Source organism: Burkholderia stagnalis (assembly GCF_039848545.1).
GTDB classification, from domain to species: domain Bacteria; phylum Pseudomonadota; class Gammaproteobacteria; order Burkholderiales; family Burkholderiaceae; genus Burkholderia; species Burkholderia stagnalis.
This window is the reverse complement of the sequence record NZ_CP156687.1, coordinates 1-461,373: the sequence shown is the minus strand read 5'-3', so window position 1 is coordinate 461,373 and position 461,373 is coordinate 1. Positions and strand designations below refer to the sequence as shown.

Annotated in this window: 374 protein-coding genes and 12 pseudogenes (1 of these 386 only partly in view); 145 read left to right on the top strand and 241 right to left on the bottom strand. The window is 68.3% G+C overall.

Going from position 1 to position 461,373, the window contains the following annotated elements; genetic code table 11:
* Both ABFO07_RS32805 and ABFO07_RS32800 read right to left on the bottom strand, forming a co-directional pair.
* Nucleotides 1-1,154: the 5' portion of a CaiB/BaiF CoA transferase family protein gene (locus ABFO07_RS32805; RefSeq protein ID WP_060014859.1), read on the bottom strand. 139 nt of this gene lie to the left of the window's left edge; the window shows 1,154 of its 1,293 coding nt (coding positions 1-1,154); the start codon lies at nt 1,152-1,154; the stop codon falls past the left edge of the window.
* Entirely contained in the window at nt 1,151-2,137 is a 987-nt protein-coding gene (locus ABFO07_RS32800) for a hydroxymethylglutaryl-CoA lyase (protein ID WP_060014856.1), read from the bottom strand. The genes ABFO07_RS32805 and ABFO07_RS32800 overlap by 4 nt, the downstream gene beginning before the upstream one ends.
* Before the next feature lie 172 nt (nt 2,138-2,309).
* Between ABFO07_RS32800 and ABFO07_RS32795 the strand changes: the two genes are divergently transcribed.
* Entirely contained in the window at nt 2,310-3,122 is an 813-nt protein-coding gene (locus tag ABFO07_RS32795; RefSeq protein ID WP_059880441.1) for an IclR family transcriptional regulator, read from the top strand.
* A 230-nt stretch (nt 3,123-3,352) separates the two neighbouring features.
* Here ABFO07_RS32795 and ABFO07_RS32790 read toward each other — a convergent pair whose 3' ends face one another.
* The 11 genes and pseudogenes from ABFO07_RS32790 to ABFO07_RS32740 form a co-directional block, all read right to left on the bottom strand.
* Entirely contained in the window at nt 3,353-3,715 is a 363-nt protein-coding gene (locus tag ABFO07_RS32790; protein WP_230951340.1) for a barstar family protein, read from the bottom strand.
* 2 nt (nt 3,716-3,717) lie between these two features.
* Nucleotides 3,718-4,116, bottom strand: coding sequence for a PIN domain-containing protein (locus ABFO07_RS32785; protein ID WP_059996956.1), 399 nt, complete (start codon nt 4,114-4,116; stop codon nt 3,718-3,720).
* Nucleotides 4,113-4,358, bottom strand: a complete 246-nt coding sequence (locus ABFO07_RS32780; protein ID WP_059996954.1) for an AbrB/MazE/SpoVT family DNA-binding domain-containing protein — start codon at nt 4,356-4,358, stop codon at nt 4,113-4,115. Before ABFO07_RS32780 ends, ABFO07_RS32785 begins: the two co-directional genes overlap by 4 nt.
* A 150-nt stretch (nt 4,359-4,508) precedes the next feature.
* Nucleotides 4,509-5,564 carry an AraC family transcriptional regulator gene (locus ABFO07_RS32775; protein ID WP_347469724.1) on the bottom strand — a complete coding sequence of 352 codons (1,056 nt, stop codon included), beginning with the start codon at nt 5,562-5,564 and terminating at the stop codon, nt 4,509-4,511.
* A gap of 122 nt (nt 5,565-5,686) precedes the next feature.
* Nucleotides 5,687-6,013, bottom strand: a complete 327-nt coding sequence (locus ABFO07_RS32770) for a hypothetical protein (protein ID WP_059880447.1) — start codon at nt 6,011-6,013, stop codon at nt 5,687-5,689.
* A gap of 50 nt (nt 6,014-6,063) precedes the next feature.
* A complete protein-coding gene (locus ABFO07_RS32765) occupies nt 6,064-7,560 on the bottom strand; it encodes a hypothetical protein (protein ID WP_347469723.1) in 1,497 nt (498 codons plus the stop codon).
* 238 nt (nt 7,561-7,798) lie between these two features.
* Nucleotides 7,799-9,577, bottom strand: a complete 1,779-nt coding sequence (locus tag ABFO07_RS32760; RefSeq protein WP_347469722.1) for an alkaline phosphatase D family protein — start codon at nt 9,575-9,577, stop codon at nt 7,799-7,801.
* Nucleotides 9,578-9,715: 138 nt separating this feature from the next.
* Nucleotides 9,716-10,315 carry a recombinase family protein gene (locus ABFO07_RS32755; RefSeq protein WP_059921809.1) on the bottom strand — a complete coding sequence of 200 codons (600 nt, stop codon included), beginning with the start codon at nt 10,313-10,315 and terminating at the stop codon, nt 9,716-9,718.
* Between the two features lie 47 nt (nt 10,316-10,362).
* Nucleotides 10,363-10,941, bottom strand: a complete 579-nt coding sequence (locus ABFO07_RS32750) for a hypothetical protein (protein WP_059880456.1) — start codon at nt 10,939-10,941, stop codon at nt 10,363-10,365.
* Nucleotides 10,942-11,091: 150 nt separating this feature from the next.
* Nucleotides 11,092-15,177: pseudogene (locus tag ABFO07_RS32745) on the bottom strand (CheR family methyltransferase).
* Between the two features lie 91 nt (nt 15,178-15,268).
* Nucleotides 15,269-16,258, bottom strand: coding sequence for a chemotaxis protein CheB (locus tag ABFO07_RS32740; protein WP_347469721.1), 990 nt, complete (start codon nt 16,256-16,258; stop codon nt 15,269-15,271).
* A 371-nt stretch (nt 16,259-16,629) separates the two neighbouring features.
* On the opposite strand from ABFO07_RS32740, the gene ABFO07_RS32735 reads away from it, so the two are divergent.
* The 4 genes from ABFO07_RS32735 to ABFO07_RS32720 all read left to right on the top strand — a co-directional run bounded on the left by ABFO07_RS32735 (nt 16,630) and on the right by ABFO07_RS32720 (nt 18,274).
* A complete protein-coding gene (locus tag ABFO07_RS32735; RefSeq protein WP_124490601.1) occupies nt 16,630-17,019 on the top strand; it encodes a hypothetical protein in 390 nt (129 codons plus the stop codon).
* Nucleotides 17,020-17,120: 101 nt separating this feature from the next.
* Entirely contained in the window at nt 17,121-17,318 is a 198-nt protein-coding gene (locus tag ABFO07_RS32730; RefSeq protein WP_059891720.1) for a hypothetical protein, read from the top strand.
* Nucleotides 17,319-17,400: 82 nt separating this feature from the next.
* Nucleotides 17,401-17,955: a TIGR01841 family phasin gene (phaP, locus tag ABFO07_RS32725; protein ID WP_059891721.1), complete on the top strand. Its 555-nt coding sequence runs from the start codon at nt 17,401-17,403 to the stop codon at nt 17,953-17,955.
* A gap of 70 nt (nt 17,956-18,025) precedes the next feature.
* Entirely contained in the window at nt 18,026-18,274 is a 249-nt protein-coding gene (locus tag ABFO07_RS32720) for a hypothetical protein (RefSeq protein WP_059891722.1), read from the top strand.
* A gap of 63 nt (nt 18,275-18,337) precedes the next feature.
* On the opposite strand, the gene ABFO07_RS32715 is transcribed toward ABFO07_RS32720, so the two are convergent.
* From ABFO07_RS32715 to ABFO07_RS34820, 5 genes are all read right to left on the bottom strand, one after another.
* Complete coding sequence (locus tag ABFO07_RS32715; RefSeq protein ID WP_124490603.1) at nt 18,338-18,727, bottom strand: hypothetical protein; 390 nt, start codon at nt 18,725-18,727, stop codon at nt 18,338-18,340.
* A 72-nt stretch (nt 18,728-18,799) separates the two neighbouring features.
* Complete coding sequence (locus ABFO07_RS32710) at nt 18,800-19,279, bottom strand: BON domain-containing protein (RefSeq protein ID WP_260427035.1); 480 nt, start codon at nt 19,277-19,279, stop codon at nt 18,800-18,802.
* 160 nt (nt 19,280-19,439) lie between these two features.
* Entirely contained in the window at nt 19,440-19,952 is a 513-nt protein-coding gene (locus ABFO07_RS32705; protein ID WP_430733087.1) for a low affinity iron permease family protein, read from the bottom strand.
* A 57-nt stretch (nt 19,953-20,009) separates the two neighbouring features.
* Complete coding sequence (gene copM / locus ABFO07_RS32700; RefSeq protein WP_124490606.1) at nt 20,010-20,408, bottom strand: CopM family metallochaperone; 399 nt, start codon at nt 20,406-20,408, stop codon at nt 20,010-20,012.
* Between the two features lie 194 nt (nt 20,409-20,602).
* Nucleotides 20,603-20,881: a hypothetical protein gene (locus ABFO07_RS34820; protein WP_430733085.1), complete on the bottom strand. Its 279-nt coding sequence runs from the start codon at nt 20,879-20,881 to the stop codon at nt 20,603-20,605.
* Nucleotides 20,882-20,982: 101 nt separating this feature from the next.
* Between ABFO07_RS34820 and ABFO07_RS32690 the strand changes: the two genes are divergently transcribed.
* Nucleotides 20,983-22,779, top strand: a complete 1,797-nt coding sequence (locus tag ABFO07_RS32690; RefSeq protein WP_060149221.1) for a thiamine pyrophosphate-requiring protein — start codon at nt 20,983-20,985, stop codon at nt 22,777-22,779.
* A 214-nt stretch (nt 22,780-22,993) separates the two neighbouring features.
* Here the strand turns inward: ABFO07_RS32690 and ABFO07_RS32685 are convergent, their stop codons facing one another.
* Nucleotides 22,994-23,140 (bottom strand): DUF3096 domain-containing protein, encoded by a 147-nt coding sequence (locus tag ABFO07_RS32685; protein WP_081063145.1) that lies wholly within the window; start codon nt 23,138-23,140, stop codon nt 22,994-22,996.
* 186 nt (nt 23,141-23,326) lie between these two features.
* On the opposite strand from ABFO07_RS32685, the gene ABFO07_RS32680 reads away from it, so the two are divergent.
* The 5 genes and pseudogenes from ABFO07_RS32680 to ABFO07_RS32660 all read left to right on the top strand — a co-directional run bounded on the left by ABFO07_RS32680 (nt 23,327) and on the right by ABFO07_RS32660 (nt 26,819).
* On the top strand, nt 23,327-24,061 hold the full coding sequence (locus ABFO07_RS32680; protein WP_347469720.1) for an MgtC/SapB family protein: 735 nt from the start codon (nt 23,327-23,329) through the stop codon (nt 24,059-24,061).
* Nucleotides 24,058-24,384 (top strand): hypothetical protein, encoded by a 327-nt coding sequence (locus ABFO07_RS32675; protein WP_059880488.1) that lies wholly within the window; start codon nt 24,058-24,060, stop codon nt 24,382-24,384. Before ABFO07_RS32680 ends, ABFO07_RS32675 begins: the two co-directional genes overlap by 4 nt.
* A gap of 129 nt (nt 24,385-24,513) precedes the next feature.
* Nucleotides 24,514-24,840 (top strand): annotated as a pseudogene (locus tag ABFO07_RS32670) (endonuclease/exonuclease/phosphatase family protein); the annotation flags it as partial.
* A 28-nt stretch (nt 24,841-24,868) separates the two neighbouring features.
* Nucleotides 24,869-25,354 (top strand): phage protein NinX family protein, encoded by a 486-nt coding sequence (locus tag ABFO07_RS32665; protein ID WP_347469956.1) that lies wholly within the window; start codon nt 24,869-24,871, stop codon nt 25,352-25,354.
* 208 nt (nt 25,355-25,562) lie between these two features.
* Complete coding sequence (locus ABFO07_RS32660) at nt 25,563-26,819, top strand: phosphatidylserine decarboxylase family protein (protein WP_059880491.1); 1,257 nt, start codon at nt 25,563-25,565, stop codon at nt 26,817-26,819.
* Nucleotides 26,820-26,944: 125 nt separating this feature from the next.
* Here the strand turns inward: ABFO07_RS32660 and ABFO07_RS32655 are convergent, their stop codons facing one another.
* Both ABFO07_RS32655 and ABFO07_RS32650 read right to left on the bottom strand, forming a co-directional pair.
* Nucleotides 26,945-27,307 carry a hypothetical protein gene (locus tag ABFO07_RS32655; protein WP_347469955.1) on the bottom strand — a complete coding sequence of 121 codons (363 nt, stop codon included), beginning with the start codon at nt 27,305-27,307 and terminating at the stop codon, nt 26,945-26,947.
* 67 nt (nt 27,308-27,374) lie between these two features.
* The gene (locus ABFO07_RS32650; protein WP_347469954.1) at nt 27,375-27,728 is read right to left on the bottom strand and encodes a hypothetical protein; all 354 of its coding nucleotides are present in this window, start codon (nt 27,726-27,728) and stop codon (nt 27,375-27,377) included.
* Between the two features lie 173 nt (nt 27,729-27,901).
* On the opposite strand from ABFO07_RS32650, the gene ABFO07_RS32645 reads away from it, so the two are divergent.
* Together ABFO07_RS32645 and ABFO07_RS32640 are read left to right on the top strand one after the other, a co-directional pair.
* Entirely contained in the window at nt 27,902-28,258 is a 357-nt protein-coding gene (locus tag ABFO07_RS32645) for a DUF3175 domain-containing protein (protein WP_347469953.1), read from the top strand.
* A gap of 9 nt (nt 28,259-28,267) precedes the next feature.
* Complete coding sequence (locus ABFO07_RS32640; RefSeq protein ID WP_347469952.1) at nt 28,268-29,587, top strand: cation:proton antiporter; 1,320 nt, start codon at nt 28,268-28,270, stop codon at nt 29,585-29,587.
* A gap of 12 nt (nt 29,588-29,599) precedes the next feature.
* On the opposite strand, the gene ligD is transcribed toward ABFO07_RS32640, so the two are convergent.
* Genes ligD through ABFO07_RS32610 form a run of 6 tightly spaced genes read right to left on the bottom strand, consistent with a single transcriptional unit; the run spans nt 29,600 to nt 34,917 of the window.
* Nucleotides 29,600-32,560, bottom strand: a complete 2,961-nt coding sequence (gene ligD, locus ABFO07_RS32635) for a DNA ligase D (RefSeq protein ID WP_347469950.1) — start codon at nt 32,558-32,560, stop codon at nt 29,600-29,602.
* A 22-nt stretch (nt 32,561-32,582) separates the two neighbouring features.
* Nucleotides 32,583-33,551, bottom strand: coding sequence for a Ku protein (locus ABFO07_RS32630; protein WP_347469949.1), 969 nt, complete (start codon nt 33,549-33,551; stop codon nt 32,583-32,585).
* A gap of 33 nt (nt 33,552-33,584) precedes the next feature.
* A complete protein-coding gene (locus ABFO07_RS32625; protein WP_059921837.1) occupies nt 33,585-34,076 on the bottom strand; it encodes a DUF421 domain-containing protein in 492 nt (163 codons plus the stop codon).
* A gap of 16 nt (nt 34,077-34,092) precedes the next feature.
* Nucleotides 34,093-34,464, bottom strand: coding sequence for a DUF3022 domain-containing protein (locus ABFO07_RS32620; RefSeq protein WP_059806621.1), 372 nt, complete (start codon nt 34,462-34,464; stop codon nt 34,093-34,095).
* Nucleotides 34,465-34,523: 59 nt separating this feature from the next.
* Complete coding sequence (locus ABFO07_RS32615) at nt 34,524-34,685, bottom strand: DUF1328 domain-containing protein (RefSeq protein ID WP_069236600.1); 162 nt, start codon at nt 34,683-34,685, stop codon at nt 34,524-34,526.
* A gap of 43 nt (nt 34,686-34,728) precedes the next feature.
* Nucleotides 34,729-34,917: a DUF3008 family protein gene (locus ABFO07_RS32610; RefSeq protein WP_059880512.1), complete on the bottom strand. Its 189-nt coding sequence runs from the start codon at nt 34,915-34,917 to the stop codon at nt 34,729-34,731.
* Between the two features lie 428 nt (nt 34,918-35,345).
* Between ABFO07_RS32610 and ABFO07_RS32605 the strand changes: the two genes are divergently transcribed.
* Nucleotides 35,346-36,107: a DUF4397 domain-containing protein gene (locus ABFO07_RS32605; RefSeq protein WP_347469947.1), complete on the top strand. Its 762-nt coding sequence runs from the start codon at nt 35,346-35,348 to the stop codon at nt 36,105-36,107.
* Between the two features lie 184 nt (nt 36,108-36,291).
* On the opposite strand, the gene ABFO07_RS32600 is transcribed toward ABFO07_RS32605, so the two are convergent.
* The 5 genes from ABFO07_RS32600 to ABFO07_RS32580 form a co-directional block, all read right to left on the bottom strand.
* The gene (locus ABFO07_RS32600; protein WP_059908242.1) at nt 36,292-36,849 is read right to left on the bottom strand and encodes a DUF3005 domain-containing protein; all 558 of its coding nucleotides are present in this window, start codon (nt 36,847-36,849) and stop codon (nt 36,292-36,294) included.
* Nucleotides 36,850-36,925: 76 nt separating this feature from the next.
* The gene (locus ABFO07_RS32595) at nt 36,926-37,174 is read right to left on the bottom strand and encodes a hypothetical protein (RefSeq protein WP_124595822.1); all 249 of its coding nucleotides are present in this window, start codon (nt 37,172-37,174) and stop codon (nt 36,926-36,928) included.
* Nucleotides 37,175-37,219: 45 nt separating this feature from the next.
* Entirely contained in the window at nt 37,220-37,531 is a 312-nt protein-coding gene (locus ABFO07_RS32590) for a hypothetical protein (protein WP_347469946.1), read from the bottom strand.
* Nucleotides 37,528-37,770, bottom strand: coding sequence for a hypothetical protein (locus ABFO07_RS32585; RefSeq protein WP_124490614.1), 243 nt, complete (start codon nt 37,768-37,770; stop codon nt 37,528-37,530). The genes ABFO07_RS32590 and ABFO07_RS32585 overlap by 4 nt, the downstream gene beginning before the upstream one ends.
* A 120-nt stretch (nt 37,771-37,890) precedes the next feature.
* Entirely contained in the window at nt 37,891-38,196 is a 306-nt protein-coding gene (locus ABFO07_RS32580) for a hypothetical protein (protein WP_059806108.1), read from the bottom strand.
* Between the two features lie 165 nt (nt 38,197-38,361).
* Between ABFO07_RS32580 and ABFO07_RS32575 the strand changes: the two genes are divergently transcribed.
* From ABFO07_RS32575 to ABFO07_RS32555, 5 genes and pseudogenes are all read left to right on the top strand, one after another.
* Complete coding sequence (locus tag ABFO07_RS32575) at nt 38,362-38,562, top strand: hypothetical protein (protein WP_059557402.1); 201 nt, start codon at nt 38,362-38,364, stop codon at nt 38,560-38,562.
* A gap of 58 nt (nt 38,563-38,620) precedes the next feature.
* Entirely contained in the window at nt 38,621-38,746 is a 126-nt protein-coding gene (locus ABFO07_RS32570) for a hypothetical protein (RefSeq protein WP_257785953.1), read from the top strand.
* 93 nt (nt 38,747-38,839) lie between these two features.
* Entirely contained in the window at nt 38,840-39,334 is a 495-nt protein-coding gene (locus ABFO07_RS32565) for a PRC-barrel domain-containing protein (protein ID WP_059557398.1), read from the top strand.
* 256 nt (nt 39,335-39,590) lie between these two features.
* On the top strand, nt 39,591-40,220 hold the full coding sequence (locus ABFO07_RS32560; protein WP_347469945.1) for a UdgX family uracil-DNA binding protein: 630 nt from the start codon (nt 39,591-39,593) through the stop codon (nt 40,218-40,220).
* A gap of 14 nt (nt 40,221-40,234) precedes the next feature.
* Nucleotides 40,235-40,556, top strand: a pseudogene (locus tag ABFO07_RS32555) (divalent metal cation transporter); the annotation flags it as partial.
* 170 nt (nt 40,557-40,726) lie between these two features.
* Here ABFO07_RS32555 and ABFO07_RS32550 read toward each other — a convergent pair.
* The 4 genes from ABFO07_RS32550 to ABFO07_RS32535 form a co-directional block, all read right to left on the bottom strand.
* Nucleotides 40,727-40,975 carry a hypothetical protein gene (locus ABFO07_RS32550; RefSeq protein ID WP_060293849.1) on the bottom strand — a complete coding sequence of 83 codons (249 nt, stop codon included), beginning with the start codon at nt 40,973-40,975 and terminating at the stop codon, nt 40,727-40,729.
* A gap of 127 nt (nt 40,976-41,102) precedes the next feature.
* Nucleotides 41,103-41,666, bottom strand: coding sequence for an Hsp20/alpha crystallin family protein (locus ABFO07_RS32545; protein WP_060014821.1), 564 nt, complete (start codon nt 41,664-41,666; stop codon nt 41,103-41,105).
* A gap of 173 nt (nt 41,667-41,839) precedes the next feature.
* Nucleotides 41,840-42,247, bottom strand: coding sequence for an Hsp20/alpha crystallin family protein (locus ABFO07_RS32540; protein WP_059806120.1), 408 nt, complete (start codon nt 42,245-42,247; stop codon nt 41,840-41,842).
* A 15-nt stretch (nt 42,248-42,262) separates the two neighbouring features.
* Nucleotides 42,263-42,703 carry an Hsp20/alpha crystallin family protein gene (locus ABFO07_RS32535; RefSeq protein WP_059806124.1) on the bottom strand — a complete coding sequence of 147 codons (441 nt, stop codon included), beginning with the start codon at nt 42,701-42,703 and terminating at the stop codon, nt 42,263-42,265.
* A 281-nt stretch (nt 42,704-42,984) separates the two neighbouring features.
* Between ABFO07_RS32535 and ABFO07_RS32530 the strand changes: the two genes are divergently transcribed.
* The gene (locus tag ABFO07_RS32530; protein ID WP_060014819.1) at nt 42,985-43,668 is read left to right on the top strand and encodes a ParB/Srx family N-terminal domain-containing protein; all 684 of its coding nucleotides are present in this window, start codon (nt 42,985-42,987) and stop codon (nt 43,666-43,668) included.
* 217 nt (nt 43,669-43,885) lie between these two features.
* Here the strand turns inward: ABFO07_RS32530 and ABFO07_RS32525 are convergent, their stop codons facing one another.
* The 8 genes from ABFO07_RS32525 to ABFO07_RS32490 are packed head-to-tail and all read right to left on the bottom strand — an operon-like array spanning nt 43,886 to nt 49,701.
* Nucleotides 43,886-45,058, bottom strand: a complete 1,173-nt coding sequence (locus ABFO07_RS32525) for an alcohol dehydrogenase catalytic domain-containing protein (protein WP_060014817.1) — start codon at nt 45,056-45,058, stop codon at nt 43,886-43,888.
* A gap of 59 nt (nt 45,059-45,117) precedes the next feature.
* Nucleotides 45,118-45,726 carry a ferritin-like domain-containing protein gene (locus ABFO07_RS32520; protein ID WP_059806134.1) on the bottom strand — a complete coding sequence of 203 codons (609 nt, stop codon included), beginning with the start codon at nt 45,724-45,726 and terminating at the stop codon, nt 45,118-45,120.
* Between the two features lie 56 nt (nt 45,727-45,782).
* Nucleotides 45,783-46,388: a DUF4142 domain-containing protein gene (locus ABFO07_RS32515; protein WP_060014815.1), complete on the bottom strand. Its 606-nt coding sequence runs from the start codon at nt 46,386-46,388 to the stop codon at nt 45,783-45,785.
* Nucleotides 46,389-46,417: 29 nt separating this feature from the next.
* Nucleotides 46,418-47,275 carry a glucose 1-dehydrogenase gene (locus ABFO07_RS32510; protein ID WP_060014813.1) on the bottom strand — a complete coding sequence of 286 codons (858 nt, stop codon included), beginning with the start codon at nt 47,273-47,275 and terminating at the stop codon, nt 46,418-46,420.
* Between the two features lie 37 nt (nt 47,276-47,312).
* Nucleotides 47,313-47,876 carry a hypothetical protein gene (locus ABFO07_RS32505; protein ID WP_059959326.1) on the bottom strand — a complete coding sequence of 188 codons (564 nt, stop codon included), beginning with the start codon at nt 47,874-47,876 and terminating at the stop codon, nt 47,313-47,315.
* A gap of 49 nt (nt 47,877-47,925) precedes the next feature.
* Nucleotides 47,926-48,225 carry a DUF2795 domain-containing protein gene (locus ABFO07_RS32500; protein WP_059959323.1) on the bottom strand — a complete coding sequence of 100 codons (300 nt, stop codon included), beginning with the start codon at nt 48,223-48,225 and terminating at the stop codon, nt 47,926-47,928.
* 30 nt (nt 48,226-48,255) lie between these two features.
* Entirely contained in the window at nt 48,256-49,284 is a 1,029-nt protein-coding gene (locus ABFO07_RS32495; protein WP_124490618.1) for an SDR family oxidoreductase, read from the bottom strand.
* A 27-nt stretch (nt 49,285-49,311) separates the two neighbouring features.
* On the bottom strand, nt 49,312-49,701 hold the full coding sequence (locus ABFO07_RS32490; protein WP_059806152.1) for a BON domain-containing protein: 390 nt from the start codon (nt 49,699-49,701) through the stop codon (nt 49,312-49,314).
* Nucleotides 49,702-49,955: 254 nt separating this feature from the next.
* Here ABFO07_RS32490 and ABFO07_RS32485 point away from each other — a divergent pair.
* Nucleotides 49,956-50,687: pseudogene (locus ABFO07_RS32485) on the top strand (glycosyltransferase); the annotation flags it as partial.
* A 381-nt stretch (nt 50,688-51,068) separates the two neighbouring features.
* Here ABFO07_RS32485 and ABFO07_RS32475 read toward each other — a convergent pair.
* Nucleotides 51,069-53,354, bottom strand: coding sequence for a hybrid sensor histidine kinase/response regulator (locus ABFO07_RS32475; RefSeq protein WP_347469942.1), 2,286 nt, complete (start codon nt 53,352-53,354; stop codon nt 51,069-51,071).
* 98 nt (nt 53,355-53,452) lie between these two features.
* Here ABFO07_RS32475 and ABFO07_RS32470 point away from each other — a divergent pair.
* Nucleotides 53,453-53,593: pseudogene (locus tag ABFO07_RS32470) on the top strand (PIG-L family deacetylase); the annotation flags it as partial.
* Between the two features lie 138 nt (nt 53,594-53,731).
* On the opposite strand, the gene ABFO07_RS32465 reads toward ABFO07_RS32470, so the two are convergent.
* Nucleotides 53,732-55,159, bottom strand: coding sequence for a sigma-54-dependent transcriptional regulator (locus tag ABFO07_RS32465; RefSeq protein ID WP_347469941.1), 1,428 nt, complete (start codon nt 55,157-55,159; stop codon nt 53,732-53,734).
* Between the two features lie 280 nt (nt 55,160-55,439).
* On the opposite strand from ABFO07_RS32465, the gene ABFO07_RS32460 reads away from it, so the two are divergent.
* Entirely contained in the window at nt 55,440-56,417 is a 978-nt protein-coding gene (locus tag ABFO07_RS32460; protein ID WP_060149234.1) for a sigma-54 interaction domain-containing protein, read from the top strand.
* A gap of 4 nt (nt 56,418-56,421) precedes the next feature.
* Here ABFO07_RS32460 and ABFO07_RS32455 read toward each other — a convergent pair whose 3' ends face one another.
* The 7 genes and pseudogenes from ABFO07_RS32455 to ABFO07_RS32425 all read right to left on the bottom strand — a co-directional run bounded on the left by ABFO07_RS32455 (nt 56,422) and on the right by ABFO07_RS32425 (nt 62,424).
* Nucleotides 56,422-57,372, bottom strand: coding sequence for a glycosyltransferase (locus ABFO07_RS32455; protein WP_059557355.1), 951 nt, complete (start codon nt 57,370-57,372; stop codon nt 56,422-56,424).
* A pseudogene (locus tag ABFO07_RS32450) lies at nt 57,362-58,467 on the bottom strand (glycosyltransferase family 9 protein). The gene ABFO07_RS32455 and the pseudogene ABFO07_RS32450 overlap by 11 nt, the downstream one beginning before the upstream one ends.
* Before the next feature lie 199 nt (nt 58,468-58,666).
* A pseudogene (locus ABFO07_RS32445) lies at nt 58,667-59,729 on the bottom strand (glycosyltransferase family 9 protein); the annotation flags it as partial.
* Nucleotides 59,730-59,866: 137 nt separating this feature from the next.
* Nucleotides 59,867-60,109 (bottom strand): annotated as a pseudogene (locus ABFO07_RS32440) (SDR family NAD(P)-dependent oxidoreductase); the annotation flags it as partial.
* 197 nt (nt 60,110-60,306) lie between these two features.
* Nucleotides 60,307-60,831: pseudogene (locus tag ABFO07_RS32435) on the bottom strand (hypothetical protein).
* Nucleotides 60,832-60,987: 156 nt separating this feature from the next.
* Nucleotides 60,988-61,887, bottom strand: a complete 900-nt coding sequence (locus tag ABFO07_RS32430) for a BON domain-containing protein (protein WP_059959315.1) — start codon at nt 61,885-61,887, stop codon at nt 60,988-60,990.
* 171 nt (nt 61,888-62,058) lie between these two features.
* Complete coding sequence (locus ABFO07_RS32425; protein WP_059959313.1) at nt 62,059-62,424, bottom strand: hypothetical protein; 366 nt, start codon at nt 62,422-62,424, stop codon at nt 62,059-62,061.
* Nucleotides 62,425-62,711: 287 nt separating this feature from the next.
* On the opposite strand from ABFO07_RS32425, the gene ABFO07_RS32420 reads away from it, so the two are divergent.
* Nucleotides 62,712-64,295 carry a PAS domain-containing hybrid sensor histidine kinase/response regulator gene (locus tag ABFO07_RS32420; protein ID WP_060014797.1) on the top strand — a complete coding sequence of 528 codons (1,584 nt, stop codon included), beginning with the start codon at nt 62,712-62,714 and terminating at the stop codon, nt 64,293-64,295.
* A 225-nt stretch (nt 64,296-64,520) separates the two neighbouring features.
* On the opposite strand, the gene ABFO07_RS32415 is transcribed toward ABFO07_RS32420, so the two are convergent.
* Complete coding sequence (locus ABFO07_RS32415) at nt 64,521-64,736, bottom strand: hypothetical protein (protein WP_376697928.1); 216 nt, start codon at nt 64,734-64,736, stop codon at nt 64,521-64,523.
* A gap of 282 nt (nt 64,737-65,018) precedes the next feature.
* Nucleotides 65,019-65,936, bottom strand: a complete 918-nt coding sequence (locus ABFO07_RS32410) for a hypothetical protein (protein WP_230961580.1) — start codon at nt 65,934-65,936, stop codon at nt 65,019-65,021.
* Nucleotides 65,937-65,958: 22 nt separating this feature from the next.
* On the opposite strand from ABFO07_RS32410, the gene ABFO07_RS32405 reads away from it, so the two are divergent.
* Nucleotides 65,959-68,469 carry an AsmA family protein gene (locus ABFO07_RS32405; RefSeq protein ID WP_347469940.1) on the top strand — a complete coding sequence of 837 codons (2,511 nt, stop codon included), beginning with the start codon at nt 65,959-65,961 and terminating at the stop codon, nt 68,467-68,469.
* Between the two features lie 28 nt (nt 68,470-68,497).
* On the opposite strand, the gene ABFO07_RS32400 is transcribed toward ABFO07_RS32405, so the two are convergent.
* The 16 genes from ABFO07_RS32400 to ABFO07_RS32325 form a co-directional block, all read right to left on the bottom strand.
* On the bottom strand, nt 68,498-69,130 hold the full coding sequence (locus ABFO07_RS32400; RefSeq protein WP_059566849.1) for a LysE family translocator: 633 nt from the start codon (nt 69,128-69,130) through the stop codon (nt 68,498-68,500).
* Nucleotides 69,131-69,253: 123 nt separating this feature from the next.
* Nucleotides 69,254-70,150 carry a LysR family transcriptional regulator gene (locus ABFO07_RS32395; protein ID WP_059959306.1) on the bottom strand — a complete coding sequence of 299 codons (897 nt, stop codon included), beginning with the start codon at nt 70,148-70,150 and terminating at the stop codon, nt 69,254-69,256.
* A gap of 158 nt (nt 70,151-70,308) precedes the next feature.
* Nucleotides 70,309-72,861 (bottom strand): EAL domain-containing protein, encoded by a 2,553-nt coding sequence (locus ABFO07_RS32390; protein WP_124490627.1) that lies wholly within the window; start codon nt 72,859-72,861, stop codon nt 70,309-70,311.
* Nucleotides 72,858-76,748 carry a response regulator gene (locus ABFO07_RS32385; protein WP_347469939.1) on the bottom strand — a complete coding sequence of 1,297 codons (3,891 nt, stop codon included), beginning with the start codon at nt 76,746-76,748 and terminating at the stop codon, nt 72,858-72,860. Before ABFO07_RS32385 ends, ABFO07_RS32390 begins: the two co-directional genes overlap by 4 nt.
* A 46-nt stretch (nt 76,749-76,794) precedes the next feature.
* A complete protein-coding gene (locus tag ABFO07_RS32380) occupies nt 76,795-77,871 on the bottom strand; it encodes an ABC transporter substrate-binding protein (RefSeq protein ID WP_260430380.1) in 1,077 nt (358 codons plus the stop codon).
* A 381-nt stretch (nt 77,872-78,252) separates the two neighbouring features.
* Nucleotides 78,253-79,266, bottom strand: a complete 1,014-nt coding sequence (locus ABFO07_RS32375; protein ID WP_347469938.1) for an MDR family oxidoreductase — start codon at nt 79,264-79,266, stop codon at nt 78,253-78,255.
* A 23-nt stretch (nt 79,267-79,289) separates the two neighbouring features.
* Entirely contained in the window at nt 79,290-80,165 is an 876-nt protein-coding gene (locus ABFO07_RS32370) for an SDR family oxidoreductase (protein WP_059566845.1), read from the bottom strand.
* Between the two features lie 32 nt (nt 80,166-80,197).
* Nucleotides 80,198-80,647, bottom strand: coding sequence for a HepT-like ribonuclease domain-containing protein (locus ABFO07_RS32365; RefSeq protein ID WP_059566844.1), 450 nt, complete (start codon nt 80,645-80,647; stop codon nt 80,198-80,200).
* Nucleotides 80,648-80,669: 22 nt separating this feature from the next.
* Nucleotides 80,670-81,437, bottom strand: a complete 768-nt coding sequence (locus ABFO07_RS32360) for a thioesterase II family protein (RefSeq protein WP_059566843.1) — start codon at nt 81,435-81,437, stop codon at nt 80,670-80,672.
* Between the two features lie 6 nt (nt 81,438-81,443).
* Nucleotides 81,444-87,770 (bottom strand): type I polyketide synthase, encoded by a 6,327-nt coding sequence (locus tag ABFO07_RS32355; RefSeq protein WP_347469937.1) that lies wholly within the window; start codon nt 87,768-87,770, stop codon nt 81,444-81,446.
* Nucleotides 87,767-88,129 carry an acyl carrier protein gene (locus ABFO07_RS32350; RefSeq protein WP_185640476.1) on the bottom strand — a complete coding sequence of 121 codons (363 nt, stop codon included), beginning with the start codon at nt 88,127-88,129 and terminating at the stop codon, nt 87,767-87,769. Before ABFO07_RS32350 ends, ABFO07_RS32355 begins: the two co-directional genes overlap by 4 nt.
* Nucleotides 88,123-88,863, bottom strand: coding sequence for an SDR family NAD(P)-dependent oxidoreductase (locus tag ABFO07_RS32345; RefSeq protein WP_059566840.1), 741 nt, complete (start codon nt 88,861-88,863; stop codon nt 88,123-88,125). The genes ABFO07_RS32350 and ABFO07_RS32345 overlap by 7 nt, the downstream gene beginning before the upstream one ends.
* Complete coding sequence (locus ABFO07_RS32340) at nt 88,860-90,224, bottom strand: ANL family adenylate-forming protein (protein ID WP_059908121.1); 1,365 nt, start codon at nt 90,222-90,224, stop codon at nt 88,860-88,862. The genes ABFO07_RS32345 and ABFO07_RS32340 overlap by 4 nt, the downstream gene beginning before the upstream one ends.
* Nucleotides 90,225-90,231: 7 nt before the next feature.
* A complete protein-coding gene (locus tag ABFO07_RS32335) occupies nt 90,232-90,513 on the bottom strand; it encodes a hypothetical protein (RefSeq protein WP_060149246.1) in 282 nt (93 codons plus the stop codon).
* 90 nt (nt 90,514-90,603) lie between these two features.
* A complete protein-coding gene (locus ABFO07_RS32330; RefSeq protein WP_347469934.1) occupies nt 90,604-91,104 on the bottom strand; it encodes a hypothetical protein in 501 nt (166 codons plus the stop codon).
* Between the two features lie 607 nt (nt 91,105-91,711).
* Nucleotides 91,712-91,945, bottom strand: coding sequence for a hypothetical protein (locus tag ABFO07_RS32325; protein WP_230953203.1), 234 nt, complete (start codon nt 91,943-91,945; stop codon nt 91,712-91,714).
* A gap of 188 nt (nt 91,946-92,133) precedes the next feature.
* Between ABFO07_RS32325 and ABFO07_RS32320 the strand changes: the two genes are divergently transcribed.
* On the top strand, nt 92,134-92,466 hold the full coding sequence (locus ABFO07_RS32320; RefSeq protein WP_347469933.1) for a hypothetical protein: 333 nt from the start codon (nt 92,134-92,136) through the stop codon (nt 92,464-92,466).
* A gap of 92 nt (nt 92,467-92,558) precedes the next feature.
* Here ABFO07_RS32320 and ABFO07_RS32315 read toward each other — a convergent pair whose 3' ends face one another.
* From ABFO07_RS32315 to ABFO07_RS32300, 4 genes are all read right to left on the bottom strand, one after another.
* Nucleotides 92,559-94,022: a mechanosensitive ion channel family protein gene (locus tag ABFO07_RS32315; RefSeq protein ID WP_059959289.1), complete on the bottom strand. Its 1,464-nt coding sequence runs from the start codon at nt 94,020-94,022 to the stop codon at nt 92,559-92,561.
* A gap of 196 nt (nt 94,023-94,218) precedes the next feature.
* Nucleotides 94,219-94,824, bottom strand: coding sequence for a response regulator transcription factor (locus tag ABFO07_RS32310; RefSeq protein ID WP_347469932.1), 606 nt, complete (start codon nt 94,822-94,824; stop codon nt 94,219-94,221).
* Nucleotides 94,825-94,955: 131 nt separating this feature from the next.
* On the bottom strand, nt 94,956-95,327 hold the full coding sequence (locus ABFO07_RS32305; protein ID WP_059880621.1) for a response regulator transcription factor: 372 nt from the start codon (nt 95,325-95,327) through the stop codon (nt 94,956-94,958).
* 103 nt (nt 95,328-95,430) lie between these two features.
* Nucleotides 95,431-96,906 (bottom strand): ATP-binding protein, encoded by a 1,476-nt coding sequence (locus tag ABFO07_RS32300; protein ID WP_347469931.1) that lies wholly within the window; start codon nt 96,904-96,906, stop codon nt 95,431-95,433.
* A 359-nt stretch (nt 96,907-97,265) separates the two neighbouring features.
* Here ABFO07_RS32300 and ABFO07_RS32295 point away from each other — a divergent pair, with 359 nt between their 5' ends.
* The 8 genes from ABFO07_RS32295 to ABFO07_RS32260 all read left to right on the top strand — a co-directional run bounded on the left by ABFO07_RS32295 (nt 97,266) and on the right by ABFO07_RS32260 (nt 111,130).
* Complete coding sequence (locus ABFO07_RS32295) at nt 97,266-102,350, top strand: trifunctional serine/threonine-protein kinase/ATP-binding protein/sensor histidine kinase (protein WP_347469929.1); 5,085 nt, start codon at nt 97,266-97,268, stop codon at nt 102,348-102,350.
* A 199-nt stretch (nt 102,351-102,549) separates the two neighbouring features.
* The gene (locus ABFO07_RS32290; RefSeq protein ID WP_124596297.1) at nt 102,550-103,830 is read left to right on the top strand and encodes a c-type cytochrome; all 1,281 of its coding nucleotides are present in this window, start codon (nt 102,550-102,552) and stop codon (nt 103,828-103,830) included.
* Entirely contained in the window at nt 103,827-104,327 is a 501-nt protein-coding gene (locus tag ABFO07_RS32285) for a (2Fe-2S)-binding protein (RefSeq protein WP_059880631.1), read from the top strand. Before ABFO07_RS32290 ends, ABFO07_RS32285 begins: the two co-directional genes overlap by 4 nt.
* Nucleotides 104,327-106,588 (top strand): xanthine dehydrogenase family protein molybdopterin-binding subunit, encoded by a 2,262-nt coding sequence (locus ABFO07_RS32280; RefSeq protein ID WP_347469926.1) that lies wholly within the window; start codon nt 104,327-104,329, stop codon nt 106,586-106,588. Before ABFO07_RS32285 ends, ABFO07_RS32280 begins: the two co-directional genes overlap by 1 nt.
* A 75-nt stretch (nt 106,589-106,663) precedes the next feature.
* Nucleotides 106,664-107,581 (top strand): LysR family transcriptional regulator, encoded by a 918-nt coding sequence (locus ABFO07_RS32275; protein ID WP_059566831.1) that lies wholly within the window; start codon nt 106,664-106,666, stop codon nt 107,579-107,581.
* 238 nt (nt 107,582-107,819) lie between these two features.
* Nucleotides 107,820-108,932 carry an alkene reductase gene (locus ABFO07_RS32270; protein WP_347469924.1) on the top strand — a complete coding sequence of 371 codons (1,113 nt, stop codon included), beginning with the start codon at nt 107,820-107,822 and terminating at the stop codon, nt 108,930-108,932.
* A gap of 129 nt (nt 108,933-109,061) precedes the next feature.
* Nucleotides 109,062-109,988 (top strand): LysR family transcriptional regulator, encoded by a 927-nt coding sequence (locus tag ABFO07_RS32265; protein WP_060149252.1) that lies wholly within the window; start codon nt 109,062-109,064, stop codon nt 109,986-109,988.
* Complete coding sequence (locus ABFO07_RS32260; protein ID WP_347469922.1) at nt 109,985-111,130, top strand: FAD binding domain-containing protein; 1,146 nt, start codon at nt 109,985-109,987, stop codon at nt 111,128-111,130. The genes ABFO07_RS32265 and ABFO07_RS32260 overlap by 4 nt, the downstream gene beginning before the upstream one ends.
* Before the next feature lie 84 nt (nt 111,131-111,214).
* Here ABFO07_RS32260 and ABFO07_RS32255 read toward each other — a convergent pair whose 3' ends face one another.
* Complete coding sequence (locus ABFO07_RS32255) at nt 111,215-112,903, bottom strand: SgrR family transcriptional regulator (protein ID WP_060149254.1); 1,689 nt, start codon at nt 112,901-112,903, stop codon at nt 111,215-111,217.
* 63 nt (nt 112,904-112,966) lie between these two features.
* Nucleotides 112,967-113,149 (bottom strand): hypothetical protein, encoded by a 183-nt coding sequence (locus ABFO07_RS32250; protein ID WP_059880650.1) that lies wholly within the window; start codon nt 113,147-113,149, stop codon nt 112,967-112,969.
* A 22-nt stretch (nt 113,150-113,171) separates the two neighbouring features.
* Here ABFO07_RS32250 and ABFO07_RS32245 point away from each other — a divergent pair, with 22 nt between their 5' ends.
* The 7 genes from ABFO07_RS32245 (at nt 113,172) to ABFO07_RS32215 (ending at nt 121,858) form a co-directional block, all read left to right on the top strand.
* Nucleotides 113,172-114,203 carry an MDR family NADP-dependent oxidoreductase gene (locus ABFO07_RS32245; RefSeq protein ID WP_347469921.1) on the top strand — a complete coding sequence of 344 codons (1,032 nt, stop codon included), beginning with the start codon at nt 113,172-113,174 and terminating at the stop codon, nt 114,201-114,203.
* Nucleotides 114,204-114,374: 171 nt separating this feature from the next.
* Complete coding sequence (hemA, locus tag ABFO07_RS32240) at nt 114,375-115,565, top strand: 5-aminolevulinate synthase (protein ID WP_185633528.1); 1,191 nt, start codon at nt 114,375-114,377, stop codon at nt 115,563-115,565.
* A 17-nt stretch (nt 115,566-115,582) separates the two neighbouring features.
* Nucleotides 115,583-116,416 (top strand): TauD/TfdA dioxygenase family protein, encoded by an 834-nt coding sequence (locus ABFO07_RS32235; RefSeq protein ID WP_059566824.1) that lies wholly within the window; start codon nt 115,583-115,585, stop codon nt 116,414-116,416.
* Nucleotides 116,413-117,381 (top strand): 3-oxoacyl-ACP synthase III family protein, encoded by a 969-nt coding sequence (locus tag ABFO07_RS32230; RefSeq protein WP_060149256.1) that lies wholly within the window; start codon nt 116,413-116,415, stop codon nt 117,379-117,381. Before ABFO07_RS32235 ends, ABFO07_RS32230 begins: the two co-directional genes overlap by 4 nt.
* Entirely contained in the window at nt 117,378-118,550 is a 1,173-nt protein-coding gene (locus tag ABFO07_RS32225) for an ATP-grasp domain-containing protein (protein ID WP_059566822.1), read from the top strand. Before ABFO07_RS32230 ends, ABFO07_RS32225 begins: the two co-directional genes overlap by 4 nt.
* A gap of 49 nt (nt 118,551-118,599) precedes the next feature.
* Nucleotides 118,600-120,588, top strand: coding sequence for a phenylacetate--CoA ligase family protein (locus ABFO07_RS32220; RefSeq protein ID WP_347469919.1), 1,989 nt, complete (start codon nt 118,600-118,602; stop codon nt 120,586-120,588).
* A 52-nt stretch (nt 120,589-120,640) separates the two neighbouring features.
* The gene (locus tag ABFO07_RS32215) at nt 120,641-121,858 is read left to right on the top strand and encodes an MFS transporter (protein ID WP_347469918.1); all 1,218 of its coding nucleotides are present in this window, start codon (nt 120,641-120,643) and stop codon (nt 121,856-121,858) included.
* Nucleotides 121,859-121,929: 71 nt separating this feature from the next.
* Here ABFO07_RS32215 and ABFO07_RS32210 read toward each other — a convergent pair.
* Nucleotides 121,930-122,082: pseudogene (locus tag ABFO07_RS32210) on the bottom strand (bleomycin resistance protein); the annotation flags it as partial.
* Between the two features lie 215 nt (nt 122,083-122,297).
* Between ABFO07_RS32210 and ABFO07_RS32205 the strand changes: the two are divergent.
* Nucleotides 122,298-123,206 (top strand): LysR family transcriptional regulator, encoded by a 909-nt coding sequence (locus ABFO07_RS32205; RefSeq protein WP_059806299.1) that lies wholly within the window; start codon nt 122,298-122,300, stop codon nt 123,204-123,206.
* 12 nt (nt 123,207-123,218) lie between these two features.
* Here the strand turns inward: ABFO07_RS32205 and ABFO07_RS32200 are convergent, their stop codons facing one another.
* Nucleotides 123,219-125,843 (bottom strand): ATP-binding protein, encoded by a 2,625-nt coding sequence (locus ABFO07_RS32200; RefSeq protein ID WP_347469917.1) that lies wholly within the window; start codon nt 125,841-125,843, stop codon nt 123,219-123,221.
* Here ABFO07_RS32200 and ABFO07_RS32195 point away from each other — a divergent pair.
* The 3 genes from ABFO07_RS32195 to ABFO07_RS32185 are packed head-to-tail and all read left to right on the top strand — an operon-like array spanning nt 125,820 to nt 127,109.
* The gene (locus ABFO07_RS32195; RefSeq protein ID WP_124518844.1) at nt 125,820-126,134 is read left to right on the top strand and encodes a hypothetical protein; all 315 of its coding nucleotides are present in this window, start codon (nt 125,820-125,822) and stop codon (nt 126,132-126,134) included. The genes ABFO07_RS32200 and ABFO07_RS32195 overlap by 24 nt on opposite strands.
* A 16-nt stretch (nt 126,135-126,150) precedes the next feature.
* Complete coding sequence (locus ABFO07_RS32190; RefSeq protein ID WP_124518845.1) at nt 126,151-126,456, top strand: hypothetical protein; 306 nt, start codon at nt 126,151-126,153, stop codon at nt 126,454-126,456.
* A gap of 11 nt (nt 126,457-126,467) precedes the next feature.
* Nucleotides 126,468-127,109, top strand: a complete 642-nt coding sequence (locus ABFO07_RS32185; protein ID WP_059566817.1) for a hypothetical protein — start codon at nt 126,468-126,470, stop codon at nt 127,107-127,109.
* A 35-nt stretch (nt 127,110-127,144) separates the two neighbouring features.
* On the opposite strand, the gene ABFO07_RS32180 is transcribed toward ABFO07_RS32185, so the two are convergent.
* The gene (locus ABFO07_RS32180) at nt 127,145-127,771 is read right to left on the bottom strand and encodes a DUF3331 domain-containing protein (RefSeq protein WP_311732939.1); all 627 of its coding nucleotides are present in this window, start codon (nt 127,769-127,771) and stop codon (nt 127,145-127,147) included.
* Between the two features lie 193 nt (nt 127,772-127,964).
* On the opposite strand from ABFO07_RS32180, the gene ABFO07_RS32175 reads away from it, so the two are divergent.
* Nucleotides 127,965-128,948 (top strand): alpha/beta fold hydrolase, encoded by a 984-nt coding sequence (locus ABFO07_RS32175; RefSeq protein ID WP_059566815.1) that lies wholly within the window; start codon nt 127,965-127,967, stop codon nt 128,946-128,948.
* 90 nt (nt 128,949-129,038) lie between these two features.
* Here ABFO07_RS32175 and ABFO07_RS32170 read toward each other — a convergent pair.
* Nucleotides 129,039-130,535: pseudogene (locus ABFO07_RS32170) on the bottom strand (ATP-binding protein); the annotation flags it as partial.
* Between the two features lie 270 nt (nt 130,536-130,805).
* On the opposite strand from ABFO07_RS32170, the gene ABFO07_RS32165 reads away from it, so the two are divergent.
* Nucleotides 130,806-131,714, top strand: coding sequence for a helix-turn-helix domain-containing protein (locus tag ABFO07_RS32165; protein WP_059806312.1), 909 nt, complete (start codon nt 130,806-130,808; stop codon nt 131,712-131,714).
* Nucleotides 131,715-131,899: 185 nt separating this feature from the next.
* Nucleotides 131,900-132,592 (top strand): YoaK family protein, encoded by a 693-nt coding sequence (locus ABFO07_RS32160; protein ID WP_059806317.1) that lies wholly within the window; start codon nt 131,900-131,902, stop codon nt 132,590-132,592.
* Nucleotides 132,593-132,714: 122 nt separating this feature from the next.
* On the opposite strand, the gene ABFO07_RS32155 is transcribed toward ABFO07_RS32160, so the two are convergent.
* Entirely contained in the window at nt 132,715-133,401 is a 687-nt protein-coding gene (locus ABFO07_RS32155) for a hydrolase (protein ID WP_059566811.1), read from the bottom strand.
* Nucleotides 133,402-133,695: 294 nt separating this feature from the next.
* Between ABFO07_RS32155 and ABFO07_RS32150 the strand changes: the two genes are divergently transcribed.
* From ABFO07_RS32150 to ABFO07_RS32130, 5 genes are read left to right on the top strand one after another with little or no spacing between them, the layout of a single operon-like run.
* Nucleotides 133,696-133,983, top strand: a complete 288-nt coding sequence (locus ABFO07_RS32150) for a XapX domain-containing protein (RefSeq protein ID WP_059806321.1) — start codon at nt 133,696-133,698, stop codon at nt 133,981-133,983.
* Nucleotides 133,980-135,869, top strand: coding sequence for an amidohydrolase (locus ABFO07_RS32145; protein ID WP_059880671.1), 1,890 nt, complete (start codon nt 133,980-133,982; stop codon nt 135,867-135,869). Before ABFO07_RS32150 ends, ABFO07_RS32145 begins: the two co-directional genes overlap by 4 nt.
* Nucleotides 135,869-136,336, top strand: coding sequence for a DoxX family protein (locus ABFO07_RS32140; RefSeq protein ID WP_230944751.1), 468 nt, complete (start codon nt 135,869-135,871; stop codon nt 136,334-136,336). The genes ABFO07_RS32145 and ABFO07_RS32140 overlap by 1 nt, the downstream gene beginning before the upstream one ends.
* Before the next feature lie 41 nt (nt 136,337-136,377).
* Entirely contained in the window at nt 136,378-137,304 is a 927-nt protein-coding gene (locus ABFO07_RS32135; RefSeq protein ID WP_059880673.1) for a VOC family protein, read from the top strand.
* Between the two features lie 56 nt (nt 137,305-137,360).
* On the top strand, nt 137,361-138,731 hold the full coding sequence (locus ABFO07_RS32130; protein WP_124490657.1) for an alginate export family protein: 1,371 nt from the start codon (nt 137,361-137,363) through the stop codon (nt 138,729-138,731).
* A 73-nt stretch (nt 138,732-138,804) separates the two neighbouring features.
* On the opposite strand, the gene ABFO07_RS32125 is transcribed toward ABFO07_RS32130, so the two are convergent.
* The 6 genes from ABFO07_RS32125 to ABFO07_RS32100 form a co-directional block, all read right to left on the bottom strand.
* A complete protein-coding gene (locus ABFO07_RS32125; protein WP_347469914.1) occupies nt 138,805-139,617 on the bottom strand; it encodes an EAL domain-containing protein in 813 nt (270 codons plus the stop codon).
* Nucleotides 139,618-139,681: 64 nt separating this feature from the next.
* Nucleotides 139,682-140,005 carry an H-NS family nucleoid-associated regulatory protein gene (locus tag ABFO07_RS32120; protein WP_059566807.1) on the bottom strand — a complete coding sequence of 108 codons (324 nt, stop codon included), beginning with the start codon at nt 140,003-140,005 and terminating at the stop codon, nt 139,682-139,684.
* Between the two features lie 71 nt (nt 140,006-140,076).
* Nucleotides 140,077-140,583 carry a hypothetical protein gene (locus tag ABFO07_RS32115; RefSeq protein WP_063899416.1) on the bottom strand — a complete coding sequence of 169 codons (507 nt, stop codon included), beginning with the start codon at nt 140,581-140,583 and terminating at the stop codon, nt 140,077-140,079.
* 238 nt (nt 140,584-140,821) lie between these two features.
* Nucleotides 140,822-141,514, bottom strand: a complete 693-nt coding sequence (locus ABFO07_RS32110; RefSeq protein ID WP_347469913.1) for an OmpA family protein — start codon at nt 141,512-141,514, stop codon at nt 140,822-140,824.
* A 90-nt stretch (nt 141,515-141,604) separates the two neighbouring features.
* Nucleotides 141,605-149,932, bottom strand: coding sequence for an ESPR-type extended signal peptide-containing protein (locus ABFO07_RS32105; protein WP_347469912.1), 8,328 nt, complete (start codon nt 149,930-149,932; stop codon nt 141,605-141,607).
* A gap of 292 nt (nt 149,933-150,224) precedes the next feature.
* Nucleotides 150,225-150,488, bottom strand: a complete 264-nt coding sequence (locus ABFO07_RS32100) for a hypothetical protein (RefSeq protein ID WP_347469910.1) — start codon at nt 150,486-150,488, stop codon at nt 150,225-150,227.
* Nucleotides 150,489-151,437: 949 nt separating this feature from the next.
* On the opposite strand from ABFO07_RS32100, the gene ABFO07_RS32095 reads away from it, so the two are divergent.
* Nucleotides 151,438-152,010 carry a recombinase family protein gene (locus tag ABFO07_RS32095; protein WP_059564965.1) on the top strand — a complete coding sequence of 191 codons (573 nt, stop codon included), beginning with the start codon at nt 151,438-151,440 and terminating at the stop codon, nt 152,008-152,010.
* Nucleotides 152,011-152,085: 75 nt separating this feature from the next.
* On the opposite strand, the gene ABFO07_RS32090 is transcribed toward ABFO07_RS32095, so the two are convergent.
* The 5 genes from ABFO07_RS32090 to ABFO07_RS32070 all read right to left on the bottom strand — a co-directional run bounded on the left by ABFO07_RS32090 (nt 152,086) and on the right by ABFO07_RS32070 (nt 156,579).
* The gene (locus ABFO07_RS32090; RefSeq protein WP_059564861.1) at nt 152,086-152,649 is read right to left on the bottom strand and encodes a recombinase family protein; all 564 of its coding nucleotides are present in this window, start codon (nt 152,647-152,649) and stop codon (nt 152,086-152,088) included.
* A gap of 77 nt (nt 152,650-152,726) precedes the next feature.
* On the bottom strand, nt 152,727-154,094 hold the full coding sequence (locus ABFO07_RS32085) for an MFS transporter (protein WP_347469909.1): 1,368 nt from the start codon (nt 154,092-154,094) through the stop codon (nt 152,727-152,729).
* Between the two features lie 234 nt (nt 154,095-154,328).
* A complete protein-coding gene (locus ABFO07_RS32080) occupies nt 154,329-154,598 on the bottom strand; it encodes a hypothetical protein (protein WP_155631245.1) in 270 nt (89 codons plus the stop codon).
* A 66-nt stretch (nt 154,599-154,664) separates the two neighbouring features.
* Nucleotides 154,665-155,789, bottom strand: a complete 1,125-nt coding sequence (locus tag ABFO07_RS32075) for a succinylglutamate desuccinylase/aspartoacylase family protein (protein WP_060014748.1) — start codon at nt 155,787-155,789, stop codon at nt 154,665-154,667.
* Nucleotides 155,790-155,835: 46 nt separating this feature from the next.
* Nucleotides 155,836-156,579 carry a transporter substrate-binding domain-containing protein gene (locus ABFO07_RS32070; protein ID WP_414136955.1) on the bottom strand — a complete coding sequence of 248 codons (744 nt, stop codon included), beginning with the start codon at nt 156,577-156,579 and terminating at the stop codon, nt 155,836-155,838.
* 150 nt (nt 156,580-156,729) lie between these two features.
* Here ABFO07_RS32070 and ABFO07_RS32065 point away from each other — a divergent pair, with 150 nt between their 5' ends.
* Complete coding sequence (locus tag ABFO07_RS32065) at nt 156,730-157,641, top strand: LysR family transcriptional regulator (RefSeq protein ID WP_059920042.1); 912 nt, start codon at nt 156,730-156,732, stop codon at nt 157,639-157,641.
* 69 nt (nt 157,642-157,710) lie between these two features.
* Here ABFO07_RS32065 and ABFO07_RS32060 read toward each other — a convergent pair whose 3' ends face one another.
* Entirely contained in the window at nt 157,711-158,316 is a 606-nt protein-coding gene (locus ABFO07_RS32060; protein WP_059564865.1) for a TetR/AcrR family transcriptional regulator, read from the bottom strand.
* A gap of 113 nt (nt 158,317-158,429) precedes the next feature.
* Between ABFO07_RS32060 and ABFO07_RS32055 the strand changes: the two genes are divergently transcribed.
* From ABFO07_RS32055 to ABFO07_RS32045, 3 genes are read left to right on the top strand one after another with little or no spacing between them, the layout of a single operon-like run.
* Nucleotides 158,430-159,485: a sugar phosphate isomerase/epimerase family protein gene (locus tag ABFO07_RS32055; RefSeq protein ID WP_060149302.1), complete on the top strand. Its 1,056-nt coding sequence runs from the start codon at nt 158,430-158,432 to the stop codon at nt 159,483-159,485.
* Nucleotides 159,486-159,513: 28 nt separating this feature from the next.
* On the top strand, nt 159,514-160,389 hold the full coding sequence (locus ABFO07_RS32050) for an alpha/beta fold hydrolase (protein WP_347469908.1): 876 nt from the start codon (nt 159,514-159,516) through the stop codon (nt 160,387-160,389).
* A 2-nt stretch (nt 160,390-160,391) separates the two neighbouring features.
* Entirely contained in the window at nt 160,392-161,330 is a 939-nt protein-coding gene (locus tag ABFO07_RS32045; protein WP_060149266.1) for an alpha/beta hydrolase, read from the top strand.
* A 30-nt stretch (nt 161,331-161,360) separates the two neighbouring features.
* Here the strand turns inward: ABFO07_RS32045 and ABFO07_RS32040 are convergent, their stop codons facing one another.
* Nucleotides 161,361-162,572, bottom strand: a complete 1,212-nt coding sequence (locus ABFO07_RS32040) for an aminotransferase class I/II-fold pyridoxal phosphate-dependent enzyme (protein WP_347469906.1) — start codon at nt 162,570-162,572, stop codon at nt 161,361-161,363.
* 121 nt (nt 162,573-162,693) lie between these two features.
* Nucleotides 162,694-164,244, bottom strand: a complete 1,551-nt coding sequence (locus tag ABFO07_RS32035; protein WP_059920032.1) for a phospholipase D family protein — start codon at nt 164,242-164,244, stop codon at nt 162,694-162,696.
* A gap of 435 nt (nt 164,245-164,679) precedes the next feature.
* On the opposite strand from ABFO07_RS32035, the gene ABFO07_RS32030 reads away from it, so the two are divergent.
* Nucleotides 164,680-164,862 (top strand): hypothetical protein, encoded by a 183-nt coding sequence (locus ABFO07_RS32030; protein ID WP_059806349.1) that lies wholly within the window; start codon nt 164,680-164,682, stop codon nt 164,860-164,862.
* Between the two features lie 230 nt (nt 164,863-165,092).
* Here the strand turns inward: ABFO07_RS32030 and ABFO07_RS32025 are convergent, their stop codons facing one another.
* The 10 genes from ABFO07_RS32025 to ABFO07_RS31980 all read right to left on the bottom strand — a co-directional run bounded on the left by ABFO07_RS32025 (nt 165,093) and on the right by ABFO07_RS31980 (nt 174,966).
* A complete protein-coding gene (locus ABFO07_RS32025) occupies nt 165,093-166,862 on the bottom strand; it encodes a histidine kinase (RefSeq protein ID WP_059920030.1) in 1,770 nt (589 codons plus the stop codon).
* Between the two features lie 82 nt (nt 166,863-166,944).
* Nucleotides 166,945-168,354 carry an HD domain-containing phosphohydrolase gene (locus tag ABFO07_RS32020; protein WP_060149269.1) on the bottom strand — a complete coding sequence of 470 codons (1,410 nt, stop codon included), beginning with the start codon at nt 168,352-168,354 and terminating at the stop codon, nt 166,945-166,947.
* A gap of 119 nt (nt 168,355-168,473) precedes the next feature.
* Nucleotides 168,474-168,983 (bottom strand): GNAT family N-acetyltransferase, encoded by a 510-nt coding sequence (locus tag ABFO07_RS32015; protein WP_347469904.1) that lies wholly within the window; start codon nt 168,981-168,983, stop codon nt 168,474-168,476.
* Nucleotides 168,984-169,087: 104 nt separating this feature from the next.
* Nucleotides 169,088-170,242, bottom strand: a complete 1,155-nt coding sequence (locus ABFO07_RS32010; RefSeq protein ID WP_059564872.1) for a branched-chain amino acid ABC transporter substrate-binding protein — start codon at nt 170,240-170,242, stop codon at nt 169,088-169,090.
* Between the two features lie 290 nt (nt 170,243-170,532).
* A complete protein-coding gene (locus ABFO07_RS32005) occupies nt 170,533-170,916 on the bottom strand; it encodes a cupin domain-containing protein (protein WP_059891357.1) in 384 nt (127 codons plus the stop codon).
* Between the two features lie 25 nt (nt 170,917-170,941).
* On the bottom strand, nt 170,942-171,493 hold the full coding sequence (locus ABFO07_RS32000; RefSeq protein WP_059960513.1) for a PaaI family thioesterase: 552 nt from the start codon (nt 171,491-171,493) through the stop codon (nt 170,942-170,944).
* Complete coding sequence (locus tag ABFO07_RS31995; RefSeq protein WP_059883295.1) at nt 171,490-172,656, bottom strand: radical SAM protein; 1,167 nt, start codon at nt 172,654-172,656, stop codon at nt 171,490-171,492. Before ABFO07_RS31995 ends, ABFO07_RS32000 begins: the two co-directional genes overlap by 4 nt.
* A complete protein-coding gene (locus ABFO07_RS31990; RefSeq protein ID WP_059883297.1) occupies nt 172,653-173,339 on the bottom strand; it encodes a Phenylacetic acid catabolic protein in 687 nt (228 codons plus the stop codon). The genes ABFO07_RS31995 and ABFO07_RS31990 overlap by 4 nt, the downstream gene beginning before the upstream one ends.
* Before the next feature lie 131 nt (nt 173,340-173,470).
* On the bottom strand, nt 173,471-174,307 hold the full coding sequence (locus ABFO07_RS31985) for a thioesterase II family protein (RefSeq protein ID WP_230942584.1): 837 nt from the start codon (nt 174,305-174,307) through the stop codon (nt 173,471-173,473).
* Nucleotides 174,308-174,339: 32 nt separating this feature from the next.
* A complete protein-coding gene (locus tag ABFO07_RS31980) occupies nt 174,340-174,966 on the bottom strand; it encodes a hypothetical protein (RefSeq protein WP_059564878.1) in 627 nt (208 codons plus the stop codon).
* A gap of 519 nt (nt 174,967-175,485) precedes the next feature.
* Between ABFO07_RS31980 and ABFO07_RS31975 the strand changes: the two genes are divergently transcribed.
* The 11 genes from ABFO07_RS31975 (at nt 175,486) to ABFO07_RS31925 (ending at nt 184,732) form a co-directional block, all read left to right on the top strand.
* Complete coding sequence (locus ABFO07_RS31975; RefSeq protein WP_059806373.1) at nt 175,486-175,911, top strand: DUF4902 domain-containing protein; 426 nt, start codon at nt 175,486-175,488, stop codon at nt 175,909-175,911.
* Between the two features lie 64 nt (nt 175,912-175,975).
* Nucleotides 175,976-176,581, top strand: a complete 606-nt coding sequence (locus ABFO07_RS31970; RefSeq protein WP_124479429.1) for an acyl-homoserine-lactone synthase — start codon at nt 175,976-175,978, stop codon at nt 176,579-176,581.
* 76 nt (nt 176,582-176,657) lie between these two features.
* Nucleotides 176,658-177,518, top strand: coding sequence for an alpha/beta fold hydrolase (locus ABFO07_RS31965; RefSeq protein WP_059806378.1), 861 nt, complete (start codon nt 176,658-176,660; stop codon nt 177,516-177,518).
* The gene (locus ABFO07_RS31960; RefSeq protein ID WP_322230555.1) at nt 177,515-179,038 is read left to right on the top strand and encodes an amino acid adenylation domain-containing protein; all 1,524 of its coding nucleotides are present in this window, start codon (nt 177,515-177,517) and stop codon (nt 179,036-179,038) included. Before ABFO07_RS31965 ends, ABFO07_RS31960 begins: the two co-directional genes overlap by 4 nt.
* Nucleotides 179,031-179,276 carry an acyl carrier protein gene (locus tag ABFO07_RS31955; protein ID WP_017335653.1) on the top strand — a complete coding sequence of 82 codons (246 nt, stop codon included), beginning with the start codon at nt 179,031-179,033 and terminating at the stop codon, nt 179,274-179,276. The genes ABFO07_RS31960 and ABFO07_RS31955 overlap by 8 nt, the downstream gene beginning before the upstream one ends.
* A 76-nt stretch (nt 179,277-179,352) precedes the next feature.
* Nucleotides 179,353-180,279: a chlorinating enzyme gene (locus ABFO07_RS31950; protein WP_059564883.1), complete on the top strand. Its 927-nt coding sequence runs from the start codon at nt 179,353-179,355 to the stop codon at nt 180,277-180,279.
* An 81-nt stretch (nt 180,280-180,360) separates the two neighbouring features.
* Nucleotides 180,361-180,627, top strand: coding sequence for a phosphopantetheine-binding protein (locus ABFO07_RS31945; protein ID WP_059883307.1), 267 nt, complete (start codon nt 180,361-180,363; stop codon nt 180,625-180,627).
* A gap of 49 nt (nt 180,628-180,676) precedes the next feature.
* Nucleotides 180,677-181,498 (top strand): hypothetical protein, encoded by an 822-nt coding sequence (locus tag ABFO07_RS31940; RefSeq protein ID WP_059806683.1) that lies wholly within the window; start codon nt 180,677-180,679, stop codon nt 181,496-181,498.
* Entirely contained in the window at nt 181,498-182,547 is a 1,050-nt protein-coding gene (locus tag ABFO07_RS31935; protein ID WP_060014727.1) for a succinylglutamate desuccinylase/aspartoacylase domain-containing protein, read from the top strand. Before ABFO07_RS31940 ends, ABFO07_RS31935 begins: the two co-directional genes overlap by 1 nt.
* 24 nt (nt 182,548-182,571) lie before the next feature.
* The gene (locus ABFO07_RS31930; protein WP_347469903.1) at nt 182,572-183,393 is read left to right on the top strand and encodes a hypothetical protein; all 822 of its coding nucleotides are present in this window, start codon (nt 182,572-182,574) and stop codon (nt 183,391-183,393) included.
* A 136-nt stretch (nt 183,394-183,529) separates the two neighbouring features.
* Nucleotides 183,530-184,732, top strand: a complete 1,203-nt coding sequence (locus ABFO07_RS31925) for a PLP-dependent aminotransferase family protein (RefSeq protein ID WP_059960502.1) — start codon at nt 183,530-183,532, stop codon at nt 184,730-184,732.
* A 36-nt stretch (nt 184,733-184,768) separates the two neighbouring features.
* On the opposite strand, the gene ABFO07_RS31920 is transcribed toward ABFO07_RS31925, so the two are convergent.
* Nucleotides 184,769-186,013 carry a cation:proton antiporter gene (locus tag ABFO07_RS31920; RefSeq protein WP_059920010.1) on the bottom strand — a complete coding sequence of 415 codons (1,245 nt, stop codon included), beginning with the start codon at nt 186,011-186,013 and terminating at the stop codon, nt 184,769-184,771.
* 180 nt (nt 186,014-186,193) lie between these two features.
* Nucleotides 186,194-187,099 (bottom strand): LysR family transcriptional regulator, encoded by a 906-nt coding sequence (locus ABFO07_RS31915; RefSeq protein ID WP_081067649.1) that lies wholly within the window; start codon nt 187,097-187,099, stop codon nt 186,194-186,196.
* A 156-nt stretch (nt 187,100-187,255) separates the two neighbouring features.
* Here ABFO07_RS31915 and ABFO07_RS31910 point away from each other — a divergent pair, with 156 nt between their 5' ends.
* From ABFO07_RS31910 to ABFO07_RS31880, 7 genes are all read left to right on the top strand, one after another.
* Complete coding sequence (locus ABFO07_RS31910; RefSeq protein WP_059806400.1) at nt 187,256-187,855, top strand: LysE family translocator; 600 nt, start codon at nt 187,256-187,258, stop codon at nt 187,853-187,855.
* A 660-nt stretch (nt 187,856-188,515) separates the two neighbouring features.
* Entirely contained in the window at nt 188,516-189,202 is a 687-nt protein-coding gene (locus ABFO07_RS31905; RefSeq protein WP_059806404.1) for an autoinducer binding domain-containing protein, read from the top strand.
* 444 nt (nt 189,203-189,646) lie between these two features.
* Nucleotides 189,647-190,120, top strand: coding sequence for a hypothetical protein (locus tag ABFO07_RS31900; RefSeq protein WP_059806408.1), 474 nt, complete (start codon nt 189,647-189,649; stop codon nt 190,118-190,120).
* Between the two features lie 52 nt (nt 190,121-190,172).
* The gene (locus ABFO07_RS31895) at nt 190,173-191,141 is read left to right on the top strand and encodes a hypothetical protein (RefSeq protein WP_059960500.1); all 969 of its coding nucleotides are present in this window, start codon (nt 190,173-190,175) and stop codon (nt 191,139-191,141) included.
* 89 nt (nt 191,142-191,230) lie between these two features.
* Nucleotides 191,231-196,054: an RHS repeat-associated core domain-containing protein gene (locus ABFO07_RS31890; protein WP_347469902.1), complete on the top strand. Its 4,824-nt coding sequence runs from the start codon at nt 191,231-191,233 to the stop codon at nt 196,052-196,054.
* Nucleotides 196,055-196,062: 8 nt separating this feature from the next.
* A complete protein-coding gene (locus ABFO07_RS31885) occupies nt 196,063-196,206 on the top strand; it encodes a hypothetical protein (RefSeq protein ID WP_347469901.1) in 144 nt (47 codons plus the stop codon).
* A gap of 285 nt (nt 196,207-196,491) precedes the next feature.
* Entirely contained in the window at nt 196,492-197,511 is a 1,020-nt protein-coding gene (locus ABFO07_RS31880; RefSeq protein WP_059920003.1) for an extracellular catalytic domain type 2 short-chain-length polyhydroxyalkanoate depolymerase, read from the top strand.
* Between the two features lie 73 nt (nt 197,512-197,584).
* Here the strand turns inward: ABFO07_RS31880 and ABFO07_RS31875 are convergent, their stop codons facing one another.
* Together ABFO07_RS31875 and ABFO07_RS31870 are read right to left on the bottom strand one after the other, a co-directional pair.
* A complete protein-coding gene (locus tag ABFO07_RS31875; protein WP_059996787.1) occupies nt 197,585-198,136 on the bottom strand; it encodes a glutathione peroxidase in 552 nt (183 codons plus the stop codon).
* A gap of 113 nt (nt 198,137-198,249) precedes the next feature.
* The gene (locus ABFO07_RS31870; RefSeq protein ID WP_059883324.1) at nt 198,250-199,227 is read right to left on the bottom strand and encodes a response regulator transcription factor; all 978 of its coding nucleotides are present in this window, start codon (nt 199,225-199,227) and stop codon (nt 198,250-198,252) included.
* A 262-nt stretch (nt 199,228-199,489) separates the two neighbouring features.
* On the opposite strand from ABFO07_RS31870, the gene ABFO07_RS31865 reads away from it, so the two are divergent.
* Complete coding sequence (locus ABFO07_RS31865) at nt 199,490-199,987, top strand: acyl-CoA thioesterase (protein WP_347469964.1); 498 nt, start codon at nt 199,490-199,492, stop codon at nt 199,985-199,987.
* 57 nt (nt 199,988-200,044) lie between these two features.
* Here the strand turns inward: ABFO07_RS31865 and ABFO07_RS31860 are convergent, their stop codons facing one another.
* Nucleotides 200,045-201,436, bottom strand: coding sequence for a sensor histidine kinase (locus tag ABFO07_RS31860; RefSeq protein ID WP_059564898.1), 1,392 nt, complete (start codon nt 201,434-201,436; stop codon nt 200,045-200,047).
* A 748-nt stretch (nt 201,437-202,184) separates the two neighbouring features.
* Between ABFO07_RS31860 and ABFO07_RS31855 the strand changes: the two genes are divergently transcribed.
* The 3 genes from ABFO07_RS31855 (at nt 202,185) to ABFO07_RS31845 (ending at nt 205,164) form a co-directional block, all read left to right on the top strand.
* On the top strand, nt 202,185-203,021 hold the full coding sequence (locus ABFO07_RS31855; RefSeq protein ID WP_059909355.1) for a c-type cytochrome: 837 nt from the start codon (nt 202,185-202,187) through the stop codon (nt 203,019-203,021).
* Nucleotides 203,022-203,519: 498 nt separating this feature from the next.
* Entirely contained in the window at nt 203,520-204,779 is a 1,260-nt protein-coding gene (locus ABFO07_RS31850; protein ID WP_347469900.1) for an IS256 family transposase, read from the top strand.
* 40 nt (nt 204,780-204,819) lie between these two features.
* Nucleotides 204,820-205,164, top strand: a complete 345-nt coding sequence (locus tag ABFO07_RS31845; RefSeq protein ID WP_347469899.1) for a hypothetical protein — start codon at nt 204,820-204,822, stop codon at nt 205,162-205,164.
* Nucleotides 205,165-205,276: 112 nt separating this feature from the next.
* Here ABFO07_RS31845 and ABFO07_RS31840 read toward each other — a convergent pair whose 3' ends face one another.
* On the bottom strand, nt 205,277-206,356 hold the full coding sequence (locus ABFO07_RS31840) for an SWIM zinc finger family protein (protein WP_347469898.1): 1,080 nt from the start codon (nt 206,354-206,356) through the stop codon (nt 205,277-205,279).
* Nucleotides 206,357-206,823: 467 nt separating this feature from the next.
* The gene (locus tag ABFO07_RS31835; protein ID WP_347469897.1) at nt 206,824-207,375 is read right to left on the bottom strand and encodes a GNAT family N-acetyltransferase; all 552 of its coding nucleotides are present in this window, start codon (nt 207,373-207,375) and stop codon (nt 206,824-206,826) included.
* Between the two features lie 394 nt (nt 207,376-207,769).
* Here ABFO07_RS31835 and ABFO07_RS31830 point away from each other — a divergent pair, with 394 nt between their 5' ends.
* Together ABFO07_RS31830 and ABFO07_RS31825 are read left to right on the top strand one after the other, a co-directional pair.
* Nucleotides 207,770-208,075 carry a DUF485 domain-containing protein gene (locus ABFO07_RS31830; protein WP_059564903.1) on the top strand — a complete coding sequence of 102 codons (306 nt, stop codon included), beginning with the start codon at nt 207,770-207,772 and terminating at the stop codon, nt 208,073-208,075.
* On the top strand, nt 208,072-209,733 hold the full coding sequence (locus ABFO07_RS31825; RefSeq protein WP_059564904.1) for a cation acetate symporter: 1,662 nt from the start codon (nt 208,072-208,074) through the stop codon (nt 209,731-209,733). Before ABFO07_RS31830 ends, ABFO07_RS31825 begins: the two co-directional genes overlap by 4 nt.
* Before the next feature lie 60 nt (nt 209,734-209,793).
* Here ABFO07_RS31825 and ABFO07_RS31820 read toward each other — a convergent pair whose 3' ends face one another.
* Together ABFO07_RS31820 and ABFO07_RS31815 are read right to left on the bottom strand one after the other, a co-directional pair.
* Nucleotides 209,794-210,012, bottom strand: a complete 219-nt coding sequence (locus ABFO07_RS31820; protein ID WP_059564905.1) for a hypothetical protein — start codon at nt 210,010-210,012, stop codon at nt 209,794-209,796.
* Between the two features lie 74 nt (nt 210,013-210,086).
* Complete coding sequence (locus ABFO07_RS31815; RefSeq protein WP_059891372.1) at nt 210,087-211,103, bottom strand: alpha/beta hydrolase family protein; 1,017 nt, start codon at nt 211,101-211,103, stop codon at nt 210,087-210,089.
* Nucleotides 211,104-211,250: 147 nt separating this feature from the next.
* On the opposite strand from ABFO07_RS31815, the gene ABFO07_RS31810 reads away from it, so the two are divergent.
* From ABFO07_RS31810 to ABFO07_RS31770, 9 genes are all read left to right on the top strand, one after another.
* Nucleotides 211,251-212,192 (top strand): LysR substrate-binding domain-containing protein, encoded by a 942-nt coding sequence (locus ABFO07_RS31810; RefSeq protein WP_059564907.1) that lies wholly within the window; start codon nt 211,251-211,253, stop codon nt 212,190-212,192.
* Nucleotides 212,193-212,345: 153 nt separating this feature from the next.
* Nucleotides 212,346-213,593 (top strand): ABC transporter substrate-binding protein, encoded by a 1,248-nt coding sequence (locus tag ABFO07_RS31805; protein ID WP_059883338.1) that lies wholly within the window; start codon nt 212,346-212,348, stop codon nt 213,591-213,593.
* Complete coding sequence (locus tag ABFO07_RS31800; protein ID WP_059806438.1) at nt 213,590-214,321, top strand: ABC transporter ATP-binding protein; 732 nt, start codon at nt 213,590-213,592, stop codon at nt 214,319-214,321. Before ABFO07_RS31805 ends, ABFO07_RS31800 begins: the two co-directional genes overlap by 4 nt.
* Before the next feature lies 1 nt (nt 214,322).
* The gene (locus tag ABFO07_RS31795) at nt 214,323-215,237 is read left to right on the top strand and encodes a branched-chain amino acid ABC transporter permease (RefSeq protein ID WP_347469896.1); all 915 of its coding nucleotides are present in this window, start codon (nt 214,323-214,325) and stop codon (nt 215,235-215,237) included.
* A complete protein-coding gene (locus tag ABFO07_RS31790; protein WP_347469895.1) occupies nt 215,234-216,208 on the top strand; it encodes a branched-chain amino acid ABC transporter permease in 975 nt (324 codons plus the stop codon). The genes ABFO07_RS31795 and ABFO07_RS31790 overlap by 4 nt, the downstream gene beginning before the upstream one ends.
* Nucleotides 216,205-216,621 (top strand): FixH family protein, encoded by a 417-nt coding sequence (locus tag ABFO07_RS31785; RefSeq protein ID WP_347469894.1) that lies wholly within the window; start codon nt 216,205-216,207, stop codon nt 216,619-216,621. Before ABFO07_RS31790 ends, ABFO07_RS31785 begins: the two co-directional genes overlap by 4 nt.
* Nucleotides 216,622-216,855: 234 nt before the next feature.
* Entirely contained in the window at nt 216,856-217,587 is a 732-nt protein-coding gene (locus ABFO07_RS31780; protein WP_347469893.1) for a DUF5677 domain-containing protein, read from the top strand.
* Between the two features lie 227 nt (nt 217,588-217,814).
* On the top strand, nt 217,815-218,912 hold the full coding sequence (locus ABFO07_RS31775) for a hypothetical protein (RefSeq protein ID WP_124479411.1): 1,098 nt from the start codon (nt 217,815-217,817) through the stop codon (nt 218,910-218,912).
* A gap of 292 nt (nt 218,913-219,204) precedes the next feature.
* The gene (locus ABFO07_RS31770) at nt 219,205-219,405 is read left to right on the top strand and encodes a hypothetical protein (protein ID WP_347469892.1); all 201 of its coding nucleotides are present in this window, start codon (nt 219,205-219,207) and stop codon (nt 219,403-219,405) included.
* 13 nt (nt 219,406-219,418) lie between these two features.
* On the opposite strand, the gene ABFO07_RS31765 is transcribed toward ABFO07_RS31770, so the two are convergent.
* The 3 genes from ABFO07_RS31765 to ABFO07_RS31755 all read right to left on the bottom strand — a co-directional run bounded on the left by ABFO07_RS31765 (nt 219,419) and on the right by ABFO07_RS31755 (nt 224,719).
* A protein-coding gene (locus tag ABFO07_RS31765; protein WP_347469891.1) for an IS3 family transposase occupies nt 219,419-220,545 on the bottom strand; the annotation gives its coding sequence in 2 pieces (ribosomal slippage) (nt 219,419-220,305 and nt 220,305-220,545; 1,128 coding nt in all).
* A gap of 223 nt (nt 220,546-220,768) precedes the next feature.
* A complete protein-coding gene (locus tag ABFO07_RS31760) occupies nt 220,769-221,494 on the bottom strand; it encodes a hypothetical protein (protein ID WP_124479407.1) in 726 nt (241 codons plus the stop codon).
* 6 nt (nt 221,495-221,500) lie between these two features.
* On the bottom strand, nt 221,501-224,719 hold the full coding sequence (locus ABFO07_RS31755; protein ID WP_124479405.1) for a hypothetical protein: 3,219 nt from the start codon (nt 224,717-224,719) through the stop codon (nt 221,501-221,503).
* Between the two features lie 680 nt (nt 224,720-225,399).
* Here ABFO07_RS31755 and ABFO07_RS31750 point away from each other — a divergent pair.
* The 3 genes from ABFO07_RS31750 to ABFO07_RS31740 are packed head-to-tail and all read left to right on the top strand — an operon-like array spanning nt 225,400 to nt 227,382.
* Nucleotides 225,400-226,566, top strand: coding sequence for an MFS transporter (locus tag ABFO07_RS31750; RefSeq protein ID WP_230941888.1), 1,167 nt, complete (start codon nt 225,400-225,402; stop codon nt 226,564-226,566).
* The gene (locus ABFO07_RS31745; RefSeq protein ID WP_059883348.1) at nt 226,563-226,757 is read left to right on the top strand and encodes a hypothetical protein; all 195 of its coding nucleotides are present in this window, start codon (nt 226,563-226,565) and stop codon (nt 226,755-226,757) included. Before ABFO07_RS31750 ends, ABFO07_RS31745 begins: the two co-directional genes overlap by 4 nt.
* A 4-nt stretch (nt 226,758-226,761) precedes the next feature.
* Complete coding sequence (locus ABFO07_RS31740; protein WP_347469890.1) at nt 226,762-227,382, top strand: GNAT family N-acetyltransferase; 621 nt, start codon at nt 226,762-226,764, stop codon at nt 227,380-227,382.
* A 48-nt stretch (nt 227,383-227,430) separates the two neighbouring features.
* Here ABFO07_RS31740 and ABFO07_RS31735 read toward each other — a convergent pair whose 3' ends face one another.
* The 32 genes from ABFO07_RS31735 to ABFO07_RS31580 form a co-directional block, all read right to left on the bottom strand.
* Entirely contained in the window at nt 227,431-228,207 is a 777-nt protein-coding gene (locus ABFO07_RS31735) for a ferredoxin--NADP reductase (RefSeq protein ID WP_059806472.1), read from the bottom strand.
* A 26-nt stretch (nt 228,208-228,233) separates the two neighbouring features.
* A complete protein-coding gene (gene purU / locus ABFO07_RS31730; protein WP_185642566.1) occupies nt 228,234-229,133 on the bottom strand; it encodes a formyltetrahydrofolate deformylase in 900 nt (299 codons plus the stop codon).
* An 89-nt stretch (nt 229,134-229,222) separates the two neighbouring features.
* Nucleotides 229,223-229,933, bottom strand: a complete 711-nt coding sequence (locus ABFO07_RS31725; RefSeq protein WP_059883351.1) for a hypothetical protein — start codon at nt 229,931-229,933, stop codon at nt 229,223-229,225.
* Entirely contained in the window at nt 229,930-230,223 is a 294-nt protein-coding gene (locus tag ABFO07_RS31720) for an acyl carrier protein (protein ID WP_059564917.1), read from the bottom strand. Before ABFO07_RS31720 ends, ABFO07_RS31725 begins: the two co-directional genes overlap by 4 nt.
* Before the next feature lie 44 nt (nt 230,224-230,267).
* Nucleotides 230,268-230,732 (bottom strand): 3-hydroxyacyl-ACP dehydratase FabZ family protein, encoded by a 465-nt coding sequence (locus tag ABFO07_RS31715; protein WP_059921112.1) that lies wholly within the window; start codon nt 230,730-230,732, stop codon nt 230,268-230,270.
* Nucleotides 230,729-231,166: an acyl-CoA thioesterase gene (locus tag ABFO07_RS31710; RefSeq protein ID WP_347469888.1), complete on the bottom strand. Its 438-nt coding sequence runs from the start codon at nt 231,164-231,166 to the stop codon at nt 230,729-230,731. The genes ABFO07_RS31715 and ABFO07_RS31710 overlap by 4 nt, the downstream gene beginning before the upstream one ends.
* A 48-nt stretch (nt 231,167-231,214) precedes the next feature.
* Complete coding sequence (locus ABFO07_RS31705; protein ID WP_347469887.1) at nt 231,215-231,955, bottom strand: SDR family NAD(P)-dependent oxidoreductase; 741 nt, start codon at nt 231,953-231,955, stop codon at nt 231,215-231,217.
* Nucleotides 231,952-233,121 (bottom strand): acyl-CoA dehydrogenase family protein, encoded by a 1,170-nt coding sequence (locus ABFO07_RS31700; protein ID WP_059564921.1) that lies wholly within the window; start codon nt 233,119-233,121, stop codon nt 231,952-231,954. The genes ABFO07_RS31705 and ABFO07_RS31700 overlap by 4 nt, the downstream gene beginning before the upstream one ends.
* Nucleotides 233,122-233,158: 37 nt before the next feature.
* On the bottom strand, nt 233,159-234,085 hold the full coding sequence (locus tag ABFO07_RS31695; RefSeq protein ID WP_059564922.1) for a diiron oxygenase: 927 nt from the start codon (nt 234,083-234,085) through the stop codon (nt 233,159-233,161).
* A 31-nt stretch (nt 234,086-234,116) separates the two neighbouring features.
* Nucleotides 234,117-234,926, bottom strand: coding sequence for an aldolase (locus ABFO07_RS31690; RefSeq protein ID WP_059564923.1), 810 nt, complete (start codon nt 234,924-234,926; stop codon nt 234,117-234,119).
* Nucleotides 234,927-234,938: 12 nt separating this feature from the next.
* Complete coding sequence (locus ABFO07_RS31685) at nt 234,939-235,655, bottom strand: TenA family transcriptional regulator (protein WP_347469886.1); 717 nt, start codon at nt 235,653-235,655, stop codon at nt 234,939-234,941.
* Between the two features lie 3 nt (nt 235,656-235,658).
* Nucleotides 235,659-236,657 (bottom strand): alpha/beta fold hydrolase, encoded by a 999-nt coding sequence (locus tag ABFO07_RS31680; RefSeq protein ID WP_347469885.1) that lies wholly within the window; start codon nt 236,655-236,657, stop codon nt 235,659-235,661.
* Between the two features lie 4 nt (nt 236,658-236,661).
* On the bottom strand, nt 236,662-237,591 hold the full coding sequence (locus ABFO07_RS31675; RefSeq protein WP_059960480.1) for a beta-ketoacyl synthase N-terminal-like domain-containing protein: 930 nt from the start codon (nt 237,589-237,591) through the stop codon (nt 236,662-236,664).
* Nucleotides 237,588-238,808 (bottom strand): beta-ketoacyl synthase N-terminal-like domain-containing protein, encoded by a 1,221-nt coding sequence (locus tag ABFO07_RS31670; RefSeq protein ID WP_059960478.1) that lies wholly within the window; start codon nt 238,806-238,808, stop codon nt 237,588-237,590. Before ABFO07_RS31670 ends, ABFO07_RS31675 begins: the two co-directional genes overlap by 4 nt.
* Entirely contained in the window at nt 238,805-239,113 is a 309-nt protein-coding gene (locus tag ABFO07_RS31665; RefSeq protein WP_196482100.1) for an acyl carrier protein, read from the bottom strand. Before ABFO07_RS31665 ends, ABFO07_RS31670 begins: the two co-directional genes overlap by 4 nt.
* A 44-nt stretch (nt 239,114-239,157) precedes the next feature.
* Complete coding sequence (locus ABFO07_RS31660) at nt 239,158-240,618, bottom strand: MFS transporter (RefSeq protein WP_059907250.1); 1,461 nt, start codon at nt 240,616-240,618, stop codon at nt 239,158-239,160.
* A 17-nt stretch (nt 240,619-240,635) separates the two neighbouring features.
* Nucleotides 240,636-240,971, bottom strand: coding sequence for a ferredoxin FdxA (fdxA, locus tag ABFO07_RS31655; RefSeq protein WP_017335602.1), 336 nt, complete (start codon nt 240,969-240,971; stop codon nt 240,636-240,638).
* Between the two features lie 46 nt (nt 240,972-241,017).
* Nucleotides 241,018-242,139 (bottom strand): C45 family autoproteolytic acyltransferase/hydolase, encoded by a 1,122-nt coding sequence (locus ABFO07_RS31650; RefSeq protein ID WP_124479392.1) that lies wholly within the window; start codon nt 242,137-242,139, stop codon nt 241,018-241,020.
* Nucleotides 242,114-242,701, bottom strand: a complete 588-nt coding sequence (locus ABFO07_RS31645; RefSeq protein WP_059564931.1) for a GNAT family N-acetyltransferase — start codon at nt 242,699-242,701, stop codon at nt 242,114-242,116. The genes ABFO07_RS31650 and ABFO07_RS31645 overlap by 26 nt, the downstream gene beginning before the upstream one ends.
* A gap of 9 nt (nt 242,702-242,710) precedes the next feature.
* Entirely contained in the window at nt 242,711-242,968 is a 258-nt protein-coding gene (locus tag ABFO07_RS31640; RefSeq protein WP_059564932.1) for a hypothetical protein, read from the bottom strand.
* Nucleotides 242,965-244,521 (bottom strand): AMP-binding protein, encoded by a 1,557-nt coding sequence (locus ABFO07_RS31635; protein WP_347469884.1) that lies wholly within the window; start codon nt 244,519-244,521, stop codon nt 242,965-242,967. The genes ABFO07_RS31640 and ABFO07_RS31635 overlap by 4 nt, the downstream gene beginning before the upstream one ends.
* Complete coding sequence (locus ABFO07_RS31630) at nt 244,518-246,389, bottom strand: hypothetical protein (protein WP_059891382.1); 1,872 nt, start codon at nt 246,387-246,389, stop codon at nt 244,518-244,520. Before ABFO07_RS31630 ends, ABFO07_RS31635 begins: the two co-directional genes overlap by 4 nt.
* Before the next feature lie 373 nt (nt 246,390-246,762).
* A complete protein-coding gene (locus ABFO07_RS31625) occupies nt 246,763-247,476 on the bottom strand; it encodes an autoinducer binding domain-containing protein (RefSeq protein ID WP_059564935.1) in 714 nt (237 codons plus the stop codon).
* A 925-nt stretch (nt 247,477-248,401) separates the two neighbouring features.
* Nucleotides 248,402-248,725: an AzlD domain-containing protein gene (locus ABFO07_RS31620; RefSeq protein WP_059564936.1), complete on the bottom strand. Its 324-nt coding sequence runs from the start codon at nt 248,723-248,725 to the stop codon at nt 248,402-248,404.
* A gap of 4 nt (nt 248,726-248,729) precedes the next feature.
* Nucleotides 248,730-249,458, bottom strand: a complete 729-nt coding sequence (locus ABFO07_RS31615) for an AzlC family ABC transporter permease (protein WP_059564937.1) — start codon at nt 249,456-249,458, stop codon at nt 248,730-248,732.
* Nucleotides 249,455-251,224, bottom strand: a complete 1,770-nt coding sequence (locus ABFO07_RS31610; RefSeq protein WP_059883373.1) for a B12-binding domain-containing radical SAM protein — start codon at nt 251,222-251,224, stop codon at nt 249,455-249,457. The genes ABFO07_RS31615 and ABFO07_RS31610 overlap by 4 nt, the downstream gene beginning before the upstream one ends.
* A 20-nt stretch (nt 251,225-251,244) precedes the next feature.
* Nucleotides 251,245-252,939: a B12-binding domain-containing radical SAM protein gene (locus ABFO07_RS31605; protein WP_347469883.1), complete on the bottom strand. Its 1,695-nt coding sequence runs from the start codon at nt 252,937-252,939 to the stop codon at nt 251,245-251,247.
* Nucleotides 252,940-253,043: 104 nt separating this feature from the next.
* Nucleotides 253,044-253,211, bottom strand: coding sequence for a hypothetical protein (locus ABFO07_RS31600; RefSeq protein WP_155628734.1), 168 nt, complete (start codon nt 253,209-253,211; stop codon nt 253,044-253,046).
* 80 nt (nt 253,212-253,291) lie between these two features.
* Complete coding sequence (locus tag ABFO07_RS31595) at nt 253,292-254,980, bottom strand: B12-binding domain-containing radical SAM protein (RefSeq protein WP_059806516.1); 1,689 nt, start codon at nt 254,978-254,980, stop codon at nt 253,292-253,294.
* A complete protein-coding gene (locus ABFO07_RS31590; RefSeq protein ID WP_060014682.1) occupies nt 254,973-256,247 on the bottom strand; it encodes a M16 family metallopeptidase in 1,275 nt (424 codons plus the stop codon). Before ABFO07_RS31590 ends, ABFO07_RS31595 begins: the two co-directional genes overlap by 8 nt.
* Nucleotides 256,248-256,973: 726 nt before the next feature.
* Entirely contained in the window at nt 256,974-258,335 is a 1,362-nt protein-coding gene (locus ABFO07_RS31585; RefSeq protein ID WP_430733099.1) for an MFS transporter, read from the bottom strand.
* Nucleotides 258,336-258,557: 222 nt separating this feature from the next.
* Nucleotides 258,558-259,886, bottom strand: a complete 1,329-nt coding sequence (locus ABFO07_RS31580) for a cytochrome P450 (protein ID WP_059806526.1) — start codon at nt 259,884-259,886, stop codon at nt 258,558-258,560.
* A 161-nt stretch (nt 259,887-260,047) separates the two neighbouring features.
* Here ABFO07_RS31580 and ABFO07_RS31575 point away from each other — a divergent pair, with 161 nt between their 5' ends.
* Both ABFO07_RS31575 and ABFO07_RS31570 read left to right on the top strand, forming a co-directional pair.
* Nucleotides 260,048-260,605: a sugar O-acetyltransferase gene (locus ABFO07_RS31575; RefSeq protein ID WP_059806530.1), complete on the top strand. Its 558-nt coding sequence runs from the start codon at nt 260,048-260,050 to the stop codon at nt 260,603-260,605.
* A gap of 113 nt (nt 260,606-260,718) precedes the next feature.
* The gene (locus tag ABFO07_RS31570) at nt 260,719-261,186 is read left to right on the top strand and encodes a YaiI/YqxD family protein (RefSeq protein ID WP_059806533.1); all 468 of its coding nucleotides are present in this window, start codon (nt 260,719-260,721) and stop codon (nt 261,184-261,186) included.
* 62 nt (nt 261,187-261,248) lie between these two features.
* Here the strand turns inward: ABFO07_RS31570 and ABFO07_RS31565 are convergent, their stop codons facing one another.
* The 14 genes from ABFO07_RS31565 to ABFO07_RS31500 form a co-directional block, all read right to left on the bottom strand.
* Entirely contained in the window at nt 261,249-262,616 is a 1,368-nt protein-coding gene (locus ABFO07_RS31565; protein ID WP_060149975.1) for a metallopeptidase TldD-related protein, read from the bottom strand.
* Nucleotides 262,616-264,049 carry a TldD/PmbA family protein gene (locus ABFO07_RS31560; RefSeq protein ID WP_059921133.1) on the bottom strand — a complete coding sequence of 478 codons (1,434 nt, stop codon included), beginning with the start codon at nt 264,047-264,049 and terminating at the stop codon, nt 262,616-262,618. Before ABFO07_RS31560 ends, ABFO07_RS31565 begins: the two co-directional genes overlap by 1 nt.
* Complete coding sequence (locus ABFO07_RS31555; RefSeq protein WP_124490736.1) at nt 264,042-265,676, bottom strand: ABC transporter ATP-binding protein; 1,635 nt, start codon at nt 265,674-265,676, stop codon at nt 264,042-264,044. The genes ABFO07_RS31560 and ABFO07_RS31555 overlap by 8 nt, the downstream gene beginning before the upstream one ends.
* Nucleotides 265,673-266,782, bottom strand: a complete 1,110-nt coding sequence (locus ABFO07_RS31550) for an ABC transporter permease (RefSeq protein WP_059960455.1) — start codon at nt 266,780-266,782, stop codon at nt 265,673-265,675. The genes ABFO07_RS31555 and ABFO07_RS31550 overlap by 4 nt, the downstream gene beginning before the upstream one ends.
* A complete protein-coding gene (locus tag ABFO07_RS31545; protein WP_059564950.1) occupies nt 266,736-267,788 on the bottom strand; it encodes a microcin C ABC transporter permease YejB in 1,053 nt (350 codons plus the stop codon). The genes ABFO07_RS31550 and ABFO07_RS31545 overlap by 47 nt, the downstream gene beginning before the upstream one ends.
* 19 nt (nt 267,789-267,807) lie before the next feature.
* Nucleotides 267,808-269,643: an extracellular solute-binding protein gene (locus tag ABFO07_RS31540; RefSeq protein ID WP_230951348.1), complete on the bottom strand. Its 1,836-nt coding sequence runs from the start codon at nt 269,641-269,643 to the stop codon at nt 267,808-267,810.
* 98 nt (nt 269,644-269,741) lie between these two features.
* Complete coding sequence (locus ABFO07_RS31535) at nt 269,742-272,492, bottom strand: TonB-dependent receptor (RefSeq protein WP_060015008.1); 2,751 nt, start codon at nt 272,490-272,492, stop codon at nt 269,742-269,744.
* Between the two features lie 204 nt (nt 272,493-272,696).
* Nucleotides 272,697-273,272: a helix-turn-helix domain-containing protein gene (locus tag ABFO07_RS31530; protein ID WP_347469882.1), complete on the bottom strand. Its 576-nt coding sequence runs from the start codon at nt 273,270-273,272 to the stop codon at nt 272,697-272,699.
* 237 nt (nt 273,273-273,509) lie between these two features.
* Nucleotides 273,510-273,935 carry an ExbD/TolR family protein gene (locus ABFO07_RS31525; RefSeq protein WP_059921142.1) on the bottom strand — a complete coding sequence of 142 codons (426 nt, stop codon included), beginning with the start codon at nt 273,933-273,935 and terminating at the stop codon, nt 273,510-273,512.
* Between the two features lie 9 nt (nt 273,936-273,944).
* Nucleotides 273,945-274,367, bottom strand: coding sequence for an ExbD/TolR family protein (locus ABFO07_RS31520; protein WP_059806556.1), 423 nt, complete (start codon nt 274,365-274,367; stop codon nt 273,945-273,947).
* Between the two features lie 17 nt (nt 274,368-274,384).
* Nucleotides 274,385-275,293: a MotA/TolQ/ExbB proton channel family protein gene (locus ABFO07_RS31515; RefSeq protein WP_059883394.1), complete on the bottom strand. Its 909-nt coding sequence runs from the start codon at nt 275,291-275,293 to the stop codon at nt 274,385-274,387.
* A 74-nt stretch (nt 275,294-275,367) separates the two neighbouring features.
* The gene (locus ABFO07_RS31510; protein WP_059564975.1) at nt 275,368-276,072 is read right to left on the bottom strand and encodes an energy transducer TonB; all 705 of its coding nucleotides are present in this window, start codon (nt 276,070-276,072) and stop codon (nt 275,368-275,370) included.
* A gap of 594 nt (nt 276,073-276,666) precedes the next feature.
* Nucleotides 276,667-277,239, bottom strand: a complete 573-nt coding sequence (locus ABFO07_RS31505; RefSeq protein ID WP_059806561.1) for a GNAT family N-acetyltransferase — start codon at nt 277,237-277,239, stop codon at nt 276,667-276,669.
* Between the two features lie 74 nt (nt 277,240-277,313).
* Nucleotides 277,314-278,219 (bottom strand): LysR substrate-binding domain-containing protein, encoded by a 906-nt coding sequence (locus ABFO07_RS31500; protein ID WP_059564957.1) that lies wholly within the window; start codon nt 278,217-278,219, stop codon nt 277,314-277,316.
* Nucleotides 278,220-278,323: 104 nt separating this feature from the next.
* Between ABFO07_RS31500 and ABFO07_RS31495 the strand changes: the two genes are divergently transcribed.
* From ABFO07_RS31495 to ABFO07_RS31485, 3 genes are all read left to right on the top strand, one after another.
* A complete protein-coding gene (locus tag ABFO07_RS31495) occupies nt 278,324-279,214 on the top strand; it encodes an alpha/beta fold hydrolase (protein WP_059995264.1) in 891 nt (296 codons plus the stop codon).
* 121 nt (nt 279,215-279,335) lie between these two features.
* Entirely contained in the window at nt 279,336-280,040 is a 705-nt protein-coding gene (locus tag ABFO07_RS31490; RefSeq protein ID WP_347469881.1) for a hypothetical protein, read from the top strand.
* Nucleotides 280,041-280,613: 573 nt separating this feature from the next.
* Nucleotides 280,614-281,774, top strand: a complete 1,161-nt coding sequence (locus ABFO07_RS31485; RefSeq protein WP_081081474.1) for a DUF3466 family protein — start codon at nt 280,614-280,616, stop codon at nt 281,772-281,774.
* 394 nt (nt 281,775-282,168) lie between these two features.
* Here the strand turns inward: ABFO07_RS31485 and ABFO07_RS31480 are convergent, their stop codons facing one another.
* From ABFO07_RS31480 to ABFO07_RS31460, 5 genes are all read right to left on the bottom strand, one after another.
* The gene (locus tag ABFO07_RS31480; RefSeq protein ID WP_059564959.1) at nt 282,169-282,495 is read right to left on the bottom strand and encodes a hypothetical protein; all 327 of its coding nucleotides are present in this window, start codon (nt 282,493-282,495) and stop codon (nt 282,169-282,171) included.
* A gap of 329 nt (nt 282,496-282,824) precedes the next feature.
* Nucleotides 282,825-283,157, bottom strand: coding sequence for an H-NS family nucleoid-associated regulatory protein (locus tag ABFO07_RS31475; RefSeq protein WP_059564960.1), 333 nt, complete (start codon nt 283,155-283,157; stop codon nt 282,825-282,827).
* Nucleotides 283,158-283,720: 563 nt separating this feature from the next.
* On the bottom strand, nt 283,721-284,911 hold the full coding sequence (locus ABFO07_RS31470) for an acetyl-CoA C-acyltransferase (RefSeq protein WP_124518763.1): 1,191 nt from the start codon (nt 284,909-284,911) through the stop codon (nt 283,721-283,723).
* Nucleotides 284,912-284,930: 19 nt separating this feature from the next.
* Nucleotides 284,931-285,698: a 3-hydroxyacyl-CoA dehydrogenase gene (locus ABFO07_RS31465; protein ID WP_059891398.1), complete on the bottom strand. Its 768-nt coding sequence runs from the start codon at nt 285,696-285,698 to the stop codon at nt 284,931-284,933.
* Between the two features lie 30 nt (nt 285,699-285,728).
* Nucleotides 285,729-287,396: an acyl-CoA synthetase gene (locus ABFO07_RS31460; RefSeq protein WP_347469880.1), complete on the bottom strand. Its 1,668-nt coding sequence runs from the start codon at nt 287,394-287,396 to the stop codon at nt 285,729-285,731.
* A gap of 149 nt (nt 287,397-287,545) precedes the next feature.
* Between ABFO07_RS31460 and ABFO07_RS31455 the strand changes: the two genes are divergently transcribed.
* Nucleotides 287,546-288,532 (top strand): AraC family transcriptional regulator, encoded by a 987-nt coding sequence (locus tag ABFO07_RS31455; protein WP_347469879.1) that lies wholly within the window; start codon nt 287,546-287,548, stop codon nt 288,530-288,532.
* Between the two features lie 111 nt (nt 288,533-288,643).
* On the opposite strand, the gene ABFO07_RS31450 is transcribed toward ABFO07_RS31455, so the two are convergent.
* Nucleotides 288,644-289,948 carry an MFS transporter gene (locus ABFO07_RS31450; RefSeq protein ID WP_059907232.1) on the bottom strand — a complete coding sequence of 435 codons (1,305 nt, stop codon included), beginning with the start codon at nt 289,946-289,948 and terminating at the stop codon, nt 288,644-288,646.
* 279 nt (nt 289,949-290,227) lie between these two features.
* On the opposite strand from ABFO07_RS31450, the gene ABFO07_RS31445 reads away from it, so the two are divergent.
* From ABFO07_RS31445 to ABFO07_RS31400, 10 genes are all read left to right on the top strand, one after another.
* A complete protein-coding gene (locus ABFO07_RS31445) occupies nt 290,228-297,178 on the top strand; it encodes an amino acid adenylation domain-containing protein (RefSeq protein ID WP_347469878.1) in 6,951 nt (2,316 codons plus the stop codon).
* A gap of 1 nt (nt 297,179) precedes the next feature.
* Nucleotides 297,180-304,928 (top strand): amino acid adenylation domain-containing protein, encoded by a 7,749-nt coding sequence (locus ABFO07_RS31440; protein ID WP_347469877.1) that lies wholly within the window; start codon nt 297,180-297,182, stop codon nt 304,926-304,928.
* Entirely contained in the window at nt 304,925-316,054 is an 11,130-nt protein-coding gene (locus ABFO07_RS31435) for an amino acid adenylation domain-containing protein (RefSeq protein WP_347469876.1), read from the top strand. Before ABFO07_RS31440 ends, ABFO07_RS31435 begins: the two co-directional genes overlap by 4 nt.
* Nucleotides 316,044-316,814, top strand: a complete 771-nt coding sequence (locus ABFO07_RS31430) for an SDR family NAD(P)-dependent oxidoreductase (protein WP_059911412.1) — start codon at nt 316,044-316,046, stop codon at nt 316,812-316,814. Before ABFO07_RS31435 ends, ABFO07_RS31430 begins: the two co-directional genes overlap by 11 nt.
* A gap of 59 nt (nt 316,815-316,873) precedes the next feature.
* The gene (locus ABFO07_RS31425; protein WP_059534389.1) at nt 316,874-317,092 is read left to right on the top strand and encodes an MbtH family protein; all 219 of its coding nucleotides are present in this window, start codon (nt 316,874-316,876) and stop codon (nt 317,090-317,092) included.
* Nucleotides 317,093-317,134: 42 nt separating this feature from the next.
* Nucleotides 317,135-326,245, top strand: a complete 9,111-nt coding sequence (locus tag ABFO07_RS31420; RefSeq protein WP_347469875.1) for a non-ribosomal peptide synthetase — start codon at nt 317,135-317,137, stop codon at nt 326,243-326,245.
* Nucleotides 326,242-327,474, top strand: a complete 1,233-nt coding sequence (locus tag ABFO07_RS31415; protein WP_347469874.1) for a nucleotide disphospho-sugar-binding domain-containing protein — start codon at nt 326,242-326,244, stop codon at nt 327,472-327,474. The genes ABFO07_RS31420 and ABFO07_RS31415 overlap by 4 nt, the downstream gene beginning before the upstream one ends.
* Nucleotides 327,475-327,522: 48 nt before the next feature.
* Nucleotides 327,523-328,047, top strand: coding sequence for an aspartyl/asparaginyl beta-hydroxylase domain-containing protein (locus ABFO07_RS31410; RefSeq protein ID WP_059563232.1), 525 nt, complete (start codon nt 327,523-327,525; stop codon nt 328,045-328,047).
* A 10-nt stretch (nt 328,048-328,057) separates the two neighbouring features.
* The gene (locus ABFO07_RS31405) at nt 328,058-329,137 is read left to right on the top strand and encodes an NAD-dependent epimerase/dehydratase family protein (protein ID WP_059810818.1); all 1,080 of its coding nucleotides are present in this window, start codon (nt 328,058-328,060) and stop codon (nt 329,135-329,137) included.
* A gap of 69 nt (nt 329,138-329,206) precedes the next feature.
* The gene (locus tag ABFO07_RS31400) at nt 329,207-330,220 is read left to right on the top strand and encodes a UDP-glucuronic acid decarboxylase family protein (RefSeq protein WP_059884198.1); all 1,014 of its coding nucleotides are present in this window, start codon (nt 329,207-329,209) and stop codon (nt 330,218-330,220) included.
* A gap of 231 nt (nt 330,221-330,451) precedes the next feature.
* Here the strand turns inward: ABFO07_RS31400 and ABFO07_RS31395 are convergent, their stop codons facing one another.
* From ABFO07_RS31395 to ABFO07_RS31375, 5 genes are all read right to left on the bottom strand, one after another.
* Nucleotides 330,452-331,186, bottom strand: a complete 735-nt coding sequence (locus ABFO07_RS31395; RefSeq protein WP_347469873.1) for a glycosyltransferase family 32 protein — start codon at nt 331,184-331,186, stop codon at nt 330,452-330,454.
* 238 nt (nt 331,187-331,424) lie between these two features.
* The gene (locus tag ABFO07_RS31390) at nt 331,425-334,631 is read right to left on the bottom strand and encodes an efflux RND transporter permease subunit (RefSeq protein ID WP_347469872.1); all 3,207 of its coding nucleotides are present in this window, start codon (nt 334,629-334,631) and stop codon (nt 331,425-331,427) included.
* On the bottom strand, nt 334,628-335,884 hold the full coding sequence (locus tag ABFO07_RS31385) for an efflux RND transporter periplasmic adaptor subunit (protein WP_347469871.1): 1,257 nt from the start codon (nt 335,882-335,884) through the stop codon (nt 334,628-334,630). Before ABFO07_RS31385 ends, ABFO07_RS31390 begins: the two co-directional genes overlap by 4 nt.
* The gene (locus ABFO07_RS31380) at nt 335,881-337,521 is read right to left on the bottom strand and encodes an efflux transporter outer membrane subunit (RefSeq protein WP_124491341.1); all 1,641 of its coding nucleotides are present in this window, start codon (nt 337,519-337,521) and stop codon (nt 335,881-335,883) included. Before ABFO07_RS31380 ends, ABFO07_RS31385 begins: the two co-directional genes overlap by 4 nt.
* A complete protein-coding gene (locus ABFO07_RS31375; RefSeq protein ID WP_347469870.1) occupies nt 337,515-339,404 on the bottom strand; it encodes an amino acid adenylation domain-containing protein in 1,890 nt (629 codons plus the stop codon). Before ABFO07_RS31375 ends, ABFO07_RS31380 begins: the two co-directional genes overlap by 7 nt.
* Before the next feature lie 262 nt (nt 339,405-339,666).
* On the opposite strand from ABFO07_RS31375, the gene ABFO07_RS31370 reads away from it, so the two are divergent.
* Nucleotides 339,667-340,569 (top strand): helix-turn-helix transcriptional regulator, encoded by a 903-nt coding sequence (locus ABFO07_RS31370; protein WP_060017927.1) that lies wholly within the window; start codon nt 339,667-339,669, stop codon nt 340,567-340,569.
* A 64-nt stretch (nt 340,570-340,633) separates the two neighbouring features.
* On the opposite strand, the gene ABFO07_RS31365 is transcribed toward ABFO07_RS31370, so the two are convergent.
* The 3 genes from ABFO07_RS31365 to ABFO07_RS31355 form a co-directional block, all read right to left on the bottom strand.
* The gene (locus ABFO07_RS31365; RefSeq protein WP_060017926.1) at nt 340,634-341,839 is read right to left on the bottom strand and encodes an alpha/beta fold hydrolase; all 1,206 of its coding nucleotides are present in this window, start codon (nt 341,837-341,839) and stop codon (nt 340,634-340,636) included.
* A gap of 213 nt (nt 341,840-342,052) precedes the next feature.
* Nucleotides 342,053-342,877, bottom strand: coding sequence for a helix-turn-helix transcriptional regulator (locus ABFO07_RS31360; protein ID WP_060350832.1), 825 nt, complete (start codon nt 342,875-342,877; stop codon nt 342,053-342,055).
* 182 nt (nt 342,878-343,059) lie between these two features.
* Nucleotides 343,060-344,706, bottom strand: a complete 1,647-nt coding sequence (locus ABFO07_RS31355; RefSeq protein ID WP_260427141.1) for a thioesterase domain-containing protein — start codon at nt 344,704-344,706, stop codon at nt 343,060-343,062.
* 1,084 nt (nt 344,707-345,790) lie between these two features.
* On the opposite strand from ABFO07_RS31355, the gene ABFO07_RS31350 reads away from it, so the two are divergent.
* Nucleotides 345,791-347,539: a cholesterol oxidase substrate-binding domain-containing protein gene (locus ABFO07_RS31350; protein ID WP_060017922.1), complete on the top strand. Its 1,749-nt coding sequence runs from the start codon at nt 345,791-345,793 to the stop codon at nt 347,537-347,539.
* Nucleotides 347,540-347,702: 163 nt separating this feature from the next.
* Here ABFO07_RS31350 and ABFO07_RS31345 read toward each other — a convergent pair whose 3' ends face one another.
* The 3 genes from ABFO07_RS31345 to ABFO07_RS31335 form a co-directional block, all read right to left on the bottom strand.
* Nucleotides 347,703-348,728: a methyltransferase gene (locus tag ABFO07_RS31345; protein WP_347469869.1), complete on the bottom strand. Its 1,026-nt coding sequence runs from the start codon at nt 348,726-348,728 to the stop codon at nt 347,703-347,705.
* A 171-nt stretch (nt 348,729-348,899) separates the two neighbouring features.
* On the bottom strand, nt 348,900-351,707 hold the full coding sequence (locus tag ABFO07_RS31340; RefSeq protein WP_347469868.1) for a non-ribosomal peptide synthetase: 2,808 nt from the start codon (nt 351,705-351,707) through the stop codon (nt 348,900-348,902).
* A gap of 684 nt (nt 351,708-352,391) precedes the next feature.
* Nucleotides 352,392-352,559 carry a hypothetical protein gene (locus ABFO07_RS31335; RefSeq protein ID WP_155631622.1) on the bottom strand — a complete coding sequence of 56 codons (168 nt, stop codon included), beginning with the start codon at nt 352,557-352,559 and terminating at the stop codon, nt 352,392-352,394.
* A 340-nt stretch (nt 352,560-352,899) separates the two neighbouring features.
* Here ABFO07_RS31335 and rbsK point away from each other — a divergent pair, with 340 nt between their 5' ends.
* Genes rbsK through ABFO07_RS31320 form a run of 3 tightly spaced genes read left to right on the top strand, consistent with a single transcriptional unit; the run spans nt 352,900 to nt 356,285 of the window.
* Nucleotides 352,900-353,826, top strand: a complete 927-nt coding sequence (rbsK, locus tag ABFO07_RS31330) for a ribokinase (protein ID WP_060017915.1) — start codon at nt 352,900-352,902, stop codon at nt 353,824-353,826.
* A gap of 45 nt (nt 353,827-353,871) precedes the next feature.
* Nucleotides 353,872-355,212 (top strand): L-fucose:H+ symporter permease, encoded by a 1,341-nt coding sequence (gene fucP / locus ABFO07_RS31325; RefSeq protein WP_060017913.1) that lies wholly within the window; start codon nt 353,872-353,874, stop codon nt 355,210-355,212.
* A gap of 2 nt (nt 355,213-355,214) precedes the next feature.
* Nucleotides 355,215-356,285 (top strand): aldose 1-epimerase family protein, encoded by a 1,071-nt coding sequence (locus tag ABFO07_RS31320; protein WP_347469867.1) that lies wholly within the window; start codon nt 355,215-355,217, stop codon nt 356,283-356,285.
* A 16-nt stretch (nt 356,286-356,301) separates the two neighbouring features.
* On the opposite strand, the gene deoR is transcribed toward ABFO07_RS31320, so the two are convergent.
* Nucleotides 356,302-357,072 carry a DNA-binding transcriptional repressor DeoR gene (gene deoR, locus ABFO07_RS31315; protein WP_059563215.1) on the bottom strand — a complete coding sequence of 257 codons (771 nt, stop codon included), beginning with the start codon at nt 357,070-357,072 and terminating at the stop codon, nt 356,302-356,304.
* A 141-nt stretch (nt 357,073-357,213) separates the two neighbouring features.
* Here deoR and deoC point away from each other — a divergent pair, with 141 nt between their 5' ends.
* Nucleotides 357,214-357,894: a deoxyribose-phosphate aldolase gene (gene deoC, locus ABFO07_RS31310; RefSeq protein ID WP_059810832.1), complete on the top strand. Its 681-nt coding sequence runs from the start codon at nt 357,214-357,216 to the stop codon at nt 357,892-357,894.
* Between the two features lie 30 nt (nt 357,895-357,924).
* Here deoC and ABFO07_RS31305 read toward each other — a convergent pair whose 3' ends face one another.
* Nucleotides 357,925-358,875 carry an ATP-binding protein gene (locus tag ABFO07_RS31305; protein WP_347469866.1) on the bottom strand — a complete coding sequence of 317 codons (951 nt, stop codon included), beginning with the start codon at nt 358,873-358,875 and terminating at the stop codon, nt 357,925-357,927.
* Between the two features lie 200 nt (nt 358,876-359,075).
* Here ABFO07_RS31305 and ABFO07_RS31300 point away from each other — a divergent pair, with 200 nt between their 5' ends.
* Nucleotides 359,076-359,876, top strand: a complete 801-nt coding sequence (locus tag ABFO07_RS31300) for an AraC family transcriptional regulator (protein WP_059563213.1) — start codon at nt 359,076-359,078, stop codon at nt 359,874-359,876.
* 30 nt (nt 359,877-359,906) lie between these two features.
* Here the strand turns inward: ABFO07_RS31300 and ABFO07_RS31295 are convergent, their stop codons facing one another.
* Both ABFO07_RS31295 and ABFO07_RS31290 read right to left on the bottom strand, forming a co-directional pair.
* Nucleotides 359,907-360,392, bottom strand: a complete 486-nt coding sequence (locus tag ABFO07_RS31295) for a DUF1772 domain-containing protein (RefSeq protein WP_060292398.1) — start codon at nt 360,390-360,392, stop codon at nt 359,907-359,909.
* Between the two features lie 3 nt (nt 360,393-360,395).
* Complete coding sequence (locus ABFO07_RS31290; RefSeq protein WP_059911461.1) at nt 360,396-360,608, bottom strand: hypothetical protein; 213 nt, start codon at nt 360,606-360,608, stop codon at nt 360,396-360,398.
* A gap of 92 nt (nt 360,609-360,700) precedes the next feature.
* Here ABFO07_RS31290 and ABFO07_RS31285 point away from each other — a divergent pair, with 92 nt between their 5' ends.
* The 8 genes from ABFO07_RS31285 to ABFO07_RS31250 all read left to right on the top strand — a co-directional run bounded on the left by ABFO07_RS31285 (nt 360,701) and on the right by ABFO07_RS31250 (nt 373,613).
* Entirely contained in the window at nt 360,701-361,372 is a 672-nt protein-coding gene (locus ABFO07_RS31285; RefSeq protein WP_059911464.1) for a TetR/AcrR family transcriptional regulator, read from the top strand.
* Nucleotides 361,373-362,029: 657 nt separating this feature from the next.
* On the top strand, nt 362,030-363,685 hold the full coding sequence (locus tag ABFO07_RS31280; RefSeq protein WP_060363340.1) for an AMP-binding protein: 1,656 nt from the start codon (nt 362,030-362,032) through the stop codon (nt 363,683-363,685).
* Nucleotides 363,682-364,566 carry a hypothetical protein gene (locus ABFO07_RS31275; protein ID WP_059810838.1) on the top strand — a complete coding sequence of 295 codons (885 nt, stop codon included), beginning with the start codon at nt 363,682-363,684 and terminating at the stop codon, nt 364,564-364,566. Before ABFO07_RS31280 ends, ABFO07_RS31275 begins: the two co-directional genes overlap by 4 nt.
* A complete protein-coding gene (locus ABFO07_RS31270) occupies nt 364,567-365,673 on the top strand; it encodes a 3-oxoacyl-ACP synthase III family protein (protein WP_063888802.1) in 1,107 nt (368 codons plus the stop codon).
* Nucleotides 365,670-366,668 (top strand): ketoacyl-ACP synthase III, encoded by a 999-nt coding sequence (locus ABFO07_RS31265; RefSeq protein WP_059563207.1) that lies wholly within the window; start codon nt 365,670-365,672, stop codon nt 366,666-366,668. Before ABFO07_RS31270 ends, ABFO07_RS31265 begins: the two co-directional genes overlap by 4 nt.
* 5 nt (nt 366,669-366,673) lie before the next feature.
* Nucleotides 366,674-367,570: an MBL fold metallo-hydrolase gene (locus tag ABFO07_RS31260; protein ID WP_059563239.1), complete on the top strand. Its 897-nt coding sequence runs from the start codon at nt 366,674-366,676 to the stop codon at nt 367,568-367,570.
* An 89-nt stretch (nt 367,571-367,659) separates the two neighbouring features.
* Nucleotides 367,660-371,460, top strand: coding sequence for an AMP-binding protein (locus ABFO07_RS31255; RefSeq protein WP_347469865.1), 3,801 nt, complete (start codon nt 367,660-367,662; stop codon nt 371,458-371,460).
* Between the two features lie 11 nt (nt 371,461-371,471).
* Entirely contained in the window at nt 371,472-373,613 is a 2,142-nt protein-coding gene (locus tag ABFO07_RS31250; RefSeq protein ID WP_059996685.1) for a hypothetical protein, read from the top strand.
* A gap of 88 nt (nt 373,614-373,701) precedes the next feature.
* Here ABFO07_RS31250 and ABFO07_RS31245 read toward each other — a convergent pair whose 3' ends face one another.
* From ABFO07_RS31245 to ABFO07_RS31225, 5 genes are all read right to left on the bottom strand, one after another.
* A complete protein-coding gene (locus ABFO07_RS31245; RefSeq protein ID WP_059810842.1) occupies nt 373,702-374,556 on the bottom strand; it encodes a 3-hydroxybutyryl-CoA dehydrogenase in 855 nt (284 codons plus the stop codon).
* Between the two features lie 37 nt (nt 374,557-374,593).
* Complete coding sequence (gene bktB / locus ABFO07_RS31240) at nt 374,594-375,787, bottom strand: beta-ketothiolase BktB (RefSeq protein WP_059563203.1); 1,194 nt, start codon at nt 375,785-375,787, stop codon at nt 374,594-374,596.
* Between the two features lie 42 nt (nt 375,788-375,829).
* Entirely contained in the window at nt 375,830-377,503 is a 1,674-nt protein-coding gene (locus ABFO07_RS31235; protein ID WP_060017901.1) for an electron transfer flavoprotein-ubiquinone oxidoreductase, read from the bottom strand.
* 38 nt (nt 377,504-377,541) lie between these two features.
* Entirely contained in the window at nt 377,542-379,332 is a 1,791-nt protein-coding gene (locus ABFO07_RS31230; RefSeq protein ID WP_060371622.1) for an acyl-CoA dehydrogenase, read from the bottom strand.
* A gap of 234 nt (nt 379,333-379,566) precedes the next feature.
* On the bottom strand, nt 379,567-380,397 hold the full coding sequence (locus ABFO07_RS31225) for an AraC family transcriptional regulator (RefSeq protein WP_060013401.1): 831 nt from the start codon (nt 380,395-380,397) through the stop codon (nt 379,567-379,569).
* A 112-nt stretch (nt 380,398-380,509) separates the two neighbouring features.
* On the opposite strand from ABFO07_RS31225, the gene ABFO07_RS31220 reads away from it, so the two are divergent.
* Nucleotides 380,510-381,694 carry an FAD-dependent oxidoreductase gene (locus ABFO07_RS31220; RefSeq protein ID WP_347469863.1) on the top strand — a complete coding sequence of 395 codons (1,185 nt, stop codon included), beginning with the start codon at nt 380,510-380,512 and terminating at the stop codon, nt 381,692-381,694.
* 73 nt (nt 381,695-381,767) lie between these two features.
* On the opposite strand, the gene ABFO07_RS31215 is transcribed toward ABFO07_RS31220, so the two are convergent.
* Together ABFO07_RS31215 and ABFO07_RS31210 are read right to left on the bottom strand one after the other, a co-directional pair.
* A complete protein-coding gene (locus tag ABFO07_RS31215; RefSeq protein ID WP_124518879.1) occupies nt 381,768-382,925 on the bottom strand; it encodes an AraC family transcriptional regulator in 1,158 nt (385 codons plus the stop codon).
* Nucleotides 382,925-384,559: an AMP-binding protein gene (locus ABFO07_RS31210; protein ID WP_059558929.1), complete on the bottom strand. Its 1,635-nt coding sequence runs from the start codon at nt 384,557-384,559 to the stop codon at nt 382,925-382,927. The genes ABFO07_RS31215 and ABFO07_RS31210 overlap by 1 nt, the downstream gene beginning before the upstream one ends.
* A gap of 470 nt (nt 384,560-385,029) precedes the next feature.
* Here ABFO07_RS31210 and ABFO07_RS31205 point away from each other — a divergent pair, with 470 nt between their 5' ends.
* Nucleotides 385,030-385,779, top strand: coding sequence for an SGNH/GDSL hydrolase family protein (locus tag ABFO07_RS31205; RefSeq protein WP_347469862.1), 750 nt, complete (start codon nt 385,030-385,032; stop codon nt 385,777-385,779).
* 158 nt (nt 385,780-385,937) lie between these two features.
* Nucleotides 385,938-387,044 (top strand): AraC family transcriptional regulator, encoded by a 1,107-nt coding sequence (locus ABFO07_RS31200; RefSeq protein WP_059802692.1) that lies wholly within the window; start codon nt 385,938-385,940, stop codon nt 387,042-387,044.
* Between the two features lie 19 nt (nt 387,045-387,063).
* On the opposite strand, the gene ABFO07_RS31195 is transcribed toward ABFO07_RS31200, so the two are convergent.
* The 16 genes from ABFO07_RS31195 to ABFO07_RS31115 form a co-directional block, all read right to left on the bottom strand.
* Nucleotides 387,064-388,578: a sensor histidine kinase gene (locus ABFO07_RS31195; protein ID WP_347469860.1), complete on the bottom strand. Its 1,515-nt coding sequence runs from the start codon at nt 388,576-388,578 to the stop codon at nt 387,064-387,066.
* Entirely contained in the window at nt 388,575-389,297 is a 723-nt protein-coding gene (locus tag ABFO07_RS31190) for a response regulator transcription factor (protein WP_059892221.1), read from the bottom strand. The genes ABFO07_RS31195 and ABFO07_RS31190 overlap by 4 nt, the downstream gene beginning before the upstream one ends.
* 386 nt (nt 389,298-389,683) lie before the next feature.
* A complete protein-coding gene (locus ABFO07_RS31185) occupies nt 389,684-390,070 on the bottom strand; it encodes a hypothetical protein (protein ID WP_322237710.1) in 387 nt (128 codons plus the stop codon).
* Between the two features lie 181 nt (nt 390,071-390,251).
* A complete protein-coding gene (locus tag ABFO07_RS31180) occupies nt 390,252-390,785 on the bottom strand; it encodes a nucleoside deaminase (protein WP_081063064.1) in 534 nt (177 codons plus the stop codon).
* A gap of 26 nt (nt 390,786-390,811) precedes the next feature.
* Nucleotides 390,812-391,603 carry a hypothetical protein gene (locus tag ABFO07_RS31175; RefSeq protein ID WP_059802684.1) on the bottom strand — a complete coding sequence of 264 codons (792 nt, stop codon included), beginning with the start codon at nt 391,601-391,603 and terminating at the stop codon, nt 390,812-390,814.
* Entirely contained in the window at nt 391,600-392,991 is a 1,392-nt protein-coding gene (locus ABFO07_RS31170) for an MFS transporter (protein WP_347469859.1), read from the bottom strand. The genes ABFO07_RS31175 and ABFO07_RS31170 overlap by 4 nt, the downstream gene beginning before the upstream one ends.
* Nucleotides 392,992-392,995: 4 nt before the next feature.
* Nucleotides 392,996-393,706 (bottom strand): HAD family hydrolase, encoded by a 711-nt coding sequence (locus tag ABFO07_RS31165; RefSeq protein WP_196486824.1) that lies wholly within the window; start codon nt 393,704-393,706, stop codon nt 392,996-392,998.
* Nucleotides 393,672-394,607, bottom strand: coding sequence for a pseudouridine-5'-phosphate glycosidase (locus tag ABFO07_RS31160; protein ID WP_059558740.1), 936 nt, complete (start codon nt 394,605-394,607; stop codon nt 393,672-393,674). The genes ABFO07_RS31165 and ABFO07_RS31160 overlap by 35 nt, the downstream gene beginning before the upstream one ends.
* Nucleotides 394,600-395,340 carry a transglutaminase-like domain-containing protein gene (locus ABFO07_RS31155; protein WP_059558743.1) on the bottom strand — a complete coding sequence of 247 codons (741 nt, stop codon included), beginning with the start codon at nt 395,338-395,340 and terminating at the stop codon, nt 394,600-394,602. The genes ABFO07_RS31160 and ABFO07_RS31155 overlap by 8 nt, the downstream gene beginning before the upstream one ends.
* Before the next feature lie 110 nt (nt 395,341-395,450).
* Nucleotides 395,451-396,599, bottom strand: a complete 1,149-nt coding sequence (locus ABFO07_RS31150) for an acyl-CoA dehydrogenase family protein (protein ID WP_059987842.1) — start codon at nt 396,597-396,599, stop codon at nt 395,451-395,453.
* A gap of 42 nt (nt 396,600-396,641) precedes the next feature.
* Complete coding sequence (locus tag ABFO07_RS31145) at nt 396,642-397,019, bottom strand: ectoine synthase (RefSeq protein ID WP_059558752.1); 378 nt, start codon at nt 397,017-397,019, stop codon at nt 396,642-396,644.
* 24 nt (nt 397,020-397,043) lie between these two features.
* Nucleotides 397,044-397,307 (bottom strand): acyl carrier protein, encoded by a 264-nt coding sequence (locus ABFO07_RS31140; protein ID WP_059558755.1) that lies wholly within the window; start codon nt 397,305-397,307, stop codon nt 397,044-397,046.
* Nucleotide 397,308: 1 nt separating this feature from the next.
* Nucleotides 397,309-398,805 carry an AMP-binding protein gene (locus ABFO07_RS31135; protein WP_347469856.1) on the bottom strand — a complete coding sequence of 499 codons (1,497 nt, stop codon included), beginning with the start codon at nt 398,803-398,805 and terminating at the stop codon, nt 397,309-397,311.
* A 66-nt stretch (nt 398,806-398,871) separates the two neighbouring features.
* Entirely contained in the window at nt 398,872-399,129 is a 258-nt protein-coding gene (locus ABFO07_RS31130) for a hypothetical protein (RefSeq protein ID WP_124491286.1), read from the bottom strand.
* Between the two features lie 871 nt (nt 399,130-400,000).
* Nucleotides 400,001-401,413, bottom strand: a complete 1,413-nt coding sequence (gene pntB / locus ABFO07_RS31120; protein WP_059802673.1) for a Re/Si-specific NAD(P)(+) transhydrogenase subunit beta — start codon at nt 401,411-401,413, stop codon at nt 400,001-400,003.
* Nucleotides 401,414-401,426: 13 nt separating this feature from the next.
* The gene (locus tag ABFO07_RS31115; RefSeq protein WP_124483785.1) at nt 401,427-403,028 is read right to left on the bottom strand and encodes a Re/Si-specific NAD(P)(+) transhydrogenase subunit alpha; all 1,602 of its coding nucleotides are present in this window, start codon (nt 403,026-403,028) and stop codon (nt 401,427-401,429) included.
* A gap of 545 nt (nt 403,029-403,573) precedes the next feature.
* On the opposite strand from ABFO07_RS31115, the gene ABFO07_RS31110 reads away from it, so the two are divergent.
* The 5 genes from ABFO07_RS31110 (at nt 403,574) to ABFO07_RS31090 (ending at nt 410,064) form a co-directional block, all read left to right on the top strand.
* Complete coding sequence (locus tag ABFO07_RS31110; protein ID WP_059880294.1) at nt 403,574-405,094, top strand: GGDEF domain-containing protein; 1,521 nt, start codon at nt 403,574-403,576, stop codon at nt 405,092-405,094.
* A gap of 288 nt (nt 405,095-405,382) precedes the next feature.
* Nucleotides 405,383-407,488 (top strand): TonB-dependent siderophore receptor, encoded by a 2,106-nt coding sequence (locus tag ABFO07_RS31105; protein WP_347469854.1) that lies wholly within the window; start codon nt 405,383-405,385, stop codon nt 407,486-407,488.
* A gap of 310 nt (nt 407,489-407,798) precedes the next feature.
* Nucleotides 407,799-408,062: a hypothetical protein gene (locus ABFO07_RS31100; protein ID WP_230942581.1), complete on the top strand. Its 264-nt coding sequence runs from the start codon at nt 407,799-407,801 to the stop codon at nt 408,060-408,062.
* 74 nt (nt 408,063-408,136) lie between these two features.
* Nucleotides 408,137-409,153: a MerR family transcriptional regulator gene (locus ABFO07_RS31095; protein ID WP_347469852.1), complete on the top strand. Its 1,017-nt coding sequence runs from the start codon at nt 408,137-408,139 to the stop codon at nt 409,151-409,153.
* A gap of 23 nt (nt 409,154-409,176) precedes the next feature.
* Nucleotides 409,177-410,064 carry an alpha/beta fold hydrolase gene (locus ABFO07_RS31090; protein WP_347469962.1) on the top strand — a complete coding sequence of 296 codons (888 nt, stop codon included), beginning with the start codon at nt 409,177-409,179 and terminating at the stop codon, nt 410,062-410,064.
* A gap of 312 nt (nt 410,065-410,376) precedes the next feature.
* Here the strand turns inward: ABFO07_RS31090 and ABFO07_RS31085 are convergent.
* The 12 genes and pseudogenes from ABFO07_RS31085 to xylA all read right to left on the bottom strand — a co-directional run.
* A pseudogene (locus tag ABFO07_RS31085) lies at nt 410,377-410,625 on the bottom strand (arsenic transporter); the annotation flags it as partial.
* Nucleotides 410,626-410,662: 37 nt separating this feature from the next.
* Complete coding sequence (locus ABFO07_RS31080) at nt 410,663-411,934, bottom strand: MFS transporter (RefSeq protein WP_347469851.1); 1,272 nt, start codon at nt 411,932-411,934, stop codon at nt 410,663-410,665.
* Nucleotides 411,931-412,476: a hypothetical protein gene (locus ABFO07_RS31075; protein WP_059885777.1), complete on the bottom strand. Its 546-nt coding sequence runs from the start codon at nt 412,474-412,476 to the stop codon at nt 411,931-411,933. Before ABFO07_RS31075 ends, ABFO07_RS31080 begins: the two co-directional genes overlap by 4 nt.
* Nucleotides 412,477-412,519: 43 nt before the next feature.
* Nucleotides 412,520-413,200 (bottom strand): hypothetical protein, encoded by a 681-nt coding sequence (locus ABFO07_RS31070; protein ID WP_230941846.1) that lies wholly within the window; start codon nt 413,198-413,200, stop codon nt 412,520-412,522.
* A 263-nt stretch (nt 413,201-413,463) separates the two neighbouring features.
* Nucleotides 413,464-414,843: a sigma-54-dependent transcriptional regulator gene (locus ABFO07_RS31065; RefSeq protein WP_059558795.1), complete on the bottom strand. Its 1,380-nt coding sequence runs from the start codon at nt 414,841-414,843 to the stop codon at nt 413,464-413,466.
* Complete coding sequence (locus tag ABFO07_RS31060; RefSeq protein ID WP_059802658.1) at nt 414,825-416,324, bottom strand: sensor histidine kinase; 1,500 nt, start codon at nt 416,322-416,324, stop codon at nt 414,825-414,827. Before ABFO07_RS31060 ends, ABFO07_RS31065 begins: the two co-directional genes overlap by 19 nt.
* 152 nt (nt 416,325-416,476) lie before the next feature.
* Nucleotides 416,477-416,806 carry a hypothetical protein gene (locus tag ABFO07_RS31055; protein ID WP_059962516.1) on the bottom strand — a complete coding sequence of 110 codons (330 nt, stop codon included), beginning with the start codon at nt 416,804-416,806 and terminating at the stop codon, nt 416,477-416,479.
* Nucleotides 416,807-416,841: 35 nt separating this feature from the next.
* Nucleotides 416,842-418,053 carry a sugar ABC transporter permease gene (locus ABFO07_RS31050; protein ID WP_347469850.1) on the bottom strand — a complete coding sequence of 404 codons (1,212 nt, stop codon included), beginning with the start codon at nt 418,051-418,053 and terminating at the stop codon, nt 416,842-416,844.
* Nucleotides 418,050-419,609: a D-xylose ABC transporter ATP-binding protein gene (gene xylG, locus ABFO07_RS31045; protein WP_347469849.1), complete on the bottom strand. Its 1,560-nt coding sequence runs from the start codon at nt 419,607-419,609 to the stop codon at nt 418,050-418,052. The genes ABFO07_RS31050 and xylG overlap by 4 nt, the downstream gene beginning before the upstream one ends.
* Nucleotides 419,610-419,668: 59 nt before the next feature.
* Nucleotides 419,669-420,697, bottom strand: coding sequence for a D-xylose ABC transporter substrate-binding protein (gene xylF / locus ABFO07_RS31040; protein WP_059885781.1), 1,029 nt, complete (start codon nt 420,695-420,697; stop codon nt 419,669-419,671).
* A gap of 56 nt (nt 420,698-420,753) precedes the next feature.
* Complete coding sequence (gene xylB / locus ABFO07_RS31035) at nt 420,754-422,232, bottom strand: xylulokinase (protein WP_347469848.1); 1,479 nt, start codon at nt 422,230-422,232, stop codon at nt 420,754-420,756.
* Between the two features lie 4 nt (nt 422,233-422,236).
* Nucleotides 422,237-423,559, bottom strand: a complete 1,323-nt coding sequence (gene xylA, locus ABFO07_RS31030; protein ID WP_124518915.1) for a xylose isomerase — start codon at nt 423,557-423,559, stop codon at nt 422,237-422,239.
* Between the two features lie 270 nt (nt 423,560-423,829).
* Here xylA and ABFO07_RS31025 point away from each other — a divergent pair, with 270 nt between their 5' ends.
* Entirely contained in the window at nt 423,830-425,023 is a 1,194-nt protein-coding gene (locus tag ABFO07_RS31025; RefSeq protein WP_059802644.1) for a XylR family transcriptional regulator, read from the top strand.
* Between the two features lie 27 nt (nt 425,024-425,050).
* A complete protein-coding gene (locus tag ABFO07_RS31020) occupies nt 425,051-426,139 on the top strand; it encodes an aldose epimerase family protein (protein ID WP_059908941.1) in 1,089 nt (362 codons plus the stop codon).
* Between the two features lie 83 nt (nt 426,140-426,222).
* On the opposite strand, the gene yjfF is transcribed toward ABFO07_RS31020, so the two are convergent.
* The 6 genes from yjfF to ABFO07_RS30990 all read right to left on the bottom strand — a co-directional run bounded on the left by yjfF (nt 426,223) and on the right by ABFO07_RS30990 (nt 433,027).
* The gene (gene yjfF / locus ABFO07_RS31015) at nt 426,223-427,311 is read right to left on the bottom strand and encodes a galactofuranose ABC transporter, permease protein YjfF (RefSeq protein WP_347469847.1); all 1,089 of its coding nucleotides are present in this window, start codon (nt 427,309-427,311) and stop codon (nt 426,223-426,225) included.
* Nucleotides 427,308-428,348 carry an ABC transporter permease gene (locus tag ABFO07_RS31010; protein WP_059802638.1) on the bottom strand — a complete coding sequence of 347 codons (1,041 nt, stop codon included), beginning with the start codon at nt 428,346-428,348 and terminating at the stop codon, nt 427,308-427,310. The genes yjfF and ABFO07_RS31010 overlap by 4 nt, the downstream gene beginning before the upstream one ends.
* Nucleotides 428,345-429,859, bottom strand: a complete 1,515-nt coding sequence (locus tag ABFO07_RS31005; protein WP_060351177.1) for a sugar ABC transporter ATP-binding protein — start codon at nt 429,857-429,859, stop codon at nt 428,345-428,347. The genes ABFO07_RS31010 and ABFO07_RS31005 overlap by 4 nt, the downstream gene beginning before the upstream one ends.
* A 61-nt stretch (nt 429,860-429,920) precedes the next feature.
* On the bottom strand, nt 429,921-430,883 hold the full coding sequence (locus ABFO07_RS31000) for an ABC transporter substrate-binding protein (protein ID WP_060290560.1): 963 nt from the start codon (nt 430,881-430,883) through the stop codon (nt 429,921-429,923).
* 280 nt (nt 430,884-431,163) lie between these two features.
* A complete protein-coding gene (locus ABFO07_RS30995; RefSeq protein ID WP_347469961.1) occupies nt 431,164-432,201 on the bottom strand; it encodes a LysR family transcriptional regulator in 1,038 nt (345 codons plus the stop codon).
* 82 nt (nt 432,202-432,283) lie between these two features.
* Nucleotides 432,284-433,027: an SDR family oxidoreductase gene (locus tag ABFO07_RS30990; protein WP_347469846.1), complete on the bottom strand. Its 744-nt coding sequence runs from the start codon at nt 433,025-433,027 to the stop codon at nt 432,284-432,286.
* Between the two features lie 396 nt (nt 433,028-433,423).
* On the opposite strand from ABFO07_RS30990, the gene ABFO07_RS30985 reads away from it, so the two are divergent.
* The 6 genes from ABFO07_RS30985 (at nt 433,424) to ABFO07_RS30960 (ending at nt 439,129) form a co-directional block, all read left to right on the top strand.
* Complete coding sequence (locus ABFO07_RS30985) at nt 433,424-433,903, top strand: carboxymuconolactone decarboxylase family protein (protein WP_059802631.1); 480 nt, start codon at nt 433,424-433,426, stop codon at nt 433,901-433,903.
* A 4-nt stretch (nt 433,904-433,907) separates the two neighbouring features.
* Nucleotides 433,908-434,312, top strand: coding sequence for a cupin domain-containing protein (locus tag ABFO07_RS30980; protein WP_059987066.1), 405 nt, complete (start codon nt 433,908-433,910; stop codon nt 434,310-434,312).
* 286 nt (nt 434,313-434,598) lie between these two features.
* Complete coding sequence (gene msrB / locus ABFO07_RS30975; protein ID WP_347469845.1) at nt 434,599-435,114, top strand: peptide-methionine (R)-S-oxide reductase MsrB; 516 nt, start codon at nt 434,599-434,601, stop codon at nt 435,112-435,114.
* Nucleotides 435,115-435,144: 30 nt separating this feature from the next.
* The gene (locus ABFO07_RS30970) at nt 435,145-436,992 is read left to right on the top strand and encodes a cytochrome c biogenesis protein DipZ (RefSeq protein WP_347469844.1); all 1,848 of its coding nucleotides are present in this window, start codon (nt 435,145-435,147) and stop codon (nt 436,990-436,992) included.
* A 63-nt stretch (nt 436,993-437,055) separates the two neighbouring features.
* On the top strand, nt 437,056-437,799 hold the full coding sequence (gene msrA / locus ABFO07_RS30965) for a peptide-methionine (S)-S-oxide reductase MsrA (protein WP_347469843.1): 744 nt from the start codon (nt 437,056-437,058) through the stop codon (nt 437,797-437,799).
* Between the two features lie 220 nt (nt 437,800-438,019).
* A complete protein-coding gene (locus ABFO07_RS30960; RefSeq protein ID WP_059558956.1) occupies nt 438,020-439,129 on the top strand; it encodes an aromatic ring-hydroxylating oxygenase subunit alpha in 1,110 nt (369 codons plus the stop codon).
* A gap of 70 nt (nt 439,130-439,199) precedes the next feature.
* Here ABFO07_RS30960 and ABFO07_RS30955 read toward each other — a convergent pair whose 3' ends face one another.
* The 5 genes from ABFO07_RS30955 to ABFO07_RS30935 form a co-directional block, all read right to left on the bottom strand.
* Nucleotides 439,200-439,589, bottom strand: a complete 390-nt coding sequence (locus ABFO07_RS30955; RefSeq protein WP_124519123.1) for a cytidine deaminase — start codon at nt 439,587-439,589, stop codon at nt 439,200-439,202.
* Between the two features lie 158 nt (nt 439,590-439,747).
* Entirely contained in the window at nt 439,748-440,893 is a 1,146-nt protein-coding gene (locus ABFO07_RS30950) for a homocitrate synthase/isopropylmalate synthase family protein (RefSeq protein ID WP_059908923.1), read from the bottom strand.
* Nucleotides 440,894-440,987: 94 nt separating this feature from the next.
* A complete protein-coding gene (locus ABFO07_RS30945) occupies nt 440,988-441,845 on the bottom strand; it encodes a DMT family transporter (protein WP_059962483.1) in 858 nt (285 codons plus the stop codon).
* A 63-nt stretch (nt 441,846-441,908) separates the two neighbouring features.
* The gene (locus tag ABFO07_RS30940; protein WP_059802615.1) at nt 441,909-442,808 is read right to left on the bottom strand and encodes a 3-keto-5-aminohexanoate cleavage protein; all 900 of its coding nucleotides are present in this window, start codon (nt 442,806-442,808) and stop codon (nt 441,909-441,911) included.
* A 52-nt stretch (nt 442,809-442,860) separates the two neighbouring features.
* Nucleotides 442,861-443,613, bottom strand: a complete 753-nt coding sequence (locus tag ABFO07_RS30935; RefSeq protein ID WP_059558875.1) for a hypothetical protein — start codon at nt 443,611-443,613, stop codon at nt 442,861-442,863.
* Between the two features lie 128 nt (nt 443,614-443,741).
* Here ABFO07_RS30935 and ABFO07_RS30930 point away from each other — a divergent pair, with 128 nt between their 5' ends.
* The gene (locus ABFO07_RS30930) at nt 443,742-444,170 is read left to right on the top strand and encodes a 6,7-dimethyl-8-ribityllumazine synthase (RefSeq protein WP_081068415.1); all 429 of its coding nucleotides are present in this window, start codon (nt 443,742-443,744) and stop codon (nt 444,168-444,170) included.
* On the opposite strand, the gene aepX is transcribed toward ABFO07_RS30930, so the two are convergent.
* From aepX to ABFO07_RS30880, 10 genes are all read right to left on the bottom strand, one after another.
* Complete coding sequence (aepX, locus tag ABFO07_RS30925) at nt 444,167-445,072, bottom strand: phosphoenolpyruvate mutase (RefSeq protein ID WP_059802613.1); 906 nt, start codon at nt 445,070-445,072, stop codon at nt 444,167-444,169. The genes ABFO07_RS30930 and aepX overlap by 4 nt on opposite strands.
* 417 nt (nt 445,073-445,489) lie before the next feature.
* The gene (gene deoA / locus ABFO07_RS30920) at nt 445,490-446,809 is read right to left on the bottom strand and encodes a thymidine phosphorylase (protein WP_060027260.1); all 1,320 of its coding nucleotides are present in this window, start codon (nt 446,807-446,809) and stop codon (nt 445,490-445,492) included.
* Nucleotides 446,810-446,831: 22 nt separating this feature from the next.
* Nucleotides 446,832-448,106, bottom strand: coding sequence for a NupC/NupG family nucleoside CNT transporter (locus ABFO07_RS30915; RefSeq protein ID WP_059558889.1), 1,275 nt, complete (start codon nt 448,104-448,106; stop codon nt 446,832-446,834).
* 97 nt (nt 448,107-448,203) lie between these two features.
* Nucleotides 448,204-449,250, bottom strand: coding sequence for a purine-nucleoside phosphorylase (locus tag ABFO07_RS30910; protein WP_059885813.1), 1,047 nt, complete (start codon nt 449,248-449,250; stop codon nt 448,204-448,206).
* Nucleotides 449,251-449,312: 62 nt separating this feature from the next.
* Nucleotides 449,313-450,203: a nucleoside-specific channel-forming protein Tsx gene (locus ABFO07_RS30905; protein WP_347469840.1), complete on the bottom strand. Its 891-nt coding sequence runs from the start codon at nt 450,201-450,203 to the stop codon at nt 449,313-449,315.
* Between the two features lie 416 nt (nt 450,204-450,619).
* Nucleotides 450,620-452,077 (bottom strand): dihydropyrimidinase, encoded by a 1,458-nt coding sequence (gene hydA, locus ABFO07_RS30900; RefSeq protein ID WP_059892196.1) that lies wholly within the window; start codon nt 452,075-452,077, stop codon nt 450,620-450,622.
* A 49-nt stretch (nt 452,078-452,126) separates the two neighbouring features.
* Nucleotides 452,127-453,635 (bottom strand): NCS1 family nucleobase:cation symporter-1, encoded by a 1,509-nt coding sequence (locus ABFO07_RS30895; RefSeq protein WP_059802604.1) that lies wholly within the window; start codon nt 453,633-453,635, stop codon nt 452,127-452,129.
* A 120-nt stretch (nt 453,636-453,755) separates the two neighbouring features.
* Nucleotides 453,756-455,063: an NAD-dependent dihydropyrimidine dehydrogenase subunit PreA gene (gene preA / locus ABFO07_RS30890; RefSeq protein WP_059802702.1), complete on the bottom strand. Its 1,308-nt coding sequence runs from the start codon at nt 455,061-455,063 to the stop codon at nt 453,756-453,758.
* Nucleotides 455,064-455,131: 68 nt separating this feature from the next.
* Nucleotides 455,132-456,469 carry an NAD(P)-dependent oxidoreductase gene (locus ABFO07_RS30885; RefSeq protein ID WP_347469838.1) on the bottom strand — a complete coding sequence of 446 codons (1,338 nt, stop codon included), beginning with the start codon at nt 456,467-456,469 and terminating at the stop codon, nt 455,132-455,134.
* A gap of 127 nt (nt 456,470-456,596) precedes the next feature.
* Nucleotides 456,597-457,877 (bottom strand): Zn-dependent hydrolase, encoded by a 1,281-nt coding sequence (locus tag ABFO07_RS30880; RefSeq protein ID WP_059558918.1) that lies wholly within the window; start codon nt 457,875-457,877, stop codon nt 456,597-456,599.
* Nucleotides 457,878-458,231: 354 nt separating this feature from the next.
* Here ABFO07_RS30880 and ABFO07_RS30875 point away from each other — a divergent pair, with 354 nt between their 5' ends.
* Together ABFO07_RS30875 and ABFO07_RS30870 are read left to right on the top strand one after the other, a co-directional pair.
* Nucleotides 458,232-458,924 (top strand): TetR/AcrR family transcriptional regulator, encoded by a 693-nt coding sequence (locus tag ABFO07_RS30875; RefSeq protein ID WP_059995111.1) that lies wholly within the window; start codon nt 458,232-458,234, stop codon nt 458,922-458,924.
* Between the two features lie 854 nt (nt 458,925-459,778).
* Nucleotides 459,779-461,179: a class I SAM-dependent methyltransferase gene (locus tag ABFO07_RS30870; RefSeq protein WP_430733097.1), complete on the top strand. Its 1,401-nt coding sequence runs from the start codon at nt 459,779-459,781 to the stop codon at nt 461,177-461,179.
* Nucleotides 461,180-461,373 lie beyond the last annotated feature (194 nt).

The window sequence follows — 461,373 nt, the reverse complement described above, 5'->3', positions numbered from 1 at the left end:
GCGAGCAGCGCGCGCGTGTCCTGGCCGAGCGCGGGCGGCGCCGACCGCAGCCGCGGGCGCTCGCCCGCGAGCGTCAGCGGCAGCAGCGCGGTGCGCGTGTCGACCGGCCGCCCGGCGCTGCTCGCATCGGCCGGCAGCGTCACGGCCGCGAGGCCGCCCGTGGCCAGCAGGTGCGGATCGTCGAACAGGTCCTGCGGCTTGGTGATCGGCGCGTACGGCAGGCCGATCGACTCGAAGATCGCGCCGATCTCCGCGGCCGATTGCGGCGCGAGCCGCGCGCGCAACTCGGGCAGCAGCCAGCCGCGCGCCTGCACGCGCAGGTTGTTGGTCGCGAGGCGCGGATCGTCCTTCAGCGCCGCAAAGCCGAACGCGTCGCAGAACAGCGCCCACTGCGTGTCGGACACCACGGCGAGAAAGATCTGCTCGCCGTCCTTCACGGCGAACACGTCGTAGACGGCCCACGCGGAAATCCGGTTCGGCATCGGCGCCGCGGCCTGCCCCGTCACCGCGAACTGCATCATGTGCTGCGCGACCAGGAACACGTTGTTCTCGAACAGCGAACTCTGCACCTGCTGGCCGCGGCCGGTATGCTCGCGCTGCGCGAGCGCGGCCATTGCGCCGATCGCGCCGAACATGCCGCCCATGATGTCGTTCACGCTCGCGCCCGCGCGCAGCGGCCGGCCGTCGGGGCCGGTCATGTACGCGAGGCCGCCCATCATCTGCACGACTTCGTCGAGCGCGGTGCGATGTTCGTACGGCCCCGGCAGGAAGCCCTTGTGCGACACGTACACGAGGCGCGGATTCAGCGAGTACAGCGCCGGATAGCCGAGGCCGAGCCGGTCCATCGTGCCGCTCTTGAAGTTCTCGCTGAAGACGTCCGCCGTCGCGACGAGCCGCAGCACGATCTCCAGCCCGCGCGGATCCTTCACGTCGACCGCGAGGCTCTTCTTGTTGCGGTTGAACATCCCGAAGAAACCCGCGCCCGAGCCGCGCAGCGTGCGCGTGCTGTCGCCCGCGATCGGCTCGATCTTGATCACTTCCGCGCCGAGATCGGCGAGCAGCATCCCGCAGGTCGGGCCCATCACCATGTGCGTCATCTCGATCACGCGCAGGCCGTCGTACGGCAGCGGCGCGGCAGGTTGCCGATCGTTCATGGCGCGACTCCCGCCAGGCAGCCTTCCGGCTGGGCCGCCACCGGCGCGCGGCCGTCCGCATAGCGGAACCCCTTCGGCAGCCCGGCGTCCGGCACGTGGCCGTACAGCGCCTCCGACGGCAGCGCCGCGTGCAGGATCGCGCGCGCGGCGAGCAGCGCGTCGACGTCGACGCCCGTGTCGCAGCCCATCGATTCGAGCAGGAACACGAGATCCTCGGTGACGATGTTGCCGGTCGCGCCCGGCGCATACGGGCAGCCGCCGAGGCCGGCCTGGCTCGCGTCGATCGTCGTCACGCCCGCGTCGAGCGCCGCGACGACGTTCGCGAGCCCCTGCCCGCGCGTGTTGTGGAAATGCGCGCCGCCGGCCTTGTCGCCGACTTCGCGCCGCAGGCGCGCGAACAGCCGGCGCACCTGCGCCGGGTTCGCGTAGCCGCTCGTGTCGGACAGCCCGATCTCGTCGACCCCGCATTCGGCCATCGCGACCGCCATCGCGATCGTCTCGTCGTCGCTGACGGCGCCTGCGAGCGTGCAGCCGAACGCAACCGACACGCCCGCCTCGATCTGCACCGACGGAAACCGCGCGTCGCGCAGCGCGACGATCGCGCGCACCTCGTCGATCATCTGCGCGGGCGTCTTGCGGATGTTCGCCAGCGAATGCGCTTCCGTCACCGATACCGGCAGCGTCAGCTTGTGCACGCCCGCATCGAATGCCCCCTCGGCGCCGCGCAGGTTCGGCGCGAGCGCGGCGACATGCAGCCCGGGAATCGCCAGCGCATGCGCGACGACTTCGCGCACATCGGCCATCTGCGGCAACAGCCTGGCCGGCACGAACGACCCCACCTCGATCTCGCGCAGGCCGGCCGCGGCCAGCGCGGTGATCCAGCGCAGCTTGCCGGCCGTCGGCATCACGGCCTTGATGCTCTGCAGGCCGTCGCGCGGCCCGACTTCGCTGACCAGCACCTTCGGATATTCGGAAACGCTCATTCGATACTCCATCGTTCTATCTAAAAGAACATCGTTCTGTTTGATAGAACTTTAGACGTGCGCCGAATGAGCGATAAGCGGGGTATACCCGTGAAATCGCGATTTTATGGAACTTGTGTTCTGTCAGGCAGAACGATATAGTCGGTCAACCATCATCCGAGGGAAACAGGCAGTGCCTACGACTCAAGCAGATCACGCCGGCGACGGGCCCGATGCGCCGGCCGACGAAGCCTCCAGCGGCGTCGCCGTTCTCGACCGCGCGTTCGCGATCCTCCGCGCCTTCGGGCCGACCGACGACCGGCTGTCGCTCGCCGAGCTGTCGCGCCGCACGGGGCTCTACAAGAGCACGATCCTGCGCCTGCTCGCCGCGCTCGAACATGGCGGCTTCATGCGCAAGCTCGACGACGGCCAGTATGCGATCGGGCACGAGCCGTTGCGGCTTGCCGCGCTGTATCAGCGCTCGTTCCGGGTCGGCCCGGTGGTCGAGCCGCTGCTCGAGACGCTGAGCCGCGAATTGGGGGAAACGGCGTCGTTCTACGTGCGCGAGGGCGACAAGCGCTCGGTGCTCTACCGCGTCGAGCCCGCACGCGCGGTGCGCGTGTCGATTCGCGTCGGCGAGGAGTTTCCGGTTCGCCAGGGGGCGTCCGGGAAGGTGCTGCTGGCCTTCACCGACACGCAGGACGCGCGCTGGAACGACGTGCGCGAGCAGCTATGGGCCGCGTCGTACGGCGAGCGCGACCCCGAGACGGCATCGGCGTCCGTGCCCGTGTTCGATGCGGCCGGTGCATGCGTCGGCGCGTTGACGGTGTCGGGGCCGAAATCGCGGCTCGCCGCCGCGCCGGTGATGGTGGCGGCCATCGCGATGCTGCTGCCGCTCGCGCAGAAGGCGACGGTGGCGCTTGGCGGGGCGGGAGCGCGGTATGACGCGGCCGCCGTGCGGGATAGCCTCGCGCGGCTGAGGTCGGCGGCGGATGATGCGGGTTGAGAGCGAGTAGTCGGCGCGGATTTCTTTGCACGTAGCGTGATGGGGTGAAAAACGTCGCGATTGCGGACGCAACCACGATGACATCTGACACGATTGACCGCAGGTTCTCTGCCGCTGAAGGTGACGCACGGTTCCCCAAATGGCAGAAGATCATTTGAACCCCAAGGGAAACGTAGCTTGGCTTGATCGAGGCATGCCTGCGGATCGACGTGTCGTTTTCCTATATCGATTCAGTCGTGATACGACAGTGCGACTAGAGGCACGCCATCCTCGCATGTACGACGCCCGTTCACGAATGCGCATGCATCTTGCAAAGCGCGAAACTGTTCTGGACAACGTTTCCCGAAGCTGTTGGCTGCCCAGAGCTGTATTGCTAGCGTCTCACCCGGCCTGACGTGAAAACGCGTCATCTCGGCAGTTGGGTCGTCGAGATAACCCAAACAGTCAATGAATGCGTTCATGTTGTCGCCATAAAATGCGGGGAAGCCAAAGACCTGTGCAAATACCCGATGGAACGAGGCCCAGTCCGCAATCTCAGCCGCGTCTATGCAAACGGTCGGCATCGCGTTTTCCGGTTTATCGGCGTGTGCCATGATTACTTGATCAAGTGCATTCCCGCGGCCTTCGCAGCCGTCACGTCGAAAGTGGCTGTGTACTCGCACTCGGCGACGTGCCCCGACCGCTCGATCAGGCAGTCCGCGAAATCCGCCTTTGCGGATGCCGCGAAAACGCGAAGTGCATTTCGCACCGTGTCCGCGCCTTCGACGACCAGTTCCTTGGTGGCGATCATCGAGTCGATGATGTCCTTCATTTGCTCACGCTCAACGCCATAGCAGCGCCCGAGTACCCACACCACCTCGACCAGTGCGACCTGCGAAACGTACCCCGGCCGCTCGGCCGACAGAGACTCCATCAGCGCCGTCGCTTTCTTCGACTGAGCGATGTCGTCTTGCGCGAAGTAGCGGACCAGCACGTTCGTATCCAATCCGATCATCGCGCGGATGCCCCCTTCTCGGCGATGGCACGATTCATGTCTTCGATCGACACCGGCTTGGCAGGCTTCTTCACGATGCCCTTGAGTGACGCGAGCGAGCGCGTGGCCGGATAGATCTCATACCGGCCGGTCGCCTCGTTGAAGCTGAATTCGATCCGATCTCCCGACTCCAGGCCAAGCTGATTGCGCACGTCCACGGGGATCGTGACCTGGCCCTTCGAAGTGATAGTTGCTGCCGCCATGTGATACCTCCAATTTTCCTTACTTTAAGGTAAGGAGTATCGAAGGGCAAGCGTGCAACGGGGCCTGAGAGTGCCCCGCAATTCCGCGACAAGAATATCTGCCGCGACAAGCTCGTCACGATCCTCTGCGGCACGCAAGGCGTGGCCCGCCTAGGTGTTCAGAACACCGAACGGCAGCGTCCACCCCGACAGCCGCCCGCCGTCCGCCCATCGTCCATCCGCGCTCGCGCCGCACGGAAGCAGCACGGGAGCCGCGGCACACTCCAGCGTCTCCTTCGGCGTATGCCCGAACTCGGCCTTGAAGACCCGATGGAAATATTTCTCGTCCGGGAAACCATGCGCCCATGCGATTTCCGCAATGCGCCGGTGCCTGCGCTGCGGGTCGCCCAGCACGCAGTACGCGTGGCGCAGCCGCTTGCGCGTGATTTGCCGCATCACGCCGCCCTCTTCCTTGAAAAGCTGATAGAGCCGCGCCCTCGACACGCCAATGTCCCGGCAGATCCGGTCGGGCGTGAGCCCGGGGTCCAGCAGATTCGCGTCGATGTAGCGCCGGACCCGGTCGAGCAATGCGTTGTCGATCGGGCCGCGCGCGTCGTGCAAGGCCTGCCCGGTCGGCGAAGCCGCGGCGGCCAGAAGCAGCAGCGTCGATTGCACCACGTTGGGTATCTCGTGCGCGCGCAGGCTGGCAAGATTTCGGAACAGCGACAGCATCTGGTCGCCGACGAGGCGGCCGATGCCGCTCGTCAGCGTCTGGCCGTGCAGCTGCGCCGCATGGTTCGGCAGCAGATATCGCGGAACGACGAGACTGATCACGTCGCCGCCCTCGACCCGGCATTCGTTGATCTGCGCGACGTCGTAGACGAACAGGTCGCCGGCGGACTTGATCATCTCCGGGCCGCCGGTGCGGCACGTGAGGCGCCCGCCGAGCAGCAGCGTGAACCGGATCGAATCCTGGCCGTCGAGCCGAATCCGCCGCACGGTCCGGTTGACGGTGTAAGTAGGCGCCCGCGAGCGCCAGCGCCGGCCCGACAGGATCAGCGGGCCGAGCGCCGCGCCGCTCGCTTCCGCATCGAATGCGCCATCGCCGCGATCGTCATCCAGCCGGCAGTCGCACAGATTGTCCTTGACCCAGACGTGAAACCGGTCCCGCTCGGGATAGTCGACCGTATGAAACTTGAAAATGGGGACAAAATCTGCTTGATCCATGGCAGTGTTTTATCGAGCCGATGCCGGAGGGTGAATCGGTGCATTGATTATCAGACGAAATCGCGCTCGGCAGATATTCCGGACGGGGGCCTGCCAAAGCACGCCGCCCGGACGTCGGAAAGTCACCGGCGCGGATGGCATTCCCAGCTGTTGTACGTCGGCTGGTCGATCGGCGTCAGTCCGGGAATCATGAACACCGTGCAGCTGAATCGCCTTCCCTTGCCCGTGGTGGCGTCGTAACTCACCTTCTGGCCGCCCAGCCCGTCCTTCTTCCCGTACTGCACATTGGCGACGGTGATCTCGTCCGACGACGCCAGCCCGAGCGTTTTCGCGGTCGACGTCTGCACGTCGGCCATGTTCATCTGCGTCGTACCGCATGCGGACAGGACGAGGCTGGCGACCGACGTGCCGATGGCGGTCCGTACGGCGGAGTGCAATGCTTTCTTCATGATTTCTCCTTGTGTCGATTGGCTGGTTGCCGCGTTGGCGCGCGAGACGGTCACGAGCCGGGCGTATAGAAGCTCGCCTGCAGCAGCGCGCCGACGTTCTGGACGGTCGACGCCCAGACGAGCGCCATCGCACCGGCTGCGTTGACGGCCAGCGCCGGCCAGTACGCACTCTGCGAATCCTGCCCCGACAGCGTCGACGCACTCCACGCGCCATTCCGATAGCTGGCGGCGACCACCGCCGGCGAGCTCGACGCACCCACGTCCTGCCACGCGGCCGTGACGTTGCCCGCCGCATCGATCACCAGCGGCGGGTACTGCCCTGCCGTCGAGTCGAGGTGCGCGGTCAGCTGATGCAGCGGCCCCCAGTTTCCGGTCGCGTCCGCCACGCTCGCCTGCAGCGCGCCGCCGAGCTGCGGCCACATGACGGCCGCCATGCCGGTTTCGTTGACGGTCAGCAGCGGCGTGCCGATGAAGCTCGAGGTTTCCGCGAGCGCCGGCGCCACGGCCTGGGCCGTCTGCCACCCGGTTCCGGAGACATAGCGCTGCGACATGGTGGTGGCGAGGAACTTCCCGCCGGTGACGTCGAGCTGCCCCCATACCAGCGTGATGTTGCCTTTCGCATCCATGCCGGCCGCCGGCGAGACGATCGTCGTGAACAGGCTCGTGTTCGACACGACCTGACCGACGTTGGTCCAGCCGTTGGCCGGGTCGTACGTGCCGGTCCAGAGCGCCGAGCGCGTATGGTTCGTCTGCCGCCACGCCAGCACCGCGTTGCCGGACGGCAGGACCGAAATCATCGGCCCCACGTTGTCGGTATCGCCGGTGATCGCGCCCGGCCCGGTCTGCACCGGCATCTGGATCAGCGCGGTCGGCGACCACGTGCCGCCCGGAGAATAGCGCGTCCACGCGATGCGGGAATTGAGCAGGTTGATCTCCTGCGGCCACGCGACGATCGCGTTGCCCTGCTTGTCGATCCCGGCCGAATACGTGGCGCTCGTGACGTTTGGCGCGACCTCGAACGGCACGCCCCAGCCGGTGCCCGGGCTGTACGGGCGCGCCCACAGCGCATAGGCGTTGGGGCCCGGCATCCATTCCGTCCAGAATGCGACCGCCTGCCCGCTCGCGTTGCCGACCAGTTGCGGCTGGATCGTGCCGGGCCCGCTCATCGGATGCGAACCGTCGCTCGTATCGAGGCGCGTCGCCGCGCTCCAGCCGGAACCCGGCACGTACCGCGCGCCCCACATCGCGTTGCCGTTCCCGGTGCCGCTCGTCATCCACGACACGAGCGCATTGCCGCTCGCGTCGATGGTCACGCTCGGTTCGAATTCCGGCGCTTTGCCGTCCATCGCCGCGGCTTTCGACCAGCCCGCCGTTGCCTGCGACCCGCCGCCGCCCGAGCCGCCTCCCGTGGGCGGCGATGGATTGGACGGCGTACCGGGCGTGGCGGGCGTCGACAGCGACGCGCCGCCGTTCGTGGCGACGTCGTCACCGCCGCATGCCGTCAATGCGAGACAGGCGGCCATGATCATCCATGCAATGGGCTTCATGAATTTCCTCTTGTTGTTCGTGCTTGTCCGTGATCCATGAAGCGATCACGTATTCAGCAATCCTATTATTGAAGCGTGGATGGCTCTCTCCTCCACGATCATCGGCCGACCGATCGCCGGGCCGCTCGATGCGACATCGAAGCGCCGGCTGAATCTTAATTCAGGACATCGGAATTCAAGGTGGCGTTGCGTCCACACTGAGTGGACATGCGTTTCACGCCTGAACGGACTATGGAGGCTAGAGCCGCTCGACCCGCACCTCGACCGTATCCCTCGGCACCGTCAGCCGCGTGCGGTCGAGCAACGCGTCCGCGGGCGCGCTGCCGTCGGGGTTCAACGGCTTCACCTTGTTGAACACCACGGAAAAGTGCTCGGGCGTGACGGTGGCCGACGCGTAGCCCTGCGCGTCGTGATCCGCGTGGTGCAGATCGGGGTTGTTGTCCATCAGGAAGGCGTCCAGCCTGGCCGGCGTGGCCGCCAGCGACGCAAACGGCGTGCCGCGCCATGCCGCTTTCACATACGCATGGAAGGACGTGCTGCTGATGCCCGCGCAGACGAAATCGACGATCACGGGCACGCCCGTCGCGGGATCGGGGTCATCGCGCACGACGCCGCACTGAAACGCGTGCAGATCCCCGCTGATCGCGACGACGTTGCGGATCCCCTGCTCCTTCAGGTAAGCGAGCAATTCGTGCTTGTGCGCCGGGTAGCCATCCCATGCGTCGCAGTCGACCACGAGGCGTGCCGCCGGGTTCTTGGGCGCGCCCGGCATCACGACCCACAGGCGATTCAGCATCACCTCGTTGCCCCACACCTTCCAGATCGCCGGCGAGTGCTTCAACGTGGCCTTCCACCACTGCGCCTGCTCCGGGCCGAGCATCGACGGCGCGCGGCCGAGCTGCGCGGTATCGCGCGCCTCGAAGCGCTGCAGCACGTCCTGCTTGACGAAGTAGCGCGAGCCGGCCGCGTCGTCGCCCTGCACCGGATCGTGCCCGCGCGTGCGGGCAATCGCCGCCTCGCTCACGACATGGTCGTCGCGATACAGCCGCTCGTCCGTCATCACGAGATGCATCAGCGTGCCGAAGCGGAACGCGCGGTAGAGGCGGATGTTGGCGTACGACGAATCGTCCGGCTCGAAGCGCACGTCGCTCCAGTCCACCGGCATGTATTCCGCCCAGGCACGGCTGGCGTCGCGGCGCCGCCGGGTCTCCTGCCGTTCCTCGTTGGTGTAGACCTGGTGATCCTGCCAGCAGTCGTCGGAAAACTCGTGGTCGTCCCATATCGCGATCATCGGCAGGCGCTGGTGCAGCGTCTGCAAGCGCGGGTCGGTGCGATAGGTTCGATAGAGCGCACGATAGTCGTCGAGCGTGTCGGCGTACATGCCGCCGTCGGCGAGCCGCTTGCCGTCCGGCAGCCGCAACGGCGGATGCGCGGCTTCGACCGCGCGGGGCTTCGCGGCCCCGATCGTTTCGTAGATGTAGTCGCCCACGTGCACGACGAAATCGAGATCGCGCTCGGCCGCGAGCAGGCTCATCGCCTGCCAGTGATTGACGCTCCAGTCCTGGCAGGTGAGCCACGCGAAGCGAACCTGGTCGTTGGCCTCGTCCGCGTCCGGGGCCGTGCGGGCCACGCCGGTCACGCTCGCGTCGTCGCCGGCGACGAACCGATAGTGGTACGAGGTTTTCGGCGAGAGCGCCGTGACCTTCGCCCGCACGGTGTAGTCGTAGGCGGCCAGCGCCCTCAGCGGAACGCTGGCGACGCGCGTCGAGAAATCCGCTTGCGTGGAGACGTCGAGCCGCAGCGAGACCGCGCGCGCACCGTCGCGCGCCGGCACGCACCGCGTCCAGAACACGATCGAGCGATCGTGCGGATCGCCGCTGGCGACACCTTGCGGGAACCGGTCGCGACCCTGGTGCGCCGCGGCGCCGGGCGCGGCGGATCGAGGGGCGTCAAGCGCGCCGGTGGCGGCCGCGATCGTGAAAAAAGCCGACGACCGGAGGAAATGGCGGCGATCCATCGATCCTCCCGGTCGGCTGACGGCTGGCCCCTGATGCGCACGCGTGGCGAGGACAACACTACAGCGGCGCTCCGGGCCTGCACAGCCGTGACAACCCCATTTCGGGTTCGGGCGCCTGCGGCCCCCCGTGGCGAGCGGTCAGCTTTCCGCGGCCTCGGCGGGCGCCGACGAGGCCCGTATGCGCATGATGGTCTGGCGGGACGTGCCGAACCTGCGCGCGATCTCGCTGACCGACAGGCCCTTGTCGAGCGAGCGCATCACGCGGTCTCGATCGTGCCGCGACAGCGAGGTTGGCCGGCCGATGCGTTTGCCGTTGTCCTGCGCGGATTGCAGGCTCGTCTTGCCGCGCTGGCTTCGCGCCGCGGTTTCCATCCGGCTCACCGCCCTGAGCGTCTTGATCGCTTGCGGTTCGGGGCGGCTGGCGAGGTCGACGTTGCCGATCTCGACACACAGCACGGACATCTTCTTGCCGCGGCATTGCATCAGCGTGGACAGCGCATCGCGCACGTTGCACCCGAGCGCGGACAGTTCCAGCACCACCAGCGAGTCGCCCGGCGCGGCGCGCCTCAGCAGGCCCGACAGTTCCGGCCGCTCGGCCGCGGCGACGAACGGCGGCACCCGATCGATGGCGACGCGGCTGAGGACGACGGTGTAGCCGGCTTTGTCGAAGGCAATCAGTTCCTGCTCGGGGAATGCGGCATCGACTGAGCTGTTGACGTAGAAAAAGGTTCGTATCAAGACCCTCTCCGAGACGTGCGAGGCTGCTGGCGAATAGGTCGCTTCCGTTACGCACCGGTATCACCCGCAATGGCGTGCAGGATCATGTCGATCGAGGCCGGCTTCACGAGAACGATGTCGAACCCGCGCCACGCGTACCCCCCCAGCGTGGGCGGAACCATTGCAACGATACGTGTATCCGGATACGTCTCGAGCATGTTGGCGGCGAGCCCGCAGGCCTCGTCGGGATCGCGTTCCACGTCGACGATGACTGCCTCGGCCGGCCCATGCGAAAACGATTCTTCGGCGCGATGTTTCGGCACCACGGACGTTCTGAATCCTCGCAGGCGCAACAGCAGCGCAATCGATTCCCCGACGTGCGCGCTGCCCCGCAGAATCACGATGCGCCGGCCCGCGTGCCGCGGCGGGGCGTCGACGATCGTCGCGCTGCGCAATACGGCTTCGGCACTCAGCGAGAGCAGGCGCGCCTCCTGATACGCTTCCAATGCCGCTTGCCGGGTGGCTTCATCCGCGAGCGGGTTCGCGAACAGCGCCCGGATGCGTGCCTCGGCCGCTTCGAGCCGCCGGTTCGCTTCGTCGAACAGTGCTTTCGCGCTTGCGCCGCGGTTACTGCTCCTTTCCATCATGTCTCGCCTGGCACTGACCGCTCGGCCCCGGATGAATGCCCGCTGCCGAGCCTGGGCGAAACAGGCCGCAATTCGCGTTCCCGCCTGCCGCCCGTTGGTCGTAGTACCGCCTGAAAAGCCAGGCCGGTTGCCGCGCCGATGGAACGCGCGTCAACTCCGCAAGCGCAGAAAGACCGACATCAGATCGTCGAGCGTCACGGGTTTTTTCAGGTGCGCATCGAAGCCGGCCTGTTGCGCCTGCTTCACGTCCGCTTCCTGGGCGTACCCGCTCAGTGCGATGCAGATCACCGATTTCAGTGCCGGCGCTTCGCGCAGCTTCCCGACGAAGGCGAGCCCATCCATGCCCGGCATGCCGATATCGGACAGCACGACGTCCGGCACATGGCCGTCGAGCGTCGACAGCGCTTCCTCGCCGCTCGTCGCCGTCCGGACGATCGCGCCCTCGCTTTCCAGCAGCAGCTTGAACGTTTCGACCGTGTCCGCATCGTCGTCGACCATCAGGACGTGCAGGCCCTGCAACGTGTCGGCCGAGCTTTTGGCGGAAGAATCCGCCGCGACGAGCGCGCGGTACGTCGGCAGCGTCACCGTGAACGTCGCGCCGAGGCCGATGCCGGTCGATTCCGCCCGCACGACGCCGCCATGCAGGTTCACGAGATCCCGGACCAGCGCGAGGCCGATGCCGAGGCCCGCGCGGCGCGCTGTGGAATCGCGGCTTTGCTGGAACATGTCGAACACGTAAGGCAGCAGCGACGGCTCGATGCCGCTGCCGGTATCGGCCACCTGCAGCACGGCGTCGGCATGCTCGTCGACCTGCAGCGACACGTCCACCGACCCGCGGCTCGTGAACTTCAACGCGTTGCTGACCAGGTTCCAGACGATCTGTTCGATGCGCGTGAGGTCGGCATGGACGATGACGGGCGAGTCCGTCATCGCGACATGGAGCGCCAGGCCGCGCTGGTTCGCTTCGTCCCGCACCGCATGGGTGACGCGCTGCACGATCTCCCGCATGTCGACCGGCGTGCGCACGACCGACAGCTTGCCGGTGCGTACGCGCGAGATATCGAGCAGATCGTCGATGATCTGCGCCTGACCGATGATGGTGCGCCGGATCGTATCGGCGGCGCGCGAAATATTCAGGTTTTGCCGCGATTCCGGCGCACGCGCGATCAGTTCCGCGCTCGCCGAGATGAGATTGAGCGGATTCTTGAGCTCGTGCGAGACCACGGCAAGAAATTCGTCGCGGCGGCGCAGCGCATCGTGTTCGCCGGCGTCGCGCAGCTGCTCGGCCGGCGCGTCGCGGCCGGCCTTGTCGGTCAGCGCGAACTCCCCGAGATCGCGCGCGATCTTCGCGAACCCGCTGATGCCGGGCTCGTCGAGGCGCGACAGCACGCCGCTCGCGAAGAAACGGGTGCCGTCCTTGCGCTGATGCCAGCGCTCCTCTTCGGTGCGCCCGTTCAGGCGCGCCTCCGCGAATTCGCGCTGGGCGACGTGATTGACCCGATCTTCGTCGGTCGACAGGAGGTCCGCGGACTGCCCGATCATTTCCGCTTCGGTATACCCGAAGATCCGCTCCGCGCCCGCGTTCCAGCTGGTGACGAGCCCGGCGTCGTCGAACGTGATGATCGCGTAATCCTTGGTGCCCTCGGCGACGATGCGCATCCGCCGTTCGCCTTCGCGCAGCCGGTCTTCCGCGCGCCGGCGGTCGGTGATGTCGATGAACGACAGCACCGCGCCGTCGATGCGGTCTTCCGTCGTGCGGTAGGGCACGAAGCGCGCAAGATACCAGCGGCCGTCGTTGCTGCGCAGCTCCCGCTCGATCAGGCGCAGCGAATCGAACGCCTCGGCCGCATCGTCGGGAAGCTTGTCGTATTCGAGCCGGTGCGTGATGTCCAGCAGCGAGCGGCCGATATCCGACGGAATGATGCTGAACACGTCCGTCGCCCGCGGCGTGTAGCGCTTGATGCAGATATTGCGGTCGACGAAGATCGTGCCGATGTCGTTCGCGGCGATCAGGTTCTGCAGGTCGTCGTTGATCTTGCCGGTTTCCTCGACCTTCGACTTCAGCTCGGCATTGACGGTGGTCAGCTCCTCGTTGATCGACTGCAGCTCTTCCTTGCTGGTTTCGAGTTCTTCCGTCGCAGAGCGCAATTCCTCGTTGATGGCCTGCAGCTCCTCGTTGGACGCCTTCAATTCCTCCGTCGAGGTTTCCGATTGCTCGATGGTCGACTGGAGCTGCTCCTTCGTGCGCTGCAGCTCGCGCTCGAGCTGGCTGATGATCGGATCCTTGTGCGTATCGACCGTCGACGTTTCCACGCTGCTCACGCTGTCCTCGACTTCGTCGAACAGCACCAGCACGAAATCCGCATTGGCTTCCGGGTCGTGCACGGGGCGCGCGGTCATGTTGACGAAATACGAACGCGCGTCGCGCTCGATCCGCACCCGCCGCGCCTCCACGCTGCGATTCGTGTGCAGCGCCTGATAGATCGCGGTGCGCAGCTCGAGCCGCAATTCGGGGCGCACCACGGCGATGATGTTGTGGGACGGTTCGCCCCCCGAATACTGCAGGAAGCGCCCGGCGCGATCGGACAGGTGGACGATCTCGGAATCGCGGCTGACGAGCACGCTCGGCGGCGCATGCTGCTCGACGAGGCGCTGGTGCAGGTCGCCGAACGAGAAGCGGCGGCGCCCCGGCGGCTGGATGGTCGTGACGACCGGCCGCGCGCTCATCGTGCCGGTAATCGCGACCGGAAGCGGCGTGTCGCCGCGCACCGCCATGTTCGCACGGTAGATGCGGTTGCGCTTGTCGACCACGGTGAACATCGAACTGACGCTGTCGGCCGATTCGGAACTGCCGAGAAACAGCACCCCGCCCGGCCGCAGCGCGAAATGAAACATCTTCAGGATCTCGATCTGGGCTTCGCGGTCCTGCTAGATCAGCAGGTTGCGGCAGCAGATCAGGTCGAGCCGCGAGAACGGCGGGTCGCTCAGCACGTTGTGATGCGCGAACAGCATGTGCTCGCGCAATTCCTTCTTGATCCGGTAGTGCGCGGCGTCCTTCGTGAAGAACTGGCGCACGCGGCCCGGCGCCACGTCGGCGAGAATCGACTCCGGATAGAGGCCGGCGCGGGCAAACGAGATCGCGCGCTCGTCGATGTCGGTCGCGAACACCTGGAACGAAATGCCCTCGGCCGATTTCAGCGAGCGCTCCTGCAGCAGCATCGCCACCGAATACGCCTCTTCCCCGGTCGCGCAGCCGACCGACCACACACGGATGCGATCCTGCTCGCCGCGGCCGTCGAAAAACCGGGGCAGCACTTCGCGGTCGAGCACGTCGAACGCTTCCTTGTCCCGGAAGAAGTTCGTGACGCTGATCAGCATGTCCTGCAGCAGCGCCTGGGTTTCTTCCGGATGCAGATGGAGGTAATCGCGGTACGCCTGCAGGTCGGTGATGCCGTTGACCTGCAGCCGGCGTTCGATCCGGCGCAGCACGGTCGCCCGTTTGTAATGCCGGAAATCGTGCGCGGTGCGCGTGCGCAGGATGATCATGATTTCGCGCAGCGCGCGCTCGGCCGCCTCGCTGACCAGGTCTTCCTGGCGCTCGTCGTTGTCGACGAGCGGCAGGTGAATCTCCTTCGCGGTCAGCCACAGGTCCATCAGCCGCTGCGGCATCTCCGCCGCGGTGGCCACGAAATCGACCATGCCGGTGGCGATGGCGTTGCGCGGCATGCTGTCGTATTCGGCCTCCGACGGATCCTGGGCGAGCGTCACGCCGCCCATTTCCTTGATCCTCGACAGCCCGACGGAACCATCCGAGCCCGCGCCGGACAGCACGATGCCGATCGCGCGTTCGCGGTGCGCTTCGGCCAGCGTGCGGAAAAACAGATCGATGGCGGCCCTGCGCCCGCTTTCCTCCGGCCGATGGGGGGCAACCCGCAGATAGTCGTCGACCATGGTCAGCTCGAGCGAGGGCGCGATCAGGTAGACGTGGTCGGGCTCGATCGGCGTGGCGCTCGTGACTTCCATCACGGGCATGCCGGTGGCCTTCTGCAGCAGGCCGGCCAGGTTGCTCGCGTGATCGGGGGCCAGATGCACGACCACGACGAACGCCATCGACGTGTGTGCCGGCAGGGCTTCGAAGAACTCCAGGAGCGCACTCAACCCGCCCGCCGATGCGCCGATACCGACGACCGGATATGAGGCCTGGCCGGGGAGTGTCTGCCCGCGTCTTTTCGACATCGCTGCTGGTCCTGTCAGAAAAAATAGTATCCGCGGCCAAGGTCGGGCAGGCGCCTTGGCCTGCTTGCGCCAAGATGCGCGTAGATCGCTATTATCCCTCCAGCAGGATCGACTGCAAGAATTTTGCCGCTTCGCCGGCGCGGTGCGCCGCCGCCTCCTGTCCCTCCTGCGCGGCGAGGTCGCCGCAGCGGCCGAAATGCTCGCCTAGCGTACGGCTCATCGTCTCGCTCTCGTGCAGTGCGCGCAGCGCGTCGCGCAGCGTGCGCTCGACGTCCTCGCTGCGGCCCTGCGCCAGGGACGCAGCGGAGTATGCGTGCCCCGTATGGCACCGGTAGCGCAGCAGGCGGGAATTCGTCAGACGCCAGAGCGTGCCGCCGCATTCCGGACAGGTCAGCGTGGACGGGCTCGCGATGCGGCTCAGCGCGTCGGGCGGCCCTTCGCTGGCGGTCCACGCGCGCTGCTCGCTGGCGACCTGCTCGCTGGCGCGGCGCCGGGCGGACTCGTCGGTCGTCGAGATGTCCAGCGGGTTGCCGGCCAGTTCGACCAGCCGGTTCGCGAGGCCGTCCAGCGGCAGCACGTAATCGGCGTAAGGCGACGCATGCCGCGGCATGTCGCCGGCGAACGCTTCGGCGGGATCCTGGACGATCGTGGCGCCGCCGCACGACTGGATCGCATCGAGACCGGCCGCGCCGTCGTCCAGCAGGCCCGTCAGGATCACGCCGATGGCGCGCGGGCCCATCTCGGCGGCCACACTGCGAAACAACGGATCGATCGCCGGCCGCGCGAAGTTTTCCTTTGCACCGTGCAGCAGCCGAAGATGCGTGCCTTCGACGATCAGGTGGTGATCGGGCGGCGCGACGTAAATTCTGCCGGGGAAATACGTTTCGCCGTCTTCGGCGTGGACGGCGCGCAGCGGGCCCGCTGCGCTCAGGAATGACGGCAGGAGGCTGTCGTGCGCACCGACATGCAACACGATCGCGATCGTAGCGGGCAAGTCGCGAGGAAGCCGGGAAACGAGGGTACGGAGGGCGTCGACGCCACCCGATGACGTACCGACTGCAATGAAGTCGCGGTGGGTCAAATTGCCTCCGATGTTGCCGATGATTCAAGTGTAGTCATTCGCCTCGCGAACACATTCTTCATTAGTGAAAACGTCGTCGACGGTTTTGCAAGGACAGAACCGGTAACGCGCTCGTGCATCGAGATTCATCGCGTCAACCCGTGCGGTTGAAATGGTTGGGCGCGCAAGTTCCGTGCTGCATGTTTCGCATGCCTTTTCGTTGACATGCGGGCGGGACAGCGCAGTGACAGACGGCCTCATCCATGGCCTGTGCTGCTGTCCGTAAAGCTGCGCATACGGACACGAAACCGCGATGTACTTTTTCATCGCCCCCGTCATATCCTTGGTACAGCCTTTTTTCAGGCGCGATCGTCATTTCACGGATCGCCGAAATGGTCGTCCAGAGACTCTCGTTTCAAGCCGCCACCGGCAAGCTTCAAGTCATCGCCGTATGGCGATGCCTCACGAGGAGCGGCGCACGAGTCTGTCGCTGGGGCATGCATGTCGACAGGAGCACGGGCAAGGAATCGATGACGGTCGATATCGTCGGATCGAGTTCGCTGAACACCGACGACATCGCCGAGATGCTCGGCGACACACGCCTGCAACTGACCGTCACGTTGTTTCATATGGCAGTGGTTTCGAATTCCGCAGTCGCGCAGGAACGCGGTAACACGCATTCACAAGAGGCAGCGAATTCGATCGCCATCGCTCGCCCGCATCCGAGGCTGACGCTCGTCAGGGATATCACCCGCCACGTCGTGCGCATCAAACGGGATTGACTGCATTCGGCGCGCATGACGCGTTCGCGCGTCGATGCTGTCCCGGTCTATTCAAAAAAGAAGCGGCAAGGATTGCTCGTTCCGAATCCCAGGAGACAAATATGCTGAGCCCTCACGAAATCGCGGCGCTCATGGTGGTCAAGGCATCGCCCGACCAGATCGACATGGACCGCGAAGCGCTCGATACGCTGCTCGAGCAGCAGCTCGTCGTGCTTGAACAACTCGCCTCCGGCGCGCATCGCCCTCGTGTGACGAATGAGGGCGAATCGCTGCTGCGCGTCGTGATGCGAACCCGCTGAGCGGCGTTCGCTCGTCGAGCGACGCATGCGCCAATGAGGGGATGACCCCCGCACCACTTTTTCAATCAGGAGATCGTAGATCATGAAAACCCAGGAGCTGGTTTCAAGCGCGCAACGCGCGAACCTCGACGTCGTATTCGGTCTGGCCGGCACGATGCTCGAGGGCGTCGGGAAACTGGCCGAACTCAATGCGCAATTCACCCGATCGACATTGAACGACGCTTGGGCGGTTGCACAGAACGCGGTTGAAAAACCGCAGGACTGGCTGGCCTTCCAGGGCTCGATCGCCGCGCCCATGGCCGAGAAACTCCAGTCCTACACCCGCGAGTTTCTCGGCATCGTGTCGTCCAGCCAGGCCGAAGTGCTCAAGGTTGCCCAGACAGGCGGCGATGCCTACGTGCACCGGATCCAGGCGTTCGTCGAAGATGCGGCGAGAAACGCGCCGTCCGGCCCCGAAGCCGCGGTAGCGGCGTGGAACTCCGCGATCGTCGCGGCCAATACGCTGTATCAGACCCTCGGCAACACGGGGCAGCAGGCGGTCGAGGTCGCGCGCAGCAACTTCGACGTGGCCGTCGCGGCGGCGTCGAAGAGCGCCAGACGCGGGCTCGAGCAGGAACAGCAGGCGGCAAAGCGATAGCCGCCGATACGGGCGCCGCGCCATCGCGGCGCCCTTCGGAACGACCGCGTGAGGTAATCCGATGAGAAGCATGAATTCCCGGGATTTCGTCGTGCAGGAGCTGGCGCACATCGACGCGATGGTCCTGCAGCTCGAACGGCTCAACGAAGCCGGGCCTTCCACCCGCAAGGCCACGGTCGTGTTGCTGCCCGACTACTGGCGCACGCGCATCGACGCGATCGCCGACATTCCGCCGAGCCTGCAGCCGCTGGTGTGCGGGCTGCGCGCGCGGCTCAACGCGATCGACATGGCGGCGGCGTCCCGAAACAGACGAAACTGATCACTGTCGCTCCCGGCGCCGCCATGCGCGTCGATGCGCGGGCGGGAGCGCTTCCCCGGAAAGTCACCGCGCCCGCGATGCGTGCGGCGCGATCGTTGCGGCGTTGTTGTCGGCGTCCATGCGGACGAGGTGCGGGTTGCGCATCGCGAGCCACCACGCCACGCCGATGGCGATCAACAGGAACAGCGCGATAGCCAGGACGATCCGCCATTTCTTTCGCGGCTGCCCGTGGTCGCCGCTCGAGCCGCCGCCGCGCTTGCGCGGCGGGCCGCGCCCATTGCCGCGATTCGACGTATTCGGCGTGCGCGGATCGGGGCTTCCAGGGTAATCACGCCCCGGGCGGGCAGCGCCGCCCGTGCTGCCGTCACCGGCACGGCCGACGGCGGGCGACACGCGGCGAGCGCGATCGCGCGGCGGGCATTCAAGGACTTCGGACATGGGCCTGCGCTCCATTCGGCGGCCCGCGGCCGCACGCGACGGCTTCGATACCCGTCGAGCGCACGCGGCGGGCCTGCCGGACGGCATTCATGGCGCGGATGCGGCGTCGCCGCCGTCGCGCACGGCGCTTTCCGTGCGCCCTGTCGTCGACAGGCAGTCGTCGACGACCGTCCGCACGCCGCGCACGTCGGTGACGCCCTTGACCGCCGCATCACGCTCGGCGTCCGGCACCTGCCCGGTGAGCCGGACGTGACCGCCGTCGACGCTCACCTCGACAGCGCGCGGCCGGCTGACGAGCCTGCCGAGCGCCGCACGGACCCGCTCGGCGAGGCGCACATCGTCCGTCTCGTCGTCCTTCAGGTACGCGCGCAGCCCGGCGACGACGCCGCGCGCCTGGCCGGCCGCATATCGCGTGCGGGCGTTCGCGTAGGCGACGGCGTCGCGCTTGGCCGCGACCGTCTTGTCGCGCACGTACGCGCGCCGGCGGCGGCCGGCCGAGGGATCGAGGAGGTACATCGCGGCCGCGCCGCAGGCAACGCCCAGCGCGAGCGTCAGCAAGGGTTTCATCGGAGTTCGGGGATTCATGGCAGCACCGTGGACGAATGCCCGGAAAGGCCGGGTGTCACCGCGACCTTCAGCACGGGGCGTGCCGCGCGGGGCGGCGGCCCGTGCGGCGCGGCGCGGCGGCCGAAATGACAATCGATTGAAAAAAGCGCCGGGCCGCGCGTCAGGCGGGGCGTTCGGGCGTGTCGGCATCGGTGTCGGCGTAGCCGCGCGCGGGCCGGCCGTCGGGATCGGCGCAGTTCGCGGCAGCCCGGTGCGCGAGGTCGAGATAGGCCTTCGCGAGCCTGCGCAATTCCTCTTCCGACGCATCCTCGATCCCGATGATCTGGTCGCTCGCCGAGCGCGTCGCCGCGACCAGCTCGTCGAGCTTCAGGTGAAGCGCGACGCTGTCGCGATTCTGGTTGCGCTGGAGCAGGAACACCATCAGGAACGTGATGATCGTCGTGCCGGTGTTGATCACGAGCTGCCACGCGTCCGAGTAGTGAAAGAGCGGCCCGGTGGCGAGCCATACGGCCGTGACGGCGACGGCCGAGCCGAACGCGACGGGCGAGCCGGCCCACTTGGTGACGCGCGCCGCGAACCGCTCGAACGCGCGCGTGACGGGATGCGAGTAACTGGGGGCCGGCATCGTGCCCGCAGGCGATGCGGTGCCGGCTGGATCGTTCGATTCGCGCATGGTGTCTCCTGTTCGAAATGCCGCCCTCGCCTTCGCCTTCATCTTCGCCCGCGGGCGCTACCGGCTACCCTGCTGCTTCTGCCAGCGCGCCATCTGCGCGATCTCGTCGCGCTGCATGGCGACGATCCGGTTCGCGAGCCGCCGCAGCGCCGGGTTCTTGCCGTATTTCAGCTCGACGTGCGCCATGTCGATCGCGCCCTGGTGATGCGGCGCCATGTGGGCGACGAAGTCGCGATCGACGTCGCCCGTGTAAGGCGCGGCGTCCATCGCGTCCATCATCCTGCGATCGGCGCGCCGGAACGCCTGGGCCGGCACGTCGGCCATGCTCGCGACGGCCGGCGCACTCGGGCGCAGCTGCGCCGCCGCGGGCAGCGCGAGCGTCGCCGCGAGCGCGGCCGTGATCGCGCACGCGCACGTGCAAACCACGCAGCGGGTGGAAAGTCGGATTGCGGGCATGTCGCGTCTCCTTCGTTGAATCGGCAAGCGGGCCGCACCGCGTTCATGTCGTGCACACCGCCCGCGTCGAGCGCGCGCGACATCTGCGCGAGCATCGCGCTGCGATTCAAGCGGCGCGCCGCGCCGGCCGGCAGCGCTTCGTCGCGGTCGGCCGCCCGGCTGCGTCGTCGCATCGTCCGTTCTCCTTCGATCGATCAGACGGCGCATCGCTCGGCGTCGGCGCACTTGAACGCCAGGCCGAACCCGGGCCGGGCCGCATCGATCCCGTGCGCGCCGTCGAACAGCATGCTGGCGATGCGCACGTGATCGCGGAACCACTCGACGTGGCGGATGCGCTGCACCGCGCGCGCGACAGGCGCCGGAAGCCGCCGGACGCATACGCATGCTCGCCCTCCGCAGCGCCGATGGCCGGTCCGATAGACCGTGGCATCGATGCCCTCCTGATCGGGTGCCGCAGCGTTCGCAACACCCATGCCCGCAGGCGGCACACGCCTTGCGGAACCGTGACGCATCCCGCCGGGCGCGCCCGTCAATCGGCGTGCGCGCGGCTCATCGCGAATCAGGGAGAACCAGCATGGCGACTGTGGCGGACTTCATCGTCGAACGGCTGTACGAATGGGGCGTGCGCCGCATCTACGGCTATCCGGGCGACGGCATCAACGGCATGTTCGGCGCCCTCGCCCGCGCGGCAGGCAAGATCGAATTCATCCAGGCCCGCCACGAGGAGATGGCGGCCTTCATGGCATCCGCGCATGCAAAATTTACAGGCGAGCTCGGCGTGTGCATCGCGACGTCCGGCCCCGGCGCGTCGCACCTCGTCACGGGCCTGTACGACGCGCGGCTCGACCATATGCCGGTGCTTGCGATCGTCGGCCAGCAGGCGCGCGCGGCGCTCGGCGGCCACTACCAGCAGGAGGTGGATCTGCCCGCGCTGTTCAAGGACGTCGCGGGCGCGTTCGTGCAGCTCGCGACCGTGCCGGGCCAGGTCCGGCACCTGGTCGACCGCGCGGTGCGCATCGCGCTCGCCGCGCGCACGGTCACCGCGCTGGTGTTGCCGAGCGACCTGCAGGAACTCGACTACCTGCCGCCGAAGCGCGCGCACGGCACCGTGCATTCGGGCGTCGGCTATGCGCGCCCGAAGGTGGTGCCCTACCCCGACGAGCTGCGGCGCGCGGCCGAGGTGCTCAACGCCGGCAAGAAAGTGGCGATGCTGATCGGCGCGGGCGCGCTCGGCGCGACCAACGAGGTGATCGAAGTGGCCGACCGGCTCGGCGCGGGCGCCGCGAAGGCGCTGCTCGGCAAGGCCGCGCTGCCCGACGACCTGCCGTGGGTGACGGGGCCGATCGGGCTGCTCGGCACCAAGCCGAGCTACGAGATGATGATGGCGTGCGACACGCTGCTCGTCGTCGGCTCCGGCTTTCCGTATTCGGAGTTCCTGCCGAAGGAAGGCCAGGCGCGCGGCGTGCAGATCGACCTGAAGGCCGACATGCTGAGCCTGCGCTATCCGATGGAGGTCAACCTGGTCGGCGACAGCGCCGAGACGCTGCGCCTGCTGCTGCCGCTGTTGAACGAGTATCCGGACGGCGGCTGGCGCGAGCGGATCGCGCGCTGGAACGACGACTGGCGCGACACGCTGGCCGCGCGCGCGGCCGCGAAGGCGAGCCCGGGGCGCGGCGTGAATCCGCAGCGCGCGTTCACCGAGCTGTCGTCGCGCCTGCCGGACGGCGTGATCCTCACGAGCGATTCGGGTTCGTGCGCGAACTGGTATGCGCGCGACCTGATGATGCGGCGCGGGATGATGGCGTCGCTGTCGGGCGGGCTCGCGTCGATGGGCGCGGCGGTGCCGTATGCGATCGCCGCGAAGTTCGCGTATCCCGCGCGCCCGGTGATCGCGATGGTCGGCGACGGCGCGATGCAGATGAGCAACATGGCCGAGCTGATCACGGTCGCGAAATACTGGAAACGCTGGCCCGACGTGCGCTGGATCTGCATGGTGCTGAACAACGAGGACCTGAACCAGGTCACGTGGGAGCAACGGGTGATGGAAGGCGACCCGAAGTTCGACGCGTCGCAGCAGGTGCCGAACGTGCCGTATCACCGCTTCGCGGAGCTGATCGGCCTGAAAGGCGTCTACGTCGACGAACCGGAGCAGCTCGGCGCGGCGTGGGACGACGTGCTGGCCGCGGACCGCCCGGTCGTGCTCGAGGTGAAGTGCGATCCGGAAGTGCCGCCGCTGCCGCCGCACATCACGCTGCAGCAGGCGAAGCACTTTGCGCAAGCGCTGATGAAGGGCGACGCGCGGGAGCGCAACGTGATCGTCGAGACGGCGCGGCAGGTGCTGTCGGCGGTGCTGCCGTCGAATGGCGATTAGGCGCGATCGGGCGGCGAACGAGCGCCGCCGGTGTCGGAACAGGCGGTGGCGCGGCGCGCTGCGGCGTACCGGCAACGGCGATTGAGCGGCATCGCGAAACGAAGGGCAAAGCGGGGAAGCGGCGCATGGCGGCCGCGCGCAGGGAATCCAGGCGAGGTGCGAAGGCCCGCGGAAGCCCGCGCGATCGTCGCCTGCCGGGACGGCGGCCGGGGCTTCAGCGGAGGTGCCCGCCGAACAGCCCGAGCAGCCCGATGACGATCAGGTAGATCGCCACGATGTAGTTCAACAGGCGGGGGACGATGAGAATCAGAATCCCCGCGATCAGCGAAACCAGCGGGCCCGCGCTAGTGAGCATGTTCATGCGCCCTCCGCGAATGACAAATGGACACCGGCCGCTGACGCAAGCACCGTTCCCGGCCCTGCGTTGCCTTTGCGCGCCGACGATTGCAAAAAATGCCCGCGCCCCTCGCGGGCCCGGGCCGCGCGGGCCGGGCACGGCGCTTGCGCGCCCGCGTCGGCAGAACACAACACACGGGAGGCACCCGCGATGATCAGCCATCTGGAACTCATGGGCCGCCTGCTGCTGGCGGCGCTGCTCGGCAGCGTGGTCGGCATCGAGCGGGAGCGGCTGAACTGGGCCGCGGGGCTGCGCACGCACATGCTCGTGTGCGTCGGCGTGTCGCTCGTCATGCTCGTCATGCTCGTGTGCGTCGGCGCGTCGCTCGTCATGCTCGTGTCGATCTTCGGCTTCGAGGACGTCGTGGGCCGCACCGGCATCGTGGTCGATCCGTCGCGGGTCGCCGCCCAGGTCGTGTCGGGCATCGGCTTTGTCGGCGCGGGCTCGATCCTGCTGCGCGGTGAGGTGGTGCGCGGGCTGACCACCGCGGCGAGCCTGTGGGCCGTCGCCGGCATCGGCCTGGCCGCGGGCGGCGGTATGTACCTGGCCGCCATCGGCGCGACCGCGATCGTGCTGGCGATCCTGGCCGGCATCAAACCGCTCGAGCGGCGCTTCATCGCGCAGCGGCAGCAGCGCCGGCTGCGGATCGTGGCCGATCGCGGCGGGCTGACGCTCGACACGCTGCACGACGCGCTCGGCGCGCGCCGCGTGCGGGGCAAGCAGTTCATCGTCCAGCAGTCCGACGACGACCCGGGCATCGACAACGTGTCGGTCGCGCTGTCGCGCACCAGCCATCCGGAATTCGTCGCGATCTGCCTGACGCTGCAGCAGCTCGACGGCGTGCGCGCGTGCCGGCCCGACACGTCGGCGGGGAGCCTCGCATGACCCGCGTCGACCTGCTCTGCTATCTCGTGACGAGCCAGCTCGCTGCCCGCGTGCGGACCGGCGAGTGGCTTGACCCCGACCATCTGGTGGCCGCCATGCACGTCTGGCAGGCGTGCCATCGGACCGAATTCGACTGGCTCGACCGGCTGCGGATCGGCGCGACGTCCATCACGCTCGCGCAGGGCATCTACGACATCGCGATCGAGCTGGCCGGCATCGCGGACGGCGAGCGCATCTGGGTCGACGCGAACGCGCCGGAGCTGCGGGCGCTGCGCATGCGCTGCGAGGCGCTGCTGCAACGCCTCGATGGCGACGCGCGATGAGCGTGCCGGCGCTAGCGGCGCGCACGCGCTCCGGCGGCAGCGACGCCGACCGCCACGGCCTGCTCGAACGCGGCCGCAGCTGCGACGCGATCCGCCACGCAAACCGCTTCTCGACGCTCATCGACGGCGCTGCCGGCTTCGCGACGCTGCGCGCAGGTGGAGAGCCTGCTCGCGTTGTTCGACACGGGGCGATGCCGGTCATCCTGTTCGGCGACATCAACGAATGGTTCACCCGCGCCGCGCGCTGGTGAGCCGCTGCCGGCGCGCGCCCGCGCCGCGCATTTTCCGACCCTGTCTCCGCTGTTCGCGCTCGACCGGATCTGGATCCATCCCGGCGAGCTGCTGCTCGACGTGGCCGTGCATCGCAGCGCGCATGCGCGGCCCACGTCGGATCATTACCTGCTCGTCGCGCGCATGCGGGTGACGGGCGGCGCGGGCATGAAGATTGCGAACTGACGTGCAGCCCGCTTGAACGGAGGCCAACATGCGCATCGACGTGCTCGACGGAGCCGGACTCGATTACTGGTGCGCCCGCGCATTGTGCGCGGACGGCGACGCGCTGCGCTTCACGGCCGTCGTGCCAGGCGTGGTCGTGACGGCCGCGAGCGACGGGCTGCGGCGGCTCGACGCGCATTTCGCGCCGACTGCGTCGTGGGCCGACGCGGGCAGCGTGCTCGAGCGCGTCGACGACGTGCGGATCGTGCGATACGACGCCGGGGCCGCCTGCGTCGCCCGCTTCACGGGCCTCTCCGGGACGTTTGCCGCCCACGGCGCGACGCCGCGCATCGCGCTGCTGCGCGCGTTCGTACGCGCGCGCTTCGGCGACGACGTCGACGCGCCGCCGGATTTCCCGCATGCGGTCGAGCGCGGCGCGATCGTCCGCTATGCGCCCGGCGCGCCGATTCACGAGAGCGGCGCCGTATCGGCGGCCGGCGACAGCACGGACATCCGTTCCGTGCCGCGCATGTAGCGGCACGGAACGCATTGCCGACTTCCATCGCTGATGTAAAAACGCCACGCGCAGGCCGCATGCTGCACCGCGCTGCGCCGCGCGCACCCCGACTGGTACGACGAACGCGCGAGCGACGACGCGTTGATCGACCCGCGCCGGCCCGGCGGGCAAGCATCTTGCTCGACCTGCGTTATCGCGTCGCACCGACGCCCGCCTGGAGACCGCCATGTCGACCGACCTTCGCACCGCGCCGCTCGCCATGCGCCACCGGATCGGCGACTGGCTGTCGGCCAGCGAGGCGCATCTCGCCGCGTTCCGCCAGCAGCTCGCGACCCAGGCCGCCGGCAACGCGGGCGACCGGCTGCGCACCCCTGCGGTTCAGGAGCTCGCGCAGCTGTTCGACGACAACCCGGTGCTGCGCATGGGGATGACGCGCGCGATCGACGAGGCCGCCGGCGACGGCTACGTGCTCGGCTACGCCGGCGTGGACGAGCTGATGGTCGTGATCGACCACCTGATGACCTACACGCCGCCGTTCAGCGAATCGAGCCTCATCGTCTGCCCGCTGAACGCGCTGCTCGACTGGCCGATGTGCATGCCGTCCGGCTATCCGGTGTTTCGCGATGCGGCGGTGAATGCGCACCTGAAGCGCGTGCTGGGCGTCTGGTGCGATTTCCTCGGCGGCCCGCATTCGCGCACGCACCTGTCCGAGGACGCGCCCGACGGCTGGTTCTGCGACGAAGCGCGGCAGCGCGTCGGGCTGTCCCAGTTCGTGTACCTGCAGGACGAGCCGCACCTGGGCTTTGCGTCGTGGAACGATTTCTTCACGCGCCGTTTCCGCGCGTATGCGCGGCCGGTGGTCGAACCCGACGATCCGCACGTCGTCGTCAGCGCGTGCGAGGCGGCCCCGTACCACGTCGCGCTGAACGTGCGCAAGCGCGACCTGTTCTGGATCAAGGCGCAGCCGTACTCGCTGCACGACATCTTCTCGCCGGCCCGCCCGGCGCTGGCCGAGCGCTTCGTCGGCGGCGACGTCTACCAGGCCTACCTGAGCGCGTACAACTATCACCGCTGGCATGCGCCGGTCAGCGGCACGATCACGCACGCGTACCGGGTCGACGGCACCTATTACTCGGCGGCCGACGCGCAAGGCAACGATCCGCGCGGCCTGAACGACTCGCAGGGCTACCTGACCGCCGTCGCCACGCGCGCGATCGTGGCGATCTCCTGCGACGATCCGGGCATCGGCACGGTCGCCTGCGTGTTCGTCGGGATGGCCGAGGTGTCGTCGTGCGTGATCGAGGTCGTGCCGGGCCAGCACGTCGACAAGGGCGACGAAATCGGCTTCTTCCAGTACGGCGGCTCCACGTTCTGCCTGCTGTTCGAGACCGGCGTGATCGAGCGCTTCGTGCACGAACCGCCGCTCGACGAGGCCGCCGCGCCCGTCGTGCGCGTCAATGCGCCGGTCGCGATCGCGCGCTGACGCCGCCCCGGCGGCCTGGCATCGTGCAGGGTGTCGGACCCGCCCGGGCGTCGCCCGGGGCGGGATCGCGTGCAAACTTTTCAATCGGGTGTAACGCGGCGCGCGTCGCTGCGGCCCGGCCGCCGTTACTGCAGGCGGATCGCCGCGTCGAGCATCGCGTCGGTGATTTCGACGGTCAGCGTGCAGGTTTGCGCCTCCCCTGCGGGGATCTGGTCGGCCATCTGCTGCACGGTCTCGTGCAGCATCGCATGGACGCGCCTGCGCACGACGGCGTCAAGCTCGGCGTAGCGTTCCATCGTCCGGCAGTCGATCGCGAGCTCGACCGCGTGCTGCGCCACGCCGCACGTCGGGTCGGCCCACGCCGCATGAAACACGACCTGACCCGTTTCGATCTCGAGATGGACGGTCGTGTTCAGATCGTCGTCGACGTCGGCTGCCACGGCATCGAGGTCGTCGTGCTCGAGCAGGTTGTCGGGATTCGAAGCCATGATGTTCTCCTTGTTCGAAGGGCCGGCACATCGTTTCGCCCGCTGCGGCGCCGGCCGTCGTGATCGTTCAGTTGCCGCTGGCGCCTGCGCGGCCCCCGACGCCGCCGCCTCCCGTGGCGCTGCCGGGCGAGCGTTCCTCGTCGCCGGCCGCGCCGCCCGGGCGCGGGTAGCCGCTCGCGCTGCTCTGGCCGGGCATCGCCTGGCTGCCCGCGCCGGGCTTCATCTGCCGCTGCATGGGCGGCTGCATGGGCGGCGGCGCGCTTCGATCGGGCGACGATGCCGCCGTCGGCGGCATCATGCCGGCGCCCGGGGCGGCCTGCGACTGGGCCCGGGCCGGCGCGGCGACGGCGATCGCCGCCATCGCGGCGCCGGCCAGCACGCCGCGTACGACGGCGCCCAGTGTTACGGTTGCGAATGTCATTGCCGATGCCTCCCTTGCTACGTTCGTGGAGCCCTCTCCTCGCAGGTTCCATGCCTCCTTTCGTCGTGCAGTCGTGCGCGCCACGGGGACGCACCCTGCGCCGGGCGGCATGCGCATTGCGGCATCGCACGATGCGCAGCACCGATTCCCCCCGTTCGACGGAGTACCCCGCCATGAGCCATTCCCCGGCCGCACCTGCCCACGGCAAACGCCTGACCCGACACCCCGGCCGGCGTCGCAGCGCCACGCCCGGCCATCCGCAGCGCTGGTCCGCCGAGGTCATGCGCACCAGCGACGCGCTCGACATCGAGCCGGACACCTTCAAATCCGACGATCCCGGCGCGATCGCCGCGTCGCTCAAGCGTTCGGCCGAGCGCAGCCGGCGCCGCAAGGCGTCGCCGTTCCAGTCGGCGATGTCGATGCTGAACTTCTATGTGAACCGGGCCGGCCGCAACCTGCCGAAGTCGCGCCGCACGACGCTGGAGCGCGCGAAACGGAAACTGCGCGAGGCATTCGGCCGCAAGCCGTGATGCGGGCGGATGCACGAAGCGCTGTTGTATCTGATCGTCGGCGCGGTGCTGCTGGCGATGGGCATCGCGACGTCGGCGCTGCGCAACCTGCCGTGCAGCACGGCGATGATCTACCTGTTGCTCGGATGGCTGCTCGGGCCGGCCGGCGCGGGCCTGCTGCATCTCGACATCGCCACCGATGCGGCGCTGCTGCGCCGCGTCGTCGAGGTCGCGCTGCTCGTGTCGCTGTTCGCGATCGGGTTGCGGCTGCGCGTGCCGCTGCCCGATCCGCTGTGGCGCGTGCCATGCCGGCTCGGCCTGCTGGCGATGCTCGTCACCGTGCCGGTGCTGGCCGCGTGCGCGGCGCTCGTGCTCGGGCTCGGCGCGGGCCCCGCGCTGCTGTTCGCGGCGATCCTCGCGCCCACCGACCCCGTGCTGGCGCACGACGTGCAGGTGCGCGACCCGGGCGACCGCGACCTCGTGCGCTTCGCGCTGTCGGGTGAAGGCGGCCTGAACGACGGCATCGCGTTGCCGTTCGCGCTCGCGGGGCTGGCGCTGTGCGGCAGCCCCGGCGGGATGCACGGAATGGCGCCGCTGTCCGCGGCGTTCGCGTTCGCCGCGCTGTGGGGTATCGCCGGCGCGGCCGCGATCGGCGGCGCGCTCGGCTGGGCGACCACGCATACGATCGGCTGGCTGCGCACGCGGCATGCGCAGGCGCTCGGCCTCGAAGGGTTCTTCGCGCTCGCGCTGATCGAACTGTCGTTCGGCGCGGCACAGCTCGCGCACACGTTCGGCTTCATCGCGACCTTCGCCGCGGGCGTCGCGATGCGCCGCGTCGAGCATCGCGCGAGCGGCGACCGCGCGCCGCGCGACGTGATCGGCAAGGTCGATTCGGCGAACGTCGTGGCCACCGAGCAGCATCCCGACAAGGCGCATGCGTACATGGCCGAATCGGTGCTGGGCTTCACGATCGAGCTCGAACGCATCGCGGAAGCCGTGGTGATGACGATGGTCGGCAGCGTGCTCGCGACGCTGCCCGGCGCGCTGTTCACGTGGCGCACGGCCTTGCTGGCCGTGCTGCTGTTCTTCGCGGTCCGGCCGGCCGCGGTCCTGCTGTCGCTCGCCGGCTCGCGCGCGACGCCCGCGCAGCGGCGCCTGATGGCGTGGTTCGGGATTCGCGGCATCGGCTCGTTCTACTACCTGCTGTTCGCGCTCGAGCTCGGGCCCGCCGACACCGTGCGCCCGCTCGTCGCGCCGGTGCTCGCGATCGTCGCCGCGTCGGTGATCGCGCACGGCGTGTCGGCCACGCCGTTGATGAGCTGGTATCACCGGCGCGCGCGGCGGCCCTGACCGCTCGCGCGCTCACGACGACGCGAGCCGCGCCCGCATCTGCGCGCTCACGCGCTGGCGCACGTCGCCGTAGCCGTCCCACGGGTCGCGCGCGAGGCGTTCGAGCCTGGCGTGCAGCGTGTCGATCGTCCACTGCGCACCGCCCGTCGTGTGCGGCACCTCGTCCCAGCCGATCGGCACGGATACGCCGATGCCCGGGCGCGCACGCGCCGAATACGCGGCGATCGTGCTCGCGCCGCGGCCGTTGCGCAGGTAGTCGACGAAGATCTTGCCGCGCCGGTTGCGCGGGCCCATCTTCGCGGTGAAGCGATCGGGCAGCGCCGCGGCGGCGTGCTGCGCGACGGCCTTCGCGAAATCCTTCACGTCGTCCCAGCCGGCGTGGCGCGTGATCGGCACGACCACGTGCAGCCCCTTGCCGCCGCTCGTCTTGCAGAACGACGCGAGGCCGAGCGCTTCGAGCAGCCCGTGCATCAGTTGCGCCGCTTCGATCATCGCGCGCCACGGCAGCGCCGGATCGGGGTCGAGATCGAACACGATGCGGTCGGGGTGCTCGATGTTCGACGCGTGCGCGTTCCACGTATGCAGTTCGAGCGCGCCCATCTGCGCGGCGCCGACCAGCGCGTCGACGCTGTCGATCGTCAGCAGCGGCCCGTGGCCCGGATCGAGGCCTGCGTGCCGCGTGACGAACGGGATCTCCCGCTGCTCGGCATGCCGCTGGAAAAACTGCTCGCCGCCGATTTCGCCCGGCACGCGCACGAGCGACACGGGGCGGCCCTTCAGGTCGGGCAGCAACCACGGCGCGACCCATTCCCAGTAGCGGACCAGGTCGATCTTGCGGGTGCCGCTGGCCGGATCGAGCACGCGGTCGGGATGCGTGATGCGTACGTGTGTGGTGGAGGCCAAGGCCGGGGCCGAAGTCGAAGCGGAAGCGGAAGCGGATGCATGGCCGGCGTCGCCGTTGGCTTTGCCCCTGCCCTTGCCGTTAGCCCTGCCTTTGCCGTTGGCCTTGCTCTTGTCGTTGGCCTTGCTCTTGTCGTTGGCCTTGCTCTTGGCGTTAACCTCGCCGTTAGCCTTAGTTTTAGTTTTAGCCTTGGCCTTGCCGTTGCCCTTGCGCGCACCGTCGCCGCGTGCATCCGCATGGCCGTTGCCGCGCCCGCCGTCGGGCTTCGTCGCCTCCTCGGCCGGCTGGGGCCGCTCCATGACCACCTGCCGCGCCGGTTTGTCTTCGCGCAGCGCGACGAACGCCGCCTGCCGGACGATGCCGTCGCCGGTCCACTCCGCGAATTCGCATTCGGCGACGAGCGTCGGCTGGACCCAGTGCACGCGCGTGCGGGTCCGCTCGCGCGGCGGCGTCGCGAACGGCATCGTCGCGCGTTCGCACGCGTGCAGCCGGGCCGACAGCCGGTCGAGCATCCGCGTATCGAAGCCCGTGCCGACGCGGCCGACGTAGCGCAGCGTCGCGCCGTTGCCCGGCACCGGCTCGTGCACGCCGAGCAGCAGCGCGCCGAAGCCGTGCCGGCTGCCGGCCGGCTCGGTGAAGCCGCCGATCACGAACTCCTGCCGCCGCCGGCATTTGAGCTTGATCCACGCGGCCGAGCGCCCCGCGCGATACGGCGCGTTCGCGCGCTTGGCGATCAGCCCTTCGAGCCCGACCTCGCACGCGCTCGCCAGCAGCACGGGGCCGCGCTCGCCGAGATCGGGCGAAAAGCGCAGCAGCGCCGGATCGCTGTCGGCCAGCAGCGGTTCGAGCAGGCCGCGCCGGGCCACCAGCGGCGCATCGCGCAGATCGTGGCCGTCGAGGAACGGCAGGTCGAACAGGAACAGCGTCACCGCATTGGCGTGGCCCGTGCCGAGCGCGTTCTGCAGGCGCTGGAAATCCGGCACGCCGTTCGGCCGCAGCACGACCGCCTCGCCGTCGAGCCATGCATCGGCGACGTCGAGTTGCGCCAGCGCGTCGCGCTGCGCGGGGAACTTCGCGGTCCAGTCGTGGCCTTCGCGCGTCGTCAGCTTCACGCGGCGGTGCGCCCCCGTGCCGTCGATGCGGGCCAGGATCCGGTAGCCGTCGAACTTCATCTCGTAGCGCCAGTCGCCGTGCTGCGGCGGCGCATCGACGAGCGTCGCGAGCTGCGGCGTCAGGCGCTCGGGCAGCGCGGCGCGCTTCGCGCCTTCGACGTCGGACACGCGGGGCACACTGGAAACGCCGGAAACGCCGGAAACGCCGGAAACGCCGGAAACGCCGGAAACGCCGGAAACGCCGGAAACGCCGGAAACGCTGGAAACGCTGGAAACGCCGGAAACGTCGGATGCGCCGGACGCCCGTCGCGCGCGCCGTGCGCCGTTCGATGCCGGCGGCGCGCGGCGGGTTGCCCGCGGCGTCGCCCGCGCATGCGCATGCAGCACGCTGCCGGGCTGCGCGGCCACGACGTCGTAGTCGTCCGCGCTGCGCGCGTCGTCGTCGCGTTCCTTCACGAGCAGCCACTGCTCCTGCCGCGCATCCTGCCGGCCGCTGCGTACGAGCGCCCAGCCGCCGTGCAGCTTCTCGCCGTCGAGCCGGAACGTCAGCTTGCCCGAGCGATAGCCCTTGCGCGCCTGCGCGACGCCGCCGTCCGGCTCCCACACGCCGGCATCCCAGACGGTCACGGAACCCGCCCCATAGTGGCCCTTCGGAATTTCGCCCTCGAATTCCGCGTAGTCGAGCGGGTGATCCTCCACGTGCACCGCGAGGCGCTTCACCGACGGATCGACGCTCGGCCCCTTCGGCACCGCCCACGATTTCAGCGTGCCGTCGAGTTCGAGCCGGAAGTCGTAATGCAGCCGGCGCGCATGATGTTCCTGGATCACGTAGCGCAGCGGCACGGCGCCGCGCCGGGTGCGCGCGCCGTCGGGCTTGGGCCTGGCCTTGCGCTTCGGGTTCGGCTCCGGCGTCGCGTCGAAGCGGCGCTTGCGTCGATAGGGATCGAGCTTGCTGGGCATGATGTCGTCCTCGCGGGCCGCGTCACGCCGCCCGCTTCTTGTGCGGTGCGGCCTTCTTCGCCGCGCCGCGCGTCGTGTGCGTGCCCGTGCCGGCCTTCGTCGGCGTGCGCTTCGCGGCGGCCTTCTTCGCCGGTGCGCGCGCGCGCGGCGCGGCGCCGTCGTCCGCCGCTTCGTCGCGGGCACCGCCCCCCTGGCGCAGGCTGCGTTTCAGCAGTTCGGTCAGGTCGACGACGTTCGCGGCCGCGCGCGCCGACGCGGACGGATGCGCGCCGAGATCCCCGACCTCCTCGATTTTGCCGGAGCGCACCTTGCGCTCGACCAGTTCGAGGATGTCGTCGCGGAACGTTTCGCGATACTGGTCCGGCGTCCAGTCGCCGGACATCTCGGCGATCAGCTTCTTCGCCATGTCGAATTCGCGCGCGCTCACGCCGGCGCGCCGCGCATCGGCGGCGGGCGCCGGCAGCTCGTCGAGCGGGCGCAGCTCCTCCTGCCAGCGCAGCGTGTCGAGCGCGAGCAGCGGCCCGACCGGAATCAGCGCGCCGAGATGCTGACGGTCGCGCATCACGACGTGCGCGATGCCGATCCGGCCGCTGTCCTTCAGCGCGTCGCGCAGCAGCGCATAGACCTTTTCGCCGTGGCGATCCGGCACGAGGTAGTACGGCGTGTCGAGATACAGGAACGACACGGCCTGCTCGTCGACGAAGGTCAGGATGTCGACCGTCTGCGTCGATTCGGGGTTTGCCGCGCGAATCTCGTCGTCGCTCAGGATCACGTAGCGTTCCTTTTCGTATTCGTAGCCGCGCACGATGTCGTCGCGCATGACTTCCTTGCCGGTGCGCTTGTTGATCTGCCGGTAGCCGACCGGGTCCATCGAGCGCTTGTCGAGCAGCCGGAACGACGGCTTGACCGTGCGCGTCGCCGGGTAGAGCTGCACCGGCACGTGCACGAGCCCGAAGCTGATCGCGCCTTTCCAGATCATCCGGGATGCCATGGTGTGCCCTCCTTCATCGCATGGGCGCGGGCGTCACGGCTTGCGCCGGATCACGCTCACATGCCCGTTGCGCTCGAGGATCGCGGCCGACACGCCGGCGAGGCTGCGCTCGCCGAGCGCCTGCCGCACGCTTTCGTGGACGTCGCTCTCCGTGATGAGCGCCGCGCGCATTTGCGCATCGTCGAAGCGGCCGTCGCGATACACCTCGCGCTCCGCGCCCACCACGAGCCGCTCGAGGCGCGCCCAGCGCACGCACATCCATGCGAGCGCGCGATGGATGAGCACGATCGCGAGCGACGCGACCACCGTCGCGACGAACGGCGACGCGCCGACCACCGCGCGGCTCAGCGTCGCGCCGAGCAGGATGCCGACGACGTAGTCGAACGGCGAGCGCTGCCCGAACGCGCGCCGTCCGGCGACCCGGATCAGCACGAGCGCGATGAAGAACACGACGATCGCGCGCAACGTCATCTGCATGGGATTGAGCAGCCGGCCCTCGCCGAACAGCGTGACGATGATGTCCATGGCGTGTCGTCGCGCGTCACGGGCCGCGCACGGCCTCGTCGATCATCGCGGCCGTGACGTCGAGCATCGCGCTGCATTCGATGCCGGCGTCCTCGACGCGCGGCGTGCGCGCGTCCACCGCCTGCCGTGCGATGTCGCACAGCCGCGCGTTGACGCGCAGGCGCGCGTCCGCGCCAAGCGACGCGTAGTGCGCGAGCACGACGGGCGCGAAGCCGAGATTCACCGTGCAGCGCCATTCGCGGCCGCTCGATTCGTCCGGCACCGGCAGGCGGACCCACGACACCTGGATCGTGAGCCCGCCCGACGCGTCGTCCGCATAGACGACCACGGTCGCCTGCGACGGAAAGCCGTTCGCCAGCGCGCGTTCGAGTTCGGCCACCCGCTCCATCACCTCGGGGGGCGGCGTCGTGCCGCCGCGCTCGCGCGCGGACGGCGGCTGCGGAGTCGTCATCGTCGGACCACGCCCAGCAGCAGCGTGACCAGGAAGATCACGACGAAGATCACGAACAGGACCTTCGCGATTTCCGCGGCGCCGGCGGCAATGCCGCCGAAGCCGAAGACCGCCGCGATGATCGCAACGATGAAGAAAATGAGCGCGTATCGAAGCATCTTGCCCTCCCTTGAATGGAGATCGTGGAAACCGTCGCATGCGCTAGGCGTCGCGCTTGTGCTTCGGCTTGCCGCGCGTCGGCGTCGCCGCCATGTCCTCGAGCTGCTTTTCGCTCATCGACTTGTACATCGACTTCGACGGCGGCTTGAGGTCCTTCGCTTTCGTCGTGCCGCGCTTGGCGGACAGGGCGGCCCCGGCTGCGCGCTGCTGGGCCTGGGATTTTGCTGGCATGGTGTGACTCCCTTTCAGGTTCGCGTGCGTCCGGCGCACGATGCCTGTGCGGTCGCAATCGTCATTCCGGTGCTCGCCGCCGCATGCCGGCGGGCGGCGTTCGTTGCATGCGCAGGTGGATGACGTGCAACTTCCATGCCGACAGCCTCCCGCGCGGGGCGCGGGCATCGGGCATCGATTCGCCCGTGCGGCATAGCGGCGGCGCCCTGCTTTTTTTACAAATTGCCAGCAAGTTTGGGGGCGCGCGCGGCAGGCGGCGCCGCCGCGCGTTCGCGCGAGCGGGCACGCGAAGTGCGTATTCCGGGCGCCGCCCCGGCGCGCTGCGCCGACGCGGCGCCCACCTTCCATCCACCAACCTGCGTGGCGATCCGGGCGGATGCTCGCGGCGATCGCGCAAGGCAAGCGGGTTCCCCATCCGAGAGGACGACATGGCTTCCCTTCGAACCGTTGTGGCTTTGTGCTCGATCGTCACCGCGCTGGCGGCATGCGGCGGCGGCAACGACGTCGGCACCGAGCTTGGCATCGCCCATCCGCAGGCCCGCTTCATCAACGCGGTGCCGGCCGGCCCGAACCTCGACTACTACCTGAACGCGAAGATCGACGCGGCGGGCATCCCGTACAAGGGGGTGACGCGCTATCACGACGTCGACTCCGGCACGCAGAACGCCAGCTATGACGTGTCGGGCACGACGACGACCGTCGCGGCGCAGACGTTCAGCGCGGCGAACGGGCATCACTACACGACGATCGCGCTGCCCAGCACGCAATCGCCGATCTCGGTGATCGACGATCCGTTCGACAAGGGCCTGCTGTCGGACAAGGCGCGCGTGCGCAGCTTCAACGCGTCGCCGAACGCGCGGGACGTCGACGTGTACGTCGTGGCGCCCGGCACCGACATCACGACGCAGAGCCCGACGCTGTCCGGCGCGGCCTACCAGAACGCATCGCCGGCTACCGGGCAGGATTCCATCTACCTGAGCGGCGGCACGTACCAGGTGATCGTCACGACGGCGGGCAGCAAGACCGCGATCCTGAAGACCGCGCCCGTCAACCTGGCCAACAGCGCGGACTGGCTGCTGGTGACGATTCCGGCCGGCGGTATCGCCGATGTCGTGCCGAACCACATTCACGTGCTGGTCGCGCAAGGCAACGAGGCGGATACGGCCGCGCTGGAACTCGGGCCGCAATGACGGCGCGATGACGGCTTCCAGGCCGGTGACGGGTGCGCGGATACGGCGCCCGTCGCCGCCTTGAGCATCAGCGGCATCAGCTGCATCAGCTGCATAAGCTGCATCAGCGGCGTCAGCGGAATCAGCGGCGTCAGCTGCATAAGCGGAATCAGCGGAATCAGCGGTATCAGCGGTATCAGCGGCGTCAGTCGATCCGCTCGAAGCGGATCACGTGCTCCGTGCGCGTGACGTCGCCATGCGCGATCTCGACCACGCCCACGTGGCGGACCTGCCAGCCGGGGCGCGTCGCGATCTGCGGCAGGCTGCCGCCCGGCCGGCTCTCGAAGCCGCCGAGCCCTTCGTCGGGCGTATCGACGCTGTCGTCGAGCGACGCGTTCGAGTAGATCACGTTGTCCTGCCATTCCGACGCGCCCTGGCGCGCCTCCATGCCCTTGCCGTCGACGTCGACCGTGTTGTCGGTCGCGGCCATGTTCGCGTTGTCGAGCGTGACGATCCGGCTCGCGGCGCGCCGCACGGGGTCGGCGCTGTCGCTCGCGTATGCATCGCGATCGATCGGCGGCAGGCCGGTCGGCGCCTTCGCCGCGACGGCTTCCGCGGACAGCGGCTTGGGCGGGTGCGCGAAGCCGGCCGCCTGGGTCTGCGCGTCCGGCATGTCGGTGCCGGCGGCCGGCGTCTTGACCGGGCTCTGCGCCGCGATCTCCTGCTGCTGCTTCGGTGTGGGGTTCGATTCGCTGTTCTGCATCATGGCTCCCGGCTGGTCAGCCGTGCGTGCCGCTCCGTCACCGACGGAACGGCACGCGCGGCGCGCGAGCGTCAAGTCAATAAACCGTCGCGGGCTGCGCGCCGGGGTTCCGGCTCTCGCCGCTCGACGGCGCGGTGCCGCCCATCGGCGCGTGCGTGTCGTAACGGCTGCTCGCGTCCGTGGTGGGAGCCGGCATCGCGCCGCTCTGCTGCTCGGTCGTGCCGGGGCGCGTGCCGCCATACGGGCCGTTCTGCGTGCATGCGGCCATCCCGCACGTGGCGGCGATCGCGCAGGCGATCGCGCACAAAGTTCGATTCGGTTTCATTGGCTTTCCTCCGGAAAGTGACAGCCGGGCATGCGCGTGTCGCGCTTAGAACCGGTTGATATGAAAATCCCCCGCATACGCGGAAGGGCTGCGCCGTGTCATCATTTCGGCGAATTTCGCGGCGATGCGCGCGAGCGCCCCACGCTTGCGCGGGGCGTCCCATCGGTCGAACGACGCGAATGCGTCGCGATCGAACGTGACGGCGACCACGGCCGGATGGCCGTCGATCCGGAAGCCGACACGCAGCGTATCGGCCGGCCGCTCCTCGATATGGAACGGCATGCCCCGGGCGTCGAAATACCCGCCGATCGTCTCGGCCAGCTCGCGCTTGATGCCGGGCGCCACGCGTATGCTCATCGCGCCCCTCCCGGCCGCATCGGGCAGCGGCAGGCGGACGGCGCCGCACGCACCGGCGGTTCGCGGCCGGGCGGTTCTCGTTCGGGCGGCCGGTGCTCCGGCGGGTCGCCCTCCGGGTGCCGATACGGCTCGGGCATGTCGGGCGGCAGGTCGTCGTTCTCGTCGGGCGGCACCGGGTCCGGTTCGACGTCGGGCAGCGGCGGTTCGGGCCGATGGGACGTCAGCGGGTCGGGTTCCATGCGTGTGTCCTCCTGACGGATATGCCGCAGTGCCGCAACCGGCGTGCCAGCCGGGCACGGGCCGCGGCGTCGCGCGCGGGCGGCGGTCATTGAAATAGCTACATCGGCCGGACAAATCTTTCATGCGTCGTACGCAGCCAGCACGAGCCACAGTTGGCGGCCGTCTTCGCGCGCAGGCGCGGCCAGCGCGAAATCGTCCTGCGGCCGGCAGGCGTCCTGCAGCGCGTGGCGCGCGGCTTCGGTGTCGTCGAAGCAGCGCGCGTCGAGCCGGCGCACCTCCGTCTTGCCCTCGAACATCAGCCGCCCGGGCCGCGCGATCAGCGGCTCGCGCTTCCATGCCTGGAAGCGCTCCTTGACCGTCTCGAATCTGCCGCCGCACACGTTGAGTTCGTAATGCACGCTCGGTGTCTGCTTTTGCGGTGCCATTCCCCCTCCCCTGTCGCCCAACGGGCCATGTGTTGCGGAGGCCGGTCGCCACGCCGACGTCGCGTCGTGACGGTGGCACCCTCCGTGCGGCAATGCGCATACCCATACCGTCATACGGGTACGGCCGTTGCGACAGCAAGCCCATCGTCAGCCAGGAGTCTCAACATGACCCACCCCAAACATTCCGGCCGCGACACGCCGGCCCGCGAGCAGGCCACGCCGCCGCTGAAGGAGCACGACCAGGCACGCACGCGCCATTCGGAACGGCATATCGACAAAGCGCTCGAGGACACGTTCCCCGCCAGCGATCCGCCGTCGACGGGCGGCGTCACGCGCATCGATCCGTCCAGGCAGAAGAAAAAGTGAGCGCCGCCGCGGCATGCCGCTTGCGGAGGTCGCTCCACACCGATACGAGGAGAGTGCCATGCACCGCGTCAACGCAATCCTGCCGCCGGAGTTTGCTTGGCCGACGGAGCGCGACGACGCCGGCGCATCGCGCGACGTGCTCGCGACCACGCCCGAATGCGTGTCGCAGCCGAAGCAGACGTGACGGCGCGCTCGCACGGCGCGCCCGATCGATCGTTCCAACCGCGCGACACATCGCCCGCTACGGGCTCGCTCGCGCCCAGCCAGGAGGACTACCATGCATACCCCCGACCAAGGCCGAACCACGATCATCCGCAAGGGGCGCGAAACGGCCGACGGCCCCGGCCCCGACGTGATGGCCGCCAGCACGCTGGAGGGCGACAAGGTCCTGACGACCGATGGCGACGACGTCGGCAAGATCAAGGAAATCATGCTCGACGTGAGTTCGGGCCGAGTCGCCTACGCGGTGCTGTCGAGCGGCGGCATCCTCGGCATCGGCGACAAGCTGCTCGCGATCCCGTGGAGCGCGCTGACGCTCGATACCGAGCGCAAGTGCTTCCTGCTGTCGGTGTCCTCGGAGCGCATCCGCAGCGCGCCGGGCTTCGACAAGGATCACTGGCCGGCGATGGCCGATCCGCAATGGGCCGGCCCGATCCACCAGTATTACGGCAGCGCGCCTTACTGGGACGTCGGCGACGATCTCGGCCTCGGCCTGCCGGAAGACGACGTGCCGCCCGACTATCGTCCGGATCGCGGCCCCGGCCATCGCTGATCCATCCTTTGCGATTGCATCATCGCGGGCGCCTTGCGGCGCCCTTTTTCATGTATCGCGCGCGCACCGCAGGCCGCTTTTTACAAGCCGCGTGTAATAGCCCGGGCGTCGCCGTGCGTCGTGCGCGCGCCGCGCCCGTCACGGCGACGGCATGCCGATTGCGCGATCGAGCGCATCACCGAAAGGGAGCCGCAGATGCACGACCAATCGTTCCATGCCGCGCGCGCCGCCGGCGATGCGCAAACCGGCGCCGATCATGCGTAAGCCGCCGAACGACCCGCACGACGCCCCCGCCACGCTCGGCGCGTGCCGGCGCTGCCCGCTGTGGGAGCACGCGACGCAGGCCGTCCCCGGCGTGGGCCCTCGCGATGCGCGCATCATGCTGATCGGCGAACAGCCGGGCGACCGCGAGGATCGCGCCGGCGAGCCGTTCGTCGGCGCCGCGGGCCACGTGCTCGACCGCGCGCTCGAGGATGCGGGGTTGTCGCGCGCGTCGGTCTACCTGACGAACGCGGTGAAGCACTTCAAATGGGAGCCGCGCGGCAAGCGCCGGCTGCACAAGACCCCCGCGCAGCGCGAGGTCGACGCATGCGGCTATTGGCTCGAACGCGAGATCGACGCCGTCCGGCCCGAGGTGATCGTCGCGCTCGGCGTGACCGCGCTGCGCGCGGTGCTGCACGACCACGACGCGACGCTGCGCGGCGCCACGGCCACGCTGCAGACCGCCGACGGCTACGCGGTGGTTGCCACCTACCACCCGTCCTACGTGCTGCGCACGCACGGCGCCGATGCGCGCGAGCACGCGTATCGCGTGCTCGTCGATGCGCTGCGGACGGCGGCCGGCCTCGCGCATGCCGACCGCCAGCGCGCCCATGCCGCCCGATGATGCGCCGATGACCGATGGGCGCGCGCATGCCCCGGCGCGACCGCGACGCGCGGCGTGCGGCGCGGCCGTGGTATCGGCGGCTCGGCCCGAGCCTGCTCGCCGGCGCATCGGACGACGACCCGAGCGGCATTGCCGTGTACGCGCAGGCCGGCAGCCGGTACGGCTTCCACCTGCTGTGGCTGCCGGTGGTCGTGCTGCCGATGATGGTCGAGGTTCAGCTCGCCGCCGCCTGTGTCGGGCGCGGCCGCTATCGCGAGGGCGTCGTCGCGGCGATCCGGCGGCACTACTCGGCGCGGCTCGCGAAGACGCTGATCGTGCCGGTCGTGATCGTCAACGGGGTCCGCGCGCTGTACTGGAGCGCGGTGCTCAACGGCGTGGCGGCGGTTCCTGCTGGATTTAAGCTTTGGCTGCGGCTGCGCTGCCCCGTAACGAGAGCGCGAGCGCTATCACACGCTGACGTTGAGCGCCGAGATTCCGGTCGCGTGAGGTTGACCTGCCCAAGGCGTCTATGTGCTTTCCCCACTGCCGCTGCCGGGCATCCTCGTGCTCCGGCGACGCGTGCCGCTCGGATGAAGCACGTCGAGGAACGTTCTGCCCTCGTCGGTCAGGTACGCGCGCCGTCCGCCTGCGGCGCACTGTTCCAGTGTCACCAGTTGGCGTTCGAGCAGCGCATCGAGCTCGGCGCGATTCATGTCGAGCTGGTCCGGCGCTTGGCGAACCAGCATCAGGGTCGCAAATTCGTGTGGACTGAGCATGTCCGTCTCCCGTGAAACTGGGCCCCGAATGCAGGGGAGCGATGCAGAAAAACGAGCCGCGTCGATGGAGCGCGCCGCCTGAAATCTGCCCGCCATCGTTGCACTTTGCGTGCTTGCCTTAGCTGTATTAGCCGATATCGATCGTCCGACTGGTGGGCCGCGCCGGCTCCGTCTTCGGCACGGTCAGCGTGAGTACGCCGTTGTCGAACTTTGCCAAGGTGTGATCGGGGTCGGCGTTTTCCGGCATCGGGATCGTGCGCATGAAGCTTCCATGAGCACGCTCCAGCCGGTAGCAGCCGTTTTCCTCGCTTTGCACATCCTGCTTTTTCTCTCCGCGCAGCACGATTGCCCCATCCTCGACGCTCACCTTCAGATCTTCGCGCTCCATTCCGGGCAGCTCGGCGGTCACGCGCAGCACCGGCCCTTCGTCGACGACGTCGATGCGCGGCTGGAAGCGCGATGAACTGAAGTCGCCGAACCATCGTTCGAGCGCGCCACGGCCGGCAAACGGGTCATGAAAATACTCCTCCACTGCACGCCACGGGTCGCGCGAGAACAGTCGCGGGATGTCCGCCCACGACGACCGCCACTGTTCGCTTGTCGGCGGGCTTTCCGGGCCTTCTGCGTCCGGCTTGCGGGCAGTTCCCCGCAGAAACTTGAAGGGATTCCACTTTCTCAAATCGGTATTCATGGCGTCCTCCGATTCAGCTTCGATCTGTTTCGTTTCGCGAGTGGCGGCCTGCCCATCCGGAGAGCGTGCGTGCGCCGAGCCTCAACGCGCGGCGCTTGTGCACGCTCGCCGAAACACGGCAGGTGCGCGATCGCCGCCACCCGTGCTCCCGACCACCGACCGTTGCCGACAGCTCACGTGGTCTTGACTTCAATGCGCCGTGGGCGCGCCTCGTCGCGACGCGGGATCGTCAGCTTCAGCACCCCGTCCTGCAGGCTCGCCTCGATCTTCGACGTATCGAAGTCCGGCGACAGCGTGAACGTCCGGGCGAAGTGCGGTTCGCGGACCTCGGCATGCTGCACGCGCAGGTTTGCCGGCGTCGGCACCACCGCCTCGGCCTCGATCGCGAGGCTGCTGTCGTGAACCTTCACGTCCAGCTTGTCCTTCGTCACGCCGGGCAGATCGGCCCACAGCGTGACGCCGTGGCTGTCCTCGTATATGTCGACGGCCGGGACGAGCGTGATCCGGCGCGCAGGCTCATCGGTATCGCGACGGGCTACGGTGGACGGGTCGCGTTCAGTAAGTTGGGTCATGTCGTTCATGATCGGCTCCTCGAGTTACTGGACAGTGATGGCGCGCGGCTTGGACGACTCGCGCTTGCCGACGCTGATCGACAGGCAGCCGTTTTCGTAACGCGCCTGGACCTTGTCGGGATCGGCGGTGTCGGGCAGCTCGATGACGCGCCGGAAGGCACCGACGAAGCGCTCCTGCGCATACGTACGCGTCTCGCCTCCAGTGTCGGGTCGCGTCGATTTGCGTTCGCCGCTGATGGTCAGCAAGCCCTTGTCGATCGATACGTCGAGTTCGGTGGCCTTGACGCCCGGGGCGAAGGCAACGATCTCGATCGACGCGTCGGTCGCGCCGATGTTGATCTGCGGAAACGCGCCGAGCCGGCCGGCGCGGATGCTGGACGGGAAACCGCCGAAGAGTTGCGCCATCTGCTGCTGCAGGCGGTCGAACTCGCTGAAGAGGTCGGTTCCGAAGTAAAGATCGCTCATGATCGTATCCTCCTCGATGGCAACCGGGAGGCGAACGGGCCTACGCGCTCCAGTTCGCCTGCCGGACGCCGGCAAACAAATCGAAACACGCAGCGCGCGGAATGGAACGGCCCGCGCGTCTGCCTGAGCGAACATCAGGATAGGATCTCTGCCGAAAATTTCAAGGGGGGTCGGTGGCGGACTTCCCGCGGAACACGTTTTGCGCGACAGAGAACCGGAACGATCCGCCGCCGGGCCGACAGGCGACCGCGCACACCGACAACCGCCATCGAGGCCATCACATGTATCGGGTACCGTTATCGGTCTTGAGGCCGACCCAAATTACGATCGGCATGGACTACGTGCATGCCAAGGCGCTCATCACCGCCCGCTACAGCGGCACCCGGCTCAAGCGGTTCATGCGCGATCACGCGCTCCACGTCGTCGTCGGTCCGCACAACGCGCTTTATGTCGTCGATCATCATCACTGGGCGCGCGCGTGGCTGGATCTGGGTTACTTCGATGCGCCGGTTACCGTCGTCGCCGACTGGCACCACCTCGGGCCTCGGCGCTTCTGGAAAAAAATGCAGGCGAGGCGCTGGGTGCATCCTTTTGACGAGCATGGCAGGCGACGCAGCATCGATCACCTGCCATCGACGATCACCGGTCTGGTCGATGACCCCTATCACAGCCTGGCGGCGTTTTCCCGGCGCGCAGGCGCGTACCGCAAGCCGACGCGCGCGTTCGTCAGCTTCGTATGGTCGGAGTTCTTGCGGCAGCATGTGGCTGCGCCCGACAAGGAAGCGGGGTCGTTCTCTTTGGCGTTGCTCAGGGCGATCAAGATTTCCCGCAGCAAAATGGCCGAAGCATGCCGGGCTATCTGGGCGACAAGCTGCCGTGATCGGTGTCGCGACCGGGCCGGGATCGACGAACGTGAGGGCTTCCCGGCCGGCTCGGCGCCGGCACGCGCAGGGTGTTGTGAGTGAGCATGGAGTCTCGTTCAAAAAGCCGCGTTCCGGATGGGCAGGAAACGCACCCATGGCAAGGACGCGGACGCACATCGGACGCCATTGCCGTGCACACAGCCGATATCGACATACGCGCATGGCCGCCCTGCCCCGCGTCGGCGTCGCGGGCGGCGTCCAGTGTCGAATTTTCAAAGGCTTGTCGCAACGCATCCCCCTGTCGCGCGCCGGCCGCGGCTCAGGCGACCCGCATCACCGGCTTCACGCAACCGTCCCCGCGCGTGCGGCAGCGCTCGTACAGCGCGGGGCCGTCCTCGAGCCGCCCGCGATCGGTGATGACGAATGCGGGATCGATCTGCCCGTTGCGGATGCGCGCGAGCAGGTCGTCCGTCCAGCGGTTCACGTGCGTCTGGCCGCCGCGCATCGTGAGGCCCTTGTTGACGAACGCGCCGAGCGGCACGTGGTCGACGAGCCCGCCGTACAGCCCCGCGATCGACACCACGCCGCCGGGGCGGCACGTGTAGATCATCTCGCGCAGCACGTGCGGCTGGTCGAGGCCCGGCACGATGGTTTCCTTGAAGCGATCGAGCGTCGCGTCGACCGCATCGGCCGCGTGCGCTTCGAGGCCGACGGCGTCGATGCATTTGTCGGGCCCGCGGCCGCCGGTGTGCTCGGTGAGCGTGTCCGACACGCTCAGGCGCGTGAAATCGACCGCCGTGGCGCCGAGCTCACGCGCGAGATCGAGGCGCGCCGGCACGCAGTCGATCACGATCACCTCCCCTGCGCCGAGCAGCCGCGCGGCGAGCGCCGCGTAGAGCCCGACCGGCCCGGCGCCCCAGATCGCGACCACGTCGTTCGGCTGGATCGCGCACTGCGCCGCGGCTTGCCAGCCGGTCGGCAGCGTGTCGCCGAGCGGCAGCGCGCGCTCGTCGTCGACGTCGTCCGGGATGCGCACCGGGCCGACGTCGGCGAACGGCACGCGCACGTATTCCGCCTGCCCGCCCGGATAGCTGCCGGCCAGGTGGCCGGAGCCGAACAGGCCGCCGGTCGCCTGGCCGTAGACCCGCTCGACGAACGCGCGATTCGGGTTCGACGTCTCGCAGCACGCGAAATTGCCGTGCCGGCACTGATGGCACCTGCCGCACGCGATCGTGAACGGCACCGACACGCGATCGCCGACCCGCAGGCGCCGGTTCTCATGACCGACCTCGACGACCTCGCCGAGAAATTCGCGGCCGAGGATCGTCCCGTCGTTCACGCCGGGCATGACCGCGTCGTACAGATGGAGATCGGCCCCGCCGATGCCGCAAAGCGTGACCTTCACGATCGCGTCGCGCGGATCCACGATCGTCGGATCGGCGACGCGCTCATGGCGCACCGCATGCTTGCCGTGCCAGCACAATGCCATCATGTCGTTCTCCTTGACTCAGCGGAGCCGCGGCGCCGCGCACGCGCACGCGCCGGCGGCGATCACGTCATCTTGCCGCGCGCCTGCTCGGCCCGCGCGGCTTCGGCCGCGGAGCCGACCTTGCGCACTTCCTCGGGCGGCGGCAGCACGGCCTTGAAGCCCATCGACGCGATCCACATCTCGCGCGCCCAGCCGCGCGTGTGATAGAGGTGATGATCCTCGTCGGGCTCGACCTCGTCGTGCGCGTCCTTCAGCAGCTTCGCGGCGTCGCCGGACAACTGCTCGGCCGCATAGCCGATCAGTTCCCAGTTCAGGTGATCCTTGGTCTCGGCCAGCACCACGCATTCGGCCGCGACGATCTGCGCGGCGGCCGGCTCGGCCTGCTGTTTCGCCGTCTCGACCGTCTTCACGAGCGCGTGCCCGATCGACGAGACGGCCTTGCGCCCGGGCGTCTGCTCGTCGGGATCGAGCCCGAGCGCGTCGAAGATCCCGCGCAGCACTTCCTGGTGCCGCAGCGTCTCCTTGCGATACTTCTGCCACTCTTTGCGCAAGTCTTCGTCCGTCGCGCACGCGAGCGCGGCGTCGTAGAGCTTCTCGCCGCCAAGCTCGGTTTCGAGCGCCTGGCAGAGCAGCTCGCGAATGTCCGCGTGTTTCGGTTGCCGGTGGGCCATGACTGTCTCCTGAAAAACGGGCCGCGTGCGCGGCCCTCGGGGTTGAACGGCGCGCGCTATTGCGCGCCGACCTTGCGGGCAAGCGCCTGCGCCATCGTCAGGTGATGCCTGAGCGTCGGCAGCGTCGCCTGCGCGAATGCGCGCAGGCCGGCGTCGTGGCCGCCGCGCGCCTCGTCCTCGAACAGCCGTACCGCGTTTTGATGCGCGTTGGGGCCGGCCGCGGCGACGTACGCGGCATCGAAGTCGCGGCCGCGCTTGTCGCGCAGCGCCTCGACGTCCGGATCGACGCGCCGCGCCGACGGCTCGGCAGCGCCGTCGCGCGCCGCGAGCTGCCGCAGGCGTTCGTTCGCCTTGCCGTGATCGTCGATCATGTGTTGCGCGAACGCGCGCACGTCGGGCGACGTCGATTTCTCGAGCGCGAGCCGGCTGGCTTCCACCTCGCTCTTGCCGGCGAGCTCGGCCTTGTCGACGAAGTCGGCGTCCATGCCCCGCGCGCGCGCGGCATCGCGCGTGTCGCCGGCGTCCGGCGCCGGCTTGACCAGCTCGGGCGGCGTGCGCGGATTCGTCGCCGCGGGCTCGCCCGGCGTTTGCGCGTGCACGGCGGCCGCGAGGCCCAGTGCACCGGCGGCCAGCGCCGCGATGATCCGGATGTTCGGTCCCATGTGTCCTCTCCTGATACGGTCGGCGGCCTTCAGCCGCCGACGATCGACCCGCCGTTAGGATGCAGCGTCTGGCCGGTCATGTAGCTCGCGCCGTCGGACGCGAGCAGCACGTAGCAGCCGATCAGCTCGTCCGGCTGCCCCGGCCGCTCGAGCGGCACGTTCTTGCCGAAGTGCGCGACCTGGTCGGCCGTGAACGTCGACGGAATCAGCGGCGTCCAGATCGGCCCCGGCGCGACCGCGTTGACGCGGATGTCCCGCCCGGCCAGCGACAGCGCGAGCGAGCGCGTGAACGACACGATCGCGCCCTTGGTCGCCGAGTAGTCGAGCAGCGTCGGGTTGCCGTGGTAGGCCGTGACCGACGCGGTGTTGACGATGTGGCCGCCCTGCGCCATATGCGGCAGCGCGGCCTGCACGCAGAACACCATGCCGAACACGTTGGTGCGGAAGGTGCGCACGAGCTGGTCCTCCGTGATCGCGTCGATGTCGGGCTGCGGATGCTGCTCGCCCGCGTTGTTCACCAGCACGTCGAGCCGGCCGAGCCGTTCGACGGTGCGCGCCACCGCGCCCCGCGCCTGCTCGCGCACGCCGATGTCGCACGCGATCGCCTCGCAGCGCCGCCCGGCCGCCTCGATCAGGCGCTTCGTATGCGCGGCGTCGTCCGATTCGTTCACGTAGACGATCGCAACGTCCGCGCCTTCCTTCGCGAAACCGATCGCCACCGCGCGGCCGATGCCGCTGTCGCCGCCCGTGACGAGCGCCACCTTGCCGGCGAGCTTGCCGCTGCCGACGTAGGCCTCGGCCTCGTCGCACGGTTTCGGCCGCATCTCGCGCTCGACGCCGGGCCGGCTCGATTGGGTCTGCGGTGGGACGGTGCGGGTTTCGGTCATGTCGTTTCTCCGGTTGAATGCAACGGCGCGGCCCCGCTCACGCGGGCCGCTTCGGCGCATCGCCGGAGCGGCGGACCGGATCGAAATCGCACCATCGTCCGTCCTGCCAGTCGCCGTCGACGCGCTCGATCGAGGTCGCGCCGCTCGCGCGCAGCACGGCTTCCGCCGTCTCCGCCGACGCTTCGGTGACGTGCGCGGCGAGCATCACGCCGCCGTCGCCGCTCTCGAGCGGCCCGGCGCCTTCCTCCGCGCGCTCGCGCATCCCGCCGAGCGCACCGCCCAGCACGCCGACGCAGGCGCCGGCGAGCGCGGCGATCGCGGGCACCAGGCCGTCGCGCCAGCCGAGCGCGTAGACGCCGAGCCCGACCATGCCGCCCGCCAGCAGCCCGCGCAACGCGCCGGCCATCGCGCCGCGGCCGCCCGGCCGCGCGGCGGCATCGGCATATTCGTCGCCGCCGATCGGAAAGCGCGCATGCTGGCCGCGGGGATTCAGGAAAAAGATCGATACGTCGTCCTGGCCGAACGCGCGGTCGTACAGGCAGCGTGCGCTGCCCTGCGCGTCGTCGAACGTCGTGAAACGGCCTGCCACGATCATCGCCATGCCCGCCTCCTCGTGACGGCCCGCCGCGGCAGCGCGGCGGGCGGCGGCCTCAACCGAGCCGGCCGACTTCCTTCGACACCGATGCCGGCGTGTCGTACTCGCGATCGGGAATGCGCTTGAGCATGTCGACCACGTGGCTGTCCGCGTGCGAGCGCTCGGCGCACTTGACGACGTCGGCCTTGCTCGCCGGATAGTCCATGCCCTTCAGCGCCTTCTGCACGTCGACGGGGCTCGGCGACTTGCCGTGGCCGGCCTGGTGGCCGCCCTTGTCGGGGTCCTGCTGCGAGCGGTCGCCTTCGTGCGCGCGCGTGCGGCTCGTTTCATGGCCTGTATGGTGACGGGATGTCATAGCCTGCCTCCTTCGATGGTGGATTGACGTTCAGGATGCCGCGCGCCGTGCGCGGGCAAATGCGGTGACGACGAGCGCCGCGGCGGTCAGCGCGATCGCGCCGGCGACCTTCGGCCGTTGCACGACGGTGTTGTACGCGCAGCCGCGCAGCACGACGCCGTCCATCCCCTCGCGCTCCTGCAGCGCGCGGCCCGGCTCGTACAGCGCGTTGTCGTCGCGGGGCCGCGCGGGGCGCACCGTGCGCTGGCCGCGCGAGAACAGCGTCGCCGCGACGCGATCGAACAGCCGCGGCGCGTGGTATGCGCTCGCGGACGCGAACTTCGCGGCGCCGCCGACGAACAGCGCGCGGCGCGGATGCGCGGCCGCGAACAGGATCGCGTCCGCCGCGATGTCCGGGTCGTAGATCGGCGGCGCCAGCTTTGCCTCGACGTTCATGTAGTTTTTCGCGTGCATCACGAGCATCGTGTCGATCGCGGCCGGCTTGATCAGCGTGACGGACACCGGCAGGTGGTCGGCCTCCAGCTCGAGCCGCAGCGAATCGGTGAACCCTTTCACCGCGTGCTTCGATGCGACGTACGCGCTTTGCAGCGGCACCGGCGCGTCGGACGCCTCGCTGCCGAGGTTGATGATCGCGCCGCCGTGGAAGTCGCTCTTGCGCCGGAAGTGATCGACCGCGACGAGCGAACCGTGCACCACGCCCCAGTAGTTGGTGTCGAACAGCTTGCGCTGATCCTCGAGCGGCACCGCGCTCGACGTTCCGAAGATCGACACGCCGGCGTTGTTGATCCAGGTGTCGAAGCCGCCGTAGGTTTCGACCGCCTGCGCCGCGACGCGCTGCACGTCCTCGTAGTTGCCGACGTCCGCGACCACCGGCACCGCGAGGCCGCCGTGCGCGCGGATTTCCTCGCACAGCATGTCCAGCGCCTCCCTGTTGCGCGCCGCGAGCACCAGCTTGGCGCCCTGCTTCGCGGCCTTGCGCGCGGTGACGAGGCCGATACCGCTGGACGCGCCGGTGATCACGATCGTCTGCTCGCCGACCGGTTTCAGCATGCGATTCATGGATGCCCTCCTGGTGCGGCGCCGCCGTTACTTCGCACGGAGCGTGAGCTGGTCGCGCACGGAATGCACGCCTTCGAGCTGCTTCACGGCGTCGACGGCCAGCGTGCGCTGCTGCTCGTCCGGCACGCTGCCGGTCAGCGTGACGACGCCGCCCCGGGTCTTCACGTGGATATCGCCGGACGACAGATCCTTCGTGCCGATGAGCGCCGCCTTCGCCTTGGTCGTGATCGTCGCGTCGTGGATCTTCGTGCCGGTCGACGTGTGCATCGTCGATCCGCTGTCGTCGCCGGCCGCCATCACCCCCGGCGCGGCGCCGGCGCAGAACGCGGCCGCGGCGATCGCGGCGGTCGCGCCGAGACGCTTGGCCGGATGGCGCTTCAGCCATTCTTTCCAGGCCTGCAATTGTCTTGCGTTCATCGTGACCTCCTTTCGTCAAGCCGGCATCGCGCCGGACACGCTGGCTGTCGCAAGGCGCGTACCGCGCGCCGGGCTTGCCGGGCGGCCTTGTCCGCGGCGCCGGCCACGGCCGCCGGGCGTGCTTTCATCCAACGCGTTGTAATTTTTGCGTCGCGTCGAAATGCGTTGCGCGCACGGTTCGACGGGTACATCGCTTGCGGTGTCGACGCGCACGGAGCCCACATCGCGCGGCTCCGATGGACTGAGCAACCATCGTGCAAAGAATCGCGTTGATCAGCGACCATGCGTCGCCCCTGGGCGTGATCGGTGGCGTGGATGCCGGCGGGCAGAACATCTGCGTGGCGCGCGTCGCCACGCAACTGGCGGAGCGCGGGCTCGACGTCGACGTCTGCACCCGCCGCGACAATCCGCACCTGCCCGACGTCGTGCCGATCGGCGCGCGGATCCGCGTGATCCATGTCCCCGCCGGGCCGCCCGCCGAGGTGCCGAGGGAACGGCTGCTGCCGTACATGGGCGCGTTCGCGGACGACGTGATCGCCCGGCTGCGGCGCGAAGCGGCAACGGTCGACCTGATGCACGCGAACTTCTTCATGTCGGGCGACGTCGCGCTGCGCGTGAAGCGGCGGCTCGGCATCCCGTTCGTCGTCACGTTCCATGCGCTCGGGCGCGTCAGGCGGCTGCGCCAGGGCGCGGCCGACGGCTTCCCCGACGCGCGCGTCGCGATCGAGGACACGCTCGCGCGACGGGCCGACCTGCTGATTGCCGAGTGCCCGCAGGACGCGGACGATCTGCGCACGCTGTATCGCGCGGACGCGAAGCGGCTCGCCATCGTCCCGTGCGGCTTCGATGCGGACGAATTCCGGCCGGTGCCGCGCGCCGCGGCGCGCGCACGGCTCGGCTGGCCGAACGACGCGTTCGTGGTGCTGCAACTCGGCCGCCTCGTGCCGCGCAAGGGCATCGACACCGTGATCGACGCGCTCGCGCGGCGCGGCACACGCCGGTCGCGCCGGTGGCCCGGGCACTCGCCGGCCGCAAGGAGAATGCGTGATGAAAGGCGACGATCGCAAACGGGTGCCCGTCACGGGCGGCGCGGGCTTCCTCGGCTCGCACCTGTGCGAGCGGCTGGCGCCAGCGGCGGCCCGATCTCGCGGCCGCCCGCCACCGGCTCGGCTGGCGCGCGACGACGTCGCTCGCCACCGGGCTTGCGCGCACCGCGCGCTACTTCGTCCAGCAGCAGGCGAACCGCCGCGCGCGCGGCGGCGAGCCGATGCGCGGCGCGCCCGTTGCGTCGCCCGTGCTCGCGCAGCTCGGCCTGCACAGCCCCGCCGCACCGGCCGAATGACGCGGCACCGGACGGCGCGCGCCCGTCAGCCCGCGCCGTCCGTCGTGTGCGCGATCGCTTCCGCCAGCTCCCGCACGTCGACCGGCTTGCGCAAGTAACCGTCGAAGCCCGCCTCGCGCACGCGGTGCTCGTCCGCCAGTCCCGCATGGGCCGTCACGGCGAGCACGCGCACGCCCGCGCCGCACGCGTCGTGGCGCAGCGCGTCGAGCAGCCAGAAGCCGTCGCCGTCGGGCATCGCGAGATCGGACAGCACGACGGTCGGCCGCACCTGCGCGACCATCTCCATCGCTTCGCGGCCCGACGATGCGACGTCGACCTGCGCGCCGAGCGTGGTCAGCGCGGCGGACAGGCTCGTGCGGGTGGTCGCGTCGTCGTCGACCAGCAGCACGTGCTGGCCGTCGAGCGCCATCGGCTCGTCGTCATCCGCCTGCTCGGCCAGCCACGCCATCACGCCGACCGGCTGCCAGCCGATCGGCAGCATCACGGTGAAGGTCGCGCCGTGGTTGCGCCCCTCGCTCTCGACCGTCACCGCGCCGCCATGCAGCTCGACGATGTGCCGCACGATCGACAAGCCGAGCCCGAGGCCGCGGCGCGGCGACGCCGGCGATTCGTCCGCGCGGCTGAATGCGTCGAACACCTTCGGGATGAACCCGCGCGCGATGCCCTGCCCGGTGTCCGCGACGGTCAGCACCGCTTCGCTGCCGGCCCGCGCGAGGCCGACCGTCACGCGGCCGCCGCGCGGCGTAAACTTCAGCGCATTCGACAGCAGGTTCGACAGCATCTGCCGCAGCCGTTCGCCGTCGCCCGACACGACGCACGCATCGACCGCGCAATCGGTGTCGAGCACGATGTCGTTCGCCGATGCCGCCTTGCGGAACACGTCGGTGACATCGGTGACGATGCGCACGAGGTCGACCGGCATCGCTTCCAGGCGCAGCTTGCCCGTTGCGAGCGACGACACGTCGAGAATGTCGCCGACCATCCGCGACAGCGAGCGCGCACTGCGGTCGATCGCGTCGACCGCCTGCCGGTGCAGGTTCGCGTCGGCGGAGCTGCGCAGCACCTCGACCCAGCCGTAGATCACGTTGAGCGGCGTGCGCAGCTCGTGCGAGACCACCGCGAGCAGTTCGTCCTTGAGCCGGTTCGACGTCACGGCCTGCCGGCGGGCGTCGCGCGCGCCGCGCAGCGAGCGCTGCGCACGCCGGTCGCGGCGGCGCTGGTCGGCGGCGCGCCGCACGCCGAGCGCCAGCGCGACGCGTTCGCGCATGCCGTCCTGCGGCGGGCAGGCGGCGACCGTCGCGCGGAACCGCTCGCCGTCGACGCCCACGCACAGCAGGTCGAGCGGGCCGACCGTATGGCGCATGTCGCGAAACGCGTCGTCGAGCGGATGCCGCCGCAGCCAGCGCGCCGCGACCAGCATTGCGACGTCGCGCCCGAGCACGTCGTCGGTGTCGTAGCCGAACATCCGCTGCGCGGCCGGGTTCCAGCTCACGATGCGGCGCGCCGCGTCGATGCCGATCAGCGCATCCGGCGACGCGTCGACGACCGCGCGCACCGTCCGGTTCGCGTCGGCGCGCGCCCGCTCCGCGCGCGCATCGCGCAGCAGCAGCACCGCGCCGTCGACGTTGCCGCTTTCGTCGAGAATCGGCGACGCGATCTCGACGATCGGCATCGGCTCGCCGTCGTGCATCAGCCAGTGCTGATCGGAGATCGCGGCATCGCCGCCGTCGAGCACGCGATCGAGCGGCGTCACCCGCACCCGCCGCCCCTTGCCGTCGTAGACGCGCAGCACGTCGTGCACGGGCCGGCCGATCGCGTCGTCCTGCGTGCAGCCGGCCAGCGCCTCCGCCCGCGCGTTGACGAACGTGACCCGGCCTTGCAGGTCGCTCGCCAGCACGCCCTGCGCGAGCGATTGCAGCATGGCCTCGTATTGCCGCCGCGCGACGGACTCGCGGCGCAAGCGCGCGCCGTGGACGAAGCGCGCGCGGCGCAGCATCGTCGCGATCGCACAGACGAGCACGCCGGCCAGCACGAAGGTGCCGAGCCGGACGAGCCGTTCGGGCAGCGGCTGCGTATAGGCGGACGGATCGGTCAGGAACAGCGTCCACGCGAGCGCGCCGCTGGCGGCCGTCGCGGCGAGCCCCAGCGGAAACGACGTCGCCCACGCCACGCACGCGAGGATCGGGTAGTACAGCAGCAGCGGCAGGTTCACGCCGCCGAAGCGGACCGCGAGCGCCTGCAGCACCGTCGCGATCGCGACCAGCGTGATCGCGATCGCGACGCCCCGCAGAAATCTTGCACCGTGTGTCATCGCGTTGCCTCCCATCGCCGCGCATCGGCGCGCCGGTACGCGACTTGCGCGCACGCATGACGCCGCCCACCTGCGCGGCGCCTCATGGAGATCCGTTCATGCCCTTCCCGACGCGCTGGCTCGTCGTCTCGCCGCACCTCGACGACGCCGTATTCCGTTGCGGGCAACTGCTCGCCCGATCGCCGGGCTCGGTGGTCGCCACCGTGTTCGCCGGCATTCCGCCGCGCGGCACGCTGGCGCGCCGGATGGCACGCGCTGGCCGGGCTCGGCTGGACGCTTCGGGAGCGCCGCCCGCTCGGTGCGCGCGTCGAACGGATGCGGCGGCGGGTCGCGGCGGGCGAGCCGGAGGGCGACAGCTAGCCGCGTGCGCCTGTTCATCACGTGCCCGGTTTGTCCGGCGGCTTGCCGGACGACGCATCGGGCGTTGCGCCGGGCGTTGCGTCAGGCGTTGCATCGGGCGTCTCTTCGAGTTGCGCGAGCCGGTTGTAGATCGTCTTCAGGCTCACGTCGAGCAGCTCGGCCGCCTGCGCCTTCACGCCGCCGCACTGCGCGATCGTGCCCTGGATCAGTTGCCGGTCGACTTCGTCGAGCGACGTGCCGAACGGCACGACCACCCGATCGTCATGCGGATCGACCATCGCCGACAGTTCCTCGAGGATCGGCGGCGGCAGCGTGTCGATCACGTCGCCGTCGCAGAAAATAGCCGCGCGCTGCACGAAGTTGCGCAATTCGCGCACGTTGCCGGGCCACCCATACGATTTCAGCGCCTCGCGCGCGGCCGGTGCGAAGCGCAGGTTGCGGCCGCTCTCGGCGCAGAACTGCTGCAGGAATGCGTCGGCGAGCATCGGGATGTCGTCCTCGCGTTCCCTGAGCGGCGGCAGTGCGATCGGAAACACGTTGATCCGGTGATACAGGTCGGGCCGCAGCTTGCCGTTCGCGAGCGCGTCTTCCGGATCGCGATTCGTCGCGGCGACGATCCGCACGTCGACGTCGACTTCGCGCGTGGAGCCGAGCCGAGTCAGCTGGCCCGTCTCCAGCACGCGCAGCAGCTTGACCTGCGATTCGATCGGCATCTCGGTGATCTCGTCGAGAAACAGCGTGCCGCCGTCAGCGCGCTCGAAGAAGCCCTTGTGCTGACGGTCCGCGCCGGTGAAGCTGCCGCGATCGTGGCCGAACATCTCGCTCTCGACCAGGTTCGCCGCGATCGCGCCGCAGTTGATCGCGAGGAACGGGCCGCGCCGCCGCAGGCTCAGGTCGTGGATGGTCTGCGCCGCCAGCTCCTTGCCCGTGCCCGATTCGCCCGTGAGCAGCACCGACGCCTCGGTGCGCGCGACGCGGCCGATCGCGTCGTAGGTCGCCTGCATCGCGCTCGAGCTGCCGATCATCCGCCCGAAGCGCCCGAGGCTCTGCAGTTCGGAACGCAGCGCCGCGATTTCCTCGTGCAGCGCGCCGGTGCGCGGCACCCGCGCGAAGATGCTGTTCAGGCGCTGCATGTTGATCGGCTTCACGAGGTAGTCGGTCGCGCCGCGCCGCAGCGCGTCGATCGCGGTTTCGAGGCTCGCGTGGCCGGTGGTCAACACCATTTCGCAGTGCGCATGTTTCGGCAATGCATCGAACAGCATCATGCCGTTGCCGTCCGGCAGCACGAGGTCGCACAGCACGAGATCGGGTGCGCGCGTCGCCAGCAGCGCGCGCGCCTGTTCGACCGTGGCGGCGGTGTCGCACGCCAGCTGCTGCGATTGCGCGAGCGCCGCGAGCATCGCGCGCGTATCGGCATCGTCTTCGACGATCAGGACATAGGGCATCGAGCCTCCCGGGGAATGCGCGCCGCCGGCTTCGCACGCGCGCATTACGACAGATGAATCATGTGCACGGCACACCGTTCATCGAGTATAGAAGACGTGTGTCGCGCGTTCGGCGCACATCGATTAAATCTATCCGGCCGCGCGCCACGCATTGCGAGATTCAATAATCGGCGTGCATGAAAATCGGTATCCTTTCCGCATGAAAACCGCGAGACGGGCGGCAAAATTTTCGTCCGGCTGCGAGACGTCCGGTCAATTTCTCCCTATCTGACACCACATCATGTCGAGACCCGGCGATGACGGAAAGCGGCTGTTCGGCACCTCGCGGCTGATCCAGGCGTTGTTGCGAAAAATCGCGAAAGTCGCGTCCACGCGCGCGAGCATCCTGATCGTCGGCGAGAGCGGCGTCGGCAAGGACATCGTCGCGCGGCTCGTGCACGACATGAGCGCGCGGCGCAACGGCCCGTTCGTGCCGGTGAATTGCGGCGCGATCCCGCCCGACATCGCCGAATCCCAGTTGTTCGGTCACGAAAAAGGCAGCTTCACGGGCGCCGTGTCGCAACACGTCGGTTTTTTCGAAGCGGCGCGCGGCGGTACGCTGTTTCTCGACGAAATCGCGGAAATGCCGGCCGATTTGCAGGTCAAGCTGCTGCGCACGCTCGAATCGAACACGATCACGCGGGTGGGCGGCCACGAAACGATTCCGCTCGACGTGCGCATCATCTCGGCCACGCATCACGACCCGGTCGCGGCGGTGCGCGAGGGGCGCTTCCGCGAGGACCTGTTCTACCGGATCGCGGGAATCGCGCTGCACGTGCCGTCGCTGCGCCAGCGCGAGCACGACGTCGACGACATCGCGCAGGCGTTCATCGACCGGCTGAACGTGCGCCATTGCACGCGCAAGCGGCTGTCGTGCCAGGCGATGAAGGCGCTGCGCGCGTATTCGTGGCCCGGCAACGTGCGCGAGCTTCGCAATGCGCTCGAACGCGCGTTCATCCTCGCGGACGAGCAGATCGACCTGCATCTGCCGCGCCGCCCGGCGCCGCGCGACGAGATCCTGAAGAACGCGATGACGCTGCACTTCGGCACGAAGCTCGCACATTCGCAGCAGCGCTTCATCCTCGCGTCGCTGCGGCATTTCAACGGCGACAAGCCGCGCACCGCGAAGGCGCTCGGCATCAGCCTCAAGACGCTGTACAACCGCCTCGCGCTGGTATCCGAGCGCGAGCGCGACGCGCCGGCCCGGCGCCGCGCGTGACGCGTCAGCCCACGGCATCGCGCAGCGCCGCATCCCAGTCCCGCACGAAGCGCTCGATGCCGAAGCGCGCGAGCGCGTCGCGGCGCGCGGCGGCGCCCCACTCCTGCGCGAGCGCCGGCTCGCGGATCAGCGCGCGCATCGCGTCGACCAGCACGGCGGGCCGCGTATCGGCGACGCCGTTGTGGCCGGAGCGCACCAGCTGCGCCATTTCGGTCGTCGCGACCGCGATGATCGGCAGCCCGATCGTCATCGCCTCGATCACCGCGAGCCCGAGGCTCGTGTAGCGAATCGGATTGAAGAAGAACCGGTAGTGCGACAGGAAATGCGGCAGCGCCGGGTTCGGCACCTCGCCGATGCCGCCGAGCTCGGCCGAGCCCATCCCGACGAGATCGAGCGGCACGCTCCGGCGCACGGCCTCGAACACGTCCGCGCCGAGCCGCCGGCCGCGCCGCGCGAGATGGTTGACGACCGTGACGCCCTTCGGCAGCGTGCCGCGATAGGCGACGTCGTCCGGGATCAGCACGCCGTGCTCGATCACGCGGGTCGGCGTGACGCCGTTGTCCCACATCAGCGCGTTGAACGGCGTCACGTGCACCAGCAGCATGTTCGGATCCTGCACGGGATGCAGCGCGTCGGTCGGGTGTTCGCGCGGCGGGTCGTGTTCGACGAACAGCGCCGGCAGCTCGCGCTGCGCGTCGCTCAGCACCTGCACGCGGTCGTGCCGATAGTGATCGTGATGCTGGTAGAGCACGCAGTCGAACGCCGTGTCGCGCACGCATTCGATCGGCACTTCCTGCACGTTGTCGCCCCACGGCAGATGGCCGACGCGGCCGGCGTAGCCGGGCGGATGCCGCGCCTTCGTCACGACCAGGAAATCGTGCGGCGCCTGCGACAGGTAGTACAGGTAGTTGCCGTGCACCTGCCAGGTCAGCACGCGCAGACGTCTATCCGACATGACGCACCTCCCTGCCGAGCAGTTCGTCCACGCGGCCGATCACGTCGTCGACGCCGAGCGCGGTCGCGCAGACGTGCTCGTACGGACAGGTGTCGTACATGCATGGCCGGCAGGCCGGATAGATCGCGAGCACGCGATGTCGTTCGCGATCGAGCGGCGCCCAGCGCGCCGCGTCGCTGCCGCACGCGACGACGATGCTCGGCGTGCCGACCGCCGCGGCGACGTGCGATACGCCCGTGTCGTTGCACAACAGCAGCCGCGCGCGGGCGATCAGCACGGCGAGCGTGCCGAGCGGCGTGCCGCCGCACAGGTCGATGCAGGGCCGCTCGAGGCGGGTCTCGAATGCGTCGGCCAGATCCGCTTCCGCGTGCGTGCCGGTCAGCACGATCCGCAAGCCGTGGTCGGCCAGCCAGCGCGCGACCGCGGCGAAGCGCTCGACCGGCCAGCGCCGCGACGGCATGCGCGCGCCGGGATGCACGACCGCATAGCGGCCCGCCTTCAGGCCATGCTCGTCGGACAGCACCTGCCACGTCGCATAGTCGAGGCCGCCGAGCGGGAATTCGAGGTAGTCGCCCCAATCGTCGTAGCCGAGGCTGCGCATCAGCTGCAGATAGCGCTCGATCTCGGGCTTGTCGTCGGGCCACGGAATCGCGTGGTCGAGCGGCGTGGCGCGGCCGTCCGGCGGGACGAAGCCCGCCGTGCGCGCCGCGCCGAACGACGCGACCACCGCGTTCGCGTATTCGCCGCTGCCGTGCAGCTGGATCGCGAGATCGAACGCGCGCGACCGGCACGTCGCGCGGAACGCGTCGGCGTGCGCGGCGTCGGGCTCGGGTTGCTCGACGAGGCCCGGCGCGCCGGGAAATGCAATGAAGTCGTCGATGTATTCGGAGAATCGCGATGCGAATGCGCGCGCCCACGGCAGGCCGACCAGCGTGATCCGCGCGTTCGGTTCGCCGCGCCGCAAGGCGCGCAGCGCCGCAAGGCGCGCAGCGCCGGCACCGCGCACAGCATGTCGCCGAGCTGCAGCGCCCTGAACACCGCGATGCGCGGGCAGGCGGGCATGTTCGGCAAGGAGGGGGAAGGATCGTGTTTCATAGGAAGATCGCTCTGAAATGCAGTGCGCCGCGCACGCGCCAGAACCGGGCCGGGTCGTGCGTCAACGCCTCGTGGTCGCGGAAGCGAACGGAATCACGTTCGGGCCGTCCGCCGCCGCTTCGTCGTCCGTGCACCGGCCGGCCTGCGCCGCGGCAGGTTCGATCGCACGCCGCGCGCCCCCGCGCAGCAGGCTGTGCGCGGCGCGCACCACGTCGTCCACGCCCACGCCGAGCAGGCACGGATGGCCCGGCTGGTCGCACGCGCTGCGATAGCAATTGCGGCACGGCACGTCGACGTTCAGCACGCGGTGCGGCACCTGCCACGGCGTGTGCTGCGGGTTCTTCAGCGCGTACAGGTCCACCACCGGCGTGCCGAGCGCAGCCGCCACATGCACGGGGCCGCTGCTGTTCGAGATCAGCAGGTCGGCCACCTCGACCAGCGCGCCGAGCTCGCCGATCGACAGCGCGCCGGCGAAGCCGACCGCGCGCGGGCCGGCGCGCGCGCACACGGCCGCGACCAGCTCGCGTTCCGCGCTGCTGCCGGTCACCGCGATGCCGTCGAAGCGCGGCGCGAGCTGCGCCGCCACGTCGCCGAAGCGCTCGGCGGGCCAGCGCCGCGACGCCGCGCTCGCGCCTGGATGGACGACCAGCCAGCGGCCGAGCCCGTCGATCGGCCGGGCCGCGCCGTCGAGCCGCGGCAGCGCCGCGCGCAGCCGCGCATGGGCGGCGCGGCGCGCCGCGTAGCCGGGGTCGAACGTCATCCGCCAGTCGGCGCTCGTCGCGCCGACCGTGCGCACCAGCGCCATCTGGCGCGCCACCTCATGCCGCATGCGGCGGTGCGGCTCGGTCTCGGCGACGTAGTCGGTCAGCAGCTGGTACGGGTTCTCGCGGCAACGCGCGAGCTCCCGCGAGCCAGCACATCATCGCGGCCGGCAGCGCGCTCTGGCTGTAGACGGTGAAGATCGCCGCGGCGTCGAAGCGGGCCGTCAGCAGGCGCGCGATCATGTCGAGATCGGCCACCGGGTTGCCGGGCGCATCCGGATGCTTGACCCACGGCGCGTCGTACGCCCACACGTCGTCGATCATCGGCAAGTGGCCCGCGAGCGACGCGGCGGCGCTCGACGTCAGCAGCGTCAGGTGAACGCCGTCGCCATCGCCGCTTTCCTTCAGCGCGCGCAGCGCGGGCGTCGTCATCAGTACGTCGCCGAGGTTGTCGAGCCGCACGCACAGGATGCGGCGCGCGCCGAACCATGCGCCGTTCATCCGCACACCTCCGGATGACACCGCGCGGTCACGCGCGCGACGATCGCCGCCGCGTCGTCGAGGCGGCCGACGATGTAATGCGGCGTGCGGCGCGCGTCGATCCGCCATTCGGTGTCGTGGCCGCGGTCGACGAGCATGGCCTGCATCACCGACGCCTCGTCGGCGACGTCGAGCGCGTGGCCGACGGCGCGCCCGCCGTGGCGGGCGAGCTGCGCGGCGACGGCGGCCGCGCGATCGGCGTCCAGGTCGGCCACCACCACGTTCGCGCCCGCGCGCGCCAGTTCGTCGCAGATCGCCGCGCCAAGCCCGCGCGCGCCGCCCGTGACGAATGCGGTCTTGCCGACGAGCGGCGGCCGGGAAGAATCGAGGGGTTGGCTCACAGGCGCCTCCGCGTGCCCATCCGAACGGTTGACGCTTAGGGGGACAAGCGTCGCTGCGAGGGATCAAGCGAGATCCATGCCCGTGCGGCAATACGCGTCGACACGCGTCGGGCGCGCTCGCGGCAGAGGCGTCGCGGCCCTGTCATGCGCGGCGGCCGATCGTTTTTATAAGCGGGTGTAAAACCGCCCCGCGCGGTTCACAGCGCGAGCGCATCGGGCGTTGCATCCGCCCGGTGCTTCGCGAACGCGCGCAGGCATTGCGCGATGCAGCCGGCGAACGCTTCGTCGAACCAGGGCAGCGCGCCGGACACGCCGACCACGATGCCGTCGCGCGCGACGCCGCCCCACCGGTTCGTGTCGCCCGCGCGCAGCCGGTGCGGCTCCAGCGCCTGCACGAGATGGCCGTCGCGGCCCGTCTCCCACGACAGCCGCGCTTTCGCGCGGGCGTACGCGCGATAGTCGGCGTCCCATTCCTTCGGCGCGGGCAGCGAGAACTCGTACAGGATCGCGTCTTAAAACGGCGCGTCGCGCGGGCCGGGCCCGGGATCCATGATCACGATGTGCAGGCAGCCGCTGTCGCCGATGGCATCGCCTTGCAGCGCGGCGCACAGGCTCGGCAGCAACAGCTCGACGGCCGCGATCGCCGCCTGGCGATCGGCGAACGCGCTGCCGCCGCGGCGCACGGGCAGCCCGCCCGTTGCGGGGTTCAGGAGGTTCGACATGGTGTTCTCCCACGGTGGATGCAGGCGGACGACGGGCAGCGGCCGCGCTCGGCCGGCATGCCCGTCGTCACGCGGCGGCCGCCCGTCGTCCGCCGCGATGCGTCGCGCCATGCGCGGCGCCGGTCCTGCCCGCGAGAAGCGTGCGCGGATCAAGGGTCAAGGGCGCGGCACGTTGCCGGCGGGCGGCGTGTCGGCCGGCTCCTCCCGCAGCGGATTCTGCGTCGGGGTGACTGTCCGGTGGTCCGGACGCAATACCGTCGACGGATGCTCGTCGTCGTCGCGCTGCACTCGCACCCGGTTCTCGACGTCGCGCACGCACATGCAGCCGTCGGCGATATCCTCGACGCAATGCTTCATCCAGCGCGCGGGCACGGTGCCGTCCAGTTCGACCCGGCCCTCGTTCACCTGCACGCTGACGTCGCTCACGTCGATGTCGAGTGCGCCCGCCAGCCGTTCGCACACGTCCTCGAGGATGCGCTCGTCCGAGCGCGTATAGCCCTTCGGCCCCTGCCGCCGGCGCGGCGTGTCGGCTTCGCCGAAGCGCGGCCGGTCCTGCGCGCCGCCGCGGCCGCGCGGCTCGCCGCCCTGGCGCATCCCGCTCCCGGCGTGGCTGCCGCCATAGCTGGCGTCGCCGTAACCACCGTACCCCCCGTATCGGCCCGTCCGGTGCTGCCCGTGCAGCCCGGCACGCTCGTCCGGATAGCCGCCCTGCTCCGTGCGCCGGCCGGGCTCGCCGCCGCGGCGCTGCTCGCCATAGCCGCGCTCGCCGCCATACTCCGGCGACGACGCGCCGCGCCGGCCGCCGCCGTAGCCGCGCCGGCCGAGGTCCTGCGACGCGCGATCGGCCCACTCGCCCCATTCGCTGCCCCAGTCCTCGGGGCCCGTGTGCTCCGACGCGAGCCGGTAGGCCGATTCGTATTCGTCGTCGGGCAACAGCGATTCGTCGTAATTCGGCGTATCGCGCTCGCCGCCGCCCCAGAACGCGCGTTCGTTGCGCTCCTGCCAGTTCGATGGGCCGCGACGTTCCGTCGGCCGCCCGAGATATCGTCTTTGCATCGCATGTCTCCTTGATCGGGTTCCGCCGCCCCGGGTCGTTCCGCGCGGCGGAATTCGCGTCGCGGTCCCGCAATCGGCGTGCCGGGGCCGTCGCTTGCCCGGTTTCGCGAGCGACGGCATCGCGCGTGCCGTGCACGACCAATCTGCAACGGGTTGAAGTTTTTGCGCGTATTACGCGTCGTCGGCCGGGATTTCGTCGCTTTCGTCGCTTTCGTCGCTTTCGTCGCTTTCGCCGGCGTCGCTCAGCCGTTCGATGCGGTCGGGTTCGATGTCGGCGGCATCGCGATCGCCGCCCTCCGCCGACGCGCGCTCGCCCGTGCCCGTGCGATCGGTATCGCTTTCGAGTTCCGCGTCGCCCGGTTCGGGCGCGTGCTCGTCGAGCGGCGAATCGATGTCGAACGGGTGGCGCTTCGCGCCGGCCGCGTCGCTGCCGCTGTCGGACGAGTCGCCCGGCCCGAGCGCACGGCCATCGCGGCCGCGTCGCGCGTTTTCGTCGTCGGGGCCGTAGGGCTCGTTGTCCGGATCCAGTGTGCTCATGTCGTTCACCTCGCTGCCTGGGCCGCGCGGCGGCGCACGTCGCGTCGGGCGGTGCGTCGCCGCGCCGGGAAACCCGTGTCGTGCAAGCGGCGTGCCGCGTCGAAGGGGGCCTCGGCGGCAGGAGGAACGGCAATTGCGACGGCGTGAATTGTCCATGCGGCCCGAACGGCTCGGGGCCCCTGCCGAATTCGGGGCCATCCGCACGCGGCAGACAGCCCGTTCGCCGCTTCGAGACATCCCGGCCGAGCCGGCGCATGCCCTCACTTCTCTAACCACAGCGCCGCGCGATGAACATACCAGGCTCCGATTCGCCGCCCGAACGCGATCCGCTCCAGACACCCGATGTCCGGACGCTGACGCACCAATACGCGGAATTCAGCTTTCGCACCGTCGTCGAGTCGATCACCGACTACGCGGTGTTCATGCTCGACCGCGAAGGCCGGGTCGTGACGTGGAATGCGGGCGCGCAACGCATCAAGGGCTATCGCGCGGACGAGATCATCGGCCGTCACTTCTCGTGCTTCTATCCGCCCGACGCGATCGCGGCCGGCCGCCCTGCCCGGGCGCTCGCCGAGGCGGCCGCGCACGGCCGCTTCGAGGACGAGGGCTGGCGGGTGCGCAAGGACGGCTCGCTGTTCTGCGCGAGCGTGACGATCAGCGCCGTGTACGACGACGCGAAAAACCTGCGCGGCTTCATCAAGATCACGCGCGACATGACCGAGCGCCGGCGGCTCGAGGAGCTCGAGGCGTCGACCCGCCGGCTCAGCGTCTTCATCGCGATGCTGGCGCACGAGCTGCGCAACCAGCTTGCGCCGCTGCGCAATTCGATCGGCGTATTGCAAAGCCTGCCCGCGGTCGATGCCGCGTTCGAAGCGTGCCGCAATGCCGCGGATCGTCAGCTCGCGCAGCTCACGCGGCTGGTCGACGATCTGCTCGACATCGGGCGGATCACGGCCGGAAAGATCGAGCTGGACAGCCGTCCCGTCGCCGTGCGCGACATCGTCTGTCGCGCCGCCGAGGGCATCGAGCCGCTGCTGGCCGCGCGCGCGCAGAGCATTCACATCGACCTGCCGACCGAACCCGTCGTGCTGCAGGGGGACGAGATCAGGCTGATCCAGGTGCTGCACAACCTGCTCGACAACGCGTCGAAGTTCTCGCCGACCGGCGGCCGGATCGACGTCGACGCCCGCCTCGACGGCCGGGCCGTCGTGATCCGCGTGAGCGACCAGGGCGTCGGCATCACCCCGCGCGCGCTGGAATCGATCTTCGACCTGTTCGTTCAGGAAGGCCAGGCCAGCCCGCACACGGTCGGCGGCTTCGGCCTCGGCCTCGCGATCTGCCGGTCGTTCGTCGAGCTGCACGGCGGCACGATCACCGCGCGGAGCGACGGCCTCGGGCGCGGCGCGACCTTCGTGGTGCGCCTGCCGATCCGCCGCGCAAGCCCGGAGTCGATCGCATCGCCGCGCGTCGGCGCGGCCCAGCCGGCCTCGCCGTTGCGGATCATCGTCGTCGACGACAACCGCGACGCGGCCGATACGCTCGAAATCCTGCTGCGCGTGAAGGGGCATGCGCCCCATGCGGCATACGACGCGCGACACGCGCTGGCGCTCGCGCAGGAACACGTTCCGCATCTGATGCTGCTCGACCTGTCGATGCCCGATGTCGACGGATTCGCGCTGCTGCGCGCGCTGCGGTCGATCGATGCGCTCAGGCGAACGCGGTTCGTCGCGGTGTCCGGTCTCGCGCAGTTGTCCGACCGCCTGCGCACCGCGCGTGCCGGATTCGACGATCACCTCGTCAAACCGGTGGAGATGGCCACGCTCGACGCGCTATTGCAGCGGGTTGCGCGCGACCTGCTGCCGGAAGCCTAGGGCTGGCGAATTGTTTGTTCCCGCTCACCTTTTCGCGGATCGCGAACCCGCGGCGGACGCGTGAGTCCAGTACCACCATTCGTGGTGATCCAGGTTCCTCAGCAATTCCGCGCGACGATGCGCGCGGCTATAACGGTTCGTCGCGGCAATCACCGCACACGCCAGCACGCATGCGACCACCCCGAACCCGATCCATGCTTCGCTCATGGCAGCCTCCGGCATCACTCAACGAATTCGCAACACCGCTTTCAGGACGGCGCGGCCCTCCGCCGTCACCTGGACGCGCCGGCGGCCCGATGCGGGTTCATCGACGGCGATCAGGCGATGCTCGATGAGCGTGACGAGTTCGTCACGCTCCAGTTCGATCTGATCGGGGGCGTCCCACGCGATCATCAAGGTCGTCATTTCGTGCGGACTCAGCATGGTCTGCATGGGTTGCATGGGTTGCTCGTATCGGAGAAATCGGATTGTGTGTACATGCGCAATCGCATGTCGCCCAGCGTTTCGCGTACTGCCCAATGATGCCTTGCCACACGCATTTCCGGTGCGCCGCCGCGTAGGGGGATGCCCTGACGCGTAAACGTTCTCATTGATTTCGATCATGCAGGCATGCGAAATGATCTGAGCATATAGCCTTCAGAAATCCATATAAGCACAGAGTCGTTCGTATTTGAAGCTGTCAGATCATGTAGCGCGCTATTTGACCGAAGCCATCGGCCCCGCTCATTCGACATCCTCACCTTCGTTGTATCGCTGGAGAGACAGCGCGAGTGCATCGACGTCGCCTCGATAGCCTGCAATGACGTCCGCCCGTTCCGGAAATCGTTCACATTGCAACGAAAGCGTTTCCATCGCGGCGGCATGCCGCCTGACGAGCTGCCCGCGCGTGACCCATTCGTAACTGCCTCCGGTGCCGGGCGTCTTCACGTGCTTCAGCACGCCATCGCCGAGCACCTTGAGCGGCGCGTGTCCATTGATGAATTCCGCGTAGTGTCCGGAGAAGAACTGGTCCCACTCGAGCAATTCCCCGTCATGCCGAAACGCGTGCAGATGCCCGTCGAGATCGACCGCATAGCGATAGGACAGGTCGTCATGCCCGTCGGCCGACGTCAGTTCGGCAGCCTTGTTCGCTCGATGAAACCGGTCGGCGAGCGATCCGTCGCCATCGGCGAGATGCGCGGCGAGAAAATACAGCGCCGCGCCGGACGGACAGCCGTTCCGAGCGATATAGAACGTGACGTGGCCGCCGTGCTGCAACGCGAATGTGTAAGTCGCGACGATGCTCATTGCGATTTCCTCGTATTTCCGATCACGACGATCGGGCGCACTCCCAGTAGCAAGCGATATGCCATCGCGTGCGTTTCGATGTGCATGGCGACGTGAGCCCGAAATACGTGGAAATCCGGCGCGAGCAATTGAAAAAATGTTTCGGCGCCGATACGTTTCGCGCTGTCCGGCACGCTTGTACGCGCCTGTTGCCGTCGCCCGAAGCATGCGGCCGTCACGGAAGGTCTTGCCTGGCGCGATCCGGCCGCGCCCGCGGGTTTCCCGGCGCGCCTGATCGGTTGCAACCCTGAAACCCGACCGGCTGGCCCGGTCGAAGCGCGCCATCGGGAACGTGGCTTGCGGCGGGATTGCCATGAAGCCCAACCGGGAGTGAGAGATGCGCAACGGCCACACCGTCGGCAAGGTGGCCGCGTGGCTCGCCGTTGTCGTTGCCCTGACGATTGCCGCGCTGTTCGTGTTCGTCGTGACGTTCGACTGGAACCGTGCGCGCCCCTGGGTCGACGACAAGGTATCGGACGCGATCGGACGGCCGTTCGCCATCAACGGCGAGCTGCGCGTCGAGTGGCGCCGGCCCGCGAGCGAGCAAGGCTGGCGCGCGTGGGTGCCGTGGCCGCGCTTCAGCGCCCGCAATGTCACGATCGCCAACACGGACTGGGCGCGTACGCAGCATTTCGCCACGCTCGATGCGATCAGCTTCGAAGTCGAGGCGCTGCCGCTGATCGCGCGCCGCATCGTGATTCCGGCCATCGACCTCGTCAATCCGTCCGTCGACCTCGAACGCCTCGCGGACGGGCGCGACAACTGGACGTTCCACCTCAGGAAGCCCGATCATCCGGGCAAATGGACGCTCGACCTGCACGATATCGCGTTCACCACCGGCAAGCTCCGCTACTACGACCAGCAGAAGCAATTCGACCTGAGCGGCGTGATCGACACGCTCGGCAAGCCGATTGCGTTCGGCGAGGCGATGAAGCAGCAGGCGGCGCTGGCGCGCAGCGAATCGGCGCAGGCCGTCGGCCAGGCCGGCCAGAAGAAGCTCGCGGCGCAGGCGCAGCGCGGTGCGGCGCCAGCCCCGGCACCCGCGTCGGGTGTCGAAGCGGCCTCCCGCGCATCGGCGGCGGCGTCGCAGGCGCTGGCCGCGGCGTCGCAGGCGTCGGCGGCAATTTCCACGACCAGAATCGCGCCGGCGGCATCGGCCGCGTCGGGCGCATCGGGCGCATCGGGCGCATCGGCCGCGTCGGGCGCGTCCGCGACGGCGGCGTCGGGCGCGAAGGCCGCCGCGGCGTCCGGCGCATCGGCAGGCGCCGCGCCCGCGGCATCCGCCGGCGCGGCCGACTACACGATCGGGTGGACCGTCGACGGAACCTACAAGAAAGGGCACGTCGCCGGCAGCGGCAAGGTCGGCAACGTGCTGGGGCTGCAAGGCGGCGGCGCGCAGCGCCCGTTTCCGGTCCAGGCGAGCTTGCGCTTCGGCGATACGACGCTCGCGCTCGTCGGCACGGTGACCGATCCCGCGCACCTGGCGGCGGTCGATCTGCGCCTGTGGCTCGCGGGCACCAGCATGGCGCACCTGTACGACGTCACCGGCATCACGCTGCCCGAGACGCCGCCCTATGCGACCGACGGCCACCTGATCGGGCAATTCCGCGCGTCGGGCAACGTCTTCAAGTACGAGGACTTCACGGGGCGCGTCGGCGGCAGCGACCTCACCGGCACGCTGGTGTACGTGTCGCGCGAACCGAGGCCGCTCCTGTCGGGCACGCTGGTGTCGAAGCTGCTGCGGTTCGCCGACCTCGCGCCGCTGATCGGCGCCGACACGAATGCGAGCAAGGCGCGCCGGGGCGCCCCCGCCGCGCAGCCCGCGAACAAATCGCTGCCGGTCGAGACGTTCCGCACGGAGCGCTGGAAGAAGATGGACGCCGACGTCCGGTTCACCGGGCAGCGCATCATCAAGTCGCCGAGCCTGCCGATCACCGGCCTGACGACCCACGTCGTGATGCAGGACGGCGTGCTGACGCTGAACCCGCTGAACTTCGGCGTCGCGGGCGGCACGCTGGCGTCGAACGTCTACCTGGACGGCCGGGGCACGCCGCTCCAGGGGCGCTTCACGCTGCAGGCGCGGCACCTGAAGCTGAAGCAGCTGTTCCCGACCTTCACGGTCATGCAGACGGCGCTCGGCGAAGTCAACGGCGATGCCGCGCTGTCGGCCACCGGCAATTCGCCGGCGGCGCTCGCCGCCACGTCCAACGGAGAAGTGAAGACGCTGGTCACCGACGGCACGGTGAGCCTGTTGCTGATGGAAGCCGCGGGGTTGAACGTGGCGAACGTGGTGTACGAGAAGCTGTTCGGCGATCGCGACGTGAAGATCAACTGCGCGGCGGCCGATTTCGTGGCCACCAACGGCGTGCTCGACTCGCGCGTATTCGCGCTCGACACCGAGGACGCGGTGATCGGCATGAACGGCACCGTGAACCTGCGCGACGAAACCATGAACCTGACGATTCGACCGCATACCAAGGGGTTCCGGATCGTATCGCTGCGCTCGCCGCTGTACGTCACCGGCACCTTCAAGCAGCCGCACGTAGGCGTGAAGCCGGGCGCGCTGATCGCGCGCGGCGGCGCGGCGGTGGCGCTGGGCCTGCTCAATCCGGTCGCAAGCCTGCTCGCGCTGATCCAGCCGGGCCGCAATCAGCCGTTGCCGTGCCACCAGATGCTGGTCGACATGGAACGGCGCCCGAGCGCGCCGCCGCCAGGCATGCGCAAGGAGAAGAAGCCTGCGCCGGCGTACATGAGCGCGCCGCAGCCGGCTTCACAGGCGCGCGCGCAGGCGGCGGCCGAACCCGAGCCGGCCACGCGCGCGGGCGGAACCTCCACGCCAGGGCGGTAATGCCGCGGGATTCAGGCGCTTGCCGCCTTCAGCGCCGCGATTCCAGCGCGATCCGCACCGCCAATCCGGCCAGCACGGTACCCATCAACCAGCGCTGCACCGTCGCCCACACCGGCCGGCCGGCGAGAAACGCCGAGATCGAGCCGGCCATGGTCGCGATCAGTGCGTTGACGCTGACGCTGACCGCGATCTGCACGCAGCCGAGCGCCAGCGACTGCGCCAGCACGCTTCCATGCCCCGGCGAGATGAACTGCGGCAGCAGCGACAGATACATCACCGCGATCTTCGGGTTCGCGAGGTTCGTGACGAAGCCCATCGTAAAGAGTTTGCGGCGGCTGTCGGGCGGCAACTGCCGGACCTGAAACGCCGATCGGCCGCCCGGCTTGAGCGCCTGCCACGCGAGGATCGACAGATAGAGCGCGCCGGCCATGCGCAATGCGTCATACGCGTACGGCACGGTCATCACGAGCGCGGTGATGCCGAATGCCGCACAGAACATATAGAACACGAACCCGAGCGCCACGCCGCCGAGCGACAGCAGGCCGGCGCGGCGGCCCTGGCAGATCGAACGCGAGATCAGGTAGATCATGTTCGGGCCGGGCGTGAGGACCATGCCGAGCGACACGAGTCCGAAAGCAAGCAGCGTAGGCAAGGCCGGCACGATGATCTCCTTCGAGGCTGGAAAAAGTTGGCGAGGTCCGTGCAATGTATTGCATGTCGGCCGCCTTCGGCGTGAATAAACTGCATGTCACGCATGAGCCCTTTTCATCGTGCCGGCGCGCCGCTACTTTCTGTTCTTCGCCCGCGTTTTCGCGACCCGCGCCGCATTGGCACGTTGCGCGGCGGCGAGCCTGACGAATTCATCGGCCACGGCGTTGCCGGCCGCGTTCCACGACAGCCGCACGGAACGATGCAGCTTCGGCGACAGCTCCAGCACGCGGCCGCCGAACGGCGTGTACGTGAGCGTGATGCGCGGGACGATCGACACGCCCATGCCGGCCTCCGCCATCGACAGGATGGTGCGCATCTCGACCACGTTGAAGGCGGCCCGGAGTTGCGCGCCATGCCGCGCAAAGTAATCGGCGATCACCGGCCCGCACCCTGCCTTCGAGAAAATGAAGGGCTGCGTGGACAACTGTTTTGCCGTCACACGCTTGCGGCCATCGAACATCCCGTCCGCCGCCACCGCGACGAAATCCTCGTCGAGCAGCGCCAGATCGTTCGCGAACGTCTTCGTGCCCGCCACGACGCCGACGTCGGCGGTGCCGTCCTCGATCCAGCCTTCGACTTCCGCATCGGTGCCTTCCAGCAGCACCGCGGACACCTCGGGATGCATCGCCTTCAACTGCTCGAGCGCGGGCGCGACGAACGCCAGCGATACGCTGGGCAGCGACGCCACCACCAGCCGCCCTTCGAGCTTGCCGCGCGACAGGCTGAATTGCTGGCGCAGCGTCTGCGCTTCGCGCACCACGTTCCGGACGTACGGCCACAGACGTTCGCCGGCGGCGGTCAACACGACCGGCTGCCGGTCCCGCAGCAGCAGCTTGACCTGCGTGATGTCCTCCAGCTCGGTCAACGCATGGCTGATCGCGGATTGACTGCGGCTGAGCCGGTCGGCGGCCGCCGTGAGCGAGCCGAGTTCGACCACGGCGGCGAGGGCCTGCAATTGGGCAAGCGTCATCTATGCTCCTTGTGGCGGCGCATGCATATCGTGCATGAGAGATTGAAACCGCGTGAATTATATTGAACGGCCGCGACGGCGCGGGATGCCGCACCGCATCCTCGACGATGGATGTCGTGCCGATGCCCCGGAAGGCAGCGCGCCGGCCCGGCCGACACTCAAGCCGTGTCGCGGCGCGCCCCCTCGTCGGCGTATGCAACGTCCACGCCCCGCCGGCCTTGCGCCGGCGGCACCATCACGTCGACCCGCTCGAACTGCTGGAACGCCTCGGCGATGTGCCGGCGCAGCAGCGCGACGTCCCACGGCTTGGTCAGCACCTTCTGCACCGATCCGTCGTCGAACGTGCCGGCAATCGCCTGTGCGTCAGCGTAGCCGGACAGCAGGATGCGCACGACGTCCGGGTACAGCGCCTTGACCCGCTGCAGCAGATCGATGCCGGGCAGCGCCGACACGATCACGCCCACACGATGGCGCGCGAGCAGTTCGAGCGCTTCGCCGGAATGGGTCGCGCCGAGGATCTCGTAGCCGTCGCGGCTGAGCGCCCGCCGGATCATTTGCAGCGCCGACCGGTCTTCGTCGACCAGCAGCAGCGTGCGGTGCAGCAGCTCGCGCCGCCGGCAATGATCCGGCAGTTCGGTGCCGACGGCCAGCATGCCGGCGATTTCCGCGCCCGTGACGGGGTGGCTGAAGTAGTAGCCCTGCATCGCGTGGCAGCGATGCCGGTTCAGGAACGACAGCTGCGCCTCCGTCTCCACGCCCTCGGCCACCGTCTCCATGTTCAGCGACTCCGCCATCGCGATGATCGAGCGCGTCAGCGACGCCCCTTCCGCGCTCGTGGTCACGTCGCTCAGGAACGACTTGTCGATCTTGACGACGTCGATCGGCAGATCCTTCAGGTAGGACAGGCTCGAATAGCCGGTGCCGAAATCGTCGAGCGACAGCACGACGCCGAGGGCCTTCAGGTCCTGCAGCGTCTGCGCGATCGAGCGGCGGTCCTGCATCAGCACGCTCTCGGTCAGCTCGAGTTCGAGCCACGCGGGCGCGAGGCCCGTTTCGGCGAGCGTCGTGCGCACCAGTTCGGCCACGTTCTGCTGCTGGAACTGGCGCGCCGACAGGTTGACGGCGATCGGGATCGGCGGATGCCCTTCCTGCTGCCATGCGACGGCCTGCTCGCACGCGGTGCGCAGCACCCATTCGCCGATCGGCAGAATCAGCCCGGTTTCCTCCGCGATCGGAATGAACCGGTCGGGCGGAATCACGCCGATGCCGGGGCGCCGCCAGCGAATCAGCGCCTCGACGCCGCTGATCTGGCCGGTCTTCAGGTCGACCTTCGGCTGGTAGTACAGCTCCAGCTCGTTGTTCGTCACGGCCTGATACAGCGCGTTCTCGAGCCCGGCCCGCTCCTCCACCCGCACGCCCAGCTCGCGCGTGTAGAAGCTGTAGCCGTTGCGCCCGCGCTCCTTCGCGCTGTACAGCGCGGCGTCGGCCGTGCGCAGCAGCGCTTCCGCGCTGGTGCCGTCGATCGGGCACAGGCTGATGCCGATGCTCGTCGTCACGTGCAGGTCGTGCCCGTCGAACGCGAACGGCGCGGCGAAAATGCCCAGCACCTTGCGGGCGACCACGTCCGCATCCGCCGGCGTCGACAGGTTGACCAGCATCACGACGAACTCGTCGCCGCCGAGCCGCGCGACCGTGTCGCCGTCGCGCACGGCCTCCTTGAGGCGCACCGCGACGGCCTTCAGCAGGCTGTCGCCGACCGAATGGCCGAAGGTGTCGTTGACGTGCTTGAAGCGGTCCAGGTCGAGCACCATGACCGCGACCAGCTGCCCCGTGCGCCGCCCGTGCGAGATCGCCTGCTCCATGCGGTCGCTCAACAGGTTGCGATTCGGCAGCCCGGTGAGCGCATCGTGGTTGGCCAGGTATTCGATGCGCCCCTGCTGCACCTTGCGCTCGGTGATGTCCTGCACGATGCCGCGCAGGATGATCGCGTGGTTCAGGTCGCGGCCCGCCTCGGCCTGGTGCAGCACGTGGCGCTCGGTGCCGTCCGCGTGGATCAGCCGATGCTCGAGCGTGAACGCGGCGCCCTCGGTGCGCAGGCTCGTGAACGACTGGATCAGCAGCGGCTGCTCGTCGGCCGGCACGCATTGCAGCAGCCGGTCGAAGGTGGCCGGCGTGCGTTCGGGATCGAGGCCGACGATGCGGTACAGCTCCGGCGACCAATAGCCGTCCTGGCGGCCGGCCTGGTACGCCCAGTTGCCCACGTGCGCCAGCGCCTGCGCATGGGTCAGGCTGGTCTCGGTGTTCGCGAGCTGTTCGAGCGTGGCGGCGGCCCGCAGCAGATAGCGGATCCGGTAGCCGAGCAGCTTCCAGCGCATCGGCTTGGACACGAAATCGGTCGCGCCGGCGTCGAAGGCGCTGGCGATCGACGCGTCGTCGTCGTTGCCGGTCAGCATCACGATCGGCACGCGCTGCCCCTCCGGCAGCGCACGCAGTTGCCGGCAGCATTCGAAGCCGTCGCCGCCCGGCATCTCGACGTCGAGCAACACCAGGTCGGGGCGGTGCCTCAGGAACGCGTCGACGCCTTCCTGCGGCGCTGCCGCCTCCTCGACGCGAAAACCGTCGGGCTCGAGCGTTTCCGCCACCAGCAGACGCGTCATCGCGTCGTCGTCGATGACCAGGATCACCGGTGCGTCGGATTGTCGATCGTTCACGGCTGGGTTCCCTCCTTCTCCGGCTGCGCGCGCGCGGCCGTGTTCGCGTCCACGTCCACCCGTTGCGCGCGCAGGACGGCCTGCGCGCGCGCAAAATCCGCCGCCGCGCCGGCGACCAGGCTCGCCGCCGCCGCGACGTCGGCCGCGCGCGCCAGCTGCTCGATCTCCCGGCAGCGGACCGACAGCGCGTGCGCGCCGACGTTCGCGCTGCTCGATTTCAGCGTATGCGACGCGAGCTTCAGCGCATCGGCGTCGCCGGCCGCGACGGCCGCGTGCATGCCCGCGATCAGCCGCGGCGCATCGAGGTCGAACTGGTCGATGATCCGCGTCAGCACGTCGGGCCGGCCCGGCCGCTGCAGCGCGCGCAACGCGTCGAGCGCCTTGCGGTCGATCACGTTCGCGTCGTCGTCCGGAGCGGCGCTTGCCGCGTCGGCGGTCGCTTCAGCGGGTGCGTCGCCTGCCGCATCGGCGGTCGCTTCAGCGGCCACGTCGCCTGCCGCATCGGCGGTCGCTTCAGCGGCCACGTCGCCTGCCGCATCGGCGGTCGCTTTAGCGGCCACGTCGACTACCGCATCGGCGATCGCTTCAGCGGCCACGTCGACTGCCGCGTCGTTCGCTTCTTCATGCGCCTGCGCCGTCGACCGCCCGTCGCCCCGCGCAAAGCGCGCGAGCATCTTCAGCAGCGCATCGCGGCTGAACGGCTTGCTCAGGTAGTCGTCCATGCCGGCGGCGAGACACCGCTCCCGGTCGCCGCTGATCGCATTGGCCGTCAGCGCGATGACCGGCAGCCGCGCCGCGCCCGTCTCCGCCTCGCGCAGCCTCAGCCATTGCGTCGCCTCGAAGCCGTCCATCAGTGGCATCTGGCAGTCCATCAGCACGACGTCGAAACGGTCTTCAAGCAGCCTGTCCAGCGCCTCCCGGCCGTTTTCGGCCACCTCTACCGCATAGCCCGTGTCTTCCAGCATCGCCAGCGCGATCTGCTGGTTGACGGGGTTGTCCTCGACCAGCAGCACGCGCGCCGGCATCGCGCCGTACGGCGGGCCGTCCTCCGGCGCGGCGCCGGCGTCGGCATCGGCCGGTGCCGCCGACGGCAGCCGGGGCGGCGTCACGCGCATCACCGACGCGATGCACGCGTACAGGTCCGCACCGTGGAGCGGCTTGGTCAGGCGCGCGTCGATGCCGAGTTCGCGCGCGACCTGGATGCTGTCCATCCGCTCGAACGCGGTCAGCGTGATGATCCTGAGCGCGCGCAGCGCGGGATCGCCGCGGATGTGCCGCACGAGCGAGATGCCGTCCATGCCCGGCATCCGCACGTCGACGATGGCCAGGTCGAACGGCTGCCCGTCGGCGGCGGCGGCCCGCAGCTGCGCCAGCGCGTCGTCGCCGCCGCTGGCCGTGGCGACGCGCAGCTGCCATTCGATCGCATGCTCGACGAGCACGCTGCGATCGGTCTCGCTGTCGTCCGCGATCAGCACCTTCAGCCCGGCCAGCGACCGGCTCGCGCCCGTGGCGGCCGCGCCCGCGCCGACTGCCGGCTCGAGCCGCGCCGTCACGGTGAACACCGAGCCCTGGCCCGGCGCGGATTCGACCGAGAGCGTGCCGCCCATCATCTCGGCCAACTGCCGCGAAATCACGAGCCCGAGCCCGGTGCCGCCATATTGGCGGGCGGTCGAGCTGTCGGCCTGCTGGAACGGCTTGAACAGTTGCGCCGACACGTCCGGCGCGATGCCGATGCCGCTGTCGGCGATCGTGAACACGACGAGGCCGTGCTCCGGCGACGAGACGGCCAGCTCCACCTGCCCGCGCTCGGTGAACTTGATCGCGTTGCCGACCAGGTTCGTCAGGATCTGCCGCAAGCGCACCGGGTCGCCGCGCACCCATTGCGGCACCGGGTCATGCTTGCGCAAGCGCAGCGCGAGCGCCTTGCGCCGGGCCATGGGTTCGAGCAGCGACACGACGTCGTCGAGCAGCTGATACAGGTTGAACGCGATGCGCTCCAGCACCAGCTTGCCGGCTTCGATCTTCGAGAAATCCAGGATGTCGTCGATGATCGTCAACAAGGTCTGGCCGGACCGGTACACGGTGTCGACGAAGTTGCGCTGCTTCGCGGTGAGCGTCGTGCGCTGCAGCAGCTCGGTCATGCCGAGCACGCCGTTCATCGGCGTGCGGATTTCGTGGCTCATCCGCGCGAGAAACTCCGACTTCGCCGAATTCGCCGCCTCCGCCGCCGCGATCGCGGCCTGCAGCTCGACGTCGCGCCGCTCGATTTCGTCGAGCATCGTGTTGAAGCCCGCGATCAGCGTCGCGACTTCGTCGGTGCCGTGGTGACGCATGCGCAGCGACAGGTCGCTGCCGCCGCGAATGCGCGCCATCGTGCGCGTCAGGTTCGACAGCGGGCGCGAGATCGACGTGCCGATGCGATGGCTGATCGCGAGACCGACCACCGCGAGCAGCAGCGACACGACGACGATCATCGCGACCGCGCCCGCCATCGCGCGGTACACCTGCGACACGATGCTGCGCTGCTGCAGGTCGACGCGCAGCACCGCCTGTTCCGCGGCAGCCTCGAGGCGGTTCGCGGTGGTGTCGATATCCGCGACGATGCGCTGCATGGCCGCGTCGTTGGCCAGCGTCCGCTGCTTCGTCGCGACGATGCGGCGGGCCGATCCGGCCAGCTCGGCCGCCAGCGGGACCACGTCCTGCGTGCGGCTCAATTCGCCCTGCCCGCTGGCCACGAGCGCCGCCCGCAGCGCATTCGCCGATTCGGCGAGTGCGTCGACGCCGGTCCTGATCTCGCGATCGGCGCGCGCGAGCTGCCCGGTGTCCGCGCTTTGCGCGGCCACACGCAAGTGGGCCGTCAATTCCTCGATGCGGCCGTTGACGAGCACCGACAGGTACTTGATCCGCGCGGCCTGCTGCTGGAACGCGGTCGCTTCGTCGAGACGCCGGCGCGCCTTGAAGATGCGCATGGCGTACGGATCGACGATCTCCGCGAGCTTCGTATCCAGCGACTGGAGCGACGTCGAGAGGCCGGCCTTCGCGGCCCGGTAGCGGGCCTTGACGGCCGGCTCCGCGAGCGCCCTGCCGCGCAGCGCGACGAGGCCTGCGGCGCCGTCGAGGAGATCCGTCTCGAGCCGCCCGAGCGTCGCCACGACGTCCCGCGTCGCATCGGCATCGCCATTCGCCGCGGCGATCGCCACGCCATTGCGCGCGCCGTCGAGCGCGGCCTTCAGCCGCTCGCCCAGCGGGACGAGCCGGTATCGGGACGGCGCGTCGTCGATCGCGTCGACGAGGACGATGACATCCTTCACGTCCGCACGGGCCTGGTCCAGCGCATGAATCGCCCGGTTGGACGCGGTGTTGGCCGCCAGCGCGTCGGTCACGGCCGCCACGGCCCGGCTGTCGAGCCGGCCGGTTTCCTTGCCGATGACGCCCAGCAGCGCCGCGCTGCTTTCCCGGACATGCGCGACCCGCGCGCTTTCGGCGTCGAGCATCGCGTTGCTCCGCAAACGCTGGCCGACGCCTGCGTTCATCGACGCGAGCATGCTGCGCAGCTCGGCGGAGGGCACGTCGACGCCGTGCGCGTCGATCGCGCGGATGGCCGCCGCTTCGACCGCGATCCGCTGCAATTGCGCGCCGATCGCCGCCGTCACCGCCTCCTGCCCGGCCCCGTCCTGCGCCTGCGCGAGCCGGCCGAAATCCGTCACGAGGTCGCCGTACGTGCGCTGCAGCGTGTTGCTGTGCGTCTGCAACGGCAGCGACTCCGTCGTCAGCGTGCGCACGCCGGATGCGATGCCGTGCACGGCCAGCAGACTGGTCGCGGATATCGCCAGCACGCCCAGCAGCATCAGGCTGGTGCTGGCGACAAGCTTGGCCTTGATATCCATGCATCCCCCTCGATGGAGACGGCCCGCGCGCGGCCGTCCGGATGCGTTACCTGGCCGGTTCGCCCAGTGGCACGACCCGGCCGCGCTCGATCTCGGAGAGAAACACCGTATTCAACGCCTGATGGTTGTCCGCCCCCAGGTCGACCACCACGCCGCCGATGTCGAGATGCCGGATCGACTCGAGCGCGTGCAACAGGCTGGCCCGGGTCGGCGCGGGGCCCGCGCGTTCGAGCCCGATCAACATGACCTTCGCATCGATGCAGCCCTCGAGCCCCACCACGCCGACGGGCTCTTCCGGAAAGCGGCGCGCGATCAGCCGCATGCAGTCGCGGGTGACGTCGCGGTCGCTGCGGGACAGCGGCACCACCTGCGTGATCAGCATGCCGTCGCCGTCGGCGCCCACGAGGCGCAGCAGGTCGTCGGTGCCGACGAACGAAACGGTCGCGAGCCGGGCCTGAAGGCCCTCGCGGCGCGCGGCGCGGATGAATGCGGCGACCGGCGTGTAGGGGCCGACCATGATGACGACGTCCGGCCGGCCCTCGAGCACCGACACGAGCCCCGTCTCGACCGCCGTCGTCCCGCGGCGGAAAGTGCCCGTGGCGACCACGTCGAGGCCGTGGCGCCGCAGCGCCAGCCGCGTGCCCGCCAGCACCGCGAGCCCGGACGCGTCGTCCTGGTAGAACACGGCGAAGCGTGTCGCGCCGCCGCGCGCGATGAGATGGTCGACCAGCACGCGCGTCTCGTCTTCATAGCTGGCGCGAATGTTGACGACTTCGGGAATGACCGGCCTGCGCAGCGACATCGCGCCGGTGAACGCGCCGACGAGCGGTATTCCGGTGTCCTTGACGATCGGCAGCACCGCCGTCGTCGTCGGCGTGCCGACGTAGCCGAACAGCGCGAAGACCTTGCGCTGCTCGATCATCTCCAGCGTGCCGTCGATGGTCCTGTCCGGGTCGTACTGATCGTCGGCGACGACGAGGTCGATCCGTCTGCCGTGCACGCCGCCGCGCGCATTCGCGTCGTCGAACACGGCCTGCGCGCCGATGCGCAGCGCGCGCCCGAGGCCTGCCGCATCGCCTGACTGCGCGTTGACCATGCCGACGCGGATCGTGTCGTCGTTCACGCCGGGTTCCGCGGCCACGCACGCGGCGGGAACCGACATCGCGACGAAGCATGCGGCGACCCACATCCCGCGCCAGGCCGCGCGTCGAACCCCTGGCCAATCGATGTCGACTATTTCCCTGGCGAAAGACCCACTGTCGCTCATTCCACATTCCCGTGCCGCACATGATGATTGCGATCGCGCGTTATATCACCGCATTCCGCATTGGCGACGGGATGGAATGCGTTAGTTATATATAGCTTGCGGTGAATCCAATCACAAGCCGGGCGTTTAAATCGCGAGCCGTGTACGCCTTGCTGATCGGACGCGACCGGGATCGTTTACTTTTCGCTCTCTTTTCGATATTCCATTTTTAAATCCGAAACAAAAGCGCGAAAGCGCTCACGGCGCCGCCCTCAGGTTGACGACCGTCCGGCCGTGCCCCTGGCCTTTCGCCAGTTCGCCCGCCGCGTCGACCACCTGTTCGAGCGGCACCTCGCGAATCATCCCGTCGAGCACCGCGCCCGGCACGCACTGCGCGAGCCGCTGCCACGCCTCGACGCGGCGCGGCGTCGGGCAGCGCACCGAATCGATGCCGGCGACGGTGACGCCGCGCAGCAGGAACGGAAACACCGTGGTTTCGAGCTCGATGCCGCCGACGAGCCCGCAGACGGCCACGCAGCCGCCGTACGACAGCCGCGCGAGCGCTGTCGACAGCACGGGGCCGCCCACCGTGTCGACCACGCCCGCGAACAGTTCGGGTTCCATCCCGTGGCGCCCCGGCTTGCGCGGCGTGACGTAATCGTCGCGGCCGATCGTGCGCGACGCGCCGAGCGACTTCAGGTAGCCGTCGTGCCCCGGCCGGCCCGTCATCGCGACGACGCGGTAGCCGAGCTGCGACAGGATCACGATCGCGAGGCTGCCGACGCCGCCGCTCGCGCCCGTCACGAGGATCTCGCCGCTCGCGGGGCGCACGTCGTGATGCTCCAGCGCGAGCACGCACAGCATCGACGTGAGCCCGGCCGTGCCGATCCCCATCGCCTGCCGCAGCGTGAGGCCGGGCGGCAGCGGCACGAGCCAGTCGGCGTTCACGCGCTCGACCTGCGTGAAGCCGCCCCAGCGCCGCTCGCCGAGCCCCCAGCCGGTCAGCACGACCGGGTCGCCGGGCCGGAACCGCGCGTCGGCCGACGTCGCGACGACGCCGGCGAGATCGATGCCCGGTATCGCCGGAAACGTGCGGATGATGCCGCGATTGGCCAGCGCCATCGCATCCTTGTAGTTGATGCTCGAATAATGGACGTCGACCACGACGTCGCCGTCCGGCAGATCGTCGACGCCCAGCCATTCGATCGACGGCGCGACGCCGTCGTCGGTTTCCTTCAGCATCAATGCCTTGAAGCGGGATGCGCTCATCATCATCTCCCTCGCGCCGTGGCGCGTTACGGCGATGCGGTGCGCTTCGCGATCGCGTGCGCGGCGCGCATGCCGGGCAGCGCGTCGACGAAGAAATCCGCCTGCAGCGGCGAGCCCGCCTGCACGTCGTACTGCGCGAAATCGCGCACGCCCGCGGCGAGCAGCACCTCGTCGTCGATGAAAAAGTTGCCGGTGCAGGTGGCCGCCGGCTGCGTGAGGATCGCGTGCGCGGCGTCGGCCACGATCTCGGGCCGGCGCGACGCGGCGATCATGTCCGCGCCGCCGAGCTCGTTGCGCACGGCGGCGGTCGCGATCGTCGTCCTCGGCCACAACGAATTGACCGCGATGCCGACGCTCGCGAATTCGGCCGCGAACGCGAGCGTAAACAGGCTCATCGTGTACTTCGCGATCATGTACGGCGGGTAGTCGCGAAACCACTTCGGGTCGGTCGACAGCGGCGGCGACAGCGTGAGCACGTGCGGATTCGCCGATTTCAGCAGATGCGGCAGGCAGGCCTGCACGCACACGAAGGTGCCGCGCCCGTTCACGCCGTGCATCAGGTCGTAGCGCTTGACCGGCGTGTCGAGCGTGCCCGTCAGGCGGATCGCGCTCGCGTTGTTCACGACGATGTCGATCCCGCCGAACGCGGCGACCGTCTCGGCGACGGCTTCCTGCACGCGCGCTTCGTCGCGGATGTCGGCAACCAGCGGCAACGCGTGGCCGCCCGCATCCTCGATCGCCTGCGCGGCCGTGTAGACCGTGCCCTCGAGCTGCGGATGCGGCGTGGCGGTCTTCGCGGCGATCGCAATGTTCGCGCCGTCGCGCGCCGCCCGCAGCGCGATCGCGAGGCCGATGCCGCGGCTGCCGCCCGACATGAACAAGGTCTTTCCGGCAAGGCTCATGCGTCTCTCCTTCGTGCCCGCTCGTGCGTGCTTTACTCCTGCTCTTCGGCCGGCACCGCGCGCTCGGCCGCCCGCGCGCCCCGCTTCGAGGCCGGCCGCGAACCGGAACGTGCCGCCGTGGGCGCCGGGTTCTGCGCGGGATCGTCGTCGAGCTCCGGAAACTGCTGGCGAATCGCCCGCTCCAGCTGCGGCACGCTGCGCCGCACCGCGAGCCAGATGAGCTTTCTCAGGCGCTCGGGGTCGTGCGTGTGCTTCAGGTATTCGGCGCGCGTGCCGATCAGCCGCCATGGAAAATCCGGCAGACGCAGCCGGTAATCGGGGCTGAGGCACGTCCACGTATAGCCGATGAGTTCGATGTTGCGCACGACGGCGTCCTGCAACAGGTCGGAGCCGAACAGCGCGCGGCGGCCGTCGCGCGTGTATTCGCGGATGCGCGCGATCCGGCTTTTCATGTCGAGCAAATAGCGTACGTCGTCGTCCATGTTCCCTTCTCCTCGCGCGGCGCTAGAGCGTGGCGCGTTGCAGATCAGCAGGATTGCCGAGCAACTGCCGCCCGATCGTGTCGAGCACCGCCCGCTGCGCGTCGCGCAGGTAGAAGTGGCCGCCCGGAAACACGCGCACCGCCGCCACGCGTTCGTGCGCGCGCCAGCGTTCGAGTTCGGCGGCCCGCACGATCGGATCGTCCGCGCCGCCGAGCACGGTGATCGGGCAGCCTGGCGGCACGCCCGCCGGCCGATACGCATCGAGCAGCGTCATGTCGGCGCGCAGCACGCGCACGAATTCCTGCGCGAAGTCGGGGTAGCGCAGCAGCACGTCGGGCATGCCGCCGTAGCGGCACACCGAATCGAGCAGCTCCGCGTCGGTCGCGCGCTCCATGAAGCGCCTCGGGCGCGCGGGGTTCGGCGGCAGCCACGACGACACGAACAGGTGCTCGGGCGCGCGGGCGAGCCGCGCCGCGAGCTCGAACGCGATCGCGCCGCCCATGCTGTGCCCGAACAGCGCGAACGGCCGGTCGAGATGCGGCTGCATCGCGGCGGCGATCGCGTCCGCCGCGGCTTCCATGCGGGTGTGCGGCGCCTCGTCGAAGCGGCTTTCGCGGCCCGGCAACTGCACCGCGAACACGTCGATCGCGGGCGCCAGCGCGGGGCGCCAGTCGCGAAACGCCGATGCGCCGGCGCCCGCATGCGCGACGCAGAACAGCGACAGGCGCGCCGCCGCCGTCGGCGTTGCCGACGGAAACCACGGGTTCGACATCGTTCGATCGGCGGCCATCGGCGCTCACGCGGCCAGCGCGTCCGAAATCGCATCCAGAATGAACACGCGATCGTCGACGACGCCGAAATGCGCGCCGTCACGCGTGAACAGATTGAATTCGCCGGTCGTGAAATCGCGCCACGCAAGCGCGTCCTCGTGCGTCACGTAGATGTCGTCCTTGCCGCGGAAGCTGGTGATCGGCATCGTCCACGGCGAATTCGGCACGAACACGTAGCGGCTCGCCATCTCGAACTCCGCCCGCACGACGGGCAGCACGAGCTCGCGCAGCTCCGGTATCGCCAGCATCTGCTCGGTCGCGTCGATCTGGAAGTGGCGCAGCGCTTCGGCGAGCACCTCGTCCGATTGCCGGTAGAGCGGCGCGACGATGTCGAACTCGCGCAGCCCCACGAGCGTGGCCGCGAGCTTGCGCTCGAACGCGGCGTCGGCGACGAGCCGGTGCGGCGGCCGCGCGCCCGACGCGAACAGGTGCACGGGCGCGATGCCCTCGCGCTCGATCAGCGCGCGCGCCGTCTCGTACATCGTCAGGCCGCCGATGCAGTGCCCGAAGAACGCGACCGGCTTGTCCAGCAGCGGGCGCAGTTCCGCGAGCAGCCCGTCGACGAACGCGCCGATCCGGTTCACGGGCGGCTCGCCGATCCGCGCGAGCCGCCCGGGCGGCTCGACCGCGAGAATCTCGGCGTGCGGGTCCGTGCCGTTCGCCCACGCGCGGTAGATCGCCGAGCCGCCGCCCGCGAACGGGAAGCAGATCAGCCGGTAGCGCGCGGCGGGATTCGGCCGGATCTCGACCAGCCAGCGTTCGCTCTGCGCCGGCAGCGCGGCGGGCGCCACGTGTATCGACGCAGAGGCGGAAGCCGACACCGCACGCGCGGCGCTCGCCGCGCCCGCCGGCTCGGGTGCCGCACCGCCGGCCGTGACCTTGACCTTCGGCAGCAGCTCGTCGACGAGCTGCTCGAGGCTCGGCCCCTTCAGCATCGCGGCGGCCGGCAGGCGCACGCCGACGGCCGCGTCGAGCTGGTTGATCAGCGTGATCGCCATCAGCGAATCGAGGCCGAGCTCGCGCAGCGGCTGCGTCGCGTCGAACTCGCCCTTGATCTCGAGCACCGCGCGCACCATCTGGCTGACGATGTCGCGCAGCACGTCGCGCCGTTCGCTTTCCGGCGCTGCCGCCATCCGCGCATCGACCTGCGCGCGCGTGAACAGCGCATTGGCCGCCTGCGCCGGCGCGCCGCGCACGAGCCGCTCCAGCAGCGCCGGGCGCTTCGGATACTGCGCGGCCCATTGCGGCCACTCGGTGATCGTGACGACGGCCTGCTGCAGGCCGCGCGCGAGAATCGCGTGCAGCAGCGCAATGCCGGCTTCCGCGTCGATGTATTCGGTGCCGCGCGCGCGCCAGATCGCCTCGCCGCGCTCGCCCGATTCGGTCGCGAGGCCCGCGCCGCCCCACGGCCCCCAGTTGATCGCCTGCGCGGGCAGCCCGAGCCGGCGGCGATACTCGGCGAGGCCGTCGAGGAACGCGTTGCCGGCGACGTAGTTCGCCTGCCCCATCGCGCCCGTCACGCTCAGCACCGACGAAAACAGCACGAAATGGTCGAGCGGCAGGTGGCGCGTGGCCGCGTGCAGCGCCCAGCCGCCGAGCACCTTCGGGCCGGTCGTGCGCGCGAACTTGTCCCAGTCCATCTGCGCGAGCACGCCGTCGTCGAGATTGCCCGCGCAGTGGAACACGCCCTTCAGCGGCGGCAATTCGGCGCCGATCTGCGCGATCAGCGCGTGCGTGTCGGCCGCGCGCGCGACGTCGGCCTGCTTGACGACCACGTTCGCGCCCTGCTGCCGCCACCGCGCCAGCACCGGCGCGACCTGCTCGCCGGGCGCGCGGCGCGCGGTCAGCACCAGGTGCCGGACGCCCTGCGCGGTAATCAGCCAGTCCGCCACCTTCAGCCCGAGCGCGCCGAGCCCGCCCGTGAGCAGATAGGTCGCGGCCGGATCGAACGGCGGCACGATGCGCTCGGGCGCAGGTTCCTCGTCGCGGTCGAGGCGCAACGCGTAACGATGCCCCGCGCGCAACGCGACTTCTTCTTCGGCGTCGCTCGCGAACAGCTCCGCGGCCAGCGCCGCGACATCCTCCTCGCCGCCGATGTCGATCGTCCCGGCCCACAGTTCCGGATATTCGAGCGCCGCGACGCGCCCGATGCCGCAGGCCGACGCCTGCAGCGGATCGCCGCCCGGCGCGCGCGGCACGGGTGCGCAAGCGCCGCGCGTGACGAGCCATACACGCGGCATGGCGCCCGCTTCGGCGCCGGCATCCGCATTCGCTTCGGCGAGCGCCGAGAGCGCCCGCACGAGCGCGAGCGTGCCGCCGCTCGCCCGGCGCTCCGCCGCCGCGAGCGCATCGACCGTGGTCGCTTCGTCGACGCGTTCGCCGAGCCCATGCGCGAGCACGACGCCCAACGCGCCCGCCGAACCGGCCGGGCGTGCGGCCAGCGCCGCGCGCAATGCTGCCTGGACATCGGCATCCGTGCCGCCGTCCGGCAGCGGCAGCACCGACGCGTGGTGCCCAAGCGCGCGCAGCTGTGCGTCGAGTGCGTCGGCAAGGGTGCGCTCGGCGCCCGTGACGATCAGCCAGTCCGACGGCTCGGCCGCCGGGCTCTCCGGCAACGGCTGCGCGGGCCGCTCGATCCAGTCGAGCCGGTGCAGCGCGCGATTGCGCGACGAAGCCGCGTTCGGCGCGATCTGCGCACGCGTGATCGGCTTCACGGTCAGCCCGCCGAGCAGCGCGACCGGCGCGCCGTCGTCGCCGTAGATCTCGATGTCCAATGTGATGACATCCGCCTGCGCCGCATCGCGCCGTTTGGCCCTCACCCATACGCGATCGGCGCCCGGGCGGGCGATCTCGAACCGTTCGATCGAAATCGGCAGCCACGTGCCTTCCGGCTTCGCTTCGAGGCCCGCCAGGCTCCGGTAATCCGGCACGAGCACCGGATAGATGTGCAGGCACGCATCCAGCAGGGCCGGATGCAGCGGGTACGCGGCCGCGTCGAGGTGCTCGGGCAACTGCACGCGGCTCACCGCGGCATCGTCGCCCTGCCACAGCGCGACGATGCCGCGAAAGCCCGGCCCGTAGCCGAACCCGAGCGGCGCGATCGCATCGTAGTAACGCGCCGGCTCGATCGGCGTCATCCGCTCGACGCCGGCCGACGCGGGCAGCGGCGTCGCGATCGGCGCCAGGCGCGGCGCCGCGAGCGTGCTCACGCGCGCGCGCAGGTGGCGATGCCATGCGTCGTCGGCCGCGTCACGGCTCACGAGCTCGGCGTCGAGGTCGCCGCCGTCGCCCTGCAGGAGGGTCTGGACGGCGCGCGCGCCGTCGTCGGGCACGACGAGCGCATCGTCGTAGGTCAGCGAGTCGATCGCGACCGCCGCGCCGCCTGCCCGCTCGCGCCCGGCCGCGGAGAGCGCGACGAGCCCGGCCGCCACCGGCAGCACGGCCAGCCCGAAGATCCGGTGATCGGTGAGCCACGGGATCGCGTCGAGGTCGTAGATCGCCGCGAACTGCCACGCGGCGAGCGGCGACGACACGCGCCTGCCGGGAATGTCGGCGCCCGGCCCCGTCGCCGTACCTGCGCCGCCCGCCGCGCCACCCCGGCCGGCGTCGAGCCAGTAGCGTTCGCGCTCGAACGCGTAGGTCGGCGCGGACACGCGGCGCCGCGCATACGGCGCGTCGAACGCGCGCCAGTCGACCGGCGCACCGCTGCGCCACAGCGCGCCGAGCGTCGCCGTCAGCTCGCCCCATTCGCGGTCGCGGCCGATCGATGCGAGAAAGCGCCGGCCGCCGGCCTCGTCGCTGCCCAGGATCTGCTGCGCGAGCGACACGAGCGTCGTGCCAGGGCCGACTTCGACGAAATCGACGATGCCGGCCTGCGCGAGCGCCTGCACGCCTGAAATGAAATGCACCGGCTGCAGCGCGTGGTCGCGCCAATAGGCTGGCGTCGGCGGCGCATCGGCAATCGCGCCGGTCAGGTTCGCGACGAGCGGAATCTTCGGTTTCTTGGCGTGATAACTGCCCGCGAGCGTTTCGAGCTCGGCCGCCGCGCTCGCCATCAGCGGCGAATGGAACGCATGCGACACCGTCAGCTCGCGCCCGCCGATGCCCGCCTGCTGCGCGCGCGCGAACACGTCGGCGACGGCGTCCGCGCGGCCCGACACGACAGTGTTCTCGGGCCCGTTGTACGCGGCGATCGCGATCGCCTGCGGGTCGCTCGCGTCGAGCAGCCGCTCGACCGTCTCGCCGTCGGCGAACAGCGCCGCCATCGCGCCGCCCTTCGGCAGCGCCTGCATCAGCCGGCCGCGCGCGGCGATCAGCGCGAGGCACGCGGCGAGGTCGTAGCAGCCGGCCACGCAGGCCGCCACGTATTCGCCGACGCTGTGGCCGAGCACCGCGTCCGGCACGATGCCCCACGATCGCCACAGCTCGGCCAGCGACCATTCGATCGCAAAGAGCGCCGGCTGCGCGTAGGCGGTCTGGTCGATCAGCGCCTTCGCCTGCGCATCGCCGTAGAGGACCGACAGCAGCGGCGTGTCGAGATGCGGGCGCAACAGCGCGTCGCAGCGCTCGAGCGCGTCGCGGAACACCGGCTGCGTGCGGTACAGCGCGGCCGCCATTCCCGCGTACTGCGCGCCCTGGCCCGTAAACAGGAACGCCAGCGGCCGCTTGCCGCCGCGTTCCGTCGCTTGCGCGGCCGCGAGCTGCGCCGACAGCTCGCCGGCCGTGCCGCCCGCCACCGTCAGCCGCGCGTTGCGCGGCGCGCGGCCGGTGTTCGCGGTGTAGCAAAGGTCGCCGACGGGCGCGTCCGTCGTCGCCAGGAACCGGCGCCAGCGGTCCGCGAGCGCGGCGAGCGCGGGCGCCGAGCGGGCCGACAGCGCAAGCACGTGCAGCGGCCGGTCGTTCTCCGCCGCTGCCGCTGCCGCCGCCGGGCGCACGGGCGCCTCCTCGAGCACCGCGAACGCGTTCGTGCCGCCGAGCCCGAGCGAGTTGACGGCCGCGAAGCGCGGCGCGGCGTCGCGCGGCCAGTCGCGCAGCGCGGTGTTCACGAAGAACGGCGTCTGCGCGAACGGAATCTTCGGGTTCGGCGTGTCGAAATTCAGGCTCGGCGGAATCTGCCCGCGATCGAGCGCGAGCGCGGCCTTGATCACGCTCGCCACCCCCGACGCCTGTTCGAGGTGCCCGATGTTGGTCTTCACCGAGCCGACCGCGCAAAATCCGGCGTCCGAAGTATGCCGCCGGAACGCCTTGGTCAGCGCGTCGATTTCGAGCGGATCGCCGACCACCGTGCCGGTGCCGTGCGTCTCGACGTAGCCGACCGCGCGCGGCGCGACGCCCGCGCACGCGAACGCGTCGAGCATCGCCTTCGCCTGCCCGCTCACGCTCGACGCCGTGTAGCTGACCTTTGACCCGCCGTCGTTGTTGATCGCGGTGCCGCGGATCACCGCATAGATGTGGTCGCCGTCCGCGAGCGCGTCGTCGACGTGCTTCAGCACGATCGCGCCCGCGCCGCTGCCGAACACCGTGCCTTGCGCGTGCGCGTCGAACGCGCGGCAGTGCCCGTCCGGCGACAGGATGTCGCCCTGGCGCGCGGTATAGCCGGCGATATGCGGCACGCGTATGGTGGACGCGCCGGCGATCGCCATGTCGCATTCGCCGTTCAGGATGCTGCTGCATGCGAGATGGATCGCGACGAGCGACGTCGAGCAGGCGGTCTGCACGGTGACGCTCGGCCCCGTCAGGTTCAGCTTGTACGACACGCGCGTCGCGAGGAAATCCTTGTCGTTGCCGATGTGCTCGACGCCCCCGGTCGAGCCGCGCAGCGCGGGGTTCGACGCGAAGTAGCTGCTGACCACGCCGCCCGCGCCGGCGAACACGCCGATCGAGCCGTCGCAGGTGTCGGGCCAGTAGCCGGCGTCTTCGAGCGCATCGTGGACGACTTCGAGAAACACCCGGTGCTGCGGATCGATCACGCGTGCCTCGCGCGGCGAATACTCGAACAGGCCCGCATCGAAGCGATCGAAATCGTCGATGACGGGCGACGCCTTCACGTAGTCCGGCGCGGCGAGCTGCGCGGGATCGACGCCGGCCCGCAGCAGCGTCGCGTCGTCGAAGAAGCGGATCGACTCGACGCCGTCGACGAGGTTCTGCCAGAACGCGCGCCAGTCGTTCGCGCCCGGCAGCCGGCAGCCGATTCCGACGATCGCGACGCCGCCGTTCGCGCTCGCGAGCGGCGGGCTGGCGTCAGGGGCGGCGGTTGCGTCGCCGGCCGGCTCCGGCGGGTTCGTCGCCGTCATCCGCGCGCCCCCCGCCGTTGCCGGCGGCGTTCGCTCGCCGCCTGCGCTTCGGCCAGCTCGTCGTCGGCATCGGCCGGCACCGGCGCGTCGTCGAACAGCCGCTGGTACGCATCGACGAGCTGCCCGACCGTCTGCACCGACGTGATCGGCACGAGCGTCTGGAACGGGTCCGCGCCGAACGTCAGTTCGAGATCGAACACGAGCTGCGCGAGATCGAGCGAGCTCAGGCCAAGCGTCGCGTTCAGCTTGTCGTCGTCGCGCGGCTCGCGCGGCGGCAGCCCGTGCTGGTTCATGATCCTGGTCACCGCCGCATGGACGAGACGCTCGGTCTCGTCGCGATCGAAAGGCTGGGTCAGCATGTGATGCCTCCATCGACTGCGATTGTTTGCCCCGTCACGAACGCGGCGCGATCGGACACCAGGAAGGCGACGACGTTGGCGATGTCGGCCGTGTCGGCCAGCCGGCCAAGCGGCGTGCGACGCGCGATGCGCGCCCGCGCGGTTTCGTCGAGGTGCTGGACCATGTCGCTCTCGAAATAGCCCGGCGCCACCGAGTTCACGCGGACGCTGCGCCCGCCGAGCTCGCGCGCGAGGCTGCGCGTCAGGCCGTCGAGCGCCGCCTTGGTCGCGCTGTACACGGCCACCCCGGCGTGGCCGCGAATCGCGTTGACCGACGCGATGTTCACGATCGCGCCGCGGTTCGCGCGGATCATCCACTTCGCGCAGCACTGCGTGAGCAGGATCGTGCCGGCCAGGTTGACCGCGATCATCTGCTCGATCAGCTCCTCGCGCATCAGCGTCAGCAGCCCGTCGTGGCTCACGCCCGCGTTGTTGACGAGCGCGCCGACGCCGCCCCAGCGTTCGGCCACGCCCGCGACGAACGCCGACACCGCCGCGCTGTCCGTGCCGTCGACCTGCGCCCAGTGGAACCGCGCGCCGCGCATGTCGCGCTCGACCAGGTTCTCGATCTCGGCCGTGCGCGAGCGGCTGAACGTCGCGACCCGCTTGCCCTCGTCCAGGAACGCGCGCACCAGCGCGAGCCCCAGCCCCCTGCTGCCGCCACTGATGATGACCACGTCGTCTGCATCGCTCATACGGGTTGCTCCGTCGTTCGTGACGCTCTGGCCTTCTTGAACCGGTCGTTGTGATGCGCGCCTTCGTCGATCACGATATGCACCGGCACCTTGAAACGTTCGAGGCGGCTCGCGCAGAATTCACGCAGCCGCGCAACGAGCGCTGCCTGCCCTTCCGGCTCGATCAGCGACACGTGCGCGACCACGACGTGGCCGGTCACCGGATTGGGCCGGCCCGACACGGTGACGTCGCGCACGTTGCCGGCCGCCAGCAGCGTGTTCTCGACCTCGCTCGGGTAGACCTTTTCGCCGCCCACGTTGATGATTTCCGAACGGCGCCCGAGCACGCGCACGTAGTCGCCGTCCGTCTCGACGACGTCCTGCGTGTTGAACCAGCCTTCATCGTCGAACGGCGACGGCGCGTTCAGGTAGCCGAGCATCGCCGTTTCCGAGCGCACCCACAGCACGCCGTCGACGATCTTGTGCTCGAAGCCGTCGGTGCCGAGCTTCATCCACAGCGAGCCCGAATCCTTCGACTGCGTCGGCAGGATGCCGAGCTCGGACAACCCGTAGGTCTGCTTCAGCTTCACGTCCGGCAGCGCGTCGTGCAGCGCGGCGAGCGTCGTTTCGGGCATCGGCTCGGTGCCGTACGTAATCAGCCTCAGCGACGACAGGTCGTGGCGCGCGGCCGCGTCGGAGATCAGCATCATGTTGATGAAGGTCGGGCTGGTGGGCAGCAGCTCGACGCGGTAGCGCGCGATGGCTTCGCACACCGCATCGGGCGTGCGGTTGGCCGGCGTCACGATCGTGCCGCCCTGGCTCAGCACGTTGAGCAGCGTGTTGATGCCGCCGATGTGATCGAGCATCAGGAACACGAGCGTCACATACGCGCGGCCCTTCGCGCGTTCGATCCTGGCGATCATGCGGTCGAGATCGAGCAGCGACGCCTTGCTGCGGCCGGTCGACCCGGAACTGAACAGGATCAGGCCGGCCGCGTCGGCCACGCGCAGCCCCGCGATCAGCGGATGCGCATCGGCGGGCGGCGCGCGGCGCTCGACCTGCGCGGCGCCCGCCGCGTCGAACGTCACGACGAAGCCCGCTTCCGCGATCTCGATGAACTCGTCGCGCTTCGCGCCGGCCGACGTGATCGGCACGACGATCGCACCGGCGAACGCGAGCGCCAGCAACAGCGCGCAGACGTTCGGCGCGTAATCGCCGCACACCGCGACGGTGTCGCCGCGCCGCACGCCCCACCGGTCGAGTTCGCCGCGCCACGCGTCGATCCGCTCGCAAAACGCGTCGTACGTGACGGTCTCGCCCGCCGCGACGAGGCACGCCCGCGTGCCGAACGCACGCATCCGCTGTTGGAAAGAGGTCGTCATCGCGCGCTCACCGGGACGCGTGCGCGTTGGCCGCGTCGTCGTTCGCCGGCCCCGGCGCCGCGAGCCGCACCGCGACCGCCATCGCTTCGCGCAGCGGCTGGCCGAACAGCTTGCCGGCGGTGTTGTCGTCGATCGTGTCGCGCAACACGGACTGGAACGCCTCGACCGCGAGCAGGCTGACGCGCAACTGCGTGTCGGCGAGCAGGCGCCACGCCTCGTACGTGTCGTTCAGGCTCTGCACCCATTGCTGATAGGCCTGGGTCTGACTCGGAATGACTTCGATTGACATCGCGACAGCCTCCTTGGCGAAGACGCGCACGCATGGCGGCACCCTGGACGCCCGCATGCGCCGTCATGAAAAACGTGCGTCGTGCGTGCGTCAGGATGCGGGCCGGCCGGCCCGGGCGTGGCGATCGAGCACCTCGTGCAACGCGGCCAGCTCGCGTTCGATCTCGTCGCCGCGGTAGTAGAGAAAGGCGCCTGTCTCGCCGCCGACGACCACTTCGAGATAGGGCTCGGCCTCGGAGACACCCGACTCGCAGCCGGCGCTGAGCACGTCGAGGCTGTCCCGCCGCGGCTCGCGGGCCGTCGTCACGATCGACGCGAGGCCCAGCGTGCGCAGCCGGTCGGCCCACGCGGCGAGCTGCCATTCGGCGCCGTCGGGATCGGTCGGCACGTAGAGGCAGAACGAACGCTCGTCGAGCCAGCTCGCGTGGTTCGCGCGATCCTCTTGCGCGGCGCTTGCGTCGAAACGGGCCGGGGATGGCGCCGGTGCGGCATCTCCGGCGTCGGCCGATGCCGCGTCGCGATGCCGGCTGAACAGATGCGCGACCGCTGCCGGCCATACGCGCGAGATGATGGATCGACTGGCTTGCCTCATGGGATGCTCCTTCGTGTCCAGCAATCAAACTGGTCGAATCACGACAATTCGATAACAGGCAACATCAAGGCTATTTCCACGCGGTGGAGGCAAAAAAACGCCGTCCGTTTTGAAAGCGGAAATCAGAAAAGCACGGGGAGCGCAGCGGTGACATGGCCGATCTTCCACCCGCTGGCAAATCGTGATCGCCGGAGTGGAGCGCCATGCAGTTATGTGATTGAGCATAGGAGGAAATCCGGAAGATGCAAGACGCGATCGCGCGAATTTTGCTGCTTGGCAGCATGCGTATGCGTTCGTGATAATTGCATTGCCGAATTGCGTGCGATTTCGAATAAAACCGCTGCGGAATTTCGGAAATCGATATGGTTATCGGGATCGTCGAAACTCGAATCCGAAAGTCAGGATAAGGAAATAAAAACGGGGCTGGATTATATGCGCGCGATCGAATTCAAGCGCGAATCGGCGCGGTCGTATAACGGGCCGGCATTCCCGGGCGCGAAACCGGCAACGACCGACCGACGGTTGGCTTCGCACCCAACCCGGCACGCGCTGCACGAATGCCGCGACACGCGCCGGACCCGGCAAAAACGACCGTTTTCGCAGCGTTTCAGCTGTCGCCGCGCGCCTCGACGATCGCCAGCGCTCGCGCGCCGTCGCGCTGGGCCGCATCCTCGGCGGAAAAGATTTCCTCGCTGAATGCGATCAATTTGAAGCCGCATCCCGTGGAACGCGGAATCGTGATGCCCCAATGCCAGCCGCCATCCTGCTCGAATACATGGAGGACGGCGGGCGGCTGGCCCGGTGGTGGTGCAGAAGTCGTCATGGCGTGCTCTCCCGTCATGGAGCGACCGAGGGGTAACTGCTTCGAACGCACGAGCCCAGTCTACGGGTGTTCATGCTGCGCCGCAATATTGCGATCGCTGCAAAAAATACCGATCGGTGACACGTCACAATTTTGAAATACCCGTGTGTCCATCAAGACGCACGCTTAATATATTGGTACGACAAATACGGCCATTCGGAGGCTTCATGGGCAGCGCTTCGCTCGTATGGGCAGGAGTCCCGCATAACAGTGACGGCGTCGTCTTTCAGGTTCGCATCACGCGCGGGCTGCAGCGTTTTCATATTTCGCGGGCGATCCTCGAAGCGGTGCACGATCTCGAGCGACTGGCGTCGGACGCGCGGCAGCTCACCTGCTTTTATGAACACCTGGAGCCGATCCTGGGCGTCGCCCGGAAGGCACGTTCGGATGCCAGGGCCGATACCGTCCCGCTGAGCGTTTCCGATTTCGTCCGGACGGTCGAGACGCGGAACGGACAGGATGCGTGGGTGGCGACGCAACGAGCGACGCAGCCAGGCTGACGTTCGTGCTGTCGGCTTCATCGCGGAATTACAACGGGCCTTCACGACGCTGCGCCGCTCCCGATAACCGGGCCGCAGCCGATCGCCGCATCTCAGGCGATCGAATCGTGAAAGCGCTTCATCTCCTTCTCGATCCACGCAACCAGGCTGAACGACGCATGCGCCTGCACGGCCGGCGGAATCATCACCCTTTCCTCCGTCGCGATGTGCTCGGTGAGGGATTCGCACATCAACCTGCCGAGTTCGGGCTTGCTGCTGATGAGCGGAGACAAGTCGCGACCGCGCAGCTGATAGACCGTCACGGCGGTCACGGCGTAAACGGTCGCGTGAAGCCGCGTGCCGGCGAGCACGACCGACTGGCCGATCGCATCGCCGGGCGCCATCCGCCTGACCTCCACGTCGCCCGCCGCGCCCGGGACGCGCACCGACGCCACGCCCGATTCGACGATCGTCAGCAGGCGCGTTTCGGAATCCGACGCATAGATCACGTCGCCCTTGCCGAACGCGCGCGATGCGAGCGTGTCGGCGAGCACCGCGAGGTCCTCGTCGTCGAGGCGCGCGAATAGTTCGACCGCGCGCAGCAGCCGCTCGCGGCGCGACGCGGGACCACGCTCCGCGGCCATCACCGCGAGCGGGCGCAATGCAACGCCGGCGGCGGCCAAATGCCGATGGGCGAGATCGTAAAGCCGGTTGCGCACGGCCACCTTCTTCTGCAGCGCGTCGACGTAACAGATGAGCGCGTATTCGACCGAGTTCGTCCCGAACGCCTTGACGAGCGCGACCGGTTCCGGACTGGCCAGCACGTCGAGCGAACTGGCGGCGGCCCGGCCGAGCGCGTCGATCACGACGGCGGGCCGCACTGCGGGATCGACCTCGAGCGTCAGCGTCACGCCATGCGTGTTCGCGGGCTCGCTGAGGTTGACGATCGTCGCGCGGGCGGCGGTGCTGTTCGGCACGACGACGAGGTTGCCGAGGCTGTCGATCAGCTTCGTCGCACGCCAGTTGCTTTCGACGATCCGCCCTTCCAGATCGCCGATGGACACCGTATCGTTCAGGCGAAACGGCTGCGTGGTGTTCAGGACCAGGCCGGAGAACACATCGTTCAGCGTGTTCTGCACGGCGAGGCCGAGTATCACGGCCACGGCCCCGGAGGTCGCGACCAGGCCGCTCAGCGGCAGGCCGAGCGAATAGCCCAATGCGGCGACCGCGGCCGCGCCGAAGACGACGCCCGCGGCGATATCGTGAAACAGCCGCTGGCTGCGCCATGCGCGCGGCAGCAGCAGATGATCGAGCATCAGGCTGAACACGATCGCGCACTGCAGCCACCACGCGACGCAGATCGCCTGGATGGCAAGGCGGCCGATGCGCTCGGGCGACGCGGGCACCGCGAGCGGGCTGACGCCGGTCGCGAACAGCACATAGGTGAGCGCCGCGAACGCCGCGCATCGCCACACCGCTTTCGCCGTGGAGCGGCCGCGCCCCAGCAGCCGCCAGGCGGCCAGGTCGGCAAGCACGATCGGCGCGCCGTACGCGACCGTATCAGGGAGGTTCAGCATATCGGAGCGGGACTCGGGCACGCAGGGCGACCCATGACGACTGCGCGTCGCTGCATGGCATCGGCCTGTCTTGCATTCAATGGATTCCGCAACGTCGACCGGGCGGTCGCCGTGTCGGCAATGTAGGCGCACCGGGCGCGAATGTCCTGTATTCAGGCTGAAACGTTCTGAATTTTGCGGCGGCCGGTGCGCAGGCTCAATCGCGCACGCCGGCCGGGCCGACGCCGAGCGCTTCGGCCTTGCGCACGAGATCCGGCAGCGTGCGCGCCTGCATCTTCTTCATGACCTGCGCCCGATGCACCTTGACCGTGATTTCCTGGAGGCCGAGCGCCGACGCGATCTGCTTGTTCATCCGGCCGGCGATCACATGGCTCATCACCTCGCGCTCGCGCGGCGTCAACGACGCGTAGGCGCGGCGAATCGGCTCCAGCACGCGCTCGCGCGCGAGGCGTTCGCCGTCGCGGGCAAGCGCCCGGCGCACGGCGTCGAGCATCGCCTCGTCGTCGAACGGCTTCGTCAGGAAATCGAGCGCGCCGCCCTTCATCGCCTTGACCGTCGTGGCCACGTCGCCGTAGCCCGTCATGAACAGGATGGGCACGCTCAGGCCCGCGCGCGCCGTCTCCTCCTGAACGGCGAGCCCGTTCTCGCCGGCCAGACGTACGTCGAGGATCAGGCAGCTCGGCACGTCGGGCCGCTCGAACGCGAGGAATGCGCGCGACGACGCGAACGTCTCGGCGCGAAACCCCGCCGAGCGCAACAGCGCGCTCAACGAGCGCCGGAGCGTTTCGTCGTCGTCGACCACAGACGATCCGCGCGGGATCGCCCGTGCCCGCGTGGCCGGCCGGAGTCGTATCCTGCGTGCTCGCCATTGCGTTCCCTGTATAGATCCGAGGATTCATCATCGAAGATGGAACGAAGACCGGGGCCGCACGATCATGCGGCCGGGGGCGCCGAAGCGATTCGATCGATCAGGTTGAGCATATCGTCCGACGGGAACGGCTTGCGCATGAACGCGACCGCGCCCTGTGCGAGCGCGCGGCGGACCGATTCGTCATCGCCGTGCGCCGACATGAAGATGACCGGGATCGTCGATCGGCGCTGCACCAGCAGCCGCTGGACGTCGAGGCCGCTCATGCCCTTCATCTTCAGATCGACCAGCACGCAGGACGCCGTGTCCAGCGGGCCGCTCGCGAGGAACTCCTCGCCCGACGCGAACGGCAATGCGGTATGGCCCGCCGATTTGAGCAGGCTCGCGAGACTCTTACGGACCGACGCATCGTCATCGATGATGCAAACAATCGCCATGAAATGAAAACCTGAAAATTTTGTCAATCCGGAACATCGCGGCGACGCCCCGGTCGGGATGCACGGCGCAACCGCTTCGCGCCATGCCCGTGCAACCGGCGTCTCACGCCCACGGCGTGCCGGCCAGCACGGGTTGCGCGGCCACGGCCGGCGCCGGCCGCAGCGCGTCCGCGCGCACCGGCTCCCTGGTCGCAAAGGCTGCGCAGCGGGCATGGACGCGGCCGGCTTCGCCCGACTCCGCCAGCCGCTCGAGCGCATACGCGCGCACGACCTCGAGGAACGAATAGCACTTCGAGAGCCCGACCGAATGAACCACCAGCAGCGATTTCGACGCAAGACTGACCAGGCAGTCGAGCACCCGCCCGGCGCCGAGTTCGTCGCACGCGGCCAGCGCGCATGCCGCGTCGAGCTGGAACGCATCCGGAAACACCGCGAGGCGGCAGAGCACGGCGCGCTCCGCTTCGTCGAGCAGCCGATAGCTCCACTCGATGGTCGCCCGGAGGGTTTGCTGGCGGGGATGGGCCGTGCGCAGCCCGCCGGACAGCGACAGCACGGATGTGTCGAGATCCGCGGCCAGCCCCTGGATCCCGAGCGACGCGACACGCGCGGCGCCCAGCTCGAGCGCCAGCGGCAAGCCGCTGAGACGGCGGCAGAGGGTCGCGATCGCGTCCAGCGTCTTCGGGTCCGCCGCAAGGTCGGCGCCCATCGCGCGCGCCCGCGTCCGGAACATGCGTACGGCGGCGCACGCGGCGATATCGCCGTCGGTCGCGCCGGCCGGCGGCACGGCCAACGGCCCGACGCGATAGACGCGCTCGCCCGCGACGCGCAGGGGCTCGCGGCTCGTCACGACGAGCACCGCGCCGGGGTTCGCCGCGACGATCGCTTCGCAGAGATCCGCCAGTTCGTCGACGTGCTGCTCCGCATTGTCGAGCACCAGCATGACGCGCCGCTCGCCGATCGCACGCACGACGTCGGCAGGCTCGGCATCGGGCCTGCCCGGCAGTTCGAGCGCCTCCAGCACCGCGGATTCCAGCGTCGCCCCGTCCTGCCGGCCGGCCAGATCGATCCGGCAAAGATCGATGCCGCGCGCGGCCGACCATGCCGCGGCCACCTCCAGCGCCAGATGCGTCTTGCCGACGCCTCCCGGGCCGACGAGCGTCACGACCGCCTCGTGCTCGAGCAGCGCATGCAGCTCGGCGGCCTCCTTTTCACGGCCGATCAGCGGACATTTTCGCGGCGCGGCGCCCGCGCGGGCCACGACGTCCGCGTGCCCGGGCGTTTCCGGCGGGAGGTCGGCCGCGGCCAGGTCCGCCGCCGACGCGAAGCGATAGCCCCTGCCCGATTCCGTGCGTATCCAGCCGTGCTTGCCGCCGAACAGCTTGCGCAATGCCGCGATGTGCACCTGGATGTTGTTTTCGACGACGAACGTGTTCGGCCACACCGCCCGCATGATCTCGTCCTTCGACACGAGCCTGCCGTCGGCCTTCAGCAGCAGCTCGAGAATCTCGAACGCCCGGGCTCCGACGAAGCGGCGCTGTCCGTCGACACATACTTCGCGACACTCAAGGGAAACCGTCACCCGCCCGAACGTATACATGATCCGCACCCGCTTCCGCTGCTCCGCACCTTGCGCCGCCTGGACGGGGCGGCGCGCTCTTCTGCCGCCGGCCGCATCGCATCGACGCGCGCCGGCAGGCTTGACGGTATCCTACGGCGCGATCCGCGACGCGGCCATTATCCATAGGTTTAATCCCGCGCCGGCAGGCGCCGCGCCGGGAACGGGGCCGAATCAAGGACTACTGCAATTTCCTGCAGGCTGACGCACAATGCACGTGCCGCGAAGCCGAAGCCCCGTCACGAGCCGGCTCCATCCTGCCCGACCCTGCCTGCTATCCGACCGTGAACACATCCTTGCGTGCCCCGGAAGACGCCAGCCGAATGGACGCCGACTGGCTCGCGCGCGCCACCTTGTCGAATGCGGCGCGCGCCGGCGACGTGCTGACGTTCGACCTGACGGACCGCGACACGGGTGTCGTCTGGTGCGCGCGCCAGACCTGGTGGGAATGCGATCTGCGCTGCCGGCAATTCGAGCGCGAATACGCACTGAACGACGCGCTGGAACCGGAATGGGCGCTCATGCCGGTTGCGCTGATCCGCGCCTGCGACGGCCCGGTGCTCGTCTATCCGCGTGCGGACGGGCCTGCGTTCGACACGCTGGCGGACGGACGGCTGCCGCTCGGCGCGTTTTTCGATGCCGCGCTCGGCGCGGTGCGCACGCTCGGCGAACTGCATCGGCGCGGCTGGCTGCACGGCGATCTGCAACCGGCGAGCTTCGTCATCGCCGCGCACGGCACGGTCATGCTCCGGTCGTTCGCGCATGCATGGAACCGGCAGACCGACAAGCCGCCATCGGACGCGATGCGCACGGATTTCGCCGCATACGCGGCGCCCGAAGTCCCGGAAAACGCCGGCGTCGACGAGCGCTCCGACCTGTACGCGTTCGGCATCACGCTGTTTCGCCTGCTGACGGGCGCGATGCCTTACCAGGCCGCATCGACGTCCGAATGGGTTCACGCACACGTCGCGATGCAGCCGTCGCCGCCTGCGGCGTTTCGCCAAGACACGCCCCCGATCCTGGGCGACCTGATCCTGAAACTGATCGCCAAGGAGCCGGCCGACCGTTACCCGTCCTGCGAAGCCCTGCAGCACGACCTCGAGCGGCTCCGGCGCGACTGGCTGGCGTCGGGCCGCATCGAGCCGTTCGCGCTGGGCGGCCACGATCCGCTTGCGCGTTTGCGCAGCCCCGACGTGCTGGTCGGCCGCGAAGCCGAATCGCGGCGGCTCGCCGACGTGCTGTCGGCCGTCTCCCGCACGGGCGACACGGCGATCGTGCTGATCGACGGCCCGGCCGGCGTTGGCAAGACCGCGCTGGCCGAGGCCTTCGCGCGCCATGCGCGCGAGGCCGCGCCGGCATCCTGGCGCGCGGCGGGGAAAGTCGACCAGTTCCAGCCCGCGCGCCCCTATGCGCCCGTGCTGCAGGCGCTGCGCTCGCTGTTCGGCAGCGCGCTGGCCAAGCGCGACGACGAGATCGCCGCGATCGCCGCACGCGTGCGCGACTGCGTCGGCCGCCAGGCGCATCTGCTGTCCGGCATCTTTTCCGAGATCGCGTGGCTGCTCGATGTCGAACCGGTCGCGTTCGGCCATGCCGATGCGCTGCCGGAATTTCGCCTGTGCCAGATCGTCGTGAATGCGTTCCGCGCGTTCGCGGCGCCGGCCGAACCGCTCGTCGTGATGCTGGACGACATCCAGTGGGCCGACGACGCGACGCTCGCGTTTCTCGCGTCGATCGCGCGCGATCCGCCAGCCAATTTCTGCATCGTCGCGGGGTATCGGAGCGCGCAGCACCACGACCACACGCCCGCATTCCGCCGGTTCCTGCGCCGGCTCGACACACCCCGCGTCTCGACCCTGACGCTCGCGCCGCTCGCGCCGCGCGACGTCGCGCGCATGGTGGCCGGCATGCTCGGCGATGCGCCGGAGCGGCTGTCCGGGCTCGGCGACATCGTTCACCGCAAGACCGGCGGCAATCCGTTCTATGTCCAGCAGTTGCTGCGCACGCTGATCGACGAGCAGCTTCTCCGGTACGACGCCGTGCAGCGGGCCTGGCAGTGGGATGCGGCCGACGTCGACGCGCACCATTCGACCGAGAATGTCGTCAGCCTGCTGACGAAACGGATGCGGCGCTTGCCGCACGAATCGAGAACGCTGCTGGCCCTGCTCGCCTGTATCGGCACCGATGCCGACGAAGCGCTGTTGTGCGCGGCGTCCGGCCAGACGCCGGCCGAACTTCGCGGCTGGCTCGACCCCGCGCGCCAGGCGGGCCTCGTGTCGATGCTCGGCCAACGCTGGCGCTTCGCTCACGACCGCATCCTCGAGGCTGTGCACGCGCTCGGCGGGCCTGCGGAGCGCGCGCGGCACCACGCCCGCATCGCGGCCGCAATGCTCGCCCGTTCCGGCGCGCGGTCGACGGAATCCCTGCTCGAACTCGCGGCGCAGATCGAGCAGGCGACAACCGCACCGCTGGACGCCGCGCTCGCACTCGCGTTCGCGAACGCCCTCGTCACGGCCGCCGAGGCGGCCGTCGCGGCCGCGGCACGCGAGCGCGCGCTGTCGTTTCTCGCGTCCGCGCAAGCGTTGCTCGGCCCCGACGCATGGCGCCTGCACCCTGGCCTCGCGAGCCGGATCGGCCTGCTGCGCGGCGGCATTCTCCTCGCGGTCGGCGAAACCGCGCAAGCGGCCGACGTGATCGACGAACTCATGGCGCGCACGCGCACGCCGGCCGATCGCGCCGAGGCGCATCGCCTGAAGGCCGCGCAACTCACCGTCGAATCGCGCTACCGGCAGGCGGTCGACGTCGCGCTGGCCGGCCTGGCGCTGCTCGGCGTGGCGCTGCCGGCCGCCCCCGCCGAGGCCGATTTCGCGGCGGCCTGCGATGCCGTGCGCGACGCGCTCGCCGGCCGCGACATCCGCGAGCTCGTCGATTTGCCCGTGATGACCGACGCGCGCATCGAGGCAACGATGGCGCTGCTGACCGCGCTCGAGGCCGCGATGTTCTATCCGAGCAACGGGCTGATGCTGCTGCATTTCGCGACGATGGTCCGGCTGACCCTGCAATACGGCGTCACGGCCGCGTCGGTGCAGGGGCTCGCGTGGTACGGCGTCAGCATCGCCGAGCATCACGACGCGTATGAAGACGGCCTGGAATTCGCGAAGGTCGCGCTCGCGCTCGTCGATCGTCACGGCTTCGAGCGCTACCGCTCGGCCACGCTGATCGCGCTCGACCAGGTGAGCGTCTGGACCCAGCCGCTGTCGTACGCGCTCGAGCGCGCCCGCGACGCGAAGGCTGCGGGCAACGCGAGCGCCGAACTGCGCTGGATGTGCTACAGCTGCAACCATATCGTCAGCGACCTGCTCGCGATGGGCGAAGCGCTGCCGGCCATCCGCGACGAGATCGATCCGCTGCTGGAGATCGCGCGCAGCGCGCGCTACGACGACATCGTCGACCTCGTTTCCACGCAGTCGGAATTCGTCGACGCGCTGCAGCTCGGCCACGGGCGGCCGATCGGCACCTGGCGCGCCCGCGCGTCGGCGAAAACGCCGATGTCGGTCCTGCAGTTCTGGACCGACGTGCTCGCGGGCCAGGCCGCATTCATCTTCGGCGAGGCGGACGCGGCGCGAGCGTCGCTCGATGCGGCGGCTTCGTTCGCCTGGTCGACGCCCGCGCACATCATGCTGTCCGACTTCCATCTCTTCAGCGTGCTGGCGGGCATCGCGAGCGATCGCGGCGCCACGCCGCCCGATCGGCTGCTCGAGCGATACGCCGCGCAGCGTGCCCGCTTCGCGTCATGGAGCGCGCGCAATCCGCCCACGTTCCGCAACAAGCTCGCGCTGATCGACGCCGAGTTCGCACGCGTGCGCGGCGAGCACGTCGTCGCGATGCAGCAGTACGAGACGTCCGCCGCACTCGCGGCGGAGCGGGGCTTCGTGCACGAACAGGCGCTCGCGCACGAACTGGCGGGACGGCACGCCGCCTCGCTCGGGTTGGCCGGCCCCGCGCGCCATCAGCTTCGGCTCGCGTATGCGTGCTACCGGCGCTGGGGCGCGACGGGCAAGACGCAGGCGATGGAATCGCAGCATCCGTTCCTGATCATGGAGCCGCCGCCGGGCGGCGCGGCCTCGCCCGCGCGCGAGGATCTCGACTTCGCGCTCGCGATGCGCGCGGCGCACTCGCTGTCCGAGGAAATCGTGCTGGAGCGGCTGATCCAGACGCTGATGCGCAACATGATCGTGTACGTCGGCGCGCGCTACGGCCTGCTGCTGCTCGCGCGGCACGAGCGGCTGACGATCGAGGCGGCCGCGCGGATCGTCGGCAGCGACGTGATCGTCGATATCGCCCGCAGCGAGCCCACCGAGCAAGACATCCCGCTGTCGATCCTGAACACGGTGGCGCGGACCCGCAAGCCGATCGTGCTCGCCAACGCGCAGCGCGAAGGCGTTCCCGACCACGTCGACAGCCTGCGCGCGCATTCGACGCGCTCGCTGTTCTGCCTGCCGCTCCTGAAGCAGGGGGCGCTGGTCGGCGTGCTGTATCTCGAGAACGCGTTGACCAACGGCGTGTTTTCGCCGCGGCGCATCGCGATGCTCGAAGTGCTTGCGCCGCAGGCGGCCAATGCGCTCGAATCCGCCTGTCTCTACGCGGAACTGATCGAGGAGAACAAGCGCCGGCTCGAGACCGAGGCCGCGCTGAGGCGTGCGCGCACCGAGCTCGCGCGCGCCGCGCACATGACGGTGATGGGGGAGCTGGCCGCGTCGATCGCGCACGAGATCAACCAGCCGCTGACGAGCGTGGTGTCGAGCGTCGGCGCGTGCATGCGCTGGCTGCGCGGCCCGCAACCCGATATCGGCGAAGCCCTCGCGAGCCTCGAGGACATTCGCGCGTCCGGCAACCGCGCGGCCGACATCGTGCGGGCCTTGCGCTCGCTGGCCCGGCAGGCGCCGCCCGCGATGGCGCCGCTCGCGATCGACGAGCTGATTCGCGACATGCTGCATCTCACCGCACCCGAAATCGACGCCAAGCAGGTCGCGCTGCGCATCGATCTGCGCTGCAACGGCATCTGCGTGATGGCGGATCGAACCCAGATCCAGCAGGTGATCCTGAACCTGGTCACCAACGCCCTCGACGCGATGGACGGGCTGGCGGCGCCGCGCGAACTCGAGGTCGCGTCGCGCCATGACGACGGCCACGTGGTCGTCGCCATCGCGGACCGCGGCGCCGGCATCGACGCCGGGATCGCGAACCGGATCTTCGATCCGTTCTTCACGACGAAGTCGAACGGCATGGGCATGGGCCTCGCCATCTGCCGCTCGATCATGGAAGCGCACGGCGGGACGCTCGAGGCCGCGCCGCGGGACGGGGGCGGCACGGTGTTGACGTTCCGGCTGCCGGTTTCGGCGCAGCGCTGACGCAACGGGCGGTGCGCGACCCGCGCGCGAAACACGGCCGCATTCAGAACGTTTCAGCCTCGCTTCAGGATTTGGCGTCGACGCCCGCGTAGACTGCCCTCACCCATCGCCGCACGCGGCCATCGCCCGTACACGGCCTCTCTTCCTGGAGTGACAGCATGACCCCCGTCGCGCATCCCTGCCGCCGCGCAGAACCCGCATGAAGCCGAAACGACTCTGGCTTGGCGCGGCCGGCGTCGCGATCGCCGGCCTAGCGATCGCGATCGGCATCATGGTTCAGCCGTCGATCGCACCGATCGATCCGCCCGCGCGCGCGTCGTTCGATCCGCAGCGCGTGCGCGCCGGCGCACGCGTCGTCGCGCTCGGCGACTGCATCGTCTGCCACACCGCGAAGGATGGCCAGCCGTTCGCCGGCGGGCTGCCGCTCGCGACGCCGTTCGGCACGATCTATGCGACCAACATCACGCCGGATGCCGACACCGGCATCGGCCGCTGGTCGCGCGACGCGTTCGCGCGCGCGCTGCGCAGCGGCATCGCCCGCGACGGCCACCTGCTCTACCCGGCGTTTCCGTACATCCATTTCACGCGGATGACCGACGACGACATCACGGCCGCCTACGCGTACCTGATGACCCGCGAGCCCGTGCGCGCGGCCGCGCCGGCCAACGACCTGATCTTCCCGCTCAACTTCCGGCCGCCGCTGGCGTTCTGGAACCTCCTGTTCCTGCGCAAGGGCGCGTACCAGCCCGATCCGGCGCAATCCGCGCAATGGAATCGCGGCAAGGCGCTCGTCGACGGCCTCGGCCACTGCGCGTCCTGCCATTCGCCGCTGAACGCGATCGGCGGCGAACAGGCCGGCAAGGCCTTCGACGGCGGCCTCGTCGACGGCTGGGAAGCGCCGCCGCTCAATACGCTCGGCCAGGCCGTGCGCCCGTGGACGCAGGCGCAGCTCGTCACGTACCTGCGCACCGGCCGCGCGAGCGAGCACGGCGCGGCCGCCGGGCCGATGCTGCCCGTCACGCGCGATCTCGCGACGGTGCCGGTGGAGGACGTCGAGGCGATCGCCGCCTACCTCCTGTCGATCCAGAAGCCGGCCGGCGCACGGCCCGCGCCCGTCGTCGCAGCACGTAATGCAACGACGCCCGACGAACATCGCGGCGCGATGCTGTTCCAGGCGTCGTGCGCGCAGTGCCACGGGCCTGCGTCGCCTATGCAGTCGATCGGCGAACGGCCGACGCTCGCGTTCAGCACGGCCGTCAACGCCGATACGCCGCGCAACGCGATCCAGATGATGTTCAACGGAATCGGCTGGCATGGCGAGGACACCCTCAACTACATGCCGCCGTATCTCGACCAGTACGACGACGCGCAGATCGCGGACCTCGCCGCGTACATTCGCGCGGCCTACTCCGATCGCCCCGCGTGGACCGGCGTCGAAGCGATGGCCGCGAAGCTCAGAAAGGAGAACAGCGCGCGATGATCACCCTCAACGTGAACGGCGTGCAGCACACGCTCGACATCGACCCGTCCACGCCGCTGCTTTATGCATTGCGCAACGAACTGCACCTGCACGGCGCGAAGTTCGGCTGCGGGCTCGGGCAATGCGGCGCCTGCACCGTGATCGTCGACGACAAGCCGATGTTCTCGTGCCTGCTGCCGGTCGCGGCCGTCGGCGCGCGCCGCGTCAGGACGATCGAGAGCCTCGGCAGCGCCGAGCATCCGGGCCCGCTGCAGCGCGCGTTCGTCGATCACCAGGCCGCGCAGTGCGGCTACTGCATCGCGGGGATGATCATGCGCGCGCAGGCGCTGCTCGAACGCAACCCGAAGCCGACCGAACGCGAGCTGCGCACGCACATGGAGCCCAATCTGTGCCGCTGCGGCACCCACATGCGGATCCTGGCGGCCGTGCGCCAGGCCGCCGGCCTGCCCGAGCCGGACGCCGCGTCCGCCCCTGTCATGATCACCAGGTCACTGTGATGAACGACCACGACGACATCGACGAAGGCCGCCGGCACTTCATGGTTTCCGGCGCGCTGTTCGTCGCGTTCAGCCTTGCGCCGGCCGCCCGCGCCGCCGCGCAGATGGTGATCGCGGACGAAGGCGCCGCCGTGCACGTATCGAAAGCCACGGCCGCGCTCCCCGGCAGCCTGAAGACCAACCCGCTGCTCGACGCGTGGATCAGGATCGCGCCCGACGGCAAGGTCACCGTGTTCACGGGCAAGGTCGAGCTCGGCACCGGCGTGCGCACCGCGCTGCTGCAGGTGGCCGCCGAGGAGCTCGGGATGAAGCCCTCGCTGATCACCTTCCTGACCGCCGATACCGGCGCATCGCCCGACGAGGGCTTGACCGCCGGCAGCCACACGATGGCGGACAGCGGCTCCGCGCTGCTGCATGCCGCCGCGCAGGTGCGCGGGCTGCTGGTCGACGCGGCGGCGAAGCAGTTCGGCGTCGACGCGCGCCTGCTGACGACCGCCGACGGCGTGATCAAGGCGCCCGACGGCCGCACGCTGCGCTATGGCGACGCGGTGCGCAGCGTCGACCTGCATCGCAGCGCGACGCCGACGTCGCCGCTGAAGGATCCGGCCACGTTCATGGTGATCGGCACGTCGCTGCCGCGCGTCGACATTCCGAACAAGCTCACGGGCGGCGTCAGCTACGTGCAGGACATGACGCTGCCGGACATGCTGCATGCGCGCGTCGTGATGCCGCCCGTCTACGACGCGAAGCTGCTCGCGTTCGACGAAGCCGCGATCCTGAAGCTGCCCGGCGTCGTGCGGATCGTGCGCAACGGCAGCATGCTCGCCGTCGTCGCGCGCGGCGAATGGCAGGCCGTCGTCGCGCAGCGGGCGCTGGCCGCCGGCTGCCGCTGGTCGCCGGGCCGGCCGCTGCCCGATCGCAAGACGGTGCACGACGACCTGAAGCGGATCGCGACGCAGCGCATCGAGATCGCCAACGCGCATGCGCCAACCGCGCCGGCCACCAAAACGCTCGCCGCGACGTTCCGGAAGAACTACCTGCTGCACGGCTCGATCGGGCCGTCGTGCGCGGTCGCCCGGCTCGAGAACGGCATGCTGACCGTGTGGACCCACTCGCAGGGCGTCTACCCGCTGCGCGACGCGCTCGCCGAGATGCTGTCGATGCCGAAGGAAAGCGTGCGCTGCATCCACACCGAAGGGTCGGGCTGCTACGGGCACAACGGCGCGGACGACGCGGCCGCGCATGCCGCGCTGATCGCGGCCGCGCTGCCAGGCAAGCCGATCCGCGTGCAGTGGATGCGCGAGCAGGAACATACGTGGGATCACTTCACGCCGGCGATGGTCACCGAACTCAGCGCGTCGCTCGATGCGGGCGGCCATATCGTCGACTGGAACTACGCGCTGTGGAGCAGTTCGCACAACGAGCGGATCGTCAACGCGGGCCGGCTGCTGCCCGCGCGCATGCTGGAGCCGCCGTTCGCGCCCGCGCCGTCGACGCCGATGCTGCAGCCCGAGGGCGGCGGCGACCGCAACGCGATCCCGCTGTATGCACTGCCGAACCTGCACGTCGTCAATCACTTCTCGCCGACGATGCCGCTGCAGACCTCGGCGATGCGCTCGCTCGGCGCGCACACGAACGTCTGGGCGATCGAGAGCTTCATGGACGAGCTCGCGCACGCGGCCGGCGTCGATCCGGTCGAGTTCCGGCTGCGGCACATGCAGGATCACCGCGCGCGCCACGTGATCCAGCTCGCCGCGACGCGCTTCGGCTGGCCGCGGCCGCCGCGCGCGCGCAACCGCGGAGTCGGCTTCGCGTTCGGCAAGTACAAGAACCTGATGGCCTACGTCGCGCTCGCGGTCGAGATCTCGGTCGTGCCGGAAACCGGCCACGTGACGCTCGAACACGCGGAGGCGGCGGTCGACGCCGGCCAGATCGTGTCGCCGGACGGCATTCGCAACCAGATCGAAGGCGGCATCGTGCAGGCCGCGAGCTGGACGCTGTACGAGGCGCTGCAATACGACACGCAGCGCATTCGCAGCTTCGACTGGAGCAGCTATCCGATCCTGCGCTTCTCGGCCGCGCCGCAGAGCATCAAGGTTCATCTGATCAATCGTCGCGGCGCGCCGTTCCTCGGCGCGGCGGAGGCGTCGATGGGGCCGACCGCGGGCGCGCTCGCCAACGCGATCTTCGATGCGACCGGCCAGCGCATGCGCGAAATGCCGTTCGCCGGCGACGGGCTCAGGAAGCGCATCGACGCATAGCGGCGCACACATGCACACGACAGCGCGCCGGCACGCACCGGCGCCGACGATTCACGGGTTGGAGAGGATCGAACGATGGATACACTGCTTTCGATGCGTGTGTTTACGCGCATCGTCGAGACGGGCAGCTTCACGCGCGCGTCGGATACCACGGGGCTCACCACGCCGCGCGTGTCCGCGCTGCTGAGCGCGCTCGAACAGCACCTCGGCTGCCGGCTGCTGAACCGCACGACACGCCGCATCGCACTGACCGAGGACGGTCAGGCCTACTACGAACGCTGCGTCGCGGTGCTGCGCGAGATCGACGACATGGAAGCGTCGGTATCCCACGCGCGCGACGCGCCGCGCGGCCGCCTGAAGGTGAACCTGCCGCCGGCCATGGCGAAGCAGATCATGGTGCCGGCGCTGCCCGCGTTCCTGGCCGCGCATCCGGGCATCATGATCGAGCTGGGCGTGACCGATCGCCAGATCGACCTCGTCGGCGAGGGCGTCGATTGCGTCGTGCGCATCGGCGCGCTCGACGATTCCGGCCTGATCGCGAAGCGGATCGGCAGCCTGACGACCTGCACCTGCGCATCCCCCGCCTATCTCGAACGGTGCGGCGAACCGGCCACGGTCGACGATCTCGCGCAGCACGTCGCGGTCAGCCACGTCTCCGCCGACACGGGGCGGCCGCGGGCCTGGGAATACGTGGTCGACGGCGAACCGCGCGTGATGCAGATGTGCGGCACGGTGGCCGTCAACGACGCGGATACCTATATCGCGTGCGGCGTCGCGGGAATCGGCTTGATCAAGACCTCGCTGTTTCTCGTCGAGCCCTACCTGAAGTCGGGCGCCTTGCGCGAGGTGCTGACCGACTTCAATATGCCGCCGCGGCCGATTTCGGTGCTGTATCCGCCGAACCGCCACGTGCCGGCCAAGCTCAAGCTGTTCGTCGACTGGCTCGCCGGCCTGTTCGAGCAGATTCCGACGCTGCAGGGCAAGCGGGGCTGAACGCGGCCGGTGCATGCGCGATGCGGCGGCCTTTGCACGGTGCGCAAAGCTCGATTGCGCACCGGACGTATTCCTCCGCGATCGATCGACCTCTAACCTGACGGCAGTGCGGTGGCCTGTCTCGCCGCGGCGGCCAGGGCCGTTCGCGCGCAGCAACGCTGCCGGCACGCTCCCCCGACTTCCCGCGGGATCGGCCGCTTCCCCGGCACGGCCCTGCCTTACGTGAGAGGAAACCGTCATGTCTTCCCTGCTCGGCAATTACGATCTGCGCGGCCTCGCGCTGCCCAACCGCGTCGTGATGGGCCCGATGACGCGTTCGCGCGCGCCGTCGCGCGGCCAGCCGACCGAACTGATGGCCGAGTACTACGCCCAGCGCGCATCCGCCGGGCTGATCGTGACCGAAGCGACCCACGTCAGCCCGGCCTCCGCACCGTTCGAGCTGACGCCGGGGCTCGTCACCGACGAACAGGCGGCCGGCTGGAGAGCGATCACGGACGCCGTCCATGCGAAGGGCGGCCGCATCTTCGCGCAGCTGTGGCACGGCGGGCGCGTCGGCTCGATGGCGCTGCTCGGCGGCGCGGCGCCGCTGTCGCCGTCCGGCGTGAACGACGATCTCGAACAGCTTCAGGTATGGGCCCAGCTGAGCAACGGCTACTACACGAAGATTCACGCGACGCCGTCGCGCGCGATGACGACGGATGAAGTGGTCGAAGCGGTGGCCGAATTCCGGCGCGCTGCGGTGCGCGCGATGGCGGCCGGCTTCGACGGCGTCGAAATCCACGCGGCCAACGGCTACCTGCCGCACCAGTTCCTGTCGTCGACGCTGAACCGCCGCGACGACCGTTACGGCGGCTCGGTCGCGAACCGTGCGCGCTTTCTCGAGGACATCGTCGACGCGGTGGGCGGCGTGATGCCGCTGAGCCGCGTCGGCGTGCGCATCTCGCCGTACGCGACATACAACAACGTGCGCGACGCGGACCCTGACGCGACCTACGCGTACGTCGGCCGCATGCTCGACGAAGCCGGCATCGCCTATCTGCACGCGGCCGACACCAACGGGTGGAGCGGCGAACCCGATCTGCCGCGCATCGTCGATCACGCGCGCAAGACCTTCGGCGGCACGCTGATCGTCAACGGCGGCATCTCGCCGGAAGCCGCGAACGCGCTGATCGCAGCCGGCGACGCGGATCTCGTCGCGTTCGCGCGCGCCTACATCGCGAACCCCGACCTGGTCGAGCGCATCGCGGCGAACGCGCCGCTCGCCGCGCCCAAGGCAGTGGGCTGGTATGGCGGGGACCGCGCGGGATACGTCGACTATGCGCGTCACGGCGAAGCCGGTGCGGCGGCCTGAGCAACGGGTACGCGTGTACGCCTCGCAAGCGCCGGGTCATTTCGGCATCGGAAGATAGCGCGTGCGTGCCGGCGACAGGATCGCGAACGGCATGCAACGCAAGTTTGCGGACGACACCGAGGCAACGACATGGACAAATTCTCCTCACTGCGCGCGTTCGTGGAAGTGGCGGAAGCCGGCGGCTTCTCGCGCGCGGGACGACGTCTCGATCTCGCCGCTTCGTCCGTGGTGCGTGCCGTGGATGCGCTCGAGGCGTCGCTCGGCGCCGTGCTGCTGAATCGCACGACGCGGCAGGTGACCCTGTCGGACGCGGGCGCCGTCTACTACGCGCACGCGAAGCGGCTGCTCGAGGCGCTCGCCGAAGCCGACGCGCTCGTCTCCGATCGCGGCAGCGAACCGTCCGGGCCGTTGCGCGTGTCCGTTCCCGTCGTCTACGGCGCGCGCTGCATTGCGCCGCACGTCGCCGCCTTCCTCGCGCGCTACCCGAAGCTCGACATCGACCTGCAGCTCACCGACGAACGGGTCGATCTCGTCGTCGGCCGGATCGACGTCGCGATCCGGCTCGGCGCGGCCGAGCCCTCCGCGGATGTCGTCGCGCGGCCGCTCGGCACGTTCCAGCGCTATGTCGTCGCGAGCCATGCGTACCTGGACGCGCACGGCACGCCGGCGATGCCCGGCGAGCTGGTCGATCACGCCTGCCTGCGCTTTCACTTCGGCGGCGATCAACAGGCCTGGACCTTCGCCGATGCCCACGGCACCACGAAAGTCATCGTTGCCGGGCGCCTCAAGTCGAACCACAGCGAAGTGCTGCGGGATGCCGCGCTCGACGGCGGCGGCATCGCGCTGCTGCCCGACTGGCTGGTCGGCGCGGACGTCCGGTCGGGCCGGCTGCGCCGGCTCTTCGAACAATACGACGTCACGCCCGATGCGGCCCGCTCGGTCATCACCGCGCTCTACCTGCCGAATCAGCGTGGCTCTAAACGCGTCGCCGCGTTCATCGATTTCGTCGAATCGCTCGCGCGCGCGCCAGAATTCCATGAGGAGAACGGAGCATGACGAACGACGTATCGGGGCCGCTGGCTGTCGTGATCGGCGGATCGGTGGGCGGGCTTTTCACGGCGACCGCATTGCGTGCGGCCGGATGGCGCGTCAAGGTATTCGAGCAATCGCCGCGCGAGCTCGACAGCCGTGGCGGCGGCATCGTGCTGCAGCCGCCGATCGTCCGTGCGTTCGCGTTCGGCGGCGTACCCGTGCCGCGCGAGGCGGGCGTCGATTCGGTCGACCGGATCTATCTCGACGCGCACGACGGGATCGTGCAACGCCTCCGCAGTCCGCAAACGCAAACCGCGTGGAACGTGATCTACACGGCGCTGAAGCGCGCGCTGCCCGCCGGCATCGTTCACGCGGGCGAGTCGTTCGAGCGGTTCGAGCAAGGCGGCGACCGCGTGATCGCGCGCTTCGTGAGCGGCCGCGTCGAGCAGGCCGACCTGCTGGTCGGCGCCGACGGCGGCCGCTCGAACGTCCGCGCGCAACTCGTTCCGGACGCGCGGCCCGCGTATGCGGGCTATGTCGCGTGGCGCGGGCTCGTCGACGAACGCGCGCTTTCCGATTCGGTGCTGCGCACGTTGCGCAACCGCTTCACGTTCCAGCAAGGCGATGCGCATCAGTTCCTGACTTATCTGGTGCCCGGCCGTGACGGCGCGGTCGAGCCCGGGGAGCGGCGCGTGAACTGGGTCTGGTACCGGCGTCTCGCGCCAGACCGGCTGCCGGCGCTGTTCCTCGCACAGGACGGCACGCAGCGCGACGGCTCGCTGCCGCCCGGCGCGATGCGGGACGACCATCGGCGCGAACTCGTCGACGCGGGCCGCCGGATGCTCGCGCCGACGCTCGCCTCGCTCGTCGACGCGACGCGCGCGCCGTTCGCCCAGGCCATTCAGGATCTCGCGGTCGACAGGATGGTGTTCGGGCGCGTGGTATTGCTCGGCGACGCGGCCTGCCTCGTGCGGCCGCATACGGCGGCCGGCGTCGCGAAGGCCGCGACAAATGCGGTCGATCTTGCCGAGGCGTTGCGGGACGTCGCGCGTGGCGAGGCGTTCGATGCCGCGCTGGCGCGGTGGGAGGCCCGCCAGCTCGCGGGCAATGCGTCGCTGTCCAGGCTCGGGATCTCGCTCGGTACGCGGATCATGGGGGCTGCGTGATGGAAGGGCCGACGGCGTAGGCGCGTCGTTCGCTCGCGCAATCGTTATGACCGCGCCGCGGTCGACCGATGCGTGCCGCCGCCCTCACCGCACCCACAGATCGGCGAAAGGCACGAAGCCCCAGGGCACGGCCTCGACGCCGGCCACACGCGATCCCACTTCGATATGCTGGTGCTCGTGCGAGATCGGAATCAGCCAGCCCGCCTCGACCAGTTGCCGGCCGATCGTCTCGTAGTCCGCCATTCGCGCAGCCGCGTCGGTTTTCGCCTGAACCTCGGCCAGCCGGCGATCCAGCTCGACGGTGGAATGCGCCGGCATCCACTGCCGGAACAGGCTGTCGGCACCGAACCACTCGTAGCATCCGAAATCCTCGTCGTCGTGCAGGATCTCGCTGCCCAGCAGCAGGTCGGCCGAATCCAGCCAGTCGCGGCGGATCAGGTCGGCATAGGGCAGCGCCATCACGCGCAGCCGGATATCCGCGTCGCGCAGCCTGGCTTCTATCGCGCGGGCCAGGACCAGCTCGTCGTGGGTCTGTCCCGTCACCAGGGTGAGTTCGGTCCGTGCCGGTATGGGAGGTCTGGGCCCCGGTCTCGCGACGCGATGCCGCCAGGCCGGCAGCAGGCCGGCCGCCGGCCGCCGCGCCGGGTCGTCCCGGCCGAACAGATGGCCCGGCGCGAGCCAGTCCGCCAGCGCCAGCCGCTGCCCGACTTCGCGGAACACGTCGCGCGTGGCGTTGCAGACCACGTAGGTACATCCTGCCTGTACGCGCACGATACCCTTGCTGCCTTGCGCATCGGAAGCCGAGTGGCCGAACCTGAGATCGAATTCGTCCACCGGTTCGGAGGCGGGAAGAAACCAGAGATCCACTTCGTCGAGCAGCGCGCGCTCGCGATAGTGATGGCCGAACGCCGACAGCGTGATGCGGTATTCGCTGTGGCGCGTCAGCTTGAACGGCCCGGTTCCGATCGGCATGCGCGCGAAGTCGGGCTTGCGGTGGCGCGGCACGATCGACGCATTGGCCGCCGCCAGGCGATGCGGCCACAAATGATCGATCTCGCTCAAGCGGCAGACGATGCGCCGGCCTTCGCCGATTTCCACATCGCGCAGGTGCCGGTACAGACGCTGGAAGTGGCTCGGTTCGTCGCGCATGCGCAGCAGGGTGTGCCGTACGTCTTCCGGCTCCAGGGTCCTGCCGTCGTGAAAGCTGACGTTCGGCCTGAGCCAGAAATGCCAGGCCCGGCCCGCGTCCTGAGGCTCCCAGTGATGGGCCAGCGCCGGCACCAGGCGCTGTGTAGCCCCGTCGAACTCGGTCAGGCGCGAGAAGATCTGCCGCACCAGATGCGCTTCCAGCCGGCTGATCACGCGATAGGGGTCGAGCAGATCCACTGGACGATAGAGGGGAATGCGCAGGCGATGGCCGTGTGACCCCGCAGCCCGGATCCCGAGAAAATCGGGGAGCAGCTTCAGCAGTTGCTGGCGCTGCGGGTCCGCCAGGCTGGCAAATGCCTGCTCCAGTTCGCCTTCGGCCAGCAGCGCGGCAAGACGGTCGAGCCCCGCGTGCTGCGGCGGCACCAGGATCGTGAGCCGGGAAAAGTGGCCGCGGCCACGCGAGGCCTCCCATCGCAGCCAGCCTTGCGCCTCCATCTTGCGCAACAGGCCCCGCGCATTGCGCTCGGTGCAATTCAGGGCCCGCGCCAGCGCCGTCAGACCAGGCTGGCTGTCCTGCCCGTCGAGAAACTCGGCAAGCCGCCGAAACTGGTCGATCAGTCGCATAAAAGAGGAAACGAAAATTTCGATATTTGCCGTTTTTATTGTGTCCGACCTTATGCAGAATGTCTACGCAAATAAAATGAATCGAATCCAATCCGGCATCCCGTCGATATGCGCCTGCGTCGTTTTGGTGATTTTTTCGATTTTGTTGCCAATGACCAACGCGCATGCGATTTCAATTCTTTCAATTATTAACTCAACCACCGTCGCGTGAATATTGCTACTTGGGCACGGCATCGCGCCGGTCATTATCAATAATCCTGGATAGTTAATGAACGAAATCGAATTTCACCACTCGCCGTCCCACAACCGGCTGGTCCACCAGGTCGAACGGCCCCACGGCGAACCCCGTCGGGAAAACTTCCGTTTCGTCCGTCAGCCGCTTGCCGAGTTGTCGCCCGGCGAAGCGCTGGTGAGGAACCTGCATTTTTCGGTCGATCCCTACATGCGCGAATGCATGGACGGCGATTGGGACCTGAATGCGCCATTGGAAGGACGCACCATCGGCCAAGTGCTGCGCACGACCGACTCGACGCTCAAGCCCGGCGACTGGGTGTTTCATCGCCAGGGCTGGCGCACCTACGCCCACGTCAGGGCGCAGGAAGTGCGGGTCATCCGGCCCGCCGCCGGCGTGCCGCTCAGCACGTGGCTGAGCATCCTTGGCGGCACTGGCCTAACCGCGTGGGTCGCCCTGACCCGCATCGCCCGCCTGCAACGGGGCGACTCCGTCTATATCTCGGCCGCGGCCGGTGGCGTCGGCACCGCGGCTGGCCAGTTCGCCAGGCTGCTTGGCGCGCGCCGCATCATCGGGAGCACCCGCACCGAGGACAAGGCCCGGCAATTGACGAACGGGCTGGGCTATACCGATGCCTTCGTCTATCGCCCAGGGCAAGTCAGCGCGCAATTGCGCGAACTGATTCCGGAAGGCATCGATGTCTATCTGGACAACGTCGGGGGTGAACAGCTCGAGGCGGCCATCGACTCGCTGAAGGATTACGGGCGCGCGGCGCTGATCGGCGCGGTCGCGCAATACAGCGCGCTGCAGGCGCCCGCGGCGCCGCGCAACCTGTTCGATGTCGTCGGCAAGAGCCTGACGCTGCAAGGCTTTCTCGTGAAGAACCACGTCAGCCTGCAGCAGGAACTGGAGGAATTCGCGATCCCCCACCTCCAGCGTCGCGATATCGTCGCCGCGGAAACGATCACGCAAGGCTTCGACCATATCGTCGACGCCTTTCTTTCAATGCTGGCAGGCGGCAATCTCGGCAAGGCCATCCTCAGCATCGATCCGGCAGATATCGAATAAGCGCCGCGCCCGCATCGAATTTGATTATCGATAATTAGCTATTCCAACAAAAACACATCATTTGACAGTTCCCGTCGAGGCATCTTGATTTGATCACGCAGGAGTTTTCCATTCCGGCACGCCTGTCGCTGGCCGAGGTTCTTGTGCTGGATAAAACAAAGGGTGGCAATAATGTCTACGGTCGAAGTTAAATTCAAATACTCCGAAGCGTTCGGTGAGGTATTGCATCAGCTCAAAGCGACGGATGCCTATCGGCATTTCCTGACTTTTTCGCGCAGTGCCGGTAATTTTCCGCTGGCGAATCACCAGGGAAAAGCCATCGAGGTATGGTGCAGCAACGATTATCTGGGCATGGGGCAGCACGAAAAAGTGATTGCGTCGTTCCGGCAGGCGCTTGAGCAGTTCGGCGCGGGCTCGGGCGGGTCGCGCAACATTTCCGGCAATACCGGCGCGCACGTCGACCTGGAACGATACCTGGCCCGGCTGTACGGGCGCGACAGCGCGCTGATCTTCAATAACGGCTACCTGGCCAATACGGAAAGTCTCGGCGCGCTTGTCTCCGTCCTCAACGACGTGGTGGTGTATTCCGATGCCTTCAATCATCGCTCGATGATCGAAGGTATCAGGAAGCTCAAGGGCGACAAGTACATCTTCCGACACAACGATCTCGCGGACCTCGAACGAGGCCTGGCCGCCGAGCCGTTCGAGCGGCCGAAGCTGATCATCTTCGAATCGGTGTATTCGATGGATGGCGACCTGGCGCCGGTGAAGGAGATCGTCGAGCTCGCGAAACAATATAACGCCCTGACCTATATCGACGAAACCCACTCCTTCGGGGTGTTCGGCCCCAATGGCCTGGGCCTGTGCGAGGCACTGGACGAGCACCGCGTCGACTTCATCCAGGGTGGCTTCGGCAAGGCGGTCGGCACGTCGGGCGGCTTCATCGTCGGCGATCGCGATGCAGTCGATTGCATCCGCAGCCTGTCCCCGGGATTCATCTTCACCACCTCCCTGCCGCCGGCCCTGATGGCCGCGACGCAGACCAGCATCGATCACATCGTCGGCGACACCGCTCGCCGCAAGACGCTGTTCAGGAACGTCGCCTATCTGAAGTCGCGCTTGCGCCAGCACGGAATCGATTTCGTCGATGCCGAAAGCCATATCGTCCCGATCATCATCCCCGGCCTGGAAAGGATCAAGCGGGTTGCGCAGACGCTGCTGGCCGATCATCGGATCTATGTCCAGCCGATCAATTTCCCGTCCGTTCCGCGAGGCCAGGAACGCTTTCGCGTGACCGTGACGCCGGATCACTCCACCGCGCAGATCGACCGGTTCGCGGCGGCACTCCAATCCACCATCTGAGGCAGGCAGAGGGAAGCATGAAAATCGAGAAAGTCAGCGAATACGTCGGCGCGGAAATTCACGACATCACGATTCGCAATATCCGCAACCCCGAGATCCGGGATCAGGTGCTGCAGGCACTGCACGACAACGAACTGCTGATCTTCAAGCATCTCGAGATCTCGCCGGGCGAACAGGTGGAGCTCGCGCGCCTGATCGGCGAGCCGGTGCCCTTCGTGATGAACCAGTACCGCCATCCGGAACACCCGGAGATCATGATCTCGTCGAACGAAGTCGTCGACGGCAAGGCTTACGGCGTGCCGCGCGTAGGCAATTTCTGGCACCAGGATTCGTCATACACCGACAACCCGACCACCTATACGCTGCTGCACGGCATCACCATTCCGGCATCGAGCGGCGATACGCTGTTTTCCAGCGCCCGCGACGTCTATGCCCGGCTGCCGGAGGCCTGGAAGAAGAAGATCGACGGCCGCCACGCTGTGCATACCGTCCGCAAACGCTTCAAGGTGCGCCCCGAACACGTCGGCTACTCGATTGCCGAGATCATGCAGCAGGCGGAGAAACTGCATCCGCCAGTCGAGCACCCCCTGGTAAAGCTCGACGCACGAACCGGGCGGCGTTACCTGTACGGCGCCAGGGATTACCTAGACTACGTGATCGGCTTCGATGCGAACGAGAACCATGACTTCCTTACGCTGCTGGAGGAACTGGTGACCGACAGCCGCTACGTCTACCGCCACAAGTGGACCAAGGGCGACCTGCTGCTGTGGAAAACGGAAACGGCCTATCACGCGGTCACGCACGTCGAGGACAATCAGGCGCGCACCGTGCACCGCGTGGCGGTGAAATGAGCGGCGCTGTCGGCGTGACCGATTTCGAGACACTCGTGCCGACAGGCGCCATCTCGCGCGAGGATCTGGTCCGCTGGGCGGGAATGGCGCCCGGCGCGCTGGACGAGATCCTGCCGGCGCCGAAGGTATCGGTGTTCGATGCCGGGATTCCCGATTGGCACTATGCAGCCGAAGTGGCGGCCGCCGTGATCGGGCGGCAGGCGATCGATACCGCGCGCATCGGCTGGGTCATCTACTGTGGCTCGGGCGTCTGGGACGCGCCGTTCTGGTCGCCCGCCGCGAAAGTCGCCTCGGAACTGGGCGTCGAGCACGCGCACTGCTTCGAGGTGGTCAATTTCTGCAACGCGGGCGCAACCGGTCTGGGCATTGCGCGCGACAAGGTGGCCGAGCACCCGGAGCAGGCCGCGCTCGTCATCATCTGTGACCGCCTGAGCCGCGTCATCGACCGCGCCGATGCGCAATCCAGCGCGCTGTTCAACTTCGGCGACAGCGCAACGGCTCTGCTGATCGGCGCGGATCATCCCCTGCTGACGCTGCGAGCCTGCGAGATGCGGACCGACCCTTCCTGGTGCGACATGTACCAGGGACAGCTGCGCGACGGCCGAACGCTGGTCAGGAAGCGCTACGAGCGCAAGGGCCTGCGGCAGCGCTACATCGATGCATTTACCGAGTTGCTCGGCCTCTGCCTGTCGCGCGCCGCGCTCGCGCTCGACGAAGTGCACTACCTGCTGATCAACCAGGGAGACCAGGGCGTCCACGAGAGCCTGCTGGAGAGACTCGACTTTCCGGCCGAACGCAGCGTCTTCAACTATCACCTCGACGGCCATCTCGGCGGCGGCGACAACTGGATCGCGCTGCGCCAGCTGCTCCAGGCCGGCCGGCTGAGATCCGGTGACATCGTGGCGATGGCGACGAGCGCGATGGGTTTCAGCTGGGGCATGTCGCTGCTGGAGGTATCGCAATGAAAATCCTGATCCTGCATCAGGCGCCGTTCAAGAAAATGCGCTACGACCTCGTGCTCGACCATCGCGAACACGCGCTCACCTATATCGGGCTCGACAAACACTTGCGCGACTTGCCGGCCGGGCTGCCTTGCCGCCGGATCGCCTTGTCGCCCGATGCCGAACACGATCTGGTTCAAGCGGTGCTGACGCACGTCTCGCCTGACGACGGCTTTCACGCCGTGATCGCGTTGTCCGAATACGGCATCCTCGAAGCGTGCCGGATTCGGACGGCGCTCGGCATCGCCGGGCCGGCCTACGAGCAAATCGAGCTGGTGCGTGACAAGGTCAAGATGAAGCAGCGCATCGCGGAGGCGGGCGTCATACGCTATCCGCGCTTCATCGAACGGCCCGAGGATGTGCCGGGCCGGAAGTGGCATGGCAGGACGATCAGCAAACCGCGCGACGGGGCGTCGAGTCGCGGCATCGTCGTGCACGACAGCTTCGAGCAGGCGATCGACTACCTCGAATGCCAGCACGGCTGGGCAGGCCATGAAATCGAGGAGTATATCGACGCGCCGCTTTATCACTTCGACGGCGTGGTCGTCGACGGCAAGATCGAACACTTCCTGGCCAGCCGTTACATCAACACCCCGCTCGCCTACCTGTCCGGCGAGCCGGTCGGCTCGTTCCAGGTGGCGCCGAATCCTGTATTCGAGACGTTCTCCCGGCAAGTCGTCGAAGCCCTCGGCATCCGGCACGGCTGCATCCATATCGAGGCGTTCTTCAACGGCGAGGCATGCATCTTCCTCGAGGCGGCCAACCGTCTCGGCGGCGCCCGCATTGTAGAAACGCATCAGTTGCGGACCGGGGTCCACCTGCCCTCGATCGAGCTCAGCGACTACCTGAAGCTGCCGGCCCCGGCAGCGCACGCCGCATCCTCGTCCTACTACGGATTCCTGCTTTATCCCGGCCACCACCGTCACGAGCGGCCCGAGCTCGCGGTGCCCGACGACGTCGCCCAAAGCCCGCTGCTGGTCGAGCTGCAGCGTAATGACCTCCCCGCGGAGCAGCTGACCTACGACGAGGCGCTGATTCCGCTTTCGCTGGTGGCGCGAGCGGACTCGCCGGAACAGCTCGAGCACTTTCTTTGCCATTGTTTGCAACGCATCGGCCCGCCAGCCGGCCGCTGAGCCATCTGCAGCCGCCCTATCCGTTCAATCGCTTGCCCGGACTTTCCCCATGCACGACATTACCGATCGCATCATCACGCTCTCCTCGCTGTTCGACGCCCTGCGGGACGAGCCTCGCTGGCGCCGGCAACTGACGCCGCGGCAGATCGCCGAGATTGCCTCGCTATTCGATTCGCTCGCGCTCGAACAGGCCGTCTGGCGCGGCCTCGGCAACTTGCATGCCCTGCCCTGGGTCTACCATGCCGATCGCAACGACGTGACGGAGCTGCGCCCGCGCGGCGCCGTCACGATCAGCAGCCGCAGCCTGCCGGCCCAGTGGCGCGGCGTGCTGCTGGCATGGCTGACCGGGAATCGCGTGGCGGTGACCAGCGAATTCGTTTCATTCTGGGAAGCCATCGAGTCGGCGGCCGCTGCGGTGCGACAGCACGTTTTTCTGCCATTCGCGTTCTCACTGAACCCTGCATCGCAAGACGACGCGATTCTCGTCGAGGTTCCGCCGTTGCAATTGCCGGATGACGAGGACGTCGGCGCCCCGTCGATTCGCTATCGAATTGCACCGGGTGCCGCCACGCCCTATCCGCTGGAGCTGGACTTGTCGCATGCCTGGAGCGCCGCATTGGTCGACCGGACACGCCTGGCCGGCATATCGCTGAGCGATGCACGCCGGGAGCAGAGCGCCGCCCGAAAGGCGCTGCGCCTCGACAGCCGTGCGCGCTTCCTGTTTCACAAGATCCGGCAGTTGTCCTACTATCGCGGCTCGACGTTTCCCGACACGCTGGCGCGATTCAGCGACGTTCCGGTACTGGGCAAGGCCGAGCTGGAAGCGCATTCGCCACCCCACGGACGCGGCATGGGCGCCGGTGCGCTGCCTACCGGCGAGGTGCTGGTCTCCGGCTCCAGCGGCGGAAAGAAGCGCTACATCCCGTACTCGCAGCACGACTGGCAGAGCATGCTCCAGGAAGCCGTGCAAATGCTGTACGACTCCGGAATGGACGGGGACTCCAGCGGCGGAAAGAAGCGCTACATCCCGTACTCGCAGCACGACTGGCAGAGCATGCTCCAGGAAGCCGTGCAAATGCTGTACGACTCCGGATTGACGCCGGGCGACAAGGTCGTCAACACCCTGTACGGCGGACATCTGTACGGGGGCATGCTGACCAGTTCGCAGGAACTCGCGCAGATGCCGGTGGAGTCCTACACCGTCGGCCAGAATGTGACACCCGAAGAACTGGTCCATTTACGGCAGGCGTTCGGCGTCAACGTCATCATCGGCATTCCCAGCCTGCTCGAAACGCTGCTGAGCGGCGCCAAGCGCATCGATCCCGCATTCCGGATCGACAAGGTCATCTACGGCGGCGCGGCCTGGCAGGAAAGCCGCAAGCGCTGGCTAAGGGACGAATTCGGCACGAGCGTGGTGCGCAGCATCCTCGCCGCCAATGACGGCGCGCAGATCGGCTACCAGAGCGCAGACCTCGGCGGCGCCGCGCATCTCCTGGTCGACGACTACAACTATGTCGAGATCGTCGACGACGACGGGAAACCGCTGCCGGACGGCCAGCAAGGGCACATCCTGATCACCAACTGGCAAAAATTCGACTATCCGCTGGTTCGTTACCGGATCGGCGATGTCGGCCGGATCGTCCCCCATCCCCAAGGGCGCGTTCTGGAATACCTGGGCCGCAGCGACGGGCTGATCATCGTCAATGACCGCCAGGCGCTCTATCACCAGGACGTCGCCGACGCCCTCACACACGTGCCGATCATCCAGTTGCAATTGAGCATCCGCCGCCATCAGCAGTTCGAAACCTTGCGGGTCAACATCGAATCGCCGGAAAGCCTCGATACGGCCGCGCTGAGACAGCATCTGATCGATACGCTGCCGGCACTGCAATCGCACGGCATGATCTCCGAACAACTGCTGCAGTTCGAGGTGGAGGTCGTCCAGGTGGCGCGGGACACGCTGGTTCGCAGCCCGGTCAGCGGCAAGGTGCGTCTGGTCGAGGATCTGCGCGAGATCGTCCTGGAGACGATGCCGTGATCGAAGCGACGCTCTGTCCGGGCCCGCGTCAACTCGAGGGAGCGAGTGCCCAATGACCAAGCCCCCGATACTCTGGCCTCTGTACGCGCTGGCCTTCCTGCTGAATTTCGGCCGCGCCCTGACCTTCACCTTCTTTCCGATCTACCTGTCGACGAGCCTGGGGTTTTCTCCCTTGCAGGTGGGCTATGTCCTGGGCTTTCCCCTGATGATCGCGACGCTGGGCGGCGTCTATTGCGGGATCCTGGTCGACCGTTTCACGCCGCTGCGCGCGCTGCTGCTCGTGATCGTGGCATCCGCCGTGATCTATGCGCTGATCCCGACGACCAGCGGGTTCTGGTTCGTGTTCGTCTACCTGACGCTCATCGAGCTGTCGTTCACGACCATGCACCTGTCGATCAAATCCCTGCTCACCGGCCTGCTGCCGGAACAGCAGCGAAGCGCCGCATTTTCGGCCAACTACACGATCATCAACGTCGCGTTCTGCACCGCGCCGGTGGCCGGCATCGCGATCAGCCGTGTCTCGCCGCGGCTTCCGATGCTGGTGTCCGCCGGCTTGATCGTGGCGGCCCTGGCCATCCTGATCGTCCATTTCCAACGCTACCGCATCGATGCGAACACGGCCGGCCCGCAGGCGCGGGATCGCCTCGGAGCAAGGGAGATCCTGGCCGTGCTCGCCAGCGATACGCGCTTGCAGCTGTTCACCCTGGGCGGATTTTTCAGCTCGCTCGTCTACGCGCGATTCGCCACCTACCTTTCCCAGTATCTCGGGCGCGTGACGTTCGAGGCACAGGCCATGGAACGCGTGTCGCTGATCACCGCGGTCAACGCCGCAACCGTCATCCTGCTGCAATACCTGGTGGGGCGCCGGATATCCACCCGCAACATGCTGGCAGCCGTGGTGGCCGGCAGCGCCATGCTGGCAGCGGGGCTGCTGGTTTACGATCGTTCCGTGCTCCCCGCCGTCTGGATCGCCGGAACCCTCCTCTTCACGCTCGGCGAGATCCTGATCGTGCCTGCGGAATTCCTGTTCATCGATGCGATCGCGCGCCCCGACATGAAGGGTGCCTATTTCGGCGTCCAGAACATTGCGATGCTGGGCGGCGGGCTGAATGCCGTCTTCTGCGGGTTCTTGTTGAACAGCGGGCTCGGCGCGAACGCCCTGTTCTACTTCATGGTGTTTTTTTCCATGGTGGGCTGCCTGTTCTACGTGGCAGGCGTTCGCCATCAAGCCGGCGCGAAACCGGTCGGGCCGGCAAATGGGGAAGCTTGAGCATCGGTAGTCCCTCTAACCACCCACTCTCGGAGCGCCGACTCTGCCGCCCCACACTTCCCGCTTCGGCCGGGATGCTGGAAAAACGCCAGCAGCAGGTCGCCCCGCTCGAGAATCATCCAGTCGTCATCACGCCACGATTCCACGAAGCCGGGCTTCGCATGGAACAGCGACGTCGCGCGGAAATCGCGCGACCGGAGATTGGGGCTGGCAAAGTCGGTCAAGGCGGAGTCTCCGTTGTAGCGCTATAGAAGGCTGATCGAGCGGGCGCCAACGCATACGCTACGCCGAGAGTCGATTCCGCAATGACAGCACCCGCCGCGCACGCGACGCCTGATTTTTTCCAGACGATATGTACGCCGCCCCAATCGGGCGTTAGCATGCATCCCTGACGCCCGGCTGCTCGGGCGTGCATCGTTTTCTCCACGGAAATTCCCAGATGAAGCTTTCCTTCGAAGCGCTCGAAGCACTGGACGCGATCGACCGCACCGGCACGTTCGCCGAAGCGGCCGAGTTGCTGCACCGCGTCCCGTCGGCGCTGACCTATCTCGTCCAGAAGCTCGAAAGCGATCTCGGCGTGGTGCTGTTCGATCGCAGCGGCCGCCGGGCGAAGCTCACGCAGGCCGGCCGCGTGGTCGTCGACGAAGGCCGGCGGCTGCTGTTCGCCGCGGGCCAGCTCGAAATGCGGGCGCAGCGGATCCAGTCGGGATGGGAAGCGGAACTGCGCATCTGCATCGACGAGATCATGCCGTTCGCGGCGCTGTGGCCGTACGTCCATGCGTTCGACAAGCTGCAGATGGACACGCGCCTGCGCCTGTCGACCGAAGTGCTCGGCGGTTCCTGGGACGCGCTGATCACCCGCCGCGCCGACCTGATCGTCGGCGCGCCCGGCGAGCCGCCGGCGCTCGCGAACATCGTCACGCGCCCGATCGGCGAGATGCGCCACATCTTCGCGATCGCGCCGCACCACCCGCTCGCGGCCGAGCCGGAACCGCTGACGATGGCCGACGTCGCGCGCCATCGGCGCATCGTCATCAGCGATACGTCGCGCGAGCTGGCGCCGTGGTCGATCGACGTCGAGCCCGGCCAGCAGGTGCTCGCCGTGTCGAGCCTCGCCGCCAAGGTCGCCGCGCAATGCGAAGGCCTCGGCGTCGGCGCGCTGCCGGCGTGCATCGCCGATCGCGAGATCGCCGACGGCAAGCTCGTCGCCCGCACGGTCACCGGGATGCGGGACGTCACGCAATGCTTCCTCGCGTGGCGCGACGACGAGGTCGGCCGCGCGCTGGGCTGGTGGATCGAGCAGTTCGACCGCCCGGACCTGATCGAGCGGTTCACCCAAAGCCTCTGACCGAAACGGCCGTCAGGTCGCCACGCTTTGCGCGGCGGCGGCCGGCCGCTCGATGCCGGCGAGCGTGCCGCCGAGCCGCATGAGTTCCGCGACGAGCCAGCGTTCGCCCGTTTCTTCGCAGCGCTGCAACGCGGCGTCGAGCACGGCCTTCGCTTCCTCCGCGCGACCGTCGGCGGCGACGTAGCGCGCGTATTGTGCGAGCAGGAACGTCCGCGGCGCGCCATAGCCCGTTTCCGACAACGCGTCGAGCGCGGCACGGAACGGCGCCGCCCGCGACGCACCCGCGCCGGTCGCGGCCTTCACGCATTCGTCGTAGCAATCGCAGCAGGCCAGCCATACGCGAAAGCCCGCGCGGCTCGCGCACGCGCGCAGCGCGGCAATGCCCCGCTCGGCCACGTCGAACGCGCCGGCGAGCAGCGCGACCGGGATCAGCCCCTCGGCCAGCACGTTACCGATCACGGTGTCGGGCGCGTAATCCCTTGCGAGGTCGAACGCCTGCGTCGCGCTGCGCAGCGCGTCGTCCGGCGCGCCGAGCGCCCACTGCACGCGGGCGAACATCGCCTGCGCGACGATCCCGTGCTCGGGGTGCAGGCCGGCCTCGTGCCAGCGCCGTTCGCCGTACGCGCACACGCTCAGCATCTGCTCGAGCCTGCGGTGCGCGGCTTCCTGCTCGCCCGCATAGTGAAGCGCGCTTGCCTCGGCATGTAACGCGAGCACCTTCGCCGACCCACGTTCGCTTCCGTGCGCCCGGGTGCGCAGACGGCGCGCCCACCGCAATGCGTCGCGCGCATCGCCGGCCTGCTGGCTCGCGCTCCATCGGCCCCACAGCGCGCGCAGCTCGTATTCGGCGTTCCCCGCCGCGACGGCGAGCCCATGCACCTCCGACCAGGCCGCGTGCACGGCCTGCGTCGCGTTCGCCGTATAGGCCAGCGCGACCGCAAACGCGGCGAGCAGGCGCATCCGCGTGTCGTCGGACACCGGCCCGACGTCCGGATCGCGCGCCGCGGCCAGCGCGACGCGCGCCCGCTCGCAGCATTCGTCGACGAGCGACAGGTCGAACAGGCACGGCACCGCGACCGCCGCCAGCGCGATGCCGACCGTCTTGTCGCCGCTCGGCGAGAAGGCCCAGTCGAGCGCGGCGCGCAGGTTGCCGAGCTCGTGCCGGACAGCCTCGAGCCAGGCGGACGCCCGCGCGTCGAATCGGCCCGCCGGCGCCTGCATGAACAGCGTGTGGAAGAAACGCGCATGCGCGAGCGCCGCGGCCTTGCATTCGCCGTTGTTCTCGAGTTGCCGAAGCGCATAGGCGCGCGTCGTCGCGAGCAGCCGGTAACGCGGCGCGCCGCGCGCGTCCTCGCGGATCAGCAGCGATTTCGCGACCAGGCCGGCCACCGCGTCGAGGATCGCCGTGCCCGACAGCACACCGCCTTCGACGACGTGCTCGACTGCCTCGAGCGAGAAGCTGTCGCGGAACACGCCAAGCCAGCGCAGCAGCATGCGCTCGTGCTCGTCGAGCAGCCGGTAGCTCCAGTCGTACATCGCCTGCAGCGTCTGGTGGCGCGGCAGCGCGGTCCGGAAGCCGCCCGTCAGCAGCCGGAAGTGGTCGTCGAGATGCGTCGCCAGCACGTCGACGCCCAACAGCGCCGCACGGGCCGCCGCCAGCTCGATCGCGAGCGGCAGGCCGTCGAGGCGCCGGCAGATCGCCGAAATCAGCAGCAGGCCGCGCGTATCGAGCGGAAAGCCCTGGTCGGCGGCACGCGCGCGGGCGATGAACAACTGCACCGCGCTCGTCGCCAGGATCGCGTCGCAACCGTCGGCTTCGCCGGGCACGTTCAGCGGCGGCACCGGGCGCAACCATTCGCCGCGAATGCGCAGCGCCTCGCGGCTCGTCGCGAGGATGCGCAGGTCCAGGTGGGCGTCCGCGAGCGCGCCGGCGAGCTGCGCGACCGCATCGATCACGTGCTCGCAGTTGTCGAGCACGAGCAGCATCCGGCGATCGGCGAGGTGGGCGACGAGGGCGTCGAGCGTGGCCGGCCCCGTCGGCTCGTCGATGCCGAGCGCGGCGGCGAGCGCATCGGGCACGAAACGCGGGTCCGACACGGCCGCCAGCGGCACGAATGCGACGCCGTCGGCGAAGCGGGCGGCGACCTGCGTCGCCACCTCCACCGCGACGCGGGTCTTGCCGATGCCGCCCGCGCCGACCAGCGTCACGACGCTCGCGGCATCGAGCGCGGCGATCACTTCCGCGATCGTCTGCTCCCGGCCAATGAGCGCGGACGACGCGACGGCGCACCGCGGCAGCGCGTCGCGCGGCGCCGGCGGCTCGTCCGGCGCGCGCGGCGCATCGTCGTCGCGGCGGAGCGCGAGCCGATAGCCGCGGCCCGGGACGGTCACGATCAGGTCGCGATCATCGGCAAGCGCCTTGCGCAGCGCGGCGATATGCACCTGCAGGTTGTTTTCCTCGACCACCGTGCGCGGCCACACGCGCTGCATGATGTCGTCCTTCGATACCAGCGCGCCATTCGCGTGGATCAGCAGCTCGAGAATGTCGAAGGCTCGGCTGCCGATCCGCAACGGCTCGCCGTTCGCGCGGATTTCACGTCTATCGAGAAAGACTTGAAGTGCTCCAATGTGGATCATGGCGATTCGGTCTTTCCTGAAATGAGTCAACGGCGGCAGGCGCGGCATGCCGCCGGTCAGGCTATCGATGCTACGTCTTATGCACGTTTCCATGCTTTAAATATTCAGAACCCACTGATCAAATTTATTGAAATGACGCAGTGCGGCAATCCGGACATGCCCTGCGTTGACGCGGGTCTGCCGAGTTTTCGGGCAATATTTCAGCGTCCGGCGTGCTTCCCGGTATTTCATTCCGAAGATCATTTTAATCGGCTGAATGGCGCGACAGCCGCGCATGCTTTATACGAATGAATATTCGAATTTACCCATGCATTCATATTCCAGCCGTGAACCGGCAATTCCGCGCCGCTGCCGTGCGGTGCTTCGCTTCCGCTTCAGAACGATTCAGGTTTTGCGCAGGACTTTCGGTGGACGGCCGCGCACACTGCAGCACAGCGACGGCACAACGGCCCGCTCGCGCCGGTGCGCGCCGGCGGCGTTCCTTTCACCGACACCGGACCTACCCACCCAAATGAACGACGCACCGACCGCCGACACGATCGCCTTCGACAGCGGCATTGCCGCGCGGCACGACCGCCGCGCGCGCGCGATGGCCGCCCGGTTCGCCCGCTGAGGACGACGACGATGGGACGAAGCGTCGCCGGCATCCCGATTCCCGACAGCGCACTCGCATGCGCGGCAGCCGCGACGGTGGCCGCGCAGGAGCCGGAGATCCTGTACCGGCACGCGATGCGGGTGTTCCTGTTCGCGTCGCTCATCGGCCGGCGCCGCACGCTGGCGTTCGATTCCGACCTGCTGTACGTCGCCGCGCTGTTTCATCTCGTCGGCCTGACGGAGCGTTACCGGCATTCATGCCAGCGCTTCGAGATCGACAGTGCGAATGCCGCGCGCACGTTCCTCGCCGAACACGGCGTGCCGCCGACGGACTCGGCCGACGCGTGGCAGGCGATCGCGCTGCATACCGCATTCGGCCTCCATTCGCACATGGCGCCGCTCACGGCGCTGCTCGGCACGGGCGTCGAAACCGAGTTGTTCGGCGCGCACTTCGACGAAGTCACGCGCGCCGAGCGCGATGCCGTGCTGTGCGCGTGGCCGCGCGGCGCAGGCTTCAAGGAGCTGTTCCTCGAAGCGCTCGCCGAAGGCCTCGCGCAGCGCACGGCGACGACCTTCGGCAGCATCGGCGACGACGTGCAGGAGCGGTACGACCCGAACTACCGCCGCATGAACTTCTGCGGCCGGGTGCTCGGCTCGAACTGGCAGGACTAGTTCCGCGGGCGCGCGTGAACGAAGCCCGGCGAGCGTCACCGCTGACGGTTGAAGCGGAGGATGAGGCTGTCGATTTCCGTCGCGAGGATCATGTCCGCGCAGTTGGCCGGGAGTTTCTCGCCCCGGCACTGCGGCTTGTAGACCGCGTCGCCGATCCGGATCGACCGCCCGCTCAGCGCGCAGCAGCTGCGCTTGCGGGACTTCGCGCTGATCCAGCGCTGTTCGTCGTAGCGAAAGCGCGTCGCGTCGCTCCACGACAGCAGCACCGCCGAGCCGGTCTGCCGCTCGGCGGCGACGACCGTGGCCCGACGGCGCGTGCTGCCGCTCGACGGCACCGGCGCGGCGTTGCGGCGGCGGTAGCCCGCGCCGCTCGCATCGCGCAGCGATGGCGGCATTGCACGTCCGGTCTCGGGAGATGCGTCGAGCAGCGTGATCATCCGCGCCCAACGGCTGAATTCGTTCATGGCGGCGTGTCCTTGGAAATGGCGCAGCCCCCCGTTCGCGTCGCTGTCCGGCACCGGCAGCGCGGCGTGGGCCGACACGGGGCGACGATAACCGTTGCGCGATGAAAAGTCCTTTAGCGAATCTGAATCGTTCTGGCCGCGCTTCCGACACCGCCGACAGGAATCCGAATCACCCCTCGAATCCGTGCGCGCGTTCAAGAAATTTCAGGTCGCTTCAGTACACGCCGGGGGGCTGACGTGTAGCCTCCCCGCTGTGTTCGTATCCGTCGCGATCGCATCGTCGCATCGTGACAGCGAGCGCCTTGCGGTTGTCGGGCGAGGTTGCCACGCACCGATCACCTTCATCATCGTTTCACGCGGTGTCGTTCCGCCGCACGCTCAAGGAGACCCCATGCGTTCCACGCAAACCGACGCCGTCGAATCGACCCGGCGTCGCGAGATGCTGTTCGCCGGCGCGACGGCCGTCGCCGCCGCCGCGCTGCCCACCGCGGCCACTGCCGCCGGCGCGCCGAAACAGGCCGCCGCCCCTTCTGCCCATCACGGAGCCCATGCCATGAACACCATCACGACGAAAGACGGCACGCAGATCTACTACAAGGACTGGGGCGCCGGCCGCCCGGTCGTCTTCTCGCACGGCTGGCCGCTGTGCGCCGATGCATGGGACGCGCAGATGCTGTTCCTGGTGCAGCACGGCTACCGCGTGATCGCGCACGACCGCCGCGGCCACGGCCGCTCGGGCCAGCCGTCGCACGGCAACGACATGAACACCTATGCCGACGATCTCGCCGCGCTGCTCGACGCGCTCGACCTGCGCGAAGCCACGCTGGTCGGCCATTCGACGGGCGGCGGCGAAGTTGCGCACTACATCGGCCGCCACGGCACCAGGCGCGTCGCGAAGGCGGTGCTGATCGGCGCGGTGCCGCCGATCATGGCGAACACGGCCGCCTACCCGGGCGGCCTGTCGATCGACGTGTTCGACGGCATCCGCAAGAACGTCGCCGAGAACCGCTCGCAGTTCTACAAGGATCTCGCGGTGCCGTTCTTCGGCTTCAACCGGCCGAACGCAAAGGTGTCGCAGGGCACCATCGACGCATTCTGGGCGCAGGGGATGATGGGCGGCATTCTCGGCCAGTATCTGTGCGTCAAGGAATTCTCCGAGGTCGACTACACGGAAGACCTGAAGAAGATCGACGTGCCGACGCTGATCCTGCACGGCGACGACGACCAGATCGTGCCGATCGATCATTCCGCGCACCTGTCGGCGAAGCTCGTGAAGAAGGCGCAGCTCAAGGTGATCCCCGGCGGCTCGCACGGGATGTGCGTCGTCGACGCCGACAAGATCAACGCCGAACTGCTCGCGTTCCTGAAGGCGTAACGCGCCGGCGCTCGCGGCGACGCCCGGGCGCCTCGGGCGCCGCGAGCGCCTGCCGGCGCGCGCCGAATTCGCTCACGCGTGCCGGCGCGGCGGCGGCGCGGTGCCTGCCGGCTGCCATTCCCGTTGAAATTCCCGCTGCAATACCGGCATCGATGCCGGCCCGGCCAACGCCTTTTCGCCCGCCCGCTCGCGCGCGTAGCGCGCATGGCATACGGCGACGCGTTCGAATTCCCCCTCGGCGCGCAGCTTTTCCAGTGCATACGCGCGGGTCGATTCGCTGAGCCGGTACTGCGCGCGGGCGGTACGGAACTCGACGCTCAACAGCGACTTCGCGACCAGCTCGCCGAGCCCGCCGATGGTCTCCTCGATCGGCGTACCGAATACCGCCGCCACCGCGCACGCGGCATCGAACGTGAACGGGCCGAAGAAGCATCCGAGGCGCCGAAACAGCGCGCGCGCCGCGGGGCTCAGCAGCGCATGGCTCCAGTCGAACGTCGCGCGCAGCGCCTGGTGGCGCGGCAGCGCGGCTCGCAAGCCGCCCGTCAGCAGGTTCAGGCGGTCGTCGAGGCGCGTGGCGACGCCTTCGATGCCGAGCGTCGCGACGCGCGCGGCCGCCAGTTCGATCGCCAGCGGCAGCCCCTCGAGACGCCGGCAGATGTCCCCGGCCAGCCGGATGCCGGCTTCGTCGGGCGCGCAATCGGCCGTCGCCGCGCGGACGCGGCAAAGAAACAGCTGGACCGCGGAACAGCCGGCGATCTCGTCGGCTCGCGCGCCGCTGGCGGGCACGGCGAGCGGCGCAACGCGCAACATCTGCTCGGCCGGGACGTGCAGCGGCTCGCGGCTGGTCACGAGCATCCGCAGCGTCGCGATGCGCGCCGCGAGCGCGTCGACGAGACCGGCAACCACGTCGACGACGTGCTCGGCGTTGTCGAGCACCACCAGGCAGCGCGACGCGGCGAGCGCGTCGGCGATGCCGTCGATGCCCGGGTCATCGTGGCCGGCCATGTCGAGCGCGGCGGCGAGCGCGCGCAGCACGTCGTCGCGCGTCGTGGCGCGCGCGAGTTCCACCCAATGCACGGTGTCGCGCGCGCGGCGCCGCAGGTCGCGGGCGACGTGCGCGGCGAGGCTCGTCTTGCCGATGCCGCCGGCGCCGACCAGTGTGACGACCGGCATCCGGTCGAGCATGTCGACGATCTGGCCGATCTCGGCCTGCCGCCCGATCAGCGGCGCGAATGAGGAAGGCAGGCCGTCGCCGCGCAGCGGCGCGTGCTCCGGCCGAGCCGCCGGTGCATCCGCGCGCGGGCCGGCCACCAGCATGTAGCCCCTGCCGGGCACGGTCTTGATCAGGTCGCGGCGGTCGCCGAGCAGCTTGCGCAACGCGGCGACGTGCACCTGGAGGCAGTTCTCCTCGACGATTACGCCCGGCCAGACGGCGTCCATGATGTCGTCCTTCGACACGACGCGACCGGCCGCGCGATGCAGCACCTCGAGAATGTCGAACGCGCGCGCGCCGATGCGCAGCGGCATGCCGTGGCGGCGAATGTCGCGCTGTTCGAAATCCACCGACAACGTCCCGATCTGGATCATGGCTGCCTCCGGCGACCTTTCGACGATGGCCCGCCGAACGCTGCGGCATCGGGCCGGGAATCGGCGCCCTGCGCCCCCTGACGCACGATCGTGACTGGCATTGCCACGTGTGCAACCCGACTGTAAGCAGCCGCGGGCCGCCTGTCTTGAACGAAAGTCCACTGTGTGGGGGGCACGCCGCGGATTTTCGTTCAATTATGCTTGGGGCTGTCACGCGTCCCGTATAAACTGGCCGCCGGATTGTTCGCTCCCCTTCAAGGATTCCGCGCCATGTCGCCTTCACTCGCCGCGCCCCCCGCACCGCCGCCCAAGGACACGCTCGGATGCGTGGCGGGCCTGCTGTCGAGGGATGTCGAACATGTCGCGGACGGCCTCACGCTGCATCGCAAGTGCATGCCCAGCGAGCAATTCGAGCGCATCGTGATGCCCGCCTGCGACCGCGGCTTCCTGGTCGGCGTTTCGCTGAACGACGGGCATCGACGCACGTTGTATCGGGGTGCGCGCAGCGCGGAACGGTCGTTCCGCCATCACTCGATCTACATCCGGGACTTTTCCGAGCATTTCCACGCGGACCTCTACGGCAATTTCGATTTCGTGCTCGTGGAGCTGTCACGCGCGTATCTCGACCGCCTCGGCGACGAACACGGCGGCGCGCCCATCGGCGGCCTGACCTGCGCGGCCGACGCGCGCGACCCGCTCCTCGGCCATCTCGCGCATGCGGTTGCCGACAGCCTCGACGTGCCGGGCGCGCTCAATACGCTGTTCGTCGAGCAGATGGGGCTTGCCATCGGCACGCACCTCGCGCGCCGCTACGGCAGCGCGGCCCAGCGCGACCTCGCGCGCAAGGGCACGCTGTCGCCCGCGCACCTGGCGCGCGCGAAGGAACTGCTGATGCAGAAGGCGAACGCCGGCGTGTCGCTCGCGGATGTCGCGCAGGCGTGCAACCTGTCGCGCGGTTATTTCATCCGCGCGTTCTCGCGGACCACCGGCCGCACGCCGCACCAGTGGCTGCTCGATCAGCGCGTAGCCGAGGCGCGGCGGCTGATCGAAACGACCGCCATGACGCTCGCCGAAATCGCCGCGGCGTGCGAATTCGCGGACCAGAGCCACCTGAGCCGCGTGTTCGCGAAGGTCGTCGGCCATGCCCCCGGCGCGTGGCGGCGCGGCGCGGGGCGCTGAACCGACGCTTGCGCCGGCGCATAGCCCATCGCACGGCGCAATGCAAGTTAATCGTTATGAAAATTCCGGCGGCGGGGACGCATTCAGAACGTTTCATGTGACGGCGCGCGACGGGTCGCCTATCCTCGGCGTGCCAGCCCGGCACCCACCGAACCGCCGACCACCAGGCATCACCAGGAATCACCATGAACGACACCCGACTGCCCGTGCTGCTGAGCTTCAACGGCGGCTTCGTCGATACCGCGGGCTTTCTCGCGCTGCAAGGGCTCTTTACCGCACACGTGACCGGCAACTTCGTCACGCTCGGCGCGACGCTCGTGTCCGGCACGTCAGGCGCGATCGCGAAACTCGCGGCGCTGCCCGTGTTCTGCGTCGCGATCGTGCTCGCCACTGTCTGCGCGAACCGGCTGAACGCACGCGGCGCCGACGCGCTGCGCGTGATGCTGCTCGCGCAGGCCGCGCTGCTGACGGGCGGCGCGGCGCTCGCGGTATCCGTCGGGCCGTTTCCCGACAGCGATGCGCTGCCCGCGCTCGCGACCGGCATGACGCTCGTCGTCGCGATGGCCGTGCAGAACGCGCTGCACCGCCTGCATCTGTCCGACGCGCCGCCCACCACGCTGATGACGGGCACCGTCACGCAGATCATGATCTCGCTCGGCGAGCGCATCGGTTCGCACACGCCGCGCAAGCCGGGCGACGATGCGCGCCTGCGGAAGATGGCCGTCAGCGTCGCCGCGTTCGCCGCCGGTTGCGGCGCGGCGGCCGGCCTCTATCTGGCGGCCGGGCTGTGGTGCCTGTTCCTGCCGCCGCTGCTCGTGATGATCGGCCGCGCGTGCAGCGTTGCACCGGGCAGCGCGCCCGACAGCACGCCGCGCTGATTGCTCCCGTCTCCCGCCGCGCGCCTCGCGCCGCGCGGCGATAAAAAAAGCTGCCGCGTCGCCGACGCGGCAGCTTCTTCACGTGTTCACGGTTCGAGCCGGGCGAGCCCGGCCCGCCGTCCTTACTTCGCGTGCACCGCCGGGATGATCTCGTGGGCGTTCGCGGTACGCTGCTTCGCCTTGTGCACCATCGTGTACGCGTAGTCGACGCCGATCCCGTACGCGCCCGAATGCTCCTTCGCGATCGCCATCACGGCGTCGTAGGTGCCGCGGCGCGCCCAGTCGCGCTGCCATTCGAGCATCACCTGCTGCCAGGTCACCGGCACGACGCCGGCCTGAATCATGCGCTGCATCGCGAAGTCGTGCGCTTCCTTCGTCGTGCCGCCCGATGCGTCGGCCACCATGTAGATCTCGTAGCCGCCTTCGAGCATCGCGCACAGTGCGAACGTGTTGTTGCACACTTCGGTCCACAGGCCCGACACGACCACTTTCTTGCGGCCGTTCTTCGCGAGCGCGTCGCGCACCTTCTGGTCGTCCCACGAGTTCATCGAGGTCCGCTCGAGCAGCGGGTGATCCGGGAACACGTCGAGCAGCTCCGGATACGTGTAGCCCGAGAAGCTCTCGGTCTCGACGGTCGTGATGATCGTCGGGATGTCGAAGGTTTTTGCCGCCTTCGCCAGCGCGACCACGTTGTTCTTCAGCACTTGCCGGTCGATCGACTGCACGCCGAATGCCATTTGCGGCTGCTGGTCGATGAAAATCATCTGACAGTTGTCCGGGGTAAGTACTTCGAGTTTCGGGTTGCTCATGTTGACTCCATCCTCTCAATCATCAAAACGTTACGGGCAGGCCGGCTTTCGCCGCATAACCGATGCGTCGGACGCACGGCAAGCGTGTGTCGCCGCATCGGCGCCGCCGAGCTTTTCGGCGTCTTTTTCATGCTAGCAACGTCCGGCTGAAATATCCTTAAATCTCCTTAATTCACCCGCGATGCACGGCGCAAGCGCGCATCGCCTGCCTACAATGCAATCGTCGCGGGGCATGCCGCACGCGCATTCCTGCCTTTCGCCTCATTCGTCCACGCACCGCCCGAGGATCCACCCATGAAGATCTATGTCCTGTCGTTGCTCGCCGGCCTGCTGGTCGGCGTGATCTACAGCCTGCTGCACGTCCGCTCGCCCGCGCCGCCGCTCGTCGCGCTGGTCGGCCTGCTCGGCATCCTCGCCGGCGAGCAGGTCGTGCCGGTTGCCAAGCAGATGCTGTCGGGCACCGCGTTCCACACGGCATGGCGCGAATCGAAGTGCAATCAGCATATGTTCGGCGCATTGCCGGGGCGCGACGCGAATGCCGCCACCCAGGTCGCCAGCCAATCCACGGAGAACCGTACATGACCACGTCCAGCCCGAAATCGCCCGACATCATCCTGCGCAACGGGCGCTTCACGACCCTGAACCCGTCGCGCCCGACCGCGAGCGCGGTCGCGATCACCGACGGCGTCTTCTCGGCCGTCGGCGACGACAGCGAAGTGATGGCCCTCGCGGCCGGCCACACGGAAGTCGTCGATCTCGGCGGCCGCTCGGCGCTGCCGGGCCTGATCGACAATCACCTGCACATCATCCGCGGCGGGCTGAACTTCAACATGGAGCTGCGCTGGGACGGCGTGCGCTCGCTCGCGACCGCGATGGACATGCTCAAGCACCAGGTGGCGATCACGCCGGCGCCGCAATGGGTGCGCGTGGTCGGCGGCTTCACCGAGCACCAGTTCGTCGAGAAGCGGCTGCCGACGATCGAAGAACTGAACGCGGTCGCGCCCGATACGCCGGTGTTCATCCTGCACCTGTACGACCGCGCGATGCTCAACGCCGCCGCGCTGCGCGTGGTGGGCTACACGAAGGACACGCCCGAGCCGCCGGGCGGCGAAATCGTGCGGGACGCGCACGGCAACCCGAGCGGCCTGCTGCTCGCGAAACCGAACGCCGCGATCCTGTATTCGACGCTCGCGAAAGGCCCGAAGCTGCCGCTCGAATACCAGGTGAACTCGACGCGCCACTTCATGCGCGAGCTGAACCGCCTCGGCGTGACCGGCGCGATCGACGCGGGCGGCGGCTTCCAGAATTATCCGGAGGACTACCAAGTCATCCAGCAGCTCGCCGACGCGAAGCAGCTGACGATCCGCCTCGCCTACAACCTGTTCACGCAGAAGCCGCAGCAGGAGAAGGACGATTTCCTGAACTGGACCAGGACGTCGCGCTACAAGCAGGGCGACGACTATTTCCGCCACAACGGCGCGGGCGAGATGCTGGTGTTCTCCGCGGCGGACTTCGAGGATTTCCGCCAGCCGCGCCCGGACATGGCGCCGGAGATGGAATCCGATCTCGAGGACGTCGTGCGGATCCTCGCGCAGAACCGCTGGCCGTGGCGCATGCACGCGACCTACGACGAGACGATCAGCCGCGCGCTCGACGTGTTCGAGAAGGTGAATCGCGAGACGCCGCTCGCGGGCCTCAACTGGTTCTTCGATCACGCGGAGACGATCTCCGAGCGTTCGATGGATCGCATCGCGGCGCTCGGCGGCGGCGTCGCCGTGCAGCACCGGATGGCGTACCAGGGCGAGTATTTCGTCGAGCGCTACGGCGCGAAGGCCGGCGAGGCGACCCCGCCCGTCGCGAAGATGCTGTCGAAGGGGCTGAAGGTGTCCGCGGGCACCGACGCGACGCGCGTCGCGAGCTACAACCCGTGGGTGTCGCTGTCGTGGCTCGTGACCGGGCGAACCGTCGGCGGCCTGCGCCTGTATCCGCAGGCGAATTGCCTCGACCGCGAAACGGCGCTGCGGATGTGGACCGAGAACGTCACGTGGTTCTCGAACGAGGAAGGCAAGAAAGGCCGGATCGAAGTCGGCCAGCTCGCCGACCTGATCGTGCCCGACCGCGATTTCTTCGCATGCGCCGAGGCCGACATCGCCGACACGACGTCGCTGCTGACGGTGGTGGGCGGCAAGGTCGTCTATGCGGCAGGCCCGTTCGCCGGCCGCGACGCGCCGCCGCCGCCCGCGATGCCCGACTGGTCGCCCGTGCGCGCATTCGGCGGCTATGCCGGCTGGGGCGCGGCAGGCGGCGACGGCCAGCCGCTGCACCGCGCGGCCGCGCAGATGTGCGGCTGCGCGAGCGCGTGCGGCGTGCACGGCCATGCGCATGCGCGCGCGTGGTCGAGCGAGGTGCCGGCCTCCGACCTGAAATCGTTCTGGGGTGCGCTCGGCTGCGCATGCTGGGCCGTCTGATGAACGGCATCGTCCGCCGGATCGACGCGCACGCGGCCGCGCTGCTGCGGCCGCTGGTGCAGAGCCGGTTCGTCCGCTGGCTGGGCCTGCTCGGCCTGTGCTCCGCCTACCTGCAGGGCGGCCTGCACAAGGCCGGCGATTTCGGCGCGGCCATCGCCGAGATGCGGCACTTCGGCGTCGAGCCGGCCGCGCCGGTCGCGGCGCTGGTGATCGCGGTCGAGCTGGTCGCACCGCTGCTGATACTCACCGGCGTGCTGCGCTGGCTCGGCGCCGGCGTGCTCGCGGGCTTCACGCTGTTCGCCGCGAGCGTCGCGAACGCGTTCTGGCACGCGCCGCCGGATGCCCGCTTCGGGCTCACTGCCGCGTTTCTCGAACACGTCGGGCTCGCATGCGCATTCGCGCTGGTTGCGCTGCACGACCTGCATGAGCGCAGCGTGCCCACTCCCCCCGACACCGGCTCCCGATAGCCGGTTCATCCTCTAATGCCAACACCATGTCGAACCAGGTAATGAAACAAACTTCGATGAAACTCAAGACGCTCGTGCTTTCCGCCGCACTCGGCCTCGCCGTGTCGATCGGCACGGCGGGCGTCGCGCACGCCGCGCAGCCGGCCCGCCCCGCGCCGACCGTCGCCGTCGCGCCGCAATTCGATACGACCCACGTGTACGTCGCGCCCGAGGACGTCGACCGCTTCGTCGCGAGCTTCCTCGCGACCTTCGGCGGCAAGAGCACGCCGCAGGTCGTCGCGACGGTCACGCCGACGCCCAGCTCGACCACGTCGCAACTGCTGCAGACGCCGGTCGGCACGGTGTCGCTGTTCGGCTTCAAGACGCCCGTGCCCTATCCGTTCGGCGCGGAACGCACCGGCTACCTCGTGAGCGACATCGACCGCGCGATCCGCGATGCGCGGGCAGCCGGCGCGAGCGTGCTGGTCGAGACGTTCCCGGATCCCATCGGCCGCGACGCGGTGATCCAGTGGCCGGGCGGCGTCAACATGCAGCTCTACGTCCACACGACGAAGCCCAACTACGCGCCGTTCGAACGCGTGCCGGAGAACCGCGTCTACGTGCCCAGCGACGTCGCGAACGCGTTGATCCGCGGCTTCGCGCGCTTCTCGCACGGCAAGGTGGTGTCCGATGTCGCGCAGGCGCCCGGCGTCGAGATCGGCCGGCCCGACGACCACTATCGCCGGGTGCGGATCGAATCGCCGTTCGGCAAGATGGTCGTGCTCGTGACGGACGGCCGCCTGCCCTATCCGTACGGCCGCGACACCACCGGCTACGAAGTCGCGAACCTGGCGGAGACGCTCGACAAGGCGAAGGCCGCGGGCGTGACCGTGCTCGTGCCGCCGTATTCGGCCGATGGACGCGACGCCGCGATGGTGCAATTCCCCGGCGGCTACGTCGCCGAGATCCACCAGACGGCGCAGCCGTGACGCGCACCGCCGCGCGGCTCTGCGCATCGCTCGTCGCGCTGTTGCCGCTGTGGCCGATGGCCGCCGCCGCGCAGGAAACCGACGCGCCGATCGTGCCGGACGACCTGCCGGCGCAGCGCCCGGCGATCATGACGAACCGCTGGCAGGAACGCTGGTATGCGCTCGCGAACCCGGCCTTGCGCACCGAGCCGCTCGACAGCCTGAAGTACATCCGGCTGTCGGCCACCGATCCGTACAGCTACGTGTCGCTGGGCGCGGTGCTGCGCGAGCGGTTCGAATCGTCCGACGCGGGCAATTTCGGCGTCGGGAAGACGGCCGGCGATTCGTACCTGATCCAGCGTTTTCGCTTCAACGTCGACGTGCACCTGAACCGGCACGTCGAGCTGTACACCGAGTTCGAGGATGCGCGCGCGTTCGGCAAGAACACCGTGACGCCCGTCGACAAGAATCCGCTCGACCTGCGGCTCGCGTTCGTGTCGTTCGTGCAGCCGTTCGATGCGGGCACGTTGAAGGTCCGCGTCGGGCGGCAGGATTTCCTGTTCGACCTGCAGCGCTTCGTGTCGTCGCGCGATGGCCCGAACGTGCGGCAATCGTTCGATGCGGTGTGGGCGAACTGGGTGAGCGGCCCGTGGCGCGTGATCGGCTTCGTCAGCCAGCCGGTGCAGTATCGCGACGTCAAGGCGTTCGACGATACGTCGAACCCGGGCATGCGGTTTCATACGATCCGGATCGAACGCCAGGTGTTGGGAAAGAACGAGCTCTCCGCGTACTACTCGCTGTACGAGCGCGACAACGCACGCTATATCGGCGCACGCGGCAACGAACGCCGCAACGTGTTCGATGCGCGCTTCGCGGGCGCGGCCAGCGGCATCGATTGGGATCTCGAAGCAATGGGGCAGACGGGCAGCGTCGGCCCCGAGCGCGTGCGCGCGTGGGCGGCGGGTTCGCGCGTCGGCTACACGTTCGCCAAGGCCGCATGGTCGCCGCGCGTCGGATTGCAGATCGACGCGGCGTCCGGCGACCGGCATCCGGGCGACGGCACGCTCGGCACGTTCAATCCGCTGTTTCCGAACGGCTACTACTTCACGCTCGCGGGTTTCACCGGCTATTCGAACCTGATTCACGTGAAGCCGTCGATCACGGTCAAGCCGCTGCCGAAGCTCACGCTGCTCGGCGCGCTCGCATTCCAGTGGCGCGCGACGACGGACGACGCGGTCTACACGCAGCCCGCCACCCCGGTCGCCGGCACCGCCGGGCGCGGCACGCGCTGGACGGGGGCATATGCGCAGGTGCGCGCCGACTATACCTTCAACAGCCACCTGACGGGGGCCGTCGAAGGCGTCTACTATGCGGTCGGCGACACGATCCGCGCGGCGGGCGGCCACAACAGCGAGTACCTGGGCGTCGAGCTGAAGTTCGGGTGGTAAGCGCGCGGCCACGCGGGAAGGACTCGCCAGCCGGCGCCGGGTCGGCCGCTTTCCATTCGGGGCTGCCGGCCCGTCACGTTCCGGAATGGCGTCCGTCGCACCTGATCTCGGCCGAAGGCATGCCGAACAAGTAGCCCTGTGCGAGCACATCCGGAAATTGCCGGATCCAGTCCAGTTGACGATCGTTCTCGACGCCTTCGACGACGACCGACAGACCGAGCTTGCGCGCCATCTCGATCATGCTCGCGACGATCAGGCAAGGTCGCGCGTCATGCGGGATATCCTCCAGCAGCGAGCGATCGATCTTCACTCCGCTGAGCGGATATCGCCACAAGTTGACCAGCGACGCATATCCCGTGCCGAAGTCGTCCATGACGATCCCGACGTTCATCGCACGCAACGCATCGAGCTGGGCCATCACGTGATCGGCGTGCTCCAGCGTGGCCGTTTCCGTCATTTCAAGAATCAGCCGCTCCGGCGGAACATCGAAACGCCGAAGGACGGAGCGAATCGCATCGGGCACCCCGCCTGCCGTCAGGCAAACCGCTGAAAGGTTGACGGATATGGGAAGGCGGTGGCACGGTCCGCTCCCGATCTTGAGCGTGCGACACACCTGCTCCAGCACGACTTCCGTGATGCGGAGAACGAGCCCCGTCCGCTCCGCCGTTTCGATAAATGCCCCGGGCGTCACCAGCCCTCTCACGGGGTGCCGCCAGCGGATCAGCGCCTCGTGCGACACCACCCGGTTCGACGCGACGTCGACAACCGGCTGGTACACGACGAAAAACTCATGACGCAGCAGCGCGATGCGCAGATCGTCGTGGAGACCGGCATCCGTACGCTGCTGCGTGCTCACGCCGTCGGCGTGACATGGGTCGCTGTGCATCCCGCCTCCGCTGTTACAAAGTCCGCCAACGCCCGGCCGTTGCAATCGGGCCAGTGGCCGCGATTCATTGCGATTCGTCGTTCCGGCGCAGCGCGTCGTCGACATGATCGATCCGGAATTGCTCGGGATCCTTGCCCACCAGCCAATGCGGCGTGCGCCCTCTCCCGGACCACGTGGCGCCCGTTTTCGGATCCCAATACTTCGGCTTGACCGACACGCGAACGCGCCGATTCCGACCTTGCTGCGCGAGGGAGCCGCGAATGACACCGCTCTCCGCGAGCAGCTCGACGACGCGTTCCGCGATCAGGCGCGCCTCCTGCTCACGGGCGACCTCGATTTCCATCTTCAGCTTTTCGAGTTGATTCAATAATTCGCGATACGTATTCATGGCCGTTTCTCGTCGATACGCGTCTGCCGAGGCTCACGCCGCCCGGCGCTGTCTTACCTGCACCACCCGCTCTACCGCGCCATGCCCCAGTTGAATCCGACCTGCCTGCGGATGATCAGGCAGCTCGGTGGCGAGTCGACGAGCGTCACGGTTTCGCGCGGCCGGGCCGGATTCACGTAGACGGTCACGGCCTTGACCAGCTGCGTACCGCTGTAACCGGCCAAGGTCGAACGCGCGACCGCCTTGCACGGCGTCGGCGCGCTGGAAATCCGCTCGACCATGATCGTGCAGCCGCCCGCCGGCGATGGCGCCGTTGTCAGCGACAACACCGCGGACGCGTCCGGGTATTCGAGCCCGGATAGCGAGAACATCGGCTCTCCATCCGGATTGCCGCGATCCCAGTCCAGCGCGACATCCGTATGCTTCGTTTGCGCGAACATGCGATCGGATATCTGAGAAACCGCTGCCAGGCAGCGTCGCGCACCCACGGCGCGTGCCGCCTGTGCGAGTACCGTTTGGGGGAGATCTGGCGTCGTCGACGGCACCATCGAACCGGATTGGGCGATGGCCACCTGCATGGAAACTCCCGTCAGCGCACCAATGCCGCATGCCACCTTCAGGCATGCGGCATACCATGATTTCGCCAAAGGGCGTCGTGCACGCGAATTCGAAATGAACATGGCTGGACTACTGCTTCGATAAAAAGGGGGCATCCCGTGACGCCCCAACCACCACGGCACAGCTGCTCATCAAGGAACCTGACGCGAGGCCACCAAGTCGCTCCCTGCGATAAACCGATGCCTTTCCGGCAACCTGCTACGACCTGCCGATATCCATCAGCACTTCTACCCGACGATTCTTCCCGCGCCCGGCTTCGGTCGCATTCGAATCGACCGGATTTTCCTTGCCGTATCCGTGACTCACGAAGCGTTCCGCCTTGAGCCCGCGCGCCTGGAGATACGTCGCGACGGCGCGTGCGCGACGCTCGGAAAGATCCTGGTTGTACGCGTCGGATCCGAGCGAGTCGGTATAGCCGTTGACGGTCACCGTGCCGATCCGCGCACCGCGAACCTGATTGATCAGGTCATCCAGCCGCGCCCGTGCGGCAGGCTTCAGCGTGTCCTTCGCCGTATCGAAGTTCGCATCGGCACTCAGCGACACGATTTTCGGCAACGATGATGTGGATGGCGTAACGACAGGCTCGGCCGGCGAAGCCTGCGCCTCAGCGCCGCATTGGAACGTGATGCTCCGGTCATCGGGCTTTCCGTCGGTCGTGACGCCCAGGCGAGATTCGGCGGACAGCATCCTGACCGGCTGCCCTTTGCAGATCTCGTCCGCCTGTTTCCGACAAGCGCCCGGCCCTTCGAGGAGACCATGGCAAGTCACGCGATAGGCCGCCTCACCATTGGGTAACGTAAGCATGTAATTCGAATAAGTCGGCCCCGATGCGCTCGTGCATCCGGCGAGCAACGCCAGACCGAACAGAATTACGGATTTTCCAGTAGACATGACGTCCCTCACTCTTGTTGTTTCACGTTCGCCCATGCCTGGGAAGCACACCGCGACGCGCATGGCGTCCCGATGCGTCCCGTCGCTCGCTTACCACTGGTAGCCGACACCCACGCCGTACGTGTAACCCGCACTGCCGCCGCCGACTCCACCTTTCAGCTTCAGGTTGTCCGTGAGGCGCGCGGTGAACCCGATCGCAACGGCGCTGTAGCCTTGATAACTCGCGCTGCCAATCCCGACGGCAATCGTCTTGCCCGCGTCCACCTCCGGAATCATCGTCAGCGCGGTGGCGGCCGCAACGCCTGCATACGCCTTGCGAGCCACATCGTTGACGCTGGACTGCACGGCGCCCAGCTGCGACACGTTCACCGCGTCCGTCGGGTTGACGCCTGCCGCGACATTCGTGATCCGACGCTCGCTGCCGGGCGCACCGACCGATACCGTGTTTGCCTCGGTCGCCATCGAGTTCGCGCCCAGCGCCACCGCCCCCGGCGCCATCGCCGCTGCACCCTGGCCGATCGCCGTGGCGTTGCTGCCCGACACCAGTGCCTTGGCACCGATCACGGTCCCGCCATCGCTGTTCGCGCTGGCGCCGTTGCCCAGTGCCACGGAGTTGGCTTGCGATGCGATCGCGTTTGCGCCGATTGCGACCGCATTCGTTCCGGTTGCGCCCGTGTTGTCGAAATTCCCTTGCTGCGAGCCGGCGTCGTTCACGCTGACGTAATGGGCGGTGCTACCCGTCGATGCAGTGGACAGGCGACTGATGCTCGTCGACAGCGACGTGATCAGCGTGGTGCTGGTTCCCTGGCTCGTCGACAGCGACGCGATATTCGACATCGTCGACGTCGACAGGCTGTTGATCGCCTGGATCGTCGTGTACAGCTGCGAGCCGTTGACCGCGTCCGTGCTGCTCGCCGTTACCCGGCCGGCTGCCACGTTGGTGATCTGGCGTTCCGCGCCCGGTGCGCCCACGCTGACGACGCTGACCGGTGTCGCACCGGCGAACGTGTAGCTCGCGCCGCCGATCGTCGCACTTGCCGTCGGGTTCGCCGCCGCCGTCGTCGAACCCGAACCCAGCGCAACGTCGCCCGCGTTGTTCGCCACCGCATTCGGGCCGATCGCCACCGAATCGGCGCCGAGCGCCTGGCTGTCCGGCAGCGTCGAATTCGCGTGGAAGTACTTGATGCCGCCGCCGTTGACGATGTTGTTGACGGTATTGCCAAGGCTGTCGACCGCCTGATTGGTCGCGTACAACTGCGACCCGTTGACTGCATCGGTGCTCGTCGCCGAGGCCCTGCCTGCCGCCACGTTGGTAATTTGGCGCTCCGCGCCCGGTGCGCCCACGCTGACGACGCTCGTCGGACTTGCGCCGGCAAGCACATGCGTCGTGCCATTGATCGTCGCGCTGGCGGTCGGGTTCGCTGCCGCCGTCACCGAGCCCGAGCCCAGCGCCACGTCGTTCGCGTTGTTGGCCACGGCGCTCGAGCCCAGTGCGATCGAACCCGCGCCCGCTGCCGTCGATGTATTGCCGAGCGCGACGGAACCCGTCCCCGTCGCGACGTTGGCGTTGCCCAGCGCGACCGCGCCCTGGCCGTTCGACGTGTTGTTCGCCCCCATCGCCACTGCGCCCGTGCCGGTTGCCACGTTCGGATCGCCGATCGCGACCGCGCCGTCGCCCGACGCCGTGTTGCCGACCCCGATCGATACCGCCTTGCCGCCCGTCGCCATCGCGCTCTGGCCGATCGCGACCGCGCCGCCCGAGTTCGCATTCGCGCCGTCGCCGACCGCCACGCTGCTCGCGCCTGCCGCCGTTGCGTTCGTGCCTGCGGCCAGTGCGTTGATGCCGGTCGCGCCGTCGTTGTTGTAGTTGCCCTGCTGCGTGCCGTTGTCGTTCACGCTGTAGTAGTGCGTCTTCGATGCGTTCAGCGCTGTCGAAAGCGAGCTGAAGCCGGTCGAGGTCGACGTCGACAGCGAGGCGACGCTGCTATTGGTCGTGCTCAGGCCGGTGGACAGCGAGCCGATGCCGGTCGAGGTCGACGTCGACAGCGAGGCGACCGTGCTGTCGGTTGTGCTCAGGCCCGTGGACAACGAGCTGATACCGGTCGAAGCCGACGTGGACAGCGATGCGATCGAGCTGGTGGCCGCGCTCAAACCCGTCGACGTGGACGTCGACAGGCTGTTGATCGCCGTGTTCGTCGCGAACAGCTGCGAGCCGTTGATCGCGTCCGTGCTCGTCGCCGTCACCTGGCCTGCTGCGACATTCGTGATCTGGCGTTCCGCGCCTGGCGTGCCGATGCTCACGACGCCCGTCGGATTGGTGCCCGCGTAGTTGTACGTCACGCCACCGACCGTGCCCGACGCCGTCGGATTGGCCACCGCCGTCACCGAGCTCGAGCCCAATGCCACGTCGTTCGCGTTCGTCGCCATCGCGCCCTTGCCGATCGCGACCGAACCGCTCGCGCCCGAGTTCGCGCCGTCGCCGACCGCCACGCTGCTCGCACCCGCCGCAGTCGCGTTCGTGCCCGCGGCCAGTGCGTTGATGCCGGTCGCGCCGTCGTTGTTGTAGTTGCCCTGTTGCGTGCCGTTGTCGTTCACGCTGTAGTAGTGCGTCTTTGCTGCGTTGATCGCCGTCGAGGTCGAGGTTGAGAGCGACGCGATCGAGCTGGTCGCCGTGCTCAACCCCGTCGACGTGGACGTCGACAGCGAAGCCACCGTGCTGTCAGTCGTGCTCAACCCCGTCGACAACGAGCCGATGCCGGTCGAAGCCGACGTGGACAGCGATGCAATCGAGCTGGTCGCCGTGCTCAACCCTGTCGACGTGGACGTCGACAGCGAAGCCACCGTGCTGTCAGTCGTGCTCAACCCCGTCGACAACGAGCCGATGCCGGTCGATGCCGACGTGGACAGCGATGCAATCGAGCTGGTGGCCGTGCTCAACCCTGTCGACGTGGACGTCGACAGCGAAGCCACCGTGCTGTCAGTCGTGCTCAGGCCCGTCGACAACGAGCCGATGCCGGTCGAAGCCGACGTGGACAGCGATGCAATCGAGCTGGTCGCCGTGCTCAACCCTGTCGACGTGGACGTCGACAGCGAAGCCACCGTGCTATCAGTCGTGCTCAGGCCCGTCGACAGCGAGCCGATGCCGGTCGAAGCCGACGTGGACAGCGATGCAATCGAGCTGGTTGCCGTGCTCAACCCCGTCGACGTGGACGTCGACAGCGAAGCCACCGTGCTGTCAGTCGTGCTCAGGCCCGTCGACAGCGAGCTGATGCCGGTCGAAGCCGACGTGGACAGCGATGCAATCGAGCTGGTCGCCGTGCTCAACCCCGTCGACGTGGATGTCGACAGACTGTTGATTGCCGTGTTCGTTGCGAACAGCTGCGAGCCGTTGATCGCGTCCGTACTCGTCGCCGTCACCTGGCCCGCTGCAACGTTGGTCACCTGACGCTCGGCGCCGGCTGCGCCGACGCTGACGACGCTGCTCGGCGTCGCACCAGCGAACGAGTAGCTTGTGCCGCCGATGGTCGCGCTCGCCGTCGGGTTCGCCGCCGCCGTGACGGAGCCGCTGCCGAGTGCGACGTCGCCGGCATTGTTCGCAGCGGCGTTCGGGCCGATGGCGACCGAATCGGTGCCGAGAGCCTTGCTGTCCGGCGCAGTCGAGTTCGCGTGGAAGTACTTGATGCCCTGGCTGTTGATACTGTCGATCGCGGCGCCCACATTGTTGACGGTACTCGTCGTGCCGTTCGCGTTGTACGTGGTGTACGACGGCGCGGAAATCGTGCCGGTCGCCGGATTGTAGGTCGCACCACCGCCAAGCGCCGCAGCGGTGCCGCTGCCGAGGTTGTTGGTGGTGGAGACAGCGGTGCTCAAGCCCGTCGACAGCGAGCCGATGCCGGTCGAGGCCGACGTGGACAGCGATGCGATCGCGCTATTGGCCGACGAGATGCCGGTCGAAGCGGAGGTCGACAGTGACGTGACCGTGCTGTTGGTGGTCGACAGCCCCGTGGACAGCGAGTCGACACCACTTTGCGCCGTGCTGATCCCCGTCGACGCTGATGTCGACAACGACGTCACCGTGCTGTTGGCCGTGCTCAACCCCGTCGACAGCGAACCGATGCCGGTCGACGTCGAGGTCGACAGCGACGCGATCGAACTGTTGGCCGACGAAATTCCCGTCGAAGCCGACGTCGACAGCGACGTCACCGTGCTGTTGGTCGTGCTCAACCCCGTCGACAACGAACCGATGCCGGTCGACGTCGAGGTCGACAGCGACGCGATCGAACTGTTGGCCGACGAAATTCCCGTCGAAGCCGACGTCGACAGCGACGTCACCGTGCTGTTGGTCGTGCTCAACCCCGTCGACAACGAACCGATGCCGGTCGACGTCGAGGTCGACAGCGACGCGATCGAACTGTTGGCCGACGAAATTCCCGTCGAAGCCGACGTTGACAGCGACGTCACCGTGCTGTTGGTCGTGCTCAACCCCGTCGACAACGAACCGATGCCGGTCGATGTCGAGGTCGACAGCGACGTGATCGAACTGTTGGCCGACGAAATTCCTGTCGAAGCCGACGTCGACAGCGACGTCACCGTGCTGTTGGTCGTGCTCAACCCCGTCGACAGCGAACCGATGCCGGTCGACGTCGAGGTCGACAGCGACGTGATCGAACTGTTGGCCGACGAAATTCCTGTCGAAGCGGACGTCGACAACGACGTCACTGTGCTGTTGGCTGTGCTCAACCCCGTCGACGTGGACGTCGACAGGCTGTTGATCGCAGCGTTCGTCGCGAACAGTTGCGAGCCGTTGATCGCGTCGGTGCTCGTCGCCGTCACCTGGCCCGCTGCAACGTTCGCGATCTGGCGTTCGGCACCGGGCGCGCCCACACTCACGACGCTCGTCGGGTTGGTGCCCGCGTAGTTGTACGCCACGCCACCGACCGTGCCCGACGCCGTCGGGTTCGCCGCCGCCGTTACCGAGCCCGAGCCCAGCGCCACGTCGTTCGCGTTGTTGGCCACGGCGCTCGAGCCCAGTGCGATCGAACCCGCGCCCGCTGCCGTCGATGTGTTGCCGAGCGCGACCGAGCCCGTCCCCGTCGCGACGTTGGCGTTGCCCAGCGCGACCGCGCCCTGGCCGTTCGAGGTGTTGTTCGCCCCCATCGCCACTGCGCCCGTGCCGGTTGCCACGTTCGGATCGCCGATCGCAACCGCGCCGTCGCCCGACGCCGTGTTGCCGACCCCGATCGATACCGCCTTGCCGCCCGTCGCCATCGCGCTCTGGCCGATCGCGACCGCGCCGCCCGAGTTCGCATTCGCGCCGTCGCCGACCGCTACGCTGCTTGCGCCTGCCGCAGTCGCGTTCGTGCCCGCGGCCAGTGCGTTGATGCCGGTCGCGCCGTCGTTGTTGTAGTTGCCCTGCTGCGTGCCGTTGTCGTTCACGCTGTAGTAGTGTGTTTTCGATGCGTTCAGCGCGGTCGAAAGCGAGCCGATACCGGTCGAGGTCGACGTGGACAAGGATGCGATCGCGCTATTGGCCGAGGAAATACCGGTCGAAGCCGACGTCGACAGCGAAGTAACCGTGCTGCTGGTGGTCGACAGCCCGGTGGACAGCGAATTGACGCCACTTTGCGCCGTGCTGATGCCGGTCGAAGCCGAGGTCGACAACGACGTCACCGTGCTGTTGGTCGTGCTCAGGCCCGTCGACAGCGAGCTGATGCCGGTCGAGGTCGACGTGGACAGCGAAACGATCGAGCTGGTGGCCGTGCTGATACCCGTCGAAGCGGACGTCGACAGCGACGCAATCGAACTGTTCGCCGACGACAAGCCCGTCGAGGCCGACGTCGACAACGTATTGATCGCCGTGTTGGCCGCATAGAGCTGCGAGCCGTTGATCGCATCCGTGCTGCTTGCCGTTACACGACCTGCTGCCACATTGGTGATCTGCCGCTCGGCGCCCGGTGCGCCTATGCTGACGACGCTGCCCGGCGTCGTGCCGGCAAACGAATAAGTCGCGCCGCCAATGGTCGCACTTGAAGTCGGGTTGGCTGCAGCGGTGACTGAACCGGAGCCGAGGGCGACGTCGCCGGCGTTGTTCGCAACGGCATTCGGACCGATCGCGACCGAGTTGGCGCCGAGCGCCTGGCTGTCCGGTGCAGTCGAGTTCGCATGGAAGTACTTGATGCCCTGGCTGTTGATGCTGTCGATCGCGGCACCGACGTTGTTGACGGTGCTCGTCGTACCGTTCGCGTTGTACATCGTGTACGACGGCGCGGAGACGGAGCCGGTGGCCGAATTGTAGGTCGCGCCGCCACCAAGTGCAGCAGCGGTGCTGTTGCCGAGGTTGTTGGTGGTGGAGACAACCGTGCTCAAGCCGGTCGACAGCGAGCTGATACCGGTCGACGTCGACGTGGACAGCGAGGCGACCGTGCTATTCGTCGTGCTCAACCCCGTGGACAGCGAATTGACTCCACTCTGCGCCGTGCTGATGCCGGTCGACGTGGACGTCGACAGTGACGCCACCGTGCTATTCGTCGTGCTCAGCCCCGTGGACAACGAATTGACTCCACTCTGCGCCGTGCTGATGCCGGTCGACGTAGACGTCGACAACGACGCCACCGTGCTATTCGTCGTGCTCAACCCCGTAGACAACGAATTGACTCCACTCTGCGCCGTGCTGATGCCGGTCGAAGCGGACGTCGACAACGATGCGATCGAGCTGTTCGCCGACGACAAGCCCGTCGACGTGGAGGTCGACAGAGAAGCGACGCTGCTGTTGGTTGTGCTAAGGCCGGTTGACAACGAGCCGATGCCGGTCGAGGCCGACGTGGACAGCGACGCCACCGTGCTGTTGGTGCTCGACAGCCCCGTCGACAACGAAATGACACCGCTTTGCGCCGTGCTGATGCCGGTCGACGCGGACGTCGACAGCGACGCGACGGTGCTGTTCGTCGTCGAAAGCCCGGTCGACAGCGAGTTCACGCCGCTTTGCGCCGTGCTGATGCCGGTGGACGCGGACGTCGACAGCGACGTGACGGTGCTGTTCGTCGTCGAAAGCCCGGTCGACAGCGAGTTCACACCGCTTTGCGCCGTGCTGATGCCGGTGGACGTGGACGTCGACAGCGACGTGACGGTGCTGTTCGTCGTCGAGAGTCCGGTCGACAACGAGTTCACACCGCTCTGCGCCGTGCTGATGCCGGTCGACGCGGACGTCGACAGCGACGTGACGGTGCTGTTGGTCGTCGAAAGCCCGGTCGACAGCGAGTTCACGCCGCTTTGTGCCGTGCTGATGCCAGTGGACGTGGATGTCGACAGCGACGTGACGGTGCTGTTCGTCGTCGAAAGCCCGGTCGACAGCGAGTTCACGCCGCTTTGCGCCGTGCTGATGCCGGTCGACGCGGACGTCGACAGCGACGTGACGGTGCTGTTGGTCGTCGAAAGCCCGGTCGACAGCGAGTTCACGCCGCTTTGCGCCGTGCTGATGCCGGTGGACGCGGACGTCGACAGCGACGTGACGGTGCTGTTGGTCGTAGAAAGCCCGGTCGACAGCGAGTTCACGCCGCTTTGCGCCGTGCTGATGCCAGTGGACGTGGAAGTCGACAGGCTGTTGATCGCGGTGTTCGTCGCGAACAACTGCGAGCCGTTGATCGCATCCGTGCTAGCTGCTGTTACACGGCCGGCAGCGACATTCGTAATCTGGCGCTCCGCACCTGCCGCACCAACACTCACCACGCTCGACGGTGTTGTCCCCGCAAAGCTGTACGTCACGCCGCCGACAGTACCCGTCGCTGTCGGATTGGCGGCAGCCGTCACCGCGCCGGAACCCAGTGCGACATCGTTCGCGTTGTTCGCTTTCGCACTCGCGCCCAACGCGACGCCGTTCGTTGCAAGCGCGGAAGCCGTATCACCGAGGGCAACACTGCTTTGGCCCGATGCAGTCGTCACGTATCCCAATGCCATTGCGTGGACCCCAGATGCTGTCGTCTGGTTGCCAACTGCTATTGCTGCAACACCACTTGCTATTGACTGCGCCCCCAACGCAGTTGCTTGGAGATTCAACGCTTGCGCCCCACCGCCAATGGCAGTCGCGTTCCCCCCGGTGGCTGTAGCCTGATTCCCGATTGCAGTCGCCGCATTTCCACCATTAGCGACTGCAGCATTGCCGATCGCGATGCTCAATTGCGTACTTGCAACCGGCGGACTCGATCCATTGCCACCGATTGATATCGAACCAGCCTGGTTCCCGGGCGTAGTCCCCGCACCCGCCGAATACTGCGCCGACACATAAGGCGAAACCACAAGCATCGCCGCAGCAACCGCAGCAACCGCCGACTTGTTCGGCTTGCCCCGCGCCGAATCCAGTTCCGAAGCCGCAACCCACGCGCCAAGCGCCTCATTCCAAATGGTTCGGTATGACTTGTTCATCTGATCTACCTCATCGGCGCGCGTCACGTCTCACGCGTATTACTGCGCTGCTCGTATCGGCCTTATTTTGTGGCAGTGCGAATTACAGCTGCCACGACGGTTATCTTTAAGCGTATTTTTCCGGCGACTTCCAAGCCCGCGACGGACTATTTTTATTCTTGATCGCCGATCGTTCATCCAATTCACGCCTCAATACAGGATTGTCGCTGGCACACTGCCAGATGAATCTCCCGTGACTGAATCCGGCCAGCCGAATCCTCTCGATAATCGGAAGCACATCGCGAGCACAAACCTAATCGTCAAAGCTCGCGGCGAATTGGGTCTCTCCTCGGATGCCGGACGTCATGCCGATTCGATAAGCAAGCCGCGCAGCATCCTTCAAGCTCTTACCAATATGCTGATCGATCAATTGACAAGCAATTGATTCGATGGCTCTAGCGTCGATATCGACATCATTCACACGCGTGGAATTGGTTATCTCGGGAAACAAGGCCAACAATCGATCGGACGAATCATCGGTATCAGACTTATAATCCTGGATCGAGAGGCACTTCATCGGGCTCCTCATTTCGCCTCACTCTGCATGCATCAATTTCAACATACTCGCCCCAATAAAATCCTCTCGGAGCCATCGAATTTCAGCTCTCGGATTCATTGCCATCGCTATCACATCGCGTTCAGTTATCGTCATCACTCAATTCAATCTGACGACACCCGTCGGCAAGCGAAGCTCGTCATGTCCGTTTGTTGCAGGTGAGCCGCGGTGTCACCACATATGACTCCCACAAGATCCCTTTTCCCTTCATCGCACCGCCAGGACAATGTGGCCTGCAATGATCGGTCTACGCCGGCTATCCCGTTGACACGGAAACCTCCCTTCTCGCCACTAGTCGCCCCGCGCATTAAGGGCCTGAACAAAATCGTTCATTTCTATAAAATTCGATCTCAAGCGGGCTCTTGAGCGACATTTCCTTTTGCGACAAGGGCTTAGTGGAGTGCAGATTTGCCCGACAAAAACGAACGTTTTTGTCCAGTACAATCGAGCCGCATTTTCCACTTTTGACCATTCTTTACAATGCAACAACAGCGCAACGAGCGTCTACCCAACGCGCAGCACGCATCCATTTTGTAGGACGAAAGCGATTTCCAATCGCTGGCTTGACAGCTTCCCGGCTGCTCGAGGGCGATCAACTGGAATTTTCGATCTTCGCCAATCAAAACATCCGGAAATAGATGTTTCGCATGATTTGGAAATACAAAGGATTCGCGGCACGGGAAATTTGATTCACACGACGGAATCACTCAAAAGGAGATTCCCGATAACTGCGCATCGTCACGCCACAGATTGACGATGCAGACATTTAGTCGAGGCAAAATATGATCACGCTTAACCAGCGACACGGTGATGACCCGCAAAAAAGGGATCCCGCCTCTCCGCTTCTTGAAGACATAACCGAGTTTTATCGATATCCGTCCCACTTCCCGTGCGAGACGCGGAGGCGATCGTGAACATCGGATATGCGCGTGTTTCCACGGACGAGCAGAGTCTCGAGTTGCAACTGGACGCACTCAAACGAACCGGTTGCGATCGAATATTTACGGACCACGGTATTTCCGGAAGCGAATTTTCGCGCCCGGGGCTGGATGCCGCGTTGAAGCAGGCGAAAACGGGTGACACGTTGATCGTGTGGCGTCTCGACCGATTAGGCCGCTCGTTGAGCAAGTTGATTGACCTGGTGACGCATCTCGAGAAACGCGGCATTCAATTTGTTTCTGTCATGGAGTCCATCAACACCAACTCGTCAGGCGGCGTATTGATTTTTCATATGATGGCCGCGCTGGCCCAGTTCGAACGAAGCTTGATCAGCGAGCGCACGCGCGCCGGCCTGGCCGCCGCGCGCGCGCGAGGCCGCCCGCTCGGACGCAAGCCGGCGCTCGACGAAACGCAGAGAAAGCAGGCGCTGGATATGGTGAAACGTCAACCGGTCGCCGAGGTCGCGCGGTATTTCAAGGTGCACCCGCGCACCCTGAAGCGGTTGCTGATGGTGGAGCAAGCGCGCGAAACTCCATTGGAGTGATCTCATTGCGATCACGAAGTCACATCGCGCAGCCCTGTCAATCCCGGCTGTATCGCGGGCCGAGGCGACTTCTCGTTATTGGTGCCGCTGCGCGTATCGGGTCAAATGACGCCTCAGCGTCCGAATATGAATGTCGAACATTTTGGCGACCTCCGCTTCGGATTGTGTCCGCAACAACTCCTGTGCGCGAGCGCATTGCGTCGCATCCAGCGCCGGGGGCCGTCCCAGCCTGCTGCCGCGCAGACGGGCGCCTTGCAGACCCGCACGGGTTCGCTCACTGATCAGCGAGCGCTCGAACTCCGCGAGCGCCGCGATCATATGAAACGTGAAGCGCCCGGTCGGCGATTGCGTATCGATGCATTCCGTGAGCGAAACGAGCCGGACGCCGTTGTCATTGAGCCATGCAATGACGTCGATGAGATGGCGAATCGACCGACTGAGCCGGTCCAGTCGCCATACGACCAATGTACCGCCGCGCGTGAGCGCCGTCATGGCGGACGATAACCCGGGGCGGTCGATGCTCGCGCCCGACACGCCTTGGTCGGAATAGATCGCGTCGCATCGATAGCCTTCAAGCGCGGCCAGTTGCAAATCCAGATGCTGCTCATCCGTTGATACTCGAGCGTAACCAATATCCATTGCCTCGTCGTTGCCTTGAACCGTGTCGTGCGAATCGGAAATCGGTTGTTCCCGTTAGCCGCACGCCGACACAAATCTCAAGTGCCCCCCTTGGCAATTTTGATGACTGGCAACGACAATGCGATCACGCTTCCAATCAGAAGCGTGGCCACCGCATAAAGCAGCCCGGCCGCGAAGCTATGCGTGACGTCCTTCAACATTCCGACGATCAGCGGACTCAACGCCGAACCGATGTTGCCGGTTGCGTTGATCACCGCGATGCCGATCGCCTTGGCATGTTGCGAAAGCACGGTGTCGGGCATGGTCCAGAAAATGGCCATTGCCGTGTAGGCCCCCGTGGAAGCCATCGCGATGCCGGTCAACCTCATCTGGGGGACTTCACCGACAACTGCGAGCGTCCAGCCTGCAGCGGCGAAAAGCATGGGCAACACAAGATGCCATCGTCGTTCCTGGCGACGATCCGAGTGTGCGCCCCAAGCCAACATGCCGACAATCGTACAGATTTGCGGGAGCGCGCTCAGCAGCCCGACCTTGAGGTTACTGTTCGAGACATCGAAGCTCTTGACGATCTGGGGCACCCACATCGAAACGAGGCTCAGAGAATTGACCAGGCAGAAGTAGGCGACGGCGAATTTGAGCGTCGCGAGTTGCATCACCCCGCCTGATTCCCGCGATTGCGCAGCGCCGCCGTCCGCCGCAACAGGCGACGCTTCCGCGCTCAAGAGAGCCTGCAGCGTGCGCTTTTCCTTTTCCGTCAACCAGCGCGCACCTGCCGGTTTGTCGTCCAGATAAAACCAGACGGCGACGCCGAGCAGCGAGGCCGGCAATCCTTCGACGACGAACAGCCAATGCCAGCCGGCCAGGCCCAGTACACCGTCCAGACGCAACAGATAGCCGGAGGCCGCGGCGCCAAGGGCGGTCGTCACCGGCATCGCGATCATGAACAATGCGTTCGCTCGGGCTCGGTAGGCGCGCGGAAACCAATACGTCAGGTAGACCAGCATCCCGGGGAGAAAGCCGGCTTCACACATCCCGACCAGCGCGCGCAGCAGATACAGGCTTGACGCGTCGTGCGCGAACGCAGTGCAGGCGGACGCGAGTCCCCACGCAACCATGATCGTGGCAATCCAGCGCCGTGCTCCGATCTTGCCGAGCGCCAGATTGCTCGGTATGCCGAACATCACGTATGTCACATAAAACACGGCCCCCGCCATCCCGAACATGGTGCCCGTCAGCTTGAGGTCCGCTGCCATCGTCAAGCCGGCGAAGCCGATGTTGATTCGATCAAGGAAGGAGAACGCGAACAGAATGAACACGAAGCCGATCAGTCGCCTCGACACCTTTCTGACGACGTGCTGTTCGAATACCTCCAGGGACTGGTCGTTCTCGGCGTGGATCGCTCCGACGGCGGGTTTGACGGGCTCGAGCGTCGACGGGGTTCGCATTGTGCAACAACCTCCTGTGATTCTTACGAATAATGTGGCCAGCCAGTCTCCGGGCCGGTTCGTCCATCTAATAATTAATATATTAACTAGATGGACGAAAGACGCAATCATAGAAAACCATGATCAGGTGGCGGGACCGCGTCGTGTCGTCCGAAACGGGTCTGCTCGCTTGGCCCTTGAGCCATGGCATCCGGCCCCTCAGCTCCCGCGTGCCTTGTCGTGCGCGAATTCAGATCAGGATTGCTTGACGAATGGCTCGGCATGTCGGAACCGGTGCATGACGCCGACGCGCGCCCTCACCTGATTCGCATCGGGCGCGCGCACGGTCGCGCCGAACCGGCTTGCGGTCGAACCGCCGGTGCTCCTGACCATCCTGATCGCGCATGCACGCTTGTGCGCTTCGACGGTGTTCGCCCATTCCGACGAACTGCGGAAACGGTTTCGTTGTTGCCTATCGGGCGATATCCTCAGACAATCGACGCCCGCCGCCAGGGCAATCGACACCGCCCGCGCTTGGCCGGGCGGGAGTCGGAATGCTTGAGCAACCGCAGTATGGAACGACGCCCTGGGTCAGGCATTGAGCAGCATGCCGGTGCGGAAAGCGCGCGTGCCGGTCACGCGCCCGAGTGGCACGCCCGCCGTTACGAATCGAATCCCGCGGCGCATGTAGAAGATTCCGGAAGTATTGCTGCGCACCGTAATCGTCTTGTTCGTCAGTGGATCGACAATGTCGAAGAGCGGCGCGCCGGCGCGAATGTGGTCGCCCGGTGCCGCGTGGTGGATCAGAATGCCGCTCGCGGGTGCATGGAATTCTTCGCTGCCGGCCAGCGGGGTGGGTTCGTGCACGAGCGGAGGAAGCGGCCTTGCGTTGCCTCTCAATGCCCCCCGCGACCGCAAGAATTCGATGATCGCTTCCGCGTCGCGCGCGGCGGTTTCGTAGGTCACGTCACGCTGCCCGCGGCATTCGATCGTTGCGGCGATCGTTCCCGGCAGTAGCGAGGCCGCGCATCCAGCCCGCTTTTGCAGCCTCCACCAGGGGAGGCTGTGCGCCTCGTCAAAGGACTGGCCGCCCGACTCCGTCGCGATCAACGAAGCCCGCGCCCCCAGGTAGCGGGCGAGCGGCTCGAACTGCGGCCATGCCGCATCGCTTGTATACAGATGCAGCGTCGCTTCGAGCGAACAGTGCAGATCGATCACGACGTCGGCGTCCAATGACAACGACAGCAGCGCATGCTGCAGCGATTCAAACTCGGTACGTGGATCGTGTCGCGCGAGCGCTTCGCGCATCCAGGTTCGCACGATGGCGACGTTTTGCTTCGCATCCGCGCCGAGTCTGCCGTCAAGTTGGTCTGCCAGCTTGTCGAATGCCGGGAAGTTGCGGTTGAAATTCCGACCGCTGGCGAGATCGTATCGACCGATGAACTGGCCGAGCACGTGCTGGTTCAGTCCCACCGGGTTCGCCACCGGCACGACGACTATCTGCGCGTCGAGCTCGCCGGCAGCCTCCATCTCCTCGAGACGACGCCTGAGCATCACGCCAACCAGCATTGCAGGCGTTTCATCGGCGTGCAGGGCCGCCTGGATATAGATCTTTTGTCGCGTACCCTCCGCCTCTCGGGGGCCGAAATGAAAGCTGACGAGTTCACGGCGCGTGCCGATCGCGGGTGAGATCAGGAAAGTCGATTGCGCATGCATGGGGAGAAAGACGGTAAGGGGGACGCTGTCGAATCATCGTGCCAGGTCAGTCGCCGTAGGTATCGAACGAGAAATAGCGACGAGCGATGCGCGTATATGTTCCATCCGCGAGCATCGACGCGATCGCGGCGTCGATCGATTCCCTGAGCGCGAGATCACTCTTGCGCATGCCGATCCCGACGCCCTTGTCGCCCATCGACAGTGCCGGGCCGGCAAACCCGAAGCCCTTTCCTCTCGGCGTGCTCAGGAATCCCTGATCGGCTTCGACCGTGCCGAGCAATGCGCCGTCGATACGGCCGTTGACGAGATCCGCGAACACTTCGTCCTGGCCTTTATATGCCACGACGATCACGCCGTGCGGAACCCATTGTGCCAACGCATAACTCTCGAACTGCGTTCCGGATTGCACCCCGATACGTTTGCCGGAGAGCGACCTCGCGTCGCTGCCAAGCCCCGCCCCATTGCGCGCGACGATGCGCGACCTGAATTGATAGAGCTTCGACGAGAACGCAATCTGTTGGGCGCGTTTCTCGGTGATCGCCATTGAAGAGAGGATCGCGTCGATCTTCCGCGCCTGAAGCGCCGGGATCATCCCGGAAAACTCCAGCTCCACCCATTTGCAATGGGCGCGGATGCGCTTGCAGATTTCGTCGCCGAGATCGACGTCGAAGCCCCGGATGCTGCCGTCAGGGGCTTTCGCCTCCATCGGCGGGTAGTTGGGATCGATGCCGAACCGGACCATGCCCTTATCGTTCGCACGCGCGCCGGGCGCGGTGCAGAGCAGGCTCATGACCGTCATTCCGATCATCATGACATGCAGGAATTTCTTCACGATCGCGTTTCTCTTGAAAAATTCCTCGCTATCCTAGTGTGCAAGAGAAGCACTGCGAAGCATCATTTCGATTATCATGATCGCTTTTACTGATCGGGCCACACGATCATGACCCTCACTCAGTTGCGCGTGTTCGCCGCGATCATCGAGCATGGCAGCCTGCGTGGCGCGGCGCGCGCACTCAAAGTGACTCAAAGCAACGTCACGCAGCAGCTGCAGAATCTCGAACTTGCACTGGGGGTACCGCTTGTCGAGCGCACGAATCGTGGCATCGTGTTGACCAAGTATGGGGAGCGGCTTCTGGCGCGCGCCAGCGCGATTCTCGGCGAGTGCGATCGCGCCGATAGCGAAATGCGGCAGCTGCGAGGCGACTTTGGCGGAAGCGTGGTCCTGGGCATGACCACCGAACCGATGATCCAGACACTCGCCCCCGTGCTCGAACAGTATTGCACGCGCTTTCCGCAGGTGTCGGTGCACCTGCTCAACGGGACGTCGCGCAAAATGATCTCATGGCTGCGCGATGGGGCGCTGGACTTTGCGGTCGCACTGGTCGGTCCCGCAACCGATACGCAGGACTTGGCGGTGACGCCACTGTACCGATCCGATCCTGTCGTCGTATGCCGACGCGGGCATCCGCTTCAGCATGCGACAACGCTCGCCGAGCTCGCCGACTGCAAGTGGATCGCCACCCGCCAGCCGGGCTCGTCGACAGCGCCACCCGTGAACCGGCTGACAACGTTATTTGCCGAACACGGACTTGCACCGCCCAATATCGTCGTAACGACCGAGGCGCTATTCGATACGCTGCATCTCGTGAGCGAAACGGACTGGCTGTCGCTGGAGCCGTCAATCGTCACACGATATCGATTGTTCGGGGGAGAACTCGAGTCGATTGCAATCGCCGAGCGGGCGGCGGAATCCAGCGTCAGCGTCCTGCAACGCGCCAGCGTCCCGCTGACGCCGGTTGCGCAGGAACTGGCGACGATGATCGTGTCGTATGCGCGCATGACCCATGCCTGAACGAATCGCCCCCACTTCAACCGGAATGCGCCCTGGCCGATCACATCGGGCCGGGGCGTTCGATGCGACTCAGGCCTTCTCGCGCACGGCCATCTCCAGCGGCATCATCGCCGGGCCGATCGACGCCAGCAGACGATCCTTCGACACCCCGTCGCGGGACTGCACGGAGATGCCGTGCAGCTGCGTCGCATAGAAGTCGGCCAGCGCCTTCACGTCGGTCGCGGGCTTGAGCTGCCCCTGCTCCATCGCCTGTTGCAGGCGCGCGACGATCGATTGCGTGCGGGCGCGTCGAAGCGCCGCGAGCCACTCCATCACGCCGTCGTTCTCGGCCGTGCAGTTGGTGGCGGCTGACACCACCATGCAGCCATGCGGCTGGCCGCGCTTCGTATAGGCGGCAACGGCGTCACGCAGCATCCGTTCGATCGCGGCGCGAATGCCGGCCTCCTCGGCGAGCGCACGATCGGCGAAACCTCCGTCGCCTTTCTCATAGAGCGCCACCGCCTCGTGGAACAGCGCTTCCTTGCTGCCGAAGGCCGCGTAGATGCGTGCCGATGCGATCCCCATCGCATCGACCAGATCGGACATCGACGTGCCTTCGTAGCCGCGCCGCCAGAACGCGATCATCGCCCGTTTCAGCGCAAGGTCGCGATCAAATTCTCTCGGCCGTCCTGCCATCACCTCTCCTGTTCGCTGATTTCGACTCGCCCGGATTTTATCGCGCGACGCGGTTGACACGCGATATTCACTCGCCCTATTCTTTGTCGCTCGACAAATAATAGGAGTTGAACATGCGTACCATCAAGGGCCCGAGTCTCCATCTCGCGCAGTTCGCCGACGACGTCGCGCCGTTCGACAGCCTGGCCGGCGTGGCGCAATGGGCCGCGGACAAAGGTTTCAAGGCATTGCAGGTTCCCGCGTGGGAGACGCGGCTGTTCGACGTGGCCACCGCCGCGGACAGCCAGGCCTATTGCGATGACGTGACGGGCATGCTGGCCGAGCATGGCCTCGTGATCAGCGAGCTGACCACGCACATCTTCGGCCAGCTGGTCGCGGTGCACCCCGCATACGACGCGATGTGCGACAACTTCGCGCCGGCGGCGCTGCGCGGCAACCCGGCCGCGCGCACGGCGTGGGCGCAGGATCGTCTCGAACGCGCGGCGCGCGCGTCGCGCCGGCTGGGGCTGACGGAGATGGGCACGTTCTCGGGCTCGTTCGCCTGGCCGTACCTGTTCCCGTTCCCGCAGCGGCCCGATGGCCTGATCGACGCCGCCTTCGACGAACTGGCCCGCCGCTGGCGGCCCATTCTGGATGCGTGCGACGAAAACGGCGTCAACCTCTGCTACGAAATCCATCCGGCCGAAGACCTGCACGACGGCGTGTCTTTCGAGCGCTTCCATGCACGCGTCGGCCAGCACGCGCGCTGCAAGATCCTGTTCGACCCGAGCCATTTCGTGCTGCAGCAGCTCGATTACCTCGACTACATCGACATCTACCGCGAACACATCCGCATGTTCCACGTCAAGGATGCCGAGTTCGTGCCGAGCGGCCGACAGGGCATCTACGGCGGCTATGCATCGTGGGTCGAGCGCGCCGGGCGCTTCCGCTCGCTCGGCGATGGCCAGGTCGATTTCAAGGCGATCTTCTCGAAGCTTGCGCAATACGACTATGCGGGCTGGGCCACGCTCGAGTGGGAGTGCTGCCTGAAGAACCAGGAGGACGGCGCGCGCGAAGGCGCCGAATTCATCGACCGCCACATCATCCGCGTGACCGAGCGCATCTTCGACGACTTCGCCGGCGCGTCGGTGAACCGCCAGCAGATCGACGCGATGCTGGGCATCGCCTGACGGACTTCATTCATACGGATAACTATCCATGTCGAACCAGAATCCATCGCAATCCGCCGCCTTCGCTCATCAATACGTACGCATCGACGGACATCGCATCCATTGCGTCACCGCGGGCAGCGGCACCCCGGTGCTGCTGATTCCCGGCTGGCCGCAGACCTGGTATGCATGGCGTCATGTGATGCATGCGCTGGCCGAACAGGGCTTCATGGCGATCGCCGTCGACCTGCCCGGCACGGGCTATTCCGACCGCCCCGATACCGGCTACGACACGGGCCATACCGCCGCCACGCTGCATCGCACGATGGTGCAGCTCGGCTTCGACACCTACCTGGTGGCCGGTCACGACGTCGGCATGTGGGTCGCGTATGCGCTGGCCAGCGACCGGCCCGACGCGGTGCGCGCGCTGGCGCTCACCGAGGCGGTGATTCCGGGCCTGGCTCCCGCGCCGCCGATCTTCGTGCCGCCGGCGGACAACATCTTCCTCTGGCACTTCATGTTCAATCAGCTCGCCGACCTGCCCGAGACGCTGATCGCCGGGCGCGAGCGCGCGTACCTCGATTTCATGTTCGATCGCTGGTCGTTCCGGCGCGACTGCGTGGCCGTCGATGTTTACGCGCAAGCGTATGCGGCGCCCGGCGGCCTGCGCGGCGGCTTCGCCTATTACCGGGCCATTCCCGAAACGATCCGCCAGAACCTCGCGCGCGCGGAGCGCAAGCTCGGCATGCCCGTGCTCGCCATCGGCGCCGAGCACGCGACGCACGATGCGCCGCTGATCACGTTGCGCGATCACGCCGTCGACCTGCAGGGTATCGTCGTGCCGGATTGCGGGCATTTCATCATGGAAGAAGCGGCCGATGCGTTCATCGGCCACCTGCTGCCCTTCCTCGAACGGAGCCGTTGAACATGCCGCTCGACCCGCGACTTGCCGCATGGCTCGATCAATTGCCCGCCGCCGGTTCGCCCGCGTCGCTCGCCGAATTGCGCGCGGCAACGGATGCGTCGTTACGGGCCTTGCATGGCCCGCTGGAAACCGTGGCTCGCACCGAAACGTACGCAGTGCCCGTGCGCGACGGGCAATCGATACGCGTGCGCGCCTATTGGCCGGCGGCCATCGACAACAGCGCATCGCCGGTTCCGGCGATCGTGTATGCCCATGGCGGCGGATGGTGCCTGGGGACGCTCGCGCTCTACGACAACCCGTGCCATGCGCTGGCGAACGTAACGCAATGCGTCGTGCTGTCGGTGGACTACCGGCTCGCGCCCGAACATCCGTTCCCCGTGCCGCTGGAGGATGTCTGCGACGCGCTGGCCTGGGTGTTTGCGCATGCGGCCGGCCTCGGCATCGACCCGGCGCGGATCGCCGTCGGCGGCGACAGTGCCGGCGGCAATCTGGCGGCGGCGGCATGCCTGGTCGCGCGTGACGAGGGCGGCCCGCCGATCGCGCATCAATTGCTGCTGTACCCGCCGCTGGATGCGTCGATGGACACGGCGTCCTACCGGACATACGGGCAAGGCCATTACCTCACGTCGGATGTCATGCGCTATTGCTTCGACACGTACCTTGCCGATCCGGCCGACGGCCGCTCGCCCTACGTGTCGCCGCTGCGCGCGGCGACACACGCAGGGCTGCCGCCGGCGACGCTGCTGGTTTGCGAATACGATCCGCTGCGCGACGAGGCCGAAGCCTATGCGGAGAAACTGCGGCAATCCGGCGTGCCGGTACAGGTGGAATGGCTGCCGGGCATGCTTCACGCGTGCATCCACATGTGCGGGCTGACGCCCGGCGCCCGGCGCCTGTTCGATGTCGCGGGCGCGCGGATCGCGCAATGCTTCCGGCGCTGACGGCTCGACCGACCGGGACGGGTTGAGGACTCAACCCGCTTCCATCGCACGCCGCACCGACAGCGCAATGCCGTCCGCCGCGCGCCGCACCTCGTCGAGCGACGGAAACGACGGCGCGATCCGCAGATGCCGGTCGTCCGGATCGTCGCTGTACGGGAAGGCGGCGCCGGCAGGCGTCAGCACGAGCCCGGCTGCGGCCGCGAGCGCGACCGTGCGCTTCGCATGCCCCGGCGGCACGAACAGGCTGATGAAATAGCCGCCTTCCGGCCGCGTCCACGACACGTCGGGCAGATCCGCAAAATGCGCGCCGAACGCGTGATGCACCGCGTCGAACTTCGGCTTCAGCAGCGCGCGATGGCGCGCCATCAACGTGTCGAGCCCCGCGCGATCGCGCAATGCATGAACGTGGCGCAGCTGGTTCAGCTTGTCCGGGCCGATCGTGCGGATCGACTGATGCCGCTGCCACCAGTCGACGTTGCGTCGCGACGACGCGAGAAACGCCACGCCGGCGCCGCCGAACGTCGCCTTCGACAGCGACGCGAACACCAGCGCGCGATCCGGATATCCGGATGCCGCGCACGCGTCGATCACGTTCGGCGTCGCATGCGGCACGTCGGTCAGGTGATGGAATCGATAGGCGTCGTCCCAGAGCAGCCGGAAATCGGCCGCCGCGGCCGGCATCGACGCGAGCCGCCGGACGGTGTCGGCCGAATAGATCGCACCGCTCGGATTGCTGTACAACGGCATGCACCAGATGCCCTTGATCGACGGATCGTCGCGCACGAGCGCCTCGACGATGGCCATGTCGGGGCCGTCGTCGCGCATCGGCACCGGGATCATGCGGATGCCGAGCGCCTCGCAGATCGAGAAATGCCGGTCGTAGCCGGGCACGGGACACAGGAACGCGACATCGCGCTGCGTACGCCACGCCGGTGCATCGGGCACCCCGAACAACACCGCGAACGCGAGCGCGTCGTGCATCAGCGCGAGGCTCGAATTGCCGGCCGCGACGACCTGCGCCGCATCGACGTCGAGCAGCGCCGCGCCGAACTCACGCGCTTCCGGCAACCCGAGCGCCTGCCCGTAGTTGCGGCAATCGAAGCCGTCTCGCGACAGATGCCCCGCGTCGCCGGCCGCCGCGAACAGCGCGCTCGCCAGGTCGAGCTGCTCGGGCGCGGGCTTGCCACGCGACATGTCGAGCCGCATGCCCAGTTGTCGGAATGCATCGTAGGTGGCCGGCATGATGTCGTCCCCGCCGCGCGTGCGGCCGCATGAATGAATGCAGCCAGTATGCAAGCCGTTCGACGATCGGGCCAACGCGTTGTTTTGAATGCTTCGATCAGATTTTCTGATGCCTGTGCGATCAGAGCTGCGACTCGATCGGCAGCAGCCCGAGCAGCCAGATCTGCATCCGGCGCGCCGCCGAGACTTCCGGTTCCGTGTCGAGCCGGGTCGTCGTGCCGTCCGCATGGGTCTGAATCCATTCGAGCTGCCTGTGCCCGGCCGGATCGGTGGTTGCCACCACGCGCCACGCGATCGCGTCGAGCCTCGATTCCAGATCCGCCGCGACGTCGGACGCGATCTCGGGGTTCTCGCAATACACGCCGATTTCGGTATTGAGCTTCAGCGAGCGCGGGTCGAGGTTCATCGAGCCGATGAAGATGCCCTTGCGGTCGAACACATACGTCTTCGCGTGCAGCGACGCACGCGACGACCCGAACACGACCTGCTTCGAGATGCTCTTGTCGCCGGAGGGCCGCCGCTCGTACAGCCGCACGCCGGCCTCGACGAGATCGCGGCGATAGCGCCGGTAGCCGGCATGAACGGCCGCCACGTCGGTGGAAGCGAGCGAGTTGGTCAGCACCGTCACGCGCACGCCGCGCGCGATGAGCGCGCGCAGCCGCTCGATCATGTCCTTGCCGGGGACGAAATACGGCGACACGATCAGCAGTTCGTGCTCGGGCTGCAGCGCGAGTGCCCGCAGCTTCGGCATCAGGTGCCCTTCGCTGTCGTTCGGAGCATGCGCGATCTTCGCAGGGTCGTCGTACAGGACGGTCGCGCGCCCCCACGACCATTCGGTGCCCTGACCATGAACGATCTGGTCGAGCCGTTGCCTGGCCTCGAGCACGTAGGGGTTGTCTTCCATCGCCCGCATGTAGTCGCGCAGCCGTTCGCGCTCCCGGTCCAGGCCGCCCGGCGCGGCTTCGTGCCCGACGAGCGCGTCGATCGGATACGCATACGGGGAATTCCAGAACGCATCGAATTCGGTCGAGATGTCGGTCACGACGGGGCCATGCACGACGACGTCGAGATCGCCGAACTCCAGCATCGACGATGCGCCGAAATATTCGTCGCCGATGTTGCGGCCGCCGACGATCGCGGCCTGGTTGTCCGCGATCATCGCCTTGTTGTGCATGCGCCGGTTCACGCGCGAGAACTCGAGCGCCGCGCCGATCTTCTTGAACGTGCGCGCGGCAACCGGGTTGAAGAGCCGGATCTCGATGTGCGGATGCGCGCTGATCTCGAGCAGCTTGCGGTCGTCCGCGTTCGTGCCGAGATCGTCGAGCAGCACGCGCACCCGCACGCCCCGGTCCGCGGCGCGCATGACCGCGTCCGCCAGCGTGTGGCCGGTCAGGTCGTCGTGCCAGATGTAGTACTGGAGGTCGAGCGAGCGGTCAGCGCGATCGGCGAGCAGCACGCGCGCGTCCAGCGCGTCGACCGGGTTGCGCAGCAGATGAAACGCGTCCTGCCCGGGATGCGCTTTCGCCAGCGGCGCGAATGCGATGCCGAGGCGCGTGTCCGCGGTGTCGGTCAGCGCATGCGCCGGTGCGCGGTCGCCCTGCGGCGGAAGACTGGCGCACGCGACCAGCGCCAGCAGCGAAAGCATCGCAGTCAGCGAACGCAGAGCGATCATGGTTGTTGCTTCCTCTTTCTCCAGCTAATCGGGTCACAGCATACTTCGACTGTTGCCGTGCTTACAGGTATCGCGACGACGAATGCATCCTCCTCAAGATCCGCGCCGCGTTCCCCGGCAATCTTTTTGGCTCTTCGGGGATTTTCGGGGAACGCGGGGCAGGCTGTCGGTGATCGATCGGACAGTATCGGTCGGTAAGCACTGTTTTTGAATAACCAACAGAAGATTGTCGCGTGTTGGAATATAGCCAACATGTCGCATACCCCGAATCGCCGATATAGAAGCGAGAGGTTTGAAATTTCTATATTAAACAGTACGTTACGCCGCGGTGCGTGCCGGAGGCGAGTTGGCGCAGATCGTGCACGGTAGTGAGCGAGCAGTAAATGACAACTGCTCGAACCTTGCTACCAAGCTTCTTTTGAATGGAGATCCAAAATGAACTCGCTGACTATTGTTGACCTGCATCAGGAGGACGAATTGTCTGCTTCCCAGATGACCCATGTCGTCGGTGGACACGACGTAGAAAAGGAAAAAGCCCTCGTGGAACTCTACCGTGTCATCCAGGGGATGGGAGTGGATACACCTGACCCTCCAATCCACGTGTCGATGAAGTTGTAATTTTCGAACGTTGACACACGGCGCGCCGGTAGAAGGCGAGCATGCGAGCCTGCCATAAGGGCTGGAATACCGGCCCTTATTTTCGGCCGCTGCCGGCCTAGCCTTTTCCGGCGACAATCCGCGTCGCGGGCCTGTAAGCCCTTGCCGCGCCCCGGGATACCGGGGCGCGCTCGGCGGATCCACGCGGGCTAGACCGTTAGTTGCGATCGAAAGCGGTACTACCGACGCATTCACGCCTCATCCCGCAACGCCTCCACCCCCGCCTCATCCCTCACCCGCCGCACCGGCAACCGAACCGAAAACGTCGACCCCCACCCCGGTTCACTCGTCACCTCGATCACTCCGCGATGACGCTCGACGATGCCGTGCGACACCGACAGCCCGAGCCCGGTCCCCTGCCCGACCGGCTTGGTCGTGAAGAACGGATCGAAGATCCGGCGCACGACGTCGGGCGACATGCCCTTTCCCGTATCGCTGATCGCGATCGTCACGTGGTCGCCATCACTCGTCGTGCGAATCGTGATGACCCCTCGCCCGGAAATCGCCTGCGCCGCATTGACGAGCAGGTTCATGAACACCTGATTCAACTGCGAAGGCAAGCACTCGACCTGCGGCACGTCCCCATACTCGCGCACGATATCGGCCTTGTACTTGAGTTCGTTGTGAACCACGTTCAGCGTGCTCTCGAGCCCCGCGTGAATATCGACGACACTCCACTCGTCGCTGCCCGGACGCGAGAAATCGCGCAGGTCCTGCACGATGCGCCGCACCCGCATCGTCCCGTCGATCGATTCCTCGATCAGCGTCGCGATCTCGTCGCGGATGTAATCGATATCCGCCGCGCGCCCCGCAGCCGCCAGCGCGTCGCGCGTATCGGCGTCGAGCCTCGCCATCGCGGCCTCGTGCGCGGCGACCACGTCGAGCAGGCCGCGCACCCAGGTCTTCAGCGTATTGAGGTTCGCGCTGACGAAGCCGATCGGGTTGTTGATCTCGTGCGCGACGCCGGCCGCGAGCTGGCCGATCGACGCCAGCTTTTCCGACTGCAGCAGCTGCACGTGGGTTTCCTCGAGCGCGTGCAGCAGGCGCCGCTGCTCGTCCTTCTCCTGTTCGAGGCGCGCCTGCGCCGCCTTGCGTTCCTCGATCTCGCGCGCCATGTGCGCGCGGGTGCGCTGCAGCAGCTCGGTCGTCAGCTCGTAGCGGCGCAGCGCGTGCTTGAGCTCCGCCGTGCGCCGCTGCACCAGATCGTCGAGCATGTCGGCGATGCCGCTCAGGAACATCGTGCGCGCGTCGAAGCGCGACAGCATCAGCGTCACGACCAGGATCGCCAGCGTGAACAGCGCGACCGTCGTCGCCAGCCACGGCGCGTCGATGCCTTTCGCGGCGCCGCAGCGCGCGTCCGGCGCGAAGTGCGCGGCCGCCATCGCCGTGTAGTGCATGCCGCTGATCGCGACGCCCATCAGCGTGGCCGCGCCCGCGCGTCGCGCGCTCGCGAACCCCGTGTTCCGCGTGCGCAGCGTCTGGGCGAGCCACAGCGCGACGGTCGACGCCAGCACCGCAATGCCGATCGACGCGGCAAACAGCGCGGCATCGTAGCGAATGCCCGGCTGCATGTGCATCGCGGCCATACCCATGTAATGCATGCCGGCGATCCCGCCGCCCATCAGCACGCCGCCGGCAAGCAGCCGGAGCCGCGGCAGCGTCGCGCGCGTCACCACGCTCAGCGCGAAGTACGACACGAGCACGGCGATCGCCAGCGAGATCCCCGTGTCGACGAGGTCGTAGCCGAGTGGAATCGGCAGCGAAAACGCCAGCATCCCGACGAAGTGCATCGACCAGATGCCGGTGCCCATCGCGGCCGCGCCGCCGCCCAGCCATGCGCGCTTGAGCCTCGGCTTGTCGAGCAGCGAAATGAACCTGGCCAGATCGAGCGCCGTATACGAAGCCAGCGTCGCGATCGCGAGCGACAGCAGGACGAGCGACAGTTGGTAAGTGCCGTGCATGGTCGCACCCGGTCAGGTGAAAGTGCGGTTGTGCCAAGCCGCGCGGCCAGTCGCGCGTCGCGGCGACCGTGCCGCGCCGCCGTTAACCGGCCACGTCGCCCGCCGGCGGCGCGGGCTTCGGCGCGCTCGCGGCAAGCACCAGGATGTCGAACGGCGTGCCCTCCCGCGCTTCGAAGCGGCGCACGAGATCGATCTGATGCGCCGAGATCACGCTGCCCTTCGTCATCAGCAGCACGCCGCGATGCGTGCGCAGATCGTCCGCGAGCTGCATCCCTTCGCGCAGCTGGCCGGATTTCACTTCCGACACGGACGACGCGATGCCCAGTGTCGCGGGCTCCCGCATCAGCGTCACGAAGCGTTCGACGATCTGCGGGTCGTAGCGCACGCCGGCCTGCGACGTGATGGCGTCGAGCGCCTGCTCGACCGAATGCGGCGGGCCGATCTCGCCGAGGCGCAGCGCCTCGAAATCGCGCGCGACCGCGACGATCCGCGCGCCGAGCGGAATATCGATGCCCACGAGGCCGTTCGGCGTGCCTCGCCCGTTGAACCGTTCGTACTGGTGCAGCACGATCAACGCGACCTGATGAAGCTGCGCGACCGGCGTCAGCACCATCTGCCCGCGCAGCGGATGCTGCAGGAACAGCCGCAGCTCGTCCGTCGTCATGCGGGTCAGCGGCTTGTGCAGCAATTCATCGGGCAGCGACAGCTTGCCGATCCCGTGCAGCAGCCCGGCGTAGTAGACGTCCTGCGCATGAAGACTCGACATGTCGGACGCGAGCGCGAGATGCCGCGCGATTTCGCCGATGCGCATCGACTGCCCGCTGGCGGCCCCGCAACGCATCTCGATCATGCTCGCGCACACCTGCACCATCGCCGTGAAATTGCTTTTCAGATCGCGCTGCGCCGCCTCGAGGAACATCACGGTCTGCCCCAGTTCCTCGGTGCGCGCACGCACCTGGGTTTCGAGTTCCGCGTTGAACTGGCGCAGCGTTTCGTTCTGCGCCTGCGTGAGCGCCGCGAGCCGCGCGGCCTCGTGCCGCAGGCGCCGCTGCTCGAGCGCCTGCTCGATCGTCAGCAGCAGGTCGTGGTCGTCCCACGGCTTGTTCAGGTAGCGATAGATGCCGCCTTCGTTGATCGCCTGCACTACCGAGTCGATTTCCGAATAGCCGGTCAGCAGGATGCGCATCGTGTCGGGGTACAGCGCCCGCGTGCGGGCGAGGAACGCCGCACCGCTCATGTGCGGCATGCGCATGTCCGACACGATCAGGTCGACTTCGGTCGACGACAGGATTTCGAGCGCCGCCTCGCCGCCGTCGGCGGTCAGCACCTCGTAGCGCGCGGGCCTCAGCAGCCGCCTGAGCGCCGACAGCACGGCAGGCTCGTCGTCGACGAGCAGGATCACGGGCGCGGCAGGCACGCCGTCGGCCGGCTGCGTCGCGTCGGCTGTTGCATCGGGGGTGAGACTGCTGCCGCTGGTTTCCGGCGTCGTCATGATGGCCCTCGTATTGGTTTTTCACGCCTTGTCTGCAACATCGGCTTGCGGCGGCTTTCCTGCATAAGGGAAAACACGGATACGCGCATGAACCAACCTACGAGGGCTTTTGAAGTATTTCAAACCATTCGCGTGCACGTCGACGCTGTTGGTCGTCGGCTACCCCTTTGCGCAGCCCGCCTGGCGCGTTCCCCCCCCTCGCCGCCCGACTCCAGCAACAGATATTCGCCGTCGTCCGCGCAGCCGGCGCCGACCTCGACGAAGCGGCACGCGCGATAGAACGCCAGCGCCGCTTCGTTCGCGCGCAGGCACTTGAGCCGGTAGCGCGTTGCCGGCCAGCCCGGCAACGCATGCAGCAGCGCGCGGCCGATGCCGCGCCGCAGCTGCGGCGTATCCACATACAGGTGATGGATGAAATGGTCCGGCTCCCACACCGCGACAAAGCCGACGAGTCGTGCGGCTTCATCCTCGGCCACGCGCAGCCGTTCGCCTTGCGTCTGCGTGTCGAAATCCGCCAGCGCGAACGCGTCGTCCGCCTGCCAGACAAAGGTCGCGCGTCTCGAACGCAGGAACAGTTCGCGCAAGGCCGGCGCATCCGCGGCCACGGCGTCACGGACGATGATCGTCATGGGTATCGATTCTGTCGCGGCGACCATTTCGGCCGCCCGTCAAACGGCGGCAAACCGAACGCGATTCGCCGCGCCACGCACGGCGAATCGCGCGGCTCACGCCATTACATCTTCACTTCGTCGATGAACGTCTTCTTGCCTTCCTTGTAGCCGTACAGCGAAATGACGCCGTGCTTCAGGTCGCCCTTCGCGTCGAACGACGTCGTGCCGATCACGCCCGAGTAGTTCGTCGCCGGGATCGCGGCCAGGATCTTCGCCGGATCGGTCGAGTTCGCGCGCTTCATTGCGTCGACGACGATGTACACCGCGTCATACGCGAACGGCGCATCGAACTTGATGCCCTGGTTGAAGCGCTTCTGGTACTTCGCGACGAACGCGGTGCCGCCCGGCATCTTCTCGAGCGCCGCACCGGCCTGCGAGCAGATCACGTTGACGGACGCATCGCCCGCGAGGCTCGACAGTTGCTCCGTGCACACGCCGTCGCCCGAGAAGATCTTCGCGCGCAGGCCGAGCTGCTTTGCCTGCTTCGCGAACGGGCCGCCGGTGGCGTCCATGCCGCCGTACATGATCGCGTCCGGGTTCTCGCCCTTGATCTTGGTCAAAATCGCGCGGAAGTCGACGGCCTTGTCGTTGGTCGCATCGTGCGACGTGACCTTCAGGCCGAGCGCCTTCGCCTTCTTCTCGAACTCGTTCGCGAGGCCCTGGCCGTACGCGGTCGAATCGTCGACCACCGCAACGGTCTTGATGCCCTTCGACTGCGCATAGGACGCGAGTGCCGGGCCCTGCTGCGCATCGGTCGCGACGACGCGGAACGTCGTCTTGAAGCCCTGTTGCGTATAGACGGGGTTGGTCGCCGACGGCGAGATCTGCACGATGCCCGCATCGCTGTAGATCTTCGAGGCCGGGATCGACGTGCCCGAGTTCAGGTGGCCGATCACCGCGACGACCTTGTTGTCGACGAGCTTCTGCGCGACCTGCGTGGCCTGGCGCGGGTCGGCTGCGTCGTCCTGGCCGTCGAGCACCAGCGTGACCTTCTGGCCGCCGATCGTCAGGCCCTTCGCGTTGATCTCCTCCACGGCGAGACGCGCACCGTTCTCGTTGTCCTTGCCGAGGTGGGCGATACCGCCCGTCAGCGGCTCGACGCTGCCAATCCTGACAGTCTGATCGGACATCGCATCAGTCGCGGCGACGGCCGAAAGAATCGTCGCGGCACCAATCAGCACATGCTTGCGCAGCATGGGTGCATTCTTTTGCTTCATCAGAGGTTCCCTAATCAAGTGGGAGACGGTTTGATTGTCGTCTCGATGATTGCCGATTCACGCCGAATATAGTTTTAGGAACGGCGCCGGCATAATCACAAATCTCACGCGGCCGGGACTGATGTCAAGTGAACAAATTTAATTGACGCTCTATTGTCACGAATGCTTGCGCGGCAGCACGCGCCGTGCAATCGCGCATAGGCCGGCAATGGTGTCCTCCATGATTAAAAATCGACATAATTGCCGGCAAAATACCGATATCGATCGCTAATTCTTCAATTCGCGCGCCGTCACGCCAATTGATCCGCAATCGACTTCGTGCGCGGTGATTCGACGTCGCCCGTATGCCTGGTCGTCACCGTCTCGATCAGCACGATCCAGCATTCGTCGTCGGCGCGCGGGCTGTGCAGCGTATTCCTCGGCACCACGTGCATGCTGCCTTCCGGCAACTCGACGACGCGCCCGCCTTCGTACTGCATGTGCAGATGCCCGCGCACCACGTAGAACAGTTCGTCTTCGCCGTCGTGCTTGTGCCAGACCAGTTCGCCCTTGATCTTCGCGACCTTGACGTACTGGTCGTTGACCTGCGCGACGACCTTGGGCGACCACCAGTCATCCACCGCATCGAACGCAGTGGGCAGATGGAACGACTCGGGAAACGCGGTCTCGCTCATGCGGATTCTCCATTGCGGCGGCGCTTCACGCGGCCTCCGGCACGGACGGCACCGACGGCTCGGCCCCGACCTTGTCCAGCCAGTTGCTGCGGCCGTCGCTGCCCGAATCGCGCGCGGCGAGCGTGGCCGCGCCGACCACGCCCGTCGCGAGCACGCTGCAGCGGCCGCGGCCTTCCGTCAGCCGGGCCTCGACGAACACGACGCCCGACGAGCGCCGCACCGCCACGCATTCGACCACCGGCCGGGCCGCCTTCACCGGTTTCATGAACTGGATCGACAGCTGCACGGTGCCGCAGGTGCGGCCCCGCAAGTGCAGCACGCCCGTCACCGACATCGCGCAATCGATCAGACCCGCGATGATCGCGCCGTTGAGCGCGTCCGTGCCGAGCCCGCCCGCGTGCGCCTGCGTGCGCTGCACGAGCGCGAGCCGCACGATCCGCCGGTGCGACAGGTCGAGCGACGCGCCGAGATGCGCGAGAATCGGCATCGCGCCGAGGCAGGCCTCCCAGCGGATGCGGTCTGCCTCGTCGCCCGGCAGGTCGAGCGCGTCGGACGCCCAGGCCGGGATGGCCGTCATGCGCGCACCTCTTCCACCTGCGGCTCGTCGGCCACCGGCAGCACGCCGGCCTCCGGCGCGCGGGCGCCGATCGTCTGCCGGTAAGGCGACCAGATGAACTGCTTCCAGTAGCTTTCCGCGACGCCGACCCACGTGCGCAGCGCGTCGAGGCTGTCGAGCGACTTGTCGAGGCTCACCATCAGCCAGCTGTAGACCGCCTGGCTGTCGCGGCAATCGTTGCAGTGCCCGGACGTGCAGCACAGCTCGACGGTCTGCAGGTCCGGCTTCCACGTGTTGAACATCGGCAATGCCGCGTTGCCGTTGGTCAGCCGTTCGGCGTTGCCCGGATGATCCTGGCTCACGCTCGGGCACACGTCGTAGCCGAACTCGCCGCACCACGCGCGCCCGGTGACGATCGCCTCGATATGCGCCGGATGGTTCAGCACAGTGTCGGGGTACGCCTGCGCGACGCGCAGCATCTCGGCCAGCAGCCGCCGCTGGTTTTCCATCCGCAGCGGGTGCCCGGTGTCGTACTTGCTGTAGAAGTTGAACGTGACGACGTTGCCGTTGTCGCGGATGCGCCGCACCGTCGGCTCGATATACGAGAGCCCGTCCTCGGTGGCCGCGAACACGAAGGTCGCGCGCGGGTCGTTCCGGTAGTTGTCGAGCGCGGTGTCGAACAGCCCTTCGAAGCGCCCGCCGCCCGGCCGGATCGCGCGCAGCTCGTCGTCGAGCGGGCCGCCGCCGAACAGCGAGATGAACACGGTCACGTTCTCGAACGGCGCCACGTTCGGCAGCGGCTTCAGCCCGTTCGTCGAGATCGACACGTAGCGCATCCCGTCGACGAACGCCTCGATCCGGTCGCGGAACAGCGTCGGCTCCCCGCCGATCAACAGCGCGCAGTTCACGCGCCGCTTGCGCTCGGCCGCGATGAATGCGCGCCACGCATCGATCGACTTGGCCTCCTGCGCGTGCTTGTCATGGCCGAACTCGAAAAACCAGCAGCCTTTGCAGCGGATATTGCAGGCATTGGTCAAGTGGTACTCGGATGCGCGCACGAGCGACGAGAAGCGCCGCACTTCGTTGAAGCGCTGCGCCAGCGCCGGATCCAGCGCGAGCAGGTCGGGCAGCCGTTCGGCGATGAGCGCCTTGCGGCGGGTCTTGATTTCGCGGGTCTCGATCATGATTGCTCCGCGGCAAGCACAGCCATTTCCGGCACGACGAGCCCGAGCGCGCTCAGCTTCGGCAGGATCTTGCGCACGAAGTGACGGCGCAGTTCGCCGTTGGTCGTCTTGCGCAGCCCCCACTTCACGTACAGCGCCGAGCGCTTCGACTCGTCGCGGCCGAACAGGCCGAGAATGTGCGGCCACAGACGATCCAGCGCCTGCTGCGCGTCCTGCCGGCCGGCATCCGTGCCGCACGCGTCGCGGATGATGCGGAACCCGTGTGCGACGTGCACGTGCTCGTCCTTGATGATCTGCTTCACGAAGATCTCGCTGAACGGCTCGTAGCTCGACTCCTGGAACTCGAGCAGGTGCTCGAGCACGACCGCTTCGCCGAGAAACGAAAAGATGCCGCGCTCCATCCAGTTGCGCACGCCGCGCACCAGTTCGTTCGCGTAGTACGGGCGCTGCTGGAAATGCTGCGCGAGCATGCCGCTCGTATCGACGTCGAGGCCGGCCAGCACTTCCGCGCTCAGCTCGTAATGCTGCACCTCCTCGGCCGCGCGCTCGCAGCAGACGAACTTCTCGTATGCGTTCGGCGCGAGGTTGTAGAACACCTGCGTGTAGTCGTCCGCGCCGGTCAGCTCGCCTTCGGTATGGACCATCATCAGGTGCGTCGCGAGCGACCGGTATTCCTCCGGCATGTTGCGGAAGTCTTCAGGCGTCCTGACCTGGTTCTTGTGGAGCAAGGGGGACTGCGCTGCTTGTGAGGTTTCCACGGGTGATCTCCTTCGTTGTAGTTCGTTGTGTTTCGTCGCGGGTCGACGGGAATGATTTACTGGCCGACGGGGGCAGCCGCGCGATCCGCCGCTGCCCCCGCAACGGCCGGCAGCGCATCGAGCACGCCGCTCAGGTGCGCCAGCACGTCGGGCCGGTGGGTGTCGATGAAGAAATGCTCGCCGTCGAACAGGCGCACGTTCAACGGCAATTCCGAATACCGCTGCCATTCGCCGAGGTCCGGCGTCCACACCAGCGCGTCGTGGCGGGCGCTCAGCACGTGAATCGGCACCGGCAGCGCGCGAATCTCGGTGCGCCACGTCTCGCGGCTTTCGAGGTCCGCGCGGATCGTCGGCAGGAACATGTCGATGAACGCCTGCGCGTCGAGCATCCCTGCGGGCAATCCCTGGAGCAGGTCGAGCTCCTGCACGAGCTCGTCGCGCGGCAGGTCGTGCAGGCGGCGGCGCCGCCGCGACGGCAGGTGCGGCGCCGCGCAGCCGGAGGCGAAGAGCGCGAGCGGAGGGCGCCCCGCATCGACGAGCCGCTTCGCCAGCTCGAGCGCCAGCACCCCGCCCATGCTGTGGCCGAACAGCACGATGTCGGCGTCGGCGCAGTCGAGCAGGCCGACCATCGTGTCGTCGGCGAGCGCGCGCATCGTGCGCAGCGGCGGCTCACGGAAGCGCGCGCCGCGCCCCGGCAGTTCGACCGCGCACACCTCGACGTCGCGCGGCAGGCGTTCGTGCCAGCCGCGGAACACCGCGGCGCTGCCGCCCGCGTAGGCGCAGCAGATCATCCGCAGGCGCGGTGCCGGCACCGGCGCGAAGATCTTCAACTGCGCGGAGGACTGCGCCCTCGACGGCGCCTTCGTGGCCATCCCGGCTGAACTCGAATTCATCGGTGGGAAATCTCGCTGGCTTGACGGTCGGATCAGTACGGCGCGTCGGCGTGCCGGCGCGTTTCCCACACCGCTTCCATGCGTGCGGTGATCGCCGGCATCTGGTCGGGGGTCACCCGGTAGCGGACGGTGCGCAGCGGCGCGCGCAGGATCGGCAGCTCGAACAGCCCTTCGCCTTGCGGCGCGATGCCGAGGTGCGCCTTCACGCGGTTCGCGCCGACGTTGTCGGCCGGGGATTCGAAGCGGATCGCGTCGAGCGAGAAACGCTCGAAGAACGCGGCCATCGCCTTCACGTACGACACCACGCCGATGCCGAGCCGGCGATGCGCGGGCTGCCAGATGTGCGCATGCATGACGCCGCTCGCGTAGCGCCCCGGCGGCCCGCCGGCGCGCTGCTCGAGGTGCGTGAGTTCGTGCACGCCGACGGTCTGCCCGTGCAGCGTGATGCTGAAGATCGCGTTCTGCGGCGTGCCCGCGCGCGCTTCGCGCTCGAGATTCAGCGCGAGCATGTCGCGCATCTGCCGGCGGCCCGGCAGCCGGGCCGGATCGACACCCATCGCCGCCAGGTGGCTGTCGCCGCCGTCGTACCAGTACGCGATGAATCCGTCGATGTCAGCGTGACTGAAATCCCGTATGCCGATATCCGCTATCTCGATCACGCCTCTCTCCGCTCCGTCGCCGCATTGTTTCCGGCGATGGGAAAATCAGGCGCTTCGTGCATCGCGCCGAATTCGAGCCGGTTAATGTTTTATCGGATGCCATGATGCAGATAATCATTCCGGATGCGAAGCTGCAATTTCTTGCAGGTTGAATTTGTTTGCGTGTCAGGCAATATCTCCCCGGAATACTGTCCAATTCGGCCATCGAAGACGGTTTGACCGGCATCGTGTCACGGCGACATGATCCGCGCTTCCGTGGCCCCTTTTGCCATCCGGTCCGATCCGTCCGGTTGGCCGCGCGGCAGCCGGCTCATCCGCCCGGCATCACACCGCGCATCGCACCGCCCACGGCCACGTGCCGTCGCGCGATTCGATTCGTTCCGCATCGACGTCATCCCGGTTCCGGTCCGCCATCGCGCGGCTGCCCGGACAGCCATCCGCCCATGTTTGAAAGTAACGGTCGTCATGCGCGCGTCGTAACCGCATGCTGCCCGGGCCACACAAACAAGGAGGTTGATCTTGGATCTGAAATCGGACGCCAGCGCGACGCCGGCCCGCCTCGGCGCGTCTGCGCCTCACGACGGATACGTTCGCCTGTCCGTCAGCCAGCTCGCGGCCGTCAACCCCGGCCTGCTCTACGCCGGCTGCGACGCGCAGGTGCTCAACGACGCGTGGGACCACGGCATGCCCGCGTGCCACGCAGGCTATTGCGAATGGATCGATACCGACTGGCGCCCGCCGATCACGTTCGGCTGGTGCTGGCTCGCCGATCGCCACCACGTGTATCGGATGCTGCCGAACAGCGTGACGGCCAACGTGATGATCGTGTGCGCGAAAGGGTATGACCTCGGCCCCGAACACACGATGCGGCTTCTCGAAGAGTGGATTATCACGTTGCCGTGGAGCGCCAGTATCCATGCATATGTTCCATTAACAGACCTGTAATAAGTTGCAGTTTCGACGCGTCCTCCATTTCGCATTAAATGCGTAGGTCTATTGGAGCTCGCACATGCAAAAGACCACTATCGGAAATGCGTCGCAGTTATCCGTTTCAAGCCTCGCCGCGCTCGCATCGTACCGACACGCAATCTTTATCGAAAAGCTCGGCTGGCAATTGCCGGTGGTCGATAATCAGGAGTTCGATCAGTTCGATCGGCCGGACACCGTCTACGTTTTCGGCCGCGACGACGACGACGCGATCTGCTCGTGCGCGCGCCTGCTGCCGACGACGCAGCCCTACCTGCTGAGCGAGGTCTTTCCGTCGCTGATGGGCGCCGCGCCGATCCCGAACGCACCCGATATTTGGGAACTCTCCCGGTTTTCGTCCTACATCCTCGGCGCCGATTCCGCGGCGCTGGAACGCGCGCACGGCAACACGCGCACGCTGCTGGCCGATATCGTCCGCTTCGCGGTGGAGCGCGGCGTCCGCCGCCTGATCACGGTGTCGCCGCTCGGCGTCGAACGCCTGCTGAAGCGCCTGAAGGTGCACGCGCACCGCGCCGCGCCGCCGCAGTTCATCGACGGCAAGCCCGTGTTCGCGTGCTGGATCGAAATCGATGAAACCACCTGCGCCGCGCTCGACGTCGAGCAGCCGTGCGGCCCGACGCCGAGCTGATCGCGCACGCATCGCGGCACATCGCGGCGCAGGTTGCGTTTGCGCCCTCTCCCCCCACACGATCCGGGCCATTCACATGCACAGAGAGATCATTCCCGGCTTTGACGGTCGGCCGCTGAATGTCTTCCATTCCGGGTTCTCGCCCGAGCGGCGCAACCTGATGCTGGTGCTGCCGTTCGGCGTGCGCCATGCAATGGCCGCACGCCTGTGCGAGGCGCTCGCGCCGCATGTCAATCTCGTCACGTGGGAATCCCGCTTCGTGCTCGACCTGCAGGACGATGCGCGCGAAGACGATTTCGACGTCGACTACCACGTGCGCGATCTCGTGCAGGTCGCCGCGCACGCGAATGCGCGCGCCGGCCATGCGGGCGCGACCGACGTGATCGGCTATTGCTCGGGCGCGGGCATCAGCCTGCTGGCCGCCGCGCGCCATCCCGGCGCCGTGCGCCGGCTCGCGCTGGTGTCCGGCGAATTCATGCTGAAGCCGTCGGTGTGCCGGCCGAGCAGCTTCCAGCGCGAAGTCGACGTGCTGCTGCCCGCCGCCGCCGCAAGCAAGGATATGGCGAGCGTGCTGTTCGACAAGATTTCGTCGGGACGCAGCGCGCCGCAATCCGAGTTCCACGACTTCATTTCCGTGCCGTTCTCGAGCGCGGCCCATCTGCATCGCTACGGGCTGAATTACGTCGCGTACCGGCAGGTCGACTTCCTGAACGAGGCGCGCGCGGTCACGCAGCCCACGCTCGTGATCGCAACGCGCAGCGACCGCCAGGTCACGCCGGACAGCGCGCACATCATCCTGTCCCACCTGACGGACGCGACGGGCGTGCACGAATTCGACGGCGACCATTACGAACTGTGCCGCGCGCATCCGGACATGACGCACGCGCTGCTGCAGTTCTTCCGGACAGAGTCCGCCCGATCGGGAGTTTCGTCATGACCCTGATGACCATCGATGGCCGTTTCGCCGAACAGGTGCGCCGCACGCCCGAACATGTGGCGCTGGCGGGCGCGGGCGCGTCGCTCACCTATCGCGAGCTCGACCGCTGCGCGAACCGGCTGGCCGCGCGGCTCGCCGGCGCAGGCGTCGCGCCGCGCGCCGCGGTGCTGCTGAGCCTGCCGCGCAGCGTCGACGCCGTGATCGCGATGCTCGCCGTCGTGAAGCTCGGCGCAACCTTCGTGCCGATCGATCCGCACTACCCCGATGCGATCAAGCGCACGTATGCGAACGACAGCGGCGCGCGGCATGCGCTCGTCGCGGCCGGCGACGCGTCGCTGCGCGATACGGGGCTGGAAATCGTCGAGGTCGCCGATCTCGCGGCGGATCGCGCCGACGACGCAGCGCCCCCGCCCGCCTCGCACGACGGCGACACGCCCGCCTACATCATGTTCACGTCGGGCAGCACCGGCAAGCCGAAGGGCGTCGTGGTGCCGCATCGCGGCGTCGTGCGGCTCGTCGATCGCCCGAACTACATCACGATCCGCGAGGACGACGCGTTCCTGCTGCTGTCGCCGATCACCTTCGACGCGTCGACGTTCGAGATCTGGGGCGCACTGCTGAACGGCGCGCGGCTCGTCGTGTACGAGGACGCGATCTTCGATCCGAACGCCGTGGCGGCGCTGATCCGCGAACGTCATGTCACCGTGCTGTGGCTGACGGCCGCGCTGTTCCACCTCGTCGTGCGCCGCAACCTCGGCATGCTTGACGGCGTGCGCGTGCTGCTCGCGGGCGGCGACGTGCTGAAGCCGGAGGCGGTCAACACGGTGCTCGACGCGTTCGACGGCATCACGGTCGTGAACGGCTACGGCCCGACCGAGAACACCACGTTCACCTGCTGCCACGCGATGACGCGCGCGAACCGGCCGGCCGGCTCGGTGCCGATCGGCGTCGCGATCACCGGCACGTCGATCCATATCCTCGACGGCGCCGCCGACGATCCGACGCCCGTCGCGGATGGGCAGGAGGGCGAACTGTATGCGGGCGGCGACGGCGTCGCGCTCGGCTACCTGAACCGGCCCGACGCGACGCGCGCGGCGTTCGTGCCCGATCCGTCCGGGCGCGGCCTGCTCTATCGCACCGGCGACGTCGTGCGCCGCCGCCCGGACGGCGCGCTCGAATTCGTCGGCCGGCGCGACCGGCTGACGAAGATCCGCGGCTACCGCGTCAGCCTCGACGAAGTGCAGCTGCTCGTGTCGCGCATCCCGTGCGTCGACGAGTGCATCGTGCAGGTTCGCGAGGATGCGAACGGCGACAAGCTCCTCACGGCCACGGTGCAGACGCGCGAGCCGCGCGACGACCTGCCCGCCTTCATTCGCGGCGAACTGCGCAAGCTCGCGCCGCCTTTCATGATCCCCGACACCATCGCCGTCTGCGCGCAGCTGCCGCTGAACGCGAACGGCAAGGTCGACCGGAATCGACTCGCAGGCCCAACTTTGACACGTGGAGAACGTCATGACTGAAAAGATCGCCATCCCCGACACGATCGCGTCGACTTGCCGGGACACGCTCGGCTTCGCCGACCTCGCGCCCGACGAGGATTTCTTCGACCGCGGCGCGAGCTCGCTGACGATCGTGGAGCTGCAGATCCAGGTGGAGACGAAGCTGCAGATCCGGGTGCCGACCAGCAAGCTGATGGCGGCGCCGTCGATCGGCGGCTGGACCGGCATCTACGAGGCAGCGGCCGCCGAGCTCGTCTGAGCGCGCGGGCATTCACCGAACGCCGCTCCGTGAATTCGGAGCGGACCATCTTGTCGATTCGACCAGGAGTATTTCGATGCAGAACTTTCGACTGACGCCCGAGCAGATCGCGACCTTCCGCGCCCAGGGCTATATCGGCCCGTTCACGCTCTATTCGCCGGAAGAAGCACGCGAGCGCTACAAGGCGATCCGCGCGCAACTGTTCGACCGCGAGTTCGCGGTGTACGACCTGCCGCCGACGAGCCCGATCGCCAACTACGACCGCCATCTCGACGTGAACCTGCTGAGCGAGCACATCGGCCGCCCGGAAATCGTCCAGCGGGTGAACTCGATCCTCGGGCCCGACGTGATCTGCTGGCGCTCGGAGATGTTCCCGAAGTATCCGGGCGACGAAGGCACCGACTGGCACCAGGCGGACACGTTCGCGCATGCGTCCGGCCAGCCGCAGATCATCTGGCCCGGCGACCAGCGCTTCGGCGGCGCGATCACGGTGTGGACGGCGCTGACCGACGCCACCGAGGAGAACGGCTGCCTGCGCTTCGTGCCCGGCACGCATGAGGAGATGTTCTACGACGAGTCGAAGAAGATGGCGTTCGACCCGACCAACATCAACGCGCTCGAGAAGGACGGCATCAAGCGCGGCTTCTTCGGCTACGACTACCGCAGCCTGCAGAAGGACGCGAACTGGAAGCCCGACGAGAGCAAGGCCGTGTCGCTCGTGATGAAGCCCGGCGAGTTCGTGATCTTCTGGTCGACGCTGATGCACTCGTCGTTCCCGAACTCGACGACCGACAAGACCCGCCTCGGCTACGCGAGCCGCTACGTGCCGGCCGCCGTGCAGGTCTACCCGGGCACCGATACGGTCGACGAATACGGCAGCAAGATCTCGCTCGAGAAGTTCGGCGTCGTGCTCGTGTCCGGCGAGGACAAGTACGGGCACAACCGTCGCGTCGAGCAGAACGCGCGCGGCTTCAGCTTCGCGCAGCAGCCGTCGTTTGCCTGACCCTGACCGTCCGCACCCGCGGCCCTTGCAATCGGCGAACGGCGCTGCTGCGCCGTTCGCCATTCGAGCGATCCGAACATCATGAACCCTCCCCTCGAGATACCTCATGTGCAGCGCATCGACCACGTCGTCGCGTCCGTCGTGGCCGCCGTGCTCGGCCGGGACGACGTCGGGCCCGACGACGATTTCTTCGTGCTCGGCGGCTCGTCGATTTCCGCGGCGCTGGTCAGCACGCAGCTGGAAGCGCGGCTCGGACACGAAGTGCCGCTGCGCCTGCTGTTCGACAACCCGTGTCTCCGGATCTTCAGCGAAAAGCTCGCCGAATCGATGAACGTCGCCGCGCAGTAAGGCCGTGCGGCGGGTCCGGCATTGCCATGCCATGCAGGAGGAAATCGCCTTGAACAAGCACTATCGCGCCGAAATCTACGATTTCGACAAGCAGGTCGAACGCGCCGATCTCACGCTTGCCGACGCCGCGCTGCTGATTCGCGATCGCCAGGCGGCCGCCGTTCTGGTCGATCTCGTCGAACCGCGCGACCTCGACACATGGTGGAACGACGACGCGTTTCCGCCGATCACGCAGCACCAGAGCTTTGCGGGCGCCGGCAAATCCGGGCTGGCGATCGGGCCGACGCAGCGGCTCGTGAACGAGCAGCTGATTCCCGGCCTGATCGATTACTTCTCGTATGCGGGCCGCGCGAACGCGGCGCTGCGCAATACCGAGTTCGTCAGGCTGTGCGCGCGGGAGCTCGGCGCGGGCGCCGTTCAGGTGGGCGCATGGGGCGAGCTGCCGCTCGTGTCGAAGCGCGAATACCAGCCGGTCGAGAACGGGCTGTACAGCGTGCCGCCGCACTGCGATGCGATCCACTTCGGCCGCGAGCCGCACAACTGGCCGATCAAGGAAGGCTACGACGAGGGCTACGACCAGATCTCGATCTTCCTGTCGGTGAAGGACGCGGAAAACAGCGCGGGCCTCGTGATGTGGGACTACCGGCCCGCGACACGCGTGGAGCTGGACGAGCTGATGAGCGAATTCACCCGCACCCGCCGCATCGAGCGGCTCGAGCAGGTGCGCAGCGTCACCATCAAGGGACGGCCCGGGCAGCTGAACATCCTCAACACGCGCGTGATGCACGCGGTCGAGCAATGCAGGACGGTGCGCCGGACGCTCGGCTCGTTCCTCGTGTGGCACGACGGCCAATGGCGGATGTTTCACTGATGACGACCCCCGTTGCCCCCCACGGCGCCGACCCGGCGCGCAGCCGGCTCGACGCCGAACTCGCCGCGTTCGAACGCTTCGCGGCATCGAGCGCGATCGGCGGCGCGCGCGTCGAACGCGTCGAGCGCTTCGGCTTCGTCGTGCATCCGCGCGGCGCGCGGCCGGCCGCCGGGCGGCCGATCGACCTGCTGTTCATCGCGCTTACGCACGGCAACGAATACGCGGGCCTGCCGGTGCTCAACGCGCTGTGCCGCTACTTCGCGGCCGGCGTGCTCGCGCCGGCCGCGTCGATCGGCTTCCTGCTCGGCAATGTCGACGCCGCGCGGCAAGGCACGCGCTTCGTCGAGCGCGACCTGAACCGCACGTTCGGCCGCAGCCAGCGCGATACGCTCGACGACCGGCGCGCGCGCGACATGGAGCCCGTGATGGCGCGCGCCCGCTACAGCCTCGACCTGCACCAGACGATCGAGCCGTCCGAAGCGCCGTTCTTCGTCTTCAACTACATGGCGTCGAGCCTGCAGCTCGCCCACGTGATCGCGTCGGACACGCCCGTCGTCACGCACTGGGGCCGGCCGTTCTCGGCCGCGGCGGCGGGCGGCTGCACGTCCGACGAGTTCATCCAGCAGGCCGGCGGCGTCGCGCTGAGCATCGAGCTCGGGCAGAAAGGCTTCGGCCTCTACCAGATCGCCGCGGGCGTGCGCGTGTGCCTGGAGACCATTGCCGCGATCGACGGCGTGCTGCGCGGCGCGCCGCTGCCGCCGGTGCACGCGTGCGCGAACCCGATCTACACGTGGGCGCACATCGTGCCCTACCCCGACGGCGACGTGAGGCTCGACGCGGGCCTGCGGAATTTCCAGCCGATCCGGGCCGGCGAGCGCCTCGGCGTGCACGACGGCGCGCCGATCGTGGCCGGCTCGGGCGGCCTGCTGCTGTTTCCGAAGTATCGACGTTCCGACGCCGAGCCGAAGCCGGGCGAGCTCTACCGCCTGTTGCGGCAGCCGGCGCTGTCGGAGCTCGGCAAAGGCGACTGCCTTGTGCCGCAACCCTGATTTCCCCGAATTCGTGGAGGCATCATGCAGGATACCTACTCAGCTCATGTGATGCGCTTCGGCGCGGCTCCGCGCGGCGAGCGCCTGACGCTCGCCGCGGCGATCGGCGCGCTCGACGCGGACGATGCCGACGCGATCGTCATGGATATCGTGCCCGAAGGCGAACGCGAAGCGTGGTGGGACGACGCGGGCTTCTCGAGCTCGCCGTTCACGAAGAACGCGCATCACGCCGGCATCGTCGCGACGTCGGTGACGCTCGGGCAGCTGCAGCGCGAACAGGGCGAGAAGCTCGTGTCGAAGGCCGCGGAATATTTCGGCGTCGCGTGCCGGGTCAACGAAGGGCTGCGGCAGACGCGCTTCGTGCGCCTGTTCGCCGACGCGCTCGACGCGAAGCCGCTGACGATCGGCCATGACTACGAGGTCGAGTTCCTGCTCGCGACGCGGCGCGTGTACGAGCCGTTCGAGGCGCCGTTCAACTTCGCGCCGCACTGCGACGACGTGAGCTACGGGCGCGACACCGTGAACTGGCCGCTCAAGCGCTCGTATTCGCGGCAGCTCGGCGGCTTCCTGACGATCCAGGGCGCCGCGAACGACGCGGGCATGGTGATGTGGGACAACCGGCCCGACTCGCGCGACGCGCTCGACCGGATGCATGCCGAGTATCGCGAGACCGGCGCGATCGCCGAGCTGGAACAGGTCCGCAAGATCCTGCTGAAGCCGCAGCCCGGCCAGCTCACGCTGTTCCAGAGCAAGAACCTGCACGCGATCGAGCGCTGCACGTCGACCCGGCGCACCATGGGCCTGTTCCTGATCCATCAGGAGGACGGCTGGCGCCTGTTCGATTGAACGACCGCGCGCGCGCACGGCGCGCGACGCTTTCGGCCATTTTTTCGGTCGGCAGGCACCACGAGCCTGCCGGCCTTTTTCGCATCCGGCGGCCCGTCGTGCGCCGGCTTCAACCATCACAGTCACAGGCAATCACATGAACGATATCGTGCTCGCCATGCGCGCGCGTGGCATCAAGTCTTCCGCAGTGCGCGAATTGCTGGAATACAGCAAGATGCCCGGCGTGATCTCGCTGGCCGGCGGCATTCCCGCGTCCGACCTGTTCGACATGGAGGGAATCGACGAAGCGCTGGCGGCGATCCTGCGCGACGAACATCGGGACCTGTTCCAGTACGGCCTCACCGAGGGCGAAGTGACCCTGCGCGAGCAGATCGCCCGGTGGGCCGGCACCCTCGGCATCCCGGCGCCGGCCGAATCGATGCTGATCACGTCCGGGTCGCAGCAAGGGCTCGACCTCGTCGCGCGCGTGCTGTTCGACCAGGGCGACCGCGTGCTCGTCGAACGGCCGGCCTACGTGGCGGCGCTGCAGGTATTCCAGTTCGTCGGCGCGCAGGTCGACGGCATTCGCGGCGGGCCCGACGGGCTCGATCTCGACCAGGTCGAGCGCGAACTGCGGCGCGGCGGCGTCAAGGCGATCTACATCAACCCGAACTTCGCGAACCCGACCGGCTACACGATCCCGCTCGCGCAGCGCATCGCGCTCGTCGAGCTGTCGCTGCGCCACGGGTGCGCGATCATCGAGGACGATCCTTACGGACAACTGCGCTTCAGCGGCGAACCGATCCCGAGCCTGCTCGAAATCGCGTCGGCGCAGCCGGGCGGCAATCGCACCGTCTGCTACCTGTCGACGTTTTCGAAAGTGTTCTCGCCGGGCGTGCGCGTGGGCTGGATCGTGCTGCCGCCGGCGCTGCGGCCGCCGACCGCCGTCGCCAAGCAGGCGTTCGACCTGCACACGTCGACGCTCACGCAGAACATCGTCGCGCGCTATCTCGCGTCCGGCCGCCTCGCCGGCCGGCTCGACGTGCTGCGTGCCGCCTACCGCAAGCGCCGCGATGCGCTGACGCACGCGCTGCGCGACGCGTTCGGCGACGACCTGCAGTTCAACGAGCCGGACGGCGGCATGTTCCTGTGGTGCCGCTTCGCCCGGCAGGTGCCGGCCGAGCGCGTGCTCGAGGCGGCGATTCGCGAGAAGGTGGTGTTCGTGCCAGGCAAGGCGTTCTATGCGAGCGATCCGGAACCGGACACGCTGCGCGTGTCGTATTCGATGCTCAGCGACGAGAATGCCGGCGAAGCGGCGCGGCGGTTGAAGCGCGCGTGGGATGCGGTCGCGGGGAACTGACCTGACGCAACGCCGGCCGCTTCCGGCCGGCGCCGCCTATTTGCTCGCGACCGAGATCGCCGGCGTCGCGCGCGACTGCACGCGCAGCGTGAACCGCACCAGCGGCGCGGTCAGCGCCGTCGTCACGAGCGCGAACACGACGAGAATCGTATAGACGCGCGTCGGCAGGATCTGCATCTGCAGCCCGATCGACAGCACGATCAGTTCCATCAGCCCGCGCGTATTCATCAGCGAGCCGACGAGCATCGCATCGTGCGGCGCGAGGCCGGTCGCGCGCGCGCCGAGATAGCTGCCGCCGAACTTGCCGATGAAGCCGCCGGCGAGGAACACGCCGAACCACAGCCAGCCGGTTGCATCGTCGATCGAGCCGAGCGACGCGTGCAGCCCCGCATACGCGAAGAACACCGGCATCAGCACGAGCCGCACGAAGCCCTCGACGTTGTCGTGCCACTCCTTCGCGAGCCCCGGCACGTTGCGCACGAACAGCGCCGCGGCGAGCGCGCCGAACGCGCTGTGGAACCCGATCAGCGACGTCGCCAGCGCCGATGCGATCACGAAGCAGAACAGCACGGCCAGCCGGTCGCGCGCGGCGTGGGCCGATCGCGCCAGCCGCGCGAGCAGCGGGCGGATCACGAAACGCGCGAGCAGCGCGGTAGCGGCGAGGTAGAGAAGCAGGCTGCCGAGCATGCGCACGAACGCCCAGCCCGGCCCGCTCGACAGCGACGCGATCGTCGCGAGCAGCAGCCAGCCGAGCGCGTCGGTCAGCATCGCGGCCGACATCGCGTGCCGCGCCCCGGCCATCGCGCCGAGGCGCAGATCGTCGACGATGCGCGCCATCACGGGCACCGCCGACACCGACAGCGCGACCCCGCAGAACAGCACGTAGGCCAGCGTCGGCGCTTCGCTCGCGAGCGTGTTCTTCGACACGATCGCGATGATCATGCCGAGCGCGCCCGGCAGGCACAGGCCGAACGCCGCGACCGCGACGGGCGTGCGCCACCGCTTGTCGCGAAACGTCGCGCCGAACTCCAGGTGCAGGCCGACCTGGAACATCAGCAGCACGAGCCCCACTTCGCCCACCTGCCCCATCCCGGCCGGCGCGCGCGGGCCGAACAGCATGTCGTAGAACCCAGGCGCGATCGCACCGAACAGCGATGGCCCGAGCAGCAGGCCGGCCGCGATTTCGCCGACCACCGCGCACTGGCCGAGCCGCTCCGCGACCCTGCCGCAGACGTTGCACAGCGCGATGACGAGCACGAGTTGCAGCAACCAGATAGTCATGAAATGCCTCGGAAAAGTCGGACCGGTTCGTGTGGGCAGCCGTCGCGGCACGCGCTCGCCCACCGGATGTCGTCACCGATCCTATCGCCCGGCCACAGGCGGCGATACTGGAAGGACCTACAGGCAAAAATCACTGGAAAAACGCAGCGGCGCGTGCGTGGGCCGCGCGACTCACGCGACTCACGCGGCGCGATCGCCGCGGCCACCGCGCGCGCCGGCATAGATCGGCGTGGCGGCCAGGAAACCCTGGCGGATGAGGTTCGCCATCTCCTCGGCCAGCGGCGTGGCGCCGGACGGCGAAACGTGCAGGGTGATCGCGAAATCCGGCAGCCCGGGCAGCCCCATCGGCGACGGCACGATCTGCAGATCGGCGGGCACCGTCGACGCGAGCCACGCGGTCACGGCCATGTCCATGCGCACCGTCGCCATCGTCGCTTCGATGTCGCCGTTCTCGAACACGGTGCGCCATGCGATGTCGCGCTTCGTCAGCGCATCGAACAGCGCCGGCCGGAACACGCATGCGTCGCTGACGATCGACACCGCCAGCGGCCGCTTCATGTACGCGCTGCCGCCGCTCGCGCCGACCCAGACGAGCCGTTCGGTGCGCAGGCATTCGCCGCCCGGCTCGCTCGCGGGCTGCTCGATCACCGCGAGATCGAGCTGGCCGTCGGCGAGCGCGGCGGCCAGCTCGATCGACGGAAGGCTGACGAGCGCGATCTCGACGTGCGGAAAACGCTGCGCAAACGATTTGAAGATGCCGGCCAGGTAGGTGCCGACCAGATCGGACGGCGCGCCGACGCGAATGACGCCGGAAAACGCCGCGCCGTTCATGTCGGTCCAGATCCGGTCGTTCAGCCGCACGAGCTGCTCGGCCTGTTCGAGCAGGCGCTCGCCCGCGCCGGTCAGCTTCAGGCGGCCCTGGGCGCGGTCGAACATCTTCTGGCCGAAACACTCCTCGAGGCGCTTGATCTGCTGGCTGATCGCGCCCTGCGTGAGATGCAGCGCATGCGCGGCCGCCGTCATGCTCGAACGGCGCGCAACGGTGACGAACGTACGCAACAGGCTCGTGTCGAGATTACGGGGCATGGGGATGGAGATCATTAGCGTCGCTAATGGCGCCCATTATAAACATTCCATACCCTGGCATGCGAAAGACTTTTAGAGTTTTGACACATGTCGGCCCGATTCCCGTCGGGACACGTACGCGCCAGATGTCGGCGCCCTACCGGAGGTTGTCGAGTCATGTCACAGACGCTGCTCTCCCTGATCGTGTTCGTGATCGTCGCCACCATCACGCCCGGCGGCGCCACCACGCTCGCGACGGCGTCGGGTACCCAGTTCGGGTTCCGGCGCAGCGTCCCGCTGCTGGGCGGCATCGCGCTCGGGCTCGCATCGCTCGCCGCGATCGCGGCGGCCGGGCTGGCCGGGCTGCTGCATGCCGTTCCCGCGCTGCAGCTGATCATGAAGCTCGTCGGCTCGGCCTACCTGCTCTGGCTCGCGTGGAAGATCGCGGCGAGCGGCGCGCCGAAATCCAGCGCGAACGCCGCGCAGTCGCCCACCAGCTTCTTCGGCGGCGCCCTGCTGCTGTGGCTCAATCCGAAGGGCTGGACCATGGCGCTCGGCGCAGCCGCGTCGTTCGCCGCGCTGACGCCCGACCCCTTGCATCTCGCTGCGATTCTCGGCAGCGCATTCGGCATCGCTGCGATCGTCTCGCTGGCGCTGTGGTGCACGGCCGGCGTGCTGCTCGGCCGCGCGTTGCGCACGGAGTTCCACTGGCGCGTCGCGAACGGCGCGCTCGGGCTCCTGCTCGCGTTATCGATCGTGCCGATCTGGATGGATTGAGTTCGCGCCGGCGCCAGCCTGCAAGTGAGACGCGACGACGGGGCCACGTCGTCGTGGCAGGCTGGCGCAGCGGGCGGACAAGCGGCATCGCCTCGTGCATTGCCGCCGGTCGTGACGACGGCTGGACCGATGAGGAACAACTTCCACTCAGGGCTTGAAATGCCCCTCCATCGGCAGCCTCCGAACGAAGCGCTTCGTCCGGCGAACGTGTAGCGACGCGACCGGCCTCCGAACGGGAGGCCGGCGGCAGGGTACGGCAGCCGTGAGCACGCTTCCCGCCGCGGCGATGCCGCGCGCCGGGCGCGCGCCCCGCGGCGCCGCCGAACGGTGGTGGCCCGACCTCCGCGGGTTGCAGGCGAAATTCCAACACAACAAACGCCCGGGCGGCGGGCACGACACGGGCGCAAGGCCGTCGTCGACAACATTTCAGCCGCAGGCACAGTCCACCGCGCATGCCCGTCTCGACACGGGCACCGCGCAGAACGATCGGACAAGGGGCCGCACGCGCGAGCGTGCGGGAATTCGACTCCGGTGTGTCGTTCGTTCGGCATGGCGGCGAACATGTCGCGGACGCATGCACCGCCTCATGGGCATGACACGCATGCGTTTGACATTACGGGCTACTTGGAGAATGTTGTGGACGCATGGAGAGAAGACGTCATGACGACGTTGTCACGCGCAAGGAATTTCGACGAGATTTTCAACATCGTCGCCACCTGCGCACAATCCCTCAATTTCGAAATGAGCGCGTTCGGGGCGCGCGATCCGCTGCCGGTCACCCGGCCCACGTTCAGTACGCGGAACACCTACCCCGAAGCCTGGCAGCGGCGTTATCTGGAGGGCAATTATTTCGCCCGCGACCCCGTCGTGCGCTACGGGCTCGTCTACACGTCGCCGCTGGTGTGGCCGGTGGATGCGCGCGCCGACGAGGCGTTCTGGGAGGAAGCGAAGGCGCACGGGCTCGCGACCGGCTGGTCGCAGCCGATTCGCGACAAGCACGGGCGCATCGCGATGTGGAGCTTCGCGCGCAGCGCCGAGCCGATTTCCGATCTCGAGCTGTCCGCGACGGAGAGCCGGCTGATCTACCTGGCGCACGCCGCGCATGCCGCGAGCTCGCGGCTCGCCGCGGTGCCGCCGCCCGGCATGCAGATGAGCCAGTTCACCGCGCGCGAGAAGGAAGTGCTGCAGTGGGCCGCCGACGGGAAGACGGCGCTGGAGATCGCGTCGATCCTGTCGATCTCGGAGCGCACGATCACCTTCCACATGCAGAACATCATGGAAAAGCTGAACTCGGTCAACAAGACGCAGGCCATCGTCAAGGCGGTGCTGCTCGGCGTCATTTACTGATGGCATGCGCCGCGCGACAAGCGGCTACGACAAGGCCCGAGCGGCCATAACCACTAAACGGGTTTCGCACGCGAGCGCGCGGCGAATGCAACAGACCACGCTTTCCTGACGCCCGGGCCGGCCGCGAGCCAGCCGCCGGGCACGGCGATCCGCAGCGACGACAGGCCGGATCGCCCCCCTCCCGCCGGGCGCCGCGACGCGCGCCCGCGATGCGGTCCGCACCGGGCGCCCATTGTGTGATCGCAATGATTTTCTCCGGCATTTCGATTAACGAAATTTATTCAATTTGCGAAATACGATTCCTATAATCCGCAATGCAAATGAGATTCCGGAATATCCATTTCATTTGCAATGCTTACGTGAATTGATGCCGATTTGATTCGATCAACGCTTCCGTTTTTCTCGTTCGTTGTTCAAAAAAACCTTTTTTCAAGGATCGAGATCATGCGAAAAATCGTATTTGCACTGTTCGTCTGCGTCGCGATGGCCGGCCACGCATTCGCCGCGCCCGTCATCACGTTCTACAAGAAGCAAGGCGAATCGAACGTCGACTGCCGGATCACGATGGGCAACGGCACCGTCAACTTCAAGAGCTCGAGCAACGCGTGCACGAATGACGACGACTACTATTTCTCGGTCTCCGGCGCGCAGGACGGCGTTCAGTTCGGCATCTACAACAACCCCGATTGCCGCACCAACGAGAGCTACGCGACCTACAAGATGGGCAACGGCGACGCGAGCGGCAACATCCGCATCACGGCCGTCGACGCAAGCCGCGGGCTGTCGAGCGGCACGCTGATCCACGATTCGCTGCGCTCGGGCGGCGCTTCCGGCGGCGGGCAATTGCACGGCAAGGTGTCATGCCTGAAGGTCACGGGCATGCGCAGCAGCGAAGCGATGCAGATATTGCCGAAATAAGCGCCGATTCGCGATTGCATCGACATATTTTCCGTGACGGAGGAGCTTGGCGATGAACGATTCACGTAAAGACACGCCGCTGCATTGGACCGCCCTCGTGTTCGACATGGAGGTGACATCGCCAAGCAACCGGCTTTATCGGAACGGCCGACAGCAAGCGGAAGTCACGATCAAGCTGCGCGCGACCGACGTCGACAACCGGCCGGTGCCGCTGAGCGAGACCGAACGCGCGAGCGTGCGCCTGATCGACTACAACAGCGGCGTCGAAATTGCGCCGGTGCCCGCGTCGGGCACGGTCACAACCGGGTGGGGCACCACGGCGGAGCGCAACGAATTCGCGTTCTATCCGGGCGATCGCGCCGCCGCGGCGTCGCAAACGGCGGCGTCGGGCTACGAATTCTTCGTCCGGTATGCACAGACCGTCGACGCATCGCCGAAGCGGTTCGGCTGCCAGGTGACGCGCGACGGCGGCGTCGTGTTCAAGTCCAACGACGACGCGTACAAGGAGTTCGTCGAGCTGTTTCCCGAGCGGCTGCCGAGCGCCGACGGCACGCGCTCGGTCACCTACCCGTGGGATTCGCGCCGCATCGAAGGCGGCTCGAACGAATGGGACCTGACCACCGTCGACTACTACTATTGCGGCCTGTCGATCAACGGCAGCCGCATCGCGCTGCTCACGTTCGACGCGTCGCCGCCGAGCATCTTCCAGTGGGAGAGCAGCAACCCCGCGAGCGACCTGTTCAGCTTCACCGGCGTGGGCGCGCCCGGCAGCGACGCCGCCACGTACGTCGTGCCGTCGCGCTTCACCAGCCGCACGCATCGGCGGATTCTGGAGCCGAGGCGCGGCCAGGGCGTCGTCGTGCTGGTCCGTCACGAAGGCATCCGCCAGGACAGCGGAAACGACACGAAACCGCCGCCGATCAACGTCGTCGCTCGCGACGAATTCGGCACCGATCACCTGCTGCGCGTCAGCTTCAAATCGTCGGCGAACCGCAACGAGCTCGTGCTGACCGAGCGCTGAGCGGGCGTCGGTCGCCCCACTCCCACTTACGGCCGAAGCGCGCAGTGTGCGCGCTTCGCCGCCCCCCCTTTACCCGCTGGAGTCCGTCCATGAGTACGCCCGATTCGCTCGCCGCGTCGCCGTCCGCTGCCGTCCATTCGAACGCGTTCAACTTCCTCAGTTTCGTCGATGCGGGCGTCGATCCCCGCACCGGTTTCTATACGTTCAGCATCGCGCTGCCGAACGTGATGGCCAACGCGCTGACCGGCCCGGCGCTGCCGATGTCGCTCGCGTTCAACCCGCTGCAGACCGACGATCGCGGCGTCGGCATCGGCTGGTCGCTGCGCGTGTCGCAATACGATCGCGTCGCGAAGCAGCTCCGGCTGTCGACCGGCGAGACATATCGCGCGGTCGACACGGGGCCGCGCATCGTCGTCGAGGATCAGAAGCTGCGGAACTTCCGCGTCGACAAGATCGACGGCGACCTGCTCGTCGTCTACAAGAGCGGCGTCGCCGAGCGGCTGTCGAATGCGGGCACGCACGACGTGTACCTGCCGTCGACCATCCATTCGCCGGAGGGCCGCGCGCTGTCGCTGCGCTATACGATGTTCCGCGGGCACCGGCTGCTGAGCGAGGTCAGCGACGACAGCCGGCGCCTGCTCGCGCTCGAACGCACGGCCACGCAAGCCGCGATCACGCTGCGGCCCGACGCGCCGGACGCCGCGACCTTCACGCTCGTGCTGCGCAACGACCGCGTCGCGGAAATCCGCCTGCCGGTCGACAATCGCGCGTCGTGGCGCCTGCAGTACGAGACCGCAGGCGACCTGACGCTGATCAGCCAGGTCGAATCGCCGACGGGGGGCGTCGAGACCGTCCGCTATCAGGCGCAAGGGCACGAATTGCCGGCCGGTGCGCCGCTGCGTTACCTGCCGTATGCGATCGAGCATGTCCGGATGCCGCGCGCGGAGCAGCCGCCGCTGCGCAGCCTCTACCGCTACACGCCGAACAATTTCATGGGGCGCGGCGCGCCGGGCCTCGTGTGGAAGGACGGCGAGGACAACCTGTACAAGGTGCTCGACGACTATCGCTACGGCTCCGACGAAACGCACGTAACGGGCGAAGGCGACGCGACCGAGGCCGTGCGCGTGATCCGCCGCACCTTCAACCGCTTCCACCTGCTCGTGTCCGAGGAAACCAACCAGCGCGGACACGTCGCGCTGCAGCGCACCGAATACGACGAGAAACCAGGCCGCCCGTTCAGCGAGCAATCGCCGCAATGCCAGTTGCCGCTGCGCACGACGAAATCGTGGTACCTGAGCGCCGCGCCCGGCACGACGCGCGAGGAAGTCGTCACGACGCGGTTCGACGACTGGGGCAACCTGCTCGAACGAGTGGACGCGACCGGCACGGTGGAGCAATACGACTACTATCCGGCCGAAGGCGACACGGGCTGCCCGGCGGACCCGCTCGGCTTTCGCCGCTTCGTCAGGACGAAGCGCGTAACGCCCGCGCCCTCGCCTGTCGCGGCGCCGACGCGCGAGATACGCCATACGTACGTCGCACTGCCGTCGTTGCGGCCGAACGGCCCGCCGCATGTGGTCGTTGCGGACGAGGTGCTGTCGGAACACACGGAAGACGAATCGCGTGAGCTGCAACGCATCGCCCGCACATGGTTCGACACGCCGGCCGACGCCATGCTGCACGGTCGCATCGCAACGGAAACAAAAACGCTAGACGGACGCGCGACCGCCACGTCGTATGCGTATGCGTTGCAGAACGACACGCTGCGCACCACTACGACCGTGACCGGCTTCGACGGCACGTCGCGCACATCGAACGCATGGCGCGCGCTCGCGACCGGCCAGGACGTGCGCGTCGAAGACGAATCCGGCGTGACCCTACGCTACGCCTACGACGCGTTGGGCCGCGTGCTGGCCGAGACGACGGCGCCCGGCACCGAATACGAAGCGACGCGACGGCATGCGTACGGGCTCGCGGCGACGGCCGACGATCCCGTCTACGCGAGCGTGACGGACGCGCTCGGCGTCACGACCCGAACCACCTACGACGGCCTGAATCGCGTCGTCCGCACCGAAACCGCGGACGTCGATCACGCGGGCGAGCCGATGCGAACGACCTACCGTGCGCGTTACGACGCGCTCGGGCAGCTCGTCGAGGAAACGCAGACGGATTGGCTCGACGGCGAACCGCTCGCGCTCGTCAGCCGCCATCGCCACGACGACTGGGGCGAGCGGGACAGCACGACGCGGCCGGACGGCGTCGATGCATATCGCGTGCACGACCCGATCCGGCGCACCGAAACCGAGTGGCTCGCCGATGGCGCCGGCGCACGCACCGGCCGCACGGTGACGACGCGCAACGCGTTCGACAAGCCCGTGTCGATCGAACGATTCGATACCCGCGACGCGCCGGCCGGCAAGACCGTCAACGAATACGACGGGCTCGGCCGCTGCGTGCGCCGCACGGATGCGGCCGGCAACGTGTCGACGTTCGCCTACGACGCGTTCGGCCGCCTCACGCGCAACGTGCTGGCGGACGGCGCCGCAATCGAACATGCGTATGCGGCGCATGACAGCGAGGCATTGCCGATCCGGATCGGCGTGGCCGACGGCAGCGGTAGCGGTAGCCGGACGATCGTGGCCGGCGAGCAAAGCTTCGATGGCCTGGGCCGGCTCGCGCGCCGCACGGCCGGCGGGCGCGTGCGCACGTTCGCCTATGCGGGCGGCCATCCGCAGCCAGACTACGAAACCACGCCGTCCGGCGCATCGATCCGGTACGCGTATGCGCCCAGCCTGACGCGCCAGCCGATCCGCCGCAGCGTGGCGGACCTCGACGACGACTACACGTATCACCCCGTGCACGCGCAGCTCGTGCGCGCGCGCAGCGCCGCAACGGACGACGAATACGCGCTCGACTACCTGCCGTCCGGCCAGCTGCGACACGAGCAATGGCGCGAGGACGGCGCAGCGCATCAGGCGTCGCACGGCGCGTCGCTCGAGGGCCGCCTGCTCCGTTACACGGACCGCTTCGGCGACACGCAGACGAACAGCTACGATGCGGCCGGCCGCCTTGAGCGCGTGCAAGGCGGCGCACTCGACGCCAGCCTGCAATACGACGCGTTCGGCCGGCTGCGGCAATGCACGACACGCGACACGAACGCGGGCCGCGCGCTGACCGTCACGCTCGCGTACGACGATTTCGGCCGCGAAACCGAGCGCCGGATCGAGCAGGACGGCGCGCCGCCCGTCGTGCTCGCGCAAACCCATACGCCGGCCGACAAGCTCGCTCGGCGCACGCTGTCGGCCGGCGGCGCGATTGTCCGCGACGAGACCTGCGAATACGACGCCCGCGGCCGGCTCGTCGCGTACCAGTGCGCCGGCACGCGGCCGCCGCACGATCCGTACGGCCGCGCGATCGCGTCGCAGTACTACGCGTTCGACTGCGTCGACAACATCGTTTCACTGACGACCGAATTCGGCGACGGCTCGCGGAACGTCGCCCGCTTCTCCCACGACAACGCCGCCGATCCGACCCAGCTCACGCGCGTGACCCACAGCCACGCCGACTACCCGCCCACGCTCGAACTGCGCTACGACGCGGACGGCAATCTGGTGGACGACGGCAGCCGGACCTACCAGTACGACCCGCTCGGCCGCCTGACCCGGATCGCCGATGCCGTGCGCAGCGTGAGCGCGCAATACGGATATGACGCGCTCGACCGCCTCGTCGCGATTCGGGGCGCCGACGGCGTCGCGATGCGTCGCACCTATCGCGACGCGCGCATCGTGAGCGAGCTGCGCGACGGCGACCGCATCGGCTACCTGCGCGCGGACGAGCGGCTGCTCGCGCACCGCCGCGACGGCACGCAGGCGCAAACGGTGCTGTACGGCGCCGATCAGCAGCAGAGCGTGCTGCTCGCCGCGTCCGGCGGCGAACGCCGCGACCTCGCATACACGCCGTACGGGTATCGCGCGACCGGCACCGACTGGCCCGGCCTGCCGGGCTTCAACGGCGAGCCGCTCGAACCGCTCACCGGCAGCTATCTGCTCGGCAATGGCCATCGCCTGTACGACCCGGTGCTGATGCGCTTTCACCGGCCTGACATGCTGAGCCCGTTCGACGGCGGCGGCCTCAATGCGTACGCCTATTGCCTCGGCGACCCGATCAACCGCGTCGATCCGACCGGCCAGCTGAGCTGGCAGGCGATCCTCGGCATCGTGCTCGGCGCAGTCGCGATCGCGCTCACCGTCGTGTCGCTGGGCGCGGGCGCGGCGATCGCGGCGGGCGTCGTGCCCGCAACGGGCATGCTCGGCGCGATCGCGACCGTGCCGTCGATGACGATGTCGGGCGTCGTGTCGGTCGCGACCGGCGTGGCGGGGCTCGCGGAAGGCGCGACGACGATCGCGGCGGCGGCACTGTCCGAGCGCGACGAGCAGGCATCGGGCATCCTCGGCTGGGTGTCGCTCGGGCTCGGCGTCGCGTCGGCCGCGAACGGCGTGGCGGGCGCGGCATCGAAGGTGGCCGGCGCATCGAAAGGCGTCGTGTCGACGACGGCCCGCAACCTCGCCGTCGCGCGCACCGCGATCGACGTGACCGCCCGCGCGCAGGGCGTGGCGGGCCAGTTCGTGTCGACCTTCGCCGACGACGTGCCCGCGTGGGCATCGCATACGATGATGGGCGTGTCGCTCGCACTGACGGCGGCCGGCTGGGGCGGGCTGGCGCGCGAGGCCGCGCTCGCGCGCAGCACCGGCTTCCACGCGCTGGCCGACGCGCCGCAGGCCGATGCATCGGGCGGGCGGCCAGAACGTTACCGGTCGCTCGCCGAAGCGCCGACGGGCGCGACCGACGGGCGTTCGAGCGTCGCCGCCGCGAGCGAAAGCGTTCGGCAGCCCACGCTGCGCGGGCCGCGCTGACCGGGAGCATGCCGAACAGGTCATGGTCTTTTTCCTGTCGCGCGCTCGACGCGGGGCTCGTCACCGCGCCGGTCGGCATCTTTACGGTGCCGCTGTCGTCGTTCATGGGCCGCGTGCTGCGGGAGATCGACTCGGCCAGCGAAGGGCGATAGCCCGGACGCCGCGTCGGGCGCGCACTAATCCGGCGCAAGCGGCGCGCGCGCCGCCCGCGCACCTAGCAAATGACGCAGGTGCATTTCCGGACGTTCTTCGGGCACAGTTGCGAACGTCCGCGACCATTCGCGCTGCGATGGTGCGGACGACCGCGCGCGGCCGTCGTGCGCCCGTCATACGCAGCACGCAACGTGCAACATGCAACACGCCGCAGTCAGGCATTCGCTGTCCCTGTCCACAGACGCTTCGTGCATTCGAACCCTCGACGAAACAGGAGTCTTGCCATGCCATTCCACCGCACCCTGGCTGCCGCCGTGCTCGGCGCCGCACTGTGTTCCCCGCTCGCCTGGGCCGCCGATCCGCTGCCCGCCCTCGGGGCCGATCCGGCCCAGACGTCGGTGTCGGGCCTTTCGTCCGGCGCCTTCATGGCCGTCCAGTACCAGGTCGCCTATTCGGGCTCCGTGGTCGGCGCCGGCGTCGTGGCAGGCGGCCCGTACTACTGCGCGGCCGGCAGCCTGTACAACACCGGCATCTGCATGGGGCAGGTGCCGTTCGTGCCGCCCAACCCCGCATTGATGGTGAGCGCCGCCAAGCGCTTCGCGTCGAACGGCCAGATCGATCCGCTGGACGGCATGCAGCGCGGCCGCATCTACGTGTTCAGCGGCACCAAGGATACGATCGTGTACCAGCAGGCCGTCGACGCGACCGTGTCGTTCTTCAAGCAGGCCGGCGTGCCGGGCGGCAACATCTCGTACGTGAACACGGTGCCGGCCGGCCATGCGCTGATCACGCCGTCGTTCGGCAACGACTGCCCGGCCAATGCCGCCCCGTACATCAGCCATTGCACGGTGTCGAACCAGAGCTACGACCAGCCGGGCGCCTTGCTGTCGTTCATCTACGGTTCGCTGAATCCGCCGGCCAGCCAGCTCGGCGGCAAGATCATCACGTTCAATCAGCGCGAATTCGCCTCCGCCTCGACCGGGATGGCCGACGACGCCTATGCGTACGTGCCGCAGTCGTGCGCGCAGGGCACCGCGTGCCGGGTGCACGTCGCGTTCCATGGCTGCAAGCAATCGGCCAATGTCGTCGGGGATGATTTCTACGAGAAGACCAGCTACAACAGCTGGGCCGATGCGAACAACATCGTGGTGCTGTACCCGCAGGTCAATGCGTCCAGCGTGCCGTACAACCCGCAGGGGTGCTGGGACTGGTTCGGCTACACGGGCCAGAACTACGCAATGAAATCCGGCTCGCAGATGGTGGCCGTGAACGCGATGATCAACCGGCTCACGTCGAAGCGCTGACGCGCTGGTGTGACCGCAGGCCGGGCGGCGGCGGGCGATGCCCCGCACCGGCCGGCCTGCTTCGGCGATACGCTTACGCGCCCTTCGCGAGTTCCGCGTCGATCGCGGCGACGAGCGCGGGATCGTCCGAGGCGGTGTTCGGCGCGAAGCGGGCCACCACCTCGCCGTCACGGCTCACCAGGAATTTTTCGAAGTTCCACAGCACGTCGGGCGCCGGATTCGGCTCGATGCCATACCCCTTCAGACGCTCGCGGAACGGGCCGTCGCCCGTGGTCACCGGCTGCGCCTGCGTGAGCGCGCGATAGAGCGGATGCTGATCGCCGCCGACCACCGAGATCTTCGAGAACAGCGGAAACTTCACGCCGAACGTGCCGGTGCAGAACGCCTGGATTTCGGCATCGGTGCCCGGCTCCTGGCCCTTGAAGTTGTTCGCCGGAAACCCGAGCACTTCGAGCCCGCGCTCGCGCTTGTCTTCATAGAGCGCCTCGAGGCCTTCGTATTGCGGCGTCAGCCCGCACTTCGATGCGACGTTCACCACCAGCAGCACTTTGCCCTTGAACGCGCGCAGCGACGTCGGCGAGCCGTCGATGGCGTTCACGGGGATGTCGTAGAGGGTCGAGCTCATGTCGGGTTCCTTCCTGTTGGATTGGGCCAGGCAAGACGTGGCGGCCGCGTGTCGCCATATGTCGAATACGCGGGAAATCCTAACAGGACTGCGCGGAACGCGCCGGGCGTGCGTCAGGCCCCGGCCTGGCGCGCGTCGCCGCCGTTCGCCTTGCGCCAGCGCGCGAAGGTCCACATGTCGGGCTCGAGCACCGCGGTGTCCAGCCGGCTCCAGCCGTAGAACGCGCCGTCCCATCCCGGCACGGGCAGCGGCTCGGTCGAGCGGATGTCGGTCATGCCGGGGCGATAGGCCTGGAACGGCCAGAACAGCGGCATCGCGCGGCGCGACGCCATGGCGTGCCGTATTTCGTCCGCGCCGCCTTCGTCCGCCACCACGTCGCACTGGAACGTCCACTCTTCCTCGTCCCATGCGAGAAACACGCTCGGCTGCCCCGCCGCGTCGAACATGAGCACCGCGTTCTGCTCCGGGCGCCAGTAGTACTCGACGATCCGCTCGCGCTCGACGACCGCCTGCATCACCTCGAGGATGCGCGGGTCGCTGTACGTCGCGCCGATGCCGTGCACGCTCACCTGCCCCCGGTGCGCGCAGTGCCGCGCCTTCGCTTCCGCGAGCGCGGCGCCCAGCTTCGCCGTCATGTCCGGCGCGGACTTGCGCAGGTACAGGTCGATCAGGGACGCATTGAACGCGTCGACGGCCTCCCGCTCGGTCGCGACGCCGGTGAGCAGGATCTTCGTGCACGCGATGTCGTCGAGGGCGGTCAGCAATTCGACGCCGTTCATCTGCGCCATCTCGTAGTCGACGACGACGGCCGCCACTTCCTCGAAACGCGCGGCGTCGGTCAGCGGGTCGCGGCCGAGCGCATTGGAGCCCTTCTTTTCGAAATCGGAATAGCCGGCCCCCGCCAGCCGCTCCGGGGTTGCGCGCCGGCCGTGCGATTTGACGAAGCGCAATGCTTCATGCGGCGTGTTGAAAAAGCGGTTCAGTCGCCCGTCCCGAAAGGTTCCGCGCAATGCGTCGAGAAACCCCGGGTGATCGTCGACGAATACGATCGGCGCTGGATAAAACACCGGCTGGCTGACAAAACGGCGCATAGCGGCCCCGAATGACGTGAATCGGAAATTCGGGCCATTCCGCATTCCGGCAGTGGCCCGCATACGAGCGCACGATTATCGGGCATCCCGGCGACCGCCGGCAACTGCCCGGGTATTTCGCGCCAACGAAAAATCCGCTCGCGCAAACGAGTGCGGATTTACTCGATGCCTGCAAAAAACAGCGACATCTCAAAATAAGGCGCGCCCTTATGAAAAGGGCGTGCGTGGCTGCCGCATGCAGCTGTTTTTTCTGGAGTCGTCCATGTTGACGCGAGAAACCATTCCGCAAATTCTGTCCCGCAATCCGCTGCTGCTGTCGTCCGATATCGATGCGGCGGCATCGCAAAAGACGTTTCACCACGTCATCGACATTTATCTCAAGGATTCGAATGCTTTCATGAACACCTACTTTGCACGTTATTTCGAATGGCAGGGCGTAACCCGCGAACGGTGGTTCCACGAGTGCATTCATGACAACCTGCTGGCCGCGGGCGGCTCGTTCGTCACGAAGCGCGCGCACCAGGAATACATCCAGGAAACCTTCCCGTTCCAGCGCGTCGATTGCTACCTCAATACGTGGCAGGTGCGCCAGTGCTCGGCCTACCTGCTGTTCCGCTTCTGCATCGACGGGCGGCCGGTGTCGCTCGGCTACCAGCAGATCATTTTCGCGGGCACCGACAAGCGGATCCGGCGTTTCCCTGCCGGCATCATCGAGCGGGTCAAGGAATATGAACTGAACCTGCCGTCGTCCGACAACTAAGCAACCGCCTCGCCCGACACGCCCGTGTCGGGCGTCGCAGGCAAACCGCCCGGCGCGCTACGCCGGCGCGCCCGGCTCCGGCAGCCGGAGCGTGAAGGTCGTCAGCACGCCGGGCACCGATTCGCAGTCGATATGGCCGCCGAACACCTCGCACACCCGGCGGCAGAACACCAGCCCGAGGCCCGCGCCGCGCCCGTGCGACTTGGTCGAATAGAACGGATCGAAGATATACGGCAGCACGTCGGCGGCAATCCCGGGCCCCGTGTCGCGAATACGCAGCACGCAGCATCCGCCGTCGCGATCGGCGACGATCTCGACGCGGCTCGTCGCGCCGCCCATCGTCGCCTGCAGCGCGTTCTTCAGCAGGTTGAACACCACGAACAGCATCAGCGAATCGGACCCGTAGAACTGCAGGCGCGGGTCGATCGGCATGACGTCGATGCGCTCGCGCTCGCCGATCGCGAACGGATAGCAATCGAGCGCGACGTCGATGCAGCGCCGGATCGAATGCGGCGCGAAGCTCTGGCGATCCACGCGGTCAAGCGTGAACATCGCCAGCGACATGTCGACCACCGCATGCGTGCTGCTCACCTGGCGATGGATCGCGGACACCAGCGACGGCAGGCGTTCGAGCTGCTCGGGATCGAGGGTGTCGTCCATCAGCCGGTGCTTCACGGCGAGCTGGTAGCTGCGCAGCAATGCCGGCATCGCGCTGCCGAGTTCGCCGACATACATGCCGATCGCCGCGAGCGGCGTCGCCACCTCGTGCGCGACCGTCGCGGCGGCCAGGAACGGCCGCATCAGCCGATAGCGCACGATCGTCATCGCGAGAATGCCGAGGCTGATCGCGATGAAGATCGCGCCCGGCGGATAGAACCGGTAGCCGTAGTTCGCCGCGTAATCGACCGCGGCGAGCGAATACAGCCCGAGGCTGAGCAGGCAGAAATCCAGCAGCTTGCGCTGGTCCGGGGTGCGCGTGCGGCGCTGCGCGACGAACAGCAGCCACGCGCTGCGCGCGGCGACGACGATCGTCTGCGCCACGTGCACCGGGTGCAGGCGCCCTGCCCGCGGATAGTCGCCGAAATAGAAATGCCCGACGCCGTCGACCACTTCCTTGCCGGCCAGCAGCAACACCGCCAGCACGAGGCTCATCCCGTATGACGCGAGCAGCAGCGGGCGCTCATCGGGCCGGCCGGCGACTTCCGTGACGAAGTGATAGAAGGTGGTCGGCAGGAACACGATCGACAGGTAGCCGACCTTGGCGAGCACGTTGGCGATGTCGGGGCGGGTGGTCTGGAACAGGAAGGCCCAGGTCGCCTGCCAGAAGAAGGTGGCGACGCACATCATCACGAACGGCGTCGAGCGGCGCGTCACGCCTTCGGTCAGCCAGACGTAGACGCCGAAGCCGAGAAAGAGCGCGGACACAAACGCGGGCAGGATCGAATACATGCGGCTCGGTTCCGTTTCGAAGGGGGTTCCGCTGCGTCATGCCGGGGGCATGGCGGGAGGCAGGGCGTCGTGGGCGCGATCGGTTAGCGGGATGACGCGTCCGGACATTATTGTGCCGGTGGGCGGTACGGCGCAGGTTGTCTTCTCGAGTATTTGTACTGTTTCGGCCATCGTTCGGGTCGGGCCGACGTTCATCATGCTGGGCTGCATCATGTCTCCCTGATTTGTTTTAGGTCGTTTTAGGTTGTTTTGGTTGTTTGACGGATGACCCGCGTCCGCGCCAGAATTCTGTGATCGCAGACTCTCGCTGGGGCCCCACCGAAATTCACTGCGGCAGTCGGCACTCTGGGATAAACGATTTACTGTAATGCCGTGATTTACACTTAATCGCGCAACGGAAAATTATTCAAGCAATCCGACCAATACAAACAATATCCGTTGGTCAAATTACATTATCCAATTATCAATTCAGACATATTATTTCCGGCGCAACGCTTATTTATTATGCAGCATTTCTGATGAAGTTTTACCTGTCAGTGCTGCGGGGTCATGCCATGCGCGGGCATCCTACCACCGCCAGATACGCGCCGGCCGTCGCCCTGCGACCGCACTGCCCTTCGCGAAATCCGGGACATCATCGGCGCCAGTGTATCCGCCAGCCGGATACACTGGCGCCTGCTCATGCGCGGCGGCGGCGGTGGTAGTCATGTCGCCGCCGCCGCAGATAACGACAATGAATGGAGAATGAATGCTGAAACGCGCGTTTTCTTTGCTTTTGCTGTTGACGGTCAGTCTGATTGGTCAACATGCGTTCGCCGAGCCCACGATTGAATTCAGGACGGGCGGAGAGATTCGGACGTATACCCGGCAGGCGCTGCTCGCGCGATCGGATCTGGCGGAGGTTCACTTGCCGCGCGACGTCGCATACGGCAGGCCGATGACCTTCCGCGCCGTGCCGCTGGCCGACCTGCTCGACATCGCGTCGCTGCCCGTGGACGACGTGCTCGAAACGCGTGCGGCCGACGGCTTCGCCGCGCAGCTGCCGATGGACCTCGTGCGCAATCGCAATCCTGATGGCGCCGTTGCGTGGCTCGCGATCGAGGATCCCGCGAAGCCTTGGCCGAAGCTGCCGGGGAAGGCGGTCAGCGCGGGGGCGTTCTATTTGGTGTGGGTCGGGAAGGAGGTGTCGTCGGTTCGTAATGAGCAGTGGCCTTTCCAGATCGTGCAGTTCGCGACGCAGAAGTCGCCTGTGGCACGGTGGCCGGCGCTTGCTGTAGGTTCGGAATTGTCGGCGACGGATCCGGTTCGGGCGGGGCAGCGGCTGTTCATTACGCAGTGTCTGGCTTGTCATCGGCTCAATGGGGCCGGTAGCTCGGATAGCGGACCGGATCTCAACTCGCCGATGAATCCGGTCGAGTATTTTCAGCCTGCGGCGCTGCATCGGTATATCCGTAATCCGGCGGCGGTTCGGGATTGGCCCGGGAGGATCATGCCGGCGTTTTCGCAGGATCAGTTGAGCGATCGGGAGATTGATTTGATTGTGGGGTATTTGGGGTATATGGCGGGACGTGGGGGTGGGAAGTGAGGGTGGTGAGTTGGGCGGGGGTGGTTGAAGGTCGCATCGTATCGGGCTCGGGGCATTCGGCTGGTTTACTGGCCGCGCGGACGGACGCGGGGAACGGCCATGAAGCGACATTGGCCAGCGTGCTTGCTCGGCCGTTCGACCGGCCACCTCGTGATAAATAGCGGTCGCTCATCGACTCACTGCCCGCTCTTGTACCGCTGCTGACGCGAATCCCTAGTCAAATCCAAGAGGCGATTGTCCGGGCCCAGGCATTTATGCGTGCAATGACGCCCCGCCCCGGCGAATAGCATCGCAGTGAAGCACCACATCGCGTTTGTAGATGCGCATCACAGCTTGGCGAGAGTGGTTTCTGTCGGCTTTCTTGGACCAAGAATCGCTTGACCCGCTGTGAGATAGTGGTCAAGATCACGGGCCTTTGAATGCGCATTCTTCCTTTGTTTCGGAGCCTATCCGATCTTTTGTGTGTGAGGCATAAACTGATGGCCAAGGAGCCACGTTATGCCACGCAAACGCAAGGAAGAAGTGACGATTGAACCGGGCAAGGGCTTGAACCTGGACCCGGAACTGATCAAGCAACTGGTACCCGGCACGCTGGATCGGGCGACGATCAACGAGCAGCTTGCGGCGCTCAAGAAGGCAATCTTCGAACGCGCGCTGGGCGGCGAACTGACCCACCACCTCGGCTACGAGAAGGGCGATGCCAAGCCGGCAGGCCGCACGAACCACCGCAACGGCACCAGCCGCAAGCGCATCACGACCGATGACGACCTGCTCGACGTCGAGATTCCGCGCGACCGCGAAGGCACCTTCGATCCGGTGCTGATCGCCAAGAGCGAGCGACGCTTCACCGGCTTCGACGACAAGATCATCGCGATGTACGCACGCGGCATGAGCGTGCGGGAGATTCAGGGTTTCCTGCTGGAGATGTACGGCATCGAGGTGTCGCCGGACTTCATCAGTACGGTGACCGATGCCGTGATCGATGAAGTGCGCGAATGGCAGCAGCGGCCGCTCGAGCCGATGTACCCGGTCGTGTTCTTCGACGCCTTGCGAGTCAAGATCCGCGACGAAGGCGTCGTGCGCAACAAGGCGATCTACCTGGCGTTGGGCGTGCGCCGCGACGGCACACGCGACGTGCTGGGCCTTTGGATCGAGCAGACCGAGGGCGCCAAGTTCTGGCTGCGGGTCGTCAACGACCTGAAACTGCGTGGCGTGCAGGACATCCTGATTGCCGTGGTCGACGGCCTGAAGGGCTTCCCGGAAGCGATCAACACGGTGTTCCCGGAAACGACGGTCCAGACCTGCATCGTGCATCTGATCCGGAACTCGCTGGACTTCGCCAGCTGGAAAGACAGGAAATCGGTCGCAGCGGCGCTCAAGGAGGTCTATCGGGCACCGTCGGCCGAAGCGGCCGCCGTGGCGCTGGACGCGTTCGATACGAGCCCGTGGGGTACGAAATACCCTCCGATTGCCGCGCTCTGGCGCCGGGCCTGGGATCAGGTGATTCCGTTCTACGCCTTCGCGCCGGATATCCGGAAAATTGTATATACGACCAACGCGATCGAGTCGCTGCACATGCAGCTTCGGAAGATCATCAAGGCGCGCGGCCACTTCCCGTCGGACGAGGCCGCGCTCAAACTGATCTGGCTGGCGCTGCGCAACGTCGTGGCCAAATGGACCGGCTCCCGGCACGATTGGAAGAGTGCGATGACGCAGTTCGCACTGCTTTACCCGGAACGATTCAACATTGGAGTCTGAATCTCAACCCCGCCTCACACACGGAATTCCGGATACCTCCTTGTTTCGGGGCAATCTGACCCACGGCATCGTCGTATTGATTCCTGTGGGAAGAACTGTCGTATGGCTGACCATTGGAAACGAACTTCTTCAACAGATCCTCCGCCTCCGGCATCAACTGATCCAAAGCCTTGGAAATCGTAAGTCGATCGCCATTTTCATCGGGATGCGTCAGGCCCCACATCCACAGACCGTACAGGCGGCTCTGATACTGAGTCGTCTCAGTTATCAGGAACGTACCTTCGCAAGGCTTGCTCGCAGCCAACTTGCAGCAGACACGATACCGAAGAATATAGATACTTCTCTCGCGCAGTTAACCCAATGCATCAAAACTTTCCCCTATTGATCTCGGCTCGCAGTTTATATCAACTCATTCTAGCTAAGACATCAGCCAGCAAGTGATCAGTGTACTTCTCAAACCGTCAGTGAGGAGTATCATGTCGACAGCCATCAACGGGTCAGTTTCCGTCGGTCACCTTGGACGGCGCTTCTGGTGAGTGAGTCATATCGCTCGAGACGATAGTCGCCGCATTTTCGAATTCAGGATGGTTGTGCAAATCAATAACCGCGCAACGTCCTGAGCGGAGTAGTTCAACGAATTCATTCTGCGAAGTAGAGAGCCAGGTCCTCATCTTCCAGCCGGTCTCATCTGCGCCTGACGAAGAATTTCGCGAATACAACTTAAAACCGATCGAGCCCGGGGCACCATCTGTTTCTGCTGTTTGGTCAACCTGAACGTACCATGTTCCGGACCTGCTTTCGAGGCCATCAGTAACGCGAAATTCGTACTGAGGATTTGCTGATTCGGTCAAAACTCCTCCATCAGACACCGAAAACCCCATAATTTTCCTGTGCTTCTCAGAGGATGAAAGCTTGTTTCCACTCATTTCAATGCTTTTCTTTAAATTGGAGTGAGTCATGCCAAACAGCTCGAGACACATTTTTTCGCGCAACGAAGCGGTTTTCTCTTTATCTATCGATTCCAGGAAACGAATATCAAGCGCGTCTTGAAATGCGGAGTGGACCCAGAAATACCATCCCTTGGCGTAACCGTGGATCTTTCCCTTGCTATCGGAGAAATCAATCGATTCCAATGGATACCGGCCTCGACTAATCGTCTTAGATCTTGGCTTATTTGAAATTAATTCGATGGATTGTGTAGCAACCTCTGGCGCCTTCGCGGCTACTTTGGCCGGCTTGCCATCTCGACCTGTCATCACTGCGGCGAGCCTCCTTTTCGCTTGCGCCTCCGCTTGCTTGGCACTTTCGACCGCGTCTTCAGCCGCTTTCAAGTCGGCTAAGCAAGCTTCCAGTTTCGATCCCGGCAGCCAAGACAATACGTCCAAAACGCGTTCCGCATTGTCGCCGATCACATCTTTAGCAATTCCACTCAAGAGTGACAACCGATGCTTGCAGTAGGTACCTTTTTCCCCAGCAGGACACGAGCAGAACGCCGTCACCTCTCCGTTTTCTCTCGTGAAAATTACGTCATAAGGCATTGACGCTGAGCCCTGAACCAAGAATTCGATTGCTTCCATGTGAGAACACCCCGTTGATTATTTGATTTGATCAAAATAAGCATACATCGATCTGATCGAGAGAGCAGCATGGTCGTCGTTGTTGTTTTCACGGGCGTAGAAAGCATCAAGCAACTTGGCTGGCCAAGATGATGAGCGCTACGCATGAGATTGGCCGTTTTCCCTTCAATACTCGTCCTCGGGAAATACAGCGACTTGACTAGCCGCTCCGGGTCGACAACAACCACTGAAATACCCCATCGACACTGTAACCACGCGAAATCCCACCATCGAACGAAGCGCTATATGCATGACATAGCGTCGCGCTACATACGAGTCCCGGCAGGAACCACCACGGACCGGTCGGCTTCAGTCACTTGTCGAAAATCGACGACGCATTTTCCAAACGAAGATTGAAAAATCACGTCAATACGGTTACGCATTCAACAAGTCGAACCCAGCAGCCTTGCTTCCGCCTGCCCGATCACCTAGATTCTCCGCTCCCTCCCCAGCAACCCATAAAGCGCACTATCCGAAACCTCATCCCCCACGATCCACCGTTCCCGCAACAACCCTTCCCGCACGAACCCCAGCCGTTCGAGCACCCGCGCCGACGCCACATTGCGCGGATCGATATCCGCTTCAAGCCGATTCAGGTTCATCGCGCCAAACGCGTGCTCAACCAGCGCACCAGCCGCCTCACCCATATACCCGCTTCCCCAATGCCGGCGCTTCAGGCTGAAGCCGATCTCCGCCCGCCGGCATTGCGCGTTCAAGTGAAAGAGCGCGCACTCCCCGATCACTTCACCTGTCGCGCGCGATTCGATCGCACAGTTGAAATCCGCTCCGTCCACAGCCGTAGTCAACTTCCGCGCGACCCGTTCCCTCGCCTCATCCAGACCAGTCATCGCCGGAATTGAGAAATAGCGCATCGCCTCCGCGTCCGACCAGATCTCGAACAGTGCGTGCGCATCTTCTTCCTTGAGCGGTCGCAACGTGAGGCGGGCCGTAGTCAGCGTGGCAGGTTCAAACAGAGACATGAAGGCAGGCAATCACAAAAAAGTGCCTCATTGAACCACGCACCCCGCGTATCAACAACCACACACGGCGTCGCTATATATGTCTGCCCGTACCGCCCACGCGCATTAGACACAATCGACAAGATCATTCACAAAACAACCACCCTCCCCCTCGATTCCCCCACGTAAACCCCACCCAAAGATTTCCCCGCGCGTAAGAACCCGGTAAGCGGACGCTTTTACCTTACTCACGGGCGCATCGAAACAACAACACACGAAGATTGCCTGTTTGCGCCCTCGCCCCCATCCCTGTCCGGGGGCCCACACCCACGTGGATCGCCAGCCGTTCAGGCACAGCCCGCACGACGGCGCTCCACCAGGCAAGCAAAGGAAGACATCTATGCAGGAGACGAAAATGGACCTCGAACGTGTCGAGAAAATCAGGTCGAGCACGGCCTACCGCGAACTGGTGCGCAAGCGCTCGACGCTCGGCTGGACGCTGACGGCGCTCGTGCTGGTCATCTACTACGGCTACGTGCTGCTGATCGCGTTCGACAAGGACTTGCTCGCCGCGAAGCTCGGCGCGGGCGTGACGACCTGGGGCATGCCGATCGGCCTGTTCGTGATCGTCTTCACCGTGGCGGTCACCGGCCTCTACGTGCGCCACGCCAACAGCACCTACGACGACCTGACCGACCGAATCAAGCGGGAGGCCGCATGAAACGCCTGCACCTTCCCGCAACGGCCGCGCTTTCAGTCGCCTCCGCCAGCAGCTTCGCCGCCGGCGGCGATCTCGGCCAGGCCGTCAAGCAAGCGACCAACTGGACCGCGATCTGCATGTTCGTCGTGTTCGTGGTCGCCACGCTCTTCATCACCAAATGGGCCGCGCGCAAGACGCGCTCGGCCGCCGAGTTCTACACGGCGGGCGGCGGCATCACCGGCTTCCAGAACGGCCTGGCGATCGCGGGCGACTTCATGTCCGCCGCGTCGTTCCTCGGCATCTCGGCCGCCGTCTATGCGAACGGCTATGACGGCCTGATCTACTCGATCGGCTTCCTGGTCGGCTGGCCGATCATCACGTTCCTGATGGCCGAGCGGCTGCGCAACCTCGGCCGCTTCACGTTCGCCGACGTGGCCGCCTACCGCTTCAAGCAGACCCCGCTGCGCGCGTTCGCCGCGTCGGGCACGCTCGTCGTGGTGGCGTTCTACCTGATCGCGCAGATGGTCGGCGCGGGTCAGCTCATCAAGCTGCTGTTCGGCCTCGAATACTGGATCGCGGTGGTGATCGTCGGCGCGCTGATGATGGTGTACGTGCTGTTCGGCGGCATGACCGCCACCACCTGGGTGCAGATCATCAAGGCCTGCCTGCTGCTCGCGGGCGCGTCGTTCATGGCGTTCATGGTGCTCTGGCAATTCAACTTCAGCCCCGAGGCGCTGTTCGCGAAGGCAGTCGAGGTGCACGAGAAGAAGACGTCGATCATGGGCCCCGGCAACTTCATCAAGGACCCGATCTCGGCGATCTCGTTCGGCATCGCGCTGATGTTCGGCACGGCCGGCCTGCCGCACATCCTGATGCGCTTCTTCACGGTACCGAATGCGAAGGAAGCACGCAAGTCGGTGTTCTGGGCGACCACCTGGATCGGTTACTTCTATATCCTCACCTTCATCATCGGCTTCGGCGCGATCGTGCTGGTGAGCACCAACCCGGTGTTCAAGGACGCGGGCGGCAAGCTGCTCGGCGGCGCCAACATGGCCGCGGTGCACCTCGCGAGCGCGGTCGGCGGCAACGTGTTCCTCGGCTTCATCTCGGCCGTCGCGTTCGCGACCATCCTCGCCGTGGTCGCGGGGCTCACGCTCGCCGGCGCGTCGGCGGTGTCGCACGACCTTTATGCCACCGTGTTCAAGCGCGGCCAGGCCTCGAGCGCGAGCGAGCTGCGCGTGTCGCGCATCACGACGGTCGTGCTCGGCATCGTCGCGGTCGTGCTCGGCATCGTGTTCGAGAAGCAGAACATCGCGTTCATGGTGTCGCTCGCGTTCGCGGTGGCGGCCTCCGCCAACTTCCCGGTACTGTTCATGTCCGTGCTCTGGCGCGGCTGCACGACGCGCGGCGCGACCATCGGCGGCTTCCTCGGGCTGCTGTCGGCAGTGGTGCTGACGATCCTGTCGAAGGCGGTGTGGGTCGACGTGTTCCACTACGCGCACGCACCGTTCCCGTATGCGTCGCCCGCGCTGTTCTCGATGGCGATCGGCTTCGCCGGCATCTGGCTGTTCTCGGTGACCGACCAGTCGGCCCGCGCACGCATCGACCAGGCAGGTTTCGACGCGCAGACGGTCCGTTCGGAAACCGGCATCGGCGCGTCGGAGGCGGCAAGCCACTGAGCGGCAGTCCATCCGCGCGGCGGGGGCGACGCGCTCGCCCCCGCCGCTTTATCTCCCGCCTCAGATTCCGAAGCCCGGCGCGGGAAATACCGCCGCCAGCCGGGCCACGACCTCCCGCCCGCGCACCGACAACAGCACGCGCGTGGCTTCGCTCGCGGTCGCGTCGAGTTGCACCAGCCCTCGGCCGAGCAGCGAACGGATCTCCGCCAGCTCCCGCTCAAGCCCGCCCGGTGTGCTGGCCAGCACCATCAACGTGGCGATTTCATGCGGACTCAGCATCGCTTCGGCTCCTCATTCGATACCGCCGCCGTGCGACGCACATGCCGACGCACGGAACCACGGCAGATCGCCCTTTACAGCAGCACGATCTGATGCTCGACCACCGGCTCCGTGTCGGCATGCCCGCGCGCGTCGCGCTCGGACACGATCCAGCCGGGCGTCTTCGGCGCGAGCTGGCCTGTCTTCAGCCAGCCGAGCGGAATCGGCCACAGCGTCGACTCGAAGCGGCTGTGGAAGAACGCGAAATGGCCGATGCTGTCGACGCCGATCGCGTCCGGGCCGATTCGCAGATGCACGACCCGGCTGCGCGTGAAATACCGCAGCAGCCGCTCGATCGCCGGAATCGTGCCGAACGGATCGTCGGTGACGCTCGCGGCGAGCACCGGCGCGCGCATCGCGGTGAAGCGCCGGACCAGCGAGCGGCGCTGCGCATCGTCGCGTTCGATCGGCGCGCGCCGGTAGGTGTCCTCGAAATCCGGCCGGCTGCGGCTCCACGACAGCGCGACGCCTTTCGGCGTGTCCTCCATCCAGCCGAGGCGCTTGGCCGGGAAATAGCCGAACAGCGCCGACAGCACCGGCATCACGATGTGCCATTTCCACAGCATCGCGAGCCGGCTGCGCGGCGCGTAGTCGCGCCAGTGCGCATACTGCGCGCCCATCGTGAACACGCGGCGCACGAGGTGGTTCGACGGCGCGAGACCGGCGACGAAGCCGCCGATGCTGTGCGCGACCACGTCGATCGGCTGGCCGGGGAATTCGGCCAGCGCGTAGCGCAGCACCGCCTCGAAATCGCGCTCGCCCCAGTCGAGCCAGGTCGCGTCGAGCCGGTCGAGCCGCGCGGGCCGCGATTCGCCGATGCCGCGGTAGTCGTACACGATCGCGTCGTAGCCGTGCCGGTGCAGGTAGCCCGCAAACCGGAAGTAGTAGCGGCAGCGCACGGACGTCGCCGCGTTCACGATCACGACGGGCCGCGGCTCGTCGTCCGCTGCCCCCGCGCGGTGCCGCCAGACGAAACCCTTGATCGGATAACCGTCTGCCGCGGTCACGGCAAACGGTTCCGGCTCCGGCATGCGTGCGTCCTTCTCACTCATTGTTTGTTCTCCACATGCTCGAGTGTCATGCATGACGCGTCCGTAAAGCCTCGGATGTCCCTTGCGGACGCGCCACACTGCCTATTTCACTTGACTGCGGGAATTCCCTCAATCAATCTTCTTGCATCACTCGCATGAGGAGCGCGCATGGCAGTCCCTCTCGTCAGGCTTCCGTCGCTCGACCTGGTCCGCGGTTTCGTCGCGGTCGGCCGGCGCATGAGCATCACGCTCGCGGCGCAGGACCTGTGCCTCACCCAGTCGGCGGTCAGCCGCCAGGTCAACGCGCTCGAGGAAGCGCTCGGCGTCAAGCTGCTGAACCGCGGCTACCGCGCGATCTCGTTCACCGCCGAAGGCGAGCGGCTGTTTCGCGCGGCGGACGGCGCGGTCCAGCAGTTGCAGGAAGTCGTCGACCTGCTCACCCATCCGAAGTCGCGCCAGCCGGTCACGGTCACCGCGAGCATCGGCGTGTCGGCGCTGTGGCTGCTGCCGCGCCTCGGCAACCTGCAGCGCCTGCATCCCGACATCGACCTGCGGGTTGCCGCAACCGACCGCGTGCTCGACGCGCGCACCGAGGGCATCGACCTGTCGATCCGCTATGCGCCGACGAGCGGCGTGCCGTCGGCCGCGATCCGCCTGTTCGACGAGGTGATCGTGCCGGTCGCGCATCCGTCGCTCGGCATCGCGAAGCTCGACGCGGATACCGTCGCGCGCCACGTGCTGCTCGAATTCGACGGCGCGCGCCGCCCGCTGCTGCAGTGGTCCGATCACCTGAGCGCGCTCGGCCTCGACGCGCTGCGCCCGCGCGGCATCCTGCGCTTCAACCAGTACGACCAGGTGATCCAGGCGGCGCTCGCGGGCCGCGGGATCGCGCTCGGCCGCCGCGCGCTGGTCGAGCCGCTGCTCGCGGACGGCCGCCTCGCCGCGATCGGCGAAGCCGGCGCGGGCCGCGCGACGGGCCACGCGTACTGGCTATGCCATGCCGACGAGACGCTGCGCGACGACGTGCGCGCGGTGGTCGACTGGATCGTCGACGAGGCCCGCGCGTCCGCGTCCGACGACGCGGCTGCATCGCCCGCGCCTGCTGCCTGAGCGACGCGCGCCGCCACCCGCAACTACCAAAGATGGTAGTTGCCCCCGGCAAAAGCGGCGGGTGAAATCGACGGCGTTCCAACGACCGCAACGCGGCGTGCCTGGCCTCCTGAGCCGTGCATCCGTACGCCGCGCCTCAGGAGGAATGCCCCGATGAAACCCCGCAAGCCAGTGTTTGCCGCCGCCATCGCGCTTGCGATGCTCGCCGGCAATGCCACCGCAACAGCCACCGCCGCGGATCGCGTGATCCGGATCACCGGCTTTGGCGCAACCTCGGGCGTGCTGCGCCCGTTCGGCGTCAACAGCGAGGCCGCGCTGCGCGCGGCGGCCGACGAGATCAACCGCGACGGCGGCGTGAAGCTCGGCGACGGCACCCGCGGCCGGCTCGAGATCAGCTACCTCGACGACAACTGCAAGCCGACCGAAGGCGTGGACATCGTGCGGCGCCTCGCCAGGACCGACACGCTCGCCGCGGTTGGCACGACCTGCTCGCCGGTCGTGCAGGCCGTGTTCGGCTCGCTGCAGAAAAAGGCCGGCGACGCGACCGATTCCGGCCTGCAGTTGCCCGTCTTCACCGACGTCGCGATGAAGATCGGTCTCGCGAAAACCTCCGACTGGTCGTTCCGCAACATTCCCGACGAGAACGCGATGTACGACGACGTGTTCGCGTGGGTGCGGCGCGAGCACCCGGATGCGCGCACGGTGTACGGCGGCGTCGAGCAGAACTTCGTCCACTCGAACCAGACCTGGTACCAGGTGATGAAGCCGCGCGCGCAGGAGGCCGGCTTCGAGATGCTCGGCGAGACGCGCTGGCTGCTCGACGACACGAACTTCGCCGAGCAGGTGCGCGCGATCAAGGCCGCGAACGCCGACGTCGTCGCGATCTCCGCGCATCCGTATTCGGCGTGCGGCGTGCTGAAGGAAATGCAGCGCCAGGGCGTGCGGCCGAAGGTACTCGTCGGCCTGACGAGCAGCTCGACGCCGGAGCTGCTGAAGGTGTGCGGGCCCGCGGCCGAAGGGCTCGTGATCCCGACCAGCTTCGCGACGATCAACCCGGTCGCGCAGAAGGCCGCGGCCGAGACCGCCCGCTTCGGCGGCTACGCGGACCTGCACAGCATGGCCGCGTGGGAAATCCTCTACATGATCCGCACCGCGATCGAGACGCGCGGCGTGCTCGCGAAGCCCGACACCGTGCAGGCCGACCGCGAGAAGATCCGCGCGGGGCTCGCCGCGATGAAGACGGCCGACGGCCTGCTCGGCACCGTGCAGCGCACGCCGGAGCGCGAATCGGTCAAGCCGTTCGTGCTCGTCGAAGCGCGCCGCAACGCGTGGGACGTCATCGAACGGCCCGCGCCACGCACCGAACTCGTACACGTCGAACAACCGGCCCGCCTGCCGTGACGCAGCCGCTCGTCGCGCTGCGCGGCGTCGCGTGCCGTTTCGGCGACGTGCGCGCGGTGGACGGCCTCGACCTCGACATCGCACCCGGCGAGACGGTCGGCCTGATCGGGCCGAACGGTTCCGGCAAGAGCACGACGCTCGGCCTCGTCGCCGGCACGCTGCGCCCGACGGCCGGCACGGTCCGCTTCGCGGGCGCCGACGTGACGCGCATGCCCGCATGGCGGCGCGTCGCGCTCGGCATCGCGTGGACGTCGCAGCAGCCGCGCGTGTTCGAGCGGCTGTCGGTCGGCGACAACCTCGCGGCGGCCGGGCGCGACGCCGCCGATGCGGCGCTCGCGTCCGCGGGGCTTGCGCACAAGCGGCATGTGCTGGCGGCTACGCTGACCTTCGCGGAACGCCGCCGGCTCGAGCTGGCGCGTGCGCTGGCGCAGCGCCCGCGGCTCTTGCTCGTCGACGAACCGGCGTCGGGGCTCGACGCGGATGAACTCGCGGTGCTGCAGGAACGGCTCGCCGCGCTGCGCGCGCTGGGTGTCGCGATCGTGCTCGTCGAGCATCGGATCGGCTTCGTTGCGCGACTTGCCGAACGCATCGTCGTGCTTGAACGCGGCCGCGTGCTGGCGGATGGCACGCCCGCGCGCGTGCTTGCGGATCCGGCTGTTGGCCGCGCGTATCTGGGTGATGATCTCGGTGACGCGGCGTCGCCGGAACCGGATCTCGCGGCGGGCTGACGTGAGCCCGCTGCCGTTCGACGCCCTCGCGCTCGGTGCGTCGTACGCACTGCTCGCGACGGGCTTCACGCTCGTGTTCGGCGTGCTGCGGCGCGTGAACCTCGCGTATGGCGCGACGGTGATGTTCGGGCTGTATGTCGCGATCCGGCTGACCGAATCGCTGCCGCCCGTCGCCGCGTACCTCGCCGCGCCGGTGATCGCGGTCGCGGCCACGCTCGTCGTCAATTTGTACGTCGAGCGCCTGTGCTTCACGCCGCATCGCGGCGGCGCGAGCGTCACTGCGATGGCGGCGAGTTTCGCGGTGTGGATGCAGATCGAGGACGCGGGCGTGCACCTGCTGCCCGCGCACGCGAATCCGTTCCCGTCGCCGTTCGCGCAGTTGCCGGCCGCGTGGCAGGCCGGCGCGTTTCGTGCCGATCATGCGATCGCGCTCGGCTGCGCGGCGCTCGCGACGCTCGGCTGCTGGATGCTGTTGCATCGGACTCGCTTCGGTCTTGCGGTGCGCGCGATCGTCGACGATGGCGCGGCCGCCGCTTTCGTGGGCATCGACGTGCGCCGCGTGTCGACGCGCGTGTTCGCGTTGGCGGCCGGGCTCGGCGCGCTCGGTGGGTGTCTGATCGCCGGGATGCAGGGCCAGGTGAGCGCGATGTTCGCGATGTGGGCGACGCTGAAGGGGCTCGCCGCTGCGGTACTCGGCGGATTTGGCTCGTTGCCGGGTGCGATCGCGGGTGGGCTTGCGCTTGGGGCGGTGGAGACCGTGTTGCAGGCGCGGGTGGGCGTCGAATACCGCGATCTTGCCGCGAACTTGCTGTTGTTCGCGGTGCTGTGCGTGCGGCCTGGTGGGCTTGCGTCGCTGGTGCCGCGCCGCCGCCGCGCGCACGCCGCGTTGCTTGACCGCGCGGAGGGTGGCCGGTGACACTGCTTGCGAATTTTGGGCTGCTGGCGTTTCTTGCGCTGTCTGCTTATGTGCTTGCGATTGGCGGCGATTTGTCGTTCGGGCAGCAGGCGTTGTTTGGGATCGGTGCGTATGCGGGGGCGTCGGCGACGGTGCTTGGTGGGTGGTCGCTCGCGGCAGCGCTTGTGCTTGCCGCCTTGGTCGGCATCGCGGCGGGGTTTGTATTGCGCGCGCTTACGCTGCGGCTGCGCGCGCTCGGCTTCTCGCTCGCGACGCTCGCGGCCGCCGAGACGGTGCGCCAAGCGCTGGCGGTCGTGCGTGTGCAGCGGGTCGGCGCGGATGGCGAGTTGGTTGGGCCCAACGGCGCGGAGGGTTTTGCCGGGATTCGTTACGTGTTCGAGCACGGGATGACGCCCGGCGATGTCGCGCTCGTCGTGTGGGGCGTGCTCGCGCTGGTGCTTGTCGGGCTCGTCGTGCTCGAGCGCACGCGCTTCGGCCGCACGCTGCGGATGACCGGCGAAGATCCCGCGCTCGCCGCCGCGCTCGGCATCGACGTGCGGCGCACGAAACTCGTCGCGGCGGCGATCGCGGGGGGTATCGCGGCGGTCGGTGGCGCGCTTTATGCACATTGCAATACGTATATCGAACCGGACAACTTCGATCTGATGCTCGGTATTCACGGACTGTCGTATGCGTTGATCGGCGGGCTTGGTGCGCCGATTGGGCCGTTCGCGGGGGTCGCCGTGGATCTCGGATTGATCGAGGGTAGCCGGCTGTTCCACGGCTATCGGATGATCGCGTTCGGTGGCCTTGTTGCGGCGATTCTCGTCGTGCGGCCGCGCGGGATGATTGACGAAGCGCTCGTGGCGAAACTGCGAGGGTGGTATGCGACGCGTATTCGGCGCGTGTTGCGCGCCTTCTCTCTTTCGCCGCAGCTGCTGTCGCGTCGCTTGCGCCGTCGAGCAGCGCGGCGACAATCGGAGCAAATATGATTCTTTCGTATTCCACCGCCGCCCGGCGGTCGCTGCGCCGTGCATGTACGCTGGCGACGCTCGTCGTGCTGGCAACCGCCCTGCCGGCCGCGCACGCCGCCGCTCCCGACGCGCGAATCGCGTGCAAGCCGGCCGGTGCCGCGTACGCGTACGACTGCGCGATCGACCTCGCCGATCCGCACACGCGTGCGCCCGTCGACGGCGCGCGCTTCACGGTGACGGCCGACATGCCGTCGATGCCGATGGCGCACAACATCACGCCGGTCGATGCGACACCCGACAGCCAGCCGGGGCGCTATCGCGCGCGGCTCGCGCTGGAGATGGATGGCGTGTGGCTCGTGAAGCTGACGTTCAGTGTACCGGTGCGAGATCGGGTGGTGAGGCGGGTGCGGTTCGAGGGGACCGCTGGTTAGGGACCGTTCACGCTGATATTGGGCGTGTTCGCAAGGAGCAATGATGCGGCGATCGCCCCCTTCTAGCGGCCAGCTCCAGTATGGAATTTTTGGCCCATCGTGGATTTTCGTGAAGCGTGGGACAAGCTGTCGACGATCGGCCACCAAGGGACAGTCGACTAGTTTCATCGAATGACCGAAGTTCGGCGTATATTTGACGCCGAATGGGTCCGCCACGCGCGAGAAGGGAACGCAATGCCGAACATACCCGCAATGCTTGTGGCCGCGCACGATATAAGGGCACAGATCGATGAGCTGCTGTTGCGTGGGCGCGTGCAGGATAGTGGCGAACATCGCGTCGCTGCAACGCTGTGTCTGACTATCGCCGAACAGTTTGCGGCGACCCTGCACTTGATAGAGGGCGGCTTCTCGTCCCATGCACCAGTCATGGTACGCTCAATGCTAGAGGGACATGCGAATCTGCTGAACCTAGTAAGCGACCCTGCATTCGTCGACCAGATCAGGTACGACAACGCGCGTGCCGATGTCGTGTTGTTCACTGAATATGCGGCGGACCCCGAGATGCAGGGCAACGCGGACGCGCAGGAAACATTGGCCAAATGGAAAGCCGATGCGGAACCGGTGCGCGATGAGTTGGAAGCGAAGGGCTATGGCAAGCTCGACGTGTACCAGCGATTCAAGAGAGCAAACATCTTGTCTACATACGTGGCCTACCGCGTCTTTTGCTCGTTCGCACATAACCAACTCACAACATTGTTGGCGCGTCATGCTGACCGTTTCGAGCTTCGCTACCATGTCGAAGCGCCGAAAGCGCTAACTGCCAGCCTGCTGAATGTAGCCGTCAGCATTTTGTGCCAAGCGGTTGTAACGGCATCGCACTACACCGACCTGACCGACGCCGAGCTGCGGCAAGTAATCGACGCTGCCGACGCAACATGGAGCGCAGCGCAGGCACTCGTCGAGTAGGCCCCGGTTAGCTGGGCGGGCTGGAAGCGTAGTGCGCTGCATGGAGAGGGAAGCATGAGCGACCGGACCAGTCGCGCTACTTTACAAACGCCGGAGGGCAAGGCTCTAGTCGAGCGGCTTCCGTCATTGGTTGGCTGTAAGATCAGCGTTCACGGTCACCGATCGAGGTGATCGCGGTGCCGAACTGACTGATCAAATTCACAGAAATCCTCATATGTACTCGTGTTATGGCTGGCATCCATACACTTAACGCGCGCGGCAACGTGCTGCTCCCGGTTATCCGGAAGCACTACGGCTGGACTGATTCGCGCACCTTCCATGAAATTCAGCGCTTTCACATCGATTTCCTAACGATCCTTCACGCGAAGGGTGTCGACTACTCGTCACTCCGAAGTGCGCTGACGCCGCAGCCGACGAAGCACGAGGCGGCATTTCTTTTCGACGAGCATCGCTGCGAGAACACGTTCGTTCCGGGTGTGGAATGCGCCGACGCGCTGTTCAAGGCGCTCGACCGCAAAACGACGCACAGCATTCTTGGCGGCGAGTTGGTCGACGACAGGGACGAGATCGCACGCGCGCTGCTTCGCCGTTCAGCGATTGTCTCCAAAGACTTGAACTTCAAGCATCCATGCTTCTGCTACGTCATCTACGTCAACAACCTTTCCGAGGGCAGCGTCACCGCCATCGACAGCAAGCTACGGGCACACAAAGCCTACCTTGGCTACGTCCCTTGCACCTATGCAAGCCTTGCCAAGACATTCGTGTCGATGCATCTCGTGAATCTGGTGATCAAGCAGGGAAATACCGTCATCCTCGGACATGAGGATGACCGGCCGAACACCGAGAACTGCAACCTGCATCTCCATGACTACACAGCCCTTGGCCTCCAGCTAAAGAGCCTTCAGTCGATGTACTTCGACACCTTCTTGTCCTACAAGCCCGAGCAGATGTTCCTAAAGGAGTCGGACGACGATCTTGAAATCGCGTTGCGAGCGATGTCTAACGAGATCGCCCCGCTCGATGAGTTCGCAGTTGTCATCGAGGACGACAAATTCGAGAAGTATCTGAAGACCGTGAAGCTTGGGAAAATGATGAAGGCTGGCCTCGCCGACTTGACCAAAGCGGAGCTGGAGGCGGCTATCCGCGAGAAACTGCGGATGAGCTACCTGTACAACATGGAGTGGGTCGATGAGCCCACGCACCAGCTCAGCAAGTTCAACATCATGCTCGAATTCCCGAGGGCAGACGGGTATCCGGAGCGAATGGTCGTTTCCCTCGAATACCGGCCCGTCGAGCGCGTGCTGCGACTGGTGACGGTTTCATGAGTTATCACGTTCTCGTGCGAACGCCGGGCCTTGATCTGCAGCCGAATCGTGCAATTCCAGAAGGCCACTGCACCGGACGGTGTCGGTCTGATCGGCCACCGGTCTCCAAAAGTCGTGGGAATGTCGCGTCCGCTATTCGCTGCATTGCGGCCGTTTAGCGGTATATGGCGAACGGGCACACTGGGTCGACTGCGGTCTGCCACATCGGGCGGCAATCGGCCAGAAGCGGCCGCTCGACCTCCGCGGCCAGTTCGTCGACAATGCAGCTGCGGAAGACGTCGAGCTCGGAGATATGGACAAAAATCGAGAGTTTTTTCTGCCGTTCGGAATCGACCTTAGGGTTGAGGACGGTACCGCAAGTATCGAATCCGACTTGCCGGAGTCGCTTCCTAGTCATAGCGACCCCGTCGAAAACGCGCGCATCGTTGGGGTCGTTGAAGGCGTCGAGCAATTGTTGCTTTCGCTGGCGCGTGTCGGTATCGATTTATCCTGACCTGCCCCCGGTTTTAGTCCGAACTGCAGTTAGAGTCCGAGGTTAAAAACTGCTGCTTCGCGTCGTGCGCCCGGGCGAACTGCGCAGGCGTCAGATAGCCGAGCGAACTATGAGGCCGCTCGGTGTTGTACTCGATACGCCATTCCTCAATCAGCTGCTTGGCGTGGCGCATTGAGACGAACCAGTGCTCGTTCAGGCATTCGTCGCGGAACCGCCCGTTGAAGCTCTCGATATAGGCATTCTCCACCGGCTTGCCAGGCCGAATGAACGACAGCGTGACGTCGGCTTCGTTGGCCCATGCATCCAGCACCTTACCAGCGAACTCCGGCCCGTTGTCGACCGTGATGGATGCGGGTAAGCCTCGCATCTCCTTGAGCCGCTCGAGCACTTGCTGCACGCGTAGGCCCGGCAATGAAGTATCGACCTCGATGGCCAAGCACTCGCGCGTGTAGTCGTCGACCACGTTCAGGCATCGAAACCGCCGACCATAGGCCAGCCCGTCAGAAACGAAGTCCATCGACCAGCTCTGATTCGGGCCTGTTGGTAACGGTAGCGGCGTGCGCTCGACAGCCGCAATACGCTTGCGTCGCCGCTTGCGCACGCTCAGTCCCGCCTTGCTGTACAGGCGCCAGATGCGCTTGTGGTTGGCGAAGCAGCCATCCCGCTGCAACAACACGTGAATCCGGCGATAGCCGTATCGGCGTTTCTGCGCGGCGATGGCCATCATCCGGCCAGTCAGCGCTTCGTCATCAACTCGGCGGCGTGATTCGTAGTGGAACAGCGAGCGCGAAATCCCTACCAGCCCGCAGGCCCGGGTAACACCCATGGCACGTTCGGTCATCAATATCCGGACCGCTTCGCGCTTGGCCTGCGGGCTTGCTACTTTCGAGCCAGCAGGTCCTTCAGCGCGGCGTTGTCGAGCATCGATTCGGCCAACAGACGCTTGAGCTTGCTGTTCTCCTGCTCCAGTTCCTTCAGGCGCTGCGCTTCGGAGACCGTCATCCCGCCGAACTTCGCTTTCCAGTTGTAGTAGGTCGCTTCCGAGATGCCGTACTTGCGGCACAGCTCCGCTGGCTTCAAGCCAGCCTCGGCTTCCTTCAAGATGCCGATGATCTGTTCTTCGGTGAATCGCTTTTTCATTGCCGTTCCTCTCTGGAACGGACTCTACACCGTCACCGTACTAAACGCGGGGAGCAGGTCAATCCAATCCACAGTTTGCGCAGGCAATCCATGACTGCGTAGCCAACTTGCAATCTGGCTGATCGGCAAACGGCCATGTCCGGCCAGAAGCAGCCAATCACCGCCTACCGTTAAATCGTCAACAATCGATGTCGACAAAAATGCTCGAATGCTGTTCCAAGAGTCAGCGCGGCTCCCCGTCCGGCGGGAGACCAAGGTAGCTGCGCAACGACTTAAGGACGTCGATTACGAGAGCTAGGTCAGCAACTGTTGCATGCTGTTGAGCATATTTCAGCAACCCTCTCTTTCCGTCTTCCGTCCATTTAGCATGATGCCCAGATGCACAAATTTTGGGCTTCAGCAGTTGGTGGTGTGGAAACGACGAGGCGTATTCCGTGCATAGCGCCAGTGGCAGAAGGTCTTCAATGACGCATTCGAGGTCGCTAAACCCCCTGTTGGAAGATAGGGTGTGCTCTTTGAGCTTAGCTGTGGAGCCGGCTCGCCGCGGCATGATACGACGCAACCTGAAGAGGTGCTCGTATTCGATGATTGATCTATTGCCTGCCTGGATTCCGCTAACCACTCGTTTTCCCATCGCATCGTCGTCCACGAGTGCAATGACACGGTATCTGCGCTTTTGGGTTTGGAGATCAAGGTCCAGGCACGCGATATTGTGAAGCGTCGGAAACCGTTCGGCGATGCCATAGGTGCCGCCATCATTGCCCTGGCCAGCCGCAAAGATAGACAGATCGCCGGAGATAAGTTTGAACCCCGTCGCATCCGCATTCAAATCAGATGCTAGGCGGAAGTAGCGTACATCGGACTCGCCTTCGACCATTACGTTTGCGCGGGCCAGTTGCCAGCCCCACTGCTGCGCAATCCAATCGCAGCCAATAGCTACATTCTGCATAGCAGTTCACCGGTGGCTGACATTTAGGGGCTTCAGAAATGGTCCCATGGCTGCAAATGTTACTTGGCACTTGAATTGTTCCCCGGGCGCCATTCGAGCCTTGTCGAATTCCTGCGCGTTGAACGGTACTAGTGTGTTGCCCAGTTCCTGAACCTTCGCCATACCTCGGGCCGCTCCGACGCTATCCGCCACACGGGCAGTACAAGTCGCTCGATGGGATCTATCCGGTGCCAACATCCAGCGCAAGCGCAGAGGAACTGAAACTACTACGTGTGCTTCCTTGATTCGAGGTCGTAGGGTGCGAAACTCTTCTGACGCCGCCTTGTGTTGCCCTTCAATGTAGAGAAGGACCGCACGTTCTAAACGCTGCTGAAGAGAAAGCTGATATCCCCTAGTTGCCGAAAGCTCGTCCAGCAAGCGAAGTTGTCCCTGAAAGTCGTTCGGTGTTGCAATGACCATGAGGTCATACTGCAGGCGCACGAGCAACCAATCGCGTTCGGGCGATTCGTTTAGTTGAGCCGCTAGCGTTGCTGCAGTAGTTGAGTCAACTGAGTCCAGAATCAATGCGTCGTCGCCGGTTATTGGTAGCGCGCGCCACGCTTTGGCAACGTAACCATAAGGACTCCCAGATTGACAGAGTTTTTCCACTGCGTCCTCTGCCTCAGGCGCTCTTAGTGCACGTAATGCCTCGCCCGCCAAAAAGCCTAGGCTCATCCGTCGAGAAGCGGCGGAGTCGAGCTGTGACGCTTGAAAGATAAATGAGAGCGCCTTCGCCGCCGCTTCCACCCGTCGACGCTCATCGGCCATATCTAGGAGTTGGCGCAGCAGACTCTTTGCGGCTGTTTCCAGCACATAGGGGCTATTGGGATTTTCTTTCAGCGCTCGATTGGTGATCTCCTCAGATTTTGCCAGATAGGCAGCTAGCTTCTCTTTGTCGCCATCCGGGCCTCGCTCGACTCGGGCAAGATCCTGATAGAGCAATGCCAAAGTATTGAGGAGGTTTAAATCAGTCTCGTCATCAAAGCTTGCATCGATCCGCTCCAACGCGAACTCCACTTCTCCAACTGCTTGCGTCAACAACTCTCTCTTCTCCGCTGGTGTAAGTTGAAAGAGTTCGTCCTGTGTTATACGGCGACGAGATATCGCTACATGGTGATTGAACGTGCGGCTGTTGAGCCGAATGGAGCTCGGAATCTTTCCCAAGATGTCGAGGACCTTTCGCCAGTGCGGAAAAAACTCCGCGTTGCCAACGCGTTCATCAAGCTTAAGGACATCCGTAGCTAGTGCAACAGCAAAACTGAAAGCAAAGGCTTCTCCGATCGCCGATCTTCCAGAAAGGCGCTCAATTAGCGCAAGCCGTAAAGCGACTGGATCTACCTCCTTTTCCAGATTGAGATCGTCACACAACAGCCGATCATTCCAAACCGCGTTGACAAGATATCGGGCGAGTACATCATGTGTGATCGCGCATACACGTCCATATGGGACGGCTTCTGCTTGCACAAGCCCCAGCCCTGGGGCGTTTTCGCGCGCAGACTCAAGCACGACTGACCATGGGAGCCGAGGAACCTCAAGATCTCCAAGCAGTCGTTCAGGCGTAGCACGGCGCTCGATTGAAAAAGCAGCAACTTCCAAAAGAGCCTTCTTGACTTGTGGCTCAGCGGGGAGGTTCTTAAACTGCCGAAGCAGCCAACTTTGGATAGATTCGCCGAGGTCAAGGTAACCAGCTAGCCAAAACTCTAGTGCTACCCAAAAGCTAGCAAAACCGACGTCAATATCTGGAGCGTGAGCTCGCCAGAAATTTTGCCATTCGTCCGCTGTCTTGGCCCTGTCGACATAGCGCAAAAACGTATTGAGATGTGCGCCGAGCTCCGTGACATCATTAGTTTCGAGGTCGTGACCAACGAAAGCAATTTCTTCGTGAGATATAGCATCGGGTAACGAAAGAGGTGCTTGGGAACGGCTGATCTTTAGAATAGCAACCCTTCTGCCACTACGGCTAAATTCTGCACACAGACGTTGCAGGTCGTCGGCCCCCCTCCCGGAGTGTTGGACATCGAGCACTATGAGCCAAACCGGCCCCCCCGTATCAGTTACCGTCTCGTCGAGTCGCTCACTGAGCGCTTGCGTGGCGCGGAACATAAAATTCGTCAGTTCGAGCGCACTAGGGGTGTCAGAGTGTTGTTTTACAATAATGGGCGGGAATCCAGCTTTTGCTGCAGCGAATGCAAAGGCACGCGCTTGCGTGGTCCCCCCCGCGCCTGGTTCCGACACGACCGACAGAACTTGGACCGACCCGGGAGGCTCAGCCAACTGGCGTCTAAGCTTCGACAAGAACGCTTTCTCCAGATCCAAATCTGGAGTCCAAGGTAACCCTGCGGCATACGCTCGCCACACTGCCTCCGAGCGAGCGAAGAATTTCTGAAACTCAGCTAAGCTGAGATCTTGGGGGCTAACGGGCAACGTGTCGCGAAGACGAATAAATTCGCAAGCGTCCGAAAGCGGCAGCTCTTGTGACTCTGCTTCCGTCAGATCAAGGTTGACGACCCGACCTCCCGGCACTTGGACTGATACTAAGATAGCAGTGTCGTCGACTAATTCTCGAATACGTACGGAGACTGTCTCAGCAAAATCGTAGGTCGTCTGTTCGACCCATTCGATAGCCGCAAGATCTGTCACCTCTGCAAGACGACCTACGACATCGGCTGAAGCATTTCGATTCGCGCAAACAACTGTGAGTAAAGCACGGAATTCCGAATACCAGAGATCCGCCAACTCATCGGTGGCTGCAACAGGACTTTCGCCTAGTACTACGACTCGTATAGGTTCAATGTCCCGCAAGCGGACGATCATGTTCAGTCGTCGTCGGAGGGTGCTACCTTTGGACAAGGATGTACCCTCTATGCCCGACTTATCAGACCGTCCATTCAGAAAGAAAACGGGTTGTGCTCGACGCTGGAGAACGATGCTGGAGGGATCGCTAGCAATGACATGCCTAAAGTTGGTTATCGTGCTCTGCTCTTGATCCTGTCCCTCAAGCGCTCTGGCCAGTTTGTCGGATGTCGATTCAACAAATATGGCGCGCCAAGAGCGATTTGCAAGCGCCGATATTTTTTCGATATCGTTATCTGCCAAGTCTTGATCGGTCAGCCATAGGACAGCCTCTCGTGAAACTACGTCGCTCAAGGTTTGGTCGCTTAACGACTTCGCAAACGCCACGTTCATGTGAGTTCTCGCCTGAATTTTGGATTCTGGATGACTGAGCCTTGTTATTTAAAACATTCTAGCACCCTGCCAGGTAAGCTCCGGACGCTGCGAGCGTGATCAAAAGACCATGCCCGGACGAGCAAGCTCGAAAAGCTAACTTGCCCCCTTAGAACGGGCAGCGGCCCAAGCTGATACCGCGGGCGCATGGACCAAGTAGTGCCGACGCCAACATTTTGGCTCTTGATTCGCACTCTTCAATGGTCGCTTTCGAGAAGCTTGAGTGTCCCCTTCGGGTCGGATAGCGACATCCACGGAAATCCGCAAAGACCCGTCTTTTTGTTACGGAAGCGCACCTTGTCGGCCGCATCGCGACGTCGCTTGTTCGGCCCGGCCCATCGGCGCTCCTTGCCTCTTGCACGCGCCCAAAGAAAGTCCCCTCGAGAAGCAGCCGGCAACGCAAGCTCGCGAGCCAGCCATTGGCGATGAACCGCCCTCCCCCACCTCACATACCCCCCACGCATGCGACCCCACCCAAAGACTCACTTGAACCCCCACCCCCACCGGGTCTTTAATAGGCGCACGACCACCGCACCCATGCGGCGGGCGAACGAATCCAACAGGGGAAGGAGACGACGGTGATCGGACCAGAAGAGGCATGGAAGCGTCGCTGGCTGCTCGTAATAGCAGGCGGCATCGTAATGGGCGCGGCGCTCGGCGTACGCAACGTGCAGGGCTTGTTCCTGCTGCCCGTCACGCTCGACCGCGGCTGGTCGCGCGAAGCGTTCGGCTTCGCGCTCGCGCTGCAGAACCTGCTGTGGGGCGTCGCGCAGCCATTCACCGGGATGATCGCCGACCGCTTCGGCTCGGCGCGCGTGATCTTCGCGGGCGCGGTGCTCTACGCGCTCGGCCTCGTTGTGATGGCGCACGCGGCATCCACCGGCGTCTACACGCTCGGCACCGGCGTAATGGTCGGCGTCGCGCTGTCGGGCACTGCGTTCGGCGCGGTGTACGGCGCGCTGTCGCGCCTCTTCGCGGCCGACAAGCGCGGCTGGGCGCTCGGCATCGCCGGCACGATCGGCGGGCTCGGCCAGTTCTGCATGGTGCCGCTCGCGCAAGGCATGATCGGCGCGTTCGGCTGGGTGTCGGCAATCGTCGTGCTGGCCGTCGTGATGCTCGCCACCGCGCCGCTGGCGGGCTGGCTGCGCGATCGCCCGGTCGGCCACAGCGCCGAAGGCGGCCACGACCAGACGATCCGCGCGGCAATCGCGGAAGCGCTGTCGCACCGCGGCTTCTGGCTGCTGAACCTCGGCTTCCTCGCCTGCGGCTTCCAGCTCGCGTTCATCGCCGCGCACATGCCGGCCTACCTGCTCGACAAGGGAATGACCGCGCGCGAAGCGAGCATCGCGCTCGCGACGATCGCGCTCGCGAACACCATCGGCACGTTCCTGTGCGGCTACGCGGGCGGCTTCATGCGGCGCAAGTACCTGCTGGCGGGCATCTACTTCGTCCGCTCGGCCGCGATGGCGCTGTTCGTGCTGCTGCCGCTCACGCAGGCGAGCCTGTACATCTTCTCGTTCGTGATGGGGCTGATCTGGCTCGGCACGGTGCCGCTGACGAACGGCGTGGTGTCGCAGGTATTCGGCGTGCGCTACATCACGACGCTGTTCGGCCTCGTGTTCTTCGGCCACCAGCTCGGCAGCTTCTTCGGCGTGTGGCTCGGCGGCATCGTGTTCGACACGACCCACTCGTACGACCTGCTGTGGTACGGCTCGATCGCGCTCGGCGTGGTCGCCGGGCTGCTGCACCTGCCGATCAACGACCAGCGCGTCGCGCGGCTCGCCGTGCCGATCGCGCAGCCCGCATGACGACCGCCCTGCACGCCACGCGCGCTGTTGGCCGCACGGCTCACAGCGACCGTCGCGCCCGCCTGGTCCGCATCGCGCGCGTGGGATCGGTGTCGCTCGCGCTCGCCGCGCTCATCGCGTGGAGCTTCGCAGGCTACCTGACGCCCGACGCGCTGCTGTCGCTGCTGACTGGCTTCTCGCTCTGCGGGTAACGCGATGACGCCCTCCTCGACGCGTCCGGCCACGCTCGATGCCACTGCGCGCACGCGCCCCGTCGACGTGCGTGCGGCGGCGTTTCCGGACGACGAGGAGCTCGTGCAGGATTTGCTGCTCGAATACGAAATGACGTGGCTGCGGCATGGCGTGACGATGCCTCGGCTCGGCACGGAGCTGACCGCGCTGCCGGGCCCGTACGCGCCGCCGCACGGCGCGGTGTACATCGCGCGTCTCGACGGCGCGCCGGTGGGCTGCGCGGCCGTGGCCGCGTGCGACGGGCCGCCCGGCCGGCGCGAAATCCGCCGGCTGTACGTACGCGACGGTGCGCACGCGTCCGACGTGCTCGGCGCGCTGCTGGCCCGCGTCGCGGCGCTGGCCGAGCTGGACGGCTGCTCGGCCGTGCGCTGCGCGATCTTTGCCGATCTCGACCCGCGTGCCGCGACGTTCGCCCGCCATGGTTTCAACGTGTGCGCGCCGGACGGCCCGCCGCCTGACGGAATGCGCGTACCACCCGCGATCCGCATCGCGACGCTCGAAAAAGCCTGCATACCGGCGCGCGCCGCGCATTGGCGCACGCTGATGCGGCGGCTGATCGTGCGCGGCCAGCCAGGGCGCACGTAAGCCGCCCCTGTCAGCCGCGCAGGCAACCCACCCTCGCCCGACCGCCGTTTACTTCTCGACGAACGCCCGCTCGATCACATAATCCCCCGGCTCGCCCTGATGCGGCGACACCTGCAGCCCACGCGCGTCCAGCAGCTTGCCGAGATCGGCGAGCAGCGACGGGCTCCCGCACAGCATCGCGCGATCGTCCTGCGGCGACAGCGGCGGCACCCCGATATCCTCGAACAGCTTGCCGCTCTCGATCAGGTCCGTGATGCGCCCGCGGTTGTGATACGGCTCGCGGGTGACCGTCGGGTAATAGATCAGCTTCTCGCGCAGCAAATCGCCGAGGAATTCCGTGCGCGGCAGCTCGTCGCGGATGAAATCCGAATACGCGAGCTCGCTGACGAGACGCACGCCATGCACGAGCACGACCTGCTCGAAGCGCTCGTACACCTCCGGATCCTGGATCACGCTGAGAAACGGCGCGAGCCCGGTGCCGGAGCCGAACAGGTAGAGCCGGCGGCCGGGCTTCAGGTCGTCGAGCACGAGCGTGCCGACGGGCTTGCGCGACACCAGCAGCTTGTCGCCGGGCTGCAGGTGCTGCAGGCGCGACGTGAGCGGCCCGTCCTGCACCTTGATGCTGAAGAACTCGAGATGGTCGGCGTGCGCGGCGCTCGCGATGCTGTACGCGCGCGTGAGCGGCCGGCCGTCGACTTCGAGGCCGATCATCACGAAGTGGCCGCTCGAGAATCGCAGGCTCGGCGGGCGTTCGGTGCGCAGGCTGAACAGCGTGTCGTTCCAGTGATGCACGTGCAGCACTGTCTGTTCTGAAAAAGCGGACATGTCGGCCTCGGCGACTAAGAAAAGGATTAACGGAACACGACGGTCTTGCCGCCGTTCATCAGCACGCGATGCTCGCAGTGCCACTTGACCGCGCGCGCGAGCACGACGGATTCGATGTCGCGGCCGATCGCGGCCAGCTCGCGCGGGCCGGCCGCGTGGTCGACCCGCTCGACGTCCTGCTCGATGATCGGGCCTTCGTCGAGATCGGTCGTCACGTAGTGCGCGGTCGCGCCGATCAGCTTCACGCCGCGGTCGAACGCCTGGTAATACGGCTGCGCGCCCTTGAAGCTCGGCAGGAAGCTGTGATGGATGTTGATCGCGCGGCCGTGCAGCAGCGCGCACATCTCCGGCGACAGGATCTGCATGTAGCGCGCGAGCACGACCAGCTCGACCCGCTCGCGCTCCAGCAGCGCGGCGATGCGCGCCTCCTGCGCGGGCTTGCCGCCGTCGGCGTCGGACATCGGCAGGTGATGGAACGGCAGCGCGAAACGCGCGGCGAGCGCGCCGAGCTCCGCGTGGTTCGACACGATCGCGACGATGTCGATCGGCAGCTGCCCCGACATCTGCCGGAAGATCAGGTCGTTCAGGCAGTGGCCCTCGCGGCTCGCGAGGATCGCGACGCGCGGCCGCCATTGCGCGTCGTGCACCTCGACGTCCATCCCGTACGCGATGCGCAGGCCGTCGAGCAGCCGCACGAGCGTGGTCGCGTCGGCGACGGCGGCGGGCGCGTCCACGTGCACGCGCATGAAGAAGCGGCCGTGCACGCGCTCGCTGCCCACGTCGCCGAACTGCTGCGCGTCGACGATGTTGCAGCCGGCCTCGAACAGCGCGCGCGACACTGCGTAGACAACCCCCCGGCTGTCACGGCACGACAGCCGCAGCACGTACTCGCGGTTGGCGGCGCCCGCCGGCGCGGGTTCACGCAGCCGCGCGAGCAGGCGCGCGGCCTCGGCGCCGTCCGGGGAGGATCGGCCCGCGTCCGGCGCGCCGACGTCGATCAGGGATTCGCTGGTCTTCACAAGTTGTTCTCCGCAAAACCGATGCCGATCGGCACCACCATGCCGGCGAGCGGCAGATCGTCGCGCGCGATCCACGCGGTGAGCGCGTCCGCGACGGCCTCCGCGGACGACGGCCGGAACCGCAGCGCGAATGCTTTCAGGCCATCGCGCGCGGCGTGCCACGCTTCAGGCTCGGCGGCCTCGGCCACCGGCTGCAGGTGCGCGGCGTTCACGCGCACGCCGAAGCGCAGCATCTCCTTGCCGAGGCTCTTCAGCGCGGCGTGCCGCGCACGCACGTCGATCGGCAGCGCGCCGGGCGCGGTGTCGAGGTAGTAGCCGACGCTGTCGTCCTGCGTGAGCGCCCAGATCTGCGCGCCGTCGCCGCGCCGCATCGCGACGGCGGCCGCCGCCTGCAGCGTCGCGAGGAACGCGCCGAGCCGTGCGTCGACGCCTTCCGCGAGCGCGTCGAACGGATCGTCGTCCGGTGCGGGCTCGCGCGTGTCGCGCGGCTGGCCGAACACGATCCGGTCGAACGGCCCGTACGTGTCGTTCCAGTCGTCGAGCGCGCCGGCCGGATCCGCCGCGCGGACGACGCGCGCGGCCGGCGGCGCTGCGTCGCCGTCGCCGGCGACGTGCGCGACGACCTGCAGCCCGGCGTCGGCGAGCGACGCGCACAGCGCATGCTCGACCGGGCCGTGCGCGTCGATCACCAGCACGCGCGCACTCAAGTGGTGACCTGCGGCAGATGGTCGATGACAAGTTCCGCCAGGCCGTCGACGCTGTTGCGCGCGCCTTCGATCAGCTGCCGGTTCAGCACCGGCAGCTTCACGCTGAAGCGGCGTTCGAGCGCGACCTGCAGGTCGAGCACGTCGAGCGAGTCGAGCGCGAGCCCGTTGTCGAGCAGCGCGGTGTCCGCGCCGATCGAGCCCGGCGCTACGCCGGCCACCGATTCGAGCGCGGGCAGCAGTTCCGTCCTGATCACGTCGATCACCTGGTCCTTCGTCCATGGCTGGCTCATTTGCATCTCCGTTTGCGTTGAATGCCCGGCGCGCGCCGGGCGGGTTACTGCGTCAAATAAATGGTCACGGTGGCGCTCATGCAGCGCACGCCGTCGCGCAGCACGGTGGCGTCGAACGTCGCGATGCCGCCCGCGCGCGGCAGCGCGCCGTCGGCGCCCGCGCGCACGTGCGCCTCGATCGCCTGGGCCGGCCGCACCGGCTGCAGGAAGCGCGCGTTGCGCACGCCCACCAGATGGCAGCGCGCCTCGCCGCCCGCGAGATGGCCGACCAGCAGGTTGGCCGTCTGCGCGACGAATTCGATCAGCACGACGCCCGGCACCAGCGGATCGCCGGGAAAGTGCCCGGCGAACCACGGCTCGTCGGGCTGGAACGTGCGATGGCCGACGATCGCGGCGCCGGCGGCGTCCACCTGCGCGTGATCGACGAACAGGAACGGCGCGCGGTGCGGCAGGCAGCGCAGCACGTCGGCGGCGTCGAGCCGCGTGCCGGTATCGATGGCGGCCGTCATGCGCTTGCTCCGGCAGGCTGCGCGACGTACGGCGCGAGGCAGTCGATCAGCTCGGCCGGATGCGGCACCGCGCGCCGCGTCGCGCGATCGACGGCGACCATCTCGATCGTGATCTGCGCGACCGGCGCGCCGTCGCGCGTGACGTCGGTCACCCACACCGAGCGCGACACCGTCACGCTCGCGATCCGCGCGCGCAGCGTCAGCGTGTCCTCCAGCCATGCGCTCGCGTGGTACACGGCCTCGACGCGGCGCACGATGAACAGCGCGCCGTCCTCCGCGAGCCGCGCGAACGAATAGCCGGCCGCGCGCATCAACCGGTTGCGCGCGCGCTCGGCCATCTCGATGTAGCGCGCGTGATAGACAATGCCGCCCGCGTCGGTGTCGGCGTATCCCACTTCGTAATGGAGCGTCGTGTCGTCTTCGTCAATCCGCATGGTGCGATTCCGTTGCTGTCTTGCTGAATACAGGGCCCGATGTCCGGGTCATCGATTGAAGCCGCCGTCGACGCGCAGCGTCGTGCCGTGCACGTAGCCGGGTTCGAGCAGGAACTGCACGGCCTGCGCGACCTCGTCCGCGCGCCCGACCCGCTTCGCCGCGCTGCCGCCGACGATGTGCGCGGTCATCGCGGGCGTGAGCGCCGCGATCATGTCGGTCTCGATGAAGCCCGGCGCGACCGCGTTGGCCGCGAGCCCGGCGTCGCCGTAGCGGCGCGCGAGCCATTGCGTGAAGCCGATCAGCCCGCCCTTGCTCGCCGCGTAGGCGACCTGCCCTTCCTTGCCGACCACGCCGCCGAGCGACGCGACGTTGACGACCGCCGGCCGCTGCGCCTTCAGCAGGTGCGGCAGCGCCGCGCCCGTCACGCGAATCGCGCCGAGCAGGTTGGTGCGCAGCACGTTCGCGGTGCGTTCGCGCGCGAGCGTGACGAACGGCGCGTCGTCGACGATGCCCGCGTTGTTCACGAGCGCATCGAGCCCGCCGAAGCGCGCGGCCACGTCGGCGACGAGCGCGCGGCACGCGTGCGGCGCGGTGATGTCCGCCTGCAGCACCGCGTGCTCGACGCCCGCGCTCGCGAGCGTGTCGGTGAGCCGCGCGCCGGCCGCGGCATCGCCGCGATACGACGCGGCCACCCGCCAGCCGGCCGCCGCGAGGCGCCGCACGATCGCGAGGCCGATGCCGCGCGTGCCGCCCGTCACGAGCACCACGCGCCCCGCCGGCGCGTTCATGCGCGCGGGCGCGAGACGCTGCCCGCGATCACGATCTTCTGGATTTCCGACGTGCCTTCGTAGATGCGCAGCGCGCGCACCTGCCGGTACAGCTGCTCGGGCACCGAACCGGCGACGAGGCCGGCCGAGCCGAACAGCTGCACGGTGTCGTCGACCACCTTCGCGACGCCGTCGGTCGCGTACAGCTTCGCCATGCTCGCGTGCGCGGCGACGTCGGTCACGCCGGTGTCGAATTCCCACGCGGCGCGCGCGACGAGCAGCGCGGCCGCATCGGCGAAGGTCGCCATGTCGGCGAGCTTGTCGATGGTGAACTGCTGCTGGATCAGCTTGCCGCCCGCGACCTGGCGCTGGCGCGTCCAGTCGAGCGACGCGGCGAGCGCGCGCCGCGCGAAGCCGAGCGCGGCCGCGCCGACCGTCACGCGGTACAGGTTCAGGATCTCCATCGCGTAGCGGAAGCCCGCGCCGGACGTGCCGATCAGCGCGTCGGCCGGCAGCGCGACGCGATCGAACGTCAGGCTCGCGAACGCGCGCGGCGCGACCAGCTCGATCTCGCTCGCCGCGAGCCCGGGCGACGTGGCGGGCACCGACAGGAAGCTGAGGCCGAGCCCGCCGGGCCCGTCGCCGGTGCGCAGCAGCACCGAATGATGATCCGCGATCGTGCCGTTCGACACCCAGGTCTTGCGGCCGTTGATCGCATAGCCGTCCGCCGTGCGCTCGGCCGCGACCGTCATCGCCGCGAGGTTCGAGCCCGTCTCGGGCTCCGACAACGCGAGCGAGCCGACCGCGGTGCCGTCGCGCAGCGCGCCGAGCCACGCGGCCTGCTGCGCGGGCGCGCCATACCACGCGATCGGCGCGGCCGCGAGCCCCTGGATCGTGAATGCGAAGTCGACGAGATCGTCGAGATACGACAGCGCCTCGCGGATCAGGCACAGGCTGCGCACGTCGGGCCGCGTGCGGCCCGGCGCCGGATCGACCGCGTAGCGCAGCCAGCCGTGCTCGCCGAGCAGGCGCGTGTACTTGCGGCCGCGCTCGGACGGGTTCAGGTGCGCGTACTCGCGCGGCAGGTACGCATGCGCGTCGACCCATGCTTCGAGGTCGGCGGCGAGCGTGCGGTGGGCCGCGTCGTAGAACGGCAGGTTCAGGATCGAGGCATCGAAAATCTTCATACGGCTCCAGGCAGGGCGTGTTGGTCGAAGGCGCGCATCAGGCGAACGAGAACGGCGCGGCGATGCCGAGCTCGTCGAACAGGCTGCCGAGCGTCGCGTAGTCGCGGTTCAGCCGCACGCCGCGCGTGCGCGCTTCCAGGCGCGCGAGAATGCGCTCGCGCCCCGGCACGTCGAGGAATTCGAGGATCGATTCCCACGCGCTCGCGTCGGGCGTCGTGTAGACGTCGAGCGCGGCGGCGATCTCGTCGCGGAACGTCTGCTGCCCGTCGGCGTCGAGCGCGCGGTACACCGACGCGACGATCTCGTGGAACGCGGTGCTGTGCGCGGCCTCGTCGCGGCGGTGCATGTCGGTGTTGATGCGGTTCAGCGGCTGGATCGTCGTGTCGTTCGACACCTGGTTCAGGTACGCGTTGATCGACATCTCGGCCACCGACGCATACGCGAGCCGCACGATCGCCGCATGGTGCGCGTCGCGCGCCTGCGCGAGGCGTTCGCGCTGCCCCGCGCCGACGCGCGGCTCGGGCATCGTGTAGCCGTCGAGCGCATGCCGCTCGCGTGCGCAGTGGCACACGTCGAGGCACATCAGGATGTGGAACTGCTCGTCGACCTGCACCTGCGCGAGCACCTGCTTGAGCTGCGCATCGCCCGCGCCCGGCAGGCGGCCCTTCAGCAGCAGGCTGCACAGCGGCTGGACGATCTCGTCCTCGAGGTACATCGCCTTCTCGTTGTAGGCGACCCAGGCGGCGCCGAGAAAGCGCAGCTTCTGCGCGTCGGTCAGCTTGACGAAATCCTCGTCGTCCCAGAACGGCACCATCGACACCGGGAATTCCGGAATCGTGTCGTCGCAGTACTGCGTGAGGTCGAGCCGTTCCTGGCGCACCGCGACGCGGTGGTTCCAGCTCGCGCCGAGGCGTTCGACGACCTTCTGCGTGAAGCGCGCATCGTGATTGAGCGTCGTGTACATGTGTGTATCGGTTGTCCGTGAATGGCGGCGCTCACGCGAACGCGAGCGGGCCGAACGCGCGGCGCTGCTCGGCGTCGAGCGAGCGCAGCAGGCGGCGCGCGAAATAGAAGAACGACGCGCGCGAGCGCGTGTCCTGCAGGATCCAGTCGTGCGCTTCGCGCGCGAGCGCCGGATCGATGTCGACGATCTCGCCGGCCGCCTCGGCCAGCAGCTGCAGCCGCGCCGCGCGCTCGCACTGCACCGCGACCACGCACGCCTCCTCGACCGAGCGGCCGACTACGACGATGCCGTGGTGCGCGAGCAGCACCGCGCGCCGCTGGCCGAGCGCGCCGGCGATCAGCTCGCCCTCGCTGTTGCCGACCGGCAGCCCCGGCCATTCGGGAAGATGCGCGACGTCGTCGTACAGCATGCACGCGTCCATCTGCGACACCTTCAGCGAGCGCCCGATCATCCCGAGCGCGCACAGGTGCGGCGGGTGCGTGTGCACGATGCACTGCGCGTCGGGCCGCGCGCGGTAGATCCACGTGTGGAAGCGGTTCGCGGGGTTCGCCATCCCGTCGCCGTCGAGCACGTTCAGATCCTCGTCGACGGTCAGCACGTTCGCATCGGTCACCTCGTCGAAGCCGAGCCCGAGGCGCTGCGTGTAGAACGTGCCGGGCGCCTCCGCGCGCGCGGTGATCTGCCCCGCGAGCCCGGAATCGTGCCCGTGCGAAAACAGGATCCCGCAGGTGAGCGCCACCTTCTGGCGCACCGTGGCGTCGAGCGAGGCGAGATGCGTGCGCATCTCGCCCTGCGCGCGCGCCACGAGCGTCGCCTTGTCCATCGTCAGCGTGTCGGCCATTACGTCCTCGCGTTACTGGATCGTCTCGAGCTGCGCGGCCTGCGCAGCCTCGCGCTGCGCGAAACCGGCCTCGATCGAATCGAAGAACGCCAGGCGCGCGTCGACGAGCGCGTAGCCGGCGCTCAGCATCGCGGGGATCTGCTCGGGGTCGCGCTGCGCGATGTCGACCATGATGTCGCGCATCGTCTCCGCGTGGCCGTCGTCGCACTCGACGTGGATGTGGAAGAACGACAGCGTCGGCGCGGCGACGCCGTGCCGCTCGAAGCCCTTGATGATGTCCGCGTAGACGGTCGGCACCAGCGCCTCCGCGCCGAGGCACAGCGCGGCGAGGCCGCGCGACGCGTCCGGGTGGCGGCAGTGGTCGAACATCGCGTCGATCAGGCGGCGCGTGCCGATCAGCGGCTGCGCGCCTTCCGTCGTCAGCCCGAAGTGCTCGAGCATCGCGCGGTATACGAGGCTGTGCGGCGTCTCGCTGTCGTCGGTCAGGCCGAGTTCCTCGCACAGGTTGCCGGCGAGCTTCAGCACGTCCGCGTTGTTCGGCAGGTTCGCCATCAGCGCGCACAGGTAGCGCGTGAAGTAGCTGCTGTAGAGCCCCTGCTGGACGAGAAACAGCTTCAGCTCGTCGAGCGGCACGTCGCCTTCGCGGCAGCGCGCGAGAAAGGAATGATCGCGAATCCGTTCGACCAGCTCGGCCTTCGCTTCTTCCAGCACGGTCAGATGCATCTTCATCGGTCACTGCTCCTTGTCAGATTGATCGTTCGCTTGCGGCGCGGCCCGGCCGCTACCGCCGTCGTTCAGGAAGGCCGCGACCCGGTCCTGCAGCGCGCGGCTGGTGTATACGCCGAAATGGCCGGCGTCGTCGATCGTCTCGAGCGTCGCGCCGGCAAGCGCGTCCGCCACGCCGCGCGACGTCGCGGCATGAATCACGTCGTCGCGCGCGCCGTGCAGCACGAGCGCGGGCAGCGCGAGGCGGGCCAGGCGCGCGGCCCAGTCCTCGCGCAGGCACGCGGCCTGCATGGCGGCGTAGCGGCAGATCGATGCGTCGTCGCCGAACGGCAGCCCGTTCAGCGTCGCGAGCTGGTAGTCGAGCGAGCCGTCGTCGACGCGCCGCGCCTGGTTCAGCAGCACCCGCACGAGCCCCGCGTACGCCGCGCCGCCGTCGGCGATGCGCTGCCACAGCGGCAGCACGGATTTCTGGTACAGCGTGCGCTCGGTGACGCCCGCGACTTCCATCGACGGGCTCACGATCACGAGCCGCCCGGCGGCCAGCAGGCGCTCGTCGAGCGCGTACGCGGCGATGTTCGCGCCGGAGCAGTACGCGACGATTGCCGCGACGTGCCCGTTCGCGCGCCCGTTCGCATGCCCATCCGCGCCGCCGAGCGCGGCGAGCACGTCGGCCGCGTCCTGCGCATGCCGCGCGAGCGACAGGTCGGCCGCCTCGCCGCCGCCATCGGGCAGCCCGCGCGATTCCCACAGGATCACGCGGTGCCGCTCGGCGAGGCGCGCGGCCAGCGGCGCGACGAACGCGGCGGACACGCCGAGCGCGTTGACGACGAGCACCGTCGGCGCATCGCGGTCGCCCGCTTCGAACGCGGCGAGCGGCACGCCGTCGCTTGCGGTCACGGTGTGCGCCGCGAGCCCGTCGAGCGGGCGCAGCGCATCGAATGCGCGCTGCCGCGCATCGAGGTAAGGCAGCGCCGCACGCGGGCGCGCTTCGATCAGATCGGCCATCGCTTCACTCCGGAATCGGTTGGTTGTCGACGACCACGCACGTGGCGAGCGTGCCGAGGCCTTTCACGACCAGCGCATGCCGGCCAGGGGCCCACGCGCCGGCCAGGCCGGCCGCGAGCGCGACGGGCGCGCTGGCGGCGAGCCGGTCGATCGCGCCCGGCGCGCCGGGGCGCACGACGTGCACGGCCGGCGCGGCATCGGCTCCGTCGCCCGCCACGCCGTGCAGCGCGGCCGCGATCAGCGCCGGAAAGCCGCGCGCCTGCGCCGCGTCGAACGCGTCGTCGTCGAACGCCTGCTGCGACCAGCCGACGATCCGGCCGAGGTCGCCCTGCTGTGGCTCGCCCCCCGCGAGCCACAGCAGGCCCGCGCCGGGATGCAGCGCGCGGGCGTCGGCGAGCGGCGCGTCGGCGCGCGCGACGTAGCGGGCGCTCGGCAGGTCGAAGCCGCCCGCGCACACCGCGTCCGCGTGGCCGGCCGCGATCTGCCGGCACGCGCCGACGATCGCGTCGAGCCCGGCCTGGTAGCCGAGGAAGGTCAGGTTCGGGCCGCGCCAGTCGAACAGCGACGCGACGATCGCGGCGGTCGCGTTCGGCAGGCCGGTCGCGTACCACGACGGCGTGACCTGCGCGAAACCTTCCGCGCGCACGGTGCCGAGGCATTGCTCGGCAACGTCGATCGCGCCGAACAGCGTGCCGAAGCTCACGCCGATCCGGCCGGCCGGCGTGGCGCGGTCGGTTTCGCCGAGCGCGGCGCGCAGCCGCTCGGCGGCGGCCAGCGTCATCCGCGCCTTCACCGGCAGCGGGCCGACCTTGCGCGAGCGGCGCTCGGCGTGCAGGTGCGCATCGGTCAGCACGCCGTCGGCGGCGGGCACGATCGCGGCGGCCGCCGCGATCCGGAACGCGCGGCGGGGCGCGCGGGGCGTCACGGCGCTCATGCGCTCGCCTCCTCGTAGGCGCGTGTGGCGTCGGCGACGACCATCACGCAGTTGTTGCCGCCGAAGCCGAATGCGTCGACCAGCACGCTGTCGCCCACCAGCGGCAGGCCGTCGCCGTCCGCGATCCGCGCGTCGCCGAGCGCGTCGTCGCGCACGTCGAGGTTCGCGGTGGGCGGCAGCCGCCGCCGCGCGAGCGCAAGCGCCGCCGCGACGAGCGAGAACGTGCCGGCCGCCGCCTGCGGATGGCCGAGCGTCGACTTGATCGACGTGACGGGCGGCAGCGCGTCGTGGCCGAAGGTGTCGGCGAACGCGCGGCGCAGCGCGGCGATTTCGGCGCCGTCGTTGGTCGGCGTGCCGGTGCCGTGCGCGAACACGCCGCCGAGCGCATCGGCGCACACGCCGCTCGCCGCGAGCGCGGCGGCGATCGTGCGCGCGACGCCGTCGACGTCGGGCGCGGTCGCGTGGGCCGCGTCGCAGCCCGACGCGTAGCCGGTCACGACCGCGCGGATCGGCGCGCGGCGCGCGAGCGCCGCGTCGAGCGGTTCGAGGCACACGCACGCGGCGCCTTCGGACAGCACCACGCCCTGCCGGTTGCCGCTGAACGGCCGGCAGCGGTCGCCGGTCGCGACGCGCAGCCCGTTGAAGCCGCAGATCGTGTATTCGAGCAGCACGTCGACGCCGCCCGCGATCATCACGTCGGCCTCGCCGGCCAGCAGCGCGTCGATCGCGAGCGCCGGCGCGAGCAGGCCCGACGAACAGGCGGTGGACAGCACCGCGAGCGGGCCGCGCCAGCGCCCGTCGCGGCCCGGCAGCACCGCGCTCGCGTCGAGGTCGGCCGTGCGCGCGGCGTCGCCGCCGTGCGCGCCGACCAGGCGGTTCTCCGCCACTTCGACGCCGGCCGTGGTCGTGCCGAGCATGCAGCCGATCCGCAAGTCGCCGAGCGCGTCGGCCAGGCCCGCATCGGCGAGCGCGTGGCCGACCGCGTGGCGCGCCAGCGCGGCCGCGCGGTTCTCGACGCCGGACCAGGCCGGTTCGAGCCCGCGCCATGCCGCCTCGGGCACCGCGATCACGTTGTCGGCCGGATAGCCGGCGAGCGGCCGCTTCGGCCACGGCCCGTTCAGCACCGCGCGCGATTCCAGCGCGCGCCACAGCGCGTCGGGGGTCGCGCCGGCCGGCGACAGCACGCCGAAGCCGGTGATGGCGATCGGGGTCGTCATGACGCGTCCTTCCCGGCCTCGCCGGCGGCAAGCGCGTCGACGATGCCGTCGACCAGCGACGCGAGCGACAGCCCGACCAGCCGCTCGGGCGGAAACGCGATCGCGTGCTGCAGCTGGCAGCGCACGACCAGGTCGATCAGCTCGACCGACGTGAAACCCGCGTCGACGAGCGGCAGGTCGGCGTCGAGCGCGTCCGGCGCAACGTGCAGCGTCGCCGCGAGCGTCGCGCGCCATTCGGCGAGCAGCTGCGCGCGCAGCGGCTGCGACGCGACGGCGGGTTCGGGGATGAGCGATTGGGCGTCCACGGAGCAATCCTTGTTGGTCGTCGGGTTCGTCGATATCGGAAACATCACGCGGGCTGCGCGGCCGCGGCCGGGCTGCGCACGGTGGCCAGGCGCAGCGAGCACGCGATCGCCACCAGCGCGAGCGCGCCGATCGCGAACGTCACGTCGGCGATCGCATGCGCGGACGCCACCTTCTCGCCCGGCGCCGCGACCGCGAGATAGATCGCGCCGAGCGCGGCCACGCCGATCACGATCGACAGCTGCACCGACGTCGTGACGAGGCCGCTCAGCGCGGGCGCGTGCTGCGGCGACGTGCGCTGCGTCATCTGGTTGACCGTGGTGCCGAACGTGAGCCCGTGGCTGGCGCCCGCGCAGAACAGCAGCGGCACCATCACCGCGGCGATCCAGCCGGCATGGCGCGCGGTCGCGCCGAACGCGAGGTTCGCGGCCACCATCGCCACCAGCGCGACGGCCGGCGTGAAGCGCAGCAGGCGCGCGGGCAGCTTCGACCAGCTCACGTTCGAGATGCCGAAGCCGAACGCATACGCGGCGAACACGAAGCCCGAGATCATCGGCGAGTAGCCGAGGCCGGTCTGCAGGTACAGCGCGCACGCGAACAGCCAGCCGCCGTAGCCGACGAAGCCGATCGACACCACCGCGAGCCCCGGCCGGATGCCCGTCGCGAGCACCGCGTCGAGGTTCAGCAGCGGGCTGCCGCCGCGGTTCGCGAGCGCGCGCTCGAAGCGCAGGAAGGTCGCGACGCCGATCACGCCCGCTGCGAGCGACGCCCAGACCCACGCGGCCCAGCCGACGTCGTGGCCGAACGTGAGCGGCACGACGATCAGCAGCATCGCGCCCGTCAGCAGCGCGACGCCGATCAGGTCGAGCTTGCGCCGCTCGGGCCCGGCGAGCGCCGGCAGCACCGAGCGCGCGCTCGCGAGCAGCACGATGCCGATCGGCACGTTGATCAGGAAGGCGGGCCGCCACGACAGCCCGGCGAAGTCGGCGGTGATGATCACGCCGCCGAGCGCCTGGCCCGCGGTCGAGCCGAGGCCGAGGATCATCGAGTAGAAGCCGATCGCGCGGGCCCGCGCGCTGCCCTCGTAGCTGCGCTGGATCAGCGACATCACCTGCGGCACCAGCATGGCCGCGCCGACGCCCTGCGCGATGCGCCCGACGATCAGCAGCCACGTGCTCGGCGCGACGCCGCACGCGAGCGACGACACGGTGAAGATCGCCAGCCCGATCACGAACAGGCGGCGGTAGCCGTAGTCGTCGCCGAGCCGCGCGCCGGTGATCAGGAACACCGCGTATGCGAGGATGTAGCCCGCCACGACGAGCTGCAGCAGCGCGCCCGAGATGCCGAGGTCCGCGCGCAGCGCGGGGGCAGCGACGTTCACGATCGACGTGTCCATCGCGGCCATCCCCTGCCCGATCAGCAGCAGCGGCAGCATGCGGCGGTGCGGCGCGGCGTGCGCGGGCGCCGCGTTCACGGCGCCGGCCCGGTCGATTCCAACATTCGACATAACGATCCTTTCGTGGCTTACGCGATCGCGTCGCGCTTCAGTTGCTCGAGCTTGCCTTCGACGTCCTTCCACGCGGCCGCGTCGGGCATCGCCGGCTTGCGGATCGTGATGGTCGGCCAGCTCTGCGCGAGCTCGCGGTTCAGGCTCGCGTACAGCGATTGGCTCGGGTCGAGCGCGACGTCCTGCAGGATCGCGCCGACCGGGCATTCCGGCTCGCACACGCCGCAGTCGATGCATTCGTCCGGATCGATGACGAGAAAATTCTCGCCCTCGTGGAAACAGTCGACGGGACACACTTCGACGCAGTCGGTGTGCTTGCAGTTGATGCAGTTCTCGGTGACGACGTAGGTCATCGGGGTTCTCCGGTGGGGACGGGAATCGGTTTTAGGTTCGTGACACTCAGTGCTGCGTCGCGGGCGGCGCGCCCGCCCGGCCGCGGACGTGCAGCGCACGCCGCGCGGGAAACATCGCGACCGACGCGACCGTGCATTCGCGGCGGATGTCGCCGGTCGGCACGACTTCGATCGGCGGCTCGCCGAGCAGCGCGAGGCAGGCCGCGGCGTCCGCATCGGCCGGCAGGCTTGCGAGCCCGCCAAGGCACGCGTCGAGCCGCCGCTGCGACGACGTGCGCGCGAACGGGTTCAGCGCGTCGTCGGCCGCGAACGCCGGGTGCAGGAAGTGGTTCGTATGCGCGTGCTCGGCGCCTTCGATCACGATCAGCGAGTCGGGCACGTATTCGACGGTGACGACGCGCTGCGCATCGGCGATCGTCAGCGAGCGCGAACTCGCGAGCGGCAGCCGGCGCAGCGTGTCGACGCATTCGTCGACGCTCGCGCAGGTATCGAGCAGATGGCGGATCGCGAGGTAGCCCGGAATGCCCGGCCGCCATTCGCCGCCGAGCACGAGGTTCAGGCCGATCGCCACGCCGTGGCTGTTGATCCCGAGATAGCCGAGCAGCCCGGTGAAGCTGACGAGCGCGACGTCCGCGGCGCCGCTGCCTTCGTGCGCGATCTCCAGCACGCTCAGCTCGCTCGCCATATCGCCGTTCAGGTCGATGGTCTGCGCGATCACCGCCTGCCCGTTCGCATGCCGCGCGAACGTCGTGCAGTCGCCGCGCGCGGCCGCCGGAATCCGCTGGAAGCCCGTCAGCTCGCGGCGCAGTTGCAGCAGGTACGCGTCCTCGACCGTGATGCCCGCGCCTTCCGCGAGCCCGTGCACTTCTTCCGCGAGATCGGGCAGTTCGCGCTCGATCACCCGCGCGTGCCGCTCGACGAGCGGCGCCAGCTCGCGCAGCCGCGCGGCCGTGACGAGCGGCGCGAGCCGCGCGATGCGATCGGTCAGGAAGCCCTGGATCGCATCGCGCAGCGCCGCGCCATGCTGGCGGCCGATCTCGCGACGGCTGCCGGCCAGCCGCACGCGGCGGGCCGGATCGACGTCGGCGTCGATCGCGAACCGCGCGTCGCGCGACGCGTCGGCGGGCACGCCCGGCGCCGGATCAGCGAAAGCGGGTTGCACGGACATCGGGCCACTCCGCTTTCAGGATGCTGTAGTAGATCGCGTCGCGGCGGCGGCCGCTCGGCATGAAGTTGAAGCTGCGCATCACGCCTTCCTCGGTCGCGCCGATCGACTTCAGGCCAGCGCGCGCGCGCGAATTCAGCACGTCGGTCTTGAATTCGACGCGCTCGCAGCCGAGCTCGCTGAACGCGTATTCGAGCAGCAGCCCCTTGGTCGCGCGGTTCACGGCGGTGCCGCGATACGGCGCGCCGAGCCACGACCAGCCGATCTCCAGCCGGCGGTCGGCCGGCGCGAGATTGCCGAACGCCGTCGTGCCCGCGAAGCGGCCGCTCGCCTTGTCGATGATCGCGAACACGACGCGCGTGCCCGCCAGCGAATCGGCGATCGCGCGCTCGAGGAACGTGACCAGGCTCGGCTCGTCGTGCACGACCGACACCATGTAGGTCCAGCTGTCCGGGTCGTACGCGATCTGCGCGAAGCCTTCCTTGTCGTCGATGCCGATGCGGCGCAGCTTCACGACGTCGTTCTCCAGCGTCGCGTTCAGGATGTTCGGGATGTTCCAGGTCATCGTGATTCCTTATGCAGGTACTTTGGTGGCCAGCAGGTTGACAATGTCGCGGCCGGTGCGCAGCTTCGCGAGGTCGTCCTCACCGAACTCCGTCAACGGCACGCGCGCGGCTTCGCACACGCTGCTCATCAGCACGATCAGCTCGAGCGAGGCGAGGCCGAAGTCGTACGTCAGGTCGTCGTCGAGCGGCAGGCTGGCCGCCTCCGATTCGGGGCGTCCGACCACTTCGCACAGGTGGTGCCGCACAATGGCTTCGATGTCGCTCACGCTCGTCCTCCATAAAGTCGATCGATTTCGATCTTGAATGCGTTGAAGATTTCCTTGCGCTTCGGCTTGAATTGCGACGTGACGAAGCGCGTCTCGGTGCCGAACGGCCGCGGCGCGATGAACGCCTTCACGATCCGCTCGTGCACGGCCAGCGTCTCGTTGAGCTCGGCAACGTGCGCGTGGATCGCCGCGTGGTCGGCGCCCGCGTCCTGCGGCGAGATCACCGCGACGAGGTACTGCTGGCCCGCGCCGTACAGCACGCACTCCTCGACGCCGACGTGCGTCTTCACCTGCTCCTCGAGCTTGCGCGTATGCACGTTCTTGCCGTTCGCGAGCACGATCAGGTCGTCGGCGCGGCCGAGGATGTACAGGAAGCCGTCGTCGTCGAAGCGCGCGAGGTCGCCGGTGCGCACCTCGCCGCTCGGCAGGAAGATCCGCTCGCTCGCGCCCGGCTCGCTGTACAGGTACTGCGTGTTGACCGGCTCGTCCGCGCCGACGATCAGCACGCCTTCGTCGTCGATCCGCGCGCGCTTGCCGGGAATCAGCCGGCCGACGCTGCCCGTGCGCGCGTGACCCGGATGGTTCTTGGTCACGATGCACGTCTCGTTCATCCCGTAGCCTTCGAAGATCGGCACGCCCGCTTCCTCGAAGAAGCGCAGCGTGTCGGGGTTCGCCGGCGCGGAGCCCGTCCACATGTAGCGGATGCGCGGGCCGAGCAGCGCGTCGATCCGCTGCCGGCGCGCGTCGATGCCGGTTTCGCCGGGCGGCGTCAGGCGCTCGATGCGCTTCTTCACGCCGTCGTAGAAACCCGGCACGCCCATCACGACCGTCGGCGGCTGCTGGCGGGTCGCCTCCAAGGCGAACTCGAACGGCGCGACGGTCACGTCGTGGCCGAACGTCAGCGCCGAATAGATCCAGTAGCGCTGCTGCAGCAGCGACAGCGGCAGGAACACCAGCACGTCGTCGCCGTCGCCGTGCGCGTAGAGCTGCTGGACCGCCGCGAGCGACGCGTCGATGCTGCCGGCGCGCGCGGCGAGACCCTTCGGCTCGCCGGAGCTGCCGGACGTGAACTTGATCGTCGTCACGTCGTCGCGCGCATACACGGCCGATTCGAACGGCGGCGCGACCGGGTCGACGCCGCTGCCGTCGCCGCAGGCGCGCACGTGCGCGTCGAGCAGTGTGCGCAGGTCGCGCGCCGGGTCGAACGACGTCGCGCCGTCCGCGTAGACGGCGTCGAGCGCGTACTTGTCTACGAGCGCCTGGTTCGGCTGGAACTTGCCGAACTCGAAGCCGGCCGTGACGATGCCCGCCTTCAGCGCGGCGAGATCGAGCAGCACCCACGCGAGCCCGTTGCGCGCGACGATGCCGATGCGCGCGCCGCGCGCCAGGCCCGCCTCGCGCAGGTCGTGCGCCAGCCGCGTGGCCTGCGCATCGAGCTGCGCGTGGGTGAGCACGACGCGGCCGCCCTGCTGGAAGAACGTGATGCGATGCGTGTCGCGCTTGCCGCCGTTGGCGGCAACCGTGTTGACGACGCTGATCGGCGCTGCCGTCACAGTGCGCCCTCCGTGGCCGTGGCGCGCAGCGTGTCCGCCGCGTTCGGCAGCACGTCGCCCGCGAGGTCGAGGTAGGTGCCCGCCTCGAAGCCCTTCACGACGAGCCGCTTGGCGTCCGGCGTCATCAGGTAGTTGACGAGCGCGGTGTACAGCGCCTCGAGCCACAGCGTGCGGCGGCGCACGCGCAGCATGTCCTCGGTCGAATACTCGTCGCCTTCGGCGCGCACGATGCGCACGTCGTAGAAGCCGCGATAGCGCTGGCCCGCGATGTTCAGCGGCGGGCGCGACATGTCGGGGCCCGGCACGCGGATCGAGTACTTCACGCGCGCGCGGTTGTGCGCGGCGCGGTGCATGTCCGAATGCGACGAGATGTCCGGCACGAGCGGCGGGTAGTACCAGTGGCGCGACGAGCGGATCAGCGGCCGCTCGAAGTTGCCGGGGATGAAGTGCCAGCGGTTGAACTGCATCCGCTTCTGCACCGAGCTCGCGATCATCTTGCTTTCCGCGTCGCCGTAGCGCGCGATCGTCTTGTGCGACACGTACGCGGTGAAGAAGCTCGCCGGCGTGAGCGCGTGCACCGTGTCGATCAGCGTCGGCTCGTCATAGGTGACGAGCTGGCCGATGTCGCGCAGCGAGCTCGACATCCCGTAGTCCGAACCGGTGGCGAGCACGGCGGATGCGACGGTCTTCTCGATCAGGTATTCGATCCAGCTCGTGACGGCCGCGCTGCCGGCCTCGCACGGCACGCCCGCGACGTCGCGCGCGATCGCCGCGTTCGCAAGCAGCGCCATCGCGACGTACTCGGGCGGCGCGAACTCGCCGTGCGGCGACACGAACTGGCGGAAGTCGTCGCCGAATTCGCGATACCACTGGTCGTGCGCCTCGGTCGACACGGCCGAGTGCAGGATCCGTTCGGTCTTCTGGAAATTCAGGCCGTAGATCCAGCGGTAGCGCAGCCACGGCTTGCCGATCGCGCACAGCGTCTGCTCGCGGATCTTCTGCGCGCGCTCGAACAGGTCGAGATCGAGCGGCACCGCCACCTCGCAGCCGGCGTCCGTGTAGCTCGCCGCGAGCTGGTTGAGGCGGCCGACGACGTCCTGCGCGGTCAGCAGCGCGCCGTTGAATTCCTCGAAGCGCACCGAGCGTCCCGACAGGAACAGCGCGTTCAGCGCGGCGACGATCAGCACGTCCTCCTCGCTCCATTCCGCATACGGCAGCTCGCGCAGGCGCGGCAGATGACCCTTGCCGGTCTTGCTGTCGATCAGGTTCGTGAAGCGGTCGATCAGCGCGAAGAAGCGGTCGCCGACGTAGAAGCACACCGATTCCACGTGCTCGACGTGATCGATGACTTCCTCGAGGATGCGCGACAGGTTCCCTTCGGCCTGCGCGCGGTCCATCGCGGCACGCACCTCGGCGAAGCTGCGGCGTTCGATCGCGCGCCATGCGGCGAGCGCCGTGTCGATCTCGGCGAGCACGTCGTCGCCCACCGTCACGGTGCCGAGGTCGACCCAGCTGTCGCGCTCCTCGTAGGCGACCTTCGGTTCCGACGCCGGACGGATGTGCAGGCGGCCGAGCGAGTTCACGTACAGCGCGAGCGTCGTGCCGCCCGCGACGTCGGCCGGCGCGTCGCCGTCGATGCGCAGTTCGCGATGGCGCTGCAGCACGTCGAGCGCCGCGCGTTCATAGGCGCCGAGTGCAAGGCGCGCCTGCCCGAGCGGATAGATGCCGCCGTGCGTGACCGCGTGCAACGCGACGTCGCAGGCCGGCTGGCCGGCGTGCGCGTCGCCGCGCAGGTACTCCGTCATGTCGAAGCCGTACAGGCTGTGCGATTCGCGGTCTTGCGTCGGCGTATGTGCTCTGGGGTCCATCGTCAACCTCTCTTCAAGCAAGGAAACTCGATCAAAAGCGCACCTGCATCGGTTCGACCGAGCAACGCGCCTGCTGTGGGGTGTGTCGTTTCGACGGGATGAAGCGAGGCGAACGACCGATTCGCACCGGCATCGCTGCCCGGCGCACCCGACCATTCGCTGGATCGAGATTTCAGCGTGCGGCGTTGATTGCGACAACTACCAAAGTTTGGAGCTGACTCCGCTCGCGCATCGCGCGTGACGCTCGAACGGCGACACGCGCGACGCAATGCGCGACACACGTATGACACATAGGCACGCGCCGACGCGCCGCGCATGCGCGGCGTCGGAAGATCGGATAACGAAATGAATGCGCGACGGCGCGCGCGACGCTTCAGCTCAGCAGCCCGAGCATCGTCGCGCGCACGACGGCGGAGGTCTTGTTGGCGGCCTTGAGCTTCGTCACCGCGTTCTTGACGTGGAAGTTCACGGTGTCGACGGAGATCACCAGGATCGTCGAGATCTCACTCGACGTCTTGCCGTCCGCGGCCCACTTGAGCACCTCGACCTCGCGGTCGGTCAGCCCGCGCTCGGTGTCGGGCGCGAGCTTCGGCATCAGCGTGCCGGTCATCGCCAGGTGCGTCGTGCTGACGAGCCAGCGCATCTTGAACTCGTTCTGCTCGAGCTCGGCCGGCGTGATCGGGCCGTGCGAGCGCGCGAGCGTCAGCATGCCGGCCACGCCGCAACTGTCGAACGCCGACTGCGTCCAGCCGTGGCGCAGCCCGTGCTCCTGTGCCTCGAACCACAGGTCGGGCGTATCGGCGAAGAATGCGTCGCTCCACACCACGGGCGCCTGCGAACGGCGCGCATGCTTCACGGTGGGGTCGATGTCGACATAGCGCGCCTCCTGGTAGCGCGCCTGCCACGCCGGCGGGTAGTTGTTGAGCAAATAGATCCTCGGCCGCGATACCGGCCACGGCATGCGCAATCCGTATGCGCAGTATTCGTAGCCGAGACTGCGCGCCGCCTCCTCGATACGGCCATAGATCTCCCGCTCCGAACTGGCTCGTTCCAGCCCGGCCAATAGTTCTTCAACCCAGTTTGTCATCTTGGCTCCTGGTCGCGTCTCCGGTCGTGCCGGCGCGGCAAGCGTGGGCGGATGCGTCGGGCAGACGCACCCGCCCCACCGACGCGCGCTCTCCCGGACGGGATCGCCGTCCGGCCACGATCGAGAAAAGCACGCCGGGGACTCTGATTCGATGGTGGTAATGCTCGCTCAACTACGACGACACGTATTTCGCTTCGGCCTGGCGGAAACGGACAGGTCGCTCGTTCAAGCAACGAGCGGCGACGCAGGGACGTTCCGGCACGCTTTGCGATTTATATTTAAAAAAACCTGATTACTGTTTTGGTTTTTGCCAGCAAAAAAGGGCTTTCGTATTGAAAGCGAATCGCTTGGTCGATTCAAATGACATTTTTGCAGATTTCGCATGTGTCAGGCGCATATGAATCGCTTTTTAGGGGACAGAAACGAAAATATCGCCGAGGATGGCCCAATAATCGCCGGGATTATTGCACGGATTAAAAATATTACCGGTTGCTTACATCAGCTTGCCAGTGGCCGTCAAGATGGTTTTCTTGGTATCCAGTTTCAAACGGAGGCGAATTTAGCCCGGAATCATATCGGCCAAGTAAATATCTTTATCAGTAAGGTAGCGTACAAGTCTGCGAAAAAAGCAAGCATCCGGATAATCCCGCACATTTCGTATGGACTTCACTAATGTGTCAGTCGACCTGTTTTTACTTAGAGTAATCCGTCAATTCAAGAATCGCACCGCATAAACTGACGCAGCGCGTAAAGATCGCAGTACCGGTTCCATTTTTTCAGGCGCGGCATTCGCCATTCGCAAATCCGTATTTGAATATGCCGACGCCGCGGCAGGCCGCGGCACTGACGATCGGGAATGACGAAGACGCGACGGCGCCGGCCCCCGCGGCACGGGCCGGCGCCCCGTCGGCGAAGGTGTTCGCCTTCAGATCGACGCGATCAGGTGCCCGCCGGCCCCGAAGTGCAGCATCAGGAAGTAGACCGTCGACGACAGCACGACCGACAGCAGCACGCCCACGCGCGGCAGAAACGTGATCATGCCGAGCAGCAGCGCGAACGCGGCCACGGCCTCGGCCGGGTGGGTCTTCACCTCGCTGAGGAAGCAGTACGCCACCAGGTTGACGAAGACGGCGATCGGCAGAAGCTGGCGCAGCGTCTGCTGGCGCCGGTTGTCGAACGGCAGCCGCACGATGCTCGGAATGACGCGCACCAGCACGCTGACGCCGAGCAGCAGGAGTGTTCCCAGCATCGCGTTATTCATGGCCGATCATCCCGTCCGTTTTCACCAGCAGCCAATAGACGACCGCGATCCCCGGAATCCAGAAATACACGGGCCCGAGCAGATACTGCAGCACGAAGACGGCCACGAAGCCGATCGCGATGGCCTTGCGCGCCGACAGCGCGGCCGGCTGCCGCGCGCGTTCCGCCCGGCGCGCGCGCACGAACGCGTAGATGTTCAGCAGCCCCAGCGCCAGCAGGATCGCGCTGACGGGATAGGTCACGCCGGCCAGCGTCGACTTGACCACCGGCGGCAGGAACGCCGCCAGCGCGACGCCGGCCGCCGTCGACAGGCACCAGAACGCCGTGATCGTCCCGCGGATCACGAAGCGGCTGGCCACCCCGTCCGACTGCTTCTCGGTGGCATAGGATTCGTCCGCCAGCCAGTGGGCCAGCGGCACCTTCCCGAGCAGGTTGATCTTCAGCGGCGCGGTGGCCGTCAGCGACATCGGCACGTAACGCAGGTTCATGCTCAGGATCACGAGAAAGGCCAGCCCCAGCGACGAGATGTCGATGCCGCGGGACGCGAACCCGAGATACGCGAACTGGCCGCTGCCGGTGAAGCCGATGAGGCTCATCAGGAACACTTCGAACGGCGTCCAGTTCAACTGCGCGGCGAGCACGCCGAACAGCACGCCGATCGGCGTGAGGGCCAGCCCGACCGGAATGATGCGCAACAGCGCGGAGGTCACGACGTGCTTCACGACACCTCCCCGACGGAATGCATCGACGCGGCGGACAGCGCGCCGTTGTGCCCTTGCTCCGGACGGCACAGGTTCCGGGCCGAGAGCGGCTCGCCGACGAGGTCCGTCAGGAAGGTTTCGTCGAGGTAATGCTTGATGTTCAGCATCGTTTCATGGAATACGTTGTCGAGATGATCGAGGCCCTGCCGGATGGCTTCGGCATAGGTTGCGTACTGCGTGATGAAGCCGTCCCGCGTCAGGTCATGCGCCTCCGCCTGCTCCACCAGCGCCAGGAAGAAATCGGCGGAGCGCCGCTGCACGGCGGCCTTCGCGGCAAACAGCGCGGCGACCTCGCACTGCTGGACCATGTCCCCCTCGAGCAGGTTGCCGCCGATCACCGACAGCGTTCGGGCCATGTTGATGTCGATGTCCCGCATCGTCGAATCTTCCCTGCGCAGCAGGTCGACGTCGGCCAGGTCCGTGAGCAGGTCGGCGATGCCCTGCACATGCTTGTTGACGAACGCAATGCTGTCGACCTTGTAGTGCGTATATTCGGGCGTCAGCATGCCGCTGTCGGCAAGATCCTTGTTCATCTCCAGCCCCGGATACGCATGCACGCGGCAACTCATGTTGTAGAGCGTCGCGTGCTGGATGCGCAGCAGGAAGCTGACGTTGCGGCGCAGGTCGCGGAACGTCGTATACGGATTGAACATCAGGAACCCGCTCGAACTCGTCACGACGTTGTATTTCTGGAAGATCTCGACCGACGACAGGTTCTTGCTGGCGCTCGACCCTTTGTTGAGCAGCTTGAGCTGGTCGTCCGAGCCGGCCTCGATGCCCATCAGCACGGAGATGAGGCCCGACTGCCGGAGCAGGTCCACCAGTTCGTCCTGCCCGTTGAACGAATCGGTGCGGCAGAAGATCTCGTACTCGACGCTCAGCCCCTTGCGGATGATCCGCTCCGCGAATTCGCGCACGCGCGGCAGCCCGCGCTTGGGGCCCGGGAAGTTCTCGTCGCCGAAGTACACCACGGGGTAGATGTCGAGCCCCTGGTACTTGTTCAGCAGCATCTCCAGCTCGTCGACGATGTTCTCCGCCGAGCGCGGCCGCCAGCGTGCGCCGCCGCCGATGTTGAAGAATTTGTACGCATTGCAGAACGAACACTTGGCCGGGCAGCCGCGGCTGCCGAGCATCGCGATCGCGGGCCGCAGCCCCGCCTTCAGCGCGCGTTCGAGCGTGTCGCGCGCCGGGAACGGCAGCGTGTCGAGATCCTCGATCGCCGGGCGGTCCTTGTTCTGCACGGCCTTGCCCGACGCATCGCGATACGCGACGCCCAGCACGTCGGCCAGCGGCTGGCCCGAGCCGTTGAAGGTCAGCTCGCAGAGTTCCAGGAACGTGACTTCGCCTTCGCCGCGCACGATGAAGTCGATCTCGGGGTGGGTCTCGAGGATCTCGACGGTCGCATAGGTCGCATGCTCGCCGCCCAGCACGACCCGTGCGTGGGGGTGCACGCCCTTCACGAGCCTGGCGAGCTTGATCGCCTCCTCGAAGGTGTTGTATTCGAGCGTGATGCCGATCAGGTCGGGCGCGGCCGCGCGCACCTCGTCGAAGATCTGCTCGGTGGACAGCGCCAGCGCATAGCCGTCGATGATCTCGACGTTCGAGTAGCCGAACTTGCGCAGGTACGCCGCGAGATAGCCGAGGCCGAGGTGCTCCGTCGGGTTGTTGTGCAGATACTCCGCCGACTTCTTGTGGGCGTTGACCAGGATGATCTTGTTGGCAGGCATGGGGTCTCCGTCTGGCCGGTTCAAGCGGCATGTGCCGATTCGGCGGGCGCTTGCCCGGCCGGCACGCCACGGCCTTCCAGCGCCGCGTTCGCGCGCGCCAGGAAGCGCGCATAGGACGATTCGAGCGCGTCGATCCGCTCGGACAGCGTGTCGAAGAACCGGTCCTTCTCCGGCCCGCATTCGATATCGGGATCGTTGCGCTCGAAGCGCTCCATCGCGTTCATGAAGAAGTCGAAAGCGAGGGTCTGGATGTCCTTCTGCGCGCGGTCGATCAGCGCGGACTCGTCCCAGTCGCAGGCGATGCCGATGCGCGACAGCTCGTACGACATGTTCGCGAAGTTGAATTCCACGAACCGGCCGACGGTGTCGAGCCGCTGCACGACGTCGTTCTGCGAGATGTCCATGTAGGCCGCGAAGCGGGCCACCCGCGCATCGCGGAACTTGTATTCGTACACGCCGTCGTATTCGTCCGCGCCGGTCAGCAGCCCCTGCTCGCGCAGGTACGGGACGAACTCGTTGCCGCCATACACGTCCAGCCGCGTCGACAGGTTCCACACCGACGCATGGTGGATCTTGCGCAGGTAGAGCGCATTGCGGCGCAGCGACGTGAACGAGCTGTACGGCAGGAACATGATGAAGCCGCTGGACGGCGTCGTCACGTTGTTGGTCTTCAGGTTGTCCAGCGCCTGGTCGATCTGGTGCACGGTGACGGCCTTGCGGAACAGCTTGAGCTCCTGGTCGTCGGACGCCTCGATGCCCATGAACACGCGCACCATGCCGGCCTCGCGCAGGCGGCGCACGAGTTCGTAGTCGTCGTGGAACGTGTCCGCGCGCAGGAAGGTTTCGAACATGATGCGGACGTCGCGCCGGATGATCTCGTCGGCGAGCTCGTACGCATGGCGCCGCGCCTTGTTGCCCGGGCCGATGAACGTATCGTCGTAGAACAGGATCACCGGGTCGGCGTCGGCCGCATAGCGGTCGACCAGCCCCTCGATCTCGTCGACGACGTTCGACGCGGAGCGGTGGCGCCACGGGCGGCCGCCGCCTTCGTTGTATACGTGGGACGCATTGCAGAACAGGCAGCGCGCGTAGCAGCCGCGGCTGCTCAGCACGGGGATGGCCGGCTGGATGCCCTTGCGAACGGCGCGCGCCAGCACCTGCCGGTCCGGGAACGGCAGCGCGTCGAGGTTCTCGATCGCGCCGGTCGCCGGAATCCTGACGACGGAGCCGTCCTGCGAGCGGTAGAGCAGCCCGCCGATCTGCAGCCGCGTGCCGACGCCGTCCTTCAGGTAGCGATAGAGGGCGATCATCGAGAATTCGCCCTCGCCGCGAATCACGAAATCGATCTCGGGGACTTTCGCGAGCACCTTTTCGCCGCAGTAGGTGAAGTGAAGCCCGCCGAGCACGGTGCGCGTGCCGGGGCAGCGGCGCTTGACCTCGCGCGCGATCTCGATCGCGTCGCCCGCGTTGCGCGACAGCGCCGTGATGCCCACGAGCACCGGACGCTGCCGTTCGCACAGCGCGGCGATCTCGCTCGCGCCGACCTTGTCGAGGTCGCAATCGACGATCAGCGTACGTGCGCCGGCCGTCGCGAGCGCGCTCGACAGGTATGCCAGCGCGAGATTCTCGCAGGTGAACTCCGCCGATTCGGCGCTGCCGCTCGGTGGATTGCGGGGATTCACCAACAGCACATCGAAGTCGTTCGACAGGTCCATATGGCGCATCCTGCTCATGGGAAAGGGACGCCCGAGCGCGGCCGCGCAAGGGCGAAAAAGAGGTTACGTCGCGGTGCACCGCGACGTAACCTCAGGCAACGCGCTTACTCGCCGTCCTTGCGGACTTCGACGTCGCCTGCCTGGTCGGCTTGCGCGTGTTGCGCGGTTTCCTGCAGCTTGGCGGTCTTGACCTCGTTCAGCTTCTTCCAGATTTCGGTCGACAGCTTCACGTTCTGGTCATTGCCTTTGGGGGCCATGAGATTGATTGCCATGACTTCTCCTTGGTTGACGCGTTGATGAAGTGGCGCGAGCCACACGGAATTGCTCGCCAGCCGGCTTCGGCCGGACAGGTTCACCGCCCTTGTCCGGCTGGCGAAGCAACAGCAAGGTCGTCAGCGGAGCGTTCGCTGATCAACCAATCATGTAAGCCATGCAGCGCCGTGCTGAATTCGGTCTCGAGACTGTCCAGGGAAGCGCCCAGTTCGCCGAGGTAGGATTGCCGGTCGCCGGCGATCGCCCCGGCGTCGCTGCCGCCCTCGAAGTGCGCGATGGTCTGCAGGAAATACTCGACGTTCAGGCCGTTGATCGATTGCAGCCGCGCCATCGCCGGCGCCGCGATGCGGTTGGCCTTCGCCTCGTCCAGCCCGTGCAGTTCGACCGCGTTGAGAATGCGGTTCAGCTCGGTGGACACATGGCGCGGCAGCGCGTTGTCCCGCACGATTTCCACTTCGTCGTTGAGCTGCAGCAGGTGGTCGGACAGGCGCCCCATCATCGGTTCCTGGAAGCGGTACGAATACACCTTGTTGGACTTGTCGTAGCCGTCCAGCAGGCCTTTGTCGCGCAGCTCGTCCACCAGCTTCACGCCGGGAAAGAGCTGCAGCCGCTGCGACAGGTTCCAGAACGACGCATAACCGAAGCGCGCGAGCAGCCGGGCCGTGGTGCGGATGCCCTGCACCGTGCTGTACGGGTTGAACATGATCACGCCCGCGGTCGGCCCGAGCACGCGATGGCGCCGCAGCAGGTCGAGGCCCTCGGTGAGCCGTTCGGTGGTGATGTCCTTCCCGTAGAAACCGAGATCCTGCTGGTCGAACGATTCGATGCCGATGAAGGCCGCCTCCAGCCCGGCGCGCTTCAGGTCCGTCACGACCTCGTCGTCGTCGCCCTTGAGCGAATCGCCGCGCAGGTAAACCTCGAACGGCATGGCCACGCCGCGGCGGACGATTTCGTGCGCGAGGTCGCGCGCCCATGCCTTCGAGCGATTGCTGCCGTCGATGAAGTTGGCGTCGTAGAAATAGAGCTTCTCGACGTTGCCCTTGAGGAAGTAGTGCTCGTAGAGATACTCGAGCTCGTCGACCACGTTCTTGACCGTGCGCCGCCGGATGGCTGCGCCGCCGCCCAGCCGCAGGTACTTGTTCGCATTGCAGAACGTGCATTTGAAGTTGCAGCCGCGCTGCGCGATCACGCCGATGGCGGTCTTGAGATCGCGCCTGCGGCAGTAGTCGAGCGTCGCGCGGTCGGCCAGCGGCAGCCGGTCCAGGTCTTCGATGCCGGGACGGTCAGGATTCTTGAAGAGAATGTTGGTGCGCACGTCGCGGAAATAGACGCCCGCGACGCCCAGCAGCTTGGGCGCCTTCGCCACCAGCTCCACGACGGCCTCTTCGCCCTCGCCGCGCACCACCGCCTGGATGGCCGGATGCCGGGCGAGAATTTCCTCGGCCGCATACGTGCAGTGCTCGCCGCCGACGAAAACATAGACGTCGTCGAGCACCTGGCGTGCCAGCTCGGCCACTTCCACCGCCGAATCGAAGTTCAGGTAGTTCGCGGTCAGCCCGACGAAGTCCGGCTCGAACGCGAGAAACGCGCCCACCGCCGCGTCGTTGGACAGGTTGTGCGCGTAGCAGTCGAGAATCCGCACGACGTGCCCGTCCTTCTTGAGCGCGGCGGACAGCAGGCCCAGCCCAAGATGCTCCATGATCGAGTAATGATCCTTCTCCCGATCGACGATCTTGATATTGGGGTTGATGAGAAGTACCTTAGCCATTCGCTACCCCATGGCAGATGAGCGGCGGCGACCGGAGCACCGCTTCGGTCACCTCGTGCAGGCTCTGCGGCGTCACGCCCCGGATGAAGTCCAGGTCGTCCTCGTAGTCGAAGTACGCGTCGAACCACATCTCGTGCTTGAGCAGCCGCATCAGCCGGTTGCGCGGATCGTCGAGCCGCATCAGCAGCGTGCGCATCAGCGCCTGCCGGGCTTCGTCCTGCACGACACGGTCCTGCACGATCGCCGGCATGGCCGCCGCGAGCTCGAACACATGGTCCATCACCCGCTCGAGCTTGTCGTACGCCACCATCCCGCGGATGATGAGATGGCCGTGATCCTTGAACAGATGGCACTCGGAATTGACCGCATACAGCAGCGCCTTGTCGACGCGCAGCGCCTTGTAGAGCACCGAATGCTCGTCCTCGCCGAAGATCAGGCTCATCGCATAGAGCGACACGCGGCGCTCGTCGAAACGCGGGAACGCCGGGTAGCCGAGCATGAAATAGCCGACGCCCAACGACGTCGGAATCGGCGCGCGGCCCGCCGCCAGGCCGTGCGTCGGCATAGGGTCGGCCGCCGCCGCGGCCGCCGTCTCACGCGCGCGCGGCAGCACCCCGAGCGTGCGCTCGACCGAGGCCAGCAGCCCGGTCGGCTGCAGGTCGCCGACCAGTGCCACCGCGATCTTGCCGCGCCGGTTGTCGTCGGCGATCGCGCGATGCACGTTCGCGCCGGCCAGCGCCGCGACGTCGGCCACGCGCCCGCCGATGGGGCGCCACATCCGCTCGTCGCCGTAGGCAGCCTTCAGGAACTCGTCGTCGATCCGGCTGATCTCGCTGCTCTCGAGCGTCGCGACCTCCTCGACGAGCACGGCGCGCTCCTGCTCGATCGCCGCGTCGTCGAGGGGGCGCGGATTCAGGAATGCGTCGAGCCATTCGCCGAGCACCGCGGCGTCCTGTTTCAGCGCGCACACGACGAAGTAGGTTTCGTTTCGCTCGGTGAAGGCCTCGACCGACAGCACCCTCGCCTTGGCGGGCCCGATCATCCGGTTGACCTGGGCCACCCGCGCGTGCTCGCAGAAATGGGCGAGGCCCGCTTCGCCGTGCGGATCGTCATAAGCGCCCCGGCCGATGCCCACGCCCATCGAGATCGCATGCAGGCCCGGCGCCGCTTCCCAGATCAACGACACGCCGTTGACGACCGAGCGCACGCCCCGGCCCTGCGGGACGACGGGATGGCGCTTCGCGTCGAGGCTCAGCACGTTTTGCATGAGGAGAGGCGCGCTGACGATTCGGGACACGCGGCAACACGAACACGAGCCATGGCGGTCTCCTGTCGAGTAAGTGGGAATCCCGAATGGCCTTCGGTCGGCGGACACGCGTCGCAATCGACGGCGTCAAGACGCGATCGGGAAACTCGACGCCTTGGCGCTTTCTCGTTGTTTCGCCTGACAGGGGGCCCGGGGCATGCAACAGTCTTCTTGCTCTTTTAATGCCTGATGCGGTAATGCGCTCGGCCGCTTCCTCATTGCCGCCTGCGACTGCGCGCAGGCGCGCCAATCGCGTTCATGCCGATTCATTCATCTTCGGCAATTCGCGGAGAGGCCGACCTGGGGGGACATGCTATCCGATCTGCATCGAAAATAAAGCCATGCGTGCGAAAAAATTCATTTAGCGACGCACGATTTGATTTAGGTAAATAAATTCGAATGGAACCGATTCCGCGCCGGACCCGCATTTGAATCAATGCAGCGCGGCATCGCGATGCGCTGATTGGCTGGCTAAATTGTTGAGCTTTATAAAACGATTGATGAAATCGTTGCCGCGCTCGCCAATTCAAGACGACGTTTTACGCCAATTCGTGCAAATACTCTAAATCCGCATTTGACGGGGCGTTCATTCCTCGACCCTGCTTTAAATCGCCCCAAATAACGCGCGCGCCCTGCCTTTTGGATTCCCGCCGGGAGCGTCCATTTGCCGTCGCGTCATAGGCGGAATCAGGCGCTTCGACCGGGCGCCGCCTCGGCGGTGCGCGCGGTGGCCGGGAAGTCGAGATGCCCGTGCCAGTCGCCGAAGTAGACCTTGCGGCCATAGCGCAGGGCCGTGACGACACCGAGCACGCCGGCGCCGAACGTGAACTGCACGCACACCCACGCGCTCGCCGGCATCAGCGCGACGAGCGCCAGCGACGCGGCGCTGGCCCAGATCGCGTAGGTCAGGTTGTACGTGAACGAAATGCCCGACACGCGCATGGCGGTCGAGAACAGCGCAACCATGACGGACGGCACGGCCCCGACCACGCCCGACAGCAGTCCGGCAAACGCATAGGCCAGCGCGATGGCGACGCCGTGGCCGCCGCCGGCGAGGCTCGCATAGAGCGCCGCCGTGCCGACCGGCAGCAGCGCGCTGTAGAGCGCCACGGCCTTCCACGCGCCGATGCGGTCGACGACGAGGCCCGCGATCACGCAGCCGATGTTCAGAAACACGATGCCCACGCTGCTGATCGCGAACGTCTCGCGGGCCGCCAGGCCGAAGCGCTGCTGCATGAAGGTCGGCGTCACGATCACGAGCACGACGACGGCCGACGTCAGCACGGCGGTGAGCGCGACGGCCGGCATGAACGCGCTGCGCTGCGCGCGGATCACCTCGCGCAGCGGGAACGCGACGGCCGCCGTGCGGCGGCCCTGCATCTCGAGAAAGCGCGGCGTCTCGCTGAGCCGGCGGCGCATCCAGACCCCGACGAGCCCGAACAGCCCGCCGAGAATGAACGGAATGCGCCAGCCGTAATCGAGCATCTGGGCAGGGCTGATGCATCGTTCGAGCACCGCGCCCGTCAGCGCGCCGAGCAGATAGCCGAGCGTGAGGCCGGCCTGCAGCATGCCGAGCACGTAGCCGCGGCGCCCGCTGCGCGCATGCTCGGCGACGAACGCCCACGCGCTCGGCACCTCGCCGCCGACGGCTGCGCCCTGCAGGATCCGCATCGCCAGCAATACGAGCGGCGCGAGATAACCGATCTGCGCGTACGTCGGCATGATGCCGATCGCGAAGCACGGCAACGCCATCAGCAGCACGGTCAGGCTGAACACGCGCTTGCGGCCGCTGCGATCGGCGAAATGCGCCATCCAGATGCCGCCGAGCGGGCGCGCGAGGTAGCCGGTGGCGAAAATGCCGAAGCTTTGCAGCAGCTTCAGCCATTGCGGCATGTCGGGGGGAAAGAACACGCGGCTCAGCGTCACCGCGAAGAAGAAAAAGATGATGAAGTCGTAGACCTCGAGCGCGCCTCCGAGCATCGACAGCACCAGCATCTTGCGGTCGTGATGCGCCGGGCGTGGCGAAGCCGGCTGCGCGTCGATCGTCATGGGAAATTCCTGGTATGGGTTCGGAGAGCGGGATTCGGCGGCGAGGATAGCAAGAACCGTTCGATCCGGTAAAGCCGGTTGCCGATGATCGAATCGCGCGCCGTTTCACATCCCGCTCGTCGAGCGCGGTGGATCATATGTGGGCCGTGACACGATGAAACTTCGGAGTCCGTGGCGAATCGTCGCGCCTTCCGGCCCGGGGATGCGCATCGGGCCGCCCCTCTACTGACGCGGCGTCTCGTTCGGCTCGCAATCGGCACGCATGCGCGGTTCGAAGCGCACCCGGGCATTCCTGGGGCGAAGGGAGAACCAGCCTTGCGGGGTCACCGGCCCGAGGATCGTCATGTCCCAGTGCTCGACCCAGTAAGCCAGCGAGACGGCCAGGTCCATCATCGCCATGCCGGTGCCCGGGCAGGCGCGATCGCCGACGCCGAACGGAAAATACGCGCCCTGCGGCCAGGTCGCGGCTTGCATGAAGCGCTCGGGCCGGAACGCATCGGGCTCGGGGAACCAGCGTGCGTCGCGATGCGTGATCCAGCTGGAGATCATCACGATATCGCCGCGCGCGAACGACGTGCCCGCCACGGTCATCGCGCGCGACAGCTGGCGCGGCACCAGTGCGTAGGCCGGCGGGTACAGGCGCAGGGTTTCCTGGATCACGGCGCGCAGCAGCGGCGCACGACGCAGGTCCTGCAACTGCGTCACGCCGGACCAGTCGATCGTGGCGAGTTCCTTGCGCAGCGCGGCCAGCACCTCGGGATGCCGGGCCAGCAGCAGTTGCGCCCAGGACAGCGTTGCGCCGGTGGCCTGGTGCGAGGCCATCAGCAGCGTGGCGAGGTCGTCGCGATGCATGACCACCGGGCGCTCCGATTCCTCGACGACCCGCTCGATCTGCGAGCGCATCACGCGCAGGGCCCAACGCTTGCGCGGGCACATCTTGCTCGGGAACCAGTGACCGAGGGGCAGCCCCGTGCTGGTTTCGAGCAACGCGACGCGCGACAGGATGCGCACGGCCTTGGCAATGGTTTCCGCGTTCGGGCCGAGATCGACGCCGAACAACGCATGGCCGGCCAGCGTGACGCTGTAGGCGGCCATTTCCAGATCCAGGTCGACCACCTGGCCCGGCACGAGGCGCGCCGACCAGTGTCGCGCGATACGCTGGATCTCCTGCGCGGCGGGCGGCTGAATATGCGGGCGCACCACCTGGCGCTGGCGACGTGCCGCGTCGCCCTCCTTCATCATGAAACTCGGCCCGTTCCACTGGCGCATGATGCACAGGCTCGGCTCCCAGCGCCGCAGGTCGGCGCGATGGGAGACCATCAGGTCGTGGACCGCTTCGGGATGAAACACGCACCAGAGCCGCTTCACGCCCATCCGCAGGCTCGCGAGATCGGGCGATGCGCGATGCATGTCGGCCAGCCACTTCAACGGGTCGCGCTGGATTTCCAGCCAATGATTCAGGCCGGCATCCGGGAAGCGCCTGGCTTGACGGCGCAAGGCCAGCCGCTTGCGGACAGGGCAGCTCGTTATGGTTGTGGTGTCGTGGCTCATTCGACCGGCTCAGGGGGCGCTCTCTCGGATTCGTCGGCCGCCTTGTCGGGGCGGCGGGACGGGCGCCGGCAATTCTATTACAACGGGCGCGAACCGGATGTCGCGGATGCCGGATGCCGTCCTACAATGCCCGATCCAACGGGCACGGAGGAAAACGACGCATGGCGAATGACGATCGAACCAGGATCATTCCGGGAAGGACGCCCGAATCGGCCGCCATGCAGGCCGACATCAAGCGCGCGATGGCGCTCACCGCCCGCCTCAACCGCCTGACGTACAACGATGCGGACGAGGTGCGCGCGTTGTTCGGCGAGCTGATCGGCAAGCCGGTCGACGACAGCGTCCTGTTGATTCCACCGTTCTATACGACCGGCGGGCCGGATATCCGCGTCGGCCGCAACGTGTTCATCAACCAGAACTGCACGTTCTACGATCTCGGCGGGCTCGACATCGGCGACGACGTGATGATCGGGCCGAACGTGAGCCTCATCACGAGCGGCCACCCGCTCGAACCGTCCCGGCGGCGCGCGTTCGTCGTCGCCAGGCCGATCAGGATCGAACGCAACGTCTGGATCGGCGCCGGCGCGACCGTCATCGGCGGCGTGACGGTGGGCGAAAACGCGGTGGTCGGCGCGGGCGCCGTCGTCACCCGGGACGTTCCCCCGAATACGCTCGTCGGCGGCAATCCGGCGAAGGTCATTCGTTCGATCGCCGACTGACGGCGGGCAGGGTATGCAGCATCGAACCGATGCTCGACCAGGGGCAGCGATTGCCGGCGAGCCTACCGCGACCTTGAGATACGATGGCGTTCCAACGTACTGGAGTTGTCCTCATGCAAGTGCTCGTCGACGCTGACGCCTGCCCCGCCGTCATCAAGGACATGCTGTTTCGGGCCGCGCGGCGCGCCGAAGTGCAGGTGACGCTGGTGGCCAACCAATATTTGCGCACGCCGCCGTCGCCGTTCATCAAGTCGATCCAGGTGCCGGCGGGTTTCGACGCGGCCGATGCCCGCGTCGTCGAACTCGTCGCGGCCGGCGACCTCGTGATTACCGCGGACATACCGCTCGCCGCCGCCGTCATCGAGCGCGGCGCGCATGCGCTCGACCCGCGCGGCAACTGGTTCACGCGTGAAAACATCAAGGAGCGCCTGACGATGCGCGACGTGATGGACCAGCTCCGCAATGCAGGCATCGACACGGGTGGCCCGGCGCCGTTCAGCGCGCGCGACAGCAAGGCGTTTGCCGGCCAGCTCGATCGGTTCCTCGCGCGACACGGCACGCCGCGTCGCGGCGGCGATTAGTCGACCGGCGCCGGCCGCTCGCGCGGTTGCCTTGCATCGCAGGGCGGCCGCGCCCTCGCCCGTCACAGCGTCAGTTCGAACCCGCGCACGAGCGCGCCCGGCACCTGCGCGCCGCCCGTCGCGCGCTCGCCCCAGCCGGCGTCGTTCAGCTGCAGCGCGGGCGTCGCGCCGAGCTGCTCGAGCCCCGGGCCGAACAGCCGGTAGAAGCTGTCGTCGAAGCGCATCGCGTCGACCGGCGCGACGATCTCGCCGCCCTCGACCCAGAACGTCGCGAAGCGCGTCATCCCGGTCATCCGGCAGTTCATCCGGTCGGAGAAGTTCAGGTACCAGAGATTGCCGACGTACAGCCCCGTATCGAGCGCCGCGAGCGCGTCGTCGTCCGCGAGCGTGCCGCCCGCGATCGTCAGCGACTGCGGCGATTCGTCATCGTTCGCGCCGTTCGGCGCCAGCGCGTATTCGCGCGCGCTGCGCGCGCTGACGAGCCGCTCGGCGCTGCGCCCCGCGACGACGAGCGGCACGCTGTCGCGGCGATAGCCGTCCGCGTTGAATGCCGGCACGATGTCGAGCGCCAGGTTCTCGGCGATCGACACGCGCGGATCGAGCGCGACCTCGCCCGCGTGCAGCTTGTGCAGCGCGCTGCGCGCGCTCTGGTGCGCGCGCGCCGAGAAGCCGTCCCAGCCGATCAGGTAGGTCATCTCGTAGATCGCGGCCGGCGCGAAATACGTGCGATAACGGCCCGGCGCGAGCGCCTTCGGCGCACGGCCGAGCACCGGCAGCCGCGCGGCGGCGGCCTCGACCTTGCGCGCGAACACCGCGTCGTCCCAGTCGTCGCCGACATAGGCCGTCTTGATCGCGCGGCCGCCCGGCGCGTACAGCGACCAGTTGAAATCGAAGTTCTCGACTTCGTGCCAGCCGCGGCTGCCCGTCGACGACGCGAACCCGCGCGCCACCGAGCCGCCCGCATAAAAGCCGACGAAATCGAGCCCGCGCGCGCATTCGGCCACCACCCGCGCGAGCGCGTCCGCGTCCGGCAGGCGGCCCGTGCGGCGCGTGTCCTGCGTCCACGTAGACGTGTCGACCAGCAGGTGCGGATCGTCGGACGCGTCGCGCAGCTCGTCGCGCAGCGCACGCAGCGTCGCCGCAAGCGCCGGCAGGTCGGCGGCGGGGTCGCCCGCCAGCGTCGATGTGGCGCTCGCCTGCCGCGCGCCGTCGATCAGCCGCACGGCAAGCTTGCCCTGCACCACGCGCCCGGTCTGGCGGATCCGGCCTTCGTTGAAGCGGACGAAATCGGACGTCTCGCCGGCGAACCACAGCAGCACCATCTCGCCGGACGCCTTCAGCCGCTCGGCTTCGTCCGCGATGCGCAGGAAATGCGTACGCCAGTCGAGCGCCGTCGTGGTGCTGGTCGTTACCGTGTCGAATCCCGTCATCACGCTCCTCCGAAAACGTCGACGTCGGCGAACACGCACGCGGGCGACGCGTGGCCGACCCGGATCACCTGCATCGGTTCGCCCTTGCCGCAGAACGGCGTGCCGTACACGCCGAAGGTGCTCGCATCGCCCACGGCGCGCAGGCTGCGCCAGAAGCTCGCGGAAATGCCGCGGTAGTTCGGCTGCTTGACGACCTGCGTCAGCTTGCCGTGCTCGATCAGCTGGCCGAACTCGCAGCCGAACTGGAATTTGTTGCGATGATCGTCGATCGACCACGACGTGTTGGTGCGCATCAGGATGCCGTGCTCGATGCCGGCGATCAGCTGGTCGAGCGTCTGGTCGCCGGGCTCGACGTTCAGGTTCGCCATCCGGTCGATCGGCGCCCGGTTCCAGCTCGACGCCCGCGCGTTCGCGACGCCCGGCAGCCCCGCGCGCTGCTGCGACAGCGCGCCGCCGAGCGGCCGCTCGAGCACGCCGTTGCGGATCAGGTGCTGCTTGTGCGCGGCGCTGCCGTCGTCGTCGAACGCATACGAGGCCGCCTCCGATGCGAGCCCCGGATCGAACGTGACGTTCAGCAGCGGCGAGCCGTACCGGTAGCTGCCGAACATCTCCGGCTTCACGAAGCTCCAGCCCGCGAAATTGCGCTCGTCGCCGAGAATGCGGTCGAGCTCGAGCGGATGGCCGATCGATTCGTGGATCTGCAGCATCATCTGGTCGGGCATCAGCAGCAGGTCGCGGCGGCCCGACGGGCAGTTCGGCGCGGCGAGCAGCTGCAGCGCCTCGTCGGCGACGCGCGCGCCCGCGCCGTCGAAGCCGTAGCGCGCAAGCACGTCGAGGCCGCCCTGCGCGAGCGTGCCCGAATGGCCGAGCGAGCGCACCTGCGTGTCGCCGTTCGCGTGCGCGACGGCGCTCAGCTCCGGCATCAGGAAGCGGAACCGCTGGTCGATCCGCACGCCGTCGCTCGTCACGAACAGCTGGTCGGTCTGCGTGATCGTCACGGCGGCCGTGCGCTCGACGATCCGCGCGTCGATGCGCGCCGCCGCGCATTCGTGCGCGAGGCGTTCGATCCATTCGGCGCGCGACGGCAGCGGCGCGTCGACGCCCGGCGACGCGTACGCGCCGCCCGCCTGCGGGCGCGCCGCCTGCCGGTGGTCGATCAGCGACCACGCGGCGCTCGCCTTCGCGCGCGCGGTGGCCACGTCGAGCGCGGCCTGCAGCCCGCGCGGCGACAGGTCCGCGCTCGCCGCGTAGCCCGCGCCGGCCCCCGCCCACGCGATCAGCATCGCGCCGCGGTCGCGCACGCGCGACGCCGGCAACGCGACGTCGTTGCGCACCTGGTGGCCGTCGGTCGTCTCGTCGACGACGCGCAGCGCCCAGAAATCGGCGGCGCTGCGCAACCCGCGCGCGGCGTCCGCCCAGCTTTCGTCAATCATGTTCCCTCTCGTACGGTTCGTGCGACGGCGCCAGCATCGACGACGCCATCAGCGCCCGGGTATAAGGATGCGACGGCGCATGCAACACCTGCAGCGTATCGCCCGCCTCGACCACGCGCCCGGCCTGCATCACGATCACCCGGTGCGCCATCGCGCGCATCACGGCCAGGTCGTGCGTGATGAACAGGTAGCTGAGCCGATAGCGGGCCTGCAGGTTCGTCAGCAGCGTCAGCACCTGCTTCTGGATCGACACGTCGAGCGCGCTGGTCGGCTCGTCGAGCACGAGCAATTCGGGCTCCACCGCCAGCGCGCGCGCGATCGCGATCCGCTGCCGCTGCCCGCCGGAAAACTCGTGCGGATAGCGCGGCATCGCGTCGGCCGGCAGCCCGACTTCGTCCAGCAGCGCCGCGATCCGCTCACGGCGCGCGCCGGCCGACAGTTCCGGCCGATGCAGCGCGAGCCCCTCGCCGACGATCTGCTCGATCGTCATGCGCGGCGACAGCGAACCGAAAGGATCCTGGAACACGACCTGCATCCGTCCGTACAGCGCGCGGCGCCCGGCCTGCGTATGCAGCGCCGCGAGCGGCCGCCCGCCGATCTCGATCGTGCCGGCCGCCGGCGCCTGCAGCCCGAGCACCGCGGCCGCGAGCGTCGACTTGCCCGACCCCGATTCGCCGACGATACCGATGGTCTCGCCGCGACGCAAGCGCAGCGCCACGTCGTGCACCGCGCGGAACGCCGTCCGGCCGAACACCGCGCGCCAGCCCTTCGCGGCCGTGCGGTAGTCGACCGCGAGCGCGCGCACGTCGAGGATCGCCGGCGCGTCGTCCGCCACGGGCCCGATCGCGCGGCGCGGCGCGCTGTCGAGCAGGCGCCGCGTGTACGGGTGCCGCGGCGCGTCGAACAACGCGCCGGTCGCGTTGGTCTCGACGAGCGCGCCGCGCTCCATCACCGCGACGCGCTGCGCGAAGCGGCGCACGAGGTTCAGGTCGTGCGTGATCAGCAGCACGGCCATCCCGCGCGCGGCCGCCTCCTGTTCCTGCAGCTCGAGCAGCAGGTCGACGATCTGTTCGCGCACCGTCACGTCGAGCGCGGTGGTCGGCTCGTCGGCGAGCAGCAGGCGCGGCCGGCACGCGAGCGCCATCGCGATCATCGCGCGCTGCCGCTGGCCGCCGGAAAGCTGGTGCGGAAAGCTGTCGATGCGCCGCTCCGGCTCCGGAATCCCGGTGCGGCGCAGCAGCGCGATGCCGCGCTCGCGCGCTTCGCCGGGCCGCAGCCCTTCGTGCAGCCGCAGGCTTTCCGCGATCTGCCGGCCGATCGTGTAGAGCGGATTGAGCGCGGTCATCGGCTCCTGGAACACCATCGCGATGTCCGCGCCGCGCAGGCCGCGCATCTGCCGCTCGGTCTTCGTCAGCACATCCTCGCCGTCGAACACGATCCGCCCCGACAGCGTCGCGCCGCGCACGAGCCGCAGGATCGACAGCGCGGTCACGCTCTTGCCCGAGCCCGATTCGCCGACCAGCGCGACGCGCTCGCCGCGCGCGACCGACAGGCTCAGCTCGCGCACGACGGTGCGCGCGCCGAATTGCGCGGAAAAGCGCTCGATCTCCAGCAACGGCTGCGTCATCGCGGGCCTCCGCCGAATGCGGAGCCGCGCGTGCGCGTGTCGAGCGCGTTGCGCAGCGCGTCGCCCATGAACGTCAGCAGCAGCAGCGTGACGACGAGCGCCGCGAACGCGGCCAGCGAGATCCACCATGCGTCGAGATTGTTCTTGCCCTGCTTCAGCAGCTCGCCGAGGCTCGGCGCCGGCGGCGGCACGCCGAGCCCGAGGAAGTCGAGGCTCGTCAGCGACAGGATCGCCGCGCTCATCCGGAACGGCAGGAACGTGATCACCGGCGTCAGGCTGTTCGGCAGCACGTGCCGCCAGATGATCTGGCGATTGGTCAGCCCCATCGTGCGCGCGGCCTTCACGTAGTCGAGCCCGCGGTTGCGCAGGAATTCGGCGCGCACGTAATCGGACAGCAGCAGCCAGCCGAACATCGACAGCAGCACGAACAGCAGCCACAGCGACGGCTCGAAGATCGACGCGAAGATGATCAGCAGGTACAGGTCCGGCAGCGCGCTCCAGATCTCGACCAGCCGCTGGCCGACCAGGTCCGTGCGGCCGCCGTAGAAGCCCTGCACGGCGCCCGCCAGCACGCCGAGCAGCGTGCCCGACGCGGTCAGCGCGAGCGCCATCAGCACCGACAGCCGGAAGCCGTAGAGCAGCCGCGCCAGCACGTCGCGGCCGAACTGGTCGGTGCCGAGCCAGTTGCTCGCCGACGGCGGCGCCGGATACGGGCGCGATGCGAAGTAGTCGATCGTGTCGTAGCGGTAGCGGTTCGGCGGATAGATCGCGACGTTGCCGGGCGCGTCGAGCTTCGCGCGGATGTACGGATCGAGATAGTTGGTCCCGGCCGGGAAATCGCCGCCGAACCGCGTTTCCGGATAGTCCTTCAGGATCGGGAAGTAATAGTGGCCGTCGTAGCGCAGCGCGAGCGGCCGGTCGTTCGACAGCACGTCGGCGAACAGGCTGATCGCGAACAACGCGACGAAGATCACGAAGCTCCAGTAGCCGAGCGGCTGGCTGCGGAAGCGCTGCCACGTGCGCCGCCACGGCGACGCCGTGCGGCCGGGGTGCGCGGCGTCAGCGCGCCACGCGGTCGAATTGGATGCGGGGGTCGACGAGGACATAGCAGACGTCAGCGATGAGTTTGGTCAGGAGGCCGATGAGCGTGAACAGGAACAGCGAACCGAGCACGACCGGATAGTCGCGGCGGATCACCGAGTCGTAGGAAAGCTGGCCCATGCCGTCGAGCGAGAACAGCGTCTCGATCAGCAGGTTGCCGTTCAGGAACGCGCCGACGAACGCGGCCGGCAGCCCGGTCAGCAGCGGAATCGCCGCGTTGCGCAGCACGTGCTTCCACAGCACGTCGCGCTCGGGTACGCCCTTCGCGCGCGCGGTCAGCACGTACTGCCGGCCGATCTCGTCGAGGAACGTGTTCTTCGTCAGGATCGTGACGATCGCGAAGTTGCCGATCACCGCGGCCGTGACGGGCAGCGCGATATGCCACAGATAGTCGAGCGCCTGGCCGGCCAGCGTCATCTCGTCGAAGCCGTCCGACGTGAGGCCGCGCATCGGGAACAGCTGCCAGAACGTGCCGCCGCCGAACAGCATCAGCAGCAGCACGCCGAGCACGAAGCCCGGAATCGCGTAGCCGGCGAGCACGAGCACGCTCGTCGCGGTGTCGAAGCGCGAGCCGTTGCGCACCGCCTTCGCGATGCCGAGCGGCACCGACACCAGGTACGTGAGGAGCACCGTCCACAGGCCGAGCGTGATCGAGACGGGCAACTTCGAGCGGATCACGTCCCACACGCGCGCATGCACGTAGTAGGACTCGCCGAGATCGAAGCGCGCGTAGCGCTTCAGCATCGTCGCATAGCGCACGAGCGGCGGCTGGTCGAAGCCGAACTGCCGGCGGATCTGCGCGATCTGCTGCGGGTCGATGCCCTGGCTGCCGTGGTAGCCGCCGCCACCGCCGCCCGCTTCGCCGCCGCGCGTGCCGCCGTGGCGCAATTGCGTGAGCACCTGCTCGACCGGGCCGCCGGGCACGAACTGCGTGACGACGAACGTGATCGTGACGACGCCGATCAGCGTCGGGATCATCAGCAGCAGGCGTCTGAGAACATAGGCAAGCATCGTCGTGTTCCTTGCTCCGTTATGTGCCGGCGTGCGGCGCGGCCTCCGCCGGCCGCTTCCGGTACCAGTAGTCGATGATCCAGTCCTCGTACTGATAGGAGGCCGGAATGACGGGCGGATGCCCGTACGTGGTCTTGTAGGCGATCCGCGCGTTCGGCAGGTAGTACTGCGGCACCAGCAGGTACAGGTTGATCAGCACGCGATCGAGCGCGCGGGTCGCGGTCTGCAGGTCCTCCAGCGTGTTGGCCGCCAGCGCCGCGCGGATCAGCGCATCGACCGCCTTCGAGCGCACGCCCGGATAGTTCTCCGAACCGGGCTCGGACGCCGCCGCGCTGCCGAAGCGGCGCACGAGCTCCGCGCCGGGAATCGTGACGACCGGATAGATGAAGGTCGTCATGTCGAACTGGAAGTTGTCCATGCGCCGCTGGTACAGCGCGCTGTCGAGCTCGTGCAGCGTCGCGCGGATGCCGAGCCGTCCCAATGCCTGGATGTACGGCAGGATCAGCCGGTCCATCCCCGGCTGGTCGTCGATGATCTCGATCGTCATCGGCGTGCCGCTCGCGTCGCGCAGCGCGCCGTCGCGGTAGCGCCAGCCGGCCTGCGCGAGCAGGTCGCGCGCCTGCTTCAGGTTGTCGCGCAGCGAGCCGGGCGGCAGCGTCGACGGCTGCTTCACCATCGGGCCGAACACCTCGGGCGGCAGTTCCGCGCGATACGGCGCGAGCAGCGTGAGCTCGCCGGCGCTCGGCATGCCGTGCGCGCCGAACGGGCTCGCTTCCCAGTAGCTGTTCGTGCGGCGGTACTGCCCGTAGAACATCATCCGGTTCATCCAGTCGTAGTCGAACGCGAGCGCCAGCGCGTGGCGCACGCGCACGTCGCCGAACTGCGGCTTGCGCTGGTTGATCAGGAAGCCCTGCATCTGCGCGGGGCCGTCGGGGAAGGTCCCGCGCGCGAGCAGGCCGTTGCGGAAATTCTTGCCGACGTAGCGGCGCGCCCACTGGGTCGCGCTGAATTCCATCCGCGCGTCGATGTCGCCGGCCTTGAACGCCTCGAGCATCGTGTACTGGTCGAGATACAGCTTGAACGACACGCGCGCGAAGCGATACATGCCGCGCCGCGACGGCAGGTTCGCCGCCCAGTAGCGCGGGTTGCGCACGTAGACGATCTGCTTGTCGTTCCTGCGCCGCTCGATCAGGTACGCGCCGCTCGCGATCGGCGGCTCGGTCGCGATCTGGTCGAACGGCGGCCGCGTGCCGTCGGGCCGTTGGCCCCATTTCGGCGAGAACACCGGCAGATCCCCGGCGATCAGCGGCGCGGCGCGCTCGGCACGCGCGAAGTCGAAGCGGATCGACAGACGGTCGACCGCCACCGCGCGCCGGATCACCGAGAACTGTGCGTTGAACAGCGGCGATGCCTGCGGGCTCGTCAGCATGTCGAACGAATACTTGACGTCCGCGGCCGTGATCGGGTCGCCGTTCGAGAAGCGCGCGGCCGGGTTGATGTGGAACGTCGCCGACATCCCGTCGGGGGCGACCTGCACGTCGTCGGCGATCAGCGCATACGACGACGCCAGCTCGTCCCAGCTGCGCTGCATCAGCGTATCGAACATCAGGTTGCGGATGTCCGGCGCCGCCGCGCCGCGCAGCAGGAACGGGTTCAGCGAGTCGTAGCTTTGCGCCTCGTCGTAGTTCTGGAAATTGAGCGTGCCGTCGTCGGGCGCGGCAGGGTCCGCGTAATCGAAATGCGTGAAACCGGCCGGATACTTCGGCTGGCCGAACTGCGCGATCGCGGGCGCCGCCGTCGCGGTGGCGGCGGTCGCGACATACGCGAGCAGCGCCGCGCACGCGGCGCGCCGCATCTGCACCATCAACACTGTCATCGTCGGGTTTCGTGTGGCCGCACCGGCGCGCGGCCGGTGCGAGGTCGGGTCGAATGGCGTGCGTGCACGCCGTCAGGTCAGAACCGGTACGTCGCGCCGGCCTGCGCGAAGCGGCCGACGTACGTATACAGCGACGTGTCGTAGCCGGTCTGGTAGGCCGCGTTCATGTACACCGGATCGAACGGCGGCTTGCGGTTGAAGATGTTGTTGATGCCCGCATACAGCGTCCAGTGCTTGAACCCCGTATAGCTGACGGTCAGGTTGAACTGGCTGTACGACGCGACGCTGTCCTGCATGTTCGGGTAGTTCCCGGCCGGCAGGATCGCCTGGCTGTATGGCCCGACGTAGATCCAGGTCAGCGTGGAGCTCCACTTCCGGTAGTTCCAGTTCAGGTTCGTGTTGCCCTTCCAGCGCGGGAAGCTGCCGCCGAACGGCTGGTTCACCGAGCCGTTGTTGCCGGCGAAATCCGTCTCGACGCCGCCCACCGGCATCTTGAAGTGCCACACGTAGGCCCAGTCGCCCGACAGCGTGAACGTGCCGATGCCCGTCTTCACCGACTGGCGGAACGTCGTCTCGAAGCCGTCCGTGTCGAGATGCGACAGGTTCTTGTACGGCATCACCACGTATGCGATCGAGCCGTTCGGGTTGCGCACCACGCGGGACGGATCGTTCGCGTCGACCACGCCCTGCACGTCGTCGGTGCCGATCACGTTGTCGACGTGGATCTTGTACCAGTCGAAGCCGATATCGGTCGTGCGCGTCGGCGACAGCTGGAAGCCGATGTTGTAGTTCTTCGTGCGCTCGGGTTGCAGGTTCTGGTTGCCCGCCTGGATTTCCTCCGTCAGGTTGTATGCGCCCGGGTTGTTCGGGTCGTTCCGGTCGATCACGCCCTGCGTCGCGAAGGTGCGCGACGACGTGTTCTCGATCAGCGTCGGTGCGCGGAAGCCGCGCGTGTACGATGCGTAGGTCGTGAACTCGCGCACCGGCTGGAAGCGCAGCGCGAAACGCGGCGAGAACGCGCCGCCGAAATCGCTGTAATGATCGTAGCGGCCCGACTGGCTGAAGGTGAGGTTTTTCAGGATCGGCACGTCGAGCTGGTAGTAGATCGCCGCGACGTTGCGCTGGCCGTTCACCGACTGCATCGCCGGCTGGATGAACGTGCCGTTCGCCCAGCCGAGGCCCGTGCCGATGTACTGGGTTTCATGCAGGAACTGCGTGCCGAGGCCGAGGCCGACATTGCCGGTGGGCAGCGTGAACAGGTTCGGCGTCGCGATCGTCGCGTCGACCGAGTCGAGCTTCGTGATCGCCTGCGTTTCCGTGTTGCCGTACAAACCGTCCAGGCCGTTCGGCGTCGCGGACGGGTTCGCGAAGTCGAACCCGCCGTTCTGGATGAGGTTCTCCAGCGCGGACGCGCGGATCCGGTTCGAGAAGTTGTTCGACACCGTGCTCTGCGAATGCGAGTATGCGACCGACCAATCCCAGTCGCCCACCTTCGGCGTCGAGAAGGTGCCCTTCACGCCCGTCGCCGCCCGCCAGAAATTCGCGCTCGTGTGCACCGACTGCGTATCGCCGAACGCGTAGCGCAACTGCGTCGGCGCGCCGAACGGGTTGTACGGATTGCTGCCGGGCACGACGTTCGACACCAGCTTGACGCCGCCCGTGGCCGGATCGAAAGTCTGCGTGCTCGAACCGAGCCGGCCGACGCCGGTGTTCGTGACCGTCGTATTGTTGCTTTCCCACAGGTCGGCGAACGCCTGCATCGCGTCGCTGATCTTGAAGTCGGCGTGCACCTTCGCGCTCAGGCGCTCGGTCCACGGCGAGATCGACGATGCATACGCCGTGTTGTTGCCGCATACCGTGCCGCCCGCGCCGAACGCCTGCGCGGTCGAATTCGACGCGATCGGCCGGCCGCCGTTCGGGCACGGCGACAGCGGGATGTTGGTGCCGTTGCGGCGCCAGTACGACAGCGACTCGTTGTTCAGGCCGCCGGGAAAGTTCGAGAAATCCTGGTTCTGCGACATGTCGCGATCAGACGCCAGCACGCCGTTCGACTTGTAGTAGCTGAGCGCCGCCGTCACGTTGAAGCGGTCGGCGTTCAGGTCGCCGAAGCCGCCGAGCAGGCTGAACTGGCTGGTGCCCGCGCCGCCGCCGTCCTGCGTCGCGCCGCCGTAGCTGCCGCCGAGCTCGAGGCCCTGGAAGTTCTTCTTCGTGATGATGTTCACGACGCCCGCGATCGCGTCGGAGCCGTACTGCGACACCGCGCCGGTCTTCACGATCTCGATGCGGTCGATGATGTTGATCGGCAGCGTGTTCAGGTCGAAGAACTGGTCGGTGCCGTTCACCGCGAACGCATACGGCGCCACGCGCTGCCCGTCCACCAGCACCAGCGTGTATTTCTCGCTCAGGCCGCGCAGCGCGATGCCCGCGCCGCCCGGCGCGAAGCTGCCCTGCGCGCCGGAGCCTTCGCCCCAGCTGCTCGACGAGTTCGCCGACACGCCGCGCAGGTAATCCGACACGCTGGTGTAGCCGCTGCTCTCGATATCCTTGGCCGTCACGGTCTGCACCTGGTTGAAGCCGACCTTGTCCGCGCTGCGGATCAGCGAACCCGTGACTTCGAACCGCTTGATCTGCGCGACCTTGTTCTTTCCGGGCGCCGCCGCGTCCGGCTCGGCCGCCGCGGGCGCATCCTGCGCGGCCGCCTGCGCGACCGACGCGCCGCCGGGCGACGGCTGGCTCTGCGCAAATGCCGGCGCCGCCAACGTGGCCGTCAGCGCCACCTCCGCCCAGATCATCCTCTTGACCGCCAACGCCAAAGCTCTCTGCTTCATCTTGCCCCACTCGTTCATCGATTGGAATCCGCCGGTTTTGCGTCGGGATCTCGTGAATCCCCGCCCGATCGAGGGCGTTTGCATACCGGTCCCGTTATTGCCGACCTGCTACCTGCGCTGCTGCGTTTTTCCTTTTATCCGCCATACCATCAGTCATCCTGATCGACTTTCATGGACGGATGAATGCGTCGTCCCTGTCATTCTTCAGTGCCGCGGCGCCCCCACCCAAACGACCACGGCTTCTTCATGCGCGGCGTTGCTCCACGCATGCGAGACCGTCGATTCGTAATGCGCGGTCTCGCCCGCCTTCAGCACGACGGTGCGGTCATCCAGCGTCAGCTCGACCTGGCCGTTCATCACGTACAGGAATTCTTCGCCCGTGTACGACGCGACTTCCGCCGCCGCCTCGCCGACCGGGATCCGGAACAGCATCGCGTCGAGCTTCGTGCCGTTCGTCAGGTGCGACAGTTGCGCGAATGCGCCCGCCAGCATCTCGGCGCCCGCGCGCGGCAGCGGCTCGCCCGGGCAGGCAGGCGGCGTGTCGTCGGGCGGGCCGACGAAATGGTCGATCGTGACGCCCAGCGCCTTCGCGATGCCGACGAGCGACGCGATGGACGGCGTCGCGCGGCCGCGCTCGACCTGCGACAGGAACGGCTTCGAGATCCCCGCCGCGGCCGCGGTGACGTCGAGAGTGAGCTTGAGCTGCCGCCGCAGCACGCGGATCTTGTTTCCTATTGAGGACGCGGCGACAAGCACCGATTCGTCGTAAGGCGAAACCATGGTGGGACGGGCCTCGTAGTCGAAATCTGTTGGATGAATGTGCATCCCGTGCGGCGGGCATGCCGCCGGCGTTCAGCGTGACGGCGCACCGATGGAAGCCGCGGTCGCGGAAGGGTTGCCTTTCACCTTGCCCCGCATGAATTTTGCACTGCGTATCAACATGGCCATTTCACGTCCTCGCCCGCCCGTTCCCCCAACCCAACCCGACCCAACCGCGACACGGCGCGCCGGCCGCCGTCACGGCATGTATTGCTCGTTGCCGATCAACCCGATGCGGGTCGCCCCGACACGCTGCGCGCTTGCCAGCACGCCCGCGACGGCCTTGTACGGCGCCTGCCGGTCCGGCCGCAGGCGAATCTCGGCCTGCTCCGGCTCGGCGGCCACCTGCGCGAGCTTCTGCTCGAGCGCCGCGCGGTCCGGCACCCGCGCGCCGTTCCAGGTCGTCGCGCCGGCGGCGTCGATATCGATCTGCACGGCCTGAGGCGGCTTCGCCGGCGGCGGCGGATTGCCGACCGGCAGGTCCATCCTGACCGAATGCATCTGGATCGGAATGGTGATGATCAGCATGATCAACAGCACCAGCATCACGTCGATCAGCGGCGTCGTGTTGATGTCCACCATCACGTCCGGCTCGCCGCCGCCCGAAGTTACGTTCATGCCCATCGTCGACTCCTATCCGCCGCGCGCCGGCGGCTCAGTGATGAACGACACCTTGACGATGCCCGCCCGCTCGCAGGCCGTGACCACCCGGCCGATGAATTCGTAGCGCGTGTTCTCGTCGCCGCGCACGTGCACGTCGGGCTGCGGCGACATCTGCGACACGGCCTTCAGCTTCGCGAGCAGCGTCGGGCCGTCCACCAGCGCTTCGCCCCAGAAGAATTTCCCGTCCCGGTTCACCGCGATCTCGACGCTCTTCGGCGCGGTCTGCAGCGGCTGCACCGTCTCCTTCGGCAGCTCCAGCGGGATCGTATGCGTCACGACCGGAATCGTGATCAGGAAGATGATCAGCAGCACCAGCATCACGTCGACGAGCGGCGTCGTGTTGATGTTGGCGATCACCTCGTCGTTGTCGTCCTGCCCGACGCTCATGGCCATCGCGCACCTCGCTCGCGTCAGCGGACCAGCGCCGCGGCCGGCGCGCCCACGGCGCGCACCGGGCGCCTGCCGCCGGCCAGCAGCACCGTGTGCAGCTGCGCGCCGAAGCCGCGCACGCGCTCCATCACCGATTTGTTGCGGCGAACCAGGAAGTTGTAGCCGAGCACCGCCGGCACCGCGACGGCCAGGCCGATCGCCGTCATGATCAGCGCCTCGCCCACCGGGCCCGCGACCTTGTCGATCGACGCCTGGCCCGCGATGCCGATCGCGGTCAGCGCGTGATAGATGCCCCACACGGTGCCGAACAGGCCGACGAACGGCGCGGTCGAGCCGACCGTCGCGAGGAACGCGAGGCCGTCCTGCAGCCGGTTCGACACGTTGGTGATCGCGCGCTCGACCGACACGTCGATCCAGGTATTGCGATCGACCGCTTCGAGCAGCGCCTCGTCGTGATGCTCGCCGGCTTCGATCGCGGTTTCGGCGATGAAACGGAACGGCGACGCCTCGTCGAGCAGCTTCGCGCCGTCCGACAGCGACGGGGCCGACCAGAGCTGTTCGTCCGCGAGCGTCGCGCGCCGGTTCGCGCGGAACTGCTCGACGAACTTGGCGATCATGATGTACCAGCTGCCCATCGACATGATCACGAGCAGGATCAGCACGAAGCGCGCGACGAAGTCGCCGTTCTTCCACAGCGCGCCGAGGCCGTACGGGTTCTCGACCGCCCTGGCCGCCGCCGGTGCGGGCGGCGGCGCGGGCTCGGCCGCGCCGGCCTGCGGCGCGGCGGCTTGCGGCGCCGCCGCGAGCGACGCGGCGGCCACGGGCCCGCTGGCCTGCGCGAACGCCGCCTGCGGCGCGACGAGCGCATCGAGCGCTGCGCCGGAGATCAACATGCAGGCCGCCAGCGCGGCCAGTGAACGCTTTGCCATACCTACTCCAATTCTTTCGTTAAACTTACTAAATAGGACGCTTGATCGTCCGGTTCTTCTGCCCGCGAGCCCGCTCAGTTCAGGTTGAACGAGAACGGCACCTGCACCCTCACCGCCTGCCCCTGGGCCATGCACTTGAATCGCTTGACCGTGTTGTACGCGGCGCGATCGAGGATCGGATCGGCCGACTGCGCGACCCGCTCGCCGGTGATGTTGCCTTCCGCATCGACGACGAATTCGATCGTGACGTCGCCGGTGATGTTGTTTTCCTGCGCTTCCTTCGGATACTGCATCGCCGCGCGCATCTGGTCGGAGTTCGGGCAGACCACCCCGACTTCATGGCTGACCGGTTTCGCGGCGGGCACGGCCGGCGCCACCACCGGCGCCTGCACCGCCGGCGCGGACGGCACCGGCGCCGCCTGATGCGTGATGGTCGATTGCGACGGCGCCTGCACCGGCACCTCCGGCGGCGGCACGAACGGCGGCGGGGGCAGCGCGACCTTCGGCGGCGGCAGCTTGACCACCGGCATCGGCGGCGGGGGCGGCGGCGGTTTCACCGGCTCGATGATGCGGGTTTCGATCGGATGCTGGATCACCTGCACGACCTTGGTCGCGAGGCCGTTGACCAGCGCATAGATCAGCACCGCGTGCAGCAGCAGCACGACCGCGATCCCGCCGAACCGGCGCACCGGGTGCTGCTGCCTGGCGCCGAATTGCCGCGGACGCCCGAGCTTCGCCAGCCCGCTGCTGCCCGCGAGCACTCCATCCTCGATCTTGATGCTCACCTTCAATCCCCCGAAGCGAATTTCGCCCACCCGTTTCAACCACGGCCTCGAATAACGACAGGTCCGGTTTCATTTTCCAGAAAATGCGAATTGCTTATTTATTGAAAATGCAATCCGCGCCCGCCGGCCTTGCTGGGCGGGCAAATCGACTATTTGCCAATCATTATTCTCTTATCGAATAAGAGCGGGATATTTACCGGCTTGGGACGCGAATGGCAAATGAAAGCCAGAACGCGGCCACGCAGGCCGCTCCAGGGCGATATGCCCGGGCGGGTTAAATATTTCAAATCAAACCGTCGTTTCTTGATTGTGAAAGATATCAAGGAAAAAAAACGAGCGTCAAACTTTTTTTGATGAAATACTCAAAGTTTGATTGCATCAAACTTCACAGGAAAATTTCAAGTAAATATCGCAAGTTTGATGGAATCAAACAAATTTCAATATCTCTCTTAAATGCATTCCATTTAAAGTTTGATCGCATCAAACATGGTCGATTCGAATTGAACCGGCCTCTCAATTCCTGTGCAGTCCGATCATTCAGCAGCGTGAATGAATAGATTTCCTGAATGACGGGCAGGTGCACCGCCTTCAAACCGGCACGGGATTCGTCAGCGCAGTCAGCACGTGGTCGGCCCACACGCCGTTGATCCTCAGATACGCGCGCGCAAAACCCTCCTGCTCGAAACCGAGCCGCTTCAGAAGCCGCGCGCTGCGCGTGTTTTCGGGGCGATGATTCGCCATCACGCGATGCAGGCCGAGTTCGTCGAACACGTGGCGAATCGCAGCCTCGAGGCATTCGCGCATCAGGCCCTGCCCTTCGCGGTCGTGTGCGATCGAAAACCCGAGATAGCATGCGAGAAACGGCTCCGGCGCGATCTGGGTGAAATGGCACTCGCCGACCAATCGATCGTCATCCTTATCGAATGCGAGCAGATGCAGCGCGCGACCGGATGCGATGCTGTCCTCCATCGCATCCAGGCGCGTCTCGATCGACGCCAGCGTGTAGAACGACTCGGGCCGCGACGGCTCCCAGGGCGCCAGGTGCGCGCGGTTGGCGACGACGTATGCGTGCAGCGCCGGCGCATGCGCGCGACGGGCCGGGCGAAGCAGCAGGCGGCCGGTGTCGAGCGGCGCCGGCGTAAGCGGAAGTATGGAATTCATCGGCAGACGGGAGGAGCGGCGAAACGCCGGAGCCGAGAAGATAGCGCGAACGCTGCCGGCAGGCACCGGGCTGATTATCCGCGCATCACACGCGCGCTGAAACGGCCTTGCCGACCCGCGCGCCGCGCCGCATCGATCAGGGCCGCGCCGGCGGGCGTGCCGGTTCGGGCAAAGGCGTAGAAGCGTGCAGCCGGCAATTCGGGCAATCCGTCGTCGGTGCCCAGCACGCGCAAGCCTTCGCCCCGCTGGCTGTCGGCGATGACCGTGACCGCGAAGCCCGCGCGCGCAGCCGACAGGCAGCCCGCCATGCTGCTGCTTTCGAACACCACGCGCCAGGCCTGGGCGGTCTTGCCCAGCGCCGTGATGGCCGACTCCCGGTAGATGCACGGCTCGGGAAAGACGGCCAGCGGCAGCGGCTGGCCAAGGTCCAGGGGCTGATCCACCGCGAACGCCCAGACCAGCGGCTCTTCCCACAACAGGTCGCCGGTTTCGTCGTCGACCCGGCTGCATTGCTTGCCGAATACGAGGTCCAGGCGGCCACGTTCCTGCTGGCGCAGCAGATCGGCGGTGATGCCGACTTTCAGCTCGATCGTCGCGTCGGGGTGCCGCTGGCGAAAACGCTGCAGCACCTCGGGCAGCCAGGTGCCGGCGAAGTCTTCCGATGCGCCGACCCGCAGCCTGCCGCGCAGTGGCGTACCGCGCAGTTTCGCGCGGGCCTCGCGCTCCAGGTCCAGGATGCTGCGGCCGTAGGCGTACAGCGTATCCCCGGCCTGGGTCAGCTCCAGGCGGCGCGTCGTGCGCGCAAGCAGGCTCGCGCCGGCGATCTGCTCCAGACGCTTGATGTGTCCGCTCACGGCCGAAGGCGTCAGCGCCAGGCGTTCAGCCGCCGTGGCGAAGCTGCCGCCATCCACGACTTCGAGGAAGGTGCGCAGCAATACGGTATCGAGCGGTGTGCCGTCGGCGGCAGGCAAGGTGTCCATCAGAGATTCAACGCAAAACGTCATGAATGGTCGCCGATTATTCGCCAATCAAGCAGATTCGTCCAGTTACGCTGAAGCCATCCCATTTGCGCGAGGACAACGCCATGAGCACTTACCGCAGCGCCGCAACCGGGCGGCTCGACATCGCCTATCTCGAATGGAATCCGCAGGGGCCGCGCACGGCCGTGCTTCTGCATGGCTGGCCGGATAGCCCGGCCTGCTGGAAGACTGTCGCTGCAATCCTGGCCGACGCCGGCTACCGCGTGCTGGCGCCGGCGCTGCGTGGCTTCGCGCCCACCCGCTTCACCGATGCGGCCACGCCCCGAAGCGGGCAGTTGTCCGCGCTGGGCCGCGATCTGCTGGAATTCATGGACGTGCTGGGGCTGGAGCGGCCGGCGCTAATCGGCCATGACTGGGGCGCCCGCGCCGCCGCCAACGCATGCGGTTTGCGAGACGGCGCGGCCTCTCATCTGGTGATGCTGTCGGTGGGCTACGGCACCAACGACCCGAACCAGCCGCTGTCGCTGCAACAGGCGCGCAACTACTGGTATCACTGGTTCATGGCCACGCCGCGCGGCGCGCGCGTGGTTCGGGAAGAGCGCGAGGCTTTCGCCCGGCAGATGTGGGACACCTGGGCGCCGGCCGGCTGGTACAGCGAGGCCGACTTCGACGAAGCGGCGCAGGCGTTTCAGGGCGACGACTGGGCCGAGATCGTGCTGCACGCCTATCGCCACCGCTGGGGCTTTGCCGAAGGCGACCCGGCCTATGTCGAGGACGACGCGCGCCTGAGCCCGGCGCCCGTGTTGTCCGTGCCGACGCTGGTCCTGCACGGCGGGGCGGATACTTGCAACCATCCCGACAGTTCCAAGGGGCGGGAGGCGTTTTTCCGGCGCCGCTACGAGCGGCAGGTGCTCGATGGCGTGGGGCATTTCCCGCAGCGCGAGGCGCCGCAGGCCGTCGCCGAGGCCATCCTGCGGTTTTTCCGGCAGGGGTGAAGCAGATCCTAAACCCAGGCAGATTACTGCCGTTAATGAACATTACAGAATGCATTCACAATAACGGCGGCAGGCTTCGCGTTGTCCTTCCGGTGCCACCGCCAGACAACGAGAGGGCACCATGGCGATCAAGGCCACCAGCTATTCCGGCGGCACCTACCCCTACCCCGTTCGCGAGCGCGACGGTTCCAGGAAAGCAGACGGCTCGGCGAGCGCGGGGCTTTCGCTGGGCGACGTGCTCAAACGGAACGAGGAGGCCCGTGTGGCATTGGGCGACATTGGGCGGTCATCGGCGCAAAGCGCGAAGGAGTATGCGCGCAGGCGTCTGGAGGAGATCGAGGAGATGCTGCGACAACTGGCCATGCTCGGGCTGTCGCCCAAGCAACTCGCGGCGATGATCAAGGAAGTGAAAGGCCTCGTTGCGCAATACCTGGATGCAGGAAAAGCGCTGGGTGGCGACGTGTCCGGTGCTTCCCCGGCCATGTCGGGGGACGGCGGAAACACGAACGGCATGGCGGCGGATGATGGTGCATCGGAAGCCGCTGCGTCGACGGATGCTGCGACGGCAGTGGCGAGTGTTGCGGCCGGGGATCCATCGACCGCGCGTGATGCGATCTCGCCGTCGGACATCCTTTCGCAATCAGGTGCTGGCCGCCAGGACAGCCCCGCAAACGCCTATCTCGCGATGGCCGGCAACCTTTCCCGCACCAATGACGCCGATACCGCCGATGCGAAATTCATGGTGCATGCGAACGACCTGCTGGAGCGGCTCAAAGCGATGCTGAAGCATGCGCAGCGTGAGGCCGATCACGTCAGTCCGCGATGAACGAAAAAGGGGCTTCGCGGATTTCGGGAAACGCGGGGTGGACGGTCGGCGATCAGCCAGCTGCGGCCGTTCGATCTCGCACCACGCGATCGTTCAAGTGTCGGCTTCGCTCCATCAACGGCCGCTTGTGACAGCACGATCGAGACGACATTGCACGCGCGGCGGCAAGAGAGGCAGCGCGCGTCGGCCCGTGTGAACGACGGGCGGGCGCGGTCATGCAACGGCGCGTCGCCACCGGGTTCATTTGCCGTGCGGTGGCCTCGTTTCAGCCACGAAACGGTTTTCGCTCGAATCCCTCTGCCCGCGACCAACACGGACACCGGAGCGCTTGTCGTGTCGGCATCGGCGCAAATCTTGCGTGATCGCGTGATAGCCCAAAAAGGCGTGGCGATCGATGCGCCCGGCGCAGTCATTCCAGATCATCGATTTCCCGGCGCGGAGGCTCGATCCGCCTGCGTTTCGAGCAGTCCGGCGCCGCTTGCTTTGCGCTCATGAGACATATCCCCGACCTGCCTGCGCAGGCGGCTGTCCATGAGATGCCGGGGGGAAGTCCATCCAGAAGGAGTGACTGACATGTCCGGAACCCCAGGTATTCCCGAGCTGGCGACATCCCTCTTTTCGGCGGCGCGTGTGGTCGCACATAAGACGCTGGCCAAAGCCTTCGGCGCCAAAGCCACACAGCGCGGAAAGGGATGCACGGCGACATTCCCCTGCAAGCAAGGTCGCTTCGGCCACCATGCGCTGATCGCGTCGGCCCTGATAGGCATCGCCGCACTCCAGCCCGCCACTGGCCAAACGTTCGCCATCCATGACCTCGGCACGCTGCCCGGCGGAAATGACAGTTACGCTTCCGCGATCAATGATCGTGGCCAAGTGGTGGGGCAGTCGTCCATCGCTACCGCCGGCGGGCCGGACACGCACATATTTCTTTTCGAACATGGCGTGATGACCGACTTCATCACGCTCCGGGGCGGCGACGCGAACGGGATCAACGCACGGGGTCAAGTGGTCGGCTCCGCGAACCCCGCGACACATCCGGGTCGGTTCGCTTATCTGTATCAGGACGGGGCCGTGACCAACCTCGGAACGCTCCCGGGTTTTACCGATAGCGAAGCTTATGGAATCAATGCGAACGGCCAGGTGGTCGGCCTCGTGAGCCGCGGACGGGGAAGGCACCAGTTCAGAAACGCTTTCCTGTATCAACATGGGGTAATGACGAACCTCGGCGCGCTTCTCAAGCCTGACCAAAACAGCTTCGCAACTGCAATCAACAATCGTGGCCAGGTGGTTGGCTCATTGGGCAACAGCGCGCTCGGGCTTGAGCACGCCTTTCTGTTCGACAAGGGCGTGATGACCGACCTTGGCACGCTCCCCGGCGGCCACGCCAGCGATGCCAGTGCGATCAACAATCGCGGCGACGTGGTGGGAACATCGTCCACCGCGACCGGTGCTCACGCATTTCTTTATAAGGATGGCGTGATGACGGACCTGGGCACCCTCGGCGGCAGCATGAGTGAAGCGACGGGCATCAACGATCGCGGCGAAGTGGTCGGCACCTCGACCACCGCGACCGGGGACAGGCACGCCTTTTTTTACAGAGACGGGGTGATGACCGACCTCGGTACGCTCGCCGGTCACAACGAGAGCTTCGCCGTCGGCATCAATGAGCGCGGCGAAGTGGCCGGATGGTCTGGAACGTGGTCCGGGCAGCGCGCCGTCCTCTGGACGCGATAGAACGGCCGATAACCGGCTGTACACAACGCGCATTCGAACTCGGGGCCAGCCATCGCGCGTGGTCCCGCAGCGCTGTTTTGCACGGAGGTGCCCTTCGCCCGCTCCCGCCGTTCCCGGACGGCAGTGTCTGTCGCATCCGGAACGCTGGCGTCGTCACATCAGCGGGACGAGCAGCCGGAACGGGCCGGACAGCCCCCTCCCCGCCACCCCGCGAAAACAAAAAAAAAGCCCGCAAAACGCGGGCGAGCTTCGCTGTGAGAAACCTCTAACAACAAACTGGACGGCTGATCGTACTACTTGAAAAACCGCCATTCGAGACAGGTAAACCCGCTCACGGTTTACCCGCCCGCAGCCCCGGCCACCCCGGCCATCCCGGCCGGGGCAGTCGAATACCTCAGTGCATTTTCTGCTTCAGGTCAGACAGTTCGGAGTGCATCGAGCTCACCGCGCTCATCACGCCGGCATCGACGCCGCCGGCCTGCGTGCACGCGCGTTCGGCGCGATCGCCGATCCGTTCGAGATCGTCGATCCATTGGCGGATGCGATCCTCGTCGCGTGACGCCATGATCTTCCTGGCCGACTTGCATTCCCGATCCAGCTCGTCCACCCAGTCGAGCAGCGCCCTGGGCGCCGTCTTGTCCGAATGGCAGGTTCGCGATGCGTCGCTGATCGTTTGCTGTAGATGGCTGAAGCGTTGCTGCATCTCGCTGGCTTGCAACATGATGACCTCCTTCACGAACGTCGGCGCCCGGCGGGGCCGGGCGGCCGATCAAGCCGCGTTTCCCGTTCGATCGTCATGCGCGGGCCATCGCCGCGGCCGCCTTGGCTCCGGAGCGGCACGCCGGCCCGCGACGGGCGGGCTTCTAGTGTAGGTCATCGCGGGATGCCCGTCGGCCGGGCATCCGATGCGCGGAACCGCGCGGCCCGGGGTCGCCACCCATCAATACGCCCCCCGCGCCCCGACCCCATCACGCACGACGGCCGGCACAGGCAAACGCCCGCCGGCCGACTGCGCGATCACGCGCGATGCAGGTACGAGAATGACGAGAATTACTCTTCGCCCGGCCACCAGGGCTTGGCGGTGGAAGCGGGCTGGATCAGGTAGTCGTCGAGGTTCTTGTCGACCAGCCATTTCGGGCGGGCGCCGCGCCCTGTCCACGAATTGCCGGACGACGGATCGTAATACTTGGCCGGCAGCTTCTTCGGCTTGTCCTTCACGAAGCCGGCCGCACGCAGGAGCTCCACCTCGGTGATGCCGAACTCCTTCACATGCTCGCGGATCGCGGCCAATGCTTCTGCCTTTTCTTTCTTGCGGGCCTCTTCAACGAGCAGGTTGAGATGGCCGAGCTGCTGTTGCAGCGTTTGGATTTTGCTGGATGTCACGTGGCGTAGTCTTCGTCGATGCGGTGCCTGGCGGCACCCAGATACATGGATGTCCGTCACTCGTTCACAGTCTGCCTGGCCGCTACGGGATGGCCCCCTCCCGCACCGCATCGCGCGGCACGCGCGCTGCTTCGGTGTCCGTCGAATCGGCCCGAGCGGGCGCCGATGCCGGATTGCCGGAAAAATCGGGGAAAACGCCGGGGACGTGTCGCGCTCGTCAGCACGACCGAAGGTATCGGACTCGACAAAGTTACCGGTCCGGCCACTCGCGCCGCCGACAAATTTGCCGGCCGCCTGCGAACCGTTCGGGGCCCGTCACGTCAAGCACACTGGAACAATTCGCGATTGTAGCAGCCGGCGCGCGGGCGTCACCTGTCCCGAACGGCCAGCGGCCGTTTTTCGGAGGTGTCGCCCGGGTTGAACGCGTGATCCGCGTGGCGCGGCGTCCATGCAGCGCAAGTGGCCAGCCGGAGAATCGGTGCAGCCAGCCGCTGCCGGCCGCGCCCGATTCGCCTGCGCATTCGACGTCGTCGCGAATCCGGGGGCGGATTCGCGTGGCCGCGTCAGGACAGCCGTTCGATCGCGATCGCCGTCGCCTCGCCGCCGCCGATGCACAGCGACGCCACGCCGCGCTTGAGGCCGTGCGTCTCGAGCGCCGCGAGCAGCGTGACCATCACGCGCGCGCCCGACGCGCCGATCGGGTGCCCGAGCGCGCACGCGCCGCCATGCACGTTGACCTTGTCGTGCGGCAGGTCGAGATCGCGCATCGCCGCCATCACGACCACCGCGAACGCCTCGTTGATCTCGAACAGGTCGACGTCGCCCAGCCGCCAGCCGGTCTTTTCCGACAGCTTGCGTAGCGCGCCGATCGGCGCGGTCGTGAACAGCCCCGGCTTGTCCGCGTAGGTCGAGTGGCCGACGATCACCGCCTTCGGCACAAGGCCGCGCTTCTCCGCTTCCGAGCGGCGCATCAGCACCAGCGACGCGGCGCCGTCGGAGATCGACGACGCATTCGCCGCCGTCACCGTGCCGCCTTCGCGGAACGCCGGCCGCAGCGTCGGGATCTTGTCGAGCCTGGCCTTGCCCGGCTGCTCGTCGATGCTCACGAGCGCCTCGGTCTTGCCCGCGCTCACGCGCACCGGCGCGACTTCGGCCGCGAAGCGGCCTTCCGCGATCGCCTTCTGCGCGCGCGTGAGCGACGCGATCGCGAACGCATCCTGCGCGTCGCGCGTGAAGCCGTAGGCCGTCGCGCAATCCTCGGCGAACGTGCCCATCAGGCGGCCCTTGTCGTACGCATCCTCAAGGCCGTCGACGAACATGTGGTCGAGCACCTGCCCGTGGCCCATCCGGTAGCCGCCGCGCGCCTTCGGCAACAGGTACGGCGCGTTGCTCATGCTCTCCATGCCGCCGGCCACCGCCACGTCGGCGGAGCCCGCGACCAGCAGGTCGTGCGCGAGCATCGCGGCCTTCATGCCGGAGCCGCACATCTTGTTGACCGTGGTCGCGCCCGTCGCCAGCGGCAGCCCCGCCTTCAGCGCCGCCTGGCGCGCCGGCGCCTGGCCCTGCCCGGCCGGCAGCACGCAGCCGAAGACGGTTTCGTCGACCTGTTCGGCCGGCAGCCCCGCGCGTTCGAGCGCGGCGCGAATCGCCACGGCGCCCAGCTCGCTCGCGGATGCCGCGGCCAGGTCGCCCTGGAAGCCGCCCATCGGCGTGCGCGCCGCGCCAACGATGACAATCGGATCGTGTGTCGTCATGATTCCCTCTCCTTGTGGATCAGCGCGGCGCCATGCGCAGCGCGCCGTCGAGTCGAATGACTTCGCCGTTCAGCATCGGGTTTTCGGCGATATGGCGCACCAGCGCCGCGAATTCGTCGGGCCGCCCGAGCCGCGACGGGAACGGCACGCTCTTGCCGAGCGAATCCTGCACTTCCTGCGGCATCCCGGTCAGCATCGGCGTCTCGAAGATGCCCGGCGCGATCGTCACGACGCGGATGCCGAAGCGCGCGAGCTCGCGCGCCACCGGCAGCGTCATTCCTGCCACGCCGGCTTTCGACGCCGCATAGGCCGCCTGCCCGATCTGCCCGTCGAACGCCGCCACCGAAGCGGTGTTGACGATCACGCCGCGCTCGCCGTTCGCATCGGCGTCCTGCTTCGACATCGCGTCGGCCGCGAGCCGCATCATGTTGAAGGTGCCGACCAGGTTGATCGACACCGCGCGGGCGAAGCTGTCGAGCCGGTGCGGCCCGTCGCGCCCGACCACCTTCTCGCCCGGCGCGACGCCCGCGCAGTTGACGAGCCCGTCGATGCGCCCGAACGCGTCGAGCGCCGCGGCGATCGCGGCCTGCCCGTCGGCTTCGCGCGTCACGTCGGCGGCCACGGCGCGCGCCGCCGCGCCGAGCTCGCGCGCGACGCCGGCGACGGCGTCCGCATTGACGTCGGCCAGCAGCACGCGGCCACCCTGCGCGACGACCATCCGCGCGACCGCGGCGCCGAGGCCGGAGCCTGCGCCCGTGACGACAAATACCCGGTTATCGATGTTCATTGATGCCACTCCATTCAGGAATTCAGGGATTCAGGAATTCACGTTCCGTTCGACGGCCATCTTGCGCAGCATGAAGCGCTGCACCTTGCCGCTCGGCGTCTTCGGCAGCGCGTCGACGAATTCGACCGCGCGCGGGTACGCATGCGCGGACAGCCGTTTCTTCACATGCAGGCTCAGTTCGTCGGCCAGTTCCGGCGAACCCGCGTAGCCGGCCGACAGCACGACGTACGCCTTGACGATCTCGGTGCGCTCGGGGTCGGGCACGCCGATCACGGCCGCCTCCATCACCGCCGGATGCTCGATCAGCGCGCTTTCGACGTCGAACGGGCCGATGCGGTAGCCGGCCGACGTGATCACGTCGTCGGCGCGGCCGATGAAGCTGATGCTGCCGTCCGGCTCGAGCTCGACGCTGTCGCCGGTGCGGTAGTAGCCGCCGGCGATGGCCGGCGTCGCCTGGCGCCAGTAGCCCGAGAACCACAGCAGCGGCGATTGCGCGATGTCGACGGCGAGGATGCCGGGCTGGTTCGGCCCGAGCTCGCGGCCGGCGTCGTCGAGCACCGCGACGCGGTAGCCGGGCATCGCGAGGCCGGCCGAGCCGGGATGCACGGGGTGCGCGAGCCCGTGGTGGTTGTTCACCACCATGCCGAGCTCCGTCTGGCCGTAGTGGTCGCGGATCGGCGCGGCGAGTTCGGCGTCGAACCAGCGGATCACTTCCGGGTTCAGCGGCTCGCCCGCGCTGCTGACCACCCGCAGCCGTCCCTTGATGCGCGCGGCCGGCCCCGAGCCGGCCGCCATCAGCAGCCGGTACGCGGTGGGCGAGCCGGCGAGGCTGGTGATGCCGAGCCGCTCGATCACGTCGTAGGTGCCCTCGACCGTGAACCCGCCTTCGTGGAGCGTCGTCGCGTGGCCGAGCAGCAGCGGCCCGGTGATCGCGTAGTAGAGGCCGTAAGCCCAGCCCGGATCGGCGATGTTCCAGAACCGGTCGCCGGGGCGCAGGTCCACCGCGTCGCGCATGTACGCGCCGAACGCGAGCAGCGCGTGCAGCGGCACCGGCACGCCCTTCGGCAGCCCGGTCGTGCCCGACGTCGACATCATCAGGAACAGGTCCGCGCCGGTGCGCGGCACCGGCTCGAACGCGTCGGGCTGCGCGTCGAGCGCGGCGCGGAAATCGAGATCGCCGCCGGCCAGCGGCGCGTCGGGCGCGCGCACGGTCGCGACCGGCGGGCACGCCGCCACGTCGTCGAGCTTGGCCCGGTTCGCGGTGTTGGTCACGACCAGCTTCGCGTCGCTCATGCGCAGCCGGTGTTCGATCGCCTTCGGCCCGAACGCCGTGAACAGCGGCTGGTAGACGGCGCCCGCGCGCCACGCGCCGAGCACCGTCGCGACGAGCTCCGGCGTGCGCGGCAGCAGCCCGGCCACCACGTCGCCGGGCCGGATGCCCTGCGCGACGAGCAGGTTCGCGACCCGCGCCGACAGCGCCTGCATCTGCGCGAAGCTGAAGCTGTGGTGATGCCCGCCCGCATCGATCCAGTCGAGCGCCGTGCCGCCGCCGGCCACGTGCCGGTCGCAGCATTCGACGCACGCGTTCAGCCCGCGCGCGAGGTCGCCGTGCAGGCGCGCGGCGGCCGCTTCGACGCTGAAGCCGGCCAGCGCGTCCGCATAGGCGGGCGTGGCGTCGACGACGATCTGATCCGACATGGGTGTCTCCTCCCGTTGTATCGCTGCCGGCCGGGCGACCGGAGCCGCAGATTCGTTCCCGATGGTAGTCATCGCCGACATTGCAAACAATGACAAATCGGGTCTACGATCTTGATCGGATTTGCCATGTCGGATGGAGGAGGCTTGCGGTGGAACGGCAGATGATCGCGCCGGGTTTCGTCGAGGATGCACTTGCGTGCCTGCGCGTGCAGGGCGTCGACGTCGCGCCGCTGCTGCGCGCGGCAGGCCTGCCCGGCGAGGTGGACGCGCCGGTCACGGTCCAGCAGTACGGGCGGCTGTGGCTCGCGATGGCCGAGGCGCTCGACGACGAGTTCTTCGGCCTCGCCGCGCGCCCGATGCGGGTCGGCAGCTTCGCGCTGCTCGGGCATGCGGTGCTGCACACGCGCACGCTCGAACAGGCGCTGCGGCGCTCGCTGCGCTTCCTGCGCGTGGTGCTCGACCATCCGCACGGCACGCTGCAGGCGAGCGGCGGCGAGGCGCGCATCGTGCTCGCGGATGTGGGCGCGCCGCGCCCGGCGTTCGCATACCGCACGTTCTGGCTGGTCCTGCTCGGGCTCGCGTGCTGGCTGATCGGGCGGCGCATTCCGTTGCGGCGCATCGACTTCTCGTGCCCGAGCCCCGAACATCGCGCCGACTACAGCCAGTTCTTCGGCGCGCCCGTGCATTTCGACCAGCCCGACTGCCGGCTCGCGTTCGACGCGGCCTACCTGCGGCTGCCGACGATCCGCTCCGAACAGGCGCTGAAAGCCTTCCTGCGCGGCGCGCCGGCCAACATCCTGGTGCGCTACCGGCACGACTCGGGATGGGTCGCGAAGATCCGCACGCACCTGAAAGCCGTCGCGGCCGCGGAGTGGCCGACCTTCGACGCGCTCGCCGCGCAGCTCGACGTGCCGCCGGCGACGCTGCGGCGGCGCCTGCGCAGCGAGGGGCAGAGCTTCGCGGCGATCAAGGACGAGATGCGCAGCGTGATGGCCCAGGCGCTGCTGCGCGACGGCGGGCGCAGCGTGGCCGACATCGCGTCCGAACTGGGCTTCTCCGAGCCGAGCGCGTTCCATCGCGCGTTCCGCAAATGGACCGGGCATTCGCCGGGCGCGTTCCGCCGCGACGGGGAGTGATGCCGGGCGCGGCGGGCTGATACGCCCCCCTTCGTCGGCTGCGCCGCATTCCGCACGGCGCGGCGCCACACATCACCGCAGGTAGCGCGCCAGGTTTTCCGGCGCCGTGCTTCAGCATGCCTCGTCGGGCACGAGCAGATCGATCCGGCGCATGCGCGGATGCGCGAACATGCACGCGCACAGCAGCACGCTCGCCGCGCCGGCGACGACGAACAGCAGCGCGACGCCGCCGCCCGCGCCGATCCCGAACCACGCATGCGCCGCCTGCGCGAACGTGCCGCCTGCCGCCAGCGCGGGCTCCAGCACGCGGTCGACGACGAATCCGCCCGCCGCAACGACGATCGTCATCGTCGCGATCATCAGCATGCTGACGCACGACAGCACGCTGGCCCGGTTGCGCGCCTGAATCTTGCGCATCCACAACGCGTTGCAACACCCTTCGGCGACGCTGCCCGCCGCCAGCGCGACGAACGCGATCGCGCAGTACGTCGACGTCGACGACGCAAGGCCGATCGACAGCATGCAGAGCGACAGCACCGTATCCGCGCACACGACGATCAACATCAGGCGCTGCGGGTTGGTCGCCGCGACGAGGAGCGACATGCCGGCGAGCCCGCCGAGCGCGGCCCACGTATAGACGAACCCGAGCTCCGCGCTCGAATGCTGCGCGAGCACGAGCGGCGCGATCATCATCGTCGCGAGCGAGATCAGCGCGCTCTGGAGCATCACGTAGACGAGCAGCCCGAGCAGCAGCGGCTCCGCCTCGAAGAAGCGCCGCGCGCTCGCGAGGCTCGTCAGCACGTCATGGAGCAACGGCCGGTTCGCGCACGCCGGCTCGACGGATGCCGCGCCGAGACGGCCGAGCGCCGCGAGCACGCATAGCATCGCCGCGACGCTCGCGACGAAATGAATGGCGAACACCGCCTGCAGGCCGGCGCCGCCCATGATGATGCCGCCGAGCAACGGCGCGGCGAGCGTCGAGACGTTCTTGCCGATGCCGATCAGGCCGTTCGCGCGCGTCAGCCCGTCCTTCGTCACGAGCGAACCTACCGAGGCCTGATAGGCGGGCCCCCGAAACGCGCCGACTGCCGACGCGCAGCCGTTGAACACGTACAGATGCAGCGGCTGCAGCCGGCCGGCCAGCAGCAGCGCGAGCAGCAGCAGCGTCAGCAGCGCGAGCGCCGCATCGGCCGCGACGATGATGCGCTTGCGGTCGAGCCGATCGGCGAGGCCGCCCGCGAACGGCAGGATCAGCACCGACGGCAGCGTCGCGGCGATCACCGTATTCGAGAAGGCCGTCACCGAGCCGGATTGCCGATAGACCCAGACGCCGAGCGCGAACGACATCAACGCCGCGGCGAACTGCATCGTCGATTCGCCCAGCCAGAAGAAATAGAAACGACGACCTAGCGACATGCATTCCTTATCGGGTTGAGCGCGACGGCGCGGGACGGCGCGTGCGTCGCGTCGCGCCCGGCACCCGCGCGGCGGGCGCGTGGGCAGGCCTGCCGGATTAGATCACCGGCGCCGGACGACGTCTGTCATGGGAATGCATGACGGCGCGCGCATTGTCCGGCGTTCCGGGGACAGACGTTCGACCGGCGCGGTGCTCTAATCGCCGTCACTCGCGCATTGCCGCATCGGCCGCCCGCATTCATGGCGCGCATGCACGTCAGCGCGGGAGGCGGTTTCCCGATGCCGCGCATCTCGCGGCAAGCGCACAACGTATCGGTATCCGAAGAACCTTCGCAAGCGAATCCATCTACGTCGGGCTGTCAGATGAAATACCCCTTCCGGGCGGCACAGCGCAATATCCACGCGGCGCAAAACTTCCATGAAGACCACCGGCTCGCGCAGATCGGCGCGGCGGCGAACATCGTCGGCACGCTCGAGCCCGACCTGTTCTGGCGCGCGGCGGACTTCGTCGCGGCGCACAGTCCCGCGCTGCGCTCGGCGCTGCATGACGGCGCCGACGGCCTGTTCCAGGTCGTGCACGACGTTGCGGGCTTCGCGCACGAGACACTCGACCTGCGTTCGCACGCCGATCCGAAGGCGGCCGCGCAGCGCTTCATCGACGACGATTTCGCGAACCGCCGTTTCGCCGCCGACGGACACGACGTCGCGAACCGGATGATATTGCTCAGGACAGGCGACGCGGAGCACATCGCATATGCAGCCTTCCATCACGCGCTGTTCGACGGCTGGGGCACGTCGCTGTTCTACGCGCGCCTGTGCGACGCGTACAACCGGCTGCGTGCGGGCGGCGAACCGGTGGCGTGGGACGAGACGAGCGTCGACGCGGCGCTGGCGGACGAGCGCGCGTATCTGTCGTCCGACCGGTGCGACGCGTCGCGCCGATACTGGGCCGAGCGGCTCGCGTCGTACGACAGCGAATACTTCCCGCGCGCGACGTCGCTGTCGAACCGGCGCACGGTGCTCGAACTGGGCGAGGCCGACACCGCCGCGGTGCGCGCATGGTGCGACACGCACCGCGTGAGCGCATTCCACTTTTTCACGGCTGTGTTGCACGCGACGCTGTTTCGCGTGGTCGGCGCGCGCGATCTCGCGATCGGCCTGCCGATCCTCAACCGGCGCACCGCGGCCGACAAGCAGACGATCGGGCTCTTTCTGGGCTTTTGCGTGCTGCGCGCGTCGGCGGCACCTGCCGACACGTTCGCGGCACTCGCCGCGCGGATCGGCGCGCAACTGAAGGCCGATTTCCGGCATCAGCGCTATCCGCTCGACGCGGTGTCGGGCGACCAGGGCCGCCTGCCGTTCGAAGTGAGCCTGTCGTACGAACGGCACGACTACGATGCGACGTTCGACGGCACGTCCACGACGGTGACGCCGCTGCGCACGCCCGCGCAGAGCTACCCGCTGCGCGTGTACGTCCGCGATTTCAGCGCGCAGCGGCCGATCTACATCGACTTCGACACGAACGATTCGTGCTTCGGCGCGCTCGCGCCGCAAGCATTCGTGGAGACGTTTCACGCCGTGATGCGCGACGCGCTCGACGATGCGGATGCGCGCCTCGTTTCGGCGAGGTCGGCGGCCGGCGATGCGGGGGCGGCGATGCACGCGCCGGCCGATGTGCCGGCGTTGCGGCACGCGAATCTCTGCGATGCATTCGAGGAGATCGCCGGGCGCTATCCGGATGCGGTCGCCGTTTCCGGTGATGCCGGTTCGCTCACCTATGCACAGCTCGACGCGCGCGCCAATGCGCTCGCCTGGACGTTGCGCGAACTCGGCGCGGCCCCCGAGCAGCGCATCGGCCTCGCCTGCGCGCGCGACATCCCGTTCGCGGTCGGCATGCTCGCCATCCTCAAGACCGGCGCAGCCTATGTGCCGCTCGATTCCGCCTATCCGGACGAACGGCTGCGCTTTCTCATCGACGACAGCGCGATGATCGCCATCGTCGGCACCGCTGCCGAACTGGAACGCCTGCCTTGCCCTGATCTGCCGCGCTGCGCGATCGATCTCGACGGCCGCGGCGACCTCGACGACCGCGCCCCGCCGCGCGCCATCTGCGCCGCCCAGGCCGCCTACGTGATCTACACGTCCGGCTCCACCGGCACCCCCAAGGGCTGCGTCGTCACCCATGCGAACGTGCTGCGCCTGTTCGACGTCACCCGCGAATCGTTCGCCCTTTCCAGCCATGACGTCTGGAGCGTGTTTCATTCCACCGCCTTCGACTTCTCCGTCTGGGAGCTTTGGGGTGCGCTGCTGCACGGCGCGCAGGCCGTCTTCGTGCCCTTCGAGACCAGCCGCGATCCGCTCGCGTTCGCCGGTTTCCTGCGCGAGCATCGCGTGTCCGTCCTCAGCCAGACCCCTTCCGCGTTCCGCCTGCTCGATCGCCAGCCCGGCACCCTGCCCGCGCTGCGCCTCGTCGTGTTCGGCGGCGAGGCGCTCGCCCCCGCCAGCCTGCGCGGCTGGTTCGATCGCTACGGCGACGCGCGGCCCCGTCTCGTCAACATGTACGGCATCACCGAGACCACCGTGCACGTCACCGCGCGCACGCTGCGCAGTGCCGACGCCGATGCCCCGCTCAGCCCGATCGGCGAACCGCTCGCCGATCTCTCGCTGCAGTTGCTCGATCGTCATGGCGAGCCCGTGCTCGATGGCGTCCCCGGCGAGATTCACGTCGGCGGCGCGGGCGTCGCGCGCGGCTACCTGAACCGGCCCGGCCTGACCGCCGCGCGCTTCGTTCCCGATCCGCACGGCGCGCCCGGCGCGAGGCGCTATCGCGCCGGCGATCTCGCGCAACGCCAGGCCGACGGCGAAATCCACTATCTCGGCCGCGCCGACCAGCAGATCAAGATTCGGGGCTTCCGTATCGAGCCCGGCGAGATCGAGGCCGCGCTGCGTGCGCATCCTGCGGTGCGCGATGCGGCTGTGGTCGCCGATGAGGATGCGCAGGGCAATGCACGGCTCGTTGCGTATGTCACGCGGCGGCGCGGGGATGGTCTGGATAACTTCGATGCCGGTGGCAACGGCGGTGTCAGCGGTGTCAGCGGTGTCAGCGATGTCAGCGATGTCAGCGATGTCAGCGATGTCAGCGATGTCAGCGATGTCAGCGATGTCAGCGATGTCAGCGATGTCAGCGATGTCGGCGGTGTCAGCGATGTCAGCGATGTCGGCGATGTCGGCGATGTCGGCGATGTCGGCGGTGTCAGCGATGTCCGCAATGCTGGCGATGTCGCACTCGCCGCCGCCCTTCGCACCCACCTCGCCGCGCGCGTGCCGGCCCACATGATCCCCGCGCACTTCGTCGTGCTCGATGCGCTGCCGCTCACCGTCAACGGCAAGCTCGACCGCCGCGCGCTGCCCAAACCCGAAGCCGTCTCCGCCGACGCCAACGCCGACCGCGAGCCGCCCGCCACGCCCACCGAGCGCCTGCTCGCCGATATCTGGGCGCGCGTCCTCGGCCGCGCGCCCGCCCGCCACGACAGCTTCTTCGCGCTCGGCGGCGACAGCCTCAATTCGCTGGAAGTCGTCACCGCCGCACGCGCGCGCGGCGTGTACGTGTCGCCCCGCCAGTTGCGCGAATGCCCGACGCTCGCCGCGCTCGCCGAAACCGTCGATCGCGATCCGCAGCAGCCGGTGTCGGCTTCCACCGCGCCCGCGCCGTTCGCGCTGCTGCCGGACGCCGACCGCGCATTGCTGCCCGACGGGCTCGAGGATGCATTGCCGATGTCCCGCCTGCAGCTTGGCATGCTGTTTCATCGGGAGCGCGACGGCGGCGCGGTATTCCATGACGTGTTCCGCTATCGCCTGCGCGTCGCCGCGTGGGACGAGGCCGCGTGGCGACGCGCGCTCGCGGCCACGACGCGCGCGCACGCGGCGCTGCGCACCGTGTTCGCGCTCGACGGTTTTTCGGCGCCGCTGCAATTGATCCGGCGTGAAGCCGCCCCCGCGCTGCAGGTATTCGATTGCCGTGCGCTAGACGAGGCGGCGCGGCAAACCGAGCTCGACGCATTCGCCGACGCCGAGCAGCAGCGCGACTTCGACGTCGCGAACGGCCCGATGCTGCGGCTGTTCATCCACCGCGTCGCCGACGACACGATCCACGTCACGCTGAGCTTTCATCATGCGATCGTCGATGGCTGGAGCGTCGCGACGCTGATGACGGAGATCATCGGCGGCGCGTGCGGCGGCCCGCTCGCCGCCCCCGAAAGCGACGCGCCGGTGCTTGCGCTGCACGCGGCACACGAGCGCGACGCACGCGCGGACGACGCGCTGCGTCGCGCGTGGCGCGAGCGCGTCGCGCGCTCGCCCGCGACGCCGCTCGCCGGCGGCGACGTCGCGAACGGCGACGGCCACGCACGCGACGCGAGCGGGGCCGCCGGCCAGCGCACGGTCGCGCGCGTCGTCCGACGCGTGCCGCAACCGCTGGCGGCGTCGCTCGTCGCGCACGCCCGCACGCTCGGCATCGAGTTGCGTACGCTGCTGCTTGCCGCGCATCTGCGCGCGCTGTCGCTGCTGACGGGATCGGATCGCCCGGTGACAGGCTACGTCGTCCACAATCGCCCCGATCACGCGCAAAGCGCGCGCGCCGCCGGTCTCTTTCTCAACACCGTGCCGTTCGGCACGCGCCTCGCGCCCGGCTCGTGGGCCGGGCTGGCGCGGCACGTCGCCGCCGTCGAGCGCGAGATCGATGCGCTCAAGCGCCTGCCGCTCGCCGCAATCGCCGACGAGGCCGGCGCCGGCCGCCTGTTCGACGTCGCGTTCAACTACATCCATTTCCGCGTCTATCGCGATGCGCTCGCGTTGCCCGGCGTCACGGTCGTCGACTTCGACGCGCACGAGGAAACCGACTTCCCGCTGCTCGTGCAGTTCACGCGCGATCCGGCCGGCGACGGCATCGACGTGTCGTTGCACTACGATGTCGCGCAGTTCCGCACGTCGCACATCGAGCGGCATCTCGCGGTGCTCGACGCGGCGCTGCGCGACATGGCGTCCGACATCGACGCGCCGTGGCTCGCGATGCCGGTTTCCGGCTTGCGCGACGTGCCGGCGGCAACGCGTGCACCGGCCGATGTGCCGGCGTTGCGGCACGCGAATCTCTGCGATGCATTCGAGGAGATCGCCGGGCGCTATCCGGATGCGGTCGCCGTTTCCGGTGATGCTGGTTCGCTCACCTATGCGCAGCTCGACGCGCGCGCCAACGCGCTCGCCTGGACGTTGCGCGAACTCGGCGCGGCCCCCGAGCAGCGCATCGGCCTCGCCTGCGCGCGCGACATCCCGTTCGCGGTCGGCATGCTCGCCATCCTCAAGACCGGCGCAGCCTATGTGCCGCTCGATTCCGCCTATCCGGACGAACGGCTGCGCTTTCTCATCGACGACAGCGCGATGATCGCCATCGTCGGCACCGCCGCCGAACTCGAACGCCTGCCTTGCCCGGCGCTGCCGCGCTGCGCGATCGAGCTCGACGGCCACGACGATCACGACGATCACGACCACCGCGACGACCGCGCCCGCCCTGCCCCGCCGCGCGCCATCTGCGCCGCCCAGGCCGCCTACGTGATCTACACGTCCGGCTCCACCGGCACCCCCAAGGGCTGCGTCGTCACCCATGCGAACGTGCTGCGCCTGTTCGACGTCACCCGCGAATCGTTCGCCCTCTCCAGCCATGACGTCTGGAGCGTGTTCCATTCCACCGCCTTCGACTTCTCCGTCTGGGAGCTTTGGGGCGCGCTGCTGCACGGCGCGCAGGCCGTCTTCGTCCCCTTCGAGACCAGCCGCGATCCGCTCGCGTTCGCCGGTTTCCTGCGCGAGCATCGCGTGTCCGTCCTCAGCCAGACCCCTTCCGCGTTCCGCCTGCTCGATCGCCAGCCCGGCACCCTGCCCGCGCTGCGCCTCGTCGTGTTCGGCGGCGAGGCGCTCGCCCCCGCCAGCCTGCGCGGCTGGTTCGATCGCTACGGCGACGCGCGGCCCCGTCTCGTCAACATGTACGGCATCACCGAGACCACCGTGCACGTCACCGCGCGCACGCTGCGCAGCGCCGACGCCGATGCCCCGCTCAGCCCGATCGGCGAACCGCTCGCCGATCTCTCGCTGCAGTTGCTCGATCGTCATGGCGAGCCCGTGCTCGATGGCGTCCCCGGCGAGATTCACGTCGGCGGCGCGGGCGTCGCGCGCGGCTACCTGAATCGGCCCGGCCTGACCGCCGCGCGCTTCGTTCCCGATCCGCACGGCGCGCCGGGCGCGCGGCGCTATCGCGCCGGCGATCTCGCGCAACGCCAGGCCGACGGCGAAATCCACTATCTCGGCCGCGCCGACCAGCAGATCAAGATTCGGGGCTTCCGTATCGAGCCCGGCGAGATCGAGGCCGCGCTGCGTGCGCATCCTGCGGTGCGTGATGCGGCTGTGGTTGCCGATGACGATGCGCAGGGCAATGCGCGGCTCGTTGCGTATGTCACGCGGCGGCGCGGGGATGGTCTGGATAACTTCGATGCCGGCGGCAACGGCGGTGTTGGCGGTGTTGGCGGTGTTGGCGGTGTTGACGGTGTTGGCGGTGTTGGCGGTGTTGGCGGTGTCAGCGGTGTCAGCGGTGTCAGCGATGTCAGCGATGTCAGCGATGTCAACGATGTCAGCGATGTCAGCGATGTCAGCGATGCCGGCGATGTCGCACTCGCCGCCGCCCTCCGCACCCACCTCGCCGCGCGCGTGCCGGCCCACATGATCCCCGCGCACTTCGTCGTGCTCGATGCGCTGCCGCTCACCGTCAACGGCAAGCTCGACCGCCGCGCGCTGCCCAAACCCGAAGCCGTCTCCGCCGACGCCAACGCCGACCGCGAGCCGCCCGCCACGCCCACCGAGCGCCTGCTCGCCGATATCTGGGCGCGCGTCCTCGGCCGCACGCCCGCCCGCCACGACAGCTTCTTCGCGCTCGGCGGCGACAGCATCGCATCGCTCAAGGCGCTGAACGCGGCGCGTCAGGCGACCGGCCTCGACCTGCCGCTGCAGGGCATGTTCACGCAGCCGACGCTGCACGCGCTCGCCGCGTGGATCGATGCGCTCGCGGCCGACGCGCGCGAAACGGGCGCGCCGACGCCGTCGCCCGTGCGCCGCGCACCGCGCGTGCGCGCGCGGGTTTCCGCCGGGCCGGACGGCTCGCACCACACGACTCTCGACAAGATCCTCTGAGATGACGCACACGAACCGCGCTCCGCTCGACACGCACGACGTCTTCGTCTTCCCGCAATCGCGCGCGCAACGGCGCCTGTGGATGCTGGCCGAACTCGACCCGGATTCGACCGCCTACGCAATCCCGCTCGCGCTGCGCATCGTCGGCGCGCTCGACGCCGACGCCCTCGCGCGCAGCCTCGACGCGCTCGTGCGCCGGCACGAAATCCTGCGCACGAGCTACGGCGCGGTGGACGGCCAGCCGATGCAGTTCGTCCACGAGTCTGCCGCCTTCGAACTGGCGCGCGAGCCGCTCGCACGCGACGCGCTGCCCGCGCGGCTCGCGGCCGAGGCAGCCACGCCGTTCGACCTGCGCCGCCCGCAGATGCTGCGCGCGGCGCTCTTCGAACTGGCGCCGGACGAGCATGTGCTGTCGCTCGTGATCCATCACATCGCATGCGACGGCTGGTCGCTCGACCGGATCGTCGGCGAGCTCGACGCGCAATACGCGTACGAAACCGGCGCCGCGGCCGACGCGCCCGACGAACCGGCGCTCCAGTACGGCGACTATGCAACATGGGAGATCGAGGCCGGCGACGCGTTGACGGCCGACGTCGGCTTCTGGGCGGAACGGCTCGCGCCGCTCGCGCCGTTCCCGTTTCCGCGTGCGGCCGACGCCGCGCCGCCGCGCGAGCCCGCCGCGCCGCCCCGCCGCGACACGCCGGGACGCACGACGCAGCGCGCGCTTGCCGCAGCCCTGGCCGGGCGCGTCGAGCAATGCGCGCGCGACGCGGACACGACGCCGTTCGTCGTGCTGCTCGCCGCCTTCGCGGCATTGCTGCATCGCGCGAGCGGCGCGACGCGGCTCGCGGTCGGCACGCCGGTCGCGAACCGGCTGCGTCCCGAATTCGAGCCGATGATCGGCTTTTTCGCGAACACCCTCGTGCTCGACATCGACGTGTCGGGCGAGCCCGATTTCGCGACCCTGGTCGCGCGCTGCCGCGGCGTCGTGCTCGAGGCATTCGCGCATGCGAACGCGCCGTTCGACGAAGTCGCGCGGCGGCATGCACGCGATGCGGTCGACACGCCGCTCTTCCACGCGTTGTTCGCGTTGCAGAGCGCGCCGCTGCGCATGCCGCGGCTCGGCACGCTGTCGATCGACGTCGTGCCCGTGTATCCGGCCGCCGCGAAATTCGACCTGACGCTGATGCTCGAGCCGCGCGCGGACGCGTTGCATGCCGCGCTCGAACATCGCTGCGACGTGCTCGATGCGCAGACTGCCGATACCTGGCTGGCGAGTTTCGCCGACCTGGTCGACGCCGTGCTGCGCGCACCGCACGAGCCGATCGCACGGCTGCCGCTGCCTGAACTCGCGCCGCCGCCGCCGGCCGTGCCGTCGCCCGCCGGGCCAGTCGTATCGGCAGCAACGCTTGCCGGCGACGACGGCAGCCGCAGCGGCAACCCCGACGCCGACGCCGATGCCGCCCCCCGCCGCACCCCGCCCGCCACCCCCACCGAGCGCGCGCTCGCCGACGTCTGGGCCCGTATTCTCGGCCGCGAACCGGGCCGCGACGACAGCTTCTTCTCGCTCGGCGGCGACAGCCTGAGCGCGCTGCGCGCGATCGTCGAAGCGCGCGGCAAGGGCCTGCACCTGACGCCCGCCCAGATGCTCGGCGGCGTCAGCCTGCGCGCGCTCGCCGACGCGCTCGATCACGAACCGCTCACGCATGCGCCGCTTGTCGCAACCCGCGACGCGGCAGGCGAGCCGTGCGCCGACGACGCGCTGCCGCCGACGCCGATCATCGCGTGGTTCGCGCAGCTCGGGCTCGCCGCCCCGAATCATTGGGCACAGACGATCGTCGTCGAAACGGCGCACGCGATCGCGCCCGAGCCGCTGCGCGATGCGTTGCGGCAACTCGCCGCGCAGCACCCGGCGCTGCGCCAGCGCGTCACGCTCGACGCGGGCCGCGCCAGCGTCGCGTTCGAGCCGGACGACGGCGGCAACGGCGGCGACGGCGGCGACGGCGGCGACGGCGGCGAACAGCGCACGCCGGAACGCTTCCCGCTCGACGTCTGCACGGTCGCGAGCGATGACGAAGCACGCGACGTGATCGCCTCGCTGGCCGCGCGCCTCGACCTGCGGCACGGCCCGCTCGCACGCGCCGCGCTGATCGGCCGGGACGGCGCGCCGCCGCTGGTCGCGCTCGCCGTCCACCACGTCGCCGTCGACGCGCTCTCGTGGTCGGTGCTGCTGCACCAGCTCGCCGCGTCGCTCGGCGGCGATGCACCGCCGCCCGCCCCGGCCGCGTCGCTCGCGCACTGGCATCGCGCCGCGAGCGCCGCCGCGCTGGCGGCCGACCCCGCACCGTGGCTCGCGCTCGCCGCGCGCGGCTTCGCGGCGCTGCCGACCCGCTCGGACGCGGTCGCCCCAGGGTCCGAGGCGGACACGCGCGTCGACACATGGCGCCTGTCGCCCGCGCAGACCACGCGCCTGCTGGACAGCGGCCCGGCCGGCGGCCGCTCGCGCACGCAGGCGATCCTGATCGCGTCGCTGTGCGCGGCGCTCGCGCCCGCGCTCGACAGCGAGCGCGTCGCGCTCACGCTCGAACATCACGGCCGCGACGGCGAACACGGCGTGGACGTGTCGGCGCTCGTCGGCTGGTTCACCGCGCTCAGCCCGATCGTGCTCGACGACTGCCTGCGCGACGCGCCGCTCGACCTGCTCGCGCGCGCCGCCCACGCGCTCGCCGCGCTCGCGCCGCGCCGCCACGAATACGGCCTCGCGCGCTGGCTCGGCGCGTCGCAGGACGCCCGGCAACGGCTCGACGCCGCGGGGCTGCCGGAGATCAGCTTCAACTTCCTCGGCGTGATCGGCCGCCCGGCGAACGGCACGTTCGCGCTGCGCCCGGACCTGATCGCCGGCGAGCGCGACGGCGCGAACCGCCGCAGCTTCACGCTCGATGTCGTCGCCAGCGTGATCGACGGCGAGCTGCGGATGGACTGGCGCTATTCGCCGAAGGTGCTCGATCCGCAGCACATGCGCGACGCGGCGCAGCGCTGGATCGCGCGGCTCGACGCGCTGCTCGACGCGATCGCCGCCGCGCCGCGGCTGGCGGCCGACCATCCGCTCGCGCGCCTCGCGCAGCACGAGATGGACGAACTCGCCCCGGCGATCGCCGACGCGGCGATCGTCGCCAGCCTCACGCCGCTGCAGGAAGGCATGCTGTTCGAGGCGAGCGCGCACCACGCGTCGACCGCGTTTCACGAGCAGATCACGGCGGCGGTCGACGGCCCGCTCGACCTGCCGCGTTTCGCGGCCGCGTGGCAGACGATGCTCGAGCGGCACGACGCGCTGCGCGCGGGCTTCGTCGCGCGCGCGGGCGGGCGGCCGATCCAGTTCGTCGGCGCGCAGGCGGCGCTGCCCGTCACGCGGCTCGACTGGTCCGATGCAAGCACGCCCGCCGAACAGGACGCGCGGCTCGCGCAATGGCTGCGCGACGACGCCGCACAACCGTTCGACCTGTCGCACCCGCCGCTGATGCGGCTCGCGATCGCCATGCTCGGCCCGCAGCGCCATCGCTGGCTGTGGAGCTTCCATCACATCCTGCTCGACGGGTGGTCGATTCCGGTGTTCTTTCGCGAGCTGATCGCAATCTACGCGGGGCGCGACGCAGCATTGCCGGCGCCGCGCCGGTTCGCCGATCATCTCGCGTGGCTCGCGCTGCGCGCACCGGGCACCGCACACGAGGCATGGCGCGCCCGGCTCGCGGGGCTGGCGCCCGCGCGTCTCGCCGCGCCCGCGCGAGGCCCGGCTCGCCACGCGCGCCGCGACGTCGCGCTCACGCGCGCGGCGAGCGGCGCGATCGAGCAGCTCGCACGGGGCGCGGGCGTCACGCCCGGCACCGTGTTCAACGCCGCGTGGGCGCTGTTGCTCGCGCGCAGCGGCGTCGGCGCGGACGTCGCGTTCGGCGTTACGCTGTCGGGCCGCTCGAGCGGCGCGCCGGGCGCCGACGCGATGATCGGCCTGTTCATCAACACGCTGCCGCTGCGCGTGACGCTCGCGCCGGCGCAGACCGTCCGCGGCCTGCTCGCCCGCGTGCAGCAGGCGCTCGCCGAACTGCACGCGAGCGAGCACGAGCGCCTGTCCGACATCCTGCGCGCGGCCGGCGCGGATACCAACGACCTGTTCGACACGCTCGTCGTGTTCGAGAACTATCCGGTCGAAGGCAATTTCGCCGCGCCCGGCGGGCTCGTGTTCGCGCGGCCCGATTATCACGAGCACACGAACTACCCGGTGACGCTCGCGATCATCCCCGGCGAGTGCTTCGAACTGCGGCTCGAATACGACGCGAACCGCTATCCGGACGCGCAGGCGGCTGCGCTCGTCGAGCGACTCGCGCGGCTCGTCGAACGGTTCGCCGCGACGCCCGGCGCGACGCTGGCCGAAATCGGCGACGAACCGACCGCACGGCACGCAGACGGCGCACGCGACGTGCCCGCCTTGCCCGCCCCGCATGACGGATACGACGACGCGCCGCCGCTCGCGCACGCGCTGTTCGAGCGCGCGGCGGCGCGCCGGCCCGACGCCCCCGCGCTGATCACGCCAACCGACACGTTGACCTACGCCGCGCTCGCGCGCCGCGCCGGCGCGATCGCCGCGCGGTTGCGACGGCTCGGCGCCGGACCGGGAACGGTCGTCGGGATGATGCTGCCGCGCGGCGTGAACGCGATCGCGTCGCTGCTCGGCATCCTGAAGGCGGGCGCCGCCTATCTGCCGCTCGATCCGCACTATCCGGCCGCGCGCCTGGGCTACATGCTGCGCGACGCCGGCGCGCGCGTCGTGATCGGCGCGGCCGAATCCGGAGCGACGGCGCTCGACCTGGACGGCATCGTCACGCTGCATATCGCCGACCTGCTCGAATCCGGCGAAGAATCCCGCGACGAATCCGACGAATCCGGCGACAACGCAGCACCGCTCCCCGCGCCGCCTTCGTCGAGCCTCGCCTACGTGATCTACACGTCCGGCTCGACCGGCGAGCCGAAAGGCGTCGGCGTCACGCACGCGGGCATCGCGAACATGTGCCGCGCGATGCACGCCGGCTTCGCGGTCGACGCGCAGAGCCGCATCTTCCTGTTCCCGCCGCTCACGTTCGACGCGTCGGTCGCGGAAATCTTCACGGCGCTGTCGAGCGGTGCCGCGCTCGTGCTGCCGCCCGAAGGCGCGAAGCAAAGCGACACGTCGAGCGCGCTGATCGACGCCGCGCGCGCGGGCCGTGTCACGCACGTGACGCTGCCGCCGTCGCTGCTCGCGGCGCTCGACGATGCCGACCTCGCCGGCGTCAGGACCATCGTCGCCGCGGGCGAAGCCGCGCCCGCCGGCCTGCTCGCGCGCTGGGCGCGCGGCCGGCGCGTCGTCAACGCATACGGCCCGAGCGAAGCCACCGTGTGCGCGAGCCTGCACGTGTGCGACGCGCACGAGCCGCTGCCGCCGATCGGCGCGGGCCTCGAAGGCGTGCGCACCGTCGTGCTCGACGAATGGCTCGGCGTGGCGCCGGTCGGCGTCGCGGGCGAGATCTGCGTGGGCGGCCCCGCGCTCGCACGCGGCTATCTCGGCCGCCCCGGCCTCACCGCCGCGAGCTTCATACCGGACCCGGCAGCGGCCGAGCCGGGCGCACGCCTGTATCGCACCGGCGACCGCGGCATGCTGCTCGCCGACGGCACGATCCGCTATCTCGGCCGCGCCGGCGGCCATGTGAAGCTGCGCGGCTACCGGATCGATCCGGACGGCATCGCCGGCGTGCTGCTGCGCGACGCGTCCGTGCGCGAGGCGCTCGTCGACGTGACCGAATACGGCCGCCGCCCGGAACTGACCGCGTTCGTGATTCCGCGCGACGCCACGCTCGACGTCGACGCGCTGCGCGCTCACGCGGCGCGCGCGCTCGCGCCGCACGAGGTGCCCGCGCGCTTCGTGGTCGTGCCGGACTGGCCGCTCACGTCGTCGGGCAAGATCGATCGCGCGACGCTGCGCGACGCGCACGCGCCTGCCCCGCGCACGGATGCGGCAGTGGACGCCGTGGCCGACGCGCCGCGCGACGACGTCGAGCGCTGGGTGCGCGACGCGTTCCGCCAGGTGCTCGGCGTGCCCGACGCGCGCATCGACGACGACTACTTCGCGCTCGGCGGCGACTCGATCCTCGCGTTGCAGGTCGCCGCGACGATGCTGCGGCACGGGATCAAGATCGGCGCGGGCGAGGTGCTCGAACTGCGCACGCCGCGCGCCATCGCCGACGTCTGCCGGACGCGCGCTGCGGCCGACGCGCGCGCGCTTGCGCCCGAGCCGGAGCCGGAGCCGGAAGCGGCCGACGTGCCGCTCGCGCCGATCCAGCGCTGGTTCCTCGAACGCGGCGGCGACACGCCGCGGCGCTTCACGCTCGACGTGCGGCTCGCCTTCGCGGCGCCGCCCAATCCCGATGCGCTCGCCCGCGCGCTCGCGGCGCTCGCGCTGCGTCACGACGCGCTGCGGCTGCGCGTCGCGCACCGCGAGGACGGCTGGCGGCAACACTACGCGGCGCGCGACGGCGCGGCGCTGCTGCCGCTCGCGATCGCGCCCGCCCCGCTCGCCGACGACGCGGCGCTGGACGCCTACGCGGCCACGCTGCAAGCCGGGCTCGATCCGGTGCGCGGCCCCGCCGCGCGGGCCGGCTACGTGCCGCACGGCCCGGCCGGCGCGCCGGAGCTGATCGTCGTCGCCCATCACCTGGTGGTGGACGTCGCATCGTGGCGCATCCTGCTCGCCGATCTCGACGCCTGCTACGGCGCCGCGCGGCGTGGCGAAGCGCCGCCCGCCGCGCCGCGCACGACGAGCTACCGCCGCTGGAACGACATGCTCGCCGCGACGGCGGGCGCGCGCGACACCGAGCGCGGCTTCTGGGAAACGATGCTGGCCGCGACACCCCGCGATGCGGATGACACCCTCGGCGTGCCCGGCCGCGTCGACGCGCTCGACAGCGTGCGGCTCGTGTTCGACGCCGCGCTCACCGGCCAACTGACCGGTGCGCTCAATCGCGTGCACGACACCCGCACGCAGGAATTGCTGCTCGCCGCGCTCGCGCACGCGTGGGGACGCTGGACGAGCGGCGCCGCGCTGCGGCTCGACGTCGAAGGCCACGGCCGGCAGGTGCCGGCGGGCGTCGACGCCGACCTGTCGCAGACGGTCGGCTGGTTCACCTGCGTCTATCCGCTGCGCATCGAATCCGGCGGCGACTGGGATGCGTCGATCGGCCGCGTCAAGACGCTGCTGCGCGCGGTGCCCGACGGCGGCGTCGGCTTCGGCGTGCTGGCCGGGCACGGCGCACTCGTCGATGCGCACCCGCGCGCCGTCAGCTGGAACTATCTCGGCACGGCCGCCGACGGCGACGCCGGCGCGCTGCCCGAACTCGGCGCGCGCGTCGCGGGCGGCCTGCCCGACGGCCGCGCACCGGGCGACCCGGTGCTGCATCCGCTCGCGATCGACGCGGCGATCGCGGCCGGCGCGCTGTCGATCCGCTTCGCGTACAGCGGCGCGCGGCGCGACGCCGCCGCGCCGCCCGACATCGGCCGGCTCGCCGCGCTGACGGACGACGCGATCCGCTCCCTGTGCCACCACCTCGTCGCGCGACTCGACGCGCTGCCCGCGGCGCCGCAACCGTCCGCTCCACCGCTTCCGGGCGGCGAGCAACTGCGGCCCGCCGAACTCGACGCCCTGCTTCTCGACCTTACGGATACCGAATGAGCCAAGCGCAGATCCGCCCCGCCGTTTCCGACCCGCGCTCCACGCCTGCCGTGGAGCGCATCATCGGACTGTCGCCGCTGCAACGCGGCATGCTGTTCCATGCGCTCGCGGCCCCCGACAGCCCGGCCTATCTCGAGCAGATCGTCTGCCGGCTCGACGGCGACGTCGACCCGGAACGCTTCCGGGCCGCGCTCGCGGCGCTCGTGCGCCGCCACGAAGCGCTGCGCAGCGCGTTCGTCACGCGCGGGCAGTCGGAGCCGCGGCAAGTCGTGTTCGCCGACGCGACGGTGCCGCTCATCGTCGAGGACTGGCGCGCCCGGCCCGCCGCCGCGCGCGCCGAAGCGCTCGAGCACTTCGCCGCCGAACAGCGCCGGCAGGGCTTCCGGCTGAACCGTCCGCCGCTGATGCGCATCGCGCTGATCCGCGAAGAGGACGCCCGCTGGACGCTCGTGTGGACCCACCATCACGTGATCATCGACGGCTGGTCGCTGCCGCTCGTGCTGAAGGATTTCCTCGCGCTCTATGCGGATGCGGCGCACGCGGCGCCGCCCGCCGCCGCGCGCTTCGCCGACTACGTCGACTGGCTCGGCGCGCAGGATCCCGCGCGCGACGCCGGCGCGTGGCGCGCGCTGCTCGACGGCGCGAGCCTGCCGATGCCGCTCGGCGTCGATCGCCCGGCGCGGCCCGGCGAGGACGGCAAGGACATGCGCGTGCTGCGCGCCGAACTGGGCGCGACGGACGTCGCGCGGCTCGCGGCGGCGGCGCGCGTGACGGTCGGCACCGTGCTGATCGGCGCGTGCGCGCTCGTGCTGAGCCGACTCGCGCGCGCCGACGAAGCCGTGTTCGGGCTCGTGCTGTCGGGCCGCGCCGCGCCCGTCGACGGCATCGAGCAGATGGTCGGGCTGCTCGCGAACACCGTGCCGTTCCGGATCGCCGTGCCGGATGCGGCCGGCATCGTCGAATGGCTCGGCGACGTGCAGCGCGGCCAGCACGGGCTGCAGCGGCTCGCGCACTGCGCGCTGCCCGACGTGCGCGATGCGGCCGGCGTCGCATCGGACCGGCCGCTCTTCGAATGCCTCGTCGCCGTCGACAATTTCCCGCTGCAGGACGCGCTCGGCGCGGCCGACGCCGGCTTCCGGATCTCGGACGTCCGGCAGGAAGAGCACACGCATCTGCCGCTCACGCTGAGCTTCGCGCCCGGCCCGCAGCGGATCGGCGTGAAGCTCGGTTTCGACGCGGCGCGCATCGACGCGCCCGCCGCGCAGGGCGTGCTGGACGCGCTGCTGCATGTCGTGCGGACGTTCGCGGGCGATGCGTCGGCGTCGCTGCGCGAAGTGGGATTGCGGCCGGAGCCGGTCACGCCGGCGCGGCCGGCGCCGCCAGCCGCTGCCGCTCAGCCGGCATCCGACCGGGGCCTCGCGCACCGTTTCCTCGCCGTCGCCGCCGACGCCGGCGAGCGCATCGCCGTCACGCATCCGGGCGGCCACGCGTCCTACGCGCAACTCGCCGCGCAGGCGCGCGCGATCGCCGTGCGGCTGCGCGACGCGGGGCTCGCGCGCGGCGATCGCGTCGCGCTGCTGCTCGAGCGCGACGCATCGGCCGTCGCCGCGATGCTCGGCGTGCTGCTCGCGGGCGGCTGCTACGTGCCGCTCGACAGCACGCATCCGGACGAACGGCTCGCGTACCTCGTCGCCGACAGCGGCGCGCGTCACCTGCTCGCCGTGCGCGCAACCGCGGCGCGCGCGCCGCAGGGCTGCGACGTGCTGCTGCTCGACGACGTCGGCACGTGGCCGGCGCCGGCCGACGCGGCGTTCGCGCCCGTCGGGCGCGGCCAGCCGGCTTACGTGATCTATACGTCGGGCTCGACCGGCCAGCCGAAAGGCGTGCTCGTGAGCCACGACAACGTCGGCCGCCTGTTCGACGCGACCCGCGCCCACTTCGGCTTCGGTCCGGACGACACGTGGAGCTGCACGCACTCGTTCGCCTTCGACTTCTCGGTATGGGAGCTGTGGGGCGCGCTGCTGCACGGCGGACGCGTCGTGATCGCGTCGCGGGAAACCGCGCGCGATCCGCACGCGCTGCTCGCGCTGCTCGGCGCCGAGCGCGTGACGATGCTGAGCCAGACGCCGTCGTCGTTCCGGATGCTCGACGACGCCGACGCGCGGCTGCGGCCCGCGCTCGCGCTGCGCCATGTCGTGTTCGGCGGCGAGGCGCTCCATCCGCGCGATCTCGCCGGCTGGATCGCGCGGCGCGGCGACGCGGCGCCGTGCCTCGACAACATGTACGGCATCACCGAGATCACCGTGCACGCGACGCTGCGCCCGATGCGCGCGCGCGACGTCGAGACCGACGCGTCGCCGATCGGTGAACCGCTCGCGGATCTGACGATCCGCATCGTCGACGCGTGCGGGCACGACGTGCCCGACGGCGCGACCGGCGAGATCCTGATCGGCGGCGCGGGCGTCGCGCTCGGCTACCTGAACCGGCCCGAGCTCACCGCGCAGCGCTTCACGGGCGACGGCGCGGCGCGCGTCTACCATTCGGGCGACCTCGCGCGGCGCGACGCGAACGGCGAGCTGGTGTATGTCGGCCGCGGCGACGACGCGCTCAAGATCCGCGGCCACCGGATCGAGCCGAACGAAGTGCGCGCGGCGCTGCTCGCGCACCCGGGCATCGCCGACGCATTCGTCGCGGCCGAGCCGGGCGGGACGCACGCGCGGGACGCGCGCCTGTGCGCGTGGTTCGTCGCGCAGCCCGGTGCGGCAGTCGACGTCGACGCGCTGCGCCGCCATCTCGACGCGCGGCTGCCCGCGCACGAAGTGCCGTCGTTCCTGATCGCGACGCCCGCGTTCGCGCTGACGCCGAACGGCAAGCTCGACCGGCGCGCGCTGCCCGCGCCGGCGCAGACGGCGAGCAGCCGCGTCGCGCCGCGCAACGCCGACGAGGAAGCGCTCGCGGCCGTCTGGCGCGAAGCGCTCGGCGTCGACGCCGTCGGCGTGCGGGACGACTATTTCGCGCTCGGCGGCGATTCGATCCGCAGCATCCGCGTGGCCGGCCTCGCGCGCGAGCGCGGCTTCGAAATCGACATCGCGGACCTGTTCCGGCATCGGACGATCGAGGCGCTGCTCGCCGCGAAGCCGCGCGCGCGCCAGGACGAGGGCGCGCCGGCGCCGCGCGACGCCGCACCGGGCGCCGCGCAGCCCGCATCGCTGCCCGCCCCGCCGTTCTCGCTGATCAGCGACGACGAGCGCCGCCGCCTGCCGGCGGACGTCGAGGATGCGTACCCGCTCGCGCGCCTGCAGGCGGGCATGCTGCACCACGCCGAATCGGGCGACGAGCGGGACCTGTATTACGACGCGATGTGCTTCCACGTGCGGGCGCGCGTCGACGCCGCCCGCGTGCCCGCCGCGCTCGACGCGCTCGCGGCCGCGCATCCGGCGCTGCGCACGCGCTTCCTGCTCGACGGCGTCGAGCGGCCGCTGCAGCTCGTCCATGCGCATGCGACGCCGCAGGCCGAGATCGAGGACCTGAGCGCGCTCGACCCGCTCGAACGCGAGCGCCGCTTCACGGCGCTGCTCGCGCGGCTGCGCGCCGAGCGCTGCGACCCGCGCCGGCCGCCGCTGCTGCGCTTCGTGCTCCAGGCGCTCGGTCGCGACGAATGGCAGATCGGCATCGCGTTCCATCACGCCATTCTCGACGGCTGGAGCGTCGCGCGGCTGCTCGCCGATTTCGCGACGCTCGTCGGCGGCGGCGAGATCGCCGCGCCGGCCACGCCGTACCGCGAATTCGTGCGGCTCGAGCAGGCCGCGCTCGACAACGCCGACACGCGGCGCTTCTGGGCGGAACGGCTTGCCGGCGCGCCGTCGGCCGCGTTGCCGCGCTGGCCGCGCGCGCCCCGCGATCCGCACACGCCGCGCGCGGGCCGGCACGAGCGCGCGCTGCCCGCCGCCACCGCCGCCGCGCTGCGCGCGCACGCGGAACGCAACGGCCTGCCGCTCAAGTCGCTGCTGCTCGCGATCCACCTGCAGGTGCTGTCGCTCGCGAGCGGCGCGCGCGACGTCGTGACCGGCCTGGTCTCGAACGGCCGCCCGGCCGAAACGGACGGCGCCGCGATGGTCGGCCTGTTCCTCAACACGCTGCCGTTCCGGCTGGACGTCGACGCGCACGACTGGACGAGCCTGGCGCGCGCGGCCGGCGCCGCCGAAGCCGACCTGTTCGCGCATCGCCGCTACCCGATGGCCGCGATCGCGGGCCTGCTCGCGCCGGGCAACGGCGCGGCGCGCTTCGACACGTCGTTCAATTTCGTCGATTTTCATGCGTATGACGCGCTGCGGCGCGACGGCGCGCTGACGGTCGTCGAGGCCCGCAGCCACGAGGCGGTCGAGATTCCGTGCGCGACGACATTCGCCGTCACGCGCGCGAACGACGGCGCGCGCGGCATCACGGTCTCGCTGTCGTACGATCGCGACGCGTTCTCCGACACGCAGATCGCGTGGCTCGCGGATCGCTACGTGCAGGCGGCCGACCATTTCGCGGCGCGGCCGGACGATGCCGGCGCGCGCTTCGCCGCGGCCGACGCCGCCGCGCTGCGTGCGTCGCAGGGCGCGCCGGCCGACCTGCCGGCGGGCGACCTGCTCGCCCGCGTGCGCGCCGTGGCCCGCGCGCATCCGCGGCGCCGCGCGGTGCGCGGTGTCGATGCGCAACTCGATTTCGCGTCGCTCGATGCCGCGTCCGATGCGCTCGCCGCACGCCTCGTCCAGCGCGGCGTCGGCGCGGACACGGTCGTCGCGATCGCGCTCGCGCCGGGCGACGTGCGTGTCGCGGTCGCGCTCGTCGGCGTGCTGAAGGCCGGCGGCGCGTACTGCCTGCTCGACATCGAGCGCCTGCCCGCCGCACGGCTGCAAATGACGCTCGACGAAGCCCGGCCGGCGCTCGTCGTCGCGACCGCGGCGACGGCCGCGCAACTGCCCGCGCCGCACGCCGACGTGCTGCTGCTCGACGACTTCCGCGCGACGGCCGGCGACGCCGCGCCGATCGCGCGCGACGTGCCCGACGATGCGCTCGCCTACCTGATCTTCACGTCGGGCTCGACGGGGCGGCCGAAGCCGATCGCCGTCTCGCGCGGCGCGCTCGCGAACCACATGCGCTGGATGGCGGGCCGCTTCCCGCTCGACGCAGCCGATGTCGTGCTGCAGAAGACGCCGGTCAGCTTCGACGCGTCGGTGTGGGAATTCTGGGCTCCGCTCGCGAGCGGCGCGACGCTCGCGCTCGCGCCCGCCGACGCATCGCGCGACGTGAACGCGCTCGCCGACGCGGTCGAGCAAAGCGGCGCGACCGTCGTGCAGCTCGTGCCGAGCCTGCTCGACGTGATCCTCGACGACTCGGCCGCGCTCGCCCGGATGCGGCGCGTGACGCGCGTGTTCGTCGGCGGCGAGGCGCTGCGCGGTACGACGGCCGAGCGTTTCCGGCAAGCGTGGCGCGCGCGGCTGATCAACCTTTACGGCCCGGCCGAGACGACCATCGATGCGACGAGCTGCGTCGTCGTCGATGGCGACGCCGCGCAGGCGGATGCGGCCATCGCGCCGCCGTCGCTCGGCACGCCGATCGACAACGTCGGCGTGTTCATTCTCGACGAGCGGATGGCGCCCGTGCCGCCCGGCGTCGCCGGCGAAATCTGGATCGGCGGCGCGGGGCTCGCGCGCGGCTATCACGGCCGCCCCGGCGAAACCGCGCGGCGCTTCCGGCCAGACCCGCTGCCGGGCGCGAACGGCCGCCGCCTGTACCGCACCGGCGATCTCGCGCGCCGCCTGCCCGACGGCCGGCTCGACTACCTCGGCCGCCGCGATCACCAGCTGAAGCTGCGCGGCTGGCGGGTCGAACCCGGCGAGATCGAAAGCCTGCTCGCGACGCACCCGGCCGTGCGGCGCTGCGCGGTGCTGCCGCGCGCGATGCCGGACGGCAGCGTGCGCCTCGTCGCGTGGATCGAACGGCACGCGGCCGCCGCCGGCGACGCCGCGCCGCCCGACTACCGGCGCTTCCTGGCCGAGCGGCTGCCCGCGTCGCTCGTGCCGGGCGCGTTCGCCGAAACCGCCGACTGGCCGCTGCTGCCGAACGGCAAGACCGATCGCAACGGCTTTCCGTCCGTCGAACCGGCGCGCGACGCCGCGCCGGCGCGCGCGCCTGCCACGCCCGTCGAACAGATGCTCGCGACGATCTGGCACGAACTGCTGCCCGGCCGCACGGCGATCGGCGTCGACGACGATTTCCTCGCGCTCGGCGGCGATTCGATCGTCAGCCTGCAGGTGAGCGCGCGCGCCCGCCAGCGCGGCTGGCAGATCTCGCCGCGCGACCTGTTCGAGCATCCGACGATCGCCGCGCTCGCGCGCGTCGCGGTGCGGGTCGATGCCGACGCCGGCGCCCGGGGCGCGGCGCTGCCCGGCCCGGTGCCGCTCACGCCCGCGCAGGCGCGCTTCTTCGCGCTGAACCAGCCCGCGCCCGCGCACTGGAACCAGGCGCTGATGCTCGACCTGCCGGGCGAGCTCGACGACGATGCGGTGCGCGACGCGCTCGCCGCCGTCGTCGCCGCGCACGACGTATTTCGCGTGCGCTTCACGGTCGGCGGCGACGGCGTCGCGCAGGAACTGCTCGCCGACACGAGCCCGCCGCAAGCGTGGTTCCGTACGGCGCGCGTGCCGGCGGACCATGCCGCCGACGCACTCGCCTCGCTCGCGCGCGACGTGCAGCGCAGCCTCGAGCTCGGCACGCCGCCGCTGTTGCGCGCGCTCCACGTGCGCGGCTTCGCGGACGGGTCCGCACGGCTGCTGCTGGTGATGCACCACCTGATCGTCGACGGCGTGTCGTGGCGCGTGCTGACGAGCGACCTGCACGACGCGCTGCACGCGCGGCCGGTCGCCGCGCCGCCGTCCGGCTTCGTCGATTGGGCGCGCACGCAGGCGTGCGCCGCGATCGACGACGCCGAGCAGCGCTACTGGCGCGAGGCCGCGCCGCGCGCCGCGCGCGCGGGCCGGCTCGCGCCGGCGGGCGCGGCACGCTACGCGGACCAGCGCACCGTCGAGCACGCGCTCGATGCCGACCTGACGACGCGCCTCCTGCGCGACGGCGCGACACGGCTGCATGCGAGCGCGCAGGAAATCCTGCTCGCCGCGCTCGCGACGGCGCTCGCCGACGCGGCGCACGCGAGCAGCGTCGGCGTGACGATCGAGCACCACGGCCGGGGCGACGGCGCCGACGCGGCGCTCGTGCGCGCGCTCGGCTGGTTCACGACGCTCTACCCGCTCGCCGTCGAGCGGCTCGACGCGCCGTCGCCGCTCGCACGCCTGCGCGCGGCAAAGGACGCGCTGCGCGCGGTGCCCGCGCATGGCCGCGGCTACGGACGGCTGCGCGACGCGGCGCCGGCGGACGATCCGCTCGCGACGAGCGCGCTGCCCGACGTCTGCTTCAACTATCTCGGCCAGATCGACGGCGCGCTGCCCGCCGCGTCGCGCATCCGGCTCGCCGGCGAGGACTGCGGCCCGATCGCCGACGACGACAACGATCGCGGCTTCGCGCTCGACATCGTGTCGTTCGTCGCGAACGGCCGGCTGGTCGTGCGCTGGAACTACGACGCGCGGCGCTTCGACGACACGCAGGCCCGCGCGATGGCTGCCCGCGCGCAGGCCGAGCTGCAGGCGCTGCTGGCGGCCGGCGACGCGCGGCCCGCCGTGGCGCCGAGCGATTTCCCGCTCGCGCGCGTGCCCGCGGACGCGCTGCCGGCGCTGCTCGACGCCGAGCCGCCCGTCGTCGACCTGTGGAGCCTCACGTCGACCCAGCAAGGGATGCTGTTCCACGCGCGCGCCGCCGATGCGTCGGCGGGCATCTATCTCGAACAGATCGTCGCGGCGATCGAAGGCGAATGCGACGCGGCGCGCCTCGAGCGCGCGTGGTCGCACGTCTATGCGCGGCACGACGCGCTGCGCGTGAGCTTCGCGTGGCGCGATCTCGACGATCCGGTGCAGCGCGTGCACGCGCCGCAGCCGCTTGCGCTCGAGATCCGCGAGATCGCCGCGCACGCCGATCCCGAGCAGGCGCTCGCCGCGTTCCTCGCCGAGGATCGCGCGCGCGGCGTCGATCTCGCGCGGCCGCCGCTGATGCGCGTGACGCTGCTGCGCCGCGACGGCGCGCCGTGGCGGCTCGTGTGGACCCATCATCACGCGCTGCTCGACGGCTGGTCGATGGCGATCCTGCTCGGCGAAGTCGCGCACTGCTATGCGGCGGACGCCGCGGGCCGCGCGCCGTCGCTGCCCGCCGCGCCGTCGTATGCCCGCTTCGTCGCCGCGCGGCTGCGCGCGCAGCATGACCTGCGCGACGCCGAAGCATTCTGGCGCGCCACGCTCGGCCCGCGCCACGCGCCGCTCGATCTCGGCTTGACGGCCGTGGCCGGCAGCGCCCCGCACGCAACACAAACGGGCACGGTACGCCGCGTGCTGCCGCCCGAACTGACGGCCGCGTTGAACGCCGTCGCCGCGCGCGAGCGGGTGACGCTCAACACCGTCGTCGAAGGCGCGTATGCATTGCTGCTGTCGCGCGTCGCGCGCAGCCGCGACGTCACGTTCGGCGTCACGTTCTCCGGGCGCGACGCCGAGGTCGCCGACGTCGAGCGGATGGTCGGCGCGCTGATCTCGACGCTGCCCGTGCGCGTCGACTGCCGGCCCGCGCTGCCGGTCGGCACGTTCCTGCGCCAGCTGTTCGCCGCGCAGTCGGAGGTCGGCAGGCACGCGCATTGCAGCCTCGTCGACGTCCAGCGCTGGAGCGGCGCGAGCGCACAGCAGCCGCTGTTCGACAGCGTGTTCGTCTATGAAAACTACCCGGTCGACCGCGACGCGGGCGCGCATGCCGGTGGGCTGCGCATCGGTGCAATCGAGGCGAACGAGGCGTCGAACTATCCGCTGATGCTGTACGTGAAGCCGAACGCGGACGGGCTCGTCATCGACGCGGTGCACGACGCGGCGCGCCTGCCTGCCGCGCGGGCGGGCGCACTCGTCGATGCGCTCGTCGAGCTTGCGGCGGGTATCGCGTACGGGCGCGGCGATGCGATCGGCGCGCTTGCTTCGTGTGCTGCGGATGGCGCGGTGGCGGCTGCTTCCGCAGGGTCGGCGGACGCCGAAGCGGCGATCGCGCCGGTGTCCCTGCCGCACGACGCCGACGCCGACGCCAACACCGACACGCTGATCGACCTGTTCGCCCGCGCCCTCGATGCCGCGCCGGCGAGCGCGATCCACGGCCCGGACCGCACCGTCACGCGCGCCGCGCTGCTTGCCGAAGCGGGCGAGCTCGCCGAACGGCTCGCCGCAGCCGGCGCCGGCCCCGGCACGACGGTCGCCGTCTGCCTGCCGCGCGGCGTCGACTTGCTCGCGGCGCTCGTCGGCACGCTGCTCGCGGGCGCCGCCTATGTGCCGATCGATCCGCTGCTGCCCGCCGAGCGCCGCGCGATGATGCTCGCCGACTCGACACCCGTCGCGATCATCGCGGATCCGGCCGGCAACATCGGCGATGTGGCCGTGCCGGTCGTGGCGCCGTCATGCGCACCCGCCGCCACCGATGGCCTCGCCGCCGCGCGCACCGCGCTCGCCCGCGCCCGCCGCGCGCATCCGGCCGCGCTCGCGTACACGATCTTCACGTCGGGCAGCACGGGCCGCCCGAAGGGCGTCGACGTGCGCCGCGGCGCGCTCGTCAATCTGCTGCGCAGCTTCGCCGCGCGCTTCCCGCTCGGCCCGGACGACGTGCTGACGAGCGTGACGACCGTGTCGTTCGACATCGCGGCGCTCGAGCTCTTCCTGCCGCTCGTGACCCGCGCGCACCTCGCGATCGCGTCCGCCGAGACGGCCGCGAACGGCGTCGCGCTCGCACGCGAGCTCGCCGGGCGCAGGACCACCGTGATGCAGGCGACGCCGCTCACGTGGCGCCTGCTGCTGTCGGCCGACTGGCGTCCGCAGCCGGGCTTTCAAGCGTGGTGCGGCGGCGAAGCGCTGCCCGCCGATCTCGCCGCGGCGCTGCTCGCGCGCGGCGTCGCGCTGCTGAACGTCTACGGGCCGACCGAAACGACGATCTGGTCGGCCGCGCTGCCCGTTGCCGATGCGGCCGCAGCCGCGCGCATCGGCGGCGCGCTCGACGCGACGCGCCTGCGCGTCGTCGATGCCGACGGCCACGAAACGCCGCCCGGCGTGGTCGGCGAGCTGACGATCGCGGGCGCGGGCCTCGCGCAGGGCTATACGCGCGCACCGGGCCGCACCGCGCGCAGCTTCCGCCCCGATCCGTTCGCGGCCGAGCCCGGCGCGCGGCTGTATGCGACGGGCGACCTCGCGGTGCGCAACGGCGACGGCACGCTGACGCTGCTCGGCCGCGCGGACGACCAGGTGAAGATCAACGGCTACCGGATCGAGCTCGGCGACGTCGAAGCGCACCTGCGTGCGCTCGACAACGTCGCCGACGCGGCCGCGACGGTCCGGCGCGGCCTCGACGGCCGCGCGTGGGGGCTCGAGGCGCATCTCGTGCTGCGCGACCCGGCCAGGCCGTTCGACGACGCGCCGCTGCGCGACGCGCTCGCACGCCGCCTGCCCGCGTACATGGTGCCGCAGGTCTTCGCGCTGCACGGCGCGCTGCCGCGCACCGCGAACGGCAAGCTCGACCGCCGCACGCTGGCGACGCCGCCCGCACGGCCGCGCGCGGCCGCCCCCGAGCGCGCGGCCGCGAACGCGCTCGAGGAGATGGTATGCGCGCTGTGGCGCCGCGCGTTCGACAACGCGCCGGTCGCGCCCGACAGCGACTTCTTCGACCTGGGCGGCAATTCGCTGCTGCTCACGCGCATCCACGCGCGGGTGATCCAGGTGTTCGGCGTCGAGCCGCCGCTCGGCGACATGCTCGCGAGCCGCACGCCGGCCGACATGGCCGCGCTGATCCAACGCCACGAAAGCGCGCCCGGCGCGGCATCGAAGGTCGCGGCCGCGTGGCTGCGGCTGCGCGACATGTCGCCGGCCGAACGCGATGCGCTGCGGCAGCAGCATGCGGCGCGCACGGCCGCGCAACCGGCGGCCGACGCCGTCAACGAGGAGATCGACAATGCGAATTGAAGGAACGACCGCGCTCGTGACGGGCGCGGCAAGCGGCATCGGCAAGCGCTTCTGCGAGGCGCTGCTCGCGGCGGGCGCGGCGCGCGTGATCGCGCTCGACCATCACGCACCGGGCCTGCGCGCGCTCGCCGATACGCTCGGCGCGCCCGCGCGGCTGCGCACGATGGCGGTCGACGTGAGCCAGGAACGCGCGGTCGCGGCCGCGATGGCCGCGCTCGTCGACGACGGCCAGGTGCCCGACGTGCTCGTCAACAACGCGGGCGTGCTGCGCGACGGCCGGCTCGCGACGCTCGATGCGCACCGCTACGCGCGCAAGCTGCCCACCGCGCAATGGGGCAGCGTGCTCGGCATCAACCTGACGGGGCCGTTCCTGCTCGCGCGCGAGTTCGTCGCGGCGCGGCTCGAAGCCGACGCGACGCGCGAGGGCCTGATCGTCAACATCTCGTCGGTCAGCAGCGCCGGCAACGCGGGGCAGTCGAACTACGCGGCCGCGAAAGCGGGCCTCGACGCGCTGACCCGCACCTGGGCGCTCGAGCTCGCCGAGCACCGCGTGCGCGTCGCGGGCCTCGCGCCCGGCCTCACCGACACGCCGATGGCGGCCACGCTCGATGCCGCGACCCGCGCGCGGCTGATCGACGAGATGCCGCTCAAGCGGATGGTGTCGACCGACGAAATCTGGCTCGGGCTGCGCTTCATCATCGAATGCGACGCCTACGTCGGCCGCACGCTCGCGATCGACGGCGGCGCCGCGTTCGGATGAGCGTCGCCGCGCCTTTCACTTCGGATTACCGATCTTTCGATTTCACAAGGAGAACGCAGATGGCAGACCTCGATCACGACACCGTTTACACGGTCGTCATCAACGACGAAGAACAGTATTCGATCTGGCCGACCTACCGGCCCGTGCCGGCCGGCTGGCGCGAAGTCGGCAAGACCGGCACCGAGGACGAATGCATCGCGTACGTCGACCAGGTATGGACCGACATGCGCCCGCTCAGCCTGCGGCGTTTCCTCGAGCAGTCCCAGCCGCAGTCCTGAGCGTCACCCTGCCGATCCCGATGCCGAACCGACGGAGCGTACATGATTCACGATAACGGTCTTGATCTCGATTTCGATCTCGATCTCGCGTTGCTGAAATCGCTGGCGGGCGACGACGTCGCCGCGAGCGCCCCCGACCGCGCGATTCCGCGCCGGCCGCCCGGCACGGACGCGCCGCTGTCGTTCGCGCAGCAGCGCCTGTGGTTCCTGCACGAACTGAACGAAAGCGGCAACGGCTACACGATCGGCAGCGCGTTCCGGCTGCGCGGCGCGCTCGACGAGACGCTGTTCGTCGAATGCGTCGACGCGCTCGTGCGTCGCCACGACGCGTTGCGCACCGCGATCCGCGTGCGCGACGGCGTGCCCGGGCAGCACGTGTGCGCGCCCGGCCACGCCGACATCGCGGTCGAGGACTGGACCGGCCGCCCCGGCGCCGCGCAGCACGCGACGCTCGTCGAGGCCGCGCGCGCGCTGTTCGCGACGCCGTTCGATCTCGCGGCGGGCCGCCCGTTCCGGCTGCGCGTCGTGCGGCTGTCCGCGCACGAGCACGCGGTGCTGATGCATCTCGATCACCTGTTCGGCGACGCCACGTCGATGAGCATCCTGCTGCGCGAGCTGATCGCGCTGTACGACGCGCGGCGCGCGGGCCGCGCGCACGCGCTGCCGCCGCTCGGCATCACGTATGGCGATTTCGCGGCATGGCAGCGCGCGGGCGGCGAGGACTGGGCGCGCGAGCGCGCGTACTGGCGCACGCAGCTCGCCGGCGCGACGCCGCTCGAGCTGCCGCTCGACGGCGTGCGCGGCGTGCGGCGGGCTCGCGCGGCGCACGCCGATCGCCTGCTGTCGTGCACGATCCCCGGCCCCATCGTGACGGCACTCGACCGCCTCGCGCGCGACGAGCGCACGACGCCGTTCGCCGTGCTCGTCGCGGGCTTCATGGCGCTGGTCGCGCGACATGCGCGACAGGACGACATCGTGATCGGCACGTCGGTGTCCGGGCGCGAGCGGGTCGAGACGCAGGCGATGGTCGGCTTCTTCGCGAACATGGTCGTGCTGCGCGGCGACCTGTCCGGCGACCCGGGCCTGCGCGAGCTGACGCGCCGGCAGACGGCCGTGATCCGCGATGCGATGAGCCACGCGGCGCTGCCGTACGACAAGCTCGTCGACGACTTGCGCGTGCCGCGCGAGGCGGGCCGCAATCCGCTGTTCCAGATCGCCGTCACGATGCTCGACCAGCGGCCCGACGCGACCTTCGCGCTCGGCGGCCTGACGGTCGAGCCGATCATCGCGCAGGAGGCGTCGCGCTTCGATCTCGAACTGTTCTTCGCGCGCGACGGCGACGGCCTCGCGCTCGCGCTGTCGTTCGACGCGGACCTGTTCGAGCGCACGTCGATCGAGCGGCTCGCCGCGCAGTACGTCGCACTGCTCGAACACGCGGGGCGCGAGCCGGACCTGCCGTTTTCGCGGCTCGCGCTGTCGAGCGGGCTCGCGAGCGCAGTCGCGGCAGTCGATGCCGCACCGGCCCGCGCCGCACCGCCCGCCGCGCGCTTCGCGCCGGTTTGCGAGCGCGTGCGCGAGCACGCGCGGGCGCGGCCCGACGCGATCGCGCTGCGCTGCGGCGACGCGACGCTCAGCTACCGCGCGCTCGACGCGCGCGCCGACGCGCTCGCGCATCGGCTCGTCGACGCCGGCTTCGGCGCAGGCACGCGTGTGGGCCTGTGGTTCCGGCCCGGCTTCGACACGATCGTCGCGATGCTTGCCGTGCTGCGCGCGGGGGCCGCGTACATCCCGCTCGACCCCGGCTATCCGGAAGCACGCGTGCTGACGGTGCTCGAGGACGCGCAACCTGCCGTCGTGCTCACCGAGCGCACGCTCGAGGCCACGCTGCCCGCCGCCGCGCACGCGAGCGCGGCGATCTGGTCGATCGACGACGACGCGCCGCCTGTCGCATCGCCGCCGCCATTGCCCGCGCCCGACCCCGACGCGCTCGCGTACGTGATCTTCACGTCGGGCTCGACGGGCCGCCCGAAAGGCGTGTGCGTGACGGCCCGCAATCTCGCGCGGCTGTTCACGTCGACGGAAACGCTGTTCGGCTTCGACGAGACCGACGTGTGGACGCTGTTCCATTCGACCGCGTTCGACTTCTCGGTATGGGAAATCTGGGGCGCGCTCGCGCACGGCGGCGAACTCGTCATCGTGCCGGAGGCCGTGCGCCGCACGGCCGACGCGTTCTACGACCTGCTGTGCGACGCGCGCGTGACCGTGCTGAACCAGACACCGTCGGCGTTCCGCCAGCTGATCGCCGAGGAGGAGCGCAACGGCCGCGAGGCGGAGCTTGTGCTGCGCCACGTGATCTTCGGCGGCGAGGCGCTCGAACTGGCGAGCCTGCGCGGCTGGATCGACCGCCACGGCGACGACACGCCGGCCCTCGTCAACATGTACGGCATCACCGAGACGACCGTGCACGTCACCTATCGGCGCATCACGCTCGCCGACGTGCGCGGCCGCAACGGCAGCCTGATCGGCGAGCCGCTGCCCGACATGACGATCCGCCTCGTCGACCCGCATCTGCAGCCCGTGCCGCCCGGCATGGTCGGCGAGATTCTCGTCGGCGGCGCAGGCGTGTCGCGCGGCTATCTCGGCCGCGATGCGCTGACGGCCGAGCGCTTCGTCGTCGATGCGGCCGGCGCCCGCCTCTATCGCAGCGGCGATCTCGGGCGCATCGACGCGCACGGCCGGCTCGAATATCGCGGCCGCGCCGATCAGCAGGTCAAGCTGCGCGGCTTCCGGATCGAGCTCGGCGACATCGACGCGGCGCTGCGCGCACATCCGGCCGTCGCCGACTGCGCGATCGTCGTGACGGGCGCGGGCGACGCCGCGCAGCTCGTCGCGTACGCGGTGCCGCGCGGTGGCGATGGCGGCGCCGATGCAGCGGAGGCCGGAACCGGCGCCGCGCCCGGCTGGCGCGACAGCTTCGACATGATCTACAGCGGCGACGCGGCCGACGACGAGCTGCTCGACATCGTCGGCTGGACCGACAGCTACGACGGCGAACCGATCCCGCGTGACGAGATGCGGATGTGGCGCGACGAAATGCTCGCGCGGATCCGCGAGCGGGCGCCGCGCCGGGTGCTCGAGATCGGCTGCGGCAGCGGCATGCTGCTGCTGCCGCTCGCCGCGTCGTGCGAGCGCTTCGTCGGGCTCGATTTCTCCGCGCAGGCGATCGCGCGGCTCGGCCGCGTCGTCGAGCGGCGCGGGCTGCGCACGGTGACGCTGATCGAACGCGCCGCCGACGCGCTCGACGGCCTCGCGCACGATTTCGACACGATCGTCGTCAACTCGGTCGCGCAATACTTTCCCGATGCCGCCTATGCGCTGCGCGTGATCGAGCGCGCGCTCGACCATCTCGCGCCGGGCGGCCGGCTGATCGTCGGCGACCTGCGCAGCCTGCCGCTGCTGCGGCAGTTCCAGGCGACGAAGCTGCTGCGCCGGCGCGACGGCGCGCGCGAGCGCGCGACGCTGCGCGCGCAGCTGGACCGGCTCGTCGCGCAGGAACCCGAGCTGCTGTTCGATCCGGCCTTGTTCGACGCGCTCGCGGCGCGGCGCGACGACGTCGCCGACGTCGACGTGCGGCTGAAGCACTTCGCGAGCGGCAACGAGCTCGCGTCGTATCGCTATGACGCGATCATCACGAAGACGGGCGGCGCGGCGGCGGCTCGCGCCGTGCCGGCTGCCGCGCCGCGCGACATCGACGCGGCCGCCGCGGCGGACCTCCGCGTGCTGTGCGACGACGCGCTGCGCGCCGATGCCGGCGTCGTCGTCCGGCGGATTCCGAACGCCCGGCTCGCGCACGCGAACGCGTTCGTCGCGTGGCTCGATGCCGCCGACGACGGCGCGACACTGCCCGACGGCTTCGCAACGACGGCGCCGGACGCGGCGGTCGATCCGGCCGCCGTCGACATAGCGACGTCGGCGGCCGGTGCGGCTTGCCGGCTGCGCTGGTCGGACGGCCGCGCAGATGGCGCGTTCGACGCGTTCGTCGCGCCGCTCGACGCCGCGTCCGGGATGCCCCGCGCGGCGACGAGGGGCGTATCCGATGCATCCGGTGCCTCCGGTGCCTCGAACGCGCTTGCGCCGAGCACGGCCTCGCTTTCCGCCGACGCCGACCTGCTGCGTTTCTTCAACGTACCGTTCCGCCAGCCCGACGACCTGCCGCGCACCTTGCGCGCGCATCTGCACAAGCGCCTGCCCGCGCACATGGTGCCGTCCGCCGTGCTGCTGCTCGACCGCCTGCCGCTCACGCCGAACGGCAAGCTCGACCGCGCGGCGCTGCCGTCCATCCATCAGGCAGCGGCCGTCGCCGATACGACGGAGCGCGACACGCGCGATGCGGCGACCGTGACCGAGCGGCTCGTCGCGGCCGTCTTCGTCGAGGTGCTCGGCGTCGCGCGCGTGGGCCGTGCCGGCCACTTCTTCGAACTCGGCGGCCATTCGCTGCTCGCGACGCAAGTGGTCGCGCGGCTGCGTGACGATCACGGGATCGACCTGCGGCTGCGGACGATCTTCGACCATCCGACCGTGCAGGACCTCGCCGCCGCGATCGACGCGGCGGCGAACGCGGATGCGATCGGCGAACCGACGGAAGCATCGCCGACCGCGCAACCGATGCAGCGCGACAGCGATCGCGCTGAAGCGCAGTCGCATACGTCGGTGTCGGTGGAGGCGTCCGCGTCTGCGTCTGCGTCTGCGTCTGCGTCTGCGTCTGCGGATGCGGATGCGGATGCGGATGCGGATGCGGATGCGGATGCGGATGCGAAGTCGGGGTCGGGGTCGGAGTCGGAGTCGGAGTCGGAGTCGGAGTCGGAGTCGGAGTCGGAGTCGGAGTCGGAGTCGGAGTCGGAGTCGGAGTCGGAGTCGGAGTCGGAGGCAGAGGCAGAGGCAGAGGCAGAGGCGACGGCGACGGCGCGCAACCCCATCCCCCACCCCGAATCGGCAACCGAAGCCGCCCCGATCCACACCGCCCCGCTGTCATTCGCGCAGCAGCGCTTCTGGTTCCTCGATCGCCTCGCGGGCGACGACAGCGCGCTCTATCACATCGCGTCCGCGCTGCGCCTGCGCGGGCCGCTCGACGTCGCCGCCGCAACGCGCGCGATCGACGCGATCGTCGCGCGGCACGACAGCCTGCGCACGACGTTCGCGCTCGTCGGCGACGCACCGCGCCAGCGCGTGCACGCCGCGTGGCGCCCGGCCCTGCGCATCGTCGACCTCACGGGCGCGGACGACGCCGCCGTGCGCGACGCGGCCCGCCGCTTCGCCCGCGAGCGCTTCGACCTCGCCGCCGAGCCGCCGCTGCGCGTCGGCCTGCTGACGCTCGGCGCGCACGATGCGCTGCTCGTCGTGGCGATGCATCACATCGTCTGCGACGGCTGGTCGCTCGGCCTGTTCGCGCGCGAGTTCGCGCATGGCTACGCGCACGGCGCGCCGCTGGCGCCGCTGCCGTTCGGCTATGCCGACTACGCGGCGCGCCAGCGCGAAGCGGCGGCCGGCGCACGCCTCGACACGGCGCTGGCCCGCTGGCGGCAGCGGCTCGCGGGCGCGCCCGAGGCACTCACGCTCGCGACCGACCGGCCGCGGCGCGCGCAGCGCAGCCACGCGGGCGGCAAGGTGTCGTTCACGCTGGACGCCGACGAAACGGCCGCGTTGCGCGCGCTCGCGCGGCAGACGGGCACGACGCTGTTCGTCGTGCTGCTCGCGGGCTACGCGTGGCTGCTCGCGCGCGACGCCGACCAGGACGAGGTCGTGATCGGCAGCCCGATCGCCCAGCGGCCGTCGCGCGACGCCGAGCAGATGATCGGCTGCTTCCTGAACACGCTGCCGCTGCGCTGCGACTTCCGCGGCGAACCGAGCGCGCGCGACGCGCTCGGCCGGCTGCGCGACGTCGTGCTCGACGCGTTCGAATGGCAGGACGTGCCGTTCGAGACGATCGTCGCCGCGTCGGGCCAACCGCGCACGCCCGACCGCACGCCGCTGTTCCAGGCGATGCTCGTGCTGCAGAGCGCGCCCCGGCATGCGATGCGCCTGCCGGGGCTCGAGATCGACGCGTTCGACGACGACGAAACGGCCGCGCAGTTCGAACTCACGCTGTTCGCCCACGAGGACACGGCGTCCGGGCAACTGCGGCTCGACTGGCAATACGACGCCGAGCTGTTCGACCGCGCGACGATCGACGCGCTGAGCGCGCGGCTGCGCCGCCTGTATGCGGATCTCGCGCGCCGGCCCGACACGCCGCTCGCGCGGCTCGACGGCCTCGACGACGCGGCGCGCGCGCAATTGCTCGCCTTCGGCGACCGTCGCGCGGCGCGGCTCGACGCACCGCTCGTGCACGATGCGATTGCACGGCACGCGCGCACCGCGCCCGGCCATCCGGCGCTCGTCGCATCCGATCGCACGCTCGACTACGGCGGGCTCGATGCCGCCGCGAACCGGCTCGCGCGCCAGCTGCGCGCAATGGGCATCGGCGCTGGAACCGGCGAAACCGGCACAACCGGCGCAACCGGCGAAAGCATCGTCGCCGTCGCGCTCAAGCGCTCGATCGACGCCGTCGTCGCGCTCGTGGCGATCCTGCGGGCGGGCGGCGTCTACGTGCCGGTCGATCCGGAGCAGCCGCCCGCGCGCGTGACGACGATCGTCGGCGAGGCAAGGCCGGCGCTCGTGATCACGCGCGCGGCGCTTGCGCCGCGCTTCGCCGATGCGGCCCGCGCGATGCTGCTCGTCGATCGCGACGCCGGCGCGATCGATGCGCGCGACGCGTCGCCGCTCGATGCGCCCGTGCATCCGGACGCGCTCGCGTACGCGATCTTCACGTCGGGCTCGACCGGCGTGCCGAAGGGCGTCGCGATCAGCCATCGCAGCCTGGCCGCGTCGACGGCGGCGCGCCTGCATGCGTATCCGCCCGTGGCGAGCATGCTGCTCGTGCCGTCGCTCGCGTTCGACAGCTCGATCGCGACCCTCTTCTGGATGCTCGCGAGCGGCGGCACGCTGCATATCCCGGACGCCGCCCACGCGCGCGACCCGCGTGCGCTGGCCGCGGCGGTCGAGCACGGCCGCATCGCGGGCTGGCTCGGCGTGCCGTCGCTGTACGCGCTCGCGGTGGACCTGTGCGCGCCGTCGCTCGCGTCGCTCGACGTCGTCGTGCTGGCGGGCGAGACGCTGGGCGCGAACGTCGTCGACGCGCACTATCGGCATGGCCCGGCCTGCACGCTCGCGAACGAATACGGCCCGACCGAGGCGACCGTCTGGGCGAGCGTGCATTTCGTCGAGCGCGCGGCGGCCGGCGCCGCGCCGATCGGCACGCCGATCGCGGGCAGCCGCCTCGTCGTGCTCGATCGCCACGGCGCGCTCGCGCCGGTCGGCGTCGAAGGCGAGCTGGCCATCGGCGGCGCCGGCGTCGCGCGCGGCTACCTGCATCGCCCCGGGCTCACCGCCGCGCGCTTCGTGCCGGACCCGTTCGCACACGGCGAACGGCTGTACCGCACCGGCGACCGGGTCCGCTGGCGGCGCGACGGCACGCTCGACTTCATCGGCCGGCGCGACGCGCAGGTCAAGCTGCGCGGCATCCGCATCGAGCTGGACGAGATCGACGCGTGCCTCGCGTCGCATCCGCGGGTCCGGCAAGCGGCCTCGCGCGTGCTGTCGCATGCGGACGGCCGGCAGGAACTGATCGCCTACGCGGTGCTCGGCGACGGCGTCGATGCAGGCAGCGCCGACGGCATGCACGGCATCGACGACGTGGCCGACGCGCTGCGCACCCATCTCGCCGCACACCTGCCCGCCGCCGCCGTGCCGGCGCGCGTGCTCGCGATCGACGCGTTGCCCGTCAATGCGAACGGCAAGCTCGACCGCGACCGGCTGCCCGCGCCCGGGCCGGTGCGCGCCGCCGTGCGCGGCGAGGCCGGCAGCCCGACCGAAGCCGCGATGCGCGCGCTGTGGGAGGAGCTGCTCGGCCATCCGGTCGACGCGCTGCAGGCGGACTTCTTCACGCTCGGCGGCGATTCGCTGCTCGCCGTCAAGCTGATCGCGCGGATCGAGCATCGCTTCGGCGTCGCGCTGCCGCTTGCCGACCTGTTCTCGCACGCCGGCATCGAGGCGCTGAGCGCGGCCGTCGATCGCGCCGCGGCCAGGGCACGCACGCCGCACGCGACACCCGTGCGCGCGGATGTCGCGTCGGGCGCCGCCGTGATCCCGCTGGGCGGCGGCGCGCACGCGCCCCGCGCGACGATCGCGCTGCTGCCCGACATCTCGGGGCTCGTCGTGTCGCTCGTGCCGCTCGCGGCGGCGCTCGGCGCGCGCTATCGCGTGCTCGGGCTGCAGGCGGCCGGCCTCGACGAACGCGCGGCGCCGCTCGCCGACGTCGAGGCGATCGCCGACGCGCATGCACGCGCGCTCGTCGACGCGACCGGGGCGGCGGGCGGAGCAGGCGCGGCGAACGCGCCGCTCGTGCTCGTCGGGTATTCGTGGGGCGCGAGCGTCGCCGCGTGGGTCGCGCGCGCGCTCGAACGCGACGGCGCGGCGCCATGCCTCGTCGTCGCGCTCGACGCGCCGCCCGCGAGCGACGCCGATTTCGCTGCGCAATTGCCCGCCGACGAACCGGGCCTGCTCGAATACATGACGACCGCGCTCACGCAGTCGCTCGGCCGCGACCTGCGGATCGACGCGGCGACGCTCGCGCCGCTGTCGCACGCGCAGCGGATCGACGCGTTCGCCGAACGGCTCAGGGCCAGCGGCGTCGTGCCGCCCGACGTGCCCGCGAGCCGCATCGCGCGGATGGTCGACGTGTACCGCGCGAATCTCGCGGCCGACAAGGCGCTCGCCGGCCGCCCGGCGCCCGCGCCGATCGGCGCGCCCGTCGCCGTCTGGGTGAGCGACGGCGGCACGCATCCTGCCGGACGCGGCGCGGATCTCGGCTGGTCGGCGCGCACGTCGGCGGGCGTCTCGCTCCATCGCGCGGCGGGCGACCACCTGAGCATGGTGCGCGCCCCGCATCTGGGCGCGCTCGCCAACGCGATCGCCGCGCGCATCGACGCGGCGCTCGACGGGGCCGGCGCGTGCACTGCATCCCGCGATACCGGATTCCAGGAGGGTCACACGTCATGAAAGCCCTGTTCGTCAACGTCTCGTCGGTCGGGCACGTCGTGCCGACGCTCGGGCTCGTGCGCGCGCTCGTGCAACACGGCATCGAGGTCGCGTATCTCGAGATCGACGCGCACCGCGCGGAACTCGAGGCGAACGGCGCGCGCTTCGTGCCGTTCGCGCCGTTCTCGCCGTATCGGGGCCCGCAGGGCGCGCAGGTGCTGGCGCTGCCCGCGGTGCTCGCGCACTGCGCGGTCGACGCGACGCAAACCGTGCTCGAGGCGATCGACGCCGAGCGCCCCGACATCGTCGTCCACGACCTGCTGTGCACGTGGGGCCGCCTCGCCGCCGATCTCGCGGGCGTGCCGAGAATCGCGTCGGTCGCGTCGGCGGCGCTCACGCGCGACATGCTGACCCGCGAACCGATCGCGCGCGCGTGGCGCGCGGCGGCGGGCGACCCGGGCGCCTTCGACGCGTTCGTCGCGCACTGCTGGGACGCCATCGGCCGGCGCTACGGCTGCCCGCCCGAGGACGGCGTCTCGACCGCGCTCAACACCGCGCCGACCAACCTCGTCCACCTGTCGCGCACGCTGCAGCCGAACGCGGATGCGTTCGGCGCCGACTATCTGTTCTGCGGCTCCGGCGAGCCCCGGCGGCTCGTCGCGCAGGATTTCGACTGGTCGCGCGTCGGCGCGCGGCCGGTGGTCTATGCGAGCTTCGGCACCGCGCACGATCCGGGCCATGCGTTCTACGCGGCGCTCGCGCGCGCGATGCACGACGTCGACGCGACGCTCGTGGCGGTCGAGAGCCCGTCGATGACGCAGCCCGGGCCGATCGCCTGGCCGGACGGCACGATCGTCTGCGCGAACGGCGCCGCGCCGCAGCTCGCGCTGCTCGAGCGCGCGGTGCTGTTCGTGAGCCACGTCGGCGGCGGCGCGGTGCGCGAGGCCGCATGGACCGGAACGCCCATGCTCGGCCTGCCGCAGACCTTCGAGCAGGACCTGCTGCTGCAGCGCCTGACCGAACACGGCGTGGCCCGGCGCCTGTCGCCGGCACCCGACGCCGGCGAGATCGCCGCCGCCGTGCGCGCGATGCTCGCCGACCCGGCGCTGCGCGCGCGCGCCGCGCGCCTTGCCATGTCGGAGCGCGCATCGAACGCGCAGCAGCAGGCGCTCGATGCGATCGTCGGCGCGATGCGCGCCCGGCCGCCCTCACACGCGGCGCGGCCGTCGCCGCACGCCGACGCGAATTGACCCACCCGAAGCACCCGCCGCATTCACCGAAGCCGAGGAAACACGACCATGTTCTACCAGCCCGAGCTGTTCCCCATGATCCCCGCCGTCGCGCACGGCTGGGAAACCATCCTGCGCGAGCTCGACGAACTCGCGCAGGCCGCCTTCATCAAGTGGCCCGAGACGAACATCTACGACGGCAACTGGACCGTCTTCCCGCTCTTCAAGGCCGAGCAGCGCGTCGAGCAGAACTGCCTGCTGTGCCCGGAGACGACGCGCCTGCTCGAAACGGTGCCGGGCCTCGTGAACGCCGGCTTCTCGTCGCTCGCGCCGGGGACCTACATCGGCCCGCATTACGGCTACACGAACGAAGTGCTGCGCTGCCACATCGGCCTCAAGCCGTCGGAGAACTGCGCGATCCGCGTCGGCCCGGACGTGCGCAGCTGGAGCGCCGGCTCGTGCCTCGTGTTCGACGACACCACCGAGCACGAAGCGTGGAATCGCGGCACGAAGACGCGCGTCGTGCTGCTGTTCGACTTCAAGCGCGACCCGTCGCGCACCGTCACGTTCCCCGCCGAGTTCCACACCTACTGAGCACGCCGCCATGTCCACGTTACTCGTCACCGGCTCGGCCGGCCTGATCGGCTCCGAAGTCGTCGAAACGCTCGCGCCCGGCTTCGAACGCGCGATCGGCATCGACAACAACCTGCGCGCCAGCTTCTTCGGCGACGCGGGCGACACGACGCGCCGCCGCGCCCACCTCGAGCGCGCGGTGCCCAACTACGTCCATTACGCGCTCGACGTGCGCGATCGCGCGGGCGTCCTGAAGCTGCTCGCCGACAATCCGCCCGACCTCGTCGTGCACGCGGCCGCGCAGCCGAGCCACGATCTCGCCGCGCGCATGCCGTTCGACGACTTCGACGTCAACGCGGGCGGCACGCTGAACCTGCTCGAGGCGACGCGCCGCGCGAACCCCGAGGCCGTATTCGTCCATCTGTCGACGAACAAGGTGTATGGCGACGGCCCGAACCGCCTGAAGCTGGCCGAGACGGACACGCGCTGGGTCTACGCGGACCCGGCCGACGCGCTCGGCATCGGCGAGGATTTTCCGATCGACCAGTCGTGCCATTCGGTGTTCGGCGCATCGAAGGTCGCGGCCGACGTGATGGTGCAGGAGTACGGCCGCTACTTCGGGCTGCGCACCTGCTGCCTGCGCGGCGGCTGCCTGACCGGGCCGAACCAGTCGGGCGTGCAGCTGCACGGCTTCCTCAACCACCTGACGCGCACCGTCGTGCTCGGCAACGAATACCGGATCTTCGGCTACCGGGGCAAGCAGGTGCGCGACAACATCCATTCGCGCGACGTCTGCGGCTTCATCCGCGCGTTCTACGACGCGCCGCGCGTGGCCGAGGTCTACAACCTCGGCGGCGGCGCGGACAACAGCATCTCGGTGATCGAGGCGCTCGACGCCGTCGGCCGCGCGAGCGGGCGCAAGCCGGTCACCGCGTACGTCGACGAGGCGCGCATCGGCGATCACATCTGCTACGTCAGCGACCTGACGAAAATCCGGTCGCATTACCCCGACTGGCGCATCACGACGCCGCTCGACGCCCTCATCGACGAGATGGTCGAGCGCCTGCTCGTCGCCGAGGGCATCGGCCGGCCGTCGTATCACGGCGCCTGAGCGCCGCACCCACCCGCGGACGCGGCCGGCTGGCCGCGTCATCGACGTCTTCGAATCAGGAGCGACATCGTGAAGTTCACCCGCAAACGCATTCTGGTCACGGGAGGCGCCGGCTTCCTGGGGTCGCACCTGTGCGAGCGCCTCGTGCGGCTCGGACACGACGTGCTGTGCATCGACAACTATCTGACGGGCGCGAAGGACAACGTCGCGGCGCTGCTCGGCCATCCGCGCTTCGAGCTGCTGCGGCACGACGTGACGCTGCCGCTGCGCGTCGAGGTCGACGAGATCTACAACCTCGCGTGTCCGGCATCGCCGCAGCACTACCAGCGCGATCCCGTGCAGACGATCAAGACGAGCGTGGTCGGCGCGATCAACGTGCTCGGGCTCGCGAAACGCACGGGCGCGCGCGTGCTGCAGGCGTCGACGAGCGAGGTGTACGGCGACCCCGTCGTCCATCCGCAGCCGGAGAGCTATCGCGGCAACGTCAGCCTGCACGGCCCGCGCGCGTGCTACGACGAAGGCAAGCGCTGCGCGGAGACGCTGTTCTTCGAATATCACCGGCGGGACGGGGTCGACATCAAGGTCGTGCGGATCTTCAACACGTACGGGCCGCGGATGCAGCACGACGACGGCCGCGTCGTGTCGAACTTCATCGTGCAGGCGCTGCGCGGCGACGACCTCACGCTGTACGGCGACGGCAGCCAGACGCGCGCATTCTGCTACGTCGACGATCTCGTCGGCGGGCTGATCCGGATGATGCAGACGCCCGCCGACGTGACCGGGCCCGTCAACCTCGGCAACCCGGTCGAGATCCGGGTGCGCGCGCTCGCCGAGCGCATCGTCGCGCTGACGGGCTCGCGCTCGCGGATCGTCGCGCATCCGCTGCCGGTCGACGATCCGACGCAGCGCTGCCCCGACATCGGCCGCGCGCGCGAATGGCTCGGCTGGGAGCCGGCCGTCGCGCTCGACGACGGGCTGCGCCGCACGATCGAGTATTTCAGCGCGAAGCTCGGCGTGCCTGCGCGCGCGACGGATGACGCGCCGGCGCTCGACGAGCAGCCGGTGCTGATGCCGGCGTCGTGATGGCGTGATGGCGTGGTGGCGTGGTGGCGTGACGCGGTGACGCGGTGACGCCGTGACGCCGTGACGCCGTGACGCCGTGACGCCGTGACGCCGTGACGCGGTGACGCCGTGACGCCGTGACGCCGTGACGCCGTGACGCCGTGACGCGGTGACGCGGTGACGCCGTGACGCCGCGCGGGGCGTGGCGATCGCGCGGGCCGGGCGCGGTGGACGCCCACCGCGCTCGCGCCTTCAACGCTGCGCGCCGCGCAGCTTCGCGTGCGCCGCGAACACCACGCGCGTGAGTCGCGACAGCAGCCGCGTATGCGGCGGCTGCCAGTTCAGGTCCATGTCGTGGCGGCCGTAGGCGCCCGCGTCTGCCGCCGCCTGCGCGGATGCGGCCTCCGGCTCGAAATAGTCGCGGGGGCAGCACAGGGTCGTCGGCCACGCGGCCACGCCGCTTCGCTCGACGCACATCGAGAAGAAACGCGGCCCGGTGGTCGCCGCGATCTGCATCGCCGCGCGGGTACGCAGGCGCGGCGGCAGGTCGTCGAGCGGCGCGCTCGCGCCGGCACACAACGCGTCGAGCGCGGTGCGCCACAGCGGATGGCCGGGCATGCTGCCGATCAGCGCGTTGTTGTAGTCGCGCGTGCCCGACAGCACGAGCGCCCGGCCGTCGAACAGCGCGTCGACGGGCCGCAGGCTTTCGATGTCCATGTCGGCATACACGCCGCCGAGCGTGTCGAGCACGCAGTAGCGCGCGCTGTCGATGCGCTGGATGTCGTGCGCGAACGCGTCGTAGCGCGGCAGGAATCCGCTGTGGTGCGCGGCGACGTGCTCGCGCAGCGTGTGCGCGTCCCACACGCGCAGCGTCCAGTCCGGATGATGGCGCCGCCAGGTCGCGTGGTAACGCCGGTACTTGTCCGGCAGCGCATGCTCGCCTTGATACCAGATCTGATGAAGCAGCTTCGGGATGGGCCGGGTCACGGTGTCCTCGCCGGTGAGTTCGGTTCACACCGGTTCGCCGGGCAGGACGGACCGGGGGGCGCGTCGTCGGCCGCGCGCGCGGCGATCGACGCATGCATCGTAGGCCGCGCGGCGGCGCGCGTCTGCCACCGAATGGCGGGACATCGTCCGCGTGGGGGCTGCCATGTGTTCCGATGTGTTCCGATGTGTTCCGCACGGATGCGGGATCGGCGTGCGTGTCGCGTCGTGTCGTGTCGCGCTACGCACTCCGCACGGATTCGGCGTCGGCGCGCTCGTCCTGCGGATTGCGCTCGTCCTGCCGACCGCGCGCGTCCGGGTCGCGCCGGCCGTGCAGGCCGCCGCTGTCGACGCGGCTCACGCCCTCGCCCCCGCTCCCGCCTTCACCGCCACGCACCGCCTCGTCCGCACGCCGCGTGAACCGCTTCGCCATCCTCGCCTGCAGCGCATCGAGCACCACGAACGCGACCGGCACGAGCAGCAGGCTCAGCGCGGTCGACGTGACGAGCCCGCCGATCACGGTGATCGCCATCGCCGAGCGGAACACGTCGCCTTGCGGGTCGAACGCGAGCGGCAGCAGCCCGCCCATCATCGCGAACGTCGTCATCGCGATCGGCCGCACGCGCTTGCGGCACGCGTCGACGATCGCGTCGACCCGCGACAGCCGCTGCCGCTCGCGCGCGACGAGCACGTACTGCACGAGCAGGATCGAGTTCTTCGTGCACAGGCCCATCAGCATCAGCAGGCCGACGAGAGACGCGAGCGACAGGCTGAGCCCGCTCGCCGCGAGCATCGCCGCCGCGCCGCCGAGCGACAGCGGCAGTGCGACGAGCACCGTCGCCGGCAGCACGAAGCCGCCGAACAGCAGCACGAGGATCGCGTACACCGACGCCAGGCCGAACAGCATCGCGTAATAGAAGCCGCCGAACAGCTCGTCGAGCGATTCCGCATCGCCGCTCGCGCCGCGGCGCACGCCGGCCGGCAGGTCGCGCAGCGCCGGCAACGCGTCGACCTGTGCAATCACGTCGCCGAGCGGGCGGCCGCCGAGGCCGACATCCAGCGTCACGTAACGCTCGCCGTCCCGACGGTCGATCTGCGCGGGTTCGCTGTCCTCCACGAGCCGCGCGACGCTCGCCAGCGGCACGCTGCCGTCGCGCCCCGGCACGGGCAGCCGGCCCAGCCAGCCGGCGGCGCCGAGCGACGCGTTCGCCGTGTTCGCCGCCTCCGCCGCATGCACGCGCACCGGCACCTGGCGGCCGCCGACGTCGAGCCGCGGCAGGCGCTCGGGCGTATCGCCCGCCGTCGCGATCCGCAGCGCGTCGGCCGCCGCTTCGCGCGTGACGCCGAGCGCGGCGGCGCGCGGCCCGTCGAGCACCACGCCGAGCGCCGGCCGGCGCGCGGCCGCCGTCGAGCCGACCGCGCCGAGCCCGGGCGCCGCGCGCAGCGCCCGCTCGACGCGGCGCGCGGTCTCGTCGAGCACGGCGCCGTCGCGGCTCGACAGCACGATCGACATCATCTTGTCCGTCTGCTTGTCGCCGACCGTGAAGCGCACGCCCGGCACCGCCGCGAAACGGCGCGCGAGTTCCGCCTCGACCTGCGGCTGCGCGCGCGCGCGCGCGCCGGGCGGCGTCAGCGCGAAGGTCAGCACGGCCGCATCGGTCGCGCCGCCGGATGCGCCGCGCTCGCCGATCGTCGCGTAGACCGACGCGATCTCGGCCACGCCCGCCACCGCGCGCCGCGCGGCCTCGACCGCCGCGCGCGTCGCGTCGAGGTCGCTGCCGGGCGGCGCCTGCACGCCGACGACGATCTCCGCGCGATCCTGCGCCGGCAGGAACGCCTTCGGCAGCGCCGCGAGCGCCATCAGCGACGCGACGACGAACGCCGCGCCGACGAGCAGGCAGCGCCCCGGCCGCGCGACGCACCAGCGCACGCACGCGAGATAGCCGCGCATCGCGCGGCTCTCGCCGTGCGGCGGCGGCGCGCGGCGCAGCCCGTACGCGGCCATCATCGGCGTGAGCAGCCGCGCGACGGCGAGCGACGCGAGCACGGCGGCCGCCGCGGTCCAGCCGAACTGCTTGAAGTAGCGGCCGATCGCGCCGTTCATGAACGCGGTCGGCAGGAACACCGCCACCAGCGTCAGCGACGTCGCGATCACCGCGACGCCGATCTCGCGCGCGCCATCGAGCGCGGCGACCAGCGGCGGCTTGCCGTCGCCGAGGTGGCGCGCGATGTTTTCGACTTCGACGATCGCATCGTCGACGAGCACGCCGATCACGAGAATCAGCGCGAGCATCGTCAGCTGGTTCAGCGAGAAGCCGAGCCACGCCATCGCGAGAAACGCGGGCAGGATCGACAGCGGCAGCGCCGACGCCGACACGAGCGTCGCGCGCCAGTCGCGCAGGAACAGCCACACGATCACGACGGCGAGCACGCAGCCTTCGAGCAGCGCGCGCATCGCGCCGTCGAATACGTGCTGGATCGGCGCGACGTAATCCGCGACGCCGCGCACGTCGACATCGGGATGCGCGCGCCGCAGCCGTTCGATCGCGTCGCGCACGCCCTGCGCGACGCGGACTTCGTCCGCGCCCGGCGCCTGCATCACCTGCACGCCGATGACGGGCCGGCCATCGAGCAGCGCGCGTTGCGTCGTGCTCGCGGTCGCGTCGCGCAGCGTCGCGAGGTCGGCCAGCGCCGCGTGCCGGCCGTCGCCCAGCGACAGCTCGAGCGCGCCGAGCGCCGCGACGCCCGTGCCCGCCTGCGCCATCCGCACCGATTGCGCGCGGCCGTCGATGTCGACGCGCGCGGCGGGCGCGTCCGCGAGCCGCGCACGCACCTGCTTCGCGACGTCGCCCGCATCGATCCGCAGCCCCTGCAGCGCGACCGGATTCAACGCGACGTCGATCTGCCGGTCCACGCCGCCCTGCCGCTCGACGCGCGCGACGCCCGGCACGGCGAGCAGCGCCTTGCCGAGCGTCGAATCGACGAACCACGACAGGTCGACCTCATCGAGCCGCGCCGACGACACCGCGTACACCAGCAGCACCCGCTCGACGCGCTCCTGCGCGACGACGGGCTCCGGCATGTCCGGCGGCAAACGCCCGCGCACGCGGGCGACGGCGGCGCGCACGCGCTCGAGCGCATCGCGCGGGTCGGCCTCGAGCGCGAACTGGACGGTGGTATGCGAGCGGCCGTCCTTAACCTGCGACAGCACGCGCTTGACCGCGCCGATGCCGGTGAGGCCCTGCTCGATCGGCCGCGTCACGTCGCGCTCGAGTTGCGACGGCGTCGCGCCGGGCAGGCTCGCGTCGATCGCGATGACGGGCGCGTCGACGCTCGGCAGCTCGGCCACCGGCAACGCGCGAAAGCCGAGCGCACCGCCGATGCACAGCAGCGCGAACAGCAGGATCGTCGGCAGCGGCCGGCGGACCGACCATTCGAGAAAGTTCACCGCGCCCCCCCGTTCTCCGCGACGCGAACGGGAGCCGGCACGGCAACCCCGCTCGCGGCGCCGGGTGCGCCGGGTGCATCGGGCGCGACGGCGGCGCGCGCCGCGACGATCGTCACGGTATCGCCGTCGCCGAGCAGGCCCGCGCCCGACGCGACGACGCGTTCGTCCGGCCGCAAGCCCGCGACCACCTCGACGCGCCCATCCTGCGCGCGGCCGCGCACGAGCTTGACCGGGTGGACGCGATGGCGCGCGTCGATCGTCCACGCGTAATGAAAGCCGTCGCGCGCGACCACGGCCGAATCGGGCAGCGTCAGCGCGCGCGTGCGCCCCGTCACGATCGCGCCGGACACGAAACCGCCCGCCTGCACGCCGGCGTCCGCCGGCAGGTCGACGTAGACGATGCCCGCGAGCGTCGTCTTGTCGAGCACGGGCGACACCTGGCGGACGACGCCGCGCGCCGTGCCGCCATCCGCGCGCACGAGCTCGGCCGGCTGCCCCGGGCGGATCGCGGCGAGCGCGCCCGCGCCCATCTGCGCGCGCCACTCGAGCCGGCCGCCGCGGATCAGCGTGAACACCGCCGCGCCGGCGGCGGGCACCGCGCCTTCGATCGCCTTGCTGGTCGCGATCACGCCGTCGTCGGGCGCGCGCACGGTCGCGCGGCGCAGCTGCAATTCGATGCCCGCGAGACGCGCCTGCGCGCCCGCCAGTTGGGCGGCGCTCACCTTCTCCTGCGTCTGCGCCTTGATCAGGTCCTGCCGGCTGATCGAGCCGGTTTCGTCGAGCGTCTTCGCGCCGTCGAGCTGCGCACTCGTCTGCGCAAGCCGCGCCCTCGCCTCGGCCACGCCCGCCTGCGCGTCGGCGCGCTTCACCGCCAGGCCGGCCGTGTCGAAGCGGGCGAGCACCTGCCCCTTGCGCACCCGATCGCCGACGCGCGCGTCGACGGCCGCGAGCGGCAGCTCGCCGGGCGCGGTCAGCTCGATCTCGTCGTAGGCGGCGACGGCGCCGCTCGCCTGCTCGCGCGTCGCCCAGTCCCGCAGCTCGGGGGCGACGACGCTCACACCGAGTACGGCGTTGCCGGGGGCGGCGGACGCGGCCGGCCGGGCGGCATCCTGATTCGTGGGCTGGTTCGCGGGCTGATTCGTAGCCTGATCCGCGGACGGCCGCGACGGTCCGCAACCGCTCGCAAGCATCGCGGCGACCCACGCGAGCGCCGCCGCGCGCCGGACGACCCGGTCGATACGCGCGCCGCTCATCGCACCGCCTCGCTCGCGATGCGCACATCGCTCGTCGCAGGCCCGTCCGTCACCGCCTGCCTTTTCTCCGGCCCGTCCGCCCCATCCGCCCCGCCATCGCTCGCCGTGTCAGCCTGCCGCCAGCCGCCGCCGGCCGCGCGATACAGCGCCACCCACGCCTGCGCGCGCTCGAGCCGCGCGGACGCAACCGACTGGCGGCTCGTCACGTACTGCCGGCGCGCCGTCTCGACTTCGAGCACGTCGCTCGTGCCCGCGCCGAAGCGCCGCTCGATGGTCTGCGCATAGCGCCTGTAATTCTCCTGCGCGACGAGCGCGGCGCGTTCCCGCCCGACCGACGCCTCGACCCGCACCAATGCGTTTTCGACTTCCATCACCGCCTGCCTGACCTTCCGTTTGTAGTTCGCGAGCGCTTCGTCATAGCGCCCGCGCGCGCCCTCGACGCGCGCCGCGCCACTGCCGCCGTCGAACAGCGGCACGTTGACCGTCGGCCCGAACAGCCAGGGCCGCAGCGTCAACGACTGTCCGCTGACCTGATAACGGTCGATCTCGATCGAGCCCGACAGCGACACCGACGGCAGGCGCGTCGCGATCGCCTCGCCGATCTCCGCGCTCGCCGCGGCGAGCGTGCGCTCCAACGCGCGCACGTCGGGCCGCTGCTCGAGCGTGCGCGCCGGCAGCGCGTCGAGCGCACCGCCGCGCGGCTCGGGCACCTTCGCGTAGCCCGCCGCGAGCCGCGCGTCGAGCGCGTCGCGCGGCACGCCGGTCAACGCGACGAGCTCGTTGCGGTCCGCCTCGCACTCGGCGCGCTGGCGCGCGAGCACGTCCTCGCCTTCCGCGATCGACGCCTTCGGCAGCGTCGCGTCCGACGGCGACAGAAAACCGGCCGCGACGCGCCGCCGCGTCACCTCGTCCGACGCGATCCGCGAGCGCTGCTCGTCCGCCTGCGCGTCGACGAGCGATTCGCACGCACGCGTGCGGAAATACGCGTCGGCCACGTCGGACGCGACGCTCACGCGCGCGTCGTGCCAATCGTCGACCCGCGCGTCGATGCGCGCGGCGTCGGCCTGCAGCCTGCGCCGCGTCTTGCCGAACAGGTCGATTTCCCATGACGCCTGCAGCCCGGCGCGCATCGTGTCCAGTTCGCCGCTCTGGATCGACGTCGACTGGCTCACGTCGTTCGACGTCACCGCCTGCGTGTTCGCGTTCGAGCGGTTGAACGACGCGATGCCGTCGAGTTTCGGCAGCAGGCCGGCCATGCTCGTCGCGCGGCTCGCCCGCGCCTGGCGCAGCCGCGCGAGCGCCGCGTCGATCGTCGGGCTGTCCGCCTGCGCCGCGTCGATCAGCGCCGACAGCGCCGGATCGTCGAATTGCCGCCACCAGCGCGCGAGCTCGACGACGCTGCCGTCGTGCGGCAACGTCGCGTGCCACGCGTCCGGGATCTTCAGCGACGACGCGTCGGGCGGCCGGTAAGCCGGCCCGAGCATGCAGCCCGGCAACCCCGCGAGCAGCGCGCACGCCACCGCCAGCGCGCGCCAGCGGCGACGCGACGGCACGGCGCCGGGCCGGCCCGCGACGCGGGACGACGACGATGCGCGAGCCGCATGACCGTGGCGCGCATCGCGCGCGTCCGTCAGCAAGCCTGCGCCGGCGCGTCGACGCGCCGCGACCGGATGAAGTGCGCGAGCGTCGCCGCCGTCGCGCCGCTCGCGAGCGCGCCGAGCTCGAACTCGATGCCGTAGCGCGCTTTCAGCTCGACGAACGAGCGGATCAGCGCGAGCGACGTGCCGCCGAACGAGAAGAAATCGTCGTGCGGCCCGATGCCCTTGAGCCCGAGCCGTTCGCGCCACACGTCCAGCACGGCGGCGAGCTCGTCGGTGCGCGGCGCGGCGGCGGCGCCCGGTTGCGCGTCCGCGGCGGGCGCCCATGCGGCCGTTTCCGGCGCGGGCAGCGCGCGCCGGTCGATCTTGCCGTGCGCGGTCAACGGCAGCGCGGCGAGCACGACGTAGGCCGACGGCCGCATGTGATCGGGCAACTGCTCGGCCGCGCGCGCCTTCAGGCCGGCGATCGCCGCATCCGTCGCGTGCTGCGCGCCGTGCGCCGGCACGACGTAGGCGACGAGCCGCCGGTCGCCTTCGCCATAGTCGTGACCGCATACATGGCATGCATCGAGCGAGCCGTCCTGCAGCAGCGTCGCCTCGATTTCGCCGGGCTCGATCCGGAAGCCGCGGATCTTCAGCTGTTCGTCGGCACGGCCGACGTAGATGTATTCGCCGTCCTCGCAACGCAGCGCGAGATCGCCCGTCCGGTATGCGCGCACGGGCTTGCCCGTCTGCGGGCACGGCAGCCGCACGAAGCGCTCGGCGGTGAGTTCGGGCCGGTTCAGATAACCGCGCGCGACGCCCGCGCCTTCCACGTAGATCTCGCCCGTCACGCCATCCGCGACGTGCCGCCCGCGTTCGTCGAGCAAATGCAGCCGCAGGTGCGGCAACGGCACGCCGATCGGGCTCGCCGTCGACTGCACGTCGCGCCGCGTGATGCGCCTGAACGACACGTGCACGGTCGTTTCGGTGATGCCGTACATGTTGACGAGCCGCGGCCGCTCGTCGCCGTGGCGCGCGAGCCAAGGCGCGACCAGCGACGGCGGCAGCGCTTCGCCGCCGAAGATCACGTAGCGCAGCGCGAGCGGCTGCGCCGCGCCGCGATCGACCGCGTCGAGCTGGCGAAACGCCGACGGCGTCTGATTGACGACCGTCACGCCGTGATGCGCGAGCCAGCGGTGAAACGCGGCCGGCTCCCGCGACACGGCATACGGCACGACCGCGACCTGCGCGCCGGTCAGCCACGCGCCCCACACCTCCCACACCGAGAAGTCGAAGCCGATCGAATGGAACAGCGACCACACGTCGGATGCGCCGAAGTCGAACCACGCGCGCGATTGCTCGATCAGGTGCAACACGTTGCGATGCTCGACCATCACGCCCTTCGGCTTGCCGGTCGAACCGGACGTGTAGATCACGTAGGCGAGATCGTCGGGGCTCGACGCCGGCTCGACGTAGCCGTCGGCGGCCGCGCGCGCGGGCAGCAGCGCGTCGGCGGCAAGCATGCGCACGTTCGCGCCGGACAGTCCGGCCGCCGTGCCGGCCGTGCAGACGACGAGGCCGACGCCGCTGTCCGCGACCACGTGCGCGATGCGCTCGCGCGGATAGGTCGGATCGATCGGCAGATAGGCGCCGCCCGCTTTCAGGATACCGAGCAGCGCGACGAGCATGTCGACGCCGCGCGTCATATAGAGGCCGACGAGCGCGCCGCGCACGACGCCTTCGTCGCGCAGCGTGCGCGCGAACGCGGACGACAGGTGGTCCAGTTCCGCATACGTCAGCCGCCGGGTTTCATCGGCGGCGGCAACGTGATGCGGATATTCGCGCGCACGCTCGCCGAACGCGTGATGCAGCGAGCGAACGTCCGGACGATGCCGCTCCGTCACGCGGCGATCCTCTCGTATCGATTCGGAAACTTGCACGGCGATCCCCTTTTCAACGGACGGCGCATCGCCAGGGCCGGCGACCGCTTCAAGCGTCGGAGCGTCGATTTGACCATCGCCGCCGCGCGCTGTCTGTCGCAGAAAAGTGGGACAGTCGCCGCGCGCCGGGCCGGATTCGGCGACCTGCGATTCGTCGGTTGTCCCGGCTATCCGTTACAGACGCATGCGCGGCCGGGTGTTTAAATCATGCCGGCCGCCATGCGCGCAAGCGCAGCTTCAACGTCTCATCAGGAATCCTGTCATGGAGTTCAACAGACTGTTCGCACACGTCGGCGAAGCGATCTCGAGCAGCGGAAGCCGACGCTTTCCCCGAATGCTGTACAGCCTGATCTCCGCGGCGGTCCCCGTCGACGAGATCCGCATTTCGGCACTCGCGGCCGACGGCGCGCCGCACGGCGATCTCGAGGTGCGCAGCCTCGGCGCGGTGGGCGCGGCGCTCGCGCAGGCCGGCCCGCCCGCCGCCGCATACGGGCCGCCCATGCCGCCGCGCCCGGACCCGAGCCGCCTGCACGTCGACGACACGCTCGCCGGCCACGGGCCGACCCGCGCGCTGCTCGACCGCTTCTTCCTGGCGCAGGCGGCGATCGTGCCGCTGCGGGGCGCGCAATTCCACCTCGCGACTCGCAAGGGGGGCCACTATTACCTGATCTCGCTGTATCGCGCGAACACGTTCGACGATTTCGCGCCACACGAGCGGACCTTCCTCAAGGAACTGTCGCACGTGCTGTTTCCGATCGTCGAAAGCCACGTCGCGGCGCTCGATGCGGCTCCACCAGCCGCCCGCCCGGCCGCCGCCGCGCCGCCCGCGACGCAATCCGGCCGGGAACGCCTGGCGCGGCGGTTCACCGACCGCCTGCGGCAGGCCGGCGTCAAGCTGTCGACGCGCGAGATCGAGGCATGCACGGCGCTGCTGGCCGGCGACACGGTGCCCGCCATCGCCGGGCGGTTCGCGCTGCGCGAAAGCACCGTCGAGACCTACCTGAAACGGGCGGCCGTCAAGCTCGGCTTCGGCGGGCGTCATGGCCTCACGCGCTGGATGCTCGACGAAACGGCCGGCGCGGAGGCCGCGACCGGATCCGCGAAAGCATGCGGCGGCACGAGCAGCGCACGGCGCGGCTGCGCATCGCCCCGCCTCGGCACCTGAGGCGGCGGCACTTCAAGCGCGAGCACCTGAACGCGCGCGCCACGCAGCGCGACGCGCGTCATGCTCATGCGTGGCGCGCCAGGAACTGCAGCGCGCGCTGCGCCGAGGCGGGCGACGCGCGAAACAGCTTCGGATGGCTGCCGCCGGCCTCCACTTCGAGCCGCGCGCCGGCAATCCGGCCGGCGACGAACACCGAGCCGCCGCAACCGGTGACGTCGTCGTCGTCGCCCGCGACGACGAGCGTGGGCAAATCCACGCGCGGCAGCAACTGGAGCACGTCGGCCTTGTTGAGCGCGTCGCTCAGCTTCGCATAGCGATACATCAGCTCCGCGTTCGCATACGGATAGAGCGCCGCATGCGCGATCTCGCCGGGCACGGTGACGAGCGTCGACGGATCGGCGCACATGCGCTGCAGATCGCGCGCGGCATCGCGCCCTTGCGCCGCGGTTTCCATCAGCCATGCGTAGTTCAACTGATGCCGGGTGCGCAGCGATTCGTCCGGCAGGTTGTAATCGCCGTACCACAGGCTCAGCGACGCGGCCCGATCGGGCCGCGCGACCGCCGCCTGCAACGCGACGACGGCGCCGCCGCAGAGGCCCATCAGGTGCGCGCGGCGGGCCTCGAAGCGGTCCATCACCGCGAACAGATCGTCGACCTGCGCGTCGATGCCGGTGCGGGCCGTGTCGAATGCGTCGCACGCGCCGAACAGCGCGCGCGTCTCCCAGGTCAGCACGAAGTGGCGCTCGGCCAGCGCGTCGAGCCAGGGCCGGCACAGGTCGAGCGGCATGCCGCACGGCAGCGCGATCACCACCGCCGGCCGGTCGGGCCGCCCGCTCGCATATGCGGACAGCGACACGCCTGCTTCGCGCAGGATCCGCACCCGTTCGATGCCCGCGCCGAGCGCGTCGAAATCGAAGTGTTCCGCCGCGCGCTGCGCGCTCACCATGCGTGCCGGCGACTCGAACCCGTCGTAGCGATAGTCGAACGCCGCGCTGATGCGCCGGCTCATCAACAGTTCGAACGACGACAGCCGCGCCGCGCCGTCCGGTTCGAACCGCACGTCGTGCGCGCCGAGGCGGGCCAGCGCGCTCGCGACGAACCGCTGCGCATCGCCCGTGCCGGGCGCCGGCCGATCGGATGCGTCGGCGAACAGGCACAGACGGATCGGCGCCGGCAGGCGCGCGGCCAGGTGCCGAAACGCGCGGATCGTGTGAAGCACGCGCAAGTCGAGGGTCGATTCGTCCAACACGGCAGCGGTCGATTCGTGCATGAAGCGGTTCCAGGCGAGCGGTGACGGGAGGTGAACGGCCGCGGCCCGCCGCGCGGAAAGCAGGCGGGAGCAGCCGGCGTGCCGGGCGATTCGCCCGGAACGTGGATTGAAGCACCCGTGCGACGGAATGTCTGCAACGGAAAGCCGGGACATGGGCGGCGATCCGGCTTCGTCGATGCAGCCGCCCCCAACGTCACCACGCATCACCACGCGTCACGCCGCCGACGCGCACGGCACGCAATCGTCGATCATCCATTTCGTGAGCCCGTGCCGGCCGCTGATGCCGAGCTTCACCGCGGCGCGCTTGATGTACGTCTCGATCGTGCTTTCCTTGACGCCGAGCTCGCCGGCCAGTTCGCGCAGCATCTTGCCCGCGAGCAGGCCGAGGCACACTTCGCTTTCGCGCGCCGAGAGGACGACCGCCGCGCGCGCGAGCCGCGATTCGAACTCATGGCGCAGCGCCTCGACGCCGGGCACGCCCTCCGCCGCCCGGCGCGGCGCCGCGCCTTCGAGCCCGTCGTGCCGGCGCGTCGACGCATGCCACTCGACGAGCGGCAGCAGCGTATCGGCGAAATTCTTCAGGAACGACATCTCCTGCAACGAGAAGTCGCGATGCGACGCCGTGCGATGCAGCGAGATCACGTAGCGGCGATTCGCCTTGCGCGACACGAGATGGCACTGGAAGCCCGCGCGCGGCGGCGGCGCCTCGCCGCCGTTGCCGCGCCGCATCAGCGGATCGACATGAATGAGCTGCCGGTCGCAGGCGGCCACGATCCGCTTGTGCAGCGGATGCGCGGCCGGTTCCCGCCCGACGTGCCCGGCGGGCGCGCCGCCGCGCCCGTCGTCGCGCGGCGCGCCGAACGTGCCGAGCGATTCCACGTGGACGACTTCGCCCGCCGGCTCGTCGAGCGTCCATTCAGTCATCCTGGTGATCGCGAGCGGAACCGATTCGACCAGCAATGCATGCATGTCGGATGCGAACCGCTCGCTGCCGGCGCTCGAAATCACCTTCCCGAGCTTCGCGAAGATCGCGACCATCTGACTCTCCTTGTTGTGCGTGCTTGAGGACAGCGGCGCAACGCCGACGCCGGCGCTTGCGCGGCGTGCGCTTCGTCATGCGTCGTCACGCTTCGTTGCGCCGGTTGGCGCCGCGGCGCGCCGCCGCCCGCGCGCGCCGAGGCGTTCGGCTCACGCGCGAAGGCGGCGCGCCGTTTCCCTGTTCAGTTCGATGCGAGATCGCGCGCGGGCGTGGGGGCGGCGGCCATGCCGCTGTCGCCGCGCACCCGCTGCTGCCACCATTGCGCGAAGTGCTCGACGTGCGGTGGCCGGATCATCGTGTAGTGATTGCCGGGGCAGCGCCACAGCGCGATGCGCGGCGCGAAGCGCCGCCAGCCGGCCAGCACGTCGTCGGGCGCGAGACGGTGCTCCGCGCCGTCGAAGTCGGCCGCGAGCACGAGCGTCACGTCCCCCGCATACACGGCGGCCGGATCGTAGCCGGTGCGCAGGGCAGTTCCGTACGCGCGCACGATGCCTTGCAGGTCGCGCGGCCCGGACGCGCCGCGAATGATGCGAGCGTCGACCATGCCGCGATGAAGCATCGCCCATTGCCCGGCCCGGTCCGCGCGCAACAGCGCGTCGTGCGCGATGCCGAGCGGGCGGCCGGTGGCCGTTTCGAGCGCGCGGACGAGGTTCCACACGACGCTCGTGAACGTGTATTGACGCCCCAGCCGGCCCCCCGACGCCGGCGCCTCGGTGTCGACGATCGTCAGCGACGCGGGCGGCCGGCCGCTCGCCTGCAGCCGGCACGCGAGCGCCATCGCGACCCAGCCGCCGAACGAATGGCCGATCAGGTGCACGGGCTCGCGCGCGTCGGCCGCCAGCCGCTCGACGACGGGCAGATACGCGGCTGCCGCCGCGGCGACGCTCGCATGCGGCACGAGCACGCCGTCGAGGCCGCGCGGCTGCAGGCCGTGAATCGGCCAGGCCGGGTCCACCTCGATCGAGAACGGCAGGAACGTCGCGACGTTGTCGCCCGCGCCCGGAATCACCACGATCGGCCCGCGTCCCGGCGCGCCGCGTTGAATCGGCAGGTGCGGTTGATAGTGGCGCTCCGGCGCGTGCCGCACGCGGTCGGTGGCGGTGCTGTCCGCCGCCCGGCGCGCGTCCCGCAGCGCATGCGCGATCGCGTCGGCAAGCGCCTGCGCGACGGCGCCCGGCGCGTCATGCCGCGTTGGGGCGTCGATGCAATGAAGCCTGCCGTTCGGGAGCCGCGCCAACCAGCCTGCCGCGGCTTCCGACGGCGCTGCGGCGGCCGTGCCCGCGCTGCGCAGCTCGAACACATGAACCGGGATCGACAGCGAAAACGGCTCGTAATGGGCGAACGCGTGATCGAGCGCCGATTCGGCCCATCCCGGATCGCCTGCATGGCCGCTGCCGCGGTGCGCGATCGACTCGGCGAGCCGTGCGTCCACGTTGGCCGCCGGCAGCGGTGCGCCCGCGATGCCGAGAAACTCGACCGTCTCGTCCCGCCCGATCAGCTGGGTGGCCACCTCGTACGCGAGCAGGCCGCCGGACGACCAGCCCGCAAGCCGGTACGGCCCGCGCGGCTGGCGTGCGACGATCTGCTCGAGCAGGCGCGCGGCGAGCCATTCGACGGTCGGCGGCGGTTCGTCCGGCGCGTCCGCGTCCAGTTCGCGCACGCGCCAGCCCGCGCCGAGTTGCTCGGCCACGCGCCGCGCGCCATCGGGCAAGCGTTCATGGCCCGCGATCCAGAAGACGCCGTGCGCCTGCGATTGATCTTCAGGCGCGGCGAGCGCGGCCTCGTCACCGACGATCGAGCATTCCGATGACAAGCGTGAAACAGACACGATGTTTCCTCCGTATTGATCGGCGCCATGCGGCCGGCGTCGCGGTGATTGAGATGGTTGCTGGCGTTACTCGCGTTACTGGCGTTACTGGCGAACCCTGCAAGCTGAAGCTGAAACGTCGGTTTAAGTCATGGAGCGCGGCTGAATGAAAGCGCGAAGAATCGCAACCAGAAACGAAACGATTCACGCCATTGAATTTGATACATGAATACCCCAGCCGCGTATGATAGCGATGATTGAAAATATTTGCATTTAACTGGACATTTATTTTCAAACGACGCCGCCCATCGAACGGAAATCGATCGATCCGCCAGTTTGCGCCGGATATATTCGCTCTTATTTACCACGAAATTTTGTAATAATTATCCGCGCGCTGCATGCTAGAGACTTTCGTCTGCAAAACGCCATTCGACGGAAGAATTGGCGGATTTCACCAAGGCTTCCCCGTTCATCGGCCTGGCTTCGGCCTCGGGCATGGTGTTCCGGACAATTAATTGTTTCGATTTTCTCAACGATCGATTCAACCTGCGCGACGGCGCGGCATAATTCCTGCCGTCATCCCTGCGGCCCCGCCGCCGATTACACTTCCGGGCAATAAAAATATCCCTGAACAACACGCCCGGCGCCACCCGATACGGACGTTGCAAAATATCCACAAATAACGAAATTGCCACCCGTCACAAAATAGCCATGCCAAAACGCACGTTATTTATCCATTCCATCGCTTGCCACCCGTCAGACAAGTTGCTACCCTTCCCGGCGAAATAAAAGGCAAATCGTCAACCGATTCCGAATTGCGACCGGGTTTATTTAAAAAAACGAAACATGGGGAATAAATACTCACATGCGATTATTTTTTACCGATCGTCGCGGCTAGCGCTTCGTCGCACGATATCCGGTCGAATCTCCATACCCTGCCCATGACGATGCGCGGCCGCGCATTGCCGAACGCAGCGCCTTTTCAACCCTGGCCCGCCAAGGTTTCATCCCGCGTCGCTCCTGCTCGACTTGCCGCATCCCGGCACCGACGCGTCATTTGTCGTCTTTCCGATCGTCATAACAATTCCGAAAACTGGAGCACACCATGAGTCACGACTTCCGAGACGAACCCGCGCCGCGTCGCGCCTTCCTCGCCGACATGGCGAAGCTCGCGGCGGCAGGCGTCGTCACCGGCTGGACGCCGCTCTACCAGATCGCGGCAAACGCGCGGACGGCCGGCGCGACGCCGCCCGGCTTCCCGGCCGACATCCCGCTTTACAAGCAGGCGTTCCAGAACTGGAGCGGCGAGATCGCCGTGCAGGACGTATGGACCGCCGCGCCGCGCTCCGCCGACGACGTCGTCGCGGCAGTCAACTGGGCGCGCGCGAACGGCTACCGGATACGCCCGCGCGGCTACATGCACAACTGGTCGCCGCTGACGCTGGACCCAGGCGCCGGCGCCGCGAACCTCGTGCTGCTCGATACGACGAAGTCGCTGACTGCCGTCTCCGTCGACACGTCGGCACGCCCGGCGCGCGTCACCGCGCAAACGGGCGTCTCGCTGGAGTCGCTGCTCGCGACACTCGAGCAGTACGGTCTCGGCGTGATTGCCGCGCCGGCGCCGGGCGGCATCACGCTCGGCGGCGCGCTCGCGATCGATGCGCACGGCACCGCCGTACCGGCGACCGGTGAAACCCTGCAACCGGGCCACACCTACGGCTCGCTGAGCAACCTCGTGGTCGCGCTGACCGCGGTCGTGTTCGATTCGGCCCGGCAGCAATACGTGCTGCACCGGTTCGAGCGCAGCGATCCCGAGATCGGCGCGTTCCTCGCGCACATCGGGCGGGCGTTCGTCGTCGAGGTCACGCTGACGGCAGGCCCGAACCAGCGGCTGCGCTGCCAGAGCTTCGTCGACATTCCGTCCTCCGAACTGTTTGCGCCGGCCGGCACGCCGGGCCGCACGATCGCGTCGTTTCTCGATCGCTCGGGCCGGATGGAAGCGATCTGGTTCCCGTTCACGACCAACCCGTGGCTCAAGGTCTGGACGCCGACGCCCAGCAAACCGTTCCTGTCGCGCGCCGTCACGCAGCCGTACAACTATCCGTTCTCCGATTCGATCCCGCAGTCCCTCTCGGATCTCGTCAAACGGATCGTGGTCGGCGGCGAAGGCAAATTGACGCCGCTGTTCGGCCAGACGCAGCTGGCGATCACCACCGCCGGTCTCGCGCTCACGCTCAGCGGGGACATCTGGGGCTGGTCGCGCAGCGTGCTGCAGTACATTCGGCCGACGACGCTGCGCGTCACCGCGAACGGCTACGCGATACTGGCACGGCGCGCCGACGTGCAGCGCGTGATCAGCGAATTCGTGCAGTTCTATCAGAACCGCATCGACGCATACACGGCGCGCGGCGAGTATCCGATCAACGGTCCCGTCGAGATCCGTGTCACCGGTCTCGACAAGCCGGCCGATGCCGGCGCCGGCGCGGCCGTTCCCGCGCTGTCCGCGCTCAAGCCGCGCCCCGACCATCCGGAGTGGGACATCGCCGTGTGGTTCGACATCCTGACGTTACCGGGCACGCCGGGCGCCGATCGCTTCTATCGCGAGATCGAGCAATGGATGCTCGCGAACTACACCGGCTCGTATGCGACGCTGCGCCCCGAATGGTCGAAGGGTTGGGGCTATACGGACACGGCCGCGTGGCAGGACGGCACGATGCTCGCCACGACGATCCCGAACCTGCATCGTGAAGGCCAGCCGCCGTCGAGCACCTGGGATGCGGCGCGCGCGACCCTCGAACGCTACGACCCGCACCGGATCTTCCGGTCGCCGCTGCTCGATCGGCTGATGCCGTAACGGCCACTGCGGATGCCGGCGCTGCGCGCTGCCGTGCGCGCTGCGCCGGGGCTGGAACAGTCGGCTGACGATGAAACCGCGCGCTGTCGGACGTGCTCGCGAAGCGCGCGCGAGCGGCGAGCGCGGCCGACTGCTCGAACCGCCCGCGCCGCTCGCCGCGCCGTCACGGCTTGATGCCCTCGATCACGCTATGCGCGCCTTGCGTCGGATAAACGGCCGTCATCGACAGCCCCGCCGCCGCATAGAGCCGCCCGTACCCTTCGGCCGTGCGCCCATGCCCGCCGGAACTCATGATCAGCATTTCGAGATCGTGCAGCTTCGCGAAATGCGGCTCGCCCGGCGGCGTGAGCACCGCCTCGACGAGCAGGAGCTTGCCGCCCGGGCGCATCGCTTCCGCGCAGTTCGTCATGATCCGCGTCGCCTGCTCGTCGTCCCAGTCGCAGATCACGTGCTTCATCACGAAGACGTCGCCGTGCACGTCGATCGATTTGCTCGCGTCGCCCGCGACGACCTTCACCCGCCCGGTCAGCCCGTGCTTCGCCAAAAGCTGCCGCGCGCCTTCGCACGCGTGCGGCAGCTCGAAGAGCACACCGCTCGCCTGCGGGTTCGCGAGCAGCAGCGTCGCAAGCAGGAAGCCGTGGCCGCCACCCACATCGACGATCGTGCGTGCTTGCGAAAAATCATAGGCCTGTGCCACCGCCGGCGCTTCCAGTTCGCTGACGCTCGTCATCGCGTCGTTGACGATCGCCGCCATCTCCGGATGCGCATCGATGTACGCGAAGCCCGGCCCGCCCACGACATGCTCGAACGCGCTGCGTCCGGTCTTGACGCTGTACATCAGCTGCCCCCATGCCCGCCATCCCGCATCCATCCCCGCGAGCCGCACGAAGCCGCGCATCGAGCCCGGCGCGTCGCGCCGCAGCGTGTCGCCGAGCGGGCTGTTGCGAAACCGCCGGCCCTCCTCCTCGACGAACACGCCGAGGCTGCCAAGCGCGCGCAGCACGCGGTAAAGCGCCTCGGGGTGGGTGTCCGTCGCGGCGGCCAGCTCGTCCGCCGTCCGTTCCCGCTCCGCCAGCAGGTCTGCAATGCCGAGCTCGGCGACGACATAGAGCGCCTGCGCGTGCCACTTGCCGGTGACCATCTGCAGTATCGCGAGATGCGGCGGCTGTCCCGTCTGCACTTCCGTCATCAGATTGCTCCTTTCGATCGATCGAAATACGAATGCGTAAGAATGCGTATGAATGCGGCCCGCCGCCGCGCGAGCGGTACGGTCAGTCCGCGATCGGCTTGATCAGCGCGCTTCGTCGACAGACACCGCCATGCGCCTCTGCTCCTGGTTCATCGTGATGCCGGACATCGGTCATTTGCCGCCGAGCGCGCGATCGAGCTCGGCCCGCAGCACCGCCTGGAACGTCGCGACGTGCGCGGGCCCCATCAGCGTGTAGTGCTCGCCCGCCACGTCGATGTAGCGATTCGGCGCGCGCGTGAACTCGTCCCAGCGGCGCAGTTGGTCGTTCAGCCAGTCGCCCTTCGTGCCGCGCAGCGGGATCGCGTAGAAGATCGACATCGCCTGCACGCTGCCCGACGGCACGTACGAACGCCCGAGCGTCAGCAGCGATTGCGCGAGCCCCGCCCATGCGCGGAATTTCGGCAGATCGAGGTCGAGCTCGGCGAGCCGCCCGGGCGGCGCGTGGTCGATCAGGTACGCGAGCGGGTCCTGCTCCGGCATCGCGGCGCGCAACTGCGGCGGCAGCGTCAGCGACTGCTGCTTGTCGATCAGCGACAGGAAGAACGCGAGGTTGACCGCGCCTTCCACCTCGTCGAGCTCGTCCATCCGGTACTTGATGTGCGGCGGCAGATTGAAGCTGCCGACGAAATCCACGCGCTCGCCCTGCGATTCGAGCACCTTCGCGATCTCGAACGCGACCGCGCCGCCGTACGAATAGCCGGCCACCGCGTACGGCCCGTGCGGCTGCCGCTTGCGGATCGCGTCGACATACGTGCTCACCATCTCGTCGAAGCGGGAGAAATACGTCTCCCCTTCGTTGAAGCCGCGCGCGCGCAGCGCATAGAACGGGCGCTCGTTGACGAAATACTTCGCGAGATTGACGAACACGAGCACCTCGCCGACGCCGGGGTGCACGCAGAAGAGCGGCGTCTTGCCGCCCGTGAGCTGCAGCGGCACGACGGGGTCGTAATCGCCCGCCGTCACGCGCTCGCCCGGCGCGAGGCGCGCGGCCAGCGCGCGCACGGTCGGATTCTGGAGAATCGTCACGATCGGCAGGTCGACGACGCCGAGCCGCTGCTCGACGTGGCGCTTGAGCTTCAGGATGTCGAGCGACGTGCCGCCGAGATCGAAGAAGCTCGCGGTGGCGCTGATCGCGTCGGGCGCGACCTGGAACATCTCCGCGAAGATCGCGGCGACCGCGGCCTCGGTGTCGCCCTCGGGCGCGGCGTAGCCGCCCATCTGCCGGTTCGCGAGATCGGCGGCCAGCGCCTTGCGGCCGTCGTAGCCGCCCGCTTCGAGCCGCTTGCGCATGATCGTGCGCTGGGTCTTGCCGAGGCTCGTCTTCGGAAACGCGTCTTCCGGCAACGGCAGGATCAACGCGGGCCGGAAGCCCCACAGCAGGATCGTGCTGTTGCGGATCGCGACGATGACGCGATACAGCGCGTCGTCGTCGTCGAGCGGGAACGACGGCGTGAACGTCACGACGAGCTGCTCGGATTCGTCGCCGGTGCCGCGCGTCGGAAATGCCGCGACGAACGAGCGCTTGATGCCGTCGAGCGCTTCGAGCGTCGTCTCCAGCTCGTGGCTGAAGTAGTTGACGCCGTTGACGATGATGCTGTCCTTGCTGCGGCCGACGAGCCACAGCCGGCCGCGCTCGATGCGCCCGAGATCGCCCGTGCGGAACCAGCCGTCGCTCGTGAACGCCGCACGCGTCGCCTCGGCGTTGTTGTAATAGCGCTCGAAGATCATCGGGCCGCGCACCTGGAACTCGCCCGCTTCGCCGTCCGGCAGCACGTTGTTGCGGTCGTCCGCGATGCGCATCTGCAGCCCGGCCACCGGCAGGCCGAGCGACGCGAACTCGCGGCCCGCGTCGCCGTGCGGAAATTCGCGCGAATACACGGAGCCCGCGCACGTCTCGGTCATCCCGAACGCGGGCCACAGCGCGTCGCGCGCGAGGCCGCACGGCGCAAGAAGATCGAGGAAGCGCTGCCCGGTCGCGACGACGATCGCCTCGCCGCCCGACACCGCGTGCCGCAGCGACGAGAGATCCACCGAGCGGCGCCACGCCGCGAGCGCCTCGTCGCCCATCGCTTCGAGCGCGGCGTTCAGTTGCCCGAACAGGAAGTTCGGCGAGAAGGTCATCGTGACGCGATAGCGGCTGATGAGCCGCAAGAAGCGCAGCGGATCGGTCAGGATCGCCGCGGATTCGACATGGAGCTGCACGGCGCCGACGTAGAGCGGCAGCAGGTGGGCTTCGAGCAGCGCCGCGACGTGATCGAACGAGATCCAGTTGAGCGTGACGTCCGCGCCGGCGAGCTGCTGCGTGTCGTTCTTGCCCGCCATCGACGCGAGCAGGTTGCCGTGCGTGAGCACGACCGCCTTGGCGTTGCCGGTGGAGCCCGACGTGAGCACGAACACGGCCGGGTCGGACGGTTGCGCGGCATGAACCGATTCGTCGGGCGCGCCGGCGCGCAGCGCGTTCAGGTTGACGGCGAATGCGCCGCCCGGCAGATCGCTCTTCAGCGCTTCGGTGGTGACGAGCAGCGGATGGTCGAGCAGCGTGTCGACGTGCGCAAGATGCTTCGCCCAACGCTGCGGATCGTTGCGGATCGGCACGAGCGGACACGGCACGAATCCGCCGAGCGCGCACGCCCAGAATGCCGGGATGAAATCGTTCGCGTGCTCGAGCAGCAGCGCGACCTTCATGCCGGATCGGTAGCCGCGCGAGCGCAGGCCGCCCAGGATGCGGCGCGCCTCGTCGAGCAGCTCGGGATACGTGACGAAAGCGCCCTTTTCCTCGGATGCCGCGGCGATGAAACGCACGCCCGTATGCGGATGCAGCCGCGCGGCCCGCAACAGCAGGTCGACGATGTTGCGCGGCGGCGCGGCGTGCGGTTCGCGTTCGGAAACGCGCGGCAAATCGAGAGTGGATGTCGTCATGGTGCAGGTTCTCCATGCTGGTGGTGCAAGGGGTGAACGAACGTCCGGGCGCGTCCGCGCGGATGCGTCGATTGACGATTGCGGGTGAATCCCTACCTGACTCGCCGCCGATCCTCGCGAAGGCGGACCGGCAGCCGATTGACACTCGACTGCGTGAGACGAACCGGCGGCTTGCCCGGTAAATAGCGGAATTGTTCGATCGAATCCCGACAACGGGCGCCGATGCGATTCGAAATGCTGCAATTCATTCCGAATCGCGCACGGCGATGAACTGGATTTCGAAATAATCTGCCGGATTCACGGATTAAAAACACCGAATGACTCGATTGTTTTCCGTGCATCAATGATCGGCGCGATTTATCGCGCTGCGTGCAAACGGTTTGATTTCGGCGACCGACAGCGCGCCGCACGGAAATCGCCCGGGCAACAGCGTACCCGCGCCAGCGGCCTGCCGGCACCGGTTCGAGCGACAAGCATTTAAACGGAACGCAGTCTACGACAAAACGCGTGAAGTTTGAACGCGATTTTCATGAATTAATTCAAACAAAAGCACGGAACTTTTATTGAATACATTTATATTCAAATCAATTAATCCAGCCATTCAAGCCATAGAAATTATGCGATTTAATTTGGCGACTGATATCTCGATCTAATGATATATGGGGGTATCAACAAGGTTTGCGATTATGGGCTGCAGCGCGGCTGAGACGCGAAGTCGTAGCGCTGCAGGACCGCGACGCCTGCGGCCGCCACGTCGATACCGATGCCGATGCCGCTCAGCCGGTGCTCGAGCACCGACACCGCGCCGGCCGAATGCGGCACCGCGCGGATCGCCTGCCGAACGGCCAGCATCTGGCGGTCGCCGGCGCTGGCCGCCGCGCGGGCCCAGCCGCCTCACCCGAACAACCGCCAACCGAGCGCAAACATGCCGCCTCGCGAGGATCAGGTGTCTCCCGGCCCGGCCTTTCCGGCGTCAGCCCGCCATGGCCAGCCGGCAAGCCTGCACCGGCGGACGCTTGTCCTTCCGTTCGATCCCCGGCAGGTCGTTCGCCACCCACACGTTGCACCCCGCAAACGTGACCCACATCACATATGAAGATTGTTATTTCACATTTTGTGTGAATTTATTATCATGCGTTGGCGGCGCCCCCGTTCGTGCGTCCGCCCCCCATCATTCCAAGGAAAACGACGCATGGCGACAATCGCGGTCATCGGCAGCAACATGGTCGACCTGGTGACCTACGTCACCCGCATGCCCGCCCGCGGCGAAACGCTCGAGGCGCCGAACTTCGAACTCGGCTGCGGCGGCAAGGGCGCTAACCAGGCCGTCGCGGCCGCCCGCCTCGGCGCGCGGGTCGTGATGGTGACGAAGGTCGGCGACGACGTGTTCGCCGACAACACGATCCGCAACTTCGAACGCGCCGGCATCGACACCGAACACGTGCGCAAGGTGCCCGGCGTGCCCAGCGGCGTCGCGCCGATCTTCGTCGAGCCCGATTCGAGCAACAGCATCCTGATCGTCAAGGGCGCGAACCGCCATCTGCGGCCCGCCGACATCGACGCGGCCGCGCCGACGCTGCGCACCTGCGGGCTGATCGTGCTGCAGCTCGAAATCGAGCTCGACACCGTCTATCACGCGATCGCGTTCGGCGCGCGGCACGGCATTCCGGTGCTGCTGAACCCCGCGCCGGCGGTGGCCAACCTCGACTTCGAGCGGATCCGCACCGTCGAATTCTTCGTGCCGAACGAAACCGAGCTCGCGATCGTGTCCGGCATGCCGGTCGATTCGCCCGACGCCGCCGCGCACGCGGCCGCATCGCTCGTCGCGCGCGGCCTCAAGCAGGTGATCGTCACCCTCGGCGCGCAGGGCTCGCTGCTCGTGTCGCGCGACGGCGTGCGGCACGTGCCGGGCGTGCCGGTCGACGCGCGCGACACCACCGGCGCGGGCGACGCGTACATCGGCTGCTTCGCGCGCTACTACGTCGCCACGCGCGACGCCGCCGCCGCGATGCGCCATGCGTCCGCGTACGCCGCGCATTCGGTGACGGGCCTCGGCACGCAGAAATCGTATGCGGACGCCGCGACCTTCGAGCGCTTCATCCGCGACGCCGGCCTCTGAACGCCGCGCGCCCCATCGACGAGACAACCCGGGAAGGAGACACCCATGAGCCGAGCCAGGATCGAACACGCGCCCGACGGCTACTACCTGAACCGCACGCCCCTGTTCGCGTTCACGCTGCTGTGCTGCCTGTTCGCGCTGTGGGGCACCGCGGCGAACCTCAACGACGTGCTGATCGCCCAGTTCAAGAAATCGTTCTTCCTGTCCGACTTCGAATCGGCGTTCGTGCAGTCCGCGTTCTACCTCGGCTACTTCTTCGTCGCGATTCCCGCGGCGACCGTCGTGAAGAAGTTCAGCTACAAGACGACGATCCTGGCCGGCCTGCTGCTCTATACCGTCGGCTGCCTGCTGTTCTTCCCGGCCGCGTCGATGGCGAAATACGGGATGTTCCTCGTCGCGCTGTTCGTGATCGCGGCCGGGCTGTCGTTCCTCGAGACGGCGTCGAATTCCTACTCGACGCTGATGGGCCCGCGCGAGACGGGCACGCGCCGGCTCAACATCTCGCAGACGTTCTACCCGTTCGGCGCGATGGCCGGCGTCTACATGGGCAGCTTCCTGATCTTCAAGGAAGGCGACGCGTCGCACGCGCAGCTCGCGGCGATGTCGGCGGCCGACGCGCGCGTGCACCAGCTCGCGATGATCCAGGCGACGCTCGAGCCATACAAATGGCTGATCGTGGTGCTCGCGGCCGTGTTCGTCGTGTTCGCGCTGACGCCGTATCCGGCCTGCAAGGGCAACGGCGCGAGCGCCGCGGCCCACCGGATCGACGCGCGCGGCACGCTCGCGCGCCTGTTCGGCAACCGCCGCTTCGTGGCCGGCGTGCTCGCGCAGTTCCTGTACGTCGGCGCGCAGGTCGGCGTGTGGAGCTTCACGATCCGGCTCGCGATGCAGATCGGCGGCCTCACCGAGCGCGGCGCGTCGCGCTACCTGCTCGCGACGTTCTTCGCGTTCTTCGTCGGCAAGCTGATCGCGACGCTCGTGATGAAGCGCGTCGGCCCGGCCAAGGTGCTGATCGCGTACGGCCTGCTGTGCATCGCGCTGCTCGCTTACACGATCGGCGTGCACGACATCACCGCCGTCTACGCGGCGGTGGGCGTCAGCATCTTCCTCGGCCCGTGCTGGCCGACGATCTACGGGCTCACGATCGACGGCCTCGGCAAGGACACCGAATACGGCGGCTCGATCCTCGTGATGAGCATCGTCGGCGGCGCGGTCGTGCCGCTGATCCAGGGGCTGATCTCGGACCACACCGGCGGCAACATGCAGCTCGCGTTCGTGGTGCCGCTCGCGTGCTTCGTCGTAATCGTCGGCTACGGCTTCCTGTGCCTGCGGCACGCGCCGGCCGCGGCGGAGGCGCGCTACGCCCGCAACACCACGGGAGCCTGAGCATGCAAGGCGAAATCGAACTGCGGCGCGACGACTTCCGCGACACGCCGCGCACGCTGTACCGCACCGACGGCTTCACGGTGACGGCGTTCGCGTATCCGTCCGGCGTCGAGGCGCTGAAGCTCGAGAACCGCCGCGGCCATATCGTCGTGCTGCCGTATCTCGGCCAGATGATCTGGGCCGCCGCGTTCGACGGCCGCGACCTGACGATGAAGCACATGTTCCGGCAGCCGAAGCGCGCAACGTCGATCCTCGACACGTACGGCTGCTTCATGTTCCACAGCGGCCTGCTGCGCAACGGCTGCCCGGGGCCCGGCGACACGCACGCGCTGCACGGCGAGATGCCGTGCGCGCCGATGGATCGCGCGAGCGTGATCGTCGGCGCGGACGCGAACGGCGCGTTCGTCGAGGTGACGGGCGAGTACGAGTACGTGCAGGGGTTCGGCAGCCACTATGTCGCGCGGCCGTCGGTGCGGCTCGCGGAGCACGCCGCGCAGATGACGATCCGCATGGCGGTCACCAACCTCGGCGGCACGCCGATGGACCTGATGTACATGGCGCACCTGAACTACGCGTACGTGCCGGGCGCGCGCTTCGTGCAGGCGCTGCCACGCGGCGGCCTGCGCCTGCGCGACAGCGTGCCCGCGCACGTCAAGCCGACCGCCGCGTGGCGCGACTATACGGCGGCGCTCGCCCGCGCGCCCGAACGGTTCGACGCGCTCGATACGCCCGAGCTGTACGACCCGGAGATCGTGTTCTTCATGCGGGAGGCCGGCACCGACGCGAACGGCGTCGCGCATTTCCTGCTCGCGCATCCGGATGGCGGCGCGTTCCACACCGCGTATCGCCCCGAGCAGTTTCCGCACGCGGCCCGCTGGATCCTGCACAACGCGGACCAGCAGGTCGCCGCGTTCGTGCTGCCGTCGACCTGCGAACCGGAGGGCTACGAGGCGGAGCGCCGCAAGGGCCACGTCGCCCGGCTCGCGCCGGCCGGCACCCGCCGCTTCGAGGTCGTCACGGGCTACCTGAGCGCCGCCGAGGCGCGCGACCGGACGGCCGCGCCGCATGCGTAAACACGCGCGCCGGGCGTCAGGTCACGAGCGCGATGCCGTGCTCGCGAATCGCCGTTTCGTAGCGGGGGCTCAGTTGCCCGTCGGAAATCACGTAGTTGAAGTCGGTCAGCTCGGCGAAGTACGCGGCGCGCACTTCGTCGAACTTGGTGTGATCGACGAGCAGGAAGCGGTTCTGCGCGCGCTGCATCACCTTCTTCTTCGCGTCGACTTCGTGGAAGTTGAAACAGGTGACGCCGCAGCGCTCGCTCACGCCGGCCGCCGAGATGAACGCCTTCGACACGCGGATCGTGTCGAGGATGGTGGTTTCCGCGCTCGACTCGAACACCATGTTCTTGCGGTGATAGCTGCCGCCGCACAGGATCACGCTGCAATGCGGCTTCTGCTGCAGCTTCGCGAACACGTTCAGCGCGTTGCAGACGGCGGTGAATTCGAGATCGTCGGGAATGAAGTCGACGATGAACGGCGTGGTCGAGCCGCAGTCGACGAAGATCGTGTCGCCGGTCTTCACGAACTGCGCGGCGAGCTTGCCGATCCGGCGCTTCTCCTCGGTCTGCCGGTTGTTCTCGGCGCTGATCAGGTATTCGCCGATGTCGCTGCGCTGCGCGGCAAAATGGCGGGTCACGTAGCCGCCGATCAGGCTGACGCCGTGCGGGTTGTCGGCGAGGTCGCGGCGGATCGTCATTTCCGACACGCCGAACAGCTCGGCGACTTCGCGCAGATGGATCGCGTTCTGCCCCTGCAGCACGTTCATCAGCGTCTTGATCCGTTCGCCCTTCCTGGTTTCCATGCTCGTGTCCTGGCGGCCTGCCGCTTGCCGGGCCGGGCGCCAGGGCCCGGCCGAAGAAATGTCGTATTTGTAACAAACCGATGTGAAAACATCAACTTTTCGTGCGGCACGACTGCCGCACGGCTCAGTGGAGTCTGAAACATGCCGCTTTCCAACGCCCAACTTGCCCGCACCATCGATCACACGCTGCTCGCGGCCGACGCCAGCGACACGCAGATCGACGCGCTCTGCCGCCAGGCGGCCGAGCATCGCTTCTACTCCGTCTGCGTCAACTCGGCGAACGTGCCGCGCGCGGCCCGCGCGCTGGCCGGCACCGACGTGAAGGTATGCGCGGTCGTCGGCTTCCCGCTCGGCGCGGGCCTCACCGCCGCGAAGGCGTTCGAGGCGTCGGCCGCGATCGCGGCCGGCGCCGGCGAGATCGACATGGTGATCAATCTCGGCGCGCTGAAAAGCGGCCGCGCCGACGACGTGAAGGCCGACATCGCGGCCGTGCAGGCCGCGTGCGGCGAGGTGCCGCTGAAGGTGATCCTCGAGACGGGGCTGCTGAGCGACGACGAGAAGGTGCGCGTGTGCGAGATGTGCCGCGAGCTCGGCGTCGCGTTCGTGAAGACGTCGACCGGGTTCGGCCACGGCGGCGCGACGCTCGCGGACGTCGCGCTGATGCGCCGCACGGTCGGGCCCGCCATCGGCGTGAAGGCGTCGGGCGGCGTGCGCGACCGCGCGACCGCCGTCGCGATGCTCGACGCCGGCGCGACGCGGCTCGGCACGAGCTCGGGCGTCGCGATCGTCACCGATGCAGGCGGCAGCGACGGGGCGTACTGACGATGCGCGGCGCGGTGCTGCGCGTGCGGGTTACCCCGTGCGCAGCACGCGTTCGCCGTCAGCGGCTTCGTCGGCGATCCGGCCCGTGTAATCGCGCACGAACTGCGCGGCGATGCGGCCCGACCGCGCGCCGCGTTCGAGCGCCCATTGCAGCGCAGGCTCGCGCGCCGCGCGGATCTGCGCGGCGTCGAAGCCGGCCTCGGCCAGCCGGCTGTCGACGACGGCGAGGTACTGGTCCTGCGAGAAGCCGTAGAACGTCACCCAGATGCCGAAGCGCTCCGACAGCGAGATCCGCTCCTCGACCGCATCGCCCGGATGCAGCTCGCCGTTCTCCGCGCGCGACACGTCCGCGTTGTCGCTCGCGTGCTCGGGCATCAGGTGCCGGCGGTTCGACGTCGCATACACGAGCACATTCGACAGGTCGCTCGCCACCGATCCGTCGAGCACCGTCTTCAGCCCCTTGTAGCCCGTCTCGCCGGATTCGAACGACAGGTCGTCGCAGAACACGATGTAGCGCTCCGGCCGCGCACGCACCCGCTCGACGATCGCGGGCAGGTCGTTCAGCCCTTCCTTGCTGACTTCGATCAGCCGCAGCCCGTCCTTCGCGAACGCATGCAGGCACGCCTTCACGATCGACGACTTGCCGGTGCCGCGCGCGCCCGTCAGCAGCACGTGGTTGGCCGCGCCGCCGCGCACGAACTGGCGCGTGTTGCGCTCGACGATCGCCGCCTGGCGCTCGACGTTGCGCAGCGCGTCGAAGCCGATCAGCGCGGGCGACGCGATCGGTTCGAGCGTGCGATTCGCACGGCCGTCGCTGTGCCAGCGGAACGCGATGGCCGCGTCGAAATCGGCCGCCGCCGGACGCGCGGTGTGCGTCATCGCCTCGAGCGCGGCCGCGATCCGCTCGAGCTTGTGCGCGAGGCCGAACATGAGGCCTTCGGGCGACGGAATCGGCTCCGGCATGCGCGGGTCGGCGCTCATCGGAATGCCCCTTGCAGGGTGCGCGATTGCGCCGGGGATCGTGGCGCGAGTTGCGCGAGTTGCGCGAGTTGCGCGACCGCGCGGGCAGGAAAATGGATCGTCTTGTTCATCACGGGCGGCGGATTAAACTCGTTGCAGGAAGCTGACGTGAAGCGAAGCGTCATCGTGCCCGCCCACCCCATTGCCTGTCTCACGCCAACATGTCACAACCTGTCGCGAATCGGACATTCGAATCCCTGCGCCCGTATGTGCACCTGCCGTACGAATCGACGCCGATGCCCGTCGCGGCGATGGCCGCGCACTACCCGAACGGCACCTGGATCGCGCCGCACCGCCATCGGCGCGCGCAGCTGCTCTATGCGATCGCGGGCGTGATGCACGTGCAGTCGGACGGCGCGTCGTGGGTCGTGCCGCCGACGCGCGGCGTCTGGCTCGAAGCCGGACTCGACCATACCGTGCAGATGAGCGGCGACGTCGAAATGCGCACCGTGTTCGTCGAACCGGGCGCGGTCGAACACCTGCCCGGCCGCAGCTGCGTGGTCGAGGTGCATCCGCTGCTGCGCGAGCTGATCCTCGCGGCGGTCGACGTGCCGCTCGACTATGCGCCCGGCTCCCGCCACGATCATCTGATGCGCCTGCTGCTCGCCGAGGTGACGGCCGCGCCGCTGCTGCCGCTCTACCTGCCGTGGCCGCACGACGCGCGGCTGCGGACGATCTGCGACGCGCTCGTCGCCGCGCCCGACGACCTGCGCACGATCGCCGAATGGGCCGACCTCCTCGGCCTCTCGGTCAGGACGCTGCATCGCGCGTTCCTGCGCGAGACGGGCCTCAGCTTCCGGCGCTGGCGCGAACAGGCGCGGCTGCTGCTCGCGCTGAAACGGCTCGCGCACGGCGAGAAGGTGCTGACCGTCGCGATGGATCACGGCTACAGCAGCCAGAGCGCGTTCTCCGCGATGTTCAAGCGGCACTTCGGCGTGTCGCCGTCGGCGTTCTATGCGTAGCACGTATCGCTCGTCGCGACACCTGCCCGCCTATCGCGACGCGATCGCGGCGATGAACAGGCCGCACGCCGCCACCGACGCGAGCGTGCGCACGTGGTTCCACAGCGTCCAGTCGCGCAGGTAGCGCGCCCACAACGCGGCGCCTTCCGCGCTCGACGGATCGGCCGCGGCAAGCGCGTCGTTGAGCGGCACGTTGAAAACCATCGTGACGACGAACATGCCGAGCACGTAGCTCGCGCCGCCCGCGACGATCCCGATCGCGCCCGGCTCGCCGACGCGCAGCAGCGCGAGCACGACGAGCGCGAGCGACGTGAGCGTCGTGCCGAGGAAGGCCGGCATGAACAGCGACCGGACGATGTCGACGTTGATCGCGTTCATCGCGGCGATGCCGGCCGCGGGCGCGAGCCGGCCGAGCGACGTCATCACGAACGCCGAGAACGCAAAGTAGACGCCGGCCAGCACGCCGCAGCCGATCGCGGAGCACCACAGCAGGATCACGGTAACGAGTGCGCGCATGGGTCAGGCGCTCCACACGCCGGTCGCGGCGGTTGCCCGCGCGTAGTCCGCGAAGTCGCGCGCGGCGCGCCACGTGTCCGGCCGCGCCCAGTCGAATGCGACGGCGCTCGAGCGCGACACCGGCCGGGTCGCGATGCCGCGCCGGCGCAGGCGGGCGTCGACGCGCGCGCCGGTCTTGCCGGTGCCGCCGACGATGAGGACGGGATGCATGGCCATGTGCGTCTCCTTGCTTGAAAACCGAGAACGTCTCGTGTTTTTGAAAAACGATAGACTCTCGCATTAGAAAGTCAAGTTTTTCTGGAGACGCCATGGCGACGCGAACGGCAACGCGAAAATCGGGGCAGACCGGCAGCGACGAAGACGCCAGCGCGCCGGGTCTGGCACGCCGGGTGCCGACCCAGCAGCGCAGCCGCGAGCGCGTCGAGCGCATCCTCGCGTGCGCGGCCGAGGTGATGGCCGAAAACGGCAGCGATGCGTTCCGGATGAGCGACATCGTCGAGCGCACGGGCATTCCGTTCGGGTCGCTGTACCAGTACTTCCCGGACAAGACGGCCGTGATCGGCACGCTGGCGGAGCGCCACAACGCGCTCGGGCACGCATGCGTGCGGCGCGACCTCGCGAAGATGAAGCGGATCGAGGATCTGCACGGCACGCTGTGCCGCATCACCGACAGCTACTACCAGATGTTCGTCGACACGCCGCTGATGCGGGACATCTGGCGGGCGACGCAGGCCGATCGCGCGCTGCAGGCGCTGGACGAGGCGGACGGCGCGTTCCTGGCCGGGCTATTGGCGGGCGCGCTGCGGGATCTCGCGCCGGAGGTGCCCGACGCGCAATTGGCGGCGTTCTCGGAATTGACGATGGTGTTGATCGCGGCGGCGGTGCGGCACGCGATCGGGTTGCCGCCGAAGGCTGCGCGAAAGAGGCTCACGATGTTCAAGCGGACGTTGCCGGGGGATTTGTCGGTGCTCGACGGCTAGGCGATAAAATCGCCGAATCGCGGCATTTCGATCTTTTATTCAAATAAAAATATTCATTAATTCCATTCCGCAAATTCATGCGGGCGCAATCCGGGCCCCGAAGCCCACTGCGCGTGCGAGCGCGGGCCGTTCGGCAAACCGGCGCGTTTCGTCTCGGTGAACACTGCGACGCTTTATTCAGCGCCCCGGCAGCCCGCCTTCCATCCAAGTCAACAAATCCCGGGATGGTTAACCGAAATCGATTAACTTGACCAGCTGCCTCGATTTTATGGCATCGATTTCAATCAATAAATCGAACCGCCCATCTACATTAATGTTTACTTTCCAAGCTAGCTTCCGTTAAGCTTGCGGCACAAATTTTTTCGACACCAATTACATCGATTGATGAATTCGCAATCCTAATTCTGCTGAATTAAACCGATCGATTGTTGTTTATTTCGAAAATGAAATGAGACGAAATAAATCCATGCAAACCGGCAGCCCGTCATGTGATTGACGGGCTTCTCCGTGCGTCGCCCGGCGACATGTGCCCGCCGTTTCGACCACATCTTTCTGGCATCGCGATTCCGGTTGCGCGGGGCGGGCCCTGTCATGGGGGCTGGCCCGCGCCGCACCGCTATTGCGGACTTCGAACTCACACTCTTGCGAGCGCTGACGATGGACGACTTTTGCCGCGCGAACCTGCCGCCTGTCGAGGATTGGCCGACGTTTGTCCTTGACTTGCCGGGGCTGCAGTTTCCGCCGTTTCTCAATTGCGCCGCCGCGCTGCTGGATACCGCCGTCGACGAACGGGGCTGGGGCGATCGCGTCGCGATCAGGACCGAGTCGGGCATCGCGTGGACGTACCGCGAATTGCGCGATGCCGGCAACCGGATCGCCAACCTGCTCGTCCGCGAGGCGGGCCTCGTGGCCGGCAATCGGGTGCTGCTGCACGGCGCCAATCACCCGATGCTGGCCGCCGCGTGGTTCGGCGTGGTCAAGGCCGGCGGCGTGGCCGTCGCGACGATGCCGAAGCTGCGCGCGGGAGAACTGTCGACCATCATCGGCCGCGCCCGGGTCACGCACGTCATCTGCGAGGCCGGGCTGTCGGCCGAGCTCGACGCCGCGATGGCGAGCATGCAGTGGCGCGGCGACGTTCGACGCTACGAGACGGACGACACGCATCCGCACGCGCGCTGGCTCGACGGCCATTCAGCGGAATTCGCGGCCGTCGAAACGCGCGCGGACGATCCCTGCCTCATCGCGTTCACGTCGGGGACCACCGGGGAACCGAAGGCCACCGTGCATTTCCACCGCGACGTGATGGCGGCCTGCCACTGCTTTCCGCAGCATGTGCTCAAGCCCACGGCCGATGACGTCTTCTGCGGATCGCCGCCGCTCGCGTTCACGTTCGGCCTCGGCGCGCTGCTGCTGTTTCCGGTCAGCGTCGGCGCGAGCGTCGTGCTGTTGCCGAAGGCGAGCCCGGAACGGCTGCTGGCGGCCGTCGAGCGGCATCGGGTCAGCATCCTGTTTACGGCGCCGGCGGCGTATCGGGCCATGCTCGACCATCTCGACGGACATGACACGTCGTCGCTGCGCAAATGCGTGTCGGCGGGCGAAGCGCTGCCGTCGTGGACACGCGACGCATGGCGGGAGCGCACCGGCCTGCACCTGATCGACGGCATCGGGTCGACCGAGATGCTGCATATCTTCGCGTCGACAGGCGACACCGAAACGAAGAACGGCGCGATCGGCCAGGCGGTGCCCGGCTACCGCATTGCCGTCGTGGACGAACACGGCCAGTGCCTGCCGCCCTACGAAATCGGCTACCTGGCCGTGCGGGGGCCGACCGGGTGCCGCTACCTGAACGACGCGCGGCAACGCGACTACGTGAAGCACGGCTGGAACCTGACGGGCGACAGCGCCTACCTGGACGAGGACGGCTATCTGTTCTATCAGGCGCGCGCGGACGACATGATCATCAGCTCCGGCTACACGGTGTCGCCCGGCGAAGTGGAGCAGGCGCTGCTGCGCCACCCCGATATCGCCGAATGCGGCGTCGTCGGGCAAATCGACGAATGGGGCGGCACGCTGATCTGCGCGCATGTGGTGCTGCGCCCGGGCGTCGACGGCTCGGACGCGTTGACGACGCAGCTTCAGCAGCACGTGAAGAGCGTGATTGCGCCGTACAAGTGTCCGCATCGCGTTGCCTACCACGCCGGCGGCTTGCCGCGCAACGAATCCGGCAAATTGCGGCGCGCCGTGCTTCGGCAGGCAAGCAACGGCGCGGCGCGTCCCCTGAACCCAGCAGTCCAAAGCGAGCGTGCCCTATGAAAATTCTCGGCGCCGCGGTGGCCATTCCGGACCCCGCGACCACCGCGCAATCGTGCGCGAACGATTACGCGATCAAGGCCGCCAGGCAGGCGCTGCTGCAAGCCGGTTGCCTGCCGTCGGAACTTGACCTGATCGTCAGCCTGTCGATTTCCCCCAGCCGGATGGCGGACTCGCCGTCGATCGCCGGCCCGCGCCTGGCGCACCCCGTGCAGCGCGACCTGCGTGCGCGGCATGCGGCCGTGTTCGACCTGCTCGACGCGGACTGGACGCTCGCACTCGATCTCGCGCAAAGCCATTGCACACAGCTCGGCTATCGGCGCGCGCTCGTCGTTCGCGCGGAAGCGCTCGCGGACGTCGAACAGGTGGCGACGAGCGGCTTCGCCGACGGCGCGGGGGCGATCGTGCTGACGCCGTCCGGCCGTGACCGCGCCTATGCGAGCCGCTACGCGGATCTCGACTCGCCCCCGTTCGCGACGCTCGACGCGCTTGCGCCCCGGCGCGTAAACGGCGGCCTGTCGCTGGCCCGCTTCGAGGGCCGGTTCGATCGCGCCACCGGCCGATTCGACGCCGAACCGGCCAATGCAAGCACTGCAGTCGGCGCGATGCTCGACGCGGTGCAAAGCCGCATCGACCGGCGCGCCGCCACGCTGTTTTGCGAATCGTGGCTGAGCGGATGGCCGTCGGTCGCCGACGCACGGGAGAATTTCCGCGTCGACGTCGTTCCCGGTCCGGCAGACGTCCCGAACCCGTTCCAGTTGCCCGCGTGGCTCGCGTCCCGCGTCGCGAATTCGATGTCGCTGCGCGACGATGAACATACGGTGATCGCCCTGACGCTGGATCCGTTCCGGCCGCGCATCGCCTGCAGCACGATGGAGGTCTGAGTGAACAACGTCCGAATCGCAAGCCTCGCCTGCCGCCTGCCGGCGCGCCAGGTCCCCAACGACGATCCCGTCTTCGCGGGCGTCGAGCCGATCCCGGCGGAATGGTGGCAATTCTGGGGCATCGAATCGCGCTACATGATCGACCCCGATGCCGGCGAATCCGAGCTGGCGCTGGCCGAGCGCACGGCGCGCGACGCCCTCGCCCGCGCCGGCGTGGCGCCCGCCGAACTCGATCTGGTGCTGTTCAACATGACGTCGCCGTTCGTGTCGCTCGCCGACGGCCGGCGCCGTTTCGCGCCGCGGCTGTCGCGCGCGCTGCGCGACCGGCTCGGCGCCACGCGCGCGCTCGACGCCGACGTCGAGATGGAATGCGCGAGCTTCGTGCTGCAACTGCAGCTCGCCGCCAATCTCATCAAGCAAGGGCGCGTGAAGCGGGCCCTGGTGTGCTCGTCGGAGCGCATGTCGGCGGTGGTCGACTACACCAGCAAATCGTCGACGAACTTCGGCGACGGCGCGGCCGCGGCCGTGCTCGTCGCCGAGCCGGCCGACCCCGACGGCGCCGACTGGCTGGATGCCGCGTATCACAGCGATGCCACCCGCTACGACCTCGTGACGATGCAGTGGCGCAACGCGCGGGCCGAAGCGGATGACGAAGCGGCAACCGGCGCCGACAACCCGTTCGGCGTGTATTTCACGCTCAAGCCCGAAGCGCAGGAAGCGATCTCGCGTTTCATGCCGGTGGCCATTCCCGATATCGTCGAGCGGCTGCTGCACCGAAGCGGAACGGGCATCGCCGACGTCGATGCGATGGTGTTCCACCAGCCGTCGGCGCTGCTCGTGCGCTCATGGGCGCAGCGGCTCGGGCTCAGGCAGGACCAATACGTGATTCGCGTGGCCGATTGCGCGTGTCTCGTGTCGGCCGCCGTGCCGTTTGCGCTGTATGAGTCGATCCGGCAGGGCGTGATCCGGCCGGGATCGAAGGTCGTGCTGGCCGGCGCGGGCGCCGGCTGGGGCTTCGGCGCGCAATTGTGGCGCTGGGGCGAAACCGTCGTGAGCGATGCGGGCGACGCCGTCGCCGCCGTGACGAAACAGGAGGTGCGGACATGAGCGCCCGCCTCGCCATCGCCGGGTTCGGCTATGCGCTGCCGGAGCGGATCGTCGGCAACGACGAAGTCGCCGGCATGATCGACACCAGCGACGCGTTTATCCGCGAGCGCACCGGCGTCGTCGCGCGACGCTATCTCGCCCCCGATCAGCACCTCGCCGATCTCGCATGCCCGGCCGCGGAACGCGCGCTGGCCGACGCCGGCATCACGGCGCGCGACGTCGACCTGCTGATCGTCAATACGCTGTCGCCCGATCATCACGACCCGTCGCAGGCATGCTACATCCAGCCCCGGCTCGGCTTGCGGGAGGTGCCGTGCTTCGATATCCGCGCGCAATGCAGCGGCGGGCTCTACGGGATCGAGATCGCGCGCCACTTCCTCGCGAGCGGCCTGTATCGCAACGTGCTGCTGATCTGCGCCGAGGCGTTGTCGCGGCGAATCGACACCAGCAACGCCGGCCGCAACCTGTCGATCCTGCTGAGCGACGGCGCCGCCGCGCTGCTGCTGCAGGCGACGGACGACCCGGCGCGCGGGCTGATCGATCTGACGCTCGGCGCCGACGGCACCCAGTTCGACCTGCTCAGCACCGAAGCGCCCGGCGCGCGACGCCCGCGCTTCATCGACGAAGACGACATCGCGGCCGGCCGGCATTACTTCCGGATGAAAGGCGCGCCGATGTTCGAGGACGCCACGCGGCGCATCGTCGACGCGTGCCGGCAGATGCTCGACAAGCACCGGCTGACGATCGGGGATATCGGCCTGGTCGTGCCGCACCAGCCGAACCTGCGCATCCTCGACGCGGTCATCGAGCGGCTCGGGCTGCCGCGCGAGCGCTGCATGATCTCCGTCGACCAGCTCGGCAACATGGCGAGCGCGGCGTTTCCGGTCGCGCTGGCCCTCGCGCACGAGCAAGGCCGCATGCCGGCCGGGCAGCTCAACCTCCTCGTGACCTACGGCGCGGGCGCGACATGGGCCTGCGCGCTCTATCGGAGCTGAACGACATGCTGAACGCTTCCCCCGGGTGGATCGATTCGCGGCTGGCCCTCGTCGGCACGGCCGACGTGCCGCTGTACGTGATCGTCAACGACGAGGCCGCGACGCTGATCGAGGGCGGCCTGAGCGGCATGACCGAACTCGTCTGGCAGCAGCTTCACGACCTGCTGCGGGATTTCGGCGGCATCCGGCATCTGCGCTACTGGCTGATCACGCATTCGCACTACGACCATTGCAGCCTGCTGATGACGCTCAAGTCGCGCATGCCGTGGCTCCATGTGTCCGGCTCTCCCGACGCATTCGATGCGTTCCAGAGCCCGTCGGCGTGCCGCACCATCCGGCAGCTCGACGCGCACGCGTCACGGTCGTGGCGCCCCGTCGACGGCGGCGATTTCACCGAGTTGTCCGAACTGCCGTTCTACCCCGTCAATCCGGGCACGCAGCTCGACATCGGCGACGGGATGCAAATACGCGCGATCGCGCTGCCGGGCCACAGCCGCTGCCAGTTCGGCTACTACTGCCCGCAACTGGACATCGGGTTCGTGTCGGATGCGCTCGGCGAGTTTCACGACGCCACCACCTGGCTGCCGCTGGTCTTCCAGGATCTGTTCGCGTATCGGCACTCGCTGGACGCGATCGAGCAGCTGCAGGCGCCGCGGCTCGCGTTGGGGCACCACGGCATCCTCACCGGCGAGCTCGCCCGGTCGGCCGCGCGGCATGCGCGCGCGTGCCTCGATGCGCGCGAGGCCGACGCGCGCGCGGTGCGCGGCAACGCCGCCGCCACGCAGGAACTGGCCCACCACTGGACGGCACGCTATGCGGCCCGGAGCGAAAAAGTGGTGCCGCATTTCCTGCATCTCAAAAGCATGATGCACATGATCGATCTGTTCCATCGCGCCGAATAGCCGTATCCGGATGTCTGCCGCGGCAACGCATGGGCGCCGGCCGGCGTCCGGCCGCCGCTCGCTGTTTTCATTCCTCTTCCGACGACATCATGACCATTGCGACCTTGCCGACCACGCTTAGCGAATTGCTTCAGAACCGGGCCGCCACGCTCGGCGACAACACCGCCTACGTGTTCCTGAGCGGCCCGCCCGAACAGGAACAGGCCGATTCGATGACCTTCGCGGAGCTCGACGCGCACGCCCGCCGGGTGGCCGCGCTGCTGCGGCAGAACGCGGTCGGCACCGGCGACCGCGTGCTGCTGCTGTGCCGGCCGGGGCTCGATTACGTCAGTGCCTTCATGGGGTGCCTGTATGCGGGCGCCGTCGCGGTGCCGGCCTACCCGCCGCGCAACAAGCAGCATATGGTGCGGATCGCGGGCATCGTGAGGAATGCGGGCGCGAGCACGATCCTGTGCTCGACCGAGGATCTCGAACGTTGCACGACGTGGATCGCCGACACCGAGGCATCCGGCAGCACGCTGCTCGATGTCGGCGCTGCGCAGGCACTGGCGCCCGTGCACTCGGCGGCCAGCGTGCCGTCGTCCCACATCGCCTTTCTGCAATACACGTCGGGAACCACCGGCACGCCCAAGGGCGTGATGGTATCGCACGGCAACCTGATGCATAACCTCGGGATGCTGCGCGAATGGTTTGCCTATGACGAGCAGAGCACGATGGTCAGCTGGCTGCCGCCGTACCACGATATGGGCCTGATCGGCGTGATCCTGACGTCGCTCTACGGCGGCTTCCGGAGCGTGCTGATGGCCCCGGAGCGTTTCATCCAGCATCCGTACCTGTGGTTGCGCGCGATCAGCCACTATCGTGCGGACCTGACGGGCGCGCCGGATTTTGCTTACCGGATGGCCGGCAGGCGAATCTCCGACGAACAATTGGCGACGCTCGACCTGTCGTGCCTCCGGACCGCCTATAACGGTGCTGAATCCGTGCGCGCCAGCACCTTGTCCGATTTTGCGCAGCGCTTCGCCGCCGCGGGCTTCTCCGCCGAGTGCTTTCGCCCGTGCTATGGGCTGGCGGAGGGCACGCTGTTCGTCGCCGGCCGCTCGGCGCGGCAGCCGATTCGGACGGTGTGCGTCGACCAGGCCGCCCTTCAGCGGCAATCCGTGGTGATTCGCGGCGAGTTCGCGGGCGTGTCGCCGCAGCCGCTGGATCGCCCGGGCGAACGTGTGCTGGTCAGCGTGGGCCGCCCTGCCGGCGACCAACGCGTGGTCGTGCGCGACCTGGAGACCAACGCGCGCTGCGACGATCGGACCATCGGCGAAATCTGCGTGGCCGGCCCGAGCGTCGCCGCCGGATACTGGCAGCTGGACGAGCAGACGCAATCGACCTTCCGGCACACGCTGGCAGGCGATCGCGATCAGGCGTTCATGCGCACCGGCGATCTCGGCTTCATTCTGGATGACGAACTGTACGTCACCGGCCGGCTCAAGGACATGGTGATCCTGGCCGGCCGCAACTACTACTCGGAAGACATCGAGTACGCGTTGATCGCCGGCGTGCCGGAACTGGTGCCGAACGGCTGCGCGGCCTTCATGGACGACCAGGTCGACGCGGAGCGCCTGATCGTCGTCGCCGAAGTCGAGCGCACGCAGCGCAAGGGCAATCTCGACGGCTTCATCGACGCGATTCGCCAGGCGATCTGGAACCGCCTCGACATCGGGCCGAGCCGGATCGTGCTGGTGTCGCCCGGCAGCGTGCCGAAGACGTCGAGCGGCAAGGTGCGCCGCAGCACGTGCCGCACGCAGCTGCACGACGGCGCGCTGACGATCCTCGCGCAGTGGGACGTCGACGGCGGCACGCAAACGCCGGCCCGGCAACCCGCCCGCCCGGCCGCCGGCATCGACAAGCCGGCGGCCAACGATCGGCCGCGCCACGACAGCGCCACCGTCGACGAACTGAACGACTGGCTCAGGCACTACGCGCGCACGCGGATCGATTCGCGCACCATCGACGAGCGGCGCACCATTCCGCCGCACGTCGTGCTCGATTTCGGCAACCGGGGCCTGCTCGGCATGCAGATCGAGCGTTCGCATGGCGGCCTCGGCCTCGGTCATCACGACATGTCGCGCGTGCTGTCGCAATTGGCCGCGATCGATTCGACGCTGGCCTTCTTTGTCGGCTTGAACAACACGCTCGGCATTCTGCCGATCATGCAGCATGCCCAGCCGGCATTGCGCGACGAATTGCTGCCGAGCCTCGCGAGCGGCCGGATGCTCGCCGCATTCGCGATGACGGAACCGGCCGCGGGTTCCCATCCGCACGGGATCGCCTCGCGCGCGCAGCGCACCGAATCCGGCGACTGGCTGGTCAGCGGGAACAAGAGCTGGAGCGGCTCGTCCGCGTGGGCGGGCGTCATCAACGTGTTCGCGAAGCAGGCCGACGGCGCGGGGATGGTCGGCCTGGCCGTGCGCCCCGGCACGCCGGGCGTGCGGATCGGCGCCGAAGAGCTGACGATGGGCGTGCGCGGCATGATCCAGAATTCGCTGCATCTGGATCACGCGCGGATCAGCGACGCATACCGGCTCGGCGACGTCGGACAGGGGATGCTCGTGGCGCAACACGCGATGAACATTGCGCGCCTCGGCATCGCGGCCGTCAGCGTGGGCGGCATGAAACGCTGCGCGCAGCTGATGCATCGCTACGGGGCGCGGCGCCAGATCGGCACGGGGCTGCTGCTGGACAACCCGCTGAGCCGCCTGCGCCTGGGCGAGCTGCGGCACCGCATCGACGGGCTCGACGCGCTGGTCGAGCACCTGGCCGCCGAGCTGGACCTCGGCGTCGCGCTGCCTGAGGACTGCCTGCTGATTTCGAAGATCCTCGGCTCCGAGCTGCTGTCGCAATCGGCCGACGAGATGATGCAGTTCCTGGGCGGCCGCGGCTATATCGAAACCAACCTCGCGCCGCAGATCTTCCGCGACGCGCGCCTGACCCGCATCTTCGAGGGGCCGACCGAGACGCTGCTGGTTCACCTCGGCAGCCGCCTGCTCAACGGCAGCGACGATTTGCTGCGCTACCTGGAAAGCGCGCTGGGCGCCGGCGTGCTGGCCCGGGAGCTGCGCCAGCTGGGCGAACAGCTGTCGGAAGACGGGCTCGCCAATGCGTCGAAACTCGACGGCGCCGCGCATGCCGCCGTGTGGGTCAACTACTGGCTCGGCACGGTCGCGCAATGGGGCTTGCTGCTGGCGGTGATCGAACGCGCGGCGGCGCAGCAGCGCATCGACGACGGCGCGCTGCGCTGGGTGCAGAACCAGTATGAACGCGCGATCGAGACGGCGCAGCGGCAGGTCGGCCTGCGCGCCGCGCTGTCCACGTCGGCGGAACTGAACGACTGGGCCGCACGCACCGGGCTCGAGATCGGCGCGATCGAACAGACGATTCCGGGCGCAAGCCAGCTCGTCGATCCGTTGCTGGACGCCGACCCCGGCGCGCGTTCGGTCTCCCCCGCGCCCGCCGGCGACGCCCCCGGCACGGCGGCGGCCCCGATCCCGAGCGAGCCGGCGCGCCTGATCGATCGCCAGCAGGTGCATGCCGTCGAGCAATGGCTCATCGCGTGGCTGGGCGAGCGCCTCAAGCACCGCAAGCTGCGCCTGACGCGCGAATCGACGTTCGCCGAGATCGGCTTCGACTCGATCCTCGCCGTCGAGATGACGATGGTATTCAGCGAGACGCACAACGTGCCCGTCGATCCGTCCGCGGTGTGGGACTACCCGTCCATTCGCGCGCTGGCCGCCCATCTCGCGCCCCGCACGCGCGGCGTCGCGCCGGCGGCGGCCGTCGCGCACGCCGATCCGGATGCGCCTTCCCCCATTGCAGCCCAACCTTCGACCCTGTGAGACCGTCCAACATGCATGCCCGATTCGACCTTGGTGATTCCACCGCCGCGCTGGCCCGGCAGCTCGAACATTATCTCGACGCGTATCCCGACGAAACGCGCACCTTGCTCGGCCTGTCGGCCGGCACCGCGATCGGCGTCGAGGTGCTCGACATGGAGCTGCCGGTCAGGCTCGAGCAGCACACCCACGCGGCCACGCTGCGCATCGGCCGGCACGACGCGCAGCGCGTGATGGCCTATACGCGCAGCTGCAACTGGGCAAACGGCATCGTGCTGGTGCCGACGCTGGTGCGCCTCGTGTGCGCCGGCGCGTTCCGCGGCCTGCGGGCCGGCACGCCGCGCGCGATGCGCGCGTTCGCGACGGCCCGCCTGCCCGACCCGACCCGCAACCTCGGGGTGATGTGGGGCGCGTTCAACCTGCTGAGCCTGGCCGGCTGGCTCACCCTCGATCGCGGCGACGAACACGCCGAATATGCGCTCACCCCGGCCGGCGAGTATGTCGTCGCATGCGTCGAGCGCGCGCGGCCGCTGTTCGAGCAGCTCGCGAACGCGACGTCGGTGCTCCAGCATCTGCACGCGCTGTGCCATCGAAAACGCGTGGCGGCCGACGACAGCGTGCTGTATGCGCAGCTCGCGCGCATCTGCGTGGCGGGCTGGCCGGAGCTTCCGGCCCCGGCCACCGATCTGGAGCGCCAGGCGGATGGCCAGCTGCGCACGGCGATGGACGGCCTGCTGCTCGGCCCGACCTGGGTCGCGCTCGACATGCCGGTGTTCGACAGGCAGCCCGACGGCCAGTACTCGCAGACGGCGCCCGGGATCCTCGGCAAGCTCGACGAGCAGCCCGGCGGGGTCGCGGTCGGCGCGTGGACGCATGCGGATCCGGTCGTCCTGCACGCGGCCTGGTCGCTGCTGGGCAAGTTCGGCATGGCGGAGATCGACCGCGAAAAGGTGCGCCTCACCGAGTCGGGCCGCATTCACCGGCCGATCGCCGCGCCTTACGCGGGGCTGCCCGCGTCGTATCTGCGCTCGTATGCGCTGCTCGACGAGCTCCTGTTCGGCAACCCCGATCCGCTCGATATCGACAGCGACGGCCACATCGATCGCGTGATGAACGTGTATGCGTCGAGCGGCGCCGGGTCGGGGCCCGCGTCGCAGGAAATCACGACGAAGATCCTGCGCGAGCTGTTCGACGACACGCCGCTCGATCGCCAGCCGGCCGGCATCGCCGACATGGGCTGCGGCGACGGCAGCGCGGTAAAGCGCCTCGCGGAATACGTGATCAAGTCGACGCGGCGCGGCCGGCACCTCGCGGCCTATCCGCTGCTCGTGATCGGCGCGGACTACAACGAATCCGCGCGCGGCCGCGCCGCCGCCACGCTGTCCGCGCTGAAGGACATCCCCGGCGTGCAGGTGCGCGTGATCGCCGCCGACATTTCCCAGCCCGACCGCTACGACGAAGCCGTGGCCGAAAGCGGCCTGACCGTCAGGCAGCCGGACGGCAGCGTGCGCCCGGCGCGGCTGAGCGACCTGCTGCACACCTTCATGTTCCTGGTCCACAACCGCCGGCTGAGCGTGCGGCGCGAAGCCGCCGCCGAAGCGATCCTCGAGCGCCATCTGCGCACCGTCGACCGTTCCCGCCTGCGCGCGGTGGTCGACCAGCACTATACGGGCATGCTGATGGTGTCGGACCAGGCCGAGCTGCCGATCGCGCTCGACGAGATCAAGCGCGCGTTCAAGGTCGCGTACAGCGATGCGGAAGGCCTCGTGCCCGGTTACGTCGCGGCCGCGGATCTCATCGATTTCCTGACCCGCTGGAAGCGCCACGCAAAGCACGGCTTTCTCATCGTGGAAGGACACAGCCCGTGGGCGGAGAATCTGTGCGCGCGTGCGCCGGGCGGACCCGACGCGTGGCTGCGCACCGAGCAGCTTCCGTCGGTGTTCAACTGGGGCATGCACTTCGTGTCGCGGCAGTTCATGGCGCCGTTCAACGAATTCATGCTCGCGTTGACGCTGGCCGGGCTGCGTCCCGACAGCCCGATTTACGGGCGGATTCATCCGGAGGGGTTCCCGGCGCCGGATCTGCTGAGCGATTATCGATTCTTCAGTATCGCCAACTACGTCGCCGATACCGTCGCCGCCCCGGCCGCCGTGTAACGGCCCATTGAAAAACACCCCGGAGGCTGGATCGGCATCCAGCTTCCGGGGTGCGGTCCGGGTTCTTGCTTCTCGCCCGGCTCGCGCGTCACGCGCTGTAGTCGTACACCCCGCGCCCCGTCTTCCGGCCGAGGCGCCCTGCCGCGACCATCTCGCGCAGCAGCGGGCATGCGCGATACTTCGGATCCCCGAAGTCCTTCACGAACACGTCCATCACCGCGAGGCACACGTCGAGCCCCACCAGGTCCGCCAGCGCGAGCGGCCCGATCGGGTGGCTCGCGCCGAGCTTCATCCCCTGGTCGATCTCCTCGGCCGACGCGATCCCTTCGGCGAGCACGAAGAACGCCTCGTTGATCATCGGCACCAGGATGCGGTTGACGACGAACCCCGGAGCGTTGCGCACGCCGATCGGCGACTTGTCGAGGCGCTCGGTCAGCGCGCGCACCGCGGCCGACGTCGCGTCGCTCGTCTGCAGCCCGCGGATGATCTCGACGAGCTGCATCAGCGGCACCGGATTGAAGAAGTGCATGCCGACGAAGCGCGTCGGGTCGGCCAGCGGCGCGGCGAGCGCGGTGATCGAGATCGACGACGTGTTCGTCGCGATGATCGCGTCCGGGCGCACCACGGCTTCGATCTGCTTCAGGATGCGCGCCTTCAGCTCGACGTTCTCGGTGGCCGCTTCGATCACGATGTCGGCCACGGCCAGCCGCTGGTAGTCGGTCGACGTCTCGATGCGCGCGAGCGCGGCGTCGCGCGTCGCGGCGTCGAGCTTGTCCTTCGACACGAGCCGGTCGAGGCTGCCCTTCAGCGTCGCGACGCCCTTCGCGAGCGCCGCTTCATTGACGTCGATCATCACGACGTTGAGACCCGCAACGGCCGCGGTTTGCGCAATGCCGTTGCCCATGGTGCCGGCGCCGATGACGCCTACGATTTCGATTGCCATGACGTTTCCTGTGGTCGGATGCAGTGCATGCCGATTATCAAAGGTTTTCGAAGATCGCGGCAATCCCCTGCCCGCCGCCGATGCACATCGTCACGAGCGCGTAGCGGCCGCCGATGCGCTTCAGTTCGTACAGCGCCTTGACGGTGATCAAGGCGCCGGTCGCGCCGATCGGGTGGCCGAGCGAGATGCCCGAGCCGTTCGGGTTGACCTTCGCCGGATCGAGGCCGAGTTCCTTCGTCACGGCGCAGGCCTGCGCGGCAAATGCTTCGTTCGCCTCGATCACGTCGAGATCGGCGATCGTCAGGCCCGCGCGTTCGAGCGCCTTCTGCGTCGCGGGCACCGGGCCGATGCCCATGTACGCCGGATCGACGCCGGCGTGCGCGTAGGCCACCAGGCGCGCGAGCGGCTTCACGCCCTGTGCGCGCGCGGCGTCCGCGCTCATCATCAGCACGGCCGCGGCCGCGTCGTTGATGCCCGATGCATTGCCGGCCGTGACCGTGCCGTTCTCCTTCACGAACACCGGCTTCAGCTTCGTGAAATCGTCGGCGCTCGCATCGTCGCGCACGTGCTCGTCGGTGTCGAACAGCACTTCGCCCTTGCGCGTGCGGATCGCGATCGGCAGGATCTGCTCCTTGAAGCGCCCTTCCGCGGCCGCGCGCGCCGCGCGACGATGCGATTCGAGCGCAAGCGCGTCCTGGTCCTCGCGGCTCACGCCATACTTGCGCGCGACGTTCTCGCCGGTCACGCCCATGTGGATCCCCTGGAACGGGTCGTGCAGCGCGCCGAGCATCATGTCGACGAGCTTGCCGTCGCCCATGCGCTGGCCGAAGCGCGCGGCCGGCACGCTGTACGGCGCGCGGCTCATGTTCTCCGAGCCGCCGCCGATCGCGACGTCGGCATCGCCGAGCATGATCGTCTGCGCGGCCGACACGATCGCCTGCAGGCCCGAGCCGCACAGGCGGTTCACGGTCAGCGCGGGCGCGTGCTGCGCGACGCCGCCCTCGATCGCCGCGACGCGCGCGAGATACATGTCCTTCGGTTCGGTGTTCACGACATGGCCGAACACGACGTGGCCGACCGCATCGCCCGGCACGTTCGCGCGCGTCAGCACCTCGCGCACGACCTTCGCACCGAGGTCGGTCGGCGAGAAATCCTTCAGGCTACCGCCGAAATCACCGATCGCGGTACGGACACCGCTCACCACCACGACTTCTTTCGCTGCATTGCTCATCGTCTCACTCCTCTTCGTGCGCGCAGGGACACGCGCCACGTGTTACATGTTCGGGTAATTCGGCCCGCCGCCGCCTTCCGGCGTGACCCACACGATGTTCTGCGTCGGGTCCTTGATGTCGCAGGTCTTGCAGTGCACGCAGTTCTGCGCGTTGATCACGAGCCGATCGCTGCCGTCGTCGTTCTTCACGAACTCGTACACCGCCGCCGGACAGAAACGCCCCTCCGGCCCCGCGTACGTGCGCAGGTTCACGTTCACCGGCACGTTCGCATCCTTCAGCGTCAGGTGCGCCGGCTGGTTTTCCTCGTGGTTCGTGTTCGAGATGAACACCGACGACAGCCGGTCGAACGTCAGCTTGCCGTCCGGCTTCGGGTACTCGATCGGCTCGCACTGCGACGCCGGCTTCAGCATCTCGTGGTCCGCATGCTTGTGATGCAGCGTCCACGGCACGTTACCGCCCATCACCTTCTGCTCGAGGCCGACCATCAGCGTGCCGAGGTACAGCCCCTTCGCCATCCACTGCTTGAAGTTGCGTGCGCGGTACAGCTCGTTGTACAGCCACGATTGCTTGAAGGCATCCGGATACGCGTTGAGCTCGTCGCCCTGGCGGCCGGCCTGCACCGCGTCGAAGGCCGCGTCGGCCGCCAGCATCCCGGTCTTGATCGCCGCGTGGCTGCCCTTGATGCGCGACGCGTTCAGGAAGCCCGCGTCGTCGCCGATCAGCGCGCCGCCCGGGAACACCGTCTTCGGCAGCGACAGCAGCCCGCCCGCGGTGATCGCGCGCGCGCCGTACGACACGCGCTTGCCGCCTTCGAGAAACGCGCGGATCGACGGGTGCGTCTTGTAGCGCTGGAATTCCTCGAACGGCGACAGGTACGGGTTCGTGTAGCCGAGGCCGACCACGAAGCCGACCACCACCTGGTTGTTGTCCATGTGATACAGGAACGAGCCGCCGTAGGTGTCCGACTTCAGCGGCCAGCCGGCCGTGTGGATCACGAGGCCCGGCTTGTGCTTGGCCGGATCGATTTCCCACAGTTCCTTGATGCCGATCCCGTACGCCTGCGGATCGGCGTTCGCATCGAGCTTGAACTTCGAGATCAGCTGGCGGCCGAGGTGGCCGCGGCAGCCTTCGGCGAACAGCGTGTACTTCGCGTGCAGCTCCATGCCGAGCTGGAAGTTCTCGGTCGGCTCGCCGTCCTTGCCCACGCCCATGTTGCCGGTCGCGACGCCTTTCACCGAGCCGTCGTCGTTGTACAGGATCTCGGCGGCCGGGAAGCCCGGGAAGATCTCGACGCCGAGCGCCTCGGCCTGCTGGCCGAGCCAGCGGGTCACGTTGCCGAGCGAAATCACGTAGTTGCCGTGATTCTTGAAGTTGTCCGGCAGCGCCCAGTTCGGCGTGGTGACCGCGCCTTTCTCGGACAGGAACAGGAAACGGTCTTCCGTCACCTCGACATCGAGCGGCGCGCCGCGTTCCTTCCAGTCGGGGAACAGCTCGGTGATCGCGCGCGGGTCCATCACCGCGCCCGACAGGATGTGCGCGCCGATCTCGGAGCCTTTCTCGAGCACGCACACGCCGATCTCGGCGCCTTTCTCGGCAGCCAGCTGCTTGAGCCGGATCGCGGCCGACAGCCCGGCCGGGCCGCCGCCGACGATCACGACGTCGTATTCCATCGATTCGCGCGGGCCGTATTGCGCGATCAGTTCATCTTGGGTCAAAGCCGAATCTCCTCCTGCCGCAGTTTCCGATCGCCCGATCAGAACTGGTCTTCCGTCAGCGCGAGCACGCCGTCGCCGCCCTTCGCGCCGACGATCGACGCTTCGAGCCCTTCCGCCTGCACCAGCACGTGTTCCGCATAGTGCTGCGCGATCGCGATCTTCGCGTCGTAGAACGCCGGGTCGCTCGCGCGGTTCGCGTGCGCCGCCACCAGCGCGCGTCCCATCTGCCACCCGCACAGCACCACGCCCGCCAGCTTCAGGTACGGCACGCTGCCCGCGAACACCGCGTTCGGGTCGCGCTTCGTGTTCGCCACCACGTAATCGACCACCGCCGACAGCGCCCGCGCGCCCTTCTCCAGCTGCGCCTTCGTCGATGCCGCCGCCGCGCCGTCGAGCTTGCCCAGCGCTTCAGCCGTCTGACCGATCTCGCCGATCAGCGCCTTCGCCACCGCGCCGCCGTCGCGCACCGTCTTGCGGCCCACCAGGTCGTTCGCCTGGATCGCCGTCGTGCCTTCGTAGATCGCCAGGATCCGCGCGTCGCGGTAGTACTGCGCCGCGCCCGTCTCCTCGATGAAGCCCATCCCGCCGTGCACCTGCACGCCCAGGCTCGCCACGTCGTTCACCATCTCCGTGCTCCAGCCCTTCACCACCGGCACCAGATACTCGTAGATTGCCTGGTGACGCGCACGCGTCGCCTCGTCCGAATGGCGGTGGGCAACGTCGCTGTGCGCCGCCGCCACGTACGACAGCGCCCGCGCGCCTTCGGTCAGCGCGCGCATCGTGCCCAGCATCCGGCGCACGTCCGGGTGGTGGATGATCGTCACCGATTCCTTGGCCGAGCCATCGACCGGCCGGCTCTGCACGCGCTCCTTCGCGAATTCCGCCGCCTTCCGGTACGCGCGGTCGGCCACGCCGATCCCCTGCATCCCGACCCCGAAGCGCGCCGCGTTCATCATGATGAACATGTACTCGAGCCCGCGATTCTCCTCGCCGACCAGATAGCCGATCGCGCCGCCGTGGTCGCCGTACTGCAGCACCGCGGTCGGGCTCGCCTTGATGCCGAGCTTGTGCTCGATCGACACGCAATGCACGTCGTTGCGCGCGCCCAGCGAGCCGTCCTCGTTCACCAGGAACTTCGGCACGATGAACAGCGAAATGCCCTTCACGCCTTCCGGCGCGTTCGGCGTGCGCGCCAGCACCAGGTGGACGATGTTGTCCGCCATGTCGTGCTCGCCCCACGTGATGAAGATCTTGGTGCCGAACACCTTGAACGATCCGTCGCCCTGCGGCTCGGCGCGCGAGCGCACCAGCGCGAGGTCGGAGCCCGCCTGCGGCTCGGTCAGGTTCATCGTGCCGGTCCACTCGCCGGAGATCAGCTTCGGCACGTAGCGCTGCTTCTGCTCCTCGGTGCCTGCGGTCAGCAGCGCCTCGATCGCGCCGTCGGTCAACAGCGGACACAGCGCGAACGACAGGTTCGACGCGTTCAGCATCTCGATGCACGGCGTCGCGATCAGCTTCGGCAGGCCCTGGCCGTCGTATTCGGCCGGATGCTGCAGCCCTTGCCAGCCGCCTTCGACGAACTGGCGGAACGCTTCCTTGAAGCCCGGCGTCGCGGTCACGACGCCGTCCTTCAGGCTGCTCGGGTTGCGATCGCCTTCGACGTTCAGCGGCGCCAGCACCTCGCCGCAGAATTTCGCGGATTCGTCGAGCACGGCCTGCGCGGTGTCGAAACCCGCATCCTCGAAGCCCGGCAACTGCGCGACGGCGTCGATGCCGGCGAGTTCCTTCAGCACGAACAGCATGTCCTTGACGGGGGCGGTATAGCTCATGATCGATCTTCCAGTCTGGCGGGGATAGGGGTTCGCCATGCGGCCCGATACGGCAAAATCGGCCAGCCAACGGCGACGTCCGGCGAATCGTAACCCCCGGGAGCCGGATTTCCATTGTCATATCCGGCCCACCTACTGACAAAACCGGCCACGGGATGCAGGGCCGCCCGGCAGTCGTCTTCGTCGTCGCGGCAAGCGCATCCGGGCAAAGGGCCGGGTCGCGATGCCGCGTGCTCAGCCCGATTGCCCGTCGGGCCGGCGGGAAAAATAGTGCGCCGGCGAATCGCCGAGGGCCTTGCGGAACATCAAGATGAAGTTGCTGGGCGACGCATAGCCCAGCGCGTCCGACACCTCGGCGACCGGCCGGCCGCGCGCGAGCAGGTCGAGACCATGCGCGAGCCGCGCCTGCTGGCGCCACTGCGCGAAGCTCAGCCCCGTCTCCGCCGCCATGAGCCGCCGCAGCGTCCGCGGCGACATCGCGCCGAACGCCGCCCACGCATCGAGCGTGCGCGGGCTGCCGGGTTCGTCGAGGACGGCCCGCGCCACGCGTGCCAGCCGCGGATCGTCCGGCATCGGCACATGCAGCGCCTCGTGCGGTGCGCGCCGGATCTCGTCGTGGATCACCGCGGCCATCCGTTCGTGCTCGGGTGCCAGCGCGGCCTGCTTGTCCCAGTCGATCGCGCGATACGCCAGCGCCCGCAGCACCTCGCTGACGCCGATCACGCACGGCCGGGCCGGCAAGCCCGCGCAGAACGCCGGCGCGGCCAGCAGCACCCAGCCGCTCAGCGCGCCGCTGACCCGCACCCGGTGCGGCACACCCGGCGGCACCCAGCCGGCGCGGCGCGGCGGCAGCAGCCACGCGCCGTGCGGCGTATGCACATGAATCAAGCCTGCCTCCACGCAGAGCACCTGGCCGCGCGCATGCGCGTGCCAGTCGTACTCGCGCGTGCCGAGACGAAAGGCGCTCGCCGGATCGTCGTTGCCGCGCAGCGCGATCAGCGCGGGGCCGTCCAGCCACTCGCTGAAATCGGGGGAGGTCGTCTCGGTCGCCGCGGCTTTTTTCATGTTGGCCAGTTTATGGCATTTGATGGCCAGATGCCGTTATCGTGCGCGATCGCGATCACGCAACACTGTGCGCCGGACAGCGCCATCCGGCGCGACTTTCGGAGACGTTTCCATGCAGTCAATCCATGTCGCCATCGTCGGCGCGGGCCTCGGCGGCCTGTGCGTCGCCCAGGCACTGAAACGCGCCGGCATCGCCTTCGACGTGTACGAGCGCGACCCCGCGCTCGACAGCCGCCGGCAGGGTTTCCGCATCCGCATCGACGCGACGGGCCAGCGTGCGCTGGCCGCCAGCCTGCCCGCCGGGCTCTACGCGCTGTTCCGCGCGGCGGCCTCTCGGCGCACGGCCGGCACACGCTTCCTGACGCCCCGGCTCACGCCCGCTGCCGGACGCGTGCCGGCCGGCTGGCAACCGGATCCGCCCGCCTCGGAACCGGAAGACCCGGCCGACCTGAGCCTCAACCGGCTGACCCTGCGCGAGATCCTGATGGCGGGCATCGAGCACCATATCCATTTCGGCCACGCGATCGACCACTACCGGACGCTGCCCGATGGACGCGTGCAAGCGCGGTTCACGCACGGCGGCATCGTCGATTGCGACGTATTGGTGGGCGCCGACGGCGTCAACTCCGCGATACGGTCGCAGCTTGCCCCTGCCGCCGCACCGGACGACACCGGCAGCCTCTGCGTCTACGGCAAGACCCGGCTACAGCCCGGCGACGAAGCCATGCTGCGCGGCGGCACCAGCGTGGTGTTCGCGGACGGCTGCACCGCCGTCCTCGAGGACATGCGCTTCCAGGCCGACCTGCCCGCGCGCGCGGCGAGCACCGTGCCGCATTGCCGGCTTTCGCAGCCGGACGACTACTTCTACTGGGCGCTGATCGGCCCGCGCAGCCGTTTCGGACTGGACGGCCCGTCCGCGGCCGCGCCCCGCTTGCCTGCCGCGCTCGAGCCGGTCGTGCGGCACTGGCACCCGGCCCTGCGGCGCCTGCTGTGCGACACGCCGCCGTCCGCCGTGGCTGCGCAGCCCGTTCGCCGCGGGCGACCCGACGTGCCGCTGCCTGCCGGGCCCGTCACGCTGCTCGGCGATGCGATTCATGCGATGAGCCCCGCGGGCGGCGCAGGCGCCAACACCGCGCTCAAGGGCGCCGGTGCGCTGGGAGCCCTGCTGGCCGAGCACGCGGGGAGCAGCGCGAGCGCGCGGCATGCCGTCGCCCGTTACGCCGAACAGATGCGCGCGTGGGCCACCGACGCCGTGGCCGCATCGGAGCGCGCGGCGGCGCTGCTGTTTTCCCGATGAAAGCCGGTTTTCGCGCGCGATCCGACGCCCCGTTGCGTGCCGATCGGGAACGCGGCGAGCGGCCGCCGCGACGCTACGCGCTTCGCCGATAAGTGCCGGGCGTGCTGCCCGTCCAGTGCCGGAACGCGCGATGAAACGCGCTCGGATCGTCGAAACCGAGGTCGGCGCCGATCGCCGCGATCGTGTCGTTCGTGTCGGTGAGCCGCTGGATCGCGATGTCGCGCCGCAGCTCGTCCTTCAGCACCTGGAACGTCGTGCCCTCGGCCGACAGGTGGCGGCTCAGCGTGCGCACCGAGCAGTGCAGGCTGTCGGCGGCCGCCTCGATCGTCGGCAGGCTCGGCAGTTCGCCCGACAGATACTGCCGCACGCGGTGGCACACGAGCTGTTCGCTGAACGATTCGAAGATCCAGTCGCCGGGCGCGCGCGCGAGGAATTTGCGCAGGTTGCGCTTGCTTTGCCGGATCGGCGCGTCGAGATAATCGGCGCTGAAGCGCATCAGCGTGCGGCTGCTGTCGAACTGCACCGGCCCCGAGAAGAAGTAGAAGAGGTGATCGACCGCGTGACGCGGCCGCGGGCACGCGAACTCGACCTGCAGCAGCGGAATCGTCTGGCCGATCAGCCAGGAGCACACGCCGTGCACGAGCTTCAGCATCAGTTCCTGGCCGAGCGGGCCGATCGGGCCGAAGGCCGGGTTCGGCCGGATCACGACCTGCCCGACGAGGCCGTCGCGCTTCGAATCGACGAAGAAATCGTCGACGAGGATATGGAAGAACTGCCCGAAACGATGCAGCGCGGTTTCGAGGTTGCGCGCGTCGAGCAGGCTGAGGCACAGGAACTTCAGCGTGCCGCTGCGCAGCGGGCGCGAGAAGATGCCGGGCATCTCGTCGTCGAGATCGATCGCGAGCGTGCGGTACAGCGTCGAGAACTGCTCCTCGGTCACGCGCGCGTTCGGCTCGCCCTGCAGTTCGCTCGGAATGCCGGCCTGCCGCAGATACCGCTCGATCACGTCGCGCTGCACGCCCGCGCTCGCGAGAAAGCCGTTGACGAGCGAAATCGGCACCGTCGCGCTCGGCGAAGGCAGCGCACGGCCAGGCGGGGAAGAAAACGAATCGGTGCCGGTCATGGCGTAGCTGTCCAACGAATCGCTGGCATTGTACTTGACCGGCCGCGCGCGGGCCGCGCCGAGCCCGGGCCGCCCATCCGCGCGGGGCCGCCGGCGCGGCGCCGCCATCAGTCGAGGTGGCCGAGTTCCCGGCGCAGGATCTTGCCGACCGTCGATTTCGGCAGCTGCTCGACGAAACGGATGCGCTTGGGCACCTTGTACGCCGCGAGGCTCGCGCGGCAATGCGCGATCAGGTCCGCCTCGGCCACGAACGCGTCGCGCGCCACCACCACGAACAGCTTGACCGCCTCGCCCGTGCGCTCGTCCGGCACGCCGATGCACGCGCATTCGGCGACGCCCGGGAACGCGGTCGCGACCGCCTCCACCTCGTTCGGATAGACGTTGAAGCCCGACACGATGACCATGTCCTTCTTGCGGTCGACGATCCGCAGGAACCCCTTGTCGTCGAACACGCCGATGTCGCCGGTGCGGAAATAGCCGTCGGCGGTGAACGCGCGCGCGTTCGCGTCCGGCTGCTGCCAGTAGCCGGCCATCACCTGCGGCCCCTTCACGCAGATCTCGCCGGCTTCGCCGATGGCGACCTCGCGATCCTGATCGTCGAGCAGCGCCACGTCGGTGGACGGCAGCGGCAGGCCCGTGGAGCCCGTGAACGCGTCGATGTAATGCGGGTTGAACGACACCACCGGCGACGTTTCCGACAGGCCGTAGCCTTCGCGGATGAAGGTGCCCGTCACCGCCTTCCAGCGCGACGAGATCACGTCGATCACCGCCGCGCCGCCGCCGGCCGCGAGCTTCAGGCGCGACCAGTCGACTTCCTTCAGGCGCGGATGGCCCGCGAGCCCCGCGTACAGCGTGTTGACGCCGACGAACACCGTCGGCCGCGCGGCCTTCAGCACGTCGATGAACCCATCGATCTCGCGCGGGTTCGCGACGAGCCAGTTTTCCGCGCCGATCGCGAAGTAGGACAGGAAGTTCACCGTCAGCGCGAAGATGTGATACAGCGGGATCGCGGTGACGACGACCTCTTCGCCCGGCTGCCGCGCGTCGGGCACGATCGCCGCGAACTGTTCGATGTTCGCGACGAGGTTGCGGTGCGACAGTGCGGCGCCCTTCGACAGCCCGGTGGTGCCGCCCGTGTACTGCAGCAGCAGCAGGTCGCTGCCGCTCGGCGCGACCGGTTCGAAGGCGAGCGTTTCGCCCGCGGCCAGCGCGTGAGCGAGCGCGATCGAGCCGGTCGGCAGCGCTTCGCACACGCCGGCCGGCGCGTCGAGCACGCCGAGATCGCCGCGGCCCACGCTCAGCACGCTGCGGATGCGCGTATTGCCGACCACGTCGGCGAACGTGCCCATCGACCCGCCGCACACCACGGCCACCTCGACGCCCGCGTCGTTGAGCTGGTGCTCGAGCTCGCGCGCCGTGTAGAGCGGGTTCACGTTGACCTGGATCGCGCCGATCTTCGCGACGGCGACGAACGCCACCGGAAACGCGAGCACGTTGGGCAGCATCACGGCCACGCGGTCGCCCTTCCGGACCCCGACGACCTGCTGCAGATAGGCGGCCAGCGCGGTCGACAGGCGGTCGACGTCCGCGTAGGTGAGCGTGCGCCCGTACGCGCGGAACGCCGGCTTGTCGGCGAACCGGCGCATCGCGTCGTCCAGCAGCGCATTGATCGAGGGAAGGCGATCGGCGTCGATCTCGGCGGGAATCGGGCCATACGACCCGAGCCAGTGTCTCTTCATGATGTAGGTATCCTTGTACGGCCGGCGCGCGTCGCCCGGGCGGGGAGGGCCGTCAGTCAAGCGCCGACTATCGCGCGCCGGCCGCGCTTTGCAAATGATCGGCGCGGCCGAATTGGTGATCGAAACGGACACGCGGGTCGTTCGCAAGGACTCGATCCGCTGCTCGCCGCCCCGACCTCGGAACGCGGCGCGCGCCCTGGAATCTTGCACACCTGCGATCCTGCGCGGTTGACGAAGGGAGGGCCCGACTGACCACCGATGGTTCGGCGGCAAAGGAACGCGCGGTCCGACGCAGCGCCCAGTCGTCGGCGCAGGCCGCCGTACGCACGATCTCGCTCGACATGCTGCCGACCGGCGTCATCGGCGTCCCTGCCCGGCCGGTATCGCGGCAACGCTGGCCTTTCCGAACGAAGTCGCGTAGCCTCCTCGCGATTCTTCACTACGAAGGTGCATCACCTCGATCTTCCTGCTCCATGCTGACGCTATACAAGTACGCGCTTGGCCCGATCTTGCTGGCCCAGGCAAGTTGGTTGCGCAGAACCGCGCTGCGCCTGCCCGAGGCCAACGGCCCCCGTCAAGGGAGCGAGGGCGCGGATGACGGTGCGACGGCGCCGCTGCGCATTCTGGTGGTCGGCGATTCTTCGGCGGCGGGCGTGGGCGTGGACGAGCAGGAACATGCACTGGCGCAGCCGGTTGCACGGCTCCTGGCATGCGCCACGGGCCGCCGGGTCGAATGGCAGCTGATCGCGAAATCCGGCGTCAATACGGGCGAGGCGTTGAAGCTGTCGATGTGCAGCACGATCGGGCCGGCCGATTACCTCGTCACGGCGCTCGGCACGAACGACGTCACGTCCCAGCGCAAGCCGGGGCAATTCATCCGCGACTATATCGCGCTCGCCGATCATCTCGGGCTGCGCACCGGCGCCGCCGGCATCGTCGTGACAGGACTGCCGCCGTTGCGCATCCTGCCGGCCGCGCCGCATCCGCTGCGGTGGTACCTCGGCCGCTACGCCATTCGACTCGATCGGGCTTTGCGGCGCTGGGTCGACCGCCATCCCGCGCGACGTTACGTGTCGCTCGAGTGGGCCGCGAATCCCGCCGAGATGGCAATCGACCGGTACCATCCCGGGCCGAATCAATATCGTCGATGGGCCGAACTCGTCACCGAGAAAATTCTGGCGTTGATCAGCGAGACGCGCCCGCCCGTACACGCGGGAAAGTAGTCGACATCGAGCCAAGCGGAGCGCCGGCGCCATGCGCGGCGGGCGGCCCGGCCCACGGGCGGCGGCCGCGCTCAGGGTGAACCCTGTGGCGATCCGGCGCATTCGAGGGCAGAATCGCGTACCCGGAATCGGTATCGAATCGGACTCAGGACTCACTCATGCTGCGCGATGCGCCGTTGAAACCGGCCAGGACACGCCCCCCCGGCGATCGGTCGCCCGACGCCGCGCTACCCGCCATGCTGCGCGAGAAGTGCTTCTCGCCGTCCAAGCTCGCCGTCCTGCTGCAGGTCGCGTCGGACCTGGGGCTCGACGCCGGTGCGGTGCTGGCGGGGACGGATCTCGATCCCGCCGCCGTCGTCGATCCGTTCACGCTCACGTCGTCGCAGCAGTTCCTGACCGCCGCGAGCAACGCGATCCGCGCATACGGCAAACCGGATCTCGGCGTGCGGGTCGGGCATCGGCTGCACGCGTCGAGCTACGGGATGTACGGCTACGCGATGCTGTGCTCGGAATCGATGGCCCACGCGTTCGACTCGGCCGTCAAATACCACCAGATCGCGAACCGCATGCTGGAGATCCGGTGGGTCGTGCAGGACGACATGGTGTCGTGGCTGTTTCCCGATCCGGAAACCATGCCGCTGACCTGTCTCGACGAGCCGCTGTACCGCTTCCTGATCGACATGCAGTTCGCGCTGCACGTGACGATCATCAAGGACGTGATGGGCGCGTGGTGCGTGCCGGCGCGCGCGCAGTTCACGCAGCCGGAGCCGCCGCACGCGGCCATGCTGTCCGACGCGCTCGAATGCCCGCTCGCGTTCGATCAGCCGCGCAACGTGCTCAGCTACCCCGCCGCCTGGCTCACGCGCGCGCCGCAGCTCGCGAACCCGATCACCGCCGCGCAGGTGTCGTCGCACTGCGCGCGCCTGCTCGATGAACTGCGCACCCAGTCGGGCGTCACGCGCCGCGTCTACCAGGAGCTGACGCGCCTGCCGGGGCAGTTCCCGGACCTCGACGCGATCGCGCAGACGCTGTGCATCACCGCGCGCACGCTGCGCCGCAAGCTCGAGGCCGAAGGCACGTCATACAGCGAACTGCTGACGAGCGTGCGCAAGGCGCTGGCGATCGACTACCTGAGCACGACCACGCTCAGCACCGAAGACATCGCGGCGACGCTCGGCTTCAGCGACGCGGTAGGGTTCCGGCACGCGTTCAAGCGCTGGACCGGCAAAACGCCGAGCGACGTGCGGCGCAAACGGAGCGCGTAAGCGGCGCGGCGCAGGGATCTCAGTGCGCGCCGCCGGAACGGCTCGCCGCCTCGTTCGCGCCGCTTGCGACCGGCAGCGCAAACTCGAACACCGCCCCCCGCCCCGCCCGGTCGACCAGCCGGATCCGGCTGTCGTGCAGCATCAGCATCCGGTGCACGATCAACAGCCCGAGCCCGCCGTTCACCGTCGCGCCGCCCGCGCTCATCGGCCGCTGCGGGCGCTGGAACAGGCCCTCGCGCTGCGCCGGCGGAATCCCCGGGCCCGTATCCGACACCGTCACCTCCACCTTGCCGTCGCGCGGCGCCAGCGCGACCTCGATCTCGCCCTGTTCGGGCGTATGCCGCAACGCGTTGTCGAGCAGGTTGGTCAGCACGCGCTCGATCATGCCGAGATCCGCCGACACGTTCGGCACGCGCGGCGGGATCCGCGCATGCAGCGTGATATGCCGCGCCTTCGCGGCCAGCTCGAACTTCTGGAACACGTCCTGCACGAGATCGACGAGCGAAAAATCCTCCGGCACCGGCTGCACGCCGCCCGATTCGAGCCGCGCAAGCTCGAATAGCGCCTGCGCGAGCCGGCCGACCTTCGCGCTCTGCGCGAGCGCGATCGACAGGTAGCGCCGGCGCTCCGCCTCGTCGAGCGTGCCCGCCTTCAGCGACAGCGTTTCCAGATAGCCGTGCAGCGACGTGAGCGGCGTGCGCAGGTCGTGCGAGATGTTCGCGATCAGCTCGCGGCGCTGCTGGTCCTGGCGCGTGAGCGCGCGCCATTGCTCGCCGATCCGGTCGGCCATCTGCGCATACGCCGATTCGAGCACCGCGATGTCGTCGCCGCGCCGGCCGGGCGGCGGGCGCGGCACGCGCGGCTGCGTGTCGGGCTCGCCGTGCGCGTCGAAGCGGCGCATCGCCTCCGTCAGCCGGCGCAGCGGGCGCGTGATGAAGCTGAACGCGGTGAGCCCCGCGAGCAGCCCGAGCAGCGCGACGAGCGCCATCGACCACAGCGTGGTGCGCAGCACGTTGCCGGCGTCGAAGCGCGCCGCGAGCCGGTCGTGCGCCTCGCCGAGCAGCACCACGTAGATGTAGCCCGACGGCGGCTGCCCGTCGCGGCGCAGCGGCGCGACGCTGAAGATCTTGCGCCCGCCGGCGCTGCGCGGATCGTCGCCGAGGATCGGCAGCGGCTCGCCCGCGAGGAAGCGCTGCACCGGCACGAGATCGACGCGGTCGCGCTTCACGTGCCCGGGCGGCGCGTCATCGCCCTTGATCCGCCCCGCGCTGTCGAGCAGGTACACCTCGACGCTCGGGTTCACGCCCATCAACTGGCCGAACAGCGTGCGCACCGCGTCCGGGCGCAGCCCGTTCGCGTCCATCAGCGGCGTGATGTTCGCGATGTGCGCGGCCAGCTCGCGCGACAGGCCCTGCACGACTTCCATCTCGCGCATGTCGTTCGCGCGGATCTGCAGCCACGCCGACGCGCCGGAGCACGCGAGCAGCAGCACCGAGAACACGAGCGACAGCCGTTGCGTGAGCGTGAGCTTCATGACGCGTCCCGCTGGTCCGGCGCGGCGAGCTTGTAGCCGCGGCCCCACACGGTGAGGATCCGCACGGGCTCGGCCGGGTCGGCCTCGATCTTCGCGCGCAGCCGGTTGATGTGGGTATTGACCGTGTGCTCGTAGCCTTCGTGCTGGTAGCCCCACACGGCGTTCAGCAGGTCCATCCGCGAGAACACCTTGCCCGGATGCCGCGCGAAGAAATACAGCAGGTCGAATTCGCGCGGCGTCAGCTCGATGCGCGCGCCGTCCACGCTCGCCTCGCGCGCGATCGGGTCGATCGACAGCCCGGCGATGTCGAGCGTGCCGGCGTCGATCCGCGAATCGCGCGCGAGCGCGTCGACGCGGCGCAGCAGCGCCTTGACCCGCGCGACCAGTTCGAGCACCGAGAACGGCTTGGCCAGGTAGTCGTCCGCGCCGAGTTCGAGGCCGAGGATCCGGTGCACCTCGCTCGAACGCGCGCTGGTGATGATGATCGGCGTGTAGCGCTGCATGGCGCGCGCGCGCCGGCAAATCTCGAGCCCGTCGACGCCGGGCAGCATCAGGTCGAGGATCAGCGCGTCCCAGTTGCCCTGCTCGAGCAGGCGCAGGCCCTCGGCGCCGTCGGCGCTGTGCACGACTTCATAGCGCTCGTCGCGCAGGTGCAGGCTCAGCACGTCGGCGATGTCGGCGTCGTCCTCGACGATCAGGATGCGTTTCGGGTGGTCCATGGCGGGTCGGCGGCGTCGTGCGGCGCATCGGGGTCGGATGGCGACGGAATGCCGCCTTGCCGCCATTGTGCAAAATTTCAGGGCGGCAAGGGTTCACAAATAATTTAACTCTGGATGACGTGCGTGCCGGGAGCCAACGCCGGCAAGGCTTTTCGCGCCTGTCTTTGACATGCGGCTTTCATCATCCGGGGCCGAACACCAGGGAAACGCCAAAAACCCGGTGACCGCGGGCGGCCCTCCGAGGCCGGCCTCCGCCTGTCGGCGGCCGGCCTCGCCTCCTCAACGCGACAAGGCAGCCGTTGAATAGCCTGAACGCATCCTGGCATCGGCCGGCCGGATCGGCCGCCGTCGCGCGGCGGCGCAGTGACGCATGCGTCGCCCCTGCCCTATGCCGCCTCGAACATCCCGCGTATCAGCAACGGAAGCGGGGTGTCGACGAAGTCCGGCGCGCCCGGCCGATCGACGATCACATCGAACGCGCTGCGCGCGGAAGCCGCGGTCGATTCGAACCGGACCACCGGTGAAACGCCCGTCATCGACGTCACGATCGGCCGTATCCGGTTCCAGGCCCAATCGATGTCGGCGCACGCGATCGGGCGACCGTCCCAATATCGCGCCCTGTCGGTCAATTCGAAGCGGATGACGCGCCCCGCCGCGTCGGCGCGCCATTCAACGAAGCCGTCGTCGCCGTATTTCGACGCATAGATGCCGGAGGCCAGCGCTTGGAGATTCCACCGGTAATCGACCGCGACCTGATAGCCGGCCGCCTGCACTGGCCAGCTCGGCCGATTCGAAACCGCGTCGCCACGCTGGAACCCCAACGCGCGGGCCGTGCCGACCGCGCCGATTGCGCCGATCGCACCGGAAATCCGCAGCGCGCGATGGATGAAAATTCGCCGCCTCATCATCGTCTACCTCGCATGGACTGCCGAATGGAAACACGCGACGAAGCGCCTACGAACGCTTCGTTCCCGCACGCGCGCGATGCACCAGCGCGGCCTCGTCGACCAGCAGCGGCCCGACGATTTGCGCGTCATGAGGCGACGCGGCGAAGACCTGCCGGGGAGACAGTTCCACGTCCGTTGCGTTCGCCGTCTCTCCGTGAAGCCGCCTCAGGCTCACGGCATCGATGCCGTAGACGATGCGCCGGATGCCCGACCAATAGATCGCGCCGCTGCACATCACGCACGGCTCCGCCGACGCATAGATGGTCGCCTTGCGCAATTCCGCGGGGCTGAACTTCGCTGAAGCGATACGCACCGCGACGAGTTCCGCATGCGCGGTACAGTCCCCCGTCTCGCCCACCCGGTTGCCGGCTTCGACCAGCACGGCGCCCGAAGGCGACGCGACCACGGCGCCGAAAGGCGCGTTGCCCCGCTTCGCGGCGTGCGTCGCGACGACGAACGAACGGCGCAAATGCGCGAGATCGGCATCGCCCGGATCAGCCGGCCCGGAATGCGGCGGCGTCGGCGGCAATACTTGCGTCATCGGCTTTCTCCTGCTTCCCATAAGCGCTACAAGCGGTTTTCGATCGAATCCACGAACCATTCGAGGCTCGTCGAATTCGCGGACAGCATCGGCAATCCCAGCCTCTGCTCGACGGCGCTCACGGCATCGAGCGACGGAAATCCACTGCCCGGAACCACGATCGCATCCACCGCATGGCGATGCGGCACGAGCGCCTGCTCCGCTTGCGCAACGATGTCGGCCGCGGCGACGTCCCACACCGCACCGCGATCGAAGCGATCCTGTCGCGGCACGTCGTTCCAGCGCGACGGCAGCCGAAACGGAATGCGCACGGCCACCGCGAGATCGTGCCGGGAGAAATACGACACGAACGCGTCGACGGTTTCGTCGGAATACCAAGGCGGAATCAGCAACGCGGGGGCACGCGCGCGGCGCTTCAGCAGGCCGCGCACCAGCGCCTGCGCGGACGTCGTCGCGACGGCGCACCCGATGCGCGCCGTCGCGTCGCGGATGAACGCCGCATCGAATCGGCCGTCCGAGAACACGCTCGCGCTGGTGAAGCACAAACAGGCGGCATCCACGCGAATCCGTCTCAGCGTATCCAGTGCGACGCCCAGCCCGGCGCGGTCGACGAGTTCGTCGACGCTGGAGCCCAGATAGATCTGGCCCGGCTGTCGCGGCAGCGCGAAGCGCACGGTATGAATCGACAGCCGGCCGGCGGCCTGCCGCCAGATTTCCATCTCGGGAACCGGATCGTTGTCGACGACCACGATGCCCAGGCGCGGCAGATGGGAGTGGAATCCGGTGTGCGCGACGCGCGGCGCCGGCAGGCCGCTCATGAGGCTTCCTGCGGCGCCGGAGCCGATCGGTCGCGGATCGCCACCCCGGCGCCCAGGATCGCGAAAAACGCGGTCAGCGCGAAGGCTGCGGCATACGCGTGCGCCGGCTCGCCGATTCCCAGCGTGATGACCAGCAGCGCGAGTGCGATCGATCCGCTGCCGTACTGCGCGGTGACCATCAGCGAACTCGCGGCGCCCTGCTGCTGCTCCGTGATGCCCCTGATGCCGACGACGAATTTCGACGTGTAGATGATGCCGTGCCCCAGGCCGCTCACCAGCAGCCCCGGAAAGACGTCGAGCCAGTAATCGCGGTAGCCGATCCGCAGCGCGAGATACAGAAGCCCGGCCGCGCCCAGCACGAAGCCGAACGCGAGTACCCGGCCGGCCGCATACCGGCGCAGGATGCGCTCGGCCAGCATGTTGCCGAGAATGATCGTGATCGACAGCGGCAGGAACAGCAGGCCGGTGGTCCATACGTCGTAGCCGTAGAGCTTCTGCAGCAACAGCGTAATGAGAAAGAACTCCGAGCCGACGCTCGCCATGTAAAGCGCGCTCGCCGCGCAGCCGAGCTTCAGCGACCGGATCGCGCGGAGGTCGCGTTGAATCAGCGGCAACGGCAGCTTCGCCTCGGCGATCGCGAAGATCGCCAGCAGCACGACGGACGCCGTGAATACGATGCGGGTCCACAGGTGCGTCCAGCCGTATTCCGCCTGCAGCGTCAGCCAGAGCACGAAGCTGAGCACGGCGACCGTTCCGAAGAGCGACGCGAGCAGTGGAATCCGGGCCGCGTCCGGCGCGGCCGTGTTCCGGGCGAAATACCTCTGGCCAAGCAGCAGGCAGGCGAGCGCGACCGGGCCGTTGATGACGAAGATGAGCCGCCACGACACCAGCGCGAGCAGGCCGCCGAGCACCACGCCCGCGACCAGGCCGGATGCGCCGACCGCCCCCCAGATCGACAGCGCCCTCGCGCGCTCGCGGCCTTCCGGGAAATTGCCGGCGATCAGCGCAATGATCGCCGGCTGCAGGATGGCCGCGCTGACGCCCTGAATCGCGCGCGCCAGCAGCAGGAACGTCCCGTCCGGCGCGATGCCGCCCAACAGCGAGGCCGCGCCGAAAATCGCGATCGAAACGGCGAACGCGCTGGCCGGACCGTACCGGTCGCAGATCCGGCCGCCGACCAGCAGGAAGCCGGCGAACAGCAGGCCATACGACGACACGATCCATTGCGACACGCTGTCGTCGATATGCAACCCGTTCGCTATTTCAGGCAGCGCGACGTAAATGATCGAGTAGTCGAGCGCGATCATGAATTGCGCGAACGAAAGCACGGATAGCGTGACCGTGCGACCGCGATTCGGAAAGACGTCGGCTACAGTTTCGCTGCTCATCGTGTCAGTGCTCCGAAAGTTGGATAGGGGACAGCCACCGGGCGGTTCGGCTGCGCAGGCCCGCCCAGTCGGCCACGGGCTCGGGAAAACCTTTGCCCGCGAAGTCGGCGCGACTCGAGACGCCCCAGCCCACGCCGATTGCGTCGATGCCGGCCGCGCGGGCCATCAACAGGTCGTCCGTGCTGTCGCCGATCACGAGCGCGTCCCGGGGCGCGACCTGCAAGCTCGACGCGGCCAGCAGCGCGAGATCCGGCGCAGGCTTGCCGTGCTCGACCGCGTCGTGACCGAAGACGCCATCGAACAGTTCGCGCAGGCGCGTCGCGGTGAGGATGTCTTCCGCGCTGACCTGGATCTTGCTCGTGACGGCGGCGATCTTGACGCCGGAGCGCTTCAACGTCTCGATGAACGGGCGCGCTTCGGGAAACGGCAGGTGCTCGGCGAATGTTTCGGACTCCCGCTTGAAGATCGACCGGTACTCGCCCATGCAGGTTTCGATCAACGCGGCATCCGATGCCGGAAGCAATTGCGAGAACGCCTGCTGCAACGGGATGCCGATCGTGCGCCTCGCCCGATCGGCGTCGAACGCCAATCCATGGTGTTTCAGAACGGATTCGAATACGCGAACGATCAGCGCCGGCGTATCGAGCAGCGTACCGTCCAGATCGAACAACACGGCTGCATCACGCATGATCGACACGGCTTCGAGCCAGCACACCGGCGAATTCGGCGGCAACGCGCGCGGTGGACAGCAGCACCGCCCGGTTGATGAGATTGCTTTTGCCATCGGTCGCGGCGGCGATGATCTTCAGGATCGCCGGCGTGACGGCTTGCCCGGTAATGCCTTGCGCCTTGCACTGCGCGATGGCGTCCCGAATCAATGGATCGAGGATCGCGTTGTCGATCGAGAATTCCTTTTCGATCGGATGCGTGATGAGCACCGCGCCCGCGCCGTCGAGCGCCCAGTGAGTGCGAACGAGCGAGGCGATATCGGACAGTTCGTCCAGTCGAACCGGCACCGTCTGGGTCGTGCTTTGCGTGTAATAGCCGGGAAAATCGCTCCATCGATACCCCACGACAGGGATGCCCAGCGTTTCCAGAACCTCCAGCGTCAATGCCGGATCCAGCATCGATTTGGCGCCCGCGCATACGACTGCGACCCGCGTGCGCGCGAATTGAATCAGATCGGGCGATATGTCGAAGGTCTGCTGCGCCTCGTAGTGCACGCCGCCGATGCCGGCGACCGAGAACGTCTCGATGCCGACCTGCGCGCAGGCCACCAGGCTGGAGGATACGGTGGTCCCGGCGGATTCCCGCGCGGCGAGCACGTACGCCAGATCGCGCGTGCTCGCCTTGCCCCTGACCTTGCCGGACGCGAGCTCGTCGAGTTCGGCATCGTTGACGCCGATCAGCAGGCGTCCCTTGAGTATCGCGATTCTCGCCGGCACGGCCCCCGCGTCGCGCAATACCTGCTCGGCCGCCTTGGCGGTGTCGTAATTGAATGGCCGGCTGCCGCCGGTGACGACGGACGATTCGAGGCCGACGATCGGGCGGCGCTCATGCAGCGCGTCTTGCACTTCTTCCGATATCGCGTAGAAATGCGGCAATTGCTTAGCCATTGAGCGCGCTCCGTTCAGAGGTTGCGGAAATCGAGGGGGGCAAATGCGCCGCGCCACGGGGCCGACGGCGAGGATCGGCGCACACATGGCCGTTTTCCGGCGCCATCCGCGGGTGCGCTGCACGCACGAGATCGATGAGTTCGGCCGCGTTCGCCGGCTCGACGGTCCGCGGCGGCTCGAGAAAGATCATGCTCGTGCCGGCTGCTTCGTCATACGGCTGATGGATCGAATCGTTCCGTCCGTCGAATTCCAGCGGCGTGGCCTTGTACAGGCTGCACAGCAGCTTGTTGAACACCGGGGCGACCTTGATCCATTTATCGTCGAGCCAGACTTCCGCGAACCAGTGCAGGAACACCGCTCCCCCCATCAGTTCGATGATTCCCGGGCTCGCGAAATGATTGATCACCTTCGCGGCCTTGAGCCGGGCGGGGATGTGCAGGAGCCGCGCCGCGCTGACGAAGGCAATCGACTTGTGAAGACAGAATCCCCTGCCTGCGCGCACGATGCTGCTCGACGCGAGCCCGGCGGACGACAGCGGCGTATCGAAGATCTCGTAGCTGATCTTGTCGCGCACGTGGTAATAGACGTCGATCAACCGATCGCGGCGGTCCGCCGTCTGCTTGCCGATCCTTTCGTCGATGTACTGCCTGAAATAGGCGTGCCTGTAATCGAATACCTCGTTGTCTTCGAGGAAACGAAGCGCGTCGAAGGAACGAGTCGTTGAGCTGCTCATGAGGACTCCCGGAAGACTGATTGACTTGACCGACGCCGCCACCCGTCACGAACCGGCTCGCGAGCGGCCGTTCTCGCGGCAACGCAGGTGCGCTCCATATGTAACGGAACCTAGAGCCCCAGCGCGACGGCGATCCGGTTGCGCTGAATTTCATTGGTCCCGGAATAGATCGGGCCGGCGAGCGTATCGGCGATCGCCTCTCCGGCGCCGGCATCCTGCAAATATCCGGCGCCGCCGCGCACGTGCAGGGCCGCGATCGCATTGTCGATTGCATAGTCGCTCGCGACGATCTTCGCCGCCGCCACCTCGATCGTCGCATCCTGCTTGCTGTCCAGCTTGGCCGCCGCCTGGTAGAGCAGCGCGCGCGCCGTCTCGTAGCCGATTCGCATGTCGGCAATCTTGTGCGCGATGGCCTGGTTGCTGGCGATGCGCGCACCGAATTGCCGGCGCGTCTTCGCGAATTCGATGGTCTCCTCGAGACGACGCAGCGACTCCCCGATCGAAATGACGAAGCACAGCAGGATTTCCTTCTTCATCACCTTGTCGAGAATATGGAATCCGCCGCCGTCGCCGCCGATCAGATTGGCCTTCGGCACCCGGCAATCGCGCAACGTGAGCGTGCCGTTGAGCGAGCCGTGCAGGCCCACCTTGGCCAGCGCCGAGCCGCGCTGCACGCCCGGCGTGCCGGTTTCCACGACGAACGCGCTCAGCGAACTCAAGCGGCTCGCCGAAGGGCGCTTCGCGTAGACGACGATCAGGTCGGCCAGCGGCCCGTTCGTCACGAACGTTTTTTCGCCGTTGATCACGACGTCGTCTCCGTCGTCGACCGCCGTGGTCTGCATCGCGAATACGTCCGAGCCGGCCGTTTCCTCGCTGATCGCATGCGCGCCGATCAACTCGCCCGAGGCCAGGCCATCCAGATATCTGGCCTTGGCCTGCGGCGTGCCCCAGGTATGAATGGGAATCAGCGAACTGGCCAACTGCGTGGCGACCGAAAAATTCAACCCCGCATCGACGGACAAATAGCCGATACGCTCCACGCTGCGCATGAGCGAACTCTGGTTGGCGGAACAACCGCCGAGGGCGGCGGGCAACACCGATCGGAACACCTTCGCGTTCGAAATGGCGAACCATTTTTCCCACGCGAATTCCGGCGTTGCCGTCTGCAGCGGCGCGCGTTGCCGCAGCAATGGCGCGCTGTCGTCCAGCTTGCGCAATATCGCGTCGCCGAAGGCGCTGGCGTCGCTGGCGTCGTTCAATGAGTGCATGGTCAGGTGACTCGGCTCGATCGATTGAAATTCTCAGTATTGAGAAAATCCGCTCTCATCCAGTTGATGCTTCTCGTTACCGGTCAATGGCGGGTTGAACACGCTGATGAGCACGAGATCGTCGCTGTCGTCGGCCACCAGATGGTGTGCATCGTGCTGATTGAGCACGTAAAGCGTTCCCGGCGTGATCGCGAGCTTGACGGTGCCGTCCCGGCTGATCACCTTGCCGGAGCCCGACAGGCAATAGCAGGCCTCCAGATGCCGGCGGTACTGAATCTTCGAGTCCGTGCCGCGATAGACGACCGTGTGGCACACCGTGAATCCCATCTCGTCGGATTGCGTGAGCATCCGGCGGCTCTGGCCGTTCCCCCACTCCACCGCGGGCGTATCCTGAATGTCGCGTAAAAACATGTCTGACTCCTTGTTTGACGTTGTTCAAGCAATGTTTTCGCTTTTCCGGGAATGGACGGCGATGAATTCCGTCACCTTCCTGACGCTTCCGAACGATTCCGGCGTCAGGCTCAGATCGTCTACCGGAATATCGAATTTCTCTCCGATCCACGACACGAATTGCAGCAGCTCCAGACTGCTGATTACGCCGTTTTCCAGCAGGTCGTAATCGACGTCGAGCTCGTCGGGAGCGATGTCCGGCGAAAATTTTTCGCAAATGAAGGACTTGATGGTGGATTCGGTTGTCATGTCAGTTACCCAAATTGGCCAAGATCGACTTCCTGTCGAATTTCCCGTTGCTTCCTCTCGGCAGTTCATGCCGGGAAATCCAGATCTCCCGTGGAATCGACGTACGCGGCAGGCGGGTCGCGCAATGCTTGCGCAGTTCGAGCGACGAGCACGTCCACCGGTTCTTCAGGTTGACGACGGCAACGAGCCTGGCTTCGTCCGTTTGAGGCGCCTTCACCAGCACCACCGCCGCGTCCACGGCCGGGTGATCGGCCAGGATCGATTCCACTTCCTGCGTGTTGATTCGCACGCCGTGAATCTTGATCTGATGGTCGATCCGTCCGAGCAATTCGAGCGTGCCGTCCGGGTGACGCACCACCAGATCGCCGCTGCGAAAATAGACCTTGCCATCCGCATGCAGGACGAAGCGCTCGTCCGTCAAGCGCGCGTCGCTGTAGCCGATCGATTGAAACGGGGTATTGACCAGCAACTCACCTTGATGCGGCGTGTCGCTCGATGAACTGGACGTATCGATCTCGAACGTCGTGCCCGCTATCGCCGCCCCCAGCGGAATGTAGTCGCGACCGCTCGCGGATAACCGGGGTATGTCGACAACCTCGACGAAGCTGTCGTTGGTTTCGGTGCACCCGTAGACATTCAGCAACCTCGCATTGGGGAAATGCGTTGCGATACGGGCCACCTGGGCCGGCGAGAATTTTTCTCCGGTGAAGATCGCGGTGCCGACCTTGTCGAACGGAGGATCCGGTTCGCGATCCTGGCCGAGCAGCAATTGATAGAGATGCCCGACGCCTTGCAGCAAGTCGACGTGCTGCTCCCGGACCAGGGCGCGCAGATAGCCGTCCCTGGACAACTGATGCGCATCGGCGAGCACCACGGCTCCGCCGGCCGCGAGCACGCCCCATAGTTCGAGCAGGCTCAGGTCGAAATTGAGCGGCGCGAAGCTGAGCGAGCGCGTGAACGGGCCAAGATTCAGATAGCTCCGCGCCCAATCGGCGAAATGGGCGATCGCGGCGGCGGTGAGATTGACGATCTTCGGCGCGCCGGTGGTTCCCGATGTGGCGAGTTGCAAGCCGGACGCGCCGGCCGTCACCCGATCGGGAGGCGGCGAATGCGCATCGGCATCCGCATGCGCCGGTCGATCGACCGGTATTGCGCCGGTGGCCTGGATCACCCTGTCGACGTAATCGCTGCTCCAGTTTGGCGACGCGATGAATACGGGGTATCCGAGCATCCATGCGGCCAATATAAGGCCCAAATTGGCGGGCGTCTTTTCGCCGTCGACGAAAATCAACGAACCACCGGGCAACCGGGTCGATTCGACAAGGCGAACGCCGGCATCGAAGTGATCGAGAAACGTTTTCCGGACGATCCACTCGCCCGCATGCCAGAGGATCGGTGCGCCCGGTTCCGCATGCAAGTGTCGAATAATCGACTCCGCAATTGTCGAGCGCGCGCCATCCAGTCGGCCATCCGAAGATGACGAGATTATTTCGCTCATGAATCAACCCTTTATCTCCGTATCGCGCTGCGATACGGAGTGATCGAAAGATGTCTGCCCGACGAATCAGGATGCCTGGAACCGCGAAATCGACGCGTGAGCCGTTCGTCCGCGCGGTATCGTGTCTCGCGATAGCGGCAAACCTGGGTCCGGATCAGGCAAATAGAGGGTTTCCGTAATACGACTGTCGCAGGTGGAATGCGCGAGCCACGACTGCCACAGCGTTTCAAGATGCAACCACGCCGTCCGCAGCGCGAGCATGCGGAACGGGAAGCGCGAATCGATCCTTGCGTTCACGCGATTACGGAAGAAATCTTCGATCATCACCCGCCCTCGAATTTCACGTTTTGATTAATATTTTTATAAAACTTTCTCTCAGGTCGACTTCATGGAACCGGATCACCGATTCCATATATCAATCAAACATCCCGCATGAAATTACGTCATGAAATATGGCTTTTCACCGCCTGTTCTGATGAAAATTCATAATTCAGCAAAATCAAATAATCAGCCACTTTGCTTATTCAAATCATTCGCCGACTCGATACTCAGATTGATACTAGAAAATCAATCAGATCTTTTCAAATAAGATTTATGCATATGCATACAACGAATTCTTGATCTGACGTGTTGACGCTCATCCAGAATCGGCCTGGTCATTCCGCGTCCGCGACCACGGGCGTGCCCTCCCGCCGAACGTGGATTCCAGGTTGCAGGACCAGACCAGACCGAGCTTCCCGATATTGCCGGCGTCGATCTGCTTGAGGCGGGAAAAGCGCGTTTCCGCATAGTCCCGCCCGTAACTGGACCAGCCCCTGGTCGCGCGCGTTGTCACGGATGCTCTGCGCGTCGACGCGCGCCGTGACGGCGCAGATATGCCCGGGCTGGCCCTCGTATTGGACTCGCCCGGCATCCTGGGTGACGGGCCGCTGTCGTGCGCGACGCTCGCCCCGTTGCTCCGGCTATTGGCTCGCTATTGCAAGCTCATCACGCCGATTTCAGCCGCGCGTTTCGCCGGATTCACGGGATCAGTCCATCGGACTATCGAGACGGCGCCGAAGCAAACCGGTCGTGCGGGAGGGGCGCGAGCATGCGCCCTCGTCGATTGAAATGCGCATCCGCCCGCAACGCATCAGGCGATGCGTTGCGGGCGGATGGCGTATTGAGGCCGGGCGGCGCGTGCGCGCCGCCGCGCTCAGGCTTTCAGCACCCCGAAGATCTCGCTCAGCATCGACTTCGCGTCGCCGAACAACATGCGGTTGTTGTCCTTGTAGAACAGCGGGTTGTCGACGCCCGCATAGCCCGAGGCCATGCTGCGCTTCATCACGATCGAGGTCTTCGCCTTCCACACTTCCAGCACCGGCATGCCGGCGATCGGGCTCGCCGGGTCGTCCTGCGCCGCCGGGTTCACGATGTCGTTCGCGCCGATCACCATCGACACGTCGGCCTCGGGGAAGTCGCCGTTGATCTCGTCCATTTCGAGCACGATGTCGTACGGCACCTTCGCTTCGGCCAGCAGCACGTTCATGTGCCCCGGCATGCGGCCCGCCACCGGGTGAATCGCGAAGCGCACGTCGACGCCCTTTTCGCGCAGCAGCTTCGTGAGCTCGAACACCGTGTGCTGGGCTTGCGCCACCGCCATCCCGTAGCCGGGCACGATGATCACGCGCTTCGCTTCGCGCAGCAGTTCGGCCGTTTCCGCGGCGCTCACCGCCACCGCTTCGCCGGCCGGCTGCGCACCGCCGCCGGCTGCCGCGGGCGCGCCCGCGCCGCTGCCGAAGCCGCCGGCGATCACGCTGATGAAGTTGCGGTTCATCGCACGGCACATGATGTACGACAGGATCGCACCCGACGAGCCCACCAGCGCGCCGATCACGATCAGCAGGTCGTTGCCGAGCATGAAGCCGGTGGCCGCCGCCGCCCAGCCCGAGTAGCTGTTGAGCATCGACACCACGACGGGCATGTCGGCGCCGCCGATGGCCATCACCATGTGCACGCCGAACAGCAGCGAGATCACCGTCATCACGACGAGCGGCGTCATGCCGTCCTGAATGCTTTCCGCATGCAGGAACGTGCGGCCATACGCGATCACCACCAGCAGCGCGGCCAGGTTGAGCCAGTGCCGCGCCGGCAGCAGCAGCGGCTTGCCGCCGATCTTGCCCGACAGCTTGCCGAACGCGACGACCGAGCCCGCGAAGGTCACCGCGCCGATCAGGATGCCGACGTAGATCTCGACTTCGTGGATGGCCTTCTCGGCGCCGGTGAACTGCACCGACGTATCGATGTAGCTGGCGAAGCCCACCAGGCAGGCCGCGAGGCCGACCAGGCTGTGCATCAGCGCCACCAGCTCGGGCATCTGCGTCATCTGCACCTTCTTCGCGGCGATGAGGCCGACGGCACCGCCGACGGCCAGCGCAGCGACGACGTACGGAATGCCCTCGGCCGACACGCGCGGACCGAGCACGGTGGCGAGCACGGCGATCAGCATGCCGATCATGCCGAGCAGGTTGCCCCGCCGCGCGGTCTCGGGATTGGCCAGCCCGCCGAGGCTGAGGATGAAGAGAATGGCCGCGCCGATGTAGGAGACGGTAGTCAGGTTGGAACTCATTGTTGTCGCCCCCTTATTTGCGGAACATCGCCAGCATGCGCCGCGTCACCGCGAAACCGCCGAACATGTTGACGGCCGTGAGCGCCAGCGCGCCCACCGCCAGGCCCAGGATCAGCCCCGACGGCCGGTCGCCCGCGCCGCCCGCCAGTTCGCCCAGCGGCGGCGCGACCTGCACCAGCGCGCCGATGGCGATGATCGACGAGATCGCGTTGGTCACGCTCATCAGCGGCGTGTGCAGCGACGGCGTGACGTTCCAGATCACCATGTAGCCGACGAAGCAGGCCAGCACGAACACCGTGAAGTGCGACAGGAAGCTGGACGGCGCGTACTGGCCGACCAGCAGGAAAGCCAGCGCGCCGATCGCGAACACGATCGCGAGCGCCTTGGCCGACATCGGCTCGCCGCTGTGGCCGTGGCCCTTGGACTTCGCGGGCGCGGCCGCTGCGGGCGCAGCCTGGGGTTTCGGCGCGACGGCCGCCTGCTTGATCGGCGGCGGCGGCCACGTGACGTTGCCTTCCTTGATCACGGTGAGGCCGCGGATCGCATCGTCGTCGAAGTCGACGTTGATCGTGCCGTCCTTGCCCTTGCACAGCTCCTCGACCACGCGCAGCAGGTTCGTCGCATAGAGCGTGGACGACTGCCGCGACAGGCGCGACGCGAGATCGGTATAGCCGACGATGGTCACGCCGTGGCGCACCACCGCCTCGCCGGGCACCGTGAGCTCGCAGTTGCCGCCTTGCTCGGCCGCCATGTCGACGATCACGCTGCCGGGCTTCATCGACTGCACCATCTCGGCCGTGATCAGCTTCGGCGCCGGCTTGCCCGGAATCAGCGCGGTGGTGATGATGATGTCGGCGTCCCTGGCCTGCTGCGCGTACATCGCGCGCTGCGCCTGCTGGAAGCCCTCGCTCATCACCTTGGCGTAGCCGCCGCCGCCCGAGCCTTCTTCCTCGTAGTCGACCTTGACGAACTCGCCGCCCAGCGACTTGACCTGGTCGGCCACCTCGGCGCGCGTGTCGTTGGCGCGCACGATCGCGCCGAGACTCGCAGCCGTGCCGATCGCGGCCAGCCCCGCCACGCCGGCCCCGGCGATGAAGACCTTGGCGGGCGGTACCTTGCCGGCGGCGGTGACCTGGCCGTTCAGGAAGCGGCCGAACGCATGCGCGGCCTCGATCACCGCGCGGTAGCCGCTGATGCCGGCCATCGACGTGAGCGCGTCCATCTTCTGTGCACGCGAAAGCGTGCGCGGCAGCGAATCGATCGCCAGCACCGTGGCCCGCCTGGCGGCCAGCTGCTGCATCAGTTCGGGATTCTGCGCCGGCCAGACGAAGCCGATCAGCGTGCCGCCGTCGCGCAGCAGCGCCACTTCCTCGCTGCTCGGGGGGCGCACCTTGAACACGATGTCGCTGCCGGACCAGAGCTCGGCCGCGGTTGCGACGACGGTTGCACCGGCCGCGCGGTAAGCGTCGTCGTCAAAGTTCGCGCCGGCACCGGCGCCGCTTTGCACGGCCACCGAAAACCCCAGCTTGATCAGTTTCTCGACCACCTCGGGCACGGTCGCCACGCGCCGCTCCCCGGTGGTTGTCTCCAGAGGAATTCCAATCCGTAATGTCATATTGAGAATTATTCGTAATGGCCATCGCCAGGATTTCGGGAACGTTCGTCAAGCTACACGATTCAAGCGCGGATTGTGTGGCCTGCACCCGGCTGTGGCGGATAACCCGACTCCGCCTTGACAATCGCGCCGCCGCGCTATCGACGAGGATCATCCGACACCCTCTCCAAACGGAGATCAGACCAGCATATCGAGTGTCGAGGTCTTTCTGAAATTTATCTTTTGAATCCACGGGCATTCACTTCATGAATCCCGCGCCGGGATGCGCTCGGCCCGCTGCGCTCCCGCGATCGGGGCATGGGAGCGTGCCTCGCAAGAATCCCGGCCCTGCCTGTCGACCTGCCGGATTCAAGTGCGGGTTTTGTGTCCTGCGCCCGGCATAGCGTTAAAGCCCGATCGAATCGACAGATCGCCGCACACGTTTTCGGCGACGCCGCGCCGATGCGCGGCGCGTTCGGGCCTCGATTTCCTCGCTTACCTGCCGTTAACCCGGATTTCAGCGCAGCCCGGTTCATCTCGCCGGTCTTCTCCCTCGAGCGCGTAGCATGTCCGCATCCATCTCCATCGAAAAGATCGCCGACTGGGCGGGACGAAACCATCTTGTCGTCGGCGCGCTCGGCACACTGATGTCGCTCGCCGCGCTGGGCCTCTGCGCGATGACGCTCTGGGCCGCGAGAAGCGAGGTCGTCGAGCACGCGCACGAAACCTCGCACAATGTCGCCGCGGTGCTGGTCAGCGAGATCGCGCGGACCGTCGAGACGTCCAACAACGCGTTGACGTCGCTCGCCGCCGATCTCGGCAGGCCGGCGGTCCGGCACATGGACGCCAGGCTGCGGCACGATCTGCTGTTCCAGCACGCGGCCGCGCCATACGTAACCGGGATGGGCGTGACGGACCGGTTCGGCCAGTTGATCGACGGCTGCTGCAGCCCGTCCCACCACTGGAACTTCAGCGATCGCGACTACTTCAAGGTCCATCGCGACGCGGCGAATGTCGGCCTTTACGTGTCCGAGGCCTATCGCTCGCGCGCGCGCGGCGGCACGAAGTCCATCGCGCTCTCTCGACGCATCGAACGGCCGGACCACGCGTTCAACGGGATCGCGGTCGTCGCCATCGACCTCGACTATTTCGATCAGCTGCTGTCCCGGCTGAACGTCGGGCCGCACGGCATCACCGCGATCCTGCGCGCGGACGGCACCATCCTCGCCAGAAATCCGCCGCTGAGCGATCACCAGATGATCCGCCTGGGCCGATCGATCGTCTTCGATCGCATGCTGAACCAGGACGCGGGATTCTATGCATCCCGCTCGCGCATCGACGGAATCCTGCGGCTCTATACGTTCCAGCGGGTGCCCGGTACGCCGCTGATCGCGGTCGTCGCCCCTGCCGAGCACGACGTGCTGGCCGGCTTCGTACGCATGTCATGGTGGGTCGGCGTGCCGGCGACGATCATCTGCGCGCTCTTCTGCGCCGTCGTCTGGCTGCTCGCATTCGCGTTGCGGGACAATCTGCGCAAGCAGACACGGCTGACCGATCTCACCCGCACCGATCCGCTGACGGGCCTGAGCAACCGCCGCGCGCTCGACGTCGCGCTGGCCGACGAATGGGAACGGCTGCAGCGCGGCAACGACGCCAGCCTGTCGGTGCTGTTCATCGACGCCGACCACTTCAAGCAGTACAACGACCGATACGGGCATGCGCAAGGCGACGCGGCGCTGAGGTTCCTGGCCGAATGCATCCGTGCCCACACGCGCCGGCGCGGCGATGTCGCCGCGCGCTACGGCGGCGAGGAGTTCGTCGCGGTGCTGCCGGACACGGATGAAAGCGGCGCCGCGAAAGTCGCGGAGGCCATTCGCCGGGAAGTGGAATGCAACCGGCTCGCCGGCGTTGCCGAGGCCGTTCCCGCCTTTACGGTCAGCATCGGCTGCGCGACCGCCTCCCATGCGCACCCGCCGTCCATCGACGCGCTGTCGCGTCAGGCGGACCTCGCGCTGTACACCGCCAAGCGCCAGGGACGAAACCGCGTCTGCCACGCACCGGCGCAGCCGCACGCGCATGCGGCGTGACGGGCGTCACGCCACCCGTTCGGGTAGCCGGACGCCACGATTTCCATTCGATCCGCGTTTACCCGTGATGCTTCGGAAGCATGACGCGCAGTTGACGCGCCATCGTCGATCGGAACCCCGTCCAGGTTGATGCAGCGACCGCTTCGCGTCACACGCGACAGCAATTCTTTACGATTGCAAACGCCTCTCATTTGCATTAAATTTCCGCGCGAATGTACTGTTTGGAACACAGACGTCGGCGCGAGGCCGTCCGCCGTGACCGAACGCAAACCACCTCAAGGGACGGGTATGAGCAGGAAGAATTGGGCGGCCGCACCGATGGCCATCGTCGTCGGCACGGCCGGCGTGAGCGCCGCCGATGCGCAGGAGTTGTCGCTGCCTGCCATCGAGATTTCGGGGCAGCGCGCGACGGCGCCGTTTCGCGCGCCCGACTCGACGAGCGCGACGCGCACCGAGACGGACGTGATGGAGATCCCGTTCGCAGTCAGCAGCGTCGACGCGAAACTGGCCCAGACCGTCGCCGCGACGCGCGGCGAAGCCCTCTACGACTGGGTCGCGGGCGTCGCGCGGCAGAACAACTTCGGCGGCCTGTGGGACAACTACGCGGTGCGCGGCTTCGCCGGCGACGGCAACACATCCGGCACCGACTACCTCGTCAACGGCTTCTCGTGGAATCGCGGGATCAGCGTGCCGCGCGACACCGCCAACCTCGAGCGCATGGAAGTGCTCAAGGGGCCTGCATCCGCGCTGTACGGCCGCGGCGATCCGGGCGGGCTCATCAGCTATACGACGAAGCAGCCGCAGTTCGCGCGCTCGAACACCATCGGCGTGTCCGCCGGCAGCTACGGCGCGTTGCGCCAGACGCTCGATTCGACCGGGCCCGTCACGAAATCGCTCGCGTACCGCTTCGTCGCGATGAACGAGAACAACGGCAGCTTCCGCGATACCGTGTCGAGCAAACGCTACCTGTTCGCGCCGTCGTTCACATGGGACATCGGCGCGGACACGACGCTCCATTACGAGTTCGAAAGCGTGCGCCAGCGCGCACCGCTCGATCGCGGCGTGGTGGCGGTGAACGGGCAGCTCGGTGCGATTCCGGCATCGCGCTTCCTCGGCGAGCCGCGCGACGGCGACTACGACGTGCGCAACACGGGCCACCAGTTCACGCTCGAGCATCGCGTCGATGCGAACTGGTCGATCAACGCCGGCTTCGCGCAGCGCACCACCGACCTGTCCGGACGCTCGTCCGAAGCGTTCGCGCTGCAGCCGGACGGCCGCACGCTGTGGCGCCGCTACCGCCAGGTCGCGTTTCACTCGAACGACTTGCAGGGGCGCATCGAAACGACCGGCAAGTTCCAGACGGGCGGCATCGGCCACACGCTCGTGATGGGCGTCGATGCCTATCGCTTCAACTACGACCAGTTCGTCGCGCGCTCGACGCCGACCGCCGCCGCGCCGTATGCGATCGACATCTTCGCTCCGGTCTACGGCCAGCCGGCGCCCGTGCCGCGCACCGCGACCAACCTGCTCGAGCGCGACGACGGTCAGGGCGTCTACGCGCAGGACACGCTGGCGTTCGGGCCGCACTGGAAAATCCTCGCCGGGCTGCGCTGGGATCGCTTCCACCAGTCGGTCGAGAACCGCCTGAAGGGCGTGACGAGCAGCCAGTTGCAAACTGCGTTGAGTCCGCGCATCGGCATCGTGTACGAAATGAGCCCCGCGCTGTCGCTGTATGCGAACACCGCGTATTCGTTCCGGCCGAACAACGGCGCCGACGCCGCCGGCCGCGCGTTCGACCCGGAGAAGGGGCATGGCTACGAGGCCGGCGCGAAATGGGCCGGCGCGCGCTGGCTCGCGACCGTCGCGGCGTTCCACGTCACCAAGCGCAACGTGCTGACCGCCGATCCGGCGAATGCCGGCTTCTCGCGCGCGGCCGGCGAGGTGCGCAGCCGCGGCGTCGAATTCGAATGGAACGGCGACCTCGGCCATGGCGTGCGCGGCATCGTCAACCTTGCGTACGTCGACGCCGAGGTCACGCGCGATACCGTGCTGACGCCCGGCGCACGCCTCGTCGACATTCCGCGGCTGAGCGGCAGCGCGCTGCTCATGTACGAAACCGCGCTGCCGTTCGTGGACAAGGCCGGCGCCGGCGCGGGCGTGATCTATGTCGGACGCCGGGCCGGCAACACCGCGAACACGCAGGACGGCTTCGCGCTGCCCGCCTATGCGACCGTGCAGCTCAACGGCTACGTGCAGGTCGACAAGCACCTGCGCGCGTCGGTCGTGCTGAACAACCTGTTCAATCGCACCACCTACGTCAGCTCCTACAACAGCCTGTGGGTCACGCCGGGCGCACCGCGCAGCCTGTTCGCGTCGCTCGCCTACGCGTTCTAGTTCGATCCGGTTTGCCGACGGCCGTCCCGTCGGCGGCCCACCACCCGTCTGCTTCGAAGGTCTTGCTTCCCGGTCATCATGGTCTGAGTGCAGGTGTCCACCCAGACACCTGGCATGACCCTCTGCCCCTCGCCGGAAGGGCGTCGTTTATCGATGGCTTATAAAAGGAGGCATGGCCTTTCGCACAGATATTCACAAATTTCACATACCTTCCACGCAACACATTCGCTAGGATCACTGCTCCGTTTTTCCGATTCATATTTTTCTCAAGGAATAGCGAAATATGAGGATGCATATCCGGCACGCAACCATGGCATTTGCGCTTTCGATAATCGCGCAGCTTTCGAACGCGCAAGCCATTGCCGCCGACAAACCACGATCCGATGGCGCCCAGCCGGTGACGCTGCCTCAACCGGATGACGCTTCGCAGCGCGTGAAAGTCGGTTTGTCGAGCAAGGAAACGACGCTCGTCCTTCCGTGGTTCGTCGAGGAGCTGATCGCGACGGCCAACACCAGCAATTCACTGGATGAAGCAGCCCGCGATTATGCAGGGCGTTTAAAGCGCGGTCTTTAACCCATTGCCTGTTGTCAGGCTTTGGGAAGTCGTGTACGACGGATATCCGCCTTTATATTGTCGACGGAGTCTATATGCCATTGACAGTTGGCATGCTCGCCCGGCGTTGCGGCATTACCGTCCGCACATTGCACTACTACGATCAGACAGGCCTGCTGAAGCCGAGCGGCCGCTCCACGTCGGGCTACCGGTTGTACGACGAAGCCAGTGTGTCGACGATCAGAACGATCCAGGCACTGCGTGGCCTGGGGCTGACGCTTGACGCGATTGCACGGATGCTGTGCAAGCGGCAGGTCGCCACGGCGGAAGTGATTGCCGAGAGCCGGCTTGCGATCGACGCCGAGCTGACCAGGCTGAATAACCTGAACGCGCGGCTCGAGGTGCTGCAAGCTGCCTCCGATTCCGGCGTGACCTGGCTCGATGCCGATTGGCCGGAAACGCTCGCGTGGCTCGAGCGATATCGCGCACATTTCGACGCGGCCGAGATCGCGAAGATTCTCGCGCGCTGGAAGGACATGGAAGCGGCCTTGTCGGCATTGTTTGCGGACATGCGCGACGCAATGGATCGGCACGTCCCGCCCGACTCCGGTGAAGCGCAGAAGCTCGCGTATCGCTGGCTTGCCGCCGCGATGCAATGGATGAACGGCGACATCGCTGTCACGCGGCGCTGGCGGCAGTTGCATGAGGGCGCGGTGCCGGCCCATACAGGGCTCGATCCTGCGCTGATCGCCTACATCGAACAGGCGACGCGTCTGCACGTGGCGGCCTGGCGGCGCCACCTGACGGAAGACGACATTCAACGCCTCGACAGGACGCTGTCGGCGCAATGGATCGCACTCGGCGCAGACGTCAGACGCGCAATCGCGGGTGGCGCGGGCAACGGAGATTCCTCCGCGCTCGTGAGCCGTTGGCACGCGCTGCTCGAGCAAACGACGCGCGGCGACGTCGCGTTACGCGGCAAGCTGCTACGGGCACTGCTTCACGAGCCGATTCTGCAAGCGGGCCATCCGATCGGTCCCGACGTACTCGCCTGGCTCCAACGTCAGGAAGCCGCCATCGCATATGACGGCAACGTCGAGTCCGGCGCTTGACCCTCACGTGGGCGTCAGCGTTCATGCTGGCGCCTTTTCATCGGAGATACCGCATGACCCTCACACCGGACGAATCGAACCCGTTCCGGATCGGTGCTCGTCCCGTTCGAACGATGCAGCTGGATGGCGGCATCCTCGCCGCACAGGTGGGCAGCGAACCGCCGGCGGTCATCGTACTGAACGGCGGACAAGCATTCGTCTCGAAGCCGACCTCGCGTCGGCTGCGGCGCGACCTGCGCCGCGTTGCCGGCATTTTGCCGCCCGGCACGCCATTCGTACTGCTCGGGTATCCCGACAAGCCCGGTACGCAATACCGGATCGCCGACATCGCGGAGCATGTCGCGCGCGGCATCGCCGCGCATTGGCGGTGCACGACGCTCATCGGCATCTCGTTCGGGGGCGTCGTAGCGGCGCGCATCGCGGCCGCCCACCCGGAACGCGTGTCGCGGCTCGGGCTGGTTTCGAGTGCGCATCGCCTTGCCCCGGACGGCTGCCGGCTCATCGAGCAGCAAATCGTGCATACGACCCGCTCCGATTTCGTGCGCCTGCTCGAAACGATGTCCGGATGCTTCCGCGCGGGCTGGCGCAACATGCTGCTGCGCGCGGCGTTGCTCGGTCGACGCCGCCACGTCGCGTCATCGGTCAACGAACGGCACGTCATTGTCCGCACCCTGCGCGCATTGCGTGACGACGCACGCGACGATTCGCCGTGGCCCCGGCGGATCCGCGCAGATACGTTGATCGTCGGCGGCGCCGACGACCCGATTTTCGCCGAGGCGGCGCGCGAAACTTCCGCGTGGGTGCCGTCGGTGACCCATCATGCGCTGCCAGGCGAAGGGCATATGGTGATGATCGAGCGCCGCAGGCAGGTTGCGCGACTCGTTCGGAACTGGCTCGACCCGCGGTCTTGATTTGCGCGTCCAACGAATACGCCTGCACACGATCGATCCGGTGATATCCACGAGGCCATGCCACTGCCTCGGGGGCAGGCGTATCCCCAAAGTGCCGTCGTCCCCTCGCAGAACGCTCAAAAAACGGCCTCTTGGATCTCCTGATACGTCGAAACAATGTCGCGCATTTTCCGCTGCTGCTGCATTCCGCTCACCACCCTGACATTCGCAGCCACCGCAAACGCAGGAAAGAATATTCGCTCTCGCTCGGCGGCGGTATCGCGCCGCGCCATCAAGGCAGCAATCAGTATCGAAGCGTGATCGGTCCCGTGCCGCGACCCAGTCGAACAGCCCTTCGCGACGCGCGAGCTCGGACAGCAGCATCATGCCGGTCAGGAACAGGTACACGTCGCCGCCCTTCGCGACGGCGTCCAGCGCCGGATGCACGGGCAACAGGCCGAATACGACCAGCAGCAGCGCGCCGCTCACGGCCCAGGTCGCCTCGGGCCAGCCGAACGGGCGCGCGATGACGCCGGCGGTGGCGAGCGCGGAAATCAGCCAGGCAAGCGAAGCAGGATTCATGGGCAGGCCGGGAATGGCAGGGAGATCGAAGCGACTTTCATGACGACGCGGCCGGCAGGTCGGCCGGCTTGCCGCACACGCCGCTCAGCGATCGCGCATGGCCGAGCCAGAGCGCGAGCGCCCCCGTCGACACGGCGCCCAGCACGACGAACGCGGCCGGATAGCCGAAGTGCTGCGCAAGCGTGCCGCCCAGCGCGGGGCTGAGCGCCGCGCCGATACCCTGCGCGGTCGCGACGGCGCCCTGCCCGGCGTTGACCCGGCCGGAACCGTGCAGCAGGCGCACGACGAGCGCCGGCACGACGACGCTCTGCAGGCCGGCGCCGATGCCGTCGAGCACCTGCACCGGCCAGACGCCCGCCTCGCTCATCAGCACGGCGGCGAGCGCGCCGCGCACCGGCAACGCCAGATAGGAGAGCAGCAACACGCGCCAATAGCCGTGCGCGCGAATCAGCCGGGGCGCGAGCCACGCCGCCGCGACCATCACGAGCTGCGCGATGACGACGGATTGCGCGGTGAACGCGCTCGCGTTGCTGCGATGCGTGGCGACCACGCCCATCCCGTAGAGCGGCAGCATCGCGGCGTTGCCGAGATGAAACAGCGCGAGCGACGCGCCGAGCAGCAGCAGCGGCCGGTTCGCGGCCAGCGTGCGCAGGCCGCCGGCGCGCGGCATCGGCGCGGCGTCGAATGCATCGCCGTGCGAAACATCTGTTCGCGGCCCGGCGCCAGCCGTGTCGAGGCCGCGCGCGCACGCATGGTCGATGGCCTGCCCCGGAATCGCCAACGTGCTCGCGATGGCGAGGATCGTGAAGACGGCGACGAGCGCGAACACCGCGTCGAATCCGGCATGCCAGCCGAGCCACCCCGCGAGCGCCGCGCCGGCGACGTTGCCCGCGTGGTTCGCCATCTGGTTGCGGCCGAATTGCCGGTCGAAGCCCTGCGGGCGCGCGATGCCGAGCGTCACGCCCGCGACGGCCGGCGCCAGCACCGCCCCGCTGACGGCGGCGAGGATCTGCGACGCCGCCACCGCCGGATAGGCGTCGGCGAACCTCAGCGCCAGCGAGGCCAGCGCCGTGGCGGCGGCCGCCGCCACGATCAGCGCACGCTTCGCGCGCAGCGTGTCGACGAGCGCGCCGGCCAGCGGCGTCGCGGCCATCGCGGCGAGCCCGGCCAGCGTCATCACCGAGCCGATCGCATCGGCGCTCCAGCCGCGCGACAGCAGGATGACGCCGACGAACGGGCCGACGCCGGCCTGCACGTCGGCCAGAAAGAAATTGAGCGCTTCGAGCGCGCGCGCCGGCCGCCCGGTCACGCGTCATCCACATCGACGAGCTCGCCAATCTCGCTCACCTCGAGCGTCGCGCCGTGCGGCGTGACGACGCCGTGCCCCCACGCCAGCACATGCACACCGGCGCGCAGATAGTCGTGCAGCTCGGCTGCCGCACGCGGCGACAGCCGCAGCGCGACGCCGCTCGTCAGCAACGCGCCGTTCAGCTCGCCGTTCGGGCCGTGCAGCGCAAACGCGACTTCGCCGCTCATCTCCATCAGCTTGCGGCCGGGGCGCGGCGGCTTCGGCGCATCGTGCGCGGGCCCGTCGTCGACGATGTCGACGCCGTTGCGCCCGGTCAGTTGCACGGCCGCGATCATCCCGGCGCCGCGCGACCTGACGCCGCGCACGCCGATGCGATCGCCCCTTGCGACATGGCGGACCAGCCCGCGGCCCAGATGCGGCGGCACGTGAACCTGCAGGTCGCCGTTCAGGACCAGGCCGTCGATTTCTCCGTGCGGATCGAGCAGGAACTGCGTGACGCGGCCGCGCGTTTCGGGCAGGCGGGCGGGATCGATCCAGTGCATGGCAGGGCGCCTCGTGCGGAGATAGCGACAAGGCGCCACGCGATCAGCGCACGGCATCGTCGTAGAGATTCACGACCCGGCCCGGCGAGCCGAAGGCCGTCGCCTGCAGCGCTTCGCCGTAGGCATTGCGCGTGCCGTAACCGACCGCGGCAACATGCGCACCGGGGACGAGCAGCCCGCCGAACTGCTGGGCGGCCGGCACGGTCAGCTTGACGATCGTGCCGTTGTCGAGCATCACGCCGTCCGGCTCGCCGCGCGGCGCGCGCGTGACGCGTCGCACGACGCCGGACACGCCGAGCCGGGCGAGATTGACGCCACGCAGCGCGGGCGGCGCATGCGCGGCCGGCGCCGGCGGCTGGTCGGACAGCGACGCGCCGGTGCCGTCGTTGCGGACGACGCGCGCGCGGATGTCGTCGCCGAAGCGGCGCTCGCCGGCCACCGTCACGCGCTCGCCCGGCCGCGCGAGCGCGATCAGTTGCGTGCCGAGATGCGGCGGCAGGCCGACGAGCGTGCCGTCGGTCAGCACGAAGCCGTCGACCTCGCCTTCCGGGTTGATCGTCAGGCGCGACAGCGTGCCGGATACGAGCGCATCCGCTGCGATGTCGTTCCCGGCACCGGCAGGCAAAGGCGCGGGGGGCGGCACGGCGCCGGCGCGCGGCGGCGCACCGGGCGGCTCGTCGGCGCGTGGTGCGGGCGGCATCTGCGCCGCGCTGACCGTCGCCATGACGATCAGCGAAGCGGCGCAGATGCCGCGATACGTTCGGCGCAGGGCGGCGCGGCGCGGCGGCCGCAATCGAATGGCGGGCGGACGGGACATCATCTCGGGCTCCGGCGACGGGTTGCGATGCATCACTATTGCAACCCGCATGCCAGCTCGCGGGCGCCCGCACGGCGGCGCGTCGAACGACGCGCCGCGCCGAACGTGTCGGGTTTCCCGACACGTTTCACCGCCGGTTGTCGGGCATTCCGACAGTCGAAACGGCGCGGCTAGTCGTCGCGCGCGATCCCCAGGTTCGCCATGCGCGCATACAGCGACTGACGGCCGATGCCGAGTTGCCGCGCCGCCTCTGCGCGATTGCCGTTCGCGCGCTCGAGCGCGCGCAGGATCGCGGCACGCTCGACCGCCGCCAGGGCATCGGGCAACGGCATGTCGAACAGGGATGCCGGCAGCGCGTCGGCGCCGGACTGGAGCGCCGGCGCGGCGACGAGCCCGAGATCGGCCGCGGCGACGGCCGGCCCGGGCGCCAGCGCGGCCGCGCGCTCCATCACGTTGCGCAGTTCCCGGACGTTGCCCGGCCAGCGATGATCGAGCAAGGCCCGCTGCGCGTCGTTCGTCAGGTGCAACGCGCGCGCGCCTGCCGCGCACGCGAGGAAATGGGCCGCGAGCGGCAGGATGTCGGCCACGCGATCCGCGAGCGGCGGCAGGTGCAGCGGAATGACGTTCAGGCGATAGAACAGGTCTTCGCGAAACGTCCCGTTCGCGACGGCTGCCGCGAGATCGCGGTGCGTCGCGGCCACCACGCGAATGTCGATGGCCGTCGGACGATCCGCGCCGAGCGGCGTCACCTGGCGCTCCTGCAGCGCACGCAGCAGCTTGGCCTGCATGGCGGCCGGCATGTCGCCGATCTCGTCGAGGAACAGCGTGCCGCCGTCGGCCTCGACGAGCCGCCCGGCACGATCGACGTGGGCGCCCGTAAACGCCCCGCGGCGATGCCCGAACAATTCGCTTTCGAGCAGGTCGGCCGGAATGGCCGCGCAGTTGACCGCGACGAACGGCTGCGCATGCCGCATCGACGCGGCGTGCAGCACGCGAGCCGCCACCTCCTTGCCCGTGCCCGTGTCGCCGGTGACGAGCACCGTCGCGTCGCTCATCGCGGCGCGGCCGACCTGCTTTTGCACGTCGCGCATCGCGGCGCTCACGCCCAGCAGCCGCGGGCGGTCCGAGGCCGACTCGCGCGCGAACCCGCCGCCGTGCGGCTCCGCTTGCGCCGGCGGCTGGTTCGCGGAAACGATGCGCTCGAGCAACTGCGCGATGTCGCGGCGCCCGATCGGCTTCGTCAGATGATCGAATGCGCCGAGCCGCATCGCGTCGATCGTGTTGTCGCTGGTCGCGTGGGCGGTGAGCACCACGACCGGAATCGCGGCCAGTGCGGGATCGTCGCGCAATTGCGCGAGCACCGCGAGCCCGTCCAGATCCGGCAGGCGGAAGTCCAGGAAGATGCATTCGACGCGGCCACCGTCGCGCAGCGCGCTCAGCGCGGCCCGCCCGGACGCGGCTTCGACGACCCGATGACCGAGATCGGCCAGCGTCTCGGCAAGGCTGTCGCGAAATGCCGCGTCGTCGTCGACTATGAGGATGGTTGCCATGGGATTTCAATGACGAATGATGCGCCCCCCGGGGCGTCGTCGAGCCACGCCCGCCCGCCATGCGCGGCGGCGACTTCGCGCACGACGGCGAGACCGAGGCCCGCGCCGTCCGCACGCCCGGTCACGAACGGTTCGAAAATCCGCTCGCGCTGCGCGGCGGGCACCCCCGGGCCGCTGTCCGACACGGTGATTCTCAGCCAGTCGCGTCCGGCGACGGCGCAACGCGCGGCGGCGAGCGTGACCGCACCGCCGTCGCCCGCATGGCGCAGCGCGTTGAGCAACAGATTGTCGAGCGCCCGCCGCATCTGGTCGGGATCGAATGCGGGACTATCCGCCGGCTGCGCGAGCCGCTCGCGATTGCCCGCGCGCGACAGCACGAGGTCGATCGTTTGCCGCTGCGCAAGCTCCCGGTGCGATTCGACGACCTGTGCGAGCCATTGATCGACATCCACGCGCGTCGCGTGCGGGCGAACCGGCTGCGTCAGCGCAAGCAGCCCCGACAACTGCGCATCGATGCGCTCGATCTGCGCCAGAATCACGCGCAGTGCATCCTGCTGCCGCCGGCTGTCGCCGGCCAGCGCATTTTCCGCCTTCAGCCGCATCGCCCCCATCGGATTGCGAATTTCGTGCGCCAGCTGCGCGGCCAGCTTGCCCAGCATGCCGAAACGCTCGGCCTGCGCCAGCCGCGTGCGAAGCTCGGCGGCCTGCTGTTGCAGGCGTTCGGCGCGCCGTGCACGCGCGTTGAACGCATCGATGATCCGGTCGAGATCCGTCTCGCCGACGTGCGGCAGGTGCGTTTCGCGGCCGTCGGGCGCCAGCCCGGCCTCGATCCGGGCAAGATTGCACCTCCATCGGCGCAGCGCAACGGCCAGCGCCGCCGCGATCGCAAGAATCACCGCGAGCACGGCCGCCAGGCCCGTCGCCAGGAGTTCCCCGTGCGGGCCGAGCGGCGGGCGCGCGCGCGTCAGCATCCAGACGAACAGGCCCGATCCGTCGCGCACCGGGCAGGCCGCCGCAATCACGGCGTCCTGCGCGCCCTCGACGAAGTTCGACCTCGTGGCGTGCGTCGCGGCGGCGGCCCGCACGGTGCGCAGGATCAGCGGCGTTTCCGCTTCCGGAACGTCGCGCTTGATGCCGCTCCCCTGATAGGTGGGAAAGGAATACGCGAGAAAACCGCCCGCGGCGGATGCGCCGCCGGCCGCCCAGAATCCGCCCTCCACGTCCGGCGCGCGGGCCAGGACGATGTCGAGAATCGCATGCATCAGCGCCGGATCGGGCGCGGCGCCCGCCGGCGGCGCGGACGCGTCGTAACGCGACGCGACCGCTTCGCAGGCCGCCTCGCCCGCGGACGCGGCGCCGGCGATCTGCTGCCCCTCGGCGGAGCTTGCCATCACCCAGACGACCGCGACCAGCGTCGCGCAGAGCGCCGCGACGAGTGCCCAGAGCATGACGAGTTGGGTGGAGAACGGCGGACGCTTCATCGGATCGGGCGGTCGGTTGGGGGCGACAGGATAGCGTAAAGCCGGCGACGCCGGGACCGCCGCGCATCACATCGACGCCCTGCCCGATCGGCCAGGCGTCGCACCGCTCCGCCACGGCTGCCGCCGCCGCGGACCGAACGGCACGCCACGCGTCAGCGCGCGCCGGTCGGGACGACCTCGTTCGTCGCGTCGCCGTATCGCTCCGCCCGCTCGACGATGCGCGCCAGCCGAATGATGTCGGTCAGCGCGAAATCGCTCGCATCGGGCCTCGGCCGCTCGCGCTCGTCCGCCATGCGCATCGCGAACGCGAGCGCCTCGGCGCGCTCGCGCAGCAGCGCGCGCAGCGCATCCGCGATGACGCGGCGCTCGCGCGGATCGCCGAGGCCGAGCACCGGCCCGGGGTGCCGTTCGGCGTCCGGCTGCGCGAGCGGCGCGGCCGCCGGCGTCGCGATGCCGGGCATGGAAACCGCGTGCCGTTTCATGTCTTCCCCCCGTTGACCGGCAGTCGAGCGCCGCGTCACCGCCGGTTCGAGCGCGACACCACGTCGATCCACACCGCCAGCACCAGCACCGCGCCCTTGACGATCATCTGCCAGTACGCGTCGACGTCCAGCATCGACATGCCGTTGTCGAGGCTCGCCATCACGAGCGCGCCGATCAGCGCGCCGTACACGGTGCCCGAGCCGCCGCGCATCGACGTGCCGCCGATGAAGCACGCGGCGATCGCGTCGAGTTCGCCCATCGTGCCCGCGGACGGCGAGCCGGCCGCGAGCCGCGCGGTGTTCACGATGCCGGCGAACGCGCACATCAGCCCCATCAGCGCGAAGATCGCGAGCTTCACGCGGTCGGTATCGACGCCCGACAGCCGCGTCGCCTCGAGATTCGAGCCGACCGCGTAGATGCGCCGGCCGAACACGGTCTGCGTCGCGATCCACGAGAAGATGCCGAGCAGCGCGAGCAGCAGCAGCACCGGCACCGGGATGCCGCCGTAGCGGTCGAGCGTCGCGACGAACGCGAACAGCACCGCGCCCGCGCCCGCGATCTTCACGACCTCCTGCCACGGCGGCGCAACCGCGAGCCGGTAGCGGCGCCGCGTGCCGCGCTGCCGCACGACCAGCAGCACGACGAGCGCGAACAGCAGCAGCGCGAGGCCGTCCCCCGCCATGCGCGGCAGATAACCCTGGCCGAGGAACACGAAGCCGTCCGACACGGGCGCGATCGTCGCGCCGCCCGTCACGCCGAGCAGGATCCCGCGAAACGCGAGCATCCCGCCCAGCCCGACGATGAACGACGGCACGCGCCGGTAGGTCGACCACCAGCCGTTGAAGAGGCCGACCAGCACGCCGAGCGCGAGCACGGCCGGCACCGTCGCGGCGACCGGCCAGTGGCGGTTCACGTCGAGGATCGCCGCGACGCCGCCGAGCAGCCCGAGCAGCGAGCCGACCGACAGGTCGATCTCGCCCGCGATGATCACGAACACCATCCCGCACGCGAGCATGCCGGTGATCGACATCTGCCGCAGCAGGTTCGACACGTTGCGCGGCGTGACGAACGCGCCGTCGGTCAGCACCGAGAAGAACGCCCAGATCGCGACCACCGCGAACAGCAGCGCGAGGAGCTTGTAGCGAACGAACGCCTGGCGAAGCTGACGACCGGTCGAGCGGCCGGTCGGGCGGCGCGCTTCGGCGTCCGGCACCGCCGGGGTGGAGGAAGAAAGTTCGGAATTCATATCGCACTCGTTGCGGTGGGTTCGGCCTGCCGCCGGCCGGCTTGCAGCGCGGCGCCGAGAATCTGTTCCTGCGTGAGGCCGTCGTTGACGAAATCGCCGCGCAGCTCGCCTTCGCCGATCACCAGCACGCGGTCGGCGAGGCCGAGCACCTCGGGCAGTTCGGACGACACAACGATCAGCGCGACGCCGCGCTTCGCGAGCGCGAACACGAGGCGGTAGATCTCCGCCTTCGCGCCGACGTCGACGCCGCGCGTCGGCTCGTCGAGAATCAGCACCTGCGGCTCGGCCAGCAGCATCCTGGCGAGCACGGCCTTCTGCTGGTTGCCGCCGGACAGGCTCGCGATCGGCAGGAACGGATGCGCGGCGCGCACCGACAGACGCTGCATCTCGTTGCGGATCGCGTCCAGCTCGGCGGCCGCGTCGATCCGCCCGCGCGCCGCGAAGCGCCGCAGCACCGTCAGCGTGATGTTGTGGCCGACGCCGAGCTGCGGCACGATGCCGTGGCGCTTGCGGTCCTCGGGCACCATCGCGATGCCGGCGCGGATCGCGTCGGCCGGCGAGCGGATCGACAGCGGGCGGCCGTTCATCAGCACCGTCGCCGAGCACGCGCCCGGATATGCGCCGAAGATCGCCTGCATCAGCTCGGTGCGGCCCGCGCCGACGAGCCCGGCGACGCCGAGGATCTCGCCGCGCCGCACGCTGAACGACACGTCGTCGACCCGCTTGCGGCGCGTGTTCGTCACGTCGCGACAGGTCACGTGGCGCGCTTCCAGCACGACCTCGCCGATCTCGTGCGGCTCGCGCGGGTACAGGTCGCGGATCTCGCGGCCGACCATCAGCGCGATGATCCGGTCGGTCGTCAGCGCGCGCATCGGCTCCGTCGCGACATGGCGGCCGTCGCGGATCACGGTCACCGTGTCGCAAACGGCCTCGACCTCGTCGAGCTTGTGCGAGATGTACACGCACGCGACGCCGCGGCGCTTCAGGTCGCGCACGATGTCGAGCAGGATCCGCGTCTCGGCCGCGCTCAGCGACGACGACGGCTCGTCGAGAATGAGCAGCTTCGCGCGCTTGTTCAGCGCCTTCGCGATCTCGATCAGCTGCTGGTGGCCGCCGCCGTAGTTCATCACCGGCTGCGCGACGTTGATCGAATCGATCCGCAGCTCGCGCAGCAGCTCGTCGGCGCGCCGGACCATCGCCGCGTAGTTCAAGCGCCCGCCCGGCAGCGTGATCTCGTTGCCGAGGAAGATGTTCTCGGCCACCGACAGGTCGGGCACGAGCATCAGCTCCTGGTGGATGATCACGATGCCCGCGCGCTCGGTGTCGCGCACGCCGGACGCGGCGAGCGGCGCGCCTTCCCAGCGGATCTCGCCGTCCCACGTGCCGTGCGGATAGACGCCCGACAGCACCTTCATCAGCGTCGATTTGCCCGCGCCGTTCTCGCCGCACAGGCCGACGCATTCGCCGGGCCGCACGGTCAGGTCGATGCCGTCGAGCGCCTTCACGCCGTCGAATTCCTTGACGATGCCGCGCATCGTCAGCAAGGGTTCCGTCATACCTTCATGCCCCGCGATGGGCGCGCGACCGCAGGCGGCCGGCCGCACGCGTTGCGCCGTTACTGGCTCGCCAGCTGCGCCTGGGTGTAGAAGCCGTCCTTCACGACGACGTCGACGTTGCGCTTGGTCAGCAGCGTCGGCTGCAGCAGCACCGTGTCGACCTTCTTCCTGCCGTTGTCGTATTGCGCGTTGAAGGCGGGCTTCGCGCCCTTCGCGAGATCGACCGCGAGCTTCGCCGCTTCGCTCGCGATCAGCCGGAGCGGCTTGTAGACGGTCATCGTCTGCGTGCCGGCAATCACGCGCCTGACCGCCGCGAGGTCCGCATCCTGCCCCGACACCGGCACCTTGCCGGCCAGATGCTGCGCGGCGAGCGCCTGGATTGCGCCGCCCGCGGTGCCGTCGTTCGACGCGACGATCGCGTCGATCCGGTTGTTGTTCGCGGTCAGCGCATCCTCGACGATCCGCAGCGCGGTCGACGCGCTCCACTCCGGCACCCACTGCTGGCCGACGATCCTGATGTCGCCGCGGTCGACGGCCGGCTTCAGCACCTTCAGCTGCCCTTCGCGCAGCATCTTCGCGTTGTTGTCGGTCGGCGCGCCGCCGAGCAGGAAATAGTTGCCCTTCGGCTTCGCGTCGACGACGCCCTGCGCCTGCAGCTCGCCGACCTTCTCGTTGTCGAACGAGATGTACGCATCGACGTCGGCGTCGAGGATCAGCCGGTCGTACGACACGACCTTGATGCCCGCCTTGCGCGCTTCGGCGACGACGTTGCCGAGCGTCTTCGAATTGAACGGCACGATCACGATCACGTCGACGCCGCGCGAGATCAGGTTCTCGATCTGCGAGATCTGCCGGGCCTCGCTCGCGTCCGCGGATTGCACCGACACTTTCGCGCCGAGCTTCGTGGCGGCGGCGACGAAGTAATCGCGGTCGCGCGACCAGCGCTCGACGCGCAGGTCGTCGATGCAGAAGCCGATTTCCGGCTTGTCCCTGCTCGCATGCGCGAGCGGCGCGCCAAGCGCGAGAGCCGCCAGCGCGGCGGCGCCGGCCAGCGCATTCAATACGGTACGACGCGTCACGGATTTCATCTGTCTCCACTCCTCTTTATTGGACCGCTTCCACGAATGCCGGGCGACCGGCTGGTTCACGCGCCGGCCGCAAACACCGGTTCGAGTGCGCGATACAGCGCGCGAAACGTCGGGCGCCGCACGTCGCGATACCACGCGTGGCGCGCCATGTCGGGCTCGCGCACGGCCACGACCGGCGGCTGCGGGCACACCGCGTCGAGCGGCGCGTCCGGTTCCAGCGCCAGATGCGCGAGCCGCGCGGCGCCGAGCGCCGGGCCGACTTCGCCGCCGGCACGCAGCGTCAGCGCGCGGCCGCTCAGGTCGGCGAGCATCTGGGTCCAGTACGCGCTGCGCGAGCCGCCGCCGATCACCGTGATGCCGTCGGGCGCGAGCCCGGCCGCATGCAGCGCGTCGATCCCGTCGAGCAGCGCGAAGCCGACGCCCTCGAGCGTCGCGTTCGCGAGATCCGCGCGCTGCGTGTCGGGCGTCAGCCCGTAGAACACGCCCTTCGCGTTCACGTCGTTGTGCGGCGTGCGCTCGCCGCTCAGGTAAGGCAGGAACCATGGGCGGTCCGCATGCGCGTTCGCCTCGGCGTCGGCAAGCAGCGCGGCCACGCCGTCGTAGCCGGCCAGCTGCACGGTGAAATCGACGCAGCCGGCCGCGTTCAGCATCACCGACATCAGGTGCCAGGTGTGCGGCAATGCGTGACAGAAGCTATGGACTGCCGATTCGGTATTCGCGCGAAAGCCGTCCGACACCGCGAAATAAACGCCCGACGTGCCGAGCGACAGCAGCGCATCGCCGGGCCGCACGATGCCGACGCCCACCGCGCCGGCCGCGTTGTCGCCGCCGCCCGCGACAACCGGAATCTCGCGCAGCCCCAGCGTGCGCGCGACCGCCGGCAGCAGCGTGCCGGTGATGCGGTTGCCCTCGAACACCGCGGGCATCTGCGCGCGCGACAGCCCGCACGCGGCGAGCAGCGCGTCGTCGTAGTCGCGCTTCGCGACGTCGAGCCACAGCGTGCCCGCGGCATCCGACGGATCGGTCGCGAATACGCCGGTCAGCCGGTAGCGCAGATAGTCCTTCGGCAACAGCACGTGTGCGATCCGCGCGAACACGTCCGGTTCGTGCCGCCGCACCCACAGCAGCTTCGGCGCGGTGAAGCCCGGCATCGCGAGGTTGCCGGCGACCGCACGCAGCGCGGGCGCCCGCCGCTCGAGTTCCGCGCACTCGGCGTCCGAGCGGCCGTCGTTCCACAGGATCGCCGGGCGCAGCACCTCGCCGTGCGCATCGAGCAGCGTCGCGCCGTGCATCTGCCCGCTCAGGCCGAGCGCGCCGATGTCGTGCGGGTCGATGCCGGCCGCGCGCGCGTCGGCAACGAGCGCCGCCAGCGCGCCGCACGCCGCGTCCCACCAGTCGAGCGGCGCCTGTTCGGACCAGCGCGGCCGCGGCCGGCTCACCGTCAGCGCATGGCTCGCGCCGGCCCGCACCGCACCGTCGCGATCGAGCAGCACGGCCTTCACGCCCGACGTGCCGAGATCGAGTCCGATATACATGGCGTCAGCGCAGCCCGTAGATCGCCTGGTTCACGATGTTCTCGAGCCGTTCCTGCGCGCCGCTCACATGCTGCGGGTTCACGCCGCGCGCGAGCGCGTCGGCGGCAAGCGACGCCAGCGTGTAGCCGCCCGACAGGATCTCGCGGCCGAATGCGCTGTCCCACTGCGCGTAGCGCTGGCGGCGCAGCGCATCGAGCCGGTCGTTTTCGACCAGCACCGCCGCGCGTTCGAGCGCGAGCGCCAGCACGTCGATCGCGCCGACGTGGCCGTAAAACAGGTCTTCCGGATCGACGCTCTGGCGGCGCACCTTCGCGTCGAAGTTCATCCCGCCGGTAGTAAAGCCCCCGTGGCGCAGGATCTCGTAGAACGCGAGCGTCAGCTCCTCGACGCTGTTCGGGAATTGATCGGTGTCCCAGCCGTTCTGCGGATCGCCGCGGTTCGCGTCGACGCTGCCGAACACGCCGAGCGCGAACGCGTTCGCGATTTCGTGATGGAACGAATGGCCGGCGAGCGTCGCGTGGTTCGCCTCGATGTTCACGCGAATTTCGTTCTGCAATCCGTATTGCGTGAGGAAGCCGTGCACGGTGGCGACGTCGTAGTCGTACTGGTGCTTGGCCGGCTCCTGCGGCTTGGGCTCGATCAGCAGCGCGCCCTTGAAGCCGATCCGGTGCTTGTGCTCGACGACCATCGACAGGAAGCGGGCAAACTGCTCGCGCTCGCGCACGAGATCGGTGTTGAGCAGCGTTTCGTACCCTTCGCGGCCGCCCCACAGCACGTAGTTCTCGCCGCCGAGCCGGTGCGTCGCGTCGAGCGCATGGCGCACCTGCGTGGCGGCCCACGCGAACACGTCGGGGTTCGGGTTGGTCGCCGCGCCCGCCGCGAAGCGCGGATGCGAGAACAGGTTCGCGGTGCCCCACAGCAGCCGGACGCCCGTCGCCTGCTGGCGCTCGCCGAGGTAGTCGGCCATCCGCGCGAAGTTCTCCACGTATTCGCGCAGGCTGTCGCCCTCCGGCGCAACGTCGGTGTCGTGGAACGTATAGAACGGCGTGCCGAGCCTGGTGAAGAACTCGAAAGCCGCATCCGCCTTCTGCCGCGCGCGCTCGAGCGGGTCGCCCGGCTGCTGCCACGGCCGCCGGAACGCGCCCTGCCCGAAGATGTCGTGGCCCGGCCACACGAACGTGTGCCAATAGCACACGGCGATCCGCAGGTGCTCCTCGAGCGTCTTGCCGAGCACCCGCTTCGTGCGGTCGTAATACCGGTAGGCCAGCGGGTTGTCCGACTGCGGACCTTCGTAGCGAATCGCGGGAACAGGTTCGAAATACGACATGGCGTCTCCGTCCGGTGTCTTGTTGCGGTGCGGCGCGCATCGCGATGGGCGTTGCGCGTCGAATTCGGTCTGGCTGGATCGTGCCCGTGGGCCCCCGCGCCCGCAATTGCGAAATTGCGCAGCACGCTTAACGATTCTCGCCAGCGCGCTGCGCACGGCACGCGTTCCGCCCTACAATCGCCGACAGCACAGACGAGAACCGCGCGGCCCTGCCCGCGTGCCCGGAGACAATGGCGCGACGCCGCGGACGGCGCGCGCCGCGAGACCGAGATGACCCGCGCCCCTTCCGCCCAGACGCCGCACCGCATCGCGCTGCTGTTCAACGCCAACAAGGTCTACGACCGCGAGATCATCAGCGGCATCGGCCAGTACCTGCGCTCGACGCGCGTGGTATGGGACCTGTTCCTCGAAGACGATTTCCGCTGCCGGCTCGCCGGCATCGAGCACTTCGACGGTGACGGCATCATCGCCGACTTCGACGATCCGGCCGTCGCCGCCGCGCTCGCCGGCTCGCCGCTGCCGATCGTCGCGCTCGGTTCGTCGTACGAGGATCCGGCGCAGTATCCGGACGGCGTGCCGTATATCGCGACCGACAACGCGAAGCTCGTGTCGCTCGCCTACACGCACCTGATCGGCGCCGGGCTCGCGCACTTCGCGATGTACAGCCTGCCGGTCGCGCAGCAGAACCGCTGGGCGCAGCAGCGCGAGCTCGCGTTCGACCGGCTCGCGCGCGCGGACGGGCTCGACGCGCCGATCTACCGCGGGCTGTCGACGAGCGCATCGGCGTGGAACCACGCGATCGAGCAGCTCACCGGCTGGCTGCACGCGCTGCCGAAGCCCGTCGGCGTGATCGCGGTGACCGACGCGCGCGCGCGGCACCTGCTGCAGGCGTGCCTGATCGCCGGCCTCGCGGTGCCGGAACAGGTCGCGATCATCGGCATCGACAACGATCCGCTCACGCGCACGCTGACGCGCATTCCGCTGTCGTCCGTGATCCAGGGCACCGAGGAAATGGGGCGGACCGCCGCGCACCTGCTGCACCGGATGCTGCGCGGCGCGCGCTTTCCCGACCGGCGGATCCTCGTGCCGCCGGTCGGCATCAACGTGCTCGAATCGACGCGCCACCAGCCGCTCGCGAGCCCGCACGTGATGCGCGCGCGCCACTTCATTCGCCAGTACGCGTGCCAGGGCATCAAGACCGAGCAGGTCGCCGATTACGTCGGCGTGTCGCGCTCGCTGCTCGAAGAGCACTTCCGGCGCGAACTGCAGCGCACCGTGCACCAGGAAATCCTGCGCCACAAGCTCGAAGCGGCGCAGGCGCTGCTCGCGAGCAGGCAGGCGTCGAGCGCCGAGGTCGCGATCCGCTGCGGGTTCACGTCGCTCCAGTACATGTACGCGGTATTCCGGCGCGAGCTGGGCTGCACGCCGCGCGAATACCAGGAACGCGCGGTCGCCGCGCATTGAAGCTTGCCGATCACTTCGAATCCGCCCATGCCCATCGAAACAGATTCTTCCCGCCTGGCGCCCGGCGCCGCACGGGTGCATGCCGAGCCGTGGGGCACGCTGCCCGACGGCGACGCGGTGCGGCGCTATACGCTGCGCAACGCGCACGGCATGCGTGTCGCCGTCAGCGACCTCGGCGCCACCGTCGTGTCGTGGCTCGCGCCCGATCGCACCGGACGCTTCGCCGATATCGTGCTCGCGCACGACACGCCGGCGGAGTATCTCGAATCAAGCGCCTACCTCGGCGCGACGATCGGCCGCTGGGCGAACCGGATCGCCGGCGCGCGCTTCACGCTCGACGGCGTCGACTATCCGCTCGATCGCAACGAGAACGGCAACCTGCTGCACGGCGGCGCGAGCGGCTTTCACCGCCAGCGCTGGGAAGTCGTCGACGACTGCGGCGGGCTGACGCTGCGGCTCGATTCGCCCGAGGGCGACGCGGGCTTTCCCGGCAACGTGAGCGTGCAGGTTCGCTACGCGCTCGACGACGACGGCACGCTGACGATCGACTACACCGGCGTCACCGATGCGCCGTCGCCGCTCAACCTCACGAATCACAGCTATTTCAACCTCAGCGGCCGCGCGGGCAGCGACGTGCGCGGCCATGTGCTGAGCCTCGATGCCGACGCGTTCCTCGAAGTCGACGACGCGCTGATTCCGACCGGCGCCGCCGACGTGACGGGCACGGCGTTCGACTTCCGGCAGAGCGCGCCGCTCGGCGCGCGCCTCGACTGGCCGCATGCGCAGCTCGCGCGGGCGCGCGGCTTCGATCATTGCTTCGTGCTGCGCGACGGCGCGCGCGCGGTCAGGCCCGTCGCACGCATCTACGATCCGGAAAGCGGCCGCGAGCTGGTCGTGTCGACCGATCAGCGCGGCCTGCAACTCTATACGGGCAACTATCTGGACGGCGTGCGCGTGAGCGGCGGCACGCGCTGCGCGCGACATGCCGCGCTATGCGTCGAAGCCGGCGGCTTTCCGGATCAGGTCAACATGGCCGACCTGCGCGACGAGGTCATCCTTCATCCGGGCGCCGTCTATCGTCAAACGACCCTGTACCGGGTAGCCGTTCGCGCGTAACGCGCGCGGCGCCGTTCCGTTGCCCGTCACGTCGCTGCGTGACGCGGCGCGGCGCGGCGCGCGTCGTGCACGTCGTGCGCCCCCTACACGCGCCGTATCGCCGATACGAGCGCGGCGTCCTCGCCGGTTCCGGCCGGCCGTCCCGGCGCGGCATCGGCCGGCCGCCGCTGCGCGCCGAGCCCCGTGCCGCCCGTGCGCCGCCGCGCGGCATGCCGCTCGATCACCCGCTGCAGCACGCAGAACACGCACAGCAGCGCGCCGATCACGATCCGCGTCCACCACGAACTCAGCGTGCCGTCGAACGTGATCAGCACCTGGATCGTGCCGAGGATGCCGACGCCGAACACCGAGCCGATCACGTAACCCACGCCGCCCGTGAGCAGCGTGCCGCCGATCACGGTCGCGGCGATCGCGTCGAGCTCCATCCCCTGCGCCTGCAGCCCGTAGCCCGACAGCACGTACAGCGTGAACACCACGCCGCCGAGCGCCGAGCACAGCCCGCTCAGCGCGTAGACGCCGATCTTCGTGCGCGCGACGGGCAGCCCCATCAGCAGCGCCGAGCGCTCGTTGCCGCCAATCGCGTACACGTTGCGGCCGAAGCGCGTGAAATGCGCGACGTAGATCGCGACGGCCAGCGTCGCGAGCGCGATCAGCGCGCCCGCGCTCAGCGTGCCGCCGCCGACCGGCACGCTGATGCCGGCGATCGCATGAAACGTCGGCTCGTTGATCGTGATCGACTGCGTCGTGATCAGGAAACATGCGCCGCGCGCGAGGAACATCCCGGCCAGCGTGACGATGAACGGCTGCAGCCGGAAATAATGGATCAGCGCGCCCATCGCCGCGCCGTACAGCGCGCCGAACGCGAGCACGAGCGGCACGATGACCCACACCGGCCAGTGCAGCCGCTCGGCGCCGACCGCGCAGAAGATCGTCGTCAGCGCGACGACCGAGCCGACCGACAGGTCGATGCCGCCCGACACGATCACGAACGTCATCCCGATCGCGACGATCAGCAGGAACGCGTTGTCGACGAGCAGGCCGGTGAGCACCTGCATCGAGAAGAAGCCCGTGTACATCACGGACCCGAAGCCGAACAGCACGGCGAACAGCACGATCGTCACGACGATCGGCAGCGTGCGCGGGTCGGCGAGCCGGCCAGGGAAGCGGGTCATCGGGGCGTGGCTCCGGGGGTGGCGCGCGAACGCGCGGAAGGCAGCAGCCGCGACGCATGCCGGACGACCAGCGCGCGCGCCGCGTCGGACTGGATCAGCGTCACGACGATCACGACGACCGCCTTGACGACGAGCGTCGCCTCCGGCGGCACGCCGATCGAGTAGGTCGTGTAGGTGAGCGTCTGGATGATCAGCGCGCCGAGCACGGAGCCCGCGAGGCTGAAGCGGCCGCCGAGCAGCGACGTGCCGCCGAGCGTCACCGCGAGGATCGCGTCGAGTTCGAGCAGCAGCCCCGCGTTGTTGCCGTCGGCGCTGCGCACGTTCGAGCTTGCGAGGATGCCGGCGATCGCGGCCATCACGCCGGAACAGAGATAGACGCCGAACACGACCGCGCCGGATCGCAGCCCGACGAGCCGCGTCGCGACCGGGTTCACGCCGATCGCGCGGATGAACAGCCCGAGCGCCGTGCGATTCGCGAGCAGCGCGGTCGCGGCGAGCGTCGCGAGCGCGATCCACACCGCGCACGGCACGGTCGCGAGATAGCCGCCGCCGAGCGCGAGGTAGCCGGGCGCGCCGATCGGGATGATCTGGCCGCCCGTCAGGAGTTGCGCGACGCCGCGGCCGGCCACCATCAGGATCAGCGTCGCGATGATCGGCTGCATCCCGACGAACGCGACGAGCAGGCCGTTCCACGCGCCCGCCAGCAGCCCGACGCCGAGCGCGGCGGCCAGCGCCGCGCCGACCCGCGACGGGTCCGCTTCGAGCACGATCGCCGCAGCCGCGCCGGCGATCGCGACGATCGCGCCGACCGAGATGTCGATCCCGCGCGTCGCAATCACGAGCGTCATCCCGAGCGACACGATCACGAGCGGCGCCGCGCGGTTCAGGATGTCGATCGGCGCGCCGAACAGGTGGCCGTCGAGCAGCGCGATCGACAGGAAGCCCGGGCGATGCGCGACGTCGAGCGCGAACAGCAGCGCGAGCGTCAGCACCGGCCATGCAAGCGGGTGACGAAACAGCGTGCGCACGCGCGTCATGACTGGCCTCCCGCGATCAGCCGGTAAACCTGCTCCTCGGACGCGTCGGCGCCGGTCAGTTCCGCGACCTTGCGCCGGTCGCGCAGCACCGCGATCCGGTGGCTCACGCGCACGACCTCGCCGATCTCCGACGAGATGAACAGGATCGCGAGCCCGGTTGCGCACAGCGCGAGCACGCGCTCCATGATGTCGAACTTCGCGGCGACGTCGATGCCGCGCGTCGGCTCGTCGAGGATCAGCAGCTTCGGGGCCGTCGCGAGCCAGCGCGCGAGCAGCACCTTCTGCTGGTTGCCGCCCGACAGCAGGCCGATCGGCTGCTCCGCGTCGCGCGCCTTGATGCCGAGCCGCGCGATATACGCGTCGGCGATCTCGCGCTGGCGCGCGCGCCCGATCAGCCGCCACCAGCCGCGCCGCGCCTGCAGCGCGAGGATGATGTTCTCGCGGATCGACAGCGCGGCGACGATGCCCTCCTTCTTGCGGTCCTCGGGGCAATACGCGATTCCGTGGCGGACCGCATCGTGCGGCGAAGCAAGCCGCTTGCGCGCGCCGTCGATCTCGATCGCGCCGGTGTCGGTGCGCTCCGCGGCGAACGCGAGCCGCGCGGTTTCGGTGCGCCCCGAGCCGAGCAGCCCGGCGAGCCCGACGATTTCGCCGGGCCGCACGTCGAGATCGAGCGCGCTCATCATCCCGCGCCGGCCGACCTGCTGCATCGACAGGAACGGCGCGGCTGCGCCGGCGGCCGGAACGACGGCCGCCGCGCCCGCACGCAGCGTGTCGGACATCCGCTCGCGGCCGGTCATCTTCGCGACCAGCGCATCGACCGGCAGGTCGCGCGCCAGGTACTCGCCTTCGCGCTCGCCGTTGCGCATCACGGTGATCCGGTCGGACACCGCATAGGTCTGCTCGAGGAAATGCGTGACGAACAGGATCGCGATGCCCGACGCCTTGAGCCGGCGCAGCACGTCGAACAGCCGCGCGACCTCGCCGTCGTCGAGGCTCGACGTCGGCTCGTCGAGAATCAGCACGCGCGCGTCGACCGATACGGCGCGCGCGATCGCGACCATCTGCTGCACGGCGATCGGATACGCGTCGAGCGAGCGCGTGACGTCGAGCGACAGGTCGAGTTCGGCCAGCGCCGCGCGCGAGCGCGCATGGATCGTTTTCCAGTCGATCGCGCCGCGCCGCATCGGCTGCCGGCCCGCGAAAATGTTCTCGGCGACCGACAGGTTCGCGCACAGGTTCACTTCCTGGTAGAGCGTCTGGATCCCCGCCGCCTCGGCTTCGCGCGGCGCCGCGAAGCGCACGGGCCGGCCGCCGACGCGAATCTCGCCCGCATCGTGCGCATGCACGCCGGTGAGCACGTTGATCAGCGTCGACTTGCCCGCGCCGTTCTGGCCCATCAGCGCGTGGATCTCGCCCGGAAACAGCCGGAAGCTCACGCGCTGCAGCGCGCTGACGCCCGGAAACGCCTTGTCGATGCCGATCATCTCGACCACCGGCGGATGCGTCATGACCCCTCCCTCGAAGCGGTTGCCATCCGGGCGGCCGCGACGCCGCCGCCCGTGCAGGACATCAGTACTTGCGGGTCGGCAGCACCTGCGCCGCGACGTTCATCGGGAACACGGTCTCGTTCGTCACGATGCGCCTGGGCAGCGGCTTGCCGGCGACGACGTCCTTCACCGCGCTCATCAGTTGCGGGCCGAGCAGCGGGCTGCATTCGACGTCGACGTTGATCTTGCCGGTGATCATCGCCTGGAAGCCGCCCTTCGTCGCATCGAACGACACGACGCTCACGTCCTTGCCGGGCTTGATCCCGGCCTCTTCCATCGCCTGGATCGCGCCGAGCGCCATGTCGTCGTTGTGCGCGTAGACCACGTTGATCTGCTTGCCGTAGGTCTTCGCGAACGCTTCCATCACCTGCTTGCCGCCGGCGAGCGTGAAGTCGCCGCTCTGCGACGCGATCACCTTGAATTTCGGATTGCTTTTGATCACCTCGAGCAGGCCCGCGCGGCGATCGTTGGCCGGCGCCGAGCCGACCGTGCCCTGCAGCTCGACGATGTTGACCGGGCCCGCGTCGTTCCGGTAGCGCTCTTCCATCCAGTGGCCGGCGCGCCGCCCTTCCTCGAGGAAGTCCGAACCGATCATCGTCACGTACAGCGACGGATCCTTCACGTCGACCGCGCGATCGGTCAGGATCACCGGGATGCGCGCGGCCTTCGCTTCGTTCAGCACCGGCTCCCAGCCCGATTCGACGACCGGCGAGAACGCGATCACGTCGACCTTCTGCGCGATGAACGAGCGAATCGCGCGGATCTGGTTCTCCTGCTTCTGCTGCGCGTCCGAGAACTTCAGGTTGATGCCGGCGTCCTTCGCCGCGCCCTTCACCGACACGGTGTTCGCGGTGCGCCACGCGCTCTCCGCGCCGACCTGCGAGAACCCGAGCGTGATCGGCTTTTGCTGCGCGAACGCGCCCGGCGCGAGCAGCGTCGCCGCGGCGGCGATCGCACCGGCCGCCAGCTTCCTGATGAATGTCATGGTCCGTCTCCGATGATGTCGTTGTATGCCGCGGCGCTGTTCTGTTTCTGCTTGGCGCGGGCGCGGTGCGGGGCCGAGCGGGCCGGCGAGGCCGGCCGGCCCGGTGTGCACGCCCCGGATCAGTCTAGGAGCAAGCCCGATAACCTTCCAATGAAATATTGGATCGGGGTGATATCGATATCGGCATGCGTATCAACACCTATGCAACGCGCTCGTTGCGCGCCGGCGAGGGGATGACATGTCCGTCCGTGGCCCCTCGGTGCCTTCTTTCACGCGCGCATCACGCCGCCAGCCCCGCCGAGGAAGCATCCGTGAGGTCCGGGTCGAAGCGCGTCATGCAGTTCAGGTCGAGTGCGCGTATCCGTTCGGTCATGAAGTCGACGAAGATGCGAATGCGCGCCGGAAGATGTTGCCGGCTGAGATAGCAGATATAGTGGCCGCGGTCGTCCGGCGCATGCCTGGCCAGCGCGACGACGAGCTCGTTCGACGCGATATGGTCGCGAATCTGATAGCCCGCCATCTGCGCAATGCCCGATCCATTCAGAACCGCGCGCAACACCAGATCGGCATCGTTGAACGTGAGGCGCGACGTCGGCAGGTACTTTTGCACGCGGCCGTCGACATTGAACTCCCATTCGAATATACGACCGCTGGCAAAACGGAAATTGATGCACGCGTGCCGGCCCAGGTCCTCCACACTCTCCGGGAGGCCATGCCTGGCCACATACGACTGCGCCGCGCAAAGCGCCATCCGCATCGGAATCAGTTGCCGGGCAATGATGCTGGAGCCCTCGATGCGCCCATTGCGAAACGACACGTCGATTCGCTCCGACACCAGGTCGATCGGCCGATCGTCGAGCAGCAGATCGACGGCGATGTCGGGATAGGCCTGCGCAAACGTTTCCAGCAGCGGCGCAACGATTTTCCTGCCGAATCCCACCGCCGAGCTGATCCGGATGAGGCCGCGCAGCGGCCCCCGCCGCAGTTCCAGCATGTCGTTCATGGCTTCCACGATCTGTGCCACGCCCTGGTGGCAGTTCTCGAAGAATCGTTGGCCTTCGCGCGTCAGTTCGGTGGTGCGCGTGGTCCGCTGGAACAGCCGCGTACTCAACTGCGCCTCCAGCTTCTGAACGTTTCGGCTCACGGCCGGCCGGCCGACGCCGAGACGTTCGGCGGCCCTGGTAAAACTCCCTTCGCTCGCCACTGCAATGAATGCAACGATGCCCGCATAGCTCGCACCGAAGCTCGCCGACAGGGCATCGGCACGACCGGCCAGATCGCGACGAACGCCATGTTCCGATGGTTCCGATTGATTCAATTCCACTGCCCCTGACATGCCGCTCATCCCGATTGCCCGTCGCTGGCCTGCGCCGGCGAACCGCCGCACGCGCGAACGCGAATCAGCTTTTCGCGAGCCACTGGTCGAGACTGATGCGGCCGAGTCGCGCCGGCCCGAGCGGCACCAGCGATTTTTCCTCGACGCAGCCGCCGTAGTAGCGGGCGTCGTGATCGGTCACCACCGCGCGCGTGTCGCCGACCGAATTCAGATAGCGCGCGACGATCTCCGCGAACGGTGCGCGATCCGGGCCCGCGATCTCGATCGTGCCGTTCAGCGGCCCGGCGAGCGCGGTCTGCGCAATGAGCGCCGCGACGTCTTCCGCGGCGATCGGCTGAAACAGTCCGTCGCCGATGCGGACCGTGCCGCCTTGCGTGCCGAAATCCGCGATACCGCCGATGAACTCCATGAATTGCGTGGCGCGCACGATCGTGTACGGCACGCCCGCCGCTTCGATCGCCTGTTCCTGCGCGACCTTGGCCGCGAAATAGCCGTTCTCCGGCATCCGGTCGCAGCCGACGATCGACAGCGCGACGTGATGGCGCACGCCTGCGGCCACTTCGGCCTTGCCGAGATTGCGTGCCGACGTGCGGAAGAAGTCCAGCACCGCCTGCGGCTCCCATGACGGCGCATTCGCCACGTCCACGACGACGTCCGCGTCCGTCAATGCGTCGGTCAGGCCCTCGCCCGTGATGGTATTGACGCCGGTGCGCGGCGACGCGGCAAGCGCCTGATGGCCCGCTTCGCCGAGCAGCGTGACGACACGCGAGCCGATCAGGCCCGAACCGCCGATGACGACGATCTTCATCGCAAAATCTCCTGACGAAAGGATTTCATTGGAATGCATAACGCACGTGACGGGTGCCGTATCCGATGAAGGCGGTCATGACCATCGCATCGCGTGACGCCATTGTGGAAGAACCATGTCCTGTCCATCAGTGCCAAGAATCGTCGATCGGACTGATCCATGTCGCGTCTGTTCGCGTCACCCGCGAAATGTCGGCAAACGACGCACCGCCTCGATACGCAAGGTTCGAGAGCCGCACCTGACGGGCGATTGGTGCCGAAGCGGAAACAGAGTGCGCACGTGCCCGGCGCTACCGGCCCTCGGGGCGCGCGAATACGATGATTGCCAGGCAGTCCCGCGATGAATCGTCATGCGCAGGGCCGGTAGTACCGCTTCCACAGATCAGGAGAACGGATCATGACGCAACGTATCAACTACTTTCAGCAATCACCGGAACTGACCAAAAAACTCGTCGAGCTGGACGGGTTGATCCAAAAGACGACGATCGAGGCGCCGGTCCGCGAGCTCGTCGAGATTCGGGCCTCGCAGCTCAATGGCTGCGCATTCTGCGTCGACATGCACATCAAGATGGCGAAAATCCACGGCGAGCGCGAACTGCGCGTGCATCACGTCGCGATCTGGCGCGAGTCGACGCTGTTTTCGCCGCGCGAGCGCGCCGCGCTGGAATGGACCGACGCACTGACCCACCTCCCCTCCCATGGCGTGCCGGACGACCTCTACGAACGCGTGCATGCGCACTATTCCGAGAAGGAGCTGTCGGATCTCACCTTCCTCGTGGGCGCGATCAATAGCTGGAACCGGCTGAATGTCGCGTTCCGCATCGTGCCCGGCTCGTTCGACAAGATGTTCGGGCTCGACAAGGCCAATCTGGAGTAACGACATGAAACGCATCATGCTCGTTCTTGCGCTGCTGGTATCGTCGCTGCTGATGGTCGTCCAGCCGGCCACCGCCGCACCGCAAGCCAAGGTCACGCCGCTGACCACCGAGCCATTGCCCGAGTATCCGGGCAAGGAAGTCGAGATGATCGTCGTGGAGTATCCGCCGGGCAGCGTCGATCCCGTTCATCGTCACGACGCGCACGCATTCGTCTACGTGCTCGACGGCAGTATCGTGATGGGCCTGAACAACGGCAAGGAGGTCACGCTCCACGCCGGCGACACGTTCCACGAAGGCCCGGAAGACGTGCACACGGTCGGACGGAATGCCAGCCGCACAAAGCCGGCAAAGTTCGTCGTGTTGCTGATCAAGAACAAGGGTGCGCCGGTCCTCACGCCCGTGAAGTAGGCAATCGCTGTCGAGGCCCGGCAACGCCGGGCCGTCGCACGCCTGCGTGACACCGGGAACAGAAAAAAAACCAACAAGTCGCGGCTCGTGCCGGATTTCGACGAATGTCGGCAGACCATCGAACTTCCGCACACCCTTGCCAGCCGGGGCGTCGACAAATTTCATCGCACCTCGCCGCCCCACCCCGCCAAACATCACAAATCTTTTAACTTTCCGTGAGGACTTCGACACCGCACCGTTCCTACGATGGGCGCATGTTTCCAGGACCCGCCCCGAGGAGCCCATCATGCACACCCGCAGACGCTTTCTGTTTGCCGGCGCCACCGGTCTCGCCGCCCTTGCCGCGCTGACCTCGGCCGGCCGCCGCGCGCTGCTGCGCGAAGCCGTCGCCGCCCCCGCGGCCGCCGGCCTCGAAGTCACCCACACCGACGCCGAATGGCGCCGGCTGCTCACTCCCGCCCAGTACGAGATCCTGCGCGAGGCCGGCACCGAGCGGCCCTACAGCAGCCCGCTCAACACCGAGCACCGGCCCGGCACGTTCGCGTGCGCGGGCTGCCAGCTTGCGCTGTTCTCGTCGACGACCAAGTTCGACAGCCATACCGGCTGGCCGAGCTTCTGGGCGCCGCTCGACCATGCAGTCGTGACGAAGACCGACCTGTCGTTCGGGATGATGCGCACCGAAGTGCTGTGCCGCCGCTGCGGCGGCCATCTCGGCCACGTGTTCGACGACGGGCCGAAGCCGACCGGCCTGCGCTATTGCATGAACGGCCTCGCGCTGGTGTTCCACCCGGCCGCCACCTGATCCCGCCCCGACCTTTCCGGAGACCGCCCCATGCTGCTCATCGTCCTCGCCTATCTCGGCGGCGTGCTCACGATCCTGAGCCCGTGCATCCTGCCCGTGCTGCCGTTCGTGTTCGCCCGCGCCGACCAGCCGTTCCGCCGCTCCGGCCTGCCGCTGCTCGTCGGCATGGCGCTCACGTTCGCGGTCGTCGCGACGCTGGCCGCCGTCGGCGGCGGCTGGGCCGCGCAGGCCAATCAGGCCGGCCGCTGGGCTGCCCTCGCGCTGCTCGCCGTGTTCGGGCTGACGCTGCTGCTGCCGCGGCTCGCCGAGCACCTGACCCGCCCGCTCGTCGCCGCCGGCAACCGGCTCACCGGCCTCGCGCAGCGCGACGGCCGTCCGGCGGGCCCCGGCTCGTCGTTCGTGCTCGGCATCGCAACCGGCCTGCTGTGGGCGCCGTGCGCGGGCCCGATCCTCGGGCTCGTGCTGACCGGCGCCGCGCTGCGCGGCGCGAACGTCGGCACGACGCTGCTGCTCGTTGCGTACGCGGCCGGCGCGGCCACGTCGCTCGGCGTCGCGCTGCTGATCGGCGGCAAGGTGTTCGCCGCGATGAAGCGCTCGCTCGGCGCCGGCGAATGGATCAAGCGCGGGATCGGCGCGGCGCTGCTGGCCGGCGTCGTCGCGATCGCGCTCGGGCTCGATACGGGCGCCCTCGCGCAGCTGTCGACGGTGACCACCGGCGGCCTCGAGGCGAAGCTCGTCGACCGGCTCGGCGGGCGCTCGCAACCCGCGAAGGCGGCGGCCGGCACACCGGCGGACGCCGTGATGACCGCGGCCGGCGCACCGGCGCAACCGGACGGCGCAATGATGCGGGCCGCCGCCACGTCGCAGCCGCAGGCGATGCGCGCCGCCGCCCCCGCCGCGCTGCCGGTCGAAGGCACGCTGCCGTCGCTCGACGGCGCGGTGCAATGGCTGAATTCGCCCCCGCTCACCACCGCCGGCCTGCGCGGCAAGGTCGTGCTCGTCGACTTCTGGACCTATTCGTGCATCAACTGCCTGCGCACGCTGCCCTACATCAACGCGTGGGCACGCAAGTACGCACCGTACGGGCTCGTCGTGATCGGCGTGCACGCGCCGGAATTCGCGTTCGAGCGCGACATCGGCAACGTCCGCAAGGCCGTGCACGATCTCGGCATCGGCTACCCGGTCGCGATCGACAACAACTATGCGATCTGGCGCGCATTCGGCAACGAATACTGGCCGGCGCACTACTTCGTCGACGCGCAGGGCCGGATCCGCCGCCATCACTTCGGCGAAGGCGAATATGCGGAATCGGAGCGCGCGATCCAGGCGCTGCTCGCCGAGGCGGGCCACCCGGAAGCACTGAACGTGCCCGTCGGGCTCGCCGGCGCGCCCGCGCAAGGCGCGCAGGCCGCCGCCGACAGCGCGGCGGTGCGCTCGCCGGAAACCTACGTCGGCTATGCGCGCGCGGAGGATTTCAGCTCGCCCGGCGGCGTGGTGCGCGACGCCGCGCATCGCTACGACGCGCCGGCGCGGCCCGGCCTCAACGACTGGGGGCTCGCCGGCACGTGGCAGGTGGGCGCCGAGCACGCGGCGCTCGCGGCGCCGTCAGGCCGGATCGTCTACCGCTTCCATGCGCGCGACCTGCACCTCGTGCTCGGGCCCGACGCGAACGGCCGCCCGGTGCGCTTCCGCGTCACGCTCGACGGCGCGGCGCCCGGTGCGGCGCACGGCGCCGACGTGGATGCGCAAGGCTACGGCACCGTGACCGGCCAGCGGCTCTACCAGCTCGTGCGCCAGGCCGGCCCGATCGCGGACCGCACGTTCTCGATCGAGTTTCTCGACGCCGGCGTGCGCGCGTATGCGTTCACGTTCGGCTAAGCCCATGCCGCACGCCGGCCGACACCCGTTTTTCCTTCATCCGGATTCATGCAGGAGCACATCGTGAACACACTCTCATCGCAACACCCGCCGCGACGGCTCGGCCCGTTCGTCCGGCGTCATCTCGGCGTGCTCGCGCTCGCCGCCGCGGCCGCGTTCGGCTATCAGGGCATCGTCAACTCGGCCGAGCCGACCAAGGTCGTGCCGGCGCCCACGCTCGACGAAACGCCCGCTGCATCGCACAACGAGACGGCCGTGTTCGCGGGCGGCTGCTTCTGGGGCGTGCAGGGCGTGTTCGAGCACGTGAAGGGCGTGAAACAGGTCACGGCCGGCTACGCGGGCGGCATGGCCGCGACCGCGCATTACGCACTCGTCGGCACGGGGCTGACCGGCCATGCGGAATCGGTCAGCATCGTCTACGATCCCGCGCAGATCACCTATGGCCGGCTGCTGCAGATCTTCTTCTCGGTCGCGCACGATCCGACCGAGCTCAACCGCCAGGGGCCCGACGACGGCACGCAGTACCGGTCGGCGATCTTCCCGACCAACGCGCAGCAGCGCGCGATCGCGAACGCGTACATCGCGCAGCTCGGCAATGCGCACGCGTTCGCGTCGCCGATCGTCACGCGCGTCGAGACGTTCAACGGCTTCTATGCCGCCGAGACCTATCACCAGAACTATCTCGAACTGCACCCGGACGCGCCGTACATCGCGATCAACGACATGCCGAAAGTCGCGGGGCTGAAGCAGCTGTTCCCGTCGATCTACCGGCCCGACGCGGTGCTGTGGCGGCAGACGCGCCTGTGACACGCGCACCCGCGCCGCGCATCCCCGGGGCGATGCGCGGCGCGCGGATCGAGGCGCGCACAACGATCCGCGCGGCGCTCGCGTAGAGATCAACCCTAGCCATGCCGCCCAATGCGGCCTCCGACCCTCTCGGCGCGGCCAGTTTCGCGTAGACTGCATCAGATCCACCGTTCGCATTCGGCGACGGTTGCCGCTCCCGACCCGAAAGGAGGCGTCGCGCATGCGTGCAGTGCCTGTACTGGACACCCATTCCATCGATCCGCCCGCCAGCGCGCCCGCGCGCGACCTGCGGCGCGTGCCGATCCATCCCGATCACTGGTATCCGCTCGCGTGGTCGCGCGAGCTCAAGCGCGGCAAGACGCTCGGCGTGCGCTTCGCCGGCGATCCGATCGTGCTCGTGCGCACCGAGTCCGGCGCGGTGTTCGCGCTGGAAGACCGCTGCGCGCACCGGCAGGTGCCGCTGCACGCGGGCGTCGTGACCGGCGAATCGATCCGCTGCTGCTATCACGGCTGGACCTACGACTGCAGCGGGCGCTGCATCGACGTGCCGTACCTCGGGCGCGAGCGCCTGCCCAACGGCGTGCGCGCGTATCCGTGCCGCGAGGTGCGCGGGCTGATCTTCGTGTTTCCCGGCGACGCCGCGCTGGCCGACGCGCGGCCGCTGCCCGAGTTGCCGTCGGTCGCCGACAAGGCCTACAAGACGCGCCGCTTCGGCCGCGAGGTCAAATGCCACTACTCGTTCATGCACGAGAACCTGATGGACATGAACCACCAGTTCCTGCATCGGCGGCAGATGGGGCAGATGCGCGCACGCTCGCTGGGCCGCCGGCGCGGCGAGGACTGGGTGGAGGTGGACTACACGTTCAACCGGGAGGAAGGCAAGCAGCCCGTCGGCGAGGCGCTCGTGTTCGGCGCCAGCAAGAAGCCCGGCGACCAGGCCGACAAGAGCGTGATGACGGTGCGCACCGGCTATCCGTACCAGACGCTGCGGATCCGCTCGAGCGAAGGCACGCTGGTGATGGACCTGTGGATCGTCTACGTGCCGCTCGATGCGGCGCAGCGCACCAACCGCACGTTCGGCGTGCTGTCGATCCGCCGCCCGGGCGTGCCGTTCGCGCTGGATCTCGCGTGGCCGCTGCTCGTGTGGTTCACGGAGCGCATCTTCAAGGAAGACCGCTGGATCGTCGAGCGCGAGCAGGAGGCGCACGACGCGCAGGGCGCCGACTGGAACCACGAGGTGTTTCCGGTCATCAACGAACTGCGCGACCTGCTGCGCAGTTGCGGCGGGCGCACGGTCATTCCGATTCGCGAGGCAGGCGACAGCGCGTGATGCAGGCGGCGGCGCGCACGCGCGCCGCCGCTGTGTGCGTGCGCGGCGGCGGCAGCCGCCGCGCCGCCCGTTACAGCCGGAACGCGCCCGGCAGCAGCGCCTGCGCGGTCGTCACCTCGACCGCGCCTTTCAGGTTGCTCAGGATCACCTCGATGTCGGGCGTGCCGATCTCGACGATCACTTGCCGGCACGCGCCGCACGGCGCAATGGGCCCGTCCGTATCACCGACGACGGCCAGCCGCGCGAAATCGCCCGGACGATAGCCGGCCGCGATCGCGGCAAACATCGCCGTGCGTTCCGCGCAATTGCACAGCCCGTACGACGCGTTCTCGACGTTGCAGCCGTGAAAGATCGTGCCGTCGCGCGCCTGCAGCGCCGCGCCGACCTTGAAGCGCGAATACGGCGCATACGCGCGTTCGCGCGCGGCCTTTGCCTGCTCGATCAGTGCGTCTCGTTCCATGGCGACGATGCCTCGGGTGGGATGAATGGATGAATCGGCGGAACCGCGCCCCGATCGAAAACCGGCACGAGCCCGGGTGCCTATTATAAGAACAGGCCGGCACGCCGCGAGACCTCGCCGTCCCGCGGCGGCCCGATGCATCCCTGCGTTCGAACCGCTCAGGCGGGCTGCAGCGCCTGCGCCTGCCGCGCATGAACGAGATCGAACAGACGCAGCACCTCATCCTCGTCGAGACTGCGCTCGTATCGCATCGCACGCGTGCGGATGTCGCCGAGACAGGCCGACAGCTCGTCGTCGCTCGCGCGAATCCCCTGCTGCTCGAGCACGTAGGCAATCGATGCACGCCCCGAATGCTTGCCGATCACGATGCGGCGCTTGCCCCCGACGATTTCCGGCGAAAACGGCTCGAACGCACTGGTGTTCTGCAGCGTGCCGTTTGCATGAATACCCGATTCGTGCGCGAAGACGTTATGGCCGACCACCGGCTGCCACGGCGGGCACTCGGCGCGCGACGCGGCGCTGACCAGCTGGCTCAGGCCGATCAGCCGCGTCGTGTCGATGCCGAGATCCACCTGGTAGAGCTGCCGAAGCGCCATCACGACCTGTGCGAGATCCGGCATGCCGGCCCGTTCGCCGATGCCGTTGACGGTCACATGAAAGAACGTCGCCCCCGCGCGCAACCCCGCGAGCGTATTGGCGGTCGCGAGGCCGAAGTCGTTGTGCGCATGGCACTGCACCGCGATGCCCGAGGCCGCCTTCACGCGCCCGACGATGTGCCCGTACTGCTCCGGCGTCAGGATGCCGACCGTGTCCGACAGCCGGATCCGGTCCGCGCCGGCGGCCGCGACATGCGCCGCGTATTCCTCGACGAACCCGAGCTCCGAGCGGCCGACGTCCTCCGCGCTGATGGAGACGAACGCGCCGCGATCCTTCGCCAGCTTGACCAGGTCGGCGGCCGTGTTCAGCAGCCACGCGCGGTCTTTCTTGACGCTGTCGTTCAGGTGAATCGCCGATGTCGGCAAGCCGATGTGAATGGCTTCGAAACCCAGCGCGAGGGATTGCTCGACGTCGCTTTTCACCCCGCGGTTCCAGCCGACGAGGTTCGCTTCGTGCTTGCGTTCGAGCAGTTCCTCGATCGTCGCCAGCTCTTCGCCGCCCATTGCGGGAATGCCGACTTCCAGCCACTTCACGCCGGCCTCCAGCAGCGCTTCGAAGATCTCGATCTTTCGACGCCGCGAGAAGGCGACGCCGGGCGACTGCTCGCCGTCTCTCAACGTGGTGTCTTCCAGGATGACAGCCTGCATGATGGTTCTCCTTGGTCAAGCGTTCGAAGGCCCGGCGCCGCGTTGCGCACGCCGGGAGACAACTCGCGGACGACGACAGCCATGGCCCCGCACGTCATCGGGCCAGGCCGGACAGACTGATCAGAACGGCGCCGGCCGCGATGATCCCGCAGCCCGCCGAGCGCCTGATCGACAGACGCTCGCCGAGGCAGACCCGACCGATCAGTGCGGCGAACACGACGCTCGTTTCCCGCAGCGACGAAATCGGCCCCATCGGGCCGCGCTGCATGGCCCAGATGACAATGCCGTATGCCAGCGCGGCAAAGACGCCGCCGAAGCCGGCCTTGGCGAGTTCGGCGCGGCTTCCCGACAGGCGGATCGGCCCTTTCACGACACGGAAATACGCGGCCATCATCCATGCGGTCAGCATGAACATCCACGCGGTGTAGCCCGTCGCATCGCCGTTGTGCCGGACGCCGATGCCATCGACCACGCTGTACGCGGCGATCGTCGCGCCGGTCGCGAGCGCCGCCGGCAACGCTTTCGTCACGCGCTGCTGCGACACCTTCTCCCGGTCCAGCCCGATCGCCACGATGCCGGCCGAGATCATCAGCAGGCCGGCGACGGCGCCCGCGCCGAGCCGTTCGCCCGCGAACACGGCCGCCCCGAGCGTGACCAGCAGCGGCGAAGTGCCTCGCGCCACCGGGTAGGACACGCTCAGGTCGCCCTGGTGGTACGAGTGCACCAGCAGCAGGTTGTACAGCACATGCAGCACCGCCGACGCCACCACGCACGTCCAGCTCGCCGCCACCGGGAACGGGGCGAAAGGAATCAGGGCCGCGGCGAACAGCCCCATGGCGATACACAGCACGGTGGCCGACCAGAGCCGGTCGCCGCTGCTGCGCACCAGGGCATTCCACGACGCATGAAGCAGCGCCGCGCTCAGTACGGCAAAAAGAATCGGAATCGGCAAGCAGGTTTCTCCGTGACAGACGACAGGTGACAGATACGCATGAACGACGGCATGCTTGCCGCGTCAGGCCGCGAGCGCGCGAGGCTCGCCGATCCGCAGTTGTTCGCGGGCCTCTTCGGCGCTCGCCAGTTCGCCGCCGAGCTGCTCGACGATCCATTTCGCCTTGTCGACCAGCTCCGCGTTGCTCGCGGCAAGCTTGCCCTTCTCGATGTAGATCGTGTCTTCCATGCCGATCCGCACGTGGCCGCCCAGCACGAACGATTGAGCCAGCATCGGGAACGCATGGCGACCGATCGAGAAGCCGGTCCACTCGACGCCCGGCGGCAGCATCGAGCGCGCGAGCGTCATCGCCTCGGTCGTGGCGGGCATCCCGTACTTGATCCCGACGATGATGCTCGCGATGGCCGGCAATCGCAGCACGCCTTCGTCGAACAGGTCGCGCGCAAGATGCAGGTTGCCGATGTCGAACAGTTCGAGCTCCGGCACCGCGCCACACGCGTGGATCGCACGCGCGATGGCGCGGATCGTCGGCGGCGTGTTGATCACGACCTCGCTGCCGAAGAACATCGTGTCGAGATCGAGCGTCGCGATGTCCGGCCGCAGCGACGGCAAGTGCGCGACGCGCCGCTCGGGCGGCAACAGGTTGGTGCGTGGCCCGGCAACGGCCGGATCGACGTCGCCCGGCTGGAACCGGCCGCCCGGCCCCGTCGTGATATTGACGATCAGTGCCGGGTTCTTCTGGCGGATACGGTCCACCACTTCCTGGTAGTGCGCCAGTTCCATCGACGCGCGTCCCGTTTCCGGATCCCGCACATGCAGATGAACGATCGCCGCGCCTGCGTCGGCGGCCTCGAGCGATGCGTCGGCGATCTGCTTCGGGGTGATCGGCAGATGCGGGTTCTGTTCGAGCCGGGTCTGGCTGCCGGTGACTGCGCAAGTCAGAATGGTCCTGCGAGTGGCCATGTCGTGCTCCTCGAAATGGAAATGACGTTGCTGAATCGGGTGTGGCGATGCGTCATGCCGCCGCTTGCTCGAGCCGCTGCCGGTAGATGCGCGACATCCGGACGAGCCGGTCCGCGCCCGCCACCGCGACAGGCTCTGCGCGGTACCGCTTCAATGCACCCTTGAGCCGTGCGATCGAAAACACCGATGCGTCCGGCCATTCCGCTTCGTCGATTTCCGTGTGGCACGCGCCGATCTGCAGCCACGTGTGGCCATCGCCGCCCCCCACCAGCGGCAGTTCGAGCCGGGCAGCGAGCAATTCGTATTTTTCGCGGGAAGCGAGATCCTTGGCAGGCAGCTCGATCGCGGACAACTGCTTGCCGACCACCGGCAATTCGTCGATCCACTTCCGGCCGAAATACACGTGATGCGCGACCACCGCCGTCTCGCCGCCGCCCGCCTTCAGCACGTCGAGCAGCTCCGGCAGCGAATAGAAACCCTTCTGCCGTTCGAGCCGCCTCAGCACGTCCGGCGGAGCATGCACGCCGGCGTCGCCGCCGCCCCGCAGCGACACTTCCGCGCCCGAACTGAGCAGCAGCCCGCTCTCGAGCCGCAGCACCCCAGGCGCGAGCCGCTCGCCGCCGACGCGATTCGCGTCGAATACACCTTCCAGCAAATCCGGGTAATGTACGGCGTCGAGATGTTCGCAGATGCACAGCGCATCGAGCCCGTTGCGGCGCGCGGCGTCGAGCGTGAATCGAATCTCGTCCCAGTCCGGGCGGGCCGTCTTGCTGATCAGCAAATGGACATGTGTATCCAGTTTCATTTGATCGCTCCTGAAATGCCATTGATCGATGTTCCTGCAATGCGTTGCGGCGACACCGCGCGACCAGCGATCGCCCGGCGCCGGACTGCTTCCTTACTCCGCCGTTCTTTCCTCAAGAGGACAAACTCGTGCCACGAATAGCCGTTGTCTATGGTTCGTACCATCCCGAACTCGTCGCCCGCATGCTCGAAGCGGCTCGCCAGGAAGCCTCGGCGTCAGGCTGTACGATCGTCGCGGAACACGCCGTGCCCGGCGCGATGGAGCAGCCGCTCGCGGTGAAACGCCTGCTGACGGAAGACGATGTCGACGCGGTCGTGGCACTCGGCATCATCGAAAAGGGCGAAACGAGCCACGGCCTCGTGATGGCGCAGGCCGTGATCCGTTCGCTGATCGATTTGCAGCTGGCCACCATGAAGCCGGTCGGCGTCGGCATTCTCGGTCCCGACATTCACCCGAGCCAGATACCGCCGCGACTCGAGCCGTATGCCCGCGACGCGGTGCGCGCCGCGAAGACCATGCTCGACGGCGCACACCGCCCGGCTCGATCGGTCTTCTAGCCTGCGCCTGGAATCAGGCTCAGCACATCCTTGATCGGCAGCAGCGCGGGCTCGGCCTCGAGCGAGCGGCCATGCTCCAGGATGCTGCGCGCGACGCTTTCCATCGCCGGATACGCCGCGCGCAGCAACTGGTTCGCGTAGATCACGATGTTGAAACCGGCGGCGGCCAGATCGTCGTAGCGCACGCTGTTGAAGCTCGTCGGCACGCATACGAGCGGCGTGGTCGGGAAATTGCGCCGATAGTGCCGCGCGAACTCGAAAACCTCGTCGGCGCACGCGCGGCGGCTGTGAATCATGACGCCGTCCGCGCCGGCCTCTGAATAGGCGTACGCGCGCCGCAGCGCGTCGTCCATGCCCTTTTCCAGTATCAGGCTCTCGATTCTCGCGATAATCATGAAATCGCGATGGTTTTTCGCATCCGCCGCGATTTTCAGTTTTTCGGAAAACTCGCGAATATCGGCCTGCTCCTGGAATACGTCATTCCCGAACAGGGAATTCCGCTTGAGCCCGACCTTGTCTTCGATAATCAGCGCGGAAACGCCGGCCGCTTCAATCAACGGGACATTGAGCGCGAGATGCTCGGATTGACCGCCCGTATCGCCATCCATTACCAGCGGCAAATTCGTGTTCTCGAATATTTCGCCGATATTGGCCAGGCGGCTTCTCAAGTCGAGCAATTCGATATCCGGTTTGCCGCGCACCGTGGAGTCGGTGAGCGAACTCGACCAGAAGCCGTCGTATGTCAGCGCCTGCCCGCCGCTGTTCAGGCAAAGCGACTCGATGATCATTGCACTGATCGGACTGAAAGACTCCATCAATCGGATGCATTGCTTGCGATCGATGGCCTCGCGTAATGCGGACAATCGTGCGGCGTTGGCCAGACGCTTGGTGGGTCGACTCATGATCTCTGATTATTGGCAAGCGAACCGGATTCCCCAATCAGCGGAATCCCATATTTTGGAAATAATTCACGGCATCGAAATCAAACCGCCACTTCAATTTATTAATCAGACATATCGCTGTCAAGAAAATGACATGTGAAATTTGGCGATATGCATAGATGCCGGCGTGGATTTCAATATCCAGCTGAATATTTCAAAAATTACGCCCGTCTTTCGACTTCGAAAGAATCGTTCGATTCGCTCGTTATTCGAAGCCTGTCGGGATTCGATCGCTCCGGCTGTTTGCCGGAAAAGCGCGTTTCGGCGGCATCGACAGCCATGTCGATGCCGCGGGCCGGGAAGCCGTGTCATCGCGGGCACGAACGCCCGCTCGGCGCCGGCGATCGATCAACCGATCTCAATCGATCTCAACCCATCTCAATCGATCCACTGATGGACCGTCGGCGGCGGCGCGTCGCCCGCATCGCCCAGCGTATAGATGCGCTGAATCTCATCCACCGCGCGCGCCGCCGCAGCGGCATCGCGCGCATGCACGAACCCGAGCGGCTCGCCGGCTTCCACGCGCTGCCCTAGCTCCACGAGTGCCGACAGCCCCACGCCGTAGTCGATCGCGTCTTCCGCGCGCGTGCGGCCACCGCCGAGCGCGACCACCACCAGCCCGAGCGCGCGGCAATCGACCCGCTGCACGACGCCGCCCGCGCGCGCCGGCACCGGCACGGTGACGGCCGCCCGCGCCAGATGACGCGCCGGCGCATCGAGCAGGTCCGCCGGGCCGCCGAGCACCGCGACCATCTTCGCGAAGCGTTCCGCCGCCGCGCCCGAATCCAGCGCGTGCTGCAGCATCGCATGCGCCTGCGCGGCCTCCCCGGCCAGGCCGCCGGTGACGAGCAGTTGCGCGGCAAGCGCCATCGTGACCTCATGCAGGCGCGCGGGCCGCGACTTGCCGGTCAGGTAATCGATCGCGCATGCCACTTCGATCGCATTGCCCGCGCACGGCGCGAGCGACTGGTTCATGTCGGTGAGGATCGCGGTCGTCTTCATGCCCGCGCCGTTGCCCACGTCGACGATGCTGCGCGCGAGCTCGACCGACTTCTCGAAGGTCGGCATGAACGCGCCGGAGCCGACCTTGACGTCCATCACGAGCCCGTCGAGCCCGGCCGCGAGCTTCTTCGACAGGATCGACGCGGTGATCATCGCGACCGACTCGACGGTCGCCGTGATGTCGCGGATCGCATAGATCCGCTTGTCGGCCGGCGCAAGCTGCGCGGTCTGGCCGATGATCGCGACGCCGACGTCGCGCACCGTGCGGCGGAACGCGTGCGTGTCCGGCGTGACGTCATAGCCGGGAATCGCGCTCAGCTTGTCGAGCGTGCCGCCGGTATGGCCGAGCCCGCGCCCCGAAATCATCGGCACGAAGCCGCCGCACGCGGCGATCATCGGCCCCAGCATCAGCGACACGACGTCGCCCACGCCGCCGGTCGAGTGCTTGTCGATCACGGGCCCGCCGAGATCGAGCGCGCGCCAGTCGAGCACCTCGCCCGAGTCGCGCTGCGCGAGCGTCAGCGCGACGCGCTCGTCGACGCTCAGGTCGTTGAAGTACACGGCCATCGCGAACGCCGCGACCTGGCCTTCGGTCACGCTCCCGTCCGTCACGCCGCCGACGAACGCCGCGATCTCCTCGCGGCTGAGCGGCAGACGGTCGCGCTTCTTGCGAATGAATTCCTGCGGCAGAAACATGGTGTTGGTCCTCGGTAAGATCTCAATGCAGCGAGAAGAACAAGCCGGCGATCGCGGCGCTCATCAGGTTCGACAGCGTCGCGGCCGTCAGCGCGCGCAGCCCGTGCCGCGTCACTTCCGAGCGCCGCTCCGGCGCGACCGCGCTGAAGCCGCCCGCGAGGATCGCGATCGACGAGAAATTCGCGAAGCCGCACAGCGCGAACGACACGATCGCGACCGTCTTCGGGTCGAGCACCTGCAGCCCCGCCGCCGCGACATGCCCGCTGTCCTTCAGGTACGGCGACAGGTCGCCGTACGCGACGAACTCGTTGAAGATCAGCTTCTCGCCGATGAAGTTCCCGGCCAGCACCGCATCGTGCCACGGCACGCCGATCATCCACGCGAGCGGCGCGAACGCGCGGCCGAGCAGGCCCAGCAGCGTGACCTGCGGAAAGCCGACGAGCGCGGCCACGCCGCTCACGAGCAGGTTCATCAGCGCGATGAGCCCGACGAACGCGATCAGCATCGCGCCGACGTTGATCGCGATCCTCAGGCCCACCGACGCGCCGGACGCCGCCGCCTCGATCACGTTGGCCGCGCGCTTGTCGTCGAAGTCGAGCCCGTCGACGACGACGCGGCTCGGCTCCACGGTCGGGAACAGCAGCTTGCCGAACAGCAGCCCGCCCGGCACGGCCATGAACGACGCGGCGAGCAGATATTCCATCTTCACGCCGAGGCCCGCGTAGCCGACCAGCACGGAGCCCGCGATCGACGCCATGCCGCTCGCCATCACCGTGAAGATCTCCGCGCTCGTCATGTGCTTCACGAACGGCTTCACGAGCGCCGGCATCTCGCTCTGCCCGAGGAAGATCGTCGCGACCGCCGAGCACGCTTCGATGCGGCTCACGCCGAGCAGCTTCGCCAGCGCCGCGCCGAGGATCGCGACGAGCCATTTCATCACGCCGAGGTAGTACAGCACCGCGATCAGCGCGGTGACGAAGATGATCATCGGCAGCACGCGCAGGCCGAACACGAAGCCGCCGTCGCCGAACAGCTGGAACATCCGGCTGTCGACCAGCCCGCCGAACACGAACGCGATGCCGTGATTGCCCATGTCGAGCACGCGATTGACGCCGCTCGCGGCCGCCGCGAGCGCCGCTCGGCCGGGCGGCACGAACAGCACGAGCGCGCCGATCGCGAGCTGCGTGCACAGCGCGGCGACCATCGTGCGGCCGCGCACCGCGCGCCGGTTGTTCGACAGCAGATACGCGACCAGCAGCAGGAACAGCATGCCCAACAGACTGCGCAGAATATCCACGTGAAGCCCCTTTCGATGTTGGAAAGCGCTCGCGCCGAGCGGCCCGTCATGCGCGCGGCGCAAGCAGCGCAAGCCGATGCGGCGCGGCTTGCTGCCGTCACTCGGCCGGCACGCCGTGCTGCCAGTGCGCCCAGTCCTTCACGATCGCGTTCACGAGCGGCGAACCGGCGAGATAGAGATTGTCGAGCGCCGGCACGAAACCGCCCTGGCTCTGGTAGTCGAGCAGGTTGGCGACGTCCGAGCCGCCCTGCGGCGGACGGTCGAAGTCCGAACCCGAGCGCAGCACGGCCACGCGCTGCGTATCGGCGAGCCCCGCGGCCGCCGCGCGTTTCACGACTTCGAACGTCGCGTTGTCTTCCTGCTGCGTCGTGCAGTACACGCCCTTGCCGTCGGTCACGAGGCGCGTCCAGTCACGCGCGCGCTGGCCGAGCGCGGTGCCCGAGAACCACGTATCGCCCGCCAGCGTGTCGCACTGGATGACCTTCGGGCGCTGATTGGCGGGCGCGTCCGGATACTTCGCGCGATACGCGGCCGCCTCCGCGCTGTCGTGCAGCGTCACGTCGCGCGACAGCGCCAGTGCCTTCTGCAGCAGCGCCTCGTTCAGCTGGAACACCTCGGTGCGGTAGTCGAGCGGCGGCTTCTCGTTCTCGCTCTTGGTGTTGATGCCCAGGTAGCCCGACTTCCATCCGGCCGGAATCTCGCGCGCGTCCAGCTCCCACTGGATGCCGAAATCGACCAGGTAGCGCGCCCATGCGGCCGAGCCGAGCGTGCCCTGCGCCGGATCGATGCCCGCGATGCCCGTGATCAGGAAGTAGGTCTTGCGCAGGTCGAACTGCCGCGAATAGACGAGCGCGGCCATCGATGCCGCCGCGTTCGCGTGGCCCATTCCGGTCGTCAGCACGCAAACGTCATCGCGCGTGCAGCTCACCGCCGGATAGTCGGGCGACAGGCCCGGCACCGCGATGCGCTGCAGCGGCCCGAGGCGATCGAGCCACGCCTTGCCTTCCGGCCCGAACATCGTGATGACGAGCACCTTGACGGCACGCGGCCGGCGCGCGCCATCGCCGGCCGCCTGCGCGGCGGCCGCGAACGCGCCCGCGAGCACCAGCAGCATCAATCGTTTCAGCCATTGTTTCTTGAACATGGTTCCCTCGTATGGATGGTTCTCGTGATGATGCGTGAATCGTGCCGCATGCGGCGCCGGCCTCAGAACTGATAGCCGACGCTCGCGTAATAGCCCCAGCCGGTCGAGCGGTTGCGGAACGGCCCGTCGCCGAAATTCAGTTCGGTCCCGTTCCACTGGCCGCCGTTGTGAAAATACCGGGCCGCCGTCCAGAAGCGCCAGTGCTTGAACGAATAGATCAGCACGTTCGTCGCGACGAACGCCGTGTCGGTGCGCGCGTCGCCGCCCGATTCCTCGCGCAGCTTCGAGCCGAAGTCGTAGTTGAAGAAGCCGACGTAGGTGAGGTTGCCGCCATGGAACGTGCCGATCGGGTAGATGTACTTCATCTGCGCGCGATAGCCGTCCCACGAGTTCTGGTTCGCGGCGCCGTAGTTCTCCCACTGGCGGCGCACGTACAGGTTCGCGGACAGCAGCAGCTTCGTATGCGTGTCGATGTCGGTGCCGAAGCCCGCGTACAGCGTGTTCTGGCGTCCCGCCGTGTTGTGCCCGTGGTCGTAGATCCAGTCGAACGCCACGTACCATTCCTTGAACGGGCCGAAGCCGAGCGGCCGGCCGACGAGCTCGTCGATCGACACGCGCGGCTCCTGCTCGCTGAACAGCGGCGAGCCCTTGTTCGTGATGCCCGTGTCGTAGCCGTTGCCGGCGCCGAACACGCGCGGCACGTCGACATAGCCGTACAGGTCGAACGGGCCTTTCCGGCCGAAATACTCGTATTCGAGGTAGACGTCGTTGGTCGCATGCGGCCCGAAGCGGATGTCCTTCGAGCCGATCACGCCGAGGCTCTGGTGAAACCACGTCGACAGATACGGCGACGGCGCGGGCGCCGGCGGCGGATTCGGCACGACCGCGCCGCTTTCCGCGAGCAGCGGGCCAGCCGGCGGCGCATCGGCCTGCGCCGCCGGTGCGGCGAGCATGCCGGCCGCCGCCGCGAGCAGCGCGGCGCCGGCACGTACCCTCGTCGATTTCGATCGTCTTCTGCACCCAGGTTCGTTATTCAGTTCTTCTATGCACATTCGCCTGATTCCATACGTCCGTCTTCTTGTTGTTCGAAGCGCGACGCGCATGCGCCGGCCATGGAGCGCCGTGCACGCCGACTGCCCCACATTCGAGCGCGCCGCCTGCTTCAGGTGCGTGCGCGCGTCGATGTTGACCAGGCAGTCAGCTTTCGGCGAGTCCCGCGGATAAAACGGGAGGAATCAAGCACAACCCATGCCATATGTTGACCGTTCGGACAGGATGCTGAACGAGGATGCCTGCCCGCCGCCGTGCGCATCGCCGCAGCCGTGGCCCATTCCGGCCCGGCGACGGCGCACGGCGGCGCACGGTTCGTCTACCCGTTTCGCTCGACCGGATGCGGCTCCTTGCGCCGGTTCGCGATCCGCGTCGCCTCGTAATACGCGGCTTGCGGCGGCCGCTTCAGGTATTTCCCCGCGCCGCGCACCGCGCGCAATTCCCCGTTCGCCCACGCGAGCGCGCCGCGCGTGAGCGTATGCGTCGCGACGCCCTGCACCGTCATGCCCTCGAACACGTTGAAATCGACCTTCTGGTGATGCGTATCGACCGAGATCGTCTTCGTCGCGGCGGGATCCCACACCACCAGATCGGCGTCCGCGCCCACCTGCACGGCCCCCTTGCGCGGATACAGGTTGAAGATCTGCGCGGCATTCGTCGACGTGATCCGCACGAACTCGTTCGGCGTGATGCGGCCGTGATTGACGCCGTGATGCCACAGCACCGACATCCGATCCTCGACGCCGCCGCAGCCGTTCGGGATCTTCGTGAAGTCGTCGCGGCCCATCGCCTTCTGCGATGCGCAGAACACGCAGTGATCGGTCGCCGTCGTATGCAGCTGCCCGGCCTGCAGCCCGCGCCACAGCGCCTCGCGATGCTCGGCCGAGCGGAACGGCGGGCTCATCACGTGCGCCGCCGCGCGCGTCCAGTCCGGATCGCGATAGACGGCTTCGTCGATCACGAGATGCCCCGGCAGCACTTCGCCGAACACGCGCAGGCCTTCGATGCGCGCCCGCGCGATCGCGTCCACCGCATCCTTCGACGACACGTGCACGATATAGACCGGCACGCCGAGCACCTGCGCGATGCGGATCGCGCGGTTCGCGGCTTCGCCCTCGACCTCGGGCGGGCGCGACAGCGGATGCGCCTCCGGCCCGGTCATGCCGCGCGCGAGCAGCGCCTTCTGCAGGCGGAACACGAGCTCGCCGTTCTCCGCATGCACGGTCGGCAGCGCGCCGAGTTCGAGCGAACGTGAAAAGCTGTTCACGAGCACTTCGTCGTCGGCCATGATCGCGTTCTTGTACGCCATGAAATGCTTGAAGCTCGACACGCCGTGATCGTGGACGAGCGTGCCCATGTCGCGATGCACGGTTTCGTCCCACCACGTCACCGCGACGTGAAAGCCGTAATCGGCCGCCGCTTTCCCGGCCCAGCCGCGCCATTCGTGGAACGCGTCCATCAGCGGCTGCTTCGGGCTCGGGATCACGAAATCGATGATGCTCGTCGTGCCGCCCGCGAGCCCCGCCGCGGTGCCCGTATAGAAATCGTCGCTCGCCGTCGTGCCCATGAACGGCAGCTCCATGTGCGTATGCGGGTCGATGCCGCCCGGCATCACGTACTGGTCGTGCGCATCGACGATCGTCGCGCCGGCCGGCGCGTCGATCCGCTCCGCGATCTGCAGGATCGTGCCGCCGTCCTGCGGATCGGCACACAGGATGTCCGCGCGATAGCTGCGGTCCGCATCGACGACGGTGCCGCCGCGAATCAGGGTTGCCATGGTGCTGCCTCCTCGTTGACTGCCAGTGTCCGTGCCGCGCGGGCGCCGCTCAGGCGCTCGCCACCTGCGCGCCTTGCGCGGCCCGCCATTTCATCCATGCGCCGTACACGAGCGACGCCAGCACGAGGCCGACGAACCACGCGTACGTATAAAGCGTATTGAGGAACGCCGGCACGTTCGGGAACGACGCCGGAAACGCCGTATGCAGGAAGCCCGGCAGGTTCGGCAGCACGCCGGCGGCCAGCGCCGCGAGCGCGGCCGGGTTCCAGCCGCGCGTGTAGCTGAAGCGGCCGTTCTCGTCGAACAGCGCGCGCGTGTCGAGCCGCGTGCCGCGAATCAGGAAGTAGTCGACCATCAGGATCCCGGCCACCGGCCCGAGCAGCGCCGAGTATCCGACGAGCCACGTGAAGATGTAGCCGTCGGTGGTCGCGAGGATCTTCCACGGCATCATCACGATCGCGATCGTCGCGGTGATCAGGCCGCCCGTGCGATACGAGATCCGCTTCGGCCACAGGCTCGAGAAATCGTACGCGGGGCCGACGAGATTCGCCGCGAGGTTGCAGCACATCGTGTCGAGCGTGAGGATCACGAGCGCGATGCCGACGCCGATGCCGGTCATCCGGCTCGTCAGGTCGATCGGATCCCAGATCGCCTTGCCGTAGATCACGACGGTCGCCGACGTCACGACCACCGACACCACCGACAGCAGCGCCATCGGCACCGGCAGCCCGATCGACTGCCCGATCACCTGGTCGCGCTGAGAATGCGCGAAGCGCGTGAAATCCGGGATGTTGAGCGCGAGCGTCGCCCAGAAGCCGACCATCGCGGTCAGCCCCGGCCAGAACGTCGCCCAGAACAGCCCCGCCTTCTTGCCGCCCGCCGCGAACTGCGACGGCGCCGACAGCATCGAGCCGAACCCGCCCGCCTTCGACGTCGCCCACCAGACGAGCGCGACGCACATCACGACCTTGATCGGCGCCGACCAGCTCTCGAGCCAGCGGATCGAATCGGTGCCGTGCAGGATGAAATAGAGCTGCAGCGCCCAGAACACCAGAAAACACGCGAGCTGCGCCAGCGAGATGCCGATGACCGGCAGCGCCGCGCCATGCAGCGCGTTGCCCGTCAGGATGTTGAGCAGCGTGTAGATCGCGCTGCCGCCGAGCCAGGTCTGGATGCCGTACCAGCCGCACGCGACGATCGCGCGCAGCAGCGCCGGCAGCTTCGCGCCCTGCGTGCCGAACGACGAGCGCACGAGCACTGCGTACGGGATGCCGTGCTTCGCGCCCGCGTGGCCGATCAGCAGCATCGGCACGAGCACGATCAGGTTGCCGAGCAGCACGGTCAGCACCGCCTGCCACGGCGACATGCCTTCCTCGGTCAGGCCGGCCGCGAGCATGTACGACGCGATGTTCATCACCATCCCGACCCACAGCGCCGCGAAGTGATACCACTTCCACGTGCGCTGCGCGGCCGTCGTCGGTGCGAGGTCGTCGTTGTAGAGGTTGCCGCCGTGCGCGGCAGCGCCGTCGGGATCGGCGGGGTTCGCTGTCAGCTTCATTGAGACACTCCACGGAATCGTCCGCGCCGGCGCGATGTCGTGTGCGACACGGGGTCGACACCGGCTCGAATGGATCTGAAACGGCAGCGCGAGGCCAACGCCTCGCGCGCCGCACGCCGGTCAAGCGGCCTTCGCGTGCTTCTCCGGTTCCGCGGTGCCCGCACCTGCGTCGACGCGCGACGGGTTGTTCGGATGCGTGGTCCAGTTCGCATAGTTTCCCGAGTCGACGCGCGCCATCGTGATGCATTGCTCGACCGGGCACACATGCATGCATAAATTGCACCCGACGCATTCCGCGTCGATCACCTCGAAGTGGCGCACGCCGTCCTTCTCGCGCGTGATCGCCTGATGCGACGTGTCCTCGCACGCGATATGGCACAGCCCGCACTGGATGCAGCGGTCCTGGTCGATGCGCGCCTTGATGTCGTAGTTCAGGTTCAGGTATTTCCAGTCGGTGACGTTCGGCACCGCGCGGCCGCGCACGTCGTCGAGCGTCGCGTAGCCCTTGTCGTCCATCCAGTTCGACAGCCCGTCCACGAAATCCGACACGATCCGGAAACCGTAGTGCATCGCCGCCGTGCACACCTGCACGCTGCCGGCGCCGAGCACGATGAACTCGGCCGCGTCCCGCCACGACGAGATGCCGCCGATGCCGGAGATCGGCAGGTTCGGCGTCTCGGGGTCGCGCGCGATCTCCGCGACCATGTTCAGCGCGATCGGCTTCACGGCCGGGCCGCAATAGCCGCCGTGGGTGCCCTTGCCGTCGACCGTCGGCATCGGCGCCATCTGGTCGAGGTCGACCGCGACGATCGAGTTGATCGTGTTGATCAGCGACACGCCGTCCGCCCCGCCCTTGTATGCGGCGCGCGAGCCCATCCGGATGTCGCTGATGTTCGGCGTCAGCTTCACGAGGCACGGCAGCTTCGTGCCCTCCTTGACCCAGCGCGTGACCATCTCGACATACTCGGGCACCTGCCCGACCGCCGCGCCCATCCCGCGCTCGCTCATCCCGTGCGGGCAGCCGAAGTTGAGTTCGACCGCATCGGCGCCGGTGTCCTCGACGAGCGGCAGGATCCATTTCCAGTCGCGTTCGTTGCACGGCACCATCAGCGACACGATCAGTGCGCGGTCCGGCCAGTCGCGCTTCACCTGTGCGATCTCGCGCAGGTTCACGTCGAGCGGGCGATCGGTGATCAGCTCGATGTTGTTCAGCCCCGCGATGCGCTGGCCGTTCCACTGCACCGCGCCATAGCGCGAGCTGACGTTGACGACGTGCGGATCGAGCCCGAGCGTCTTCCACACGACGCCGCCCCAGCCCGCTTCGAATGCGCGGTTCACGTTATAGGCTTTGTCGGTCGGCGGCGCGGACGCGAGCCAGAAGGGATTCGGCGAAGTGATGCCCGCGATGGTGCAGCGAAGGTCGGCCATGATCGGCTCCGTGAGTGTGGGGTCGTTGTCGTGATCGGTGGTGCGTGCGGGGGGCGTGAGCCCGTCGCTCATGCCGCCCGCGCGTCGCGCTGCGCAAGCGCCGCGTCGATCGACGCGGCCGCGACCTTGCCGTCCTGCACCGCCTGGACCGTCAGGTCGACGCCGCCCGTGGCCGCGCAGTCGCCGCCCGCCCAGACGTCCGGCAGCGTGGTCTGCCCGTTCGCGTCGACCGCGATCCGGCCGCCGTCGAGCGTCAGCAGCTCGCGCCCGACGCCGGCCAGCACGAGCACCTGGCCGATCGCCTTCAGCACCATGTCCGCGTCGAGCGTGAAGCGGTCGCCCGCGGCCCCTTCGAATTCCACGCCGCTCACCTGCCCGTCGCGGCCGAGCAGGCGCACCGGCTTCGCGTGCGTGACGAGCGTGACGCCGTTCTTCTGCGCGAACTCGCGTTCGGCCCAGGTCGCGCTCATCGCATCCACACCGCGCCGATAAACCATCGTGACGCTCGCCGCGCCGAGCTTGCGGCTCTGCACGGCCGCATCGACCGCCGTGTTGCCGCCGCCGATCACCACCACGCGGCGCCCGACCGGCACGTGCTCGAGCGCATCGGCCTGCCGCACCTGCTCGATGAAATCGACCGCGTTCATCACGCCGGCGAGCGCTTCGCCATCGAGCGCGAGCGCGCGCACGCCGGCAAGGCCGATCGCGAGAAACACCGCGTCGTGCTGCTCGCGCAGCGCGTCGAGCGTCACGTCGCGCCCGAGCGCGACGCCCGTCCGCAGCGCGATGCCGCCGGCCGACAGCAGCCAGTCGACCTCGCGCTGCGCAAAGTCGTCGACGGTCTTGTAGGCCGCGATCCCGTATTCGTTGAGCCCGCCCGCCTTCGCGTGCGCGTCGAACAGCGTGACGCGGTGCCCGGCCAGCGCAAGCCGGTGCGCGCACGCGAGCCCGGACGGCCCCGCGCCGACCACCGCGACGTGGCGCCCCGTATCGGGCGCGCGCCGGAACGACACCGCGCCCGACGCCATCGCCCAGTCGGTTGCGTGGCGCTGCAGCGCGCCGATCGCGACCGGCTGCGCGTCCTGGTGATTGCGCACGCACGCCCCTTCGCACAGGATCTCGGTCGGGCACACGCGCGCGCACATGCCGCCGAGCGGGTTCGCCGACAGGATGTCCGTCGCCGCGCCCTTCAGGTTGCCGTTGCCGATCTTGCGGATGAAGCCGGGAATGTCGATCCGCGTCGGGCAGGCCTGCACGCACGGCGCGTCGTAGCAGTAATGGCACCGGCTCGCCGCGGCTGCCGCGGCGGTCGGATCGAGCAGCGGCGCGATATCGGCGAACTCGCACGCGAGTTGCTCGGACGACAGGCGGTGCGCGGCGATATCGCCGGTTTGCTGGGTGGCCATACTCGTTCCTTCGTCAAGGTGAGGACAAAGCCGTGCCTGCCGGCCGCGCTCGCGCGAAGCCGGGACGGCATATTGATAGCAATGCGTACGATCAGTCGATAAGGGGATGCCGGCTACGGCAGCGTCGTCATGACACGGGTTCGCATGCGCGCGACAGCATCGCGTGCAGCAGCACGTTCGCGCCGGCCTCGATCCATTCGGGCGTCGCGTCCTCGATCTCGTTGTGGCTGATGCCGTCGACACAGGGCACGAACACCATCGACGTCGGCGCGACCTGCGCGAGATAGCACGCGTCGTGGCCCGCGCCCGACACCATGTCGCGATGCGAATAGCCGAAGCGCTCGGCCGCGGCACGCACGGCCGCCACGCAGTCGGCGTCGAACGCGACGGGCTTGTAGTAGAAGATCTGCTCGAGCTGCGTGTCGAGGCCGATGCCGGCCGCGATGCGCGCGACGCCGTCGCGCAGCGCGGCGTCCATTTGCGCGAGCACGGCGTCGTCCGGATGCCGGAAGTCGACCGTGAAGAACACGCGGCCCGGAATCACGTTCCGCGAGTTCGGATACACCTGCATCATGCCGACCGTCGCACAGCCGAACGGCGCATGGTCGAGCCCGATCCGGTTGACGAGGTCGACCACGCGCGATGCGCCCAGCAGCGCGTCGCGGCGGCGGGGCATCGGCGTCGGGCCGGCATGCGCCTCCTGCCCCGTGAGCGTGATTTCATACCAGCGCTGCCCCTGCGCATCGGTGACGACGCCGATCGTCTTCTGCTCCGCTTCGAGAATCGGCCCCTGCTCGATATGCAGCTCGAACGCCGCATGCAGCGGCCGGCCGCCGCACGGCACGTCGCCGGCATAGCCGATGCGCACGAGTTCGTCGCCGATCGTCTTGCCGTCGACGTCCTTGCGCGACAAGCCGTATTCGAGCGGGAAGACGCCGGCGAACACGCCCGAGGCGACCATCGCGGGCGCGAAGCGCGAGCCCTCCTCGTTGGTCCAGATCACCACCTCGACCGGATGCTCGGTTTCGATCCCGCGATCGTTGAGGCTGCGAATCACTTCGAGTCCGCCCAGCACGCCGTAGATGCCGTCGAAACGGCCGCCCGTCGGCTGCGAATCCGCATGCGACCCGGTGACGACGGGCGGCGCATCCGCCACGCGGCCTGCGCGACGCATGAACACGTTCCCCATCCGGTCGACCGTCACCGTGCAGCCGGCTTCTTTCGCCCAACTGACGATCAGGTCGCGGCCGGCCTTGTCGAGATCGGTGAGGGCGAGGCGGCAGACGCCGCCCTTCGGCGTCGCGCCGATCTTCGCCATCTGCATCAGGCTGTCCCACAAGCGCGTGCCGTCGACCTTGATCGACGGGTCGAGTGTTGCCCGCTTCACTGCTTCGGATACCGCGTTCATGCGCGTTGCTCCTCTGGGTCGGTCATGCTGTCGGTTCGGTCGCTGCCGGTGCACGCGCGGTGTTTGATGGGGCATGTCCGCACGCACCCGGTGCACGATTCCGGCTCACCGGCGACATCTGGCCGGGCGTGTCGCCAAGGCCATCTGCCGCTCATCCAATCCTGTCCGATTGGACAGGTTTTAGGCTAATCTTTCTGCCAAATCAACGTCTTTCTTGCGTGAACAGATATAGCGAGAAGCGTGCCACTGCATCGCAACATATGCGGTGCGCACACGCATCCGCACGTGTGCCGTCGCAATGCCGGGCGGCTAGAATGAAGCGCAACGCGGCATGCGCGCCGCGCGAGGCCTACGATGAAACGTGACGAAGCGGTAGCGGAAATGACGAAACGCGACGAGATGCCCGCGCCTTTGCGGCGACGCAAGGCGCACATTCGCGAGTCGAATGAAGCGCATCTGCTCGCGTGCGCCGAAGCCGTGTTCGCGGAACGCGGGCTCGACGGCGCGAGCACCGCGATGATCGCGGAGCGCGCCGGCCTGCCGAAAGCCAACCTGCATTACTACTTCCCGACAAAGCTGGCGCTGTACCGCCGCGTGCTCGAGGATCTGTTCGAGGACTGGCATCGGGCCGCCAACACGTTCGAGGACAGCGACGACCCGGTCGAGGCGATCGGCGGCTACGTGCGCGCGAAGATGGCGCTGTCGCGCCGGCGGCCACTCGGCTCGAAGGTATGGGCGAACGAGATCATCCAGGGCGCGGAGCACATGCAGGACATCCTCGCGCTGCGCGTCAAACCGTGGTTCGACACGCGCGTGAAGGTGATCGATGACTGGATCGCGCGCGGGCTGCTCGCGCCGATCGACGCGCAGGCGTTGATGTACCTGATCTGGGCGACGACGCAGCATTACGCGGACTTCGATGCGCAAATCCGCGCATTGAGCGGCAAGCGCGCGCTGACGCAGAAGGCGTTTGCGGAGAAATCCGAGCAGGTGGTTCAGCTGGTGATCCGGGCGTGCGGCGCCGTTTCGCCGAACGCGAAGCGTTAGCACGGGCATTTGTCTACGTGTGCGTGGGATGATGGGGCCGTACGTCAGCTGGTGATCCGGGAGTGCGGTGCCGTCTCGCCGAGCGCGACGCGTTAGCACGGGCATTTGTCCGATGTGTGCGTGGGATGACGGGGCCGTACGTCAGCTGGTAATCCGGGCGTGCGGTGCCGTCTCGCCGAGCGCGAAGCGTTAGCACGGGCATTTGTCTGATGTGGGTGTGGGATGACGGGGCCGTACGTCAGCTGGCGATCCGGGAGTGCGGTGCCGTCTCGCCGAGCGCGAAGCGTTAGCACAGGCATTTGTCTGGTGTGCGTGGGATGACGGGGCCGTACGTCAGCTGGTGATCCGGGCGTGCGGTGCCGTCTCGCCGAGCGCGAAGCGTTAGCACAGGCATTTGTCTGACGTGTGCGTGGGATGACAGGGCCGTACGTCAGCTGGTAATCCGGGCGTGCGGTACCGTCTCGCCGAGCGCGAAGCGTTAGCACGGGCATTTGTCTACGTGTGCGTGGGATGACGGGGCCGTACTGCGTGCAGACGCTTCATGATCCGGTGATTCGTGCTGTCGCACGATCGTTGCGTCCACAACGATGCAATAGGTCGTGCGACAGATGAGTCATCAGATGAATGCACGTTCGGAATCGCGCTACGGTTGAACTGCGCCTGTCCCACGCCGTCCGCGCCCGGACCGTATGGTAAGCTCGCGCGGCAAGCCGACCTGCGGTCGCCGCGCCGCTTGATACCGCTTCGCGGGTCACGGCGCGCCGGCCGGAGTACGCGTTCCGCTGTGCCGCATGGGCCGGCAACCGAATCGTGTTTCCATTCTCATGCAAGCATCCGATCCTTTCTCCGGATACGTGAGCGACGTCACGTTCCCGGACCGCTTCCATCGCGAGTTGTCCCCCGCGTGGCTGAACTACGCCAGCGTGCTGGGCGGCGGCCGGCCGAAGGCGCTGGACCGGCCGTTCCGCTACCTCGACCTCGGCTGCGGCTTCGCACATTCGACCGTCATCAATGCGGCAGCATTTCCGCACGCCGAATTCCACGCGTGCGACTTCAATCCGGCCCACATCGACGCGGCCGCGCGGCGCGCGGCCCGGCTCGGGATCGACAATGTCGTGTTCCACGAGGCGAGCTTCGACGCGCTGCTCGGCCAGGATCTGCCGTCGTTCGATTTCATCGTGATGCACGGCGTCTACAGCTGGGTCGATGCTGATGTCCGGCACGTTGTCCGGCAATTGATCGCGCGACACCTGGCCGATGAAGGGCGGGTCTACGTCAGCTACAACTGCCACCCGGGCTGGGCGGCCGAAATGCCGTTGCGCAAGTTGATGCTCGAACTGGCACAGGCGGCTGACGGCGGCATCGATGCGCGCACGGGCAGCGCGATCGCCAGCATGCAAAGTCTCGGCAACCCGAGTGTCCGGTATTTCCGCGACAATCCGGCCGCCGCCGACGCGCTGGCCGCGCTCGCGAAAGATCCGCACGAATACCTCGCGCACGAGTTCCTGAACCGGGCGTGGGAGGTCCACTACTCGGTCGACGTCGTCGACGAGATGGCCGCGGCGAACCTCGCTTACGCGGGCAGCGCAACGCTCGCGGACAATCATCCGATGCTGCTGATGGACCGCCAGGCCGCTAACGCAATCGCGGCACTGCCGAACGCGCGGCTACGACATCTGGCCGAGGACTTCGCCGTCAACCGCCGCTTTCGCCGCGATGTGTTCGTGCTCGGCACGCTCGCAAGCCAAGCGCCGGCCCAGGCCATCCGCTATCTCGACGAGATCGCGATCGGCTGCACGACCGAGGTGGAACGAATCGAGACGCGCGTGGCGATACCGCGCGGCGCGTTGAGTTTTCAGCCCGATTTCATCGCCGATCTGCGTGCGCTGATGCGGCAAGGCTCAATGCGAATCGGTGAGATCGTTGCTCGTCTCGGCGGCGAGCGCCACAACCCGCCGGAGATCCTGCAGAACCTGCTGTTCCTTGTCGCGAGCGGTACGTTGACGCCATTCGCCCAGGCAGGCGGCTACACGGAAACGGGGGAGCGACGTACAGCAAGCCCGTCGGCGGCACAGGCATTGACGCTGGCGAGCAGCGCCGACGACGCGACGCCCACGTTCGTGCCCTGCGAAGCGCTCGGCAGCGGCATCGCGGTGAAGGCAGACGAGGCAACGCAGGCGCTGCGCTGGATCGCCGGCGAGGCGATGCCACGCCCGGACCGGCTTGCGCGTCTCGGCGTGCTGCGCGGAGCGTGACACGTGCGGTGATTCTGGATTGAAGAAGAAGTAGAACGCGCCGGTAGTTGCCGGTCGCGGGGCCTGGCGCGGAGTCACCGTGACTACACGACACCAAGGCTCGTGTGCGGGGCTGATGCTGCTACTGGTCGGATTGGAGAGGGAGTAGAACGCGCCGTTTGCGGCCCGATCGCGGTACCTGGCACCGCGCGAGC

Coding starts and splice junctions, on each gene's coding strand:
- ABFO07_RS32800 (WP_060014856.1), bottom strand. CDS start 2,137: ATGAGCGTTTCCGAATATCCGAAGGTGCTGGTCAGCGAAGTCGGGCCG.
- ABFO07_RS32790 (WP_230951340.1), bottom strand. CDS start 3,715: ATGGCACACGCCGATAAACCGGAAAACGCGATGCCGACCGTTTGCATA.
- ABFO07_RS32785 (WP_059996956.1), bottom strand. CDS start 4,116: ATGATCGGATTGGATACGAACGTGCTGGTCCGCTACTTCGCGCAAGAC.
- ABFO07_RS32780 (WP_059996954.1), bottom strand. CDS start 4,358: ATGGCGGCAGCAACTATCACTTCGAAGGGCCAGGTCACGATCCCCGTG.
- ABFO07_RS32775 (WP_347469724.1), bottom strand. CDS start 5,564: ATGGATCAAGCAGATTTTGTCCCCATTTTCAAGTTTCATACGGTCGAC.
- ABFO07_RS32770 (WP_059880447.1), bottom strand. CDS start 6,013: ATGAAGAAAGCATTGCACTCCGCCGTACGGACCGCCATCGGCACGTCG.
- ABFO07_RS32765 (WP_347469723.1), bottom strand. CDS start 7,560: ATGAAGCCCATTGCATGGATGATCATGGCCGCCTGTCTCGCATTGACG.
- ABFO07_RS32760 (WP_347469722.1), bottom strand. CDS start 9,577: ATGGATCGCCGCCATTTCCTCCGGTCGTCGGCTTTTTTCACGATCGCG.
- ABFO07_RS32750 (WP_059880456.1), bottom strand. CDS start 10,941: ATGATGGAAAGGAGCAGTAACCGCGGCGCAAGCGCGAAAGCACTGTTC.
- ABFO07_RS32735 (WP_124490601.1), top strand. CDS start 16,630: ATGGTCGTCCAGAGACTCTCGTTTCAAGCCGCCACCGGCAAGCTTCAA.
- ABFO07_RS32730 (WP_059891720.1), top strand. CDS start 17,121: ATGCTGAGCCCTCACGAAATCGCGGCGCTCATGGTGGTCAAGGCATCG.
- phaP (WP_059891721.1), top strand. CDS start 17,401: ATGAAAACCCAGGAGCTGGTTTCAAGCGCGCAACGCGCGAACCTCGAC.
- ABFO07_RS32720 (WP_059891722.1), top strand. CDS start 18,026: ATGAATTCCCGGGATTTCGTCGTGCAGGAGCTGGCGCACATCGACGCG.
- ABFO07_RS32715 (WP_124490603.1), bottom strand. CDS start 18,727: ATGGAGCGCAGGCCCATGTCCGAAGTCCTTGAATGCCCGCCGCGCGAT.
- ABFO07_RS32710 (WP_260427035.1), bottom strand. CDS start 19,279: ATGAAACCCTTGCTGACGCTCGCGCTGGGCGTTGCCTGCGGCGCGGCC.
- ABFO07_RS32705 (WP_430733087.1), bottom strand. CDS start 19,952: ATGCGCGAATCGAACGATCCAGCCGGCACCGCATCGCCTGCGGGCACG.
- copM (WP_124490606.1), bottom strand. CDS start 20,408: ATGCCCGCAATCCGACTTTCCACCCGCTGCGTGGTTTGCACGTGCGCG.
- ABFO07_RS34820 (WP_430733085.1), bottom strand. CDS start 20,881: ATGGGTGTTGCGAACGCTGCGGCACCCGATCAGGAGGGCATCGATGCC.
- ABFO07_RS32690 (WP_060149221.1), top strand. CDS start 20,983: ATGGCGACTGTGGCGGACTTCATCGTCGAACGGCTGTACGAATGGGGC.
- ABFO07_RS32685 (WP_081063145.1), bottom strand. CDS start 23,140: ATGAACATGCTCACTAGCGCGGGCCCGCTGGTTTCGCTGATCGCGGGG.
- ABFO07_RS32680 (WP_347469720.1), top strand. CDS start 23,327: ATGATCAGCCATCTGGAACTCATGGGCCGCCTGCTGCTGGCGGCGCTG.
- ABFO07_RS32675 (WP_059880488.1), top strand. CDS start 24,058: ATGACCCGCGTCGACCTGCTCTGCTATCTCGTGACGAGCCAGCTCGCT.
- ABFO07_RS32665 (WP_347469956.1), top strand. CDS start 24,869: ATGCGCATCGACGTGCTCGACGGAGCCGGACTCGATTACTGGTGCGCC.
- ABFO07_RS32660 (WP_059880491.1), top strand. CDS start 25,563: ATGTCGACCGACCTTCGCACCGCGCCGCTCGCCATGCGCCACCGGATC.
- ABFO07_RS32655 (WP_347469955.1), bottom strand. CDS start 27,307: ATGGCTTCGAATCCCGACAACCTGCTCGAGCACGACGACCTCGATGCC.
- ABFO07_RS32650 (WP_347469954.1), bottom strand. CDS start 27,728: ATGACATTCGCAACCGTAACACTGGGCGCCGTCGTACGCGGCGTGCTG.
- ABFO07_RS32645 (WP_347469953.1), top strand. CDS start 27,902: ATGAGCCATTCCCCGGCCGCACCTGCCCACGGCAAACGCCTGACCCGA.
- ABFO07_RS32640 (WP_347469952.1), top strand. CDS start 28,268: ATGCACGAAGCGCTGTTGTATCTGATCGTCGGCGCGGTGCTGCTGGCG.
- ligD (WP_347469950.1), bottom strand. CDS start 32,560: ATGCCCAGCAAGCTCGATCCCTATCGACGCAAGCGCCGCTTCGACGCG.
- ABFO07_RS32630 (WP_347469949.1), bottom strand. CDS start 33,551: ATGGCATCCCGGATGATCTGGAAAGGCGCGATCAGCTTCGGGCTCGTG.
- ABFO07_RS32625 (WP_059921837.1), bottom strand. CDS start 34,076: ATGGACATCATCGTCACGCTGTTCGGCGAGGGCCGGCTGCTCAATCCC.
- ABFO07_RS32620 (WP_059806621.1), bottom strand. CDS start 34,464: ATGGAGCGGGTGGCCGAACTCGAACGCGCGCTGGCGAACGGCTTTCCG.
- ABFO07_RS32615 (WP_069236600.1), bottom strand. CDS start 34,685: ATGCTTCGATACGCGCTCATTTTCTTCATCGTTGCGATCATCGCGGCG.
- ABFO07_RS32610 (WP_059880512.1), bottom strand. CDS start 34,917: ATGCCAGCAAAATCCCAGGCCCAGCAGCGCGCAGCCGGGGCCGCCCTG.
- ABFO07_RS32605 (WP_347469947.1), top strand. CDS start 35,346: ATGGCTTCCCTTCGAACCGTTGTGGCTTTGTGCTCGATCGTCACCGCG.
- ABFO07_RS32600 (WP_059908242.1), bottom strand. CDS start 36,849: ATGCAGAACAGCGAATCGAACCCCACACCGAAGCAGCAGCAGGAGATC.
- ABFO07_RS32595 (WP_124595822.1), bottom strand. CDS start 37,174: ATGAAACCGAATCGAACTTTGTGCGCGATCGCCTGCGCGATCGCCGCC.
- ABFO07_RS32590 (WP_347469946.1), bottom strand. CDS start 37,531: ATGAGCATACGCGTGGCGCCCGGCATCAAGCGCGAGCTGGCCGAGACG.
- ABFO07_RS32585 (WP_124490614.1), bottom strand. CDS start 37,770: ATGGAACCCGACCCGCTGACGTCCCATCGGCCCGAACCGCCGCTGCCC.
- ABFO07_RS32580 (WP_059806108.1), bottom strand. CDS start 38,196: ATGGCACCGCAAAAGCAGACACCGAGCGTGCATTACGAACTCAACGTG.
- ABFO07_RS32575 (WP_059557402.1), top strand. CDS start 38,362: ATGACCCACCCCAAACATTCCGGCCGCGACACGCCGGCCCGCGAGCAG.
- ABFO07_RS32570 (WP_257785953.1), top strand. CDS start 38,621: ATGCACCGCGTCAACGCAATCCTGCCGCCGGAGTTTGCTTGGCCGACG.
- ABFO07_RS32565 (WP_059557398.1), top strand. CDS start 38,840: ATGCATACCCCCGACCAAGGCCGAACCACGATCATCCGCAAGGGGCGC.
- ABFO07_RS32560 (WP_347469945.1), top strand. CDS start 39,591: ATGCGTAAGCCGCCGAACGACCCGCACGACGCCCCCGCCACGCTCGGC.
- ABFO07_RS32550 (WP_060293849.1), bottom strand. CDS start 40,975: ATGCTCAGTCCACACGAATTTGCGACCCTGATGCTGGTTCGCCAAGCG.
- ABFO07_RS32545 (WP_060014821.1), bottom strand. CDS start 41,666: ATGAATACCGATTTGAGAAAGTGGAATCCCTTCAAGTTTCTGCGGGGA.
- ABFO07_RS32540 (WP_059806120.1), bottom strand. CDS start 42,247: ATGAACGACATGACCCAACTTACTGAACGCGACCCGTCCACCGTAGCC.
- ABFO07_RS32535 (WP_059806124.1), bottom strand. CDS start 42,703: ATGAGCGATCTTTACTTCGGAACCGACCTCTTCAGCGAGTTCGACCGC.
- ABFO07_RS32530 (WP_060014819.1), top strand. CDS start 42,985: ATGTATCGGGTACCGTTATCGGTCTTGAGGCCGACCCAAATTACGATC.
- ABFO07_RS32525 (WP_060014817.1), bottom strand. CDS start 45,058: ATGATGGCATTGTGCTGGCACGGCAAGCATGCGGTGCGCCATGAGCGC.
- ABFO07_RS32520 (WP_059806134.1), bottom strand. CDS start 45,726: ATGGCCCACCGGCAACCGAAACACGCGGACATTCGCGAGCTGCTCTGC.
- ABFO07_RS32515 (WP_060014815.1), bottom strand. CDS start 46,388: ATGGGACCGAACATCCGGATCATCGCGGCGCTGGCCGCCGGTGCACTG.
- ABFO07_RS32510 (WP_060014813.1), bottom strand. CDS start 47,275: ATGACCGAAACCCGCACCGTCCCACCGCAGACCCAATCGAGCCGGCCC.
- ABFO07_RS32505 (WP_059959326.1), bottom strand. CDS start 47,876: ATGGCGATGATCGTGGCAGGCCGTTTCACGACGTTCGACGACGCGCAG.
- ABFO07_RS32500 (WP_059959323.1), bottom strand. CDS start 48,225: ATGACATCCCGTCACCATACAGGCCATGAAACGAGCCGCACGCGCGCG.
- ABFO07_RS32495 (WP_124490618.1), bottom strand. CDS start 49,284: ATGAATCGCATGCTGAAACCGGTCGGCGAGCAGACGATCGTGATCACC.
- ABFO07_RS32490 (WP_059806152.1), bottom strand. CDS start 49,701: ATGAACGCAAGACAATTGCAGGCCTGGAAAGAATGGCTGAAGCGCCAT.
- ABFO07_RS32475 (WP_347469942.1), bottom strand. CDS start 53,354: ATGACACACGGTGCAAGATTTCTGCGGGGCGTCGCGATCGCGATCACG.
- ABFO07_RS32465 (WP_347469941.1), bottom strand. CDS start 55,159: ATGCCCTATGTCCTGATCGTCGAAGACGATGCCGATACGCGCGCGATG.
- ABFO07_RS32460 (WP_060149234.1), top strand. CDS start 55,440: ATGTCGAGACCCGGCGATGACGGAAAGCGGCTGTTCGGCACCTCGCGG.
- ABFO07_RS32455 (WP_059557355.1), bottom strand. CDS start 57,372: ATGTCGGATAGACGTCTGCGCGTGCTGACCTGGCAGGTGCACGGCAAC.
- ABFO07_RS32430 (WP_059959315.1), bottom strand. CDS start 61,887: ATGCAAAGACGATATCTCGGGCGGCCGACGGAACGTCGCGGCCCATCG.
- ABFO07_RS32425 (WP_059959313.1), bottom strand. CDS start 62,424: ATGAGCACACTGGATCCGGACAACGAGCCCTACGGCCCCGACGACGAA.
- ABFO07_RS32420 (WP_060014797.1), top strand. CDS start 62,712: ATGAACATACCAGGCTCCGATTCGCCGCCCGAACGCGATCCGCTCCAG.
- ABFO07_RS32415 (WP_376697928.1), bottom strand. CDS start 64,736: ATGCAACCCATGCAGACCATGCTGAGTCCGCACGAAATGACGACCTTG.
- ABFO07_RS32410 (WP_230961580.1), bottom strand. CDS start 65,936: ATGGCAATCCCGCCGCAAGCCACGTTCCCGATGGCGCGCTTCGACCGG.
- ABFO07_RS32405 (WP_347469940.1), top strand. CDS start 65,959: ATGCGCAACGGCCACACCGTCGGCAAGGTGGCCGCGTGGCTCGCCGTT.
- ABFO07_RS32395 (WP_059959306.1), bottom strand. CDS start 70,150: ATGACGCTTGCCCAATTGCAGGCCCTCGCCGCCGTGGTCGAACTCGGC.
- ABFO07_RS32385 (WP_347469939.1), bottom strand. CDS start 76,748: ATGGATATCAAGGCCAAGCTTGTCGCCAGCACCAGCCTGATGCTGCTG.
- ABFO07_RS32375 (WP_347469938.1), bottom strand. CDS start 79,266: ATGATGAGCGCATCCCGCTTCAAGGCATTGATGCTGAAGGAAACCGAC.
- ABFO07_RS32370 (WP_059566845.1), bottom strand. CDS start 80,165: ATGAGCCTTGCCGGAAAGACCTTGTTCATGTCGGGCGGCAGCCGCGGC.
- ABFO07_RS32365 (WP_059566844.1), bottom strand. CDS start 80,647: ATGGACGACGACGTACGCTATTTGCTCGACATGAAAAGCCGGATCGCG.
- ABFO07_RS32360 (WP_059566843.1), bottom strand. CDS start 81,437: ATGGCCGCCGATCGAACGATGTCGAACCCGTGGTTTCCGTCGGCAACG.
- ABFO07_RS32355 (WP_347469937.1), bottom strand. CDS start 87,770: ATGACGGCGACGAACCCGCCGGAGCCGGCCGGCGACGCAACCGCCGCC.
- ABFO07_RS32350 (WP_185640476.1), bottom strand. CDS start 88,129: ATGCTGACCCAGCCTTTCGATCGCGACGAGACCGAGCGTCTCGTCCAT.
- ABFO07_RS32345 (WP_059566840.1), bottom strand. CDS start 88,863: ATGAGCGATGCAGACGACGTGGTCATCATCAGTGGCGGCAGCAGGGGG.
- ABFO07_RS32340 (WP_059908121.1), bottom strand. CDS start 90,224: ATGACGACCTCTTTCCAACAGCGGATGCGTGCGTTCGGCACGCGGGCG.
- ABFO07_RS32335 (WP_060149246.1), bottom strand. CDS start 90,513: ATGTCAATCGAAGTCATTCCGAGTCAGACCCAGGCCTATCAGCAATGG.
- ABFO07_RS32330 (WP_347469934.1), bottom strand. CDS start 91,104: ATGAGGCAAGCCAGTCGATCCATCATCTCGCGCGTATGGCCGGCAGCG.
- ABFO07_RS32325 (WP_230953203.1), bottom strand. CDS start 91,945: ATGACGGGAGAGCACGCCATGACGACTTCTGCACCACCACCGGGCCAG.
- ABFO07_RS32320 (WP_347469933.1), top strand. CDS start 92,134: ATGGGCAGCGCTTCGCTCGTATGGGCAGGAGTCCCGCATAACAGTGAC.
- ABFO07_RS32315 (WP_059959289.1), bottom strand. CDS start 94,022: ATGCTGAACCTCCCTGATACGGTCGCGTACGGCGCGCCGATCGTGCTT.
- ABFO07_RS32305 (WP_059880621.1), bottom strand. CDS start 95,327: ATGGCGATTGTTTGCATCATCGATGACGATGCGTCGGTCCGTAAGAGT.
- ABFO07_RS32295 (WP_347469929.1), top strand. CDS start 97,266: ATGGACGCCGACTGGCTCGCGCGCGCCACCTTGTCGAATGCGGCGCGC.
- ABFO07_RS32290 (WP_124596297.1), top strand. CDS start 102,550: ATGAAGCCGAAACGACTCTGGCTTGGCGCGGCCGGCGTCGCGATCGCC.
- ABFO07_RS32285 (WP_059880631.1), top strand. CDS start 103,827: ATGATCACCCTCAACGTGAACGGCGTGCAGCACACGCTCGACATCGAC.
- ABFO07_RS32280 (WP_347469926.1), top strand. CDS start 104,327: ATGAACGACCACGACGACATCGACGAAGGCCGCCGGCACTTCATGGTT.
- ABFO07_RS32275 (WP_059566831.1), top strand. CDS start 106,664: ATGGATACACTGCTTTCGATGCGTGTGTTTACGCGCATCGTCGAGACG.
- ABFO07_RS32270 (WP_347469924.1), top strand. CDS start 107,820: ATGTCTTCCCTGCTCGGCAATTACGATCTGCGCGGCCTCGCGCTGCCC.
- ABFO07_RS32265 (WP_060149252.1), top strand. CDS start 109,062: ATGGACAAATTCTCCTCACTGCGCGCGTTCGTGGAAGTGGCGGAAGCC.
- ABFO07_RS32260 (WP_347469922.1), top strand. CDS start 109,985: ATGACGAACGACGTATCGGGGCCGCTGGCTGTCGTGATCGGCGGATCG.
- ABFO07_RS32255 (WP_060149254.1), bottom strand. CDS start 112,903: ATGCGACTGATCGACCAGTTTCGGCGGCTTGCCGAGTTTCTCGACGGG.
- ABFO07_RS32250 (WP_059880650.1), bottom strand. CDS start 113,149: ATGACCGGCGCGATGCCGTGCCCAAGTAGCAATATTCACGCGACGGTG.
- ABFO07_RS32245 (WP_347469921.1), top strand. CDS start 113,172: ATGAACGAAATCGAATTTCACCACTCGCCGTCCCACAACCGGCTGGTC.
- hemA (WP_185633528.1), top strand. CDS start 114,375: ATGTCTACGGTCGAAGTTAAATTCAAATACTCCGAAGCGTTCGGTGAG.
- ABFO07_RS32235 (WP_059566824.1), top strand. CDS start 115,583: ATGAAAATCGAGAAAGTCAGCGAATACGTCGGCGCGGAAATTCACGAC.
- ABFO07_RS32230 (WP_060149256.1), top strand. CDS start 116,413: ATGAGCGGCGCTGTCGGCGTGACCGATTTCGAGACACTCGTGCCGACA.
- ABFO07_RS32225 (WP_059566822.1), top strand. CDS start 117,378: ATGAAAATCCTGATCCTGCATCAGGCGCCGTTCAAGAAAATGCGCTAC.
- ABFO07_RS32220 (WP_347469919.1), top strand. CDS start 118,600: ATGCACGACATTACCGATCGCATCATCACGCTCTCCTCGCTGTTCGAC.
- ABFO07_RS32215 (WP_347469918.1), top strand. CDS start 120,641: ATGACCAAGCCCCCGATACTCTGGCCTCTGTACGCGCTGGCCTTCCTG.
- ABFO07_RS32205 (WP_059806299.1), top strand. CDS start 122,298: ATGAAGCTTTCCTTCGAAGCGCTCGAAGCACTGGACGCGATCGACCGC.
- ABFO07_RS32200 (WP_347469917.1), bottom strand. CDS start 125,843: ATGATCCACATTGGAGCACTTCAAGTCTTTCTCGATAGACGTGAAATC.
- ABFO07_RS32190 (WP_124518845.1), top strand. CDS start 126,151: ATGCATTCATATTCCAGCCGTGAACCGGCAATTCCGCGCCGCTGCCGT.
- ABFO07_RS32185 (WP_059566817.1), top strand. CDS start 126,468: ATGGGACGAAGCGTCGCCGGCATCCCGATTCCCGACAGCGCACTCGCA.
- ABFO07_RS32175 (WP_059566815.1), top strand. CDS start 127,965: ATGCGTTCCACGCAAACCGACGCCGTCGAATCGACCCGGCGTCGCGAG.
- ABFO07_RS32165 (WP_059806312.1), top strand. CDS start 130,806: ATGTCGCCTTCACTCGCCGCGCCCCCCGCACCGCCGCCCAAGGACACG.
- ABFO07_RS32160 (WP_059806317.1), top strand. CDS start 131,900: ATGAACGACACCCGACTGCCCGTGCTGCTGAGCTTCAACGGCGGCTTC.
- ABFO07_RS32155 (WP_059566811.1), bottom strand. CDS start 133,401: ATGAGCAACCCGAAACTCGAAGTACTTACCCCGGACAACTGTCAGATG.
- ABFO07_RS32150 (WP_059806321.1), top strand. CDS start 133,696: ATGAAGATCTATGTCCTGTCGTTGCTCGCCGGCCTGCTGGTCGGCGTG.
- ABFO07_RS32145 (WP_059880671.1), top strand. CDS start 133,980: ATGACCACGTCCAGCCCGAAATCGCCCGACATCATCCTGCGCAACGGG.
- ABFO07_RS32140 (WP_230944751.1), top strand. CDS start 135,869: ATGAACGGCATCGTCCGCCGGATCGACGCGCACGCGGCCGCGCTGCTG.
- ABFO07_RS32135 (WP_059880673.1), top strand. CDS start 136,378: ATGAAACAAACTTCGATGAAACTCAAGACGCTCGTGCTTTCCGCCGCA.
- ABFO07_RS32130 (WP_124490657.1), top strand. CDS start 137,361: ATGGCCGCCGCCGCGCAGGAAACCGACGCGCCGATCGTGCCGGACGAC.
- ABFO07_RS32125 (WP_347469914.1), bottom strand. CDS start 139,617: ATGCACAGCGACCCATGTCACGCCGACGGCGTGAGCACGCAGCAGCGT.
- ABFO07_RS32120 (WP_059566807.1), bottom strand. CDS start 140,005: ATGAATACGTATCGCGAATTATTGAATCAACTCGAAAAGCTGAAGATG.
- ABFO07_RS32115 (WP_063899416.1), bottom strand. CDS start 140,583: ATGCAGGTGGCCATCGCCCAATCCGGTTCGATGGTGCCGTCGACGACG.
- ABFO07_RS32110 (WP_347469913.1), bottom strand. CDS start 141,514: ATGTCTACTGGAAAATCCGTAATTCTGTTCGGTCTGGCGTTGCTCGCC.
- ABFO07_RS32105 (WP_347469912.1), bottom strand. CDS start 149,932: ATGAACAAGTCATACCGAACCATTTGGAATGAGGCGCTTGGCGCGTGG.
- ABFO07_RS32100 (WP_347469910.1), bottom strand. CDS start 150,488: ATGAAGTGCCTCTCGATCCAGGATTATAAGTCTGATACCGATGATTCG.
- ABFO07_RS32090 (WP_059564861.1), bottom strand. CDS start 152,649: ATGGATATTGGTTACGCTCGAGTATCAACGGATGAGCAGCATCTGGAT.
- ABFO07_RS32085 (WP_347469909.1), bottom strand. CDS start 154,094: ATGCGAACCCCGTCGACGCTCGAGCCCGTCAAACCCGCCGTCGGAGCG.
- ABFO07_RS32075 (WP_060014748.1), bottom strand. CDS start 155,789: ATGCATGCGCAATCGACTTTCCTGATCTCACCCGCGATCGGCACGCGC.
- ABFO07_RS32070 (WP_414136955.1), bottom strand. CDS start 156,579: ATGAGCCTGCTCTGCACCGCGCCCGGCGCGCGTGCGAACGATAAGGGC.
- ABFO07_RS32065 (WP_059920042.1), top strand. CDS start 156,730: ATGACCCTCACTCAGTTGCGCGTGTTCGCCGCGATCATCGAGCATGGC.
- ABFO07_RS32060 (WP_059564865.1), bottom strand. CDS start 158,316: ATGGCAGGACGGCCGAGAGAATTTGATCGCGACCTTGCGCTGAAACGG.
- ABFO07_RS32055 (WP_060149302.1), top strand. CDS start 158,430: ATGCGTACCATCAAGGGCCCGAGTCTCCATCTCGCGCAGTTCGCCGAC.
- ABFO07_RS32050 (WP_347469908.1), top strand. CDS start 159,514: ATGTCGAACCAGAATCCATCGCAATCCGCCGCCTTCGCTCATCAATAC.
- ABFO07_RS32045 (WP_060149266.1), top strand. CDS start 160,392: ATGCCGCTCGACCCGCGACTTGCCGCATGGCTCGATCAATTGCCCGCC.
- ABFO07_RS32040 (WP_347469906.1), bottom strand. CDS start 162,572: ATGCCGGCCACCTACGATGCATTCCGACAACTGGGCATGCGGCTCGAC.
- ABFO07_RS32035 (WP_059920032.1), bottom strand. CDS start 164,244: ATGATCGCTCTGCGTTCGCTGACTGCGATGCTTTCGCTGCTGGCGCTG.
- ABFO07_RS32030 (WP_059806349.1), top strand. CDS start 164,680: ATGAACTCGCTGACTATTGTTGACCTGCATCAGGAGGACGAATTGTCT.
- ABFO07_RS32025 (WP_059920030.1), bottom strand. CDS start 166,862: ATGCACGGCACTTACCAACTGTCGCTCGTCCTGCTGTCGCTCGCGATC.
- ABFO07_RS32020 (WP_060149269.1), bottom strand. CDS start 168,354: ATGACGACGCCGGAAACCAGCGGCAGCAGTCTCACCCCCGATGCAACA.
- ABFO07_RS32015 (WP_347469904.1), bottom strand. CDS start 168,983: ATGACGATCATCGTCCGTGACGCCGTGGCCGCGGATGCGCCGGCCTTG.
- ABFO07_RS32010 (WP_059564872.1), bottom strand. CDS start 170,242: ATGAAGCAAAAGAATGCACCCATGCTGCGCAAGCATGTGCTGATTGGT.
- ABFO07_RS32005 (WP_059891357.1), bottom strand. CDS start 170,916: ATGAGCGAGACCGCGTTTCCCGAGTCGTTCCATCTGCCCACTGCGTTC.
- ABFO07_RS32000 (WP_059960513.1), bottom strand. CDS start 171,493: ATGACGGCCATCCCGGCCTGGGCGTCCGACGCGCTCGACCTGCCGGGC.
- ABFO07_RS31995 (WP_059883295.1), bottom strand. CDS start 172,656: ATGATCGAGACCCGCGAAATCAAGACCCGCCGCAAGGCGCTCATCGCC.
- ABFO07_RS31990 (WP_059883297.1), bottom strand. CDS start 173,339: ATGCCGGAGGAATACCGGTCGCTCGCGACGCACCTGATGATGGTCCAT.
- ABFO07_RS31985 (WP_230942584.1), bottom strand. CDS start 174,307: ATGAATTCGAGTTCAGCCGGGATGGCCACGAAGGCGCCGTCGAGGGCG.
- ABFO07_RS31970 (WP_124479429.1), top strand. CDS start 175,976: ATGCAAAAGACCACTATCGGAAATGCGTCGCAGTTATCCGTTTCAAGC.
- ABFO07_RS31965 (WP_059806378.1), top strand. CDS start 176,658: ATGCACAGAGAGATCATTCCCGGCTTTGACGGTCGGCCGCTGAATGTC.
- ABFO07_RS31960 (WP_322230555.1), top strand. CDS start 177,515: ATGACCCTGATGACCATCGATGGCCGTTTCGCCGAACAGGTGCGCCGC.
- ABFO07_RS31955 (WP_017335653.1), top strand. CDS start 179,031: ATGACTGAAAAGATCGCCATCCCCGACACGATCGCGTCGACTTGCCGG.
- ABFO07_RS31950 (WP_059564883.1), top strand. CDS start 179,353: ATGCAGAACTTTCGACTGACGCCCGAGCAGATCGCGACCTTCCGCGCC.
- ABFO07_RS31945 (WP_059883307.1), top strand. CDS start 180,361: ATGAACCCTCCCCTCGAGATACCTCATGTGCAGCGCATCGACCACGTC.
- ABFO07_RS31935 (WP_060014727.1), top strand. CDS start 181,498: ATGACGACCCCCGTTGCCCCCCACGGCGCCGACCCGGCGCGCAGCCGG.
- ABFO07_RS31930 (WP_347469903.1), top strand. CDS start 182,572: ATGCAGGATACCTACTCAGCTCATGTGATGCGCTTCGGCGCGGCTCCG.
- ABFO07_RS31925 (WP_059960502.1), top strand. CDS start 183,530: ATGAACGATATCGTGCTCGCCATGCGCGCGCGTGGCATCAAGTCTTCC.
- ABFO07_RS31920 (WP_059920010.1), bottom strand. CDS start 186,013: ATGACTATCTGGTTGCTGCAACTCGTGCTCGTCATCGCGCTGTGCAAC.
- ABFO07_RS31915 (WP_081067649.1), bottom strand. CDS start 187,099: ATGCCCCGTAATCTCGACACGAGCCTGTTGCGTACGTTCGTCACCGTT.
- ABFO07_RS31910 (WP_059806400.1), top strand. CDS start 187,256: ATGTCACAGACGCTGCTCTCCCTGATCGTGTTCGTGATCGTCGCCACC.
- ABFO07_RS31905 (WP_059806404.1), top strand. CDS start 188,516: ATGACGACGTTGTCACGCGCAAGGAATTTCGACGAGATTTTCAACATC.
- ABFO07_RS31900 (WP_059806408.1), top strand. CDS start 189,647: ATGCGAAAAATCGTATTTGCACTGTTCGTCTGCGTCGCGATGGCCGGC.
- ABFO07_RS31895 (WP_059960500.1), top strand. CDS start 190,173: ATGAACGATTCACGTAAAGACACGCCGCTGCATTGGACCGCCCTCGTG.
- ABFO07_RS31890 (WP_347469902.1), top strand. CDS start 191,231: ATGAGTACGCCCGATTCGCTCGCCGCGTCGCCGTCCGCTGCCGTCCAT.
- ABFO07_RS31885 (WP_347469901.1), top strand. CDS start 196,063: ATGCCGAACAGGTCATGGTCTTTTTCCTGTCGCGCGCTCGACGCGGGG.
- ABFO07_RS31880 (WP_059920003.1), top strand. CDS start 196,492: ATGCCATTCCACCGCACCCTGGCTGCCGCCGTGCTCGGCGCCGCACTG.
- ABFO07_RS31875 (WP_059996787.1), bottom strand. CDS start 198,136: ATGAGCTCGACCCTCTACGACATCCCCGTGAACGCCATCGACGGCTCG.
- ABFO07_RS31870 (WP_059883324.1), bottom strand. CDS start 199,227: ATGCGCCGTTTTGTCAGCCAGCCGGTGTTTTATCCAGCGCCGATCGTA.
- ABFO07_RS31865 (WP_347469964.1), top strand. CDS start 199,490: ATGTTGACGCGAGAAACCATTCCGCAAATTCTGTCCCGCAATCCGCTG.
- ABFO07_RS31860 (WP_059564898.1), bottom strand. CDS start 201,436: ATGTATTCGATCCTGCCCGCGTTTGTGTCCGCGCTCTTTCTCGGCTTC.
- ABFO07_RS31855 (WP_059909355.1), top strand. CDS start 202,185: ATGCTGAAACGCGCGTTTTCTTTGCTTTTGCTGTTGACGGTCAGTCTG.
- ABFO07_RS31850 (WP_347469900.1), top strand. CDS start 203,520: ATGCCACGCAAACGCAAGGAAGAAGTGACGATTGAACCGGGCAAGGGC.
- ABFO07_RS31840 (WP_347469898.1), bottom strand. CDS start 206,356: ATGGAAGCAATCGAATTCTTGGTTCAGGGCTCAGCGTCAATGCCTTAT.
- ABFO07_RS31835 (WP_347469897.1), bottom strand. CDS start 207,375: ATGTCTCTGTTTGAACCTGCCACGCTGACTACGGCCCGCCTCACGTTG.
- ABFO07_RS31830 (WP_059564903.1), top strand. CDS start 207,770: ATGGACCTCGAACGTGTCGAGAAAATCAGGTCGAGCACGGCCTACCGC.
- ABFO07_RS31825 (WP_059564904.1), top strand. CDS start 208,072: ATGAAACGCCTGCACCTTCCCGCAACGGCCGCGCTTTCAGTCGCCTCC.
- ABFO07_RS31820 (WP_059564905.1), bottom strand. CDS start 210,012: ATGCTGAGTCCGCATGAAATCGCCACGTTGATGGTGCTGGCCAGCACA.
- ABFO07_RS31815 (WP_059891372.1), bottom strand. CDS start 211,103: ATGAGTGAGAAGGACGCACGCATGCCGGAGCCGGAACCGTTTGCCGTG.
- ABFO07_RS31810 (WP_059564907.1), top strand. CDS start 211,251: ATGGCAGTCCCTCTCGTCAGGCTTCCGTCGCTCGACCTGGTCCGCGGT.
- ABFO07_RS31805 (WP_059883338.1), top strand. CDS start 212,346: ATGAAACCCCGCAAGCCAGTGTTTGCCGCCGCCATCGCGCTTGCGATG.
- ABFO07_RS31785 (WP_347469894.1), top strand. CDS start 216,205: ATGATTCTTTCGTATTCCACCGCCGCCCGGCGGTCGCTGCGCCGTGCA.
- ABFO07_RS31780 (WP_347469893.1), top strand. CDS start 216,856: ATGCCGAACATACCCGCAATGCTTGTGGCCGCGCACGATATAAGGGCA.
- ABFO07_RS31775 (WP_124479411.1), top strand. CDS start 217,815: ATGGCTGGCATCCATACACTTAACGCGCGCGGCAACGTGCTGCTCCCG.
- ABFO07_RS31770 (WP_347469892.1), top strand. CDS start 219,205: ATGGACAAAAATCGAGAGTTTTTTCTGCCGTTCGGAATCGACCTTAGG.
- ABFO07_RS31760 (WP_124479407.1), bottom strand. CDS start 221,494: ATGCAGAATGTAGCTATTGGCTGCGATTGGATTGCGCAGCAGTGGGGC.
- ABFO07_RS31755 (WP_124479405.1), bottom strand. CDS start 224,719: ATGAACGTGGCGTTTGCGAAGTCGTTAAGCGACCAAACCTTGAGCGAC.
- ABFO07_RS31750 (WP_230941888.1), top strand. CDS start 225,400: ATGGGCGCGGCGCTCGGCGTACGCAACGTGCAGGGCTTGTTCCTGCTG.
- ABFO07_RS31745 (WP_059883348.1), top strand. CDS start 226,563: ATGACGACCGCCCTGCACGCCACGCGCGCTGTTGGCCGCACGGCTCAC.
- ABFO07_RS31740 (WP_347469890.1), top strand. CDS start 226,762: ATGACGCCCTCCTCGACGCGTCCGGCCACGCTCGATGCCACTGCGCGC.
- ABFO07_RS31735 (WP_059806472.1), bottom strand. CDS start 228,207: ATGTCCGCTTTTTCAGAACAGACAGTGCTGCACGTGCATCACTGGAAC.
- ABFO07_RS31720 (WP_059564917.1), bottom strand. CDS start 230,223: ATGAGCCAGCCATGGACGAAGGACCAGGTGATCGACGTGATCAGGACG.
- ABFO07_RS31715 (WP_059921112.1), bottom strand. CDS start 230,732: ATGACGGCCGCCATCGATACCGGCACGCGGCTCGACGCCGCCGACGTG.
- ABFO07_RS31710 (WP_347469888.1), bottom strand. CDS start 231,166: ATGCGGATTGACGAAGACGACACGACGCTCCATTACGAAGTGGGATAC.
- ABFO07_RS31705 (WP_347469887.1), bottom strand. CDS start 231,955: ATGAACGCGCCGGCGGGGCGCGTGGTGCTCGTGACGGGCGGCACGCGC.
- ABFO07_RS31700 (WP_059564921.1), bottom strand. CDS start 233,121: ATGAAGATTTTCGATGCCTCGATCCTGAACCTGCCGTTCTACGACGCG.
- ABFO07_RS31695 (WP_059564922.1), bottom strand. CDS start 234,085: ATGTACACGACGCTCAATCACGATGCGCGCTTCACGCAGAAGGTCGTC.
- ABFO07_RS31690 (WP_059564923.1), bottom strand. CDS start 234,926: ATGGCCGACACGCTGACGATGGACAAGGCGACGCTCGTGGCGCGCGCG.
- ABFO07_RS31685 (WP_347469886.1), bottom strand. CDS start 235,655: ATGAAGATGCATCTGACCGTGCTGGAAGAAGCGAAGGCCGAGCTGGTC.
- ABFO07_RS31680 (WP_347469885.1), bottom strand. CDS start 236,657: ATGGCCGATCTGATCGAAGCGCGCCCGCGTGCGGCGCTGCCTTACCTC.
- ABFO07_RS31675 (WP_059960480.1), bottom strand. CDS start 237,591: ATGAGCGCCGTGACGCCCCGCGCGCCCCGCCGCGCGTTCCGGATCGCG.
- ABFO07_RS31670 (WP_059960478.1), bottom strand. CDS start 238,808: ATGACGACCCCGATCGCCATCACCGGCTTCGGCGTGCTGTCGCCGGCC.
- ABFO07_RS31660 (WP_059907250.1), bottom strand. CDS start 240,618: ATGTCGAATGTTGGAATCGACCGGGCCGGCGCCGTGAACGCGGCGCCC.
- fdxA (WP_017335602.1), bottom strand. CDS start 240,971: ATGACCTACGTCGTCACCGAGAACTGCATCAACTGCAAGCACACCGAC.
- ABFO07_RS31650 (WP_124479392.1), bottom strand. CDS start 242,139: ATGTCCGTGCAACCCGCTTTCGCTGATCCGGCGCCGGGCGTGCCCGCC.
- ABFO07_RS31645 (WP_059564931.1), bottom strand. CDS start 242,701: ATGACCTGGAACATCCCGAACATCCTGAACGCGACGCTGGAGAACGAC.
- ABFO07_RS31630 (WP_059891382.1), bottom strand. CDS start 246,389: ATGGACCCCAGAGCACATACGCCGACGCAAGACCGCGAATCGCACAGC.
- ABFO07_RS31625 (WP_059564935.1), bottom strand. CDS start 247,476: ATGACAAACTGGGTTGAAGAACTATTGGCCGGGCTGGAACGAGCCAGT.
- ABFO07_RS31620 (WP_059564936.1), bottom strand. CDS start 248,725: ATGCTGGGAACACTCCTGCTGCTCGGCGTCAGCGTGCTGGTGCGCGTC.
- ABFO07_RS31610 (WP_059883373.1), bottom strand. CDS start 251,224: ATGCCTGCCAACAAGATCATCCTGGTCAACGCCCACAAGAAGTCGGCG.
- ABFO07_RS31605 (WP_347469883.1), bottom strand. CDS start 252,939: ATGGACCTGTCGAACGACTTCGATGTGCTGTTGGTGAATCCCCGCAAT.
- ABFO07_RS31600 (WP_155628734.1), bottom strand. CDS start 253,211: ATGGCAATCAATCTCATGGCCCCCAAAGGCAATGACCAGAACGTGAAG.
- ABFO07_RS31595 (WP_059806516.1), bottom strand. CDS start 254,980: ATGGCTAAGGTACTTCTCATCAACCCCAATATCAAGATCGTCGATCGG.
- ABFO07_RS31590 (WP_060014682.1), bottom strand. CDS start 256,247: ATGCAAAACGTGCTGAGCCTCGACGCGAAGCGCCATCCCGTCGTCCCG.
- ABFO07_RS31585 (WP_430733099.1), bottom strand. CDS start 258,335: ATGACGATCGACGCGCAGCCGGCTTCGCCACGCCCGGCGCATCACGAC.
- ABFO07_RS31580 (WP_059806526.1), bottom strand. CDS start 259,886: ATGAGCCACGACACCACAACCATAACGAGCTGCCCTGTCCGCAAGCGG.
- ABFO07_RS31575 (WP_059806530.1), top strand. CDS start 260,048: ATGGCGAATGACGATCGAACCAGGATCATTCCGGGAAGGACGCCCGAA.
- ABFO07_RS31570 (WP_059806533.1), top strand. CDS start 260,719: ATGCAAGTGCTCGTCGACGCTGACGCCTGCCCCGCCGTCATCAAGGAC.
- ABFO07_RS31565 (WP_060149975.1), bottom strand. CDS start 262,616: ATGACGGGATTCGACACGGTAACGACCAGCACCACGACGGCGCTCGAC.
- ABFO07_RS31560 (WP_059921133.1), bottom strand. CDS start 264,049: ATGATTGACGAAAGCTGGGCGGACGCCGCGCGCGGGTTGCGCAGCGCC.
- ABFO07_RS31555 (WP_124490736.1), bottom strand. CDS start 265,676: ATGACGCAGCCGTTGCTGGAGATCGAGCGCTTTTCCGCGCAATTCGGC.
- ABFO07_RS31550 (WP_059960455.1), bottom strand. CDS start 266,782: ATGTCCTCGTCGACCCCCGCATCCAATTCGACCGCGTGGCGCGCTGAC.
- ABFO07_RS31545 (WP_059564950.1), bottom strand. CDS start 267,788: ATGCTTGCCTATGTTCTCAGACGCCTGCTGCTGATGATCCCGACGCTG.
- ABFO07_RS31540 (WP_230951348.1), bottom strand. CDS start 269,643: ATGCGGCGCGCCGCGTGCGCGGCGCTGCTCGCGTATGTCGCGACCGCC.
- ABFO07_RS31535 (WP_060015008.1), bottom strand. CDS start 272,492: ATGAAGCAGAGAGCTTTGGCGTTGGCGGTCAAGAGGATGATCTGGGCG.
- ABFO07_RS31530 (WP_347469882.1), bottom strand. CDS start 273,272: ATGGTTTCGCCTTACGACGAATCGGTGCTTGTCGCCGCGTCCTCAATA.
- ABFO07_RS31525 (WP_059921142.1), bottom strand. CDS start 273,935: ATGGGCATGAACGTAACTTCGGGCGGCGGCGAGCCGGACGTGATGGTG.
- ABFO07_RS31520 (WP_059806556.1), bottom strand. CDS start 274,367: ATGGCCATGAGCGTCGGGCAGGACGACAACGACGAGGTGATCGCCAAC.
- ABFO07_RS31515 (WP_059883394.1), bottom strand. CDS start 275,293: ATGGCAAAGCGTTCACTGGCCGCGCTGGCGGCCTGCATGTTGATCTCC.
- ABFO07_RS31505 (WP_059806561.1), bottom strand. CDS start 277,239: ATGAATTCCATACTTCCGCTTACGCCGGCGCCGCTCGACACCGGCCGC.
- ABFO07_RS31500 (WP_059564957.1), bottom strand. CDS start 278,219: ATGGACACCTTGCCTGCCGCCGACGGCACACCGCTCGATACCGTATTG.
- ABFO07_RS31495 (WP_059995264.1), top strand. CDS start 278,324: ATGAGCACTTACCGCAGCGCCGCAACCGGGCGGCTCGACATCGCCTAT.
- ABFO07_RS31490 (WP_347469881.1), top strand. CDS start 279,336: ATGGCGATCAAGGCCACCAGCTATTCCGGCGGCACCTACCCCTACCCC.
- ABFO07_RS31485 (WP_081081474.1), top strand. CDS start 280,614: ATGTCCGGAACCCCAGGTATTCCCGAGCTGGCGACATCCCTCTTTTCG.
- ABFO07_RS31480 (WP_059564959.1), bottom strand. CDS start 282,495: ATGTTGCAAGCCAGCGAGATGCAGCAACGCTTCAGCCATCTACAGCAA.
- ABFO07_RS31470 (WP_124518763.1), bottom strand. CDS start 284,911: ATGACGACACACGATCCGATTGTCATCGTTGGCGCGGCGCGCACGCCG.
- ABFO07_RS31465 (WP_059891398.1), bottom strand. CDS start 285,698: ATGAACATCGATAACCGGGTATTTGTCGTCACGGGCGCAGGCTCCGGC.
- ABFO07_RS31460 (WP_347469880.1), bottom strand. CDS start 287,396: ATGTCGGATCAGATCGTCGTCGACGCCACGCCCGCCTATGCGGACGCG.
- ABFO07_RS31450 (WP_059907232.1), bottom strand. CDS start 289,948: ATGTCGCTAGGTCGTCGTTTCTATTTCTTCTGGCTGGGCGAATCGACG.
- ABFO07_RS31445 (WP_347469878.1), top strand. CDS start 290,228: ATGCCGCGCATCTCGCGGCAAGCGCACAACGTATCGGTATCCGAAGAA.
- ABFO07_RS31440 (WP_347469877.1), top strand. CDS start 297,180: ATGACGCACACGAACCGCGCTCCGCTCGACACGCACGACGTCTTCGTC.
- ABFO07_RS31435 (WP_347469876.1), top strand. CDS start 304,925: ATGAGCCAAGCGCAGATCCGCCCCGCCGTTTCCGACCCGCGCTCCACG.
- ABFO07_RS31430 (WP_059911412.1), top strand. CDS start 316,044: ATGCGAATTGAAGGAACGACCGCGCTCGTGACGGGCGCGGCAAGCGGC.
- ABFO07_RS31425 (WP_059534389.1), top strand. CDS start 316,874: ATGGCAGACCTCGATCACGACACCGTTTACACGGTCGTCATCAACGAC.
- ABFO07_RS31420 (WP_347469875.1), top strand. CDS start 317,135: ATGATTCACGATAACGGTCTTGATCTCGATTTCGATCTCGATCTCGCG.
- ABFO07_RS31415 (WP_347469874.1), top strand. CDS start 326,242: ATGAAAGCCCTGTTCGTCAACGTCTCGTCGGTCGGGCACGTCGTGCCG.
- ABFO07_RS31410 (WP_059563232.1), top strand. CDS start 327,523: ATGTTCTACCAGCCCGAGCTGTTCCCCATGATCCCCGCCGTCGCGCAC.
- ABFO07_RS31405 (WP_059810818.1), top strand. CDS start 328,058: ATGTCCACGTTACTCGTCACCGGCTCGGCCGGCCTGATCGGCTCCGAA.
- ABFO07_RS31385 (WP_347469871.1), bottom strand. CDS start 335,884: ATGAGCGGCGCGCGTATCGACCGGGTCGTCCGGCGCGCGGCGGCGCTC.
- ABFO07_RS31370 (WP_060017927.1), top strand. CDS start 339,667: ATGGAGTTCAACAGACTGTTCGCACACGTCGGCGAAGCGATCTCGAGC.
- ABFO07_RS31365 (WP_060017926.1), bottom strand. CDS start 341,839: ATGCACGAATCGACCGCTGCCGTGTTGGACGAATCGACCCTCGACTTG.
- ABFO07_RS31360 (WP_060350832.1), bottom strand. CDS start 342,877: ATGGTCGCGATCTTCGCGAAGCTCGGGAAGGTGATTTCGAGCGCCGGC.
- ABFO07_RS31350 (WP_060017922.1), top strand. CDS start 345,791: ATGAGTCACGACTTCCGAGACGAACCCGCGCCGCGTCGCGCCTTCCTC.
- ABFO07_RS31345 (WP_347469869.1), bottom strand. CDS start 348,728: ATGACGGAAGTGCAGACGGGACAGCCGCCGCATCTCGCGATACTGCAG.
- ABFO07_RS31340 (WP_347469868.1), bottom strand. CDS start 351,707: ATGACGACATCCACTCTCGATTTGCCGCGCGTTTCCGAACGCGAACCG.
- ABFO07_RS31335 (WP_155631622.1), bottom strand. CDS start 352,559: ATGCTGGCCGTTCGGCAGGCGATCCGCGCGGTGCCGCATTCGGCCGGC.
- rbsK (WP_060017915.1), top strand. CDS start 352,900: ATGGCGACAATCGCGGTCATCGGCAGCAACATGGTCGACCTGGTGACC.
- fucP (WP_060017913.1), top strand. CDS start 353,872: ATGAGCCGAGCCAGGATCGAACACGCGCCCGACGGCTACTACCTGAAC.
- ABFO07_RS31320 (WP_347469867.1), top strand. CDS start 355,215: ATGCAAGGCGAAATCGAACTGCGGCGCGACGACTTCCGCGACACGCCG.
- deoR (WP_059563215.1), bottom strand. CDS start 357,072: ATGGAAACCAGGAAGGGCGAACGGATCAAGACGCTGATGAACGTGCTG.
- deoC (WP_059810832.1), top strand. CDS start 357,214: ATGCCGCTTTCCAACGCCCAACTTGCCCGCACCATCGATCACACGCTG.
- ABFO07_RS31305 (WP_347469866.1), bottom strand. CDS start 358,875: ATGAGCGCCGACCCGCGCATGCCGGAGCCGATTCCGTCGCCCGAAGGC.
- ABFO07_RS31300 (WP_059563213.1), top strand. CDS start 359,076: ATGTCACAACCTGTCGCGAATCGGACATTCGAATCCCTGCGCCCGTAT.
- ABFO07_RS31295 (WP_060292398.1), bottom strand. CDS start 360,392: ATGCGCGCACTCGTTACCGTGATCCTGCTGTGGTGCTCCGCGATCGGC.
- ABFO07_RS31290 (WP_059911461.1), bottom strand. CDS start 360,608: ATGGCCATGCATCCCGTCCTCATCGTCGGCGGCACCGGCAAGACCGGC.
- ABFO07_RS31285 (WP_059911464.1), top strand. CDS start 360,701: ATGGCGACGCGAACGGCAACGCGAAAATCGGGGCAGACCGGCAGCGAC.
- ABFO07_RS31280 (WP_060363340.1), top strand. CDS start 362,030: ATGGACGACTTTTGCCGCGCGAACCTGCCGCCTGTCGAGGATTGGCCG.
- ABFO07_RS31275 (WP_059810838.1), top strand. CDS start 363,682: ATGAAAATTCTCGGCGCCGCGGTGGCCATTCCGGACCCCGCGACCACC.
- ABFO07_RS31265 (WP_059563207.1), top strand. CDS start 365,670: ATGAGCGCCCGCCTCGCCATCGCCGGGTTCGGCTATGCGCTGCCGGAG.
- ABFO07_RS31260 (WP_059563239.1), top strand. CDS start 366,674: ATGCTGAACGCTTCCCCCGGGTGGATCGATTCGCGGCTGGCCCTCGTC.
- ABFO07_RS31255 (WP_347469865.1), top strand. CDS start 367,660: ATGACCATTGCGACCTTGCCGACCACGCTTAGCGAATTGCTTCAGAAC.
- ABFO07_RS31250 (WP_059996685.1), top strand. CDS start 371,472: ATGCATGCCCGATTCGACCTTGGTGATTCCACCGCCGCGCTGGCCCGG.
- ABFO07_RS31245 (WP_059810842.1), bottom strand. CDS start 374,556: ATGGCAATCGAAATCGTAGGCGTCATCGGCGCCGGCACCATGGGCAAC.
- bktB (WP_059563203.1), bottom strand. CDS start 375,787: ATGAGCAATGCAGCGAAAGAAGTCGTGGTGGTGAGCGGTGTCCGTACC.
- ABFO07_RS31230 (WP_060371622.1), bottom strand. CDS start 379,332: ATGAGCTATACCGCCCCCGTCAAGGACATGCTGTTCGTGCTGAAGGAA.
- ABFO07_RS31225 (WP_060013401.1), bottom strand. CDS start 380,397: ATGAAAAAAGCCGCGGCGACCGAGACGACCTCCCCCGATTTCAGCGAG.
- ABFO07_RS31220 (WP_347469863.1), top strand. CDS start 380,510: ATGCAGTCAATCCATGTCGCCATCGTCGGCGCGGGCCTCGGCGGCCTG.
- ABFO07_RS31215 (WP_124518879.1), bottom strand. CDS start 382,925: ATGGCGGCGCCGCGCCGGCGGCCCCGCGCGGATGGGCGGCCCGGGCTC.
- ABFO07_RS31205 (WP_347469862.1), top strand. CDS start 385,030: ATGCTGACGCTATACAAGTACGCGCTTGGCCCGATCTTGCTGGCCCAG.
- ABFO07_RS31200 (WP_059802692.1), top strand. CDS start 385,938: ATGCTGCGCGATGCGCCGTTGAAACCGGCCAGGACACGCCCCCCCGGC.
- ABFO07_RS31195 (WP_347469860.1), bottom strand. CDS start 388,578: ATGAAGCTCACGCTCACGCAACGGCTGTCGCTCGTGTTCTCGGTGCTG.
- ABFO07_RS31190 (WP_059892221.1), bottom strand. CDS start 389,297: ATGGACCACCCGAAACGCATCCTGATCGTCGAGGACGACGCCGACATC.
- ABFO07_RS31180 (WP_081063064.1), bottom strand. CDS start 390,785: ATGACGCAAGTATTGCCGCCGACGCCGCCGCATTCCGGGCCGGCTGAT.
- ABFO07_RS31175 (WP_059802684.1), bottom strand. CDS start 391,603: ATGAGCGGCCTGCCGGCGCCGCGCGTCGCGCACACCGGATTCCACTCC.
- ABFO07_RS31170 (WP_347469859.1), bottom strand. CDS start 392,991: ATGAGCAGCGAAACTGTAGCCGACGTCTTTCCGAATCGCGGTCGCACG.
- ABFO07_RS31160 (WP_059558740.1), bottom strand. CDS start 394,607: ATGGCTAAGCAATTGCCGCATTTCTACGCGATATCGGAAGAAGTGCAA.
- ABFO07_RS31155 (WP_059558743.1), bottom strand. CDS start 395,340: ATGAGCAGCTCAACGACTCGTTCCTTCGACGCGCTTCGTTTCCTCGAA.
- ABFO07_RS31145 (WP_059558752.1), bottom strand. CDS start 397,019: ATGTTTTTACGCGACATTCAGGATACGCCCGCGGTGGAGTGGGGGAAC.
- ABFO07_RS31140 (WP_059558755.1), bottom strand. CDS start 397,307: ATGACAACCGAATCCACCATCAAGTCCTTCATTTGCGAAAAATTTTCG.
- ABFO07_RS31135 (WP_347469856.1), bottom strand. CDS start 398,805: ATGAGCGAAATAATCTCGTCATCTTCGGATGGCCGACTGGATGGCGCG.
- ABFO07_RS31130 (WP_124491286.1), bottom strand. CDS start 399,129: ATGATCGAAGATTTCTTCCGTAATCGCGTGAACGCAAGGATCGATTCG.
- pntB (WP_059802673.1), bottom strand. CDS start 401,413: ATGAGTTCCAACCTGACTACCGTCTCCTACATCGGCGCGGCCATTCTC.
- ABFO07_RS31115 (WP_124483785.1), bottom strand. CDS start 403,028: ATGACATTACGGATTGGAATTCCTCTGGAGACAACCACCGGGGAGCGG.
- ABFO07_RS31110 (WP_059880294.1), top strand. CDS start 403,574: ATGTCCGCATCCATCTCCATCGAAAAGATCGCCGACTGGGCGGGACGA.
- ABFO07_RS31105 (WP_347469854.1), top strand. CDS start 405,383: ATGAGCAGGAAGAATTGGGCGGCCGCACCGATGGCCATCGTCGTCGGC.
- ABFO07_RS31100 (WP_230942581.1), top strand. CDS start 407,799: ATGGCATTTGCGCTTTCGATAATCGCGCAGCTTTCGAACGCGCAAGCC.
- ABFO07_RS31095 (WP_347469852.1), top strand. CDS start 408,137: ATGCCATTGACAGTTGGCATGCTCGCCCGGCGTTGCGGCATTACCGTC.
- ABFO07_RS31090 (WP_347469962.1), top strand. CDS start 409,177: ATGCTGGCGCCTTTTCATCGGAGATACCGCATGACCCTCACACCGGAC.
- ABFO07_RS31075 (WP_059885777.1), bottom strand. CDS start 412,476: ATGCACTGGATCGATCCCGCCCGCCTGCCCGAAACGCGCGGCCGCGTC.
- ABFO07_RS31070 (WP_230941846.1), bottom strand. CDS start 413,200: ATGGCGACGGTCAGCGCGGCGCAGATGCCGCCCGCACCACGCGCCGAC.
- ABFO07_RS31065 (WP_059558795.1), bottom strand. CDS start 414,843: ATGGCAACCATCCTCATAGTCGACGACGACGCGGCATTTCGCGACAGC.
- ABFO07_RS31060 (WP_059802658.1), bottom strand. CDS start 416,324: ATGAAGCGTCCGCCGTTCTCCACCCAACTCGTCATGCTCTGGGCACTC.
- ABFO07_RS31055 (WP_059962516.1), bottom strand. CDS start 416,806: ATGAAACGGCACGCGGTTTCCATGCCCGGCATCGCGACGCCGGCGGCC.
- ABFO07_RS31050 (WP_347469850.1), bottom strand. CDS start 418,053: ATGAATTCCGAACTTTCTTCCTCCACCCCGGCGGTGCCGGACGCCGAA.
- xylG (WP_347469849.1), bottom strand. CDS start 419,609: ATGACGGAACCCTTGCTGACGATGCGCGGCATCGTCAAGGAATTCGAC.
- xylF (WP_059885781.1), bottom strand. CDS start 420,697: ATGAAATCCGTGACGCGTCGTACCGTATTGAATGCGCTGGCCGGCGCC.
- xylB (WP_347469848.1), bottom strand. CDS start 422,232: ATGTATATCGGACTCGATCTCGGCACGTCGGGCGTGAAGGCCGTGCTG.
- xylA (WP_124518915.1), bottom strand. CDS start 423,559: ATGTCGTATTTCGAACCTGTTCCCGCGATTCGCTACGAAGGTCCGCAG.
- ABFO07_RS31025 (WP_059802644.1), top strand. CDS start 423,830: ATGACCCGCGCCCCTTCCGCCCAGACGCCGCACCGCATCGCGCTGCTG.
- ABFO07_RS31020 (WP_059908941.1), top strand. CDS start 425,051: ATGCCCATCGAAACAGATTCTTCCCGCCTGGCGCCCGGCGCCGCACGG.
- yjfF (WP_347469847.1), bottom strand. CDS start 427,311: ATGACCCGCTTCCCTGGCCGGCTCGCCGACCCGCGCACGCTGCCGATC.
- ABFO07_RS31010 (WP_059802638.1), bottom strand. CDS start 428,348: ATGACGCGCGTGCGCACGCTGTTTCGTCACCCGCTTGCATGGCCGGTG.
- ABFO07_RS31005 (WP_060351177.1), bottom strand. CDS start 429,859: ATGACGCATCCGCCGGTGGTCGAGATGATCGGCATCGACAAGGCGTTT.
- ABFO07_RS31000 (WP_060290560.1), bottom strand. CDS start 430,883: ATGACATTCATCAGGAAGCTGGCGGCCGGTGCGATCGCCGCCGCGGCG.
- ABFO07_RS30990 (WP_347469846.1), bottom strand. CDS start 433,027: ATGAAGATCGTCGTCATCGGCGGTTCGGGCCTGATCGGCTCGCGTGTC.
- ABFO07_RS30985 (WP_059802631.1), top strand. CDS start 433,424: ATGACGCAACGTATCAACTACTTTCAGCAATCACCGGAACTGACCAAA.
- ABFO07_RS30980 (WP_059987066.1), top strand. CDS start 433,908: ATGAAACGCATCATGCTCGTTCTTGCGCTGCTGGTATCGTCGCTGCTG.
- msrB (WP_347469845.1), top strand. CDS start 434,599: ATGCACACCCGCAGACGCTTTCTGTTTGCCGGCGCCACCGGTCTCGCC.
- ABFO07_RS30970 (WP_347469844.1), top strand. CDS start 435,145: ATGCTGCTCATCGTCCTCGCCTATCTCGGCGGCGTGCTCACGATCCTG.
- ABFO07_RS30960 (WP_059558956.1), top strand. CDS start 438,020: ATGCGTGCAGTGCCTGTACTGGACACCCATTCCATCGATCCGCCCGCC.
- ABFO07_RS30955 (WP_124519123.1), bottom strand. CDS start 439,589: ATGGAACGAGACGCACTGATCGAGCAGGCAAAGGCCGCGCGCGAACGC.
- ABFO07_RS30950 (WP_059908923.1), bottom strand. CDS start 440,893: ATGCAGGCTGTCATCCTGGAAGACACCACGTTGAGAGACGGCGAGCAG.
- ABFO07_RS30940 (WP_059802615.1), bottom strand. CDS start 442,808: ATGGCCACTCGCAGGACCATTCTGACTTGCGCAGTCACCGGCAGCCAG.
- ABFO07_RS30935 (WP_059558875.1), bottom strand. CDS start 443,613: ATGAAACTGGATACACATGTCCATTTGCTGATCAGCAAGACGGCCCGC.
- aepX (WP_059802613.1), bottom strand. CDS start 445,072: ATGAGTCGACCCACCAAGCGTCTGGCCAACGCCGCACGATTGTCCGCA.
- deoA (WP_060027260.1), bottom strand. CDS start 446,809: ATGTTTCTGCCGCAGGAATTCATTCGCAAGAAGCGCGACCGTCTGCCG.
- ABFO07_RS30910 (WP_059885813.1), bottom strand. CDS start 449,250: ATGTTCAAGAAACAATGGCTGAAACGATTGATGCTGCTGGTGCTCGCG.
- ABFO07_RS30905 (WP_347469840.1), bottom strand. CDS start 450,203: ATGCTCGCCGCACCGGCGGCGCAGGCCGATGCGCCGCCGGCTGGCCCG.
- hydA (WP_059892196.1), bottom strand. CDS start 452,077: ATGGCAACCCTGATTCGCGGCGGCACCGTCGTCGATGCGGACCGCAGC.
- ABFO07_RS30895 (WP_059802604.1), bottom strand. CDS start 453,635: ATGAAGCTGACAGCGAACCCCGCCGATCCCGACGGCGCTGCCGCGCAC.
- preA (WP_059802702.1), bottom strand. CDS start 455,063: ATGGCCGACCTTCGCTGCACCATCGCGGGCATCACTTCGCCGAATCCC.
- ABFO07_RS30885 (WP_347469838.1), bottom strand. CDS start 456,469: ATGGCCACCCAGCAAACCGGCGATATCGCCGCGCACCGCCTGTCGTCC.
- ABFO07_RS30880 (WP_059558918.1), bottom strand. CDS start 457,877: ATGAACGCGGTATCCGAAGCAGTGAAGCGGGCAACACTCGACCCGTCG.
- ABFO07_RS30875 (WP_059995111.1), top strand. CDS start 458,232: ATGAAACGTGACGAAGCGGTAGCGGAAATGACGAAACGCGACGAGATG.